General features: G+C 68.5%; 434 protein-coding genes, 3 tRNA genes, 5 pseudogenes and 2 riboswitches (2 of these 444 cut by a window edge). Of the genes and pseudogenes, 250 read left to right on the top strand and 192 right to left on the bottom strand.

The genetic code is table 11. The features are described from left to right. The 10 genes from G6N49_RS18935 to G6N49_RS18890 form a co-directional block, all read right to left on the bottom strand. A protein-coding gene (locus tag G6N49_RS18935; RefSeq protein ID WP_083044892.1) for an AAA family ATPase crosses the window boundary here: on the bottom strand, positions 1–258 show its 5' portion. Its footprint begins 2091 nt before the window's first position; the window shows 258 of its 2349 coding nt (coding positions 1–258); the start codon lies at positions 256–258; the stop codon falls past the left edge of the window. 30 nt (positions 259–288) lie between these two features. Beyond that, a complete protein-coding gene (locus G6N49_RS18930; RefSeq protein ID WP_083044944.1) occupies positions 289–1305 on the bottom strand; it encodes a TIGR03617 family F420-dependent LLM class oxidoreductase in 1017 nt (338 codons plus the stop codon). 117 nt (positions 1306–1422) lie between these two features. Further along, positions 1423–4785 carry an ATP-binding protein gene (locus G6N49_RS18925; protein ID WP_083044893.1) on the bottom strand — a complete coding sequence of 1121 codons (3363 nt, stop codon included), beginning with the start codon at positions 4783–4785 and terminating at the stop codon, positions 1423–1425. After that, positions 4778–5476, bottom strand: a complete 699-nt coding sequence (locus G6N49_RS18920; RefSeq protein WP_011854685.1) for a DUF4194 domain-containing protein — start codon at positions 5474–5476, stop codon at positions 4778–4780. Before G6N49_RS18920 ends, G6N49_RS18925 begins: the two co-directional genes overlap by 8 nt. Further along, complete coding sequence (locus G6N49_RS18915; protein ID WP_083044894.1) at positions 5473–6915, bottom strand: DUF3375 domain-containing protein; 1443 nt, start codon at positions 6913–6915, stop codon at positions 5473–5475. The genes G6N49_RS18920 and G6N49_RS18915 overlap by 4 nt, the downstream gene beginning before the upstream one ends. An 88-nt stretch (positions 6916–7003) precedes the next feature. Next, complete coding sequence (locus tag G6N49_RS18910) at positions 7004–7753, bottom strand: creatininase family protein (RefSeq protein ID WP_064917264.1); 750 nt, start codon at positions 7751–7753, stop codon at positions 7004–7006. Positions 7754–7755: 2 nt separating this feature from the next. Beyond that, positions 7756–8802 (bottom strand): D-2-hydroxyacid dehydrogenase, encoded by a 1047-nt coding sequence (locus G6N49_RS18905; RefSeq protein WP_011854688.1) that lies wholly within the window; start codon positions 8800–8802, stop codon positions 7756–7758. Then, positions 8799–10400, bottom strand: a complete 1602-nt coding sequence (locus G6N49_RS18900; RefSeq protein WP_082967882.1) for an amino acid ABC transporter permease/ATP-binding protein — start codon at positions 10398–10400, stop codon at positions 8799–8801. The genes G6N49_RS18905 and G6N49_RS18900 overlap by 4 nt, the downstream gene beginning before the upstream one ends. Next, on the bottom strand, positions 10394–11203 hold the full coding sequence (locus G6N49_RS18895) for an ABC transporter substrate-binding protein (protein WP_011558289.1): 810 nt from the start codon (positions 11201–11203) through the stop codon (positions 10394–10396). Before G6N49_RS18895 ends, G6N49_RS18900 begins: the two co-directional genes overlap by 7 nt. Positions 11204–11282: 79 nt before the next feature. Next, entirely contained in the window at positions 11283–12644 is a 1362-nt protein-coding gene (locus G6N49_RS18890) for a glutamine synthetase family protein (RefSeq protein ID WP_011558290.1), read from the bottom strand. Between the two features lie 152 nt (positions 12645–12796). On the opposite strand from G6N49_RS18890, the gene G6N49_RS18885 reads away from it, so the two are divergent. Next, positions 12797–13315, top strand: a complete 519-nt coding sequence (locus G6N49_RS18885; RefSeq protein ID WP_011558291.1) for an Lrp/AsnC family transcriptional regulator — start codon at positions 12797–12799, stop codon at positions 13313–13315. A 4-nt stretch (positions 13316–13319) separates the two neighbouring features. On the opposite strand, the gene G6N49_RS18880 is transcribed toward G6N49_RS18885, so the two are convergent. Further along, a complete protein-coding gene (locus G6N49_RS18880) occupies positions 13320–14831 on the bottom strand; it encodes a gamma-glutamyltransferase family protein (protein ID WP_235679540.1) in 1512 nt (503 codons plus the stop codon). A 110-nt stretch (positions 14832–14941) separates the two neighbouring features. Between G6N49_RS18880 and G6N49_RS18875 the strand changes: the two genes are divergently transcribed. The 3 genes from G6N49_RS18875 to G6N49_RS18865 are packed head-to-tail and all read left to right on the top strand — an operon-like array spanning position 14942 to position 17075. Continuing rightward, positions 14942–15814 carry an alpha/beta fold hydrolase gene (locus tag G6N49_RS18875; RefSeq protein WP_011558293.1) on the top strand — a complete coding sequence of 291 codons (873 nt, stop codon included), beginning with the start codon at positions 14942–14944 and terminating at the stop codon, positions 15812–15814. Between the two features lie 29 nt (positions 15815–15843). Beyond that, positions 15844–16485, top strand: a complete 642-nt coding sequence (locus G6N49_RS18870; protein ID WP_011558294.1) for a TetR/AcrR family transcriptional regulator — start codon at positions 15844–15846, stop codon at positions 16483–16485. Then, positions 16482–17075, top strand: coding sequence for a TetR/AcrR family transcriptional regulator (locus G6N49_RS18865; RefSeq protein WP_011558295.1), 594 nt, complete (start codon positions 16482–16484; stop codon positions 17073–17075). The genes G6N49_RS18870 and G6N49_RS18865 overlap by 4 nt, the downstream gene beginning before the upstream one ends. On the opposite strand, the gene G6N49_RS18860 is transcribed toward G6N49_RS18865, so the two are convergent. The 5 genes from G6N49_RS18860 to G6N49_RS18840 all read right to left on the bottom strand — a co-directional run bounded on the left by G6N49_RS18860 (position 17072) and on the right by G6N49_RS18840 (position 21221). Continuing rightward, positions 17072–17941, bottom strand: coding sequence for an LLM class F420-dependent oxidoreductase (locus tag G6N49_RS18860; protein ID WP_083044896.1), 870 nt, complete (start codon positions 17939–17941; stop codon positions 17072–17074). The two genes, G6N49_RS18865 and G6N49_RS18860, sit on opposite strands and share 4 nt — an antisense overlap. A 38-nt stretch (positions 17942–17979) precedes the next feature. Beyond that, positions 17980–18969, bottom strand: a complete 990-nt coding sequence (locus tag G6N49_RS18855) for an NAD-dependent epimerase/dehydratase family protein (RefSeq protein ID WP_011854696.1) — start codon at positions 18967–18969, stop codon at positions 17980–17982. A 78-nt stretch (positions 18970–19047) separates the two neighbouring features. Then, positions 19048–19629, bottom strand: coding sequence for a YdcF family protein (locus G6N49_RS18850; RefSeq protein ID WP_083044897.1), 582 nt, complete (start codon positions 19627–19629; stop codon positions 19048–19050). Between the two features lie 85 nt (positions 19630–19714). Then, positions 19715–20434 carry a DUF3060 domain-containing protein gene (locus G6N49_RS18845; protein ID WP_235679539.1) on the bottom strand — a complete coding sequence of 240 codons (720 nt, stop codon included), beginning with the start codon at positions 20432–20434 and terminating at the stop codon, positions 19715–19717. Positions 20435–20441: 7 nt separating this feature from the next. Beyond that, positions 20442–21221, bottom strand: a complete 780-nt coding sequence (locus tag G6N49_RS18840) for a TspO-related membrane protein (protein ID WP_235679538.1) — start codon at positions 21219–21221, stop codon at positions 20442–20444. Between the two features lie 116 nt (positions 21222–21337). Between G6N49_RS18840 and G6N49_RS18835 the strand changes: the two genes are divergently transcribed. The 8 genes from G6N49_RS18835 (at position 21338) to G6N49_RS18800 (ending at position 27701) form a co-directional block, all read left to right on the top strand. Then, a complete protein-coding gene (locus G6N49_RS18835; RefSeq protein WP_083044900.1) occupies positions 21338–21556 on the top strand; it encodes a hypothetical protein in 219 nt (72 codons plus the stop codon). Positions 21557–21600: 44 nt separating this feature from the next. Further along, entirely contained in the window at positions 21601–22056 is a 456-nt protein-coding gene (locus tag G6N49_RS18830; protein WP_011558302.1) for a carboxymuconolactone decarboxylase family protein, read from the top strand. Positions 22057–22122: 66 nt separating this feature from the next. After that, the gene (locus tag G6N49_RS18825; RefSeq protein ID WP_083044901.1) at positions 22123–23475 is read left to right on the top strand and encodes an ABC transporter substrate-binding protein; all 1353 of its coding nucleotides are present in this window, start codon (positions 22123–22125) and stop codon (positions 23473–23475) included. Next, the gene (locus G6N49_RS18820; protein ID WP_011854700.1) at positions 23472–24341 is read left to right on the top strand and encodes a carbohydrate ABC transporter permease; all 870 of its coding nucleotides are present in this window, start codon (positions 23472–23474) and stop codon (positions 24339–24341) included. The genes G6N49_RS18825 and G6N49_RS18820 overlap by 4 nt, the downstream gene beginning before the upstream one ends. Further along, positions 24338–25129 (top strand): carbohydrate ABC transporter permease, encoded by a 792-nt coding sequence (locus tag G6N49_RS18815; protein WP_083044902.1) that lies wholly within the window; start codon positions 24338–24340, stop codon positions 25127–25129. The genes G6N49_RS18820 and G6N49_RS18815 overlap by 4 nt, the downstream gene beginning before the upstream one ends. Next, positions 25126–26172, top strand: a complete 1047-nt coding sequence (locus G6N49_RS18810) for an ABC transporter ATP-binding protein (protein ID WP_083044903.1) — start codon at positions 25126–25128, stop codon at positions 26170–26172. The genes G6N49_RS18815 and G6N49_RS18810 overlap by 4 nt, the downstream gene beginning before the upstream one ends. Before the next feature lie 9 nt (positions 26173–26181). Beyond that, entirely contained in the window at positions 26182–26442 is a 261-nt protein-coding gene (locus G6N49_RS18805) for an alpha/beta hydrolase (protein WP_064917310.1), read from the top strand. A 68-nt stretch (positions 26443–26510) separates the two neighbouring features. Further along, the gene (locus G6N49_RS18800) at positions 26511–27701 is read left to right on the top strand and encodes an acyl-CoA dehydrogenase family protein (protein WP_083044904.1); all 1191 of its coding nucleotides are present in this window, start codon (positions 26511–26513) and stop codon (positions 27699–27701) included. A 76-nt stretch (positions 27702–27777) separates the two neighbouring features. On the opposite strand, the gene G6N49_RS18795 is transcribed toward G6N49_RS18800, so the two are convergent. From G6N49_RS18795 to recC, 13 genes are all read right to left on the bottom strand, one after another. After that, positions 27778–28974, bottom strand: a complete 1197-nt coding sequence (locus G6N49_RS18795) for an SfnB family sulfur acquisition oxidoreductase (protein WP_083044905.1) — start codon at positions 28972–28974, stop codon at positions 27778–27780. Further along, positions 28971–30140 (bottom strand): LLM class flavin-dependent oxidoreductase, encoded by a 1170-nt coding sequence (locus tag G6N49_RS18790; protein ID WP_083044906.1) that lies wholly within the window; start codon positions 30138–30140, stop codon positions 28971–28973. The genes G6N49_RS18795 and G6N49_RS18790 overlap by 4 nt, the downstream gene beginning before the upstream one ends. 9 nt (positions 30141–30149) lie before the next feature. Further along, entirely contained in the window at positions 30150–31601 is a 1452-nt protein-coding gene (locus G6N49_RS18785; RefSeq protein WP_083044907.1) for an LLM class flavin-dependent oxidoreductase, read from the bottom strand. A 161-nt stretch (positions 31602–31762) separates the two neighbouring features. After that, positions 31763–34126 carry a lysylphosphatidylglycerol synthase transmembrane domain-containing protein gene (locus G6N49_RS18780; RefSeq protein WP_083044908.1) on the bottom strand — a complete coding sequence of 788 codons (2364 nt, stop codon included), beginning with the start codon at positions 34124–34126 and terminating at the stop codon, positions 31763–31765. Between the two features lie 2 nt (positions 34127–34128). Continuing rightward, the gene (locus G6N49_RS18775; RefSeq protein ID WP_083044909.1) at positions 34129–35925 is read right to left on the bottom strand and encodes a sulfatase-like hydrolase/transferase; all 1797 of its coding nucleotides are present in this window, start codon (positions 35923–35925) and stop codon (positions 34129–34131) included. Further along, positions 35918–36367: an SRPBCC family protein gene (locus G6N49_RS18770; RefSeq protein WP_407665047.1), complete on the bottom strand. Its 450-nt coding sequence runs from the start codon at positions 36365–36367 to the stop codon at positions 35918–35920. The genes G6N49_RS18775 and G6N49_RS18770 overlap by 8 nt, the downstream gene beginning before the upstream one ends. A 35-nt stretch (positions 36368–36402) precedes the next feature. Continuing rightward, positions 36403–36780, bottom strand: a complete 378-nt coding sequence (locus G6N49_RS18765) for a MerR family transcriptional regulator (RefSeq protein ID WP_011558315.1) — start codon at positions 36778–36780, stop codon at positions 36403–36405. Continuing rightward, positions 36781–38271 carry a SulP family inorganic anion transporter gene (locus G6N49_RS18760; protein ID WP_011558316.1) on the bottom strand — a complete coding sequence of 497 codons (1491 nt, stop codon included), beginning with the start codon at positions 38269–38271 and terminating at the stop codon, positions 36781–36783. Positions 38272–38475: 204 nt separating this feature from the next. Next, positions 38476–40218: an exodeoxyribonuclease V subunit alpha gene (recD, locus tag G6N49_RS18755; protein WP_083044910.1), complete on the bottom strand. Its 1743-nt coding sequence runs from the start codon at positions 40216–40218 to the stop codon at positions 38476–38478. After that, positions 40215–41150, bottom strand: a complete 936-nt coding sequence (locus G6N49_RS18750; RefSeq protein ID WP_064874820.1) for an NYN domain-containing protein — start codon at positions 41148–41150, stop codon at positions 40215–40217. Before G6N49_RS18750 ends, recD begins: the two co-directional genes overlap by 4 nt. Before the next feature lie 13 nt (positions 41151–41163). Then, on the bottom strand, positions 41164–41484 hold the full coding sequence (locus tag G6N49_RS18745; protein WP_011558319.1) for an STAS domain-containing protein: 321 nt from the start codon (positions 41482–41484) through the stop codon (positions 41164–41166). Positions 41485–41685: 201 nt separating this feature from the next. Next, positions 41686–45000, bottom strand: coding sequence for an exodeoxyribonuclease V subunit beta (recB, locus tag G6N49_RS18740; RefSeq protein WP_083044911.1), 3315 nt, complete (start codon positions 44998–45000; stop codon positions 41686–41688). After that, a complete protein-coding gene (recC, locus tag G6N49_RS18735; protein ID WP_083044912.1) occupies positions 45000–48248 on the bottom strand; it encodes an exodeoxyribonuclease V subunit gamma in 3249 nt (1082 codons plus the stop codon). The genes recB and recC overlap by 1 nt, the downstream gene beginning before the upstream one ends. Before the next feature lie 75 nt (positions 48249–48323). Between recC and G6N49_RS18730 the strand changes: the two genes are divergently transcribed. Next, complete coding sequence (locus G6N49_RS18730) at positions 48324–48914, top strand: HD domain-containing protein (RefSeq protein ID WP_064874826.1); 591 nt, start codon at positions 48324–48326, stop codon at positions 48912–48914. Between the two features lie 62 nt (positions 48915–48976). On the opposite strand, the gene G6N49_RS18725 is transcribed toward G6N49_RS18730, so the two are convergent. Next, positions 48977–50218, bottom strand: a complete 1242-nt coding sequence (locus G6N49_RS18725; protein ID WP_064917282.1) for an MFS transporter — start codon at positions 50216–50218, stop codon at positions 48977–48979. Further along, positions 50215–50691: a MarR family winged helix-turn-helix transcriptional regulator gene (locus G6N49_RS18720; protein ID WP_064917283.1), complete on the bottom strand. Its 477-nt coding sequence runs from the start codon at positions 50689–50691 to the stop codon at positions 50215–50217. The genes G6N49_RS18725 and G6N49_RS18720 overlap by 4 nt, the downstream gene beginning before the upstream one ends. A 72-nt stretch (positions 50692–50763) precedes the next feature. Between G6N49_RS18720 and G6N49_RS18715 the strand changes: the two genes are divergently transcribed. After that, complete coding sequence (locus G6N49_RS18715) at positions 50764–51912, top strand: NAD(P)/FAD-dependent oxidoreductase (protein ID WP_064917284.1); 1149 nt, start codon at positions 50764–50766, stop codon at positions 51910–51912. Here the strand turns inward: G6N49_RS18715 and G6N49_RS18710 are convergent. Further along, positions 51864–52733 carry a hypothetical protein gene (locus G6N49_RS18710; protein WP_083044913.1) on the bottom strand — a complete coding sequence of 290 codons (870 nt, stop codon included), beginning with the start codon at positions 52731–52733 and terminating at the stop codon, positions 51864–51866. The genes G6N49_RS18715 and G6N49_RS18710 overlap by 49 nt on opposite strands. A gap of 167 nt (positions 52734–52900) precedes the next feature. Continuing rightward, positions 52901–53896, bottom strand: coding sequence for a magnesium transporter CorA family protein (locus G6N49_RS18705; protein WP_011854720.1), 996 nt, complete (start codon positions 53894–53896; stop codon positions 52901–52903). Positions 53897–53973: 77 nt separating this feature from the next. Between G6N49_RS18705 and usfY the strand changes: the two genes are divergently transcribed. Further along, positions 53974–54282, top strand: a complete 309-nt coding sequence (gene usfY / locus G6N49_RS18700; protein ID WP_011854721.1) for a protein UsfY — start codon at positions 53974–53976, stop codon at positions 54280–54282. On the opposite strand, the gene G6N49_RS18695 is transcribed toward usfY, so the two are convergent. From G6N49_RS18695 to G6N49_RS18680, 4 genes are all read right to left on the bottom strand, one after another. Next, entirely contained in the window at positions 54279–55859 is a 1581-nt protein-coding gene (locus tag G6N49_RS18695; protein ID WP_083044914.1) for an HD domain-containing phosphohydrolase, read from the bottom strand. The genes usfY and G6N49_RS18695 overlap by 4 nt on opposite strands. A 10-nt stretch (positions 55860–55869) precedes the next feature. Further along, positions 55870–56610, bottom strand: coding sequence for a hypothetical protein (locus tag G6N49_RS18690; RefSeq protein WP_083044915.1), 741 nt, complete (start codon positions 56608–56610; stop codon positions 55870–55872). 112 nt (positions 56611–56722) lie between these two features. Then, positions 56723–57310 carry a TetR/AcrR family transcriptional regulator gene (locus G6N49_RS18685; RefSeq protein ID WP_083044916.1) on the bottom strand — a complete coding sequence of 196 codons (588 nt, stop codon included), beginning with the start codon at positions 57308–57310 and terminating at the stop codon, positions 56723–56725. Positions 57311–57316: 6 nt separating this feature from the next. After that, on the bottom strand, positions 57317–58015 hold the full coding sequence (locus G6N49_RS18680) for a crotonase/enoyl-CoA hydratase family protein (RefSeq protein ID WP_011854725.1): 699 nt from the start codon (positions 58013–58015) through the stop codon (positions 57317–57319). A 113-nt stretch (positions 58016–58128) separates the two neighbouring features. Here G6N49_RS18680 and G6N49_RS18675 point away from each other — a divergent pair, with 113 nt between their 5' ends. The 3 genes from G6N49_RS18675 (at position 58129) to G6N49_RS18665 (ending at position 64314) form a co-directional block, all read left to right on the top strand. After that, positions 58129–58779, top strand: a complete 651-nt coding sequence (locus G6N49_RS18675; RefSeq protein WP_083044917.1) for an HD domain-containing protein — start codon at positions 58129–58131, stop codon at positions 58777–58779. Between the two features lie 215 nt (positions 58780–58994). Continuing rightward, the gene (locus G6N49_RS18670; RefSeq protein ID WP_083044918.1) at positions 58995–61637 is read left to right on the top strand and encodes a helix-turn-helix transcriptional regulator; all 2643 of its coding nucleotides are present in this window, start codon (positions 58995–58997) and stop codon (positions 61635–61637) included. 31 nt (positions 61638–61668) lie between these two features. Next, complete coding sequence (locus G6N49_RS18665; RefSeq protein ID WP_083044919.1) at positions 61669–64314, top strand: AfsR/SARP family transcriptional regulator; 2646 nt, start codon at positions 61669–61671, stop codon at positions 64312–64314. Here G6N49_RS18665 and G6N49_RS18660 read toward each other — a convergent pair. The 12 genes from G6N49_RS18660 to G6N49_RS18610 form a co-directional block, all read right to left on the bottom strand. Beyond that, the gene (locus G6N49_RS18660; protein ID WP_011854729.1) at positions 64287–64817 is read right to left on the bottom strand and encodes a phage tail protein; all 531 of its coding nucleotides are present in this window, start codon (positions 64815–64817) and stop codon (positions 64287–64289) included. The two genes, G6N49_RS18665 and G6N49_RS18660, sit on opposite strands and share 28 nt — an antisense overlap. 2 nt (positions 64818–64819) lie before the next feature. Then, positions 64820–66778, bottom strand: coding sequence for a putative baseplate assembly protein (locus G6N49_RS18655; RefSeq protein WP_011854730.1), 1959 nt, complete (start codon positions 66776–66778; stop codon positions 64820–64822). Position 66779: 1 nt separating this feature from the next. After that, a complete protein-coding gene (locus tag G6N49_RS18650; protein WP_011854731.1) occupies positions 66780–67220 on the bottom strand; it encodes a gp25 family contractile injection system sheath assembly initiator in 441 nt (146 codons plus the stop codon). A 2-nt stretch (positions 67221–67222) separates the two neighbouring features. Next, positions 67223–67513 carry a PAAR domain-containing protein gene (locus tag G6N49_RS18645; RefSeq protein WP_225891898.1) on the bottom strand — a complete coding sequence of 97 codons (291 nt, stop codon included), beginning with the start codon at positions 67511–67513 and terminating at the stop codon, positions 67223–67225. A gap of 9 nt (positions 67514–67522) precedes the next feature. Further along, complete coding sequence (locus G6N49_RS18640) at positions 67523–69286, bottom strand: VgrG-related protein (RefSeq protein ID WP_011854733.1); 1764 nt, start codon at positions 69284–69286, stop codon at positions 67523–67525. Between the two features lie 6 nt (positions 69287–69292). After that, positions 69293–70057: a CIS tube protein gene (locus G6N49_RS18635; RefSeq protein WP_011854734.1), complete on the bottom strand. Its 765-nt coding sequence runs from the start codon at positions 70055–70057 to the stop codon at positions 69293–69295. Continuing rightward, complete coding sequence (locus G6N49_RS18630; RefSeq protein WP_011854735.1) at positions 70057–70509, bottom strand: phage tail protein; 453 nt, start codon at positions 70507–70509, stop codon at positions 70057–70059. Before G6N49_RS18630 ends, G6N49_RS18635 begins: the two co-directional genes overlap by 1 nt. 13 nt (positions 70510–70522) lie before the next feature. Beyond that, the gene (locus G6N49_RS18625) at positions 70523–72427 is read right to left on the bottom strand and encodes a hypothetical protein (protein ID WP_041924978.1); all 1905 of its coding nucleotides are present in this window, start codon (positions 72425–72427) and stop codon (positions 70523–70525) included. A 126-nt stretch (positions 72428–72553) separates the two neighbouring features. Then, positions 72554–72712: a DUF6760 family protein gene (locus G6N49_RS29215; RefSeq protein WP_165760722.1), complete on the bottom strand. Its 159-nt coding sequence runs from the start codon at positions 72710–72712 to the stop codon at positions 72554–72556. Beyond that, positions 72709–73149, bottom strand: coding sequence for a hypothetical protein (locus G6N49_RS18620; protein ID WP_011854737.1), 441 nt, complete (start codon positions 73147–73149; stop codon positions 72709–72711). The genes G6N49_RS29215 and G6N49_RS18620 overlap by 4 nt, the downstream gene beginning before the upstream one ends. Continuing rightward, positions 73142–73594, bottom strand: a complete 453-nt coding sequence (locus tag G6N49_RS18615) for a phage tail protein (RefSeq protein WP_011854738.1) — start codon at positions 73592–73594, stop codon at positions 73142–73144. The genes G6N49_RS18620 and G6N49_RS18615 overlap by 8 nt, the downstream gene beginning before the upstream one ends. 36 nt (positions 73595–73630) lie before the next feature. After that, complete coding sequence (locus tag G6N49_RS18610) at positions 73631–75169, bottom strand: phage tail sheath family protein (protein WP_011854739.1); 1539 nt, start codon at positions 75167–75169, stop codon at positions 73631–73633. Between the two features lie 234 nt (positions 75170–75403). Here G6N49_RS18610 and G6N49_RS18605 point away from each other — a divergent pair, with 234 nt between their 5' ends. From G6N49_RS18605 to G6N49_RS18595, 3 genes are read left to right on the top strand one after another with little or no spacing between them, the layout of a single operon-like run. Next, the gene (locus G6N49_RS18605) at positions 75404–76123 is read left to right on the top strand and encodes an eCIS core domain-containing protein (RefSeq protein WP_011854740.1); all 720 of its coding nucleotides are present in this window, start codon (positions 75404–75406) and stop codon (positions 76121–76123) included. A 3-nt stretch (positions 76124–76126) separates the two neighbouring features. Next, positions 76127–80089 carry a phage tail protein gene (locus tag G6N49_RS18600; protein WP_011854741.1) on the top strand — a complete coding sequence of 1321 codons (3963 nt, stop codon included), beginning with the start codon at positions 76127–76129 and terminating at the stop codon, positions 80087–80089. Positions 80090–80121: 32 nt separating this feature from the next. Then, a complete protein-coding gene (locus G6N49_RS18595; RefSeq protein WP_083044922.1) occupies positions 80122–81966 on the top strand; it encodes a COG1470 family protein in 1845 nt (614 codons plus the stop codon). Between the two features lie 256 nt (positions 81967–82222). Here the strand turns inward: G6N49_RS18595 and G6N49_RS18590 are convergent, their stop codons facing one another. From G6N49_RS18590 to G6N49_RS18560, 7 genes are all read right to left on the bottom strand, one after another. Beyond that, positions 82223–83617 carry a trypsin-like peptidase domain-containing protein gene (locus G6N49_RS18590; RefSeq protein WP_083044923.1) on the bottom strand — a complete coding sequence of 465 codons (1395 nt, stop codon included), beginning with the start codon at positions 83615–83617 and terminating at the stop codon, positions 82223–82225. Between the two features lie 10 nt (positions 83618–83627). Continuing rightward, positions 83628–84929 (bottom strand): DUF6777 domain-containing protein, encoded by a 1302-nt coding sequence (locus G6N49_RS18585; RefSeq protein ID WP_133056646.1) that lies wholly within the window; start codon positions 84927–84929, stop codon positions 83628–83630. A 37-nt stretch (positions 84930–84966) separates the two neighbouring features. Continuing rightward, positions 84967–86982: an ATP-binding protein gene (locus tag G6N49_RS18580; protein WP_083044925.1), complete on the bottom strand. Its 2016-nt coding sequence runs from the start codon at positions 86980–86982 to the stop codon at positions 84967–84969. Then, a complete protein-coding gene (locus tag G6N49_RS18575) occupies positions 86979–87671 on the bottom strand; it encodes a Pvc16 family protein (RefSeq protein ID WP_064916204.1) in 693 nt (230 codons plus the stop codon). The genes G6N49_RS18580 and G6N49_RS18575 overlap by 4 nt, the downstream gene beginning before the upstream one ends. Before the next feature lie 88 nt (positions 87672–87759). Then, positions 87760–88383 carry a response regulator transcription factor gene (locus tag G6N49_RS18570; protein WP_011854747.1) on the bottom strand — a complete coding sequence of 208 codons (624 nt, stop codon included), beginning with the start codon at positions 88381–88383 and terminating at the stop codon, positions 87760–87762. 154 nt (positions 88384–88537) lie between these two features. Next, positions 88538–89542 carry a phospholipase effector Tle1 domain-containing protein gene (locus tag G6N49_RS18565; protein WP_083044926.1) on the bottom strand — a complete coding sequence of 335 codons (1005 nt, stop codon included), beginning with the start codon at positions 89540–89542 and terminating at the stop codon, positions 88538–88540. Positions 89543–89863: 321 nt separating this feature from the next. Next, on the bottom strand, positions 89864–90580 hold the full coding sequence (locus G6N49_RS18560; protein WP_083044927.1) for an MBL fold metallo-hydrolase: 717 nt from the start codon (positions 90578–90580) through the stop codon (positions 89864–89866). Between the two features lie 107 nt (positions 90581–90687). Here G6N49_RS18560 and G6N49_RS18555 point away from each other — a divergent pair, with 107 nt between their 5' ends. The 13 genes from G6N49_RS18555 (at position 90688) to rplA (ending at position 97247) form a co-directional block, all read left to right on the top strand. Further along, complete coding sequence (locus tag G6N49_RS18555; protein WP_083044928.1) at positions 90688–91149, top strand: RrF2 family transcriptional regulator; 462 nt, start codon at positions 90688–90690, stop codon at positions 91147–91149. Then, a complete protein-coding gene (locus G6N49_RS18550) occupies positions 91149–92348 on the top strand; it encodes a globin domain-containing protein (protein WP_083044929.1) in 1200 nt (399 codons plus the stop codon). The genes G6N49_RS18555 and G6N49_RS18550 overlap by 1 nt, the downstream gene beginning before the upstream one ends. Before the next feature lie 120 nt (positions 92349–92468). Continuing rightward, a tRNA-Thr gene (locus tag G6N49_RS18545) sits at positions 92469–92541 on the top strand. 31 nt (positions 92542–92572) lie between these two features. Further along, positions 92573–92646 (top strand) — tRNA-Met (locus tag G6N49_RS18540). Positions 92647–92690: 44 nt separating this feature from the next. Beyond that, positions 92691–92858, top strand: a complete 168-nt coding sequence (gene rpmG / locus G6N49_RS18535) for a 50S ribosomal protein L33 (RefSeq protein WP_011854752.1) — start codon at positions 92691–92693, stop codon at positions 92856–92858. Between the two features lie 51 nt (positions 92859–92909). Continuing rightward, positions 92910–93389 carry a (3R)-hydroxyacyl-ACP dehydratase subunit HadA gene (hadA, locus tag G6N49_RS18530; protein WP_064874878.1) on the top strand — a complete coding sequence of 160 codons (480 nt, stop codon included), beginning with the start codon at positions 92910–92912 and terminating at the stop codon, positions 93387–93389. Next, positions 93376–93804, top strand: a complete 429-nt coding sequence (gene hadB, locus G6N49_RS18525; protein ID WP_011854754.1) for a (3R)-hydroxyacyl-ACP dehydratase subunit HadB — start codon at positions 93376–93378, stop codon at positions 93802–93804. The genes hadA and hadB overlap by 14 nt, the downstream gene beginning before the upstream one ends. 15 nt (positions 93805–93819) lie before the next feature. After that, positions 93820–94329, top strand: coding sequence for a (3R)-hydroxyacyl-ACP dehydratase subunit HadC (hadC, locus tag G6N49_RS18520; protein ID WP_011854755.1), 510 nt, complete (start codon positions 93820–93822; stop codon positions 94327–94329). Positions 94330–94486: 157 nt separating this feature from the next. After that, positions 94487–94562, top strand: a tRNA-Trp gene (locus tag G6N49_RS18515). 82 nt (positions 94563–94644) lie between these two features. Then, positions 94645–95088, top strand: coding sequence for a preprotein translocase subunit SecE (gene secE / locus G6N49_RS18510; RefSeq protein ID WP_011854756.1), 444 nt, complete (start codon positions 94645–94647; stop codon positions 95086–95088). Positions 95089–95124: 36 nt separating this feature from the next. Then, on the top strand, positions 95125–95940 hold the full coding sequence (nusG, locus tag G6N49_RS18505) for a transcription termination/antitermination protein NusG (RefSeq protein ID WP_083044930.1): 816 nt from the start codon (positions 95125–95127) through the stop codon (positions 95938–95940). Between the two features lie 34 nt (positions 95941–95974). Beyond that, on the top strand, positions 95975–96403 hold the full coding sequence (gene rplK / locus G6N49_RS18500; protein ID WP_011854758.1) for a 50S ribosomal protein L11: 429 nt from the start codon (positions 95975–95977) through the stop codon (positions 96401–96403). A 136-nt stretch (positions 96404–96539) separates the two neighbouring features. Next, positions 96540–97247 (top strand): 50S ribosomal protein L1, encoded by a 708-nt coding sequence (gene rplA, locus G6N49_RS18495; protein WP_011558343.1) that lies wholly within the window; start codon positions 96540–96542, stop codon positions 97245–97247. Between the two features lie 92 nt (positions 97248–97339). Here the strand turns inward: rplA and G6N49_RS18490 are convergent, their stop codons facing one another. Next, the gene (locus G6N49_RS18490) at positions 97340–97528 is read right to left on the bottom strand and encodes a hypothetical protein (protein ID WP_083044931.1); all 189 of its coding nucleotides are present in this window, start codon (positions 97526–97528) and stop codon (positions 97340–97342) included. A 208-nt stretch (positions 97529–97736) separates the two neighbouring features. Between G6N49_RS18490 and G6N49_RS18485 the strand changes: the two genes are divergently transcribed. From G6N49_RS18485 to G6N49_RS18440, 10 genes are all read left to right on the top strand, one after another. Continuing rightward, positions 97737–99065 carry a UDP-glucose dehydrogenase family protein gene (locus G6N49_RS18485; RefSeq protein ID WP_083044932.1) on the top strand — a complete coding sequence of 443 codons (1329 nt, stop codon included), beginning with the start codon at positions 97737–97739 and terminating at the stop codon, positions 99063–99065. A gap of 780 nt (positions 99066–99845) precedes the next feature. Continuing rightward, entirely contained in the window at positions 99846–100067 is a 222-nt protein-coding gene (locus tag G6N49_RS29555; RefSeq protein ID WP_235679537.1) for a hypothetical protein, read from the top strand. Between the two features lie 205 nt (positions 100068–100272). After that, positions 100273–102042, top strand: a complete 1770-nt coding sequence (locus tag G6N49_RS18475; protein ID WP_083044934.1) for a DUF4012 domain-containing protein — start codon at positions 100273–100275, stop codon at positions 102040–102042. 184 nt (positions 102043–102226) lie between these two features. Continuing rightward, positions 102227–103612 carry a tyrosine-protein kinase domain-containing protein gene (locus G6N49_RS18470; protein ID WP_083044945.1) on the top strand — a complete coding sequence of 462 codons (1386 nt, stop codon included), beginning with the start codon at positions 102227–102229 and terminating at the stop codon, positions 103610–103612. 74 nt (positions 103613–103686) lie between these two features. Beyond that, complete coding sequence (locus G6N49_RS29885; RefSeq protein WP_083044935.1) at positions 103687–104553, top strand: glycosyltransferase; 867 nt, start codon at positions 103687–103689, stop codon at positions 104551–104553. 9 nt (positions 104554–104562) lie between these two features. Then, complete coding sequence (locus tag G6N49_RS18460) at positions 104563–105393, top strand: glycosyltransferase family 2 protein (protein ID WP_083044936.1); 831 nt, start codon at positions 104563–104565, stop codon at positions 105391–105393. After that, the gene (locus G6N49_RS29880; protein ID WP_407665046.1) at positions 105338–106162 is read left to right on the top strand and encodes a WecB/TagA/CpsF family glycosyltransferase; all 825 of its coding nucleotides are present in this window, start codon (positions 105338–105340) and stop codon (positions 106160–106162) included. Before G6N49_RS18460 ends, G6N49_RS29880 begins: the two co-directional genes overlap by 56 nt. A gap of 337 nt (positions 106163–106499) precedes the next feature. Beyond that, positions 106500–107852, top strand: coding sequence for a hypothetical protein (locus tag G6N49_RS18450; RefSeq protein ID WP_133056647.1), 1353 nt, complete (start codon positions 106500–106502; stop codon positions 107850–107852). 284 nt (positions 107853–108136) lie between these two features. Continuing rightward, on the top strand, positions 108137–108859 hold the full coding sequence (locus G6N49_RS18445) for a glycosyltransferase (protein WP_163647419.1): 723 nt from the start codon (positions 108137–108139) through the stop codon (positions 108857–108859). Between the two features lie 179 nt (positions 108860–109038). Further along, entirely contained in the window at positions 109039–110142 is a 1104-nt protein-coding gene (locus G6N49_RS18440; RefSeq protein ID WP_235679536.1) for a glycosyltransferase, read from the top strand. A gap of 63 nt (positions 110143–110205) precedes the next feature. On the opposite strand, the gene G6N49_RS29875 is transcribed toward G6N49_RS18440, so the two are convergent. Beyond that, a complete protein-coding gene (locus G6N49_RS29875) occupies positions 110206–111294 on the bottom strand; it encodes a glycosyltransferase family 4 protein (protein WP_083044940.1) in 1089 nt (362 codons plus the stop codon). A 246-nt stretch (positions 111295–111540) separates the two neighbouring features. Next, complete coding sequence (locus G6N49_RS18430; RefSeq protein ID WP_133056648.1) at positions 111541–112689, bottom strand: MATE family efflux transporter; 1149 nt, start codon at positions 112687–112689, stop codon at positions 111541–111543. Positions 112690–113290: 601 nt separating this feature from the next. Between G6N49_RS18430 and G6N49_RS18425 the strand changes: the two genes are divergently transcribed. Beyond that, positions 113291–113803, top strand: coding sequence for an arsenate reductase/protein-tyrosine-phosphatase family protein (locus tag G6N49_RS18425; protein ID WP_083044942.1), 513 nt, complete (start codon positions 113291–113293; stop codon positions 113801–113803). A gap of 90 nt (positions 113804–113893) precedes the next feature. Here G6N49_RS18425 and G6N49_RS18420 read toward each other — a convergent pair. The 4 genes from G6N49_RS18420 to rfbA form a co-directional block, all read right to left on the bottom strand. Further along, positions 113894–115032, bottom strand: a protein-coding gene (locus tag G6N49_RS18420; protein ID WP_085975375.1) for an IS3 family transposase whose coding sequence is annotated in 2 segments (ribosomal slippage) — positions 113894–114762 and positions 114762–115032 — 1140 coding nt in all. Because the reading frame shifts where the segments join, the coding sequence is not laid out codon by codon here. A gap of 415 nt (positions 115033–115447) precedes the next feature. Continuing rightward, a complete protein-coding gene (rfbD, locus tag G6N49_RS18415; RefSeq protein ID WP_083045559.1) occupies positions 115448–116863 on the bottom strand; it encodes a dTDP-4-dehydrorhamnose reductase in 1416 nt (471 codons plus the stop codon). A 20-nt stretch (positions 116864–116883) separates the two neighbouring features. Continuing rightward, a complete protein-coding gene (gene rfbB, locus G6N49_RS18410) occupies positions 116884–117882 on the bottom strand; it encodes a dTDP-glucose 4,6-dehydratase (protein ID WP_083045558.1) in 999 nt (332 codons plus the stop codon). Then, positions 117882–118751 (bottom strand): glucose-1-phosphate thymidylyltransferase RfbA, encoded by an 870-nt coding sequence (rfbA, locus tag G6N49_RS18405; RefSeq protein WP_083045557.1) that lies wholly within the window; start codon positions 118749–118751, stop codon positions 117882–117884. Before rfbA ends, rfbB (G6N49_RS18410) begins: the two co-directional genes overlap by 1 nt. A 1219-nt stretch (positions 118752–119970) precedes the next feature. Between rfbA and G6N49_RS18400 the strand changes: the two genes are divergently transcribed. Both G6N49_RS18400 and G6N49_RS18395 read left to right on the top strand, forming a co-directional pair. Beyond that, complete coding sequence (locus G6N49_RS18400) at positions 119971–121551, top strand: PE-PPE domain-containing protein (RefSeq protein ID WP_083045554.1); 1581 nt, start codon at positions 119971–119973, stop codon at positions 121549–121551. A 125-nt stretch (positions 121552–121676) separates the two neighbouring features. Further along, positions 121677–121991 carry a hypothetical protein gene (locus G6N49_RS18395; protein ID WP_064872332.1) on the top strand — a complete coding sequence of 105 codons (315 nt, stop codon included), beginning with the start codon at positions 121677–121679 and terminating at the stop codon, positions 121989–121991. 64 nt (positions 121992–122055) lie between these two features. Here G6N49_RS18395 and G6N49_RS18390 read toward each other — a convergent pair whose 3' ends face one another. From G6N49_RS18390 to G6N49_RS18355, 8 genes are all read right to left on the bottom strand, one after another. Then, entirely contained in the window at positions 122056–122958 is a 903-nt protein-coding gene (locus G6N49_RS18390) for a cyclopropane mycolic acid synthase family methyltransferase (RefSeq protein WP_041924982.1), read from the bottom strand. Between the two features lie 172 nt (positions 122959–123130). Next, a complete protein-coding gene (locus tag G6N49_RS18385) occupies positions 123131–124000 on the bottom strand; it encodes a cyclopropane mycolic acid synthase family methyltransferase (RefSeq protein WP_083045553.1) in 870 nt (289 codons plus the stop codon). A 132-nt stretch (positions 124001–124132) separates the two neighbouring features. Then, positions 124133–125041 (bottom strand): alpha/beta fold hydrolase, encoded by a 909-nt coding sequence (locus G6N49_RS18380; RefSeq protein WP_083045552.1) that lies wholly within the window; start codon positions 125039–125041, stop codon positions 124133–124135. Positions 125042–125043: 2 nt separating this feature from the next. Next, the gene (locus tag G6N49_RS18375) at positions 125044–126411 is read right to left on the bottom strand and encodes an ABC1 kinase family protein (RefSeq protein WP_011854781.1); all 1368 of its coding nucleotides are present in this window, start codon (positions 126409–126411) and stop codon (positions 125044–125046) included. Positions 126412–126463: 52 nt separating this feature from the next. Beyond that, positions 126464–127672, bottom strand: a complete 1209-nt coding sequence (locus G6N49_RS18370) for an acyltransferase family protein (RefSeq protein ID WP_083045551.1) — start codon at positions 127670–127672, stop codon at positions 126464–126466. A 370-nt stretch (positions 127673–128042) separates the two neighbouring features. Continuing rightward, positions 128043–128846 (bottom strand): DUF4097 family beta strand repeat-containing protein, encoded by an 804-nt coding sequence (locus G6N49_RS18365; RefSeq protein ID WP_064873818.1) that lies wholly within the window; start codon positions 128844–128846, stop codon positions 128043–128045. Positions 128847–128868: 22 nt separating this feature from the next. Beyond that, complete coding sequence (locus G6N49_RS18360) at positions 128869–129354, bottom strand: hypothetical protein (RefSeq protein ID WP_064873816.1); 486 nt, start codon at positions 129352–129354, stop codon at positions 128869–128871. 65 nt (positions 129355–129419) lie between these two features. Further along, positions 129420–130412, bottom strand: coding sequence for an oxygenase MpaB family protein (locus tag G6N49_RS18355; RefSeq protein WP_083045550.1), 993 nt, complete (start codon positions 130410–130412; stop codon positions 129420–129422). 98 nt (positions 130413–130510) lie between these two features. Between G6N49_RS18355 and G6N49_RS18350 the strand changes: the two genes are divergently transcribed. Then, complete coding sequence (locus G6N49_RS18350; RefSeq protein WP_064873812.1) at positions 130511–131110, top strand: TetR/AcrR family transcriptional regulator; 600 nt, start codon at positions 130511–130513, stop codon at positions 131108–131110. Positions 131111–131199: 89 nt separating this feature from the next. On the opposite strand, the gene G6N49_RS18345 is transcribed toward G6N49_RS18350, so the two are convergent. Genes G6N49_RS18345 through G6N49_RS18335 form a run of 4 tightly spaced genes read right to left on the bottom strand, consistent with a single transcriptional unit; the run spans position 131200 to position 133125 of the window. Continuing rightward, a complete protein-coding gene (locus tag G6N49_RS18345) occupies positions 131200–131802 on the bottom strand; it encodes a DinB family protein (RefSeq protein ID WP_083045549.1) in 603 nt (200 codons plus the stop codon). Further along, complete coding sequence (locus G6N49_RS18340; RefSeq protein WP_064875523.1) at positions 131802–132329, bottom strand: DinB family protein; 528 nt, start codon at positions 132327–132329, stop codon at positions 131802–131804. Before G6N49_RS18340 ends, G6N49_RS18345 begins: the two co-directional genes overlap by 1 nt. 37 nt (positions 132330–132366) lie before the next feature. Further along, on the bottom strand, positions 132367–132564 hold the full coding sequence (locus G6N49_RS29915) for a Rossmann-fold NAD(P)-binding domain-containing protein (RefSeq protein ID WP_235679535.1): 198 nt from the start codon (positions 132562–132564) through the stop codon (positions 132367–132369). 12 nt (positions 132565–132576) lie between these two features. Continuing rightward, positions 132577–133125 (bottom strand): SDR family NAD(P)-dependent oxidoreductase, encoded by a 549-nt coding sequence (locus G6N49_RS18335; RefSeq protein WP_235679534.1) that lies wholly within the window; start codon positions 133123–133125, stop codon positions 132577–132579. A 158-nt stretch (positions 133126–133283) separates the two neighbouring features. Between G6N49_RS18335 and G6N49_RS18330 the strand changes: the two genes are divergently transcribed. Beyond that, positions 133284–133844, top strand: a complete 561-nt coding sequence (locus G6N49_RS18330) for a DUF308 domain-containing protein (protein ID WP_083045548.1) — start codon at positions 133284–133286, stop codon at positions 133842–133844. Positions 133845–133861: 17 nt separating this feature from the next. On the opposite strand, the gene G6N49_RS18325 is transcribed toward G6N49_RS18330, so the two are convergent. Beyond that, complete coding sequence (locus tag G6N49_RS18325; protein ID WP_083045547.1) at positions 133862–134434, bottom strand: TetR/AcrR family transcriptional regulator; 573 nt, start codon at positions 134432–134434, stop codon at positions 133862–133864. An 88-nt stretch (positions 134435–134522) separates the two neighbouring features. On the opposite strand from G6N49_RS18325, the gene G6N49_RS18320 reads away from it, so the two are divergent. Together G6N49_RS18320 and G6N49_RS18315 are read left to right on the top strand one after the other, a co-directional pair. Continuing rightward, positions 134523–135134, top strand: a complete 612-nt coding sequence (locus G6N49_RS18320) for a TetR/AcrR family transcriptional regulator (RefSeq protein WP_011854792.1) — start codon at positions 134523–134525, stop codon at positions 135132–135134. 46 nt (positions 135135–135180) lie between these two features. Next, on the top strand, positions 135181–136134 hold the full coding sequence (locus G6N49_RS18315) for a helix-turn-helix transcriptional regulator (protein ID WP_083045546.1): 954 nt from the start codon (positions 135181–135183) through the stop codon (positions 136132–136134). Here G6N49_RS18315 and G6N49_RS18310 read toward each other — a convergent pair. Continuing rightward, entirely contained in the window at positions 136124–136675 is a 552-nt protein-coding gene (locus tag G6N49_RS18310) for a nucleotidyltransferase family protein (protein WP_011854794.1), read from the bottom strand. The two genes, G6N49_RS18315 and G6N49_RS18310, sit on opposite strands and share 11 nt — an antisense overlap. A gap of 52 nt (positions 136676–136727) precedes the next feature. Here G6N49_RS18310 and G6N49_RS18305 point away from each other — a divergent pair, with 52 nt between their 5' ends. The 18 genes from G6N49_RS18305 to G6N49_RS18225 all read left to right on the top strand — a co-directional run bounded on the left by G6N49_RS18305 (position 136728) and on the right by G6N49_RS18225 (position 162585). Then, complete coding sequence (locus tag G6N49_RS18305; protein ID WP_011854795.1) at positions 136728–137495, top strand: endonuclease/exonuclease/phosphatase family protein; 768 nt, start codon at positions 136728–136730, stop codon at positions 137493–137495. A 19-nt stretch (positions 137496–137514) separates the two neighbouring features. Continuing rightward, positions 137515–141621 carry a glycoside hydrolase family 38 N-terminal domain-containing protein gene (locus tag G6N49_RS18300; protein WP_083045545.1) on the top strand — a complete coding sequence of 1369 codons (4107 nt, stop codon included), beginning with the start codon at positions 137515–137517 and terminating at the stop codon, positions 141619–141621. Then, positions 141618–142226, top strand: coding sequence for a DUF7158 domain-containing protein (locus G6N49_RS18295; RefSeq protein ID WP_083045544.1), 609 nt, complete (start codon positions 141618–141620; stop codon positions 142224–142226). Before G6N49_RS18300 ends, G6N49_RS18295 begins: the two co-directional genes overlap by 4 nt. A 1-nt stretch (position 142227) precedes the next feature. Beyond that, positions 142228–143136: an ROK family protein gene (locus G6N49_RS18290; protein WP_011854798.1), complete on the top strand. Its 909-nt coding sequence runs from the start codon at positions 142228–142230 to the stop codon at positions 143134–143136. Positions 143137–143158: 22 nt separating this feature from the next. Next, on the top strand, positions 143159–143299 hold the full coding sequence (locus G6N49_RS29210) for a hypothetical protein (protein ID WP_165608087.1): 141 nt from the start codon (positions 143159–143161) through the stop codon (positions 143297–143299). A gap of 343 nt (positions 143300–143642) precedes the next feature. Next, on the top strand, positions 143643–144170 hold the full coding sequence (rplJ, locus tag G6N49_RS18285; protein WP_011854799.1) for a 50S ribosomal protein L10: 528 nt from the start codon (positions 143643–143645) through the stop codon (positions 144168–144170). 57 nt (positions 144171–144227) lie between these two features. Continuing rightward, complete coding sequence (rplL, locus tag G6N49_RS18280) at positions 144228–144617, top strand: 50S ribosomal protein L7/L12 (protein ID WP_011558385.1); 390 nt, start codon at positions 144228–144230, stop codon at positions 144615–144617. Positions 144618–144802: 185 nt separating this feature from the next. Next, positions 144803–145888, top strand: a complete 1086-nt coding sequence (locus G6N49_RS18275; protein ID WP_011854800.1) for an ABC transporter ATP-binding protein — start codon at positions 144803–144805, stop codon at positions 145886–145888. A 510-nt stretch (positions 145889–146398) separates the two neighbouring features. Continuing rightward, positions 146399–149917: a DNA-directed RNA polymerase subunit beta gene (gene rpoB / locus G6N49_RS18270; RefSeq protein ID WP_011854801.1), complete on the top strand. Its 3519-nt coding sequence runs from the start codon at positions 146399–146401 to the stop codon at positions 149915–149917. Between the two features lie 62 nt (positions 149918–149979). Continuing rightward, positions 149980–153927: a DNA-directed RNA polymerase subunit beta' gene (locus tag G6N49_RS18265; RefSeq protein ID WP_011558388.1), complete on the top strand. Its 3948-nt coding sequence runs from the start codon at positions 149980–149982 to the stop codon at positions 153925–153927. A gap of 139 nt (positions 153928–154066) precedes the next feature. Beyond that, positions 154067–154948, top strand: a complete 882-nt coding sequence (locus tag G6N49_RS18260; RefSeq protein WP_197913486.1) for a type IV toxin-antitoxin system AbiEi family antitoxin — start codon at positions 154067–154069, stop codon at positions 154946–154948. Between the two features lie 117 nt (positions 154949–155065). Next, positions 155066–155815: a deoxyribonuclease IV gene (locus G6N49_RS18255; RefSeq protein ID WP_041309485.1), complete on the top strand. Its 750-nt coding sequence runs from the start codon at positions 155066–155068 to the stop codon at positions 155813–155815. A gap of 96 nt (positions 155816–155911) precedes the next feature. Continuing rightward, a complete protein-coding gene (locus G6N49_RS18250; RefSeq protein ID WP_011854802.1) occupies positions 155912–157081 on the top strand; it encodes a phosphatase PAP2 family protein in 1170 nt (389 codons plus the stop codon). A 45-nt stretch (positions 157082–157126) separates the two neighbouring features. Beyond that, on the top strand, positions 157127–158353 hold the full coding sequence (locus G6N49_RS18245; RefSeq protein WP_011854803.1) for a cation:proton antiporter domain-containing protein: 1227 nt from the start codon (positions 157127–157129) through the stop codon (positions 158351–158353). Between the two features lie 57 nt (positions 158354–158410). Continuing rightward, the gene (locus tag G6N49_RS18240) at positions 158411–160066 is read left to right on the top strand and encodes an acyl-CoA dehydrogenase family protein (protein WP_011854804.1); all 1656 of its coding nucleotides are present in this window, start codon (positions 158411–158413) and stop codon (positions 160064–160066) included. A gap of 85 nt (positions 160067–160151) precedes the next feature. Then, entirely contained in the window at positions 160152–161090 is a 939-nt protein-coding gene (locus tag G6N49_RS18235) for a crotonase/enoyl-CoA hydratase family protein (RefSeq protein ID WP_011854805.1), read from the top strand. Positions 161091–161092: 2 nt separating this feature from the next. Continuing rightward, positions 161093–161824: a PaaX family transcriptional regulator C-terminal domain-containing protein gene (locus G6N49_RS18230; protein ID WP_011558394.1), complete on the top strand. Its 732-nt coding sequence runs from the start codon at positions 161093–161095 to the stop codon at positions 161822–161824. After that, positions 161821–162585, top strand: coding sequence for a crotonase/enoyl-CoA hydratase family protein (locus G6N49_RS18225; protein ID WP_011854806.1), 765 nt, complete (start codon positions 161821–161823; stop codon positions 162583–162585). The genes G6N49_RS18230 and G6N49_RS18225 overlap by 4 nt, the downstream gene beginning before the upstream one ends. 45 nt (positions 162586–162630) lie before the next feature. Here G6N49_RS18225 and G6N49_RS18220 read toward each other — a convergent pair whose 3' ends face one another. Next, positions 162631–163041, bottom strand: a complete 411-nt coding sequence (locus G6N49_RS18220; protein ID WP_011558396.1) for a DUF3060 domain-containing protein — start codon at positions 163039–163041, stop codon at positions 162631–162633. 17 nt (positions 163042–163058) lie between these two features. Beyond that, positions 163059–163436, bottom strand: a complete 378-nt coding sequence (locus G6N49_RS18215; protein WP_011558397.1) for a DUF3060 domain-containing protein — start codon at positions 163434–163436, stop codon at positions 163059–163061. 145 nt (positions 163437–163581) lie between these two features. On the opposite strand from G6N49_RS18215, the gene G6N49_RS18210 reads away from it, so the two are divergent. The 9 genes from G6N49_RS18210 (at position 163582) to G6N49_RS18170 (ending at position 171892) form a co-directional block, all read left to right on the top strand. Further along, positions 163582–164127, top strand: a complete 546-nt coding sequence (locus G6N49_RS18210; RefSeq protein WP_011768086.1) for a DUF3558 domain-containing protein — start codon at positions 163582–163584, stop codon at positions 164125–164127. Between the two features lies 1 nt (position 164128). Then, positions 164129–164647, top strand: coding sequence for a DUF3558 domain-containing protein (locus G6N49_RS18205; protein ID WP_011558399.1), 519 nt, complete (start codon positions 164129–164131; stop codon positions 164645–164647). A gap of 66 nt (positions 164648–164713) precedes the next feature. Further along, on the top strand, positions 164714–165352 hold the full coding sequence (locus tag G6N49_RS18200) for a TetR/AcrR family transcriptional regulator (RefSeq protein ID WP_011558400.1): 639 nt from the start codon (positions 164714–164716) through the stop codon (positions 165350–165352). Between the two features lie 319 nt (positions 165353–165671). Continuing rightward, positions 165672–166046: a 30S ribosomal protein S12 gene (gene rpsL / locus G6N49_RS18195; protein WP_011558401.1), complete on the top strand. Its 375-nt coding sequence runs from the start codon at positions 165672–165674 to the stop codon at positions 166044–166046. Continuing rightward, on the top strand, positions 166046–166516 hold the full coding sequence (rpsG, locus tag G6N49_RS18190) for a 30S ribosomal protein S7 (RefSeq protein ID WP_011558402.1): 471 nt from the start codon (positions 166046–166048) through the stop codon (positions 166514–166516). Before rpsL ends, rpsG begins: the two co-directional genes overlap by 1 nt. A gap of 73 nt (positions 166517–166589) precedes the next feature. After that, on the top strand, positions 166590–168695 hold the full coding sequence (gene fusA / locus G6N49_RS18185) for an elongation factor G (RefSeq protein WP_011558403.1): 2106 nt from the start codon (positions 166590–166592) through the stop codon (positions 168693–168695). Between the two features lie 94 nt (positions 168696–168789). Continuing rightward, positions 168790–169980, top strand: coding sequence for an elongation factor Tu (tuf, locus tag G6N49_RS18180; RefSeq protein ID WP_011558404.1), 1191 nt, complete (start codon positions 168790–168792; stop codon positions 169978–169980). Positions 169981–170104: 124 nt separating this feature from the next. Further along, positions 170105–170983 carry a cutinase family protein gene (locus G6N49_RS18175; RefSeq protein ID WP_011558405.1) on the top strand — a complete coding sequence of 293 codons (879 nt, stop codon included), beginning with the start codon at positions 170105–170107 and terminating at the stop codon, positions 170981–170983. 81 nt (positions 170984–171064) lie between these two features. Next, positions 171065–171892: an SHOCT domain-containing protein gene (locus tag G6N49_RS18170; protein WP_011558406.1), complete on the top strand. Its 828-nt coding sequence runs from the start codon at positions 171065–171067 to the stop codon at positions 171890–171892. On the opposite strand, the gene G6N49_RS18165 is transcribed toward G6N49_RS18170, so the two are convergent. Further along, entirely contained in the window at positions 171893–172726 is an 834-nt protein-coding gene (locus G6N49_RS18165) for a universal stress protein (protein WP_011558407.1), read from the bottom strand. 122 nt (positions 172727–172848) lie between these two features. Here G6N49_RS18165 and G6N49_RS18160 point away from each other — a divergent pair, with 122 nt between their 5' ends. After that, complete coding sequence (locus G6N49_RS18160; protein ID WP_011558408.1) at positions 172849–173703, top strand: mycofactocin-coupled SDR family oxidoreductase; 855 nt, start codon at positions 172849–172851, stop codon at positions 173701–173703. A 4-nt stretch (positions 173704–173707) separates the two neighbouring features. On the opposite strand, the gene rocD is transcribed toward G6N49_RS18160, so the two are convergent. Together rocD and ddaH are read right to left on the bottom strand one after the other, a co-directional pair. Continuing rightward, positions 173708–174958: an ornithine--oxo-acid transaminase gene (gene rocD, locus G6N49_RS18155; RefSeq protein ID WP_407665045.1), complete on the bottom strand. Its 1251-nt coding sequence runs from the start codon at positions 174956–174958 to the stop codon at positions 173708–173710. Beyond that, entirely contained in the window at positions 174931–175749 is an 819-nt protein-coding gene (ddaH, locus tag G6N49_RS18150; RefSeq protein ID WP_083045318.1) for a dimethylargininase, read from the bottom strand. Before ddaH ends, rocD begins: the two co-directional genes overlap by 28 nt. Before the next feature lie 112 nt (positions 175750–175861). Between ddaH and G6N49_RS18145 the strand changes: the two genes are divergently transcribed. Together G6N49_RS18145 and G6N49_RS18140 are read left to right on the top strand one after the other, a co-directional pair. Beyond that, complete coding sequence (locus G6N49_RS18145) at positions 175862–176308, top strand: Rv2324 family transcriptional regulator (protein ID WP_011768087.1); 447 nt, start codon at positions 175862–175864, stop codon at positions 176306–176308. A 58-nt stretch (positions 176309–176366) separates the two neighbouring features. After that, on the top strand, positions 176367–177557 hold the full coding sequence (locus G6N49_RS18140) for an NAD(P)/FAD-dependent oxidoreductase (protein WP_234786869.1): 1191 nt from the start codon (positions 176367–176369) through the stop codon (positions 177555–177557). Here G6N49_RS18140 and G6N49_RS18135 read toward each other — a convergent pair. From G6N49_RS18135 to mftR, 3 genes are all read right to left on the bottom strand, one after another. After that, entirely contained in the window at positions 177554–178810 is a 1257-nt protein-coding gene (locus G6N49_RS18135; protein WP_064916109.1) for a VOC family protein, read from the bottom strand. The two genes, G6N49_RS18140 and G6N49_RS18135, sit on opposite strands and share 4 nt — an antisense overlap. Continuing rightward, positions 178807–179325 (bottom strand): RNA polymerase sigma factor, encoded by a 519-nt coding sequence (locus G6N49_RS18130; RefSeq protein ID WP_179967768.1) that lies wholly within the window; start codon positions 179323–179325, stop codon positions 178807–178809. Before G6N49_RS18130 ends, G6N49_RS18135 begins: the two co-directional genes overlap by 4 nt. Before the next feature lie 100 nt (positions 179326–179425). Beyond that, positions 179426–180025 (bottom strand): mycofactocin system transcriptional regulator MftR, encoded by a 600-nt coding sequence (gene mftR / locus G6N49_RS18125; RefSeq protein ID WP_064874123.1) that lies wholly within the window; start codon positions 180023–180025, stop codon positions 179426–179428. Between the two features lie 93 nt (positions 180026–180118). Between mftR and mftA the strand changes: the two genes are divergently transcribed. From mftA to mftG, 7 genes are all read left to right on the top strand, one after another. Beyond that, positions 180119–180214, top strand: a complete 96-nt coding sequence (mftA, locus tag G6N49_RS18120) for a mycofactocin precursor MftA (protein WP_082703128.1) — start codon at positions 180119–180121, stop codon at positions 180212–180214. 2 nt (positions 180215–180216) lie between these two features. After that, a complete protein-coding gene (mftB, locus tag G6N49_RS18115; RefSeq protein WP_011558417.1) occupies positions 180217–180504 on the top strand; it encodes a mycofactocin biosynthesis chaperone MftB in 288 nt (95 codons plus the stop codon). Beyond that, positions 180501–181706, top strand: coding sequence for a mycofactocin radical SAM maturase (gene mftC / locus G6N49_RS18110; protein WP_064916106.1), 1206 nt, complete (start codon positions 180501–180503; stop codon positions 181704–181706). Before mftB ends, mftC begins: the two co-directional genes overlap by 4 nt. Before the next feature lie 3 nt (positions 181707–181709). After that, positions 181710–182903 (top strand): pre-mycofactocin synthase MftD, encoded by a 1194-nt coding sequence (gene mftD / locus G6N49_RS18105; protein WP_083045319.1) that lies wholly within the window; start codon positions 181710–181712, stop codon positions 182901–182903. 93 nt (positions 182904–182996) lie between these two features. Then, on the top strand, positions 182997–183728 hold the full coding sequence (gene mftE / locus G6N49_RS18100; RefSeq protein ID WP_179967767.1) for a mycofactocin biosynthesis peptidyl-dipeptidase MftE: 732 nt from the start codon (positions 182997–182999) through the stop codon (positions 183726–183728). Continuing rightward, positions 183725–185137 (top strand): mycofactocin biosynthesis glycosyltransferase MftF, encoded by a 1413-nt coding sequence (gene mftF, locus G6N49_RS18095; RefSeq protein ID WP_064916105.1) that lies wholly within the window; start codon positions 183725–183727, stop codon positions 185135–185137. Before mftE ends, mftF begins: the two co-directional genes overlap by 4 nt. A 20-nt stretch (positions 185138–185157) precedes the next feature. Beyond that, the gene (mftG, locus tag G6N49_RS18090) at positions 185158–186588 is read left to right on the top strand and encodes a mycofactocin dehydrogenase MftG (protein ID WP_083045320.1); all 1431 of its coding nucleotides are present in this window, start codon (positions 185158–185160) and stop codon (positions 186586–186588) included. On the opposite strand, the gene G6N49_RS18085 is transcribed toward mftG, so the two are convergent. Both G6N49_RS18085 and G6N49_RS18080 read right to left on the bottom strand, forming a co-directional pair. Then, complete coding sequence (locus tag G6N49_RS18085) at positions 186575–187237, bottom strand: aspartate/glutamate racemase family protein (protein WP_011558423.1); 663 nt, start codon at positions 187235–187237, stop codon at positions 186575–186577. The genes mftG and G6N49_RS18085 overlap by 14 nt on opposite strands. An 11-nt stretch (positions 187238–187248) precedes the next feature. Further along, the gene (locus G6N49_RS18080) at positions 187249–188850 is read right to left on the bottom strand and encodes an MFS transporter (RefSeq protein ID WP_083045321.1); all 1602 of its coding nucleotides are present in this window, start codon (positions 188848–188850) and stop codon (positions 187249–187251) included. A 108-nt stretch (positions 188851–188958) separates the two neighbouring features. Here G6N49_RS18080 and G6N49_RS18075 point away from each other — a divergent pair, with 108 nt between their 5' ends. Further along, positions 188959–189603: a TetR/AcrR family transcriptional regulator gene (locus G6N49_RS18075; protein WP_083045322.1), complete on the top strand. Its 645-nt coding sequence runs from the start codon at positions 188959–188961 to the stop codon at positions 189601–189603. Here G6N49_RS18075 and G6N49_RS18070 read toward each other — a convergent pair. Further along, positions 189569–190831, bottom strand: a complete 1263-nt coding sequence (locus G6N49_RS18070) for a cytochrome P450 (RefSeq protein ID WP_083045323.1) — start codon at positions 190829–190831, stop codon at positions 189569–189571. The two genes, G6N49_RS18075 and G6N49_RS18070, sit on opposite strands and share 35 nt — an antisense overlap. A 99-nt stretch (positions 190832–190930) precedes the next feature. Then, a complete protein-coding gene (locus G6N49_RS18065; protein WP_011768090.1) occupies positions 190931–192181 on the bottom strand; it encodes a cytochrome P450 in 1251 nt (416 codons plus the stop codon). Positions 192182–192349: 168 nt separating this feature from the next. Between G6N49_RS18065 and G6N49_RS18060 the strand changes: the two genes are divergently transcribed. The 12 genes from G6N49_RS18060 to rpsQ all read left to right on the top strand — a co-directional run bounded on the left by G6N49_RS18060 (position 192350) and on the right by rpsQ (position 199652). After that, positions 192350–193897 (top strand): carboxylesterase/lipase family protein, encoded by a 1548-nt coding sequence (locus tag G6N49_RS18060; RefSeq protein ID WP_235679619.1) that lies wholly within the window; start codon positions 192350–192352, stop codon positions 193895–193897. 317 nt (positions 193898–194214) lie between these two features. Beyond that, positions 194215–194520 (top strand): 30S ribosomal protein S10, encoded by a 306-nt coding sequence (rpsJ, locus tag G6N49_RS18055; protein WP_003883485.1) that lies wholly within the window; start codon positions 194215–194217, stop codon positions 194518–194520. Positions 194521–194532: 12 nt separating this feature from the next. Continuing rightward, positions 194533–195186: a 50S ribosomal protein L3 gene (gene rplC / locus G6N49_RS18050; RefSeq protein WP_011558429.1), complete on the top strand. Its 654-nt coding sequence runs from the start codon at positions 194533–194535 to the stop codon at positions 195184–195186. Then, positions 195187–195846, top strand: a complete 660-nt coding sequence (gene rplD, locus G6N49_RS18045) for a 50S ribosomal protein L4 (protein WP_011558430.1) — start codon at positions 195187–195189, stop codon at positions 195844–195846. It begins immediately after the preceding gene. Next, a complete protein-coding gene (gene rplW / locus G6N49_RS18040) occupies positions 195846–196148 on the top strand; it encodes a 50S ribosomal protein L23 (protein WP_011558431.1) in 303 nt (100 codons plus the stop codon). Before rplD ends, rplW begins: the two co-directional genes overlap by 1 nt. A 32-nt stretch (positions 196149–196180) precedes the next feature. Further along, positions 196181–197017 (top strand): 50S ribosomal protein L2, encoded by an 837-nt coding sequence (gene rplB / locus G6N49_RS18035; protein WP_011558432.1) that lies wholly within the window; start codon positions 196181–196183, stop codon positions 197015–197017. Between the two features lie 21 nt (positions 197018–197038). After that, entirely contained in the window at positions 197039–197320 is a 282-nt protein-coding gene (rpsS, locus tag G6N49_RS18030) for a 30S ribosomal protein S19 (protein WP_011558433.1), read from the top strand. Beyond that, on the top strand, positions 197317–197838 hold the full coding sequence (gene rplV / locus G6N49_RS18025; protein ID WP_064916101.1) for a 50S ribosomal protein L22: 522 nt from the start codon (positions 197317–197319) through the stop codon (positions 197836–197838). Before rpsS ends, rplV begins: the two co-directional genes overlap by 4 nt. Beyond that, positions 197838–198701, top strand: coding sequence for a 30S ribosomal protein S3 (gene rpsC / locus G6N49_RS18020; RefSeq protein WP_011558435.1), 864 nt, complete (start codon positions 197838–197840; stop codon positions 198699–198701). The genes rplV and rpsC overlap by 1 nt, the downstream gene beginning before the upstream one ends. Positions 198702–198703: 2 nt before the next feature. Beyond that, positions 198704–199120, top strand: a complete 417-nt coding sequence (rplP, locus tag G6N49_RS18015) for a 50S ribosomal protein L16 (protein ID WP_011558436.1) — start codon at positions 198704–198706, stop codon at positions 199118–199120. Further along, complete coding sequence (rpmC, locus tag G6N49_RS18010; RefSeq protein ID WP_011558437.1) at positions 199120–199353, top strand: 50S ribosomal protein L29; 234 nt, start codon at positions 199120–199122, stop codon at positions 199351–199353. The genes rplP and rpmC overlap by 1 nt, the downstream gene beginning before the upstream one ends. Next, positions 199353–199652: a 30S ribosomal protein S17 gene (gene rpsQ, locus G6N49_RS18005; protein ID WP_011854813.1), complete on the top strand. Its 300-nt coding sequence runs from the start codon at positions 199353–199355 to the stop codon at positions 199650–199652. The genes rpmC and rpsQ overlap by 1 nt, the downstream gene beginning before the upstream one ends. A 70-nt stretch (positions 199653–199722) precedes the next feature. Here rpsQ and G6N49_RS18000 read toward each other — a convergent pair whose 3' ends face one another. Continuing rightward, entirely contained in the window at positions 199723–200439 is a 717-nt protein-coding gene (locus tag G6N49_RS18000) for a TetR/AcrR family transcriptional regulator (protein ID WP_011854814.1), read from the bottom strand. 54 nt (positions 200440–200493) lie between these two features. On the opposite strand from G6N49_RS18000, the gene G6N49_RS17995 reads away from it, so the two are divergent. The 16 genes from G6N49_RS17995 to G6N49_RS17920 all read left to right on the top strand — a co-directional run bounded on the left by G6N49_RS17995 (position 200494) and on the right by G6N49_RS17920 (position 212341). Then, entirely contained in the window at positions 200494–201165 is a 672-nt protein-coding gene (locus G6N49_RS17995; protein ID WP_011854815.1) for a DUF2306 domain-containing protein, read from the top strand. A 9-nt stretch (positions 201166–201174) separates the two neighbouring features. Next, positions 201175–203526 (top strand): arylsulfatase, encoded by a 2352-nt coding sequence (locus tag G6N49_RS17990; RefSeq protein WP_083045324.1) that lies wholly within the window; start codon positions 201175–201177, stop codon positions 203524–203526. Between the two features lie 17 nt (positions 203527–203543). Continuing rightward, complete coding sequence (locus tag G6N49_RS17985) at positions 203544–204416, top strand: formylglycine-generating enzyme family protein (protein ID WP_011558440.1); 873 nt, start codon at positions 203544–203546, stop codon at positions 204414–204416. A gap of 215 nt (positions 204417–204631) precedes the next feature. Next, positions 204632–205000 (top strand): 50S ribosomal protein L14, encoded by a 369-nt coding sequence (rplN, locus tag G6N49_RS17980; protein WP_011558441.1) that lies wholly within the window; start codon positions 204632–204634, stop codon positions 204998–205000. Next, positions 205001–205318, top strand: coding sequence for a 50S ribosomal protein L24 (rplX, locus tag G6N49_RS17975; RefSeq protein WP_011558442.1), 318 nt, complete (start codon positions 205001–205003; stop codon positions 205316–205318). 1 nt (position 205319) lies between these two features. Then, positions 205320–205883 (top strand): 50S ribosomal protein L5, encoded by a 564-nt coding sequence (rplE, locus tag G6N49_RS17970; protein ID WP_011558443.1) that lies wholly within the window; start codon positions 205320–205322, stop codon positions 205881–205883. Positions 205884–205887: 4 nt separating this feature from the next. Beyond that, positions 205888–206073, top strand: coding sequence for a type Z 30S ribosomal protein S14 (locus tag G6N49_RS17965; RefSeq protein ID WP_011558444.1), 186 nt, complete (start codon positions 205888–205890; stop codon positions 206071–206073). Between the two features lie 92 nt (positions 206074–206165). After that, positions 206166–206564 carry a 30S ribosomal protein S8 gene (rpsH, locus tag G6N49_RS17960; RefSeq protein ID WP_011558445.1) on the top strand — a complete coding sequence of 133 codons (399 nt, stop codon included), beginning with the start codon at positions 206166–206168 and terminating at the stop codon, positions 206562–206564. A 13-nt stretch (positions 206565–206577) separates the two neighbouring features. After that, positions 206578–207117, top strand: coding sequence for a 50S ribosomal protein L6 (rplF, locus tag G6N49_RS17955; protein ID WP_011558446.1), 540 nt, complete (start codon positions 206578–206580; stop codon positions 207115–207117). A 3-nt stretch (positions 207118–207120) separates the two neighbouring features. Then, entirely contained in the window at positions 207121–207525 is a 405-nt protein-coding gene (gene rplR, locus G6N49_RS17950) for a 50S ribosomal protein L18 (RefSeq protein WP_011558447.1), read from the top strand. 31 nt (positions 207526–207556) lie between these two features. Beyond that, complete coding sequence (gene rpsE / locus G6N49_RS17945) at positions 207557–208228, top strand: 30S ribosomal protein S5 (protein WP_011558448.1); 672 nt, start codon at positions 207557–207559, stop codon at positions 208226–208228. 2 nt (positions 208229–208230) lie between these two features. Continuing rightward, positions 208231–208410 carry a 50S ribosomal protein L30 gene (gene rpmD / locus G6N49_RS17940; RefSeq protein ID WP_011854818.1) on the top strand — a complete coding sequence of 60 codons (180 nt, stop codon included), beginning with the start codon at positions 208231–208233 and terminating at the stop codon, positions 208408–208410. 4 nt (positions 208411–208414) lie between these two features. Continuing rightward, positions 208415–208864, top strand: coding sequence for a 50S ribosomal protein L15 (rplO, locus tag G6N49_RS17935; protein WP_011558450.1), 450 nt, complete (start codon positions 208415–208417; stop codon positions 208862–208864). 140 nt (positions 208865–209004) lie between these two features. Beyond that, positions 209005–209748 carry an SDR family oxidoreductase gene (locus G6N49_RS17930; RefSeq protein ID WP_083045325.1) on the top strand — a complete coding sequence of 248 codons (744 nt, stop codon included), beginning with the start codon at positions 209005–209007 and terminating at the stop codon, positions 209746–209748. Continuing rightward, entirely contained in the window at positions 209720–210682 is a 963-nt protein-coding gene (locus tag G6N49_RS17925; protein ID WP_083045326.1) for an AraC family transcriptional regulator, read from the top strand. The genes G6N49_RS17930 and G6N49_RS17925 overlap by 29 nt, the downstream gene beginning before the upstream one ends. A 93-nt stretch (positions 210683–210775) precedes the next feature. After that, positions 210776–212341, top strand: a complete 1566-nt coding sequence (locus G6N49_RS17920) for an HNH endonuclease signature motif containing protein (RefSeq protein WP_197913485.1) — start codon at positions 210776–210778, stop codon at positions 212339–212341. 12 nt (positions 212342–212353) lie between these two features. Here G6N49_RS17920 and G6N49_RS17915 read toward each other — a convergent pair whose 3' ends face one another. Continuing rightward, complete coding sequence (locus G6N49_RS17915; protein WP_011854822.1) at positions 212354–213280, bottom strand: LLM class flavin-dependent oxidoreductase; 927 nt, start codon at positions 213278–213280, stop codon at positions 212354–212356. Positions 213281–213338: 58 nt separating this feature from the next. Here G6N49_RS17915 and sppA point away from each other — a divergent pair, with 58 nt between their 5' ends. After that, positions 213339–215120, top strand: a complete 1782-nt coding sequence (sppA, locus tag G6N49_RS17910) for a signal peptide peptidase SppA (protein WP_011854823.1) — start codon at positions 213339–213341, stop codon at positions 215118–215120. Here sppA and G6N49_RS17905 read toward each other — a convergent pair. The 3 genes from G6N49_RS17905 to G6N49_RS17895 all read right to left on the bottom strand — a co-directional run bounded on the left by G6N49_RS17905 (position 215108) and on the right by G6N49_RS17895 (position 218019). Continuing rightward, positions 215108–216022, bottom strand: coding sequence for a class I SAM-dependent methyltransferase (locus G6N49_RS17905; protein ID WP_011854824.1), 915 nt, complete (start codon positions 216020–216022; stop codon positions 215108–215110). The two genes, sppA and G6N49_RS17905, sit on opposite strands and share 13 nt — an antisense overlap. A gap of 165 nt (positions 216023–216187) precedes the next feature. Next, positions 216188–217081 (bottom strand): SAM-dependent methyltransferase, encoded by an 894-nt coding sequence (locus tag G6N49_RS17900; protein WP_011854825.1) that lies wholly within the window; start codon positions 217079–217081, stop codon positions 216188–216190. A gap of 11 nt (positions 217082–217092) precedes the next feature. After that, positions 217093–218019: a class I SAM-dependent methyltransferase gene (locus G6N49_RS17895; protein ID WP_011854826.1), complete on the bottom strand. Its 927-nt coding sequence runs from the start codon at positions 218017–218019 to the stop codon at positions 217093–217095. A 276-nt stretch (positions 218020–218295) separates the two neighbouring features. Between G6N49_RS17895 and secY the strand changes: the two genes are divergently transcribed. The 6 genes from secY to G6N49_RS17865 are packed head-to-tail and all read left to right on the top strand — an operon-like array spanning position 218296 to position 222802. After that, on the top strand, positions 218296–219621 hold the full coding sequence (gene secY / locus G6N49_RS17890) for a preprotein translocase subunit SecY (protein ID WP_011558461.1): 1326 nt from the start codon (positions 218296–218298) through the stop codon (positions 219619–219621). A gap of 16 nt (positions 219622–219637) precedes the next feature. Continuing rightward, complete coding sequence (locus G6N49_RS17885; RefSeq protein WP_011558462.1) at positions 219638–220183, top strand: adenylate kinase; 546 nt, start codon at positions 219638–219640, stop codon at positions 220181–220183. Between the two features lie 27 nt (positions 220184–220210). Next, a complete protein-coding gene (gene map, locus G6N49_RS17880; RefSeq protein ID WP_011558463.1) occupies positions 220211–221014 on the top strand; it encodes a type I methionyl aminopeptidase in 804 nt (267 codons plus the stop codon). Positions 221015–221056: 42 nt separating this feature from the next. Next, positions 221057–221557: a sigma-70 family RNA polymerase sigma factor gene (locus G6N49_RS17875; protein ID WP_011854827.1), complete on the top strand. Its 501-nt coding sequence runs from the start codon at positions 221057–221059 to the stop codon at positions 221555–221557. Beyond that, the gene (locus G6N49_RS17870) at positions 221554–222273 is read left to right on the top strand and encodes an anti-sigma factor family protein (protein WP_011854828.1); all 720 of its coding nucleotides are present in this window, start codon (positions 221554–221556) and stop codon (positions 222271–222273) included. Before G6N49_RS17875 ends, G6N49_RS17870 begins: the two co-directional genes overlap by 4 nt. 25 nt (positions 222274–222298) lie before the next feature. Then, positions 222299–222802, top strand: a complete 504-nt coding sequence (locus G6N49_RS17865) for a MarR family winged helix-turn-helix transcriptional regulator (RefSeq protein ID WP_011854829.1) — start codon at positions 222299–222301, stop codon at positions 222800–222802. Positions 222803–222805: 3 nt separating this feature from the next. Here G6N49_RS17865 and G6N49_RS17860 read toward each other — a convergent pair whose 3' ends face one another. Beyond that, positions 222806–223753, bottom strand: a complete 948-nt coding sequence (locus G6N49_RS17860; protein WP_083044982.1) for an NmrA/HSCARG family protein — start codon at positions 223751–223753, stop codon at positions 222806–222808. A gap of 90 nt (positions 223754–223843) precedes the next feature. Here G6N49_RS17860 and G6N49_RS17855 point away from each other — a divergent pair, with 90 nt between their 5' ends. Then, positions 223844–224332: a MarR family winged helix-turn-helix transcriptional regulator gene (locus G6N49_RS17855; protein WP_011854831.1), complete on the top strand. Its 489-nt coding sequence runs from the start codon at positions 223844–223846 to the stop codon at positions 224330–224332. A 2-nt stretch (positions 224333–224334) separates the two neighbouring features. Here G6N49_RS17855 and G6N49_RS17850 read toward each other — a convergent pair whose 3' ends face one another. Further along, entirely contained in the window at positions 224335–225540 is a 1206-nt protein-coding gene (locus G6N49_RS17850; RefSeq protein ID WP_083044964.1) for a GAF domain-containing sensor histidine kinase, read from the bottom strand. Beyond that, complete coding sequence (locus tag G6N49_RS17845; protein WP_011558471.1) at positions 225537–226196, bottom strand: response regulator; 660 nt, start codon at positions 226194–226196, stop codon at positions 225537–225539. Before G6N49_RS17845 ends, G6N49_RS17850 begins: the two co-directional genes overlap by 4 nt. A gap of 140 nt (positions 226197–226336) precedes the next feature. Between G6N49_RS17845 and G6N49_RS17840 the strand changes: the two genes are divergently transcribed. From G6N49_RS17840 to G6N49_RS17820, 5 genes are all read left to right on the top strand, one after another. Further along, complete coding sequence (locus tag G6N49_RS17840) at positions 226337–227137, top strand: HAD family hydrolase (RefSeq protein WP_064874179.1); 801 nt, start codon at positions 226337–226339, stop codon at positions 227135–227137. A 54-nt stretch (positions 227138–227191) separates the two neighbouring features. Continuing rightward, positions 227192–227755, top strand: a complete 564-nt coding sequence (locus G6N49_RS17835) for a TetR/AcrR family transcriptional regulator (RefSeq protein WP_011854834.1) — start codon at positions 227192–227194, stop codon at positions 227753–227755. A 68-nt stretch (positions 227756–227823) separates the two neighbouring features. Then, complete coding sequence (locus G6N49_RS17830; protein WP_011854835.1) at positions 227824–228876, top strand: type III polyketide synthase; 1053 nt, start codon at positions 227824–227826, stop codon at positions 228874–228876. Between the two features lie 6 nt (positions 228877–228882). Beyond that, complete coding sequence (locus G6N49_RS17825) at positions 228883–229392, top strand: isoprenylcysteine carboxyl methyltransferase family protein (RefSeq protein WP_083044965.1); 510 nt, start codon at positions 228883–228885, stop codon at positions 229390–229392. After that, positions 229389–230405 (top strand): NAD(P)/FAD-dependent oxidoreductase, encoded by a 1017-nt coding sequence (locus tag G6N49_RS17820; RefSeq protein ID WP_083044966.1) that lies wholly within the window; start codon positions 229389–229391, stop codon positions 230403–230405. The genes G6N49_RS17825 and G6N49_RS17820 overlap by 4 nt, the downstream gene beginning before the upstream one ends. Here the strand turns inward: G6N49_RS17820 and mmsB are convergent, their stop codons facing one another. The 9 genes from mmsB to G6N49_RS17775 form a co-directional block, all read right to left on the bottom strand. Then, positions 230406–231278, bottom strand: coding sequence for a 3-hydroxyisobutyrate dehydrogenase (gene mmsB / locus G6N49_RS17815; RefSeq protein ID WP_011854838.1), 873 nt, complete (start codon positions 231276–231278; stop codon positions 230406–230408). It abuts the gene before it with no gap. Between the two features lie 84 nt (positions 231279–231362). Next, complete coding sequence (locus tag G6N49_RS17810; protein ID WP_011854839.1) at positions 231363–232529, bottom strand: acyl-CoA dehydrogenase family protein; 1167 nt, start codon at positions 232527–232529, stop codon at positions 231363–231365. Positions 232530–232544: 15 nt separating this feature from the next. Further along, a complete protein-coding gene (locus tag G6N49_RS17805; protein ID WP_011558479.1) occupies positions 232545–234065 on the bottom strand; it encodes a CoA-acylating methylmalonate-semialdehyde dehydrogenase in 1521 nt (506 codons plus the stop codon). Between the two features lie 128 nt (positions 234066–234193). Beyond that, positions 234194–234781, bottom strand: coding sequence for a dTDP-4-dehydrorhamnose 3,5-epimerase (gene rfbC, locus G6N49_RS17800; protein WP_083044967.1), 588 nt, complete (start codon positions 234779–234781; stop codon positions 234194–234196). After that, positions 234778–235785: a dTDP-glucose 4,6-dehydratase gene (gene rfbB / locus G6N49_RS17795; protein ID WP_083044968.1), complete on the bottom strand. Its 1008-nt coding sequence runs from the start codon at positions 235783–235785 to the stop codon at positions 234778–234780. Before rfbB (G6N49_RS17795) ends, rfbC begins: the two co-directional genes overlap by 4 nt. A 27-nt stretch (positions 235786–235812) precedes the next feature. Continuing rightward, the gene (locus G6N49_RS17790) at positions 235813–236664 is read right to left on the bottom strand and encodes an LLM class F420-dependent oxidoreductase (protein ID WP_011558482.1); all 852 of its coding nucleotides are present in this window, start codon (positions 236662–236664) and stop codon (positions 235813–235815) included. Between the two features lie 31 nt (positions 236665–236695). Then, positions 236696–237526, bottom strand: coding sequence for an LLM class F420-dependent oxidoreductase (locus G6N49_RS17785; protein ID WP_083044969.1), 831 nt, complete (start codon positions 237524–237526; stop codon positions 236696–236698). Positions 237527–237564: 38 nt separating this feature from the next. Continuing rightward, positions 237565–239025, bottom strand: a complete 1461-nt coding sequence (locus G6N49_RS17780) for an ATP-binding protein (protein ID WP_083044970.1) — start codon at positions 239023–239025, stop codon at positions 237565–237567. A gap of 11 nt (positions 239026–239036) precedes the next feature. Then, positions 239037–240701: an NAD(P)/FAD-dependent oxidoreductase gene (locus tag G6N49_RS17775; RefSeq protein ID WP_083044983.1), complete on the bottom strand. Its 1665-nt coding sequence runs from the start codon at positions 240699–240701 to the stop codon at positions 239037–239039. 11 nt (positions 240702–240712) lie between these two features. Here G6N49_RS17775 and G6N49_RS17770 point away from each other — a divergent pair, with 11 nt between their 5' ends. After that, a complete protein-coding gene (locus G6N49_RS17770) occupies positions 240713–241201 on the top strand; it encodes an SRPBCC family protein (protein ID WP_407665044.1) in 489 nt (162 codons plus the stop codon). Here G6N49_RS17770 and G6N49_RS17765 read toward each other — a convergent pair. Genes G6N49_RS17765 through G6N49_RS17755 form a run of 3 tightly spaced genes read right to left on the bottom strand, consistent with a single transcriptional unit; the run spans position 241198 to position 244770 of the window. Beyond that, on the bottom strand, positions 241198–242085 hold the full coding sequence (locus tag G6N49_RS17765) for a universal stress protein (RefSeq protein WP_083044972.1): 888 nt from the start codon (positions 242083–242085) through the stop codon (positions 241198–241200). The genes G6N49_RS17770 and G6N49_RS17765 overlap by 4 nt on opposite strands. Before the next feature lie 19 nt (positions 242086–242104). After that, positions 242105–243160: a zinc-dependent alcohol dehydrogenase family protein gene (locus G6N49_RS17760; protein WP_083044973.1), complete on the bottom strand. Its 1056-nt coding sequence runs from the start codon at positions 243158–243160 to the stop codon at positions 242105–242107. A 38-nt stretch (positions 243161–243198) separates the two neighbouring features. Further along, positions 243199–244770, bottom strand: a complete 1572-nt coding sequence (locus G6N49_RS17755; RefSeq protein WP_083044974.1) for a bifunctional aminoglycoside phosphotransferase/ATP-binding protein — start codon at positions 244768–244770, stop codon at positions 243199–243201. Between the two features lie 98 nt (positions 244771–244868). Here G6N49_RS17755 and G6N49_RS17750 point away from each other — a divergent pair, with 98 nt between their 5' ends. Genes G6N49_RS17750 through G6N49_RS17740 form a run of 3 tightly spaced genes read left to right on the top strand, consistent with a single transcriptional unit; the run spans position 244869 to position 248289 of the window. Continuing rightward, the gene (locus G6N49_RS17750; protein ID WP_011558490.1) at positions 244869–245849 is read left to right on the top strand and encodes an Acg family FMN-binding oxidoreductase; all 981 of its coding nucleotides are present in this window, start codon (positions 244869–244871) and stop codon (positions 245847–245849) included. Beyond that, a complete protein-coding gene (locus tag G6N49_RS17745; protein ID WP_011558491.1) occupies positions 245846–246532 on the top strand; it encodes a response regulator transcription factor in 687 nt (228 codons plus the stop codon). The genes G6N49_RS17750 and G6N49_RS17745 overlap by 4 nt, the downstream gene beginning before the upstream one ends. A 56-nt stretch (positions 246533–246588) precedes the next feature. Beyond that, a complete protein-coding gene (locus tag G6N49_RS17740) occupies positions 246589–248289 on the top strand; it encodes a sensor histidine kinase (RefSeq protein WP_011558492.1) in 1701 nt (566 codons plus the stop codon). A 27-nt stretch (positions 248290–248316) separates the two neighbouring features. On the opposite strand, the gene G6N49_RS17735 is transcribed toward G6N49_RS17740, so the two are convergent. From G6N49_RS17735 to G6N49_RS17715, 5 genes are all read right to left on the bottom strand, one after another. Next, positions 248317–249309: an Acg family FMN-binding oxidoreductase gene (locus G6N49_RS17735; protein ID WP_011558493.1), complete on the bottom strand. Its 993-nt coding sequence runs from the start codon at positions 249307–249309 to the stop codon at positions 248317–248319. A gap of 158 nt (positions 249310–249467) precedes the next feature. Next, positions 249468–251792: a heavy metal translocating P-type ATPase gene (locus G6N49_RS17730; RefSeq protein ID WP_064916074.1), complete on the bottom strand. Its 2325-nt coding sequence runs from the start codon at positions 251790–251792 to the stop codon at positions 249468–249470. Then, positions 251792–252445 carry a hypothetical protein gene (locus G6N49_RS17725; RefSeq protein WP_064916073.1) on the bottom strand — a complete coding sequence of 218 codons (654 nt, stop codon included), beginning with the start codon at positions 252443–252445 and terminating at the stop codon, positions 251792–251794. Before G6N49_RS17725 ends, G6N49_RS17730 begins: the two co-directional genes overlap by 1 nt. An 83-nt stretch (positions 252446–252528) precedes the next feature. Next, entirely contained in the window at positions 252529–254568 is a 2040-nt protein-coding gene (locus tag G6N49_RS17720) for an erythromycin esterase family protein (protein ID WP_083044975.1), read from the bottom strand. A 29-nt stretch (positions 254569–254597) separates the two neighbouring features. Next, positions 254598–255029: an Hsp20/alpha crystallin family protein gene (locus G6N49_RS17715; RefSeq protein ID WP_011854847.1), complete on the bottom strand. Its 432-nt coding sequence runs from the start codon at positions 255027–255029 to the stop codon at positions 254598–254600. Between the two features lie 152 nt (positions 255030–255181). Between G6N49_RS17715 and G6N49_RS17710 the strand changes: the two genes are divergently transcribed. Beyond that, positions 255182–255859, top strand: coding sequence for a hypothetical protein (locus G6N49_RS17710; RefSeq protein WP_011558497.1), 678 nt, complete (start codon positions 255182–255184; stop codon positions 255857–255859). Here the strand turns inward: G6N49_RS17710 and G6N49_RS17705 are convergent. After that, positions 255856–256275: a pyridoxamine 5'-phosphate oxidase family protein gene (locus G6N49_RS17705; RefSeq protein WP_011558498.1), complete on the bottom strand. Its 420-nt coding sequence runs from the start codon at positions 256273–256275 to the stop codon at positions 255856–255858. The genes G6N49_RS17710 and G6N49_RS17705 overlap by 4 nt on opposite strands. A 153-nt stretch (positions 256276–256428) precedes the next feature. Here G6N49_RS17705 and G6N49_RS17700 point away from each other — a divergent pair, with 153 nt between their 5' ends. Together G6N49_RS17700 and G6N49_RS17695 are read left to right on the top strand one after the other, a co-directional pair. Then, positions 256429–256695, top strand: a complete 267-nt coding sequence (locus G6N49_RS17700; protein WP_011768099.1) for a DUF1918 domain-containing protein — start codon at positions 256429–256431, stop codon at positions 256693–256695. Positions 256696–256722: 27 nt separating this feature from the next. Then, a complete protein-coding gene (locus G6N49_RS17695; RefSeq protein WP_064874209.1) occupies positions 256723–258804 on the top strand; it encodes an adenosylcobalamin-dependent ribonucleoside-diphosphate reductase in 2082 nt (693 codons plus the stop codon). 2 nt (positions 258805–258806) lie between these two features. On the opposite strand, the gene G6N49_RS17690 is transcribed toward G6N49_RS17695, so the two are convergent. Next, complete coding sequence (locus tag G6N49_RS17690) at positions 258807–259247, bottom strand: DUF5709 domain-containing protein (RefSeq protein WP_064874211.1); 441 nt, start codon at positions 259245–259247, stop codon at positions 258807–258809. Positions 259248–259540: 293 nt separating this feature from the next. Here G6N49_RS17690 and G6N49_RS17685 point away from each other — a divergent pair, with 293 nt between their 5' ends. Beyond that, complete coding sequence (locus G6N49_RS17685) at positions 259541–260380, top strand: universal stress protein (protein WP_083044976.1); 840 nt, start codon at positions 259541–259543, stop codon at positions 260378–260380. On the opposite strand, the gene G6N49_RS17680 is transcribed toward G6N49_RS17685, so the two are convergent. Continuing rightward, entirely contained in the window at positions 260368–260796 is a 429-nt protein-coding gene (locus G6N49_RS17680; RefSeq protein ID WP_011854851.1) for a nitroreductase family deazaflavin-dependent oxidoreductase, read from the bottom strand. The genes G6N49_RS17685 and G6N49_RS17680 overlap by 13 nt on opposite strands. A 163-nt stretch (positions 260797–260959) precedes the next feature. Here G6N49_RS17680 and G6N49_RS17675 point away from each other — a divergent pair, with 163 nt between their 5' ends. From G6N49_RS17675 to G6N49_RS17620, 12 genes and pseudogenes are all read left to right on the top strand, one after another. After that, a complete protein-coding gene (locus G6N49_RS17675; RefSeq protein ID WP_064874217.1) occupies positions 260960–261223 on the top strand; it encodes a hypothetical protein in 264 nt (87 codons plus the stop codon). After that, positions 261220–263019 (top strand): annotated as a pseudogene (gene acsA / locus G6N49_RS17670) (acetate--CoA ligase). The gene G6N49_RS17675 and the pseudogene acsA overlap by 4 nt, the downstream one beginning before the upstream one ends. Continuing rightward, on the top strand, positions 263016–263993 hold the full coding sequence (pdhA, locus tag G6N49_RS17665) for a pyruvate dehydrogenase (acetyl-transferring) E1 component subunit alpha (RefSeq protein ID WP_083044977.1): 978 nt from the start codon (positions 263016–263018) through the stop codon (positions 263991–263993). Before acsA ends, pdhA begins: the two are co-directional and overlap by 4 nt. Then, positions 263990–264967, top strand: coding sequence for an alpha-ketoacid dehydrogenase subunit beta (locus G6N49_RS17660; RefSeq protein ID WP_011558506.1), 978 nt, complete (start codon positions 263990–263992; stop codon positions 264965–264967). Before pdhA ends, G6N49_RS17660 begins: the two co-directional genes overlap by 4 nt. Continuing rightward, positions 264964–266163, top strand: coding sequence for a dihydrolipoamide acetyltransferase family protein (locus G6N49_RS17655; RefSeq protein WP_083044978.1), 1200 nt, complete (start codon positions 264964–264966; stop codon positions 266161–266163). The genes G6N49_RS17660 and G6N49_RS17655 overlap by 4 nt, the downstream gene beginning before the upstream one ends. Positions 266164–266167: 4 nt before the next feature. Further along, positions 266168–266428 carry an acyl carrier protein gene (locus G6N49_RS17650; protein WP_011558508.1) on the top strand — a complete coding sequence of 87 codons (261 nt, stop codon included), beginning with the start codon at positions 266168–266170 and terminating at the stop codon, positions 266426–266428. Positions 266429–266506: 78 nt separating this feature from the next. Next, a complete protein-coding gene (locus G6N49_RS17645; protein ID WP_407665043.1) occupies positions 266507–267310 on the top strand; it encodes a sigma 54 modulation/S30EA ribosomal C-terminal domain-containing protein in 804 nt (267 codons plus the stop codon). 19 nt (positions 267311–267329) lie between these two features. Then, positions 267330–268331 (top strand): zinc-binding alcohol dehydrogenase family protein, encoded by a 1002-nt coding sequence (locus tag G6N49_RS17640; RefSeq protein WP_179967851.1) that lies wholly within the window; start codon positions 267330–267332, stop codon positions 268329–268331. A 180-nt stretch (positions 268332–268511) separates the two neighbouring features. Next, the gene (locus tag G6N49_RS17635; RefSeq protein ID WP_011558511.1) at positions 268512–269396 is read left to right on the top strand and encodes a universal stress protein; all 885 of its coding nucleotides are present in this window, start codon (positions 268512–268514) and stop codon (positions 269394–269396) included. Continuing rightward, positions 269393–270064 carry a hypothetical protein gene (locus tag G6N49_RS17630; RefSeq protein WP_011558512.1) on the top strand — a complete coding sequence of 224 codons (672 nt, stop codon included), beginning with the start codon at positions 269393–269395 and terminating at the stop codon, positions 270062–270064. Before G6N49_RS17635 ends, G6N49_RS17630 begins: the two co-directional genes overlap by 4 nt. Before the next feature lie 9 nt (positions 270065–270073). Then, positions 270074–271351 (top strand): hemolysin family protein, encoded by a 1278-nt coding sequence (locus G6N49_RS17625; RefSeq protein ID WP_011558513.1) that lies wholly within the window; start codon positions 270074–270076, stop codon positions 271349–271351. Positions 271352–271416: 65 nt separating this feature from the next. Further along, positions 271417–273081, top strand: a complete 1665-nt coding sequence (locus tag G6N49_RS17620) for an HAD hydrolase family protein (RefSeq protein ID WP_083044980.1) — start codon at positions 271417–271419, stop codon at positions 273079–273081. On the opposite strand, the gene G6N49_RS17615 is transcribed toward G6N49_RS17620, so the two are convergent. From G6N49_RS17615 to G6N49_RS17600, 4 genes are all read right to left on the bottom strand, one after another. Next, entirely contained in the window at positions 273051–275780 is a 2730-nt protein-coding gene (locus G6N49_RS17615) for a cation-transporting P-type ATPase (RefSeq protein ID WP_011558515.1), read from the bottom strand. The genes G6N49_RS17620 and G6N49_RS17615 overlap by 31 nt on opposite strands. 12 nt (positions 275781–275792) lie before the next feature. Then, positions 275793–276671 carry a universal stress protein gene (locus tag G6N49_RS17610; protein WP_011854857.1) on the bottom strand — a complete coding sequence of 293 codons (879 nt, stop codon included), beginning with the start codon at positions 276669–276671 and terminating at the stop codon, positions 275793–275795. A gap of 93 nt (positions 276672–276764) precedes the next feature. Further along, positions 276765–277772 (bottom strand): magnesium transporter, encoded by a 1008-nt coding sequence (locus tag G6N49_RS17605; protein ID WP_011854858.1) that lies wholly within the window; start codon positions 277770–277772, stop codon positions 276765–276767. Between the two features lie 10 nt (positions 277773–277782). Further along, on the bottom strand, positions 277783–278670 hold the full coding sequence (locus G6N49_RS17600) for a universal stress protein (protein ID WP_011558518.1): 888 nt from the start codon (positions 278668–278670) through the stop codon (positions 277783–277785). A gap of 183 nt (positions 278671–278853) precedes the next feature. Between G6N49_RS17600 and G6N49_RS17595 the strand changes: the two genes are divergently transcribed. After that, the gene (locus G6N49_RS17595) at positions 278854–279669 is read left to right on the top strand and encodes a universal stress protein (RefSeq protein ID WP_197913484.1); all 816 of its coding nucleotides are present in this window, start codon (positions 278854–278856) and stop codon (positions 279667–279669) included. A gap of 38 nt (positions 279670–279707) precedes the next feature. Further along, entirely contained in the window at positions 279708–280208 is a 501-nt protein-coding gene (locus tag G6N49_RS17590; RefSeq protein ID WP_234786958.1) for a GNAT family N-acetyltransferase, read from the top strand. Between the two features lie 6 nt (positions 280209–280214). Here the strand turns inward: G6N49_RS17590 and G6N49_RS17585 are convergent, their stop codons facing one another. Continuing rightward, positions 280215–281207 carry an Acg family FMN-binding oxidoreductase gene (locus G6N49_RS17585; RefSeq protein ID WP_011854861.1) on the bottom strand — a complete coding sequence of 331 codons (993 nt, stop codon included), beginning with the start codon at positions 281205–281207 and terminating at the stop codon, positions 280215–280217. A gap of 400 nt (positions 281208–281607) precedes the next feature. Between G6N49_RS17585 and infA the strand changes: the two genes are divergently transcribed. From infA to truA, 8 genes are all read left to right on the top strand, one after another. Further along, entirely contained in the window at positions 281608–281829 is a 222-nt protein-coding gene (gene infA / locus G6N49_RS17580; protein WP_003418601.1) for a translation initiation factor IF-1, read from the top strand. 35 nt (positions 281830–281864) lie between these two features. After that, entirely contained in the window at positions 281865–281978 is a 114-nt protein-coding gene (gene rpmJ, locus G6N49_RS17575; protein WP_003879483.1) for a 50S ribosomal protein L36, read from the top strand. A 172-nt stretch (positions 281979–282150) separates the two neighbouring features. Then, positions 282151–282525: a 30S ribosomal protein S13 gene (gene rpsM, locus G6N49_RS17570; protein WP_011558522.1), complete on the top strand. Its 375-nt coding sequence runs from the start codon at positions 282151–282153 to the stop codon at positions 282523–282525. A 4-nt stretch (positions 282526–282529) separates the two neighbouring features. Next, positions 282530–282946, top strand: a complete 417-nt coding sequence (rpsK, locus tag G6N49_RS17565; RefSeq protein WP_011558523.1) for a 30S ribosomal protein S11 — start codon at positions 282530–282532, stop codon at positions 282944–282946. Positions 282947–282960: 14 nt separating this feature from the next. Further along, on the top strand, positions 282961–283566 hold the full coding sequence (rpsD, locus tag G6N49_RS17560; protein ID WP_011558524.1) for a 30S ribosomal protein S4: 606 nt from the start codon (positions 282961–282963) through the stop codon (positions 283564–283566). 76 nt (positions 283567–283642) lie between these two features. Then, positions 283643–284695, top strand: coding sequence for a DNA-directed RNA polymerase subunit alpha (locus tag G6N49_RS17555; RefSeq protein WP_011558525.1), 1053 nt, complete (start codon positions 283643–283645; stop codon positions 284693–284695). 74 nt (positions 284696–284769) lie between these two features. Then, positions 284770–285357: a 50S ribosomal protein L17 gene (gene rplQ / locus G6N49_RS17550; protein WP_011558526.1), complete on the top strand. Its 588-nt coding sequence runs from the start codon at positions 284770–284772 to the stop codon at positions 285355–285357. 4 nt (positions 285358–285361) lie between these two features. Further along, the gene (truA, locus tag G6N49_RS17545; RefSeq protein ID WP_011854862.1) at positions 285362–286261 is read left to right on the top strand and encodes a tRNA pseudouridine(38-40) synthase TruA; all 900 of its coding nucleotides are present in this window, start codon (positions 285362–285364) and stop codon (positions 286259–286261) included. A 59-nt stretch (positions 286262–286320) separates the two neighbouring features. Here truA and G6N49_RS17540 read toward each other — a convergent pair whose 3' ends face one another. Genes G6N49_RS17540 through G6N49_RS17530 form a run of 3 tightly spaced genes read right to left on the bottom strand, consistent with a single transcriptional unit; the run spans position 286321 to position 288811 of the window. Further along, a complete protein-coding gene (locus tag G6N49_RS17540) occupies positions 286321–287034 on the bottom strand; it encodes a cutinase family protein (RefSeq protein WP_011558528.1) in 714 nt (237 codons plus the stop codon). Between the two features lie 5 nt (positions 287035–287039). Then, positions 287040–287714: a cutinase family protein gene (locus tag G6N49_RS17535; protein WP_011558529.1), complete on the bottom strand. Its 675-nt coding sequence runs from the start codon at positions 287712–287714 to the stop codon at positions 287040–287042. 17 nt (positions 287715–287731) lie between these two features. Continuing rightward, positions 287732–288811, bottom strand: coding sequence for an EamA family transporter (locus tag G6N49_RS17530; protein ID WP_011854863.1), 1080 nt, complete (start codon positions 288809–288811; stop codon positions 287732–287734). A 68-nt stretch (positions 288812–288879) separates the two neighbouring features. On the opposite strand from G6N49_RS17530, the gene G6N49_RS17525 reads away from it, so the two are divergent. Beyond that, on the top strand, positions 288880–289434 hold the full coding sequence (locus G6N49_RS17525; RefSeq protein ID WP_011854864.1) for a CGNR zinc finger domain-containing protein: 555 nt from the start codon (positions 288880–288882) through the stop codon (positions 289432–289434). Here G6N49_RS17525 and G6N49_RS17520 read toward each other — a convergent pair. Then, the gene (locus tag G6N49_RS17520; RefSeq protein WP_234786957.1) at positions 289431–290573 is read right to left on the bottom strand and encodes a GGDEF domain-containing protein; all 1143 of its coding nucleotides are present in this window, start codon (positions 290571–290573) and stop codon (positions 289431–289433) included. The two genes, G6N49_RS17525 and G6N49_RS17520, sit on opposite strands and share 4 nt — an antisense overlap. A gap of 99 nt (positions 290574–290672) precedes the next feature. Here G6N49_RS17520 and eccB point away from each other — a divergent pair, with 99 nt between their 5' ends. After that, positions 290673–292046 carry a type VII secretion protein EccB gene (gene eccB / locus G6N49_RS17515; protein ID WP_011768102.1) on the top strand — a complete coding sequence of 458 codons (1374 nt, stop codon included), beginning with the start codon at positions 290673–290675 and terminating at the stop codon, positions 292044–292046. Here the strand turns inward: eccB and mycP are convergent. Together mycP and eccD are read right to left on the bottom strand one after the other, a co-directional pair. Next, entirely contained in the window at positions 292002–293339 is a 1338-nt protein-coding gene (gene mycP / locus G6N49_RS17510) for a type VII secretion-associated serine protease mycosin (RefSeq protein ID WP_011854865.1), read from the bottom strand. The two genes, eccB and mycP, sit on opposite strands and share 45 nt — an antisense overlap. Then, on the bottom strand, positions 293336–294637 hold the full coding sequence (gene eccD / locus G6N49_RS17505; RefSeq protein WP_235679533.1) for a type VII secretion integral membrane protein EccD: 1302 nt from the start codon (positions 294635–294637) through the stop codon (positions 293336–293338). Before eccD ends, mycP begins: the two co-directional genes overlap by 4 nt. Positions 294638–294755: 118 nt before the next feature. On the opposite strand from eccD, the gene G6N49_RS17500 reads away from it, so the two are divergent. From G6N49_RS17500 to G6N49_RS17450, 11 genes are all read left to right on the top strand, one after another. Beyond that, positions 294756–298445, top strand: a complete 3690-nt coding sequence (locus tag G6N49_RS17500) for a type VII secretion protein EccC (protein ID WP_011854867.1) — start codon at positions 294756–294758, stop codon at positions 298443–298445. Next, on the top strand, positions 298442–299590 hold the full coding sequence (locus G6N49_RS17495; RefSeq protein WP_234786900.1) for a type VII secretion-associated protein: 1149 nt from the start codon (positions 298442–298444) through the stop codon (positions 299588–299590). Before G6N49_RS17500 ends, G6N49_RS17495 begins: the two co-directional genes overlap by 4 nt. A gap of 53 nt (positions 299591–299643) precedes the next feature. After that, positions 299644–299967: a WXG100 family type VII secretion target gene (locus tag G6N49_RS17490; RefSeq protein WP_011854869.1), complete on the top strand. Its 324-nt coding sequence runs from the start codon at positions 299644–299646 to the stop codon at positions 299965–299967. A gap of 20 nt (positions 299968–299987) precedes the next feature. Further along, positions 299988–300284: a WXG100 family type VII secretion target gene (locus G6N49_RS17485; RefSeq protein ID WP_011558541.1), complete on the top strand. Its 297-nt coding sequence runs from the start codon at positions 299988–299990 to the stop codon at positions 300282–300284. A 263-nt stretch (positions 300285–300547) separates the two neighbouring features. Beyond that, complete coding sequence (rplM, locus tag G6N49_RS17480) at positions 300548–300991, top strand: 50S ribosomal protein L13 (protein ID WP_011558542.1); 444 nt, start codon at positions 300548–300550, stop codon at positions 300989–300991. Further along, positions 300988–301464: a 30S ribosomal protein S9 gene (gene rpsI, locus G6N49_RS17475; RefSeq protein WP_011558543.1), complete on the top strand. Its 477-nt coding sequence runs from the start codon at positions 300988–300990 to the stop codon at positions 301462–301464. The genes rplM and rpsI overlap by 4 nt, the downstream gene beginning before the upstream one ends. A 337-nt stretch (positions 301465–301801) precedes the next feature. Further along, positions 301802–302236, top strand: a complete 435-nt coding sequence (locus G6N49_RS17470; RefSeq protein ID WP_011558544.1) for a hypothetical protein — start codon at positions 301802–301804, stop codon at positions 302234–302236. Positions 302237–302616: 380 nt separating this feature from the next. Continuing rightward, positions 302617–302988, top strand: coding sequence for a hypothetical protein (locus G6N49_RS17465; RefSeq protein WP_011558545.1), 372 nt, complete (start codon positions 302617–302619; stop codon positions 302986–302988). Positions 302989–303084: 96 nt separating this feature from the next. Then, entirely contained in the window at positions 303085–304422 is a 1338-nt protein-coding gene (gene glmM / locus G6N49_RS17460; RefSeq protein ID WP_041309493.1) for a phosphoglucosamine mutase, read from the top strand. 39 nt (positions 304423–304461) lie between these two features. Further along, positions 304462–304767: a DUF7162 family protein gene (locus G6N49_RS17455; RefSeq protein ID WP_011558547.1), complete on the top strand. Its 306-nt coding sequence runs from the start codon at positions 304462–304464 to the stop codon at positions 304765–304767. Positions 304768–304770: 3 nt separating this feature from the next. Next, positions 304771–306060 carry a hypothetical protein gene (locus tag G6N49_RS17450; RefSeq protein ID WP_011558548.1) on the top strand — a complete coding sequence of 430 codons (1290 nt, stop codon included), beginning with the start codon at positions 304771–304773 and terminating at the stop codon, positions 306058–306060. A 10-nt stretch (positions 306061–306070) separates the two neighbouring features. Here G6N49_RS17450 and G6N49_RS17445 read toward each other — a convergent pair whose 3' ends face one another. Together G6N49_RS17445 and G6N49_RS17440 are read right to left on the bottom strand one after the other, a co-directional pair. Beyond that, positions 306071–307120, bottom strand: a complete 1050-nt coding sequence (locus G6N49_RS17445) for an LLM class F420-dependent oxidoreductase (protein WP_011854870.1) — start codon at positions 307118–307120, stop codon at positions 306071–306073. A gap of 50 nt (positions 307121–307170) precedes the next feature. Further along, positions 307171–308016, bottom strand: a complete 846-nt coding sequence (locus G6N49_RS17440) for a dienelactone hydrolase family protein (protein ID WP_041309495.1) — start codon at positions 308014–308016, stop codon at positions 307171–307173. A gap of 55 nt (positions 308017–308071) precedes the next feature. Here G6N49_RS17440 and glmS point away from each other — a divergent pair, with 55 nt between their 5' ends. Beyond that, complete coding sequence (gene glmS, locus G6N49_RS17435) at positions 308072–309937, top strand: glutamine--fructose-6-phosphate transaminase (isomerizing) (protein ID WP_011558551.1); 1866 nt, start codon at positions 308072–308074, stop codon at positions 309935–309937. Here glmS and G6N49_RS17430 read toward each other — a convergent pair. Next, a complete protein-coding gene (locus tag G6N49_RS17430; protein ID WP_011854871.1) occupies positions 309924–310358 on the bottom strand; it encodes an SRPBCC family protein in 435 nt (144 codons plus the stop codon). The two genes, glmS and G6N49_RS17430, sit on opposite strands and share 14 nt — an antisense overlap. After that, a complete protein-coding gene (locus G6N49_RS17425; RefSeq protein ID WP_011558553.1) occupies positions 310355–310687 on the bottom strand; it encodes an ArsR/SmtB family transcription factor in 333 nt (110 codons plus the stop codon). Before G6N49_RS17425 ends, G6N49_RS17430 begins: the two co-directional genes overlap by 4 nt. Positions 310688–310770: 83 nt before the next feature. Here G6N49_RS17425 and G6N49_RS17420 point away from each other — a divergent pair, with 83 nt between their 5' ends. The 13 genes from G6N49_RS17420 (at position 310771) to groL (ending at position 323154) form a co-directional block, all read left to right on the top strand. Further along, positions 310771–311466 carry a DUF899 domain-containing protein gene (locus G6N49_RS17420; RefSeq protein WP_011854872.1) on the top strand — a complete coding sequence of 232 codons (696 nt, stop codon included), beginning with the start codon at positions 310771–310773 and terminating at the stop codon, positions 311464–311466. Further along, a complete protein-coding gene (locus G6N49_RS17415; protein WP_234786825.1) occupies positions 311453–312121 on the top strand; it encodes a maleylpyruvate isomerase N-terminal domain-containing protein in 669 nt (222 codons plus the stop codon). Before G6N49_RS17420 ends, G6N49_RS17415 begins: the two co-directional genes overlap by 14 nt. A gap of 41 nt (positions 312122–312162) precedes the next feature. Then, a complete protein-coding gene (locus tag G6N49_RS17410; protein WP_011558556.1) occupies positions 312163–313620 on the top strand; it encodes a bifunctional ADP-dependent NAD(P)H-hydrate dehydratase/NAD(P)H-hydrate epimerase in 1458 nt (485 codons plus the stop codon). A gap of 17 nt (positions 313621–313637) precedes the next feature. Beyond that, positions 313638–315023: a glutamate decarboxylase gene (locus G6N49_RS17405; protein WP_011558557.1), complete on the top strand. Its 1386-nt coding sequence runs from the start codon at positions 313638–313640 to the stop codon at positions 315021–315023. A 649-nt stretch (positions 315024–315672) separates the two neighbouring features. After that, positions 315673–316824, top strand: coding sequence for an alanine racemase (alr, locus tag G6N49_RS17400; RefSeq protein ID WP_011558558.1), 1152 nt, complete (start codon positions 315673–315675; stop codon positions 316822–316824). Continuing rightward, positions 316821–317930, top strand: a complete 1110-nt coding sequence (locus G6N49_RS17395; RefSeq protein WP_011558559.1) for an alpha/beta fold hydrolase — start codon at positions 316821–316823, stop codon at positions 317928–317930. The genes alr and G6N49_RS17395 overlap by 4 nt, the downstream gene beginning before the upstream one ends. Next, positions 317923–318390 carry a tRNA (adenosine(37)-N6)-threonylcarbamoyltransferase complex ATPase subunit type 1 TsaE gene (gene tsaE, locus G6N49_RS17390; RefSeq protein WP_011558560.1) on the top strand — a complete coding sequence of 156 codons (468 nt, stop codon included), beginning with the start codon at positions 317923–317925 and terminating at the stop codon, positions 318388–318390. Before G6N49_RS17395 ends, tsaE begins: the two co-directional genes overlap by 8 nt. Further along, positions 318387–319022 carry a tRNA (adenosine(37)-N6)-threonylcarbamoyltransferase complex dimerization subunit type 1 TsaB gene (gene tsaB, locus G6N49_RS17385; RefSeq protein ID WP_011854873.1) on the top strand — a complete coding sequence of 212 codons (636 nt, stop codon included), beginning with the start codon at positions 318387–318389 and terminating at the stop codon, positions 319020–319022. The genes tsaE and tsaB overlap by 4 nt, the downstream gene beginning before the upstream one ends. Further along, positions 319019–319495 carry a ribosomal protein S18-alanine N-acetyltransferase gene (rimI, locus tag G6N49_RS17380; protein ID WP_011854874.1) on the top strand — a complete coding sequence of 159 codons (477 nt, stop codon included), beginning with the start codon at positions 319019–319021 and terminating at the stop codon, positions 319493–319495. Before tsaB ends, rimI begins: the two co-directional genes overlap by 4 nt. Continuing rightward, positions 319492–320514: a tRNA (adenosine(37)-N6)-threonylcarbamoyltransferase complex transferase subunit TsaD gene (gene tsaD / locus G6N49_RS17375; RefSeq protein ID WP_011854875.1), complete on the top strand. Its 1023-nt coding sequence runs from the start codon at positions 319492–319494 to the stop codon at positions 320512–320514. The genes rimI and tsaD overlap by 4 nt, the downstream gene beginning before the upstream one ends. Continuing rightward, positions 320511–320978 (top strand): nuclear transport factor 2 family protein, encoded by a 468-nt coding sequence (locus tag G6N49_RS17370; RefSeq protein WP_011854876.1) that lies wholly within the window; start codon positions 320511–320513, stop codon positions 320976–320978. The genes tsaD and G6N49_RS17370 overlap by 4 nt, the downstream gene beginning before the upstream one ends. A 163-nt stretch (positions 320979–321141) precedes the next feature. Further along, a complete protein-coding gene (groES, locus tag G6N49_RS17365; protein ID WP_041310041.1) occupies positions 321142–321444 on the top strand; it encodes a co-chaperone GroES in 303 nt (100 codons plus the stop codon). Positions 321445–321531: 87 nt separating this feature from the next. Beyond that, on the top strand, positions 321532–323154 hold the full coding sequence (gene groL / locus G6N49_RS17360; RefSeq protein WP_011558566.1) for a chaperonin GroEL: 1623 nt from the start codon (positions 321532–321534) through the stop codon (positions 323152–323154). 90 nt (positions 323155–323244) lie between these two features. Here groL and G6N49_RS17355 read toward each other — a convergent pair whose 3' ends face one another. After that, on the bottom strand, positions 323245–323736 hold the full coding sequence (locus tag G6N49_RS17355) for a MarR family winged helix-turn-helix transcriptional regulator (protein WP_011558567.1): 492 nt from the start codon (positions 323734–323736) through the stop codon (positions 323245–323247). A gap of 134 nt (positions 323737–323870) precedes the next feature. On the opposite strand from G6N49_RS17355, the gene G6N49_RS17350 reads away from it, so the two are divergent. The 4 genes from G6N49_RS17350 (at position 323871) to G6N49_RS17335 (ending at position 326498) form a co-directional block, all read left to right on the top strand. Further along, positions 323871–324815: an NADP-dependent oxidoreductase gene (locus G6N49_RS17350; protein WP_011854877.1), complete on the top strand. Its 945-nt coding sequence runs from the start codon at positions 323871–323873 to the stop codon at positions 324813–324815. Positions 324816–325005: 190 nt separating this feature from the next. Then, the gene (locus G6N49_RS17345; protein WP_011558568.1) at positions 325006–325332 is read left to right on the top strand and encodes a hypothetical protein; all 327 of its coding nucleotides are present in this window, start codon (positions 325006–325008) and stop codon (positions 325330–325332) included. A gap of 16 nt (positions 325333–325348) precedes the next feature. Then, positions 325349–325864 (top strand): lipocalin family protein, encoded by a 516-nt coding sequence (locus G6N49_RS17340; RefSeq protein WP_011854878.1) that lies wholly within the window; start codon positions 325349–325351, stop codon positions 325862–325864. A 40-nt stretch (positions 325865–325904) separates the two neighbouring features. Then, positions 325905–326498, top strand: coding sequence for a hypothetical protein (locus tag G6N49_RS17335; protein ID WP_049771500.1), 594 nt, complete (start codon positions 325905–325907; stop codon positions 326496–326498). Positions 326499–326500: 2 nt separating this feature from the next. Here G6N49_RS17335 and G6N49_RS17330 read toward each other — a convergent pair whose 3' ends face one another. Next, a complete protein-coding gene (locus G6N49_RS17330; protein ID WP_225891900.1) occupies positions 326501–327013 on the bottom strand; it encodes a DUF6448 family protein in 513 nt (170 codons plus the stop codon). A 305-nt stretch (positions 327014–327318) separates the two neighbouring features. Here G6N49_RS17330 and G6N49_RS17325 point away from each other — a divergent pair, with 305 nt between their 5' ends. Next, on the top strand, positions 327319–328371 hold the full coding sequence (locus G6N49_RS17325; protein WP_011854880.1) for a 3-deoxy-7-phosphoheptulonate synthase: 1053 nt from the start codon (positions 327319–327321) through the stop codon (positions 328369–328371). 88 nt (positions 328372–328459) lie between these two features. On the opposite strand, the gene G6N49_RS17320 is transcribed toward G6N49_RS17325, so the two are convergent. Then, positions 328460–328750 (bottom strand): WhiB family transcriptional regulator, encoded by a 291-nt coding sequence (locus tag G6N49_RS17320; RefSeq protein ID WP_011558573.1) that lies wholly within the window; start codon positions 328748–328750, stop codon positions 328460–328462. A gap of 409 nt (positions 328751–329159) precedes the next feature. Here G6N49_RS17320 and G6N49_RS17315 point away from each other — a divergent pair, with 409 nt between their 5' ends. The 3 genes from G6N49_RS17315 (at position 329160) to G6N49_RS17305 (ending at position 331743) form a co-directional block, all read left to right on the top strand. After that, on the top strand, positions 329160–329936 hold the full coding sequence (locus tag G6N49_RS17315) for a hypothetical protein (RefSeq protein ID WP_083044981.1): 777 nt from the start codon (positions 329160–329162) through the stop codon (positions 329934–329936). Positions 329937–330023: 87 nt separating this feature from the next. After that, entirely contained in the window at positions 330024–330602 is a 579-nt protein-coding gene (locus tag G6N49_RS17310; protein WP_011854882.1) for a sigma-70 family RNA polymerase sigma factor, read from the top strand. Beyond that, positions 330595–331743 carry an anti-sigma-D factor RsdA gene (locus G6N49_RS17305; RefSeq protein WP_011854883.1) on the top strand — a complete coding sequence of 383 codons (1149 nt, stop codon included), beginning with the start codon at positions 330595–330597 and terminating at the stop codon, positions 331741–331743. The genes G6N49_RS17310 and G6N49_RS17305 overlap by 8 nt, the downstream gene beginning before the upstream one ends. Positions 331744–331751: 8 nt before the next feature. On the opposite strand, the gene G6N49_RS17300 is transcribed toward G6N49_RS17305, so the two are convergent. Then, positions 331752–332156, bottom strand: a complete 405-nt coding sequence (locus tag G6N49_RS17300; protein ID WP_011768106.1) for a DUF5319 domain-containing protein — start codon at positions 332154–332156, stop codon at positions 331752–331754. A gap of 136 nt (positions 332157–332292) precedes the next feature. Here G6N49_RS17300 and guaB point away from each other — a divergent pair, with 136 nt between their 5' ends. Together guaB and G6N49_RS17290 are read left to right on the top strand one after the other, a co-directional pair. Next, entirely contained in the window at positions 332293–333846 is a 1554-nt protein-coding gene (gene guaB, locus G6N49_RS17295) for an IMP dehydrogenase (protein WP_011558578.1), read from the top strand. Between the two features lie 28 nt (positions 333847–333874). After that, positions 333875–335002, top strand: coding sequence for a GuaB3 family IMP dehydrogenase-related protein (locus tag G6N49_RS17290; protein WP_085976238.1), 1128 nt, complete (start codon positions 333875–333877; stop codon positions 335000–335002). A 65-nt stretch (positions 335003–335067) separates the two neighbouring features. Here the strand turns inward: G6N49_RS17290 and G6N49_RS17285 are convergent, their stop codons facing one another. After that, positions 335068–335955 carry a type IV toxin-antitoxin system AbiEi family antitoxin domain-containing protein gene (locus G6N49_RS17285; RefSeq protein WP_197913483.1) on the bottom strand — a complete coding sequence of 296 codons (888 nt, stop codon included), beginning with the start codon at positions 335953–335955 and terminating at the stop codon, positions 335068–335070. 188 nt (positions 335956–336143) lie between these two features. Here G6N49_RS17285 and G6N49_RS17280 point away from each other — a divergent pair, with 188 nt between their 5' ends. Continuing rightward, entirely contained in the window at positions 336144–337919 is a 1776-nt protein-coding gene (locus G6N49_RS17280; RefSeq protein ID WP_011854886.1) for a GMC family oxidoreductase, read from the top strand. 2 nt (positions 337920–337921) lie between these two features. On the opposite strand, the gene G6N49_RS17275 is transcribed toward G6N49_RS17280, so the two are convergent. Both G6N49_RS17275 and G6N49_RS17270 read right to left on the bottom strand, forming a co-directional pair. Continuing rightward, positions 337922–340285: a glycoside hydrolase family 65 protein gene (locus tag G6N49_RS17275; RefSeq protein WP_011558582.1), complete on the bottom strand. Its 2364-nt coding sequence runs from the start codon at positions 340283–340285 to the stop codon at positions 337922–337924. Beyond that, entirely contained in the window at positions 340282–341073 is a 792-nt protein-coding gene (locus tag G6N49_RS17270; protein WP_011854887.1) for a beta-phosphoglucomutase family hydrolase, read from the bottom strand. The genes G6N49_RS17275 and G6N49_RS17270 overlap by 4 nt, the downstream gene beginning before the upstream one ends. A gap of 55 nt (positions 341074–341128) precedes the next feature. Here G6N49_RS17270 and guaA point away from each other — a divergent pair, with 55 nt between their 5' ends. The 5 genes from guaA (at position 341129) to G6N49_RS17245 (ending at position 346024) form a co-directional block, all read left to right on the top strand. Further along, positions 341129–342688, top strand: coding sequence for a glutamine-hydrolyzing GMP synthase (gene guaA, locus G6N49_RS17265; protein WP_011558584.1), 1560 nt, complete (start codon positions 341129–341131; stop codon positions 342686–342688). 141 nt (positions 342689–342829) lie between these two features. After that, positions 342830–343528: a DnaE2-dependent mutagenesis accessory factor ImuA' gene (locus G6N49_RS17260; RefSeq protein ID WP_011854888.1), complete on the top strand. Its 699-nt coding sequence runs from the start codon at positions 342830–342832 to the stop codon at positions 343526–343528. A 52-nt stretch (positions 343529–343580) separates the two neighbouring features. Then, positions 343581–345119 carry a DNA polymerase Y family protein gene (locus tag G6N49_RS17255; RefSeq protein WP_049771601.1) on the top strand — a complete coding sequence of 513 codons (1539 nt, stop codon included), beginning with the start codon at positions 343581–343583 and terminating at the stop codon, positions 345117–345119. A gap of 45 nt (positions 345120–345164) precedes the next feature. Further along, entirely contained in the window at positions 345165–345605 is a 441-nt protein-coding gene (locus G6N49_RS17250; RefSeq protein WP_011854889.1) for a MarR family winged helix-turn-helix transcriptional regulator, read from the top strand. Beyond that, complete coding sequence (locus tag G6N49_RS17245; protein WP_011558588.1) at positions 345602–346024, top strand: organic hydroperoxide resistance protein; 423 nt, start codon at positions 345602–345604, stop codon at positions 346022–346024. The genes G6N49_RS17250 and G6N49_RS17245 overlap by 4 nt, the downstream gene beginning before the upstream one ends. 2 nt (positions 346025–346026) lie before the next feature. Here G6N49_RS17245 and G6N49_RS17240 read toward each other — a convergent pair whose 3' ends face one another. Beyond that, positions 346027–347076, bottom strand: a complete 1050-nt coding sequence (locus G6N49_RS17240; protein ID WP_011854890.1) for a nucleoside hydrolase — start codon at positions 347074–347076, stop codon at positions 346027–346029. A 24-nt stretch (positions 347077–347100) separates the two neighbouring features. Then, on the bottom strand, positions 347101–347526 hold the full coding sequence (locus G6N49_RS17235) for a MarR family winged helix-turn-helix transcriptional regulator (protein WP_011854891.1): 426 nt from the start codon (positions 347524–347526) through the stop codon (positions 347101–347103). 75 nt (positions 347527–347601) lie between these two features. Here G6N49_RS17235 and G6N49_RS17230 point away from each other — a divergent pair, with 75 nt between their 5' ends. Both G6N49_RS17230 and G6N49_RS17225 read left to right on the top strand, forming a co-directional pair. Continuing rightward, positions 347602–348471, top strand: a complete 870-nt coding sequence (locus G6N49_RS17230) for a MaoC/PaaZ C-terminal domain-containing protein (RefSeq protein WP_011854892.1) — start codon at positions 347602–347604, stop codon at positions 348469–348471. 91 nt (positions 348472–348562) lie between these two features. Beyond that, entirely contained in the window at positions 348563–349450 is an 888-nt protein-coding gene (locus tag G6N49_RS17225; protein ID WP_011854893.1) for a universal stress protein, read from the top strand. Here G6N49_RS17225 and G6N49_RS17220 read toward each other — a convergent pair. Beyond that, positions 349447–350427 carry a hypothetical protein gene (locus tag G6N49_RS17220; protein WP_235679532.1) on the bottom strand — a complete coding sequence of 327 codons (981 nt, stop codon included), beginning with the start codon at positions 350425–350427 and terminating at the stop codon, positions 349447–349449. The genes G6N49_RS17225 and G6N49_RS17220 overlap by 4 nt on opposite strands. A gap of 118 nt (positions 350428–350545) precedes the next feature. On the opposite strand from G6N49_RS17220, the gene G6N49_RS17215 reads away from it, so the two are divergent. The 3 genes from G6N49_RS17215 to G6N49_RS17205 all read left to right on the top strand — a co-directional run bounded on the left by G6N49_RS17215 (position 350546) and on the right by G6N49_RS17205 (position 355435). After that, on the top strand, positions 350546–353845 hold the full coding sequence (locus G6N49_RS17215) for an error-prone DNA polymerase (RefSeq protein WP_011854895.1): 3300 nt from the start codon (positions 350546–350548) through the stop codon (positions 353843–353845). 24 nt (positions 353846–353869) lie between these two features. Beyond that, the gene (locus G6N49_RS17210) at positions 353870–354511 is read left to right on the top strand and encodes a nitroreductase family protein (protein WP_011854896.1); all 642 of its coding nucleotides are present in this window, start codon (positions 353870–353872) and stop codon (positions 354509–354511) included. 210 nt (positions 354512–354721) lie between these two features. Further along, the gene (locus G6N49_RS17205) at positions 354722–355435 is read left to right on the top strand and encodes a DUF1989 domain-containing protein (RefSeq protein ID WP_011558596.1); all 714 of its coding nucleotides are present in this window, start codon (positions 354722–354724) and stop codon (positions 355433–355435) included. Positions 355436–355589: 154 nt separating this feature from the next. Here the strand turns inward: G6N49_RS17205 and G6N49_RS17200 are convergent. Further along, positions 355590–356045 (bottom strand): annotated as a pseudogene (locus G6N49_RS17200) (tRNA (cytidine(34)-2'-O)-methyltransferase); the annotation flags it as partial. A 215-nt stretch (positions 356046–356260) separates the two neighbouring features. Here G6N49_RS17200 and G6N49_RS17195 point away from each other — a divergent pair. The 7 genes from G6N49_RS17195 (at position 356261) to G6N49_RS17165 (ending at position 362987) form a co-directional block, all read left to right on the top strand. Next, a complete protein-coding gene (locus G6N49_RS17195; RefSeq protein ID WP_011558598.1) occupies positions 356261–357553 on the top strand; it encodes an HNH endonuclease signature motif containing protein in 1293 nt (430 codons plus the stop codon). Between the two features lie 179 nt (positions 357554–357732). Then, positions 357733–358338 carry a class I SAM-dependent methyltransferase gene (locus G6N49_RS17190; RefSeq protein ID WP_011558599.1) on the top strand — a complete coding sequence of 202 codons (606 nt, stop codon included), beginning with the start codon at positions 357733–357735 and terminating at the stop codon, positions 358336–358338. Positions 358339–358529: 191 nt separating this feature from the next. Further along, positions 358530–361085: a HAMP domain-containing sensor histidine kinase gene (locus tag G6N49_RS17185; protein WP_011558600.1), complete on the top strand. Its 2556-nt coding sequence runs from the start codon at positions 358530–358532 to the stop codon at positions 361083–361085. Continuing rightward, positions 361082–361498, top strand: a complete 417-nt coding sequence (locus G6N49_RS17180; RefSeq protein WP_011558601.1) for a roadblock/LC7 domain-containing protein — start codon at positions 361082–361084, stop codon at positions 361496–361498. Before G6N49_RS17185 ends, G6N49_RS17180 begins: the two co-directional genes overlap by 4 nt. Positions 361499–361526: 28 nt before the next feature. Continuing rightward, positions 361527–361871, top strand: a complete 345-nt coding sequence (locus tag G6N49_RS17175) for a DUF742 domain-containing protein (RefSeq protein ID WP_011558602.1) — start codon at positions 361527–361529, stop codon at positions 361869–361871. Beyond that, complete coding sequence (locus G6N49_RS17170) at positions 361852–362433, top strand: GTP-binding protein (RefSeq protein WP_011558603.1); 582 nt, start codon at positions 361852–361854, stop codon at positions 362431–362433. The genes G6N49_RS17175 and G6N49_RS17170 overlap by 20 nt, the downstream gene beginning before the upstream one ends. Positions 362434–362435: 2 nt before the next feature. Beyond that, positions 362436–362987 carry a pentapeptide repeat-containing protein gene (locus tag G6N49_RS17165; protein ID WP_011558604.1) on the top strand — a complete coding sequence of 184 codons (552 nt, stop codon included), beginning with the start codon at positions 362436–362438 and terminating at the stop codon, positions 362985–362987. Positions 362988–362998: 11 nt separating this feature from the next. On the opposite strand, the gene G6N49_RS17160 is transcribed toward G6N49_RS17165, so the two are convergent. The 3 genes from G6N49_RS17160 to G6N49_RS17150 all read right to left on the bottom strand — a co-directional run bounded on the left by G6N49_RS17160 (position 362999) and on the right by G6N49_RS17150 (position 364169). Next, the gene (locus G6N49_RS17160; RefSeq protein WP_011558605.1) at positions 362999–363349 is read right to left on the bottom strand and encodes a hypothetical protein; all 351 of its coding nucleotides are present in this window, start codon (positions 363347–363349) and stop codon (positions 362999–363001) included. Between the two features lie 41 nt (positions 363350–363390). After that, on the bottom strand, positions 363391–363741 hold the full coding sequence (locus G6N49_RS17155; protein ID WP_011558606.1) for a heme-binding protein: 351 nt from the start codon (positions 363739–363741) through the stop codon (positions 363391–363393). Between the two features lie 62 nt (positions 363742–363803). Next, positions 363804–364169 (bottom strand): hypothetical protein, encoded by a 366-nt coding sequence (locus tag G6N49_RS17150; protein WP_011558607.1) that lies wholly within the window; start codon positions 364167–364169, stop codon positions 363804–363806. Between the two features lie 242 nt (positions 364170–364411). On the opposite strand from G6N49_RS17150, the gene G6N49_RS17145 reads away from it, so the two are divergent. After that, complete coding sequence (locus G6N49_RS17145; RefSeq protein WP_011558608.1) at positions 364412–365230, top strand: transglutaminase-like domain-containing protein; 819 nt, start codon at positions 364412–364414, stop codon at positions 365228–365230. On the opposite strand, the gene G6N49_RS29545 is transcribed toward G6N49_RS17145, so the two are convergent. The 7 genes from G6N49_RS29545 to G6N49_RS17115 form a co-directional block, all read right to left on the bottom strand. Continuing rightward, a complete protein-coding gene (locus G6N49_RS29545; RefSeq protein ID WP_235679531.1) occupies positions 365217–365444 on the bottom strand; it encodes a hypothetical protein in 228 nt (75 codons plus the stop codon). The two genes, G6N49_RS17145 and G6N49_RS29545, sit on opposite strands and share 14 nt — an antisense overlap. A 46-nt stretch (positions 365445–365490) precedes the next feature. After that, on the bottom strand, positions 365491–366459 hold the full coding sequence (locus tag G6N49_RS17140; RefSeq protein WP_235679530.1) for an esterase/lipase family protein: 969 nt from the start codon (positions 366457–366459) through the stop codon (positions 365491–365493). Beyond that, the gene (locus G6N49_RS17135) at positions 366446–367087 is read right to left on the bottom strand and encodes a rhomboid-like protein (RefSeq protein WP_011854898.1); all 642 of its coding nucleotides are present in this window, start codon (positions 367085–367087) and stop codon (positions 366446–366448) included. The genes G6N49_RS17140 and G6N49_RS17135 overlap by 14 nt, the downstream gene beginning before the upstream one ends. 16 nt (positions 367088–367103) lie before the next feature. After that, the gene (locus G6N49_RS17130) at positions 367104–368060 is read right to left on the bottom strand and encodes a helix-turn-helix domain-containing protein (protein ID WP_011854899.1); all 957 of its coding nucleotides are present in this window, start codon (positions 368058–368060) and stop codon (positions 367104–367106) included. Between the two features lie 113 nt (positions 368061–368173). Beyond that, complete coding sequence (locus G6N49_RS17125) at positions 368174–370774, bottom strand: FHA domain-containing protein (protein WP_011854900.1); 2601 nt, start codon at positions 370772–370774, stop codon at positions 368174–368176. Between the two features lie 43 nt (positions 370775–370817). Beyond that, positions 370818–371717 carry a hypothetical protein gene (locus G6N49_RS17120; protein WP_011854901.1) on the bottom strand — a complete coding sequence of 300 codons (900 nt, stop codon included), beginning with the start codon at positions 371715–371717 and terminating at the stop codon, positions 370818–370820. 4 nt (positions 371718–371721) lie between these two features. After that, positions 371722–372939 (bottom strand): NADH:flavin oxidoreductase, encoded by a 1218-nt coding sequence (locus G6N49_RS17115; protein WP_011854902.1) that lies wholly within the window; start codon positions 372937–372939, stop codon positions 371722–371724. A gap of 26 nt (positions 372940–372965) precedes the next feature. Between G6N49_RS17115 and G6N49_RS17110 the strand changes: the two genes are divergently transcribed. Together G6N49_RS17110 and G6N49_RS17105 are read left to right on the top strand one after the other, a co-directional pair. Further along, on the top strand, positions 372966–373823 hold the full coding sequence (locus tag G6N49_RS17110) for a bifunctional methylenetetrahydrofolate dehydrogenase/methenyltetrahydrofolate cyclohydrolase (protein WP_167535177.1): 858 nt from the start codon (positions 372966–372968) through the stop codon (positions 373821–373823). Beyond that, positions 373820–374113 (top strand): DUF3017 domain-containing protein, encoded by a 294-nt coding sequence (locus tag G6N49_RS17105; RefSeq protein ID WP_011558616.1) that lies wholly within the window; start codon positions 373820–373822, stop codon positions 374111–374113. Before G6N49_RS17110 ends, G6N49_RS17105 begins: the two co-directional genes overlap by 4 nt. 73 nt (positions 374114–374186) lie before the next feature. Here G6N49_RS17105 and G6N49_RS17100 read toward each other — a convergent pair whose 3' ends face one another. The 3 genes from G6N49_RS17100 to G6N49_RS17090 are packed head-to-tail and all read right to left on the bottom strand — an operon-like array spanning position 374187 to position 377359. Then, a complete protein-coding gene (locus G6N49_RS17100; protein ID WP_011854903.1) occupies positions 374187–374906 on the bottom strand; it encodes a class I SAM-dependent methyltransferase in 720 nt (239 codons plus the stop codon). Continuing rightward, entirely contained in the window at positions 374903–376033 is a 1131-nt protein-coding gene (gene metX, locus G6N49_RS17095; RefSeq protein WP_011854904.1) for a homoserine O-acetyltransferase MetX, read from the bottom strand. The genes G6N49_RS17100 and metX overlap by 4 nt, the downstream gene beginning before the upstream one ends. 18 nt (positions 376034–376051) lie before the next feature. Further along, positions 376052–377359, bottom strand: coding sequence for a bifunctional o-acetylhomoserine/o-acetylserine sulfhydrylase (locus tag G6N49_RS17090; protein ID WP_011854905.1), 1308 nt, complete (start codon positions 377357–377359; stop codon positions 376052–376054). 42 nt (positions 377360–377401) lie between these two features. Further along, positions 377402–377520, bottom strand: a riboswitch (SAM riboswitch). Positions 377521–377671: 151 nt separating this feature from the next. Between G6N49_RS17090 and G6N49_RS17085 the strand changes: the two genes are divergently transcribed. Continuing rightward, entirely contained in the window at positions 377672–379909 is a 2238-nt protein-coding gene (locus tag G6N49_RS17085; protein ID WP_011854906.1) for an NADP-dependent isocitrate dehydrogenase, read from the top strand. Between the two features lie 9 nt (positions 379910–379918). Here G6N49_RS17085 and G6N49_RS17080 read toward each other — a convergent pair whose 3' ends face one another. Then, a complete protein-coding gene (locus G6N49_RS17080; protein WP_179967766.1) occupies positions 379919–380761 on the bottom strand; it encodes an epoxide hydrolase EphH in 843 nt (280 codons plus the stop codon). Between the two features lie 75 nt (positions 380762–380836). On the opposite strand from G6N49_RS17080, the gene G6N49_RS17075 reads away from it, so the two are divergent. The 3 genes and pseudogenes from G6N49_RS17075 (at position 380837) to yhjD (ending at position 383739) form a co-directional block, all read left to right on the top strand. Continuing rightward, positions 380837–381628 (top strand): exodeoxyribonuclease III, encoded by a 792-nt coding sequence (locus G6N49_RS17075; RefSeq protein WP_011854908.1) that lies wholly within the window; start codon positions 380837–380839, stop codon positions 381626–381628. Positions 381629–381656: 28 nt separating this feature from the next. Further along, on the top strand, positions 381657–382691 hold the full coding sequence (trpS, locus tag G6N49_RS17070) for a tryptophan--tRNA ligase (RefSeq protein ID WP_011854909.1): 1035 nt from the start codon (positions 381657–381659) through the stop codon (positions 382689–382691). Between the two features lie 15 nt (positions 382692–382706). After that, a pseudogene (gene yhjD / locus G6N49_RS17065) lies at positions 382707–383739 on the top strand (inner membrane protein YhjD). Here the strand turns inward: yhjD and G6N49_RS17060 are convergent. Next, on the bottom strand, positions 383736–384059 hold the full coding sequence (locus G6N49_RS17060; RefSeq protein WP_011854911.1) for a DMT family transporter: 324 nt from the start codon (positions 384057–384059) through the stop codon (positions 383736–383738). The pseudogene yhjD and the gene G6N49_RS17060 sit on opposite strands and share 4 nt — an antisense overlap. 12 nt (positions 384060–384071) lie before the next feature. Beyond that, positions 384072–384135: riboswitch (guanidine-III (ykkC-III) riboswitch) on the bottom strand. 29 nt (positions 384136–384164) lie between these two features. Here G6N49_RS17060 and G6N49_RS17055 point away from each other — a divergent pair. Then, complete coding sequence (locus G6N49_RS17055; protein ID WP_011854912.1) at positions 384165–385052, top strand: NAD(P)H-dependent flavin oxidoreductase; 888 nt, start codon at positions 384165–384167, stop codon at positions 385050–385052. Here G6N49_RS17055 and G6N49_RS17050 read toward each other — a convergent pair. The 4 genes from G6N49_RS17050 to G6N49_RS17035 all read right to left on the bottom strand — a co-directional run bounded on the left by G6N49_RS17050 (position 385030) and on the right by G6N49_RS17035 (position 389426). Next, positions 385030–386262 carry a D-alanyl-D-alanine carboxypeptidase family protein gene (locus tag G6N49_RS17050; protein WP_011854913.1) on the bottom strand — a complete coding sequence of 411 codons (1233 nt, stop codon included), beginning with the start codon at positions 386260–386262 and terminating at the stop codon, positions 385030–385032. The two genes, G6N49_RS17055 and G6N49_RS17050, sit on opposite strands and share 23 nt — an antisense overlap. 153 nt (positions 386263–386415) lie before the next feature. Beyond that, positions 386416–387429 carry an SMP-30/gluconolactonase/LRE family protein gene (locus G6N49_RS17045; RefSeq protein ID WP_011854914.1) on the bottom strand — a complete coding sequence of 338 codons (1014 nt, stop codon included), beginning with the start codon at positions 387427–387429 and terminating at the stop codon, positions 386416–386418. 93 nt (positions 387430–387522) lie between these two features. Beyond that, positions 387523–388908, bottom strand: coding sequence for an aspartate aminotransferase family protein (locus tag G6N49_RS17040; protein WP_064917581.1), 1386 nt, complete (start codon positions 388906–388908; stop codon positions 387523–387525). Continuing rightward, positions 388905–389426, bottom strand: coding sequence for an Lrp/AsnC family transcriptional regulator (locus G6N49_RS17035; RefSeq protein WP_041310050.1), 522 nt, complete (start codon positions 389424–389426; stop codon positions 388905–388907). The genes G6N49_RS17040 and G6N49_RS17035 overlap by 4 nt, the downstream gene beginning before the upstream one ends. A gap of 122 nt (positions 389427–389548) precedes the next feature. Here G6N49_RS17035 and G6N49_RS17030 point away from each other — a divergent pair, with 122 nt between their 5' ends. Further along, positions 389549–391072 carry a gamma-aminobutyraldehyde dehydrogenase gene (locus tag G6N49_RS17030; RefSeq protein WP_064917580.1) on the top strand — a complete coding sequence of 508 codons (1524 nt, stop codon included), beginning with the start codon at positions 389549–389551 and terminating at the stop codon, positions 391070–391072. A gap of 53 nt (positions 391073–391125) precedes the next feature. Here the strand turns inward: G6N49_RS17030 and G6N49_RS17025 are convergent, their stop codons facing one another. Together G6N49_RS17025 and G6N49_RS17020 are read right to left on the bottom strand one after the other, a co-directional pair. Beyond that, on the bottom strand, positions 391126–391413 hold the full coding sequence (locus tag G6N49_RS17025; RefSeq protein WP_064917579.1) for a DUF732 domain-containing protein: 288 nt from the start codon (positions 391411–391413) through the stop codon (positions 391126–391128). Between the two features lie 15 nt (positions 391414–391428). Further along, a complete protein-coding gene (locus G6N49_RS17020) occupies positions 391429–392646 on the bottom strand; it encodes an acyltransferase family protein (RefSeq protein WP_407665059.1) in 1218 nt (405 codons plus the stop codon). 103 nt (positions 392647–392749) lie between these two features. Here G6N49_RS17020 and G6N49_RS17015 point away from each other — a divergent pair, with 103 nt between their 5' ends. Then, entirely contained in the window at positions 392750–393658 is a 909-nt protein-coding gene (locus G6N49_RS17015) for a sigma-70 family RNA polymerase sigma factor (RefSeq protein ID WP_083045299.1), read from the top strand. Here G6N49_RS17015 and G6N49_RS17010 read toward each other — a convergent pair. Next, positions 393633–394289 (bottom strand): annotated as a pseudogene (locus G6N49_RS17010) (carboxymuconolactone decarboxylase family protein); the annotation flags it as partial. The gene G6N49_RS17015 and the pseudogene G6N49_RS17010 sit on opposite strands and share 26 nt — an antisense overlap. A 100-nt stretch (positions 394290–394389) precedes the next feature. Here G6N49_RS17010 and G6N49_RS29720 point away from each other — a divergent pair. Next, positions 394390–394518 (top strand): hypothetical protein, encoded by a 129-nt coding sequence (locus tag G6N49_RS29720; RefSeq protein WP_268793814.1) that lies wholly within the window; start codon positions 394390–394392, stop codon positions 394516–394518. Positions 394519–394565: 47 nt separating this feature from the next. Continuing rightward, positions 394566–395696: an AI-2E family transporter gene (locus tag G6N49_RS17005; RefSeq protein ID WP_011854921.1), complete on the top strand. Its 1131-nt coding sequence runs from the start codon at positions 394566–394568 to the stop codon at positions 395694–395696. Positions 395697–395777: 81 nt separating this feature from the next. Here the strand turns inward: G6N49_RS17005 and G6N49_RS17000 are convergent, their stop codons facing one another. From G6N49_RS17000 to sdhC, 4 genes are read right to left on the bottom strand one after another with little or no spacing between them, the layout of a single operon-like run. Beyond that, positions 395778–396554: a succinate dehydrogenase iron-sulfur subunit gene (locus G6N49_RS17000; protein WP_011854922.1), complete on the bottom strand. Its 777-nt coding sequence runs from the start codon at positions 396552–396554 to the stop codon at positions 395778–395780. After that, positions 396554–398308, bottom strand: coding sequence for a succinate dehydrogenase flavoprotein subunit (sdhA, locus tag G6N49_RS16995; protein WP_083045300.1), 1755 nt, complete (start codon positions 398306–398308; stop codon positions 396554–396556). Before sdhA ends, G6N49_RS17000 begins: the two co-directional genes overlap by 1 nt. 13 nt (positions 398309–398321) lie before the next feature. Beyond that, a complete protein-coding gene (locus G6N49_RS16990) occupies positions 398322–398801 on the bottom strand; it encodes a succinate dehydrogenase hydrophobic membrane anchor subunit (RefSeq protein WP_011854923.1) in 480 nt (159 codons plus the stop codon). After that, a complete protein-coding gene (gene sdhC, locus G6N49_RS16985; protein ID WP_011558641.1) occupies positions 398798–399226 on the bottom strand; it encodes a succinate dehydrogenase, cytochrome b556 subunit in 429 nt (142 codons plus the stop codon). The genes G6N49_RS16990 and sdhC overlap by 4 nt, the downstream gene beginning before the upstream one ends. A gap of 230 nt (positions 399227–399456) precedes the next feature. Between sdhC and G6N49_RS16980 the strand changes: the two genes are divergently transcribed. The 3 genes from G6N49_RS16980 to G6N49_RS16970 are packed head-to-tail and all read left to right on the top strand — an operon-like array spanning position 399457 to position 402368. Continuing rightward, the gene (locus G6N49_RS16980) at positions 399457–399873 is read left to right on the top strand and encodes a cytidine deaminase (protein ID WP_011854924.1); all 417 of its coding nucleotides are present in this window, start codon (positions 399457–399459) and stop codon (positions 399871–399873) included. A 56-nt stretch (positions 399874–399929) separates the two neighbouring features. Then, entirely contained in the window at positions 399930–401243 is a 1314-nt protein-coding gene (locus tag G6N49_RS16975) for a thymidine phosphorylase (protein WP_407665058.1), read from the top strand. A 36-nt stretch (positions 401244–401279) separates the two neighbouring features. After that, positions 401280–402368 (top strand): adenosine deaminase, encoded by a 1089-nt coding sequence (locus tag G6N49_RS16970; RefSeq protein WP_011854926.1) that lies wholly within the window; start codon positions 401280–401282, stop codon positions 402366–402368. Between the two features lie 4 nt (positions 402369–402372). Here the strand turns inward: G6N49_RS16970 and satS are convergent, their stop codons facing one another. Then, positions 402373–403641: a protein export chaperone SatS gene (gene satS / locus G6N49_RS16965; RefSeq protein WP_083045302.1), complete on the bottom strand. Its 1269-nt coding sequence runs from the start codon at positions 403639–403641 to the stop codon at positions 402373–402375. 10 nt (positions 403642–403651) lie between these two features. Then, complete coding sequence (locus G6N49_RS16960; protein WP_083045303.1) at positions 403652–403963, bottom strand: YbaB/EbfC family nucleoid-associated protein; 312 nt, start codon at positions 403961–403963, stop codon at positions 403652–403654. Positions 403964–404076: 113 nt separating this feature from the next. Here G6N49_RS16960 and G6N49_RS16955 point away from each other — a divergent pair, with 113 nt between their 5' ends. From G6N49_RS16955 to G6N49_RS16940, 5 genes and pseudogenes are all read left to right on the top strand, one after another. Beyond that, on the top strand, positions 404077–407244 hold the full coding sequence (locus G6N49_RS16955; protein ID WP_083045304.1) for an AAA family ATPase: 3168 nt from the start codon (positions 404077–404079) through the stop codon (positions 407242–407244). 50 nt (positions 407245–407294) lie between these two features. Continuing rightward, a pseudogene (locus G6N49_RS29870) lies at positions 407295–407918 on the top strand (adenylate/guanylate cyclase domain-containing protein); the annotation flags it as partial. A 36-nt stretch (positions 407919–407954) separates the two neighbouring features. Next, positions 407955–410324, top strand: coding sequence for an ATP-binding protein (locus G6N49_RS16950; protein ID WP_407665057.1), 2370 nt, complete (start codon positions 407955–407957; stop codon positions 410322–410324). Between the two features lie 179 nt (positions 410325–410503). Further along, positions 410504–413665: an adenylate/guanylate cyclase domain-containing protein gene (locus tag G6N49_RS16945; RefSeq protein WP_011854931.1), complete on the top strand. Its 3162-nt coding sequence runs from the start codon at positions 410504–410506 to the stop codon at positions 413663–413665. 94 nt (positions 413666–413759) lie between these two features. Further along, positions 413760–416978 carry an ATP-binding protein gene (locus tag G6N49_RS16940; protein WP_082947881.1) on the top strand — a complete coding sequence of 1073 codons (3219 nt, stop codon included), beginning with the start codon at positions 413760–413762 and terminating at the stop codon, positions 416976–416978. A 9-nt stretch (positions 416979–416987) separates the two neighbouring features. On the opposite strand, the gene G6N49_RS16935 is transcribed toward G6N49_RS16940, so the two are convergent. After that, positions 416988–418076, bottom strand: a complete 1089-nt coding sequence (locus tag G6N49_RS16935; protein WP_011854933.1) for a C40 family peptidase — start codon at positions 418074–418076, stop codon at positions 416988–416990. A gap of 2 nt (positions 418077–418078) precedes the next feature. Further along, entirely contained in the window at positions 418079–418387 is a 309-nt protein-coding gene (locus tag G6N49_RS16930; protein WP_041924987.1) for a hypothetical protein, read from the bottom strand. 50 nt (positions 418388–418437) lie between these two features. Here G6N49_RS16930 and upp point away from each other — a divergent pair, with 50 nt between their 5' ends. Beyond that, positions 418438–419061 (top strand): uracil phosphoribosyltransferase, encoded by a 624-nt coding sequence (upp, locus tag G6N49_RS16925; protein ID WP_011768111.1) that lies wholly within the window; start codon positions 418438–418440, stop codon positions 419059–419061. Between the two features lie 3 nt (positions 419062–419064). Here upp and G6N49_RS16920 read toward each other — a convergent pair whose 3' ends face one another. Together G6N49_RS16920 and G6N49_RS16915 are read right to left on the bottom strand one after the other, a co-directional pair. After that, complete coding sequence (locus tag G6N49_RS16920) at positions 419065–420702, bottom strand: phospho-sugar mutase (protein WP_011854934.1); 1638 nt, start codon at positions 420700–420702, stop codon at positions 419065–419067. Next, entirely contained in the window at positions 420699–421151 is a 453-nt protein-coding gene (locus G6N49_RS16915) for a MarR family winged helix-turn-helix transcriptional regulator (RefSeq protein WP_011854935.1), read from the bottom strand. The genes G6N49_RS16920 and G6N49_RS16915 overlap by 4 nt, the downstream gene beginning before the upstream one ends. 106 nt (positions 421152–421257) lie before the next feature. Here G6N49_RS16915 and G6N49_RS16910 point away from each other — a divergent pair, with 106 nt between their 5' ends. After that, entirely contained in the window at positions 421258–422382 is a 1125-nt protein-coding gene (locus G6N49_RS16910) for an AbrB family protein (protein WP_011854936.1), read from the top strand. Here G6N49_RS16910 and G6N49_RS16905 read toward each other — a convergent pair. Then, positions 422328–423122, bottom strand: a complete 795-nt coding sequence (locus G6N49_RS16905) for a purine-nucleoside phosphorylase (protein ID WP_011854937.1) — start codon at positions 423120–423122, stop codon at positions 422328–422330. The genes G6N49_RS16910 and G6N49_RS16905 overlap by 55 nt on opposite strands. A 56-nt stretch (positions 423123–423178) precedes the next feature. Here G6N49_RS16905 and G6N49_RS16900 point away from each other — a divergent pair, with 56 nt between their 5' ends. Both G6N49_RS16900 and G6N49_RS16895 read left to right on the top strand, forming a co-directional pair. Beyond that, positions 423179–424360 carry a M20 family metallopeptidase gene (locus G6N49_RS16900; RefSeq protein WP_011854938.1) on the top strand — a complete coding sequence of 394 codons (1182 nt, stop codon included), beginning with the start codon at positions 423179–423181 and terminating at the stop codon, positions 424358–424360. Further along, a complete protein-coding gene (locus G6N49_RS16895; RefSeq protein WP_011854939.1) occupies positions 424357–425529 on the top strand; it encodes an amidohydrolase in 1173 nt (390 codons plus the stop codon). Before G6N49_RS16900 ends, G6N49_RS16895 begins: the two co-directional genes overlap by 4 nt. A 6-nt stretch (positions 425530–425535) precedes the next feature. On the opposite strand, the gene G6N49_RS16890 is transcribed toward G6N49_RS16895, so the two are convergent. Together G6N49_RS16890 and G6N49_RS16885 are read right to left on the bottom strand one after the other, a co-directional pair. After that, positions 425536–426804, bottom strand: a complete 1269-nt coding sequence (locus tag G6N49_RS16890; protein WP_011854940.1) for a DUF4032 domain-containing protein — start codon at positions 426802–426804, stop codon at positions 425536–425538. A 57-nt stretch (positions 426805–426861) separates the two neighbouring features. After that, positions 426862–427341 (bottom strand): gamma-glutamylcyclotransferase family protein, encoded by a 480-nt coding sequence (locus tag G6N49_RS16885; protein WP_011558659.1) that lies wholly within the window; start codon positions 427339–427341, stop codon positions 426862–426864. Positions 427342–427417: 76 nt separating this feature from the next. Between G6N49_RS16885 and G6N49_RS16880 the strand changes: the two genes are divergently transcribed. The 5 genes from G6N49_RS16880 (at position 427418) to G6N49_RS16860 (ending at position 432696) form a co-directional block, all read left to right on the top strand. Beyond that, positions 427418–428824, top strand: coding sequence for an NAD(P)H-quinone dehydrogenase (locus tag G6N49_RS16880; protein ID WP_064917609.1), 1407 nt, complete (start codon positions 427418–427420; stop codon positions 428822–428824). Positions 428825–428871: 47 nt separating this feature from the next. Continuing rightward, on the top strand, positions 428872–430611 hold the full coding sequence (locus G6N49_RS16875; RefSeq protein ID WP_011854942.1) for a glycerol-3-phosphate dehydrogenase/oxidase: 1740 nt from the start codon (positions 428872–428874) through the stop codon (positions 430609–430611). Beyond that, positions 430608–431471 carry a pseudouridine synthase gene (locus G6N49_RS16870; protein ID WP_064917564.1) on the top strand — a complete coding sequence of 288 codons (864 nt, stop codon included), beginning with the start codon at positions 430608–430610 and terminating at the stop codon, positions 431469–431471. Before G6N49_RS16875 ends, G6N49_RS16870 begins: the two co-directional genes overlap by 4 nt. Positions 431472–431535: 64 nt before the next feature. Continuing rightward, entirely contained in the window at positions 431536–431904 is a 369-nt protein-coding gene (locus tag G6N49_RS16865; RefSeq protein WP_221222086.1) for an RNA-binding protein, read from the top strand. A gap of 21 nt (positions 431905–431925) precedes the next feature. Next, positions 431926–432696 (top strand): SDR family NAD(P)-dependent oxidoreductase, encoded by a 771-nt coding sequence (locus tag G6N49_RS16860; RefSeq protein ID WP_064872312.1) that lies wholly within the window; start codon positions 431926–431928, stop codon positions 432694–432696. On the opposite strand, the gene G6N49_RS16855 is transcribed toward G6N49_RS16860, so the two are convergent. The 3 genes from G6N49_RS16855 to G6N49_RS16845 all read right to left on the bottom strand — a co-directional run bounded on the left by G6N49_RS16855 (position 432665) and on the right by G6N49_RS16845 (position 434606). Beyond that, complete coding sequence (locus G6N49_RS16855) at positions 432665–433444, bottom strand: enoyl-CoA hydratase/isomerase family protein (RefSeq protein WP_064872310.1); 780 nt, start codon at positions 433442–433444, stop codon at positions 432665–432667. The two genes, G6N49_RS16860 and G6N49_RS16855, sit on opposite strands and share 32 nt — an antisense overlap. A gap of 68 nt (positions 433445–433512) precedes the next feature. Next, positions 433513–433902 carry a hypothetical protein gene (locus G6N49_RS16850; protein ID WP_064872316.1) on the bottom strand — a complete coding sequence of 130 codons (390 nt, stop codon included), beginning with the start codon at positions 433900–433902 and terminating at the stop codon, positions 433513–433515. Between the two features lie 29 nt (positions 433903–433931). Then, positions 433932–434606: a TetR family transcriptional regulator gene (locus tag G6N49_RS16845; protein ID WP_064872308.1), complete on the bottom strand. Its 675-nt coding sequence runs from the start codon at positions 434604–434606 to the stop codon at positions 433932–433934. Positions 434607–434676: 70 nt separating this feature from the next. Here G6N49_RS16845 and G6N49_RS16840 point away from each other — a divergent pair, with 70 nt between their 5' ends. Beyond that, positions 434677–435744 carry a ferredoxin reductase gene (locus G6N49_RS16840; protein WP_011854949.1) on the top strand — a complete coding sequence of 356 codons (1068 nt, stop codon included), beginning with the start codon at positions 434677–434679 and terminating at the stop codon, positions 435742–435744. Positions 435745–435758: 14 nt separating this feature from the next. Continuing rightward, positions 435759–436901 carry a fatty acid desaturase family protein gene (locus tag G6N49_RS16835; protein ID WP_011854950.1) on the top strand — a complete coding sequence of 381 codons (1143 nt, stop codon included), beginning with the start codon at positions 435759–435761 and terminating at the stop codon, positions 436899–436901. Positions 436902–436920: 19 nt separating this feature from the next. On the opposite strand, the gene narI is transcribed toward G6N49_RS16835, so the two are convergent. The 6 genes from narI to nei2 form a co-directional block, all read right to left on the bottom strand. Next, a complete protein-coding gene (narI, locus tag G6N49_RS16830; RefSeq protein ID WP_011854951.1) occupies positions 436921–437652 on the bottom strand; it encodes a respiratory nitrate reductase subunit gamma in 732 nt (243 codons plus the stop codon). A 1-nt stretch (position 437653) separates the two neighbouring features. Then, positions 437654–438307: a nitrate reductase molybdenum cofactor assembly chaperone gene (gene narJ, locus G6N49_RS16825; protein WP_083044698.1), complete on the bottom strand. Its 654-nt coding sequence runs from the start codon at positions 438305–438307 to the stop codon at positions 437654–437656. Next, on the bottom strand, positions 438304–439959 hold the full coding sequence (gene narH, locus G6N49_RS16820; protein ID WP_064917561.1) for a nitrate reductase subunit beta: 1656 nt from the start codon (positions 439957–439959) through the stop codon (positions 438304–438306). The genes narJ and narH overlap by 4 nt, the downstream gene beginning before the upstream one ends. Beyond that, positions 439959–443642, bottom strand: a complete 3684-nt coding sequence (locus G6N49_RS16815; RefSeq protein ID WP_083044697.1) for a nitrate reductase subunit alpha — start codon at positions 443640–443642, stop codon at positions 439959–439961. The genes narH and G6N49_RS16815 overlap by 1 nt, the downstream gene beginning before the upstream one ends. Then, a complete protein-coding gene (locus G6N49_RS16810; RefSeq protein WP_011854955.1) occupies positions 443639–444859 on the bottom strand; it encodes a nitrate/nitrite transporter in 1221 nt (406 codons plus the stop codon). Before G6N49_RS16810 ends, G6N49_RS16815 begins: the two co-directional genes overlap by 4 nt. Before the next feature lie 149 nt (positions 444860–445008). Beyond that, complete coding sequence (nei2, locus tag G6N49_RS16805) at positions 445009–445782, bottom strand: endonuclease VIII Nei2 (protein WP_064872304.1); 774 nt, start codon at positions 445780–445782, stop codon at positions 445009–445011. An 87-nt stretch (positions 445783–445869) separates the two neighbouring features. On the opposite strand from nei2, the gene G6N49_RS16800 reads away from it, so the two are divergent. Beyond that, positions 445870–446415: a DUF1269 domain-containing protein gene (locus tag G6N49_RS16800; RefSeq protein ID WP_225891902.1), complete on the top strand. Its 546-nt coding sequence runs from the start codon at positions 445870–445872 to the stop codon at positions 446413–446415. A gap of 20 nt (positions 446416–446435) precedes the next feature. Here the strand turns inward: G6N49_RS16800 and G6N49_RS16795 are convergent, their stop codons facing one another. Together G6N49_RS16795 and G6N49_RS16790 are read right to left on the bottom strand one after the other, a co-directional pair. Further along, on the bottom strand, positions 446436–451007 hold the full coding sequence (locus G6N49_RS16795) for an ATP-dependent helicase (RefSeq protein ID WP_083044696.1): 4572 nt from the start codon (positions 451005–451007) through the stop codon (positions 446436–446438). 103 nt (positions 451008–451110) lie between these two features. Then, the gene (locus G6N49_RS16790) at positions 451111–451902 is read right to left on the bottom strand and encodes an SDR family NAD(P)-dependent oxidoreductase (RefSeq protein WP_011854959.1); all 792 of its coding nucleotides are present in this window, start codon (positions 451900–451902) and stop codon (positions 451111–451113) included. A 78-nt stretch (positions 451903–451980) separates the two neighbouring features. Here G6N49_RS16790 and G6N49_RS16785 point away from each other — a divergent pair, with 78 nt between their 5' ends. Together G6N49_RS16785 and G6N49_RS16780 are read left to right on the top strand one after the other, a co-directional pair. Further along, positions 451981–452349, top strand: a complete 369-nt coding sequence (locus tag G6N49_RS16785) for a hypothetical protein (protein ID WP_011854960.1) — start codon at positions 451981–451983, stop codon at positions 452347–452349. A gap of 44 nt (positions 452350–452393) precedes the next feature. After that, the gene (locus G6N49_RS16780) at positions 452394–453674 is read left to right on the top strand and encodes a nucleotide disphospho-sugar-binding domain-containing protein (protein WP_011854961.1); all 1281 of its coding nucleotides are present in this window, start codon (positions 452394–452396) and stop codon (positions 453672–453674) included. Here G6N49_RS16780 and amaB read toward each other — a convergent pair. Continuing rightward, positions 453625–455217, bottom strand: coding sequence for an L-piperidine-6-carboxylate dehydrogenase (gene amaB, locus G6N49_RS16775; RefSeq protein ID WP_083044695.1), 1593 nt, complete (start codon positions 455215–455217; stop codon positions 453625–453627). The two genes, G6N49_RS16780 and amaB, sit on opposite strands and share 50 nt — an antisense overlap. Positions 455218–455289: 72 nt before the next feature. Between amaB and G6N49_RS16770 the strand changes: the two genes are divergently transcribed. Further along, positions 455290–455772, top strand: coding sequence for an Lrp/AsnC family transcriptional regulator (locus G6N49_RS16770; RefSeq protein WP_011854963.1), 483 nt, complete (start codon positions 455290–455292; stop codon positions 455770–455772). Positions 455773–455788: 16 nt separating this feature from the next. Here G6N49_RS16770 and G6N49_RS16765 read toward each other — a convergent pair whose 3' ends face one another. Both G6N49_RS16765 and G6N49_RS16760 read right to left on the bottom strand, forming a co-directional pair. Further along, complete coding sequence (locus G6N49_RS16765; RefSeq protein ID WP_235679529.1) at positions 455789–456106, bottom strand: hypothetical protein; 318 nt, start codon at positions 456104–456106, stop codon at positions 455789–455791. Between the two features lie 126 nt (positions 456107–456232). Beyond that, positions 456233–458867, bottom strand: partial view of a cation-translocating P-type ATPase gene (locus G6N49_RS16760; RefSeq protein ID WP_083044693.1) — the 3' portion only. It continues 1925 nt past the right edge of the window; 2635 of the gene's 4560 nt are visible here — the last part of the coding sequence; its start codon lies beyond the right edge, outside the window; the stop codon is at positions 456233–456235.

Below are 458867 nucleotides of genomic sequence, written 5' to 3'. Positions count from 1 at the left end.
GTCGCCGCCGGTGACGTCGGCCAGCGTGGTCGTGGTGCGGAACCCGAACAGTCGGTGGATGGTGTAGCCGTCGACGTTCAACGCCGCGATCCCGGTGGGGGCGACCACCACCACACTGCGGTCCGTCTCGGCCATGAAACGCCGGATCAGCGTGGACTTACCGGTGCCCGCCTTACCGGTGAGGAACAGGTGGCGGCCGCCGGCCAGAAGCGCCAACGCCTCCCGGAACTCGTCGGTGAGGACCAGATCCCCGCTCACGGTCGCACAGTACCCGCCGGCAACCCCGCGCTAACGGCTCGACAGACGCTGCGCAACGGTGCCGTACCGCTCGAGCCGCTCCGCATCCGCGAGGGCGTTGTAGAGCACGAGGCGGGTCGCGGTGTGGCCGTACTTCGTCTCGAGCGCCTCGGCGAGGCCGTCCCACGACGATTCGGTCGCGAACGTCGCGAGGTGGTCGTCGGTGATCTGCGCGGCCATCCCCTCGATATCGCCGGCCTTCTGCCGCTCCCGGATGCGGGCCGTGGTTCCCTCGAAGCCGGCCTCGTCCCAGATGAACGCGTAGTTGGGTGTGCTCCCGTAGAAGCTCATACTCGCCCGCACCAGTTCGCGTTCTTTGTGCCGTTCCTCGTCGGAGTCGCCAACGATCGTCATCACCGGCACGATCAGCGCGATGTCCTGCGGCGAGCGCCCCGACTTCTCTGCTCCCTCAGCGACTTTGGGAACGACGTGGCGCGCGATGTAACCCGGCTCGCCGAGCGGGTGCACGTGGACCCCGTCGGCCACCTCGGCGGCCATCCGCAGCATCCACGGATTCACCGCGGCGATGTCGACCCTGGGATCCGGCGCGTCGATCGGCCCTGCGCTCCACTGCGGCGTGATGAAGTCGAGGTCGTAGAACTCGCCGTGATGGTCGAGGGTGCCGGTCCGGAACGCCGCAAAGCACGCCTTCACCGCGAGGACGTAGTCACGCAGCCGCGGACCGGGATGGGCGAACTCGACACCGTAGCGACGCACGACGTGCGTGCGCACCTGGGTGCCCAGGCCCAGCCGGAAGTTCCCGCCGGTGGCCTCCTGCAGTTCCCACGCCGTCGCGGCCGTCACGAAGGGACTGCGGGGGAACGCGACCGCCACACCCGTCGACAACTCCAGACCCGGCGCCGCTTGCGCGGCCACCGCGGCGTTGAGGTAGGCGGTTCTTCCGGTTTCGGTGAACAGCAGACCGTCGAAGCCGGCTTCCTGGCAGCGGCGCGCGAGTCCGCCGGTCTGCTGCAGTGGCTGGGGAGTCGTCATCACATCGACGTGCACGATCGGCACCCTACGCCGGACGTCAGGATCAGGCCGACGTCGACTGTGCGTACCGATACGATCCGCGCGCCGAGTCGCGTATGAAACCGCACAACCGCGTGGTGACGGGCGTCGTCGTCAGACCCCGGCGGGGACTTTGGCGTTCGCCCGCATCTCCCGGCGCAGCTCGCCGAACTCCGAGATCGTCCGCGTCGCCACCGTGGCCACGGGGCGGGCGTTGCGGCCCGTCGCCTCCGTCTTCGACACCATGACCACGCTGTCGATGTAGGGCTGAATCGTCGTCGCGTTCTGCACTGTCGCCACGATCACCAGCTGGAAGCCGAACTTGCGGAACGCCGACAGCGCCTGCTGGGCGAACTGCGGATCGGATTTGGAGAACGCCTCGTCGAGCATCAGCTGCGCGAAAACCGGCCTGTTGTCGGTACTGTCGGGGCTGGCCAGGTTGAAGCTCAGCGCGCCCGCCAGGCAGAACGCCATCAGCTTCTCCTGCTCGCCTCCGGAGTTGTCGCCGGCGTTGGAATGCGTGCGGATCAACTCCTCGGTGGCCACATCCCATTCCGCGCAGTCGAAGGTGAACCTGTTGCGCACATCGAGCGCATCGCGCGTCCAAGCCTTGTCCTCCGGCGCCGTCGACGCCAACCGGTTGCGCAACCGGAGGATGTCGGCGTACTGGTCGAGGATCGCCTGCTTGTCGCCCAGGCCGACCTCGGCGATGCGCCGCGAGATCGACCGCACGATCTCCGTCAGCTCCGACACCGCCGTCAACTGGCGCGGTGTGGCCCGCAGCGTCAATCGGGTGCCGCGGTTGAACTCCACCGCACCCAGGCCGGTGTTGACCCGTTCGATCTGCTCGGCGATGCGCCGCGCCTCCTGCTCGGCGACCCGGTGCAGCGTCAGGATCGCATCCGGCGCCTGCTCGGTCACCAACCGCATCATCCGCTCGTAGGCCTCGGGCAACTCACGTTCGTCGATGTGCCGGCACAGCGCCACGTAGTCGTGCACCCGCTCGTCGAAGTTGGTGCTGTCGTTCGGGATTGCGTCCGGGAACGCGGTGTCGAACGTGTTGAGGATGCGGGCCAGTTCGTCATACGAGCGACGCCGGCTCTCGCGCAGCTGCTCGCGCTCCTTCTTGATCGCGGCGAACAGCGCATCGCGGTGCGGTTCCGGGCCGAGCAGCTCGAGCGTCACCGGCACCTGTCCGGCGTAGCGGTGCAGCAGCTCGGTCAACGGCTCCGACACGAACGCAGGCTGCAGACGTTCCTGCAGCTCCAACAGTTGGGTGCGACGGGAGTCCAGATCGTCGCGACGGGTCTGGATCGCACCCCGCCGCGTCATCAACACCTGGATCTGCGACCAGCATTCGTCGGCGCGCGCGTTGAGCGCCTCGATGTCGGGATGGTCGGCGAGCAGCAGCTCGTACTGTTCTCGCAGCCGGTCGGCGTGGCCGTCGGCGGTCTCGACGTCGATCTGGCTCCACTGCGGGAACTGCTCGCAGATCGCCTTGCACGCCGCCGCCCGGTCGCGCCACTGCTGGCGCTGTGCGGCGATCTCGTCGGCGACCCGGCGGGCCTTCTGGTATGCCTCCTCGGCGGCGGCCAGGTCGACGGTCAAGGCGTTGATCTTCGCCGACACGTCACCCTGGTACAGGTACTCGGACTGCTTCAGCGGGCGGCGGTCGTCCTTGATCGCCAACCGGTCGGAGTCCTTGTACAGGCCGGTGTCGGTGACCGCCCGGCGGAACCGCGCGAACACCTCGGGGGTGTCGACGCAGACGTGGTCACCGGCGCCCGTGACGACATCGACGGCCTCGGCCGCGCACGGATGGCTCGGGTCGACGGCGAACAGCTTGCCCGCCAACGTGTTCGGTTCGGGTTCCACCGGTTCGGCGCCGTAGACTCTGGCCCGCACGTGGTGCAGCGCGAGCCGGCCGCGCATGTTCGTCTCGTTGACGAACTTCAGCACCTTGGTCCAGTGCTGGTCGGGCACCAGCAGCCGCAGCCCCGCCCCGCGCAGCACCTTCTCGACCGCGATCCGCCAGCGCGTCTGATTCGGCCGCAGGTCCATCAGCTCGGCGACGTACGGCAACTCACCCGCGTCGACACCGATCGCCGCGCAGATCTGGTCGCGCATCAGCAGCGCGAACTCCGGCAGCGCCGACCCCACGTGCTCGACGCGCTTGAGTTCCTTGGCCGCATCGTCACGGGCGATGCGCGCCGCCTTCTGCGCGTACTCCGCGTCGGTGGACGCCTCGCGGTTGCGCTCGACCTTGGCGAGCAGTTCGGTGGCCTCGGTGAGCAGCTCCTCGCGCAGGTTCCAGAACTCGTCGGCGGTGTCCGGGACGTCGAGGCCCTGTGCGGTCACCATGTCCTCGTAGGCGCTGCGCCGGCGTGACACCTGCTCGGCCTCGGTCTCGGCGGCGGTCACCTGCGACTGCAGCGGTCCGATGCTGGCGCTGTTCCCGCTGATCTGCGCGTTGAGCGAATCCGCCTCGGCCTTGGCCAGATTCAGCGAACGGGTGACGTCCTCGTACTCGTTGTCGAGCTGGTCGATCGTGGTGTCGAGCTGGGCGATCTGCGTCGGGCACTGCGCCAGCCGGACGTGGTCGGTGTAGGCGCGCACCATCGGCAGGTCGACCAGGTCGATGATGCCCAGATCCGAGGACTCCGAGGCGTAGCGCTGCTGGATCTTCTCGATGTCGCCGAGGATCTTGCGTTTGCGCTGCGCGACCGCCAGCAGTTCGCGGGCCTCCACCAGCGGGTCGATCTGCTTGAGCGCCTCGGGCAGCCGCGCCAGGCTGTCGGGTTCGTCGAGCATGAACTCGCGGACGAACTGTTCCAGCCCGCCGACGCTTTTCAGTGACTTCGCCTTGCCGAGCAGCTGCTGGGCGGCGTCGGAGGCGCGGATACCGATCGTCGCGTACAGCTGCGCCAGGTACTGCGACTCGACCTTCGTGGTGAACCGCCAGCCGTCTACTTTGAACACACCGGTGTCGAAACGTCCCGCGGCCCAACGGTTGCACACGTCCTCGATGTCGAGGTCGCCGTCGCCGAGTACGAACCGGCTCGACGAATCCGACCGGGACTCGCCGGTCAGCCACTTGAGCACCAGACCGGTCACGGTGCGCCCGGAGTCGCCGGCGTAGGTGACCGCGACCGCCGACCAGGCGGTGCCGTCGCCGCGCAGGTACATCACCCGGCTGGTACCGCCGTCGCTGCGCTGGCCCCACGCGCCGCGCACGTACTTGTCCACGGTGCGCCGTCCCGCGCTCGACCCGGCCGCGGTGTTGTCACCGGAGGCGTTGAAGTTGCGGCGGTTGAACGGCAGGAAGCCGAGCGAGATCGCGTCCAGCAGAGACGATTTGCCGCTGCCGGAGGCGCCGGCGATCAGGGCGCCGCCCGCGCTGAACGGGATCGAGTGGTAGCCGTCGAACACGCCCCAGTTGATGACCTGCAGCCGCGACAGGTGGAACTGTTCAGTCAACGTGGACCTCCTCGGCCGGCGTGCCGCCGCCCAGCAGCTGTTCGAACTGCTGCTGCAGTTCGGTGATCACCGAGGCCGTCATGACGGCGTTGATCACCGGGCTGATGGTGTAGCTGTCATCGTCGTCGCGGCTGCGGCGCAGGATCTCCAGCCCGGCCAGCCGCGCGATCGCGCCGTCGATGCGCGCGGTGAACGTGACCGCGTCGCGGTCGGTGTCGTTGAGCACACCGGAGAACAACCCGTGCATCTCCTCGCGGCTGATGAGCACGCTCTGCCCGCCCGCGGCCCGCATCATCTGCGCCAGGTGCAACGCCAGGATCGAGTCGTAGGTGCCCAGCGGTTCGCGGCGCAGAAGCTTGGCGCCCCTTGCCGATTCGTAGCGGGCCTGTTCGACGAACGCCACATCGGTTCCGTCGACGATGCGAAGGATCAGGTCGAGTTCGGAGAGCCGCACGCTGAGTTGTCTGCGGTATTCGAGCACCCAGCTGAACAGGTCGCTGTCGGTCTCGGCGCTGATGTAGCGGCGGGTGAGCAGGTTCTGCAGCGCCCAGCAGGCGCGGTCGGGGAGTTCGGAGACGTCGCCGTCGAAGCGCGGCCTGCGCTGGTGCGGGGGACGGGCGTTCTGGTCGACCTGGGGGAGCTCTGAGAACGCGGCGAGGTCCGCGTCATGTTCGGTGGACGGAGAGGTCACTGCGAAACTCCAGCGAGGGTGGTGATCGGTTCGGTGAACATCAGGTCGGGCACGGCGATTTCGCGGTCACGGCCGTCGAGGGAGCGGAACCGGACGGTGGTCGACGCCGGCCGCCCGTCGTTCGGTTGCTTGAGCGCCCAGGACCACAGCACGATGACGTGGCCCAGGTACGCGTTGTCCAGCATGTCGACGGCGCGGGAGAGGGAGACCGGGAGCGCGGCGTTGAGCATGTCCGACATCGCGGGCGCGTCGACCTGTGTGGTCAGCGCCGCGAAGCTCGCCAGATCCACTTCGCCCCCAGCGGGTTTGGCGGGTTTGGGCGCCGACAGGTCGCCGATCTTGAAACTCAGCGCGCCGACGGAGCTGATCGCGTGGCGGGCCAGCGGCACGTCGATGCCGAGCCTCGAGTCCGTGAGCGAGGTCTTCAGCAGGGCGCGGGCGGCGCCGATGGCCTCGTTGAGCTGACGGGCCACCCCGCGGCTCTGCTCGAGCGTGCCGAACGCGGTGAACCGCTTGACCCGCTGGGCGCAGCGCTGCTGGATGCGTTCGACCTCGTCGATCTGGTGGCCGACGAGTTCGAAGAACCCGGCCATCACCTTGCGAAGCGCCGGGTCGAGCAGGGGCAGCGCCTCGGCGACCGCGGCGACATCGGCCTCGAACTCGGCGCGCTGGTCGGGGTCGTTGATCATCCGGAGGAAGGCGCGGTGGCTGTCGCGGCCCTGCGAGTCCCACGCGGCCTGGTAGTCGGCGTACATCTGGCGTTGCCGGTCGCGGTACTCGGCGTTGCTGTCGATCGGCTCGTCGAGCGCGGCGGTGGCCTGTTCGATCATCGAACCGTATTGCCCGATGTCGGTGATGAGCCGTTCCATCTGCAGAGCGATCGCGCGGGCCTCGTCGTAGGCGTCGGTGACATCCGGCTCCGGGCGGGTGCCGGCCTCGAGGTCGTCGAGTTCGGCCTGCAGCGCCGCGATCTCGGCCTCGATGCTCTTGCGGATGCGGGCCGGGTCGTTGCCGACGCGGATCGCGACCTGTTTGAGGCGCGAGGCGATGCCGTTGATCGAGCCGCCGGTGGCGATGGTGTCCTGGCGGCGCATCCCGCGAAGGAAGTCCAGGGCGCGGCGCGCGTCCTGGGTGAGGTAGCAGATGTTCTGGTCGCTGCGCTCGTCGACGATGCGGTGCAACCAGCCCTGGCTGGCCCACGACTTGATCAGCGCCAGCCCGGACTGGCCGTCGGGGTCGAGTTCGTGCAGGTCGCGCTCCAGCCGCACCACCAGCTCGGTTTCGGCGACGACGCCGTCGGCCAGATGGCGTTCCATGAGCGTGGCGTAGAGCCCGAGGTTGTGGGTGGCCAGCAGCCGGATCGCCCGGGATCCGTGCAGGTCGCGGTTGAGTTCGAGCAGCTCAGCCGCCGACAGCCCCCTGTTGTCGTCCACCTGCATTCCTCGATCTGTCCGCGTCTGTCCCCGTTCCTGCCGGACGACCCAACATAGGCCACGGCGGGGACATCGTCGGTGCCGGGTTGCGGCGCTACGGCAGCGGCGGCTCCTCGGTCCGTCCGCTGCGGACGCGCGCCGCGATGCCCTCCGCGGCGAGTTTCCACAGCTGCTCCCCGAGCTCCGCGGTCGCCAGCGAGGGTTTGCCGGTGACGCCGTTGCGGGACAGTTCGGTGGCGGTGTAGCGGAACACCAGACCGGCGGTGCGGTCCTCGTCGTCGGCGTCGCGCATGCGGTCGAGATGCACGAGGTCCGGCCGCATCGCCAGCAGCACCGAGGTCTCGGCGCAGTTGGCGTGGGCGTCGGCGGCGTCGGCCATCATGGCGGTGAGCACCTGGTCGTCGCACGTCCACCAGTCGACGGCGCCGACCCGCACATCGCGGCGCTCCAACCGGATGCGGTCGGTCGCGGTGTTCAGCGCGGCGGTGTTGCCCATGTGCCCGTTGACGAACAGCAGCCGCCGCAGCCCGGAGAGCGCCGCCCAGTGCACGTACTGCTCGACGATCCCGGCCAACAACGCCGGCGTCAGCGACAGCGTGCCCGGCAACTCGGTGCCGTGCCCGAAGCTGACCCCGAGCGTGATCGCCGGCAGCACCGGAGCCCCCGTCAGCTCCGATGCGCGTTCGCACATGGCGGTCGCGATGATCGTGTCCGCACCGACCGGTAGGTGCGGACCGTGTTGCTCGACCGCCCCGACCGGCACCAAACCCACCTCACGGCCGCCCGAAACCTCCGTGAAAGACAAATCGGGAGAGGCGTTCTCGCTCCAGACGACGGTGCTCATGCTCAGTAACCCGCCTTCGTGTCGACGACATTGATCAACGGCTCACCGCGGATGAGTCGTTCGAGGTTGCGGCAGAAGAGGTCGACCTGCCGGTCACCGAGCAGGTTCGACGCATGCGAATCGTGCGGTGAGATGTCCACCCCCGGCATATCCCACAGGGGGCTGTCGTCGGGAAGTGGTTCGTGCACATGGCAGTCGAGGAATCCACCGCCGAGCCGGCCGGTCTCGAACGCGTCGATCATCGCCGCCTCGTCGACGACCGCGCCGCGTGACACGTTCACCAGATAGGCGCCGGTGGGCAGTTTGGCGAACCGGTCGGCGTCGATGAGTCCGCGGGTGTCGGCGGTCAGTGGGCAGGCGATGACGAGGTAGTCGGCGCGCGAGAGCGCATCGTCGAGGCCGTCGGGACCGACCGTCGTGTCGAAGCCCTCGGCGGGGAGCGGATTGCGGCGTACCCCGATCGTGTGAATCCCGAGCGCCTGGGCCAGGCTGCCGATGGCCGTGCCGATGTGCCCGGTGCCCAGGACACACATCGTGGTGCCTGCCAGTTCGCGCGCGGGCAGCTGGGTCCAGTTCCTCGATCGCTGCTCGATACGCCTCTGGTACAGGAGCTTGGCCTGCGCCAGGATCGCGGCGATGACGCTCTCGGCGATGGCTGGGGCGTGCACCCCGGAGGCGTTGCACAACGTGACACCGTCGGGGATGAGCCCGGCGATCTGTTCGATTCCGGCACTGCAGGATTGGACGAGGCGCAGCTCCGGGCTGAGCAGCTGCCGGAAACCGGATTGGAACAGGATCGCCGGCAGCGACTCCCAACTCGCTTCGGTGCCGCTGCACTCGACGAGCACCGCCTGCGGTTTGCGCTCCACCAGGTAGCCGTCGTTGAGGTCGTAGACGGACGGATGTTCCAACCGGATTCCCGGGGAGCACGCCTCGATCCGGGCGATGTGGCGGTCGGTGAGCCAGCGCCCGTCGCTGAATTCCCCCTGGAAGCCGTAGGGCACCCCGGCGACCACCACGTCGAGCTCGTCGGTGAGGGGGAAGCTCACTGCAGAACCTTTCGGTGGGTGAGGGGTTTGGTGTCGGGCAGCAGGGCGGACAGGAACCGTTGGGTGCGTTCGCTGCTCGGCGCGTCGAGGACGCGTTCCGGCGGGCCCTGTTCGACGATCCGGCCGTCGTCGACGAACACCACGCGCGATGCGCACTGCCGGGCGAACGCGATCTCGTGGGTGACGACCACCATCGTCATACCCTGGTCGGCCAGTTGGCGCATGATGCGCAGGACGTCGCCGACCCGCTCGGGATCGAGCGCCGAGGTCGGCTCGTCGAAGAGCATGACCTCCGGTGCCAGGGCGAGTGCGCGGGCGATCGCGACGCGCTGCTGCTGCCCACCGGAGAGCTGCCCGGGATAGCGGTCGGCGGTCGCCTCGACACCCAGCTCGCGCAGCAGCATGTTGTTGACGTCGGTGGTGTGGCGGCGCGTCAGGCCCAGCACGCGCGCCTGACCCTCCCGGAGGTTGGCCGCGACGGTCATGTGCTGGAACAGGTTGAACTGCTGGAAGACGATCGCCAGGCCCGCGCGCAGCCGGTCCTTGGCGGTGAGCCGGCCCGCACCCGATTCCGCGATGGTCACGCCGTTGACCACCACCGAACCGTCGTCGACCTCGACCAGACCGTCCATGGCGCGCAGCAGTGTGCTCTTGCCCGAACCGCTCGACCCGAGGATGCAGACCACTTCGCCGCGCTGCACGTCGAGGTCGACGTCGTCGAGGACGACGGTGCCGCCGTAGGTCTTGCGGAGTCCCCGGACGCTGATCACGGTCGGCTGTTCGGTCATGTCACGGCCGGCGACGGTGCGGACCCGGTCCCAGTAGGTCTGGAACTCCGGGGCGTGCAGATCCAGCTGTACCGGAGTTTCGTCGGCGCCGCGGGCCGACGGAGCCGAAAGGTGCATGCGGGCAACCAACCACGATGCGAGTGGACCGCGGTGCCGCTGTCTGTCGTTGTCGAGGCGCCGTTCGCTGAGGTACTGCACCACCATGAGGATGGTGTTGAGCGCCAGGTAGATCGCCGCGGCGGCGCCGAAGACGGGCAGGTACTCGAAGTTGATCGACACCAGCTGCTGGCTGCGCAACGTCAATTCGGCCACCGCGATCGCCGAGGCCAGCGACGTGTTCTTGACCGTCATGATGGCCTCGCTGGCCAGTGCCGGCGTGATCACCCGCAGTGCCTGGGGCAGCCGGATGCGCAGCAGCGTCAACGCCGGTGACAGGCCGATCGACCTGGCGGCGTCGATCTGGGAGACGTTGACGGCGTTGAGTCCGCCGCGGAAAATCTCCGCCGCGAACGCCGCTGCGTTGAGCGCGAGCCCGAGGACGGCGGTGGTCTCCGACGACAGCTGCCAACCCCATTGGGGGAGAACGTTGTAGAGGAAGATCAACTGCAACAGTATCGGCGTGCCCCGCAGCACCCAGATGTAGACGCCCACCGCCAACCGTGGCAGGAACCAGCGCGAATCGCTGATCAGCGCGAGCAGCAGCCCCGCCGGCCAGGCGATGATCAGCGACAGCAGCGCGATCCGCAGTGCCAGCAGGCCACCGTCGATCAGTTCCGGCAGCGTGAAGTAATACCAGAACTCCGTCAACACTGGCGGATGGGATTGGCGGCCGTGAACTGCCACTGTTGGGCCGACTGGCAGTACGCCTCGGACGCGACGTAACTCTCCATGGCCTTCTGCAGTTCCGGTTTGAGCGGGCTGTCCTTCGCCACCGCCATGCCCACGACGCTCTTCTCGCCCTCGACGTTGAACGCGACGTCGAGTTTGTCGCCGAATTCGGTGCGCGAGATGTAGAGGGTCACGATGTCACCCTCGAGCTGTGCGTACACGCGACCGGTCGCGACGGCGTTGACACCTTGTGCGACGGAGGGGAAACCGGTCGGCTGCAGCGGAGGTTTACCGCTGTCGGTGCACTGTTGCGACCACGCGTCGAGCTGCGCACGTTCGGGCGGGCTCGCGGTCAGATAGGCCACCGACTGCCCGCACAGCGCCTCCGGCCCGGGGGTCTTCGGGGCGTTGTCGACCGTCGTCAGCACAGACAGCGGGATCTGCATGTAGTCGATGAAATCGACCTGCTCCCGGCGTTTCTCCGTGTTGTACATGCCCGACAGGATCGCGTCGATGCGCCCGGACTGCAGCGCGGGCAGCAGACCGTCGAACGAGATCTGCTCGAATCGGTAGGTCCAGCCCAGGTCGTCGGTCACGCCCTTGGCGAGGTCGTTCTCGAAGCCGACCACCTCGGTGGAGCCGTCTTCGAGGAACGACACCGGCGGGAAGTCGCCGGATGTGCCGATGACGATCTCGCGCGAGGCCGGATCGGCCTCGGCACCGGAGTTCTCGGCGGGGGTGCTGCTCGAACACGCGGAGACCAGCGCGAGCGCGATGGCCCCCACTGCTCCCGCGGCTCCCATTACGATCGGCATCCGATGGCGTCGCATCATGCTGGTCACTTCCTGATCGTGGGTGTCGGTGTCAGACGTCGAGGAGATAGCGGTCGACCTCCCACTGCGTGACCACGCTGTGGTAGCCGTTCCATTCGTCGACCTTCATCGCCAGGTAGTCCCTGACGAATCCGGCGGGGAACGTGGTGGCGACCAGTGGATCGGTGGCGAAGGCGTCGATGGCTTCGAGCAGGGTGCGCGGAAGTCGTTCTCCCGCACCGCCGGCCGACGCCTCCCAGTCGCTGGCGTCGTCGGTGACGGGTTCGCCGGGGTCCAGGCCGAGTTCGATGCCCTCGAGGCCGGCGGCGAGCGTGAACGCCGAGGCCAGGTACATGTTCGCCATCATGTCCACCGAGCGGTTCTCGATGGCGGGGCGGTTGCCGGGCAGCCGCAGCATGCAGGAGCGGTTGTTGGTGCCGTACCGTGCCCACACCGGTGCCCACGACACCGAACCGTCGGCCAGTTTCGGGGTGAGCCGCTTGTAGGAGTTGACCGTCGGGCAGGTCAGCGCCGACAGCGCCGGTGCGTGGCGCAGCACGCCCGCGGCGAACGACATCGCCGTCTTGCTCCAGCTGCCGTCCGGGTCGACGAAGACGTTGTCCCCGGTTGTGGTGGACACCAGGCTCATGTTCATGTGCGCCCCCGAACCCCAGGAGCGGGTCTCCGGCCGCGGCATGAACGACACTGTCGCGTCGACCTTTTGGGCCAGGGCGGGGAGCATCAGCCGCATGTAGGTCAGCCGGTCGCACATGCTCAGCACGTCGGTGTAGGAGAAGTCCAGCTCGTACTGGCCTTCGCCGCCCTCCTGGTCGAAGCTGTACAGCCCGTAGCCGGCCGCCTCCATGTGCGCGGACACCTCGGAGAAGAACTCCAGCGAGTCGATGACTGCGCGGGCGTCGTAGGCCGGGGTGGGCTCGATCACCGACGAGGCGAACCGCGGAGTCAGCTCCGGCAGCGCGCTGGTGCGGAACAGGTAGAACTCCGTCTCCACCCCGAGATTCATCGCGAACCCCATGTCGCGCGCCTTCGCGATCACCCCTTTGAGCGCCGAGCGGGGGCAGTTCTCGAACGGTTCGCCGGCGTCACCGAGTACGAGATCGGCGTGGAACAGCGCGATTCGCGGATCCCAGGACAGGATCCGCATGGTGTCGGGGTCGGGGAGGCCGACACATTCGTCCTCGGCGGGGTTCATCTCACCCAGCCGGCCGATGCCGCGCGGGGTGTAGCGCTCGGAGCCGGCCAGCATGTCCGGCAGATGGCCGATGGGGACGACCTTGCTCTTGGGCCGCCCGGTCACGTCGACCCAGGCGGCCATCGCGAACTGGACGCCGTCGTCGGCGAGTTCCGCAGCCAGACGGGCGTGGTCGTCTTGTTTGTCGTGCAGTGTTTTCATCGGTCCGGGACACCCGCCATCTAGAGTCGAAGTACAACGGAGAAGTGCGTAAAGAGTAGGCTGGCTCACATTTCGTAGCCGTGAACAAGTTGTAAAGCGAAGCAATTCGCGGGTTACGCTTTGAATATCGAAACTTGTGGGAGGGCCGGGGAATGACGGATGCGATCGACTCCAAGACGGTCAGGCGCGCACCGGGGCGGCCGGCGACCGTGCCCGACCGCAGGCCGGTGCTCGACGACCTCGACCGGCAGATCATCCGGATCCTGCAGAACAACGCGCGGATCCCCAACACCGAGATCGCCCGGGCGCTCAAGGTCACCGAGACCACGATCCGCAACCGGGTCAACCGCCTGCTCGAAGAGGAACTCATCGAGATGGTCGCGCTGATCACGCCAAAGGCCAAGGAGGCCAGCGTCTCCGCGTTCATCCTGGTGCGGGTGTCACCCGAAGCGGTCGACCCGGCGATCGAACTGCTCAAGACGCGCTCGGAAGTGCGTTACCTCAGCCGGGTGCTCTCCCGCGCCCAGATCCTCATCGAGACGTTCTTCACCGACAACGACCACCTGCTCGCGTTCCAGGACGAGTGCCTGGCCGCCCTGCCGGGGGTGCAGTCGATCGACACCTCGCTGGTGCTGCGCGTGGACAAGGCGTCGTTCGAGTGGGAGATCTGAGGCGTCAGCACACGCCGACGTAACCGTCCCTGCGGAAGTCCGACCCGCCGTCGAGGCCCGCGGGTGTCCGCAGGATCAACTGCGCACCACCGCATTCGGAGCGCGGCAGGGCGCTGAGCCGGTGACCGCGGCGAGCCAGTTCGGCCGCACCGCTGGCGTCGAAACCCTCCTCGAGGCCCAGTGTGTGACCGCCGAGCACCCGCAGCCGTGGGGCGTCGACGGCCTGCTGTGCGGACATCCCGCGGTCGAGCACGTTCCGCAGAACCTGAACCTGGCCCTGCGGCTGCATGAACCCGCCCACCACGCCGAGGCAGCCGCGGAATCCGTCCGGTCCGCCCAGCATCGCGGGGATGATGGTGTGGTACGGACGTTTTCGCGGTTCGGGCCGGTTCGGGTGGCCGTCGCGCAGGGTGAACCCGGCACCGCGGTTGTGCAGCAGCACGCCGCGTCCCGGCACGAGCACACCGGATCCGAAGCCGTCGTAGATGCTCTGGATCAGCGAACAGGCGGCGCCCCACCTGTCCACCACGCAGACGTACACGGTGTCCGACGGCGTGCCCGGCGTCCGTCCGTCGGAGGCCGTCGCGCCTATCCGGTCCGCGAGCTCACCCACCCGGCCGTCGCCGAGAAGTTCCGCCACCGGCACCGGGTGAAAGCGAGGATCGGCGATGTGATCGGCCGCGTCGGCGACCGCGGCCTTGATGCTCTCGACCAGGTGATGGTCGGAGTACGGAGCGAACCGTTGATAGAGGCGCAATGCCTGCAGCACGGCCAAACCCTGCCCGGGCGGCGGCATCTCGTACACGTCGACACCGCGGAAGCGGGCGCGGATCGGCGTGACCCATTCCGGGCCGGCCCATTCGCCGAGGTCCGATGTGCGCAGGGGGTGGACGGCATCGGCGAAGTCGGCCGCGATGTCCCCGGTGTAGAAGGGTGCGTGGCCCTCGCGGGCGTAGGTCTGCAGGGTCTCGGCCAGGTCGGGGTTGCGGAACACGTCGCCGACGCGGGGAGCCCGGCCGGCGGGCAGGAACAGCGCCGCGGCGTGCGGATCGGCCCGCAGCCGGTTCGCGCCGAGTTTCCACTCCTCGGCCACGGCAGGGGTGACGGCGAAGCCGGTGCGTGCGGCCTCGACGGCCGGCGCCACGACCCGGTCGCGCCCGAGCGTGCCGTACCGCTCGAGCAGCGCCGACCAGCCCCACGTGGCGCCGGGAACGGTGACCGTCCACGGGCCGTCGGCGGGCATGGTGTCGAACCCGCTGTCTCGCAACGCCTGGACCGATAGTGCGGCGGGTGCCACCCCCGCCGCTGCCAGGCCGACCGGCTCAGTGCCTCCGGACTCCCAGTACAGCGCGAACAAATCCCCGCCGACGCCGGTCGACGGAGGATCGACGACCGTGAGCATCGCCGCGGCTGCCACCGCCGCATCCGCCGCGGTGCCGCCCTCCTCGAGGATCGTGACCGCGGTGCGGACGGCCATCGGGTGGCTGGTGGCGACCATGCCTGCGGCTGAGCTCACGGAGCCTGGACGGTAGCAGGTTTCGGGACATCGGGAATGCCGACCGGCGGATCCGCCGTTGCAGGGAGCGGAATGGGTCGTGCGACCCAAAACGAGGAAGGAACTCCACTATGCCCGCTGTCCACCACCGCTACGCCACCATCGACGGCCACCGGATCTTCTACCGCGAGGCGGGCGATCCGTCCGCCCCCGCGTTCGTGCTACTGCACGGCTTCCCGACGAGTTCGCACATGTTCCGCCACCTCATCCCCGCACTGGCCGACCGCTTCCACGTCATCGCGCCCGACCACCTCGGCTTCGGCCTGTCCGACGCGCCCGGGGTCGAGGAGTTCGACTACACCTTCGACGCGCTCACCGCCCTGACCGCGGGTCTGCTCGACCACCTCGGCGTGACCCGGTACGCGATCTACGTCCAGGACTACGGCGCCCCGATCGGATGGCGGCTCGCGCTCGCCGATCCGGATGCGATCACCGGGATCGTCACGCAGAGCGGCAACGGCTACGACGCCGGTTTCGTCGAGAGCTTCTGGAAACCGGTGTGGGACTTCCATGCCCGCCAGGTGCCCGAAACCGAAGCGGCGATGCGCGAGGCGCTCACGCTCGACGCGATCCGCTGGCAGTACGTCCACGGGGTGGCCGACGAATCGCTCGTCGACCCCACCGCCTGGCATCACGACCACGCACTCGTCTCACGCCCAGGCAACGACGAGGTGCAGCTCAAGCTGTTCCTCGACTACGCGACGAATTCTCCGCTGTACCCCCGCCTGCACGAGTACTTCCGGACCTCCCGTGTGCCGCTGCTGGCAGTGTGGGGCCGTGGTGACGAGATCTTCGGGCCTGCGGGTGCGCTCGCCTTCGCCGACGATCTGCCCGAGGCCGAGATCCACCTGCTCGATGGCGGCCACTTCCTGCTGGAGTCGGCGCTCGACGAGACGGCGGCGTTGATCCGCGACTTCCTGGAGCGCCGGCTGCCTGCGCCGTGACGGGTGCGTCTGGCCGGTAACCTGGAGCGATGGAACGCCGGCTGACCCCCAAGGGGCAGGCCACCCGCGAGCGCATCCTCACCGCTGCCGCCGACCTGATTGCCGCCGAAGGGCTTTCGGCGCTCAACATGGTCAGCCTCCGTAAGGCGGCAGCGGTGAGCGGCTCACAGCTGGCGCATTACTTCGCCGACAAGCAGACCCTGCTGCGGGCCCTGGTCGAGCGCCAGATGCAGGCCGTCGACTTCCAGGTGGAGAGCTTCGAGGACGCCGAACGCTGGCTCGACCGGAACATGCGCGACCTGCGCCGCATCGGTTTCACCGGCACCCCCACCTACCACGGTCTGGCCGGTCAGCTCGCCAAGTCCGACGACGCGACCCGCGAGGCCCTGGCCGACGGGTACCGGCGGTGGATCTCGGTGCTGGAAGCGGCATTCGAGACGATGAAACGCAATGGTCTGCTGGTCGACGACGCCCACCCTCGCGAACTCGCGCAGGTGTTCGTCGCCGCCCACCAGGCCGGCGGCACGTTGGCGTTCGCCTATCGCGAGGACTGGCCGCAGGCCGATGCCCTGCGCTTCGCGGTCAACCGGCTGCGCATGTTCGCCGCCGACCCGGCCGAGCGCACACCTCGGCCGGCCCGGCGGCCGCGCCACCGCCGGAGGACCGCGTGACGACGTTCAGCGGTAAGGGCCTGGCGACCCGCGCCCGCATCGTCGACACCACCGCCCGGCTGATGTTCGAACGCGGCATCGAGAACACCACGATGGAGGACGTACGCGAGGGCGCCGAGGTCAGCGGATCGCAACTGTCCCACTACTTCCGGGGCAAGGCCGACCTCACCCGCGAGGTCCTCGCCGAGCGCAGACGGTACGTCGCAGAACTGCACAACCAGGCGTTCGACACCATCGACGCGTTGCAGGCCTGGGCGGACGCCTGCGTCGCCGACACGACCGCGGTCTACCAACGCGGCGGATGCGTCTACGGGTCGCTGGCCGGCGAACTGATCGAAGGCGACGAACCCGTCCGCGACGACGTCGCGGCCGGTTACGACGCGTGGATCGAGCGGTTCCGCGCGGGACTGACGGCGATGAAACGGCGCGGCGCGTTGCGCGCCGACGCCGATCCGCGCCATCTCGCGGTGTCCCTCGTCATCGCTCACCAGGGCGGTGCGATGCTCACCTTCGTCACCGGCGATCCGGAACCGCTGCGCACCAACCTCTATGCGGCCGTCGACTACGTGCGGTCCTTCGCCGCCGACTAGTTCAGCTCGGCGAGCTGCGGCACCACCGGGGCGATGCCGTCGATCCACTTCGCCGGCGATCCGCCCGGCGGCATGACGATCGCGGTGTGCACACCTACCTTGGCGTAATCGGCCATGGTGCGGACGAATTCGTCGGTGGCTCCGGGTTCGGGCCCGTCGTGGGCGAGGATCGTCACGCGGATGTCGTCGAAGTTGCGGCCGACGTCGTCGCAGTGTCGTCGCAACACGTCGAGCTTGTGGGCGACCTCCTCCGGTGAGCCGAACAGGTTGCACGCGTCGCCGTACTGCGCCACCAGCCGCAGGGTCTTGCGTTCACCGCTGCCGCCGATCATCACTTTCGGCTTGTTGATCGGCTGCGGGTTACACAGCGTCTCCGCCAACTGGTAGTGCTTACCCTCGAACGGTCCGTTGTTGTCGGGATCCCACATCTGCGCGCAGATCCGCAGCGTCTCCTCGAGCCGCTCGAACCGCTCGGCGACCGGCGGATAGGGCACCCCGAGCCCGCGGTGTTCGCGCTCGAACCACGCGGCGCCGATGCCGAGCCACGCCCGCCCGCCCGAGAGCACGTCGACCGTCGTCACCGTCTTGGCGAGCAGGCCGGGATGCCGGTAGGTCACGCCCGTCACGAGCAGTCCGAGGTCGATCCGCGAGGTGCGGGCGGCCAGGAAGCCCAGGGTCGTGTACCCCTCGAGCATGTTGGCCTCCGCGGGCAGGCCGGTCGGTTCGATCTGGAAGAAGTGGTCCATGAGCGACAGCCAGGTCGCGCCGGACGCTTCGGCCGCCTCGCCGACGCGGGCGAGTTCACCGGCGATGGCGGTGGTCCCGCCGTCGATGTCGAAGATGGGCACGTGATATCCGAGTTCCATGACTCGGGACAACCGGTGTGACCCCCGCCGCATTCCCGCTACAGGCGACCGACTTCGCGCAATCCCGCGACCGTGTCGGCGATGGTCTCGGCGACCTCGCGCTGCTTGATGCCGAGATCACGCTCGGCAGGAGCGTCGTCGGAATTCGGCATCTGCGTGTAGTACTGCATCGCCGCGGAGTTGATCGGCGTCTCGAACGGCAGTTGGTCACCGATGACGTCGAAGATCCGGCCGACCGTGCGCAGGGCGACGTCGGGGATGGGAATCGGCGCCAGATCGCGTCCGGCGGCGTCACCGATGAGAGTCGCCAGTTCGCCCACGGGCACCCGGCGGCCGCCCAGCATGTACCGGCGCGGACCGCGGCCCGGCTCCAGCAGCGCGACGTGCAGCGCGGCCAGATCGCGGACGTCGACCACGATCCACCCCGCCCCGCGGCCCGGCACGCTGCGCATCTTGATCGAGGCCTCCACACCTTCGGCGGCCTCCCCGAACTGGTCACCGGCCGGCGGGCCCAGCACCATGCCCGGATAGGTGATGTCGACAGGCGCCCCGGCGTCCTGCAGTCCCCGGGCGTACGCCTCGACGACGGCCTTGGACTTGCCGTAGCCGTCCGATCCGCCGGTGACCGGCAGGTCGGCGTGCAGCACGTCGAGCCCGGGGCGGAACAGCGCCGTGAAGCTCGAGACGTGGATGATCGGATCCAGCCCGGCCTTCGCCGCGCCGCCGAGTACGTACCGCGCACCTTCGAGGTTGGTCCGCAGCATCTCGTCGGCCATCGACGGATCGGTGGATACCATTGCCGCGCAATGGATCACGGCGTCGCAACCGTCGAGTGCCGCAGCGGTCGAGTCCGGATCGGAGATGTCGCCGACGACGTGGTCGCCGGTGTCGGCGCCGATCTTCGCCGCACTGGTGGTCAGGCGTTCGGGTTTGCGGACCAGGAAGCGGACCTGGTGGCCGGCATCCTGCACGGCCTTGGCGGTCCAGGCGCCGACGAAACCGGTGCCCCCTGTGACCAGAACTCTCATCGGACCCCCGGTGGCGACGTTGCGGAAGGATGGCACCGGACAGTACCCCTCGTAGTGTCCGGTGAAACCTGGGGCGCGTCAGCCTTGGTTGACCAGTGGGCTGATGACGTCGCGCGCGAACTGCGCGGCGTTCACCTGGGGACTGCCGTCGGGGTAGCTCACCGTCGCCAGCAGGTTCGCCCCGGCATCGACGAAATTGCCGTCGGCGCGGTCCTGATGCGTCGACGAGGTGACCAGGATGATCCCCGACGTGCCCGCCTTCTCGGCCAGCGGCACGGAGAACCGCGCGTTCTGCACGGTGCTGTTCGCCTTGTCCTCCACGATGATTCGGTGATCGGGGAAGCCGAGCACGAGCAGCATGCGCCGCATCGCCGCGGCCTCGCTCACGCCGTTGCGGGGGTTGCCGCCGGTGACGATCATCGGCGACTGCGGGAAGAACTGCGCGACCGTCAGGCCGGTGATGACGCGGCGACGCAGGATCGGGCGCATGGTGCCGTTGGGTTCGAGGCCGTAGCCGAGGATCACGATGGCCGGCTTCGAGAAGTCCTTGACCGCGGCGGGGGCGGGTTGCGCGGACGCGACCGGGAGCGAGACGTCGGCGACGAGGGCGGCCGCCGCGAGGGCGACGGCTGCCACGGCGGTTCTCCAGGTTCTCCGCATACACTCTCCCGACTCCTGCGACCAACGGGATTGATGGTGCTGACGGTGTGATCGTGATCTACGTCGCAGGTGTTACGGGAGGGGTTCAGCCGCGCTCGACGACGTTGTCGCCGAAGCTGTCGATCTGCGGGTCACCGGTCTGGAACGTCACGCGGTTGTCGAAACCCGACGCGCTGATGCGGTCGGCGCTCTCCACGATCACCTCGTTGCCCACCCCCGACACCGTCACGCTCACGCAATGCCCCGTGATCGTCACCGTGTTCGACACACCGCTCACGCTGATCAGGCTGTCGTCACAGGCCACTCGCTTGTCGCCCTCCACCCCCGACACGCTGAACTGCCCACCCGGCGGCGCCTGGGCGACCGCCCCGCCGCCGCCCGACGGGCCGCCCGGCAGGATCACGATCGGCAGATCACCGGTGGCCGGCGCTTCCGGTGTCTCGTCGAGCGCCCCGCCGCCGCCCGCGATCGTCGGCCGGCCCGCGGTGACCGCACCGTCGCGCGGTCCGGCCTTGGCGAAGTAGATCGCCACGCCCACACCGAAAACCAGCAACCCCAGCACGACGACGATCAGCACGACCACGCCGGTCTGCGACGTACCCTTCGAATAAGGTTGCGGCGCAGTCGGATACGGCGCGTCGTACACCGGCGGTGGATACGCCCCCGCGGCCGTGTACGGCTGAGTGCCCAACTCGGACGTCTGCGCCCGGTCGGCCAACGGGCGTTCGAGGTCGCGAATCCGGGCCTCGGGGTCGTCCTGCGGGTTCATGGGCAGATGCTCCCACACCGCATCGGCCCAGCTCAATGGCTGATTATCGAGCCCTGGAGCGCACCTGTTGCACGACGGCGACCACACCGACGGCCACCGCCGCGACCACCGCGGTGACCGACAGCAGGGTGCTCTGCCGCTGCGACGCCCCGATCGCGATCGCGACCAACGCCCACAGCACACCCGCCACGAACCCGGGCGTCCCCCGCAACAACACGGTCGCCACGAGTGCGGCGACCGACGCGGCGGCCAGCACCACGAACTGCCACACCACCGCCGACGACGACCACCCCGCGGCGATCAGCGCCGCCGCCACGTTCGCGAACACCGCGATGCTGCTCCACCCCAGATAGAGCCCGAACGACACCGTCGCCAGCACCGCCAACCACCGCGGACACGTCAGCTCCCGGCGGCGGCGCACCAGCAGCCACACGATGTGCGACAGCGCCGCGGTCATCACGAGGAACACCACCACACCCGCCCACAACCAGTTCTGCGCCGCCACGGCCAACCACACGCTGAACCCGACGAACACGACGCTCGCATCGATCAGCGCGTCGGTCTCCCACGGCGAGCCCAGCCCCACCCGCGCGATGCACACCGCGGTCACGGCGCTCAACACGGTGATCAACCCCCACAGGCTGAACGCGTAGCCCGCCGGCGTGATCAAGGCCTGGTTCGTCGCGCCCGACTTCAGGAATTCGCCGTTCAGGGCGCGTGACACCGGCGAGGCGACCAACTGGCTGACCGCCAAGACCGCGGCCACCCACCGCCACGCGGACACCGACGGAGCGTTCGAACGGGCGGCGGCTGCGGTGCGCATACAAGTCATTCGTTCCCGCTCCGCGCTCGGATGACAACGCGCGTTTCCGCATGCGGTTGTGATTGCGATCACGATCAGTTTAAATTGTGTCCGCCACCACAACGAAAGGGTGACCCATGGATGCGTTCAACGACGGTTCGCTGGTTCCGGTTCAGCGCGCGGGGACGCGTCGCGCCAAGCCGGCCGATCGCCACACCCTCCAGTCCATCGTGCTGACGGCGATCTTCATCTTCGGCATCGTCGGCGTGGTCGGTGCTCTCATGCAGGGGGAGAACACCGTGGCCTTCCTGATCGGGCTGTTCTCCAGCGCGATCATCCTGGGCACCGTCTGCTGACCGGCTTCGGCCGAACACCGCGCGATGCTGCGTAGCATCGGGCGATGGGTACCCGGCACCTCCACATCGACAAGCAGTCACCTTCGGCGTACAAGGCGCTGATCGGCGTCTCGACCGCTGTCACCGCGCTGGCCGAGGAGACCGGGCTGCCGCGCAGCCTGGTCGAACTCGTCAACGTGCGGGTGTCCCAGCTCAACGGCTGCGCCTCGTGCCTCGACGTCCACCACCGCCGCGCCGACGACGCCGGCGTGAGCGCCAAACAACTCGCGACGGTGTCGGTCTGGCGTGACACCGAACTGTTCGACGAGCGCGAACAGGCCGCCCTGCGCCTGGCCGAGATCGCCACCACGCTGCCCGACCACGACACCGCCGAACGCGAATACGCCCGTGCCCGTGACGTGCTCAGCGACGACGAACTGTCCGCCGTCATCTGGGTCGCGACCACGATCAACGCCTTCAACCGCGTCTCGATCCTGAGCGGCCACACCGTCCGCGCGTGACGCCTTCAAGATCGCGCTGAGTTTTACCCTCGCCGCCCGCCGACGGCGTTTGTACCGTCGCCCGTCGTGACTCCTCCTGCCTTCACGCGTCGACGCGCCCTGCAACTGCTCGGCCTCGCCGGTGGCGCAGCGCTTCTCGGACCCGCCCTGGCCGCCTGCGGTACCTCCGGCGGCGGCGGCGCACTGTCGGCCGAGACCCCGGTGGCCGGCCGGTTCGAGGGCGTCACCCTCAAACTGCTCGTCAACCAACCGCACGTGACGTCGTTCCGCGACGTGCTCGCCCCGGCCTGGCAGCAGGCCACCGGCGGCGCCCTCGACGTCACCGCTGCGCCTTACGATCAGCTGACCAGCAAGCAGATCCTCGACGTGCAGAGCGGCACCGGCGAATTCGACGTCTTCGACTACTTCTACTTCGGCCTCGGCGACCTCGTCGACGCCGGTGCGCTCACCGACCTCACCGACTGGATCGACGCCAAACAGTCCGACCTGGACGTCCCCGGCTACCTGAAGTCGATCTACGACCCGTACACCCTGCTCGACGGCCGCCGCTACGGACTGCCCTATGACGGCGACATCCACATCCTGTTCTACAACGCCGAACTGCTCGACCGGTACAAGGTGGCGCCGCCGACGACTTGGGACGAGTACGACGAGGTGGCCGCGAAGATCACCCGGGACGCGCGGGGGGCGGCCTACGGCGCCATCGTCTCCGGTCAGCAGGTGCCGATGATCCTCGGCTGCTCCTACATCAACCGGCTCACCGGCTACGGCGGAAACCTGGTGGACGCCAACGGCAAACCGCAGCTGACCTCCGATGCCTCGGTGGCGGCGTTGAAGCATCTGGTCGCCGTCGCCCCGAACGCCCTGCCGACCCCGCTGCAGGTCGGCTTCGACCAGGCCAACACCGCGTTCCTCACCGGACAGGGTGCGCTGCTGGACACCTGGACCGATATGGCGTTGCGTGCCGAGGATCCGACGGCGTCGAAGATCGCCGGCCGCTGGGGTGCGGTGTCGCTGCCCGTCGGTGGCGCCAACACCACCCCGCGCACCGCGCTGGACGCCGGTTTCGGGCTGGGCATCTCGACGGCGTCGAAGAATGTCGATGCCGCCGCCGCATTCATCGCGTGGGCGACCGCTGCCCCGCAGAACCTGAAGGTGTCCTCGACCGCCGGCGCGGGTATCGACCCGGTGCGCGGTGAGGTGCTCAACTCCGACGGTTACGCGAAGGTCGTCACCGCGGCCGTCGACCCGATCCGCGAAGGCCTCGACGGCGATCCGCTGGTGTGGCCGAAGCAGGCCGGCGCCCCGAAGTTGTTGCAGGACCTCGTCGATCAGCTCGCCCTGGCGATCGCCGGTACCCAGACCGTCGAGCAGTCGCTGGAGAACGCCCAGGCCAGCTGGGACAGCGCCACGCAATGACCCGACGCGTCCCGCTGTGGCTGGCGTTGCCCGCCATCGCCGGGCTGGTGCTGTTCCTGGTCTACCCGACGGTGTATCTGGCGGCGCTGGCGCTCACCGACTCGTCGCTCGCCCGCCCGCTGCGCGCGTTCACCGGCGGGGAGAACTTCGCCAATGCCTTTGCGGCCCCCGCCTTCACACCCTCGCTGGTCAAGTCGACGGTGTTCGCGGTGGTGGCGGCCGTGGTGACCACGGTCCTCGGGTTGGCGATCGCGGTGCTGCTGCGCAGTCGCGGCACCCGGTTCGGGATCCTCGGCGCCCTGTTCCTGCTGCCGCTGGTGACCGCGCCCGTGCTGGTCGGGGTGGCGTGGAAGCTGCTGCTGGCCCCCGTCGGTGGCGGCCTGGCCGGGATCCTCGACGCGGTCGGGTTGGGTGGGGCGAACCCGCTGGGCTCCGGGGTGGGTGCGTTCGCCGTCCTGCTGGCGATCCACATCTGGCAGTGGACGCCGTTCGCCGTGTTGATCGCGTTCGCCGCGCTCGGCGTCGTCCGGCCCGAACTGCTCGAGTCGGCGCGTATCGACGGCGCCAACCAGTGGCGCACGTTCACCACTGTCACCTGGCCGGCCATCGCCCCGACGATCTGGGCGGTCACCGTCCTCGAGCTCGTCATCGGCTACAAGGTGTTCGACCTGATCGTCGTCATCACCTCTGGCGGACCCGGCTTTTCGACCGCGTTGTCGCCGTATGTCATCTACCAGACCGGCCTGCGGGGCAGCTTCGACATGGGCACCGCCGCCGCGCAGACGTTGGTGTTCGCGTTCGTGGTCGGCGCTGTCGCGACCGTGGTGACCGGACTGCGGGCGCGTGCGGTGAAGGCGGACGGATGAAGGCGCGTCTGGTGCTCGTCGCCGCCGTGATCGTGACGTTGGTGCCGCTGGCCTACCTGCTGTCGCTGGCGGTACGCCCGGCCGAGGATGTGCTGAACTCGTCGCTGTTGCCGACGTCGGTGACGGTCGACAACTTCGTCAGGGTCTTCGACACCATCGCGCTCGGCACCATGCTGGCCAACTCGTGGGTCTCGGCGGTCGGCGCGGCGCTGCTGGCTGTGGTGATCGCCGCGCCCGCAGCGTATTTCACCGCCCGTCACACCCGCGGTGACCGGCTGCTGACCGTGCTGCTCGCCAGCTACTGCGCCCCGCCGATCGTCGCGATCATCCCGCTGTTCTTCCTGCTGCGCCACGCCGGGCTGACCAACAGCGTCGGCGGGCTGATCCTCGTCAACGGCATCGCCGGCGTCCCCGTCGCGGTGTGGCTGCTCGACGGGTTCGTCCGCCGCATCCCGATCGAGATCGACGAGGCCGCCGTCATCGACGGCCTGACCGTCGCCGCGGCGTTCCGCAGGGTGGTGCTGCCACTGCTGTTGCCGGGCATCGTCGCGGCGCTGCTGGTGGTGTTCTTCCTGAGCTACAACGACTTCCTGTTCGCCGTCTACCTCGCCGTCACCAAGGAGAGCCAGACGCTGACGGTCGGCCTGTCGCTGTTCCAGGGCGATCGCAACGTGCAGTTCGGCCAGCAGGCCGCCGCCGGACTGCTCGGTGTCCTCCCCGTCTACGTGCTGGCGCTCGTGGCGCAGCGCTACCTCGTCGGCGGCCTCACCACGGGAGCGACCAAGTGAGCACCATCGAACTGGCCGGTCTGACAAAGACATACGGACACAGCACCGTCGTCGACGACGTCACACTGACCCTGCCGGACGGGTCGTTGACCGTCCTGGTCGGACCGTCGGGATGCGGGAAGTCCACGACGCTGCGGATCGTCGCCGGGCTCGAGGCGGCCGACGGGGGAGTGGTGCGCATCGGGGATCGCGACGTCACCCGCGCCACCCCGCGCGACCGCGACGTCGCGATGGTGTTCCAGAACTACGCGCTCTACCCGCACCTGTCCGTGGCGGGCAACATCGCGTTTCCGTTGCGCAACAACGGCGTCGCCCGGGATGAGGTGACGCGGCGCGTCGGCGAGGCCGCCGAGCGGGTCGGCATCACCGCGCTGCTCGACCGCAAACCACGCCAGCTCTCCGGCGGTCAGCAGCAGCGGGTGGCGATCGCCCGAGCGCTGGTCCGCACGCCTGCGGTGTTCCTGTTCGACGAACCGCTGAGCAACCTCGACGCCAAGCTGCGCGTCGAATTGCGTTCGGAAATCCGGCGGCTGCAGCAGGAGACCGGGATCACCGCACTCTACGTCACCCACGACCAGGAGGAGGCGATGACGATCGCCGACCAACTCGTCGTCCTGAACGCCGGGCGCATCGCGCAGAAGGGCACCCCCGAGGAGTTGTACCGGAGGCCGGCCAACACCTTCGTCGCGGGGTTCATCGGATCGCCGTCGATGAACCTCGTGCCCGGCGACGGAGTGCCGATGGTGGTGACCGGCTCCGGCGACGTGACGCTCGGGGTGCGGCCCGAGGACCTGCTGGTGACGCCGTCGCCCTCCGGTACGGGCCGCGTCGAGCTGGTCGAACTGCTAGGCCCGCGGTACGTGCTGATCGTGCGGGCGGGGGCGCACCGGTTGACGGCGGTCATCGAGGCCGCGACTGTCGCGGCGTGGCCCGCCGTCCCCGCGGTCGGGGATGCGGTCGAGGTCGCCGTCCGGCCCGAACGGGTGCACAAGTTCGACCAAGCTTCGGGAGAACGGATCAGCTCGGGTCCGATGGCGTCCTAGGGTGTGGGTGTGGCACTGACCATCGATCCCGAGGTCGCCGCGGCGCGGCCCGACCTCACCGGTCTGCCACCCGCCTATCTGGACGTCGGAGATCTGGACATCTTCCGCGACGAGGACGTCGACTACGCCCGTCGCCTCGCCGCGGCGGGGGTGGCGGCCGAACTCCACGTCCATCCCGGATGCCCACACGGATTCGATGCGTTCGGATTCGACACCTCGGTGTCGCGACGGGCGATGGCCGACCGGATCCGCCGGCTGCGCCAGCTGTAGCTTCTCGAGTTCTGTTCCGGCCGAGCAGAAGTCGTGACCGTCGGCGTGATCTTCCATAGCGTGGCCCGGTGCCACGTACACCCTGGACCGCGCCGCTGACCGCCGCCGAGACCGACCGCTGGGACGCCGTCGCCGACGAGGTCGGCCAACTGCTCGCCCGCGACGCGCTGCAACGCGACCGCGCCAACCAGCAACCCGACGCCGAGCTGAAATTGCTCAAGGACTCGGGCCTGGCCAACCTGCTGATCCCGCGGGAGTTCGGTGGGCACGGTGGCCAGTGGTCGACCGGTCTGCGCGCCGTGCGGATCCTGGCGCGCCACGACGCGTCGATCGCGCAGATCCTGAGCTACCACTACTGCAATCAGGCGAGCATCGTGTTCTTCGGCGAGCCCGCCCGCTGGGAGCACTGGTTCACCGCATCCGCGCAGGGCAGTTGGCTGTGGGGCGACGCCGTGAACCCCGTCGACCCCGATCTGGTCCTCAGCCCCGACGGCGACGGGTATCGGCTCGACGGGCGTAAGCGGTTCGCCACCGGGGCATCGACCGGCGACGTCACGCTGGTGATGGCCGCTCATGACGGACGGGTGCTGGCGCTGGTGGTCGAACACGACCGCGACGGTGTGGAATTCGCCGGTGACTGGGACGCTCTGGGCCAGCGCCTGTCGGCCAGCGGCAGCGTCGACTTCCACGATGTCGCGGTCGCGCCCGGCGACGTGCTCGGCGAGGTGGCCGACGAACCGTACTCGACGCTCGTCACGCCCGGGGTTCAGCTCGGCTTCGGCAACCTCTACCTCGGGATCGCCGAGGGGGCGTTGGCCCGGGCGCGGCAGTTGACGCTCGACCGCCGTGGCGCGTGGCTGCTCAGCAGTGTCGAGCACTATTCGCGGGACCCGTTCGTGCAGCGAGTGTTCGGTGAGCTGCTGTCCCGGACCGCTGCCGTCGAGGCGCTGGCCGACCGGTGGAACACCCGCTTCGACGCAGCCATCGCGCGGGGTGCGGACGTCACCGCCGCGGATCGAACCGAGGTGGAGATCGGGATCGCCCAGCTCAAGGTGGTGGCCACCGAGACGGCGCTGGAGGTGGCCCACCGGGTCTACGAGGTCACCGGGTCCAGTTCGGCGCGAAGCGAAGTGGGGCTCGACCTGTTCTGGCGCAACATCCGCACCCACTCGCTGCACGACCCCGTCGACTACAAGAAGCTCGAAGTCGGTGCCCACTATCTGACCGGTGACGTGCAGCCGATCACCCTGTACACCTAGCGCGTCCGACTTGCGTAACGCCATGGCGGTTCTCGCGGGGACACTCCGCCGTGGCGTTACGTAAGTCGGGGGAACCTCAGATCTGGCCGTGGCGGGGCGGGCGGGTGCCCGACAGCGTGTAGCGGCCGATGTGCTGCAGCTTCCACCGCACCGGATCGTGCAGCGTGTGTGTCCGAGCGTCGCGCCAGAATCGCGACAGGTTGCCCGACACCGAAGCGCTTCGCGTACCGCCCAATTCGAACAGCCCGGTCGCGGCTTCCAACGAGGCCCGCACCGCCGCGACCTTCGCGACGGCGACGGCCACCGACGCCGCGGCCGCCGACTCCTCGGTGAGGTGTTCGTTCGCGGCGTCCACCGCGCGGGCGGCCTCGACCAGCAGGGCCTGTGCGCCGCGGACGGTGACGGTCAACTCGGCGGCGGCCTGGATGAGTGTCGGATCGTCGACGGCCGTGGCCACGTTCGCCTCGAAGTGCGGGCGGGCGCGTTCGGCCTGGCGCACCCCGGCGGCCAGCGCCCCCGTCGCGATACCGACGTCGATCGCGCTGTGCAGCAACTGCGCCCGGGCGCCGTAGGTCGTCGGCTCGGCGAAGATCGGCGAGAACGGCACGACATGCTCGGCCGGCACCGCGACGTCGGCGAGCGTCACCGTGCCCGACGCCGTCGTCCGCTGACCCATCCCCTCCCAGTCGTCGACGACGTCCACCCCGTCGGCGTCACGCGGCACGAACGCGACCGCCTTGGGTGTCGACGCCGTCGGCACCGACCCGTCATCCAGCGACGCCCGCACCACCAGCCAGTCCGCGAACAGCGCACCGGTCGAGTAGAACTTGCGTCCGGTCAGCACGTGGTCACCCGACGATCTGCGCGTCAGCGTCGTGGTGTCGACGTCGATCGGATGCGGTCCGCGCTCGGACTGCGCGTTGGCCAGCAGCGCACCGTCGAGCACCTGCCGGTAGAAGTACGCCTGCTGATCGGCGGTGCCCTGCAGCCGCAGCGCCTCGAGGAATACGAAGTGCGAGTGCGGAATCTGCGACAGCGACGGATCGGCGTGGGCGATCAGCCGGAACACCTCGGCCAGCACGGTGGCCGGTGCGTCGATGCCGCCGTGTTCGGCGGGCACCGAGATCGCCAGCAGCCCGGACTCTTTGAGCGCCTTGACCTGCTCGTGCGGCAACTGTCGCTCAGCGTCGCGGGCCGAGGCCTCGGCGTCGAACTCCGCGGACAGTTTCGCCGCGACGTCGAGAGCGTCGTCGGCGGAGGCGATCACCGTCACCGCGTCGCACCGATGAACGGGATGTGCGCCGGGGACCCCGACGTCGCCTGACCCTTGAACAGTCCGCGCTCGCGCAGGATCGGCACGACACCCTCACCGAACCAGAACAGCTCCTCGAGGTGCGGGTAGCCGGAGAAGATGAACTCGTCGATGCCGATCTCGGCGTATTCGGCGATGCGGTCGGCCACCTCGACGTGGCTGCCGACCAGCGCCGTGCCCGCCCCGCCGCGCACCAATCCCACACCCGCCCACAGGTTCGGGGCGACCTCCAGGGTGCGGGCGTCGTGCCAGCTGCCGTTGCGCCGGTTCTCCTCGTGCAGCGCGAGCATCCGCTTCTGCCCTTCGGACTGGCTGCGGTGCAACCCCTCCTGCGCCTTGCGGACGGTGTCCTCGTCGAGTGCGGCGACCAGCCGGTCGGCCTGCTGCCACGCCTCGTCGGCGGTGTCGCGCGAGATCGTGTGCAGGCGGATGCCGAAGCGCACCTGCCGGCCCTCCTTCTCGGCGAGCCCGCGGATCCACTCGATCTTCTCGCGGACCGCGGCCGGCGGTTCACCCCACGTCAGGTAGACGTCGGCGTGTTTGGCAGCGACCGGGCCCGCAGCCGCGGAGCTGCCCCCGAAGTACAACGGCGGCACCGGATTCGGCAGGGTGGGGATCGCGGCATCCTCGATCTGGATGTGTTCACCGTCCAGCGACACCGTCTCCCCGGCCCACAGCCGGCGGACCACCTCGAGGAATTCGTCGCAGCGCTGGTAGCGGCCGTCCTTGTCGAGGTGGTCGCCGAACGCGCGCTGTTCGTGCGCCTCACCGCCGACGACGACGTTGAGCAGGATGCGGCCCGGGGCGTGCCGGGCGAACGTCGCGGCCATCTGCGCCGACAGCGTCGGGCTGACCAGTCCGGGTCGGAACGCGACGAGGAAAGCGAGCGACGTCGTCTCGCGGGCCAGCAGCGCGGCGGTGATGAACGCGTCCTCGCACCACGCGCCCGTCGGGATCAGCGCGCCGGTGAACCCGAAGGATTCGGCGGCCCGCACGATCGAGCCCAGGTAGTCGATCGAGGCGTCGCGGTCGCCGTGCGCGGCGCCGGCGGGCATGCCGTGGCCCCCGCCGACGATCAACCGGCTGTCGCCGTAAGTGGGCAGGAACCAATGCAATTGGATAGTCACGAATAACTCCTAACGGCCGCGCGTCGGCTGCGAGGCCACCGACGCCGCTGACGACGGCACCGTCGAGGGCCGGTCGATGATCGTGGAGGCCGGTCCCCCCACACGGTAGCGGGCGCCGCGATGCTCCTCGGGCAGCCGGTCGCCGCGGCCGAGCAGTTTGTTGCGCAGCGTGCCCGGGGCATACGACGACTGGTAGGCCCCGCGCGCGGTCAGCACCGGCACGACGTGGTCGACGAAGTCGGCGAACGAACCCGGCGTGACGGCGTATGCGAGGTTGAATCCGTCGACGTCGGTCTCCTCGACCCACTCCTGCAGCGTATCGGCCACGGCCACACCGGAACCCACGATGCGCGGGCCCATCCCGCCGATCTTGCCCCACTCGGCGATGTCCCGGACCGCCCACTCGCGGCCGTCGGGGTCGGCGGACTGGAACGCCGCGACCGCCGACAGGATCGCGTTGGAGTCGACGTTGCCGACCGGTTCGTCGAGCCCGAAGCGCGCCAGGTCGACGCCCATCCAACCGGACATGAACGTCAGCGCACCCTCGGCATCGCCGTAGGACAGGTACTCGGCGTGTTTGGCATGCGCCTCGTCGTCGGTGTCGGCGGTGATCACGGTCGAGAGGTTGAAGATTTTCACCGCGTACGGGTCGCGGCCGGCGATCTCGAGCTCGCGGCGGATGGTCGTCACCGTCTCGCGCAGCAGCGCCTTGGTGGGGGCCGCGGTGAAGATGGCCTCGGCGTTCTCCGCGGCGAAGCGCACCCCGCGTGGGCTGGAGCCGGCCTGGTAGATCACCGGTGTTCGCTGTGGCGACGGTTCGGACAGGTGGATGCCCGGCACCTTGAAATGCGCTCCGTCGTGGCCGATGTGGTGCACCTTGGTGGGGTCGGTGAAGATGCCGCGCTCGCGGTCGCGGATGACCGCATCGTCCTCCCACGAGCCCTCCCACAGCTTGTAGAGGACCTCGAGGTATTCGTCGGCGTGGTCGTAGCGGGCATCGTGGGCGGGTTGGTCGGTCTGGCCCATGTTGCGCGCGGCGGCGGGCAGGTAGCCGGTGACGACGTTCCAGCCGATGCGGCCTCCTGTCAGGTGGTCCAGCGTCGACAGCCGCCGGGCGAACGGATAGGGATGCTCGAAGCCGGTGCCGGTGGTGACGCCGAAACCGAGGTCGTTGGTGACGTAGGCCATCGCCGACACCAGCAGCAGCGGATCGTTGACCGGGACCTGGGCGGCCTGGCGGATCGCGGCCTCGTCGCTCGCGCCGAACACGTCGTAGGTGCCGAGCACGTCGGCGATGAACAGGCCGTCGAAGCGTCCGCGTTCCAGCAGCTTGGCCAGTTCGGTCCAGTACTGCAGATCCTTGTACCGCCAGGACTGGTCCTCAGGGTGCTTCCACAGCCCGGGGGACTGGTGGGCGACGCAGTTCATGTCGAAGGCGTTGAAGCGGATCACACGAGTCACCGCGAAATAGTTGCCGCTCGGAGCCGGGCGGTCACGGGTTCAAATCTGCGCGATTCTTTGGGGGCGTTCCCACCGCGAGCAGACACAAATGTCCCGAAGAAGCCACCAGTTGGGGGACATTTGCGTCTGCTCGCGGGGAAAAGGCGGGGAAAGGGCGGGCGCTAGATCATCTCGCGGCGGGTCAGCCACCGCATGACCTGCCAGCCGAAGAACACCGGCAGCCAGCACGTCAGCACGCGGTAGAGCAACACCGCCGGGACGGCCACCGCGGCGGCCACGCCGAACGCCGCGAGCCCGCCGATCAGGGCGGCCTCCACCGCGCCGACGCCGCCAGGGGTGGGCGCCGCCGACGCCAGCGTGCCGCCCACCATCGTCACCACGGTCACCGTCACGAACGACGTGTCCCCGCCGAACGCCTCGATGCTGGCCCACAGCGCCAGCGCTGCACCCAACGTGGTTGCCGCGCAACCCAATACGATCAGCGCCAACCGCTGCGGCTCGGCGGCCAGGTCGCGGAAGTCGTTGAGCACCTCGACGAGCCTCGGCCGCACGGTGGTCAGCACCCAGCGCCGCAGCCGAGGCACCGCGAGGAACACCCCGACCAGGCCGAGCAGCACCCCGCCGATCAGGTACAGCAGCGTGCTCGACGGCACGAACTTCGACAGGTCCGCCGACGCCCCCGCGACGAAGCTGAACACGATCAGCAGCGTGATGTGGGTGACCACCTGTACCGACTGCTGCAACGCCACCGCGGTGGTGGCCCGCACCGCGCCGAGGCCGCCCTTCTGCAGGAACCGCGTGCTCAGCGCCAGCCCGCCCACCCCGGCCGGGGTGGTGGTCGCGGCGAAGGTGTTGGCGATCTGCATCAGCGCCAGATGCCGGAAGGTCACCAGACCGTCGGCGCACGCCCACAGCGCCGCGGCGGCGCCCAGGTACTTCAGCGCCGACACCGCCAGCCCGAGCAGCGCCCACCACATGTTGACGTTGCGCAGCTCGTTGGAGAACGTCGGCACGGCGGTGAGGAACGGGTAGGCGACGTAGACCAGCGCGCCGATCAGCACCAGCTGGATGATCTGGTTGCGGGTGAACCGCGTGATGTTCTCGGTGCTGATGCTCTCGGTGCCGGTCTGGCGCATCACCTCCTCGCGGGTGGCCGCGGCGACGGCCCGCGCATCCGGTAGCGCCTTCCAGAACCGCTCGCTGACGGCGTGTTTGGTGAGGCGGCGCGACGCGACGAGCACGGCGTCGGCGCCGAGCACCTCGATCGCCGCGGTGACCGCCGGTTCCGCGCCGTGGATGGTCACGGTGGTCAACAGCAGCTGTGCGACATCGGTCTGCAGCTGTGCGTCCGTCGCACCGTATTCGGCGTAGGCGAAGCCGCCGAACAGCACCGTGCCGTCGTCGACGGTGATCTCCGCCGCCCGCAGATCTCCGTGGGCCATCGTGCGGGCGTGCAGATCATGCAACGCCTCGAACACCAGCTTCGGCGGGGTGTCGTCGTCGAGCGGCACGCCTCGCACCGCGTCGTGTGCGTAGAGCGCCCAGTTGCGGGCCAGCGTCGCCGCCGCGACCGACGACGTGTTGGCCAGCCCCGCCTCGCTGATCGCGATCGCCATCAACGCACGGTGTTCGACGGCCCGGCGCAACGAGGTCTGCAGCGGCGCGGTCTCCGAGGACCGCAACCGCAGTTTGCGCCACAGCTGCCGCAGCGCCCCGCCGCTGCGCTGGTTCGGCCCGTACATGTGCACCGTCGCGTGGCCACCGTCCGCCGTGTCGGCGGTCATCACCAGCGGGCCACGGCCTGCGGGCCGCACCACCGTCAGCGCGGTCACCTCGAATCCGCGCCGCGCCAACGCGCGCACGGCGTCGGCCAGCGGCACCTCCAGAGCGGGGGTGCCCACCACCAGCACGACGAGCGCGCCGACGAAGAAGCCCACCGACAGCCCGAGCAGCGAGCGGGCCGGGACGACGGCGCTGACCACCAGGTGGATCGGCACGAACGCCAGCAGCAGTGCCCACCACCAGCGGCGCCAACTCGCGGGCACCCACGGCCCCGACACCGTCAGCACCGCGGCCAGCATCGCGATCCACCGCGGATCGTCGAGGATCTGCGACAGCAGCGTGTCCAGCCGGTCGGACAGGTCGAAATGCCAACTGGGCGCGCTGATCCCGTTGCCGGTGATCGACAGTGCGAGTATCGCGATCACCCCGGCCGCGGCGAACGCGCCCAGTAATCGCCACTGCCGCACGATGATCAGCCCGACCAGGATCACGAACGGCAACGCCAGGATCGAGATGCCGTAGGCCAGGTACACCAGGTTCGACTGCGTCGGCGTGAGCACCCCGACGATCTCGGAGATCGACTCTTCGAGCGCGCTCCACTCGTAGCGGGTGATGAACGAGCTGGTGACCACGATGGCCAACAGCGCCGTCGCCAACACCAGGCGCAGGATGTCGTTGGTGCGACGAGTCAGCGGCAGCAGCAGGCTGCCCGATACGGCGATCTCCCGCCCGTCGACTCGCATGTTCAAACCGCGGCGCCGACCCCCAGGCGTCCGAGCGCCCGTCGGACGAGGCCCACCCGGGCCCCTCCGGTCGGTGGGCGGCGGACGGCGTACGGCCACGGTTGGTTGCGCTCCGGAATCGATTCGGTCCTGACGTGTTTGAGTTGTCGGCGCAGGTGTGCGCGCAGCTCGTCGAGTGAGGGGTCGGGCCACCTGTTGACGGCCTCGGTCGGGTCGGCGGTGAGGTCGTAGAGCTCCCACTGGTCGTCGAGCGGGCTGGAACGGTAGGCCTCCCCGCCGACACCGTTGGCGGCCAGGTGCCGCACGCCCGGTTCGGTCCAGGTGGCCGGATCGTCGAAGCTGCGCACCAGCTTCCAGAGGTGGCCGTCGACCTGCGTCACGAGTCCCTCGAAGTTGGACGCGACGTGTGCGGGCACCCGGATCCGCAGCGGCCCCGGCGGATTGACGGTGCGCTTGAGCTTGCGCGCCAGACCCGATGCGCCGCTGTCACCTTCGAGCATGTTGTCGCGGGTCATCAGGTACACCGCGCGATCCTCGTCGGGGGCCGCCCCGTCGACCACCGGCATGAGGTCACGCCCCGGCAGGGGGTGCACCTCGGTGAAGGACTCGGCGAGCGTGGCCGCGGCGGCGGCGACGTCGACACCCGCGGCGCTCAGCAGGGTCGGAACGAGGTCGACGTGTGAGGTGGGGGCGGTGACCGTGCGGGCTGCGGTCGCGTTGGCGCCGGTGCGGGCGATGACGAACGGGACGCGGGTGGCCTCGTCGTAGAGGTTGAACCACTTCTGGTGCAGACCGCCGTGCGCGCCGAGCAGGTCGCCGTGGTCGGCCGTGCGGACCAGCACCGCATCCTGCGAACCCTCGACGACCGCGCGGCGCACCCGCTCGAGCGGACCGTCGACCTGGGCGTGCAGGCGGTAGTACAGATCCCGGTACTGCTGGGCGTTGCGCCGGTAGGTCCGCTCCATCACCGCCGCGGGGCCGTATCCGGAGTAGTAGGCCTCGCGGAACGCGATCTGTGCGGCCGGTTTCGTCGACAGGTCCTCGTCGGCGGTCGGTGCGGCCGGGACGTGCGGCGGGTCGAGCGGTGAGGGCTTGACCGGGCTGCGCCGCACCCACTGCGGGAACAGCACGATGTCGTGCGGGTTGACGAAGCTGGCCACCAGCAGGAACGGCCGCAGCGCCTCCGGGTCACCGGCGCGGCGGCGCGCGTAGCGGTCCTCCAGCCACGCCACCACCCGGGCGGCGATCAGCGGGTCGCGGCGAAACCCGCTGTTGGACAAGGCCGCTCCGTGCGGTTCGGGGCCGACCCAGCCGGAGAAGCCGTACGGCGCCAACGGGTCGGCGTCGAGGTAGCGCCGCACCGCATCCGCGTCGACCACACCGTCGTCGTCGTTGGTGTCCAGCGGCAGCCCGGTGGCCGGGTCGGTGACGTCGGCGTGGGAGATGTGCCACTTACCGTCGTAATGCGTGTCGTAGCCGGCGGCGCGGAACCAGTTGCCCAGCGTCGGCACCTCACCCGGGCGCAGCCACCGCATGCGCGAGTCGCCGTAGGTCTTGCCGATGCCGTCGGTCTGGGTGACGCCGTGCAGATCCGGGTACTGGCCGGTGAAGATCGTCGGCCGGCTCGGCACGCACGCCAGCGATCCGGTGTAGTGCCTGCCGAAGCTGACGCCGTGGTCGTCGAACCACTTGCGGCAGGGCAGGGTGCGGTCGCGCCACGCCAGCACCTCGGGTGACTCGTACGGCGGGACCGCGCGTTCCTCGTCGGTCATCAGGATGACGATGTCGGGGTTAGACATGTGCGCGCTCCGATCTCGTTGCCAGGGCGGCGAGCATGGTGTCGGACGACATCTTCGACAGCAGGAGACACACCAGCCGGGCGGCCAGTTCCCTCGTCCGGCCGGGTCCGAGGTCCACGGTGGTGGTCAGGGTGACGGCCGTCGCGGAGCCGTCGGCTCGCAGCGTCCACCGGTTGTTGAAGTGGCGCAGCCAGCGGGGCAGCCCGACGATGTCGTAGGCCAGCGTGGTCGGGGCGTCGAATTCGGTGATTGTCTCGACCAGCGTCATACGCCCCATCTGGACGCGGCGGGCGGTGCCGACCGGTCCGTCGGCGTTCGTGGTCAGGATGCAGGAGTGGTCGACGCCGTCCAACCATTGACCGATCGCGCCGAAATCGGCGAGCATCTCCCACACCTGCTGCGGGTCGGCGCGCATGGTCCGACGACGACTGATCTGGGCCACCACAGGGCCACCCTACGGTGCGGGGTCTGCGATGGTCAGCAGTAACGGGCGAGTCGCTCGGTGAGCTCGTGGGCGTAGGCGAGCTGACGCGCGAGGTCGGCGCACGCCTGCTGCGCGCGGGTGTGACACTCGGCGAGGTAGGCGGTCGCCTGTGCCCGCTGCGCGTCGGCGGCCGGACCGGCGAGGGTGTCCAGGGCGGTCAACAGGTCCCGCATCTCCTCGAGTGTGAAGCCCAGCGGTTTCATCCGCCGGATGGTGAGCAGCCGTTCGACGTCGTCGTCGGTGTAGAGGCGGAACCCGCCCGCCGAACGCGCCGACGGGGTGACCAGGCCGACGTCGTCGTAGTGGCGGATCGTCTTGATCGACAACTCGGTGCGGGCGGCGACCTCGCCGATCTGCAGGCGCTCGGACACCTAGTGCGAACCCGCGAGCCGGCCGGTGAGGCGCCGGTGGCGTTCGGCGCTGGTGTCGTCGAGGCCGACGATCGTGGCCGTCTTGCCCTTGGCCGCGTACTTGGTGGTGATCGCGTCGAGGGTTGCGACGGTCGAGGCGTCCCAGATCTGCGCGCCGGACATGTCGATGACGACGTTGTCCGGGTCACCCGTGTAGTCGAACTGGTAGACCATGTCGTTGCTCGACGCGAAGAACAACTGGCCGCTGACGGCGTAGACCTGGGTGTCCGGGTCGGGCTGGTCGACCTTGACGACGTCGGTGAGGTGCGCGACCCGGCGCGCGAACAGCACCATCGCGGTCAGGGTGCCGACGGCCACCCCGTAGGCCAGGTTGTCGGTGGCGACGGTGACGGCGACGGTCGCCAGCATCACCGTCGTCTCACTCCTGGGCATGCGGCGCAACGTCTTCGGCGCCACGCTGTGCCAGTCGAACGTGCCGACCGACACCATCACCATGACGGCGACCAGCGCGGCCATCGGGATCTGCCCGACGATGTCGCCGAGCCCGACCACCAGCGCGAGCAGCAGGGCGCCGGCGAGGAACGTCGAGATCCGCGTGCGCGCCCCACAGGCCTTCACGTTGATCATGGTCTGGCCGATCATCGCGCAGCCGCCCATACCGCCGAAGAATCCGGTGACGATGTTGGCCGCACCCTGGCCGAGCGATTCGCGGGTCTTGTCGGAGTGGGTGTCGGTGATGTCGTCGACGAGTTTGGCGGTCATCAGCGATTCCATCAGCCCGACGATCGCCATGGTCAGCGCGTAGGGGGCGATGACGCCAAGGGTGTCCAGCGTGTACGGGACGTCGGGCAGCAGGAAGGACGGGAGGGTGTTCGGCAGTTCGCCTTCGTCGCCGACGGTCGGGACCGACCAGCCGAAGGTCAGGCAGGCGCCGGTGAGCAGCACGATCGCCACCAGCGGGGCGGGGATCGCGGTCGTGACCTTCGGCAGCAGCACGATCATCGCGATGCCGACGGCCACCAGCGGATAGACCAGCCAGGGCACGTCGAGCAGATGCGGCAGCTGGGCGACGAAGATGAGGATGGCCAGCGCGTTGACGAAGCCCACCATCACGCTGCGCGGGACGAAGCGCATCAGCCGGGCGACGCCGAGCCCGCCGAGTACGAGTTGCAGGATCCCGGCCAGGATGACGGCGGCGATCAGGTAGTCCAGCCCGTGGCTGCGCACCAGCGGGGCGACGACGAGCGCGACCGCCCCGGTGGCGGCGGAGATCATCGCGGGCCGGCCGCCGAGGATCGCGACGGTGACGGCCATGGTGAACGAGGCGAACAGCCCGACCCGCGGATCGACCCCGGCGATGATCGAGAACGAGATCGCCTCGGGGATCAGGGCGAGCGCGACGACGAGCCCGGCGAGGACCTCGGTGCGAAGGCGTCTGGGTGAGCGCAGTGCGGCCAGCACCGACTGTTGTTCCTGCGGTGTGGTGCGCAAAGCCGCCCACTCCTTCCGACGTGGTGGAGGGCGCAACGCTGCGCGAACGCCGGAACTCTACCCCTACTGGAGGGTTGGGCTCCAAATCGTCGAGTGGCGATGTGGGGGAGCGCACACGCGGCGCGGAGGAGGTGTGTGGTGCTGCCGAAAAGCGATATCGCCGGCGCTATCTGATAGCGCGGGCGATATCGAGTTTGCGCACGGTTACGTGCTCGCTGTGCGCCCCGACCCGCCGAGCCGCTGCGCCAGCCCCGACGCCCGCACCACACGCCGCTCGATCGCCGCCCGCACCGCCGCCTCCGAGCCGACCACCCGCACCTTCGCCTTCGCGCGGGTGACCGCGGTGTAGAACAGCTCGCGGGTCAGCAGCCGCGACTCCTCGTCGGGGAGCAGCACGGTCACCTCCCGAGCCTGGCTGCCCTGGCTCTTGTGGATGGTCATCGCGTGCACGGTCTCGACATCGGCGAGCCGGCTGGTCGAGAACTCGACCGGCCCGGCGCCCGAGCCCACCACCGCCGCGAGCCCGTCGCCGCGCACGACCGTCACACCGGTGTCGCCGTTGTACAGCCGCAGCCCGTAATCGTTGGCGGTGACCAGCAGCGGCCGCCCGGCGTACCAGTCCGACCAGATCGGCTCGCCGGTCGCGTCGGTGAGCCAGCGTTCGACCTGCCGGTTCCAGTGCCGCACGCCGTACGGTCCACGCCGGTGCGCGCACAGCAGACGGTGTTCGTCGAGCGTGGCCAACGCCGCCGGCCCATCCCCGAGGATGGCCGCCTCCCGCAGCCGGAGCGCATGCGGCACAAGCACTTTGCGCAACCGGTCGGCCGGGTTGCCGGTGTCGAACCATTCGATGTCGGGACCGCCGTCGCGCAGCAGCCCGATCACGGTGTCGGTCTCGCCGTCGCGGATCGCCTTCGCCAGCGCCCCGATCGGCGCGCCGAAGCGGTGCGCGGTGACCAGCCGGGCGATCCGCACGTCGTCGCGTGCGCCCAGCCCGTCGACGAGGTCGGCCAGCACGGCCCCGGCCTCCACGGACGCCAACTGGTCGGCGTCGCCCACCAGCAGCAACCGGCTGTCGGGCCGCACGGCTTCGAGCAGCCGGGCCATCAGCGTCAGCGACACCATCGACGTCTCGTCGACGACGATCACGTCGTGCGGCAGCCGGTTCTCCCGGTGGTGGCGGAAGCGCGACGCGTTGTCCCGTCGCCGCTGCAGCAGCCGGTGCAGCGTCGAGGCGGTCAGCTCGGGCAGACGGTCACGGTCGACGGCGTCGAGTTCGGCGATCTGCAGGTGTACGGCCTCGAGCAGGCGGGCCGCGGCCTTACCGGTCGGGGCGGCCAGCGCGATGCGCAGCGGTGGCCGGTTCTGCAGCGAGGCCTGTTCGGCGAGCAGCGCCAACAGCCGCGCCACCGTCGTCGTCTTACCGGTGCCGGGGCCGCCGGTCAGCACCGTAAGTGATTGCGACAGCGCGATTTCCGCGGCGACGCGTTGCTCGGGGAAGTCGGCGGTGGGGAACAGGCGGTCGAGTCCGGGCACCGCACCCGGCGGCGACGATTCCAGCAGCGCGAGCACGTCGTCGCACACCTGTTGTTCTTCGCGCCAGTAACGGTCGAGGTAGAGCAGGTCACCCGAGGAGCCGGAGTAGAGCCTCAGCACCGGCGGCGTCCCGGTCAGCGGACTGGCCCGCACCGCGGTCAGCCACGCCTCGGGGTCAGGCCAGGGCAGGTCGGGCAATCCGACCTGGTCCGCGACGGCCCTCAGGTCCACACAGACCGACCCGTTGCGCAGGGCGCGCACCGCGAATGCCACGGCGAGCGCGACGGATTCGTCGGGTTCCTTCGCCATGTCGGTGAGCCGGCGCGCGACGTGCACGTCGGCGGGTTCGAACATCTCCGCGTCGGTGAAGGCGCGCAGCGACCCGGTGACGGCGAGGGCGCCGACGCTCATGAGTCGGAGGGGAGCCGCAGGCGCACCAAGCGGGTGGTCGAGCTCTCGTCGAGTTCGACCAGATCGGCGTGCGAGCGCAGGAAATCGCTGAACGACCGGTAGCCGAGCGATTTCTCGTTGAACGACGGATCCATCCGCTTCATCTGCGCCTTGACCGCGGAGTTGTGCAGCCAGTCGGCGTCGTCCTTCTCCAGGCCGATCCGCAACGCCCGCATCAGCAGCGCCGTCGCGGAATCCCCGGGATCGGGCTCCGGTTCGGCGTCGGGTTCGTGGTCGGGCTCTTCGGACTTGTCCGGCTTGCGGCGGCGGGTGCGCTTGGCGGGCTCGGCCTTGTCGCTGTCGGCCGGCTCCGCGGGCGGCGGGACCGGGACCCCGGGCAGCGCGTCGTAGGTGACGAACTCGTCGCAGGCGGCAGCCAGCGACCGGCTCGACGCACCGGCCACCCCGATGCCGACCACGTAGCGGCCGAGCCGTTTGCAGCGCTGCGCCAGCGCGATGTAGTCCGAATCGCCGCCGACGATCACCACGTGGGTCAGGTCGGGCAGCCGGAACATGTCCTCGACCGCGTCGACGGCCAGCCGGATGTCGGCGCCGTTCTTGCCGTATGCGGCGGCCGGGAACAGTTGCACCAGGTCGACGGCGCGGGCGACGAGCTGTCCGCGGTAGTTCGCGTTGACGTCCGAGGACCAGTCCGCATAGGCGCGGGTGAGCACCAGCGTGCCGAACGAGGACGCGAAGTCGATCACCGCGCCGATGTCGACGGTGGCGCGCTGCAGTTTGTCCGCGAAGTCGTCGGGGTCCTTGGTCTTGTCCTTCTGGTACGAACTGCGCCCGTGGACCTGGTCGTACCGCGAAATCACGATGTTGTCGAAGTCGAGGTAGACCGCGACGCGTGTGGCTCCCGGTTCCGTCACCTGTCCAGTGTGGCCCATGGGCCGCCCGGAATCAGGCAGCCTGCGGCAATGTGAGGTGCGGATCGCAGATGCCGAGGACGCGGCGCACCGTCGGGTTGGCGACCAGCGTCCATTCGACGTCGGCGCGCACGCAGCGCTCGCCGATGGTGCACAGCACCGAGAAACCCGCGGTGGACAGGAAGTCGACACCGGTCAGGTCGAGGGTGAGGCGGCGGGAGTTCGCACCCCGACGCAGAACGTATTCCTCCAGGTCAGCGGCGTTCGTCGCGTCGACGGACCCGGCGACGGTGATGCGGACCTCGAACGGTGCGAGCCATTCGGTGGAGAACTTCAGATGATCGATGGAAGGCATGGAATCTAGCTCCGAAACTGCGCTACGAGCGCTTTTCACTAAAAGAATATGGGCGGCGTCAGCGGGACGGATTCCAATGCCCGATCTCTGCGACATGCCGCGGCTGGTTATTCAACCTTCGCCAACCCTACGTTGCCGACCCCCCGTTTCCGCAACCGGCAGGCCGATTCTCACCAAACCGTCAGTGTTGATCGGGCTTGATCAGGCCGCCGCGGCGCCGGCGTCGAGCAGATCGGACAGCGCCACGATCAGCGAAGCGGGCGGCCGCCAGCTGAACACCCCGGTCGGATCGCCGTCGACCACCGGTGTGGACGCCCCGCACATCCCGCGCACGAACAGGTACAGCACGCCGCCGAGATACTTCGACGGATCGTAACCCGGTTGCCGCCACCGCAGGAACCGGTGCAGGACAACGCAATACAGCAGGGCCTGCAGCGGATAGTCCGAGTGCAGCATCGTTTCGGCCATCCGGGTCCGGCTGTAATCGGCGGCGGTCAGGGGTTTTTCGGGTTCACCGAGCCAGTTCGTCTTCCAGTCGGCCACCACGTAGCGCACCCCGGTGGTGTCTCGGACGCGCAGGACCACGTCGATCGAACCCGTCAGGTACCCCTTGAGCGACTGGCCGCCCAGCGCCCGGTCGGTGAGCCGGTCGACGTACGGCGCCATCGGGTCGTCGGCGGACAGGTGCGCGCCGAGTAGGTGGCCGACGTCGGCCAGCGTGATCGCCGGTGCACCCCCGCGCACGTCGCCGCCGGCCAACGGGAACTCGAAGTCCAACTCCCGCAGTCGATCCCGCAGCCCGATCTGCCGCAGTGTCACGTTGGGGACGAGGGGGCCGAGCGGGGTGTCGTGCATCGGCAGCAGCGCGTCGGCCAGCGCCTCGGCCTCGACGTCGACCGGCCACCACACCATGTGTTCGCGGATCCTGTGCTCGAGTTCGGCCTTCAGGTCGGCGGCGAACGGATCGGCGTGTTCGAGCACCGCGTGCACCAGCGACCCGAACTTCGCACCCGTCGGCAGCTCCGCCATCGGCGACGGCACCGGGTCGACGTCGGTGTGGCTCTCGCTGACCGGCACCTCGGCGGCCTCGTCGTCGAGTTCGCCGACCTCGGGCTCGCTGGTCACCCCGGCGACGGCCGGCGAGCCCTCGGCGGCCCGCAGCAGGCCCGAGTACGACGTGCGCCGCCACGCGGTGTCGATGCCGCGGTGGAAGTGCCGCACGTCGAGGTCCGTCGGGTGTTCGCGGGGCTCGGGTGCGGCGGGTGCGGCGATCTCGGAGTCCTCGAGCACCGGGCCGCCGAGATCCGCCCAGGCGCGCAACGCCGTCCTGGCGTCCGCATCGTCGAGTTTCGGCGGGTCGCAGCGGTCCGGGACGGTCGTCTCCCCGGGGGCGCGCCCGCGCAGCAGCCGGGACAGCCCGCCGTTGGGTTCGTCCCACGACGGCGCCCACCACGCGACCACCTGGGACTGCGCCCGGGTCAGCGCGACGTAGGTGAGGCGTACGTCGTCGCCGGCGGCCTCCTTGCGGCCGAGCCGTTCGACCTGTGCGTGGTCGGGGCTGTCGTCGCCGCCGATGTGCAGACAGCGGGTGCGGTCGTCGTGGAACAGCACGCAGTCGCGGGTCTGGATGTTGCGGTTGAACGCGAACGGCAGGTACACCACCGGATACTGCAGACCCTTGCTGACCCAGACCGTCATGATCTGCACGGCCGCGGCGTCGTTGTCGAGGCGGCGGTTGCGTTCGGTGGCGCCGCTGCGCTCCTCGCGTTGGGTGCGCAGCCAGTCCCGCAGGGCGGGCAGGTTGAAGTGTTCGCGGTGCGCGGTCTCGTGCAGCACCTGCGTCAGGTGGGCGAGGTCGGTCATGTGGCGCTCCCCGTCGCGCCAGGACAGCACCCGCCTGCCCATACCGGTCATGTTGGCCGCCTCGAAGATGGCGGCGACGCCGCGCTCGCGGGCGTGATCGGCCCACTCGCGCAGCCGGTCGGCGATCTCGTCGGTGAGCCGGTCGCCCCGCGCGGCGAGCTCTTCGGCGGTGCGGCCGAAGAACATCGTGGTGGCCGCGGCGCGCACCAGCCCCGAGCGGTGCGGCTGGTCGAACGCTTCGAGCAGGCACAGCCAGTCGTCACCCGCGGGGGAGTTGAACACGTCGGAGTCCCCGGTGTAGACCGCGGGGATGCCGGCCACCGACAGCGCGTCGAAGCAGGCGCGGGCGTCCTTGTGTTTCTCGACGATCACCGCGATGTCCTTGGCTTCGATCTTCTTGTCGCAGAACGTCGCTCCGCTGGCCAGCAGCCGGCCGATGTCGGCGGCGAGGTCGGCGCTGATGTGCGCTCGCAGCCGGTCGATTGCGATGGTGCGGTCGCCGCGGATACCGAAGGTGTCGCGGGAGACGATGCGCAGCCGGAAGGGATCGTTGTGCGGTGCCCCCGCGAGCCGGTGGCCCTTGTGCCGGGCCTCGACGGGGCGCACCACGATCTCGGGGTCGCCGAGTTCGGCGTCGCGCAAGACGACCTGCAGCCGGTCGACCAGATCGCCGTCGCTGCGCCAGTTCGTGCCGAGGGTTTGCCGGTGGCCGGCCGTGCTCGCGGCGTGCAGGTAGGTGGCGATGTCGCCGCCGCGGAACGCGTAGATCGCCTGTTTGGGATCGCCGATCAGGATCAGCGTCGACCGCCCGGTGAACGCCCGGTCGAGCACCTGCCACTGCACCGGATCGGTGTCCTGGAACTCGTCGACCATCACGATCGACCAGCGGCGGTGCATGCGGGTGCGGGCCGGGGAATCCTCGCCGGTGAGCGCATTGGCCAGCCGGGACAGCAGATCGTCGTAGTGCAGGATGCCGAGCCGGCGTTTCCGTCGCTCGAGTTCGGCGCACACCGCCTTGGCGAACTCGACGCGCACCGCGGACTCGGTCCCGGGCGGCGGGTTCTGCGGCCGCAGTTCGGTGCCGGCGTTGCCGACGACCTCGCGGGCGAGCTCCAGCGCCTGACCGCGGGTCATCACCGGATCGTCCCGCTGCTGGCCGAAGTGGGCGAGGTACAGATCGTCGACGATCTCGGCGGTCAGGTCGTCGAGGCTCTCCACGAGCTGCACACCGGTATCCGTATCCCCGGCCACGCCAAGCGATTTCAGGACCAGCTGGCAGAACTGGTGCGTGGTGGCGATCGTGGCGGCGTCGAAACCGGCCAACGCGTCCCTGAGCCGCTGCTTGCGCAGGTGCCGTTCGTCGTCGGGGGCGTCGATCAGGTGCTCGACGAGTTGGTTGTCGCCGACGGTCGACGGGTCATCGAAGGCGACCAGCGCGTCGAGCATCTGACTGCGCACCCGCTCCCGCAGTTCCTGACTGGCCGCCCGGCCGAACGTCACGAGCAGCATCTGGTCGAGCGTCGCGGCCCCCTCGGCGATGTACCGCGTCACCAGACCCGCGAGCGCGAACGTCTTGCCGGTGCCCGCACTGGCCTCCAGCACCGTCGTGGTGAGGGGCGCAGGCAGTGGGCCGAGCAGGTCAAAGCTGTCCATCAGTCGGGGTCCCTCTCGGCTTCCAGCATCGGCAGCCACAGGCGTCCGGCGTAGCCGTCCATGCCCGCCGCGAGCAGGGTGTCCAGCGGGGCGTGCGCCCCCCACACCCGTACGTTGGCCGGTTCGGCGTCCTCACCCGGGTAGCGGTCCGACTTCCAGCGGTACCGCGCCTCCCGCTCCGCGTCTCCACGACTGTGACGCGCCTCGGCCCACGCATAGGACGTCTTCGGCGGCAACGGAATCGGCTCACGCCGCCCCGCGTCGTACATGTTCACCAGATCCTGCAGCACGCCGGCGGCATCCCCGGGCGCGCCGAGCATCCGTTCCCGCGGGGTGGTGCCCCGCTTCGGGCGGCCGATGCACACCGCCGCCCAGTCCGTACCGGGCATTTGAGCGCTCAACGCCGCCAACTGGATCCACGACGCCAGCAGGTGGCGGCCGTCGAGTTTGGAGTACGTGACGGTGACCGTGCGGTCGCCGTACACCTTCGGGACCGTGCCGGTGACGCGGCGGCCGCCACCGAGGTGGATGTCGACGTCATACGCCCGGGGCGGTTGCCGTCGGTGCCGGTGCGCCGCGGTGGCCAGCGCGGCGGCCTGATCGCGCAACTCCTGCGCCTTGCGCCAGCCGAGTCGGCCGGGCGGCAGCGAACCGCGCCGCCACTCCGCCTGTTGGGCCTGTTCGGGATTGAGGCCGCGCAGCATGTCATCGAGCATCCGTTCACCGACCTGCCATTCGGCCAGCGCGTCGATCTCCACCGGCATGGCGTCCTCGACGGCGTCGACGTCCCACGGCAGCGTGAAGTCCAGCGCCCGGAAGAACCCCCTGACCGGATCCTTGAAGAAGCCGATCAGGTCGTCGAGCGCGACGTCGTCCTCCGGAGGCGCGGGCAGCGGGTGGGTGAGCAGACCCGGCCGCTCGGCGCGGTCCCCGGACGCGACGGTCGCGGCGGTCAGCGCCGTCGAGTCGAACGTGAACGGTGTGCCGGGTACGCCGAGTGCGCCCGGGGTGACGTTACGAACGTCGAAGGGCTGCAACGGATGTTCGACGAGGATCTGCTCGCGGACCGGGGCCTCGGTGGTGACGTCGAGTGCGTCGAGCAATTCGACCAGCGGCACCGCCGGGGGTTTGCGCTGCCCGGAGTACTCGTTGGCGCCGGTGTAGGTGACGACAAGCCTCTCCGTCGCCGCGCCGATCGCGTCGAGCAGCAGTTGGCGGTCCTCCGAGCGGATGTCGCGTTCACCGGTCATCGGGTCGCGGGCCAGTGCGTCGTCGCCGTCGACCACGCCCAGGCGCGGGAACGCCCCGTCGTCGAGACCCACCAGGCACACCACCCGGTGCGGGACCGAACGCATCGGCACCATCGTGCACACCGTCAACGTGCCGGTGCGGAAGTTGGCCCGGGTGGGCCGTCCGGCGAGGTGGCGGTCGAGCAGGGCCTTGACGTCGGGCAGGCGCAGCAGGGTGTCTTTGCGGGGGCCGGCCTGGGTGAGGACGTCGGCGAACTCGCGCTCCAGTTGGCTGGTCTGCCAGGTGTCGTCGTCTGGAACGCTGGTCAGCTGGTCGATACCGGTGCGCAGCGCATCGAGCCATTCATGGAGTGGCCTTGTGCCGCTGAGGTTTTCGACGCAATGCTGCAGTCGGTCGACGTATTCGGCGAGGCGGCCGGCGAGTTCGACGCGGTCGCTGCCGACGTCGTCGAGGGGCAGCGTGGTGTCGAGCCAGGCGTGCGAGTCGTCGGACATGGCGACGCCGGCGAGCACCCGGTCGAGTCCGAAACGCCAGGTGTTCTGGACGAAGTCGACGCCGTAGGGGTGGCGGTGCTCGCGGTCGAACCCCCACCGGATGTTGGCCTCGCGTACCCAGTCACCGATCGCGTCGAGGTCGTCGTCGCTGAAGGTGAACCGCGCCCGGATCGACGGGGCCTCGGCGAGGTTGAGCACCTCGGTGGCGGTGGCGCGGCCGCCGGCGAGCGCGAGGAGTTGGGCGGCGACGCCGAGCAACGGGTTGGTCTGGGTGAGCGCGCGGTCGGCGAGTTTGACGCGCAACCGATGCGCCGGGTGCGCGCCGTGGATCACGTCGCCGAGGCCGAAGCCGGCGACGATCAGCGGTGCGTAGTGCTCGATGTCCGGGCACATGACGAGGATGTCGCGGGGTTCGAGCGTCGGGTCGTCGACGAGCAGGCCGAGCAGCACCTCGCGCAGGACGTCGATCTGGCGGGCGGCGCCGTGACAGCTGTGCACCTGGACCGAGCGGTCGTGGTCGTGCAGTCGGCGGCCGTCGGGGCGGACCGCGTTGGCGGCGATGTCGGACTGCAGCCAGCCGAGCAGGGTGTCGGGGTGGTCGGCGGTGCCCAGATACTCGTCGGTCTGCGCGTCGTCGGGCAGGCTGCGCTGCAGTTCGCGCAGGTCGCGGCCGAGGGTGGCGAGCAGCGGGTGGCCGACCTCGCGGTGGGTGTTGTCCTCGCGGCGGCGCACGGCGCCGCGGTGGGGTTCGAGGGTGGTCCACAGGTCGTCGCTGGGGTGCGGCAGCCACAGGTGCAGATCGTGGTGGGTGGCGAGCGCGTCGAGCAGTTCGACCTCGGTGGAGGGCAGCCGGGTGTGGCCGAACAGCGACAGCCGTTCGGGCAGGTCGCTGGGTGACTCATGCAGGCGGGCAACGGTTTTGGCGTGCCGGATGTGCGGTGGGTCGGCGGGTACGCGGTCGACGAGGTGTCGCCAGAGATGCGGCTGCCAGTGCAGATCGTCGTCGAGGTCTGCGGGGTCGCCGGCGAGCCAGTCGACGAGGAGTCCGGGGCGCTGGCGGGCGTAGGAGGCGAACAGGCCGGCGAGACGGCGGGCGACGGCGTAGCGGCGGCTCTGGCGGAGCTCCTGCTCCTCGCCGTGTTCGAAATGGCCGAGGTGGGTGGCGAGCGTGGTGCACCACGGTTGGTCGAGGTTGTCGTCGATGACCTCGAGCAGCGGCCAGACCAGCGAGTCGGGGGCCCAGGGGTCGTCGTCCCGGGTACCGGTAATGTCGGCGATGAGGGACCGCGGATTGCGGAATGTGATGCCCGCGCAGACCCCGTCGTCGCCGGAACCGCGGCCGAGGACGTGCGAGAGCCGCTGGCTCAGCCACCGCTCGACGCCCTTCGCCGGGACGAGCACGAGTTCCTCGGCGAACGGGTCGGCCAGGGGAGTGGACAGCAGGGCACCGAGTCCGTCGGCCAGGAGGTCGGTGCGCTCCGCCCGGTGCAGATGGAATGGCATCGACCCAAACGATAGAGCGAGGGTCCGACTGATCGTGGGCAAGCCGGGCATCCGGTTGTCGAGGAAGGAGAACACATGCGATTGACCGAACGGTTCGACGAAGCGCTCGCCTATGCGTCCGCGCTGCACCGGAGCCAGACCCGCAAGGGCAGCGACATCCCGTACATCGGGCATCTGCTGTCGGTGGCGGGGCTGGTGATCGAGGGCGGCGGCACCGAGACCGAAGCGATCGCCGGGCTGTTGCACGATGCGGCCGAGGATCAGGGCGGGGAGCAGACGCTCGACGAGATCCGGACGAAGTTCGGGCCGGAGGTCGCCGACATCGTCGACGAGTGCAGCGACACGATGGTCACGCCGAAGCCGCCGTGGCGGCAGCGCAAAGAGGACTACATCGCGCACGTGGGCAAGGCGTCCGACGCCACGATTCTGGTGTCGCTGGCCGACAAGCTCGACAATGCGCGGGCGATCCTGCGGGATCTACGCCGGCTCGGGCCGCCGCTGTGGGAGCGGTTCAGCACCGCCGATCCGCAGGACCATCTCTGGTACTACAAGTCGCTGCTCGAGGTGTACCGCGGCCGCAGTTCGAGTTGGCTGGTCGACGAGCTGGCGCGGGTGATCCGGGAGCTGGAGCAGGAGATCGGGCCGCCGGTCGCGGCGACGGTGTAGGGCTCGCAGTGAGTCGAGGCTGAACTCGCGCAGGCCCCCGCTCGCACTTCTGCTGCGTGGTTTCAGTCTCGCGAAGTGGGCAGGCCGCCGGTCAGCGTCGACGGCCGGCACATCACCGCGATGCCCACCACCGACGCCGCCGCGATGCCGAACGCCACGAACACGTTCACCGCGTCGGCCGCGCCGCCGAGTACGGCCGCCGCGATGGGCCGCGACCCCAGGAACCCGACCAGCCACAGCGCCATGATCCGGCCCCGCAGCTCCTCGGGCGCCCGCTCCTGCACCACCGTGCTCAGGCCCGTCATCGCCCAGCCGAAGCCGAGACCGGCGAGCCAGAACCCGGCCACCGCGACCGGCGTCACCGTCCCGAACGCCAGGACAGCGCATCCGGCGCACAACAGCCACAACCCGACCGACGACACCCAGCCGGCCGCGATCCGCCCGCGCAACAGCGCCAGCACCGCCATGCCGAGCGCCGCACCGACCCCGAACACCGCAGACAGCGCACCGACGAGTCGGGTGTCCCCGCCCAGCGCGTCGGCCATCGACGGCGTCAGCGTGATCGACGAGTCCGCGGCGAACCCGACCGTCGTCACCGCCAGCAGCGCCAGGAACAACGGCTTGTCGCGCCACACGTACTTCAGCGCCGCGCGCACCCGGTAGTCCGCCCCTTCGCGCCGCACCGGGGGAGCGGGGAAGCGGACCACCAGCAGGAAGATCGCGAAGATCAGGTGCAGGCCCGCGCTGGCCGCGAACCCTTCGGCGTAGCCGAGGTGTGCGGCCAGGTAGGCGCCGATGACCGGGCCGATCATCCGGCCGACCGTCATCGGAATGCTGTTGAGCGCCATGGCCGTCGACAGCTCGCCGGTGCGGATGAGGTTCGGCACGATCGACTGCATCGCCGGGCCGCCCACCACGAATCCGACCCCGACCAGCAGCGTGCCGAGCAGCACCGCCAGCGCGGCCTGCGCCTCGGTGATCGCCAACCACACCGCGATCGACCCGGACCCCACCATGCACAGCACCCGGCCGAGCAGGATCTGCCGCGCCGGGTTGCCGGTGTCGGCCCACTTGCCGCTGACCGGGCTGAGGATCAACTGCGGTCCGAACTGCACGACGCCGACCAGGCCGACCATCAGCGCCGAACCCGTCGCCTCGTACATGACGATCGCCGCGATGATGCCGTGCGTCCACACGGCGACGACCGAGAACATCTTGCCCCAGAACAACGCCCCGAAGACCGGGTCGAACATCAGCCCGAGGGCACCGCGCGCCTGCGGCGCGGCAGTCGTCTGCGCGGTCATGCGCGCACCCCGCGCTCGAAGTCGAGCACGAGCCGGTCGAGCAGGCCGACGAGTGCGTCGACGTCGGTGTCGGGCCAGTCGGACACCACGTCGGCGACGATCTCGCGGCGGCGGTCGGTCACCGCGGCCAGCGCATCGCGCCCGGCGTCGGTCAGCATCAGCACGCAGCGGCGCTGATCGTCGGGGGCGAGGGTCTTGTTCAACAGCCCGGCGGCGACGACGGTCGCGACGGTCCGGCTGGCCGTCGAATGCTCGACGGCCATGTACTCGGCGACATCGCCGATGGATGCCCCGCGCCCGCCCTTCTCACACTGCTCGACCGCGCGCAGCGCCCGCAGCGTCGACACCGTCGCCACCGGCGCGATGTCCGCGAGTAGTTGCCGCCGCCATTCGGGCCGCTGCCGGAGGATGTGGATCCGGGTGAGCAGCTCGTCGAGATGGTCGTAGCGGGTGGGCGGCACGGTTATATGCATAGCACATGCATATAACCGGATACCAACCCCGAACTGCGCGTAAGCCGGCCCCACCGGTGGTACTCACCGGGCGTGGCAACGTCGTCAGGGCTGATCGCCGTCGGCAGCGGACCGGCGGGGCTCAGCGCAGCCGCGGCATTCCGCCAGCGCCATCCCCACCTGCGCGTGCAGATCCTCACCGCCGACCCGGCGATGCCCTATGCGAAGCCGCCGCTGAGCAAGGAGTTCCTCTGCGGCGGCGAACACCACGTCGACCTGCACACGCCGGACTGGTTCGACAAGCGCCGCCTCGAACTCGTCCGCGGCATCACCGTCGACCACATCGACGTCGACGCCCGCGAGGTGATCACCCGCGGCGGACGGTCCTATCCCTACTGGAACCTGGTCCTGGCACCCGGCGCCGCACCCGTCCCGCTCGACGTGCCGGGCGCGGAGAACGCACTGCACCTGCGGTCGCTCGCCGACGCCGTCGCCATCCGCATGACCGCCCTGCAGGCGCGTTCGGCGGTGGTGATCGGCGGCGGGTTGATCGGCTGCGAGGCGGCGGCGTGTCTGGCGGCCAACGGCATCGCCACGACGATGGTGGCAGGCGAACCGGTCCCGCTGCTGCGCCGGTTCGGCCTCGACGCCGGGGAGCGCATCGCGAAGCTGTTGTCGGACAGCGGGGTTCGGTTCATCGGACCGACGCGGGTGGTGGCGGTGCGGGAGGACGGGGTGACGCTGGACGACGGCGCCGCACTCGACGGCGACCTCGTCGTCGCCGCGACCGGGGTGCGCCCGGACGCCCGGTTGGCCGAACGAGCGGGGATCCACACCCAGGGCGGCCGAATCGTCGTCAACGAGCACATGCACACGTCGGCGCCCAATGTGTTCGCCGCGGGCGACGTCGCGCTGGCGTACAACGTGACCGCGGGCAGGCCGATCCCGACCGAACACTGGCGCGACGCGGCCGACCAGGGGGAGATCGCCGGTGCGTCCGCCGCCGGCTCGCCGACCGCGTGGGCGAAGGTGCCCGGCTTCCACTGCGAGATCGGCGAGGCCCGGCTCAAGTACCGCGGCTGGGGTGTGCCGTACGAGCACGCCCGGCTCGTCGACCACCGCGACGGGTTCACGGTCTGGTACGAGGCCGGCGGCGAGGTGGTCGGTGTGCTCAGCCTCAACGCCGACGACGACTACCGCATGGCCGCCGCTCTGGTCAGCAGCCACTGCCGCCTGCGGTAGCCGCGCGACAGGAGCGCCTCTCTCACCTGGAACCGAACCAGTTGCGGTACGCGCTGTGGGTGCGCGCGAATGTGCAACCATCCCAACCGCTGGACCAGTTCGTCGGTATTGAGGCGCTGCACATCCGAGTAGACGTCGCGGGAGCCGCCCGGGTCGAAGCTGACCCCGACTCTCGCCCACTCCCATCCCATGGCGATGCGCGCCGACCAGTGTTTGTCCTCCAACACGATGTCGGTCGTCGGTCTGGGCAGGCCGTAGTCCACGAGGGACAACCGAAGCAGCGTCTCCTCGCGTGATCCTGACCCGGCGTCCATCAGATTGACGACCTCCCTCGCTGCGGGAATCCCCCGCATGCCCGGGTAGCGGGCGGCCAGCTCCTGCACCTCTGCCACCGTCACCCCTGTTTGGGCGGCGAGCGCGTCGAGAACGGTCAACGCTTCTGCGCGCGGGAGGCGGCGGCCGATGTCCAGAGCGGTGCGGGCGGGCGAGGTCAGTAGTGGTTCGCCGCCGCTTATCTCATCCTGTCCGATGCGTTCGTCGTGGATCTCCACACCGGGTACGGGCCTGCGGTGCTTGGCGATCACGTCGACGTCATGGGTCGTCAGAGCCCAGTAGACGCCGTGTTCGCGGGCGGCGGCCCGTCCCGCGATGATGCCCTTTCGTCCGGTCCACAGGTAAGCGGAGAGAATCCTGGCATTGGGCGTGCGGGGCGCGTCCTTGGGCAGGTAGATGTTCGGGTGGATGGCGGTGTAGTTCCACCGCAGCGCCGCGCGCGTCAGCCTTCCGGCGGCCATCTCCTCGGAGCCCACGATCGGGTGCATGCCGCGATGATCGCCGGGCCCACTGACAGCCCCGACTCTCGGGACGACAGGTCGTTTTGGTTTCCATGCCGGTTTTCGACGCCAGGGCTGTGGATCGCCGTGCCGGTCACCGGATGCACAGCCCTGGTGTCGAAACGGGGCATAGGGCGGATGAACGGCCCCCGGCCTCAGAGCCAGTCGCGGCGTTTGAACATCACGTAGAGGATCGCGACGAGCAGCACGATGACCGCCGAACTCGTGAGGAACCCCCCGACCGTCTCGATGCCCGGGTACATGACGTTCTGCCCGTAGAAACCGGTGATCGCGGTCGGCACCGCGATGATCGCGGCCCAGCCGGTTAGCTTCTTCATCACCATGTTGAGGCGCGCGTCCTGCAGCGACAGGTTCGTCTCGAAGACGGTCGTGATCATGTCGCGCAGCGATTCGGTCCACTCCGACGCGCGCAGCACGTGGTCGTAGAGGTCGGCGTACCGCGGGTCGAGCTCGGGCGACATCCTCGCGTCCAGGCGGCGGTGCTGGATCGAGTTGACGACCTCCCGCATCGGCAGCACCACCCGCCGCAGGTGCACGAGGTCCTTGCGCAATTGGAAAGTGGTGCGCTGCAACCCTCCTCGCGGCATCGAGTCGGAGAACAACGCGTCTTCGATCTCCTCGATGGCGTCGTCGAGGTACTGCACGGCGGTGAAGTGGCTGTCGACCACGGTGTCGAGCAGGGCGTGCACGAGCGCGCCGACGCCGAACTCCTGACCGCCGAGTTCGTCGAAGCGCGCCGAGACCGCGTCGATGTCGAAGTCCGACGACAACCGCACGGTGATCAGACCCTGCGGCAGCACGAAGGCGGAGATCCGGTGGATCGCGAGCGCTGACTCGGTGTCGCTCTCCGGCACCTGGGTGTCGACGCTGTAGACGGTGAAGAACGTGTGCGTCGCGTAGACGGTGGCCTTCGTGCGCTCGGCCTCGGCGACGGCGTCCTCGACGGCCCACTCGTTGAGACCCAGTTCGTGGGCGAGTTCTTTGAGGATGGCGTGGTCGGAGGCGTACACGTCGGCCCACACCAGGGTCCCCGGCTCGACGAGGCAGTCGGAGATGCGGGAGAACTCGAAGTCGTCCTGCGGTTCACCGTTCCGCCACACCCGGCCCCAGACGTCGCTCACCCGGCCCATCTTGTCAGTCTTACGTCATGTGATGCGCATCACTACAGGCGTAACCTGGGGATGTCTCTCGAAGAAAGAAGGATGCGATGAAGGGCGCGCATCACGATCCCGTCGACCACGCACGGACCTATCAGCCGAGGGCGGGCGAGTCCATGATCGACACCCTCTGGTTTCCCGGACTGCTGTTGATCGCGCTCGGCGTCATCGGGCTGGCGGCCATCGTGGCGTCCGCGGCGTACGGCGAAGGCCACCTGGTCCTGCCACTGGCGCTCGTCACCGGTGCCATCGTCACCGCCGGAGGCGGCCTGATCGCACTGGAGCACCGGCGGGTGCTGCGCATCGAACGCCTCTGGCAGAGCGAGCATCCGGACACCAGACACCATCACCCCGTCTAGGCCGGGCGACCGAGGAGTCCGTGCTCGAGGGCGTACAGGCTCGCCGCGACCCGGTTGGACACGCCGATCTTGGCGTACGTGCGCTCCACATGGTTGCGCGCGGTCTTCTCGCTGATCACGAGCCGCGCCGCGATCTCCTTGTTCGTCGCCCCCTGCGCGACCAGACACAGCACCTCGGCCTCGCGGGCGGTCAGCGCCCCCTGACGCGGACCCGGGCCGGCCGGTTGGCCCGCAGCCTGCAGCACCGCCTCGGCTGCGGCCGGGTCCAGACCACCGTCGCGCACCCGTCGCTGCACGCGGCGGGCCGCATCACCCGCCGTCATCTGCGCGCGGTACGGCCGGGGTTCGCACGCCGCCTGGAACGCGACGGCCGCCGCGAGGACGCGATCGGGCATCGTCAGCTCCCGCGCACCGAGCCCGCGCGGGTATCCGGTCCCGTCGAGACGCTCGTGGTGGTTGGAGGCGACGGCGGCCACCTGCGCGAGCCCGGGCACCTGGCGCAGGATCCGCTCGGTCAGGTAGGGATGCAGCCGCACCCGTTCGAACTCCGCCGTGCTCAGCGCCGACCCCTTCGACCACACCTGGTTCGACACCCCGATGCGGCCGATGTCGTGGACGTGGCCGGCCCGGCGGGTCAGCGCCACCGCCTCGCCGTCGAGACCCAGTGCGGTCGCCGCGTCGGCCGCCAGTGCGGCGACCGCCCGTGAATGTCCGGCCGTGAAGGGACATTTGAGGTCGACGAAGTCGCCGAGCGCGACCAACAGGGCGTCGAGCCCGGACGCGTCGAGCCGGGTGTGCCGGTCCGGTGCCTGCTGCAGTGCCGTCGTCCAGACGGCCACCGGCGTCGACAGCAGCGCGTCGGGGTCGGTGAAGAACGCATCCACCACCGCCGGGTCGAACTGACCGCCGCGCCGGCTGCGGGCCATCGCGACCGCACCCTCGACGCCGTAGCCGCGGTGGTGCACCTCCAGCAGATCCGCGAACTGCGCCACCCGCATCTCGATCGGGATCGCGTCGCCGGACGCACCGTCGGGCAGTCCGCCGCCGTCGAACCGCTCGAAGGTGAACCCCACCGCGCGCCGGACGTCGTCGTCCAGACCGATCCGCTCGGCGAGCATCGCCGCCGACGCGCAGTGGGAGTGGATGAGCCGTGTGATGTGGCCGCGCGCATCGGCATACAGTGCCGTCGCGGTCCGCAGCCGCTGCAGCAGCGGTTCACCGTGGGCGATGTTGGCCAGCAGGAAACGCTGATAGGGCAGCCCGGACCAGTCGACGAGGTAGGACGCCCGGCGCACCGCGATGTCGTCGCCGAACCACCGCGCGTACTCGTGGGAGTCGGCGTGGCAGCCGATCCACATGATCAGCGTCGCGTAGTACACGCAGTCGCGCTGGGCCCGTGTCAGTCCCAACCGGTCGGCGAGCCGGGTGGCGATCAACGCCGACCGGAGCATGTGCTCGGCGGGCTGACCGAGCCCGAGGTCGATGGCCACCGACAGGGCCGCGAGGACTTCCGCACGTGTCGGGAGTCCCGCGGCCTGCGGGCGACTGGTCACGACCTGATTGTGCGCCGTCGTCATGGCGTGGTCTTCAGGTCAGGGAAAGCCGGTCCGCGTCGCGGTGCCGGTGGGTGTCGAACGGGTCGAACAAGCCCTGCCCGACGACGCAGATACCGCGCTGGGGGAGCCGGAAGTCGGCCAGGCGGGCCTGCCGGGGCAGCGGTCCGGTGGGTCCGAGGTCCTCGCCGTGCACCGTCGCGGTGGAGTCGGAGACCAGCCAGACCCGTTTGGGTCCGACCCGGAAGTGCTGGCCGTTGGACGCCGTTCCCGTCAGCCGGATGCTGCCGGCGCCGAGCATCGGGCCGACCATTCGGCCGAGGACGCCGAGCGCCGTGGGGCTGGTCCACGTCCTGGCGGGCAGGTGGGTGCCGACGGCGGTGAGTGCCCGCGTCGTGGGGGTCGCGGTGATGTCGACCCGCCACTGCAGGACGCCGGGAATCGAGATGTCGAGCGTCCACGGTGTCGTCCACGTCGCGGTGATGTCGCAGACGACGGGGTCGACGGTGGTGGCGGAGCTGAAGTAGCGCGAACAGCTCTGCGCGCCGGGGGTGGTGGCGTAGAACGTCCACACCCCGTCGGGGGTGCGGTGCCACACCGACAGGTAGGCGGGGGAGAACGACGACGCCGGGAAGTCGCGGTAGGCGAGGTAGTGGCCGCTGGTGAAGGGCAGGCCCATCACGCCGAAGCCGACGACGCGCTCGTCGTCCCCGGCGGGGAGGGGCTGGGTCGCGGTCGCCTGGGCGGCCGCCTGGGGGGTGGGTTGTGTGGTCATGCCACCGATGCTGCGACGGGACACCCGCGGCGGGCATGGGGCATCCGCCTCAACTTCCGCGTGGCGATTTCGGCGTGGCAGGTCGCGCTCAGCGCGACCGCGCACGCCGAAATCACGAGAATCCCGTCAGCAGCGCGCGCACGCCGAGGCGCCACCGTCGCTCGACCGAGCGGGCCGTCGTGCCCAGCCAGCAGCCGGCCTCCTGCACGGCGAGGCCCTTGGCCATTGCGAGCAGCACGTGTGCGATGTCCACCGCATCGCCGGCCAGCGCGCCCTCGTCGAGACAGCGCTGGATGCGGTCGAGGAAGATGTCGCGCACCGCCTCGCCGGCGGCCAATTCCTCAGGGCCCGGATCGAAGTCGGCGAACGGCCGGGAGAACATCACCTGCGCCAGCCGTGGCGAGTCCAGGCAGAAGCGACGGAACACCGGGACGAGCGCCTCGACGTCGGCGACCGGGTCGTCGGTCACCGGCGCGGACGCCAGGTCGCGGCCCAGCCGCCGGAAGCCCTCGAAGAAGATCGCCCGCACGAGCCCGGCCTTGTCGTCGAACAGCTCGTAGACCGCGGGCACCGATGTGCCCGCCCGCTCGGCGACGCGGCGGGTGGTCAGGCGTGCGACGCCCTCGTCGTTGAGCGTCGCGACCGCGACCTCCAGCAGCCGGTCCCGCAGTTCGGGGGTGCGCTGCTTGGCTCTCGGCATGGAGGCCTAGCCGCCGAACTCCGTTGCCAGCCCGTCGATTCCGGCGCGGATGGCCTGCAGTGCCTGGTCGCGGACCTTGAGCTTGGAGGCGAGGTGGGCGCCGAGGTTCAGCGTGGCCGCGGCCTCGGCCGCCACCTCCTGGGCGCGGGTGAGCACCGCGTCCTGCTCCACCACCTCGTCGAGCCACCCGGCGGCGATCGCGGCGTCACCGGCGAACGTCGCGGCCATCGAGGCGCCGCGCTGGAATGCCGCCGGGGTCAACCGCATCCGCATGAGTTCGATCGCGCTGATCGGCAGCACCATGCCGATCGCGACCTCGTTGGCCTGGCAGCGCGAGCGCGGTGAGCCGATCCGGACGTCGCCGGACAGCAGCAGGAACGAGCCCATCGCGATGGCGGGCCCGGTCGCGGCCATGATCACCGGCTTCGGGAAGGTCAGGCAGCGCACGGCGAGTTCGAACCCGCCGGTGAGCATGCCGAGGGCGGCCTGCGCGTCACCGGAGGCGAACACCGCCAGGTCGAAGCCGCCGCTGAACAGCTTCTGATTGCCCGCCAGGACAACGGCTTTTGAATCGTCCTTCTCCGCGCGGTCGAAGGCCTCGTTGAGGTTGGCCTGCATGGTCGGGGAGAGGACGTTGGCTTTGCCGTCGTCCATCGCGATGGTGGCGACGGATTCGGTCAGGTCATAGGTCACGGTGCCGCTCATCGTCACGACGTTACGTAACGCCGTTACGAAAGCCAAGGGTATGGCCAGATTTTGTCGGGTGTTGACGATCTAGCCACTTCCGCGCGCCGGTCAGCCGGAGCACGCTGGGGGACATGACGAACTCGTGGGATCTGCCGGATACCGAAGTCTGCTCCGCCGCATTGGATCTGGTGCTCGACGTGTCGACGGAGTGCATCGCCAACCACACCGTCCGCAGCTATCTCTTCGCGCGGGAACTCGCCGCCGCGAAGGGTCTGCGCGACGGCAGAGACTATGACGACGAGCTCGTCTACCTCACCTGCGTCCTGCACGACCTCGGCGTCACCGACCACGGCGACGGGGATCAGCGGTTCGAGGTCGACGGCGCCGACGCCGCGGTGCGGTTCCTGCGCGAGCACGGGGTCGACGACGGGCGGGCCCGCACGGTGTGGGAGGGCATCGCACTGCACACCAGCGTCGGCCTGGCCGACCGGTTCGGCACCGAGCAGGCCGTGTCGTTCTCCGGAATCTCGCTCGACATCAACGGTTTCGACAGGCAGCTGCTCTCACCCGGTTTCGTCGAACGGGTGCTCGAGGCATGGCCGCGGCACGATCTCGGCTACGCGATCACCGACCTCATCGCGCGTGGCACGGCGGCCAACCCGTTGAAGGCGCCGCCGTTCACGTTCCCCGCCCATCTGCACGAGCTGGTCAACGGCAGCTCGCTCACGTTCCTGGACGTGGTGAAGAACTCCGGCTGGGGAGACCGACCGGTCGAACAATGACGGACCGGCGCGTTTTTCGTCGATGCCAGATTTTCGACAATGAAACCGGCAATGTCGGACCTTTTCGTTCTATGGATATATGCATTCACGAGCCGTGCTGTCGACGGTCCCAGCTATCAACGTGATATTTCCCGGTCTCTTACGTGATCAACGAATTGTGGTGTGGCCTGAAAAGGAACGGCCGTTGGGGACGGTGAAAATCTAGACTCCCATGCATGAGCAACCATTGGTTGTTGCTCGACCGCGCCGTGGAACGAGACATCATCCGTTCCGCGCTCACCGATGCAAACAAGCGGGGCGTCGTGCTGGTCGGTGAGGCAGGTGTCGGCAAGACGACACTGGCAAGGGCGGCGACCGCGACGGTGCCGTCGATCCGGTGGGCCGCCTGCACGGAATCGTCGAAGGTCATTCCGCTCGGCGCCTTCGCGCCGTGGGTCACCGTGACCGCCGCACGCGACCCGATCGCCCTACTCATGTCGGCCCGCGAGTCGCTCCTCGAACGCGACGACACGGTCCTCGGAATCGACGACGCCCACCTACTCGACCAGCTGTCGGCGACGTTGCTCCATCAGGTGGCTGTGGAGGGCAGCGGTCGAATCGTGGCCACGGTGAGGAGCGGCGAAGCGGTTCCCGATGCGGTGACGTCCCTGTGGAAGGACGGAATTCTCGAGCGCTTGGAGTTGCATCCGTTCACCAAGCCTCAATGCATTTCGCTGCTGCAAAGAGTGCTGCGGGGCACCGTTGAGGAGTTGTCCGCCGACGTGATGTGGAATTTCTCGACCGGCAACCCGTTGTTTCTGCGGCACCTGGTCGAAGGTGCGCTGGCGGACGGCGCGCTCACCGAGGTGAACGGCGTCTGGCAGCTGCGCGGCCACGCAACATTGTCGGCCGGAATGGTGGCGCTGCTGGAGGATCGTCTCGACCGTGCGGGCAGCGAGGCGCTGTCGGCGCTGAAGGTGCTTGCGCTGTACGAACCGCTCGACCTGGACTCGCTGTGCGAGTTGGTGGGGCCGGAGGCGGTCGACGCCGGTGAAACACAAGGGCTGATCCGTATCGTTCAAGACGGTGGTCTGCTCAACGCCCGGATAAGTCATCCGCTGTTCGGAGACGTGATACGGCGGCGCATCGGCACCGCGTCCGCACGGCGGCTGCGTGGCCGCATCCTCGACGTGCTCTCGAACCGGGAACCCGATTCGGCGGCGAGTCGCATCCGGCTCGCCGAACTCTACGTCGGAAGCGACCGTGAGGTCGACGACGCGTTTCTCATCGACGCGGGTAAGGACGCCCTGTTCTTGGCGAATCTGGAGGTGGCGGAACGGTTTGCGCGGCTGGCTCTCGATCGCAACGGTGATCTCCGGGCGGCCGGTCTGCTGTCGAGGGCCTTGCTGTGGCAGGGGCGCGCAGCCGAGGCCGACGATGTCCTGGCCCGATTCGATCCCGCGACGCTCGACGAATCGCAACTCGTGCTCTGGGGAGTGCCGCGGCTGTCGATTCTGTTCTGGTCGATGGGTGACGTCGAGCGCGCACACCGACTTCTCGTCCTGTTGGGCGGTCGGGTCGCACACCCCGCGCTGCGTGCGATCGTGACTGCTGTGGGCGCGGCGATGGCCGTGCACGAGAACAGGATCACCGAGGGTCTACGCGCCGCGCAGAGTGTGATCGACAACCCCGACGCGCCGGAGCAGGCTGTTGAATTCGCCGCTCTAGCAGCAGGGCTGGCGCTTCCCGTGATCGGCCGCGGGATCAGTTTCGAACCGATCGCTGCGCTCTGCCGAACAGGTCTGACCCCGACCGACGGGATGATCCGGTTCATGATCCGTTACGGCCTGGTCATCGCGCGGGTGTACTCGGGTGAACTCGACGCAGCCGATGTCGCGGTGGCACAGTACGCCAGGTTCTCGTCGTCCGGACAGTTCGTCGGATGGGCGATCACGAAGATCATGGCGGGCTGCGTCGAGGTGTACCGCGGCCGCTTCCCGGCCGCGGTGTCCTCTCTCGAGCAGGCGCTCGCGGCGCTGAACGCGGAGAACTCGATGCCGTGGCGGCTCGTGGCGCGGCTCCTGCTGGTGCGGGCCTACGCGGCGCTCGGCGATACGAAGAACGCCGAACGGGTGCTGGGTGAGACGACCGAACACCTCGGACCCCACATGGCCCTGCACCATCCGCAGGCACTGATCGCGAAGGCGTGGATGGTGGCGGCTCGTGGCGGTGAGCGCACCGCGATCGACCTGGCGCGCGCCGCGGCGGACCTGGCGCACCGGTCCGGGCAACTCGCCGTCGAGGCCGAGGCGCTGCACCACGCGGCCCGGTTCGGTGACCGGGCGGTGGCCTCCCGTCTGGCGGTGCTGGCACGGGTGGTCGACGGTGGTGTGGTCAATCTGCATTCCCGCCACGCGGCCGCCCTCGCCTCCGCGGACGCCGACCGCCTCGACGCGGTGAGCCGCGATTACGAGGACGCGGGTTACCTCCTGTCGGCGTCGGACACCGCCGCCCAGGCAGCCGTTTTCCACGACCTGGCCGGGCGGCCGCAGACGGGCGCTCACTCAGCGGGGCGGGCGCTGAAATTGGCAGTGCAATGCGGCGGCGCCGTCACGCCCGCCATCAGATCCGCCGCGCGCCCGCTCCCGCTGAGTTCCCGCGAGCACGAGGTTGCGGTGCTGGTCGCCGAGGGCTTGACGAATCGTGAGGTGGCCGACCGGTTGACGGTGTCTGTGCGAACGGTCGAAAACCACATCTACCGGTCCTGCGCGAAGCTGGATCTGCGTGACCGGGCGGAACTGGCGGCCGCCGTGCGCAGACAGCCCGCGGGGAAATCGAGTAGTCGGCTACTCACGCCGCCGGCCGGTGAGTCGCCGTAGATTCGGTCCGCGGATCGTGGGGGTGGCGGTTATGGGTACTGGGGTGCGGTGCGGCGGCGTCGTCTTCCGCGAGAAGCTGCGAGCCCCCGAGCCGACCGGCCTGGTGCGTGCGCGCCTGGAGCAGGCGCTGCTCGACGGACCGTCCGCGGTCGTCGATTCGGTGGTCGCACCCGCCGGGTCCGGCAAGACCACGCTGCTGTCCCGGGTGGCCGCGACGAGCAGCGCTCCGGTCGGGTGGTACCGGGTCACCGACGACGACGGACCCGAAGCGCGATTCGTCGCGCACCTCGCCGCCGCGCTGGGCCCCGTGTGCGGAACCGGTGACGTCCGCTCGATGGACGCGTTACTGACTGCCCTGGACAACTGGTCCGGTCCTCGTGCGGTGGTGATCCTCGACGACCTGCACGAGATCGCCGACACCCCTGCAGAGCATGCACTCGAGCGGTTCGTGTCATTGCGCCCCCGACGGCTGCGCGTGATCCTCGGATCCCGGCGAACCCCCGACATCAACATCCCCCGGCTGCAGGTCTCCGGCACATTCCACGAAATCGGCAGCGACCAATTGCGTTTCCGATCCTGGGAAGTCGAAGAGCTGTTCGCCAACGTCTACCGCCAGCCCCTGCGTCCGGAGGCCGCCGCAGCCCTGACCCGGCGCACCGGGGGATGGGCGGCAGGTCTGCAGTTGTTCCACCTCGCAACCGCCGGGCGCAGCGCAGCCGAGCGCCACCAGGCGGTCTCCGATCTCGGTGGACGGTCGAAGTTGGTCCGGTCCTATCTGGCCCGCAACGTACTGGGCGCGTTACCCGATGAGCGACGGGTGTTCCTACTGCGTACCTGCACGCTCGGCCGACTGTCCGGTCCCGCCTGTGATGCACTGCTCAACACCGACGGCAGTCACCGGGTGCTCGAGATGCTCGACCGGGAGCAGCTTTTCACCTCGACCGACGATGACGGTCTGCACTTCCGGTACCACGAGGTGCTGCAGAACCATCTCGAGTTGGCGCTGGTGGAGGAGTACGGCAGCGACGGGGCGCGGGCCTGGTACGCCCGCAGCGGCGTGGTGCTGGAGTCGCTCGGTGATCTGCGTTCGGCCACCAAGGCGTTCGCCAAGGCCGAGGACTGGCCTGCGGTCTCTCGCCTCATCCGCAGAGCCGGTGCTGACGGGATCGGGGAGGATCTCCTCCCGCCTGTGACTTTCCAGCGTGATCCCTGGCTGGCCTTGGCCAATGCCCGCCGGCTCGCCCGCGACGGCGCGCTGCAAGCCGCCAGGGATGCCTACCTGTTCACCCAGAGTTGCTATGACGAACCAGGTTTCAGCGGTATCTGCATGTCGGAGGCGCAGGCGGTGGCGGGCTGGCTGCCGGCGACGGGTGGCGGCTCGCCGGCGTTCCGGCACTGGAGTCGGGTGCTGCGTGACGGACTGCGTGAACTGCCGGACCTGCGCGCGCCGGCCGCGACGACCGGTGCCGCCGGGGTCCGGCTCGCTCACGGTCTGCTGGCGGTGGTCGCCGGTGAGAACGACTTGGCGCGCGAGGTGATCGCTTCGGTGCGGCGTGACGAAAGTGCCAGTGCGACAGTGGCGATCGCCGCCGATCTGGCATGGGAGATGCTCGACGTGCTATGCGTCGATGCGGCCGGGCCGTGCCACTCAACGGGCCCCGGCGACCTCGCGGCACTCGCCGAGGTCAATGGGCTGCCCTGGCTTGCCCGTCTTGCGCACGGGTTGCAGCAACTTGTGCTCGCCCGGTCCGGTGACGCCCCATGGCGACTGGAGTGCTGCGCCGAGGTGATCGCGGCCTGTGACGCTCGCGGCGATGTGTGGGGTGCTGCCCTGCTGACCCTGGCGGTCGGACTGAGCAAGAAGGCTCTCGGCATGACGCCGGTCGAACTCGCAGACGCCGCAGACCGATTCACCGAGCTGGACGCGCCGACGCTGACGCGGTGGTGCACCGACACCAGGACACGGGAGCCGCGTGCGGTGCCGGTTGAGGTTCGTTGCTTCGGTGAGTTCCGCATCGAGGTCGGCGGGGTGCCGGTCGACCTCGGCCGGTTGAGACCGCAGGCGCGCAACGTGCTGCAACTGCTGGCGCTCGCACCCGGTGTCGATCACCACCGCGAGTTCCTCGAGGACGCGTTGTGGCCGGGTGCGCCGCACGCGGTTGCGTGTCACCGGCTTCAGGTGGCGGTGTCCAGTGTGCGCAATCTGTTCGGTGACGGCTCGGTCACCGTCGAGCGTCGCGGGGAGTGCTACCGACTCGGCCTGCCCGCCGGATCGGTCATCGACGTCGTCGAGTTCGGCGCCGCGATGACATCGGCGGCCGCGGCATCCGCCCGCGGCGACGTCGACGCCCGGATGGCGGCGCGCCGGCGGGCGTTGGCGGTGTACGCGGGAGATCTCCTGCCCGGTGCGGTCGCCGATCCGGTGGACGACGAACGGCAGCGATTACGTCGCGCCGCCGCCTCGGCCGCGGCGAGCCTGGCGGCGGATTACCGTTCGCGGGGCAGGGGAGCCGACGCGCTGGCCGCGGCGCAGCGGTCGGTCGACCTCGATCCGTACCAGGAGGGCCCCTGGTTGTTGATGGCCGAGTTGCACGAGATGGGCGGTGACGCCAGCGCCGCCGAACTCAGTCGTCGGGAATGCGCCCGCATTCAGGCGGAGTTGGCCGTCGGGTGGTGATCGGCGCGGGCGACGACGTCGACCCGGTGCGGCAGGTGGGCGGGTTTCGCCGCGGCGACGATCGCGTCGAGGCGGCTCAGGTCGACCCGATCGGGCGTGTCAGTGATCAGCCTGACCAGCAGTATCGGCGCATCCCCCGCCCCGTGCTCCGTGATCTCGACCTCCTCGTCGAACACCGAATTGATCTCGGCGCGAAGGCTTCTGGTGGTGCCCCGCCATGGCGTCAGCGCCACACCGGACATGACCAGTTCCCGCTTGCGCTGCGCATCGACGTGGCCGTCGAACGACAGGCCTATCCAGGCGGCCAGCCAGTCCAGCATGTCCTCCGGTGTGGTGGCCGGATCGAGGTACGCGGGGAAACCGTCGAGAACCGCGAACACCGGGGCGAGCAGGTCGTCGAAGACCGCGCACAGCGCCTGCGTCATCGGGTCGCTGCGGTACACACCGGGCATGGTCTCGACCAAGGGGAGCGGTGAGATGAGGTCGTTCGCTCCGACATTCATCGTCAGCTCACCTGGACCTTGTGCCGGTGCGACAGCACCAACGCATCGGGGTTGAGCAACAGTTTGTCGACCCTGTCGCCGCGCGCGCCCGTAGTGGTGTCGGCCGGGTAGAGGTCGAGCACGACTTCCCGTGACATGTCCACCCCCGGAGTCCACGCCAGAGCGGCCGCCAGTTCGTGCCGTTGCACAGGCCGCCCGATCGGCCACCCCGTGCCGTCCGGCCCACCTGTGAGCGGATGCAGCAGGCGGTTCAGCGCGCGAAGCACATCATCGCGGAGGTGGTCTCGTCGGTATCCTGGCAGCGCCGCCAGTGTCGCGACGATCGTCAGCCCCTGATAGGCGGGCGCTTTCACCCGCACGTGAGTACCCGCGAGCTTGCGCTCGTCCAGATAGGCCTTGATGCGCGCCTTCGTGTCGTCGGACAGATCGAGGTCCTCTCTGCGGACGGCGCCCAACGCGTCGCTGGACACGTTCGGCACGACCAGCAGCCGGATCAGCCCGGCCTCGGCGGGGCTCGACGGTGTCAGGCAGTGCACCCTCGCGATGCCCGGCGCCGCCTCACGGGCCAGCTCCTCGAAATCCTCCGCGGTAACGGCTCTTCCGCGCGAACGGATCAGCAGAGGTCCCCTGGTCTTGGCGTCCTCGATGGTTTCGGCGGGGGCGCCGCCGGCCGCCGCGCGCCGGTTCTCGACCCGGGACACGTAGGGCACGCTGGTCTTGAGGACGTGGATGGCGCCCTTGCGCACGTTGCCCGCCGGGCCGCCGCCCGTCCGGTAGGCGGTCATCTTCAGTGTGGCGCCCTTGGGAGGGATCCTCCCGTACTGGGTCAGTGAGCCGTCCGCCTCACGGACCGCGGGCCCGAACACCACCTCGCCGTCGACGGCGTCGATGTGGAAGCTCTGGCTGTCCTGTTTCTCGAAGGCGAAGTTCTCGACGGGATGCCACTCGGTGGCAGCGCCGTCGCGGACCACCGACAGTGTGGTTCCGGCCCACGGCAGGACCGGGCGGTTCTTGAGTGGAAGGCGTTGCGCCGGTGTGCCGTCGGAGACTCCGACGACCTCGTCGCGGATCACCCGGGCATGCACGATCGGGATTGTGCCGCCCTTGGTGGCCGCCGTGATCGAGTTGATCAGCGGTGACTCGCTGTAGGTGTCCTGTCCCGGGGACGGTTCGAGCAACCGGCAGCGCAGCCATCCTCGGCGCGTGCCCGCCAGGGTTTCCGGTGAGGCGAGGGTGTGCCCCTTGGGAACGTGGAGGATGACGTCGCCGGGCTGGTTGAAGGCCTTCGTCTCGTCGCGGTCGACCTCGCACGGTTTCCACCCGCCGGGTTCGGTCCACGCCTCCCACACGTACGGCGGATCGGTGGGGTCGACGCCGACACCGGAGACCTGACACACGATCCGCAGCAGCACCGCACAGCGGGGCACCGCCTTGTCCAACCCGATCAACAGTGCGTCGCCGGGGGTCGGCATCGCCGAGAAACAGGGGAAGCCCGCGCCGGTGGTCGGGTTCGACCGGTCCACCGGGATGCCGCCCGCGGATACGGTGGCCACCTGACCCGACTGCAGCGTGCACGGGACGATGTCGAGGGGTTCGGCGGTGGAGAACACCACCGGCTCCTCGAGATCGGTTCTGTCCGTGCTGACTTCGATGCCCTCGCGGACCCGTATGGTCTGCGGTTGCGGTGCGGAAAGCCAGAACGTCACCTCGCCCTGAGCCGCTCCCGGTGGGCGTAGTTCCAAACCCAGCAGTTCGAGGAATTTCACGTAGTGGCGGTCGGGAACGCGGTTGAGCCGATAGATCAGTTGGTCGAGCATCATCGCGAAGGTCTCCACCAGGGTGATACCCGGATCCGAGATGTTGTGTTCCGACCACGTGGGGCAGGTGCGGCGGATGCGACGGCGGGCGTCGTCGACGAGATCCTGGAAGCCTCGGTCGTCGAGTCGCGGAGCGGGCAACATGTCAGCCGCCTCCCAGAACTGGTTGAGTGGATCCGGTGAGCGGCGGAGGCTCGTCGGGGATGACGTAGAACGGGAACACCAGGTTGCGGTCGTCGTTGTCGCCGCGGATCCGGTAGTGCACGTCGACGTAGAAGGTGCCGAACTCGGTCTGGCTGAAACCGACCCGAACGTTCACCACATCGATGCGCGGCTCCCACTGTTCGAGTGCCGCCCGGACGTCGTTGGCGATGGCCGCGGCCGTCGCCTCGTTGGTGAGCGAGAACAGGTGATCGTGGATGCGGCAGCCGAATTCGGGACGCATCGGTCGCTCACCCGGTGAGGTGCACAGGATCAGTTGGATGGCCTGCTCGATGTCGCGGCTGCCGGTGGCCAGCGCCACGGATCCGGTGGCGTCGAGGTCGACCGGAAAGTTCCAGCCGGCGCCGACGAAATCGATCGACATGCTCACCCTCCGATCAGTACGTTGACCGCGCCGGGCGGCAGGATCGGCGCCGAGCAGCCGGCGAGGTCGCCGACCACGGCGGCGACCCGGCCGCCGATCAGCACGGTGGGGCAACCGGGTCCGACGAGCGGGGTCGGCGGGTGGGCTGCCGGCGGAGGCATCATGCAGGTGTGCATGTCGCCGACGACGGCGGCCGGTTTTCCCGCGAGGAGCACGGAGGGCACGCCGGGACCGGTGATGATCCCGGGATGACCGGTCGGATCGCCGACCCTGGCGGCTGGAGGCATCGACATGTTCTCCGTTCAGTTGATCTTCACGGGGGCGCCCTGGATGACCGTGGGTCCGGAGGCGGACACCGTCGCCGTGGTGTCGGCCGTCACCTTGATGGAGGGCGCCTTCACCGAAACACTCTGAGCGGCAGTGATACTGATCTCGCGGCCCTTCAACTCGAGCTTGTCGCCCGCGGCGTCGACGACCACACCCCGGGTCCCGGTGACCGTCACCGTGCCGTCGCTGTGCACGTCGATCCGGCTGCCCGCCGCGTCGAGGGCGACCCGCAACTTGCCGTCGCCGGTGGCGGCGGTGACGCCGTCGGAGCGGCCCTCGTCGTCGAACAGGTCGATGCGGTGGCCGCGGCGCGACACCAGCGAGCGGCGGTTCACCGCACCGGACCCGCCGTCGATCACGCTGGGTCCCGCGGCGTCGGGCAGGTCGGTTCCGTTGTGCAGACCGCCGAGTACGTAGGGCCGTTGGGGGTCACCCTGTTCGAATGCGACGAGCACCTCGTCTCCGACCTCCGGCAGGATCAGGCCGCCGCGGGAGCTGCCGGCGCCGAGCTGCACAGTGCGTGCCCAGTCGCTGACGTACTCGTCGGACAACCATGGGAATGTCAGCCGCACCCGCCCCTGCCCGGCCGGATCGTTGGCGTCGGAGACCAGGGCGATGACGACGCCGAAACCGCCCGGTGCGTGACCGCCGCCCCCGGCCAGTCCGTAGAGGCTGCGCTCCTGGCGGCCGGTGACCGAGAACGCGGTGGTGTACCCGCCGCTGTTGACGTCGTAGCGATGCCGTGCGGTGGTGATCGTGTACTTCCCGTCGAACGGGGCTCCCGCGTTCTCGATCATGACACTGACGTCGGCGCGTAACTTCGGGTTGCCGCGGGCCACTGCGTCGACTTCGGCGAACGAGCTGCCGATCTCCTCGGCGAGCGCGCCGGCGGCGGAATCCGCCTCGGACTGAGTGCGATAGGCGACATCCGAGGCGACGTAGGTCGGGTCACCGAACGCGTTCGCCATGTTCTGCGGTGTCAGAGTCGGCAGTTCGACGCTGGTGGTGCCCGCCGGCACCGTGCTGACGATCTTGCGTTTCTGCGCCACGTCCCAGCCGCGCACCTCGACCTTGGCGACCTGCTCTGCGGCGGTGACGACGCCGCGGAACCGCAGCAGGTCGGTGCCCAACCGCAACACCAGAGGGTTGGCGGTCTGCGTTGCCTGCGAGGGCGCCTTCTCGGCGGGTTGGCGTGCGCTGAAATCGAGTTTGTCCTCCCGCATCTTCAGCTCGAACCCCACGCGACGGGCGACTGTGTCGAGGAACTCCCAGTCCGTCTGCCCGCACTGGCCGAGGTGGTCGAACACGGTGGGGGTGGAGTCCACCCGGCCCGGTGTCAGTCCTGCGCGCTGGGCCACCTGCGTCACCGCGTCGGAGGCGGTGATCTGTGTGTAGGAGGTGGTGTGCCTCCCCCGGAACAACCGATGTGTCGGGTCGAATCCCCTTATCGCGGTGAAGGATCCGGTGTTGTCGAACACCGCCTCCACCGCGGTGACCTCACCGGACAGCAGCGGTTCGGGGGTTGGGGTGGAGTCGGTGGCGACGGAGATCTTGACCTTGGTGCCCATCCGTACCTTCGACTTGTCGACGACGATGCGACCGGGATCGCGGAACCGGAGCATGAACGTATCCGGCAGCCGCAGGCTGAAGTCGACGTACGCCGACGCCAGCAGCGCCGTCACGTCGGCGGGCAGCGGTTGGTCGTCGAAGGTGACGAGGAAGGTGGCGGTGCTGGTCATCGCGGCTCACCTCGCCAGGGTTTCGGCGGGCGGGAGAAGGATCGGTGTGCCTGCGGCGATACGCATCGGGTCGTCGATCCGGTTGTAGTCCGCGAGCGCGCGCCACATGTTGGGGTTGCCGTACTCGCGGTAGGCCACCAGAGCCAGTGTGTCGCCGGAGATCATGGTGTGGGCGCGGTCGACGTTGAACACCCCGGAGGTCGGGTTCTGCTTGCTCTGTTCGGCGGGCATCTCCTCGAGGTTGACCGAACAGACCGCTCGGATGGGAACACCGTTCGGGGCGAAGCGGGTGTACTTCGCGCTCACCTGCGTGACGAAGGCCGGGAAACTCGTGACGTTGCCCCACTTGAAGACCACCAGCGGCGGCATCGGTTTCTTCGCGTTGCGCGATTTCTCCACCGGCACACAACAACTGAACAGTTTCTCCACCGCGTCGACGACACTGTCGGTGTGTTTGAGCGTGGCGTCGAAGAACATCTCGAGCGTGAGCTTGCAGGGGTCGGCGCCGCTGAACTCCGGCGGCCCAGCCTGTTTGGCGCCTTTGACCGGCTTCCGCTCCCACTTCGCGGACTTGCTGATCGTCACTTCTTTGGGGTTGAACTGGAAAGCGATGCTGCCGATCGGGGATCCGCGCTTGCTGCCGCCGGGGGCGTCGGTCGCCTCGTACATGTCGATCGACGCGTGATCGTACGACGGGTTGGCCGAACTGACGACAGTGCTGTCGGAGATGTTGGCCGGCTTACCCGAACTGGTGAGCGCGATGGCGGTCATCAGCCCTTACCGCCCGGGAGGAAACCGTGATGGGCGATCTCGAGGGTCTCGGTGAACACCTTCGGGGAGTCCAGGTTCAGGCTGGGACCGGTCCAGCGGACCGGTACGACGCCGTCGAGGGACCACGTGGCGATCGCTTCGCCGTCGGAGCGCATGGCCTTGATCACCGCAGTGGTCGGCTTGATCCCGCCCAGCGCGGCGGATATCCACTTGATCAGCTTCTCGCTGTCCCGCCCGACGGGGCGGGACAGTTTGATGTTGCTGAACTTCATCCGTGTCGGCAGTTGCCAGACCATGGCGTTGTTGCCGCCTTCCTCGCGCTGTTCCATCACGACCTCGAGCCCGAGACCCTCGCAGGTGGAGAACGTGCCGATGGACTCCTTGTCGAGTTCGACCGCGAAGCACACACCCACCCAGGGTTCGTCGTTGTCGCCGGCGGCGTCTCCACTCATCGGTCCTCCCTTGTCATCGGCGCAGGTCCATCAGGACGCCGGCCCGTTCCCGGTCGAGCCAGAGCTCCGAACGCAGCCGCGCGGCCAGCGGGTCGTAGAGGCGGTTGACCAGTTCGTCGATGTTGCCGCCCGCCGCCGGCACGCCACCGGTGGCGGCCGGGGATGCCGCGGGTGTGGCCGTCAGCGGAGCCTGCGGTAGCGCGGGTTCGTCTGGCGGATCGGGACTCTCGGGCGGGTCGGCGTCGCGTTGCACCGAGTGTTGGTCGAAGCTGACCTCGGTGTATCCGTCGTATTGCGTGACCGATGGGGGCGGCGGGAACGGCGTCGCGGCGGAGGGCCGGTCACGCGGGCCGGGCGGTGCGGCGGTGTGTTCGAACATGCGCTGCAACGGCACCGGCGCCGGGCTCTCCGCGATCTGCTGCACCGTCGGCGTGTCGGGGGAGCGCGTGACCGGATGGACAGGTGCGCGCAGCGGGGGCAGGACAACGAGCCTGCGCGGGACCGGGGCCACCGCGGGTTCCGGGGTGGCCGGCGAGACGGCGCGCTGCACTTCCGGGACGACGGACCGAACCACCGCGGAACCCTGCTGCGCTCGAGGTGTGCCGACGGAAGGGAGGGGGACGGGGGGCGCTGGGCGCGCGGGTGTCGCGACGCGCTGTACAGCGAACTTGGGTTCGGTCGCAGTGGGCGCATCGGTCCGGATGTGCGGTGCCTCGACCGCGGGCGGCGGCGGTGGGGGTGTGGTCGGCTCGGGAACCGGTTTGACCGATATACGTTGTGCGGCAGCGACGGCGGCGGTCTCCGTCGGCTCATGGCGGCGGACTCGCTGTGCCACAACCGCCGTGGCGACCTGTACGGCCGGCGGCGCCGGGGGCGGCGGCTTCAGCGGTGTGGTCGCCGGCGGGCATTCACGCGCGGGGACGGCGGGAGCAGGCTGCGCGGTCGGTGGCCGCGGGGACACGCGCTGTACGGCGACGGCGGGCGCCGCCGCCTGGGGGCGGCCGACGGCGACCGGGTGAGCGGTCGGTGGAAGCCGAACGGGGTCGTCGGGGGAGAACCAGGTGATGCTCTCACTGTGGGCGGACCGCTGGACGTCGAGTGGAGGCGGCGCTGCGGCCGGGGCCTCGGCGGTGTCCGTAAGGTCGGTCACGGCGGGGACGGGCCGGCCCGGGGGCGGGTCGTCGAGGACCGGTGCCGGGATCACGGACGGCCCGGTGGCTTCCGACTCCGTGATGGCTCGGAGTGCCGACGGGAGAGGCGGCGCCGGTGCGCTGCGTGCGACGATGTTGCGGCCGGCGTCGGTGGATCGATGGGAAGCGTTGCCGGAGAGCGTCACTGGGGTCTCCGCGCGCTGGACCGGGGGTGGCTGCACCGAGGTATCCGGTATCGCGGTCGGGGTGGCCGAGCCTTCGAGTCGCTGCACCGGCGGGGCGGACCGCACGGGTTGCCCGTGGCGGGCCGGCTCGGCGGGCGCGTGGTCGGCTGTGACACCTGTGGCGGTCGACTGTGGTACCACGACGGGAACCTCGCGGTACTCACCGAGTTCCGGCGCCCGGGTCAGCGGCGTGTTCCCGGGCGCAGGCTCGGCCACGGTGATCGACGGGGTTGGCGCCATCTCGACGGGATCGGCGGCGCCGACGACGTCCGGGGTCATCGGTGGCGCGGTGTCCGGGCTTCGCTGAACAGGAACCGGCGGGGCGGGCAGCATCCGCTGGGGCAGGCTCACCGACCGCTGCCACGAACGGTTCTGCGGCACAGCCGCATTGATTGGCGCGCGCGCGGTCGGTGGGTCACCGGTGCCGAGGATCGCCAACGACGCGTGCCCGGTCGCCAGCATCGCGGCGGAGGAGGTGAGCGCAGGATTCTGTGCGGTGGTCAGGGAGGCGGAGAACCCGTCGAGTGGGGCCGTCGGAGTCATGCCGTCGACGGTCCGCTGTATCGGCGCCAGCGCATGCCAACGCGGATCAGGTGATGGCGCCGGCGTCTCCGCCGGCGTCGGGCGCGGTCGCCGCCATGGCCACCACCGGACCGGTCCTGCCATCGCTCACCGTCCGTTTCTGTTCTGCGCGCAGAGGTTCTGGACCAGACGCAGGTAGCGCCGCCGGTCCTGGTGCTCGAGATCCAGTAACTGATCGAGCGGCCAATGGAGGTGGTAGGCGATGTACGAGACCTCCTCGTGCAAGTGCTCGGTCCCGTACGTCACGATTCCCCCAGGCGGCTCCCGGCGAAGTCGACGGTGAACTCGTTGCCGCACCCCGGGCAGCGCACCGCCGCCTGGGTGTGGCCGTCCTGGTTCACCCGCCGGTAGAGGTCCTGCAGGAACGCCAGATCGGATGCGAACAGGTTCTCGATCACGCCGGCGTGGACGTCCTCGATCCCGCCGAGGCGCTCCACCACCCGGCCGATCAGCACGACGCTGAGGTAGCGCGGATCCTCGCGCACCCGGTCGTCGCGTTGGGACACCAATTCGTCACGGGCAGTGGCCAATCGCATCACCCCGTGCCGGTGGATCTCTCGGTTCCCGTCGACGTAGCCGCGGGGCAGGGTGAACGGAAACTCGGTGCGCAGCTCGCGGTCCGGTGCCCCCGGCGCCTCGTGGTCAACGGCGTCGGAGACGGCGAGGGCGGGTCCTCTACGCACCCTCGGGCTCGCACTTCTCGTAGGTCAACACGAGTTTCTCGGTGAGCACGCTGGTGTCACCGGCCTTCAGCGAGCTGATCTCGAGGCTCTTCGGCCACGCCGCGGTGATCTTGTACCGCTTGACGGCTTTGCCCTCGTAGTCGTAGACCACGATCGCGCCGCCTTTGCGGGCGTTGCCCATCTTGCCCAGCTGTGAGTCCTTCACCCACTTGTCGAAGCTCTGGTCACCGGTCAACGGGCGGGTGAGCGTGCACTCGCCCGCCTTCCACCGACCGGGCAGCTTCTTGACCAGATACTTGCCGTCGGCCGCGGTGTTGGACTTGTACTCGATGACGTCCTGTTCCATCTTCAGCCCGGTCACCTCGGTGATCGCCTTGATCTGAATGCCGTCGAACTCCAGGCCGAACGAATGGCCTACGGAGCTGTCGTTTTCGGGCAGAGCCATGGTGTGTCCCTACTTTCGGTGTCGATTCGTGCGGTGTCACTCGGCTACCAGGCTGGTCCCGCCGGAGTACTGGGCGAGCCGGAAAATGACGAACTCGGCAGGTTTGACCGGGGCGACACCGATCTGGCAGACCACCTCACCGGCGTCGATACCCTCGGCCGGATTGGTCTCCGCATCGCACTTGACGAAGAACGCCTCGTCGGGTGTCTGGCCGAACAACGCACCCTTGCGCCACTCGTTGACCAGGAACGCGCTGATGGTGCGCCGCAGTTTCGCCCACAGCGCGTCGTCGTTCGGCTCGAACACCACCCAGTCGGTGTTCTCCAGGATGGACTCCTCCAGGTAGTTGAAGAGCCGCCGGATGTTCAGGTAGCGCCAGGCCGGATCACTCGACAGCGTGCGGGCGCCCCACACCCGGATGCCCCGGCCGGGGAACGACCGGATGCAGTTGACACCCGCCGGGTTCAGCAGGTCGTGTTCGTTCCTGGTGATGTTGGACTCGAGTTTGACCGCGCCGCGGACGATCTCGTTGGCGGGCGCCTTGTGGACACCGCGGGTGTCGTCGTTGCGGCTCCAGATGCCGGCGATGAAACCCGACGGCGGTAGGTATCCGTTGCCGGTGCTGACCCATGGCCAGTACAGCGCCGCGTACTTCGAGTCGTAGTTGGCCTTCTCGACGAGCCACTCCTTGACCTGCTGGGCGTTCATCCCGGGCGGCGAGTCCAGGATCGCCATCCGGTCACCCATCAGTTCGCAGTGCGCGATCATCTTCAGCTGCACCGACTGCACGGTCTCCAGGTCGATGGCGCTGCGCTGATAGGCCGTCATCAGGTCGGGCATGCACAGCATCGTGATCTCGTCGACGGCCTCGAGTCCGGCCACACCACTGCGTTCGGTGACGTCACCGACGTAGTCCTCGGCGGAGAGCTGTTCCGGCGGCGCCACGTCCACGGGTGCCGGTGCGGCCAGGGCCACCTCCATCCCGGCTTGCAGGTCGTCGAGGGACTGCCCGCTGACCGGCTCCAGCTTGATCAGCTGTGAGGCGGCGTTCACGACGCTCACGACGAAAGTCTTGCCGCGCGTGGTGGTGATGTTGTCGTGGTGCTCGATCGGCTCGTCATTGCGCAGGACATCCACCTGCAGGCGGGTCTGCTGGCCGTCATCGTCCTTCTGGGATTCGACGACACGAACCTTGAGGCTGTTGGACGGCGCCCCGGTATCGCGGGCCAGCACGCGTAAGCCCTTGCCGAGCATGGCCTGTGGCGCCGACTCGAGGGCGGGGTTACTGGTCGTGTTGCCGTTCCGACCGGCTTCGTCGCCGATGGCGACGATGTAGGCCTTCCCGCCACCGTTCTGGAAGAACGCGAACACCGACTGCGCCAGACAGGCATTCTCGATCGGACCGCCGAAGATGTTGGTGAACTGGGTCCAGTTGGTGACGAGCGTGGGCTCGTTGATCGGCCCCTTCGCGGCGAAGCCCACGAAGGCCGCCACCGCCGTCCCGACGCCTTGGATCGGTCGTGAGCCGGAGTCGATCTCCTCGACGTAGACACCCGGCGACAGGTAGGTCGGCATTGTGCCTCCTCACTGAGTTGGTGGGCTGGCACCACGATCGTGGTCGCGAACCGGTGGCGGTGGCAGAGGCGGCGGGACGGTCAACAGGGCATCGGTGAATGCCCGATCAGACCGGACCGGCGTCTGCCCTTTCGGGCACTCCGAAGTGCCCGAACGGCCACGCCTCCGCGTCTTCCCCCACGCCGCGGGGCGGTGGATCGTTGCAACATCACGTCAGCAGGAAGTGAGGCGGAAATGCACGTCCACGACACCGATCAGAGCCTCGAGTCCAGCCTGCGGCCCAAGGCGTCCCGGCTCGAGGAGTCCGAATCGTCCATCGCGCTCCGCGCCGCCCTCTCGGGCCGGCTGGCCGCGGCCGGGCCACGCGGGGTGGCCGGTCTGCAACGCGCGGTCGGTAACGGGAGCACCGCGGCCCTGATGGAGGAGGAGCGTTCGCCGGTCCACGATGTGGTCAACTCCGGCGGCGGCAGCCCGCTGCAGTCCGACGTCCGCGCCGACATGGAGGGCCGGTTCGGCCACGACTTCGGCGACGTCCGGGTCCACACCGACGGTGCTGCGCACGAATCGGCGAAATCGGTCAACGCACAGGCATACACGGTGGGATCGAACATCGTGTTCCAGCGCGACAGGTACGACCCGGGATCCGACTCCGGAAAGCACATGCTGGCCCACGAGCTGACCCATGTCGTTCAACAGCGCAGCGGTCCCGTCGACGGCACGGAGGCGGGTGGTGGGGTGAAGGTCAGTGACCCGTCCGACCGGTTCGAGCGCGATGCCGTCGCCAATGCCGACCGTCTGATGGCCGCACCGGCGCCGGCCCGCCCGCCCGACGTCCAGCGGTGTGCGGACGGGTGCGACACCCCGTCGGTCCAGCGTGAAGGTGACGAAGAAGAGGAGACCGCACAGACATTCGTGCAGCGCGCCGAGGAAGAAGGCGAGGAGGAGACGGCGTAACCGATGACACAGACCGCGGGTTCGGCGAGGGCAGCCGTCGGCCACGCGCTGACCGCAGGACAGCGCACCACGGCCGCGGCCCGGCCGCGTCCGGCCGGGGTGCTGATCCAATTGCAGCGCAGCGCTGGCAACGCCGCGGTCAACGCGCTGCTCGCGGCGAAGTTCAAAGGTCCTGACAGTGAGGCGCGTTCGTCGTTGGACGCCGCGTTGAGCGAGGCGCGCCGAGAGGAACCCGCGGTCAACATCGTCGAGAAGGGGCTCAAGGCCGCGAAGAAGCTCGGCATACCCGTCGAACTCGAGGGGCCGAAGCCGCCGGCGTCGGCGCTGGCCGCGACGGTGACCGGCTTCGGCCCGGGGTCGGTGCCGGCGAAGAAGCAGGTTCCCCCGCCGAAACGGACGCCCGCCGTCAGCCCCCTGGGAAAGGCCGCGGCCAAACGCGTCGGACCCGCCGCGCCGAAGGGGAGCACGCGCGGCGCACCCGCCGGTGCGGGCGGTGCGGGAAGCCCCGCGGGACCGTCGGCGTTGTCGGCTGACCAACTGCTGCAGCCGCCGGTGCCGCCGAAGTCGGTGAGTCCGCACGCGGATCCGGCGTTCAAACAGGTCACCGGCGGCGTGAAAGGCTTCGCCCGGGAGAAGAAGTCCCATCCGCAGGCAGCGGCGAAGGCCAAGGAGGCGCAGGGGGCGGCGCTGGCGCCCAGCGACGACGTGGCAGGGCAGGCCAAGGCGGCCAAGGTCGACACGATGGATGCCCAACCGGCGGGCACCTTCGACAAGAAGGCGTTCATCGCCGCGGTCAAGGCGGCGATCGAAGCGAAGTCGCCGAAAACACTGGAGGAGGCCGACTCCCAGGCCAAGGCTGGCGGCGGTAAGGCCGGCGAGGTCAAGGGTGAGGTCAAGGGTCTGGTCACCCAGGGCAAGGAGGGCCAGACCAAGGACGTCGAGAGCGCGACCGACGCGCCCCCCGACACGTCGAAGGCGGTACCCAAACCGGTGACGCCGATGTCGCCCGAAACCCAGAGCCCGCCCGTGACGATCCCGGCCACCGGGGCCGCACCGAAACCCGCACCACCCGAACAGCTCAACCTCGCCGCGGGTAAGCGGCAGGCCGACGACGAGATGGCCGGCGCCGACGTCAGCGAGAAGCAGCTCGCCGAGTCCAATGAGCCCGACTTCCAGCAGGCGCTGGCGGACAAGAAGGCCGCCGCCGCGCACGCCGACACCGCTCCCGGCGAGTTCCGCAAGCAGGAACAGGACGTCATCGGCCAGAACAAGGCCGAGGCGGCGGCGGTGACCAAGCAGGGCGTGGCCGGCATGCAGGGCAGCAAGGCGGCGGCGCTGGCGAAGTTGGTGGCCGACAAGGGCAAGACCAAGTCGAAGGACGAAGCCAAGCGAGCCGAGGTCACCGCCAAGGTGCAGTCGGTCTACGCCACCACCGAGACCGCGGTCAAGAAGATCCTCGACGGAATCGACCCGAAGGTGGACAAGGCCTTCGAAGAGGGGGAGGCCGACGCCCGCAAGACCTTCGAGTCCTTCGTCGCGGCGAAGATGTCGGCGTACAAGAAGGACCGGTACAGCGGATGGCTGGGCGGCTGGAGGTGGGCCAAGGACAAGCTGTTCGGCATGCCCGACAAGGTGAACACCTTCTACACCGCGGGCCGCGAACTGTATCTGAAGAAGATGGACGTCGTCATCTCACGCGTCGCCGACATCGTCGGCGCGGACCTCGCGGCCGCGAAGGCACGGATCGCTGCCGGTAAGGCCGAGATCTCCTCCTACGTCAAGAGTCTGCCCGCCAACCTGCAGAAGGTGGGGGACACCGCGGCCAAGGAGATCAACGACAAGTTCGCCCAACTCGAGGACGACGTCAACGCCAAGCAGGAGGCGGTCGTCGACACGTTGGCGACCAAGTACGTCGACGCCCGCAAGGGTCTCGACGAGCGGATCGAAGAGCTGCAGGCCGAGAACAAGGGCCTGGTCGACAAGGCCATCGGCGCGATCAAGGCGATCATCAACACGATCCGTCAACTCGCCGCGATGTTGATGAACGTCCTGGCCCGGGTTGCCGGGGTGGTCGGCGACATCATCAAACACCCGGTCGCGTTCCTGTCCAACCTCATCGAGGGTGTCAAGGGCGGCATCCTGAAGTTCAAGGACAACATCCTCACCCATCTCCGAAAGGGCTTGATGGGCTGGCTGTTCGGGGCACTCGCCGAAGGTGGCGTGGAGTTGCCGGACACCTTCGATCTCAAGGGCATCATCAAACTGCTCGCATCGCTGTTCGGGTTGACGTGGGCCAACATCCGTAACCGTCTGGTGAAGCAGATCGGTGAACCGGCGATGGCGGCGATCGAGAAGGGCGTCGAGATCTTCAAACTGATCGCCACCGGCGGCGTGGCGGCCCTGTGGCAGATGCTGATCGAGAAACTCGGCGACATCAAGGAGATGATCCTCGAGCAGGTCAAGGACTTCGTCATCACCAGGATCATCACCGCGGGCATCACCTGGCTGATCGGGTTGCTCAACCCCGCCGCAGCGTTCATCAAAGCCTGCAAGCTGATCTACGACATCGTGATGTTCTTCGTCAACAACGCCGAACGCATCATGAAGTTCGTCAACACCGTGATCGACTCGGTGGCCGACATCGTGCGCGGCAACGTCAGCGGTGTGGTCAACAAGATCGAAGACGTACTCGGCCAGATGGTCCCGATCCTGATCGGCTTCCTGGCCAGTGCGATCGGACTCGGCGGAATCGGGCAGAAGATCCGCGAAATCATCGCCAAGTTGCAGAAGCCGGTGAACAAGGCCATCGACTTCGTGATCAAGCAGGGACTCAAACTGGCCGGTCCGATCATCCGCGGACTGAAGGGCATCGGCAAGAAGGTCAAGGCCAAGGTCGCCGCCGGAAAGGCCTGGGTGAAGGGCAAAGTCGACGCCGGAAAGAAGTGGGTCAAAGGCAAGGCCGATGCCGCGAAGAAATGGGTGAAGGGCAAGGCGGAGGCGGTCAAGGATTTCTTCACAGTCAAGGAGAAGTTCACGGTCGACGGTGAGACCCACGAGCTTTACACGTCGGGGAAGTCGACCGCGTTGACGGTGGCATCAAACAATCCCACCGCACTGAGCAAGCACAAAGACCCGGGCGTGGTTGCCGCCTATGCCGCGTACGAGAGTGCAATAGCTGCAGAGACCTCACCGAGCGCGAAGAAGCGAGCGGCGAGGGCACCGTTGAGGAACATCATCAGGGTGCTTCGACAGTGGATGCGGAAGTCCAAGAACAAGGACCCTCAGGCCAGCGCACCTGGAATCGGGACGATGGCTCCATACGGGAATCTCGGGTCATCTGTCAGGAGAACCCACTATCGAGGTGCGCCCGAGGTGTGGGCGATGGAAAAGGAGCACATCCTGCCATTTGCGGTGGGTAAGCGTCTCTGGGAGATAGTCGGGCTCGTCGCTCCCGGCCGTGGCGGCCACGAAGATGACAAGCAAACGACGATCCTCATCTACAAGGGGGCGGCAGATGAGAAGACCCAAGGCGACAAACCGCTTTGGGAGAGTTTTGCGGCGAGAGTGAGTGCCGACGGCGTTGCGAGGAACCTGGACCTCGCCCGCACCATGATCGCCGATATGCGACAAGGCCAGGGTGGTTCGAGCGGCGACCGCGACATCATGGGATACGCCGCCTCCGGCGTTCGGAACGTGTTCCACGACATAACTGATCGTGTGGGCGAGGCCAAACGCGATGCGGTGACACGCACAGTGACCGCAGTGCTCAATGAGAACCGGTTGAACGGTGTACGCAGGGGACCTCCCGGCTCGCCGGAGTCGCCGATACCCGTAAAAGGGCAGATCGAGCAGGCTGCCAACGCGCAAGTCGCCGATGTCATGAGGATCCTCACCGGTGTCGTCAGCGACCTGAACGAGGGTCGCACCCCGAACATCACACCGAAGAAGAAGAGAAAGAAGTCCTGACATTCGGCCCCGGAGTCAGAGGAGCGATCATCATGGCTGACCAGAAATGCAAAGAGTGCGGGACGCTCAACGCCGCGGACGTGCGGTTCTGCAAGAGTTGTGACGCCTTCCTCGACCCGCAGCCAGCGCCCGAACCCGGTCCGGTGCAACCGTCCCCGGACGACAACCGTGCGCAGCCGCCACAGGTCGAGCTCGCGACGACCGAGGCATCGGTCTCTCCGGACACGGCCGGCGCCGTCGAGATCCGCATCCGCAACGGTTCCACGATCGTCGACGCCTACCGTGTCGACCCCGTCGATCCTCCGGAGTGGCTCGTGGTGGAGCAGCCCGAGATCCGGCTGATGCCGGGGGAGAACAAATCCGTCAAGGTGACGTTCTCCATGCGCGCAGGCAGTTTCGTCGAGGCGCAGACGGTGAAGGTGCCGCTGCGGATCTGCTCACTGCGTGACCTGGCCAAGTTCGCGGAAACCCAGGTAGCGCTCGTGGTTCCACCGAGCGGGCCGAAGGTGTCGATCACTGCACGACCGACCGTCGTCAGCGTCGAGGACGAGACATCGGGCAAGTTCCAGATCATCCTGGACAATCGGGCGAGTAACCACGCACGCCGCGTCGTGCTCAGCGGCACGGACCCCGAAGCGACGGTGCTATTTCACTTCGTCTCTCCGACAGAGGAAGTGGCCGCCGGCAAATCGTCCACGGTGGAGGTGCGCTTCGACGTCCCCCCGCTCGACGAGGGGGAGAGGCGTACCCGTCAACTGACCGTGACCGCCACCGACGGCGACGAATCGGACAGCGCTGTGGTGACCGTCGAGCAGGAGCAGTCCGCGACACTGCCGCTCAAATTGCGTCTGCAGCCGAGCAAACTCCGGGTGGAGGACTGTCCGGTCGCCGACCTGACCCTGCTGATCGACAACAGCGACGGTAAGCACGACCGCGCGGTGCGGTTGGAGGGCCGCGACCCCGAGAACGCCATCCGGTTCACCTTCCCGACGCCGGAGGTCGAGGTGAAGGCGGGCAAGGTGGCCACCCTACGGTTCAGCGTGTCCGCCAAGCAGCCGCCGGCCGGGGAGCAGACGTTGCGCGACTTCACCGTCGTCGCGGCCGAGGGAACCCGGGAAAGCGAAACCGGCGGGACCTTCACCCAGGTCACCTCTCAGCCGCCGATCCTCACCGCCGAGCTGCGGCTGCACCCGGAGACGCTCCGGCGCCGCGACCGCACCAACGGTACGTATCAGGTGACGCTGGAGAACCACGACCGGTCACAATGGTTGCAGGCCAACCTGTTCGCCTGGGACCAGGAGCGGATGATGCGGTTCTCCTTCGCCCCTGACCGCTTCGACATCCCGCCCGGCGGCTCCACCGCGGCCTGGCTCAGCGTGTCCGCGCCGAAGCCGCCGCGGGGCAAGGAAGTGACGCGCACCTTTCAGGTCGAGGCGTCCGATGGAGTCGAATCCGTCACGCGCAACGGCACGCTCGTGCAGTCGGGGTCGAACTGGATCCCGATCGTACGGGCCGTGCTCACGCTGCTCGGTGGTATCGCCGTCGCCGTGGGGACGTTCACTCCGTGGATGATCAACCTGCCGGACTACTGGATCACCGAACTGCCGAGGATCGGCTCGGCGACCGACGACGTCGAACGAACGCAACCCGCGATCCGCGCGGCCATCCTGTTCATGGCGGTCATGATGACCATCGGACTGGCCGGCCGCGGTGGCAAGGCGACCGTGTCGGCCGCCGTCCTCATCGCGACCACCCTGATCGGCTACTTCGTGTACGTCAGCAGCCAGGTCAGCACGGGCGGGCCGATGTACGGGGCGTATCTGATCGGCGCCGGGGCCCTGATCGGCGCCGCGGGGGGTCTGCTCGGCCGGCTGTGACGTTGCCGATGCGGGAGGTGACCACTTCGGTCCAGCATCGCCGCCCCGGCTGGGTCTGAGGCAGGCATCGCTTCTCCCGCCCTAGGCTCGTTCTCGACACCAGGGTCGTCAATCGCCCTCCGGCACGCCGATTCACAGCCCTGGTGTCGAAAACCAGCACAGCATCCAAAACGACCCCTCCACCGGGGAGCGGCCGGCGACGTCGGTGGCCGCTCTGAGGAAATCACCGCCACGCTCGAGTCGGCGCGAAGTGCAATCAGGACTGCGGTTTGCCGCACCTGGGGCAGAACCGGATCCCGGGCTCCATACCGAAACCACAGTTCTTGCAGGCGGTCTGGCTGGAATCGAGTGACGGAGCGCTGGGCGCGGAGCCCGCCGGCGAGGTCGGCGCGGGCGGGCGACCGGCCGGGCCCCCACCGCCCGAAGCGGACTGCTGATGCGGCGACGGGCCGACACCGGCCAGCGCCGGCTCGCGGTTGCGTCGCATGTAGAGGAACGCCAGCACTCCGCCACCCACCACGACGAGCGCGCCCAACCCGGCAGCGAACAGCACCCACGTGGGTGGCCCGGAACTCGCGTCGCCACGCTCGGCGCGCAGCTTGACCGATTCGCGCTGCTTCTCCCGCGCACCCGGGTAGTCGCCCGAGATCGCCAGGGCGGTACCAAAGTTCTCGATCGCCTCGGAGTACTTCCCGGCCTCGAAGTTGTCGAGCCCCTCCCGGTAGGCCTCATCGGCGGGGGAGAGTTCCGGCGTCACATTGGCCTGTCCGAGAAGCTCTTTGAAACCCGACACCGGGGTGATGAAGTTGAACGGTTGATCTTCGTTCGACGGCATGAAGCTGTTGACCCCGAGTACGCGGCCCTCCTGGTCGACTGTCGGCCCGCCGCTCATCCCCTTCGTCATCGGCGCGCTGACCTGGAACAGAGGTTGGGTCTTCCAGGTCTGCTTCGCGCTGATGGTGCCCGATTTGACCGTCGGTTCGAGGGTGTAGTCGGTGACGCCCTGTGTGCTCTCGGGATAGCCGACCGCGAGCACGCTGTCGCCGACCTGCGGTGTGGTGTCGAGCGCGAGCTCGGCGGTGGGAATCGAGTTCTCGTCGAGTTCCACCTTCAGCAGTGCCACGTCTCCCTGTCCCAGCGGCCGGAAACTCACCACCCTCGCGGGGATGGGGTCGACCTTTTCACGCTGGCCCGCCCCCGAGACCACGATCTCCTGATCGGGTCCGGCACCCGGGACCTTGCCCTCGACGATCCACTGATCGGCGCCGAGCCGTTCCAGGTTCTCCCGGGACACATCGCCGCCGGAGAGCTGTTCGGCGGCGCTGATCACGATGGCCTTCCGGTTCTCCTCGGGATCGACGCAGTGACCGGCGGTGCCGATGTATCCGTCCGGTGTGATCGCGAATCCGGTGCAGCGCAGGGTCCGCTGGAACGGGGCGCCGTCGTTGAGCTGGTGTTGCTGCTGTGGGTCGACGACGGTGCCGGTGACTCTGGCTTCCACGTAGACGATCGCTGGAGTGATGAGATCGGCTGCGCGCGTGTTGGACCCGCCGTCCGGCTGGGCGCCCGCCCATGCCGGAGCGATGAGGCTGGGCGCGCCGGCGAGCGCGGTGACGGCCAGGAGACTGGTGACGCGTCGGGTTCGGGACATCGCGACTCTCCTAGGGTGCGGCGGGCAGTTCACTGGTCGGCAGGATGTCGGTGATCTCGGGGAGGTACTCGGTGATCGGCGGTAGCACGGGGATCACGGGTGGCACGACCTCGGCGCCGGGGGCGTCCTCGGCGGGCAGGGCGGCCGGATCGGTGGCGACGACCGGTTCGGTGGGCTCCTCGACCGGGCTCTCGCCATCCGCGTCGGGCGCCAGGGCCGGGTCGACGACGGGCGTGTCGCTCTCGTCGACGGCAGGGACGTCGCCGGTCTCGCCGGCCGGGGATTCGGTGACCGTTCCGGTGTCCTCTGTCTCCTCGGTACCGGTGTCCTGCGTGGTGTCGGTGTCCGATGAGTCGTCGGTGCCGGTCGAATCGGAGGTCTGGTCGTCGGTCACCGTGTCGCCGTTGGGCACGGAGCTCTCACCTGAGTTGGCCTGCTCCGCCCGCAGCGTCTGTTCGGCCTGTTCGACCACCTCCGGGGTGGCGACGAACGGCACCGGCTCGCCCGGTGCGATCGCCAACGGCGGTGGAGGGGCTGCGTTGGGCGGAAGGCTCTGCGCCGCAACCACATCTGACAATACGAAGGTCTTGATCGGTTCCTCCGCCGGCCGGACGGCCGCCAGCCTCTTGATGTTCCAGTCCTCCCATTCGTCGCCCTGGAACCGCAACTTGCTGACGGGCGCGGCCAGGGCTGCCGGCGGGGCGAGCGGGTTACCGCACGCGCACCGGACCACCGGGACTCCGGTGTCGTCGATGAGGACCGTCGTGCCCTTCTGCAGGACCGACTGAAATGTGGTGACGCCGTTGTCGAAGCCGTGATTGGTCACCCGGGTGTCCGCGGTGAGCACGACCGGCGAGAGTCCACCCAGGAAGTCGCCGATGTCCCGGGCATGGGTGACCTCACGGAACGCCTCGGCCTTGTCGGGGTGCTCGCCGAGGAACAGGTCCATCTTCTCCCGGTCGCACACCGGCGAGTTCGGGGTGCCGCCGTAGAGGCCGATCTCGGCGCCGGACAACGTCTGGGCGGTGTCGGCGTCTCCGGTCAGGACCGTCGCGCTCGAGGGCACCGCGCTCGGCACGTCGGCGGTGGAGATCGATTCCATCCACGGAGACGAACCGGAGGATGCGGCGGCCTCGAGCATGATCTCGGGGACATCGGCGTATTCACTCTTGCTGCAGCCCGCGACGTACACACCGGCGGTGACCACGCTCGTCGTCGCGACGATCACTGCCAGTCGTCGCACCCGGTCCTCACGTTGACTCTCCATCGCACCGCCACCCCCGGTCAGGTAACCCAGTCGAACGCTAAGCACCCCGGGGCGGAGTGTCGTGAGTAGTCGGCTACTCGATTCATCGGCCCGCCACCTGGGCGTCGACAGCGCGGGCCATCGGCAACAGGCGCCCGAGCTTGCGGTACTCCTGCTGAATCGCCGCGGTGAGCTCCTGCGGTCCGATCGGCAACTCGCCGGCCGCAGCGAGGTAGGCCGCGGTGATGGCCGCCGACCGGATGTTGCCGCCGGACAGTTCGAATCCGGTGGCGTAGTAGGAGAGTTCGAGGTCGTCGCGCACCGGCACCGGTGGCCGTAGACAGGTCCGCCACAGGGCGAGGCGGGCGGCCTCGTCGGGCACCGGGAAGTCGACGATCAGATCGAGACGGCGGGTGAATGCGTCGTCGAGGTTGGCGCGGAAGTTGGTGGCCAGGATCGCCAGGCCGTCGAAGGTCTCCATGCGCTGCAACAGGTATGCGCTCTCGATGTTCGCGTACCTGTCATGGGCGTCGCGCACCTCGCTGCGCTTGCCGAAGATGGCGTCGGCCTCGTCGAACAGCAGCACCGCGCTGACCCGTGCGGCCTCGCTGAAGATGCGTTCGAGGTTCTTCTCGGTCTCGCCGATGTACTTGTCCACCACGGTGGCGAGGTTGACGGTGTAGAGATCGAGGCCGAGCTCGCCGGCGATGACCTCGGCCGCCATCGTCTTGCCGGTCCCGGAGTCGCCGGCGAACAGTGCGGTGACGCCCCCGCCCCGGCCGCCGCCCGGCCGCATCCCCCAGTCCGAGAGCACCCGCTCGCGGGTGCGTGCGCGGACGGTGAGTTCCTGCAACTGCGCCAGCACCCGCGTCGGCAGCACGATATCGGCCCACGACACCGCCGGTTCGATACGGCGGGCCAACCGTTCCAGGCCGGCGGCGTTCTGCGATCGCGCGCCGTGACGCAGTTCCGCCGTACCCAGCGGCCGCCGGGTGAGGCGCGCGACAGCTTCGGCGGACGCGATGGCGGCGGCGACCTGCCGCGGCCCGAACGCGAACTGCGCCGCGATGTCACCGACGTCGACCGTTCCGGCGAGCGGGCCGAGTTCGTTGTGCCACATGGTGACTCGCTCGGCGACGGTCAGCCGCGAGACATCGGTGAGCAGTGGTGTGGCGTCGGACCACTCCGGGTCCCAGGTCGCCACCCCGCTCATCACGACCGGGACGGGCAGTTTCGCCAGACGATCGATGACCGCCCCGGTCCGGACGCCGAAGGCCTCGACCGGCGAGACGACCAGCGCTGCCTCGCGCAGTACGGCCTCCCGGCAGAGGACCGTGACGGTGTGCGCGAGCGTGTCGTCGGACGGCAGTTTGGTCGCGTCACAGCACAGTACGTGGTGGCCCGCGCGGCGCAGTCCGTCAGTGGCGATGGCCGTGGCGGTGCAGCCCACGGGTTCGCGGACGTAGCAGAAGCGTTGTCCAGCAACGAAAGCAGCGGCCAGTTCCGCGGACTGCCGGTTGGGGTGGCCGAGCGGCGCGACGAGCATCCCGGTCAGTGCAGGATCGGCGCTGTCGTCGCCCAGCAGATGGGCGGTCACCCGGTCGGGTACTCGCAACGCCCGGGTCAGGAACGGGCGGTCGGCGTCCTCGACGAGGATCAGCGAGTGGTCGACGAGCGGCGCGCCCGGCGCGAGCCGGGCCCGGGCCGTCGCGTCCATCGGTGACATTCCCGCCAGTTCCAGGGACAGGCCGATGCTGGCCCGTCGTCGGGTGACGTCGTCGTTGAGATAGCCGTAGAGCCGCTCGAACCGCGGATCCAGATCCGGCAGCAGGCAGATCACCAGGATCTCGATGTCCTGCTCGGTCAATCCGACGGTGCGGGCCAGACGGTTCAGCCGCACCGAGTCGTCGGCACTCCCGGGTTCTGGAGGCGGCACCGAGGCGGGCGGGCGTGCGTCGAGCAGCGTGTCGACCACCTCGTCGCTGAGGTAGAGCCCGCGGAACGGGTCGTCGGGCGCTGGGTCGTACCGGCGGCGGTGGGCGATCAGCGCGCGGATGCGGCGTTCGACGGCGCTGGCCCGGTCGAGCAGGCACCTGGTGTCGGCGGTCGCCGTCGTCATTTCTTCCGCCCCGACTTGGGGCTGCGGGTGCGACGGATCCGCACCCGGGTCGCGTCGTCGGGCTCATCCGGAACGTCGGATGCGGCTGGGGGACCGGTGGTTTCGCCGGCGGGCCAGCCGTGCATCCCGGCGGCGTCGAGGCGCATCGGACGTCGCACCGCCGGAGCGGCCTCGAACCTGCGCCCGGCGTCAGCCGGTGCGGTGACGACGACATCGAGCGACGGTTTGAGCTCGCCACCGAGTGCCGTCCACACGTCGGCGAAGGAGCGGTCCTCGGGCGGCGGCAGCGCGACGCTCAGGGGTACCGGTACACCGTGCGCGGCCAGCGAACCGGTCAGCACATCCGGCGGAAGCGCTTCGTGGCGTAGGAAACACGACAGAAGTGCGGCCAGCAGCCGGTGTTCGTCCTCCGGCCGCTGGGTCCAGGCCGCGACCAGATACGACAGCTTGAAGTGACGTGGCGGCAGGTGGCGGGCGCGGATCAGGTCGCCGTCGTATTCGTTGAGCCAGCCGCGTTCACGCCGGCGCAGATCCTCGCGAATGTCGTAGAGGTAGACGTCGACGGTGGGGTTGTTGCGCCGTCCCGCCCATTCTTTCGTCGGCGCGTCGAAGGACACCTCGACCTCGTTGGGGTCGAGCGCTTCCCGCTCGATCAGCGTCTTGAGCGCGTGATCCGCCTCGGGTATCACGTCATCAACCGTCCCGGGTTCGGCGCAGGAGCGGAACCGGCCGACGTTCCGCCATCGGGGCAGATCGCGGTGCCCCAACGGGCAGGGGTCAGATCAGTCCCTCGCGCACCGCGTAGGCCACGGCGTGCGAGCGGTTACGCAATTGCAGTCGCGTGGTCACGTCGTGGAGCACGTTCTTGACGGTGCGCTGGCTGTAGCAGAGCTGCTGGGCGATCTCGCTGGTGTCGTGACCCTCGGCGATGAGCCGCAGCACCTTGATCTCGCGGTCGGTGAGACCGGTGAAGGTGAGCCCTCGTGGGGAAAGCACCTGCCGCTGGAGCCGCCCCACCTGTTCGAGTAGGTGGCCGAGGAGGTCGGCGGGGATGACACCGTCGCCGGCGGCGATCTTGCGGATCGTGCGCGCCAGCACTTCCGGGGTGGCTTCGGCGCGGCGGAGCAGCCCGTTGACACCGACCTCGGCCGCGGCGATCACGGTGCTGTCGTCGACGGCGGTGGTCACCAGGACCCTGTGCGGCACCGACGCCCGTCGCAGCGAACGCAGCACCCGGCGGGTCTGATCGTCGAGTGCGTCTGCCACGACGACGGCCACGTCGACGTCCGAGAGGTCGTTGTGCTCAACGACCTCGATCTCGGGTCGGCCCCGAAGCTGGCTGCTGACCCCGACCTGCAGGATGGCGTCGTCGGCGTAGACGTACGTTCTCACCCGTTCCATTCGTGCCCCCTCGATCGGTTCGCGATAGGGCACCCACTATCCGCACCGGTCTCAACATCGGCTCAACGCCGTGGGTTCCGGTTCTCAACAACCGCTCAACGCGCAGGTCAGGTGGGCGCAGGACGGACCGGGAGGGCAGCGGAAGGGGCTGTGCTCAGTGCACGACGGCCAGTTCGCGCGGCGTGGCGGGCGCGATCGGCAACGGCGCACCGGTGGGTACGAGCCGCTCACCGCGGGCCAGCCATTCGGCGTCCGCCCATTCGATCCGCGCCGGGAGCCGCCGCCAGTACTGCGGGTGGGCGCGCACGTACAGCTCGACGCTGGCGTGCACGCGGGCGTCCTCGGGCAGTTTGCGCATCGACAGCGGATGGCTGCTGCCGGCGAGCGCGTCGAACTCCGTCGGGGACGGCAGCCGGCACCCGCCGCGCAGCCGCACCCCCGCACGCACCGCACCGTCGAGCACCCAGTCCAGCGGGATGTCGGCCAGCGGCCAGCAGGCGCCCGGCCGCCCGGCCACGTCGCAGTGGGCGCCGCGGAACCAGACCTCCTCGACGGCCCGGATGCGCTCACCGAAGTGGCCGCCGTCGATCGCCACGGCGTGCCGTCCGGCGGCGACGTTCGGCAGATGGTCGGCCGCCGAGCGCGCGGCGCCGGGGATGGTCACCGAATCGAACAGGCCGAGGTAGCGGACGGGCACCGCGGGGTCGGGCCGTCCGGTCAGGTGGGCGGCCAGTCGCGTGACCCGGGCCCAGTCGGCGGCGGTGCGCTCGGTGCGGGGGAGCACGTAGGTGTCCAGCAGGTAGTCCAGAAGATGGTCGCGCCGGTCGTGCCAGACGCCGATCGTGGCGAGCAAGCGGGCCAGCTCGCGGGCGCATGAGGCGCCGCGGCCGACACCGAAGAGGTAGATCTGGTCGCCGGGAGTCCAGACGTCGACGAGGAAGCGGTAGGCCTCTTCGACGCTCGTCCTGGCGGCCTCGGCGGCGGTCTGTCGCCACTTCAACGCGTTCATCCCGCGCGGTTGCGCACCGGCGCCGGCGTCATACCAGGTGAGCTGTTGCGGCGAACTCTCGACGAGTGCGAAGAGTGCGCCGGCATTGGTCGCGGCCCGTCGGCCGGATTGGTCCTGTGTGCGGTCGAAGCACAACACGATGTTCTTCACAGCAACCCCCGGCTGATGAACGACTCTGTCCGTATCTCAGTTTGCCGGTTCTGAACGGCCGTGTCACTACCTTTGGGTGGACTTTTCCCGTTTTCACCACGAATTCTTGAGTGAGCAGAGGTGTTGACGACGAATTCCGTGGCACCCGGTGCGGAAACGACGTGAATCGTCTCGTCCATAAGGAGGGTCTGACGCAACAGTGCGCGCACAGCGCGACGTTGCCGGATCTGCAGTCCGGCGAGTGGAAACCATCCCGTGCCGCCAGACTGAAGCCACGCAGCGCAACTGCGAGAGCAGGCCTGCGTGAGTTCAGTCTCGAGCTCAGCCGCCCATCAACATGCGCCACTGGTCGAGGTCGCGGGCGCGGTAGACGTAGTTCGACCGCTTGACGTTCGACAGGGCGTCGCTCGGCTCCGCGGAGTACCAGTGGCCGGGGAACACCGTCGGGTCACCGGGCAGCTGGGCCAGGGCCTGCAGGCTGCGGAACATGTCGTCGACGTTCCCGCCCGGGAAGTCGGTGCGGCCGCAACCCTCGAGGAACAGCGTGTCCCCGGCGACCAGCCGGCCGTCGAGCAGGAAGCACTGGCTGCCCGGCGTGTGCCCGGGGGTGTGCAGCAGTTCGATGTTGATGCCGCCGACGCTGACCACATCCCCGTGGTCGTGGGCGGTCAGATCGCTGCGGGCGATGCCGGTGACCCGCGAAACCCAGTCGGCCTCATGGCTGTTCACATGCACCGGCACGCTGACCCGCTCGAGCAGTTCGGCCAGCCCCTTGAGCTCGAAGCCCATCATCGACCCGCCGACGTGGTCGGGGTGGTGGTGCGTCGCCAACACGCCGGACAGGTGCATGCCGTCGGCCTCCAGCGCGTCGACCAGATCACCGGCGGCATACGCCGGATCGACGACGACGCAGTCGCCGGTCTCCCGGTCCCCGATGAGGTAGGCGAAGTTGCGCATCTGCGTGGCGATCATGTCCCCGACGGCGAAGTCGCGGCCGGCGAGCAGCTGGCGGAAGTAGAGGCGGTCTGAATTCGGCACGCCCGACAGCCTAAAGCGGCTGGTGAAAAAACCGCACGTCGCGGGGTGTTTAACGGCACACCCGCAAAATTCGCATCTTCCATACGCAATTACATAGCGTTCGAAGTGTGCAACTCACCCGCTTCACCGACCTGGGCCTGCGGACCATGATGCTGCTGGCCGCCGGCGAGGCCGACGGGCAACGCGTCACGACCCGCACGATCGCCGCCGGCGCGAACGCGTCCGAACACCACATCGCCAAGGCCGTCGCCCGCCTGGCCGACCTCGGCATGGTGCACGCACGCCGCGGCCGCGTCGGCGGTCTGACCCTCACCGACGCCGGCCGGGACGCGTCCGTCGGCTGGCTGGTGCGCCGCCTCGAAGGCGACCGCGAGGTCATTCAGTGCGGCGGCGAGGATCCCTGCCCGCTGGTCGCGGCGTGCCGGCTGCGCAAGGCGCTCAGCGACGCCAAAGAGGCGTTCTACCGCGAACTCGACCGCTACACGATCGCCGACCTGGCGGTCCCCGACCTTCCCCTGGTGTTCCTCGGAGCACCGCTGAAGAACCCCACCGATGAAAGGACCATCTGATGACCGTCACCGCATACGTTGCCGTCGGCGAAGAACTCGACCCGCAGCACGCGGAGATCATCACCGCCACGCTGCCGCTGGTCGGCGCGCACATCGACGAGATCACGAAGGTCTTCTACAGCCGGATGTTCGCCGCCCGCCCCGAACTGCTGCGCAACCTGTTCAACCGGGGCAACCAGGCCCAGGGCGCACAGCAGCGGGCGCTGGCGGCGTCCATCGCCACCTACGCGACGCACCTGGTCGACCCGAAACTGCCGCATCCGGCCGAACTGCTCTCGCGCATCGGGCACAAGCACGCCTCACTCGGCATCACCGCCGACCAGTACGAGATCGTGCACGAGCATCTGTTCGCCGCGATCGTCGAGGTGCTGGGCGCCGACACCGTCACCGCCGAGGTGGCCGGGGCCTGGGACGCGGTCTACTGGATGATGGCCCGCACGCTGATCGAGCTGGAGCGCAACCTCTACGCCGAGGCGGGGGTGGACGACGGTGACGTGTACCGCCGGGCCAGCGTGGTCGCCCGCGAGGACGATCCGTCCGGCGCCGTCCTGCTGACCGTGCGCTCGACCGGCCGGCCGTTCGCCACCTTCCGGCCCGGCCAGTACGTGTCGGTCGGCGTGACGCTGCCCGACGGCGCCCGCCAGCTGCGGCAGTACAGCCTGATCAACACCCCGGCCGACGGCGACCTGACGTTCGCGGTGCGCCCGCTCGGTGAGGTGTCGAACTGGATCCGGGCCAACGTGCAGGCGGGCGACGTCCTCGACGTCACCGTGCCGTTCGGCGACCTGCCCGACCCGGAGGCGCACCACCGGCCGCTGGTGCTGGTGTCCGCGGGCATCGGGATCACCCCGATGGTCGGCATCCTCGAGCACCTCGCCGCCGTCGCACCCGCGACCTCGGTGACGGTGTGGCACGCCGACCGGTCGGCGGTCACCCATCCGCTCAAGGACCGCCAGCGGGAACTGGTCGCCGCGCTGCCCGACGCCACGCTCGAGGTCTGGTACGAGGAGGCCGACGCCGACGCCCGCGAGGGGCTGCTCGACGTGAGCGCGGTGGAGCTGCCCGACCACGCCGAGGTGTACCTGTGCGGCGGTAACGGATTTGTGCAGGCCGTGCGCGCTCAGCTGCAGGAGCGCGGGGTTCCCAACGAGCGGCTGCACTGCGAGTTGTTCTCCCCGAACGACTGGCTGCTGGCCTGATCGACCGAGTACGGACTGGCCCGCGTATGGTCGCACTGACCAGCGGTTTGGCGCCTGCGCGGGCCAGACTGTACTCTCTTTAAGGCCCACGGCACGGCGTTGTCCGAGGTCGAGGGTCAGGCCCCCTTAGCTCAGTCGGCAGAGCGTTTCCATGGTAAGGAAAAGGTCAACGGTTCGATTCCGTTAGGGGGCTCGGCGACCGCCGAGTGGTAGGCGCCTGGAATGGCGGTGTAGCTCAGCTGGTTAGAGCGCACGACTCATAATCGTGAGGTCGGGGGATCGAGCCCCCCCACCGCTACAGAGCACGAGCAACGACACGAGATTTGAAAGAGGGCAGCTGACGTGGCCTCCAGTACCGACGTCCGGCCGAAGATCACCTTGGCCTGCGAGGTGTGCAAGCACCGTAACTACATCACGAAGAAGAACCGCCGCAACGATCCCGACCGGCTGGAGCTCAAGAAGTTCTGCCCGAACTGCGGTGTGCACCGTGCGCACAAGGAGTCGCGCTGATCGGTCAACCCGTTGGCTATGCCAGGGGTTGACTAGTTAGGTTCATCACTCGTGTCTTTCTTGGACAACTACGTCGGGACGCATTACCGCCACCCCGACCACTATGTCGTGGGCCGCGAGAAGATTCGTGAGTACGCCGTCGCCGTCAAGAACGACGATGCCGCGTTCTTCGACGAGAAGGCCGCCGCCGAACTCGGCTCCGATGCGTTGCTCGCGCCGCTGACGTTCATCTCGGTGTTCGGCTACCAGGCGCAGTACGCGATGTTCGAGGCGAACAACATCGCCATCTCGGATGCCCAGATCGTCCAGGTCGACCAGGTGCTCAAATTCGTCCAGCCGATCAAGGCCGGCGACACGCTGTACTGCGACGTCTACATCGACTCGATTCGCAAGGCGCACGGCACCGACATCATCACCACCAGGAACGTCATCACCAATGACAAGGGTGACGTCGTACAGGAGTGCTACACCACCCTCGCGGGGCGTAGCGACGAAGACGGAGAGAGTGGCTTCAGCAATGGCATTGCGTGAGTTCGATTCGGTCAAGGTCGGCGATCAGCTCCCGGAAAAGGTGATCACCCTGACCCGCCAGGACCTGGTGAACTACGCCGGCGTCTCCGGCGACCTCAACCCCATCCACTGGGATGACGAGATCGCCAAGCAGGTCGGACTCGACACCGCCATCGCGCACGGCATGCTGACGATGGGACTCGGCGGCGGCTACATCACCTCCTGGGTGGGCGACCCGGCCGCGGTCAAGGAGTACAACGTGCGGTTCACCGCCGTCGTGCCCGTCCCCAACGACGGCAAGGGCGCCGACATCGTCTTCACCGGCCGCGTGAAATCGGCTGACCCCGAGACGAAGTCGGTGACCATCGCGCTGGCGGCCACCGCCGGCGGCAAGAAGATCTTCGGTCGCGCCGTCGCGGTCGCGACGCTGGCGTAGGCGGGAGAACGTTTCATGGCACTCAAAACCGACATCCGCGGCATGGTCTGGAAGTACCCCGACACGTTCGTGGTGGGCCGCGAACAGATCCGTCAGTACGCCAAGTCCGTGAAGGTCACCGATCCGGCCACCCTCGACGAGGGCGCCGCGGCCGAACTGGGGCACGACGCGCTGATCGCGCCGCCGACGTTCATGTCGATCTTCGCGGTGATGATCCAGAACCACTTCTTCCAGCACGTCGACGTCGGGCTGGAGACCCTGCAGATCGTCCAGGTCGACCAGAAGTTCCTCTTCCACCGGCCGATCGTGGCCGGCGATGCGCTGACCGGGACGATGTACATCGAGACCGTCGACGAGCGGTTCGGCGCCGACATCGTCACCACCCGCAACGTGCTGACCGACCCGACGGGCGCGGTGGTCATGGAGTCGTTCACCACGCTGATGGGCCACGAGGGTGACAACTCGATTTCGGCGAAGTGGGATCCGGAGACGGGTCAGGTGGTCCGCACGGCCGTCGGCGAGTAGTCGCTGGGCAGCGGATTAGGAAGTCCGACTGACAGCGCGCTAAACTCGGTAACCGGGGTTTTCCCATTACAGCGCGCTTCCGACTGAACGTCTGGAAGCGCGCGAATTGTGTGAGCCCCGTACGCGGTGACAACAGTGCCAGCGTTGTCGTCGCTGAAGGGGCGTAGCTCAACTGGCAGAGCAGCGGTCTCCAAAACCGCAGGTTGCAGGTTCAAGTCCTGTCGCCCCTGCCAACTGAATACTGGACAAGCGTGGACACTGGACAGTGATGATGAGTACGAAGAGTCCACACGAACCCGAGACGAAAGGCATGCGGTGAGCGACGAGCGCGATAGTGCCGGCTCCGCAGGCACCGGTGACGACGCAGGGACCGACGGCGTCGACGACACCCGCGGTCAGACAGCTGTGGTGACCCGGCCGCTGCGCCCAACCGGCAAGCGGACGCGACGTGCGGCCGTCGAGACCGACGCCGAATCCGACGCCACCGAGCTGACCGAGAGCTCGGGCACGGAGAACGGTTCCGGCACGAAGAAGAAGACCGCGAAGAAGGAGCCGGGTCGGTACCCGAACCCGTTCCTGTTCGTCGTCAACTACATCAAGCAGGTCGTCGCCGAGCTGCGCAAGGTCATCTGGCCGAACCGCAAGCAGATGGTCAGCTACACCAGCGTGGTGCTCGTCTTCCTCGCCTTCATGGTGGCGCTGATCGCCGGGTTCGACTATGGCATGGCCCGACTGGTCGGCCTGGTGTTCGGCGAATAGCCGAGGATCGACCGGTAACAAGAGAGGACTACAACCGTGACGAGCTTCGAGGGCGATACGCCTTCGGCCGAGGGCGTCGATCTGGTCGATACCGATGAGACCGAGGCCACCGATACCGCCAACACCGATCCCGCGACCGAGGACGCCGACGTCGCGGGCGGCGAGGTGAGTGAAGAGGCCGCCACCGAGGATTCCGCCGAAGCGGCTCCGGTGGAGGTGGAGGACGAGGATCCCGCCGTCGCGCTGAAGAAGGAACTGCGCCTGCGGCCCGGCGACTGGTACGTGATCCACTCCTACGCCGGCTACGAGAACAAGGTGAAGGCCAACCTCGAGACCCGCGTGCAGAACCTGGACGTGGGCGACTACATCTTCCAGGTCGAGGTGCCGACCGAAGAGGTCACCGAGATCAAGAACGGCCAGCGCAAGCAGGTCAACCGCAAGGTGCTGCCGGGCTACATCCTGGTCCGCATGGAGCTCAACGACGAGTCGTGGGGCGCGGTGCGCAACACCCCGGGTGTCACGGGGTTCGTCGGCGCGACGTCGCGGCCGTCGCCGCTGAGCCTCGACGACGTGGTGAAGTTCCTGCTGCCGCCCGCCGCGGCGAAGAAGCCCGGCAAGGCCGCCTCGACGGCTGCCGGTGCGGCTTCGTCGGAGGCGACGCTGGAGCGTCCGGAGATCCTGGTCGACTTCGAGGTCGGCGAGTCGGTCACCGTCATGGACGGTCCGTTCGCGACGCTGCCCGCCTCGATCAGCGAGGTCAACGCCGAACAGCAGAAGCTCAAGGTGCTGGTGTCGATCTTCGGTCGTGAGACACCGGTGGAGCTGACCTTCAACCAGGTCTCCAAGATCTAACTCAAGCCCCGAAAAGAAGAGGAACACACACAGCATGGCCCCGAAGAAGAAGGTCACCGGGCTGATCAAGCTGCAGATCCAGGCCGGGCAGGCCAACCCCGCCCCGCCCGTGGGTCCGGCGCTCGGTCAGCACGGCGTCAACATCATGGAGTTCTGCAAGGCGTACAACGCCGCGACCGAGTCGCAGCGCGGCAACGTCATCCCCGTGGAGATCACCGTCTACGAGGACCGCAGCTTCACCTTCGCACTCAAGACGCCGCCGGCAGCCAAGCTGCTGCTGAAGGCCGCCGGTGTGCCGAAGGGTTCCGGTGAGCCGCACAAGACCAAGGTCGCAAAGGTGACGTGGGATCAGGTGCGCGAGATCGCCGAGACCAAGAAGTCGGACCTGAACGCCAACGACATCGATCAGGCCGCCAAGATCATCGCCGGCACCGCCCGGTCGATGGGCATCACCGTCGAGTAGTTCGACGTGATCCGTCGAGATTGCACTGAGGGTTGCGAATTCCTGTCTTTCACAACCGTGAGCGCAATCTCGACAATGTCATCCGTGGGAGGGCCAGCTCCGGCCCGCCAACCACAACTCTGAGTAGGAGAAATCAATGAGCAAGAACAGCAAGGCATACCGCGAAGCCGCCGAGAAGGTCGACAAGACCAAGCTCTACTCGCCGCTCGAGGCCGCGAAGCTGGCCAAGGAGACGTCGTCGAAGAAGCAGGACGCCACCGTCGAGGTCGCGATCCGGTTGGGCGTCGACCCGCGTAAAGCCGATCAGATGGTCCGCGGCACCGTGAACCTGCCGCACGGCACCGGTAAGACCGCGCGCGTCGCGGTGTTCGCCGTGGGTGACAAGGCCGAGCAGGCCGCGGCCGCGGGTGCGGACATCGTCGGCAGCGACGACCTGATCGAGCAGATCCAGGGCGGCATGCTCGACTTCGACGCGGCGATCGCGACGCCGGATCAGATGGCCAAGGTCGGCCGGATCGCGCGCATCCTGGGCCCGCGTGGCCTGATGCCGAACCCGAAGACCGGCACGGTGACCGCGGATGTGGCCAAGGCCGTGTCCGACATCAAGGGCGGCAAGATCAACTTCCGCGTGGACAAGCAGGCCAACCTGCACATCGTGATCGGCAAGGCCTCGTTCGACGAGAAGAAGCTGGCCGAGAACTACGGCGCCGCGCTGGATGAGATCCTGCGGGCCAAGCCGTCGGCGTCGAAGGGCCGCTACCTGAAGAAGATCGTCGTGTCGACGACCACGGGCCCGGGCATCCCGGTGGACCCGCAGGTGACGCGTAACTTCGCCGAGGCGTAGGCGCCAGCCGGAGCCGACCATAGGCTCTGAGGCGTAAGTCTCTAACGTCTGAACGCCCCTGCCATTGGTGGGGGCGTTCGGCGTCTGTGGGGTCAGAGCGCTTGCATCTGGTTCTTGCCTGCGGGCAGTCCGACCGGCTTGTGCTTGGTGACCTGACAGTGATCGATGACATCGAGGACGGCGTTCCCGCGAAACCAGCGGCGTTTGCCCTCGTAACCGCATTGGCACTGTGCGCGGTTGTTAAGCCAGCTCGAGACGAGGTACGCCTGTGGACCGCTCATGTCGCCAAGCTAATGGCAGCAAAGGATATGTGACTGAAATTCGCGGACTTCGTAAGATTCTCGTTTTACGGCCACGGTTTCGCTCCCTCACATCCCGCTCCGGAACGTAACGCGCGGATGGCCCGGTCGGTTCCCGCTGTGCTCCGCCTCTGAAGCGAAGGGGCGAAGTGCCCGCTATGATCACGCGCGAGAGTTTCTTGGGGGGAACATGAGTCGCCGCATCGCAGTATTCGGCACCGGCTACCTCGGTGCCACCCACGCCGCATGCATGGCCGAGTTGGGTCACCAGGTGCTCGGTGTCGACATCGACGAGGGCAAGCTGGCGAAGCTTGCCGCGGGTGAGCTTCCCTTTTTCGAGCCCGGCCTGCCAGACGTTCTACGTTCGAACATCAAGGCTGGGCGGTTGCGGTTCACAACGTCGTACGAGGAAGCTGCCGAGTTCGCGGACGTTCACTTTATCGCCGTCGGAACTCCGCAGAAGCACGGCGAACTCGCCGCTGATTTGCGTTATGTCGACGGGGTGGTCGAGTCGCTCGCCCCGCTGCTGACCCGTCCGGCGGTGATCTTCGGAAAGTCGACGGTGCCCGCTGGGACGGCGGCGCGGTTGGGTGCCCGATTGCGCAAACTGGCGCCCTCAGGTGAGCAGGCTGAGTTGGCATGGAATCCGGAATTCCTGAGGGAGGGGTTCGCGGTCAATGACACGCTGCATCCCGACCGAATCGTCCTAGGCGTCGATCGCGACCGTCCTGGCAACGCGGAAGCCGTCGCGCGCGAGATCTACGCGCCGGTGATCGAGGAGAGCATCCCGTTTCTGGTCACCGATCTGGCGACTGCCGAGCTGGTCAAGACATCCGCGAATGCCTTTCTAGCCACGAAGATCTCCTTCATCAACGCCATCGCCGAAATCTGTGAAGCCACCGGTGCAGATGTGTCGGTACTGGCGGATGCAATAGGGCACGACGCGCGGATCGGCCGGCGCTTCCTCAATGCTGGAATCGGCTTTGGCGGTGGATGCCTTCCGAAGGATATCCGTGCGTTTATCGCGATGGCCGGTGAGCTCGGGGCCGGTCAGGCATTCGCGCTGCTGCGTGAAGTGGACAGCATCAACATGCGGCGGCGCAACAAGGTGGTGGAGTTGGCGCGTGAGGCGGCGGGCGGCTCGTTTGTCGGCACCCGGGTGGCGGTGCTGGGCGCAGCGTTCAAACCGGATTCCGATGACGTGCGCGATTCACCAGCCTTGAACATCGCGGGGCAGATGCAGCTGCAGGGTGCAGCGGTGAGCGTGTACGACCCAGAGGCCATGCAGAACGCACGGCAGCTGTTCCCGACTCTGGCGTACGCGTCAGGCATTCATGAGGCGTGCGCGGGCGCTGACGTGGTGATGATCCTGACCGAGTGGAAGCAGTTCGTCGCAATAGATCCCGATGAGCTCGGTGAGGCCGTGCGCCGACGCATCATTATCGACGGACGGAACTGTCTCAGCCCGCAGATGTGGCGCGATGCCGGCTGGACGTACCGGGGGATCGGTCGGCCGTAGGCATGACGAGCAGGCCTTGGTAATTCGCAGAGTGGGTCCCGTAATTTGCATTTCTGCCGGCGGCCGCTGGTGCGACCCGCATTCCCGAGCCGAACGCGCACGAGGTGTCGGAATCGACCCCGGGTACTTGACGATCTGAGTTCGACGGCTCGCCGGGCCGTGCGAGAGTTCGGCGACACTGGTGCCGAGCAGTTCACGCAAATTTAACGACACACTGGTTCTGTGTCGGTTCGGAACACCATGCATCCGGCGAGTAGTAGATCGACGGGAGCGGTTTGCCGATTGCACATGCAGGCAAGTCGAGTACTGGCAAACCTTCGCCCCGGGGGGATTGGCCGCCAATGGTGTCGACAAGCACAGAAATGCCGAGGCTGATGGGCAAATCGACATTGTTTCGCAGGTGTTGCGTGACGCTAGGGTGCATGTATCGCAACTGATGACCTGCCCTGATAGCCGGTCCGGCGGCGCGCGGACGAGGATCGTATTGCCGAAGCGATTCGGGCCGTGGTGAATCGACGCCGGCGTGTATATTTCGTCCAGATACCGTCACGACGTACGGCCCGCGAGTTCCGGTTGACACCGCCACTAGGGTCTGAGAAACTTTGCTCACTAAAGGCGTTCTAAATAAAAGGGGGGAACATGTCGACTATGGCGACACATTTTCGTGGGGGAGTTACTCGACTGCAGGTGGGTACCGCGGCGTGCGCAGTCGCTGCCGCTGCTGCCTTCCCGGCGGTAGTTGCCAATGCCGAGCCCGCTGCGCCGGCGCCCATTGCTCCGGTGACGCAGATGCTGATCGATGCGCCGTTGAGCCCGATCATGAACATCGCTGAGCAGCCGGCCTGGCTGGAGAATGGCCGTACCATCATCGAACGGTTCGGCGCACTGGTCTTCGAGGTCGCTCGAGGATTCATTGCACCGGTCGTGGCTTTCGCCCAGGCGGTCATCACTGCCGTGCAGCGCTTCTTCCAGATCGGGCCGTACGACACGGGCCGCGGCTAACCGGCCCTTGGCGACACGTCGGGTGCGGTTTCCTTTCGAGGAACCGCACCTGCGCTGCCTGCTATGCGAATCAGAATTTCAGCTGGACGCGATTCATCATTGAGTCCCCGTATACACGCAACGGTTGTCCATGCGTGAAGCGAATGACGGCAGTGAACCGATTGAGAATTCGACTTATTCCAACGACGGAAAGGGACTGCCGAGGATGTTTCGACATCTTCGGCGCCGTCACATCGCCTTCGCCGCCGGCGCGTTTCTCTTGCTTGTATGCGTCGTGTTCGGGTGTTGGCTCGCTGTCCGAGCTGTCCAGGCGAAGTCGAACCTGGAGGCAGCGCGGAGCAGCGCGCAACAGGCGAAAGATGCGCTGTTAGAGGGCGACACCGAAGGTGCAGCCAAATTTGCAGATGAAGCGCTTTCTCACGCAGAGGATGCGCGTGACGCGACTCATTCGATTCCCTGGAGTATTGCTTCGGCGGTGCCGTGGTTAGGTGATCCGTTCACCACAGGCCAAGAAATCTCCGACGTCGTACTCGGTCTCGCGGCCGATGTACTGCAGCCAGCTGCAGATGTCGGCGCCGTACTCTCACCCGATCAACTGCTGCAAGGGAGCCGTGTAGACGTTCAGGCGCTCCGCGAACGCGAACCCGATCTGACCGCGCTGGCAGCGGCCGCCACCGAGCTTGATGAGAATGCGAAAGCGATTTCTGATCCGGGCTACGTGTCACTCCTGCGCGACGCTCGATCGCAATTGCAGGAACAAACGTCCAATGTCGCTGGCCTACTTGACAACACGGCGCTGGCTGCGCGTCTCGCGCCGTCGATGATGGGCGCGGACGGCGCTCGTACGTACTTCATGGCATTTCAGACGAATGCCGAAGCGCGGGGCACCGGAGGCCTACTCGGTGGGTTCGGCATTCTGCGGTTCGACAACGGCACCGCGACTGTCGACACCTTGGCATCAAATCGAGATCTGGACGGCGCCTCGGCTTCGGTGGACTTGGGTCGTGAGTTCGCGGATATGTATGGATTCACCAATCCGATGACGGATTTCCGTAACAGCAACCTGAGCTCTCACTTCCCATACGCAGCCCAGATTTGGAAGTCGATGTGGGCGGAGCAGACGGGGATGAACGTCGACGGCGTCATCCTTCTCGATCCGGTGACGCTGAGTTACGTGCTCGGAGCAGTAGGCCCGGTGCGGATGCCCGACGGTGAGGTGATTACCAAGGACAACGTCGTCGAACTCACCGAGTCGACCGCGTACAGCCGTTTCCCCACGGATCAGACGGCGCGCAAGACGTATCTCCAAGACATCGCCAACGAAGTGGTCCGAAAGATCACGGGACGAATCGAATCGCCTCAGAAGCTGCTCGACGCACTTGGGAAGGCCGTGGGCGAGCGTCGGATTGCAGTGTGGGGTTCGGTGCCTGCCGAGCAGGAACTACTCGAAGAAACTCCGCTGGCTCATGTGGTTCCCGATGATCCCGCGCCGTACGCCGAGGTCGTCATCAATAACTTGGGCGGGAATAAGCTCGACTACTACCTGAGAAGGCAGATCGAGTACGTCGCTGACGGATGTAATGCAGACACAAGAATGTCCACCGTCACCATTCGGCTGGCGAACGAGGCGCCGAAGACGGGGCTTCCGGATTACGTCGCCACGGCGCCAGGAATTCGCCCAGATGTTCCGCTAGACGTGCCCAAAGGTGCGATGGTCACCTCCGTCCGTCTGCTGGCGACGACAGGCGCGACGTTGGTAAGCGCGTTGGTCGACGGACAACAGGTGCCCGTCTTCAGCGGGACCGAGCGTGGGCACCCGACTTTCGAAGTGCAGCTCGGCATACCGCCCGGTCAATCCGGCGAGCTGAGCTTCCGGCTTTCGGAGCCGACGTCAGCCGGCCCTGCACGCGTCCCGGTGCAGCCGCTGATTGACACTGTCGATCCCAAGATATCGGTGCCTGCGTGCTCAGGCTAGGCCTGCGGTAGCGATTTATGTGCAGCGCCATCTCGATAGACGCCCAGACGGATCCTCCGATACGTCGAGATGCTCGCACGCAGCCCCAGAAACCGACAGCCGGCATGGGGGACGCCTCCGGCAACGTTACGCAAGCGGCACCGTTTGCTGCCTCGATGCGGGCTGAGTTTACGAAAGGGCCATGTTGAATTTCCAAGACTTTGTGAAGTCTCTGAGGGCCAGATGGATTGTCGTCAGCGTTGCAACGGTGATCGGCGTTCTAGCGGCCGTTGCAGTGACGATGTTGACAACTCCCCTTTACCAAGCCTCTACTCGATTGTTCGTCTCAACCACAGCGGGTACCTCAGCGACGGAAATCTATCAAGGCAACCGATTTTCTCAGGAGCGAGTCGTTTCGTATGCCGAGCTTCTCAACGGTGAAACCGTGCTTCAACGGACCATTGATAAGCTCGGACTACAAGTCGATCCGGAATCGCTACAGAAGCGTGTAAAAGCGACCGCAGTACCTGACACAGTGCTGATATCAGTTACCGTCTTAGACGAGTCCCCGGTTCGAGCGCGCGACATCGCGAACACACTGTCTGACGAGTTCGTCTCAATGGTGCGCTCGCTGGAGACTCCCGAGGGAAGGTCGCAACCCGACGCCCGCGTCGTTGTCGAACAGAAGGCGTCAATTCCAGAAGAGCCAGTGGTACCCCGTAAGCTTCGTAACATCGTCGGCGGCCTTGCTCTCGGACTCCTTCTCGGAATCGGCATCGCTATTGTTCTCGACGTTATGGATAACACCATCAAGAGTCGTGAAACCCTTGAGGAGTTGTCAGGAACCGGGATAGTGGGCACGGTACCTCTGGACAAGCAACGACGGAGACAACCTGCGATCGACTTTGAGAAGGACAACAGTGGAATCGCAGAGTCGTTTCGTAAACTCCGTACGAATTTACAATTCCTAGCAGTAGATAATCCCCCTCGCGTTATCGTCGTTACTAGCTCAGTGCCGCACGAAGGGAAGTCAACGACGGCGATAAATCTCGCGTTAGTGCTCGCGGAGGCGCAACACAAGGTGCTTCTCGTCGACGCCGACATGCGGCGCCCGATGCTTCACAAGTACCTCGGATTGGTGGGATCCGTCGGCTTCAGCACAGTGCTCGCCGGCTCCGCGTCGTTGGACGAGGCACTACAAGACTCGAGCACTCCCGGACTCTCGATCTTGGCGTCTGGCCCAGTACCGCCTAACCCAAGCGAACTCCTCGGGTCCAAGGCGGCCAAGAAATTGATTGGCGACCTACGTGCCAGATTCGACTACGTCATAGTTGACTCGACACCACTCCTCGCCGTAACAGATGCAGCCATAGTGGCAGCCGAGGCAGACGGCGCGCTCGTGATCGCCAAGTACGGCCAGACAAAGCGGGATCAACTAAGGCACGCAGTCCAAAGCCTTCGTAATGTTGGCGCACCCATACTTGGAGCGGTCTTTACGATGATGCCGGTACGAGGCAGCTCCGCGTATAGCTACCAATACGGTTATTATGGGGAAGGGACCGAAAAGCAAGATTCGTCAAGAAAGCTATGACAGATACGCATTCTATAAAGGCGACCCTCAGCCCGTGTATGTGATAAATCGGGATCAAAACCTGCCAGCTGGAGATGTGGACGCTGATGGCTGTAGACGTGTTAGTGCTGACTTACAACAGCGGGCACGATATCGACAAATTCTGGAAACGGTTCACGGAGAGTTTTCCGCCCACCTGGAACATATACTTCCGCGACAATGGCGGGACTCGCATGGAATTGCAAGAACTAGCCGCTGCTAACGATAGTGGACGAATTCACATCTGCTTTGGCGAGAATATAGGATTCGGATCGGGAATAAATTCCCTGGCGAGCTCAGCCCGATCCGAATACCTGGCAATAGTAAACCCCGATGTCTCGTTCGCGGTTCAGGATTTGGAATCACTAATTGACTCGCTGGCTCGTAACGAATCAGCTCAGGTGATAGGGCCCAGGCTATTCGACGAGAACGGTGACCGTGTCAGCGATGCGAACCGTCTGCCTAGTCTTTTCGATATTGCACTGAGGCGGCCGCTCAGGATAGATATTCCGCCAGAAACGTCGAGCTTAATACCGGTGGGCTGGATAAGCGGAGCATTCATGGTTTGGCGGCGTTCGGCATTTGAAGCGGTCGGCGGCTTCGATGAAGATTTCTTCCTCTTCTGGGAGGATGTAGACATCTGTCACCGACTACCGCCCGGGGCGGCATGGATCGACGCGGGAGTGTCAGTGCAGCACCGAGTCGGTGGGAGCCACGGTAGGTCACCGGCGATGCACAAATTCAACCTCGAATCCCGGATGCGATATGCGCACCGGCATCACGGTGCCGTCGGCGCAGCGGCGGGGGCGGTCGGCTGCCTTGGCGAGGTCGCTTCGATGATCCGACATAGTCCGCAAGTGCGTGGCGTCGTTCGAAGATCACCCTTCCGACATCTTCGGAGTAGTAACGATGTCCCAAACTAGGCAGCCGATATGAAGCCGATGGTGTCGATTGTAACGGTACTGCACAACAGTGACACTGTGCTGCCGACGTATGAACTCAATTTTTCCGTGGGATACGATCCAGAATCGATTCGGTTCGTGCTGGTAGACAACGCGAGCGACAAACTTCCAGAAGTCGAAAGATGGACAATTCGGCCGACAATAATCCAGTCGGAGAATAACGGTTTCGGCGCCGGCTGCAACCTTGGATGGAAGAGCGTCAATACTGAGTGGGTAGGATTCGTGAATCCAGATGTTGAAATGACGTCTACTCAGGCTATCGAACTTGTTGAGTTGGCTTCGCGTGTCGGCGGAGTAGACGTCATCGCGCCTTTCGTCTCGGAAGACGATTCTTTCTCAAGAGCGATGGGTCCACCGTGGCGTACGAGACGTTACCGTGTCGGTGAATCGATAGACGGCATCCAGTATCTGACTTCCGCGGCTAGCGTCTCCGGGTGTTGCATCTTTGTTCGGCGAAGCTCGTTAATCGCTATAGGAGGGTTCGATGAACGATTCTTTATGTATTGTGAGGAGAACGACCTTCAGAAGCGCCTACTGGACAACGGGGCACGAATAGCAGTGGCAAGAAATATCAAGGTATATCACGCGGCTGGGGTGGGCTCAAGTAACCAATCGCTCGACAGAAACATCGAGCGCGAGAAAAGCAAGCGGCTATATTACCTGAAGCACTTTTCTTTGACTGAGTACTATTTTATGAGATTGATAACCAGGATTAGAGCAGCAACTATTGGGAGGCTGTTGACTGGTGGATGGTCTGCGATGCGTAAAAAAGCCAGTCTTGATATCAAAAGAGCCGACTAACGTGCGAGTAGCATTGGGTTCGGGCTTTGTGGACCTTGCCACCTGGAGCGACGTGGAGCAGTTGGGCGCCGGCTCTATCTGTACCGTAGCGCCATGGCAACTATGGGTTGCCGAGGGTAATGAAGGGTACCGAGAGGCGCTTGAGTCGGCCAAACTGATACTGCCTGACGGTAATGGAATTATTCTGCTTCTGGCCCTGAAGGGAATTCGTCAGCACCGGATTACAGGCCGAGAACTAGTGGAACGCGTAGCACAAGGCACTCTCTGGCCAGAAAAGACAATCGTGGTCGTGGGAGCTTCCGATGAGGCACGGAACAGATTGCTTCAGCGCTATGGCTGGAAAGGGTACGGCGGACGTTTTACGGCCAGTCTTGCCGCAACTAAAGCAGAGGCGATTTGGGCATCGCAGCGGGAGCACTTGGGTCCGAGTGGACTGGTCTACCTCATCGCTCTTGGGAGTCCTGTACAAGAGATCGTCGGGTCCGAACTACTAAAATTGGACCCTGCTTGCGTGGCTGTTGGAATCGGAGGCGCGATTGAGACGCTCGCGGGCACGGTGCCTAGACCCCCGGACTGGGTAGTACGGTTGCGAATCGAGTTCTTATACCGTGCCGTGTTACAACCACACCTCCGCCGGAGAGTGGTACAGGCGCTAACTATCGAGGTGAAGATCTTTGTCCGTTTGGCATGGGCGCGCTGGGTTCTCGAGATGCGGAAGCGCAGCCATCGACCCATATCTGCAGTACAACGCCGTCTACAGCGTGGCTAGTTACTTGGAGGCGCGTTGACTCGTAATGAAATCTCTGGACCTAACAGGTATTGTTTAACACGCCAAATTCAGTCATCGACACAGAGATTAAGATCAAGACCGGCCGATCTGACCTCGCTGTCGAACCACCTTGCCGGCGAGACCACCCCGTTGCGAAGCGTTGTACTTAGGTCCCAAGCGATCGTCGGCACGCGAATTCCCAGACTACTACAATGAAGGATCCGCAATGGCTGTAGTAACAGGGATGTGACAGTTGAGTGCAATTGCCAGCCTAGAACCGAGCCGGGCGGAAATACAGCCACCTTCGAACACATCCGCTGGTCAAACACGAATCGGCGTGGCTGTGGTGGTCTGCGGGGCATATCTTCTCGCCTCGTTCTATCTACTCTTTGCGGCGCAGGTTCCCGTCGTCATCCCAGTTGGATTGGCGGTGGCGGCGGTTCTCGTGATGGTTAATCCCGCCGTTTTGGTGGGTATCCTCGTCCTTACCGCCCTTTGGTATAGAGAGCTTGGTGCGCCGATCAGTGTATTGGGATTCAATGTTAGCCAACGCGATCTTATTCTGATCGGCGCGGCCGGCGCAGCGCTTGCGCTCATAAAGCGACGATCTATCAACTGGAAAGTCGTGCTTCCGCTCGCCCTATTACTCGCATTTGCCTACCTGCAGACCATGCTTGCTGGAAGATCGGTCTATGCCGGCTCGAGCGAGATACTACTAGCAGTGCCGGTGATGGCGGGGACGATCATAGGTTCACGACTGCCACCCCAATATATCTGGCGCGTATTCAATGCAGCTGTTTATAGTCAAGCGCTATTTGCGTTGTTAGGCTTCGCGTATGTGGTTACGCTAGTAGACCAGCCCGTCCATAACGCATTTTTTCTGCTTGACGGGGCTACGCCTTTGAGCCGAGTTGCTCTGGATTGGGTTTTTGGGATACTGATCGCACTTGTCTGTTGCGGCTTGATGCCTTCGCCCTCGACATTTAAGCTTATTCTATTGGTGGGTGGGCTGATGGTTAGCGGTACCTTCACGCTAATCATCGCTACCGCGGGGGCCTGCGCCATTGGCCTGGCGCTCAGGCATCTGGTGCGGAGATCACGCGTTCGTCCGCTCGAAACTCGGGTGCAGCCAACTGGATACTACCGTGCCGGATTTCGGACCTTCGCTGTCATTTTTCTCGGCGCCGCGTTATTGGCTGTGCTGACGCCGAATCTGTTTTCACGCTTTGAATCGTCACGACTTGGATCAGAATCTATCGCCTATCGCGAATCCGAGACCAGCGCTGTGACAGACCGTATCGGGGCGCGAAGCATCTTCGGCGACGGACTCGGCACCGAGATCGTATTTCTTGATAATGGCCGCATCGTGATGAAGAATGACATCCATAGCTCATACTGGATGGTTTACTGGAAAGCGGGCATCGTCGGCTTAACCCTATATGGAATCGCGATACTAGGCTTCATAGCTTCCGCTCAAGACCGGCGGCGGGCACATACGCGGATAGTTGTGTGTACATACGTTCTGACTGCTTCAATTACGGTACCGATCTTGACCACCGGAAGTGGGCTGTTTCTAATTGGACTACTTGCAGCCACTTCGAGTAATCCGCCGCGATCTAAATATCTAAGTCGAGATACTGTAGGTTCCGCGGCCCAAGTAAAGGGCGGCCCAGGGCTTCGTCGCCAATAATATTCCTGCGTGTCCGTTGCCAGACCGGCGGAGGTGTGTTGAAAGTACTGTTCGATGGCCGAGGCATGGACGATCGGTCCGGTGTGGGTGAGGTGACGCGGTTTCTCTATGATGCTCTCTCATCGTGCACGGAACTAGAGGTCTCTGTACTAGCTAAGCGGTCCGTTCAACGTGGGCTGCTTCGCCAACTCGAAACCCTCAAGTGCAGCACCGCAATGCGATTCGACTGGGTATTCGTCCCCCGTCTCGCCCCGTTGCCTGCGAACGCACGCAGACTCGCGGTGGTGGTACATGACCTGGGCAGCCTCGACCGACCGCAGGAATATCCAAAGTTGCTCTTAAGGGAGAGGACAGCCGTTTCCCGGGCACACGCGGTGTTTGCGGTTAGTGATTTCACGGCGAGCTCCATCAAAAGGCATTTTCCCCGGGTGAACCCGGTGCCGCTCCATCTGGGGGCCATAAATCCTGTGCACAGCCGTCCGGCACATGACAAGTTTCTACTTTCAGTTGCAGCTAACCGCCCAAACAAGCGGCTGGCATATCTCTTAGATACGTGGGAGCGTACCGGCCCACAGCACCCCGACTGGAAGCTGGTATTAGTTAGCAACTTCACCCCAGAGAGATTGCCCCCAAGGACTGAGATTCGGTCTGCGGTCAGCGATGAGGTCCTCGCTGCGCTTTTCGAATGCTGTTCGGGGTTTGTGTCTTTCTCGGCATACGAGGGGCTCGGTCTACCCCTGTACACGGCGCTCGCTTCGGGCATTCCCACCATCGCGAGCAACATACCTCCCTACGGGGAGCTGCTCGCAGCCCGGGCGGGGGTTCCCATCGATGCATCTGTTGCTGAGAGTGCGGATTACTTGTCGAATTTCCTGTCCAGAATATCTTCTGGACAGGGTGCTGAGTATAGAGCGCCGCGACCCGACGACGCCATTGCATCTCGCACCCACACCGCTGCGATAATCGAACGGGCGTTGAGCCGCTATGAGACAAGGCGGCGTAGCTGATTGCCCTGTTTAAGGCTCGCAGCACAGTGGATCCGCGCTTAATACTCGCGTAATCGTGCTGCCCCGTTTACTCAACAAGTCGTCGCTTACGCCTGCGTGCATTACGTGGCGGCTGCGACGCCTGCGTCCGGTACACACATAGATTCCCGCCGACTTCTATCGGAGCTATTGTGGGCTGTGTGTCTGTACCAGATGTCGCAATTGCCCATGACTACCTAACTCAGCGCGGAGGAGCCGAGCGGGTTGTTCTTGCCATGGCACGAACGTTCCCCCGAGCATCCATCTACACGACTCTCTATGATCCAAACTCGACGTACCCTGAATTCCAGCAACGAGATATCCGGGCCAGTTGGCTGAACCGATTCGCAATTTTCCGGCGATCGCACAGGGCGGCGCTGCCGCTCCTGGCGGCTGCAGTTAGCTCGACGCGCGTCGACGCCGAGAGCCTGATTGTGAGCACGAGCGGCTGGGCGCACGGCTACAGGGTACCCGGGGCAAAGATCGTGTATTGCCATTCGCCAGCCCGCTGGCTGTACCAGACCGACGCGTACTTCGGCACGCGCGCATACACCCCCCGGCGTATCGCAGTTGAGGGCCTGCGCCCGTTTCTCGAGCGCTGGGACCGTCGAAATGCCGCTACCGCATCGAAGTACTTCGCGAACTCCACCGAGGTCATGCGCCGTATTAAGGCGACCTACGGAATAGAAGCCGAAGTTCTCCCAGCCCCCCACTCGATTAGACCCGGGGTGGTTCCGGACGAGCCTGATCTCCCAAAATCCTTCGACTCGAGTGAAGGTTTCTACCTCTGCGTCTCTCGATTGTTGCCGTATAAGAATGTAGACGTTTTGGTCGAGGCTGTTTCATCGCTCAATTATCCTCTAGTCATCGTCGGGGCAGGTCCCGAGGAGAGACGTTTGCGGCGATCGGTCCGTGCAAACGTAGTCATGCTGAAAGACCTCACTGATCGTCAAATGTACTGGTTGTACGCTCGGTGCACTGCATTGCTGTCCGCAAGTTACGAAGATTATGGGTTGACTCCAGTCGAAGCTGCAGCTTTTGGGAAGCCTTCAGTTGTCCTCCGATGGGGAGGGTTCCTAGACACCGTCGTCGAGGGTGAGACGGGTCTTTTTTTCGATCAGCCAACTCCAGACCACGTGCGCGCGGCACTTATCCGAAGTCGGAAGCATCTATGGGACAGCCGGGCGATCGAGAGCCACGCCGACGAGTTCAGCGAAGTGCGATTCGCTGAGCGCCTCGTGTCCGCGTTGTCAGAATTGACGTAAAGTTAATTCGGTGGGCGCTATTTGTCTGACGGGTGTTGTGCCACAAAGACGTGTGACCGCACGTCACGAATTTAACCTATTCGCGCCTACCGGCTTCAAGACACCCTCGTATATCTCAAGTAGCTGCTTGGACGTAGCCGACCATGAGTACTGGCGTGCGTGTTCCGCCGCCTTCCGCCGTTTCTCTGCCAAAAGGGGCTCAGGCATCTCAATGAAGTGTTCGAGGCTGGCTCGAAGCGAAGATGGTGAATTAGCAGAAAAGGTAATCGCATCACGGCCGGCAACGTCACTCAGTGCTCCGCTAGTACTGACGATTGGGAGCAGTCCATATCCCATTGCCTCAGCGAGGCTGCGACAGAATTGTTCAGACCACCTTGGCATGACTCGACTTGGTACGCAAATCGCGTCGCATCGACGATATAGTTCCGTCAACGCCTGGTATGGGAGTACCCCGTGATCCTGCCACCCGCTCCCGCGGACCAACTCCGATTCGCCACCAGCAAAGTGGAGATCCAGCTCAAGCCCTGACGCAGCCTTGATCAGGTCGTGCAATCCCTTTCGTTCAGTGTACCTGCCGGCAAAAACGATAGATCTCGGCGAGTGAACGTCATAGCCGACAGAATCGGCGGAAGGCAACTCGACACCATTCGGGACGATATGAATTGCTCTATTGTATCCTTTTGATCGCAACACATCGCTTGCCTGATGACTCGGAACATACGCGGCGGAGGAGCGCATATACGCTCGGGCTTCGATCCACTTAAAGGGCGGAGGGTACCGCTTCTCGACATTCTGGCTCGATCTAAATATTATCGGAGTAGTTTTCGGTGCCGCCCACAAAACAGACCCCATAGCCAGGCTATATGGCTCTTCGTGAATGTCGATTATCGTTGGGTTGAAGTGGCCTAGCAGTTTCGCCAGCGCTCGAACGTCGTAGCTCCATAGCGGATTGCGGAGCGGGCCACGAGTGGGGCATGTCGCGACGGTTAGACGCCCCGACTGTCTAGGTTTACCATGGGTCATGGTAGGGAGTTCTCGGTAGCGGTCGGGAACAATTAAAAGTACGTCACAATCCGCAGCTAGCTCTTCGTCACGCCTTTGATAGCGGTCGACTACTCCGCCGTGAAAGATCCGCACTACGCGCTGCCTCATCTGCCTCCCCGCCTTTTCGCGTCCCGCATGAGACCCTGGGCCTAGCCTATGCGATCGATTTGGAGGCGCGCCAACCGTATTGAGGTTTCTGAGCGCAGGTGCGTGCCCACCGCGACGTCAAACGTCTCGGTTACGCCGCCCGAGGTATCGAGAGCGAGGCACTGCAGTGAAGCCGATAGCGGACAACTCGTGCATTGATGGGTGATCCCGGAGCTCATAATAATGGGGTCGAGATGCGAACTTGTTTCAAAGGAGTTTCGAACGAAAGAGCAGCATAGCGATGAATGTTATGCTATACCCGGTCAGGCATCCTAGGGCGGCGCCCATAATTCCAAGTATTGGTATAAGGCTTGCCACCAACGTCGCGGTTAGAACCGCGCCGATCGCCCAAGCGCGGCCCACGTAACGGAACTTATTGAATCCGATCATTTCTTCAGCAAGCAATGTTGATAGACCTAAGGGGATCGCAGCGCATAGAAGTAACACGGACGGGGTGACCGCCGGACGGAAATTCTCTCCTAGTAATAGCGGGATTATGTAGGGCGCAGCTAGCATCAGCGCCATGGTGAAACCGCAGAATATTGACGCGTCTGCCCCGAATCCCAGTAAGCGCCGCTTGCTTTCTGCCGTCACCGCGCTCGCGCGAATGGTCATGCCTATCGACTGCGCCACCATCTGAGGTAGTGCCGATAGTGTAATAGCAGCGGAATAGAACCCGATTTGCGCTGTGGACGGGATAAGGATGGTAACTAACAATAGGTCTAAACGTTGTAGTGCAAGGGCGGGTAATCCTGCAGTCCAGGCCGGAAGGGAAACTTTAAAGACTAGTTGGGAATCCCGCTCCTCCTGTTCGGAATTCGACTTTCCGCCGGTACGGAATAGTAGGCAGACTCCTGCCGTTGCAGCTAGCTGTACTGTCCCCACCAACAGAACGTTGAAGTACGACAAGTAATGAAATACCAAAGCGGCAAACAACACGATCAACTGAGGCAGTACGCGCACAACAAACAACTGCTTGTACCGCGCCACCCCTAGCAGGTAGCCCTGTTTGATCAATGCTGTCTGCATTGCGGGTAGACTAAGCACGGCAATGATGGCAAGCCAGAGCGTTGACGGGTGCCTTATGATCGTCGCCGTAAGAACCATGCAAAAAGTAACTACAGCCAATAGGAGCCCGATCAGTTGACTTTTTCGAATTGTCGACCATCCGGGGAAACTCCGGTTACGTGCCGTAAACCATATAACATAGTCGACAAGTCCGAGCAGGGAGACGGAACTCAGTAGTACCGCTATCGGCACCACGGCTGTTAATTCTCCGCGTCCAGCAGGTCCAAGGCCGCGGGTCAATAGGACCCCAGAAATGGTGCCACAGCCGGCCGCCATTAGATTGGCCACGATTAGGAGGTGCTTATCGGCAACGCGTACAATCCGCGATCGCAAGTTACCCCACCCTCCGCTGGGAAAGCGAAACAGCTCGAATGTCCGCTCCGAACAACTGGCCTGTGCGAACTATTGCCTCGTGAGACCCTACCGCAGTACGAAAACTGTACGATTGGGGAGCCGTGCCCCAACTGCCTGAACTGCCACACCCAGCATGGGTCGCACTGGCGCACGGGTCCGCTGCTACGCAGTGGTGGTGCCAAGATGAGCATGCCGGGGCTCTGTGTGGTGTCTTGACCCGGCCCGCAATCAGGCTCTGGGCCACACGTGCCATACAGTCGGCACGTCAAGTGACCTGAGGGCGCGATACCATATTCGCTTCGACGCGGCACTTCGCCGCAGGGAAAGGCCATAGGCGCCATTGAGGCGAAAAGGCTTCCATCCTGCTTCGGCAGGTGGTTGTCCGCCAGCAAGCAGCGAGTCTGGGCCCGGCGAAGACGCAACGTTTTTGCGGCGACGCGAGTACTACGCGTCCGACATGACCAACCGAAGGTTCTAAGCTTAGGGTGCGGCGTCCACGTCGGTCAGAAGGCAATCCGACTAGCCAAGGAGTGCTTTGCGTATACTCTTCGTCTGTACCGGGAATATCTGCCGTTCACCAATTGCAGAACGACTCACCGCTGAGTACTGCGACAGAAAAGGCATTCGGAATGTACACGCCGCTAGCGCTGGCACTCGAGCGTTGGTAGGTCAGGACATGCATCCGCTCGCTGCGCGTGTGGTTAAAGAACTTGCCGGCGACGCTGCGCGCTTCGCAGCCAGGCAATTGACGGACAAATTAGCGCTTGGATCTGATTTGATACTCACCATGACGAAAGCGCACCGAGACAGCGTGTTGGAACTGGCGCCACGCCAGTTGCACAACACCTTCACGCTCGATGAAGCCTCGCGCCTGGCGTCGCGCTCCGATGCCACTGATTTAGCATCGCTCTCGTCCCTTCGCGCGCGCCTCGCTCGCGACGAGGTCGAAGACATTTTCGATCCGATCGGCAGTAGTGATGGAATATTTCGGTCCGTTGGGCTGCAGATTCACCGCCTGCTACCGCCGATAATTGAACTTACTTGCTGAGCGCTCACACCGCATTCGCGGCCGAGCACAGGCCGCGGCAACATGGTTTCTCAAGTCGGCATGAGGGGGACCCGTTTGGTGGTCCAGTCGTTATGCGACTTGGGGTTGATGGGTCGTGGTCCACTGTAGAGCGAACTCGGCTGGGGTGAGTTCGCCGTGGGCGGAGTGGGGTCGGTTGGCGTTGTAGTCGCGGCGCCAGTCCTCGATGATCACGCGGGCCTCCAGCAGGGAGTCGAAGCGCCACAGGTTGAGCAGTTCATCACGGAGCCTGCCGTTGAATGATTCGATCCAGGCGTTTTGCCATGGCGAGCCCGGATCTATGAAAAGTGAACCGGCACTGTTGAATCGGCACCAATCGGCCACGGCGTTCGCGACGAACTCGGGACCGTTGTCGAAGCGCACATAGTGTGGCGCCCCGTAGGTGAGGGCCAGGCGATCCAGCACGTCGACGACGCCGTCGGCGTTGATGGCGCGGTCGACCTCGATCGCGAGTGCTTCGCGAGTGAACTCGTCGATGACGTTGAGCATCTTCAGCGTGCGGCCATCGGCGGTGGTGTCGAACTGGAAGTCCATCGCCCAGATCACGTTCGGGCGGATCGGGGACATCGCACCCACGGCGACACCGATGCCGGTCAGCCGCTTCTTGCGGCGCCGCTGAGGCACCCGCAGGCCCTCCTCGCGCCACAGTCGGCGGATGCGCTTGTTGTTGGCCTTCCAGCCGGCACGGCGCGCCATCTTGGCGGCCCGGCGCCACCCCCACCGCGGGCGGTCGGTGGAAAACCGGCGCAGCCAGGCACGAAGCTCGGCCTCCTCGGTGGTGACCGGTGCCGGTGTCAGCCGCATCGTGGAACGGTGCAGACCGACGACGGTGCAGGCCCGGCGCTCAGAGACCCCGAACCGCTCACGCAGCGCTATGACCGCGCTGCGCTTGCGGTTCGGGGTTAGAAGTTTCCCGCCGAAATCTCCTTGAGCATGTCGATGTCGAGGGCCTGGTTGGCGACCAGCTTCTTGAGCCGGGCGTTCTCGGCTTCGAGTTCCTTGAGCCGTTTGGCCTCGTTGGCTTTCATGCCGCCGTACTGGGCAATCCAGCGGTGCCACGTCGACTCGGTGATCTCCAGATGCCGGCACACCTCAGCCAGTTCCTGGCCGGCACCGAGGAGCTTGTTGCCCTCGGCGAGCTTGCGGATGATCTGGTCCGGGGTGTGCCGCCGGCGCTTGTTCGTTGCCATGTCGTTGTCGATTCTTCCTTGCCCGCAAGCCGGGCGACAGAGTCGCATAACAACTGGACCACTCCGAAGGGCTCACCTCAGGCATAATTGCGTCATGGCGTGCGAAGTGATCGTGAGACAGGGCCTTAGGGAAGCGCCTTGATCGTCGGCCGACTTGGGGTTATTGCCGTCGGCTACCTTGAGCGCTACGGCGTTATTCGGTAGCCAGTCTTGAGCGACGGCGCACCAAGCGCGGCGTATCGATGTCAAACTGATATACATCGGCCGACTCGATGACGTCGCTGCCGAGCTGCCGTGTGGCTGACTTCGGTCAGATCGACACGGGCATAAACTTAAGTACGCAAGCTGATCGGCGCATCCTGCAGCCGTTGCAACGTTGGCCCAGAGTCTAGCCGCATTTGCGTCGCGGGGACGTTCACCCGACCTCATCTCGCACGTAAGCTGCGAGCGAATCTTCGGCTTCTGGAGGGCGGTAGCCAGTTGACTTCACCCTCTTCAAATCGAGAACGCTGTAGCGAGGGCGTGGAGCCGTCGGGGCCGTAGCAGCGACGAAGTAGTCGTCAGTGCCGACACCCTTCACCTTTTCGGGATCGTGTCCCGCAAGCCTGAAAACTTGTCTGGCGACATCCATCCAGGACATCGCTGGGCCGTCGCCGCTCACATTGTAAATACCGTACGGTGCGCGATTCTCCGTTAGGTGCTTGATCACTCGCGCCAATTCGGAGGCAAAGGTTAATCGCCCATACTGATCGTTCACTACGGATGGGTCGACGCCGCGCGTGGCGAGCGACAGCATTGTGCGCACAAAATTCCGGCCGTCGCCGATTACCCATGATGTACGGATGATGTAGTGACGAGGGACTGTTGCGACGACGTAGTCGGAGGCCGCTTTAGTCTGCCCGTAGACCCCGAGCGGTGACACCGCATCGTCCTCCCGATATGGCCGAGTGGCGGTGCCATCGAATACGTAATCGCTGGAAAGATGTACGAGTGTGATGTCGTGGGATGCTGCGATGCGCGCAAGTGCCGAAACACCGACGACATTCGTTGCCCACGCCTCCGCACGTCCTTTGGCCGACTCCGCCAAATCGACAGCTGTGTAAGCGCCGGCGTTAATAATTGTGTCGTAGTCGTGCCACCGCCGCGCCGACGGAAGGCGCGCGTCAGTCAGATCAACGTCGCTGCGTCCAGCGAACTCAGCATGCGGTGAGTTACCAAGGAGGTCTACAAGAGCTCGTCCCAGTTGTCCGCTCGCGCCGAGAATCAACGTCTTACGGCGCGGTACGGGCAGCACCTGATCTAGGCGCGGGTGGGCGCGGTCTTTCTCCGACAGCTCCGCGTCCGATAGAGGGATGGGCCAGTCGATCGCCACGGTCTCGTCGGCCAGGTTCACGGATGTATAAGTAGCGTCCGGAGAGTAGTGATCGTTGACAAGATAGATATAGGCAGTGTTGGGTTCGAGTGTTTGAAATGCGTTACCGACGCCCCTAGGCACGAACGCGGCACGAGACGGATCGAGTTCGGCGGTAAATACAGCGCCGAAGGATGGGCCCGAGCGAAGGTCAACCCACGCGCAGAATATGCGTCCTGTAGCTACCGAAACCAATTTGTCCCAGGGTTCGGCGTGGATACCACGGGTAGTGCCAGCTGCCGTATTGAAAGATACGTTATGCTGTACAGGACCGAAATCGGGCATCCCTGCCGCCACCATCTTTTCCCGCTGCCAATTTTCTTTGAACCAGCCGCGGTTGTCGCCATGAACAGGCAGTTCCCAAAGGACAAGGCCGGGAATCGGCGTCACGTCTGCCCGCAGGACTTTACCTTGCTCCATCGCTCACTCTCGTCCTGTGATTATTGTCCAAGTTTCGCATAGAATGCTTCAGTTGCGCCCTTGACGGGCGCCCACCAGTCTTCATGTTCGCGATACCATTTTATCGTCGCTATAAGACCCTGTTCGAAATCGCGATACAGCGGCTGCCAGCCGAGCTCTTCGCGCAACTTGGTCGGATCGATTGCGTAACGTAGGTCATGGCCAGCCCGGTCGGTTACCTGGTCATACGCGTTCGATGGCTGACCCATCAGGGAAAGGATCATTTCTACCACAGTCTTGTTGTCTTTTTCGCCGTCGGCGCCGATGAGGTAAGTCTCACCGACTTTGCCGTTTTCGAGGATCCGCAATACTGCTGAAGAGTGGTCATCAACATGAATCCAGTCGCGCACGTTCAGGCCTTGGCCGTAGAGTTTGGGACGAATTCCGCGCAGCACATTTGTGATCTGCCGAGGAATAAACTTCTCGACGTGCTGGTACGGCCCGTAATTGTTCGAGCAGTTTGATATGGTTGCCTCCACCTGAAACGACCGTACCCACGCCCGGACTAATAGATCGCTGCCGGCTTTGGTTGACGAGTATGGCGACGATGGGTTGTATGGAGTGATTTCGGTAAACCTTGTTGGCGCATCCAACGCTAAATCCCCATAGACCTCATCGGTGGAAATATGGTGGATGCGTGTTTCGTGTCTGCGCGCCGCCTCTAATAGGCTGAAAGTGCCGAGTATGTTGGTCTGCAAAAAAGGTTCTGGGTTGTGCAGAGAGTTATCGTTGTGCGTCTCTGCAGCGAAATGCACGATCGCATCGGCGGTGGGTACAAGGTCGTCGACTAGCGACGCGTCAGTGATGTCGCCTTGAATAAAGCGAACTCGCGCTTCCGGCAGCCCAGACAACGACGCCAAGTTTCCCGCGTAGGTGAGTTTATCCAGCACAATGACGTCATAATCGGTGTGTTCGATAACATGATGGACAAAGTTCGAACCGATGAAGCCAGCTCCTCCAGTTACTAGCAAGCGCGACATCAGCGCCCCCTGGCGAGAAGGTCCAGCAAGTAAGTGCCGTAGCCGGACTTTACGAGCATCTCGGCTCGGGTCCTCAACTCATCGTCCGTCAGATAGCCCTTCCGCCAAGCGATCTCCTCCGGCACTCCAATCTTCAGTCCGGTGCGTCGCTCCATTGTGCGCACGTACTCGGCGGCGTCAGTCATTTGATCGAACGTCCCCGTATCCAGCCAAGCGGTCCCGCGGGGTAATACCTCCACCTGTAGCCGTCTCTCTACGAGATAAGCTCGATTGACATCGGTGATCTCGTACTCGCCGCGTTCACTCGGCGTCAGATTACGTGCGATTTCGACCACGTCATTGTCATAAAAGTACAGCCCTGGAATGGCATAGTTGCTTTTCGGATGCTTTGGCTTCTCTTCCAGAGATACGGCCGCGCCATTGTGGTCAAACTCGATTACACCGTAAGCAGAGGGTTCGGCTACCCAGTACGCAAAGATGGCGCCGCCAGAGACGCTAGAAAAGCGTTCGAGTTGGTTGCCAAGACCGGGCCCGTATAGCAGATTGTCTCCGAGTACCAGTGCTACACGTTCTGCACCGATGAAGTCGGCACCGATAACGAACGCCTGCGCCAGGCCATCCGGCGAGGGCTGTTGAGCAAAGGTGATAGATACACCGAACTGTGACCCGTCACCCAGTAAGCGTGCAAAGCCTTCGGCGTCGTGGGGCGTTGTAATCACGAGAATGTCACGGACGCCGGCGAGCATCAACGTGGACAGCGGATAGTACACCATTGGTTTGTCGTACACAGGGACGAGTTGCTTAGAAATCCCCAGAGTTATTGGATGCAGCCGCGTGCCCGAACCACCGGCCAGAATTATCCCCCGCACGGCGTCATCGTGACACACCGTCGGGTCCGACGCTAACTACACTGGTTCACGGACACCTGCGAACAGGCGAGCCGACCGCGCGATACTCTGTTTCGGGAGGTCAGTGCCTTGCGGTTGCCCTCCGCGGCAGGCTCAAGCTGTCGCACCGGCCGGCGTTACGTTGCCCCGATAAGACTCGTGCGAGGACGCCTTAGCAGTTAGGGCATGTGCGCTGGATCGTTGTGGCCTGTAAGTCGGGGGAGATGTCGCATACTTCATACCGCTATTGCGCTGAATCGAGGCGTCGACTCCCACGACCGGGGGTCGACTGTGTTGCAGCTAATCGATGCCTGCTCGTCGGAGCGATGTTAATTGATTAGGCATGCAAGCGCCGGCGAGGGCAGCGCCGCTCGCCGTCGAATTTTCGATCGCGACCGTCGGACTTCGGGTCGCACCTTCGCTGCTGCGCGCGCCTCGGCGTCATCGCGCAGAAATGACTCGGCCGAAAGGGATCAGACTGATCTAGATTGGGAAGCGACCACGCAATCAGCTACCGTGGCCGTGGGGATTTGACGAGGGGAACTCATGAAGATTCGTTTTGCAGCGGGCGCCGTCGCCTTCGCATTGTCGTTGGCGGTTAGCACTCCACCTGCGATGGCCGCGCCATCTAAGTGGTCTATGCCCGCCATCAAAGGGATGAGCTTGGCGAGGGCGGAGAAGGTCTTTGGCGATGCGACGCAGGGCAGCGGATTAGCGCTTCGTCCGATCAACTGGGCGGGCGTCGGGGAGATTATCAATCTCACCAATTGGACAATATGCTCGCAGGATCCGGCTGCTGGGGCCACCCTAACGGCGAAATCGAAACCTGCGGTTGGCGTTAAGCGGCCGAACGAGTGCTGACCGGCTGACACCAAATGAAGGTCGCCCCGCCGCTTCGAAAGTGGTGGGGCGGCTCCGTATGTCGGATCAGGGGGTACTGCACGCGGCTTCAGGTGGGTCGCCCGGATGACGTCGCGCGCCTCGTCAACGAAGTAGTACCGGCACCGGGGGCAGGTATTCATGTACCGGTTGTAGTCCTCCTCCTCGTCGTCGTCGGCGATCGCTCGAGCACTCCGGCGGGGATCCCCAGCGTCACGGCGTAGTGGTTTTGCAGCGACCGTCTTTCGGGCGCCTCGATTGACACGCACAGTTGTGATGTTAATTAGGCCCACTCACCCTCGGGATATGTGATCGTTTCCCCATGCGTAAGTATGCAAACGCAAGCATCCTGGTCATCACCTCGCTCGTCGCGACCGTCGTGCTCTGGATCGCGTCCACGTTCGCGGCGGCGCTTGCCTTCGGCGCGATCGCGCTCATCGTCCCGGGCACCGGCACCCACAACATCGGCACGGTCACCGGATACAAGGAGAACGCCGCCGACCGCTTCATCGACCCGTCAGGTGTCGACTGCACCTCTCTGAACGGCTGCGATCTTCTCGGCGTCGACTATCCCGCCAGTTTCTGGCCCATCCCGCTGCCCGGCTGGTGCCCCGGCCTGACGTGCGACACCTGGAACAAATCGGTGGGAGAGGGCGTCACCAACCTCAACACCCAACTCGCCACCGTCCTGGCCGACGGCACCAACGCCGGTGAGCAGATCGCCGTCTTCGGCTACTCCCAGGGTGGCGCCGTCGTCTCCCGCGCCATGTACGACATCGCCGAACTCGACGAGGAAACCCGCGACCGCATCACCGTCGTCACCATCGGCAACATCAACAACCCGCTCGGTCTCTGGTCGCGGCTGAGCTTCCTGCGCTACATCCCGCTGCTCAACGTGTCCTTCGGCCCGCAGCTGCCGACCGACATCGGCGTCAAGAGCACCAACTACTCCTTCGAGTACGACCCCGTCGGCGACGCCCCGCAATACTGGGGCAACCCCTTGGCAATGCTCAACGCGCTCATGGCATTCGAGTACGTCCACGGCTACTACCTCGACCCCAACAGCAACGGGCCCACCGACGCGATGCCCTACGGCTACGACGACGCCAGCCTGGCCGCCGCCATCGCCGCCGCACCGAAGCGCGTCCACGGTGACGCCACCTTCGTGCTCATCCCGCAGCGCGGCACCCTGCCGATCTTCATGCCGCTCGTCGACATCGGAAACGCCACCGGCACATCCGCATTCGTCGAACCCGTCATCCGGCTGCTGCAGCCGGTGACCAAACTGCTCATCGACCTCGGCTACGACCGCCAGGCCAACCCGGGCATCGCCCGAAACCTGTCGATCCTGCCGTTCAACCCGTTCACCTTCAATCCCATCCAGTTCTCGGTGGACTTCGTCGAAGCCATCGTCCAGGGCATCGAAGACGCCTTCAACGGCGGCAGCATGATCGCGGTCCCGGTTCCCGCGCCGGCAGACAGCGAGGCCGACGAACTATCGGCGGCGGGAGAGGCGCTCGGCCGGCTGGCCGCGGATTCGAACGAGGAACCGCTCACCACCGTCGAGCAGGTCGCCGATATCGACACACCGCTCGTCGAGGAGACCCTGGACGGCGACCCCGCAGGAGGCACCGACGAGCAGGGCCAGTCCGACGACCTCCCTCAAGAGGAGTCGAACGACGAGAGTCTTCAGCAAGAACCCAAAGACGAACTCGTCGAGGACGAGGACCTGCAGAACGAGGACCCCAAAGAGGAAGACGACCTCGAGCAGGAAGAGGACGTCACCGACGACGGCGCCGAGGACCTCGACGCAGACGCCGAGGATGCCGACATCACCGACGGTGGTCAGGACGCCGATCCCGAGACCGACACCGCGGCACCCGAAGAGAAGGCCGCGGCCTGACCGGTTCGGCATTTCCGGCCCGCTCACGTGGTGGAACCGGTCAGCGCGGGTATTCGAAACGCCCCGGTGACGGCCGGTCCGTCGTTTACCGTGGCCGTAGGGGAGATTCTCAAAGGGGAGATCGCATGAAAACTCGCATGGCCGCCGGTGCGGCCGCACTCGTGATGTCGGCGGTTCTGAGCGCACCACCCGCCATGGCGCAACCGACGCGGTGGACCATGCCGGACCTCCGCGGGATGAACCTCGCGGCTGCCCAGGAGGCCTACACCGCAGCGACCGACGGCGAAGGCCCGGAGCTCGAGTACAGCAACGAGTCCGGTCCCACGGAGGTCCTCAACCTGACCAACTGGACCGTCTGCTGGCAGTCACCGAGGGCCGGCTCGACCTTCACCGCGAAATCGTGGACCGGGGTCGGCGTCAACCGCCCCAACAAGTGCTGAGCACCTGAACCGACGAAAACCGCCCCGCCACTTCGTAAGTGGCGGGGCGACTTCGTAAACCAGATCAGGCGGCGACGGCGCCCGGCTTCAGGTAGGTCACCAGGCTGACGTCGATGCTCTCGTCGATGAAGTAGTACTGGCAACCGGTCAGGTACTTCATGTACCGGTTGTAGTTCTCCTCGTCGGTGGCCGCGATCGCGGCCTCCTTGTGCTGCTCGAGCCGGCTCGCCCAGATGCCGAGGGTCTTGATGTAGTGGTTGCGCAGCGACAGCGTCTCGGGCACCACGAACCCGGCCTTCTCACCGTGCTCGACCATCATCTGCGTGGTCGGGACGCGCCCACCCGGGAAGATCTCGGTGATCATGAACTTCACGAACCGCGCCAGCTCGAACGTCAGCTTCTTACCGCGGGCCTGCAGGTCGTACGGGTGGTACCCGACGCTGCTCTGGATCGTCATCCGGCCGTCGTCGGGCAGGATGTCGAAGCACGTCTTGAAGAAGTCGTCGTAGCGCTCGAACCCGAAGTGCTCGAACGCCTCGATCGACACGATCCGGTCGACGGGGGAGTGGAACTGCTCCCAGCCTTCGAGCCGCACGTCGAACGTGCGGTCGCTGTCGGCCTGCGACAGCAGATGGTTGCAGTACGCCTGCTGGTTCTTGCTCAGCGTCAGGCCGATGACGTTGACGTCGTAGCGCTCCATCGCCCGCTTCATCGTCATACCCCAGCCGCAGCCCACCTCGAGCAGCGTCATCCCGGGCTTGAGATCCAGCCGGTCCAGATGCTGATCGATGTTGGCGATCTGCGCCTCCGACAGCGAGACGTTCGGGCCGGTGAAGAACGCGCAGCTGTACTTACGCGTCGGATCCTGGAAGACCCCGAAGAAATCGTCGGACAGGTCGTAGTGCGCCTGGATGTCCTCGAAGTGCGGCCGCAGCTCCTCGGTACTACTGGTTGAGTTGTCAGACATAGTCCGCTGTTGGCCTTCCTCGCGACAGGTCAATTCGTCGTTACCCGTTTGTTCGGTTGCCCGCACCCTACCCGTCCCCGGACGGCCTTCAGGCCACCCCGGCACGTGTCGGTCAACCCGGTCGCCAGCTGTTTGACGCCCGCGATAGTTCGAAGCTTTGCTGTGGGACCGGCTACTTCACCAGCGTGAACTGGTTGACATCGGTGTAGCCCTTGCGGAACGCGTCCGCGCACCCGGTCAGGTAGTGCATATAGCGGTCGTAGACCTCTTCGGACTGCACCGCGATGGCCTCGTCCTTGTGCGCCTCCAGCGCCGCCGCCCAGTGATCCAGGGTCTTGGCGTAGTGCGGCTGCAGCGACTGCTCACGCGTCAACGTGAACCCGGCCTTGCCGGCGTGTTCACCGACGAGGTCGATGGTCGGCAGATAGCCACCGGGGAAGATCTCGGTGAGGATGAACTTGATGAACCGCGCCACCGAGAACGTCAGCGGGATGCCGCGCTCGATCATCTGCGGGATCGTCAGCGCCGTGATGGTGTGCAGCAGCATCACGCCGTCCTCGGGCAGCACCCGGTAGGCGGTGGTGAAGAAGTCGTCCCAGCGGTCGCGGCCGAAGTGCTCGAACGCCCCGATCGACACGATCCGGTCGACGGGCTGATCGAAGTCTTCCCAGCCCTTGAGCAGCACCTGCTTGCTGCGCGGGCTGTCCGATTCGGCGAAGATCCGTTCGACGTGCGCGTGCTGGTTCTTGCTCAGCGTCAGGCCGATGACGTTGACGTCGTACTTCTCGACCGCGCGCATCATGGTGTAGCCCCAGCCGCAGCCCACGTCGAGCAGCGTCATCCCGGGCTCCAGACCCAGCTTGCCCAGCGCGAGGTCGACCTTGGCGCGCTGCGCCTCCTCCAGCGTCATGTCGTCGCGCTCGAAGTACGCGCAGCTGTACATCTGCGAGGGGTCGAGGAACAGCCGGAAGAAGTCGTCGGACAGGTCGTAATGGGCCTGGACGTCTTCGAAATGCGGCTTCAATTTGCCCGATGGGGCCATGGTGGTGCCTTCCTTAGCGGGTGGGGGCCTTGTCTGCGTCATCGTCGACGGCCGCAACGGCCCACCTGCGCTCGACTGGTGATGGTAACGGACGAGATGCCACCAACCCAATCGCCAAAAGTTTGTTGCTGGTCAGGGCCGTTCGGCGAAGGTGGTCTTGAGTTCGCCGACGATGTCGTCCCACAGTGGCTCGGGCAGCTCGTGACCCATGCCGTCGAACAGCACCAGCCGGGCGTTCGGAATGGCCTTCGCGATCGCCTTCCCGCCGGTCGGCCGCATCAGCTTGTCGGCTTTGCCGTGGATGACGACCGTCGGCGCCTTCGTCTGCTTGTTGTACTTGCGCAGGCTGCCGGTGCCGGTGATCGCGTTGAACTGCCGGGCCACACCGACGGGGTTGAACGCCCGGTCGTAGAACGCCATGGCGTCGGCTCGCAGCGCGTCCTCGGACTTCGGATAGGCCGGGCTGCCGATAATCTTGCTGACCTTGATCGAGTTCTCGATGATGACCTCGCGCGGCGAGTTCGGCGACGGTCCGGTGATGACCGCGAGCAGATGCCGCGGCCCGGGCGGCGGCAGGAACGCCTGGTTGTTCGACGAGAAGATCACCCCGAGCGTCTTCGTCCGCTCGGCGTGCCGCGCCGCGACGATCTGCGCGATCATCCCACCCATCGAGCCGCCGACCACGTGCGCGGAGTCGATGTCGAGGTGGTCGAGCAGCGCCGCGGCGTCGTCGGCCATGTCCTCGAGCGTGTAGAGCGCTGGGCTGGGCCTGCCGACCAGCGACCGGGCCATGTTGCCGATCTGCGAACCCTTCGTGCGCTGACCGTCGAAGTAGGTCGACAGCCCGACGTCGCGGTTGTCGTAGCGGATCACCCGCAGCCCCTGGTCGACGAGCTTGCGGCAGAAGTCCTCACGCCAGAACGTCAGCTGCGCGCCGAGGCCCATGATGAGCAGCACGGCCGGGTGGTTGGGGTCACCCATGTCCTCGTAGTGGATCTGCACCTTTTCGCCCGACGGTGCTTTCCCTTCGCGGATCTGCACCGTCAGACCTCCAGCTCTTCGTCGTCGCGTTCCTTGTGTTCGCGGCTGATGTCGACCATGAAGTTGGCGAAGTACCCGGTCAGCTGCGGGTCGCTCATCATCTGCCACTTCGGCGCCAGCAGCTTCATGTACCGCTCGACGTAGAGGAACTGCTTACCGATGAGCACCAGCTCGCGCGGCAGCTTCACGTCGTAGGCGTCGGCGAGCACCGACAGCTGCTTGCCGATCTCGGCGTAGCTCATATCGCCCAGAGTCGACATGGTCAGCGGGGTGGCGAACTTCTCCAGATCCTTGGCGGCCTGGGCCTCGGGCTTGACCGTGCCGACCGCGCCCATCATCACGACGATCTTGCCCGCCGCGGCGTGGTCCTTCTTGACCAGCAGCGCGTACACCAGTTCTCTCAGGAGCCACCGGGTGCGCGGGTCGATGCGGCCCATGATGCCGAAGTCGAAAAAGACGATCTTGCCGTCGTCGTCGATGTAGAGGTTGCCGGCGTGCAGGTCCCCGTGGAACAGGCCGTGCCGCAGCCCGCCCTCGAACAGGCTGAACAGCAGCGCCTTGACCAGTTCGGTGCCGTCGAAACCCTTCTTGCGGATGGCCGCGGCGTCGTCGATGCGGATACCCGACACCCGCTCCATCGTCAGCACCCGCTCGCTGGTCAGATCCCAGTACACCTGCGGCACCCGGATGTTGCGGCCCAACGGCGAGGCGTGCATGTGCGACACCCACGCGTCCATCGACTGCGCCTCGAGGCGGAAGTCGAGTTCCTCGGCGAGGTTGTCGGCGAAGTCGGCGACGACGTCCTGGGCGCTCAGCCGCTGGCCGAGCTTTGCGAACTCGACCAGTCGGGCGCCGCGCTTGAGGATCTGCAGGTCCGCCGCGACGCGTCGGCGGATGCCCGGACGCTGGATCTTGACGACCACCTCTTCGCCGGTGTGCAGCGTCGCGTAGTGCACCTGCGCGATGGACGCCGAGGCGAACGGTGTGTCGTCGAAGCTCTTGTAGAGGTTCTTCGGGTCGTCGCCGAGTTCCTCCCGCAGCAGCTTGGCGACCTGCTCGGGGTTGGCCGGCGGCACCCGGTCGAGCAGGCTGCGGAACTCCTTGGACAGCCCTTCGCCGAACGCGCCGGGACTCGATGCGATGATCTGCCCGAACTTGACGTAGGTGGGGCCGAGATCGGCGAAGGTCTGCGGGACCTGTTTGACGATCTTTTGCGAGAGGCTGCCGCGTCCGCGGAGGTTCGTGACGACGCGGGCGCCGGTGCGGGTGACCTGCCACCCGGTCGCGCCGAAGCGTGCGGCCTCGACCGGCAACGGCACCCGGTCCAGCCTGGCCACCTCTCGGTGCTGGGTCTTTCGCGTGGCACTCATGGCTTCCAGTGTTGCAAAATGCGCGGTGAGGCGAAAAAGCGTGTGCCCCGGGTCACAATCCGCCGGTCAGCTGGGTTGAGCTGTGCGGTTGGTAGGCGTCCGGCCGCGCGGCGAACGCGCACAGCCCGATCGCGATGAGGACCAGCGCGCCGACGGCGGCGTACCGGGTCCGGCGCTCGACCTGGAACAGGCCGCGCTCCATGTCTTTTCGGGCCTGACGGAACGCATCCCTGCTGGCGTGCCGTAGCGGCGTTTCGACGAAATGGTGGCAGGCGATTGCCAGACCGAACGCGAACGCCACCGCGCAGATGTCGAAGTACGGCCCGCGGTCCATCAGCGCCGCGAGGAGCACGATCACCGGCCAGTGCACCAGGTACAGCGCGTAGGAGAGGTCGCCGACGTAGGTGCTCACCCGGTTGCCGAGGACCGGCTGGAACCGCGGTTCGCCGCCGACACCGGCCGCCAGCACCAGCGCGGTGCCCGTGACGGGGAGCAGCGCCCACGGCGCCGGGAAGCCGGCCTCACCGAGGACGACCATGCTGGCGACGATCAGCAGCAGGCCCGCCCAGGACAGCAGCGGTTTCACGGTGTGCGGGATCTGCGCGAGTTGAGTCGCGGCCATGGCGAGCAGCGCGCCGACGCCGAACTCCCACACGCGGGCGAACGTGTCGAGGTAGGCGTCCGCGGGATTGCCCGCCGTTTCGTACAGCGCCCACGCGAAGGAGGCTGCGGTGACGACGGCCGTCGCGGCGACCGCTGCCCTGCGCGCCTTGAGCAGGCCGACCAGCAGGAGCAGCAGCGGCCAGACGAGCCAGAACTGTTCGCCGACCGACAGGGCCCAGAAGTGGGCGGTGGGGGAGTCCTCGGCGGGAGGCTGCCAGTTCGCCACCCCGACGAGCGCGAACAGCACGTCCTTGCCGACGGACTGGGCGCGGGCCGGTGCGAGGACGAGGAGCGACGCGACGTAGGTGGCGGCCAGGACGACGGCCGCGACGGGCAGGATGCGGCGCGCGCGGGTCCAGTAGAAGTGCTTAGCGGTGTCGGCTGACATCAGGCTGGTGGTGACCAGGAAGCCGGAGACGACGAAGAAGACGTCGATGCCGACGAACCCGCCGCCCGGCCAGCCCCACAGGTGGTGGGCGAACACCGCGAGCACCGCGACCATCCGCAGACCCTGGATGTCGAGGCGCCGATTCGCCCGCTCGGCGCGCCGACGCCGCCGTCGCGCCGTCTCCCGGTACCGATCCACAACTGTTGCCACGATTCCCCCTCGACGATTACCGCAACTGCAATCGGACCCCGAACAATAGCTGTGAGCGCTGACAAAACCACTTTGGAAGAACAACAGTTATTCAAAATGCGGGGTCTGAACGGTAACTGATCATGTTGGCGGGCGGCAGGGTTCACCGCAAGCGCGTGCAGCACTTGACCGATTGAGGGGTATACGGGCTGTGATCCGTACCACTTTGGGAGGTGTTGAGATGAACAAGCGCGCGACGGGACTCCCTACGAGCAGATCAACCTGACGGACTGGGTGGTGTGCGCTCAGTCGCGGTCGGCCGGTGGCGAGATCTCCGTCGAGCGGCCACCACGACTGTCCGTCGCGCGGCCCAACGGTTGCGAGTAGCGCCTCAGTTGGCGATGCCGACGGCCCGGCGCACGGTGATGTCGCCGGAACCCGTGCGGGCGTGCACGGTGAGCGTCTCGTCGTCGTCGGCGGGACCGCTCGACACGTCGAGGGTGCTGGAGAGCGCGCCGGAGCGGGTGTGGACATCCAGCCTGGCCGCGGTGCCTTCCGGGATGCCCAGCCCGACGTCGCCGCTACCGGTCGTCACGGTGACGGCGCCGCTGACGGCCGCGGCGACCGAGACGTCTCCGGAGGCCGTCTGCGCCCGCACCGTGCCGCGCAGCCGTTCGACGGTCAATGCACCGCTGGCGGCCTTGAATCCGAGATCGCCGTCGAGCCGACCGATGGTCGCATCCCCCGATGCCGTCGAGACGGTGACGTTGCCCGTCACGCTTCGCGCGGTGATGTCACCCGAGGCGGTGTCGGCTTTGAGTTTTCCCTCGACCACGTCGAACCGTGCGTCACCGCCGGCCGAGGAGAACCGGCAGTCGCCGAGAACGCCGTCGCAGTCGAAGCCGGCGGAGGCCGACGAGGCCTGCAGCCGCGAATGTGCCGGCATCGCAACGTCGATGGAGACGGCGCCGCCTCTGCCGAGCGCCACGAACTTCGGTCCGGCGGAGACGGTCAGCTTCCCGTGCCGGAAGTCGACGCGGGCGTGTTCTGCCGCCCGGACGTCAGAGGCGCGGGAAGGATCCTTCGGGCGGATCTCCACCACGGTGTCGCTGCGTTCGCCTGTTGCCAGGTGCACTGAACCGGCGACGACGTCGATGACGGCGGTGACGGGGTCGGGGGTGTGGAATTCCGGCATCTGTGTCTCCCTTTCGTGAGGTTCAGCGAACCCAGCCGTTGAAGGATTTGTCGGTCTGCGATCTCGGTCGCCGCGTGGGCGTCGCGTCACTGGAGGCGCCGGACACGGCGCGGACCAGCCAGGTGTTGACCGACACTCCGGCACGCCGGGCGGCCGATTCGACGGCGGGTTTCATGTTCTCCGGCAGGCGCAGCGTCACGCGCCACGTGCCCCCGGCGTCGTCGGCGTCAGGCGGCGGCGGCACAGAGGGTTCCGGTTCGGGGTCGGGGGCGGCCGCCACCGCGAACTCCGGATCCCGGCCACGCAGGCGCACCTCGACCGATCCCGGCGCCAACTGTTGCGTGAGGTGTTCGGCGGCCTCGGACAGCACTTCGAGGAGTGCCAACCGAAGGGCGGAATCCAAGGGTGCGGTGAGCCGCTCGGCCAGCGCTTGCGCTTCCGGGCCGCCGGCCGCGGCGGCCACGGCGAGCTCGTGGCGCACGTTGTCGACGTACGGCTGCAAATCCATGACGCCATAGTGACATCAAAGTGATGTCAGAGCAATGGTCAATCTGACGTCACAGCAGTGCGGGCTCAGGCGAAGCTGTGCTCGATCTCGTCGCGGCTGAGCTCCGGATCGGAGCCCAGGACGTAGGTCGGCACGGTGTGCGGGACGGTGGTGCCGCCCTTGACCCGCGCCTGCGCCTGCTGGAACTCCGGTGCCGGACCGGCCGCGGCGTGCAGGCCGTTGATGACGCCCCACACCGCGGTGCGCCGTGCCGTCCGCTCGAGGATGTTGGGGTCCTTGTGCTGGATGAGCTGTTTGGCCCACTTCGGCATGGTGTCGCGGATCGCCCAGTCGACGATGTTCTGCGGCAGGCCGACGTTCGGCCCAGTGGCCATCGCGGTGCCGTGGGTGACCGCCAGGCGGGGCAGGTAGGACTTGAGGCATTCGGCGGTGTCGGCCTTGGTGGCGGGCAGGTCGGTGCCGCCCAGCGCGTGGCCGACGCGGACGAACTCGCCGTAGTAGCGGTCGATATCCTTGCCGCGCAACGGGTTCGGGTGGTAGAGCTCGTGCGCGGTGGCGATACCCCACACGACGGTGGCGTAGTTCCAGCGCAGCCAGTCCGGATCGTCGGCGTCATAGCGCAGCCCGTCGGGGCGCACACCCTTGATGGTGTGGTGCATGGACCGGACGGTGGTCGCCAGCTTCTCGGCCGTCTCCGTCGACCCGTATGCCGTGCCGATGAAGAACGCCACCGAATGACCGAGGCGGACCATCGCGCCTGCGGGGTCGAGGCGTCCGGTGGCGGTGCCGCTCTCGTCGCGTTCGACCAGGCGGGAGTGGTGCATGCCCATCCAGAAGATGCTCGGGTCGAGGCGCTCGATGTAGGCCGCGCACTGCAGGCCGAAGATCAACGCCTCCATGTGTGAATGCACATGCCACACCGCACTTTTCGGGCCGAACCAGCCGGGGTCGCCGAGCGGGGCCGCGAACTCCATCCCACGGAAGTAGTTGCGCCGCATGCCGCCGTAGTCGATGCGGCCGCGTAACCACTGGGTGAGGATCTCGTGCGGCATGTCCACTGTGCGGCCTCCTGATGCAGTCTGGCGACGGGTGTACCCAGCCTACCGCTTTGGCTACATCCGTGACCAGATGTCGTCTCGACACGTACGCTTGACGGATGCCGACACCCACCCGCTGGGCCGGCGTGCCGCTGACCGACCGGCGCGCCGAACGTCGCGCGCTGCTGATCGACGCGGCGTTGCGGCTGTTCGGCACCGGCGGGGAGGCCGCGCTGGCCGTGCGCTCGGTGTGCCGCGAATGCGGGCTCAACACCCGCTACTTCTACGAGAGCTTCGCCGACACCGACGACCTGCTCGGCGCGCTGTACGACGAGGTCAGCGCGCAACTGGCCGCCGACGTCGACGCCGCGATGACCGCGGCCGGATCGTCGCTGCGGGAGCGCACCCGCGCCGGGATGGCCGCGGTGCTGGGGTTCAGTTCGGCCGACCCGCGGCGCGGGCGCGTGCTGTTCACCGACGCGCGGGCCAATCCGGTGCTGGCCGCGCGCCGCGCCGCCACCCAGGACCTGCTCCGCGAGGCGGTGCTGGTCGAGGGGTGGCGGCTGCACCCGGGCACGGATCCCGTTGCGGCGCAGGTCGGCGCCGCGATGTACACCGGTGCGATGGCCGAGTTGGCGCAGCAGTGGCTGGCCGGCCGGTTGGGCGACGACCTCGACGCCGTCGTCGACTACGCGCTGCGGTTGGTGCTCGACCGCTGACTTTTTCGCGCCGAGCAGACGCAAATGTCCCCGAAAACGCCGGTAAATGGGGACATTTGCGTCTGCTCGCGGGGAAAGGTCTCGCGGGATCAGGCCGGTTGCGTCGGCCGCCAGCGCCGGAGGAAATCGGTCTCCGGCCACTCCTCGTAGGCCGCCATCAACTCGTACATCGTCGCCCGGTCGATCGACTCGCGGATGATGTCGGCGTGCCCGGCGTGGCGGGTCAGCTCCTCGATCAAGTGCAGGGCGACCCACCGCACCGACCAGTGATCCACGTCCTTCGGGAACCACGGCACGTCGTGCGGCACCGGCACCGGCGTGTCGAGATCGGCCTCGCGCAGCGCCCGCAGCGTCTCGGCGTTCTGCGCGCGTAAGGCGTCGAGCAGCGCCTCGAGCGTCTCGTGCTCACGCATCACATGCTCGTCCTGATACTCCTGCATCTGCTCCTCGACCGGCCGCGGATCCGGCGGCGGGAACTCCGGCGCACTTACGATCCGCTGCGCCCAGCTGCGCTGCACACCGGTCGCGTGCTTGATCAGACCGCCGATCGACAGCGCGCTCACCGACGGGGTGGAACGGGCCTGCTCGTCGGTCAACCCGTAGGCGACCGCGAAGAACGCGTTCTGGTTGAACGCGAGGAACTCGGTGAGGTTCTGACGTTCGTCGGCAACAGGTGGGGGCAGTCCGGGCATCAGTGCTTCTCCTTCGTGGTGGTGTGAACGTAAAGATCTCGGATACAAGCGATTTCGGCACCGTGGTGAATCACTTCACGGTTGATGTGCAGCACCAGCGCGCTCATCGGGTAGTCGGCGTAGGGGCCTTCGGCCGGACCGCACGGCCGCGCCAGCGCGTCGGCGTCCAGCGTGCGCACGCCGGCGATCCAGCGGGCGTACTCCTCGTCGAGTTGGCGCAGCGCCGTCGGGGCGTCGGTGGCGTAGCGCCACGACTGGTAGTCCGCGGGCGGGCCGCCGAAATGCGAATGACTGCGCATGGCGAAGACGCCGACGATCACATGCGCCATCCGCCACGCGATCGTCGTGAACGGCTCCGGTTGCGGTGGCGGATAGCTGAAGTCGATGCCGCCGTCGGGGTGCACCGTCCAGCAGTCCGGCACCGGCTGCCAGAAGTACTCGTCGTCGGACAGGCCGTCCAGGCGGGGCCGCAACGCCTGGGTCCAGTGGAAGTCCAACTGGTCGACCAATTGCTCGGTGAGATCCATGTCTATAGCGTCGCACCGCTATAGGACAGTTGTTGTCCTATGAGCTGACGAGTTGTGCTCCGTCGGGGAAATCGGTGCTGCGGGAGAGGTCCTCCCAGGTCCGGATGTCGTCGTCGACCGCACTCCTGGCCGCCGCGATGAGCCTGAGGGCGTCGGAGCCCAGCACCAGGCGCGCGTTGCGGATCGGGACGAACAGCTCGTCGTAGTCGGCGATGGAGCGATCCGCCCGCGTCATCGAGCGTCCGGCTCAATCGGTGCGGAAGGATCCCGGCTCGATCGCGGTGACATGAATCCCGAACTGGGCCACCTCTTTTCGCAGGTCGAGCATGCCTTCGACGGCGAACTTGCTCGCGCAGTAGGCGGACATCCCGGGGACCGCCATGAGGCCGGCCATGGACGTGACCGCCATCAGATGGCCCGAGCGGCGCTCCCGCATCGCGGGCAGTGCGGCCTGCAACGTGGCGGCGACGCCGAACACGTTGGTGGCGAACTGCGCCCGCAGCTCGGCCAGCGGCGTCTCCTCGAAGACGCCTTCCACGCCGTAGCCGGCGTTGGCGATGACGACGTCGATCGGGCCGACGGTCGCCTCCACGTCGGCGACCGTGCGCAAGACCGCCTCGTCGTCGGTGACATCGAGCAGTCGGGCGTGTGCGCGTCCCGGCGACAGCGCCTCGAACGCCTCGGCGTCCTCGGCTTTACGCACCGTGCCCACGACCCGGTGACCGGCGTCGAGGGCGCCTGCGGCGAAGGCGCGCCCCAGGCCTGAGCTCACTCCGGTGATGAGGATGGTCCGCATCGTTTACTCCGTTCGAATGGGTTAGTTGACGTAGCGACGACTACAGTCAGCACTGCGTCAACTAAGAATATTCCAGGTGGCATGACTGTAGTCAGATGACTACAGTGCGTTGTAGTCATCCGGCTACACGCCGGGTCCCGAATCGAGCTGGAGGCGACATGCCCCTCATCACCGCCACCGACACCTGGCTGAGGTCCTACTACGCACTGCGCGGAGCCGTCTCGCTGCTGTGGGTCGCCGCGGCAGTGACCATCGGACCGCGATCGGCGGCCGTCGCCGGTGTCCTGCTGCTGATCTACCCGGCGTGGGACGCGCTCGCCAACCTGGCCGACGCGCGGCAGAACGGCGGTCTGCGACGCAACCCGACCCAGGCGTTCAATGCCGCCGTCAGCGTCCTGACCACCGTGGCCGTGGCCGTCGCACTCGTGGCGAGTCTGAACGCGGTCCTGGGCGTGTTCGGCGTCTGGGCCGCGCTGTCGGGTCTGCTGCAGCTGGCGACCGCCGTCCGACGCTGGAAAACCGTTGGCGCCCAGTGGTTGATGGTCGTCAGCGGTGCGCAGTCCGCGGCCGCCGGTGCGATGTTCCTGGTCAAGGCCGGTGCGCCGGAGACGCCCAGCGTTGCCGACATCGCCCCGTACGCCGCCTTCGGGGCCTTCTACTTCCTCATGTCAGCGCTCTGGCTGGCCGTGTCGGCGGCGCGGCGCCATCGGGCAACCTGATTGCCCGGCAGTATTTTTCACTCCCGCTGGAGCCCACGAGGGTCGGCGAGATGATCGCCGAGCACATCCGGCGGCGGCTCGGGCACCGGACCGGCGTGCGGATCGTCCAACCCGGTCGCCGCCCGCAGGAACGGCCCGAACAGCCGCCACCCCAACTGAAGCGCGAGCGCGTCGGCGGTGGCCACCCGCGCCGCATACTCGTCGCCCTGGCGTTCGCGGGCGACCGCGACCAGCTGCTCGACATTGGGAAAGCCGTGCTGAAGCCGTCCGACGTCGTACCCGTCCAGCAGCGCGCGGGCGATGACCTTCCAGCTGCGTTCGGCGCGCGCCTCGACCTCCTCGCGCGACGAGCCGGCATCCCGCGCGGCGATCAGGTCGTCGGCGAGCTGGTCGAGCACCGCCGCCACCACGGCTTCTTTATTTCCGATATGACGAAAGATCAATCCCGCGTTGACCTTTGAGCGTGCGGCGATGTCGCGCAGGGTGGTCGCCGCCGGCCCCCGCTCGGCGAACAGGTCGGCCGCATGGGACAGCACGATCGGTCGGATACGCGCCCCCGCATCGGTCGGGCCACCAGGTGCGGTAGTCACCCGACTACGGTAACGCGGCGGATCGGCGGTGGAGTAGCCTCGCGCGCAGTACGGATTTCGGCGACGGTGAACGTTTTCAGGGGAGGCCGTGGACAAGCCCTGGCCCTCACGTCGATCCGCACCCACCGTGCGCCGGGGTGACGTGCGCGAGCAGCAGATCCTCGACGGCGCCGAGGAACTGCTGTCCACCGCCGGCCACGCCGATATGACCGTCAGCGACATCACCGCGGCCGCCGGGATCACCCGCGGGGCGCTGTACTTCTACTTCGGATCGAAACAGGAAGTGCTCACCGCCCTGGTGGCGCGCACCTCGCAGGTCCTCAACGAGCGCGCCGCATCGGCGCGCACCGACACCGGGCCCGTGCCCGAGGTGATCGCGGCTGCGCTGCAACGCACCGCCGACCTCTGGCTCGAGCACGGCCCGGTGATGCGGATGGCCGTCGATCTCAGCGCGACCGTGCCCGACATCGACCGGCTGTGGTCCGGCGCCGCGGAGATCTCCATCGACGCCATCACCGCCGTCCTCGAGCGTGCCGGCGTGCCGTCCGGAGACGCGCCGAGCGACGCCCCGGCCCTGGCCCGAGCCCTGTGCTGGATGATCGAACGCAGCTTCTACCAGGCCTCCAAGGTCTCGGCGGCGGCCGTCGACGACGCCAGGCTGAGCTGCCAGACGGTGTGGAGCCGCGTCGTCGGCCTCTGACAATCAGCGGACCAATACTGTCCTATGACTCTGGCAGGCTGGGCGCATGTCCGAAACGACCAGCCGGGTCCTGCAGCTGCTCGGGCTGCTGCAGTCGCGACGGGTGTGGTCCGGTGAGGAGCTGGCCGAGCGGCTCGGCGTGACCACCCGCAGCGTGCGCCGCGACATCGACCGGCTGCGCGACCTCGGCTACCCCGTCGCGGCCAGCCGGGGCCATGGCGGCGGCTATCAACTCGGCGCCGGCGCGGCCCTGCCGCCGCTGCTGCTCGATCCCGACGAGGCCGTCGCGATGGCCGTCTGCCTGCGGCTGGCCGCCGGCGGTTCGGTGGCCGGGGTGGGGGAGTCGGCGCTGCGCGCACTGAGCAAGCTCGACCAGGTGATGCCCGCCCGGCTGCGCTCGCAGGTGTCCGCCGTCCACGACGCGACCGTCACCCTCACGTCGAACACCACCGAGGTCGTCGACCCCGAGGTGCTGATGACCCTGGCCCGCGCCTGCCGCGACCATGAACACGTCAGCGCCGGATACGTCGACCGCGCCGGCAACGCCACCCAGCGCCGGCTCGAGCCCTATCAGCTGGTGACCACCGGGCGGCGCTGGTATCTGCTCGGCTACGACCGCGACAAACAGGACTGGCGCAGCCTGCGGCTGGACCGGATGGCCGACGTCACCGCCGCGGGCACCACCTTCGGGCCGCGCGAGGCGCCCGACGCCGCCGACTACGTGCGGCGCTCGATCGCCACCTCGCCCTACCGCTACGTCGCGCGCGTGCGCTACCGGGCGCCCGTCGACGTGATCGCCGCGCACTTCCCGCCCGCCTCGGCGCAGATCGAGGCCGACGGGCCGGACGCATGCATCGTCACCGCGGGCGCCGACGACCCCGAACGCATGGCGCTCTACTTCGCCGTCGCCGGTGCGGAATTCGAGGTGCTCGAACCGCCCGAGGTGATCGCCGCCGTCGGCACCATCGCCGACCGGTTGCGCCGCGCCGTCAGGACGTGATGCCGAGCCGGTCGGTGAGCACCAGAAACGTACTCGCGTAAGGGTTCTCGGCGGTGTTCGCCCGCACCGTGTCCCAGTCAACGCTCTCCCGCACCGCACGCGCGGCGGGCAGCAGCGCCGAAAAGTCGCAGTTGTGCTCGTTGAGCGAGTTGAGCTTCTCGGTCAGCACATGGGTCGGCGGCAGCACCCGCATCCGGATCGCCAGTACGTCGAGTTCATCGGCGGCGGCCACATCTCGCGCCGTCACCGGATTGCCGTTGAGCGCGTGCAGCACGTCGATCACGAAGTCGTCGCCCACACACGCCTTGAACAACCAGTCCTCCGGCGTGCGCTCGATGCGGAACCCGGCTTTCTCCAGCGTCAGCGCCGCCGCTTCGGTGTCCTCCTCGGCGACGACGAAGTCGACGTCGTGCACCGGTTCCGGACCGCCGTACACCCACAGCGCATAGCTGCCCGCCAGCGCGAACTCGGGGCCGTGTGCGCGCAGCGCGGAGGCCGAGCGGCGCAGCGCATCACGCAGCGCGTCGTTACGGGCGGACATCGGCCTACTTTCGGGGTGTCTGTGATTTGCCGAGGCGGGTACCTAGTACCCCATGCGTGTGGCGACATTCAACATTCTGCACGGGCGAAGCGTGCACGACGGTGAGGTCGACGTCGACCGGTTGGCGCAGTCCATCCGCGAACTCGACGCCGACATCGTCGCGCTGCAGGAGGTGGACCTGCACCAACCCCGCTCGGGGACGACCGACCTGACCGCCGTCGCGGCCGAGGCCATGCACGCGGTCAGCCACCGGTTCGTCGCCGCGATCGCCGGCACCCCCGGGGCGACGTGGATGGCCGCCACCGGCCGTGAGCAGCCCGGGACCGCGGCCTACGGCATCGCGCTGCTGTCCCGGTTCCCGGCCGAGACCTGGCAGGTGGTGCGGCTACCGCGGATCCCGGTGCCCTTCCCGATGTACCTGCCCGGCCCCAACCGGGTGCAGATCGTCAACGAGGAACCCCGCGCCGCGATGGTCGGCACCTTCGACACCCCGCTCGGGCCGCTGACCGTCGCCAACACCCACCTGTCGTTCGTGCCCGGCTGGAATCGGGTGCAGATGCGGCACCTCGTGCGGGACCTGCGCGGGTTCAAGGGGCCGAGGATGCTCCTCGGTGACCTCAACATGAGCCCACCCACTCCGGCCCGGTGGGCGCGGATGCGCAGCCTCGGGGAGGGGCTGACCTTCCCGGCCCACGCCCCCGACCGCCAACTCGACCACGTCCTCACCGACGATCCGCGGTTGCGCGTCGAGAAGTGCTCGGCGGTGAGTCTGCCGATTTCCGATCACCGCGCGCTCGTCGTCGACATTTCCCGCGACTGACGCCGTAGGGTTTCCCAGCGTGCACGTCCTCTCCGCGGAGTCGACGGATCTGTTCGTCGGTCCGCCGGACGCACCGCAGCAGGTCGTCCGGGTGACCTACCGCGACGGCGGGGCCGCGGTGCGCGTCTCGGGCCCCGGCCTCGAGGGTGAGGTGTCCGTGCCCGCGGGCGACGGGTCCGTCGAGGTGCCGGTCGCCGTGCGCGATCCGGTGCCCGGGGAGCGCCGGGACGCGGTCGCCGGCGGGCACCGCTTCGAGTTCACCGTCGCCGAACCCGGCTGGACTCTGTTCATGATCAGCCACTTCCACTACGACCCGGTGTGGTGGAACACCCAGGGCGCCTACACCAGCGTGTGGACCGAGGACCCGCCCGGACAGTGCCGCCAGACCCACGGATTCGCTTTGGTGCGGGCACATCTCGAGATGGCGCGCCGCGACCCCGTGTACAAGTTCGTGCTCGCCGAGGTGGACTACCTCAAACCGTACTGGGACACCCACCCCGAGGACCGCGCTGACCTGCGCCGGCTGATCGCCGACGGGCGCGTCGAGATCATGGGCGGCACCTACAACGAGCCGAACACCAACCTCACCAGCCCCGAGACGACCATCCGGAACTTCGTGTACGGCACCGGTTTTCAACGCTCCGTGCTGGGGGCGTCGCCGGCGACGGCATGGCAGCTCGACGCGTTCGGCCACGATCCGCAGTTCCCCGGCATGGCCGCCGACGCCGGCCTGACGTCGAGTTCGTGGGCGCGCGGACCGCACCACCAGTGGGGGCCGATGGCCGGCGGCGGCGACCCGCGCCGCATGCAGTTCAGCAGCGAGTTCGAATGGGTCGCGCCGTCGGGACGCGGGCTGCTGACCCACTACATGCCCGCGCACTACTCGGCGGGCTGGTGGATGGATTCAGCGGCCTCGCTGACCGACGCGCAGGAGGCGACCCACCGGCTGTACACCGAGCTGAAGTCGGTGGCGCTGACCCGCAACGTGCTGCTGCCCGTCGGCACCGACTACACCCCACCCAACAAGTGGGTCACCGAGATCCACCGCGACTGGAACGCCCGCTACACCTGGCCGCGCTTCGTGTGCGGGCTGCCGCGGGAGTTCTTCGCCGCCGTGCGCGCCGAGATGTACGACCGCGGGCTGACGCCGTCACCGCAGAGCCGGGACATGAACCCGATCTACACCGGTAAGGACGTCTCCTACATCGACACCAAACAGGCCAACCGCGCCGCCGAGGACGCCGTGCTCGACGCGGAGAAGTTCGCGGTGTTCGCCGGGCTGCTCGGGGGCTGCGCGTATCCGGACGCGGCGCTGGCCAAGGCGTGGGTGCAGCTGGCCTACGGCGCCCACCACGACGCGATCACCGGATCGGAATCCGATCAGGTGTACCTCGACCTGCTGACCGACTGGCGCGACGCCTGGGACATCGGCACGACGGTGCGCGACAACGCGCTACGGCTGCTGTCCGACGCGGTCGACGGCGCGTTCGTGGTGTGGAATGCGTTGGGCCACAGCCGAACCGACGTGGTGATGATGCGGGTCGACGCGCCGTTCGAGGGCGGCCTGTGTGACGGCGACGGCGTCGAGGTGCCCGTCGTCGTCGACGACGACGGCCATACGGTCAGCTGGCCCGCGCGCGACGTCCCGTCGCTGGGCTGGCGGGCCTACCGGCGGTGTCCCGGCGCTGCCGGGGCGTGGCAGCCCGTCGACGGGGTGGCGATCTCCAACGAGCGGTACGCGCTGTCCGTGGATCCGACCCGCGGCGGCGCGGTGGTGTCGCTGCTCGACGGCGGGCGCGAACTCATCGCACCCGGTGCGGTGGGCAACGAGCTGGCGGTCTACGACGAACACCCGGCGCACCCGCAGGCCGGTGAGGGGCCGTGGCACCTGCTGCCCAAGGGTCCGGTGGTGGCGTCGTCGGCGAATCCGGCCGAGGTGCAGGCGTTCACGAGCCCGCTCGGTCAGCGACTCGTGGTGCGCGGCCGCATCGGCGACGTGTTGCGGTACACGCAGACCGTCACGCTGTGGCACGGGGTGGAGCGGGTCGACTGCCGGACGGTGATCGACGAGTTCACCGGCGCGGACAAGCTGCTGCGGCTGCGCTGGCCGTGTCCGGTGCCGGGCGCGCGGCCGCTCAGCGAGGTCGGCGACGCCGTCGTCGGCCGCGGGTTCGGGCTGCTGCATGCGCGCGACGGTGTGGTCGACGCGGCGAAACATCCCTGGACGCTGGACAATCCGGCCTACGGCTGGTTCGGCCTGTCCTCGACCGTGCGCGTACGGGTGGGCGAGCAGGTGCACGCGGTGTCGGTCGCCGAGGTCGTCGCGGCTCCCGAGGTGGCCCGCGACCTGGTGGTGGCGCTCGCGCGGGCCGGGGTGACCGCCACCTGCAGCGCCGCCGACGGCCCCCGCTACGGCGACCTCAGCGTCGACTCGAACCTGCCGGACACCCGCATCGCGGTGGGCGGGCCGTCGGAAAACGCCTTCGTCGCAGCGGTTCTCGCGGCGGCCGACGAGTCCTACGGGGCGGAGCTGGCGCGTCAGCTCGACGCCCACGGGGCGGCGCGGGTGTGGGTGCCCGCCGCGACGCCGTTGCGCGACGCCTGGGTGCCCGACGCCGATCTGCGCGGGGTGCGCGCGCTCCCGGTGCTGATCCTCGCCGGCGATGTGGACGCGGTGGTCTGTGACCTCGCCGACGCCGAGATCACCGTCGACCAGCGGGCCGATGCGGTGGGCGAACCGTTCGAGCACCGCACCGTCGCACTGCTCAACCGGGGGGTGCCGTCGTTCGCGGTCGAACCGGACGGCACGTTGCACACCTCGCTGATGCGCTCGTGCACAGGATGGCCGTCGGGCACCTGGATCGACCCGCCGCGGCGTACCGCCCCGGACGGTTCGAACTTCCAATTGCAGCACTGGACACACACATTCGACTACGCGCTGGTGTCCGGGGACGGCGACTGGCGCGACAGCGAGGTCGCCGCGCACAGCGCCGAGTTCTCCCGTCCGCTGCTCGCCGTCGCCGGCGGCTCCCACGAGGGTGGGTTGCCGGCCTGGGGTTCGCTGCTCGAGATCTCGCCGCCGGGCAGCGCCGCGCTGGCCGCGCTCAAGGTGACCGGAAACCCGTTGGCCGCCGGGCGCAGCGCCGCGGTGGACCCGGCCGACGGGATCAGCGTCCGAGTGGTCGAATCCCGCGGCGCGTCGGCGGACGTCGCGATCACCTCCGGTCTGCACCGCCTCGCGGCCGACCGCCGCGTCGACCTGCTCGAGCAACCCGTCGACGGGGACGGCGCGCTGCGGTTGCACGGTTTCGAGATCGCCACGGTGAGCGGGCGGCTGCACCTGCCGAAGGTCGTCGACGCCTCGCAGGTCACGCTGGCCACCGAAGCCGAAGCGGCCCAACCCCTTTACGCCCGCTACTGGTTGCACAACCGCGGGCCGGCACCCATGGGCGGGCTGCCCGCCGTCGCGCACCTGCACCCCTCGCGGGTCGCTGCGTCGGCCGGCGACGAGGTGCGGTTGCGCCTGACCGCCGCATCCGACTGCACCGACGCGGCACTGCACGGACACGTGCGGCTCACCTGCCCGCCGGGATGGGCGGTGGAACCGGCCGAACTGCCCTTCGTCCTGCCGCCCGGCGAACACCTCGAGGCCGACCCGGTCGTCACCGTGCCTGCCGACGCCCCCGCGGGCCTGTACCCGATCCGCGCCTCGCTCGTGGTGACCGGCGGCGACGGGCACATCCCCGCCGCGTGGCGACAGACCGTCGAGGACGTCTGCGTTCTCACCGTCGGTACGTCCGCCGGTGGTGAAATCCTTCGTCTGACAGCCGAACCCGAGCCCGTCGACATCCGTCGCGGCACCTCGGCCCGGCTGTCGGTGACCGTCGCCACCGACGCACGCGCCGACCTGTCCGTCGAAGCGCACCTGATCAGCCCCTGGGGCACCTGGGAGTGGATGGGCCCGGCGGCCATCGGCGCCGACCTGCCCGCCTGCGGATCCGTCACCCTGTCCTTCGACGTCCGGCCGCCGCGGTGGCTGCCGCCCGGCCGGTGGTGGGCGTTGATCCGCGTCGCCGCGGCGGGACGGCTGGTCTACTCGCCCGCGGTCGAGGTGGTGGTCCGATGACCGTGGCCGCAACCGTCTTCGGTGCCCCGCTTCTGGTGAGCGAGGTCGATGCGCGCGAGGCACGCCTGCGCTCCGCCGTCCCCGCGGCCGCGTTACCGCGACCCGGCACCAGCGAGGGCCGCCAACTCCGGCGGTGGCTGACCCAACTGCTCGTCGCCGAGCGGGTCGTCGCCGCCGAGGCTGCCGCTGTGAACGTGTGCGAGGACGACGCCCCCGACGAGGACGCGCTGCTGCCCGATGCGGCGGCGCGCCTGGAGATCGGCAGCATCGCCGGTTCGGTGCTGGCCTGCCCGCGGGCGCGTGCGGTGTTCGCCGGCGTGACCGCGCACGTCGACGTCGGCGACGCCGAGGTCCGCGCCTACTACGAGCGAAACCCGTTGCAGTTCCGCAGCTTCGACGTGGTCGACGGGTGGCGGCGACCCGACGGTCCGGTCGCCCCGCTGCACCTGGTCGCCGGCGGTATCCGCGCCGACCTGCGCGCCGCCGCGCGACGCCGGGAGTTCCGCCGCTGGCTCGACGCGCGCTGCGCCGCCGCGGTCCACCTCGCCCCCGGATACGAACACCCCGGCGACCCCACCCAACCCGACAACACGCACAGGCACTGAAATGACCGACCTGACGCTGGCCCTGGACATCGGCGGCACGAAGATCGCCGTCGGGCTCGTCGACGCCGACGGCACCGTCGTGCAGCGGGCCCAGCTGCCCACGCCGCACAGCGACGCCGAGGCGGTGTGGGCGGTGACCTCCCGGCTGATCGCCGAGGCGATGTCCGCCGGTGACGGTGCGGTGCGACGCGCGGGTATCGCCTCGGCCGGGCCGATCGACCTGCCGACCGGCACCGTGAGTCCGATCAATCTGACTGTGTGGCAAGGCTTTCCGATCGTCTCCCGGGTCGCGTCGCTGACCGGTCTGCCGGTGCGCCTCGGCGGTGACGGGCTGTGCATGGCGATGGGTGAGCGGTGGCGCGGCGCCGCGCGCGATGCGCAGTTCCTGCTGGGCATGGTGGTGTCGACCGGGGTCGGCGGCGGGCTGGTGCTCGACGGCGCCCCTTACGACGGGCGCACCGGCAACGCGGGCCACGTCGGGCACGTCGTCGTCGACCCGGGCGGTGCGCGGTGTTCGTGCGGTGGGCACGGCTGCGTGGAGACCGTCGCGGCCGGACCCCGGATGGCGCAGTGGGCGCGCTCGCAGGGATGGGCCGCCCCGCCCGAGGCCGACGCCAAGGAACTGGCCGACGCCGCGCTCGCCGGATCCGAGGTCGCGCTGCGGGCGTACGCGCGCGGTGCGCGGGCCGTGGCGGCGATGATCGCGTCCGTCGGCGCGGTGTGCGACCTCGATCTGGTGGTGATCGGCGGGGGAGTGGCGCGGTCGGGTGCGCTGCTGTTCGACCCGGTGCGGGCGGCGCTGGCCGAGTACGCCGGGCTGAGCTTCCTGCGGGGTCTGCGGGTGCTGCCCGCCGAACTGGGCGGTGAGGCCGGGCTGGTCGGCGCCGCGGCGCTGGCGATTGCCGGATGACCGGATCGGGTACGCGACCGTCATGACCGCTCCGTCCGAACCCCAGCCCGCCCAGACCCCCAACCCCGGTACGCCGAGCGAGACACCCGAACGTCTGACCCCCGCCGAGACCCCCGAGCGGCTCACCCCCGCCGAGGCCCCGGAGCGGCTGTCCCCCGAGTAGCCGGCCCTCGCTCCTACCCCGCGAGCAGACGCAAAAGTGCCCGAAATCGCCCGAGAATGGGGACATTTGCGTCTGCTCGGCGGGAGGGGTGAGTGCGTTTTGGCTGATCGCGGCCTCGTCCGCTATTCTTCTGTGGTTCCACCGAAGACCGTTGGTCACCGATGAGCGCTTGCGCGATAGCAAGAGTGATCGGTTGAAGGTCCGGATTCGATCCGGCGGCCCACGTAGGAGGACGAGGCAGTAGCTGTTCTGCGCCCCGACCTGTCTGCGTCGGGGCGTTCGTCGTTTTCCGGCCTTCCTTCGCTTCGGTGGTGCGTCCGATACCCACCACAAGGAGGCATGCATGGCCAAGGCTGACAAGGCCACGGCGGTTGCCGACATTGCCGAGCAGTTCAAGGAGGCGACGGCCACCGTCGTCACCGAGTACCGCGGGCTGACGGTGGCAAACCTCGCGCAGCTGCGTCGCTCGCTCGGGGAGTCCGCCACCTACACCGTCGCAAAGAACACGCTGGTCAAGCGCGCCGCTGCCGAAGCAGGCATCGACGGCCTCGACGAGCTGTTCACCGGCCCGACCGCGATCGCGTTCGTCCAGGGCGAGCCGGTCGACGCCGCCAAGGCGATCAAGGCTTTCGCCAAGGAGCACAAGGCGCTCGTCATCAAGGGCGGCTACATGGAGGGCCGTGCGCTCTCCATCGACGAGGTCAACCGGATCGCCGACCTCGAATCCCGCGAGGTTCTGCTGGCCAAGCTGGCCGGCGCGATGAAGGGCAACCTCGCCAAGGCCGCCGGGCTGTTCAACGCCCCGGCGTCGCAGGTCGCCCGCCTCGCCGCGGCGCTGCAGGAGAAGAAGGCCGCTGAGGAAGCTGCGTAGCAGAAGCCTCAACAAACCACCCCGATACAGACAGAAAAAATCTAGGAAGGACCAATCATGGCCAAGCTGTCCACTGACGAGTTGCTCGACGCGTTCAAGGAAATGACGCTGCTGGAGCTCTCGGAGTTCGTCAAGCAGTTCGAGGAGACCTTCGAGGTCACCGCCGCCGCTCCGGTCGCGGTCGCCGCTGCCGGCCCCGCCGGTGGCGCCCCCGCCGAGGCTGCCGAAGAGCAGTCGGAGTTCGACGTCATCCTCGAGAGCGCCGGTGAGAAGAAGATCGGCGTCATCAAGGTCGTCCGCGAGATCGTCTCGGGCCTGGGCCTCAAGGAGGCCAAGGATCTGGTCGACAGCGCTCCGAAGCCGATCCTGGAGAAAGCTCCCAAGGACGCTGCCGACGACGCCAAGGCCAAGCTCGAGGCCGCCGGCGCGACGGTCACCGTCAAGTAGTTCTCGACTACACGCGAACCGCCCGGGATCTTCGGATCCCGGGCGGTTTCGTCGTTCTAGTATTTCTGTCAGTCGGCGTCACGATCTTGTGGACACTCGTGTCGCCACAATCGACCGTGCGCTACAGTGACTCAAGCCACAGACCTGGGATTCGTGGCGAAAAGGCACTCTGGGAAGGATCGCGCGTGGGCATTGGCATTCAGGTTGAGGGGCTGACGAAGTCCTTCGGGCCCCAGCGAATCTGGGAAGACGTGACCATGGAGGTCCCGGCCGGTGAGGTCAGCGTGCTGCTGGGCCCGTCCGGTACCGGTAAGTCGGTGTTCCTGAAGTCGCTGATCGGTTTGCTGCGCCCGGAGCGCGGCAAGATCATCGTCGACGGCACAAACATCATCGAGTGCTCGGCCAAAGAGCTCTACGAGATCCGCACCCTGTTCGGCGTCATGTTCCAGGACGGTGCGTTGTTCGGCTCGATGAGCCTCTACGACAACACCGCGTTCCCGCTTCGTGAGCACACGAAGAAGAAGGAAAGCGATATCCGCAAGATCGTCATGGAGAAGCTCGAACTCGTCGGCCTCGGCGGCGACGAGAACAAGTTCCCCGGCGAGATCTCCGGCGGTATGCGCAAGCGCGCCGGCCTGGCCCGGTCGCTGGTGCTCGACCCGCAGATCATCCTCTGCGACGAGCCCGACTCCGGTCTGGACCCGGTCCGTACCGCGTACCTGTCGCAGCTGCTGATCGACATCAACGCGCAGATCGACTGCACGATCCTCATCGTCACGCACAACATCAACATCGCCCGTACGGTGCCCGACAACATGGGCATGCTGTTCCGCAAGCACCTGGTCATGTTCGGGCCGCGCGAGGTGCTGCTGACCTCCGACGAGCCGGTGGTGCGTCAGTTCCTCAACGGCCGTCGCCTCGGGCCGATCGGTATGTCCGAGGAGAAGGACGAGTCGACGATGGCCGAAGAGCAGGCCATGGTCGACGCCGGTCACCACGATGGTGGCGTCGAGGAGATCGAGGGTGTGCCGCCGCAGATCCAGGCGACCCCCGGTATGCCGGAGCGTCGCGCGGTCGGGCGCCGGCAGGCCCGCGTGCGGGAGATCCTGCACACCCTGCCGCCGAAGGCCCAGCAGGCGATCAAGGAAGACCTCGAGAACACCGGTGGCGGGTCGCAGGTCCAGGACTACCCGGACGAGTCGACGACGCGTCATCGGCACCACGAGGACGACGCTCCGACGGCGTCGATCCCCGTGGCGCGCGAGGGCTGACCTTCGCGAGCTTTCACCATCAGCCCCAGCAGAGTCTGCTGGGGTTGATGTGTTTCTGGGGGTTCGGGCTGCGCCGAACGTGAACCCACTGCGAAATTCCGGCCGATTCATCGCGGTGAGTGCACACTCGACGCGGAAGGTGCCGGCGATCCTGAGGTTTCCACAGACAAGATCACGTTATCTCTTGACGACGGGCGTTTGACGGGCCAATCTGTTGGGCAGCATGTATGCACGGATTGAGGACGCCAGCCAGCGCCTGATCGGTCGTGTCATGCGGCCGCTGTACGGAGGTTGAGGAATGCGCCGCGCTGCGCTATTGTTGGACGTTGCGCTGGCTGCATCCTGCCCACCTCACCTGCACCCGACACGCTAGTCCCGGCCTGAGCCTTCAAAACTCAGTGATCTAGACGCGTGCCGTGTTTCGGAGAGTCCGGACGGGCTGTTACGCCAGCCGAACCGACGCAGATACGCGGCGCAAGGTCCGGTTCCCCGGCCCCCTAGTCGCTTGAGGTGCTGGAAGGATGCATCTTGGCAGTCTCTAGCCAGAGCAAGTCAGCAAAAGCTATCACCAATAACTCCGTTCCCGGAGCACCAAATCGCATTTCCTTCGCCAAGCTCCGTGAGCCTCTCGAGGTTCCGGGGCTTCTCGACGTGCAGACGGAATCGTTCGACTGGCTGATCGGCGCCGACAGCTGGCGTCAGCGGGCCACCGCACGCGGTGACGTGAACCCGACCGGTGGCCTCGAAGAGGTGCTGACCGAGCTCTCGCCCATCGAGGACTTCTCCGGCTCGATGTCGCTGTCCTTCTCCGACCCGCGCTTCGACGAGGTCAAGGCACCCGTCGACGAGTGCAAAGACAAGGACATGACGTACGCGGCCCCGCTGTTCGTCACGGCGGAGTTCATCAACAACAACACCGGTGAGATCAAGAGCCAGACGGTCTTCATGGGTGACTTCCCGATGATGACCGAGAAGGGCACCTTCATCATCAACGGCACCGAGCGTGTCGTGGTGAGCCAGCTGGTCCGCTCGCCGGGTGTGTACTTCGACGAGTCGATCGACAAGTCCACCGAGAAGACGCTGCACAGCGTCAAGGTGATCCCCGGCCGCGGTGCGTGGCTGGAGTTCGACGTCGACAAGCGCGACACCGTCGGCGTCCGCATCGACCGCAAGCGTCGTCAGCCCGTGACCGTGCTGCTCAAGGCCCTCGGCTGGACCAACGAGCAGATCACCGAGCGGTTCGGCTTCAGCGAGATCATGATGAGCACGCTGGAGAAGGACAACACCGCAGGCACCGACGAGGCGCTGCTCGACATCTACCGGAAGCTGCGTCCGGGCGAGCCGCCGACCAAGGAGTCCGCGCAGACCCTGCTGGAGAACCTGTTCTTCAAGGAGAAGCGCTACGACCTGGCCCGCGTCGGCCGCTACAAGGTCAACAAGAAGCTCGGCCTCAACACCGACAAGCCGATCACCAGCTCGACGCTGACCGAAGAGGACGTCGTCGCCACGATCGAGTACCTGGTGCGCCTGCACGAAGGTCAGGCGACCATGACTGTTCCTGGAGGAGTCGAGGTCCCTGTCGAGGTCGATGACATCGACCACTTCGGCAACCGTCGTCTGCGCACCGTGGGCGAGCTGATCCAGAACCAGATCCGCGTCGGCCTCTCGCGTATGGAACGTGTCGTGCGTGAGCGCATGACCACCCAGGACGTCGAGGCGATCACGCCGCAGACCCTGATCAACATCCGTCCCGTCGTGGCGGCGATCAAGGAGTTCTTCGGCACCTCGCAGCTGTCGCAGTTCATGGACCAGAACAACCCGCTTTCCGGGCTTACTCATAAGAGGCGTCTCTCGGCGCTGGGCCCCGGTGGTCTGTCCCGTGAGCGCGCCGGCCTCGAGGTCCGCGACGTGCACTCCAGCCACTACGGCCGCATGTGCCCGATCGAGACCCCTGAGGGTCCGAACATCGGCCTGATCGGTTCGCTGTCGGTGTACGCCCGGGTCAACCCGTTCGGCTTCATCGAGACGCCGTACCGCAAGGTCGAAAACGGTGTGGTCACCGACCAGATCGACTACCTCACCGCCGACGAGGAGGACCGCCACGTCGTGGCGCAGGCCAACTCGCCGCTCGACGACGAGGGCCACTTCACCGAGGACCGCGTCCTGGTCCGCCGGAAGGGTGGCGAGGTCGAGTTCGTGTCGGCCACCGAGGTGGACTACATGGACGTCTCGCCGCGCCAGATGGTGTCGGTCGCGACGGCGATGATCCCGTTCCTCGAGCACGACGACGCCAACCGTGCCCTCATGGGTGCCAACATGCAGCGCCAGGCCGTTCCGCTGGTCCGCAGCGAGGCCCCGCTGGTCGGCACCGGTATGGAGCTGCGCGCCGCGATCGACGCCGGCGACGTCGTCGTCAGCGAGAAGGCGGGCGTGGTCGAAGAGGTCAGCGCCGACTACATCACCGTGATGGCCGACGACGGCACCCGGCACACCTACCGGATGCGCAAGTTCGCCCGCTCCAACCACGGCACCTGCGCCAACCAGCGTCCGATCGTGGACGCCGGCCAGCGTGTCGAGGCGGGGCAGGTCGTCGCCGACGGCCCCTGCACCCAGAACGGTGAGATGGCCCTGGGCAAGAACCTGCTCGTGGCGATCATGCCGTGGGAGGGCCACAACTACGAGGACGCGATCATCCTCTCCAACCGTCTGGTTGAGGAGGACGTGCTCACCTCGATTCACATCGAAGAGCACGAGATCGATGCCCGTGACACCAAGCTGGGCGCCGAGGAGATCACCCGGGACATCCCGAACGTCTCCGACGAGGTGCTGGCCGACCTCGACGAGCGCGGCATCGTCCGCATCGGCGCCGAGGTCCGTGACGGCGACATCCTGGTCGGCAAGGTCACCCCGAAGGGTGAGACCGAGCTGACCCCGGAGGAGCGGCTGCTCCGCGCGATCTTCGGTGAGAAGGCGCGCGAGGTCCGCGACACGTCGCTCAAGGTGCCCCACGGTGAGTCCGGCAAGGTCATCGGCATCCGCGTGTTCTCCCGCGAGGATGACGACGAGCTGCCCGCCGGCGTCAACGAGCTGGTCCGCGTGTACGTCGCGCAGAAGCGCAAGATCTCCGACGGTGACAAGCTGGCCGGACGCCACGGCAACAAGGGCGTCATCGGCAAGATCCTGCCCGTCGAGGACATGCCGTTCCTGCCCGACGGCACCCCGGTGGACATCATCCTGAACACCCACGGTGTGCCGCGTCGTATGAACATCGGCCAGATCCTGGAGACCCACCTCGGGTGGGTGGCCAAGGCCGGCTGGAACATCAACGTGGCCGGTGCCGACGGCGTCCCGGACTGGGCCGAGAAGCTCCCCGAGGAGCTCTACTCGGCACCGTCGGACAGCATCGTCGCCACCCCGGTGTTCGACGGTGCCCGCGAGAACGAGCTGTCGGGTCTGCTCGCCTCCACGTTGCCCAACCGTGACGGCGACGTCATGGTCAACGAGGACGGCAAGGCCGAGTTGTTCGACGGACGCAGTGGCGAACCGTTCCCGTACCCGGTGACGGTCGGCTACATGTACATCCTCAAGCTGCACCACCTGGTGGACGACAAGATCCACGCCCGCTCCACCGGTCCGTACTCGATGATCACCCAGCAGCCGCTCGGTGGTAAGGCGCAGTTCGGTGGTCAGCGGTTCGGCGAGATGGAGTGCTGGGCCATGCAGGCCTACGGCGCCGCCTACACGCTGCAGGAGCTGTTGACGATCAAGTCCGACGACACCGTCGGGCGCGTCAAGGTGTACGAGGCCATCGTCAAGGGCGAGAACATCCCCGAGCCGGGCATCCCGGAGTCGTTCAAGGTGCTTCTCAAGGAACTGCAGTCGCTGTGCCTCAACGTCGAGGTGTTGTCTTCTGACGGTGCCGCGATCGAGATGCGTGACGGTGACGACGAGGACTTGGAGCGTGCCGCTGCCAACCTCGGAATCAACCTGTCCCGCAACGAGTCCGCGTCCGTCGAGGACCTCGCCTAGTCCGCGGCTCCGCCGCGGCCGATATTGATGTTTTCTAATCCCGAAAGGGGAAAGGGAGTTACGTGCTAGACGTCAACTTCTTCGATGAGCTCCGGATCGGCCTCGCCACCGCCGACGACATTCGTCAGTGGTCCTACGGTGAGGTCAAGAAGCCGGAGACCATCAACTACCGCACGCTCAAGCCGGAGAAGGATGGCCTGTTCTGCGAGAAGATCTTCGGACCGACTCGCGACTGGGAGTGCTACTGCGGCAAGTACAAGCGCGTCCGCTTCAAGGGCATCATCTGTGAGCGCTGCGGCGTCGAGGTGACCCGCGCCAAGGTGCGTCGTGAGCGGATGGGCCACATCGAGCTGGCCGCACCCGTCACGCACATCTGGTACTTCAAGGGTGTGCCGTCGCGGTTGGGCTACCTGCTCGACCTGGCCCCGAAGGATCTCGAGAAGATCATCTACTTCGCGGCCTACGTCATCACCGACGTCAACGACGAGATGCGCCACAACGAGCTCTCGACCCTCGAGGCCGAGATGGTCGTCGAGAAGAAGGCCGTCGAGGATCAGCGCGACGCCGACCTGGAGGCCCGCGCCCAGAAGCTCGAGGCCGACCTGGCCGAGCTCGAGGCCGAAGGCGCCAAGAGCGACGTGCGCCGCAAGGTGCGCGACGGCGGCGAGCGGGAGATGCGTCAGCTCCGCGACCGGGCCCAGCGTGAGCTGGACCGGCTCGACGAGATCTGGACCACCTTCACCAAGCTGGCTCCCAAGCAGCTCATCGTCGACGAGGTGCTCTACCGCGAGCTCGTCGACCGTTACGGCGAGTACTTCACCGGTGCCATGGGCGCGGAGTCGATCAAGAAGCTCATCGAGAACTTCGACATCGAGGCCGAGGCCGAGAACCTGCGCGAGACCATCCGCAGCGGCAAGGGTCAGAAGAAGCTGCGCGCGCTCAAGCGACTGAAGGTCGTCGCGGCGTTCCAGACGAATCGCAACTCGCCCATGGGCATGGTGCTCGACGCCGTTCCGGTGATCCCGCCGGAGCTGCGCCCGATGGTTCAGCTCGACGGTGGCCGCTTCGCCACCTCCGACCTGAACGACCTGTACCGCCGCGTGATCAACCGCAACAACCGGTTGAAGCGACTGATCGACCTCGGCGCGCCCGAGATCATCGTCAACAACGAGAAGCGCATGCTCCAGGAGTCGGTGGACGCGCTGTTCGACAACGGCCGTCGCGGCCGGCCCGTCACCGGGCCCGGTAACCGTCCGCTCAAGTCGCTGTCCGATCTGCTCAAGGGCAAGCAGGGCCGGTTCCGTCAGAACCTGCTCGGTAAGCGCGTCGACTACTCGGGCCGTTCGGTCATCGTTGTGGGTCCCCAGCTGAAGCTGCACCAGTGCGGTCTGCCGAAGCTGATGGCGCTCGAGCTGTTCAAGCCGTTCGTGATGAAGCGTCTGGTCGACCTGAACCACGCGCAGAACATCAAGAGCGCCAAGCGCATGGTGGAACGTCAGCGTCCGCAGGTGTGGGACGTGCTCGAAGAGGTCATCGCCGAGCACCCGGTTCTGCTGAACCGCGCACCCACGCTGCACCGCCTCGGTATCCAGGCCTTCGAGCCGCAGCTGGTCGAGGGTAAGGCCATCCAGCTGCACCCGCTGGTCTGCGAGGCGTTCAACGCCGACTTCGACGGCGACCAGATGGCCGTGCACCTTCCGCTGAGTGCGGAGGCGCAGGCCGAGGCCCGCATCCTGATGCTGTCCTCGAACAACATCCTGTCGCCCGCGTCGGGTAAGCCGCTGGCCATGCCGCGTCTGGACATGGTCACCGGGCTGTACTTCCTGACCACGATGATCGAGGGCGACAAGGGCGAGTACCGTCCCGCCGCCACGGATCAGCCGGAGGAGGGCGTGTACAGCTCGCCCGCCGAGGCGATCATGGCGATGGACCGCGGTGCGCTGAGCGTGCGCGCGAAGATCAAGGTGCGGCTGACCCAGCTGCGGCCGCCGGCCGCCCTGGAGGCCGAGCTGTTCGAGAACGGGTGGAAGCCGGGCCTGGCCTGGACCGCCGAGACGACGCTCGGTCGCGTGATGTTCAACGAGCTGCTGCCGATCTCGTATCCGTTCATCAACGAGCAGATGCACAAGAAGGTGCAGGCCCGGATCATCAACGATCTGGCCGAGCGCTTCCCGATGATCGTCGTCGCACAGACCGTCGACAAGCTCAAGGACGCCGGTTTCCACTGGGCCACCCGTTCGGGTGTCACGGTCTCGATGGCCGACGTGCTCGTGCCGCCGCAGAAGCAGGAGATCCTCGACCGCTACGAGGCGGAAGCCGACGGGATCGAGCGCAAGTACCAGCGTGGCGCCCTGAACCACAAGGAGCGCAACGACTCGCTGGTCAAGATCTGGCAGGACGCCACCGAAGAGGTCGGTAAGGCCCTGGAGGAGCACTACCCGGCGGACAACCCGATCATCACGATCGTGAAGTCGGGCGCCACGGGTAACTTCACGCAGACCAGAACGCTGGCCGGCATGAAGGGTCTGGTGACCAACCCGAAGGGTGAGTTCATCCCGCGGCCGATCAAGTCCTCGTTCCGCGAGGGCCTGACGGTGCTGGAGTACTTCATCAACACCCACGGCGCCCGTAAGGGTCTGGCGGACACGGCACTTCGTACCGCCGACTCGGGTTACCTGACCCGTCGTCTGGTCGACGTTTCGCAGGACGTGATCGTCCGCGAGCACGACTGCGAGACCGAGCGTGGCATCAACGTCACGCTGGCCGAGCGTCAGCCCGACGGCAGCCTGATCCGCGATCCGCACGTCGAGACCTCGGCGTTCGCCCGCACCCTGGCCACCGACGCGGTCGACGCCGACGGCAACGTCGTCATCGAGCGTGGACACGACCTGGGCGACCCGGCCATCGACAAGCTGCTGGCGGCCGGCATCGACCACGTCAAGGTGCGTTCGGTGCTGACCTGTGCGTCGGCCACCGGCGTGTGCGCCATGTGCTACGGCCGTTCGATGGCGACCGGCAAGCTGGTCGACATCGGCGAGGCCGTCGGCATCGTGGCCGCGCAGTCCATCGGTGAGCCCGGCACGCAGCTGACCATGCGCACCTTCCACCAGGGCGGTGTGGGTGAGGACATCACCGGCGGTCTGCCCCGCGTGCAGGAGCTCTTCGAGGCCCGCGTGCCGCGGAACAAGGCGCCGATCGCCGACGTCTCCGGCCGTGTGCAGCTCGAGGAGGGTGAGCGCTTCTACAAGATCACCATCGTCCCGGACGACGGTGGCGAGGAAGTGGTCTACGACAAGCTCTCCAAGCGTCAGCGCCTGCGTGTGATCAAGCACGAGGACGGCTCCGAGGGCGTGCTCTCCGACGGCGACCACGTCGAGGTCGGCGACCAGCTCATGGAGGGTTCGGCCGATCCGCACGAGGTCCTGCGTGTGCAGGGTCCGCGTGAGGTGCAGATCCACCTGGTCCACGAGGTCCAGGAGGTCTACCGGGCCCAGGGCGTGTCGATCCACGACAAGCACATCGAGGTCATCGTCCGGCAGATGCTGCGTCGCGTCACGATCATCGATTCGGGTGCGACGGAGTTCCTGCCCGGCTCGCTGACCGAGCGTGCGGAGTTCGAGTCGGAGAACCGTCGCGTCGTCGCGGAAGGTGGCGAGCCCGCCGCCGGCCGTCCGGTGCTGATGGGTATCACGAAGGCATCGCTGGCCACCGATTCGTGGCTGTCGGCGGCGTCGTTCCAGGAGACCACTCGCGTGCTGACCGATGCGGCGATCAACTGCCGCAGCGACAAGCTGCAGGGTCTGAAGGAGAACGTGATCATCGGCAAGCTGATCCCGGCCGGTACCGGTATCAACCGCTACCGCAACATCCAGGTGCAGCCGACCGAAGAGGCCCGCGCTGCGGCGTACACGATCCCGTCCTACGAGGATCAGTACTACAGCCCGGACTTCGGCCAGGCGACCGGCGCTGCGGTGCCGCTGGACGATTACGGGTACAGCGACTACCGCTAGTCACCTCTCTGCGCGAGCAGACACAAATGTCCCCGCACGCTCGGCGTGTCGGGGACATTTGCGTCTGCTGGGCGGGTTATCCACAGGCGGTCGGGGCGGTTGCTATGCCGTGGGGCGGGTCCTTGCCAGCATCGGGCGCATGCTCATCGACGACGTGTTCGCGTCACACGGGGGAGTCGCCACCGCCCGGCAACTGAGTGCGGTCATGTCCCGCAAGACGCTGGCGGGGCACCTACGGGCGGGCGTGATCGTCCGGGTCTGGCACGGCGTCTACTCGCTCGGGCCGCCCGACACCGCGAGGAGGTTGGCGGCGCTGGACGTGTTGGTGGGCCGGCCGGTCGTCGCATGCCTTCACACCGCGGCCGACCTGCACGGTTTCCGGACCGAGGGTCCAGGGCCGGTGCACATCCTCGATCCGGGAGTGCGGATGCGTCCGACGGTTGGCCTGATGGTTCATCAACGGGTGGGAGCGCCGTTGCGACGGGTCGCCGGTCGACTGGTGACGGCGCCGGCGTGGACGGCGGTCGAGATCGCTCGGACGCTCAATCGACCGCGCGCGCTCGCGACGTTGGACGCCGCACTCCACGTCGGAGCGTGTGCACCTGCCGACCTCGTGCGCGCGGTCGACGAGCAGAAGGGCCGTCGCGGCATCGTCAAGGTGCGTGAGCTGGTGGCGTATGTGGACGGTCGCTCCGAATCGCCGATGGAAAGCGAGACTCGGCTGGTCTTCATCGACGGGGGGCTGCCGCGGCCGGAAGTGCAGTTCGAAATCGTCGACCGCTGCGGTCAGCTGTGGCGGGCGGACTTCGCGTGGCCGGCGGCGAAGGTTGTCGCCGAGTACGAAAGCATGGAGTGGCATGCGAATGCCGTCGCGCTGCGACACGACCGGATGAAGACCGCACGGCTGCAGGAATGCGGATGGACCGTGATCCCGATCGTGGTGGACGACGTGCGTCACCATCCGCTGGATCTGGTCGCGGGCATCGCCACGCACCTCGAACGCGCGGACATGGCCGGATGAACTCCTTCTCACCGGCGAGCAGACGCAAATGTCCCGGATTTCGCGGCATTTCGGGGACATTTGCGTCTGCTCGCGCTGGTTGGGGGTGTGTCGGCGGGCGCGCCTAGACTCGGCTGCGTGCTCATCGGTTCACATGTCCGCAACGACGATCCCCTGGCCGCTGCCGAGGCCGACGGCGCCGACGTGGTGCAGTTCTTCCTCGGCGACCCGCAGAGCTGGAAGAAACCCAAACCGCGCGAGGACGCCGAGGTGCTGAAGGCGTCGAGCATCCCGCTCTACGTGCATGCGCCGTACCTGATCAACGTCGCGTCGGCGAACAACCGGGTGCGAATCCCGTCGCGCAAGATCCTGCAGGACACCTGCGATGCGGCCGCCGAGGTGGGCGCCACCGCGGTGATCGTGCACGGCGGCCACGCCGACGACAAGGACATGGAGGCCGGGTTCGAGCGGTGGGTCAAGGCGCTCGACCGGCTCGAGACCACGGTGCCCGTCTACCTGGAGAACACCGCCGGCGGCGAGCACGCGATGGCGCGCTACTTCGACACCATCGGCCGGCTGTGGGACCACATCGGCGACTACGGCATCGGGTTCTGCCTCGACACCTGCCACGCGTGGGCGGCCGGCGAGGCGCTGGTCGACGCCGTCTCGCGGATCAAGCGGATCACCGGCCGCATCGACCTCGTCCACTGCAACGACTCGCGTGATGCCGCGGGTTCGGGGGCCGACCGGCACGCCAACTTCGGCAACGGCCAGATCGACCCGCAACTGCTGGTCGCGGTGGTGCAGGCCGCCGACGCTCCGGTCATCTGCGAGACCTCCGACGACGGGCGGAAGGACGACATCGCGTTCCTGCGCGAGAACGTCTGAGGGTCACACTTCGATCGCAAACAGGCGTCGAACGGCGGGTGGCGAAGCGGTTAACTAGGCTGAGTCGGGCCAGAACCGACTCCGAAAGGCCGATGTGTGTCCGCGGTTGACCAGTCGTCGATTGCGCTGACGCCACCTGACATCTCGTCGAGGCGGCGTTGGCTGACCGTCGTGAGATGGACGGCGATCGTCGTGTGGGCCGTCGTCGTGGTGTACCGCACGGCCACCGACGGCTTCGCCTTCAACCGGGAACTGGTGCTGCTCTACATCGCCACCGGGCTGTTGGCCGCCAGCATCGGACGCGGTCGCCGGATGCTCTTCGTGCTCCGCGACTGGCTGCCGTTCGCGCTGGTCCTGCTGGCCTACGACCTCAGCCGCGGGGCGGCCACGCTGGTCGGCCGGCCCACGCTGTGGCACTGGCAGGCCGACGCCGACCGCTGGCTGTTCTTCGGGACGATGCCGACGGTGTGGCTGCAGGAGCGGCTCAAACAGCCGACGCCGCCGTGGTGGGAGATCGGCATCAGCACCGTCTACATGTCGTTCTTCATCCTGCCGTACGTGATCGCCGGCGTGCTGTGGCTGCGCAACCGCGAGGAGTGGAAGGCGTTCGTGCGGTTGTTCGTCGGCCTCAACGTCGCCGCGCTGATGGTCTACGCACTCTTCCCCGCCGCCCCGCCGTGGGCGGCGGCCCGCTGTACGGCGGCCGACGTGGAGGGCGGTCCGTCCGACCCGCGCTGCATGTTCCGCTCCGCGCGCGGTGTGCCCGACGGCGGTGTGCTCGGCTCGATGCAGTTCAGCCAGGACGGCGCGAATCAGTGGGTGGAGCGGATCGTCGGGCGCGGGTGGGGCAAGTTGAACCTGCACTCGGCGACGGCGCTGCTCGACGCCGGGCAGGCGAGCGTGAACCTGGTGGCGGCGATCCCGTCGTTGCACGCCGGGATGACGGCGGCGATCGCGGCGTTCCTGTGGCACCGGGTGCACCGCGGGTGGCGTCCGGTGCTGGTCGCTTACGTGCTGGTGATGGCGTTCACGCTGGTGTACACCGCCGAGCACTACGTCATCGACATCCTGCTGGGGTGGGCGTTCGCCGCAGTCGCGGTCGTCGCGCTGAACCGCTACGACGCCTGGCGGCGGTCTCGGGAATCAGCCCGCCGTGAGGTGGACGCCGGCACGTACCCGACAGCCGAGACCCAGGCGGCTCCCAGTGAGCCCAGCATGAGCGTTGACCGGGACGCGGCGACGAACCGTTCGTCGGCCACAATCTGACGACGCGGACGGATTGACGCGCCCTGGACGGGAAACCTGCTCTCCATGGGATTGGACATTCTGCTCGCCACCGTGGGCCTGCTCGGCGTCGTCGTTGCTGCGCTGTCGGCCAAGATGCGCCGACTGCCGATCTCCGAACCGCTGCTCGGACTCGTCGCAGGGGTGGTGATCGGGCCGCAGGTATCGGGCCTGCTGCACGTGCCGGCACTCACCGACGAGCAGTCGCTGCTCCACGAGACGAGCCGCGTCCTACTAGCGATCTCGGTGATGGCCGTTGCCCTGCGTTACCCGGCCGCCGAGGTGCGACGCACGTGGCGACCGGTGACGGTGCTGCTACTGGTCGCGATGCCTCTGATGGCCGTGGTGACCGCTGCGCTGGGTTGGTTCCTGCTGTCGATCCCGTTTGTCGCGGCAGCGCTGCTGGGTGCCGCGCTCTGCCCCACCGACCCGGTGCTGGCGTCCAGCGTGGTCACGGGCGAGGACGCCGAACGCGATCTGCCGGCGCGTGACCGCAAGGTGCTGTCGTTGGAATCCGGAGCCAACGACGGGCTGGCGTTACCCCTCGTACTGGTCGCGATCGCCATCGCCGGTGGGATGAGCGCCGGCGCGGCTGTCAGAGAATCGCTGTGGCAGATCCTGGGAGCGGTCGTCGTCGGCGCGGCGATGGGTTGGGCGGGCGGGCAGGCGCTCAAGTGGGGCGACAGGTTCGGGGCCACCGCCGCGGCGCCGGCGTTGTTCTTCACCGTGGTGCTGGCGTTGGGCATCCTCGGGCTGGCCGGACTGCTGCATCTGGACGGGATCCTGGCGGTCTTCGTCGGCGGCCTGCTGTTCAACCTGGCCGGTACCGGGGATGAGCGGGCAGCGGAGGTGCCGATCGACGAGGCCATCAACCGCTTCGCCGTCCTCCCGTTGTTCGTGCTGCTCGGAGCCGCTTTGCCGTGGCACTCGTGGGCCGACCTCGGCTGGAGCGCCGTCGCCCTCGCGGTGTGCGTGCTCCTGCTGCGGCGGCTGCCGATCCTCTTGCTGCTGCGCCGTCCGTTGCGGCTGTCGGTTCCCGACGCCCTGTACCTCGGGTGGTTCGGCCCGGTGGGTGTGTCGGCGCTCTTCTACCTGACGATGGAGGCCGACCGCATCGGCGTCGACGAGACCGTGCTGGCCGCCGGATCGCTCGTCCTCGTCGTGAGCACGATGACCTTCGGGCTGAGCGGTGTGGCCGGACGCCTTCTGTACGTCAGGGCCACCGGAGCAGCCCATTCGCCGGCCGATCGGTAGGCGCACCCAGTATTACAGGTCTTGTGCGGTTGTCGGGTGAGGTGTAACACTGCGGGTATGGCTGTCAATGTCTCGCTCCTCGCGTCCGCGGGCACGCACGTCGTCACCAACCAGGTCCCGCTGCTCGAGGACCACAACCCGGCCGCCTCGCCGGTGCTCACCGAGGCGTTGATCCGCGAGGGCGGGGAGTGGGGCCTCGACGAGGTCGCCGAACTGGGAGCGCTCTCGGGAAGCGCGCAGGCCCAGCGGTGGGGTGAGCTCGCCGACCGGAACCGGCCCGTCCTGCACACCCACGACCGCGTCGGCCACCGCATCGACGAGGTCGAGTACGACCCCGCCTACCACTCGCTGATGGCCGTCGCCGTCGGCCACGGACTGCACGCCGCGCCGTGGGCCGACGACCGCGCCGGCGCCCACGTCGTCCGCGCGGCCAAGACGTCGGTGTGGACACCCGAACCCGGGCACATCTGCCCGATCTCGATGACCTACGCCGTCGTCCCCGCCCTGCGCTTCAACCCCGACCTGGCCGCCGTCTACGAACCGCTGCTGACCAGCCGGGTGTACGACCCGGAACTGAAGGTGCCCGCGACCAAGGCCGGCATCACCGCGGGCATGTCGATGACCGAGAAGCAGGGCGGCTCCGACGTGCGCGCCGGCACCACGCAGGCGGTGCCCAACGGTGACGGGACCTACTCGCTGACCGGCCACAAGTGGTTCACCTCCGCGCCGATGTGCGACATCTTCCTGGTGCTCGCCCAAGCGCCGGGCGGGTTGAGCTGCTTCTTCCTGCCGCGCATCCTGCCCGACGGCACCCGCAACCGGATGTTGTTGCAGCGCCTCAAGGACAAGCTCGGTAACCACGCCAACGCCTCGAGTGAGGTCGAATACGACGGGGCGACGGCCTGGCTGGTCGGCGAGGAGGGTCGTGGCGTGCCGACCATCATCGAGATGGTCAACCTCACCCGGCTGGACTGCACACTGGGTTCGGCGACGAGCATGCGCAGCGGGCTCACCCGGGCGATCCACCACGCGCAGCACCGCAAGGCGTTCGGCGAGTACCTGATCGACCAGCCGCTGATGCGCAACGTGCTCGCCGACCTGGCCGTCGAGGCGGAGGCCGCGACGATGGTCGCGATGCGGATGGCCGGCGCCACCGACCGCGCCGTACGCGGCGACTCCCGCGAGGCGCTGCTGCGCCGTATCGGCCTGGCCGCCGCGAAGTACTGGGTGTGCAAACGCGCCACCCCGCACGCGGCCGAGGCGATGGAATGCCTGGGCGGCAACGGCTATGTCGAGGACTCGGGGATGCCGCGGCTGTACCGCGAGGCGCCGCTGATGGGTATCTGGGAGGGGTCCGGCAACGTCAGCGCGCTGGATACGTTGCGCGCCATGGCAACCCGACCGGAGAGCGTCGAGGTGCTGTTCGACGAGCTGGCGCAGTCGGCCGGTCAGGACGCCCGGCTCGACGCGCATGTCGAGGGGCTGCGCCCGGCGCTCGACGACCTCGCCACCGTGCAGTACCGGGCGCGCAAGGTGGCCGAGGACATCTGCCTGGCCCTGCAGGGTGCGCTGCTGGTGCGGCACGGTCATCCGGCGGTGGCCGAGGCGTTCCTGGCGACCCGGTTGGGCGGGCAGTGGGGCGGCGCGTTCGGCACGCTGCCCGTCGGCCTGGACCTCGCGCCGATCCTCGAGCGCGCGTTGGTGAAGGGGTGACTTCTTCGGCCGAGCAGACACAAATGCACCCGACACGCCGCGAATTTCGGGACATATGTGTCTGCTCGCGAGGAAGGGTGACCGCATGACGCACGCGATCCGGCCCGTCGACTTCGACAACCTCAAGACCATGACCTACGAGGTGACCGGCCGCATCGCCCGGATCACCTTCAACCGGCCCGAGAAGGGCAACGCGATCGTCGCCGACACCCCGCTGGAGTTGTCCGCACTCGTCGAACGCGCCGACCTCGACCCGAACGTCCACGTGATCCTGGTGTCCGGCCGGGGCGAGGGCTTCTGCGCGGGCTTCGACCTGTCGGCCTACGCCGAAGGCTCGTCGTCGGCCGGCGGCGGCAGCCCGTACCGCGACACCGTGCTCTCCGGGAAGACCCAGGCCGTCAACCACCTGCCGGATCAGCCGTGGGATCCGATGATCGACTACCAGATGATGAGCCGCTTCGTCCGCGGCTTCTCGAGCCTGCTGCACTGCGACAAGCCGACCGTTGTGAAGATCCACGGCTACTGCGTGGCCGGCGGCACCGACATCGCCCTGCACGCCGACCAGGTGATCGCCGCCGCCGACGCGAAGATCGGCTACCCGCCCACCCGCGTGTGGGGGGTGCCCGCCGCCGGGATGTGGGCCCACCGGCTCGGCGACCAGCGCGCGAAACGCCTTCTGCTGACCGGGGATTGCCTGACCGGAAGGCAGGCCGCCGAATGGGGGCTGGCCGTCGAGGCGCCCGAACCCGAAGATCTCGACGAGCGCACCGAACGCCTCGTCGAACGCATCGCCGCGGTGCCGGTCAACCAGCTCATCATGGTCAAACTCGCGATGAACTCGGCGCTGCTGCAGCAGGGCGTGGCCACCAGTCGGATGGTCAGCACGGTGTTCGACGGCATCGCCCGGCACACGCCGGAGGGGCACGATTTCGTCGCGCAGTCCCGCGAACACGGCTTCCGCGAGGCGGTGCGGCAGCGTGACGAACCGTTCGGCGACCACGGCCGACGAGCCTCCGGGGTGTAGCCATGCGGTTGACGGCGCGGTCGGTGGTGCTGTCGGTCCTGCTCGGTGCGCATCCGGCCTGGGCCACCGCGAGCGAATTGATCCGCCTCACCGCCGATTTCGACATCCGCGAACCGACCGTGCGGGTGGCGCTGACGCGGATGGTCGGCGCGGGCGACCTGGTCCGCTCGGCCGACGGCTACCGGCTGTCGGACCGGCTGCTGGCCCGGCAGCGCCGCCAGGACGACGCGATCAACCCGCGGCCGCGCCGGTGGGACGGCACCTGGACCACCCTGGTGATCACCAGCGTCGGCACCGACGCCCGCACCCGCGCGGCCCTGCGGAACACACTGCAGGACAACCGCTTCGGTGAACTGCGCGAAGGGGTGTGGCTGCGGCCCGACAACCTCGACACGGCGTTGCCCGAGGACGTCGCCGACCGGGTGCGGGTGCTGCACGCCCGCGACGACGAACCGGCAGACCTCGCCGCCCGGCTGTGGGACCTGCCCGCGTGGGCGGCGCAGGGCCGTCGGCTCCTCGACGACATGGACACCGCCCGCGACATCCCCGCCCGGTTCGTCACCGCCGCCGCGATCGTCCGGCACCTGCTCACCGATCCCGTGCTGCCCGCCGACCTGCTGCCCGCGGACTGGCCCGGCGACGAATTACGCACCGCCTACACCGCTTTCGCCGCCGAACTCGTCGAGCGGCGCGATGCCCAACTCAGAGACGCCCAACTCATGGAGGCGACATGACAGGACCCGTCCGCGTCGAACGCAACGGCGCGGTGACCACCGTGATCATCGACCGGCCCGACGCCCGCAACGCCGTCAACCGCCCCACCGCCGAGGCGCTCTACGAGGCCTTCGACGCATTCGACCGCGACGACTCCGCAGCGGTCGCCGTGCTGTGGGGTGACCACGGCACCTTCTGCGCCGGTGCCGATCTCAAGGCGTTCGGCACCCCCGACGCCAATGCGGTGCATCGCAGCGGACCCGGCCCGATGGGGCCCACCCGCATGGTGCTGTCGAAACCGGTGATCGCCGCGGTCAGCGGATACGCCGTGGCGGGCGGACTCGAACTCGCGCTGTGGTGCGATCTGCGCGTCGTCGAGGAGGACGCGGTGCTCGGGGTGTTCTGCCGACGCTGGGGGGTGCCGCTGATCGACGGCGGCACGGTGCGGCTGCCTCGGCTGATCGGGCAGAGCCGGGCGATGGACCTGATCCTGACCGGCCGGCCCGTCGACGCCGCCGAGGCCCACGCGATCGGCCTGGCCAACCGCGTCGTCCCGAAAGGTCAGGCGCGTCGACAGGCCGAGGAGCTGGCCGCCGAGATCGCCCGGTTCCCGCAGCAGTGCATGCGCGCCGACCGCGGTTCGGCGCTGAGCCAGTGGGGGCTGCCGGAGGCCGAGGCGATCGACCGGGAGTTCGCCAGCATCTCGCGGGTCAAGGACGAGGCGCTCGAGGGGGCGGGCCGCTTCGCCGCCGGAGCGGGCCGCCACGGCGCCAAGGCGTGATTTCGGCGTGCGCGGTCGCGCCCAGCGCGACCCAGCACGCCGAAATCACCCCTGCTTGGTGATCTTGTTGTTCGAGCCGAGGTCGTCGATCTTGGGGTCGCCGTCGCGGTAGGTGATCGTGTTGTTCAGCCCGACGACCGTGATCTCCTTGTCGACCCGCTCGAACGAGATCGTGTTGTCGGTGCCGCCGATGTTGACGTTCGCGCACGTCCCGGTCACCGTCAGCTTGTTGTTCGAACCGCCCACGTTGAGGGCCTTACCGTCGGCGCAGTCGACCTCCGCGGTGGTGCCGACCGAGCCGTAGTTGATCGTGTTGCCGATCTCCACCTGCGCGCCCGACGAACCCGCCGTCGCGGTCGGGGTGTTGGTGTCGCTGCTCTCCGACCCGCACCCGGCCAGGCCGAACGCAGCGGCCGCCGCCAGTGCCACGAACGCGCTATGGGTAAGGGAACTCATCACGCCTCGCTCCATGGTCAGGCCGGGACGCGGTTGATCCGGTTCGTCATCCCCAGTTCGCGGCCGCGGTCCCAGATGATCGGGTCGCCGTTCTTGTACATGACGGTCTGGTCCCAGCCGTAGACGGTGATGTCGTTGATCACGTTGTCGGCGACCACGAGGTTCCCGGACCCCTGCATCGTCACCGCGTAGCACGTGCCCAGCGCGTACACCTGGTTGCCGTTGCCGTTGACGTGCAGCACGGAGTCGCGGCAGTCGATGGTCTGCGAAAGGCCGGTGCCGGTGATGTGGGTGTCGCCGTTCTTGGCGTGCGCGCTCGGTGCGCCAACGGTGGCCGCGGCGATCAACACGGCGGCTCCGGCCGCCACGCACCGGGTTGCAGCGATCGATCGCACCGTCGTATCCCTTCGTCGCCCACACCTGATGCAAGCAGCGTACGTGGCCCGGCAGGGGCCGCGGCAGCCTTCTGTGGGTTGGGCCGAGGGTGACGTCGTGCGCACCGGTCGCTGAACCCCTCGGTGCTCGGTACCGTTGGCGGCAATGCGTCGGCGTGTCAGCGTTGTTGCGGGTTGTGCCGCTGCGGCGGTCACCGTGGTGGTGACCGCCGCCGGTTGCGCGCACTCGGTCACCGGCACCGCGATGCCCGCCCAGTCCGACGCCGTCCCGGACCCCGACCGCGACTACGGATACGTCGACAACCGCTGCGGCCTGCTCGAGGACTCCACCGTCTCGGAGACCCTCGACGCCGACGAGGTGGTCCGCCCCTACAGCGGTGCGGTGTGTCAGTACGTCCTCATGCGCGGCGAGGTCATGGTCGACGTCACCTTCTCGTGGTTCGACACCGGCAACCTCGAGCGGGAACGCACGCTGGCCGCCGAGCGGGGAGCGCAGGTGAGCGACACCGTCATCGAGCGGCATCCCGCCTTCCTGGCGCGCCGGTCGACGACCGGGGTGGCGTGCTCGGCGACCGCGGCGGCCGGATCCGGGGTGCTCAGCTGGTGGGTGCAGTACCGCGGGCAGAAGTCCGGTGACCCGTGCGTGGATGCGGAGAAGCTGTTGTCGGCGACCCTCTCGTCGGATCTGTGAGGTGCCCGTGAAAAGGATCCTCCTCGGATGCCTGGCGGCGCTGCTGCTGGCCGGCTGCGGCGGCGCCGACGAACAGCAGGCCGCCCCGGCAGCGGACCCGCCAGCCGGATCGTTCCGCAGCGACGGCTGCAACGGCGTCACCGACGAGGAGATCACCAAGGCCGCCGAGTCGACGGTGTTCAAGAAGGTCGTCGACAGCGACGCCGGCTGCTTCTGGCAGGAGGACACCATGCTCGGCACGTTCGGCGCCGGGATGGGCATCTCCACGTGGTGGTACCGCGGCAGCGACATGGACGTCGAACGCGAGCTCGAACAGCAGGCCGGCCGCAAGATCACCGAGCTGTCGGTCGACGGCAACAAGGGTTTCAAGGCCGCCGACACCAACGCCTGCAGTATCTATGTGGCCAAGGGCGGCGACGTGATCACCTGGTCGATCCAGACCATGAATCCCGACATGCTGCCCGATCTGTGCTCGATCACCGAACGCCTCGCCCAACTCAGCCAGCAACGGGTGAACTGATCCGCCGTAGGGTTAGAGTCTGCGCCGACCGCACTCGGTCGGTGACGGACGAAGGGTGAACAGGACATGGCGGCTCAACCGGACCCGCGGACGGCGGGCGGTCGGGCGCGGTCTGCCGCCAAGACCACCCGGCTGAGCCGCGACTCGATCGTCAACGCCGCGCTGACCTTCCTGGACCGCGAGGGCTGGGATGCGCTGACCATCAACGCCCTGGCCACCCAGCTCGGCACCAAGGGTCCGTCGCTGTACAACCACGTGCACAGCCTCGACGACCTGCGGCGCACCGTGCGGATGCGGGTGGTCGGCGACATCATCGGCATGCTCACCACCGTCGGGCAGGGCCGCACCCGCGACGATGCGGTGATGGCGATGGCCAGCAGCTACCGCAGCTACGCCCACCACCACCCGGGCCGGTACTCCGCGTTCACCCGGATGCCGCTGGGCGGGGACGACCCGGAGTTCACCGACGCCACCAGGGCGGCGGCCACCCCGGTGATCGAGGTGCTGGCCTCCTACGGCCTCGACGGCGAGGACGCGTTCTACGCCGCGCTGGAGTTCTGGTCGGCCATGCACGGGTTCGTGCTCCTGGAGATGACCGGGGTGATGAACGGCATCGACACCGATGCGGTGTTCACCGACATGGTGCTGCGGTTGGCCTCCGGTATGGAACGCCGCTCCGGCGGCGTGGGCGCTGACCTGCGCTAAGCGCCGGTCAGAGCGCTGCGGCTCCAGTGTGGAACGACTTTTGGAGCGACGCGGCCATCCTGGTATTGTGGGGGATCGTGCCTGGCCGTCGAGGCGCATGCGACGGGGTGACAACCAGACAGCATGCCCACATGCCGGGCAAATTCGCATGTCTACCACGCAGCGGAATTGCTTCGAGGTGTGCGCGTGCGACACGCCCGGACGCGGGGGACGCGACCGGGCAGTAACAGCAGTACAGAGACTTGAGCAGCACAGACAAAGCAGTACAGAGCAACACCGCAGACGAAGCATCAACGGAAGAAACACAGAAAGCCGGTACATGCCAACCATCAACCAGCTGGTCCGCAAGGGTCGCCGCGACAAGATCGCCAAGGTGAAGACCGCGGCCCTCAAGGGCAGCCCGCAGCGTCGTGGCGTGTGCACCCGCGTGTACACGACCACCCCGAAGAAGCCGAACTCGGCGCTTCGCAAGGTCGCGCGCGTGAAGCTGACCAGCCAGGTCGAGGTCACCGCATACATCCCCGGTGAGGGCCACAACCTGCAGGAGCACTCGATGGTGCTGGTGCGCGGTGGTCGTGTGAAGGACCTCCCCGGTGTGCGTTACAAGATCATCCGCGGTTCGCTCGACACCCAGGGTGTGAAGAACCGCAAGCAAGCGCGCAGCCGCTACGGCGCCAAGAAGGAGAAGAGCTGATGCCGCGCAAGGGCCCCGCACCCAAGCGTCCGCTGGTCAACGATCCGGTCTACGGGTCGCAGCTGGTCACCCAGCTGGTCAACAAAGTGCTGCTGGACGGGAAGAAATCGCTGGCCGAACGCATTGTCTATGGTGCGCTCGAACAGGCCCGTGACAAGACGGGCACCGATCCGGTGGTCACCCTCAAGCGCGCTCTCGACAACGTCAAGCCCGCCCTCGAGGTGCGCAGCCGCCGCGTCGGTGGCGCCACCTACCAGGTGCCGGTCGAGGTTCGTCCCGATCGTTCCGTGACGCTGGCCCTGCGGTGGCTGGTGAGCTTCTCGAAGGCTCGTCGGGAGAAGACCATGGTCGAGCGCCTGGCCAACGAGATCCTCGATGCCAGCAATGGCCTGGGTGCCGCCGTCAAGCGGCGTGAGGACACCCACAAGATGGCCGAGGCCAACCGCGCCTTCGCGCACTACCGCTGGTGATAGCCGCCGGCGCGCAGTGTTGCCGCCGGCGCAATGACCACACAGCAACTATCAAGCGAGAGAGAAGACTTCTGTGGCACAGAAGGACGTGTTGACCGACCTGAACAAGGTCCGCAACATCGGCATCATGGCGCACATCGACGCCGGTAAGACGACGACGACCGAGCGCATCCTGTACTACACGGGTGTCAACTACAAGATCGGTGAGACGCACGACGGTGCGTCGACCACCGACTGGATGGAACAGGAGCAGGAGCGCGGCATCACCATCACCTCCGCCGCGGTGACCTGCTTCTGGAACGACAACCAGATCAACATCATCGACACCCCCGGCCACGTCGACTTCACCGTCGAGGTGGAGCGCAGCCTGCGTGTGCTCGACGGTGCCGTTGCCGTGTTCGACGGCAAAGAAGGCGTGGAGCCGCAGTCCGAGCAGGTCTGGCGCCAGGCCGACAAGTACGACGTGCCGCGCATCTGCTTCGTCAACAAGATGGACAAGCTGGGCGCGGACTTCTACTTCACCGTGCGCACCATCGAGGAGCGCCTCGGCGCGACCCCGCTGGTCATCCAGCTGCCGATCGGCGCCGAGAACGACTTCATCGGCATCATCGACCTGGTCGAGATGAAGGCCAAGGTCTGGCGTGGCGAGACCGCCCTCGGTGAGAAGTACGAGGTCGAGGACATCCCCGCCGAGCTCGCCGACAAGGCCGACGAGTACCGCACCAAGCTGCTCGAGGCGGTCGCCGAGACCGACGAGGCGCTGCTGGAGAAGTACTTCGGTGGGGAAGAGCTCACGGTCGAGGAGATCAAGGGCGCGATCCGCAAGCTGACGGTCAACTCCGAGCTGTACCCGGTGCTGTGCGGCAGCGCGTTCAAGAACAAGGGCGTGCAGCCCATGCTCGACGCGGTCGTCGACTACCTCCCCTCGCCGCTGGACGTCGAGTCCGTGCAGGGCCACGTGCCCAACAAAGAGGACGAGCTCATCACCCGCAAGCCGTCGGTCGACGAGCCCTTCTCGGCGCTGGCGTTCAAGATCGCGGTGCACCCGTTCTTCGGCAAGCTGACCTACGTGCGCGTGTACTCCGGCACCGTCGAGTCCGGTTCGCAGGTCATCAACTCCACCAAGGGCAAGAAGGAGCGGCTGGGCAAGCTGTTCCAGATGCACGCCAACAAGGAGAACCCTGTCGAGCGGGCGTCGGCCGGCCACATCTACGCGGTCATCGGCCTCAAGGACACCACCACCGGTGACACCCTGTCCGATGCGAACCAGCAGATCGTGCTCGAGTCGATGACCTTCCCCGATCCGGTGATCGAGGTGGCCATCGAGCCCAAGACCAAGAGCGACCAGGAGAAGCTCGGCACGGCGATCCAGAAGCTGGCCGAAGAGGATCCGACGTTCAAGGTGCACCTGGACCAGGAGACCGGCCAGACCGTCATCGGCGGTATGGGCGAGCTGCACCTCGACATCCTCGTCGACCGCATGCGTCGCGAGTTCAAGGTCGAGGCCAACGTCGGCAAGCCGCAGGTGGCCTACCGCGAGACCATCAAGCGCAAGGTCGAGAAGGTCGAGTTCACCCACAAGAAGCAGACGGGTGGCTCCGGCCAGTTCGCGAAGGTGCTCATCGACCTCGAGCCGTTCAGCGGCGAGGACGGTGCCACCTACGAGTTCGAGAACAAGGTCACCGGTGGCCGCATCCCGCGCGAGTACATCCCGTCGGTGGATGCCGGTGCGCAGGACGCCATGCAGTACGGCGTGCTCGCCGGCTACCCGCTGGTGAACGTCAAGGTGACCCTGCTCGACGGTGCCTACCACGAGGTCGACTCGTCGGAAATGGCGTTCAAGGTCGCCGGTTCGCAGGTCCTGAAGAAGGCCGCCCAGGCGGCGCAGCCGGTGATCCTCGAGCCGATCATGGCCGTCGAGGTGACCACACCCGAGGACTACATGGGTGAGGTGATCGGCGATTTGAACTCCCGCCGTGGTCAGATCCAGGCCATGGAGGAGCGGGCCGGTGCGCGCGTCGTCAAGGCGCAAGTGCCGCTGTCGGAGATGTTCGGCTACGTCGGCGACCTTCGGTCGAAGACCCAGGGCCGGGCGAACTACTCCATGGTGTTCGACTCGTACGCCGAGGTTCCGGCGAACGTGTCGAAGGAGATCATCGCGAAGGCGACGGGTCAGTAGACCTGCGTATTCGCTGATCTGGTAAGACCACACAACTGAACAGATCAAACCTGCTTCCAAAGAAAGCACCAACACAGTCCAGGAGGACACCACAGTGGCGAAGGCGAAGTTCGAGCGGACGAAGCCGCACGTCAACATCGGGACCATCGGTCACGTTGACCACGGCAAGACCACGCTGACCGCAGCAATCACCAAGGTTCTGCACGACAAGTACCCCGAGTTGAACGAGTCGCGCGCATTCGACCAGATCGACAATGCGCCTGAGGAGCGTCAGCGCGGCATCACGATCAACATCTCCCACGTGGAGTACCAGACCGAGAAGCGTCACTACGCGCACGTCGACGCCCCCGGTCACGCTGACTACATCAAGAACATGATCACCGGTGCCGCCCAGATGGACGGCGCGATCCTGGTGGTCGCCGCGACCGACGGCCCGATGCCGCAGACCCGCGAGCACGTGCTGCTGGCCCGCCAGGTCGGCGTCCCCTACATCCTGGTGGCGCTGAACAAGGCCGACGCGGTCGACGACGAGGAGCTCATCGAGCTCGTCGAGATGGAGGTCCGCGAACTGCTGGCCGCCCAGGACTTCGACGAGGACGCCCCGGTCGTGCGCGTCTCGGCGCTCAAGGCGCTCGAGGGTGACGAGAAGTGGGTCAAGTCGGTCGAGGAGCTCATGGACGCGGTCGACGAGTCGATCCCGGATCCGGTCCGCGACACCGACCGTCCGTTCCTGATGCCCGTCGAGGACGTCTTCACGATCACCGGCCGCGGCACCGTGGTCACCGGTCGTGTGGAGCGCGGCGTGGTCAACGTGAACGAGGAAGTCGAGATCGTCGGCATCCGCCCCGGCACCACCAAGACCACGGTCACCGGTGTCGAGATGTTCCGCAAGCTGCTCGACCAGGGCCAGGCCGGTGACAACGTCGGTCTGCTGCTGCGCGGTATCAAGCGTGAGGACGTCGAGCGCGGCCAGGTCGTGGTCAAGCCCGGCACCACCACCCCGCACACCGAGTTCGACGGCCAGGTCTACATCCTGTCCAAGGACGAGGGTGGCCGCCACACGCCGTTCTTCAACAACTACCGTCCGCAGTTCTACTTCCGGACCACGGACGTGACCGGCGTGGTGACCCTGCCCGAGGGCACCGAGATGGTGATGCCCGGTGACAACACCGACATCTCCGTCAAGCTGATCCAGCCCGTCGCCATGGACGAGGGCCTGCGGTTCGCCATCCGTGAGGGTGGCCGTACCGTCGGCGCCGGCCGCGTGACGAAGATCCACAAGTAAGACCAGTACGCCGAAGCGGCGCTCACCCTCTCGGGGGTGGGCGCCGCTTTGCGTTGTGCGATTTCGGCGTGCGGGGTTGCGCTGAACGCGACTGCGCACGCCGAAATCGCGAGGCGTAACGCGGATGGGCGCCGTGCCGATGACTCTGACAGTGATCGGAGAAGGGTTGGGGTTCGTGTTTCGTCGTCTTCATGCATTGGCCGGTGCCGTCGCGCTCGGTGGGGCAGCGCTGATCGGTCTGGCGGGCACCGCCGACGCCCAGCCGCAGTGCCCCGACGTCCACTGGATCGGCGCCGCGGGCTCCGGTGAGCGGGGCGCCGAGGTGTCGATGAACGACGGTATGGGCCGCGTCATCTCCCGCTCCCGCGCCGATCTGCAGCAGCTCGTCGCAAGCGACGGCCGCACCATGACCTCCGAAGCCGTGGTGTACCCGGCGACCGAGGTGCCCGAGGACGGCGGCATCCTCGACTGGGCCGGCTTCATCAGCAGCGTCGACGCCGGCACCGCCGCCCTGGCCAACCAGTACGCGACGTTCGTGCAGCAGTGCCCCACCAGCAAGGTGGTGCTGGCCGGATACTCCCAGGGCGCCATGGTCGTCCACCGCAACCTGCACACCCTCGGCGCCAGCCCCAACTTCGCCGGTGCGCTGCTGATCGCCGACGGCGACCGCCTGCCGACCGACCCGACCTACAACCTGGGTTCGGTGACCTCGGTCCCCGGCGCAGGCAAGGGCGTCGCCCAGGACTGGCCGATCCTCGCGCACGCACCGGCACCGCTGCCGCCGCACATCGGCGCCCGCACGGTCAGCGTGTGCGAACTCGGCGACGCGGTCTGCGATTACGACCCCGATGCCGAAGATGTGACGGCGACCGGCGTGGCCGTGCACACCAGCTACGCCCGCTCGACCGGCGGCGGCTACACCTGGACCTCGCCGCTGTACCAACTGCTCGGCCCGGCGGCGGCCGCGGCGCCCGCCGATACGGTCACCGTCGCGGCGGGCTGAGTTTCCGCGCTGTTCGCCACGCCCGCAGGCCCCTTCAGCGGCTAGTCTGTGTTCGCCCGCGCGAACCACAGGAGCATGGCCATGTCGACCTTCTGGCGCTACATCCGCATCCAACTCTTCGTGCTGCTGTGCGGCATCGTCGGCCCGATCTTCCTCGCGATCTACTTCGCCACCGGACCCGACCCGATGCTGGAGTGGATGTTCTGGACCGGTCTGCTGGTCACCGCCGCGGATGTGCTGATCGCGTTGGGCATCACCGCCTTCGGCGCCCACTCGGCGGCGAGAACCGCTGAACTCGAGGCGCGCGGCGTGCTCGCGCTCGCGCAGATCACCGGCATCCACGAGACGAACACCCGGATCAACGAACAACCGCTCGTCAAACTCGACCTGTCCATCACCGGGCCGGGTCTGACGCCGTTCACCGCACAGGACCGCGTGGTGGCGTCGGTGTCGCGGCTGCCGATGATCACCAACCGCAAACTGGTCGCGATCGTCGACCCCACCACCAACGAGTACCAGATCGACTGGGAGAGAAGCGCTCTGGTGGGTGGGCTGATGCCTGCGACGTTCACGGTGTCGGAGGACAACCACACCTACGACCTCACCGGACAGTCCGGTCCGCTGCTGGAGATCTTGCAGATCCTCAAGGCCCACGGTATCGGGATGAACAACATGGTCGATCTGCGCGCGAATCCGGCGGCGCGACAACAGGTTCAGGCCGTCGTCCGGCAGTCCGCGGTGCAGCAGGTGCCTGCGCCCGCGGCCATGGCGCCGAGCGCTCCCGTCACCGCGCCGACGGGTCCGTCGACCGCGCAGCGCCTGCAGGAACTCGAGACGCTGCGCGCGACCGGCGCCATCACCGACGCCGAGTACGCCGCCAAACGTCAGCAGATCATCGAAGCCCTGTAGTCAGGGCCCCGGCACCACCAGCACCGGACGGTGGGCCGAACGCAGCGTCGCGCGTGCCACGCTGCCCAGCAGCACCTCGCGGATCGCCGACTGGCCACGCGACCCCACCACGATCGCCGCCGCCCTGCGGTGGGCGGCCAGACCGGTCAGCGTGTCGGCGACGAAGTGGTCCTTGGCCCCCGCCTGCGTGTCGATGTGTTCGGTGGCCACACCGTCGGGCGGCGTCTCGGTGATGCCCTGCCCGACCGACACCGCGACGATCTCGCGGCCGTGGAACAGGTGTTGGGCGGCCGACAGCGCGGTCCGCGCGCCCCCCGACCCGTCCCACCCGACGACGACGGGACCTCCGGCCAGCGCGTCGTACTCGTCGGCCAGCATGGGCGCCGGCGCCACCAGCGTCGGGCGCGACGCATAGTGCACGGCCATGTCGGAGACGCTGCCCATCAGCGCCTGGGCGCCACCGAGTCCGCGCGAACCGACCAGCAGCAGATCGGCGGACACCTGCTCGGCCAACTGCGCGAGCACCAAACCCTCACCGCCCCAAGTCCTTTTCACCAGAGGTTCGGCGTCCAGTCCGGCGGCGCGGGCGAGCGTGGTGCCGGTGACCGCGATGCGCTGGGCCTCGCGTTCGCCCTCCCGCTCGGTGCGCTCGACCAGTTCGCTTGCGCTGCCGACCGTGGACCGCAGGCGCCGGCGCAGCGGCTCGCTGGCGAACGGTGGTGTCCACAGCTGCGCCACCCAGGCGTGGGCCTGTGGGAGCAGTTGCCCGCCCACCTCGATGGCGGCGGTGGCGGCGGGTGAGCCGTCGAATCCGATGAGCACGCCGAGCGGCATGGGGGACCTCCCTCGATCTGTCCCGATCGTATGCGCAGGACGCACGTGGGTCACGCAGCGTTCTTAGAACACGTTCCAGTTCTGCTGTTAGCCTGTCGGCAGTCTGATCGAAAGGAGCGTCGGTGAGCGCAGTTGAGGGCCCGCTGGCCGGTCGAGTCGCGTTGATCACCGGGGCCGCCCGTGGCCAGGGCCGCGCGCACGCCGTCCGCCTCGCCGCCGACGGCGCCGACATCATCGCGATCGACATCTGCGCGCCGGTGCACGACACCATCACCTATCCCGCGGCCACCGCCGAGGACCTCGCCGAGACGGTGCGCGCCGTCGAGGCGACCGGACGCAAGGTGCTCGCCCGTGAGGTCGACATCCGGGATCTCGCGGCGCTCGAGCAGGTCGTCGCCGACGGTGTCGAACAGTTCGGCCGGCTCGACATCCTGGTGGCCAATGCGGGTGTGCTGAGTTGGGGCCGGCTGTGGGAGATGTCGGAGGATCAGTGGAGTGCCGTCATCGACGTCAACCTCAACGGCACGTGGAAGACCATCCGCGCCGTGGTGCCCGCGATGATCGAGGCGGGTAACGGCGGGTCGATCATCGTCGTGAGTTCCTCGGCGGGTCTGAAGGCGACCCCGGGCAACGGCCACTACGCGGCGTCCAAACACGGTCTGACGGCGCTGACGAACGGTTTGGCGCTCGAGGCGGGGGAGTACGGCATCCGGGTCAACTCCATCCACCCGTACTCCATCGACACCCCGATGATCGAACGCGACGCGATGATGGAGATCTTCGCCAAGCATCCGAGCTACCTGCACAGCTTCGCGCCGATGCCGTTGCATCGCGTGGACTCCGGCGGGAAGAAGGGGCTGCAGGAGTTCATGACGGCAGAGGAGGTCGCCGACGTGGTGGCCTGGCTGGCCGGGGACGGTTCGGCGACGCTGTCGGGCAGCCAGATCGCCGTCGACCGCGGTGTGATGAAGTACTAGTCCCTCATCCGCGGTCGGCCAGCACCGCCGCGAATCGGTCCACCGCCCAGTCGATTTCGTCGGCGGTGATGACCAGCGGGGGAGCGAACCGCAGCGTCGAACCGTGGGTGTCCTTGACCAGCACGCGGCGTTCGGCCAGGGCCAGGCTGATCTGCTTACCGGTGCCCAGCGCGGGGTCCACGTCGACACCGGCCCACAGTCCCTTCCCGCGCACCGCCACCACGCCGTGACCGATGAGCCCGCGCAGCCGCGTGTGCAGATGGTCGCCGAGTTCGACGGCGCGCGTCTGGAATTCGCCGGTCCTCAGCAGGTCGACCACCACCGAGCCGACCGCCGCCGCCAGCGGGTTGCCGCCGAAGGTGGAGCCGTGCTCTCCGGGATGCAGCACGCCCAGCACATCCCGGTCGCCGACCACGGCCGACACCGGGACGACACCGCCGCCGAGCGCCTTGCCGAGCAGGTACAGGTCGGGCACCACGTCCCAGTGGTCGCAGGCGAACGTGCGCCCGGTGCGCGCCAGGCCGGACTGGATCTCGTCGGCGATCAGCAACACGCCACGGTCGGTGCAGATCCGCCGCACCCGCGGCAGGTAGTCGTCGGGTGGGACGATGATCCCGGCCTCGCCCTGGATCGGTTCCAGCAGCACCGCGACGGTGTGGTCGTCGACGGCGGCGGCGAGCGCATCGGTGTCACCGAACGGCACGGCCCGGAAGCCCGGTGTGTACGGGCCGAAGCCCCGCCGCGCGGTGTCGTCGTCGGAGAAGCTGATGATGGTGGTGGTGCGGCCGTGGAAGTTGTTGTGCGCCACCACGATGTTGCCCAGGCCTGCCGGTACGCCCTTGACGTCGGTGCCCCATTTGCGGGCCACCTTGATACCGCTCTCGACGGCCTCGGCGCCGCTGTTCATCGGCAGCACCATGTCCTTACCGCACAGCCCGGCCAGCGCCTGGCAGAACGGGGCGAGCCGGTCGGAGTGGAAGGCGCGGCTGACCAACGTGACCGCATCGAGCTGGGCGTGGGCGGCCGCGACGATCCGCGGGTGGCGGTGGCCGAAGTTGACCGCCGAGTACGCGGCGAGGCAGTCGAGGTGGCGCCGACCCTCCACGTCGGTGATCCAGGCGCCCTCCGCGGCGGCGGCCACCACCGGCAGCGGGGAGTAGTTGTGCGCGACGTAGCGGTGGTCGGCGGCGATCACCGCGTCGGTGACGGTTGTGCGATCGGTGACGGTCACGGGTGCACCTCCAGCGTGCAGCATTTGACGGAGCCGCCGCCCTTGAGCAGCTCGGACAGGTCCACGCCGACGGGGTCGAAACCCGCCGCCCGCAGCTGTTCGGCGAAACCCTCTGCCGCGGTGGGCAATACGACGTTGCGACCGTCGGAGACCGCGTTGAGGCCCAGGACGTGGGCGTCGGCGGCGGTCACCTCGATGGCGTCGGGGAACAACGCGCGCAGGCAGTCGACCGAGGCGGGGTCGAAGGCCGGTGGGTAGAAGGCGATAGTGGTGTCGTCGAGAACGGTGAGAGCGGTGTCGAGGTGGTAGAAGCGCGGGTCGACCAACCGGAGGCTGACCACCGGCATGCCGACCGCGGCCCCGATCTCCCGGTGTGCGCGCGCGTCGGTGCGAAAACCGTATCCGGCCAACAGGATCGGGCCCGCCACGAGGACGTCACCCTGGCCTTCGTTGGCATACCCGGTGCGCACCGGGTCGTACCCGTGGCGGGTCATCCACTCGGCGTAGGCGTCTTCTTCGGCGGTGCGCTGCGGAAACGCGAACCGGGCGACCACGGCCTGTCCGTTGACCAGCACCCCGCCGTTGGCGGCGTAGACCATGTCCGGTAGCCCGGCGACCGGTTCGACCAGTTCGACGGTGTGGCCGAGCTCCTTGTAGGTGCGGCGCAGGGTCTCCCACTGATCGAGGGCGCGGTGGGTGTCGACGGTCGTGCTGGGGTCCATCCAGGGGTTGATCGCGTACTCGACGGCGAAGAAGGTCGGCGGGGTCATCACGTAGTGTCGGATCTGCGGCGTGCGGGTGACCGGTAGCGGCATGAATCGACGATATGTGGACGCCTACGTGCAAACAATCGCCGAACATTGCGTCTATTGGCGCGATCTGTTGTGCTGGGAGCGTCTCAGCGGCGATTTGTTGTGCGGGAGGGTCATGGACCGGTTGGACGACACCGACGAGCGCATTCTCGCCGAACTCAACGAGCACGCCCGCGCCACGTTCGCCGAGATCGGTCAGCGGGTCAACCTGTCGGCGCCCGCGGTCAAGCGCCGGGTGGACCGCATGCTCGACGACGGGGTGATCCGCGGCTTCACCACCGTCGTGGACCGCAACGCGCTGGGCTGGAACACTGAGGCCTACGTCCTGGTGTTCTGCCACGGAACCATTGCGCCGGAACGGCTTCGGGCCGCCTGGGTGGACATCCCTGAGGTGGTCAGCGCGGCGACGGTCACCGGCACCGCCGACGCCGTCCTGCACGTGCTGGCCCGCGACATGCGGCACCTCGAGGAGGCGTTGGAACGCATCCGTTCCAGTGCCGACATCGAGCGCAGCGAGAGCATCGTGGTGCTGTCGAACCTCATCGAGCGCGCGCTGCCCTGAGTAACCCGAATCACAGGGTGGCGTACCCATCCGGCGACCCATCGTGTACAACGACCACGTGAGCACTTCAGGTGGCATCGTCATCGTCGGCGGCGGTCTCGCAGCGGCCCGTACCGCCGAGCAACTGCGGCGTTCGAACTATTCCGGCCCGGTCACGATCGTCAGCGACGAGGACCATCTGCCGTACGACCGGCCGCCGCTGTCGAAGGAAGTGCTGCGCAGCGAGACCGACGACGTCACGCTCAAGCCTGCGGAGTTCTACCAGGAAAACGACATCACCGTGCTGCTCGGCGCCGGTGCGGCCAGCGTGGACACCGTCGGCAAGAAGGTCACGCTGACCGACGGGCGCGAGATCGGCTACGAGGAGCTGGTGATCGCCACGGGGCTGGTGCCCAAGCGCATTCCGTCGTTCCCCGACCTCACCGGCATCCACGTGCTGCGCAACTTCGACGAGAGCCTCAAGCTGCGTGAGGAGGCCGGCTCCGCGCGGCGCGCCGTGGTGATCGGCGCCGGCTTCATCGGCTGCGAGGTCGCCGCGAGCCTGCGCAAACTCGGCGTCGACGTGGTGCTGGTCGAACCGCAGCCCGCGCCGTTGGCGTCGGTGCTCGGCACGCAGATCGGCGAGCTGGTGGCCCGGCTGCACCGCGCCGAGGGCGTCGACGTGCGCTGCGGTGTCGGGGTGGCCGAGGTCAAGGGTCAGGACGTCGACGGACAAGAGAAAGTGCAGTCGGTCGTATTGAGCGACGGCGCCGAGGTCGAGGCCGACCTCGTCGTGGTCGGAATCGGCTCGCGCCCGTCCACCGACTGGCTCGAGGACAGCGGCATCACGCTCGACAACGGCGTGGTGTGCGACGCCGAGGGACGCTCGAGTGCACCGCACGTGTGGGCGATCGGCGACGTCGCCTCGTGGCTCGACACCGTCGGCAACCAAGTGCGCGTGGAACATTGGAGCAACGTCGCCGACCAGGCCCGGGTGCTGGTGCCCGCGATGCTCGGCCAGGACGTTCCGGGTGTGGTCTCGGTGCCGTACTTCTGGAGCGACCAGTACGACGTGAAAATCCAGTGCCTCGGCGAACCGGAGGCCGACGACACCGTGCACATCGTCGAGGACGACGGCCGCAAATTCCTGGCGTATTACGAGCGCGACGGTGTGGTGGCCGGCGTGGTCGGCGGCGGGATGCCCGGCAAGGTCATGAAGACCCGTAACAAGATCGCCAACGGCGCCCCGATCGCCGACGTGCTCGGCTAGAACTGGCCGAGGTAGAAGCGGGCGCCCTGGTCGTCGACGCATTCGGCCATCAGGCCGTAGGGCTGGCGGTTCGGTTCCTGTCGTACCGAACCACCGGCCTCCCGGACGAGGCGCACCGCGTCGTCGATGTCGGAGACCGTCCACATCGGCACCGTCACCGACCGGTCGCTGCCACCGCCGATGCCGGTCATCGGCCGGCACTCGTTGACCGCCCAGCCGTCCTCGATGCGGCCCGGTTCGAAGGTCCAGGACAGCACCCGGCCGTAGAACTCACGGAACCGACCCGAGTCGGTGACCTCGTGGGTGATGTAGGACAGCTCGCGGGGGCCGGTGCCGTTGAGCGCGGGCCGCGGCGTCGGCCGTGACGGTGTGAACACCGCGAACGGGTTGCCCAGCGGATCGGTGGCGTCCAGGGTCGTCCCGAAGTCGTGTGTGGTTGTCGCGCCGGGGGTTCCGCCGGCGGCGATGATCGACTGCCGTGCCGCGTCGAGGTCGTCGACGGCGTAGCAGCAGAACAACGTGGCGGGTCCGTCGCCGGCGAAGATGCCGGTGGGCAGGTCGGTGTTGGTGACCTGGCGGGTGGCCGGATCGTAGGTCCAGCCCAGGACGTGGCCGTAGAACGCGGCGGCGCGCTCGGTGTCGCGGGTCCACAGCGACACGTAACCGACGTCGCCGTGCTCAATCAGGGCCCCGGCACGGGGGACCGGCCCGGACAGCATCCAGCGGTGTCCGAACGGGTCGATGATCGTCGCGGTGCGCGAGCCGTGGGCGTCGTAGGGTTCGCGCTGGACGCGGGCGCCGTGCTCGTGGGCCCGCCGCAACGCCGCGTCGGTGTCGCTCACCTGCAGCATCAGGCTCACCGAGACATGTTCGGCGTCAGGTGCTTTCAAACCCATCTCGGGGAACTCGTCGGCCAGGTAGAGCACGCCGCCGGATACCGTGAGTTCGGCGTGGCCGATGCGGCCGTCGTCCATCACGATCGGCTCACCGGCCAGTGTCGCGCCGAACGCGTCGGCGTACCAGCCGATGGCCGCGCGCGCGTCGCCGACCGCCAGGTACGGCAGCGCGGCGGGGCGCGGGGCCACGGCGGCCAGTGCGGTATCGGTGCCACTCATCTCGACTCCTTCGGTTCGGTTGGGCAATCTGAGCGCCGACTCCAGCCGGCGGCGCAACCGCTCCGCGAACGCCGGGTCGGGCTGGACCGGAAGCTCGTCACCGTGCAGGACCCACAGCGGGTCGGTGTTGTCGTTCACGGCGTGCCTCCTTCCGGGTAGTGCGAGCGGAATGCGCGACGGGCCCGCACCAGCAGGGCCTCGGTGGCGTGCACCGTCCGGCCGATCAACTCGGCGCATTCGGGGACCGAACAGCCGTCGAGATAGCGCAGCGCGAGCACCGTCCGGTGCTGTTCGGCGAGTTTCGCCAGCACGCTCTCGGCGACGATCCGGTCCAGTTCGGCGTCCCAGCCGTCGACCGGCTCACCGGGTTCGGGCACCTCGCCGACCGGGACCGCGTGCCGGTCGTGTCGGCGCCGGTAGTGGTCGGCCAGTTTGTGCCGGGCCACCCCGATCAGCCACGGCACGCTGATCGGCGCGGAGGTGCCCCGCCGGGCGGCGTCCATCGCCGCCAGGAAGGTCTCCGACGTCAGGTCCTCGGCGGTTCCGCGGTCCGGACAGCGTCTGACGAAGTAGCCGTACACCGTCGGCAGGGCATCGTCGTAGAGCGCCAGCAGGGTCCGCGGAGCGTCGTCACCGTCTGGTTCGCCGCTCACACCCTCATCGTCGCCGTTGCGCCCCGAACTCCGACGCCCTTTTCCCGAGTGATTTCGGCGTGCTTGGTCGCGCCCACCGCGACCAGCCACGCCGAAATCGCTAATGCAGGGCGCGCAGACCGTCGCGGACGGTGTCGAAGGCGTCGCCCAGCGCCTGCGCCAGCGACACCGCCTCGTCGGCCAGCCACTGTTCGTAGGCCGACAGCGCGACGCCGAGCATCGTCCACGCCACCGTCTGCGGCACCAGATCGTGGGCCTTGACGCCGATGCGGTCGGCGACGAACTGGGCGATAACCGCCCGCCAGCCGGCGTACATGGTCATCGAATACGCCTGCAGCGCATCGGTTTGCAGGATGACGCGCATCCGCTGGCGGTGCCTGGCGGTCTCGGCGGCGTCGAAGTGGTTGAACGCGAGCAGCGCGGCCCGCAGCGCTTCGTCGACGGGAACGGTCGGGTCGAGATCGTCGAACAGATGCCGCATGTGCTCGAGGTGCGCGTCGAAGTCGCCCCACGGGATCGCGCTCTTGGACGAGTAGTAGCGGAACAGCGTGCGCCGGGCGATGCCGGCGGCGGCGGCCACGTCGTCGACGCTGACCTCGTCGAACCCGCGGGCGGCGAACATGTCGAGCGCGACGTCGGTGATGTGGTCCTGGGTGGTGGAGCGACGGCGGCCGACCCGGGGCGCGGAATCCTGCCGCATGACAACCCACCCCTTCCGTTCTGGCACTCGATGCCATATCCTAGGCGACCTAGGTCACATTTCAGTGACCCTACGCGACGAAAGGCAGTGCTCATGGAGCCCAATCAGCACGTTGAAGCCGATACGGAACTGGTCACCGAGACGCTGGTCGAAGAGGTCTCGATCGACGGGATGTGCGGGGTCTACTGACCGTGTCGGCGCCTGTTGCGTTCGACCCCGATCTGCGGTGGCGGCTGCACCACCAGGTGGCGGTGCGGCCCGAACCGTTCGGGGCGCTGCTGTACCACTTCGGGACCCGCAAGCTGTCGTTCCTGAAGAACCGCACGATCGTCGACGTGGTGAACTCTCTGGCTGATCACCGCGACGCCCGCTCCGCCTGCCGCGCAGCGGGTATCGACGATGCGCAACAGGCGCCGTACCTGCACGCGCTCGGCGTGCTCGTCCAATCCAAGATGCTCGTCTGCGAGGAGACCTCATGACTGCTGTCGTTCCGGCGCCCGCGCCGGGCGGAGCGCCCGTTCCCCGCCTGGTCGACCAGTTCGAGCGCGGTCTCGACGCACCGATCTGCCTGACGTGGGAACTCACCTACGCCTGCAACCTGTCGTGCGTGCACTGCCTGTCGTCATCGGGTAAGCGCGATCCTCGCGAACTGTCCACCCAGCAGTGCAAGGACATCATCGACGAGCTCGAGCGCATGCAGGTGTTCTACGTCAACATCGGTGGCGGCGAACCCACTGTGCGCCCGGACTTCTGGGAGCTGGTCGACTACGCGACCGCCCACCATGTCGGGGTGAAGTTCTCCACCAACGGGGTGCGCATCACCCCCGAGATCGCCGCGAAACTCGCCGCCAGCGACTACGTCGACGTGCAGATCTCCCTCGATGGGGCGACCGCCGAGATCAACGACGCGGTCCGCGGCCCGGGCTCGTTCGCGATGGCCGAGCGCGCGCTGGAGAACCTCGCCGCCGCCGGCTTCAAGGACGCCAAGATCTCCGTCGTCGTCACCCGGCACAACGTCGGCCAACTCGACGACTTCGCCGCGCTGGCAAGCCGGTACGGCGCCACGCTGCGCATCACCCGGCTGCGTCCCTCCGGCCGCGGCGCCGACGTCTGGGACGACCTGCACCCCACTGCCGAACAGCAGGTGCAGCTCTACAACTGGCTCGTCGCCAAGGGTGAGCGGGTGCTCACCGGTGACTCGTTCTTCCACCTCTCGGGACTCGGCGAACCGGGTGCGCTGGCCGGGCTGAACCTGTGCGGCGCCGGCCGGGTGGTCTGCCTGATCGACCCGGTGGGCGACGTCTACGCCTGCCCGTTCGCCATCCACGACAAGTTCCTGGCCGGGAACATCCTGTCCGACACAGGTTTCCAGAACGTCTGGCAGAACTCCGAACTGTTCCGCGAGCTGCGCGAACCGCAGTCCGCGGGGGCGTGCAGCGGCTGCGACCACTACGACGCCTGCCGCGGCGGATGCATGGCCGCCAAGTTCTTCACCGGTCTGCCGCTCGACGGGCCCGATCCCGAATGCGTCCAGGGTTACGGCGCGCCGGCGCTCGAGGTCGACCGGGTCAAACCCAAGCCCAGCGGCGACCACTCCCGAGGGACCAAACTGACGGGCCCGATCCCGTTGAAACTGTTGACCAAGCCGCCCGCCCGGCTGTGTAACGAAAGCCCGGTGTAGATCATGGCGCGCGATACCTGGTTCGAGACCGTCGCCATCGCCCAGCAGCGGGCGAAGAAGCGGTTGCCCAAGTCGGTGTACTCCTCGCTCATCTCTGCCAGCGAGAAGGGGGTGACGGTCTCCGACAACGTCGAGTCGTTCTCTGAACTCGGCTTCGCCCCCCACGTCGTCGGCGCCCCGGAGAAGCGCGACCTGTCGACAACCGTGATGGGACAAGAGATCTCGATGCCGGTCATGATCTCGCCGACCGGTGTGCAGGCCGTCGACCCCGACGGTGAGGTGGCGGTCGCCCGCGCGGCGGCCGCCCGTGGCACCGCGATGGGACTGTCGTCCTTCGCCAGCAAGCCGATCGAAGAGGTCATCGCCGCCAACCCGAAGCTGTTCTTCCAGATCTACTGGCTGGGGGGACGCGAGGCGATCCTGGAGCGCGCACAGCGGGCCAAGGAGGCCGGTGCGGTCGGGTTGATCGCCACGACCGACTGGAGCTTCTCCCACGGCCGGGACTGGGGCAGCCCGAAGATCCCCGAGCAGATGAACCTCAAGACGATGTTGAAGATGTCGCCCGAGGTGCTCACCAAACCGCGCTGGCTGTGGGATTTCGGCAAGACGTTCAGCCCGCCCGATCTGCGGGTGCCCAACCAGGCCCGCCGCGGTGAGCCCGGACCGCCGTTCTTCCAGGCCTATGGCGAGTGGATGGGAACCCCGCCGCCCACCTGGGAGGACATCGCGTGGTTGCGCGAGCGGTGGGACGGTCCGTTCATGCTCAAGGGCATCGTGCGGGTGGACGACGCCAAACGCGCTGTCGATGCCGGTGTTTCAGCCATCTCGGTGTCCAACCACGGCGGCAACAACCTCGACAGCACCCCGGCCGCCATCCGGTGCCTGCCGGCTATCGCCGATGCGGTCGGCCAGCAGGTCGAGGTGTTGCTCGACGGCGGTATACGCCGCGGCAGCGACGTCGTCAAGGCCCTGGCGCTGGGTGCCCGCGCGGTGATGATCGGCCGGGCCTACCTGTGGGGGCTCGCCGCCAACGGGCAGGCCGGCGTCGAGAACGTCCTGGACATCCTGCGCGGCGGGATCGACTCCGCGCTGATGGGGCTCGGACGCGCCTCGATCCATGATCTGGGCCCCGACGACATCCTCATTCCCGACGGGTTCACCCGCGCGCTCGGCGTGCCGGCCGGGGACCAGAACTGATCGGCTGAACCTCTTGCTGTGACGCAGGGGGCAGACGGTGCTGCCGGGATCGAAACAATTGAATCCCGTGCACCAACAACCGGCGCACGCCAGGTGAATTCGGCTTACCATCGCGGGGTGGCTTTTCCCAGCGAGCTTGGGAACTCGACGTCGAGGCAGCTGCGCAGCACGTCTGCGGCGTTGATTGTTCCGGTAGGTTCCACCGAGCAGCATGGACCCCACCTTCCGCTGGACACCGACACCCGCATCGCCACCGCCGTCGCCCGTGAGGTCGCGGGCACGCTGACGCCGTCGTGGTCGCTGGCGCCCGCCGTCGGCTACGGCGCCAGTGGTGAGCACGAGAGTTTCCCCGGCACCATCTCCATCGGCACCGCCGCACTGCGCCTGCTGCTGGTCGAATTCGGCAGGTCGGCCACCAACTGGGCGTCGCGCGTGGTGTTCCTCAACGGCCACGGCGGCAACACCGAGGCGCTCGCGGGTGCGACCGCCCTGCTGCGCTACGAGGACCGCGACGTCGCCTGGTGTCCGTGCATTGCCAAGGATTCCGACGCGCACGCCGGCCACACCGAAACGTCCGTACTGCTGCACATCTCGCCCGACGACGTGCACACCGACCACTGGGAACGCGGTAACACCGCACCGCTGCGCGACCTGATGCCCGCACTGCGGCAGGGCGGCGTCGCCGCGGTCAGCGAGGTGGGCGTGCTCGGCGACCCCACGACGGCCACCGGCGCCGACGGCGCCCGCCTGTTCGGCGAGATGGTGCGGCACTGCGCCGACCGGATCGCGCGCTGGGCCCCGGACCGCAACGGAATGCTGCAGTGACCGGGCCTCGGCTGCCCGACGGCTTTGCTGTGCAGGTCGACCGCCGGGTCAAGGTACTCGACGAGGGCGCTGCGCTGCTCGGCGGTTCGCCCACCCGGCTGCTGCGGCTGGCACCGGCCGCGCAAACCATGCTCAGCGGCGGCCGCCTCGAGGTGCACGACGCCACGAGCGCACAGTTGGCGCGCACTCTGCTCGACGCCACCGTCGCCCACCCACGCCCGGCCAGCGGCCCGTCGCACCGCGACGTGACGGTCGTTATTCCAGTGCGCGACAACATCTCCGGTCTGCAGCGCCTGCTCGCGTCGCTGCGCGGCCTGCGCGTCATCGTCGTCGACGACGGATCGGCGACACCGATCGAGTGCACCCACATGTCCGGCGTGCACTGTGACGTCCGGGTGATCCGCCACGACCGCAGCAGGGGACCCGCGGCCGCCCGCAACACCGGCGCGGCGGCCTGCCCGACCGACTTCGTGGCGTTCCTCGACTCCGACGTGCTACCGCGTCGCGGATGGCTCGAGGCGTTGCTGGGCCACTTCTGCGACCCCGCGGTCGCGCTGGTCGCACCCCGCATCGTGGGGCTGCGCACCGCCGACAACCCGGTGGCCCGGTACGAGGCGGTGCGCTCATCGCTCGATCTCGGGCACCGGGAGGCGCCCGTGGTGCCCTACGGTCCGGTGTCCTACGTGCCGAGCGCCGCGATCATCTGCCGGCGGCGCGCGCTCGACGAGGTCGGCGGGTTCGACGAGACGATGCACTCCGGTGAGGACGTCGACCTGTGCTGGCGACTGGTGGAGGCGGGAGCCCGGCTGCGCTACGAGCCGATCGCCCTGGTCGCCCACGACCACCGGACCGACCTGGGGGAGTGGTTCCTCCGCAAGGCGTTCTACGGAAAGTCCGCGGCGCCGCTGGCGGTTCGGCATCCGGGCAAGACCGCGCCGCTGGTGATCTCGGGCTGGACCCTGGTGGTCTGGGTGCTGATGGCGATGGGCAGCTGTATCGGCTACCTGGCCTCGATGCTCGCGGCGGCCCTGACCGCCCGGCGGGTGGCCAACTCGTTGAGCTCGGTACAGACCGAACCGCGTCAGGTGGCCGCCATCGCCGCGCAGGGACTGTGGTCTGCGGCGCTGCAACTGGCGTCGGCGATCTGCCGGCACTACTGGCCGATCGCCCTGCTGGCGGCGCTGGTGTCACGCCGCTGCCGGCAGGCGGTGTTGATCGCCGCGGTGGTCGACGGCGTGGTCGACTGGGCCGCGCGGCGCGGTAACACCGACGACGACACCAAACAGGTCGGGTTACTGACCTATGTGCTGTTGCGCCGGCTCGACGACATCGCCTACGGGCTCGGCCTGTGGACCGGGGTGGTGCGCGAACGGCACCTCGGGGCGCTCAAACCCCAGATCCGGACGTAAGACGGCCCTTGACCGAGGCTGTGCACAGCGACGTTCTGATCGTCGGCGCCGGAAGCGCCGGATCCGTTTTGGCCGAACGACTTTCCGCCGACCCGCGGTGCCGCGTCACCGTGGTGGAGGCGGGCCCGGCGCCGTCCGATCCACGGGTGGCCCAACAGATCAGCGACGGGCTGCGGCTGCCGATCGGCAGCGCCAGCTCGGTGGTCCGGCACTACCTGACCACGCTCACCGACGCACCGCCGCGGCGCGCGCAGATCACGCGCGGCGCCGTCGTCGGCGGATCCGGGGCGGTCAACGGCGGATACTTCTGCCGCGGGCTGCCCGCCGATTTCGACGGATGGCGGGTTCCCGGCTGGACGTGGCGCGACGTGCTGCCGCACTTCCGGGCGATCGAGACCGACCTCGACTTCACCGGGCCACTGCACGGGGACAGCGGGCCGATCACGGTCAGCCGGGTGCGTGACTTCGACGGATGTACGGCGTCTTTCGTCGAGGCCACCCGCCGTGCCGGTTTCCGGTGGGTCGAGGATCTGAGCGGGCTCGACGCGGACGTGCCCGTCGACGGCGTGGGTGCGGTGCCGTTGAACGTCGACAGCGGAACCCGCCTCGGACCGGGCGGGGCGTTCCTGCAACCGGCGCTCGAACGGGACAACCTCGACCTGCTGCCCGATACGCGGGTCACGCGGGTCCAGATCGACCGGGGACGCGCCGTGGCGGTCGAGTGCGCAGGCCCCACCGGTCGGCAGACCCTCACCGCGGACCGGATCGTGCTGTGCGCGGGCGCGATCGCCACCGCGCAGCTGCTGATGATCTCAGGCGTGGGCCCGGCAGAGGCATTGCGGGCGTTGGGCATTCGGGTGTGGTCCGATGTGCCCGTCGGCGCCTCGACGTCCGACCACCCCGAATGGGTGATCCCGGTGAGGTGGACGCCGACCCACGACCTGCCGCCACTGGAGGCGGTCCTCACCACCGACTCCGGTATCGAGATCCGGCCGTACACATCGGGTTTCGCGGCCATGGTGCACGGGCCGGGGGACGACCCCGCCGACCATCCGCACATCGGCGTCGCGTTGATGCGGCCGCGGTCCAGGGGCAGGCTCACTCTCGCCTCGGCGGATCCGCTGGTCCCCCCGCTGATCGAACACCGCTACGACAGTGAACCCGACGACGTGGCCGACCTGGCCGCCGGCGCGCAGATCGCCCACGAGATCATCAGCGGCACAGTGCCTTCCGGTGAGTTGTCCTGGTCGACGTCCCAGCATCTGGCCGGAACCGCGCCCATGGGCGGCGAGGACGATCCGCGTGCGGTGCTCGACCCTCGGTGCCGGGTTCGCGGCGTCGACGCGCTGTGGGTGGTCGACGGTTCGGTCATGCCCGCCCTCACCAGCCGGGGCCCACATGCGACGATCACGATGATCGGGCACCGGGCCGCGGAGTTCATCGCGGGCTGAGCGGGGTCAACGCCTCGGCCAGGCGGGTGGCGGCCGCGACGCCGTCGATGACCGGGACACCCAGACGCTGCGAGAGCGGCTCGGCGAAGCGGGCCATCGCGGCGCAACCGAGCACGATCGAGCGGCTGCCGTCCGCCCGCAGCGCGTGCGCACACAGGTCGGCGATCGGCTCGATGGTGGCCGGATCGGAGTCGATGCGCAGCACCGGGATGTCGCAGGCGTACACGCCCTGACACGCGTTCGGGGTGTAGGCCTTGGCGAGCTGCCACCCACGGGGCACGGTCGCCGACATCGACGTCACCACCGAGAAGGTCCCCGCGAGCAGGGCGGCGCCGTGCATGGCCGCCTGGGCGATGCCCAGCACCGGCGCGTCGAGCAGTTCTCGCGCCTCGTCGAGACCCGGATCGCCGAAACACGCGATCACGTACGCGTCGGGGCGGTTCTGAGTGCGCGCACACGCGTCGCGGAGGACATCGAGAAGGTGTGGCACGCAACGGTGTTCGTCCGCCTCGTTCTCGATGCTGGACGGGCCGTCGGTGGGGTTGAGCGCCTCGACGACCGTACCGGGGTCCGCCACTGCGGACGCGGACGCGGCGATCGCGGCGGTCATCGACGCCGTCGTGTTCGGGTTCACCAGGAGCAGTCGCACGCCTGGAAAGCCTACGGCGCAACCTCCGCGGGTGCCGACCGGTTCTTCCGCAGGCGGCGCACGGCGGACCACTGCCGTCCGTCGCGTCCGGGCGACCAGATCGCGATGAACACCGACCCCACCACCGACAGCGCCGACAGTACGAACAGCGCCTGGTCTGCGGACTCCATGAACGCCTCCTTGGCGAGGTAGGCCAACTGCTCGCCCTGCGGGCCGAGTTGTTCGGACACCGACAGCGCGTAGGCGAGCGAATCGGTTGCGGTGTCGCGGATCTGCTCGGGCATCGCACCGAGCTTCGGCGCCAGCGTGCTGTGGTAGGCGGCCGCCAGGATCGACCCGGCGACGGCGATCCCGACCGCCGCGCCGATCTCGCGGGTGGCGTCGTTGACCGCCGAAGCCACGCCCTGCTTCTCGTTGGGGACGGCATTCATGATCGCCGATGTGGTCGGCGCCGTGCACAATCCGATGCCGGACGCGACGATGAGCATCGGCCACATGAGGTCGAGGAAGGTCGCGTCGGCGTCGAGGAACTGCATCGAGAACAAGCCGACGGCCATCAGCAGCAGCCCGACGCTCACCGCGAACCGCAGACCCACCTTCGGCAGATAGAGGTGCAACGTCCCGCCCAGGATCAGGACCGGAAACGCCAGCGGGGACAGGGCGAACGCCGTCTGCAGCGCGCTGTACCCCATCACCAGCTGCATGAACTGCATCTCGACGAAGAAGAAGCCGAAGTTGGCGATGAACAGGAAGGTGATCCCGGCCGCGCCGGTGGCGAAGTCGGGTCGCAGGAACAGTCGCACGTCGAGCAGCGGATGGTCGCGGCGCAACTGCACCAGTGCGAACAGCACGGCGAGTGCGACCCCGCCGGCGATACAGCCGATGACGAGGACGTCGGTCCACCCGCGGGAGGGCGCTTCGACCACCCCCAGGACGAAGACGGCGATCGCGGTGCCGATCAGCGCACCGCCGACCCAGTCGATGGGCGCCGCCGTATCGTCACGCGACGAACCGATGGTGCACGTCAGCACGAACATCAGCAGTGCGCCCGCGGCGAACATGTAGAAGATCGACTGCCACGAGAAGTAGTTCAGCAGGAGCCCGGTACCGAGGAAGCCGAAGATCGCGCCCGACCCCGCCACACCGGCCCAGATGCCGACGGCCTTGTTGCGCTCGGACTTCGGGAACGCGGCGGTGAGCAGCGAGAGGGTGGCGGGCATGATGAGCGCCGCGCCGACGCCGGCGACGGCCCGCGCGATGATGATCTGCATCGGGCTGTCGAACAGCACCGGGGCCAGCGAGGCCACCGCGAAGATCGCGAGGCCCACCAGGAGCGCACCCCGCCGACCGTAGCGGTCGCCGATGGCGCCCGCCGGCAGCAGCAGGCAGGCCAGCGCCAGCGTGTAACCGTCGACGATCCAGGTCAACTGGGACTGTGTCGCGGAGGTCTGCAGCGCGATGTCGGGCAGCGCCGCGTTGAGCGCCACCATCGACGAGATGACCATCAGCACGTCGACGCTGGCGATGACCAGCAGCCAGATCCGTTTCCGCTTCGACAGAGCGGCAATCTCGGCGTCGATATCCTGGTCGGTGCGCGGGAGGGTGTCGACCATGTCGTCTCTCTTCGGAGGGGCGAGACCGATGCCTCGACGTGAAACGAGACTAACGGTCTCGTAGCAGGACCGATAGTCTTGTTCCCACCGGGGAGGTGAAGAAAACGTATGACCGCCACGAATGGCGATCCCAGACCGGCCCGCTCGCGCGCCCGGCTACTCGACGCAGCGACGACGCTGCTGCGGTCCGGCGGCCCCAGCGCGGTGACGATCGATGCGGTCACCCGCAGCGCCAACGTCGCCCGGGCCACCCTCTACCGGCATTTCCCCAGCGCCAACGATCTGCTCGCCGCCGCCTTCCAAAGCCTGCTGCAACCCGCCCCGATGCCGCCGGCCGAGGGCAGCCTGCGCGATCAGCTCATCGCCGTCGTGGTCGGCTGGGCCGATCCCATCTCAGAGGCGCCCACCACGCTCGCCGCCATGACGTGGCTCGCGTCCGGACCGGACCTCGGCCCATGGGCCGAGGCACGCGATCCCGACGCGGGAAGTTCGGTCGCCTCCCTGCGCGAGCGCATCCTGCAGTCCTACTCGGCGCCGTTCGAGGCGATCTTCGACGGCGCCCAGGCCGCCGAACTCGGCCTCACCGACGTCGACCGGATCCAGGCCATCGCGCTGCTCATCGGTCCACTGATCCTCGGCCGGCTGAGCACCCTGGCCGATTTCGACTATCACGCCTGCGCGGAGGCCGCCGTGGACGGATTCCTGGCGACCCACACCGTCAGCGCAACGAGTACCGAATCGGCAGGTGCTTGAGCCCGCCGACGAACGTCGTCGCCGAAAGCTCAGGGGTACCGGCCAATTCGATGTGGTCCAGCCGCGGCAGGAGTTCGGTGAACAGGCTGTTCATCTCCATCCGCGCGAGTGCTGCGCCCAGGCAGAAGTGCACGCCGTAGCCAAAGGCGAGGTGCTTGTTCGGGTCGCGGCCCACGTCGAAACGGAACGGCTCGTCGAACACCTCCTCGTCGCGGTTCGCCGAAACATAGGCGAGATAGACCGATTCGCCTTCCTTGATCGGCACACCGCGTACCTCGGTGTCGGCGGCCGCCGTGCGCATGAACTCCTTGACCGGGGTGGCCCAACGGATCATCTCCTCGACCGCGGTGCCCATCAGGCCGGGATCGTCCTTGAGGCGCTGGAGTTCGCCGGGGTTCTCGATGAGCGCGAGCAGTCCACCGGAGATCGCGTCCTTGGTGGTGTCGTGGCCGGCGCTGGCGACGATGACGTAGTACGACAACGTGTCCACGTCCGACATCGGTTCGCCGTCGACGAGTCCGTTCGCGATCGCCGACGCCAGATCCTCGGTCGGGTTCTCCCGCCGTGACGCCGTCAGGGCCCCGAAGTAGTTGAAGAAGTCGGTCAGGACGGCCATCTGCTCCTCGGGGGTGGCCCCTCGCTTGTACTCGTCGTCGTCGCCGCCGAACATCTCCTGGGTCAGCATGTGCATCCGGCCGAAGTCCTCTTCGGGCAGGCCGAGCAGCGACAGGATCACGTAGAGCGGGAAGTTCACCGCGATCTCGGTGACGAAGTCGCATTCCGGTCCGATGTCGCGCATCTTGTCGACGTAGCGCTTGGCGAGTTCGTCGACGCGAACTTTCAAGTCGCGCATGGCTTTCGGTCGGAACCAGTCCGCCCCGATGGCGCGGATCTTGCGGTGGTGCGGATCGTCCATGTGGATCAGCGTCCGCAGGCCCATACCCGCCTCGAGCTGCGCCCTGGCGAGGTCGTCGGCCTCCGCGGTGACCAGCACCGGCCGCGGCTCGGACAGGAACAGGTCGTTGGCCCGTTCGATCGCCATGATGTCGGCGTGTTTGGTGATCGCCCAGAACGGCCGGTACGGCGGACTGTCGACCCACGCCACCGGATTGTGGGCCCGCAGATGGGTCAGCGCCGCGTGCAGTCGCTGATCGTCGGCGTATGCCGAGGGATCGGCCAGGGCCTTCGCGGCCTCGTCCATCTCCAGATCCATTGCCGACGTGCTCATGGGGCTCCTCACGCAGTGCTGCTCTTGACGGGTGTCAAGCGCAGTCTATGTGATCGAGACCACTGTCCACGCGCAGGGGTTGCGTGGATCACGTTCGTGTCAGCGCAGCGAATACCGAATCGGCAGATGCTTGAGGCCGCCGACGAAGATCGTCGCGATGAACTCCGGGTCGCCGGCCAGTTCGATCGATTCCAGGCGCGGGACGAGCTCGCTGAAGAAGCTGTTGATCTCCATCCGGGCGAGTGCGGCGCCCAGGCAGAAGTGCACGCCGTAACCGAACGACAGGTGCTTGTTCGGGTCGCGGCCGACGTCGAAGCGGAACGGCTGGTCGAAGATGTCCTCGTCGCGGTTGGCCGAGACGTAGGACAGCAGCACCGACTCACCCTCCTTGATCGGCACGCCGCGCACCTCGGTGTCGGCGGTGGCGGTGCGCATGAACTCCTTGACCGGGGTGGTCCAGCGGATCATCTCCTCGGTCGCGGTGCCCATCAGTTCCGGGTGGGCCTTGAGCCGGGCCAACTCGTCCGGGTTCTGGATCAGGGCGAGCAGCCCGCCGGAGATCGCCGCGCTGGTGGTGTCGTGCCCGGCGCTGGCCACGATCACGTAGTAGGACAGGCAGTCGATGTCGTTGAGGAATTCGCCGTCGATCTTGGCGTTGGCGATGGCCGAGGCCAGATCCTCGGTGGGGTTGGCCCGGCGCTCGGCGGTCAGCGCGGTGAAGTAGCGGAAGAAGTCGGTGATGACCTCGTGCAGTTCCTCGGGGCTCTTACCGCGGGTCAACTCGTCGTCGTCGCCACCGAACATCTCCTGGGTGAGCTTGAGCATCCGGCCGAAGTCCGATTCCGGCAGGCCGAGCAGCGACAGGATCACATACAGCGGGAAGTTGACCGCGACCTCCTGGACGAAGTCGCACTCGGTACCTTTTTCGACCATCTTGTCGACGTAGATCTTGGCCAGTTCGTCGACGCGGGTCTTGAGCGCGCGCATCGCCTTGGGGCGGAACCAGTCCGCGCCGATCTTGCGGATGTCGCGGTGCAGCGGGTCGTCCATGTGGATCAACGTGCGCAGCCCGCCGCCGGCGGCGAGGTTGGCCTGGGACAGGTCGTCGGTGGCCGCGGTGACGAGCATCGGACGCGGGGCGTTGATCCACAACTCGTTGTCCCGCTCGATGGCCATGATGTCGGCGTGTTTGGTGACCGCCCAGAAGGGGCGGTAGTCCGGTACGTCGACGAGCGACACCGGGGCGTGTGCGCGCAGGTGCGTCAGGGCGGCGTGCAGGCGCGCCTCGTCGGCGTAGGCCTTCGGGTCGGCGAGAACCTTCGCCGCGTCGTCGACGATCAGACTGGTCATGATTCCTCGCTCGATAGAGAACTTGACGGGTGTCAAAAGTGAGCTTATGTGATCGCCGCCACGATCGGTAGTCGGGGTCTGCGCGCGCGTGTCAGTAGTGTCGAACAGGTGCAGCCCGGACCGGTTCGCCACCGCCGGCTCGCGGCGCTGATATTCGCGATCGCGGTGATGGCCGGATGTGCCGCAGGGCCGTCGGACGGGCCCGCTTCCACGCCGGGCCCCGACCCCGCTCTGGTCCGCACCGCCTCCGGTGCAGTGCGCGGCACCGTCGCCGACGACCACCGGCTGTTCGCCGGTATCCCGTATGCCGCCCCGCCCGTCGGCGCGCTGCGCTGGCGCCCGCCCGAACCCGCACCCGCGTGGGATGGCGAGCGACAGGCCACCCGCTCCGGTCCGCGCTGCCTGCAGGATCCCGGCGGTGACATCGAACTCGGCAGGCAGACCGACGAGGACTGTCTGACGCTCAACGTGTGGACGCCGCCGGTGTCGAACGAGAAGCGGCCGGTGATGGTCTGGATTCACGGCGGCGCCTTCGTCAACGGCAGCGGCGGCATCTACGACGCCCGCCGACTGGCCGCCCGCGGTGACATGGTCGTCGTCACCGTCAACTACCGGCTCGGAACGATGGGATTCCTGGCGCATCCGGCGCTGGGGGCGCCCGGCGACGTCGGCAACTACGGGCTGGCCGACCAGCAGGCCGCGCTGCGCTGGGTGCGCGACAACATCGCCGACTTCGGCGGCGACCCGGACAAGGTGACCGTGGCCGGCGAATCGGCCGGCGGCATGTCGGTGTGCGACCACCTCGTCGCACCTGGATCGGCGGGCCTGTTCCAGGCCGCGATCATCCAAAGCGCCCCCTGTCAGGCGCAGGCCCCGCTGCCCGTGGCCGAACAGCGCAGCCTCGACTACGCCGCAGGCGCCGGCTGCCCGGACCCGGCCACCGCCGCCGAATGCCTGCGCGCGCTGCCCGCCGACAAACTGCGCAAACCCGTCTGGTTCGTCGAGATCGGCGCCGACGAACTGACCGGACCGGTCACCGGCACCAAGGCGCTGCCGGTCGACCCCGTCCGGGCCATCGCCGACGGGACCGCGGCGCGGGTCCCGGTGCTGATCGGCACCAACCGCGACGAGTTCACCCTGTTCGTCGCGATGCGCTACCTCCAGCACGACGACCGGTACACCCCCGAGCAGTACCCCGGCCTGCTCGCCGACACGTTCGGGCCGGACGCCGGGCAGGTCGCCGCCCGCTATCCGGTCGACGGCTTCGGCGCCGACCCGCAGGTCAGCGTCCCGCTCGCCTACGCGGCGACGGTCACCGACGGTGAATTCGCGTGCATCGCCGACCGTATGGCCGCACGACTGGCCGGCGGGGCGCCCGTCTACGCCTACGAGTTCAACGACCGGGCGGCCCCGGCCCCGGAACCGTTGCGGACGCTGCCGTTCCCCGTCGGCGCCAGCCACTCACTCGAGTTGCGCTATCTGTTCGACGTCGGCGGGGCGCCGCCGCTGTCCCCGGCGCAGCAGACGCTGTCCGACCAGATGATCGACTACTGGGCCGCGTTCGTGGCCTCGGGTGCGCCGTCGGCCTCCGACGCGCCCCAGTGGCCGCAGTTCGGGGACGGCTCGTTCCTGTCTCTGCAACCCGACGGCAACCGGGTGACGAGGGACTACGCGCGGGAACATCAGTGCGCATTCTGGGCCGACCTGGAAGACTGACGGGGCAGTTGCCCGCTGGTCGTCAGGGATTTGGACGAGGCCAGGATCTGAGGCATACTGTTCGGGTTGCCTTGAGCCGGGACGGTGCCTGTTCGGACCGTCTCGCAGAGGCATCCGACCGGCGCCCACACGGGCGCATCGGTCCCACCTCTCGAGTGTGACGGAATTTCCGCCGCATCCGAGCGCGCGTAGGGCGACACACCCGACCGCGGGGACCGGTGGACCATAGACAGGTAAACAGCGGCGGCAATAGCCAACACCAGGTCGCGCTGGGGTTTCCCAGCGCGGGCAACAAGCAGGAGTGAGGTAGGAAAAGCGTGGCGGGACAAAAGATCCGCATCAGGCTCAAGGCCTACGACCACGAGGCGATCGACGCCTCGGCGCGCAAGATCGTGGAGACGGTCACCCGTACCGGTGCCAGCGTGGTGGGCCCCGTGCCGCTGCCGACCGAGAAGAACGTGTACTGCGTCATCCGCTCACCGCACAAGTACAAGGACTCGCGTGAGCACTTCGAGATGCGTACTCACAAGCGGTTGATCGACATCCTCGACCCGACGCCGAAGACCGTCGACGCGCTCATGCGCATCGACCTTCCGGCCAGCGTCGACGTGAACATCCAGTAGGAGACCCAAGAAATGGCACGTAAAGGCATTCTGGGCACCAAGCTGGGCATGACGCAGGTGTTCGACGAGAACAACAAGGTCGTGCCGGTGACGGTCGTCAAGGCCGGCCCCAACGTCGTGACCCGGATCCGTACCCCCGAGCGGGACGGTTACAGCGCGGTGCAGATCGCCTACGGCGAGATCAGCCCCCGCAAGGTCAACAAGCCGGTGACCGGTCAGTTCGCCGCCGCCGGCGTCAACCCGCGCCGCCATCTCGCCGAGCTCCGGCTCGACGACGAGTCCGCGGCCGCTGACTACGAGGTCGGCCAGGAGCTCACGGCGGAGGTCTTCTCCGACGGCGCCTACGTCGACGTCACCGGCACCAGCAAGGGCAAGGGCTTCGCCGGCACCATGAAGCGGCATGGGTTCAAGGGCCAGGGCGCCGCGCACGGCGCCCAGGCCGTGCACCGCCGGCCCGGTTCGATCGGTGGCTGTGCCACCCCGGGCCGCGTGTTCAAGGGCACCCGCATGTCGGGCCGTATGGGCAGCGACCGGGTGACCACGCAGAACCTGGTCGTGCACAAGGTCGATGCCGCCAACGGCGTTCTGCTCATCAAGGGCGCCATCCCCGGCCGCAACGGTGGACTGGTGATGGTCCGCAGCGCAATCAAGCGAGGCGAGAAGTAAATGGCAACCACAATTGAGGTCAAGACGCCGGCCGGGACCACCGACGGCTCCGTCGAGCTGCCTGCTGAGCTGTTCGACGTCGAGGCCAACATCGCGCTGATGCATCAGGTCGTGACCGCGCAGCTGGCCGCCAAGCGGCAGGGCACGCACTCGACCAAGACCCGCGGTGAGGTCTCCGGCGGCGGCAAGAAGCCGTACCGGCAGAAGGGCACCGGCCGCGCACGTCAGGGTTCGACCCGGGCGCCGCAGTTCACCGGTGGTGGCACCGTCCACGGCCCGCAGCCGCGCGACTACAGCCAGCGCACCCCGAAGAAGATGATCGCCGCCGCCCTGCGCGGGGCGCTGTCGGACCGGGCGCGCAACGGCCGTATCCACGCGGTCACCGAGCTGGTGGAGGGTCAGACCCCGTCGACCAAGAGCGCCAAGGCGTTCCTGTCGACGCTGACCGAGCGTAAGCAGGTCCTGGTCGTGATCGGCCGCGCCGACGAGACCAGCGAGCGCAGCGTGCGCAACCTGCCCGGCGTTCACATCATCTCGCCGGATCAGCTCAACACCTACGACGTGCTCAAGGCCGACGACGTGGTGTTCAGCGTCGAGGCCCTGAACGCCTACATCAACGCGCAGACAGCACGTACTGAAAAGGAAGGTGCTTCGGCCTGATGGCAACCGTGACAGATCCCCGCGACATCATCCTGGCGCCGGTCATCTCCGAGAAGTCCTACGGGCTGATCGAGGACAACGTCTACACGTTCATCGTGCACCCGGACTCGAACAAGACCCAGATCAAGATCGCCATCGAGAAGATCTTCAAGGTCAAGGTCGATTCGGTGAACACGGCCAACCGGCAGGGCAAGCGCAAGCGCACCCGCAGCGGCTTCGGCCAGCGCAAGAGCACCAAGCGCGCGATCGTGACCCTGGCCGCGGGAAGCAAGCCGATCGACCTGTTCGGAGCTCCGGCCTGAGCCGGGCGAGAAGCTAGAGAGACTTAATAGAAATGGCAATTCGCAAGTACAAGCCGACGACCCCGGGTCGCCGCGGTGCCAGCGTCTCCGATTTCGCCGAGATCACTCGCTCGACCCCGGAGAAGTCGCTGGTCCGTCCGCTGCACGGTAAGGGCGGACGCAACGCGCACGGCCGCATCACCACCCGGCACAAGGGCGGTGGCCACAAGCGTGCCTACCGGGTGATCGACTTCCGTCGCCACGACAAGGACGGCGTCGACGCCAAGGTCGCGCACATCGAATACGACCCGAACCGCACCGCGAACATCGCACTGCTGCACTACCTGGATGGCGAGAAGCGCTACATCATCGCGCCGTACGGGCTGAAGCAGGGCGCGATCGTGGAGTCCGGCGCCAACGCCGACATCAAGCCGGGTAACAACCTGCCGCTGCGCAACATCCCCGCGGGCACCGTGATCCACGCCGTGGAGCTGCGGCCCGGCGGCGGTGCGAAGCTCGCCCGCTCGGCCGGTGTCAGCATCCAGCTGCTGGGCAAGGAGGGCAGCTACGCCTCCCTGCGTATGCCGTCCGGTGAGATCCGTCGCGTCGACGTGCGCTGCCGCGCCACCGTCGGCGAGGTGGGCAACGCCGAGCAGGCCAACATCAACTGGGGCAAGGCCGGCCGTATGCGGTGGAAGGGCAAGCGCCCGACCGTCCGCGGTGTCGTGATGAACCCGGTCGACCACCCGCACGGCGGTGGTGAGGGCAAGACCTCCGGTGGTCGCCACCCGGTCAGCCCGTGGGGTAAGCCCGAGGGCCGCACCCGCAAGCCGAACAAGCCGAGCGACAAGCTCATCGTCCGACGCCGGCGCACCGGCAAGAAGCGCTAGGCCGGGGAAGGAACAACAGCGATGCCACGCAGCCTGAAGAAGGGCCCGTTCGTCGACGACCATCTGCTCAAGAAGGTCGACGTCCAGAACGACAAGAACACCAAGCAGGTCATCAAGACCTGGTCGCGTCGGTCGACCATCATCCCTGACTTCATCGGGCACACCTTCGCGGTCCACGACGGCCGCAAGCACGTGCCGGTGTTCGTCACCGAGGCGATGGTCGGGCACAAGCTGGGCGAGTTCGCCCCCACCCGCACCTTCAAGGGTCACATCAAGGATGACCGGAAGAGCAAGAGGCGATGACAACAGCAACGACGAATCCGTCCACGTACCCCAATGCGATGGCGGTCGCCCGCTACGTCGGCATCTCGGCGAGCAAGGCGCGCCGGGTCATCGATCTGGTCCGCGGCAAGAGCGTCGAGGAAGCCCTCGACATCCTGCGGTGGGCGCCTCAGCAGGCCAGTGAGCCGGTCGCCAAGGTGATCGCCAGCGCCGCGGCCAACGCGCAGAACAACGAGGGTCTCGACCCGTCGACGCTGGTGGTCGCGACCATCCACGCCGACGAGGGCCCGACGGCCAAGCGCATCCGCCCGCGCGCCCAGGGGCGTGCGTTCCGGATCCGCAAGCGCACCAGCCACATCACCGTGATCGTCGAGAGCCGGCCGAGCCGTGGCGGCGCCGGCGAGTCCGCCGGTGGCGCACGCGCGCGCCGCGCCCAGGGCAGCAAGGCCGCTGCGGCGAAGAAGGCCCCGGCCAGCTCGTCGAAGAAGGCCGCAACGACCACTGAAGCTTCCGAAGAAGCGAAGGGAGGCTCGCAGTAGTGGGCCAGAAGATCAACCCGCACGGCTTCCGCCTCGGCATCACCACCGACTGGAAGTCGCGGTGGTACGCAGACAAGCAGTACAAGGACTACGTCAAGGAAGACGTGGCGATCCGCCGGCTGCTGGCCACGGGTCTCGAGCGCGCCGGCATCGCCGACGTGGAGATCGAGCGCACCCGTGACCGCGTTCGGGTGGACATCCACACCGCGCGTCCCGGCATCGTGATCGGTCGCCGCGGCACCGAGGCCGACCGCATCCGCGCCGACCTGGAGAAGCTCACCAAGAAGCAGGTGCAGCTCAACATCCTCGAGGTGAAGAACCCCGAGTCGGTGGCGCAGCTGGTCGCCCAGGGTGTCGCCGAGCAGCTCTCCAATCGTGTGGCGTTCCGCCGCGCGATGCGCAAGGCGATCCAGTCGGCGATGCGTCAGCCGAACGTCAAGGGCATCCGGGTGCAGTGCTCCGGCCGCCTCGGCGGCGCCGAGATGAGCCGCTCGGAGTTCTACCGCGAAGGCCGCGTCCCGCTGCACACACTGCGTGCCGACATCGACTACGGCCTCTACGAGGCCAAGACCACCTTCGGCCGCATCGGCGTGAAGGTGTGGATCTACAAGGGCGACATCGTCGGTGGCAAGCGTGAGCTGACCGCCGCGGCGCCCGCGGGTGCCGACCGCCCGCGCCGTGAGCGTCCGTCGGGCAGCCGCCCGCGTCGCAGCGGTGCATCGGGTACCACGGCCACCAGCACCGACGCCGGTCGTGCCGCCAGCGGCACCCAGGAAGCCCCGGCTGCGGCCGAGGCCGCGGCCGGCACCGAGGCAGCTGCCGGCGCGGCCGCCGAAACGACCACCCAGAATCCAGGGAGCTGAGCATGCTGATCCCTCGTAAGGTCAAGCACCGCAAGCAGCATCACCCCCGACAGCGCGGCATCGCCAGCGGTGGCACGACGGTGAGCTTCGGTGACTATGGCATCCAGGCGCTCGAGCACGCCTACATCACCAACCGGCAGATCGAGTCCGCTCGTATCGCCATCAACCGGCACATCAAGCGTGGCGGCAAGGTGTGGATCAACATCTTCCCGGACCGTCCGCTGACCAAGAAGCCCGCCGAGACCCGCATGGGTTCCGGTAAGGGTTCGCCCGAGTGGTGGGTCGCCAACGTCAAGCCCGGCCGTGTGCTCTTCGAGCTGAGCTACCCGGACGAGAAGACCGCGCGTGACGCGCTGACCCGCGCGATCCACAAGCTGCCGATCAAGGCGCGCATCGTGACCAGAGAGGAGAACTTCTGATGGCAGTTGGAGTTTCGCCTGGTGAACTGCGCGAACTGAGCGACGACGAGCTGATCGAGCGGCTGCGTGAGTCGAAGGAAGAGCTGTTCAACCTTCGCTTCCAGATGGCCACGGGGCAGCTGTCCAACAACCGCCGGCTTCGTGTCGTGCGGCAGGAGATTGCGCGCGTGTACACCGTGCTGCGCGAACGTGAACTGGGCCTGGCATCCGGGCCCGCAGGTGAGGAATCGTAATGGCAGAGACCGCCAAGGGACCGGCGTACACCCCGCGCACCGAGAAGCCGCGTAACCGCCGCAAGACGGCCATCGGCTACGTGGTCAGCGACAAGATGGAAAAGACCATCGTGGTCGAGCTGGAATCCCGCAAGAGCCACCCGCTCTACGGGAAGATCATCCGGACCACCAGCAAGGTCAAGGCGCATGACGAGAACGGCGACGCCGGTGTCGGCGACCGCGTCTCGCTGATGGAGACCCGCCCCCTGTCGGCCACCAAGCGGTGGCGGCTGGTGGAGGTCCTCGAGAAGGCCAAGTAAAGGCCGAATCAGCCACGTCCTCCACGACGACGGACGACCCGACACGCATCGCGTGTCGGGTTTTTCCGTTTCAGGCGTGGCTGATTCGGGCGGCGATGCCGTCGAGCAGTTGCGCGAGCCCGGCCCGGAATCCGGAGTCCTCGCCATCGGCGTCGTCGAATACGCCGGCGTCGACGGCCGCCGCCAACGCGGGCAGCCTCTCGGCATCGACCACGCGGCGCAGGACAGCGGGATAGCTGACGGGGTGGTCCGCGGTGTCGGCCCGGTCCCCGCCCAGTGCGGCCGCGCCACGCACGAAATGCAGGACCGCCATGACGGCGGCCAGCTTGTCACGTTCGGTGAGGCCCGTGCCGGCAAGGGCCGCCAACCCGGCGTCCAGCCACGCCAGCTGGCCCGGGTCCAGCGGTGGGCCGAACGACGCGGTGGCCAGAATCCACCGGTGCCGGTGGTAGACGGCCCAGAGGCCGTGTGCCCAGGTTTCGACGGCCGCCCTCCAACCCTCCTCCCGGCGGGCCGGCGGCGGGCCCGGCGCCTGCGAGACCATGAACGTCAGCAGTTCGTCCTTATTGGCGATGTGCCGGTAGAGCGACATCGTGCCGCAGTTCAGGCGCTCGGCCAACCGTGCCATCGACAGCGCGCCCAGCCCCTCGGCATCGGCCAGTTCAATCGCTGCGGCCACGATGAGTTCCCGGCTGAGCCCGCCCTGACGAGCCCCCCTCGCGGGCGGCTCCTGCCAGAGCAGCTCGAGCGCGCGGGGGAGTGGCGCCTCTTCGTCCTGGCCCGACATCGACTCGACAATATCGTGTGCGCCCTCGATGCGTATCGCGTACGCTCCTTGCGTATGGCATACGCATCAACGGGTGGGCGGCGAACGGCGCTGACCCTTTTGGTCCTCGTCGTCGTCGGGTTTCTCGCGTATTCGCTGCCGCCATATCTCACCGGTGATTCGCGCGTCCCGCCGACGTTCTCTCTGCACCACCCCCTCCTCGTCGCCCACGTCCTGCTGGCCACCGTCGCGATGGTGGCTGTCGTTGCGCAGATCTGCGCCAAGCGCTCCCGCCTGCACCCCTGGATCGGGCGGATTTACGTGTGCACGGCCATCCCGGCAGCGGTATCGGCGTTGGTGATCGGCGCGCTGACACCGTTCGGGCCGGTTCTCGCTGCGAGTAACGTGGTCCTCGCGACGCTGTGGCTGTGGTTCACGCTCAACGGGTATCGGCAGGCTCGTCGGCGCCGGTTCGGGGGACATCGGGCCGCGATGATCTACAGCAGCGCACTCGCGCTGTCGGTGATCACCAACCGCATCTGGACGCCGCTGCTCGCCATAACCCTGAATCCATTGCAGCAGAACCTGTTCGAGGGTGACGACGAAGCCTACCTGTACCTGGTCGCCGGACTCGGTGGTTGGCTGGGCTGGCTCGTACCCCTGCTCACCGTGCGGTGCTGGATGCATCGTCGGCGCGTGACCGTACCGTCATCCAAACCCCACAAGCCGGAGACACAGCCGGTGTAATCTCCGTGCGTGCTCACGGAATTCAACGGCAAGATCGAACTGGACATCCGCGATTCCGAGCCCGACTGGGGCCCGTACGCCGCGCCGACCGCACCCGAGGACGCGCCCAACGTGCTGTACCTCGTGTGGGATGACACCGGTATCGCGACGTGGGACTGCTTCGGCGGTCTGGTCGAGATGCCGGCGATGAGCCGTATCGCCGAACGCGGTGTGCGCCTGTCGCAGTTCCACACCACGGCGCTGTGCTCGCCGACCCGTGCCTCCCTGCTCACCGGTCGCAACGCGACGACCGTCGGGATGGCCACCATCGAGGAGTTCACCGACGGCTTCCCGAACTGCAGCGGCCGCATCCCTTTCGACACCGCGCTGATCTCGGAGGTCCTCGCGGAGAACGGCTACAACACCTACTGCGTCGGCAAGTGGCACCTGACCCCGCTCGAGGAGTCGAATCTGGCTGCCACCAAACGACACTGGCCGCTGTCTCGTGGGTTCGAACGGTTCTACGGCTTCATGGGCGGCGAAACCGACCAGTGGTATCCCGAACTCGTCTACGACAACCACCCGGTCGCCCCGCCCGGCACCCCCGAGGACGGCTATCACCTGTCGAAGGACCTCGCGGACAAGACGATCGAGTTCATCCGCGACGCCAAGGTGATCGCCCCCGACAAACCGTGGTTCTCCTACGTCTGCCCGGGTGCCGGCCACGCCCCGCACCACGTGTTCAAGGAATGGGCCGACCGCTACGCGGGCCGCTTCGACATGGGCTACGAGGCCTACCGCGAGATCGTGCTGGAGAACCAGAAACGCCTCGGCATCGTCCCGTCGGACACCGAGCTCTCACCGATGAACCCGTACGCCGACGTCACCGGGCCCAACGGGGAGCAGTGGCCCGTCCAGGACACTGTGCGGCCGTGGGATTCCCTGTCCGACAATGAGAAACGGCTCTTCTGCAGGATGGCGGAGGTCTTCGCCGGATTCCTGTCCTACACCGATGCGCAGATCGGCCGGATCCTCGACTACCTGGAGGATTCGGGTCAGCTCGACAACACGATCATCGTGGTGATCTCCGACAACGGGGCCAGCGGCGAAGGCGGACCCGACGGTTCGGTCAACGAGACGAAGTTCTTCAACGGCTACATCGACACCGCCGAGGAGGGGCTCAAGGTCATCGACGATCTCGGTGGCCCGCACACCTACAACCACTATCCGACCGGCTGGGCGATGGCGTTCAACACGCCCTACAAACTGTTCAAGCGCTACGCCTCCCATGAGGGCGGCATCGCCGACACCGCGATCATCTCGTGGCCCGACGGCATCGCCGCCCACGGTGAGGTGCGGGACAACTACGTCAACGTCTGCGACATCACCCCGACGGTGTACGACCTGCTGGGGCTCACCGCCCCGGCCTCCGTGCGCGGGGTGCCGCAGAAACCGCTTGACGGTGTGAGTTTCAAAGTGACACTGGATAATCCGACCGCGCCCACCGGCAAGGAGACCCAGTTCTACTCGATGCTCGGCACCCGGGGGATCTGGCACCAGGGCTGGTTCGCCAACACCGTGCACGCGGCGTCGCCGGCCGGCTGGTCGCATTTCGACGACGACCGCTGGGAGTTGTTCCACATCGAGGCCGACCGCGCCCAGGTGCGCGATCTGGCCGCCGAACACCCGGAGAAACTCGAGGAACTCAAGGCGCTGTGGTTCAGCGAGGCCGCCAAGTACAACGGGCTGCCGCTCGGCGATCTCAACATCTTCGACACCATCGGGCGGTGGCGGCCCAGCCTGTCGGGTGCGCGGGACGCCTACGTGTACTACCCGGGCACCGCGGATGTCGGAACCGGCGCCGTCGTGGAGGTCCAGGGCCGCTCGTTCGTGGTGCTGGCCGAGGTCACCGTCGACGACGACACCGCACAGGGTGTGGTGTTCAAACACGGTGGCGCACACGGCGGTCACGTGATGTACGTGCAGGACGGCCGGCTGCACTACACGTACAACTTCCTCGGCGAGACCGAACAGAAGATGACGTCGTCGGTGCCGATCACCGAAGGCCGGCACACCTTCGGGATCGCCTACACCCGGACCGGAACCGTCGAGGGCAGCCACACCCCCCTCGGTGACGCCGTGCTCTACGTCGACGACGACGAGGTCGCCTCCTACCCGGGCATGATGAGCCACCCCGGGACGTTCGGACTGGCCGGCGCCACGCTCTCGGTGGGCCGCAACAGCGGATCCCCGGTCTCGCGGGCCTACCGGCCGCCGTTCGACTTCACCGGCGGCACCATCGCCCAGGTCTCGTTCGACGTCTCCGGCAAGCCCTACCTCGACCTGGAACGCGAGTTCGCCCGGGCCTTCGCGAAGGACTGACCCTCTACGCTGAAGAGATGCTGACCGAGCTGGTCGAACTGCCGGGCGGCACCTTCCGGATGGGCTCCACGCAGTTCTATCCGGAGGAAGTGCCGGTGCACACGGTGACCGTCGCCGACTTCGCGATCGAGCGCCATCCCGTCACCAACGCACAGTTCGCCGAGTTCGTCGACGCCACCGGCTACGTCACGATCGCCGAACAGGCCCTCGATCCCGCGCTGTATCCAGGTGTGCCGCCGGCCGATCTGGTGCCGGGCGCGCTGGTGTTCCAGCCGACCGCGGGGCCGGTCGACCTGCGGGACTGGCGGCAGTGGTGGACGTGGTCGCCGGGCGCGTGCTGGCGTCACCCGCTCGGCCCGGAGTCGAGCTGGCACGACCGTCCGGACCACCCCGTCGTCCAGGTCGCCTACCCGGACGCCGCCGCCTACGCGAAATGGGCCGGCCGGCGACTGCCCACGGAGGCGCAGTGGGAATACGCCGCACACGCGGGCGCGGCCACCACCTATCCGTGGGGTGACGACCCGCAACCGGGCGGACGGCTGATGGCCAACACCTGGCAGGGCCGGTTCCCGTACCGCAACGACGGTGCGCTCGGCTGGGTCGGCACGTCGCCGGTGGGCACGTTCCCCGCCAACGGCTTCGGCCTGGTCGACATGATCGGCAACGTGTGGGAGTGGACGACGACGCGGTTCTCGGCGCACCACCGTCCCGACGGCGCCGTCGAATCGTGCTGCGGGCCCGCCGATCCCGATCCGTCGGTCAACCAGGCGCTCAAGGGCGGCTCGCACCTGTGCGCGCCCGAGTACTGCCACCGGTACCGGGCCGCCGCGCGGTCACCGCAGTCACAGGACAGCGCGACGACGCACATCGGGTTCCGCTGCGTCGCCTGAGCTGCGGAGGCTGACCTGCGGCGATTTGGTTCTCTGCAGGTCCTCACCTAGAATCAAACGGTTGCCTTGGGCAGACCTCGGCCGATCCGCAATGCTTGACGCTCTTCGCGCAAGCGCTCATCGCGGATCAGCCCTGCGTGCTCTTCGGTGACAGCAAGGACCGCGTACGTCAGGTCGGTATCTGGCGTGCAGACATAACCAGGTCAGGAGATCGAGTGATTCAGCAGGAATCGCGGTTGAAGGTCGCCGACAACACGGGCGCCAAGGAGATCTTGTGCATCCGCGTGCTCGGTGGTTCATCGCGACGCTACGCAGGCATCGGTGATGTCATCGTGGCCACCGTCAAGGAAGCCATCCCCGGCGCCAACGTCAAGCGCGGCGACGTGGTCAAGGCCGTTGTGGTGCGCACCGTCAAGGAACGCCGCCGCGCCGATGGCAGCTACATCAAGTTCGACGAGAACGCCGCCGTGATCATCAAGAACGACAACGATCCGCGCGGTACCCGCATCTTCGGGCCCGTCGGCCGTGAACTGCGCGAGAAGCGCTTCATGAAGATCGTCTCGCTCGCCCCGGAGGTGTTGTAGATGAAGGTCCACAAGGGCGACACCGTGCTGGTGGTCTCCGGTAAGGACAAGGGCGCCAAGGGCAAGGTCATCCAGGCCTACCCCACGCGCAACAAGGTCCTCGTCGAGGGCGTCAACCGCATCAAGAAGCACACCGCTGTCTCGAGCAACGAGCGCGGCGCATCGTCGGGCGGCATCGTCACGCAGGAGGCGCCGATCCACGTGTCCAACGTGATGGTGGTCGACTCCGACGGCAACCCCACCCGCATCGGTTACCGCGTCGACGAAGAGACCGGCAAGAAGGTGCGTGTCTCCAAGCGCAACGGCAAGGACATCTGAGATGACTACCGCAGAGAAGACCCTCCCGCGCCTCAAGCAGCGCTACCGCGAGGAGATCCGCGAGTCGCTGCAGCAGCAGTTCGGCTACGCCAACGTGATGCAGATCCCGGGCGTCGTGAAGGTCGTCGTCAACATGGGTGTCGGTGACGCCGCCCGCGACGCGAAGCTGATCAACGGCGCGGTCAACGACCTCGCGCTGATCACCGGCCAGAAGCCGGAGATCCGTCGCGCCCGCAAGTCCATCGCCCAGTTCAAGCTGCGCGAAGGTATGCCGATCGGTGCCCGCGTGACCCTGCGCGGCGACCGCATGTGGGAGTTCCTCGACCGCCTGGTCGCGATCGCGCTGCCGCGTATCCGCGACTTCCGCGGCCTGAACCCCAAGCAGTTCGACGGCACCGGCAACTACACCTTCGGCCTGACCGAGCAGTCGATGTTCCACGAGATCGACGTGGACAGCATCGACCGCCCGCGCGGTATGGACATCACCGTCGTCACCTCGGCGACGACCGACGACGAAGGACGAGCGCTGTTGCGGGCGCTGGGCTTCCCCTTCAAGGAGAACTGAGCTAATGGCAAAGAAAGCACTGGTCAACAAGGCCAACAAGAAGCCGAAGTTCAAGGTGCGCGGGTACACCCGCTGCCAGCGCTGCGGTCGCCCGCACGCCGTCTTCCGCAAGTTCGGCCTGTGCCGGATCTGCCTGCGCGAGATGGCCCACGCCGGCGAACTGCCCGGTGTGCAGAAGTCCAGCTGGTAAGCCAGCCCAACCACTAACAGAGCAGTTGCGGAAGGCCCTGGAACCCGAATCTCGGGACTGGGAACCGCCGCGAGAAAGGTGAACCGGCTGTCATGACCATGACGGATCCGATCGCAGACTTCTTGACACGTCTGCGCAACGCCAATTCGGCGTACCACGATGAGGTGACTCTGCCGCACTCGAAGATCAAGGCGAACATCGCCGAGATCCTCAAGTCCGAGGGTTACATCTCCGATTACCGCACCGAGGACGCCCGCGTGGGCAAGTCCCTGGTGGTCCAGCTCAAGTACGGCCCCAGCCGTGAGCGCAGCATCGCCGGCCTGCGACGGGTTTCCAAGCCCGGTCTGCGGGTCTACGCGAAGTCGACCAATCTGCCCCGAGTGCTCGGTGGCCTGGGCGTGGCGATCATCTCCACGTCCTCGGGCCTGCTCACCGACCGTCAGGCAGCACGATCCGGCGTGGGCGGCGAAGTCCTCGCGTACGTGTGGTGAGGGGGTAGGAAACATGTCGCGTATTGGAAAGCAGCCGGTTCCGGTTCCCGCCGGAGTCGATGTGACGATCGAAGGTCAGAACGTATCGGTGAAGGGGCCCAAGGGCACTCTGTCGCTGGCGGTCGCCGAGCCGATCGTCGTGGCGCGTGATGACGAGGGCGCCATCGTGGTGACCCGGCCCAACGACGAGCGGCGCAACCGCTCGCTGCACGGGCTGTCCCGCACCCTGGTGGCCAACCTGGTCGAGGGCGTCACGCAGGGATACACCACCAAGATGGAGATCTACGGCGTCGGTTACCGCGTCGCGCTCAAGGGTTCCAACCTGGAGTTCGCGCTCGGTTACAGCCACCCCGTGGTCATCGAGCCGCCGGAGGGCATCACCTTCGCGGTCGAGACGCCCACGAAGTTCTCGGTCTCGGGTATCGACAAGCAGAAGGTCGGCCAGATCTCGGCGATCATCCGCCGTCTGCGCCGCCCCGACCCGTACAAGGGCAAGGGCGTGCGTTACGAGGGTGAGCAGATCCGCCGCAAGGTCGGAAAGACAGGTAAGTAAGCGATGGCTACAGCTGAAGCAACCAAGCAGCACAAGCCGGTCGGGGCGAGCATCTCCCAGACGCGCCGGCGGGACCGCATCCGTCGCCACGCACGGCTGCGCAAGAAGGTCTCGGGTACCGCGCAGCGGCCGCGTCTGGTCGTCAACCGCTCCTCGCGGCACATCCACGTACAGTTGGTGGACGACCTCACCGGCACGACGCTGGCCGCCGCCTCCTCGATCGAGGCGGACGTGCGGGCGGTCGACGGTGACAAGAAGGCGCACAGCGTGCGGGTCGGTCAGCTGATCGCCGAGCGCGCGAAGGCGGCGGGTATCGACGAGGTGGTGTTCGACCGTGGCGGTTACAGCTACGGCGGACGTATCGCCGCTCTCGCCGACGCCGCTCGCGAAGGCGGGCTGAAGTTCTGATGACCGACGTGTACAAGACTGGAAGGACTGCATGATGGCCGAGCAGGCAACCAATGCCGGGCCGGCGACATCCGACGGCCGCGGCTCGCGGGGTGACCGCGATGGTCGTGGCCGCCGCGACGACCGTGGCGGCCGTGGCCGCGACGGCGGTGACAAGAGCAATTACCTGGAGCGCGTCGTCTCGATCAACCGCGTCTCCAAGGTGGTCAAGGGTGGCCGTCGCTTCAGCTTCACCGCCCTGGTGATCGTCGGTGACGGCAACGGCATGGTCGGTGTCGGCTACGGCAAGGCCAAGGAAGTTCCGGCCGCCATCGCCAAGGGTGTCGAGGAGGCTCGTAAGGGCTTCTTCCGCGTGCCGCTGATCGGCGGGACCATCGTGCACCCGGTGCAGGGTGAGGCCGCCGCGGGCGTCGTCATGCTGCGTCCGGCGAGCCCCGGTACCGGTGTGATCGCCGGTGGTGCGGCGCGTGCGGTGCTGGAATGCGCCGGCGTCCACGACATCCTGGCCAAGTCTCTGGGCAGTGACAACGCGATCAACGTCGTGCATGCCACCGTTGCCGCGCTCAAGCAGATCCAGCGTCCTGAAGAGGTCGCGGCCCGTCGCGGGCTGCCCCTCGAGGACGTCGCGCCGGCCAGCATGCTCAAGGCCCGGCGTGAGGCCGACGCGCTCGCCGCGTCCTCGTCACGTGAAGGGTCGGTGTGATCATGGCCGAACTGAAGATCACCCAGGTGCGCGGCACCATCGGTGCGCGCTGGAACCAGCGGGAGAGCCTGCGCACGCTCGGCTTGCGGAAGATCCGCCAGTCGGTCGTCCGTGAGGACAACGCGCAGACCCGCGGGCTCATCAAGACCGTGCACCACCTCGTCGTCGTAGAGGAGGTCTGAGACGATGACTGAGCCGATCAAGCTCCATGACCTGCGCCCCGCGCCCGGGTCGAAGACCGCCAAGACGCGAGTCGGCCGCGGTGAGGGCTCGAAGGGTAAGACCGCGGGTCGCGGCACCAAGGGCACCAAGGCCCGCAAGAACGTCCCGTCGACGTTCGAGGGTGGCCAGATGCCGATCCACATGCGGCTGCCGAAGCTCAAGGGCTTCCGTAACCGCTTCCGCACCGAGTACGCCGTCATCAACGTCGGCGACCTCGGCCGGCTGTTCCCGAACGGTGGGGACATCGGTGTCGACGAACTGGTGGCCTCCGGCGCCGTCCGCAAGAACACGCTGGTGAAGGTGCTCGGCGACGGCAAGCTGGCCGCGGCGGTCAACGTGACCGCTCACAAGTTCAGCGACAGTGCCCGCGAGAAGATCACGGCGGCAGGCGGTTCGGCGACCGAGCTGTCCTGACACGTCCGCAGGGAACCCCGGCGCACCTCGGTGTGCCGGGGTTTTCGCGTTTTGTCGGCATGTGCCGTCAGACGATCGGTGAAGGATCCCGGACGGCCGGCTATTCCCGGGCGGGCTCGGGCGGCCATAGCGTTTCACGTATGAAAACAGTGCTCATCACCGGTTGCTCCTCTGGCTACGGACTCGCGACCGCACAGCGGTTCCACCGCGAGGGCTGGAACGTCGTCGCCACCATGCGCACCCCCCGCGACGAGGTGTTGGCGCCGGGGGAGCGGCTGACCGTGCTGCCCCTAGACGTGACGGACCCGGCAAGCATCGTCGACGCCGTCGCCTCGGCCGGTCCCATCGATGTGCTCGTCAACAACGCGGGCATCGGAGCCGTCGGCGCGTTCGAGGCCATGCCGATGTCGCTCGTCCGGGAGTTGTTCGAGACCAACACCTTCGGGGTGATGGCGATGACCCAGGCGGTGATTCCCCAGATGCGCGAGCGGCGTTCGGGTGTCGTGGTCAACGTGACGTCGTCGGTGACGCTGACGGCGATGCCGCTGGCGGCCGCCTACACCGCGAGCAAGATGGCCGTCGAAGGGTTCACCGCGTCGCTGGCGTTGGAGCTCGAATTCTTCGGTTTGCGAGCCAAACTCGTGCAGCCTGGCTACGGACCGTCGACGCAGTTCGCCGCCAACGGCAGCGATCGCATGGACGGAGTGATCCCCGAGTCGTATGCAGCGTTCGCGGAGCCGGTCTTCGCCGCATTCGGCCAACCCGGTCCGGTGACCACGGCGGAGGACGTGGCGACGGTGGTGCTGCGCGCCGCCGGTGACACGTCGGGACAGTTGCGATTTCCGGCCGGGGCGGATGCGGTGGCGTTGGCTGCTTCGGCCTAATAGTTTGTCGGGCGTGAACCCTGACGACGCGTTGGGGCCGGTCGAGATGCTGGTGTCTCTGCTGCGACCGAAGACGGTCGAGTCGAAGATCATCAGTGGCGCCGGCGAGTGGAGCGTGCGCGAGCCGCGCTACGCCGACCCTGCGTTCTGCGTGATGCTCGAGGGTTCATGCGTGCTGCGACTCGACGGCTACCACCCGATCGAACTGCATGCGGGCGACTTCATGCTCCTGACGGACATGCCCGAGTTCGTCATGTCGAGCGGGCACGGCGCCATGTCGACGGTTCTGGCGGCGGGACTGGCGAACGGGGTGGCGCGCCACGGTGACCCCGATGGTCCCGCGTCGATGCGGATGCTAGGCGGGTACTTCCGGTTCGAGCGGGAGAACGCGCCGCTGCTGGCACCGCTGTTGCCGCGGATCGTCCTGGTGCGTCACGACGAGCCCCGGGCTTCGCGGTTGAGCCGGATCGTCGCGCTGATCAGCGAGGAGACCAGATCAGCGGTGCCGAGTGAACTGATCCTCGTGCGCCTCGTCGAGGTGCTCCTGGTCGAGGCCATGCGCTTGCGAGCCGCACCGGTGGAGGGTGTGGAGCGGGGTCTGGTCGCTGGGTTGGACGATCCTGTGCTCGCGCCTGCGCTCCGGAAGATGCACACCGACATCGCTTTCGGCTGGACGGTCGAACGGCTAGCCCGGACGGCCGGGGTGTCGCGGGCGGTGTTCGCCGAAAGATTCAGCCGCACAATGGGTATGCCGCCGATGCAGTATCTGGCGCAGTGGCGGATGGCGCTCGCGAAGGAAATGCTCCGCACGGAAGACGTGTCGATGGCGGAGGTGGCGCGCCGGACGGGGTACCTGTCGGCGAGCGCGTTCACCACCGCGTTCACCCGGATGACGGGGACTTCGCCGAGTGCCTTCGCGCGGGCTACGGTCTGAGTTCTGGACGGTGTTGTCCCCAGCGGTGAATTCATCCACAGGCGTGGGGTTTTCGGGGGTTGCGTGTCAGACCCGTCTGCCAGAATCGAAGACATGTTCGATGGTTCGTTGCCCGGGATCGGCGACTTCTCCGCGCTCAGTGACGCGGAGTTGGTGGCCGCCTCGGCAGGCTGGGGACGCGCCGAAAACGCGGCCGCCGCCCGCAAACTGGCCGCCATGGCCGAACTGTTCCGCCGCCGCACCGGCTGCGACACCGCCACCGACCGCCACAACTGGTTCGTCGACCCCGACGCCAACGCCGTCAGCGAACTGGCCGCCGCCCACAACATCACCGAACGCCTGGCCATGTTCCAAACCCACCGCGCCGTCGCCCTCACCGACCGACTCCCCCAGGTCGCCGCCCTGTTCACCGCCGGACTGATCACCGACCTGCTGGTCCGCGCCATCGTGACCCGCACCGCCCTGATCACCGACCCCACCCTGATGGCCGCCGTCGACACCGACCTGGCCGCCCAGATCACCAGCTGGGGACCCCAATCAGAAAAGAAGACCCTCGCCGCCATCGACGCCATCGTCGAAACCCACGACCCCGGCGCGCTACGGCGGGTCAAAGACGCCGAACAAGACCGCGGCCTGCAATTCGGCTTCATCAGCGACGCCGCCGGCTTCATGACCGTCTGGGCCCGCATGTACGCCCCCGACGGCGCCGCCTTCGAACAACGCGTCACCGACATGGCCCACACCGTCTGCGACGAGGACCCCCGCACCGCCGACGAACGCCGCAACGACGCCCTGGCCGCCGTCGCCACCGGCACCCACCTGCGCTGCGAATGCCCCAACCCCGACTGCCCCGGCCACCGCGACACACAACCCACCAAAGACGTCGTCGTCCACATCGTCACCACCGAAGAAACACTCGACGCCGCCCGCACTCAAACCGAAACGCAGCCCGAGCCCGAAGCGGAGCCGCACGCGGAGACTGAGCCAGAGCCGGAGCCCGAGCCGGAAGCGGAAGGAGCGGCCACGCCCACCCCTCAGCAGTCAGCCTGCCGCGCACCGGCATTCGTCATCGGCGCCGGAGTCACCAACCCCACCGTGCTCGCCGCCTTCCTCCACCGCGCCCGCCTCCGCACCATCCAGCACCCCGGCAACGCGGCACCCGAACCCCACTACCGGCCCTCGGCAGCCCTGCAGGACTTCGTGCGCTGCCGCGACCTGACCTGCCGATTCCCCGGCTGCGACGCCCCGGCCACCCGCTGCGACATCGACCACACCGTGCCCTGGCCGGCCGGACCGACCTGCGCCGCCAACCTCAAATGCCTGTGCCGAAAACACCACCTGCTCAAAACCTTCTGGACCGGTGAAAACGGGTGGTACGAACAACAATTCACCGACGGCGCCATCGTGTGGACCTCACCGAGCGGGCAGACCTACACCACCCGCCCCGGCAGCGCGCTGCTGTTCCCGACCCTGTGCACCCCGACCGCCGAGGCGCCGATCCAACCCACCAAGAACACCAAAGACACCACCACCGACCGCGGCCTCAAAATGCCCAAACGCCGCCGCACCCGCGCCCAAAACCGCGCCCGCCGCATCCAAGAAGAACGCCGACTCAACGACGACCTCGTCGCCGAACGCAACAAACCCCCACCGTTCTGAGGCAGGGCCACCTCAAGCGAGTTGCGGAAGCACCTCGGCGGCAAGTCGTTCCATCTGCTCGCGGTCTTCTGCGACCGTGGCGCCGACGGGGTTGCACAGCACCATCTGCGCGCCGGCGGCGATGACCGCCCGCAAACCCTGCGCCACCTCATCGGGTGTACCGGCCACCGGGACCGCGTCGATGCCGGCCATGTTGCCGTAGATGCGCTCCAACCCGGTCATGACACGTTCCCTGGCGCGCGTCGCGTCATCGTCGACCATCAGGTACACACGCTTGCCGATCCGGAATCGCGTTGCATCACGGCCTTGCTCGTCGAGTTCGCGGCGCACCACCCGCACCGCGGCTGCGAAGCTCTCGGTGCTCGACGAGCCCGCGCCCAGGAACCCGTCGCCATGCCGCACCGCACGGGCCAGCGCCGCAGGGGCGTTGGCGCCGAACCAGATCGGTGGATGCGGACGCTGGATCGGCTTGGGCTGGATGGGGAGATCGTCGACGTCGCGGAACCGTCCGTGGAAGGTGACCCGCGGCTCATCGGACCACGCCGCCTTCATCAGCTCCAGCCCCTCGGTGAAGTACCCGACGAACGTCTCCCGGGCCACGCCAAACGCTGCGAACTTCCGGCGCCCACCGCCGGGCGCCACGCCGACGTCGAGCCGTCCGTGGCTGAGCCGATCGACGGCCGTCACCGATGCCGCCAATTGCAGCGGATCGTGCAGCGACGACACCAGCACCCCGACGCCGAGCCGCAGCCGTGTCGTACACGCCGCCGCGTACGCCAGCAGTTCCAACGGTGCGATCAGCGGTGTCGGCCCGATCGGCTGCTCCAACACCCAACCGCCCTCGAAGTCCAACTCCTCCGCCCGGGTCAGATAGCTCTTCACACCATCGGCGTCGAAGCCGTCGGGATCGAACTGGGGGATCGAAATCGAGAACCGCACACCATCACGGTACGGCGGCCCCGCCGGCACACCCCCGCGCGCCGGTACCCTCGGTCCTATGTTCGCCTTCCTACCCGGCATCCCCGGCGCCGACGATGTGCGCGCCCTGGTGCGACGGGTCGACACCGCACGCCACAAGGGCATCCCCAACGGCTGCGTGCTCGAACTCGACCTCATGTCGGTGCCGCCGGAGACCAGCGGATTCGACCCGTTGGCGATGATCTCCGCCGGCGGGCGTCCCATGGTGCTCCGCCAGGTCGTCGCCGCCATCCACCGCGCCGCCGACGACGACCGCGTCGCCGGTCTGATCGCGCGCGTGCAGATCTCCGCCGCGCCCGCCGCGCCGGTTCAGGAACTGAGGGAGGCCATCGCCGCCTTCAGCGCGAAGAAGCCCTCGGTCGCCTGGGCCGAGACCTATCCCGGCACGCTGTCCTACTACCTGGCCTCGGCCTTCCGCGAGGTGTGGATGCAGCCGTCCGGCACCGTCGGCCTCGTCGGCTTCGCCACCAGCGCCCTGTTCCTGCGCGATGCCCTCGACAAGGCCGGCATTCAGGCTCAGTTCACCGCGCGCGGCGAATACAAGTCGGCGGCAAACCTTTTCACGCAGGACAGCTACACCGAGCCCCATCGCGAAGCGGACAGCCGACTCATCGAGAGCCTGAACCAGCAGGTGCTCACCGCCGTCGCCGAATCCCGAAAGCTGAACCCGGACGACATCGACGCCCTGGCCGACAAGGCGCCGCTGCTGCGTGACGCAGCGGTGGACGGAGGTCTGGTCGACCGCATCGGCTTCCGCGACGAGGCCTATGCGCGGGTCGCCGAACTCGCCGGCGCCGAAGGTGTTACGCCCCAGAACACCGACAGCCCCGACGCACCGCCGCGGCTGTTCCTGTCCCGCTACGCCCGCGCCACCGCGCCGGGTGGGGGCCCGTCGATCCCCGGCCGCAAAGCCAAGCCCACCATCGCCGTCGTCACGCTGCACGGGCCGATCGTCAGCGGCCGCGGCGGTCCGGGTCTGTCGCCCTTGGGCAATTCGAGCGCAGGCGGGGACACCATCGCCGCCGCATTGCGCGAAGCCGCCGCCGACAAGGACGTCTCGGCGATCGTGCTCCGGGTCGAGAGCCCCGGCGGATCGGTGACCGGGTCCGAGACCATCTGGCGCGAGGTGCTGCGCACCCGCGAGGGCGGAACCCCCGTCGTCGCCTCCATGGGTGCGGTGGCCGCATCCGGCGGCTACTACGTCTCGATGGGTGCCGACGCCATCGTCGCCAACCCCGGCACCATCACCGGATCGATCGGCGTCGTCACCGGCAAGCTCGTGGCGCGCGAACTCAAGGACCGTCTCGGCGTCGGCTCGGACTCGGTGCGCACCAACGCCAATGCCGATGCCTGGTCGGCCAATTCGCCGTTCACCGACGAACAGCAGGCGCATGTCGAGGCCGAGGCCGACCTGTTCTACACCGACTTCGTCGAACGCGTCGCCGACGGCCGTGGGCTGTCCGTCGACGAGGTCGCCGAGGTGGCGCGGGGCCGGGTGTGGACCGGTGCCGACGCCAAGGACCGTGGACTGGTCGACGAGCTCGGCGGTCTGCGCACCGCGATCGACCGGGCCAAGGTGCTCGCCGGACTGGAGCCCGACACCGACGTCCGCATCGTCGGCTACCCGGCGTCGTCGCTACTCGACCTGCTGCGCCCCAAACAGTCCTCACAACCCGCCGCGGCGTCGCTGCCCGATGCCCTCGGGGTGCTCGTCGGCCGGTCGGTGGTCAGCCTGATCGACCAGGCCGAGCGGACCGTGAGCGGCGTCAACGCGATGTGGCTGGGGGATTACCGGTTCTGATACGTGCCGCTGACATAGACGATCTCGCCGAGCGGGTCGTTGTCGTGCGCCACCATCGGCACCCCGTGCTTGGCGAACAGGTCCGTGCGCGGGAGGCCGGCCATCGTCCATCCCAGTGACGTCAGGTACTCCATGACGTGTTTGCGCTCGCCGTGGTAGACCAGCGACGGCATGTCCAGGTCCAGTCCGCGTTCACGCATCTGCGCGGATGCGGCCCTGGCCTTCTCGGCGTCGAAGTTCAAGATCCCCGGCACGTACTCGGTCGCCACCGTGCTGCCCGTCGCGCTCAGCGCAGTGACGTTGTCGAACAACAGATCCTGGGCCTCCGGCGGTAAATAGATCAGCAGCCCCTCGGCGCACCACGCCGTCGGCGCAGCGCTGTCGAACCCGGCCGCCCGGAGCGCGGCGGGCCAGTCCTCCCGCAGGTCGATCGCGACGGTCCGCCGCTCCGCGGTCGGCTCGGCCCCGATCCCGGCCAGTGTGGACGTCTTGAAGTCGATCACCGCCGGTTGGTCGATCTCGTAGACCACCGTGCCGTCGGGCCACGGCAGCCGGTAGGCGCGCGAGTCCAGACCCGACGCGAGGATCACCACCTGACGGATGCCGCCGGCGGTGGAGGCCAGGAAGTAGTCGTCGAAAAACCGTGTCCGCAAGGCCATCTCATCGATGCGCGCCTGCATCTCCGCGGCCGAGGACGGATCCAGTTCGGTCATGTCGAACTCGCCGTCGGCGACCTTGGTGAAGAACTCGATACCGACCGCGCGTACCAGCGGCGCGGCGTACGGGTCGTCGATGAGACCGCGCGGATCCCGGGTCGCGACCGCCCGGCCTGCCGCCACCATCGCGGCGGTGGCGCCGACGCTCGATGCCACGTCCCAACTGTCACCCTCGGCGCGTGCCATGGCCTACCTCGTTTCGAGAGTCCCCGTGAGATATCCAGAGTCGGAGGCCACGGCGGCCAGGTCCTCCGGATACTCGAATCCGTTGGCAGCGTACGCCTGTGTCGACGTGAGCACCTCGATCCGCCACCCGCTGCAGCCACGCGTCGACGGGCCGTGCGCGTACTCCTACCTTCTGGTTGCGGTCACGGCGAGCGACTGGCGCAGCGCCTCGACTGCCTCGCCGGTGGGGAACGGCCGCCCGTAGTGGGCGAACATGTCCGGTCGGCTGCGCGCCTCGACCTCCCAGCCTCGTTCGCGCAGATAGTCGACCACCGGGTTGCGTTCACCGTCGTAGAACAGGTCGGCCATGTCGAGGTCGAGGCCGTGGCGGCGCCACTCCTCGGCCATCCGCTGCGAGCTCGCGCCGATCCGCGCGCCCGCATCCGGGTGGAACTCGGTGGCCAACCGGCTGCCCGGCGCCGACAACGCCGTGATGTTGTCGAACAGCCGGTCCTGCGCGTCGGGCGGCAGATAGATCAGCAGCCCCTCGGCGATCCAGGCCGTTGGGGCGGTCGGGTCGAACCCCCGGTCGCGCAGCGCGCGTGGCCAGTCGTCGCGCAGGTCGATCGCGACGGTGCGCAGTTCGGCGGCGGGGGAGGCGCCGAGGTCGGCGAGCGTGCGGGTCTTGAACTCGATCACCTCGGGCTGGTCGATCTCGTAGACCACCGACCCGGACGGCCACGGCAACCGGTAGGCGCGGGCGTCGAGACCCGACGCGAGGATCACCGCCTGCGGCAGACCGGAGGACAGGAAGAAGTCGTCGAAGAACCGGGTGCGCACCGCCATGACATCGGTCATCACCGCCAGCATCGCGGCGTTGTCCGCCTCGAGCGTGATCTCCCCGTCGAGGAGTTTGACGAAGTACTCCACCCCGACCGCACGGACGAGCGCATCGGCGTAAGGATCGTCGATCAGGGCCTCGGGCCCTCGGCTCGCCACCGCGCGCGCCGCGGCGACCATCGTCGCGGTGGCCCCGACACTGGAGGCCAGGTCCCAGCTGTCCTCGTCGCTGCGTGCCATCGCCGGGCCCCCTACTTGACCGCGGTCACGTAACGGACGTCGGCGAAGTTGGCGCTGGAGTCCTCGGCCGACTGGAGCCCGCACTTCTCCAGCAGGGCCGTGGCGGTGATGCTGTCGGTCCGCCAGCCGCGTTCGCCGAGGTAGGCCGCCACCTCGGCGCGTTCACCGGTGTAGACCAACTCGGAGAAGTCGAGGTCGAACCCGAACTGACGCCACTGGTCACGGACCGCCTGCATCCGCTCGCGGATCTGCTCATCGTCGGCGTCGGGAGAGCTCACCACGCCCTCGACGGCCAGCCGGCTCCCCGGCGGGCTGAGTTCGGTGATCTGATCGAGCAGCCGGTCCTGCGCCTCGGGCGGCAGGTAGCCGAACAGCCCCTCGGCGATCCACGCCGACGGTTCGGTGCGGTCGAATCCGGCGGCCTCCAGCGCCCCGATCCAGTCGTCGCGCAGGTCCACCGGAACCGTCCGGTGGTCGGCGGTCGGCTTCGCGCCGAGCCGGGCGAGGGTGTCGCTCTTGAAGGTGATGACGCCGGGCTGGTCGATCTCGAAGACGACGGTGCCCGCGGGCCACGGCAGCCGGTAGGCGCGCGAGTCCAACCCGGAGGCGAGGATGACCGCCTGACGCACCCCGGCGTCGGCGGCGTCGGAGAAGAAGTCGTCGAAGAAACGGGTGCGCGCGGCCATCCCGTCGGCGAAGCGGTCCATGTTGCCCGCGCCGCCGGTGGCGTCCGGGTCGAGGTCGGTCGGCGTGAGGTCCCCGGTGGCGAGCCGCGTGAAGAAGTCGACACCCACCGCGCGGACCAGGGGTTCGGCGAACGGATCGTCGATGACCGCGTCGGGCGCTCGGGTGGCCACGGCCCGGGCCGCGGCGACCATGGTGGCGGTGGCGCCGACGCTGGACGCCAGATCCCACGTGTCGTTGTCGGTACGTGCCATCGGTTGACCCCTTGTCGAGATAGCGACCCATCGAGTTACTTAGCTGGATTAACCAGCTTGCGCCGACTGTACGCTTCGATCCTGTAGGCAATCTGCGAGCGCGCAGCGATGCGGGCATGCCCGGTGGCAACTGTTACTCTCGTAGACTGTTTGACGCGTGCCGCTAGCAGGCGAGATTCCTGTCCGAGACGGTGCGTGTGACTTGACCATGACGCTGGTTTGTCCAGCCCCATTTGGCACGCCGCGCTCAAGAGGTCGGCTGCGCAGGAGGAAAGAGTGCTTTCGGCTTTCATCTCGTCGCTGCGGACGGCTGACCTGAGGCGCAAGATCCTGTTCACGCTGGGTGTGGTCCTGCTCTATCGGGTCGGCGCCTCGTTGCCGTCCCCCGGGGTCAACTACCCGAACGTGCAGGAGTGCATCGCGCAGGTCAGTGGCGGTGAATCGGGTCAGATCTATTCGCTGATCAACCTGTTCTCCGGTGGTGCGCTGCTCCAGCTGTCGGTGTTCGCGGTGGGCGTCATGCCCTACATCACCGCGAGCATCATCGTGCAGCTGTTGACCGTGGTGATCCCGCGGTTCGAGCAGCTGCGCAAGGAGGGCCAGGCCGGTCAGTCGAAGATGACGCAGTACACGCGTTATCTGGCGGTCGCGCTGGCGGTCCTGCAGTCCACCAGCATCGTCGCGCTGGCCGCCAACGGCGGTCTGCTGCAGGGCTGCGCGCTCGACATCATCGAGGATCAGGCGATCTTCTCGCTGCTGGTCATCGTGCTGGTCATGACGGCGGGCGCCAGCCTGGTCATGTGGATGGGTGAGCTGGTCACCGAACGCGGTATCGGCAACGGTATGTCGCTGATCATCTTCGCCAGCATCGCGGCGGCCATGCCGGGTGAGGGCAAGTCGATCCTGGACAGCCGCGGCGGCATGGTGTTCGCCGCCGTCTGCGCGGGCGCGCTGATCATCATCATCGGCGTCGTCTTCGTCGAGCAGGGCCAGCGCCGCATCCCGGTGCAGTACGCCAAGCGCATGGTCGGGCGCCGGATGTACGGCGGCACGTCGACCTACCTGCCGTTGAAGGTCAACCAGGCCGGCGTCATCCCCGTCATCTTCGCCTCGTCGCTGATCTACATCCCGCACCTGGTCACCCAGTTGATCCAGAGCGGCAGTTCCAATCCAGGCACCGGGTGGTGGGAACGTTTCGTCGCGGAGTACCTGACCGACCCGAGCAGCCCCTGGTACATCGGGATCTACTTCGCGCTGATCATCTTCTTCACCTACTTCTACGTGTCCATCACGTTCAACCCGGACGAGCGGGCCGACGAGATGAAGAAGTTCGGCGGCTTCATCCCCGGTATCCGCCCCGGCAAGCCGACCGCCGACTACCTCCGTTACGTGCTGAGCCGGATCACGCTGCCCGGCTCGATCTACCTGGGCTTGATCGCCGTGCTGCCCAACCTGTTCGCCAACGTCGGCAGCAGCGGCCCCGTGCAGAACCTCCCCTTCGGCGGCGTCGGGGTGCTGATCATGATCGGCGTGGGTCTGGACACCGTGAAACAGATCGAAAGCCAGCTCATGCAGCGCAACTACGAGGGCTTTTTGAAGTGAGAGAGGGTTCGGTAAGTTGAGAATCGTTCTACTCGGACCGCCGGGTGCGGGCAAGGGCACGCAGGCGGCGAAGCTGGCCGACAAGCTGGGCGTCCCGCACATCTCCACCGGCGATCTGTTCCGCGACAACATCACCAACGAGACCGAACTCGGGGTGGAGGCCAAGCGCTACCTCGACGCCGGTGACCTCGTCCCGAGCTCCCTCACCAACGCGCTGGTCGAGGACCGCATCGACCAGGACGACGCGAAGAACGGCTTCATCCTCGACGGCTACCCCCGCTCGGTCGAACAGGCCGAGGCGCTCGGCGACATGCTCGCGGCCCGCAACCTGTCGCTCGACGCGGTGATCGAATTCCGCGTCTCCGAGGACGAGCTGCTCTCCCGGCTCAAGGGCCGCGGTCGCGCCGACGACACCGAAGAGGTCATCCTCAACCGGATGAAGGTCTACCGCGACGAGACGGCGCCGCTGCTCGACCACTACCGCGCCGAACTCAAGACGGTCGACGCCGTCGGGTCTCTGGACGAGGTGTTCGCCCGGGCGCTGCAGGCGCTGGGTCGGTGAACCGACAATCAGGCAGGCGCAGATAACGTGGCCGGGCTGAGGCTGCGCAAGGAGAAGGTCGTCGCGCAACGCACCACCGCGGAGCTCGACGCGATGGCCGCCGCCGGCGCGCTGGTCGCAGCGGCGCTGACCGCGGTGCGCGAAGCGGCCGTACCCGGCGTGAGCACCAAAGAACTCGACGCGATCGCCGAAGCCGTCATCCGCGACGGCGGCGGCATCCCGTCGTTCCTCGGCTACCACGGTTTTCCCGCCAGCATCTGCTCCTCGGTCAACGACCGGGTCGTCCACGGCATCCCGTCGGCCACCGAGACGCTGGCCTCCGGTGACCTGGTGTCCATCGACTGCGGCGCCATCCTCGACGGCTGGCACGGCGACTCGGCGATCACCTTCGGGGTCGGCCCGCTCATCCCGGTCGACGAGGCGCTCTCCGCGGCCACCCGCGAGTCCATGGAGGCGGGTATCGCCGCGATGGTGCCCGGTAACCGGCTGACCGACGTCTCCCACGCCATCGAGAAGGGCACCCGCGCCGCCGAGGCGCGCTACCAGCGGGGCTTCGGCATCGTCGACGGCTACGGCGGCCACGGCATCGGCAGGCAGATGCACATGGACCCGTTCCTGCCCAACGAGGGCGCCCCCGGCCGCGGTCCGCGCCTGGCCCCCGGTTCCGTGCTGGCGATCGAGCCCATGCTCACGCTCGGCACCACGAAGACCAAGGTGCTCGACGACGAGTGGACGGTCGTCACCTCCGACGGCTCCCGCGCGGCACACTGGGAGCACACCGTGGCGGTCACCGAGGACGGGCCCCGCATCCTCACGCTGCCCGCGGACTGAACCAAACCGCAGCCGGCGTCGTGTACCTGACGGAGGTTGGGGATGGACGATCCGGAAGCCACGATGATGCGCGTGCTCTACGACGAGCACGCCGATGCATTGTGGCGGTACGCGCTCCAACTGACCGGTGACGCCGCCACCGCCGAGGATGTCGTCCAGGAGACGCTGCTGCGGGCATGGCGGCACCGGCCGAACGGGTCGGCGCGGGCCTGGTTGTTCACCGTGGCCCGCAATCTGGTGATCGACGAGCGGCGCAGCGCGCGCTACCGCCGCGAGGCCGGGACCCCGGACGTCGAAACCGTGGCGCAGCCCAGCGAACCGGACAAGGTGGACTCCGCGCTGGACCGGATGCTCATCGGCTCGGCGCTCGCACAGTTGTCCGAGGACCACCGGGCGGTCGTCCGGCGCGCGTACTACCAGGGGTGGACGACGGGGCAGATCGCGGCCGAACTCGAGATCCCGGAGGGGACCGTGAAGTCCCGGCTGCACTACGCCGTGCGGGCGTTGCGACTGAACCTGCAGGAGATGGGGGTGACGCGATGATCGAAGCTCTGGGCGATCCCTATCTGCAATGGGACGCCGCCTACGTGCTTGGCTCGTTGTCCAGCGCCGATCGGCGCGAGTTCGAGGCGCACATGCAGACCTGCGACCGGTGTCGGGCGGCCGTCGCCGAGCTCAGCGGCATACCCGCACTGCTCTCGATGCTCGACGCCGACGAAGTCGACGGTCAACTGGACGGCGACGAGCCCGAACCGCCGCCGCTGCGGCCCGAGGTGCTGGATTCGGTACTCGACAAGGTCAAATGGCGCAGGCGCCGGTCGCGGTGGATGACGTCGGCGGCGGTGGGATTGGCGGCCGCGGTGCTCGCGGTCGGGCTGGTCATCGCGATCCGTCCGGGCGCCGTCGGAATGCAGAACGGCACGCCGGAGGTGACCGCGGCGACCTACGAGATGACCAAGCTCGCGCCGACACCGTTCAACGCGACCGTGAGCCTGTCCGATTTCGGTTGGGGCACCCGTATCGACATGGCCTGCACGTACGGCCAATGGTCCGGCGGCGGGCCCGCCGCGCCGCCGAGCCGGCTGGGCATGGTGGTGGTCGGCCGCGACGGCACCCGCTCGGAGATCGCGACGTGGCTGGGACTGTCCGGCGCGACGGCCCTGCCGAGCGGCAACACCACGCTGCACCGCGACGACATCGCTGCGGTGCAACTGGTCTCGGCCGACACCCGCGAGGTGCTGCTCGAGAAGACGCTGTGAGACCGGGCAATGGTATGAAAGGTCGGTGACCCAAGGGCCTGACGAGCACGACCCGATCGCCCTGGCCCGTACGAACTGGGAATCCGCGGGCTGGGGCGAGGTCGCCGACGGGATGGTCGCCGTCACCTCCGTGATGCGGGCCCACCAGATCCTGCTCGCGCGCGTCGAGAACGCCTTGCGCCCCTACGATCTGAGCTTCTCCCGATTCGAGTTGCTGCGGCTGCTGGCGTTCAGTCGCTCCGGCGCGCTGCCGATCACCAAGGCCTCCGACCGGTTGCAGGTCCACGTCACCAGCGTCACGCACGCCATCCGGCGGCTGGAGGCCGGCGGTCTGGTGGAGCGCATCCCGCACCCGACCGACGGCCGCACCACGCTCGTGCGGATCACCGAACTCGGCCGCTCGACCGTCGAGGACGCCACCGTGACGCTCAACAACGAGGTGTTCGCCGACATCGGGATGTCCGCCGACGAGTCGCGGGCGCTGGCCGCCTCGATCGAGACACTGCGCCGCCACGCCGGCGACTTCTAGGGGTCAGCGGGGCTCGATCTCGTCGCGGTGACCGGCCAGCCAGTCGCGGAAGGTCTGCAGCCGCGGGTTGAGTTCTCCCACCCGGTCCAGATCGCGCGCGCCGGTGAACGCCGCGGAGCTTTCGGCGTAGTACTGGAACATGTTGCCCATCTCCACCGCCGACGGGAACCCCTGCGCGCGGAAGTCGTCGAACGGCACCGGCCGGTAGGTCACCGGCTCACCCAGCGCGTCGGTCAGGGCCGCGGCGTAGCCGTCCCCGGTCAGGATGTCGCCGGCGATGCTGACGGTCTGTCCGATCAGGTCGCTGCGCTTGAACACGCCCAGTGCCGTGCGTCCGATGTCGTCGACCGCCATACCCGCAAGCGGTTGATCGGCCATCGGCAGTGCCAGCGTCAGGGCGCCGTCGTCGCCGCGCCTCGGCGGGAACGCGTTCGCGAAGTTCTCGAAGAACAGCGTGGTGCGCAGGTAGGTGGTCGGGATCGTCGCGAAGAACGCATCCGCGTCGGCCTTGGCGTCGAAGTGCGGGACCTTGTAACCCTCGACGTCCGGTATGGCGGCATCGTCGGCGAACTGGCCGCGGGTGTCCTCCAGCGTGGACCAGACGATGTGGTGTGCGCCTGCGCGTTCGAGGGCCCGCGCCGCGGCCCGGGCCTGCGCGAGTTCACGCTGCGCCCGTGACCGCTGCGCGTCCGGTGGCAGTGGCGCCCAGTAGTTGGTGACGACGAAGGCGCCGTGGATGCCGGCGAACGCCGCGTCGAGGCTGGCCTCGTCGTCGAGGTCGGCCGCCACGACCTCGGCGCCGGCGTCGGACAGCGCCGCCGCCTTCGCCGACTTCGGGTCGCGGGTCAGTGCGCGGACGGCGAACTCGCCGTCGTCGAGCAGCGCGCGGGCCATACCTCCGCCCTGCGCTCCGGTGGCGCCGACGACCGCGATGATCTTCTGCTCCGTCATGTCCATCTCCCTCTGAGTTGATGTATCAACCTAATCGACGGTAGGCGCGCCTGGGTTGATATGTCAACCCAGCGGGCTAACATCGCCGGTATGGCGACCGAAACTGCTGGGCGGCCATGGCTCACCGACGACGAGCAGCGGGCGTGGCGCGCGTACCTCGCCATGCAACAGGCTCTGGGCCGCCACCTGCACCAACATCTGCAACGCGAATTCGAGCTGTCCGACTCGGACTTCGAGATCCTGGTCAACCTGTCGGAGGCCGACGGCGAGCGCATGCGTCCCGTCGACCTCGGGGCAGCCACCCAGTGGGAGAAGAGCCGGTTGTCGCACCACCTGAGCAGGATGGAGGCGCGCGGACTGATCCGCCGGGAGCCGGGCGGCGGGCGCTATCCGGTGGTCGCCTTGACCGAGGGCGGCCGCGCCGCGCTGGCGGCCGGTGCCCCGGCCAACGCGGCCAGGGTGCGTGAGCTGTTCATCGACGTGGTGGGTGCCGACCGCCTCGAGGTGCTGCGTGGCATCGCCGACGACGTCGTCGCGGCCGTCGAGGCGCATCGACGCACCGACTGCACATTGGGGTGAGGTCAGTCGGCGACGGAGGGCAGCGGGATGGTCGCCGTCACCGCCGTCCCCGCACCCGGGCGGGACCGGATGTTGAGGCGGCCGCCGACGATCTCCGCGCGTTCGGCCATCGACAGCAGCCCGTATCCGCCCATCTCGTCACCGCCGAGGGGATGTTCGAATGTGTCGAATCCCACGCCGTCGTCGATGATCTCGAGCCGCGCTGTCTGGCCCGTGGCGTCGTCGGCCACCCCGAACGTCAGCCGGGCCGTGGCGGCGCCGGAGTGTTTGACCACGTTCTGCAGACACTCCTGCGCGATGCGGTAGAGCGCCAGCTCGATGTGGTCGGGCAGCCGGCGTTCGGTCAGATCGGTGTCGATCTGCACCTGTGGGATCGACCGCGCCAGGCTGGCCAGCCCGCCGGCCAGGCCGAGGTCGTCGAGCACCGGCGGACGCAGCCCGCTGATCGCGGCACGCGCCTCGCCCAGCGTCAGCGCCACCAGCTCACGGGCCTTGCCCAGCTGTTCGGACACCACCTGCGGATCGTCGATCGCGCGGACCGCGGCGTCGAGCCGGTAGGACAGCGTCACCAGCCGCTGCGAGATCCCGTCGTGGATGTCGCCGGCGAGCCGTCGGCGTTCGATCTCCTGGGCCTCGATCACCTGCTCGACGAAGTTCTCGTGCGCCCGTTCGCGCGCCACCAACTGCCGGTGCAGCCGCGCCTGGTGCAGCGCGCCGGCGATGAGCCGGCCGATCACCAGGAGCAGTTCCACGTCGCGCTCGGAGAAGTCGCGACGTTCGACGGTGTGCACGTTGAGCACCCCGACCAGCCCGCCGGGGTCGGTCTCCATCGGCACCGACACCATCGACGTGAAGTCCTTGCCGCGCAACGACTGGAAGGGCATGTAGCGCGGATCGGACTCCTTGTCGTGGCCGATCACCACCGGCTCGCGGTGGCTGGCCACCCAGCCGGAGATGCCCTGGCCCAGCGGTAGCCGGATCTTGCCGATCTGGCTGTCGAACGGCGGCGTGGCCCCGGCCAGTGTCAGCGACCGGTCGGAGTCGTCGAGCACATGGACGAAACAGACGTCGGTGCGGGTGGCCGCGGTGATCATGCGGGCGGCCGCGGCCGCGAGCGGCTCCACCCCCGGCCCGCTCGAGGCCGCCTGGATGAGCTCGCGCAGCAGGGCCAGTTCGCGGTCGGCGGTCAGCAACGCTCGCGTTGTCACTGGTAGATCCCCTCGCGCAGCGCCGTCGCCACCGCACCGGCGCGGTCACCGACGCCGAGTTTGCGGTAGATCGACCGCAGGTGGGTCTTCACGGTCTCCTCGCCGATCACCAGTTTGTTGGCGATACCCCGGTTGGACAGCCCGGTCACGACGAACGACAGGATCTCGCTCTCGCGCTGGGTGAGGCCCTGGCGGGCCCCGGGCCAGAACTCGTCCCGCTGCAGCCGGGCGGCGGTGTCGACCGCCCTGGCCGCCATGCCCGGATCGATGGCGGTCTGGCCGCGGTGGGCCAACTCGAGCTGGCGGACCAGCTCGTCACTGCTGATGCTCTTGAGCAGGTAGCCCGACGCACCCACCCGCAGCGCCTGGAACAGGTACTGCTCGTCGTCGTACACCGAGAGCATCACCACCTTCTGGTCCGGGTCGCGCCCGCGCAGCTCCAGGCACAGGTCCAGGCCGCTGGCCCCCTGCATCCGGACGTCGCACAGCACGATGTCCGGTCGCAGGTCGGCGACCACGCCGATCGCGCGTTCGGCGCCCACCGCCTGTCCCACCACCGCGACCCGGTCGGCATACGTCGCGAGCATGGCCTTGAGTCCCTCGATGACCATCTCGTGGTCGTCGACCAGGACGATCCGCACAGGCCCGCCGGTCATGCGCGATGCCGCTTCGCTTCTCGCTGGGCGGTCATGGCATCACCTTAGAGGCGCGGCGGCAGACGGCTGGGCAACTTCGCCACGTCGAATCCCCCAAAGGGGGGAGGACGCCGACCTGTGACCTGCGCCACTGTGATCGTGTGCAGACAACGCGTGAGAGAACATGGTGTGCGGGCCGGTTCTGGTGGGACGGGGCCCGCCCGGTCGCTGCGGAGGTGACCCCGTTGCGGGCCCTGGTGTTCGACCTGGAGGCGTTGACCGACCTCGACTACGACGTGCACCGCGTGGTGTTCAACGCCGCGTTCGCGGCGCATGGCGTGCCCATCGAGTGGTCGGCGGCCCGGTACCGGCGGCTGATGGTGCTGCGCGACGAACGCCAGCGCGTGCTGGCCGAACTGCGCAACCACTGCGTGGGACCGGAGTGCGACGTGCTGATCGAACTGCTCGCCGACGAGATCTGTTCGACCAAGGCGATGATGTTCGACGAGATGGTGCTCGACGTCGGTGCGAGCCCGCGGCCCGGTCTCGACGACCTCGTGGGTGACGCCTTCGCCGCCGGTGTGCCGGTCGCGGTGGTGACCTCGGGCCGCCGCGCATGGGCCGAGCCGCTGGTGCGCCAACTCGTGGGCGAGGGCCAGGTCGAGACCATCGTCACCGGCGACGACGTGGCGACGCCCGCGGAGGCCTACCGCTACGCCCTCGACGAACTCGGCGTCACCACCGACCGGGTCGTCGCGCTGACCGGCACGACGGCCGGGTTGCGCACGGCGACCGCGGCCGGCCTGGCCACGATCCTGGTCGGGCAGGACAGCGCCCCGCGGGATGCGACCGCGGCGCTGGCGGTGCGGGCCGACTACGGCGGTGCCGATCCGCTGCGGCTCACCACCTGTGAACGGCTGTACGCCCGGTCGACGGCCCGCAGGACAGCGCCCGCGGCATAGGGGACCGTCGGCGTTCGAGGGGTTGCCGACAGACTGCCCCCTATTGTTCTTCGAATGGGCACGGAGCGAACCCGCAACGCCCCGCAGACGCGCGCCGACATCCTCGCCGCCGCCCGGCGGCGCTTCGGGGCCGACGGCTACCAGCGCACCACCTTGCGCGGGGTGGCCGCCGATGTCGGGGTGGATGCGGCGCTCATCATCCGGTACTTCGGCAGTAAACAGGAATTGTTCGCTGAGGCAGCCGAATTCAGGATCGACCTGCCCGACCTCAGCACCGTCGACCCCGACCGGATCGCCGATGTGCTGCTGTCCCGTTTCTTCGCGGTGTGGGAACAGGACACCACGTTCCTCGCTCTGCTGCGGGCGGCGATGACCAGTGAATCCGCCGCCGACACGCTGCGGCACGTCTTCGCCACCCAGGTGGCGCCCGCACTCGCCGCCGTCGCGCCCGACCATCCGGCGCAGCGCGCCGGCCTGATGGGGGCGTTCGTGATCGGGTTGGCCACCACCCGCTACGTGCTCGCCAATCCCGCCGTCGCCGACCTCAGCCGCGAGGACCTCCTGCGTTTCGCGCGCCCCGTGATCCACCAACTCCTGCTGGATCCGCTCACCGACTGATCTTTTTCCCCCGCCTTTTGAACGACGTGGCGCCGCGACACGTCTTGAGAAGGTAGAGGGAGAGTGCCATGAGCGTTGTCGCAGCCGTACGCGGCGAGGTGCCGCCACATAATTACACCCAGGCCGAAGTGACCGAGGCGCTGATCGCGCTGCCCGGTTACGCCGAATACGCCGACAGCATCCGGGCGCTGCACCGCAGCGCGAAGGTGTCCACCCGCCACACGGTGCTGCCACTGGAGGAGTACGCCGGGCTGACCGATTTCGGCCGGGCCAACGACCTCTACATCGAACACGCCGTGGAACTCGGCGCCGCGGCGCTGACCGGCGCGCTCGACGACGCCGGCATCGACCCGTCCGAGGTCGACATGATCATGACGACCACCGTCACCGGCATCGCGGTGCCACCGCTGGACGCCCGCATCGCCGCCCGTGTCGGGTTGCGTCCCGACGTCCGACGTGTGCCGATGTTCGGGCTGGGCTGCGTGGCCGGCGCGGCGGGGGTCGCCCGGCTGCACGACCACCTGCGCGGAGACCCCGACGGGGTGGCGGTGCTGCTGGCGGTCGAGCTGTGTTCCCTGGTGTCGAAGACCGATCCGACGATGGCCACCGTGGTCGGCAGCAGCCTGTTCGGCGACGGCGCCGCCGCGGTCGTGGTGGCCGGCGACCGACGTGCCGAGGGGGCGTCCGGTCCGGAGGTCGTCGACTCGCGCAGCCACCTGTATCCCGACTCGCTGCGGACGATGGGCTGGGACGTCGACGCCTCCGGCTTCCGCCTGGTGCTCTCCCCGGATGTGCCGAAGGTCGTCGAACGCTACCTCGGCGACGACGTCACGGATTTCCTGCACAGCCACGGCATGAAGATCGGCGACATCGCCACCTGGGTGAGCCACCCCGGCGGTCCGAAGGTCATCGAGGCCATCACCGCGACCCTCGGATTACCCGACGACGCACTGGAATTGACCTGGCGGTCGCTGGCCGAGGTCGGCAACCTGTCGTCGGCGTCCGTGCTGCACGTGCTGCGGGACACCATCGCCAAACACCCGCCCGCGGACACCCCCGGGCTGATGATGGCGATGGGCCCGGGCTTCTGCTCCGAACTCGTCCTGTTGCGCTGGCGCTGACGGCCCATGGTCTGGTACGGCTTGTTGATCGCCGCGGTCGGTGTCGAGCGGCTGGGCGAACTCGTTGTCGCCGAACGCAACCGACGCTGGAGCCGGCAACGCGGCGGTGTCGAGTACGGTGCCAGGCACTACCCGGTGATGGTGGTGCTGCACACCGGTCTGCTGGCCGGGTGCCTGCTCGAGGTCGCCGCACTGAAACGGCCGTTCACACCCGTGCTGGGCTTCCCCATGCTCGCGCTGGTGATCGCCGCACAGGCGCTGCGGTGGTGGTGCATCACCACCCTCGGCCGGCAGTGGAACACCAGGGTCATCGTCGTCCCCGGCGCGTCGCGGGTCACCGGCGGACCGTACCGGCTCATCCCGCATCCCAACTACGTCGCGGTGGTCGTCGAGGGTTTCGCCCTCCCACTGGTGCACGGCGCCTGGATCACCGCGCTGGTGTTCACCGCGCTCAACGCCGCCCTGCTCCGGACGCGGGTCCGCGTGGAGAACACCGCGCTCGCGGGGTTGCGATGATCGACCTCCTCGTCGCCGGCGGCGGCCCGGCCGGACTGGCCACCGCGGTGTACGGCGCCAGGGCCGGACTGGACGTCGCGGTGATCGAGCGCCGTCCCGGCAGCCTGGACAAGGCCTGCGGGGAAGGTCTGATGCCGCACACCGTCGCCCATCTGGACCGCCTCGGGGTGGCGCCACACGGGATGGCGCTGAGCGGGATCGCCTACCTCGACGGGCACCGTCGGGTCGACGCGACGTTCCGCGGCGGAGCCGGGCTCGGTGTACGACGCACCGTGCTGCACGCCGCGCTGCAGGAGGCGGCCCGGTCGGCGGGCGTGCGCATCGTCAGCGGCGACGCGGTCCCGATCAGCCAGGACGCGCAGTCGGTGCGGGCGGGCGGGTTGCGGGCCCGATACCTCGCGGCCGCCGACGGGCTGCACTCACCGATCCGGCGGGCACTGGGACTGTCCCAACCCAGTCGTGGCCCGCGCCGGTGGGGGATCCGGCGGCACATCCACACCGCGCCGTGGAGCGATCGCGTCGAGGTGCACTGGGGCCCGCACAGCGAGGCGTACGTGACCCCGGTGGCCGACGACTGCGTGGGGATCGCGATCCTCACCTCGTCGCGCGGCGGATTCGACCGGCACCTCGCGGAGTTCCCCGCGCTCGCCGACCGGGTCCGGGAGCATGCCCACGGACCCGACCGCGCCGCGGGCCCGCTGCGGCAGACCGTGCGCGAACGCACGGCCGGGCGGGTGCTGCTCGTCGGGGACGCCGCCGGATACATCGACGCGCTCACCGGCGAGGGCATCGGGCTGGCCTTCGGCGCCGCCGAGCTGCTCGTGAATTGTGTTGTGGCAGAACGCGTCGACGAGTACGACCGCCGATGGCGGACACTGACCCGCCGCTACCGGCTGCTCACCGCGGGCCTGGTGCGGGCCGGGGCGACGCCGTCGATCCGGCCGCGCATCGTGCCCGCAGCGCAGGCACTGCCCGCCGTGTTCGTCGGTGTGGTGAACCGGCTCGCGGCCTGATCAGCCCCGCAGGGTCTCGATGATCGCGCTGAAGTCCTTGTCGGCGTGGTCCTCGGCGAACTTCTGGTACAGCTCGGCGGCGTGGCTGCCCAGCGGCGCCGACGCGCCCGTCGACGACACCGCGGCCATGGCCAGGCCGAGGTCCTTGTTCATCAACGCCGTCGCGAACCCCGGCTTGAAGTCGTTGTTGGCCGGAGAGGTCGGAACCGGTCCCGGTACAGGGCAGTTCGTGTGCACCGCCCAGCAGTTGCCGGTCGCGCCGGTGATGACGTCGAACAGGGACTGAGCCGGCAGCCCGAGCTTCTCGGCCAGCACGAACGCCTCACCGATCGCGATCTGCTGGACGGCGAGCACCATGTTGTTGCACAGTTTGGCGGCCTGGCCGGTGCCCGAGGCGCCGCAGTGAACGACCTTGCCCGCCATGGGTTCCAGCACCGGACGCGCCCGCTCGACGGCCGCGTCGTCACCACCCACCATGAACGCCAGCGTTCCCGCGGTGGCGCCCTTGACCCCGCCGGAGACCGGCGCGTCGAGTTGGGCGAAACCCTTCGCCGCGGCCGCGGCGTTGACCTCGCGCGCGTCGTCCACCGAGATGGTCGAGGTGTCGATGAACAGCGTGCCGTCCGCCGCGGCGGGCAGCACCTCGTCGTACACGCTCTTGACGATCGCGCCGTTGGGCAGCGAGGTGATCACCACCTCGGCGCCGGCCACCGCTTCAGTACCGCTTTCGAACGTGGCGATGCCGTTGTCCTCGGCGGCGGTCCGCAGCGCGGGCACCGGGTCGAAACCCCGCACGGTGTGCCCGGCCTTGGCCAGGTTGGCCGCCATCGGACCGCCCATGTGGCCCAGGCCGAAGAACGCAATCGTCGTCATTGTCTGATTTTCCCGTCGCTTCGCTCGCCCATCAGCTGTCTGATTTTCCCGTCGCTTCGCTCGCCCATCAGCTGTCAGATTTTCCTAGGCCGATGCTCGCGCCCTCGCAGCGGCTGCCCGCCCGATGACCACGCGCATGATCTCGTTGCTGCCCTCGAGGATCCGGTGGACCCGCAGATCACGGACGATCTTCTCGATCCCGTACTCGCGCAGATAGCCGTAGCCGCCGTGCAATTGGAGCGCCTGATCGGCCACCTCGTAACAGGCGTCGGTGACATAGCGCTTCGCCATCGCACACAATTCCACCTTGTCGGGGTGGTTCTCGTCGAGTGCGCCGGCCGCCCGCCACAACAACGTGCGCGACGTCTGCAGGGCGGTGGCCATATCGGCCAGGGTGAACCGGATGGTCGGCTCGTCGAGCAACGACGCGCCGAACGCCTGCCGGTCGGCCAGATAGGCGGCCGCCTTCTCGTAGGCCGTCTGCGCACCGCCCAGCGAGCAGGCGGCGATGTTGAGACGCCCGCCGTTGAGGCCGTTCATCGCGATGCCGAAACCGCTGCCCTCGGCGTCGGTGCCACCGAGCATGTTCTCCGCGGGCACCCGGGCGCCCTCGAACACGACCTGCGCCGTGGGCTGCGCGTTCCACCCCATCTTCTGTTCCTGGGCGCCGAAACTCACACCGGGCGTGTCCTTCTCGACCACGAACGCCGAGATGCCGCGCGGCCCCTCGCTGCCGGTGCGGGCCATCACCACATACACGTCGGAACTGCCCGCACCCGAGATGAACTGCTTCACCCCGTCGAGGACGAAGTGGTCGCCCTCCCGAACGGCCTTGGTGCGCAACGCACTCGCGTCCGACCCCGCACCCGGTTCGGTGAGGCAGTAGCTCGCGATGCTCTCCATCGACGCCAGCCGCGGCACCCACGTCTTGCGCTGCTCCTCGGAGCCGTAGGTGTCGACCATCCAGGCGCACATGTTGTGGATCGACAGGAACGCCGCGATGGCCGGGTCGGCCGCGGACAGCTGTTCGAAGATGCGCACGGCATCGACGCGCCGCAGCCCGCTGCCGCCGACGTCCTCGCGGCAGTAGATCGCCGCCATGCCGAGTTCGGCCGCCTCCCGCAACACGTCGGTGGGGAAGTGGTGGCTCTCATCCCACTCCGACGCGTATGGGGCGAGGCGTTTCTCGGCGAACGCGGCCGCTGTCTCGGCGATCACGCGTTCGTCGTCGTCGAGGCCAAAGAGATCCATGGGGATACTTCAGCCCTACTTCATCGTGGGGATGACGAATTCGGCGCCATCCTTGATGCCCGACGGCCAGCGCTGCGTGACGGTCTTGGTCTTGGTGTAGAACAGGATCGAGTGCGGCCCGTGCTGGTTGAGGTCGCCGAAGCCGGAACGCTTCCAGCCGCCGAAGGTGTGGTACGACACCGGAACCGGGATCGGGACGTTGACCCCGACCATGCCGACCTGGACCTTGGCGACGAAGTCGCGTGCGGTGTCGCCGTCGCGGGTGAAGATCGCCACGCCGTTGCCGTACTCGTGCTCGGTGGGCAGGCGCAGTGCCTCTTCGTAGTTGTCGGCGCGCACGATGCACAGCACCGGGCCGAAGATCTCGTCGGTGTAGATCGACATGTCCGGGGTGACGTGGTCGAACAGCGTGGGGCCGATGAAGTAGCCGCCCTCGAGGCTGTCGTCGCCGAACTGCATCTCGTCGCTGGAACGCTCGCGCCCGTCGACGACGGCCTCGGCGCCCGCCTCGACGCCCTGGTTGATGTAGTCGCGGACCCGGTTGAGCGCGGCCTCGGTGACCAGTGGGCCGTAGTCGGCCTTCGGGTCGAGGCTGTGGCCGACGCGCAGGTTGTTGACCCGCTCGACCAGCCGGTTGCGCAGCCGGTCCGCGGTCTCCTTGCCGACGGGTACCGCCACGCTGATCGCCATGCAGCGCTCGCCGGCGCTGCCGTAGCCGGCGCCGATCAGCGCGTCGACGGCCTGGTCGAGATCGGCGTCGGGCATCACGATCATGTGGTTCTTCGCGCCGCCGAAGCACTGCGCGCGCTTACCGTTGGCTGTCGCGCCGGCGTAGATGTACTGGGCGATGTCGGAGCTGCCGACGAAGCCGACGGCCTGGATCACCGGATGCTCGAGGATCGCGTCGACGGCTTCCTTGTCGCCGTGCACGACCTGGAACACTCCCGCGGGCAGGCCGGCCTCGATGAACAATTCGGCCAGGCGCACCGGCACCGAGGGGTCGCGCTCGGACGGCTTGAGGATGAAGGCGTTACCGCAGGCCAGCGCGGGACCGGCCTTCCACAGCGGGATCATCGCCGGGAAGTTGAAGGGTGTGATGCCGGCGACGACGCCGAGCGGCTGGCGCATCGAGTAGACGTCGATGCCGGTGCCCGCGCCCTCGGTGTACTCACCCTTGATCAGGTGGGGGATGCCGATCGCGAACTCGATGACCTCGATACCGCGCTGGATATCGCCCTTGGCGTCGGGGACGGTCTTGCCGTGTTCGATCGACAGCAGTTCGGCCAACTCGTCCATGTGCTGGTTGACCAGTTCGATGAAGCGCATCATGACGCGGGCGCGGCGCTGCGGGTTCCACGCCGCCCACTCCTTCTGAGCCTCGGCGGCGCCGGCCACCGCGGCGTCGACGTCGGCGCGCGAGCCGAGCAGGACCTGGGCCTGCACCGCCCCCGTGCTCGGGTTCATCACGTCCGCGGTGCGGGTGGACTCGCCTGCGGTGCGCTTGCCGTTGATGAAGTGCTGGATCTGGTTGGTCATGAGAATGCCCCTCGCTCGAGATACTAGGACATCCTAGTAACTGGTCGGGGTGGTTGACAAGGGGGCTTCCCTCGATCGTCGAGATCAGGGTCATGACACGCGAAAGGCGCGAACGCGGGGCAGAACCCTTATCTCGGCAGCGCCAGGTAGGCATCCCACGTCGGGAGCAGGCCGGCGTCGCGGGCCTCGGCGAGCGTGGGTGCCGCGGCGTCACGATCGGACAGCACCAGCTCACCGTCGAAGGGCCACTCGATGCCCAGCGCCGGATCGGTGGGCGACACCGTGTGCTCGCGGGCCGGGTCGTAACCCGTCGAGCACAGGTACATCACGGTCGAATCATCCTGCAGCGCAAGGAAAGCGTGCCCCAAGCCCTCCGACAGGTAGATCGATCGGCGGTCGCGGTCGTCGAGCAGCACCGCATCCCAGCGCCCGAAGGTGGGGGAGCCGACCCGGATGTCGACGGCCACGTCGAACACCGCCCCGCGCACACAGGTGACGTACTTCGCCTGACCCGGCGGCACCGCCGCGAAGTGCAGACCGCGCAGCACGCCGGCCCTCGACACCGAACAGTTGGCCTGCCGGACATCGAGGCGGTGGCCGGCGAACCCGGTGAACTCGCGGTCGGTGAACCACTCCATGAACGACCCGCGCGAATCGGCGTGCACGGTCGGGGTGATCTCCCATGCGCCGGGTACCGCCAGCTCCCGCGCGCTCACTGGCCGCGCTCCTCGTAGGCCGCTTCGGCGGCGTCCTTGAGCGGCCGCCACCACGCCTCGTTGTCGCGGTACCACTGCACCGTCGCGCGCAGCCCTTCCTCGAAGTCGAGATGTGCCGGTTTCCAACCCAATTCGTCGTAGAGCACCGACGGGTCGATGGCGTAGCGCAGATCGTGCCCGGCGCGGTCGGTGACGTGGTCGAAGTCGTCGGGGTCGCGGTCCATGATGCGCAGCAGGGTGCGCAGCACGGAGAGGTTGTCGCGTTCACCCTCGGCGCCGATCAGGTACGTGCGGCCCACGACGCCGTCGCGCAGGATCCGCCACACCGCGCTGTTGTGGTCGTCGACGTGGATCCAGTCGCGCACGTTGGCGCCGGTGCCGTAGAGCTTGGGCCGCCGCCCGGTGAGGATGTTGGTGATCTGGCGGGGGATGAACTTCTCGACGTGCTGGTAGGGCCCGTAGTTGTTGGAGCAGTTCGAGATCGTCGCGCGTACGCCGTAGGACCGCACCCAGGCGCGCACCAGCAGGTCCGCGGCCGCCTTGGTCGACGAATACGGACTCGACGGGTTGTACGGCGTCGACTCGGTGAACCGCTGTGGGTCGTCGAGGGCGAGGTCGCCGTACACCTCGTCGGTCGACACGTGGTGCAGCCGGACGCCGGCCCGGCGGACCGCCTCGAGCACCGTGTAGGTGCCGACGACGTTGGTCTGCACGAACGGGCCGGGATCGGCCAGCGCGTTGTCGACGTGGGTTTCCGCGGCGAAGTGCACGACGGCATCGGTGGCCGGGTCGAGGTCGGCGATCAGCCCGCCGACCAGACCGGCGTCGGCCACGTCGCCTTCGACCAGTCGGATCCGGTCGGCGACCGGCGCCAGCGACTCCCGGCTGCCCGCATAGGTGAACGCGTCGAGCACGGTCACTGCGTAGTCGGGATGCTCCCGCACGGTGGCGTGGACGAAGTTCGCACCGATGAACCCCGCTCCGCCGGTGACCAGCAACCGCATGGAGGAAACCCTAGCGGCCGCCCGCGCCTACTTCGTCAACCCGAGCGGGCCCGCCAACTCCTCGAGCGTCGGGATGAGTTTGTCCCAACCGCCCAGCACCTGGATGGCGACGTGGTCGGCCCCGGCGTTGTGGTGCTCCTGCAGCCGGGCGGCGACGTCCTCGGCGGAACCGTGGGCGACCACCGCGTCGATCAGCTTGTCGCTGCCCGGTTTGGCGACGTCCTCGTCGGTGAAGCCCAACCGCTTCCAGTTGTTCACGTAGTTGCTCAGCCCGAGGTAGAAGTCGACGGTCCCGCGACCGATCTCGCGCGCCTCCTCGACGTCGGTGCTCAGCACCACCTTGTGCTCCGGGGCGAGGAACACCGTGGGGCCGACCAGGTTGCGGGCCTGGCCGGTGTGCTCGGGGGTCGTCAGGTACGGATGCGCGCCGGCACTGCGCCGGGCGGCCAACTGCAGCACCTTCGGGCCGAGCGCGGCGATGACGAGGCGGCTGGTCGGCACCTTGGCCGCGTCGAGTTTGTCGATGTACTCGACCAGCACGTCATACGGTTTGCGGTACTCCTGGGTGGCCTCTGGGTGGCCGATGCCGATCCCGAGCAGGAACCGGCTCGGGAACTTGTCCTCGATGCGGTGGTAGGACTCGGCCACCTCCTCGGCGGGCGACGCCCACACGTTGACGATGCCGGTCGCGACCTGCAACGTCTCGGTCGCGTCGAGGATCGGCTCGACGAACGCCAGGTCGGCGGCCGGCGAGGCGCCCACCCAGACCGCGCCGTAGCCGAGCTCCTCGATCTGCGCGGCCTGTTCCGGCTTAGGTGCGCCACCGGTCCAGACGCCATAGCGGCCTAGGCCGGGTTTGAGGGATACGCCTTCGGTCATGAGTGTTCCTTCATTCCGTTGTCGAGCAAAGTCACTGCAGGCCGAGCGGTCCGGCCAGCTCGGCCAATGCGGCCACCAGCTTGTCAGGTCCGGTCAGCACCTGCACGGGCACATGGTCGGCGCCGGCGTCGAGGTGCTGCTTCAGCCGGGCCGCGATGGCGTCGACGGTGCCGTAGGCCACGACGGCGTCCACCAACCGATCACTACCCGGTTTTGCCACGTCTTCATCACCGAATCCGAGCCGTTTCCAGTTGTTGAGGTAATTGGCCAGGTTCAGGTAGACGTCGAGCGCCTTGCGGCCGACGGCGCGGGCCTTCTCCGGATCGGTCGTGAGCACCACCTTGTGCTCGGGCGCCAGGAACGCCTCGGGGCCGATCACCGCGCGCGCCTGTTCGGTGTGCTCCGGTGTCGTCAGATACGGGTGCGCCCCGGCGGCGCGATCCGCCGAGAGCTTCAGCACCTTGGGGCCGAGTGCGGCCACCACCCGCCGATCGCGCGGCACACCGTATTCGTCGAGCCGGTCGAGGTACTCGGTGAGCGCCGCGACCGGTTTGCGGTAGGCCTGATGCGCTTCGGGATGGCCGACGCCGATGCCGAGCAGGAACCGGCCGGGGTGGGCCGCCTCGATGCGGTGGAAGGATTCGGCGACCGGACCGGCCGCCGCCGTCCAGATGTTGACGATCCCGGTGGCGAGCTGGAGGTTCTCGGTGGCGTCGAGGATCGGTTCCACCCAGTCCAGTTCGGCGGGCGGTGACCCGCCCACCCACACGGCGCCGTAGCCCAGCGCCTCGATGTCGCGAGCCTGCGCGGGAGTGACCCCGCGCCCGAACACGCCGTACCTACCGAGATCGGGTTTCGTCATTCCGGTTCCAACCGACCCCGCCGCGAACTATTCCGTGGCTATTCAGTGGGCGCGGGGGCCACCAGCGGCAGGCACACGATGAAGCGGGTGTCACCCGGTACGGATTCGACGCGCAGGTCGCCGTGGTGCTTCTCGACGATGATGCGGCGGGCCAGGTCGAGGCCGAGTCCGGTGCCCTCCCCGACGGGTTTGGTGGTGAAGAACGGGGTGAAGATCCGGTCGACGATCTGCTCCGGGATGCCGGGCCCGTCGTCGCAGATCTCGACGCGCACCCGTTCGTCGTTCTCCCGCATGGTGCGTACGGTCAGCGTGCCGTGCCCAGCCATCGCCTGGAGGGCGTTGTCGATGAGGTTGGACCACACCTCGTTGAGATCGCCCGGGTAGCAGAGCAATTCGGGCAGCGACGTATCCTTCTCCCACACCAGCCTGACCGGTTTGTCCTTGCCGATCTTGTCGCCGAAGATCGTCTTGATCGTGCTGTGGATCAACTCGTGGACGTTGGCGCTCTGATAGGCGCCGCGGTCCATCTGGGAGTACTGCTTGGCACCGGCGAGCAGTGCCGAGATGCGTTTACTCGCCTCGGCGATCTCGCTCATCCGCAGTTCGGTGTCGATGGTGTACTTCAGCCAGCCCAGCGCGCTCTGCAGCGCGGCCGAACAGTCGCCGTCCATGACGTCGTCGACCGACGCCGAGATCCGCTCCAGCCAGTCGATGTCGAGACCCGCCTCGACGAAGGTGGGTGCGTAGTCCCAGCCGCCGGCGATCCCGTGGTCGTCGAGCCAGTCGCCGATCTGGTCCTCGCGGTCGGAGGTCTCCAGCGCCGTGAGGTCCATGCTCCTGGACTTCGCGACCTGTTCGGCGACCTCGTCCTGGATCTTCACCAGGACCCGCAGCGCCTCGGGGCTGAACTTGCCGCTGGCGAGCATTGCCAGCTTGTGGCGCATCTTGCCGACACCCTCCTGCAGGTCGGCGACGGCGCGGGCGGTGGCCGCGGCGGGGTTGTTGAGCTGGTGGGTGAGCCCGGCGGTGATGGTCCCTAGTGCGAGGAGTTTCTCGCGCTGACCGATGATCTGATGCTGCCTGCGGCCACCGACGCGGTGGCCCTCCAGCAGATGAACGGCCATCGGGAACTGGGACTGCATGAACCGGGCGAACGCATCGGCGTCGAGGACGAAGAACTTCGACGGTCTGTTCAGCCGCACCGAGGCCTCGTACACGTGCTCCTCGCCGGGGACGTACGCCGACCACGCCCCGCAGTACACCCCACGCTGCGAGGTGCGCCCGGTCTGGATGTCGGCCCCGCCGGAGCGTTTCGACATCGTCAGTTCGCCGTCGATCAGGACGTAGAAGCAGGTGGCGGGGTCACCCTCGGTGCACAGCGGCCCAGCCGGGAACGTCTCGATGTGACCGTCGGCGCACAGCATGTCGAGTTGTTCGTCGGAGAGCGCCTCGAACAGGAACAGGGTGCGCAGTTCGTCGCGCAGGCATGTCTCGCCCATCGTGACCCCTTTCAGGCTTCCGCCAGATACCGGTGCACCAGCATCACCGCCATCGATCCTTCGCCGACGGCGGCGGCCACCCGTTTGGCGGATTCCGCGCGCACATCACCTGCAACAAAAACACCCGGCACACTTGTTTCCAGGTGGTGCGGCGGGCGGTCCAGCATCCAGCCCGAGACGTCGCGCAGATCGGGCCCGGCCAGGATGAACCCGTGGTCGTCGCGGACCACGATGCCGTCGAGCCAGTCGGTGCGCGGTTCGGCGCCGATGAAGATGAACATGCGGCCGCAGTGGTGCTCCTCGCGCGCCCCGGTCAGGGTGTTCTCCAGGCAGATGCCCTCGAGGTGGCCGTCGCCCTTGACCGCGTGCACGACGGTGTTCGGCAGCTCCCGGATCTTGTCGTTGGCCCTGATCTGCTGGATCAGGTAGTGCGACATCGAGTCCTCGAGCCGGCGCCTGCTGACGATCGTGACCTGCTTGGCGCTGCGCGACAGGTACATCGCGGCCTGGCCGGCGGAGTTCGCGCCGCCGATCACGTACACCTCGTCGTCCTCGCAGTCGGCCGCCACCGACGACGTCGCGCCGTAGTACACCCCGGCGCCGGTCAACCCGTCGCAACCCTCGGCCGGCAGCTGGCGGTACTCGACGCCCATCGCCAGGATCACCGCCCGCGCACCGATCGACCGGCCGTCGGACAGCCGCACGGTGCGGGCCGACCCGTCGATCTCCAACGCCGTCACCTCCGCCGCGGTGATCAGTTCGGCGTCGAACTTCTCGGCCTGCCTGCGCGCCCGCTCGGCGAGCTGAGAACCCGACAGGCCGTCGGGGAAGCCCAGGTAGTTCTCGATGCGGGAGCTCTGCCCGGCCTGCCCGCCGGTGGCGGTGCGTTCGATGAGCACCGTCTTGAGACCCTCAGACGCGCCGTACACGGCGGCGGCCAGCCCGGCGGGCCCGCCACCGATCACCACCAGGTCGTAGAAGTCCTCGGCCGGGGTCGTGGTGAGCCCGAGCGTGGCGCCCAGTTCGGCGTCGGAGGGGTCGACCAGCGTCTCACCCTGTTCGGTGATCACCACCGGCAGCGTCATCCCGTCCTGGCCGGCCGCCTCCAGCAGCTGTCTGCCCTTGGCTTCGTCGGCGCGAAACCAGGTGTAGTACAACCGGTTCCGGGCCAGGAACTCGCGCACCTCCGACGATCTGGCGTTCCACGGATGGCCGATGATCTTGGTGTGCGGGATGGCCCGGTCCCCGGTGGCGCGCCACGTTTCGATCAGCGCGTCGATGACCGGGTAGAGCTTCTCCTCCGGGGGGTCCCACGGTTTGAGCAGGTAGTGGTCCAGGTCGACGACGTTGATCGCGTCGATGGCCGCGTGGGTGTCGGCGTACGCGGTGAGCAGTACGCGGCGCGCCATGGGGTAGAGGTCCATCGCCTCTTCGAGGAATTCGATACCGCTCATCTGCGGCATCCGGTAGTCGGCGACGAACACCGCGACCGTCTCGCCGCGCAGCTTCAGTTCGTTGAGTGTCTCGAGCGCATCCGGGCCGGATTCGGCCCGCACGATGCGGAAGGTCTCGCCGTAGTGGCGGCGCAGGTCGCGCGCCACCGCACGCGAGACCGCAGGGTCGTCGTCGACGGTGAGGATCACGGGTTTGCGGGGTACCGCGGTAGGGCCTGTCATCGCGATCAAGTATGCGCCGTCTTAGGCTTCGACCCGTGGTCGATCTCCAATACTCCGATTCGGTGTACGTGGCGCGGGAGCCGGAGGCCGTGTACGCGTTGGTCTCCGACGTGACCCGGATGGGCGAGTGGAGCCCGGTGTGCCGGGCCTGCTGGTGGGACGACCCCGACGCCGGACCCGTCGCGGGCGCGTGGTTCACCGGACGCAACGTGACCCCCGAGCGGGTGTGGGAGACGCGCAGCCAGGTGACCGTCGCCGACGGCCGCGAGTTCGTCTGGGAGGTCAACGGCGGCTGGGTGCGGTGGGGCTTCACCGTGGCGCCCGAGGGCGACGGGACCCGGCTGGCCGAACACTGGCGGCTGCTGCCCAGCGGCGTCGCCGGGTTCCACGAGCGCTACGGCGCCGACGCCGACGCGCAGATCGCCCAGCGGACGGCGGCCGCGCATTCCGGAATCCCCGAGACGCTGGCCGCGATCAAACGGACCGCCGAGACCGCCTAGGTGACCGCCGCGTGGCAGACCATGACCGGAACGCGGCTGTGGTGCAGCACATTGAGGCTCGTCGAGCCGAGAACCGCCGCGCTCAGGGCGGTGGCCCGATGGTTGCCGACCACGACGAGCTGCGCGCCGGTGAGCCGATCGAGCAGCGCCTGGCCCGGCTTCGCATCGTCGAGCAGCGTCGCGACCTGCACACCGGGATATCGGTCCGTCCAGGGTGCGAGTGCGCTGGTCAGCAGTTCCCATTCCGCGGATTCCAGCGCTTCCCAGTCGATCAGGTAGGGGATCGCCACCGCATCGGCGTCCAGACCCGCCGCCCAGGAGTGCACGGCGGTGATGGGCGAGCCGAACCGGTCGGCGAACTCGAACGCGGCCGCCAGTGCGGCCGTCCCGGCAGGCGTGCCGTCGACACCCACCACGACCGGCGCCGTACCGGGCTGCCCGATCTGGCGCCACGCCACCACCGGGCACGACGCGTGCTGCGCCACCCGCAGCGTCGTCGACCCCACCAGCACCGCCGCGGCCGGGCTGACGTCGTCGCAGCCCACGACGACCAGCGTGGCGTCCCGGCTCAGTCCGATCAGCGCCTCATGGGCCGGTTCATCGACCACCTCGACGGCGATGTCCAGCCGCGGAAAGTGTTCAGCCACGGTCCCTTTCACCATGTCGAGCGTCTTCTCGGCGGCGGCCTGCTGCTCGGCTGCGGCGGCCGCCCGGATGGCGACCACCGCCGCGTCGGCGAAGAGGTGCCCGGTCGTGACGGTCGAGTGGACGAGCCGCAACGACGTGCGGTATCCGTAGGCCGCCGCCGCGGCCCACTGTGCGGCGTGGATGCTGGTCTGCGAGCCGTCGATCCCGACGACGACCGGGGCGGTGCGTTGCGCCATGCGCGTGCCTTTCCGTGGGTCAGCCGCTGTGCGCGGTACGCGTGAGGAGCACCTTGAGCGCACCGGTCTCGCCGGCGCGGCTGAACACGTCGTAGGCGAGGTCGAACTCGTCCATACCGAAATGGTGGGTGATCATCGCCGCCGTGTCGATCTGATGGTTGGCCACCAGGCTGATCAGGGAGGGGGTGGAGTGCGTGTCCACCAGACCGGTGGTGATCGTGAGGTTCTTGATCCAGATGTCCTCCAGGTGCAGCGTGGCCGGCTTCCCGTGCACCCCGATGTTCGCGACGTGGCCGCCGGCCCGGACCAGCCGGACCGCCTGTTCGAAGGTCTCGGGCACACCCACGGCTTCCATCGCCACGTCGGCGCCGAGACCATCGGTGAGTTCGTCGAGGACCGAGCGGGCATCCTGCGATGTCGAGTTGACGACGACGTCGGCGCCCATGTTCTTCGCCGCTTCCAGCCGGCTCTCGGCGATGTCGATGACGACGATGTGGCTGGGGCTGAAGAGCTTCGCGGTGAGGACTGCCGCGAGGCCGATGGGACCGGCGCCGACGATCGCCACGGTGTCGCCGGGTCGCACCGCTGCGCTGAGCACGCCCACCTCGTAGGAGGTGGGCAGGATGTCGGCGAGCATGACCATCTGCTCGTCGCTCACCCCGGCCGGCACCTTGTGCGTGGAGTTGTCGGCGAACGGCACGCGGACGTACTCGGCCTGCGTCCCGTCGATGAGATGGCCGAGAATCCATCCGCCGCCGCCGAGGCACTGGCCGTACTGCCCGTCGCGGCAGTACCGGCAACTGCCGCAGGCGCTGATGCACGACACCAGCACCCGGTCACCGACTGCGAGTTTCTCGACCGCGGAACCGATTTCGATCACGGTGCCCACCGCTTCGTGGCCGAGGATCCGGCCGGGCTGCACCTCGGGCACATCCCCTTTGAGGATGTGCAGATCGGTGCCGCAGATCGTGACCGCGTCGACGCGCACGATGGCGTCGGTGGCGCGTTGGACTTCCGGGTCGGGCACCTGCTCCCACGATCGACGCCCCGGGCCGTGGTAGACCATTGCGTGCATTGTCGAATTCTCCTCGGTTCATGGATCGGTGTGGTGGATCAGTAGGCCAGACAACAGATCTGCTGCGCTTCGGCCACGGAGTCGGCCAACGGGCGGCCGGTGTCGACACGGTGCGCGCCGTGCCAGACGGGCGTCGTGATGTCGGCCGCGATCTGCGGGGTGGCGTCGGAGGTGGTCGACGTCCGGTGCGCGATCCGGGTCTGGGCCGCCGAGAGTTCGGTATCGCAGGCCAGTTCCACCAGAACGGCTGATGAACGGTCGGCGCAGTCACGCGCCGCCCTGCGGTGACCCGGGTCCCGCCAGGTGCCGTCGAGGACCACCGACTCGCCGTGAGCGAGCAGCACCGCCGCCCGATGCAGCACGGTGTCGTACACCAGTGCCACGTTCTCGGGTGAGTACAGTCCGCTCTCGAGAGCGCCGGCGGCGCCGTGGACGACTCCGGAGTCCTGAAGTTCCCGACGGACATTGTCGGTCGAGATGACATGGGCGCCAACGGATTCACCCAGGGCACCGGACAGTGTGGTCTTACCGGTTCCTGGGCCCCCGCCGACGAGGACGAGCCGGACCGTGGCCGCTTTGAGGTGGTTGGCGGCGATGTCCAGGTGCCACCCGGCGTCGGCCGCCGCGTCCTCGTGTCCCTGGCCGACCTTGATGCAGTCGACCTTGGCGCGCACGACGGCGCGGTAGGCGATGTAGAAGTCGACCAGCGAGCGCGGCGCGGAGTCCCCGGCGAGTTCCTGGTACTGATCGAGGAAGTGGTCGGCCAGGTCACGCCGGCCCAGGAATTCCAGGTCCATCGCCAGAAATGCGGCGTCGTCGACGCCGTCGACGAAGCGCAGCCGGTCGTCGAACTCCAGGCAGTCCAACGGAACCGGGCCGTCGGGTGTGCAGAAGACGTCGTCGGCCAGCAGGTCGCCGTGACCGTCGACGATGCGGCGGTCGGCGATGCGGCCGGCGAACAACGCGTCCCGGCCGTCGAGATACCGCAACGCCAGTCGGCGGACCTCGTCGACCGTCTGCGCCGAAACCACTGCACCCGCGGAATGGTCCAGCTCGTCGAGGTTCTCGCACCACCGCGCCCTGACCGCGGCGGCTGTCGCGCAGGCATCGATGTCCGCGCGCCGGTCCGCCGTCGCATGGAAGCGGGCGAGCATGCTCGCGAGCATCGTGAGGTGATTCTCGGTCGACTCACCGCGTATCACCATGGACCGCAGCCGGTACCGGTCGGGGTAGCGGCGCATCACCACGACCGGTTCGGGCACGTCGTGACCGGGTCCGTGCATGTGGGCGACGCCGAGGTAGCTGCCCGGCGCGAGGCGGCTGTTCAACTCCACTTCGCGGGCGCACACCCGCTCCCGCTGTTCCGGCGCGCTGAAATCGAGGAAGTCCGTGGTCACCGGCTTCTTGATCTTGTAGGCCTTCTCGCCGAGCAGTAGCACCACACCGGTGTGTGTCTCGTACACCTCGGCGGCCAAGTCGTTCACCGGCGAATCGTCGGCAGCGGTCTCCTCCGCGGTGGTCATGGGCCAATGGTCGCTTCGCGGACGGGTTTGCCGCAGCGGTCTTCGGACCTCACGGCCCGTCGAAAGGTCCCGACTGGACGGGGCCATTGGTCCTCAACCGCTCGGCGTGTGACCAAAGACTCTTGTCCCGGACCCGGCGGATTGTGAGCGTGGACTGGAGAACGGGTGGACAGGGAGGCTGATCGATGACCACGACCCGAGCGGACATCGACACGATCAGCGATGCAGTGCAGCTGGCGTGCCGAGCCCCGTCCGTACACAACAGCCAGCCGTGGCACTGGGTCGCCGACCGGTCCGGGCTGCAGCTCCTCCTCGACACCGACCGGCTCGTGGCCACCGACAAGTCCGGCCGGGAGGCATTGCTGAGCTGCGGTGCCGTACTCGATCATCTCCGGGTGGCCATGGCGGCCGGCGGCTGGATCGCGCACATCGACCGCTACCCGAATCCCAACGACCACCTGCACCTGGCCGCCATCGACTTCTCGCCGATGTCGTATGTGACCGACGGCCACCGCGCCCGCGCCGAGGCCATCGCGCGCCGCTACACCGACCGGCTGCCGTTCGGCCCGCCCCCGGACTGGGATTCGCTCGAGCTCCTGTTGCGCGACGCCGTCGATGAATCGGTGGCCATGCTGGACGTCATCGCCGAGGACGCCCGTCCGCAGCTCGCGGAAGCCTCCCAGCTCACCGAGTCGCTGCGCCTCTACGACTCCGACTATCACGCCGAATTGGCTTGGTGGACAGGGTGGTTGGCGGTATCGGACGGGATACCGCACGGTTCCCTGGTGTCAGCGGCCGAAAGCGACCGCGTCGACATCGGCCGTCACTTCCCGGTCACTCACGGTGCGGCGGAGCGGCGTATGAGCGTGCCGGAGGACCACTCCAGGGTGCTGGTCATCTCGGCGCACGACGACACCCGCCGCGACATACTCGGCTGTGGTGAGACGCTGTCGCGGGTGCTGCTGGAGGCGACCTTGGCCGGGATGGCCACCTGCACGCTGACCCACCTCACCGAACTGCGCGCCAGCCGCGACATCATCTCCGCCCTGGTCGACCGCGATCTGCCGCAGGTGCTGATCCGCGTCGGGGCGGCGCCCGCCTACGATCCCGTCCCGCCGCCGACGCCCCGGCGTCGGCTCGAGGATGTGCTCGAGGTGCGGCTGTGACCGGGGATCCCACGCCCCAAACCCGCAAGCCCCCCGTGACTGTGTTCCTCGTCGACGACCACGAGGTGGTGCGTCGCGGGTTGATCGATGTGCTCAGCGCCGAACCGGACCTCGAGGTGATCGGCGAAGCGGGCTCGGTCTCCGAGGCGCTGGCCCGCATCCCGGCGCTGCAGCCCCAGGTCGCCGTGCTCGACGTGCGGCTGCCCGACGGCAACGGCATAGAGCTGTGCCGCGATCTCCTGTCGCGGCTGCCGGATCTGCGGTGTCTGATGTTGACGTCCTTCACCTCCGACGAGGCGATGATCGACGCGATCCTCGCCGGCGCGAGTGGATACGTGATCAAGGACATCAAGGGTATGGAACTGGCCAAGGCGATCAGGGAGATCGGGGCGGGCCGGTCCCTGCTCGACAACCGGGCGGCCGCCGCACTGATGGCCAAGCTGCGCCGGGCCACCGAGCATTCCGATCCGCTGTCCGGCCTCAGTGATCAGGAGCGGGTCCTGCTGGGGTTGCTCGGAGAGGGGTTGACCAACAAGCAGATCGCCGCGCGGATGTTCCTGTCGGAGAAGACGGTGAAGAACTACGTGTCGCGACTGCTCGCGAAGCTGGGGGTGGAACGTCGCACCCAGGCCGCGGTGTTCGTCTCCCGCCTCGACCGGTCGGACGGCGCCGCAGAAGGCTGACCGCTTCGTTTCCTGGATACAGCCCCCTGGCTGGTCATCGGTGTGAGAATGCGCCTATGACCGGGGTCGGGCCGGGCGACCAGTGCAGCGTTCGCCCAATCGGCGAAACGCTGTCGCAGCTGCGGCTGCGTGAGCTGCTCACCGAGGTTCAGGACCGGGTCGAGGAGATCGTCGAGGGCCGGGACCGGCTCGACGGTCTGGTCGACGCGATGCTCACGGTCACCTCCGGACTCGACCTGGACGCCACCCTGCGCACCATCGTGCACACGGCCATCGAGCTGATCGACGCGCGTTACGGGGCACTGGGGGTGCGCGGACACGACCACGAGCTGGTCGAGTTCATCTACGAGGGCATCGACGAACCCACCCGGCTGGCGATCGGACCGCTGCCGCAGGGCCGGGGTGTCCTCGGCGTGCTGATCGACGACCCGCAGCCGATCCGGCTGGAAAACATCCACGACCATCCCGCCTCGGTCGGCTTCCCCGAGCACCACCCCCCGATGCGCACCTTCCTCGGTGTGCCGATCCGGATCCGGGATGAGGTCTTCGGCAACCTGTATCTGTCGGAGAAGACGTCCGGACAACCGTTCAGCGAGGACGACGAGGTGCTGACCCAGGCCCTCGCGGCCGCCGCAGGCATCGCGATCGACAACGCCCGTCTGTTCGAACAGTCCCGCACGCGCCAGGCGTGGATCGAGGCGACCCGAGACATCGCGACCGAGTTGCTCGGCGGCGCTGATCCCGCGCGGGTGTACCGCCTGGTGGCCGAGGAGTCGCTCAAGCTGACCCACGCCGACGTCGCGTTCGTCGCCGTGCCCGCCGACGGTGACGAGCTCGTCATCGCCGACGCCGCCGGGGATACCCGCACGGACCCATCGGTGGCGTCGCTGATCCCGTTGCAGGGCAACGATATCGGTGAGGCGTTCGTGGCGCGGACACCCCGGCTGGTCGAGGTGATCGCCGCGCAGACCGGCCTGCTCGACGACGCCGGCCCCGCGCTGATCCTGCCGATGAGGACGACCGAGGCGGTCGCCGGGGTGGTGGTGCTGCTGCGGCGCGCCGGGCGGCCGGCGTTCACCGCCGAGCAGTTGGAGATGATGGCGGCTTTCGTCGACCAGGCGGCGCTGGCCTGGCAGTCGGCGGTCGCCCAGCGCCGCATCCGCGAACTCGACGTCCTGACCGACCGCGATCGCATCGCCCGCGATCTGCACGATCAGGTGATCCAACGGCTGTTCGGGGTGGGGTTGACGCTGCAGGGCACGATTCCGCGCGCCCGGACGCCGGATGTGCAACGGCGGCTGATCGAATCCGTGGACGATCTGCAGGAGGTGATCCAGCAGATCCGCACGGCCATCTTCGACCTACAGGGCGGGTCGTCGGGCAGCACCCGGTTGCGCCAACGTCTCGACGAGGCCATCGCCCATCTCGCCGGCGCCGAACTGCGGACGACGGTTCAGTACGTCGGGCCGTTGTCCGTGGTCGGTGCCGAACTCGCCGACCATGCCGAAGCGGTGGTGTCCGAAGCGGTCAGCAACGCCGTGCGTCACGCGCAGGCGACCGAGCTCTCGGTGCTGGTGACGGTGGACGACGATCTGCGGATCGAGATCAGGGACAACGGCGTCGGGATCCCGGACAACCTCACCGAGAGCGGTCTGGCCAACCTGCGCCGGCGCGCCGAAGAGGTCGGCGGTGCTCTCACGATCGAACCCGCCGCCGGAGGCGGTACCTGCCTGAGCTGGACCGCCCCACTGACCTGAAAGGCGAACGCGCACCGGGATTCTCGGTCACCCGTAGGGTGCGCCGTCAAGGCACGAGACGACCTCCCGAAGTGGTCGGCGAGGGGTGGGCGGCAGCGGATCGGCATTCACCGGCGCCCAACCCACACGGAAAAGCAGCTGGGGGTAGGCGCTCTCGCCGAAGACGTCGGCCCGGACCGCGTCCCGGGTCTCGGGAATCTCGAGGGGTTCGGTCACCGGGCACGTCGCCAGCCCGAGCGCGGTCGCGGTGAGCAGCACCAGGCTGGTCGCCTCGCCGGCGCGAAGCCGCGAGAGGTCGTCGTCGCCCGCGGTACCGAGGGAGAGCAGCACGGCGTTGTCGTCGGCGGGATCGGCTTCCGCCGGCTGATCGAGTGCCGGACCGGCGAACAGCCGCCCGGGAACACGTGCCTCGGGGACGGACACGGGAGCATTGCGGGCGGGTACGCCGACGGTCGACGCGTGCCGTCCGCTCCACACCGACAGCTCGTCGCGGTAGTCCGGGTCGGACGCGTGGTCCCACACGGCTTTCGCCAAGACGGCCCGGAACGCGCTGGTGGTCTCCACCCGGCGCATCGTGACACCGGCTCTGGCGGCGCGGGCTCCCATCAGTGCGACATCACCGATGGCGACCGGCCAGGCGCTGAAATGCCTGCGGTCGGTGCGTCGCCGCGGAATCGCGGCGGCGAGGGCGATGTCGACCTCGCCCGGCGCCTGGCGGTGCATCTCGAGCGCGGCCAGGTGCAAGGGCTCAGCGGGGTTGGGGAACCGGTGGACCACCGACCGCCAGCCAAGTGCCGACAGCGCGATCACGCAGTGGTTCAACGCGGCGCCGCAGCTGATCAGGAGTTCGCGGCCATCGGGGTCGGTGTGGGACAGGTGCGGGGGTGTGTCCGCGTAGAGGTGGACGCTGTCCTCGCCGACGCGCCAACGCCACGGTTGCGAATTGTGGATCGAGGGCGCGCGAATCGCCAGCGACAGGGCCGCATGGATGGTGTCCCTGTCCGGACCGTACGTGGTCACGGTGGCGTCCCCACTGTGGACGGTGCGGATGCGGTCATGGCGTCCTCCCGAATCGTGAGAGTTCCTGAGCGGGAATACTTTCGACTACATCGCGCCTCCGCGTACGGCGATAGGGACCATCGGCCCGTACTCGGCGGCGAATGGCCCCCCGCCGCGGGTCAGGGTGTGGGCTCGTCCTCGGTGAGGGTGAAGTAGTTCTCCTCTTCCTGCACGAAGTGCAGCCGCAACAGGGCGTAGAGCCCGTACAGACACGCCAGCAGGTCGTCGACCTGGTCGGGTTCGACCGCGCCCGCCGATTCGGCGAGGCGGACATGCGTACCGATGCGGTCGGCGAGCCGTTTGATCTCGGCGTGGGTGCGGCTCATGGTGGCGGTGGCCTCACCGCTGCCCAGCGGGCGGGCCAACGCCGGATACAGCTCGTTCTCCTCGGCGAATTCGTGCGGCAGGATCCGGTCGGTGAGCAACCGGTGCACGGCCCTCAGCGAGTCCAATGCGGCCGCGTCCGGCGCCTCGGCCAGCCGGTCGGCGGCGTCGCGCAGCAGTGGGAGGGTTTCCCGGAGCTCGTCGTGTTCGGCCGCGAAGCGATGCAGCAGCTGCTCGGTCTCCGGCGGGAGATCCATTGCGGAGTCGGGGTTTCCGCGCAGCGCTCGCAGGGCATTGAGGATCACCGCCACGTCGATGCCCTCCTGCAGGAGGGCGCCGGCGGCGGGTGGCAGCCAGCCGAATGCGGCAACCACCATCGCCAGCAGCGACAGGCTCATGCCCACCACGGCGCTCTGAACGGCGATGCGCCGCGACCAGCGGGCCACGTCCATCGCATCGGCGAGGCGGTCGACGCGATCGGTCGTCAACACGACGTCGGCGGCCTCGGAGGACGCGGTCGCCCCGCGCGCACCCATCGCGACACCCACCGTGGCCGCGGCCAGTGCCGGAGCGTCGTTGATCCCGTCGCCCACCATCACCGTCACGGCGCGTTCGCGTTCGCCGCGGACCGCGGCGACCTTGTCGGCCGGTGACTGCTCGGCGTACACCTCGTCGAGTCCCAGCACGGTGGCGACCTCGCGGGCCGGTTCGGCGCGGTCACCGGTCAGCATCACCAACCGGTTCAGGCCCGCTGCCCGCAACCGGCGCATCGTCCGCGGTGCGTCGCGGCGCAACGGATCCCGCAACAGCACCGCGCCCACCGGTTCACCCGCGATGCTCACCCAGGAGATCGCGGCGCCGTCCAGACCTGCCCGGTTGAGCGCGCCGCGCTGCCAGCCGCTGACGGCGTTGCGGTCCGGCAGCTTTCCCACCGAGATGCGTTGGCCCTCGACGGTGGCGGTGACGCCGCGGCCCGGTTCTTCGAGCACGTCGCTGGGTAGTGACAGCGATTGACCGCGCTTGCGCGCCTCGGTGACGATGGCCTCGGCCAGTACGTGCGGGGAGAACTGATCCACCGACGCCGCCTGCCGCAGCAGCTCGGTCGGCTCGCGGCCGGGGGCGACGGCCACGTCGACGACCACCGGGCGGCCCATCGTCACGGTGCCCGTCTTGTCCATCACCAAAGTGGTTGCGTGTCCCAGGTTCTCGAGTGCACCGCCACTGCGGATGATCACCCCGCTTCGGGAGGCGCGCGACAATCCCGACACGATCGCGACCGGCGCCGCGAGGAGCAGCGGACACGGCGTGGCCACCACCAGGACCGCCACCGCCCGCACCGCCGAGCCGCTGACCAGCCACGCCGCGCCGGCGAGCACCAGCGTCAGCGGCAGGAACCAGGCGGCGTAGCGGTCGGCCAACCGCACGAGGGGTGCGCTTTCCGCGCCGGCCTGCCGGGCCAGTCGGACGATACCGGCATAGGTGCTGTCCTCGGCCGTGGCGGTGGCGCGCAGCTCGAACGCACCGCCGGCGTTCACCACACCGCTGCGGACCGGTTCGCCGACAGCGTGTTCGACCTGTAGCGGCTCACCGGTCAACGCCGACTCGTCCAGCACCGCCACCACGTCGAGCACCCGCCCGTCCACGGGCACCACCTCGCCCGGCCCGACCACCAACACGTCATCGGCGGCGACTTCGTCGAGCGGGATCACGCTGACCTGCCCGTCGGTCCGTCGCCGCGCGAACCGTGGGGCGCGTTCCAGCAGGGCGCGCAGGTCATGGCTGGCACGCCGCGTGGCGGCGGCATCCAGCGCACGGCCACCGGCCAGCATCACCGCGACCAGGGCGCCGGCCAGGTACTCGTGCACCAACAGGGTGCCGACGAGTGACAGCACCGCGATCACATCGACGCCGACCCGCCCCCGGCGCAATGCCGCGACCACCCAGACGACCGCCGGCACCACGGCGAGCACCGTCCCGGCGATCCAGCACAGGTCAGCGGCGGAACGCCATCCGGCCAGCCACGCGATACCGCCCGCGGCGAGCGCGACCACGGTGAGCACCACCAACGCGGGTTCGATCAGCGGGCGGAGGCGCGAAACCCACTGCGTCTGGGCGTCCATCACGAACCGACCGCGGCCCGGTGCCGTGTCCGTTGCGCTCGTGCGGCGATACCGCGCATCATCTTCTGCTCCATGATGAAGTGCGGGATGTCGAACCAGAAGTGCCCCACGGGTTTTCCGCTGCCGCGCACCAGAAGGCGGGTGCCCCCGCGCTCCGGCCGCAGGACGAAGGACCAGCACCCGCCTGCCCCGGTGCCGTCACGCACCCGGTCGAAGTCCGCGGGCGACATCAGGACGAGGTGCGATTCCGCGGCGACCGCGGCGACGATCTGGCGGGCCGCCGGACCGTAGCGGCGGGCCAGCCAGATGGTGTCACCCACCTGCAGGTCCTGCCATTCGGGGTGGATGACGTCGGCGTTGTGGATACCGGCGCCGACCGCACGCTCGAGGAGCCAGTAACTGTAGAAACCCCCGCGGTCCTCACCGATCTGCGCCAGCCACGGCCACACGTCCGAAACGGGTGCGTCGACGGTCACGGCGCGGGTGGTGCGGACGGGGTCACCGGCGACGAGCTCATCACCGGGCAGCGGTGCGGTCAGTTCCTCGTCGCGGGCCCCCCACGTGTATATCCAGGGTCGCGTACGAAAGTGGTAGAGCGCGGCGAGGCCGGCGAGCGCCAGCGCGTCGGCCAGGAGTGGTCGTTGCCTTCCCATACCTCGACCCTAGGAACGGCCTGGTCCGCTGCGCCAGGGTCGAAGGTCCCGCATTGCAGGGTTTTCAGGGGTTTTCGGGTGGTTCACAAACCGCTGGGATACGTCTCGGGGGTCTCGCCCGCCACCCATTCGCTGGTGACCTCCAGCGGCTCGAGCGCCCGCGTCCGGTCGATGTGGATGATGGCGTCGTACTGATCGGCGGGCCGCACGTGGTAGTAGTGGCTCTGCCGCTCGGTGGCCGGGAGGTAGATGACGCCGATCGCCCGGCCCAACCGCACCGTCGACAGCGGTTCCTCGGCGGCACGGTCGATCAACGCCGAGATGACGAACTCCGGCCGATCGGTTTCGTGGAACAGCTCTTCCACGCTGCCGTTCAGTGCAGGCCGGACGACCTTCCGCTCGGCGACACCGCCCCACTCACTGGCCGCGGTGACGGTGCCCGTGTAGGTGGTCAGGCCGATCAGGCGGCAGTCGTCGCCGAACCGTTGACGCGCCAGCTGCCCCAGGGTGAGCTGGCCGTCGGAGGACACCTCGGTGGCCCTGGCGTCACCGACGTGGGAGTTGTGCGCCCACAACACGATTCGTGCCGGGCCCGCGCCGGGGTGGCGATCGAGGTGGGTCAGCAGCGACTCCAGTGTTCTGGCCATGTGTTCGTCTCGCAGATTCCACGACGTCACACGGCCGCTGAACATCGCCCGGTAGTAGACCTCGGCGTCGCGGACGGTCTGGGCGTTCTGCTGGGCGTAGAACAACTCGTCCTCGGCGACCAGGCCGTCGTGGTGGAGGTAATCGATTGCGCTGTGGTGCATGTCGATCAGCTGATCGACCGCCTCACGCTCACAGGACAGACCCGCGCCGAAGGCGGCGGCGTAACCGTAGGCCTGACCGTCGTCGGCGGTCGCGTGGTCGAAGCAGGCGTAACGGCGGCGCGCACGATCTGCCGCGCGCGGGTCCACCCCGTCGAGATAGGAGATCACCTCTTCCATGGAGCGATGCAGGCTGTAGAGGTCCAGGCCGTAGAAGCCGGTCTGGCGCTGACCGAGGGATCGGCGCTGCCGATTGTGGGCCTGCAGCCACTCGGCGAAGTCCCGCACCACCACGTTGCGCCACATCCACGCCGGGAAGCGCTGGAATCCGCGCAACGCCGCGTCGGCGGTGGTGTCCTCGCCCTCGCCGCGGACGTACCGGTTGACCCGGTAGGCGTCGGGCCAGTCGGCTTCCGCGGCGACCGCGCAGAAGCCCTTCTGCTCGATGAGCCACCTGGTGATCGCGGCGCGGGCAGCGTAGAACTCGTGGGTCCCGTGTGAGCCCTCGCCGATCAGGACCACCCTGGCGTCACCGACGATCGCTTCCAGCGCGTCGAGTGGCGGCACGCCGCCCGGCGCGTCCACCGCACACCCACCCACGATGGCGGTCGGTGTCAGGGCGGCCGGCGCGGGTGTGGCGGCGCTGCCGGTCGTTGGGGTGGCGAGGTGCTCGCGGACTTCTTCGCCGCTTACCTGTCGGAAATCCCAATACGATTCACCGACAGCGACGAACGGCGTCGGCATGCTCGCGCAGACCAGATCGTCGGCGACGCCGAGTATCTCGTGGCAGGTCGACTCCGGCGCGGCGGGCACCGCGACCACGATCTCGGCCGGGCCGGCGTCACGCAGGGCCTGTATCGCCGCCATCATGCTGGCCCCGGTCGCCAGCCCGTCGTCGACGAGGACGACCGTCTTCCCGGACACGTCGAGCGGGGGACGCCCGGCCCGGTAGGCGGCTTCCCTGCGGAAGAGCTCGTGCCCTTCCCGCTCGGCGATGTCTCGGAGTTGCTGCGGGCTGACGCGCAGCGCGCGCACGATGTCGTCGTTGACCACGACGCGCCCGCCGGTGGCCAGCGCCCCCATCGCGAACTCCTCATGCCCCGGCGCCCCCAGCTTGCGCACGATGAACGCGTCCAGGGGAGCGCCGAGGGCCGCGGCCACCTCCCACGCGACCGGGACACCGCCGCGTGCCAGCCCCAGCACGATGACGTCATCTCGCCCGCGGTATGCGGTGAGCAGGTCCGCCAGCACCCGACCGGCCTCGCGGCGGTCGCGGAACACGCGCCGAGGGCTCTGCGGTGGGCGGGTCCGGGTCATCCTCGTCTGCTCATCCGTGACCGGGACGGTCAGTCCGTCGACTTGATCGTGACGTGCTTCTCCGGGCTGGCGGGCTCCTTGAGCGGCACGGTCACCGTGAGGATCCCCTTGTCGTAGCCGGCCGTGATGCCGTCCTCGTCCGCCGCTGCAGGCAGGGTCACCGAACGGGCGAAGGATCCGTAGGTGAACTCCGAACGGCCACGGGACTCCTTCTTCTCGCTGCGTTCGGTCTTGATGGTGAGAACACCGTCGCGCACGACGACGTCGATGTCCTTCTCGGGATCCACCCCGGGAATCTCGGCCTGCAGTTCGTACTTTCCGTCCTTGATGTCCTCTTCGACCTTGATGGGGTGCCCGCCGAGTACCGGGCGCAGATTCGCCCACGCCGGCAATCCGGCGAACAGATCGGAGATATCCGGCCAGGACGGGCGTTGATGCTGTTGCACAGCGACATTGCTCATGATCGCTCCTATGAGTCGGTGCTGATGACACCTTCATCCGACCAGGGTTGGATCGGCGTCCGATAGGGACGGAAGTCATCCCCGCGGGTGCCGTTCGCCAAGGGGACAATGGGCCCTAGTGGACGGCGGTGCGGTGGGGCAGGCTGGGACACATGACCAACGATGTGGTGAAGCTGGGCGCAGCGGCCGCCCTGCTCTACGCGGCGAGGCGCTACTTCCGCGACTGGGGCACCACGAAGGCGGAGTCCGGCAGCCACCTACCCGGTGATCGACTGGTCCACCCGCCGGTGCTGCAGGCCACCGAGGCGGTGTGGATCGACGCGCCCGCCGAGGCGACATGGCCGTGGCTGGTCCAGATGGGTCAGGACCGGGGCGGTCTCTACAGCTACGAGAGACTCGAGAAGACGCTCGGCCTGCAGTACCGCAACGCCGATCAGCTTCACGACGAGTGGCAGCACCTCGCGGAGGGGGACGGGATACGGCTGGTGCCGAAGGGCTGGTTGGGGCTGGACGACGGTGTCGAGATGCGGGTCGCCGAACTGGTCGAGGGCAAGACCATCGTGCTGTTCGCCGAACCGCCGGGGGTGCCGTGGACCGTGGTCTGGTCGTTCCATCTGATGCCCCGCGGAACGGACCGCTGCCGGTTGCTGATCAGGTCCCGCCTCGGATTGCGTCACCCCGGCGAGGTGATGCTCGCCGAACTGTTCGGGCCGGCAAGGGCGTTGCTCACCCGCGGGATCCTGCTCGGCATCAAGCGCCGCGCGGAGAGCCGCCGCCAGGCGGAGGCGGCCGCGGCGGCGGCGAGTGCAGAGGTTCACCGCGTCGGTTAGTGCACCAACCCGGGTCCGAAGATGAACCGCCTGCCGGTGACGGTCAGCGGCCGGATCCGGACGTAGTGCTGTTTCGTCGTCGAGGTCCAGGGAAGTAGTTGTCCCCGTTCGGCTTCGGCCAACTCGTCGTCGTCGTGGAGTATCTTGGCCACCCCCTTGACCACGACACTCCAGCCTTCGGCGACGTTGTGGTCGTCGGCCTCGAACAGCACATTGTGGTTGATGGCCGCGCTCACCAGTTTGGTGCCTTCGGCGGTGCGGAACAGCACGGTGCGGCGCTGGACGACGAAATTGACCGGGAAGATCTCGGGTTGGCCGTCGACGCTGGTGACGAGCCGGCCGAGGGTCACACTCGACAACAGGTTCCAGCAGTCGCTCTGGGGGAGGACGGAGACGGGCTTGGATTCATCGGACATGCTGCGACGCTATCGCGGTCCGCGCACAACAGGGTCGAAAGACCCCAGCGGCCGCAGCCGGTCGGGACGTTCGACCCGCAGGCTGGTGTCCTCCTGCCCTTACCCCCTGCCGTCGGGAACGACGACATTGGTTCCCGGATGGAAGGGGACGTCATGAAGGCCAAGGTGGGTGACTGGCTCGTCATCAAGGGAACGACGGTCGATCGGCACGACCAACGGGGTCTGATCACCGAGGTGCACTCCGAGGACGGCTCGCCGCCCTACGTGGTGCGCTGGCTGGACAGCGATCACCTGGCGACGGTGTTCCCGGGCCCCGACGCGGTGGTCCTGACCGCCGACGAGCAGCACGCCGCCGACGAACGGGCAAGCCGCCGTTTCGGGGCCGTGCAGTCGGAAATCCTCCACGGCGACGCGAATTAGTCGGCGTCCGGCCGGGGTGCAACGGCGGTGACGGCATCGCGGTGGCCCACCAGGGTCCGGCGGCGCGACGGGACGTTGGTGCCCTTCGATGCCGGCCGGATCGAGGCCGCCGTGCTGCGCGCCGCACGCGAAGTCGCCTGTGACGACCCGGACATGCCGGGTGCGGTGGCACGAACCGTGGCCGACACCCTGGGGCCGGGAACAGCCGATGTCGAGACCATCCAGGATTTCGTCGAGGCGCGGCTGGGGGAGGCCGGCCTCGACGATGTCGCCCGCGCCTACATCGTCTATCGCCGCGACCGCGCGGACCTGCGGGCGGCCAAGGCGCTGCTCGGGGTGCGCGACGAGCTCAAGCTGAGCCTGGCCGCGGTCACGGTGCTGCGGGAGCGCTACCTGCTGCGGGATCAGCGCGGCCGGCCGGTCGAATCGACGGGCGAGATGATGGACCGCGCGGCGCGTTGTGTCGCCGCTGCCGAAGACGCGTACGAACCCGGCTCGTCGGCCGAGTGGACCGATCGGTTCTCCCGCGGCCTGCGCGACCTGGAGTTCCTGCCGAACTCCCCGACACTGATGAACGCGGGCACCGATCTCGGGCTTCTCTCCGGGTGTTTCGTCCTGCCGGTCGAGGATTCGCTTCGCTCGATCTTCGCGACGTTGGCCAAGGCCGCCGAGATCCAGCGCGCCGGCGGGGGAACGGGGTTCTCCTTCAGCCGCATCCGCCCCGACGGTGACCCCATCACCACGACGACCGGGTCGGCCTGTGGCCCCGTGCCGTTTGTCGGCCTCTTCGACGCTGCCGCACAAGTGGTTTCGCTGGGCGGGCGCCGCCGGGGTGCGTGTATGGCGGTGCTCGACGTGTCGCATCCGGACATCTACGACTTCATCGCGAGCAAGAGCGGGTCCACCGCGAAGCTGCCGCATTTCAACCTCTCGATCGGCGTCGGCGACGCCTTCATGCGTGCGGTGGAAAGCGGCGGGATGCATCGGCTGGTCAATCCGCGAACCGGCAAGACGGCCGCACGGGTGCGCGCCGACGAGTTGTTCGCCGCGATCTGCGAGGCCGCGAACCACGGGGGCGACCCCGGCCTGGTCTTCCTGGACACGATCAACCGGGCCAACCCGGTGCCGCAACGGGGCCGGATCGAGGCCACGAATCCCTGTGGTGAGGTCCCGCTGCTGCCGTATGAGTCGTGCAACCTCGGCTCGGTCAACCTCACCCGGATGCTCACCGGCGACGAGGTCGACTGGACACGGCTCACCGCGGTCACCGAGATGGCGGTCCGCTTCCTCGACGACGTCATCGACGTCAGCCGGTATCCGTTCGCCGAGCTGGGCGAGGCGACCCGAGCCACCCGCAAGATCGGTCTGGGTGTCATGGGGTTGGCCGAGATGCTGGCGCGACTGGGAATTCCCTACGACAGTGAGGAGGCGCTGCGGCTGACCGATCGGGTGATGCGCCACATCCAGCGAGCGGCGCACCGTGCCTCGCGCCGGCTGGCCGAAGACCGGGGGCCCTTCCCCGCCTTCCCGGACAGTCGGCTCGTGCGGTCCGGGCCGCGCCGCAACGCACAGGTCACGTCCGTGGCGCCCACGGGCACCATCTCGCTGATCGCAGGCACCACCGCCGGGATCGAGCCGATGTTCGCCATCGCCTACACGCGCGCGATCCTGGGACGCCATTTGCTCGAGGTGAACCCGACGTTCGACCGGTTGGCCCGCGACCGCGGTTTCTACCGCGATGAACTGATCACCGAGATCGCGGAGCGTGGGGGCGTGCGGCGGTGCCCGTCGCTTCCGGCCGAGGTGCGGTCCGCCTTCCCGACCGCCACCGAGATCTCTCCCGACTGGCATCTACGCATGCAGGCGGTCGTCCAGCGACACGTCGACGCGGCAGTGTCGAAGACGGTCAACCTGCCGTCCACGGCCACACCGGCCGACGTCCGCGACATCTACCTCAAGGCGTGGAAAGCGAAGGTCAAGGGCGTCACGGTGTACCGGTACGGCAGCCGGGAAGATCAGGTGCTGACCTTCGCCGCGCCGCCCGGGATGCCGGTCCAGGCGCCGGCCGACTTCAGCGGCGGCTGTGCGCAGCGCTCCTGTGAGTTCTGAACTCAGTCTTCTTCTGTTTCTTCGTCCTCGTCGATGACGTGGACCGCCGCCTCCTCCGCGGAGGCCGCGGCCCCGTCGATGCCGACGTCCTCGGCGACCAGGTCGGCCTCGGTGTCCTCACCGAAACCCTGATCCGGTGCCAGGAGCCGGCCCGCGCGCCGTCCGCCGACCTCATCTCGCCGTGGGAACTCGACGTCGCGCTCCGTCTCGTCGAGCAGGTCCGCGGTCTCGGGCTCCTCCTCCGCCAGCTTCTGGTCCAGGGTCTCCCCGGGTCCGAATGCGCCTGGCGCATAGGGCCGTTCGGGCGGCGAATAACCCTCGTCCAGGGGGTCGACGCCGGCGCGGTCGACGAGCGTGTCCTCGGCCGGCAACTGGTCTTCCTCTTCGCCGCTGTATTCACCCGCCGCGGGTCCGGTCACGTATCGGAAAGGGTCGGTGGTCATGTTTCCTCCTCTGGAAGGTGCCGGCTGGCGAAACCTTGCTCGCCGCGAATCGAGGGGGTGTCGGAACGCGTCACGAACTCGAGTGTGCCGCGAAGCGGTGCGGTCCGATACGGGCCAAAGTCCCTTCTGCGGCCGGCCGAAGGGATCCGGTGTGAGCGCGGACGGCCGGTCAGGGACTTTCGGCCCTGACGAGCGGTGACCTTTTCCGCGGCACAGCGGTCCTCGGACGCTACGGCCGCACCTCGATGAGCGCGAAAGCTGGTGACGACGGCGCGGCGGGAGGAACGGAAATCATGAGCGATGCAGCGCAATTCTCCTCGGTGTTGGTCGGGATCGACGGATCCGACGCGGCCATCGGCGCCGCCACATGGGCGGTGGAAGAAGCCGTCAGCCGATCGGTGCCCCTGGTGCTCATCGGCGTGATGCCATCCATCCATCCGTCCGCCGAGGAGTACCAGCGGGAACTGCACCACGCGGATGTCTCGCTGCGGGCCGCGCGCGCTGCGGTCGAGGCGACCGGTCGTCCGGTGAAGGTGGACACCGACATCGCGACGGGTCAGCCCGCGGCGGTGCTCATCGCCCGGTCCCGGGATGCGGAGCTCGTGTGCGTCGGCTCGGTCGGTATCGGCCGATACGAGAGATCCATACTCGGTTCCACGGCAACAGATCTCGCCGAGCAGGCGCACTGCCCGGTGGCGGTGATCCGCCCTTCCCACAGCGGCGGTCCGAGCGATATCCACTGGATCGTCGCCGCGACGAACGGCACACCCGACGACGAGGCGGTCATCGAGGGTGCGATGCGCGAGGCGCGACTCCGCCGGCTACCGGTGCTCCTCCTCGGCCGGCAGCCCCGGCACGGTGACGGAGGCGACGAACTCGACCGGACCGTCGCGCTCTGGCGGAAGCGCTTCGACGACGTGCACATCTATCCCGTCGCCTTCCACGGGGACGTCGCGCACTTCGTCCGCGAGCACGACGAACCGATCGAAATGGCGGTGGTGGGCGCCGCCGACGCCAGTGAACTCGCGGGGATCCTGGGCCGGCACGGCCGTTCGTCGGTTCTCGTGATCCGGAGCCGACCGGACGGGTCAGCCGGCTCGGGTCAGGGTGCCGGCTCGGGTCAGGGTGCCTGAGTGCGGTGACCGGCCGGTGCGGCCGTCAACCGGACGAAGCGCTCGATGCCGAACCGTTCGAATGTTCGCCTGCGCCGCGCCGACAGGTGCGGCGCCGCGGTCGCCGCGTCGATCACCTGCGGGTCGACGACCTCGACCGTCCGGCCGCCGGACACGATGGTCGCCCGCCCGGCGGTCACGACGTTGCGCAACCAGTCGACGTCGGTGCCGTACGGCAGAGGGATCACGAAGCCGTCCGCCACCTGCTCGGCCACCACCGGGGTGGTGTAGGTCTTCCCCGACCGGCGCCCGGTGTGGCGGATGACGGACGCGTACCAGTGCTTTCGGCCGGCCGGCAGCCGCATCACCGGATTGAGGACGTACTTGTTAAACGTGCGCACCACGTCCCTGGCCCTGGTCTTCACACCGTCGCTCATACACCGATGTTGGCCGCTTGATACTGCGGCGAACAGGGCCCACCGGCCGGCCGGTGAGGGGACTTGAGGCTCCTGTCGACCGTTGTGGTGACTTTCGTCTCTATTTGCAGCCACGTGGCGTCCCAAACGATGAATGACAACTGCATGACCGAGAGGAAACGTCATGGGACGCACCGATCACATCAAGCCGACATCTGGTCAGATCGACGATGTCGCGTGGCAGTTCCTCCGGTCGGAATTCACCGGCTCCATCTACGCGGACTGGCCGATCGACCGCCGCCTCGACGCTTTCCTGCTTCACCACGGCCACCGCTGGTTGCATGACGACGGCTCTGCCTACAGCGCACTTCTCGACCGCGTCATGGACAACATCGCACCGGCTGTGCGCATCGGAGTCCTCGCCTCAGCGGAGGAGCTGACATCATGATCATCAACAAGACCGCCGACGATTGGCGGGTCACCCCGAACTTCACCGATTACGACCAGACTCGCGCCGCGTTCGAGTGGGCGGCGGTGCCCGATCTCTGTGCGGACATGGGGGCCAACGGCTGCAACATCGCCTATGCGGCGGTCGACCGGCATGCCGACGGGCCGGCGGGCTCCCGGACGGCACTGCGGTTCGTATCCGAGACCGACCAGAGCGGTGAACTGTCGACCCGTGACCTCAGCTACAGCGAACTCGGTCGTCACACCCGACGATTCAGCAATGCCCTGCGATCTCTGGGTATCGAGAAGGGCGGTCGTGTCTTCACGCTGATGGGCCGCTGCCCCGAGCTGTACATCACCCTTCTCGGCGCACTCCGCAACGGTAGCGTGGTCTCCCCGTTGTTCTCGGCATTCGGTCCGGAACCCATCGTGACCCGGCTCGGTATCGGTGAAGCCGACGTCCTCGTGACGACCAGAGCGCTGTACCGCAAGAAGGTGGCCCCGGTTCTGGACCGGCTACCCGAGCTCCGGTACGTGTTCGTGATCGACGACCGCGCCGGCGACCAGCACACCCCTGGAACACTCGACTTCTGGCAGTGGATGGACGCCTCCGACGACGACGCGCCGATCGAGCACACCACGGCCGACGACCCGGCTCTGCTGCATTTCACCAGCGGAACCACAGGGACGCCCAAAGGCGCTCTGCACGTGCACGGGGCAGTCGCGATGCATTACATCACCGGCCTGTACGCGCTCGATCTCCATGCCGACGACATCTACTGGTGCACTGCGGATCCCGGCTGGGTGACGGGGATGTCCTACGGGGTCATCGCACCACTGCTGCACGGGATCACATCCGTGGTCGACGAAGGGGAGTTCGATGCCGAGCGCTGGTACCGGATCCTGTAGTCCCAGCAGGTCACCGTCTGGTACACCGCCCCGACGGCCATACGTCTTCTGATCAAGGCCGGTCCTGAACTGGCTGCGCGCTTCGAGTTCCCGCGTCTACGGTTCGTCGCCAGTGTCGGCGAACCGCTCAACGCAGAAGCCGTGTGGTGGGGAAAGCGGGTGCTGGGGCTGCCCATTCACGACAACTGGTGGCAGACCGAGACCGGTGGGATCATGATCGCGAACACACCGGCCTTCGACATCAAACCCGGCTCGATGGGCCGGCCGTTACCCGGGGTCGACGCGTACGTGGTGCACCGTGCCGCGGACGGCACTGTCTCGGTCGTCGACGAGCCGGATGTTCGGGGCGAGCTGGCCCTGAGGCCGGGATGGCCCTCGATGTTCCGTGGATACCTGCGTCAGGACCAGCGCTATCGCGACAGTTTCGCCGGAGGCCTGTACCTCACCGGCGACATCGTCAAACGTGACGCCGACGGCTACTTCTGGTTCATGGGACGTGCCGACGACGACGTGATCAAGTCGGCCGGCCATCTGATCGGCCCCTTCGAGGTGGAGAACGCGCTGACCGATCACCCGGCGGTGGCCGAGGCAGCGGTCATCGGCCTGCCCGACGACACCGTGGGTGAACGGGTGAAGGCGTTCGTCACGCTCAAGGACGGTTTCACCGCGGAGGAGGAGTTGCGGTCGGCGTTGTTGGCGCATGCCCGAAAGCGGTTGGGAGCAGCCGTGGCCCCCAAGGAGATCGAGTTTGCCGACGCGCTACCCCACACCCGCAGCGGCAAGATCATGCGCCGACTGCTCAAAGCCCGTGAACTGGGCCTGCCCGAGGGTGACACATCGACGATCGAGTCGGGCAGCGGGTCGGATACCGAGGCGGTGACGCTGTGATCGATGCAGTTCTCGCCCGAGAGCTCCTGTCCGGCATGGTGCGTGTGCGCCGGATGGAAGAAGAGTGCGCAAAGCTCTACGGTGACGGCAAGATTCGCGGGTTCCTCCACCTCTATGCCGGGGAGGAGGCGGTAGCAGCGGGCTCACTGCGGGCGTTGCGTCCCGAGGACGCCGTGGTGGGCACCTACCGTGAACACGCCCACGCGCTTCTCCGGGGCGTGCCGATGACGTCGATCATGGCCGAGATGTTCGGCAAGCAGGAGGGCTGCTCACGTGGGCGTGGTGGATCGATGCACCTTTTCGACGCCGGGACGCGGTTCTACGGCGGGAACGCGATCGTCGGTGGCGGATTGCCGCTTGCGACGGGGCTCGCCCTCGCCGATGCACAACAACGACGGCGCCGGATCACGGCCTGCTTCTTCGGGGACGGCGCCGTAGCCGAGGGAGTCTTCCACGAATCGCTCAACATGGCCGCGCTGTGGCGGCTACCCGTCCTGTTCTGCTGCGAGAACAACCTCTACGCCATGGGCACCGCGCTGGAACGGGCTCAGTCGCAGACCGACCTCGCCGCGAAGGCGGCGTCCTACAAGGTCCCGACCGCGACGGTCGACGGTATGGATGTGCTCGCGTGTCATACGGCGACAGTGCAGGCCGCCGACCACATCCGTGACACCGGTGGACCCTTCTTCATCGAGTTCCGCACATACCGTTTCCGGGCCCATTCGATGTTCGATCCTGAGCTGTACCGCGACAAGGCCGAGGTGGACGTGTGGCGTACCCGCGACCCGATCACGACGTTCACCGATCGATGCGCCAACGAGGGTGTGCTGGACGCGCAGTGTGTCCGGGAGATCGAGCAAGCCGCGGAAAACGAAGTGCAAGAGGCTGTCTCATTCGCCGAGGCCGGAACGTGGGAGGACATCGGCGATCTCGAACGTGACGTGCTCACCCCGGCACCGAGGAGCATCCGATGAAGACCAGTTACCGCGCCGCCGTGCACGACGCCCTGCGCGACGCTCTGCGCGACGACGACAGGGTGCTACTCATGGGTGAGGACGTCGGTCGCTACGGCGGCACTTATGCCGCGTCGAAAGGCTTGCTGGAGGAATTCGGACCGGAGCGGGTCCGCGACACCCCGTTGTCGGAGCTCGGCTTCGTCGGAGTCGGAATCGGCGCCGCGCTGGGCGGATTGCGTCCCATCATCGAGATCATGACGGTGAATTTCAGCCTGCTCGCGCTCGATCAGATCGTCAACACCGCTGCGGCGCTCAGGCATATGTCCGGTGGACAATTCTCGGTGCCGATCGTGGTGCGGATGGCCACCGGAGCCGGCAGGCAGCTGGCGGCCCAGCACTCACACAGCTTGGAGTGCTGGTATGCACACATCCCGGGGATCAAGGTCGTGGCACCCGCGACGGTGGAGGACGCCTACGGCATGATGACCACCGCGCTGGCAGACCCGGACCCGGTGATCGTGTTCGAGCATGTCGCGCTTTACAACTCGTCGGCGGATGGCACGACGCTGCACGCCACCGACATAAGGCATGCGGCGGTTCGTCGCTCCGGATCCGACGTCACCCTGATCACCTACGGTGGGTCGCTGCCGAAGACGCTCGACGCTGCCGACCAACTCGCACTCGCCGGCATCGACTGCGAGGTGATCGACCTCCGGGTACTGCGGCCGCTGGACACGGCCACCTTCGTGGAGTCCGTGCGCAGGACCCACCGCGCCGTCGTGGTCGACGAGGCGTGGAAAACCGGAAGTCTGGCCGCCGAAATCAGTGCCCAGATCGTCGAGAACGCCTTCTACGATCTCGATGCGCCCGTGGCGAGGGTGTGCGGTGCAGAAGTCCCGGTGCCCTATGCCAAGCACCTCGAGCAGGCCGCCCTACCGCAGGCCGGTCAGATTGCGACCGCGGTCAGGGACCTCTGCGGCGGCCCAGCATGACCGAGTTCCGGATGCCCGCGCTCGGCTCGGACATGGACGAGGGGACCCTCGACCAATGGCTGGTCAAACCGGGCGACACCGTCACCCGGGGCCAGGTCGTGGCGGTGGTCGAGACCACCAAGGCCGCCGTCGAGGTCGAATGCTGGCAGGAGGGGACCGTCGACCGCCTCCTGGTGCCCGAAGGCCAGACCGTCCGGGTCGGAACGCCGCTGGCCACGCTGCTGGCTCCGGGCGAAACACCCGCACCGACTGCACCGGCGGTGCCTCGCACGATGCGGGAATCGCCGGTGGCCGTCGAGAGACCAGAAGGCGCAGGCAGGCCTGCTCCGGCCGCGGGGCCAGCCATCGCGACCCGGCCGCATCGCCGGTGGGTCTCCCCGGCGGCCCGCCGCGTGGCAGCGACGCTGGACATCGACGCCGATACCCTCACCGGCACCGGTCCGCAGGGCGCGGTCACCATTCGCGACGTGGAACAGGCGGCAGCGTCGAGGAAGCAGCCGGCCGGCGGGCGAACCGTACGGGATCGGTCCGTGGCGATGCGCGCGTCGATCGCCGCGGCGATGAGCCGGTCGAAGCGCGAGATTCCGCACTACTACCTGGCCGACGAAGTCCTCATGGACCCGGCGCTGGCATGGCTGGCTGAGCGCAACGCCGCGCGATCCATCACCGAACGGGTGTTGCCGGCGGTGCTGCAGATCAAGGCCGTCGCGGCGGCAGCGGACCGCTTTCCCGAGTTCAACGGCTTCTGGCGCGACGACGCGTTCGTCGGTGCCGACGGCGTCCACGTCGGTGTCGCCATCTCACTTCGCGGTGGGGGCCTGGTCGCACCCGCGATCCACGACGTCCCCGACAGGAGCCTCGACGACCTCATGGGGGCCCTGACCGACCTGGTGGCGCGCGCCCGGGCCGGCTCGCTGCGCAGTTCGGAGATGTCTGATCCCTCCATCACGATCACCAACCTGGGCGACCAGGGGGTGGACACGGTGTTCGGCGTCATCTATCCGCCACAGGTCGCCCTGGTGGGCTTCGGCAAGCCGGTGCAACGGGTATGTGCCGTCGACGGTGGTATTCGTATCGCGACCGCGCTGACCGCCACTCTGGCAGCGGATCACCGGGCCAGCGATGGACACCGCGGTGCGCTCTTCCTCGCCGCGATCAACGAGATCCTGCAGCAGCCGCAGAAGTTGGAGAAGTGACGCAGTGACGAAGAGCGAGCAGCAGATCCGCGATGACGTCGTGGCCGTGTTGACCAGGATCGCACCGGAGGTGGAGGCCGACCAGTTGGAGGAGAATGAGCCGCTCCGCGAGCAAGTCGACCTCGATTCCATGGACTGGCTCAACTTCCTTGTCGGTGTCCACAAACAGTTCGATGTCGAGATCCCCGAGTCCGACTACGCGAAACTGCGAACAGTGGCGAGCATCGTGCGCTACATCGAAGAGCGCCGACCGGGATCGGCGTGAGGCCCGACGACCGGGGACCGCGGTTGAGGTGACCAATGACCCTGTTCCCGGCCTGTGAATCCGGGTATGAATCGTCATGTGAACAGAAAAGGCTCTGCGCCAGTCGATCTCGACGTCGATGTCACCACCGACGGTGACCTCCCGGGCGCCGTCGAATACGCCAGGGCCAAGATCGGCCGACTGGGCCGCGTCGCCGACCGCCCGGTGCTCGCCGCCCGCGTCCGACTGACCAGACGCGCGGACCCGGCCGTGGAGCGGCCTGTCGTCGCGCAGGCCAACCTCGACGTGGAAGGCCGGCTGGTACGCGCACAGGTCGAGGGAGCCACCGCCCATGAGGCGATCGACCGGCTCGAGGGCCGACTGCGGCGGCGGCTCGAGCGGGTGGCCCGGCACTGGGAGGCGCGGCGGGGCGGACTGCCGACCGGCGAGCCGAACGAGTGGCGCCACCAGTCCGAACCCGAACACCGCCCCGGGCACTTCCCCCGGCCGGCCGACGACCGTCAGGTGTTGCGCCGCAAGTCCTTCACCCTGCGCGCGTGCACGGTCGACGAGGCGGTGGAGGAGCTGGAACTGCTCGACTACGACTTCCATCTGTTCACCGAGAAGGCCACCGGGTACGCGGCCGTGCTGTACCGGGGCGGGGAGACCGGATACCGCGTTGCGCTCGTGACACCCTGTGCGCGAGAGGAATTGGCACCGTTCGATTCGCCGGTGACGATCAGCGACCTGCCGGTGGCCTGCCTGGCGACGGCGCAGGCCGTGGACCGTCTGAACCTGTCCGGGCAGCCGTTCCTGTTCTTCGTCGACGCTGCCGAGGGACGTGCCTGCGTGCTCTATCACCGCTACGACGGCCACTACGGCCTGATCACACCGGCGGGATAGGGGCGTGGGTTCCCGCACCATGCATGCCTGGCGGATGCGCGTCCCGGGACCGATAGCCACCCATCCGCTCGAATCGGTCACCACCGAGGTGCCCGAACCCGGGCACGGTGAACTCCTGATCGCCGTGCGGGCATGCGGTGTGTGCCGCACCGATCTGCACATCGCGGAGGGCGATCTGCCCGTCCACCGTCCGCACGTGACGCCCGGACACGAGGTCGTGGGGGAGGTCGTCGGCATCGGTCCGGACACGGACCCGGGTTTCGCGGTCGGGGACCGGGTGGGGGTGGCGTGGCTCAGGCACACCTGCGGACGGTGCCGCTTCTGTGAGCGCGGACAGGAGAACCTGTGCCCGCACTCGCGGTACACGGGGTGGGACGCCGACGGTGGCTACGCCGAATTCACCACAGCCCCAGCGGCTTTCGTCCACCGGCTGCCGGTCGGGTACACCGACGCCGAGCTGGCCCCGCTGTTGTGTGCCGGCATCATCGGATACCGGTCGCTCCTGCGCGCGGACCTGCCGCCGGGCGGCCGGCTGGGCATCTACGGGTTCGGTGGCAGCGCCCACATCACCGCGCAGGTGGCGCTGGCCCAGGGCGCCGAGGTCCACGTCATGACCCGAGGAGAGCACGCACGGGAGCTGGCCCGGGCGCTGGGCGCCGCGTCGGTGCAGGGTGCCGGCGACCCGCCCCCGGTCGAACTGGATGCCGCGATCCTCTTCGCCCCGGTGGGCGATCTGGTGTTACCCGCGCTCGAGGGTCTCGACCGCGGGGGAACGCTCGCCATCGCGGGCATCCACCTCAGCGACATCCCGGCACTGGACTACCAGCGTCACCTGTTCCAGGAGCGTCAGGTGCGGTCGGTGACCGCCAACACCCGCGCCGACGCGCGAGCGTTCCTCGAATTCGCCGGCCGCCATCACATCGAGGTGACGACGCCGGAGTACCCGCTGGGCCGTGCGGATGATGCGCTCGCAGACCTGGCGGCCGGCCGAATCGCCGGCGCGGCGGTCCTGCTCGTCTGACCGCGCACCGGATAGGACCACCGGCAGCACACCCGGGACCAACGGCCCTGGTGTGGGCGGCGCGCAATTCCTAACGTCGAAGGCAGGAGCACCGCCGACAGGGAGAAGCGTCATGGACTGGCCGACCGCAGCCGTGAGTACCCACATCGCCACGCGCTCGTCGAAGTGAGCGGTCCGCACATGTCCGGTTCGACACCTCGATACGGGATCGTGGTCGGCGTCGACGGCTCCCCGGAATCCCAGGTCGCGCTGCGGTGGGCCGCCACGGAGGCACAGACGTCCGGCAGACCGGTGACCCTGATCAACGTCGTCACACCGATCGCCATCAGCTGGCCGACGATCATGTTGCAGGAGCAGATCTCCGCCTATGAGAAGCAGAATGCCGAGGAGGTGCTGGGTCACGCCCGTCAGACGCTGCTCGACGGTCTCGGCCCCGGGCCACAACCAGCGGTGCACAGCGAGGTGCTGATGGCGGGGATCGTCGAAGCACTCGTCGAGGCGTCCAAGGATGCGCACATGGTGGTCGTCGGCGCCCGCGGGCGGGGAGCGGTCCGGCGTGTTCTGCTCGGTTCGGTCAGTGCGGGGCTGATCCACCACGCGCACTGCCCGGTCGCCGTGATCCACAGCCGCGACGGTCGGCTGCCGACCGCCGACGCGCCGGTGGTCGTCGGCATCGACGGCTCACCGGCCTCCGAGGCGGCCACCGCGCTGGCCTTCGACGAAGCATCCCGGCGCGGGGCCGAACTCGTCGCGGTGCACGTGTGGAGCGATATGGCGCCGATCCCGGGCGCGGCCACGGACCGGCACCAGTGCGAGCAGCGGGCCGAGGAAACCCTCGCCGAGCGGCTCGCCGGCTGGCAGGAACGGTATCCGGACGTCCGGACCCGCCGTGTCGTGGAGTCTGACAGGCCCGCGCGGTGGCTGGTCGAGCACTCCGCCGACGCGCAACTGGTGGTGCTCGGCAGCCATGGGCGCGGCGGATTCGCCGGCATGCTGCTGGGATCCGTCAGCGCGGCCGTCGCCCAGTCGGTCGACGTCCCCGTGATCGTGGTGCGGCAGCAATGACAGTGGGCCCTCCGAACGCCGACGATTCGGCCTTCTGTCCCGGCGACCACCGCGGTGCGCCCGGGTTCTGTCCGAACTGTGGCGCTCCGCTGGAGGTGTCACCCGAACCGGAGGGCCGTCGCCGATGGTGGCATTCGACGGCCCGACGGGCCGCGGTGGTGGCCACGATCGTGGCGGTCGCCGTTGGTTTGGCGGTCCTGATCGTCGTCGTCGACGCCAGGCGAAGCGCCGACCACATGGCCCCGTCCGAGCAGGCGGCGGTCCGTCAGTGGTGGTCGACAGCTCAGCCGGCGATCACCGACCTGCAGGAGGCGCTGTACGACTCCGAGAGCTCGCTGCGCCGAATGAACGCGTCGGCACTCGCGTCGGCATGTCAGCGGATGCACGACGGCGCGGCGGTGGACGTTCCCGCCCAATTGCCTTCTCCTGACCGCGATCTGACCGCGGAACTCACCGCCGCCGCCGAAGACGCCCACACGGCGGCACACATGTGCCTTGCGGTGGTCGCCAAGTCACCGCACAACTACGAAGGCGAGTTCACCGCGAACCTGGATCAGGCCGAGAAGCAGATGAGGGCCGCAATGACGCTCGTCAACCGCATCCTGACCGCGCAGACGCCGGGGGAGAGGCTCGGGTCAGCAAGGGACCGCGCCGTAGCCGAGGGCTGAGACGACACGATGAGCGACTACTGGCTGAACGTGGCCCTGGTATTCGCGCTCATACTGGTCAACGGGCTGCTGGCGGGAAGCGAAGCAGCGTTCATCTCCCTGAGAGAGGGTCAGCTGCGCGAGCTGGAACATCGCGGCGGCCGACGGGATCTCACCGTCGTCGGGTTGGCCCGAGAGCCGAACCGCTACCTCGCCACCATCCAACTGGGCATCACCCTGGCCGGATTCTTCGCCTCGGCCACCGCGGCGGTCACCCTGGCGGAGCCGCTGGCCCCGCTGCTGGGCTTCCTGGGCGCCGGTGCACAGACGGCGGTCAGCATCGCGGTGGTGACGGTGCTGGTGGCCGGTGTGACCCTCGTGTTCGGGGAGCTCGCGCCCAAGAGGCTGGCGATGCAGTACGCCCGGCGGTGGGCACTCGTCGTGGCCTCACCGTTGAGTGCCATGTCGGCCGTCGCCGCACCGATCGCGTGGGTTCTCGGCAGGGCCACCGACCTCGTCGTGCGGATTCTCGGGGGAGATCCCGCCGTCGGGCAGGAAGAGCTCACCATCGAGGAGTTCGGGCAACTGATCACCGGTCTCGGCGGCCTGACCGCCGAACAACGCACGATCCTGTCCGGTGCGCTGGAGATCCACGAGCGTTCACTGCGCGAAGTCATCGTCCCCCGGACGGCGGTCTTCCGGCTGAACGGTGAGCTGTCGCTGCAGCGGGCTCGCACGGACCTCGCGGCGTCCGGCCACACCAGGGCGCCGGTCGTGCGATCCGGAGAACTGGACGACGCCATCGGTGTGGTGCACCTGCGCGACCTGCTGGGTGACGACGGCACCGTCGCCGAAGTCACCCGACCGGTGCTCAGACTGCCGGACAGTCTGCGCGTCACCATCGCGCTGCGCCAACTGCTCGCCGCGCACGAGCATCTGGCGCTCGTCGTCGGCGAGCACGGCGGCGTCGACGGCATCGTCACCCTCGAGGATCTGCTCGAGGAGATCGTCGGCGAGATCTACGACGAGGCCGACGAGGACATCCGAACCGCCGAAGCACTCCCGGACGGCAGTCGAATTCTGCCGGGCACCTTCCCGATTCACGATCTGCCCGACATCGGGATCGAGTTCTCCGACGCACCTCCCGGCGACTACACCACGATCGCCGGACTCGTGCTGTCCCTGCTGGGGCGGATTCCGACGGTTCCCGGAGATCGCGTCGACCTTCCGCCTTGCCGTGTCCAGGTCACAGGCGTCGGCCGCCATGCGATCACCGAGGTGCGCATTCTGCCTCGAGATCGGCGATGATGACCCGACAGGGGGGCGAAGGTGGCGCGTTGGGTCTCGAATGCAGCGCCTGATCCGGGAGAGCCGTGGGATTTTTCAAGGTCGTGGCCGTCGACATCGACGGCACCCTCACGTCGAACGGTGCGCTGTCCTCGGCGGCCGTGCGCGCGATCCGCGACGCCCGGCTGAACGGAACGCAGGTGGTGCTGGTGACCGGTCGCATCGGGCGCGAGTTGCAGGCGGAGTTCCCGGATCTCTCCGACCACGTCGACGCAGTGGTGCTCGAGAACGGTGCGGTTGCGGTGGTCGACGGCCGATCGGTGGCGCTCGCACCGCCGGTGGATCCCGCGCTCGACGCGGAACTGAGTGCGCGTGGAATACCGTTCCGCCGAGGGGAGACCCTCATCGCCGCGGACGGTCAGTACGCCGCGGCCACCGTGGAGGCGATCGGAGAACTCGGTCTGGACTGCCAGATCATCCGTAACCGGGGTGCGCTGATGGTGCTGCCTGCGGGCGTCACCAAGGGGACCGGTCTGTGCGGCGTGCTGGCCCGGATGAACCGCTCCCCGCACAACACGATCGCGATCGGAGACGCCGAGAACGACGTGTCGATGATGGCGGCCGCCGAACTCGGTGTGGCCGTCGCCAATGCGCTCCCCTCGGTGAAGGCCCACGCCGACGAGGTGTTGAGCGAGAGCGACGGCGAGGGGGTCGCCGGGATACTCACCGGACCGATCTTGAGCGGAGCGCGTCGCTGGTGCCCGATGCGACGGTGGATCGACATCGGTGCATTCGACGACGGTGCGCCGACTCGCCTCCCGGGCAGTCAGGGGCGGATCGTGGTCACCGGCCCGGCCGGTTCGGGGAAGAGCCACATCATCGGATTGATGGCGGAACGCTGGATTCTCGCCGGGTACGGGGTGCTGGTGGTCGACCCCGAGGGCGATCACACGCAACTGGCGACGCTCGACCACGTGGCCGCCGTCGACAGCCGCTACCACCTGCCGCAACCGTCCGATCTCGTCGCCATGCTGCATCCCAGCAGCAGCGCGGTGGTGGATCTGTCCGCGCTGTCCACCGACGAGAAGAGAGACTACGTGCACCGGTTGCGCCCTGTCGTCGAGGCGCACCGGGAACAGTACGGCTTCCCGCACTGGACCGTCTACGACGAAGCGCATCTGCTCGGCCCGGGGCAGGAGGTCCGGTGGGTTCGCCGGGGCGGATACGTGCTGTCCTCGTTCGTCGCCGCGGCGCTGCCGGCCGACGAGATCGACGCCAGTGACGTGGTGGTCGAGATGGAAGACTCCGATCAGAGTCCGTCCGCATTGCATCCGGCGCCGCGCGCCGCGGTGCGCTACGGCGGAAATCCCAAGCGGGCGTTCGCGGTTGCCGAGCGCCGCACGGCACACGTCAGGCACCGGCACAAGTACGCCGATGTCGCGCTGCCCAGAGAGCGGCGGTTCTACTTCCATTCCGTGGACGGTCAGTCGATTGCGCCCGCGGGCACCATGGAGGAGTTCGGCGCCGCGCTGCGAAGGCTCACCCCCCAGGCGCTGGAATTTCACCTCGAGCGCGGAGATTTCTCCCGGTGGCTGGAGCGCATCATCAACGACAGGAAACTGGCCGCGGAGGTGGCGTCGTGGGAGGACGAGATGGCGGCGCATCGGGCGGCGGAGGTCGAACGGGTCCGCCAACAGCTCATCCGTGCTGTTCGTGACCGTTATCTCGACGACCGCGGTGCGCTGGACTGAGCCCGGAATGTCTTCTCCGCCGCGACCGCGAGGCTGACGGCGGTGGCGATGCCGAAGATCCGCAACCAGGCCCCGGTGTCGAGGGGGGCGGTCTCGAACACGGCGTTCATGGCGGGGAGATAGGTGATCGCGACCTGCGCCACCGCCTGCACGGCCACGCCCGCGATCAGCCACCTGTTGGTGAAAAGCCCTATCCGCCAGGCTGATCGGGTCAGCGACCGGCAGCTGAAGAGGTAGAACGCCTCCACCACGACGAAGAGGTTCAACGCCGCGGTGCGCGCTTCGGTCACCTCGGCGCCGTGAGCGAGCTCCCACTCGAAGAGCCACCAGGAGCCGGCCACGAGAAGCCCGGACACCAGCAGAATCCGACCCATCAGCGCCGTGGTGAGCAGCGGCTGAGCGGGGTCGCGCGGCGGGCGCGTCATGATCCCGGCCTCTTTGGGCTCGAAGGCCAGCATGAGTCCCAACGCGACGGCGGTGGTCATGTTGATCCACAGGATCTGGGTGGGCAGGATCGGCAGCGTCGCGCCCAACGCGATCGCCACCAGGATGACCAGTCCCTCACCGATATTCGTCGGAAGCGTCCAGGTGATGAACTTGGTCAGGTTGTCGAAGACACCGCGGCCCTCCTCGACCGCCGCTTCGATGGTGGCGAAATCGTCGTCGGTGAGGACCATGTCGGCGGCGTCCTTGGCGACCTCGGTGCCGCCGCGGCCCATCGCGACCCCGATGTTGGCCTGCCGCAACGCCGGAGCGTCGTTGACGCCGTCGCCCGTCATCGCGACGACATGTCCCTTCTGCTGGAGCGCCTCGACGAGTCGCAGCTTCTGCTCGGGTGACACCCGGGCGAAGACGCTGGCCCGTTGCACCGCCTCGGGCAGTTCGTCGGCCGGTGTGGCGGCCAGCTCGTACCCGGTCAACACCTTGTCGGAGTGGGTGTCTGCGCGGTCGAGCACACCGACCGCCGTCGCGATCGCGCTGGCGGTGCCGGCATGATCTCCGGTGATCATCTTGACCGCGATACCCGCCGTATGACAGGCGGTCACCGCGGGTGTGGCGGCCGCCCGCGGCGGGTCGAGCATGGCCTGCAGGCCGGTGAAGGTCAGCGCGCCGAACGGGTCGTCGTCGCCGAAACGGTCTGCCTCGTAGGGAGTTCGAACTGCGCATGCCAGTACCCGGAGTCCCCCGGCCGCGAACCGTCCTGCCGCCTCGGTCACCGCCGCGCGGTCGACCGGGCGTGGTGATCCGTCGGCCTGCATCTGCGAGTCGCACATCTCCAGCACGCGCTCCACGGCGCCCTTGACGAGCACGACATGGTCACCGGCACCCCACCCGTGAAGGGTTGCCATGCACTGCCGTTCGGAGGTGAACGGGATCGTCGCGCGTCGGGGCAGTTCGGTACCGACGCTGTCCGGTGGCAAACCCGCCTTCGCGGCGGCGACGACCATGGCCGCCTCGGTCGGGTCGCCGGTCACCTGCCAACGGCCCTCGCGGCAGGTGACCGCCGCATCGTTGCACGCCGCACCGGTCAGCAGCGTCCAGCGCAGTGCAGCGTTGCCATCGGGTGAGGCGACCGCCCCCTCCGGTGTGAGCAGGGAGCCGTCCGGCGCATACCCGGAGCCGGTCACCTCCACCGACTCCTCGGGCGTCCATATCCTGCGCACCGTCATCTCGTTCTCGGTGAGGGTTCCGGTCTTGTCGGTACAGATCACGGTCGTGCTGCCGAGGGTTTCGACGGCCGGGAGCCGCCGGATCACGGCCCGACGCTTGGCCATTCGTGTGACGCCGATAGCGAGGGTGATGGTCACCGCGGCGGGCAGCCCTTCCGGAATCGCGCCGACGGCCAGCGCCACGGCGGCGTTGAACGTCTCCACCGGATCCTGCCTGCGCAGCAAGCCGAGGGCGAAGGTGGCGGCGGCCAGACCCAGGATGGCGACGGTCAGGATCTGGCTGAACCGCGCCAGCTTCGCGGTCAACGGCGTCGCCAGCACCTCGGCCGCTCCGACCAGGCGGTGGATCTGACCGATCTCGGTCTCCGCACCGGTCGCCACCACGATGCCTGCCGCCGTACCCGCGGTCACGAGTGTGCCCGAATGGGCCGTGTTGCACCGGTCCGCCACCGGGGTGGCCTCCGGCAGCCTCGCCTCCGCCTTGGTCACCGGCGCCGATTCGCCGGTCAGTGCGGACTCATCCACCCGTAACTCGGTCTCCCGCAGGATCCGCAGATCCGCCGGCACCTTGTCGCCCGCCTCGAGCAGCACCAGGTCGCCGGGTACCAGCTCTTCCGAGGTGACGGTCCGCTCGACGCCGTCGCGGACGACCCTGGCGTGGGTGTGGACCATCGCGCGCAGGCTCTGCAACGCAGCCTCCGCCCTCGACTCCTGGACGAAGCCGATGACGGCGTTCACCAGCACGACGGCGAGAATGACTGCCGCATCGACGTATTCACGCAGCAGCGCCGTCACGATCCCGGCGACCAGCAGTACGTAGATCAGCGGGTGGTGGAACTGCCGGAGGATGCGGATGAGCGGGCCGGCGCCGACCGTCTCGGGCAGGACATTGGGGCCGAACTGCTCCCGGCGTTCCTGCGCCTGCGACCTCGACAGCCCGCGGTGCGGGTGGGTCTGGAGCAGCAGCACCACTTCATGCGCGGGCAATCCATGATGCGGACTGGCCGTGACCACCGTGGAGGATTCCATCGCTGCGCGCACTCAGCGGGAGCGAACGACGATGACGGGGATCCGGACCGCCTGCACCACCGCGGTGCTCACCGAACCCAGCAGCGCGCTGGCCACCGCGCCGTGACCGCGGCTGCCGACGACCAGCAGTTGGGCGGATTCGGACTGTTCGACCAGCCGCCGCGCCGGCTGGTCGAGTACCGCCACGCGGCGAACGGCCACATCGGGGAAGCGCCGCTGCCAGCCGGCCAGTTGTTCGGACAGTTCCCGATCGACCGCGGGGAGCAGCTCGTCTGCGTTGGCGCCGGGCAGCTCGAACGCGCCCGGGGACCACCAGGCCCGCACGACGACCAGTTCCACTCCACGTCGGCCGGCCTCCTCGAAGGCCAGCGCGGTGGCCGACTCACAGTCCGCGGATCCGTCGTGCCCCAACACGACCGGCGCCTGCGGGTCCGGTGGTACCGGCGCCTCGTCGTGGATCACCGCGACCGGGCAGTGGGCACGGTGCACCAGTGCCGTGCTGACCGACCCCAGCACGGTGCGGGTGAGCGCTCCGCGGCCGCGGCTCCCCACCACGACGAGTTGGGCCCGCCGCGACAGTTCCACGAGTTCCATCGCCGGCGCGGCGAGGACGAACTCCGAGGACACCTCCACCGCGCCACCGGTGACGCCGTCGGCGATCTGGGCGGCGACCTCGAGGACCTGCTGCCCCATCTCGCGTTGCCAGTCGAGCAGACCGACGGGTGCGGGCACCGCTGACCACGCTGCCAGGCTCGCGGGGGCCGCATAGACCAGGGTCAGGCGCGATCCGCGCAACTTCGCCTCACCCGCGGCCCACCGCACGGCGTGGTCCGATGTGGGCGAACCGTCCACGCCGACAACGATATCCAGGGTGGGCGCACTGTCGGTCATATCAGCAACGTTAGGCGGCGGCGACGGGCGGAGATAGGGACCTTGGACCCTGAAGCCCGAGCCGGCCGTTCGCCGATCACCTGACGACCCGGATCAGCTGACCAGGACGGTCACCGCGCCGAAGTAGATGACGATAGTCAGCAGGTCCTGTACGACGGTGGACAACGGCCCCGCGCCGAAGGCCGGGTCCATGCCGAGCCGCTGCAGCAACCACGGCAGGAACAGCGCCACGACCGTCGCGATCGCGCTGGCGCCGAGGACCGCGACGGATACGGCCGAAGCCAGCGCCATGCTCGACGTCATCACCGCGACCACCGGCCACATGAGCGCACCCAGTAGTACACCCACCGACAGTCCGGTCAGCGTCTCGCGACCGGTGATGCGCCGGATGCCGACACCCACGGACAACCCCCGGATCGCCAGGGTCTCGGTCTGCGTGCCGACCGCGTCGGCGAGGTAGACGATGCCGGGGATGAAATAGGCCACGGCGAGGTTCGCGTCGAGTTGAACTTCGAACGCCGACATCAGCACTGCGGACACCATGGCGCCGAGTAGACCGAGGACAAGCCACGGCAGCCGATGCCAAAGCCGCCGCCGCACGGCCTCGACGCTCGACGACCGCGCCGTCGCCGCACCGCGGAGGAAACCACCGAGGCGGGCCAGATCCTCGTCGTGTTCGGCCAGCAGAACAGTCAGCAAGCGGTGCGGCGAGATGAGGCCGCGGAAGCGGCCGTTCTCGTCGACCACGGCCAGACCGGGTTCAGCCCGGTGCACCGCCTCCCATGCGGCGCGCTCCTGATCGGTGTCGGGCGCGACCACCGGCGGATCCGGGTCCATCACGTCGCGCAGCAGCGCGCCCTCGTGGGCGCCGAACATTCGCTCGATCGTCACGATGCCCGCCAGCCGGTCCCCCTCGATCACCGCGACGGAGGCGGCACTGTCGAAGTGCTTGCCGCGCATCGCATTCAACGTGTCGGCGACAGAGGCGTCGGGCGGTGCCACGGGTATCCGGAGCGACGCATGGTGCAGCGCGCGGTCGGGTGGGCCCAGAAGCTCAGGGTCGGCCGGGCGCGCCGCGGCGGGGGCTCTCAAGCGTTCCACCGCACCATTGTCACGACTGGCGTGCCACGATCACCGGTACGCGGGCCGCCTGCGCCACCGCGGAACTGACCGACCCCAGGAGCATTCCCGCGAATCCGCCGCGACCGTGGCTGCCGACCACCACGAGTTGGGCGTGTTCGGACTGCTCCAGCAGCTGGTGCACCGCTTTGTCCCGCACCACGACACGCTGCACGGGTACATCGGGATAGCGGTCCGCCCAGCCGGCCAACCGTTCTGCCAGCACCTCGTCGGCCTGCGGTTTGAAGGTCATCCACTCCTCGTTGGGGAACGCGTAGATCGTCGGGTCGCTCCACGCGTGGACGGCGATCAGTTCGACCTTTCGCCGCGAGGCCTGATCGAATGCGATCGCCGTGGCCAGTTCGGATGCCGGCGAGCCGTCGATACCGACGACCACGGGCGCCCGATCCCGCTCGGGCGCGTCCGGTTCGTCGTCGTGAATCACCGCGACCGGACAGTGCGCGTGGTGTACCAGACCCCGGCTCACCGAACCCAGGATCCGTTGTCCGATCGCACCGAGGCCGCGACTGCCCACCACGACCATCTCGGCGTCCTTGGACAGGTCGACCAGCGTGGGTACGGCGTTGCCCGACACACTGCGCTGGCGCACGGTGAGCGAACCCGTGCCGGCGACCGCGGCCTCGGCGGTCTTGACCGCCTCGGACTGGATCTCACGATTCTGGTGCTCGACCGTGCGCCAGAACTCGTCCGTCGGCGGAACGTCAAGCCACATCCGCACTTCCGTGTCGGGCAGCACGTGGACGAGCGTCAGCGGCACATCCCGGCCGGCGGCCTCGCGCGCCGCCCACGTGACGGCTCGCATGCCCTGCGGTGACCCGTCGACCCCCACTACGATTCCCTGGTTGGCTGATGTGGTCATATCGCCTCCTCGGTGATCCCTCGACCAGTCCTGACATTAGGACCTGGGGGCCCACCGCGCTGGGGGCGTTGGTCTGCATCAGAGGGAGGACCAAAGACCATGGCCGGTGGGTCGAACGACTCCGTCGGCGGCGCCGTCCGTCCCATAGCGTCGTCAATTGCGCCGACCAGAATTGGAGATCCGATGGACACGACAGAGCTCGCTCGACCGGTCGTGGTGGGAGTGGACGGCTCGCAGGCGGCACTCGACGCGGTGAGGTGGGCGGTCGATGAGGCGGTCGGGCGCTCCGTGCCGTTGCGGCTGGTGCACGCGACCGGTGTGACGCCACGGGTCGACCAGTCGGACGACGAGTTCCGGCTCGAACGCGAGTATGCGGAGACGGCGCTTCGGGCGGCCTCCGCCGCGGCGCAGTCGGCCGGCCGGGAGGTCAAGCTCGAAACGGAGATCCTCTGGGGGTCACCGGACAGTGAGTTGGTCACCGAATCGCATGGGGCCTCGATGGTCTGCGTCGGATCGGTGGGCATCGGTGCGATCGCGAACGTGCTCCTGGGCTCCACCGCTGTCACCGTTTCGATGCAGGCGCAGTGTTGCGTCGCGGTGCTTCGTAGAGGCGCCCGCCCTGCGCCGAACGGCTCGGTGGCGGTCGCCACCGATGGCACGCCCGACAGCGACGGCGTGGTCATCGGTGCGCTGGACGAGGCCCGGCTACGCGGTTGCCCGGTCGTGGTCGTGGGAGTTCGCCGCTGGGAATCGCACGCACCGAGTTACGACGAGTTGGACCGGCGCACAGCGCAATTGGCGGACCGCTATCCCGATGTGCGCACGAAGGTGGTGGCGACCGACGGCGGTATCGTGCGGTACCTCACCCATCAGCGCGACGACGACATCGAGATGGTCGTCGTCGGCAGTGCCGACGCGGACGCGGTGGCCGACATGGTCGGCCCGCACGACACGCTGTTCGGCCGCGACAAGGGGCACTCGGTGCTCGTGGTCCGCTGATGCCGGAACCGGTCGAGACCGGTCGGAACGAGTATCAGATGCCCATCACCGCAGAGCTTCTCGACGGCGGCGTGGTCACCCTCCGGCGGGTCGCCGACACCGACCGCGCAGCGCTCACCGCAATGGTGCAGGGCCTCACCGAACGGGAACGCTATCTGCGGTTCTTCACCACGCACCCCACGCACATGGACGAGTGGGTGACCTCCCTGGTCGAGGCATCCGCGGACCGATTCACGCTGGGCGCCTTCGAGGGCGACCTCATGCTGGGTGTGGCGACCTACATCGACTCACCTCGCCCCGACTGCGCGGAGGTCGCGATCGTCGTCGCCCACGGCCAACACCACCGCGGTGTCGGCACGATTCTGCTCGACGCGCTCGGCCGCATCGCCCGTGCGAAGGGTCTGCATTACTTCATCGCCGACGTCCTCGCCGAGAACCGCGAGATGCAGACGGTGCTGACCGATTCCGGCTGGCCGTGTCGTCGACACCTCGACGGGTCGGTGGTATCGGTCGAGGTCGATCTGCAGCAGGACCCCTGACCGCTCTCAGACGAGCAGCGATCCGTCCAGCCACGTCGCCAGCTCACCGAGCGGACGTCGCGGTGTCGCCGGCAGCGGGTCCGCGTTGACGGGCGCCCAGCCGACACGCAGCAGGATCTGCGGATACATCACGTCGTCGAAGACGTCGTCGCGGATGGCGTCACGCGTCGCGCTGATCTCGAGCGGTTCGGTGACCGGACACGTGGCCAGCCCCAGCGTCGTCGCGGTGAGCAGCACGATGCTGGCCGCCTCGCCCGCACGCAACCGGCCCATGACATCGTCGGTTGCGGTGCCCAGCGCCACGACCACACCGCTGTCCTGCGACGGCTCCGCGCCGGCCGGCTGTTCGAGCGTGGTGCCGGCGAACAGCCGCGCGGGCACCGCCGCCGTCGGGTCGGATTCGGGAGTGTTCCGGGCCGGCACCCCGACCGTCGACGCGTGGCGTCCGGTCCAGCCGGTGAGCTCCGCCAGGTATTCCGGATCGGCCGCGTGCTGCCCGACGGCCAGGGCGAGTGTCGTTCGGAACGCGGGTGTCAGCTCGACGCGTCGCATGGTCACACCCGCGCGGGCGGCCCGTGAGCCCATCAACGCGATGTCTCCCATCGATACCGGCCAGTCGCTGAAGTGGCGCCGGTCGGTGCGCCGGCGGGGGATCGCGGCGGCGAGTGCGATATCCGACTCACTCGGCGGATGCGAGTGCAGTTCCAGCGACGCGAGGTGCGAGGGGTCGTCGGGGTTCGGGAGGCGGCGGATCTTGGGTGGCCATCCGAGCGCGGTGAGCGCGACCGCGCAGTGGTTCAGCGCGGCACCGCAGCTGACGATGAGCTCCCGGGCGTCGGGGTCGGTGTGCGCCAGGCGCAGCGACTCATCGACGTAGAGGTGCACGCTGTGGGCGCCCACCTGCCAGTGCCACGGTTGGGAGTTGTGGATGGAGGGCGCACGGTTGGCCAGCGAAAGGGCCGTACGCAGGGTGTCAGTGCCCGGCGACCGAACGGTCATGATCTTGCCTCTCGAGATGATGTCCTCACCACGGTGCCGCGGGCGCCTCCTGGTCGGACAGAGACGAAGGTCCCGAATCGGATGGACCTTTCGATTCCCCCGGGGGTGGCCCACCGGCAGCCCCGGCGCGCCGCGGGCCGGCGGAGTAGGGTCGTCCCCATCGCGGCTGCGTTCCCTGTCGGATGCGCCGATCGGCGCGATTTTGGGCAACCCATCCGAGCGGGTAGTATTGACCAACGGTGCGGTGCCCGCGCCGGCTCCTGCGTGCCTCTGGTTTCCGGAATTTCCGACTACCGGCTCACGTTTCGTGGTCGGGGCGTAACTGTGCCAGTGCAGCCCGTCGCTGATAGCGGCGACGGACGCCGACAACCAGAAGGCAACGGAGGATCTCCGAAAAGTTATGGCAAAGAAAGACGGTGCCATAGAGGTCGAGGGTCGCGTGGTCGAACCCCTGCCCAATGCGATGTTCCGCATTGAGCTGGAGAACGGTCACAAGGTTCTCGCCCACATCAGCGGCAAGATGCGGCAGCACTACATCCGTATCCTGCCCGAGGACCGCGTCGTGGTGGAGCTGTCTCCCTACGACCTGTCCCGGGGCCGCATCGTGTATCGGTACAAGTAAACCCAGACAGAACGACGAAGAAGGATCTGCACGCCGTGAAGGTGAACCCGAGCGTCAAGCCCATTTGCGACAAGTGCAGGGTGATCCGTCGGCATGGGCGGGTCATGGTGATCTGCTCCGACCCCCGCCACAAGCAGCGGCAGGGCTGATCCCGGCCCGGCTCCCACGCCGGCCACACCCTGAGAACAACTCAATGATGACCTCCCAGTACCACCGCGCGGATTGGCTGCGCGGACACGCCCGGACGGAGGCCGGGCCCCGCCACCACGGCGGGAGCGGACTGGGAACAGACCTCCGCCAAGAAGAAGGAATGGCACACCCATGGCCCGACTAGTGGGCGTTGACCTCCCGCGCGACAAGCGCATGGAGATCGCACTTACCTACATCTACGGCGTCGGCCGTACCCGCAGCCAGGAGATCCTGGAGGCGACCGGCATCGACCGGGATCTGCGCACCAAGGACCTGACCGACGATCAGGTCACCCAGCTGCGCGATTACATCGAAGCGAACCTGAAGGTGGAGGGCGACCTGCGCCGCGAGGTGCAGGCGGACATCCGCCGCAAGATCGAGATCGGCTGCTACCAGGGTCTGCGGCACCGTCGCGGCCTGCCGGTGCGCGGCCAGCGGACCAAGACCAACGCGCGCACCCGCAAGGGCCCGAAGCGCACCATCGCCGGCAAGAAGAAGGCCAGGTAAGTAGATGCCACCGAAGAAAGCAGCCGCTTCCTCCGCGAAGAAGGGGCAGAAGACCCGCCGCAGGGAAAAGAAGAACGTCCCGCACGGCGCCGCACACATCAAGAGCACCTTCAACAACACGATCGTGTCGATCACCGATCCCCAGGGCAACGTCATCGCCTGGGCGTCGTCGGGACACGTCGGGTTCAAGGGCTCGCGTAAGTCGACCCCGTTCGCCGCGCAGCTGGCGGCGGAGAACGCCGCCCGCAAGGCGCAGGAGCACGGCGTCAAGAAGGTCGACGTCTTCGTGAAGGGCCCCGGTTCGGGCCGTGAGACCGCCATCCGCTCGCTGCAGGCCGCCGGCCTCGAGGTCGGCGCGATCGCCGATGTCACGCCGCAGCCGCACAACGGGTGCCGTCCGCCCAAGCGGCGCCGGGTCTAAGGAGGACTTGAACAATGGCTCGTTACACCGGACCCGCCACCCGCAAGTCGCGCCGCCTCGGCGTCGACCTCGTCGGTGGTGATCAGTCGTTCGAGAAGCGCCCCTACCCGCCCGGCCAGCACGGTCGCGCGCGGATCAAGGAGAGCGAATACCGCACCCAGCTGCAGGAGAAGCAGAAGGCCCGCTTCACCTACGGCGTGCTGGAGAAGCAGTTCCGTCGCTACTACGACGAGGCCAACCGGCAGCCCGGCAAGACCGGCGACAACCTGCTGCGCATCCTCGAGAGCCGGCTGGACAACGTCGTGTACCGCGCCGGCCTGGCGCGCACCCGCCGGATGGCCCGCCAGCTCGTCAGCCACGGCCACTTCACCGTCAACGGCGTCAAGGTCGACATCCCCAGCTACCGGGTGTCGCAGTACGACATCATCGACGTGCGCGAGAAGTCGCTGAACACCGATCCGTTCGTGATCGCGCGGGAGACCGCGGGTGACCGGCCGATCCCGTCGTGGCTGCAGGTCGTCGGCGAACGTCAGCGCATCCTCGTCCACCAGTTGCCGGAGCGCGCGCAGATCGACGTGCCGCTCACCGAGCAGCTGATCGTCGAGCTCTACTCGAAGTAACACCCCCGGCCGTCCCGATGGCGGCAGGGTTCGCGCGGCATCAAATAGCGGGTGTCGTGAAGAAGGAGAAAACACAATGCTGATCTCTCAGCGCCCCACACTGTCCGAAGAGACGGTTGCCGACAACCGCTCCCGGTTCGTCATCGAACCGTTGGAGCCCGGTTTCGGTTACACGCTGGGCAACTCGCTCCGGCGCACGCTGCTGTCGTCGATCCCCGGCGCAGCGGTCACCAGCATCCGCATCGACGGCGTGCTGCACGAGTTCACCACCGTTCCCGGGGTGAAGGAAGACGTCACCGACATCATCCTGAACCTCAAGAGCCTGGTCGTGTCCTCCGAGGAGGACGAGCCGGTCACCATGTACCTGCGCAAGCAGGGTCCCGGTGAGGTCACCGCGGGCGACATCGTCCCGCCGGCCGGTGTGACGGTGCACAACCCCGAGATGCACATCGCGACGCTGAACGACAAGGGCAAGCTCGAGGTCGAGCTGGTCGTCGAGCGCGGTCGCGGTTACGTGCCCGCCGTGCAGAACAAGGCGTCCGGCGCCGAGATCGGCCGCATCCCGGTCGACTCGATCTACTCGCCGGTGCTCAAGGTGACCTACAAGGTGGAGGCCACCCGTGTCGAGCAGCGCACCGACTTCGACAAGCTGATCCTCGACGTCGAGACCAAGAACTCGATCACCCCGCGTGACGCGCTCGCCTCGGCGGGCAAGACGCTGGTCGAGCTGTTCGGTCTGGCGCGTGAGCTCAACGTCGAGGCCGAGGGCATCGAGATCGGGCCGTCGCCGGCCGAGGCCGACCACATCGCCAGCTTCGCGCTGCCGATCGACGACCTGGACCTGACCGTCCGCTCGTACAACTGCCTCAAGCGCGAGGGTGTGCACACGGTGGGCGAGCTCGTGGCCCGCACGGAGTCCGATCTGCTGGACATCCGCAACTTCGGCCAGAAGTCCATCGACGAGGTGAAGATCAAGCTGCACCAGCTGGGTCTCTCGCTCAAGGACAGCCCCGCCACGTTCGATCCGTCCGAGGTCGCCGGTTACGACGCCGCCACCGGCACCTGGAACAGCGACGCCGGCTACGACCTGGAAGACAACCAGGACTACGCCGAGACCGAACAGCTCTAAGGCGCAACAGCTCTCAGAGTTCCGTCCCGGCCCTACCTGATACGGGGGTCGGCCCCACATAGGAGATAGTCGCAATGCCCAAGCCCACCAAGGGTCCTCGCCTCGGCGGGTCGTCGTCGCACCAGAAGGCCCTGCTGGCCAACCTGGCCACGTCGCTGTTCGAGCACGGCCGGATCAAGACGACCGAGCCGAAGGCGCGGGCGCTGCGTCCGTACGCGGAGAAGCTGATCACCCACGCCAAGAAGGGTGAGCTGCACAATCGCCGCGAGGTGATGAAGAAGATCCGCGACAAGGATGTCGTGCACACCCTGTTCGCCGAGATCGGTCCGTTCTTCGCCGACCGCGAGGGTGGCTACACCCGGATCATCAAGGTCGAGCCGCGTAAGGGCGACAACGCCCCGATGGCGGTCATCGAGCTGGTGCGGGAGAAGACGGTGACGTCGGAGGCCAACCGGGCCCGCCGCGTGGGTGCGTCCAAGCAGACCGCTCCGGTGGCTGCCGCGGCCGCTCCGCAGGCCGCTGTCGAGCCCGAGGCGACCGAGGGTCCGGACGCCGACGACTCGTCGGCTCTGCCGGAAGCCGAGGACACCACGGCTTCGGAGGCGTCGCGGTCCACCGAGACCGACGATCCCACCCAGGATTCGGACGCTGACAAGTCGTAACAGCATGACGAACGAGCCCGCCATCGACACCGATGGCGGGCTTGTTCATTTGTCCTCCTCGCGTGCGCTGACTCGTCTCCGGCTCGACGTCAGTTACGACGGCACCGACTTCGCGGGGTGGGCGCCGCAGACCGGTCAGCGCACCGTCGCGGGGCTGATCGACGAGGCGCTGACGACGGTGTTCCGCACGCCGGTGACCGTGCGGGCGGCCGGGCGCACCGACGCGGGCGTGCACGCCACCGGTCAGGTCGCCCATGTCGACGTACCGGATGACGCGCTGCCCCACGCGTACCCGCGCAGCGCCCGGCCCGACGAACCCGAGTTCCTGCCGCTGGTCCGTCGGCTCGGGCGGTTCCTTCCCGCCGACGTCCGGATCCGCGACATCATCAGGGCGCCCACGGGGTTCGACGCCCGCTTCTCCGCGCTGCGACGCCACTACACCTACCGGCTCGGCACCGCGCCGTACGGGGTGGAGCCGCAGTCGGCGCGATTCGTCACGCCGTGGCCGCGGCCGCTCGACGTCGAGGCGATGAACGACGCCGGCTCGCAGTTGGTCGGGCTGCGTGACTTCGCGGCGTTCTGCCGGCATCGCGAGGGGGCCACCACGATTCGCGATCTGCAGCGGCTGGAGTGGACGCGCGACGGCGACCTGGTCACCGCCTATGTCAGCGCGGACGCGTTCTGCTGGTCGATGGTCCGCTCGCTCGTCGGCGCGCTGATCGCGGTGGGGGAGCACCGCCGCGAACCGGAGTGGTGCGCCGGATTGTTGAGCGCGACACGGCGGTCCAGCGAGTTCGCCGCCGCACCGCCCCAGGGACTCACGCTCGTCGGCGTGGACTATCCGCCGGACGACGAACTGGCGGCACGCACGCTGGTCACCCGCGACCTGCGCGTCATCGACTAGGGGCGATTTCGGCGTGCCCAGTCGCGCGTAGCACTACCCAGCACGCCGAAATCGCAGCGTCAGATCCGGCCGGCGATGAAATCCGCGGCCTGGTTGACCATGCCGGCGTTGATGTAGGCCCTGGCCGCGTGGTCGGGCCAGTTGCCTTCCCAGGTGTTGGGGTCGGCCGGGCTGCAGATCGGATCGGCGCCGTGGCACAGCTCGATCGTGCGTTCGCGGTAGAGCGGGCTGAAGTTGGTGATCGGCCCGACCCACGCGACGCCGTTGCCGAACAGGGCGATCGCGGCGATGTGCTGGTCCATGCCCGGCGGCAGCGGCCTGTCGAAACCGAACGCCGCGATCGGTGCCGCGAGCACGATGTCGGTCACGGCCGCGCCGAGCGAATAGCCGCCCAGCACCAGGCGGGTGTCGGGGCACCGTCCGGCCATGTCCTGGATGCGTGAGCTCATGTCGTTGGCGCCCATGTCGATCTCGGTGTCCGCCGGGTACTGCACGGAGTAGAGGCCGATGTCCTTGTCGGTCTTGCTGCGCAGGGCGCTGATCAGTGCATTGCCGATCACACCGGCGCCGGGCGATTCGGTGCGGCCGCGAGCGAAGATCAGCTCGGCCTGTGGGCACGACTGCGCGGACGCGACGGCGGCGGTGCGTGACAGTGTCGAAGGCGCGATGAGTAGTCCGGCGGCGACGAACACGGACGCGGCGAGCGTCAGACACCGGCGGACCCAGCGGGGCGAGGCGGAATGATCTTGCACCCCGTCGATGGTAACCGACATGATCGTCAAATCAGGCCGGCTGCGAATCCTGCTGCCTGACCGATGAACGGCGACGATTCGTAGTTGGTGTGCGCGAAGGGGTTGCGGCCGTCCGAGCAGATCGGGTCGCCGTCGCTGCAGAGGTCGATTCCGCGTCCGGCGAACAGGCCCCGCGCGTTGACGGGGTTGCCGAACTTGGTGGCGGGGTTGCCGAACACCGTGACCGCCGCGACGTCGCTGACGTAGCTCCCCGGCAGCGGCGGCGCCGATCCGATGTCGCCGATCCGGTTCCCGAGCGGTGGAACGCCGGCGAGCATGTCGATCACCGCCGCGCCTTGCGAGTACCCGCCCAGCACGAATCGCGTGCCGGGGCACTGACTCGAGACCGACGCGATCCGCGCGGTCGCGTCGGCCGCCCCCGCGGCGGTGGTCAGGAAGTCGTAGGTGGCCGGGTAGTTCACGCCGTAGGTGCTCAGCGTGCGCCCCCCGAGGATCGGGCGCATCGCGTCGGCGAGTGCCTGGCCGACCCGGCCGATGCCCGCCGGTTCGCTGGTGCCGCGCGCGAAGATCAGCTCGACATCGGAGCAGCCCTGCGCGGTAGCGCTCGGCGCGGGGCCCGCGGCGACGAGGACACCGGCGGTGACGACGGAGAGTGCGGTGGCGGCCAGGCGCGCACCGGCCCGAAGCGAGATCACCGGCACATAATCACATAGGTGGGCTAGCTACAGCCAACGGATCCCGGTTCTTTGCGATCCTCGAACGGTGTTTCGGGCCACATCGCCTCGGCGACCAGGTCCCCGCCGTCGGCATCGCGAGAATCCTGCCGGTCTCCCTGGCGGGCGAGCGCGAGGCCGCTCAGCACGATGACCCCGCCGAGCGCCTGCACCACGGTCATCGATTCGCCGAGCAGGACCCAGGCCGCCAGCACGGCGAACAGCACTTCCGACAGCCCGACCAGTGAGGCGAACCGCGGCCGCAGCCGCGCAATGCCCATGATGCCCAGCGTGTAAGCGATCGCGGTCGGGATGAGGCCGAGCGCGATCACCGGCACCACCCACGAGGTGGCCCAGCCGGCGATGACGGTGTCGGCGGCGGTGAAGGTCAGCGGCATGACGCCGACGAGGCCGAGCAGCGCGGTGAGCGCCCCGCCGACGGCCAACCCGGCCGCCGCCAGGGTGACCGGATGGACGCTGCCTGCGTTCTCCTCGCCGGTGGCGACCCGCTCCGACATCAGGAAGTAGCACGCGGCGCACACACCGGCGGCCAGGCCCCAGCCGACGCCGACGAGGCTGATGTGCGCGGCGGCGAATCCGCCGCTGTCGATGACCCCGAGGACGAGCATGATGCCCGTGACGGCGAGCGCGACGCCCGCCAGCGTCCTGTTCGACGGCCTGCGGCGGGTGGTCAGCCACAGCCACGCCACCACGAGCAGCGGGGCGGTGTACTCCAGCAGCAGTGCCACGCCGACCGTGAGGTGCGAGACGGCGTTGTAGTAGAAGAGCTGGGCGCCGGCGATCGGAACCGCGCCGTAGGCGAAGACGGTCCGCCAGTGCGATACGGCCTCGCGCAGCCAACCGGGGCGCACGACGGTCGCGAACACCGCCATGAGGAGCGCGCCGCCGGCCAGTCGGGCCGTCACCGCCGCGGTGGGGCTCCACCCGGCGACCATCAGCGACTTGCCCAGTGGTCCGGACATGCCGAAGGCGAACGCCGAACCGACGGCAAGCATCAGGCCGGACCGGAAGTGGTCGACCGGGGCCCGCTGCGAAGTGAGAGCGCCGTGCGCAGCCACGAACACCTCCGGAGATGTAATGAGTAAAATGAGCTTTGGTCCTGACCGTATCGATCGAAGGAGTCATGAGTCAAATGAATTTCACTCATGACACAGAACTCACACTGCGGGCAGCGTGTGTGCTGATCAACAGCGATCGGGTCCAGGGCGAACAACTCGGCGACATGGCCGCGCTGGATGAGTACCTCGACGGTTTCGGCTGGACCGGACGGCGGGACCGCGACGACGCCGAACTCACCGCCGTGCATCGGCTGCGGGAGCGGCTCGGCAAGATCTGGGCGGCCGCCGACGACGAGGAGCGCACCGTCGGTCAGGTCAATGCGCTGTTGTCGGACACGCGGGCCTCCCCGTGGCTGACCCGCCACCCCGAGATGCCGGAATGGCATCTGCACCTGGCGTCGATCCACGATCCGCTGTGGCAGCGCATGGGCGCCGAGATGGCGATGGCGCTGGCCGACCTGATCCGCGCCGGGGAGCTGCGGCGGCTGAAGACCTGCGCGGCACCGGACTGCGAGGCGGTGCTGGTGGATCTGTCGCGCAACCGGTCGCGGATGTTCTGCGATACGGGCAACTGCGGCAACCGTCAGCATGTGGCGGCCTACCGTGAGCGTCGCGCGAAGGACTCCTAGAGGTCGTCGGTGCCCAGCGGCCGGGCGTTGTCGAGGACGGCCGGCCGGTCACACGAGACGTAACGGGCCTGGTTGCCCCCGGCGCGGCGGGCGTCGTACATCGCCATCGTCGCGACCGTGATCAGCTCGTCGAGCAGCTCCGTCGGCGGGCAGGCACCCAAACCGCGCATCGGTGTACTGACCACACCCATGCTCGCCGTCACCCGTGGCGGCGTCGCGGCAATCGCCTTCCGCACCCGTTCGACCAGCGGGAACGAATCCGTCGTGGCGAACGTGTCGGCGATCAGGTACTCGTCGTCACCGGTGTGGGCGACGAACGCGTTGTGGCGGGTCGTCTCACGCAGGGTCTGGCCGATCGCCACGCGGGCCCGCTCACACGCCAGCTCACCGTCGGTCTCACACAGCAGTCGCATGTTGTCGAGGTTGATGACCACCAACACCAGGCGCTGATCGTCGTCACGGCTGCGGGAGACCACGTGGCCGGCGGCGCGGTAGAACGCCTCACGGTTCAACAACCCGGTCAGCGGGTCGATGTCGGCGTTGTCCACGTCGATGTCGACGGCGTAGAGCAGCAGGTGGCAGGCGAACGGCACCGCCACGGTGACCGTCATGACGATGGTGAGCGCCGTCAGCGCCCACACCGCACCCGCCGTCTCGGCCAGCCGGAACGCCAGCACGACGCCGGTGAACTCGGAGAGCGCGAACACACCGACGATGTAGTGGGCGGTGTGGAACAGCGCGATGTAGGCCCCCAACACCGCGAAGCCCGTCGCCAGCAGCAGACCGGCCTCGGGGTCGGACATGATCAGGGAGCCGGCGGCGATGATGACGGCCGTCACCGCCACGAACACGCCGGATTGCCGCCGCGACGGCCACCGGCGCCGCAACCAGAAGCCCGCGATCACCAGGCAGCTGAGCGTGACCGCGGCGCCGACACCGCGCTCGAAGGTGGTGTTCGGGCCGGCGTCGCTCCACTGCATCGCCAGCGGCACCGCCCCGAGCGTCGCGACGAACATCGCGATCAGCCGGCACGTCGCCGACTGCGCCTCCCGCGCGGCCAGGAAGGAGGTCAGCCAATAGAAATGTTCCGGCTGGCGCCAGTACTGCCGCATCGCCTGGAACATCGTGACACCTCCCACTGCTGCGTCAACTGTATGCCCGAGCACCGACATGGCGGCCGGAAAATCGGCGTCAGGGAGGTGCGCGGAGCGCGGTTACGCTCCCCCTCGGGGGTGGATATGGGCCGACCGACCACCGGGCTGCACGTCAGCGGATACCGGTTCCTGATGCGCCGCATGGAACACGCACTGGTCCGCGCGGACGTCCGGATGCTCGACGATCCGCTGCGCGGCCAGTCGATCGCACTCGTCGCCGGTGCGGTGCTTGCGGCCATCGCGGTGGCCGGTTGCGCGATCCTGGCGGTGCTGCGCCCGCAGGGCGGCCTCGGCGATGCCCCGATCGTGATGGAGGCGCAGTCCGGCGCCCTCTACGTGCGGATCGCCGACACTCTGCATCCGGTGCCCAACCTCGCCTCGGCCCGCCTGGTGGTCGGCAACGCCGCGGAGCCCCGGACGGTCAGCGCCCGCGCGCTGGCCGAAGCGCGGCGCGGACCCCAGGTCGGCATCGCCGGCGCGCCGGCCGTGATCGGGCCGGTGCTGCCGCCGCAGGAGGCCGGGTGGACGGTGTGCGACCGCGCCGAATCGACGTCGGTGGCGGTCGGACCGCAACCGCCGGGCGTCCTCGCCGGGGATCGCGCCGTCCTGGTCACCGCACGGTCGGAAGGTCCGGCGGTCACCTACCTGCTGCACGCCGGCCGGCGCTCCGCGGTCGACCTGCGCGACACCGCGGTCGTGCGGGCCCTGCGGCTGGACGGTGTGACCCCGCGACCGGTCTCCCGTGCACTACTCGACGCGCTGCCCGAGAACCCGCCGATCACCGCCCCGGCCGTGCCGCGCGCCGGCGGCCGGGGTGCCGTGGCAGGCCATCCGGTGGGTGAGGTCGTGCGCCTGCCGCGCGCCGACACCGCGGAGTACTACGTCGTGCTGGCCGACGGCGTCCAGCGCATCGGTGAGGTGACCGCCGACCTGATCCGGTTCACCGTCCGCCAACGCAGTCAAGACATTCCCGCCGTCGCCCCCGATGCGGTGGCCGCGGCCGGCGCCGTGGCCCCGCTGCCGACCGCCACCCATCCCGATCGGGTGACCATCACCGAACCGACTGTGCTGTGCGCACATTGGGCGATGAACGGCCCGGACGTGACCACCACGCTCGTCGACACCGCGCCGGCTGCCGCGGTCGTGGAGCTTGCGCAGGCCGACGGTGCCGGACCGAACGTGGACGGCGTGTCCCTTCCGCCGGGGCGCAGTGTCTACACCCGTCCGGTCGGCGTCACCGGCGGCGGGGGCGGCGCACAACCGCGCTATCTGGTGACGGACCTCGGTGTGCTGTTCGGGGTGCCCGACGACGACACCGCCCGCACGCTCGGCGTGGGGTCGTCGCCGGTGCCTGCGCCGTGGCCGGTGCTGGCCCGGCTGCCCCGCGGACCCGAACTGAGCCGTGCCGCAGCGTCAGTGACGCGCGACGCGGTCGGAGTGGCCGCGCCGGTGCGATGAGGCGCTCAGCGCGACGAGCACCGTGATCGCCACGCAGATCCCCGCTCCGGCCATGGCGACCCGGCGGGGCCGCCCGTCGTGCGGGACGTCGGCCGGTGCGTGCAGTGACCGCGCTGGGGTCTCGGTCGTGTCGGCGGGTACGCCGCCGCTCACGGCGGCCGCCACGTCCACGACACCGTGGCCGACGACGGGATCCCAGCCCGCAGGTGGCCGGTGCGCGGTGTCCTCGATGCGCTGCATCACCTGGCGGGCGGTCAGGTGCGGCCAGCGCGAGCGCACCAGCGCCGCGACCCCCGAGACCACCGGCGCGGCGTAACTGGTGCCGGCGATCGACGCGTCGCCGTCGGCGGTCGGCAGGGCATCGACCAGGCCGTCACCATCGGGGTCCAGCGACACCACGTGCTCACCCGGCGCGGCGACGTCGACCCACGGTCCGGCGAGGCTGAACTCCGACGGGGCGCCGTCGGTGCGCACCGATCCGACCGTGAGCACCAGATCGTCGTACCAGGCCGGGCTGGCAACGGATTCGACGCTCTGCCAATCCGGTCGGCCCGGTTGGGTGGCGTTCTGCGTCGGGCACTGGCCCGGACCGCCGACGTTGCCCGCCGCGGTCACCACGACCGCATTGCGCACGTCGACGGCATAGGCGAGGGCGGCGCCCAGCGCGCGGTCGTCGAGCGCATCGGCCGCAGCCAGACAGGCCACCGACGACACGTTGATCACCGTCGCACCGAGGTCCGCCGCGGCGCGCACCGCCGTCGCGAGTGTCTGCACATCGCCGTACCCCGTGACGCCCGGATCGTCGGCCGCCCCGAACTTGTTGCTCGACTGACGGATGCCCAGCAGCGCGGCATCCGGCGCCACGCCGGTGAATTCTCCTGTCGCCGCGACGATCCCGGCCACCAGCGTGCCGTGCCCGTCGCAGTCGTCGGTTCCGTCGCCGGTCGACACGTAGTCACCGCCGGGCATGAGTCGGGGGAGGAGCCGGTGCCTGGCCACGCCGGTGTCGATGACGGCGACCGTCTGGCCCGCGCCCCTGGTCAGCGGCCACACGCTCTGCAGGTTCAGCATGTCCAACTGGCGTGCGTCCGCAGGCGGGTCCCGGTCGCGTTCGGCGCCGGAGCACTCCGCGCGTTGTTCGGTGCGCTGCGGCGGTGCCGGTGGTGCGGCGGCGGGAAGGAACGCGTCGTCGACGGCGGGTGGGGTCACCGCCGACACCTCCGGGGCCGTCGCCAACGGAACCGCCGCCACGAGCAGTCCGGTGAGGGTCGCCGCGGTGATTCGGCCGGTCATATCAGGTCCGAGGTGCGGACCATGGCGAACAGGTCGAGTGCCGCGCAGGCGACCGGCACCACCGCCGCCAGGACGGCGTACTCGAGCACCTCGACGGAGCGCGCGGCGAGCGGCGACGGCTCACCCGGGCTCTCGCGCACGATCACGGTGACGCCGGCGCAGACCGCCACCGCCGCCGCCCAAGGACCGTACCGCATCGCCGCCACCACGAATGCTGCTGTGAGCGAACACGATCCGGACAGCGTCAGCGCCCACCGGCACGCGCCCGCAGCGTAGCAGCGTGACCGCAGCAGCATCGCCGCTCCGGCGACGACGCAGAACGCGGTGCCGGACAGCCAGTGTCGCGCACCACTGAGACCCCCGATCGCCACCACGGCGGTGCCGATGCACGCCGCCGCACAGATGCCGATCACCAGCCCGACGAGAAGCCGGTGCCCGGCGGCCGCCCGGTGGGCCGCGTCGGGAAGGAGTTCGTCCGTCAGCGAGGGTGCAGGAGCCAGCCCGGAGAGCAGGACAGAGAGACGTGGGGCCAGGCTCAACGCACCGAGCGCCAGCAGTGCCAGCGCGACGCCGGCCGAATGCGGCGACACCTGCCACACCACCGCGCCCGACATCACCGCGGCGCACAGCAGGCCCGCACACGCCGCCGCGGTCGACACGACCGGCGACCCGACCCGGAGGCGGAGGAGGACCAGCGAAACAGCCGCTGCGGCAGCGACACCCAGCAGTGCGTGAGGCACATCCAGCGCGCCCGGAACGGCCAGCGCCCCGCACAGCCCGGCCAACAGCACGGTGAGCCACCCGAGGGGACCGCACACCCACATCTCCCGTCCCGCCCGCGACATGGCGACCGCGGTCCCGCCGACCAGGCACGCCAGCATGCCGAGGGTGATCAGCGACGCCGATCTCTGCCCGGCCAGACCGGCGAGCGCCCCCGCCGCCGCCGCGATCACCCCCACGACCACCCGCAGCGCACGCGTGTCACCCTGCGGCGGCGCCGACGCCAGCACCGCGGTGACGACATCGGGTCGGTCGAACCGCGGCACACGGGACAGCGTGGGGCTCAGCAGCAACACGTCACCGTCGCGAACGTCCTGATCCTGCAACGGAACCGCCTCGTCGAGGACGGTGCCGCACAGCGTGGCGAGCTCCCACCGTGCCGGCGTCCCGGTGTCGGCACCGGCCAATCGGACGATGTCCGGGATCAGCGACGCCACCGGCAGCCGCGCGGGCAGCGCGAGATCCACCGCGCCGACGTCGTCGGCATGGACAGAGACGTGACACACGTTGGCCGACACGGCTACTCCCATCGCTTGAGATGTCGCCACCGTAACCGCGCGCCACGACAGTCCCGCGCACCGAATTCGGTTCCTGTGGACAGGGAACCGATCGGCGCCGGGCACCGTCCAACCACTGATGGACATCTCCGAACGCATCCCCCGTAAGGGCGAATTCACACTGGACGCGCCGCCGCCGGTGCCGCGTCCGACCGGCGGGCATCCGCTGGCGCGGCTGATGCCGTTCGCGATGCTGGTCGCCGCGGGCGGGATGATGCTGCTGTACTTCAGCTCGGGCGCCGGTCAGGCCAGGAGCCCGATGTTCGGGTTCTTTCCCGTCATGATGGTGATGTCGTTGGTCGGCACCCTGGCGTTCGGCGCCCGCGGTACCCAACGCGGCGCCGAGGTGGAACGACACCGACGCGAGTATCTGCGCTACCTCGACGGTGTGGACCACGCCGTCGCCGGCACCGCTAGCCGACAGTACGACGACGAGCACCGCCTGCACCCCGACCCGGACACACTGTGGGCGATCGCCGGCAGCGCACGGATGTGGGAGAAGACGGTCGACGGCGACGGGTTCGGCTGTGTGCGAATCGGTCTCGGCCGAGCGCCCATGAGTGTGCGACTCATCGCCCCGGAGGCCGGCCGGACCGACGACGTCGACCCGGTGACCGCCGAAGCGGTGCGCACGCTGGTCCGGGACCGGGCCACGGTCGACGGTCTGCCGCTCACCGTGAAGGTCACCGAACCCGGGCTGATCTGTGTCACCGGAGATCCGGTGGCGGTGCGGGATCTTGCGAGGTCAGCGCTCTGCCAACTCGTCACTCTGCACGGCCCCGGGGACATCTCCGTCCGTGCGGAGTCCGGCGCGGCGGCCGCCCGTGAATGGGAGTGGCTGAAGTGGACACCGCACCACCGGTCATCCGGCGGGCATACCCTGCTGATCGTCGACGGCGTCCCACCACCGGCGCGTGCACCGGATCTGACGGTGCTGTGTCTCGGTGGCCCGGACCGCGGTGACATGACGGTGCACGTCGAAGCCGGGGAACTGACGATCCGGGACCGCACCGGTGACGACCGCGCGGGCCGCCCAGACGGCCTCACGACCGATCAGGCCGACGCCTGTGTCAGGCGGTTGGCCGCGAGTGCCGGTCGGGTCGCGCAGGCGCCGGTCCGCGGCACGCCGAGGAACTGGCAGGACCTGCTCGGCATCACCGATCCGACCACGCTCGACCCCGCCGCGGCGTGGCGATCGCCGCCCCAGGACCGGTTCCTGCGGGTGCCGATCGGATTGTCCGACAACGGAACACCGGTCGAACTGGATCTCAAGGAAGCCGCTCAGCAGGGAATGGGACCACACGGGCTCTGCGTCGGGGCCACGGGCTCGGGCAAGTCGGAGCTGTTGCGTACGTTGACCCTCGGACTGATCGCCTCCCATCCGCCGGATGAACTGAACCTGATCCTCGTCGACTTCAAGGGCGGGGCCACGTTTCTCGGTCTCGAGCGGACCGCCCACGTCTCGGCCGTCATCACCAACCTCGACGAGGAGTCGCACCTCGTGGCGCGCATGCGTGACGCCCTCGCGGGTGAGATGCACCGCCGCCAGCAGCTGTTGCGGTCCGCGGGCAACCTCGCCAACATCGCCGGCTACCGGCAGGCGCAGGCATCCCGACCCGATCTGACGGCCCTGCCCGTGCTGTTGATCGTGGTCGACGAGTTCTCCGAACTGCTCGCCCAGCAGCCCGATTTCGCGGAGCTGTTCGTCGCGATCGGGCGGGTCGGCCGGTCGCTGGGCATGCATCTGCTGCTGGCCAGTCAACGGCTCGACGAGGGCCGGCTTCGTGGGCTCGACACCCACCTGTCGTATCGGATCTGCCTGAAGACGTTCTCGGCCACCGAATCCCGTGCGGTGCTCGGAGTGGGCGACGCCCACGAACTGCCCAACACGCCGGGAGTGGGTTACCTCAAGACGGCGTCCGGTGACATGACCCGGTTCCGCACCGCGTTCGTCTCCGGCCCCGTCACCGCGAACCCGGCGCCTCCTGAGGAACACCCGAGACCCCGGCTGTTCACCGCTGTCCGTCAGGAGCCGGATCACCCTGTCCCGGAGTCGGCGTGCCGGTCGGCGCCGACGGTGCTCGACACCGTGGTGGATCGGCTGGCGGGGTTCGGCGCGCCCGCACACCGCGTATGGCTGCCCCCGCTGTCCCGTGCGTCCGCGCTCGATGCGGTGCTGTCGCGCGCCCCCACCGACCAGGCCGCGCCGCTGACGGTGCCGATCGGCCTCGTCGACCGCCCCTTCGAACAGCGTCGCGACCTCTTCACCGTCGCCCTGGGGGGAGCGGCGGGCAACGTCGCCGTCATCGGAGGTCCGCGCTCGGGTAAGTCGACGGCGCTGCGCACGTTGATGCTGGCGCTGGCGGCCACGAACGATCCACGCGAGGTGCAGTTCTACGGCCTCGACTTGGGCGGTGGCGCCCTGGCCGCGATGTCGGAACTCCCGCACGTGGGGGCGGTGGCCGGCCGGCAGGACACCGAGCTGTTCAGGCGGATCGTCGCGGAGTGCGAAAGTCTGTTGCGCACGAGGGAATCACGCTTCCGGCGCGGCGGGATCGAGTCGATGTCCGAGTACCGGCGCCGCCGCGCCGCGGGCGATCCCGCCACCGGAGCGGACCCGTACGGTGAGGTGTTCCTCGTCGTCGACGGCTGGTCGGTGCTGCGCCGGGACTTCGAGCAGCTGGAGCCGTCGATCACCGCGCTGGCCGTACAGGGGTTGTCCTACGGGATCCACGTCGTTCTGGCCGCCTCGCGGTGGGCCGATCTGCGACCCGCGCTCAAGGACCAACTCGGCACGAGGATCGAACTGCGACTGGGGGATCCGGCGGAGTCGGAGATGGACCGCAAGCGGGCCCGGCAACTCGCCGACGGCACGCCTGGGCGGGGCCTCACCCGCGACGGACACGAGACGGTGATCGCGGTGCCGCGCCTCGACGGTCAACCGACCGCCGACGGGCTCGCGGCGGCCCTCACCGCGGCCGCGGACACTCTGCGAATCCGCTATGGCCACCGCAACGCACCACCGATCACGCAACTGCCCCCGCTCGTCCACCGCCACGACCTGGCAGCCGCGGAGTCACCCACCCGGGTGGTCATCGGAATCGGTGAGAACGGTAATGCGCCGGTGACACTGGATTTCGCGGCGCAGCAACACCTCATCGTGCTCGGCGACGTCGAGTGCGGCAAGACCGCGGCGCTGCGCGCGTTGTGCACCGGGCTGACCGCCCGCAGTTCGCCCGAGGCGGTGCAGCTGCTGGTCGTCGATTTCCGGCGCACCCTGCTCGGGGTCGTCGAATCCGAGCATCTGACCGGCTACGTGATGGCGGAGGCCGCTCTGGCCGCCGCGGTGCCGGCCCTGGTCGAGCGCCTCGCGGCCCGGATGCCGGGCGCCGATGTCACCCAGCAGCAGCTGCGCACCCGATCCTGGTGGTCGGGTCCGGAGATCTACGTCGTCATCGACGATTACGACCTGGTGGCGGGCGGCGCCGGCCTGACACCGCTGCTGACGTACCTGCCGCATGCGCGCGACGTCGGACTGCACGTGATCGTGGCCCGCCGCTCCGGCGGTGCGGCCCGGGCGATGTTCGATCCGCTGCTGGCACGGCTGCGCGATCTGGGCGCGATGGGGCTGATGATGAGCGCCGGCCCCGAGGAAGGCGTGCTTCTGGGATCCGCGCGTCCCAGCGCGCTGGCCCCCGGGCGCGCGACGCTGATCACCCGTGGCGCCGGCGAGCAGCTGATCCAGGTGGCGTGGACCGATCCGCCGTGACCACCGTTGAGGTCGGTCCGGTCGCGATGCGTGGCCCCAACCGGGTCGACGATGAGTTGGCCACTGCGGCAATCGAATCGATCGACGATACCCTCATGCTCGTCGAAGACGGTCCGGTCCGCGTCCGCGCGGTGATGACGGATCTCCTGCGGTCGGCCGTCGGTCCCGGTGCCGACGAGCTCGCGGTGGTGCATCCCGGTTGGTGGAGCAGGCGCCGGGTGCAGGCGGTACTCGACGCGGCGGGCGACATCTGCGGCGCCGCGGTCGCCGTCACCCGCGCAGAGGCGCTCGGCGGCGGATACGACGCGGTCGTGGAGATCGCCGCAGAGCATGTCGCCGTCACCGCGGCCAGGATCTGCACCCTGACCCGCACGTCCGACGACGCGGTGTGCGCGGCGGTCGTTCGTGAAATCGGCCACGCGCAAACGGTCGTCGTCGATGCGCCGCCGGGTGTCGGTGGGAGCGCACTGGCGACGGCGATCGCGGCCGCCCTCCGTCGTACCGGGGTCACCGTCACACCGGCCGCCACCCAGGTGGTTCAGATCCCTACCCGTCCCGTCGCCGCACCACCGCCGAGACGGTCCGGGCGACGCGCAATACCGGTACTGGCCGGGGCGCTGGTGGCCGCGGCGGGTGTCGGTGCGGCGGTGGTCACGCACGAGCCGGCACCGCCACCGGCGGAGCCGAGCACCCTCCTGGTGGAGGGTCGCGCCGCGGTCGTCGTACCCGCGCTGTGGACCGTTCGGCGCATCACCGACGGCGGCGGATCGGCCCGCGTGCAGATCACGTCACCCGCGGATCCCGCTGTCGCGCTGCATGTCACGCAGTCGCCGCTGCCGCGGGCCCAGTCCCTCGGAGAGGTGGGTGACACACTGCTCGGCGCGCTCGAGGCGCAGCCCCCCGGGGTGTTCACCGATTTCCACGCCCGCGACGAACGCGGCGGTCGGGCCGTCGTCACGTACCGGGAGCGTCGGGCGAGGCACCAGACCGACTGGGTGGTGCTCGTCGACGACACGCTGCGGATCGGGATCGGTTGCCAGAGCCCACCGGGCAGAACCGACGCCGTTCGGTCGGCGTGTGACGCCGCGGTGCACTCGGCGCACGCGGTGTTCGGAAAAAACATGTCCGAGAACGGAACCGGATGAGCATCGGCACCGTCGTAAGTCATATCCGACCGCAACAGAAGGGAAGCCCCTCGATGACGACACCCACCGGCGGCGCGCTCAACACCGACTTCGAGCTCATGGGCTCTGTCGCCGGCGCGATCGACGCCCGTAACGAAGAGATCCGGGCGATGCTGCAATCGTTCATCGGCCGGATGACCAGCGTGCCGCCGTCGGTGTGGGGCGGGGTGGCGGCCGTCCGGTTCCGCGAAGTGGTGGACCGCTGGAACGGCGAATCGGTGAAGCTGCACACCGCTCTGCAGCGCATCGCCGAAACCATGCGCAGCAACCAGCAGACGCTGATCGCCGCCTCCGACGGGCACTCCCACCAAATCGGTGTCGTCGGCACCTCCCTGTAGCAGCGAGAATTGGAGACACCATGGACCAGGTTCTGTCCTACGACTTCGACCAGATCGAGTACACCGTCCGCCAGGAGATCCACGCGACGCACGGCCGGCTCAACGCCGCACTCGACGAACTGCGCGCGCAGATCGCCCCGTTGCAGCAGGTGTGGACCCGCCACGCCGCCGAGGCGTACCGCGCCGAGCAGCTGCGCTGGGATCAGGCGGCCGCGGCGCTGAACGAGATCCTGTTCAGCCTGGGCCGGGCCGTGCGCGACGGCGCCGACGACGTCGCGGCGACCGACCGCAGCGCGGCCAACGCGTGGGGGTGGTGATCCCACGCACACAGACCCTGTGCGGTCCCAACGGGAGGGGAGCCCGGCGGGACCGCACAGTTCTGTGCGAGTGGTGTCCAACCGCGTTTTGACCTGCGACGACGCGCGCAGGTAAGCTGCCACGTTGGCGTGCGGTGCCGTCACGGTAACGCGGGTCCCCGGGTCAACGTCGGTCGCCGGGACCACCCTCCGTCACGCCAGACCGTCACCCGGGTCACCGGGGTCCGAGCGGGGTAAAACCCGAGATGAGAAGGGTAAGCACTGTGCCTACGTACACGCCGAAGGCGGGTGACACCACACGTTCGTGGTACGTCATCGACGCCACCGACGTGGTGCTCGGCCGGCTCGCCGTCGAAGCAGCCAAACTGCTGCGCGGCAAGCACAAGCCGACATTCACGCCCAATGTCGACGGTGGCGATTTCGTCATCGTCATCAACGCCGAGAAGATCGCCGTCAGCGGCGACAAGCTCAACAACAAGTACGCCTACCGCCACTCGGGTTACCCCGGCGGCCTGCGCCGGCGCACGATCGGTGAGCTGCTGATCAAGCACCCGACCCGTGTCGTGGAGAACGCGATCGTCGGCATGCTGCCGCACACCAAGCTCAGCCGGCAGGTGCAGAAGAAGCTCAAGGTGTACGCGGGTCCGAACCACCCGCACGCTGCACAGCAGCCGATTCCGTTCGAGATCAAGCAGGTGGCGCAGTGACCGAGGCAGTGGAGACCGAAACCGTCGAGCCGACGACCGACGAGGCGACCGCCGCGGACGTCGAACCCCGCGAGCCGGTGTACATCGACCGTCCGATCCAGACCGTCGGCCGCCGCAAGGAGGCCGTTGTGCGGGTGCGCCTGGTGCCCGGCACCGGCAAGTTCAACCTGGACGGTCGCACGTTGGAGGCCTACTTCCCCAACAAGGTGCACCAGCAGCTCATCAAGGCCCCGCTGGTCCTGGTCGACCGGCTGGAGAGCTTCGACGTCTACGCCCACCTCGACGGCGGCGGGCCGTCCGGCCAGGCAGGCGCCCTGCGTCTGGCCATCGCCCGCGCGTTGATCCTGGTGCAGCCGGAAGACCGTCCCGCGCTGAAGAAGGCCGGGTTCCTCACCCGTGACCCGCGTGCCATCGAGCGCAAGAAGTACGGCCTCAAGAAGGCCCGTAAGGCGCCTCAGTACAGCAAGCGCTGATCGTTCCACCGAATCGCCGGGCACATTTCGATGTGCCCGGCGATTTGTCTTTTGTGAGCCGTCCCACAATGCGAATCGAGTAAAATCGGCGCGTTATCCGAATCGTATTTGCCCTGCGAATTCAACGGATGACAGCGTCCATTCAGTTAATTAGACAACCCGGGGTAAATGCGCATTGCTCCGCGGGCGGCTTGAACCCGGCGCCCGGTTGGGAAACCCTCGAAGTCGAAGCACGGGCGCCGTCGGACGGCGTCGGCAGACCTTCTGCCTCCGGGGGCGAGTCAGTCACTCGTACCGCACCGGGCCGTGGCTTCGTGACTGAAAAGGAGCACTCCCCATGAACAAGATCCTGAAGAACACTGCCGCCGGCACCATCCTGGGTGGCGGACTCCTGTTCACCGCCGGGCTCGGCCTGGCCAACGCGCAGCCGGTCGAGGCGCCCGAGGGCGTCGTGACCGTGTCCGTGGGCACCACCGCGATCCTCGAGGGTGTGGACGTCGATACGGCCGCCACCGCCGCCGGTGCGATCTGCGGGACCCCGGCCTCGGATGTGACCGCCCTGGTCGAGAAGGTCACCAGCGAGGGCACCGACCAGACGGTGTGCGAGAACCTGCCGGGTGGCGCGCTGGCCATCAAGAACGGTGTGCCTGCTGAGGCGCCCGCCGCCGAGGTGCCCGCTGAGGCGCCTGCCGCAACCCCGGACGGCGCGCAGGTTCCGGGCGAGGCCGAGTCGGCGGAGACCGCGCCGGCCGACAGCGCCCCGATCGGGTAATCGATCCACTTGCTCACCGCCCGCATCCACCCGGATGCGGGCGGTGAGTCGTTTCCGGGGTTTTCGCGTCGGTGCTGGGCGCGGTTGCGTCGGAGGTTCCAGTAACAACGAGCGGCGGCGCGGCGAAGGACTCTGTGGTGCGTTCACCAGCGTATCGGCGGCGGCCCGTTTTACGTGGCAGTTAATTAGATTTGGCTGATTATACACTTTGCTGATGAAATTTCGGTGAGATTTCGGTTTGAACACGGTTGGATCAAGGAAGCCTCTTCGTGGAAGCGCGACGTCGAAATGGCGACGGTGGGCCGTTCCCGCCGCCGGTATGGGTCAGTCTCTTTTGGGGGCCGGATCGCGCTTCTACGACTGATAGAGGAGTTATCTACGTGAAGAGCATTGTGAAGCGTGCGTCCGCTGGTGCCGTCATGGGTGGAGCGCTCATGTTCTCGGCCGGAATGGGTCTCGCGCAGGCGCAGCCCGACACGATCATCGGCGATGGCCTGGTGAATGTCGGCATCGGCGATGTGACGATTCTTGAAGACGTGAACGTCGGCGTCGCCGCGAACGTCGTCGCGCAGTTGTGCGACGTGGCGGACGCGAACCTCGGGCTCCTGAGCGAGGAGGTCACGCAGGTCGACACTGCCGGTACCCAGATCACCAAATGCGAGATCGCCGATGCCGGTGGGGTCACCGTGACCCAAAACGGCCCGGGTAGCTCCGAGCAGGCTCCCGGCGCCGCCAACCGGCCCCAGGGATAACCAGGACCAAGCCACCGCCCGCATCCCCCTCGGATGCGGGCGGTGTGCTGTCCGGCAGTTGGCTCCGCGGGCGCCATGTGTGAGAAGTTTGTCGGCATGGCTCGACTGTTCGGCACCGACGGCGTGCGCGGGGTCGCCAACCGCGACCTGACCGCTGAGCTCGCCTTGGCGCTCGGCTCGGCGGCCGCGCGCCGGCTGAGCACCGCCGGACATGCCCGGCGCCGAGTCGCCGTCGTGGGTCGCGATCCCCGCGCCAGCGGCGAGATGCTGGAGGCGGCGGTGATCGCCGGGCTGACCAGCGAAGGCGTCGACGCCCTGCGCGTCGGTGTGCTCCCCACCCCGGCAGTGGCCTATCTGACCAGCGCCTACGACGCCGACTTCGGCGTGATGATCTCGGCGTCGCACAACCCGATGCCCGACAACGGCATCAAGATCTTCGGCCCCGGCGGGCACAAACTCGACGACGCCACCGAGGACCGCATCGCCGAACTCGTGCAGCAGGGGCCGGGGGAGCGCCCGGTCGGCGCGGGAATCGGCCGCGTGGTGGACGCCCCCGACGCCCTCGACCGCTATCTGCGGCATGTCGGCAAGGCCGTGACGACCCGCCTCGACGCGCTGACCGTCGTGGTCGACTGCGCCCACGGCGCCGCGTCGGCGGCCGCACCGCTGGCCTACCGTGCCGCCGGTGCCAACGTGCTGACCATCAACGCCGATCCCAACGGGCTCAACATCAACGACGGCTGCGGGTCGACCCACATGGAGACCCTGCAGGCCGCCGTGGTGTCCTACGGCGCCGATCTGGGTCTGGCCCACGACGGTGACGCCGACCGGTGCCTGGCCGTCGACGCCAACGGACGCGTGATCGACGGTGACGCGATCATGGTGGTGCTCGCGCTGGCCATGCGCGAGTCCGGGGAGTTGGCCTCCGACACCCTGGTCGCGACGGTGATGAGCAATCTCGGTCTGCATCTGGCGATGCGGGACGCGGGCATCGAGGTGCGCACCACCAGCGTCGGCGACCGGTACGTGCTCGAGGAGTTGCGGGCCGGGTCGTACTCACTGGGCGGCGAACAGTCCGGTCACATCGTCATGCCCTCGATGGGCACCACCGGTGACGGCATCCTCACCGGTCTGCGGTTGATGTCGCGGATGGCCCAGACGCGTAAATCCCTGGCGGCGCTGGCCGAACCGATGCACACGTTGCCGCAGGTGCTGATCAACGTCCAGGTCGCCGACAAGACGACCGTCGCACAAGCGCCATCGGTGCAGAGCGCGGTCGCCGAGGCCGAGGCGGCGCTCGGGGACACCGGGCGAATCCTGTTGCGGCCCTCGGGCACCGAGCAGGTGGTCCGGGTGATGGTCGAGGCGGCCGACGAGGACACGGCCCGCCAGCTGGCGGTCCGGGTCGCGGAATCGGTGAGCGAACAGCGCTGACGGTGGAACCGCCGCGCACCGCGCGGCGTCTAATCTGGCATGGGAGCAGTTCGGGCCGCCCGCGTCGACGGTGCGGCACTTGTCAGCATCGCCGGGCAGTACGACGCCGTGGCCAACATCGTCGAATCGGCGGTCGGCACACACCTTTCCGCGTTGTCATTCGACGGCTCCGCTGCGGGCCGGGACCACACCGCCCACGGTGAGGCGCTGCGCGCCGCGCTCGACGATGTCGTCGTCGCGCTGCGCGGGTGGGCGCGCTCGGCGGGTGGGGTCGCTTCGGAGTTGCGCGCGTCGGCCGTTCGGTATGCCCAGGCCGACGCCGACGCGGCATTGCGGGTGCGGTGAGCCGTGGCCGGGACCTTCGATGTGGCGGGCCGGTTGGCCGAAGGACGGCCTGCCGTCGACGATTTCACGCGCTACGTCTCGGCGTGTCAGGTGCTCGGCACCTGCGGTCACGGCCTGAACGACCGGCTGGAGCAGGCCTACGCCAGTGAGGCGGGCCTGGATCTGTACGCGCTCGACGCCGACCACGCCGCACTCCGCGCGGCGGTCGCCGCGGTGCGCGAGGCTCAGGAACTGCAGGACGCGCAGCTGAATGCGTTGAGTGCGGCGTGGACGGGGACGGGTGCGGATGCGGCCGCCGAGTTCCTGCACCGGCACAGTGCCGCATCGGCGCAAGCGGTCACCGCGCTGTCCACCGCGGCCGAGCAGGTGGGCGCCCTGCGCGACGAGCTCTGGCGGATCGTCGACGCCAAGGTCGCAGCCGCGGAAGCCGTCGACGCGCGAACCGCCGGCGTGCGCGGGGAATGGCGGGCGGCCGCGGAGACCGTCACCACGGGGGTGGGTGACCAGGCCACCGCCAGCGAATTGGTCGACGCCCACGTCGCACCGTTCGTCGAACAGGACGTGCGAGCGGAGTGGGTCGCCGCCATGGAGGCTGCGAGCGCGGCAGTCGCGCAGTGCTTCGACACCGCCACCACTGCGGTGAGAAGCGAAGGGCCACCGCGCTTTCCGGAGCCTGCGGAGTCATGGTCGCCTGCGCCCACGCCTACTGTGGCCGCGGCCGCGCCGGGGCCGCCGCCACCTGCGACGGCACCCGCGCCGATGACCGAACCCGCGGCCGCAGCCGCGATGCCCACGGCGCCGATGCCCACGGCGGGCGCGCTACCGGATATGGGCTCGGGCCTCTCGGGTCTTTCGGGTCTATCCGGTGGTGTCGGGGGTCTCGGTCAGCAACTCGGCGAGATGGTCAGTGGCCTGATGCCCTCGCTCGGCGAGGCACTCGGTGACCCGCCCGATCTCGACGAGCCCGACGACGCGCTCGAACTCGACGAAGACGCGCACGAAGACGAAGACGACAAAGAAGAGGACGACGAAGAGGCCGAAGAACAGAAGGCTGAGCCCGACCCGGAATCCGAGCCCGAGGAGCCGGCCGCGGTTGAAAAGCCTGAGGCCGCCACTGTCGATGCCACTGCCGACGAGCCCATGCCTTCGCCGCCCGTGCCCGAGCCGCCCGCCCCGACGCCGCCCCCGGCGCCCGCGGCTCCATTGGCCGAACCGATTGCACCGCCACCCGGGCCGGACTCGGCGACACCGTGTGAGATCGCCGCGAACGAGGTTCCGCAGGTTGGCGAGTGAGTTCCGCGACTCAGGGGAGCAGCTCCTGCAAGTCCTCCACGAAACGCACCGATTCGCGGCGGTCGGCGGTCACCGGCTGCAGCAGCAGGGTGGTGGCACCGCCCTCGACGAAGGCGGCCAACCTCTCCTTGACGAAAGCTTTCGAACCGATCAGCGAGACCGAGCGGACGAGGTCGTCGGGCACCGCAGCGATTGCCTCGGCCTTCTTGCCCGACAGGTACAGATCCTGGATCTGATCGGCCACCTCGCCGAAACCGTAGCGCGTCGCGAGGTTGTGGTAGAAGTTCCTGCCCCGGGCGCCCATACCGCCGATGTACAACGCCAGTTGCGGTTTCACCCACTGCAACCGGTCCTCGACGTCGTCGCCGATCGCCAGCGCGGCGCTCACCATCACGTCCAGCGGTCCGAGCGCCGGGTCGCGTTTGGCGTAGCCCGCGCGTAGCGCGTCACCCCACACCGCATCCGCCTTCTCGGGGTGGAAGAACACCGGCTGCCAACCTTCGGCGATCTCGGCGGTCAGCTCGACGTTCTTGGGTCCGAGGGCGGCGATGGTGATCGGAATGCGTTCGCGCACCGGATGATTGATCAGATGCAGCGGTTTACCCAGGCCGCTGCCACGGTCGGCAGGCAGCGGAATCTGGTAGTAGCGGCCGTCGAATTCGACGTTCTCGCGGCGCCACACCTTCCGGCAGATCTCCACCACCTCGCGCGTGCGGCCCAGTGGCGCGTCGAACGGGACGCCGTGAAAACCCTCCATCACCTGCGGGCCGGACGTGCCGATGCCCAACCGGAACCGGCCGTCGGAGACGTAGTCGAGGCCCGCCGCGGTCATCGCCAGCAGCGACGGCGTCCGCACGTAGATCGGCACCACCCCGGTACCGAGTTCGATGCGCGAGGTCTTGGCGGCCAGGTAACCCAACTGGCTGATCGCGTCGAACGAGTAGGCCTCCGCGACCAGGGCGATGTCGACCCCGGTCTTCTCGAGTTCGACCACGTCCTCGACGGCCTCACGGAAACCGCCCGCATAACTCAAGAAGATGCCAGTGCGCAGAGAAGCCATGGAAGGTTTATACACCCAACCGGTTGGTTGGCCCGAGCCGCGGCCGGAAACTACGGCTTCAGCAGGGCGACGACCTTGTTCTCGAGATCGACCGAATCGTCCGAGTGCGGATCCATCACTTCGGTCTTCGGCAGCACTGCCTCGGGGTCGCTGAAGTCCCGGTACGCCTTGTCTCCGGTCAGCTCGTGCAGCAGATAACCGGTGAGCAGCGCGCGCACGATCTTCTGCGTGCCCTTGTCCTCACCCGGCATCTTCACCGCGCGCGCCAGCCGTCGGCCCTCCACCAGGCCACCCGCGGTCACCTTGTTCACCGCACGCAACGTCGCCGGTTTCCACGCCCGCGCCAACTCGACCGCATTCGAGCGCAGCGACATGGGATCGCCCGGATCGGCCAGGATCAGGCCCGGGACCTCCAGAGATGCCGCCGGCTGTTCAGCGGGTGGGCGCGACACGGTCGGGAAGAGCGCGGCCACCGCCTTCAGCCGCCCCGGCATCCCGGCGGCCGTGAACACCGCCGCCGATCCGCCGAACCCGTGCCCGGCGACCGCGAGCTTCGTCGGGTGCACGCTGATCTTGCCGGGACCGAGCCGGACACCGGCGATGATGTCCAGGGTGGTGCCCAGGTCGAAGGCCAGGTTGAGCACTGAGGGTGCGATCCCGGTCTCGGTGTCGGGAGCGGCGGCGACGATGCCCCACGACGCGAGGTGTTCGAGCGTCCCGTTGTAACGCATCCCACTTGCCAGCCAGTCGTGGCCGAACGCCACACCGGGCAGGTTGATCCCCGACTCGGGGGTGTACACCACGCCGGGTAAGCCGGCAAAGCCCAGGTCACCGCGCAGAACGCGGTGCGGGCCGCGGCGGGTCAAAGCCTTGAACAGCTTCTTTGTGCTGGCCACCTGACGACCGTAGCTCACCTCTCCCCGCTCGGCTCTTGCACTACCCTGGTTCTCTATGTGTGGAATCGTCGGCTATGTCGGGCATCGTCCTGCCTGCGCCATCGTGGTCGACGCGCTGCACCGAATGGAATACCGCGGGTACGACTCGGCGGGCATCGCGCTACTCGACGGGCACGGCGGGATGACCGTCCACCGGCGCGCGGGCCGGCTGACCAACCTCGGTGAGGTCCTGGAGTGCTCGGCACCGGACACACTGGTCGGCTGCAGCGGGCTCGGCCACACCCGATGGGCGACGCACGGCCGACCCACCGACCGCAACGCGCACCCGCACCGGGATGCCGACGGCAAGATCGTCGTCGTCCACAACGGGATCATCGAGAACTACGCCCCGCTGCGCGGTGAACTCGAGGCCGAGGGCGTCGAGTTCGCCAGCGACACCGACACCGAGGTCGCCGTCCACCTGGTCGGGCGCCAGTACCGCTACGGCGACACCGCGGGCGATTTCCCGGCCTCGGTGCTGGCCGTGCTGCGTCGGTTGGAGGGGCACTTCACGCTGGTCTTCGCCAACGCCGACGAACCGGGCACGATCGTCGCGGCGCGCCGCTCGACGCCGCTGGTGCTCGGCATCGGCGACGGGGAGATGTTCGTCAGCTCCGACGTCGCGGCGTTCATCGAGCACACCCGCCACGCCGTCGAACTCGGCCAGGATCAAGCCGTCGTGGTCACCGCCGACGGCTACACCGTCAGCGACTTCCACGGCAACACCGATGTGGACTTCCGGGAATTCCACATCGACTGGGACCTGTCGGCCGCCGAGAAGGGCGGCTACGAGTACTTCATGCTCAAGGAGATCGCCGAGCAACCCGCCGCGGTCTCCGACACGCTGCTCGGCCATTTCATCGACGGCCGCATCGTGCTCGACGAGCAGCGCCTCAGCGATCAGGAACTGCGCGACATCGACAAGGTGTTCGTGGTGGCCTGCGGGACGGCGTACCACTCGGGTCTGCTGGCCAAGTACGCGATCGAGCACTGGACACGGCTGCCCGTCGAGATCGAACTCGCCAGCGAGTTCCGCTACCGCGACCCAGTGCTGGACCGCAGCACGCTGGTGGTGGCGATCTCGCAGTCCGGGGAGACTGCCGACACCCTCGAAGCGGTGCGGCATGCCAAGAAGCAGAAGGCCAAGGTGCTGGCGATCTGCAACACGAACGGCAGCCAGATCCCCCGCGAGGCCGACGCGGTGCTCTACACCCGCGCCGGACCCGAGATCGGCGTCGCGGCCACCAAGACGTTCCTCGCCCAGATCGCCGCCAACTATCTCGTCGGGCTGGCCCTGGCCCAGGCCCGCGGCACCAAGTACCCCGACGAGGTGGCGCGGGAGTACCACGAACTCGAGGCCATGCCGAAGCTCGTCGCGCAGGTGCTCAAACAGCTCAACCCGATCGTGGAACTGGCCCACCGTTTCGCCGACAAGCCGACGATCCTGTTCCTCGGCCGGCACGTCGGCTATCCGGTGGCGCTCGAAGGCGCGCTCAAACTCAAGGAGCTGGCGTACATGCACGCCGAGGGCTTCGCCGCCGGTGAGCTCAAACACGGTCCCATCGCGCTGATCGACGAGGGTCTGCCGGTGATCGTGGTGATGCCGTCGCCCAAGGGGGCGTCGATGCTGCACGCCAAGCTGCTGTCGAACATCCGGGAGATCCAGGCCCGCGGCGCGACCACCATCGTGATCGCCGAGGAGGGTGACGACACGGTGCGGCCGTTTGCGGATCACATCTTCGAGATCCCGGCCACCACAACGCTTTACCAACCGCTGCTGTCGACGATCCCGCTGCAGGTGTTCGCCGCGGAGGTCGCCAGGGCGCGCGGCTACGACGTCGACAAACCGCGCAACCTCGCCAAGTCGGTCACCGTCGAATAGTGGCGGCGAGCTGATCGAAGGTCAGTGTCCAGCCGCTGTGGAAGTTCTGGAATTCCGTTGGCGGGAGCTGTGTGTGCTCGATCGACATGAGTGTCTCATCGTCACCGGCCGGGGCGAAGGTGACCTCGACGACGCTGACGATCGTCGGATCGGCCCAGTTGGAGGTGCTCCACGTGAACCGCAGCAGTTGTGGGCGGTCGATCTCGAGGAACTGCCCGGTGATCAGGACCTGCTCGCCCACATGGTCGACATCGAACCGAACGATCCCTCCGACGCGGGCGTCGAGTTGCACATCGACGACGCGGGTCGGATGCGGGCACATCCACTCCTTCAGAGACTCCGGGTCGAGCCACTCGTCGAACACCTCGTCCGGGGGTGCGGGCATCAGGCGCTGCACGCGCACGGTCGGCGCCTCGGTCATTTGGCGCGCCGCTTCCGCGACAGGCGGGCCGCCAACGCGTCGGCCCGGGTGGACCAGAACTGCGTCTGTTCGTCCATCCACTGTGCGGCGCCGGTCAGACCGTCCGGCCGCAGCGACAGCCAGTGTTCGCGGCCGCGCACCTCGCGGGTGACCAGTCCCGCCGATTCCAACACTCCGATGTGGCGGGAGACGCCGGCGAAGGTCATCGGCAGGGGAGCGGCCAGATCGGTGATGCGTGCGTCACCGGCGCGCAGCGCTTCCAGCAGTCGGCGGCGCGTCGGATCGGCGAGCGCGGCATACGCGCGATCCAGCACCTGATCTTCAACCATGTTGTTGACTATAGCGGCCCGGGTGTGGTGTGCTGGGCGAAGTAACGTTCAACTATATTGTTTAATGTTGGTGAGGGGCCGCGATGAGCACACCATCGATCGTGTCGGCGCAGGAATGGCAGGACGCGCACCGGCAGATGCTGGTCAGGGAGAAGGAGATGACGCGCGCCCGGGACGCACTCGCCGCGATGCGCAGGCGGATGCCGTGGATGGCGGTGGACAAGCCGTACGCGTTCGAGGGGCCGAACGGGCCGGCGACGCTGCTCGATCTCTTCGACGGCCGTCGTCAACTGATCGTGTACCGCGCCTTCGTCGAACCGGGTGTGCACGGCTGGCCCGACCACGGCTGTGTGGGCTGTTCGTTGATGGCCGACCACATCGGCAACCTCGCCCACCTCAACGCGCGCGACACCACGCTGGTCTACGCCTCGCGCTCATCGCAGCCGGACCTGGCGCGGGTGAAGGCGCGAATGGGTTGGGACATCCCGTGGTTCACGATCACCGACGACTTCGACGCCGACTTCGGATGCGACCAGTGGCACGGCACCAACGCCTTCATCCGCGACGGCGACCGGGTCTTCCGCACGTACTTCATCAACGACCGCGGCGACGAGGCGTTCGTCAACACCTGGACGTTCCTCGACATGACCGCGCTCGGCCGGCAGGAGACCTGGGAGGACTCGCCGGCGGGCTACCCGCAGGATCCGCCGTATGAATGGTGGTGCTGGCACGACGAATACGGCCAGTCCGAGGAGCGTGGCTGCTGTGTCGACCATTGAGGCGGTGCTGAGTGCCCGGCTCTACCGGGAGTGCTACCAGCGGATCGCCGAGCTGGTCGCCCCGCTCGACGACGCGGGGTGCAACACCCCGGTGCCGGCATGTCCGGCGTGGACGGTACGCGATGTCGTGGCCCACGTCGTCGCGGTCGCCCAGGAATGGTGCGACGGCCGCCTGTCCGGTGTGCCCACCGACGCGTACACCGCCGCGCAGGTCGCCCGATTCGACGAGACCTCGACTGTCGACCTGCTCGCCGCCGGATCCGAGGCGGTGCGGCGCCTGGACGAGTTGGCGCGCAGTCGTGGCCTGGTCGCCCCGGTCGGCGACATCGTCAGCCACGAGCACGACATCCGCGGGGCGCTCGGCCGCCCGGGAGCGCGCGACTCCGCGGCGGTGGGGTACGTGTTCGACCAGTTGGTCGACATGTTGGAGCCGCCCATGGCGCTGTGCGTGATCGTCGAAGACGGCGAGTACCACACCGGACCCGCCGACGGTGATGAACTGCGCTTGCGGACTTCGCGATTCGAAACGCTGCGCTGGCGCACAGGGCGCCGCAGCCACGCGCAACTGGTGGCGATGGACTGGTCGGGTGACCCCGCGCCGGTACTCGACGCGCTCTACCTGTTCGGGCCGGCCGCCACCGACATCGTCGAGTAAGCGCACCCGCACGCACCACCTGCCCACGTAGGGTGTGCGTGATGCGGCACTACTACAGCGCGGAGGCGATCCGCGACGCGGAAGCACCGTTGCTGCAGCGCCTGCCCGACGGCGCTCTCATGCGGCGCGCCGCGTTGGGCCTGGCGACGGCGATCGCCCGCGAACTCACTGCGCGCACCGGTGGCGTCGCCGGCCGGACGGTCTGCGCCGTCGTCGGGTCCGGGGACAACGGCGGGGACGCACTGTGGGCGGCGACGTTGCTGCGCCGGCGTGGGGCTTCGGCCACCGCGGTGCTGCTCAACCCGGACCGCGCACACCCCAAGGGGCTCGCCGCCTTCCGTGGGGTCGGCGGGCGGGTGGTCGAAAAGGTGCCGACAGCAACCGATCTCGTGATCGACGGAGTCGTGGGCATCTCCGGGTCCGGGGCGCTGCGGCCCGCGGCCGCGGAGGTGTTCGCCGCCGTCGACGACGCCGGGATCCCCGTGGTGGCCGTCGACATCCCCAGCGGTCTCGACGTGCAGACCGGCGCCGCGGACGGACCGCACGTGCACGCAGCGCTGACGGTGACGTTCGGCGGGCTCAAACCCGTCCATGCGCTGGGGGAGTGCGGCCGCGTCGAACTCGTCGACATCGGTTTGGATCTGCCGCCCTCGGATGTGCTGGGCATCGAGGCGGCCGACGTGCGGGCCCGGTGGCCGCGGCCCGGACCCAAAGACGACAAGTACACCCAGGGCGTGACCGGCGTGCTGGCCGGTTCGTCGACCTACCCGGGTGCAGCGATCCTGTGCACCGGGGCCGCCGTCGCCGCCACCAGCGGAATGGTCCGTTACGCGGGAAGTGCTGCAGCCGAGGTGGTCTCGCACTGGCCGGAGGTGGTCGCCGCGCCCAGTGCCGCGGCGGCCGGGCGGGTGCAGTCGTGGGTGGTCGGGCCCGGGCTCGGTACCGATGAGGCCGGCGCGGCGGCGCTGTGTTTCGCGCTCGACACCGACCTGCCCGTGATCGTCGACGCCGACGGGCTGACGCTGCTGGCCGCGCACCCCGAACTCGTCGTCGACCGCGGCGCGCCGACCGTGCTCACCCCGCACGCCGGGGAGTTCGCCCGACTGGCCGGATCGCCACCGGGCGACGACCGCGTCCGCGCGGCCCGCAAGGTCGCCGACCAGTTCGGCGCCACCGTGCTGCTGAAGGGCAACGTGACCGTCGTCGCCGAACCCGGTTCGGCGGGCAGGAGCGTAGCGACCGGGGGTAGACCAGGCCGCGCGTACCTCAACCCGGCGGGTGAGGCGTGGGCGGCCACCGCCGGTTCCGGTGACGTGCTGTCCGGGATGATCGGCGCGCTGCTGGCCGCCGGTCTGCCCGCCGGTGAGGCGGCCGCGATGGCCGCGTTCGTCCACGCCCGCGCCGCGAACGCGTCCGCGGCCGACCCCGGCCCACGCCCGGCGCCCACCTCCGCGTCGCGCATCCTGCACCACATCCGCACGGCACTCGGCAGCATCTGACCCCGAAAGGAAACCCAATGTCGCGCACGCACAGTCGCGTCCAGCACGTCTCGCCCGCCTACACCGGCAGGTTGGCGATGGCGCCGGTGCCGTCACTGCGGCTGCCCGACGAGGCGATGGAACCCCAGGCGGCCTACCGGTTCATCCACGACGAACTCATGCTCGACGGCAGCTCGCGGCTCAACCTCGCCACCTTCGTCACCACGTGGATGGACCCCGAGGCCGAGAAGCTGATGGCCGAGACGTTCGACAAGAACATGATCGACAAGGACGAGTACCCGGCGACCGCGGCGATCGAGCAGCGTTGCGTGTGCATGGTGGCCGACCTGTTCCACGCCGAGGATCTGCGCGACGACGACCCGAACAGCGCGATCGGGGTGTCGACGATCGGGTCGAGCGAGGCGGTCATGCTCGCCGGGCTGGCGATGAAATGGCGTTGGCGCCAGCGCCTCGGCGGCGATGCGTGGAAGGGCCGCACCCCGAATCTGGTGATGGGGTCGAACGTCCAGGTGGTGTGGGAGAAGTTCTGCCGCTACTTCGACGTCGAACCGCGCTATCTGCCGATGGAGGACGGTCGCTACGTCATCACTCCGGAGCAGGTGCTCGAGCACGTCGACGAGGACACCATCGGAGTGGTGGCGATCCTGGGCACCACCTACACCGGTGAACTGGAGCCCATCGGGGAGATCTGCGCCGCGCTCGACAAATTGGCCGCAGACGGGGGTGTCGACGTGCCCGTCCACGTCGACGCCGCCAGCGGCGGGTTCGTGGTGCCGTTCCTGCATCCGGATCTGGTGTGGGACTTCCGGTTGCCGCGGGTGGTGTCGATCAACGTCAGTGGACACAAGTACGGGCTCACCTATCCCGGCATCGGGTTCGTGGTGTGGCGCAACGCCGAGCAGCTACCCGAGGAACTGGTGTTCCGGGTCAACTACCTCGGCGGCGACATGCCGACGTTCACGCTGAACTTCTCTCGTCCCGGTAACCAGGTGGTCGGCCAGTATTACAACTTCCTGCGGTTGGGTCGCGGCGGCTACGCGCAGGTCATGCAGTCGCTGTCGCAGACCGCCCGGTGGCTGGGCGACGAACTGCGCGACAGCGAGCATTTCGAGTTGATCACCGACGGTTCGGCGATCCCGGTCGTGAGCTTCCGGTTGAAGGGCGACCCGGGCTACACCGAGTTCGACATCTCGCAGACGTTGCGCTCCTACGGCTGGCAGGTGCCCGCGTACACCATGCCCGAGGGCGCCGAGGACGTCACGGTGCTCAGGGTCGTGGTACGCGAGGGGTTTTCCGCCGATCTGGCCCGCGCGCTGCGCGACGACATGGTCACGGTGCTCAAGCATCTCGACGAGCTCAAGCCGGGTGGCCACTTCGATGAGGTGCAGCCGTTCGCCCATTAGAAGGGCGGCCACAGGTAACCGGCGACGAGCGGTGCCCGCAGCTCATGGAACCCTGGGAGCGCGGAAGCGACCATCCGCGCACGGCAACGTACAGAGCCGGAGGGGTTGGTACTTGCTGCCGTCCGGTCAGGTCACCGGCGGCGGTGGTGCTTGTCTCGCGACTGGGGCGGGGGCTGGTGGACACGACAGGCCCAGCACTGTGATGACGCCGTTGGCGCATCGAACCTTGGGACCGGTACAGAATGGGCCTTCCTTTGTGCCGCCGGGCGGGCACGGTGGCGAGGGGCCATGGCTCAGGGGCGTCACGTCGCCCGTCACTGCGGGGACGATGTCCTGGGGTCCTGCGGCCTCCTCGCGCGGACTCAGTGGTTCGCCGAAAGCCAGCGTGAGCGTGGCCAGAGCAATCGCTGCTGCGACGAAGAACATGCGTGGAAGCCTCATGATTTCCTCCAAACTCCTACGGTAGCCGCGCAGAGCGTTCAGCGAGCGAGCTTCCGAAGAGGTTATTCAGCAAAAGTCTCGCCGAATCCTCCAACGATCATTGCGACCCCCGCACGCGATCCGCCCCGGCGGCGATCCCCTCCTGGATAACCGGCCGCGCCGCACCTGGCGACCGGGTTCTGGGAGAATCGAGCGCGGTGACATGACCATGCAGACATCCGAGACGACCGTGACCCCCACCGCGCAGGTGGTCGTCGACCTCGACGCGATCTCACACAACGTGGCGCTTCTGCGTGACCGCGCTGGATCTGCCCAGGTGATGCCGGTGCTCAAGGCCGACGGCTACGGACACGGCGCCACCGAAGTCGCGAAGGTCGTCCTCGACGCCGGGGTCACCGAACTCGGCGTGGCCACCGTCGGCGAGGCGCTCGCACTGCGCGCCGACGGCATCACCGCACCGGTGCTGGCGTGGCTGCACGGCCCGGGCACCGACTTCGCCCCGGCGGTGCAGGCCGACATCCAACTCGCCGTGTCCTCGGTGCGTCAGCTCGGCGAGATCCTCGACGCCGTCCACCGCACCGGGATGACGGCCACCCTCACCGTGAAGGCCGACACCGGGCTGAGCCGCAACGGGGTGAGCCCCGCCGAATACCCGGCACTGCTGCAACGCCTGGCCAAGGCGCAAGCCGAGGACGCGGTGCGGGTACGCGGCATCATGTCGCATCTGGCGTGCGGAGACGAACCCGACAACCCCACCAACGACCGGCAGGCGCAGCGGTTGACGGACATGCGGCGCCAGGCCGCTGACGCCGGCGTGACGTTCGAGGTCGCGCATCTGTGCAACTCACCGGCCGCGATGACCCGACCCGACCTCGCCTTCGACATGGTCCGCCCCGGGATCGCCGTGTATGGGCAGACCCCGATCCCCGCGCTCGGCGACATGGGTCTGCGTCCCGCGATGACGTTGAGATGTCCGGTCGCGCAGACCCGTTCGATCAAGGCCGGTGACGGGGTGTCCTACGGCCACACCTGGATCGCCCAGCGTGACACCACGGTCGCGCTGCTCCCGATCGGCTACGCCGACGGGGTGTACCGCTCGCTGAGTGGGCGCCTGCAGGTGCTGATCAACGGCCGGCTGCGGCCCGGGGTGGGACGGATCTGCATGGACCAGTTCGTCGTCGACCTCGGACCCGGGCCCGTCGACGTCAGCGACGGCGACGAGGCCATCCTGTTCGGCCCCGGGACCCGCGGCGAACACACCGCCCAGGACTGGGCCGAGATCATCGGCACCATCAACTACGAGATCGTCACCAGCCCCCGCGGCCGGGTCGTCCGCACCTACCGACGGGAAAGCCGTTGATCGACAACGAGAACAGGCGACGTGGAAACGCCGGCTGGCTGGCCGGCGCCGCGGGACTGGCGGCGGTCGGCTCACTGGCCGGGGTGACCGTGGCCCGCTCGGTGGCGCGCCGCGTCACCGATGACGACCCCTATTCGGCCGAGGATTTCGAGCTGCTCGACGCCGACCGCAGCTCGGTCGTCACCACCACCGACGGTGTGCCGCTGGCCGTACGCGAGGTCGGCCCCGCCGACGCTCCGCTCACGGTCGTCTTCGCCCACGGCTTCTGTCTTCGCATGGGCGCCTTCCACTTCCAGCGCGCCCGCCTGTCGGAGCAGTGGGGTGACCAGGTCCGGATGGTGTTCTACGACCAACGCGGCCACGGCCAGTCCGGCGAGGCGCCCCCCGACACCTACACCGTCACCCAGCTCGGCCAGGACCTCGAAGCGGTGCTGGCGGTGGTCGCCCCGCGCGGTCCGGTGGTGCTGGTCGGCCACTCGATGGGCGGCATGACGGTGCTCTCGCACGCACGGCAGTACCCGCAGCGCTATCCCACCCGCGTCGTCGGTGCCGCGATCATCTCCTCGGCCGCCGAGGGCGTATCCCGTTCACCGCTCGGTGAGATCCTGAAAAACCCTGCGCTGGAAGCGGTCCGATTTGCGGCGCGCTACGCACCTGGCACCGTGCACCGCACCCGCGGGGTGGCCCGGGCGGTGATCGGCCCGATCCTGCGCGCGGCGTCCTACGGTGACGAGAAGATCAGCCCGAGCGTCGTCGCGTTCTCCGAGAAGATGATGCACGACACGCCGATTCCCACACTGGTCGAGTTCCTGCACGCGCTGGAGGTGCACGACGAGACGGGCGGCCTGACCACCCTGGCGAAGGTCCCGACGTTGATCGCCTGCGGTGACCGTGATCTGCTCACCCCGATGGAGTACTCGCAGGAGATGGCCGCCGCGCTGCCCAAGTCCGAGCTCGTGATCGTCGACGGCGCCGGGCATCTGGTGCAGCTCGAGCATCCGGAGCAGATCGACGATGCGCTGGTCCGGCTGGTCGAGCGGGCCACACCGTCCAGACTCGTCGCACTGACGCGGCGGATCCGCGACCGGGCGCGGTCCCGTGACTGACCGGCAGAGCGGCACCGCCGAACTGGCCACCGCGCAGGACACCATGGCGCTGGGCGCCCGGCTCGGCGCACACCTGCACGCCGGTGACGTCGTCGTGCTCTCCGGACCGCTCGGTGCGGGAAAGACAGTGCTGGCCAAGGGAATCGCCGAAGCGATGGACGTCGAGGGTCCGGTCACCTCGCCCACGTTCGTGCTCGCGCGAGTGCACCGCGCGCGGCAACCGGGCCGGCCGGCCATGGTCCACGTCGACATGTATCGGCTGCTCGACCACCCCGGCACCGACCTGCTCGCCGAACTCGACTCACTCGACCTCGACACCGATCTCGACGATGCCGTCGTCGTGGTCGAGTGGGGTGAGGGCGTCGCCGAGCGGCTCTCCGACAGCCACCTCGACATCCGGCTGGAACGCGCCGTGGACACCGAGGCGCGCACCGCCATCTGGCAGTGGAGCCGACAGTGAGCGCGCTCGTGCTGGCCATCGACACCGCCACCCCCGCCGTCACCGCCGGGGTGGTGCGCCGGGGCGACGACGGGCTGAGCGTGCTCGCCGAGCGGGTGACCGTGGACCCGCGGGCGCACGCCGAACGGCTGACCCCCAACGTGCTGGCCGCCGTGCGCGACGCGGGGATCACCGTCGACGACTTCACCGCCGTGGTGGTCGGCTGCGGGCCCGGCCCGTTCACCGGCCTGCGCGTCGGAATGGCCACCGCCGCCGCCTACGGACACGCCCTGGGCATCCCGGTGTACGGGGTGTGCAGCCTCGACGCCATCGGGGTGGCGACGTCCGGCGAGGCGCTCGTCGTGACCGACGCCCGTCGTCGCGAGGTGTACTGGGCGCGTTACCGCGACGGCGTCCGGGTCGACGGCCCCGCGGTCAACGCACCCGCCGACGTACCGCCCGGCGCCACCGTGGCGGCCGGATCACCGGACCACGCAGCGCTTTTCGATGTCACCGTCGTCGGCCCGCAGTACCCGTCGGTCGAGGGCCTGGTCCGTGCCGTCACCGACTGGGCAGCGGAGCCGGATGCGCTGGTGCCGCTGTACCTGCGCCGCCCCGACGCGACGCCGCGCGCCGAGCAGACACGCCGGTGAGCGTCACCTACGGCGCCCTCACCGAAGACGACGCCGCCCGGTGCGCCGATCTGGAGGCCCAACTCTTCCCCGGCGACGATCCATGGCCCGCGCGGGCGTTCCTCGCCGAACTGAGCGCACCGCACAACCACTACGTCGCCGCCCGCGCCGACGACATCCTCGTCGGCTACGGCGGTATCGCCCGGCTGGGCCGAAAAGAGCCGTACGAGTACGAGATCCACACCATCGGAGTGGACCCCGACTATCAGGGTCGCGGAATCGGCCGCCGTATGCTCGAACAGCTGCTCGAGGTCGCCGACGGCGGTGTGATCTTCCTCGAGGTGCGCACCGACAACGAACCGGCCATCGCGCTGTACGAGAGCGTCGGGTTCACCCGGGTGGGGCTGCGCAGGCGCTACTACCGGGTCAGCGGCGCCGACGCCTATACGATGAGGCGAGACCCACCGAGCGTTGCGAAGCGAGAAGTGCCGTGATCATCCTGGCCATCGAGAGCTCCTGCGACGAGACCGGTGTCGGCATCGCCGAACTGAGCGAAGACGGCACGGTGACGCTGTTGGCCGACGAGGTGGCGTCCAGCGTCGACGAGCACGCGCGCTTCGGTGGCGTGGTGCCCGAGATCGCCTCACGAGCCCACCTCGAGGCGCTCGGCCCGACCATGCGGCGCGCGCTCGACACCGCAGGCGTCGGTAGACCCGATGTCGTCGCCGCCACGATCGGGCCCGGGCTGGCCGGCGCTCTGCTGGTGGGAGTGGCTGCGGCCAAGGCGTATTCGGCGGCATGGCAGGTGCCGTTCTACGGGGTCAACCACCTCGGCGGGCACCTTGCCGCCGACGTCTACGACCACGGACCGCTGCCCGAGAGCGTCGGCCTGCTGGTCTCCGGCGGCCACACCCACCTGCTGCACGTGCGGTCGCTGGGGGAGCCGATCATCGAACTCGGCAGCACGGTCGACGACGCGGCGGGGGAGGCCTACGACAAGGTGGCGCGCCTGCTCGGGCTCGGCTACCCCGGCGGCAAGGTGCTCGACGACCTGGCCCGCCAGGGCGACCGCGAGGCGATCGTGTTCCCGCGCGGCATGACGGGGCCTCGCGACGATCCGTTCGCGTTCAGCTTCTCGGGTCTCAAGACCGCGGTCGCCCGCTACGTCGAGAGTCATCCCGAGGCGTCGCAGGCCGACGTCGCGGCGGGTTTCCAGGAGGCGGTGGCCGACGTGCTCACCCGCAAGGCGGTGCGGGCGGCCGAGACACTCGGCGTCTCCACACTGCTCATCGCGGGCGGGGTGGCGGCCAACTCGCGGCTGCGGGAACTGGCCGAACAGCGGTGTGCCGAGGCCGGACTGACGCTGCGGATCCCGCGGCCACGGCTGTGCACCGACAACGGCGCGATGATCGCCTCGTTCGCCGCACACCTCATCGCGGCGGGCGCACCGCCCTCACCGCTGGAGGCGGCCAGCGATCCGGGTCTGCCGGTGGTGCGGAGCCAGGTGGCGTGAACAGAGTCGAGCAGGTCCTGGCGATCCACGAACTGCTCTACCGCTACGCCGAACTGGTCGACGCCGGGGACTTCGACGGGGTGGGCCTGCTGCTCGCGCGGGGTTCGTTCGCCGGTGTCGCGGGCGCCGGGCCGATTGCGGAACTGTTCGCGGCCACGACCAGGCGCTATGCCGAGCACGGCAACACCCCGCGAACGCGGCATCTCGTGCTCAACCCGATCGTCGACGTCGACGGCGACACCGCGTCCGCACGGTCGACCTTCTGCGTCGTGCAGGCGACCGAGACGGTGCCGCTGCAGCCCATCGTCGTCGGCCGCTATCACGACACGTTCGCCCGCGACGGGGACGGCTGGCACTTCACCGCCCGCGAAGTCGACGTGGAGCACATCGGGGACGTCTCGGCCCACCTTCTGATCAACCCGCGCGACTTCGACCGACAGGCACCACCCAGCCTTGAGTGCTAGCACTCGCATGTATAGAGTGCTAGGTGGCAGGCGGCCAACCCCTGTGTCGGCACCCGCGACGACGGCGCTCGGGACCGGACGCATGCCGATCATCTGTAAACGCTGGAAAACATTCAGGTCCGGGACCACCTGGACCTACACCGAACTAGTGGAGGGCTCCATCGTGGCGAGCGTGAACATCAAGCCACTCGAGGACAAGATCCTCGTCCAGGCCAACGAGGCCGAGACCACGACCGCTTCCGGTCTGGTCATCCCGGACACCGCCAAGGAGAAGCCGCAGGAGGGCACCGTTGTCGCCGTCGGCCCCGGCCGCTGGGACGACGAGGGCGAAAAGCGGATCCCGCTGGACGTGTCCGAGGGCGACACCGTGATCTACAGCAAGTACGGCGGCACCGAGATCAAGTACAACGGCGAGGAGTACCTGATCCTCTCGGCCCGCGACGTGCTGGCTGTCGTCAACAAGTAAGCACCCGTGTCCGCCCCGGAGATCCCCGTATTGCACGGGTGATGTCCGGGGCGGCATGCGTTGCATGCCAAAAACAGGAAGACACATATGAGCAAGCAGATCGAATTCAACGAAACTGCGCGCCGCGCAATGGAGATCGGCGTAGACAAGCTCGCCGACGCGGTGAAGGTGACCCTGGGGCCGCGCGGTCGCAACGTGGTGCTCGCCAAGTCGTGGGGCGGCCCGACCGTCACCAACGACGGTGTCACCATCGCCCGTGAGATCGACCTCGAGGATCCGTTCGAGAACCTCGGCGCCCAATTGGTCAAGTCGGTGGCGACCAAGACCAACGACGTCGCCGGCGACGGCACCACCACCGCCACCGTGCTGGCGCAGGCGCTGGTGCGCGCCGGTCTGCGCAACGTCGCGGCCGGCGCCAACCCGATCGCCCTGGGCGCGGGGATCAGCAAGGCCGCCGACGCCGTGTCCGAGGCGCTGCTGGCCGCGGCCACCCCCGTCGACGACAAGAGCGGTATCGCCCAGGTCGCCACGGTCAGCTCACGCGACGAGCAGATCGGCGAGCTGGTCGGCGAGGCGATGACCAAGGTCGGCCACGACGGTGTCGTGACCGTCGAGGAGTCCTCGACCCTGAACACCGAACTCGAGGTCACCGAGGGCGTCGGCTTCGACAAGGGGTTCATCTCGGCGTACTTCGTCACCGACTTCGACTCCCAGGAAGCGGTGCTCGAGGACGCGCTGGTGCTGCTGCACCGCGAGAAGGTCAGCTCGCTGCCGGACCTGCTGCCGCTGCTGGAGAAGGTCGCCGAAGCCGGTAAGCCGCTGCTGATCATCGCCGAGGACGTCGAGGGTGAGGCGCTGTCCACACTGGTGGTCAACGCGATCCGTAAGACGCTCAAGGCCGTCGCCGTCAAGGCGCCGTTCTTCGGTGACCGTCGCAAGGCGTTCCTCGACGACCTCGCCGTCGTCACCGGCGGCCAGGTGATCAACCCCGACGTCGGCCTGGTGCTGCGCGAGGTCGGCCTCGACGTCCTGGGCACCGCGCGCCGCGTGGTGGTCACCAAGGACAGCACCGTGATCGTCGACGGCGGCGGCAGCGCCGACGCCATCGCCGACCGGGCCAAACAGCTGCGGGCCGAGATCGAGGCGACCGACTCCGACTGGGATCGCGAGAAGCTCGAGGAGCGGCTGGCCAAGCTGGCCGGCGGCGTCGCGGTGATCAAGGTCGGTGCGGCCACCGAGACCGATCTGAAGAAGCGCAAGGAAGCCGTCGAGGACGCGGTCTCCGCGGCCAAGGCGGCCGTCGAAGAGGGCATCGTCACCGGCGGCGGTGCCGCCCTGGTGCAGGCCCGCAAGGCGCTGGACAGCCTGCGGGGCTCGGTCTCCGGCGACGAGGCGCTCGGTGTCGAGGTGTTCAACTCCGCGCTGTCGGCTCCGCTGTACTGGATCGCCACCAACGCCGGGCTCGACGGTTCGGTCGTGGTGAACAAGGTCAGCGAACTGCCTGCGGGACAGGGCTTCAACGCCGCGACGCTCGAGTTCGGCGACCTGCTCGCCGACGGCGTCGTCGACCCGGTCAAGGTGACGCGATCGGCGGTGCTCAACGCCGCGTCGGTCGCCCGCATGGTGCTCACCACCGAGACCGCGATCGTCGACAAGCCGGCCGAGGAAGAGGATCACGGCCACGGCCACCATCACGGCCACGCTCACTGAGTAGTCCGCACGACGCACCCCCGGTCCTGTTGGGCCGGGGGTGCGTTCGTTGGGCGTAGAAGTCTTCAGATGCGCCGACCCCGGCAGCGCTCAGGGAGCCGCCGCTCTCTTGCGCGGCTTGGCGGAGCGGGGTGGTCGGGCGCGCATGTGCCCGAGAGTGCGGCTCATGATGTCGCCCAGGGTGCGCACGTCGTCGTCGGACAGGGAGTCGAACAGCAGCTCCCGGACAATCTCGACGTGGCCGGGTAGGACCTTCGCGACACGGGCTCGACCCTCCTCGGTGATGAGGACGAGCGTGGCGCGCTGGTCGTGCGCGCTGGGTTCGCGGGTGATGAGCCGGGCCCTCTCGAGCAATCCCGCCTGATGCGTCAGGCCGCTGCGGCTGTACACCACACCGTCGGCCAGTTCCGTCATGGTCAGTGGGCGATCGGCGTCGACGAGTTTGGCCAGGATCTCGAACTGCACATAGCTGAGGTCGCCCTCGGCCCGCAGTTGTTCCTGCACCGCGTACTGGAGCACGCTGACCGCCTCGGTCAGGGCGAAGTAGGTGCGCAGCTGGGCGGGTCCGAGCGCTTCATCCATGTATGGAGCATATTGCTTCGAATTCAAAGCGATGTGACCGCAATCACATATAAGTGTGGATTGCTTCGAACTCGAAGCGAGTTACATCAGACAGATGCTTCGAAGTAGAAGTAACCAATTCAAGGAGGACACCCATGAAGGCAGCGCGATTCCATCGGTACGGCGGCGCCGAGGTGCTGCAGTACGAGGACGTACAGCGGCCGACGCCGGGTCCCGCCGACGTGGTGGTGGAGGTGGCCGGCACCTCGTTCAACCCCGTGGACGCCGGTATCCGCGGCGGCTATCTGTCCGAGGTCTTCCCGATCACCTTCCCGCACACGCCGGGCATCGATGTCGCGGGCACGATCGTCCAGATCGGTGACGGGGTGACGCGATGGAAGGTCGGGGACGAGGTCGTCGGAATGCTCCCCATGGCGGACCCCGGTGCCGCCGCTGACTACGCGGTGGCACCGGCGGACGTCTTGGCCCCCGCGTCGCGGTCGGTGGCGCTGGCGGACGCGGCCGCCCTGCCGACCGTCGGATTGACCGCGTGGCAGGCCCTTTTCGAGATCGCCGCGCTGAGGGCGGGGCAGACGATCCTCGTCAACGGTGCGGGGGGAGCGGTCGGGGGTTATGCGGTTCAGCTTGCCAAGCAAGCCGGGGCCGTCGTGACCGCGACGGCGAAGCCGGCCGGCGCGGACCGTCTGCGCCGCTTCGGAGCCGACCGACTCATCGACTACATCGACTACACGACCACTCCGCTCGCCGTGGAGGGGCAGCCGTTCGATGTGGTGCTCAACCTGGTCAGCACTACGCCGGACGAGACCGCCGCCCTCGCAGGCGTCGTCGCCGACGGCGGATTCCTGGTGGGGACCATGACCTCTGGGCCGGAGGATCCCCAGCGCGGGTTGCGCACACAGCGGGTCTTCGTGCGCAGCGACGCCACACAACTGGCGAATCTCGTCAGCCGCGTCGACGCAGGGGAACTGGAGGTCCATGTCGCCGAACGCCGCCCGCTGAACGAGATCGCCGCGGTGCACGCGGACGCCGACGCCGGGCGCCTCCCCGGCAAGACCGTCCTCGTTCCCGTCAGCGGGTGAGGTCTCTCTCGCGAATCTCAGCCTCTCGGAGGGCATCCCACCCCCGGTCCACTGGGCCGGGGGTGTTTTCGTCTGTCCTGCCGGCGCCCGAGATGACGACCATCGGCCCTATTGACGTGCGAGGCCGGAGCGCATCCTGAGGGCGAGCCATTCCAGGCTCGTCTCCGCGCTCAACCCTCGAGGAGTGACCATGGCAGAGGACACCGAGAAGACTCCGGACGAACGACCGTCGGACCTGGCGGAACGTGCGGTGGCGATGTCCGAGGAAGTCCTCAAATCAGTCGAAGCCGGCCAACGGAACGCGATCGAGGCCGTACGCAAGTTCGTTGGCGCCGTGGAAGAGTCGTTACCCGGGCATGGCGACGACCATCCGTCGAGGCGCGAGAACATCGTCAACGCCGCCCTGAACATGGCCGACGATCTCGTCAAGACGCAGTACGAGTTCATCCGCAGCGTCGTCGGCAACGCCAGTGAGACGCTGAGGAAGCAGAGCGACGACAAGCCAGATGCTCAGTAGGAAGAAGGAGACCACGTTGGGCCAACGATCTGCTGTCACCTCCGTCGGATCACTCGACCTCGATCGCTATTGCGGCCTGTGGTACGAGATCGGCAGGCTCCCACTCCGATGGGAGGACGACACCGCCGCCGACATCACCGCCGACTACACGCTCGAGGACGACGGAAGCGTGCGCGTCGTCAACCGTTGCATCGACAAGAGCGGTGCGCCGTCGCAGGCGATCGGCCGCGCGACACCGGTGCACGGCAAACCGGGCCGGTTGCAGGTCTCGTTCCTTCCGGAGTTGCTGCGGTGGGTGCCGTTTACGAAGGGCGACTATTGGGTCTTGAAGATCGATGACGCCTACACGGTCGCCCTTGTGGGCACACCCGACCACAAGAACCTGTGGCTCATCGCTCGCGAACCGCGCATCGATCCCGCCATCGAAGCGGCCTACCTGGACGAAGCGACCCGGCAGGGGTTCGATCTCGAACGTTGGATCACCCCCGTGCAGTCGGGTCAGCACGTCACCGACGATCAGCTCAAAGGCTGACCCCGGTTCGCGACGTGCGTTGAGCGAAAATGGAGGAGCGATGGCGCAATTGGTGACCCGTCGTGCCGTACTGGTCGCGCTCGGTGCGGTCGCCGCGGGCAGCGTCCTCGGTGTCGGGTATGTGTTCCGCAACATCTTCGATTCGCCCGCCCCGGAGTCCCGGCTCACGGGTGGCCCCGGCGGCGGGATGATGGGTATGGACCCCGCGGATATGCGTACGTACATGGAGATGTTCAACCGCCACAACGAGATCACGCGCACTGTCGAGGAGATCCCCGGCGGCGTGCGCACCGTGACCGAGTCGGACTCGGCCGATCTCACCGCGCAACTTCAGGCGCACGTGTCGCGGATGTACTCGCGGGTCGGGGAGGGCGCCGAGGTGATGTGCATGAGCAGCAGCCTGCCGACACTGTTCCGCAACGCAGACGGCTACCGACGCCGGCTCACCCTGACACCGACCGGCGTCGCCGCGGAGGAGACCGCCGACGATCCCGCGATCGTCCAAGCTATCCGCGACCATGCCCGGGAGGTCACCGGATTCGTCCGCGACGGGATGCCGGCGATGATGGGACCGATGATGGGGCGCGGCGGGATGATGCACGGCGGGCACGGCGGGATGATGGGGCCGCGCTGAGGTCAGCCTTCGTGCGGGGTCTTCCGCATGAATTTGTAGAGGTGGTGGCTGTACACCTGCAGCCCCAGCACCGCTTCGACGTACTCACGACGCTCGGGTGTGGTCACCCCGGCGCTCAGCGCGCCGATCCGGTCGAGGCGCCGCTGCAGTTGCTCCCGCAGTTCGGCGGACAGGAAGGCGTGGAGGTCGTCGATCGATCGCTGCTCGATCGCCCGCTCCGCCAACGGGATCACCGGTCCGACGTCCAGGCCGGCGGGTTTGAGTCCGGTGAACGGCGCCCCCTCACCCGCTCGATGCAACCGGACCACGGTGCCGAAGAAGTACAGGTCGGCGACCTCGTGCGCGAAGTGCCCACCCTCGGCCTGCGCGGCCCGGGTGCGCTCGAACGCCGCTCGCACCTCTTCCTCGGCGGCTTGCGGGACGAACGGCAGTACCAGGTCGACGTTCTGTTCGGTCAAGGCCGCCTTGGCCGCGGTGACGACGGGACCGTCCAGAGAATCGCAGTGCGGAGGCATACTCCGATACTTCGCGCTCCACGGCTGTGGGCCAGAGGCGAAAGACCCGGACCGCAGGTGACGTCGGCCCCTCGCAACCACGGTTCGTGTCTGCTGCATCCGCTGGTGTACCCTGGGCCGCGTGAACATCGGTGTGCGTGCCAGCTATTGGCGCTTTATCAAGGCTCCGGGCGGAGCCGATAAAGCGCAGCGCTAAGCACGCATCCACCCGGAGCCCAGGCAGTGACCACACGGTCGCTGCCTTTCGTCATTCAAGGGCACCGGACCGTCACGCAGGTGCCCATCCCCAGAAAGGCACCTCGAGAATGAACCTGGCGCAGATCGCCACCCCGCCGGCCACCTCCGACCGGCGCATCCGCAGCTTCAGCGCGATTCCCAGCCCGCACGAGGTGCTCGCGGAGTTCCCGCTGGGTGCCCGGCGCGCCGAGCGGGTGGCCCGCGACCGCACCGAGATCGCCGACATCCTCGCCGGCCGCGACGACCGACTGCTGGTCGTGGTCGGTCCGTGCTCGGTGCACGATCCGGTCGCCGCGCTGGACTACGCAAGCCGGCTCGCGAAGATCGCCGACGAACTCGGCGACCGGCTCAAGATCGTCATGCGCGTGTACTTCGAGAAGCCGCGGACGACGATCGGATGGAAGGGGCTGATCAACGATCCGGGGATGGACGGCACGTTCGATGTGTCGCGCGGTCTGCGCACCGCCCGCCAGCTGCTGCTCGACATCATCGACATCGGCCTACCCGTCGGATGCGAGTTCCTGGAACCGACCAGCCCGCAGTACATCGCCGACGCCGTCGCCTGGGGTGCCATCGGCGCCCGCACGACCGAATCGCAGGTGCACCGCCAACTCGCGTCGGGTCTGTCGATGCCCGTCGGCTTCAAGAACGGCACCGACGGCAACATCCAGGTGGCCGTCGACGGGGTGAAGGCCGCCGCGGCCCAGCACGTCTTCTTCGGGATGGACGACTCCGGCCGTGGCGCGGTCGTGAGCACCGAGGGCAACGAGGACTGCCACGTCATCCTGCGCGGCGGTACCGACGGACCCAACTACGACGCGGATGCCGTGCAGGCCGCCGCCGCCAAGCTGACCGCCGCCGGACTGCCGGGACGGGTCGTCGTCGACTGCAGCCACGCCAACTCCGGCAAGGACCACGTCCGCCAGGCGGCGGTGGCCGCCGAGGTGGCCCAGCTGATCCGCGAGGGGCTTCCGGTCAGTGGGGTGATGCTGGAGAGCTTCCTGGTCGGGGGTGCGCAGTCCGCCGAGTCGCGGCCGCTCACCTACGGGCAATCGGTCACCGACAAATGCATGGACTGGACCGCGACGGATCTGGTGCTGCGAGAACTGGCGGCGCGCTAGGCGGCCGTGGAATCCGTCGTCCGAGAACGGAGACGCCCCATCCCGGCGTTTGCTGAGATGGGGCGTTCTCGTTCGCTGAACGGCTCGGTCAGGCGGTCCGACGAATACCGCGCTTGAGCAACATCTCGCGCTCGGATTCGCTCAGCCCACCCCAGATTCCGTATGGCTCGCCGACTGCGAGTGCATGTGAACGGCATTGGGCGATCACGGGGCAGCGCCGGCACATTTCCTTGGCCCGCATTTCCCGCTGGGCGCGGGCCCGGCCACGCTCGCCATCGGGGTGGAAAAACATCGAAGAATCGACACCCCGGCAAAGTCCATGCATCTGCCAATCCCAGATGTCGGCGTTGGGTCCGGGCAGCTGCTGCGGCTGAGGCATGGGAAAACCCCTCTCTAAACACCCATTTCGGGAACGAAATAGAGCGTGCGTCGTGGAACAGATCCGAGCACTTGTCGCCGATGACCACTCGTGCACACAACGTAGAAGGGCGAAAGAATTTCCGTCAATAGCGCGATCATGTGCTCAATCGCATAACCGCAGCTCAAGAATTTACGTCACGTTCATCCTTCTGACTTGCCGTCGGCGCGAAACGTGCTAACCGCCGAGGTGCGACGGCCCTGACGACGGTTTTCGGGCAGTTCACTCCCATTGGCCAATGGCAGAGTCGGCCTGCCGTTTAACGCGGCCGTAACTCGTCGCGCACAAAGAGTTAACCGCTCGAGCGATCGTCAGTCGTCTCGATTTGCCGCTGACCCGAGCCGAGCGGCGTTGGTAGCGTCGCAGGCCCATGACCAGCCCGCTACTCGACGCCGCCTTCGGCGGTCGGCCGGACCGATGGCCGCTGCCCCCGCCGGCCGATGCGCACGACCTGTGGTTACGGGCGGTGGCCGCCGGCGGGCAGGGCCGCTACGCCGTCGCGCTCGCCGATCTGACCGCGCTGGACCGCTGCCGGGGGCCTGCCCCGCGATCACTGGCAATGAGCACCAGGGCGTCGTTTCTGCGCCAACTGGGCGGGCACCGCCCGGCCGCCGGATGGGACGGCCGGGCGTTACTGGCCGCGGATACGGACGCCGCAGTCGCCGACGCGCTGATCGGCCTCGCGGCCGACGCGCTCGGAGTCGGCCGGTTCGCGGCGTCGCAGCGGCTGCTGGACCGCGCGGGCGCGGTGGTCGAGTCCGCGGACGACGCCCGCCTACCCGTGCGGCTGCAGTGGGTCAGAGCCGAACTGGCGATGGTCCGGGGCGACGGCGCGACGGCCGTCGAGCACGCCGAAGGCGCCGTCGCGGCGGCCGCGGCGTTCACCTCGGTCCGGCACCGCCTCAAATCCGACGTGGTGCTCGCCGCGGCGCTGTGCAGCCATGGCGAACTCGACCGTTGCCGGGCGATCTCCGACGCCGCGCTCGACCGGGCGGGCGAATTGGGACTGGTACCGCTGCGCTGGGCGCTGGCGAGCCTGCTCGCCGACATCGGGAGCGCGGCGTACACGCCGGGCGAGGTCACCGACTTTCGCGACACCAGCGCAGATACTGTGCGACACAGGGGCGGTGTGTGGTCTGATCGCTAGTCCGGGTGGCGCCCGTAGGCATCGTTATTGTTTAGCTGAGCCAGACCGTCGGATACGCCGTTCGTAACGTTGGAGAACACACCCACGATGACACTTTCGGGAGATCGTCTCGATGCTGTCGTCGCTGAGGCAGTGGCGGGCAATCGAGATGCACTCCGGGAAGTGCTGGAGACCATTCGACCGATCGTCGTGCGGTACTGCCGAGCCAGGATCGGCGCGACGGAACGAAGTGGTCTGTCCGCAGACGACGTTGCGCAGGAGGTGTGCTTGGCCGCCATCACGGCGCTGCCGCGCTACAAGGATCAGGGACGACCGTTCCTCGCCTTCGTGTATGGCATCGCAGCGCACAAGATCGCGGACGCCCACCGAGCGGCGAGCCGAAACAAATCCGACCCCACCGACGTGGTGCCGGAACGGTTCTCCGGCGAGGCGGGCCCCGAACAGCTGGCCATCAACGCCGAATCGTCGGCCCGGATGGAGAAGCTGCTCGGTGTGCTGCCGGACAAGCAGCGCGAGATCCTCATCCTGCGCGTCGTCGTCGGCATGAGCGCCGAAGAGACCGCCGAGGCCGTCGGGAGCACCGCCGGAGCGGTCCGCGTGGCCCAGCACCGCGCGCTGGCGCGACTCAAGGCCGAGATCATCGCAACGGGGCACGACCATGCCTGACTTCACACGCCGAGCACTCGACGGGGGCGATCCGTCGCTGCCCGAGATCAACCAGACCGACCGCCTACTCGACGCGCTCGCCGGCGAACAGCCGGTGTACTCGTACGACTCCGGCGAGGCCGAGCTGGCCTACCTGCTGGCCGGCTGGCGCGACGAGATCCGTCAGCCTCCGATGGCCGGCGTCGTCACACCGCGTGACGCGGCGATCGCGCTGGACCGCGCCACCGCGACCAGTCAGCGCCGCCGGTTCTCGTTGGCCGTCGTCGGCTCCGTGGCCGCGGCGGTGCTGTGTCTGGGCGGCTTCGGATCGGTGGTCTACGGCGCCGGGCCGGGCGACCCGCTGTACGGCGTGCGCACCATGCTCTTCGGCGACCAGCAGGCCACCCGCGACGATCAGGTCGCGCTGGCCGCCCAGACCCAGATGGCCCAGGTGCAGCAGCTCATCGAGCAGGGCGACTGGACCGCCGCGCAGGACAAGCTGCAGACGCTCACGACCACCGTCGCCGCGGTCGAGGACACCAGCCGTCAGCAGGAGCTCGTCGACCAGTGGCAGCAGCTGTCGGTGAAGGTGGAAACCCGCGACCCCGCCGCGACGGTGCCGCCGGACGCCCCGCCGGTGGTGCTGCCCGAGGTGCCCTCGGACCTGCCGCTGCCCGCGCTGCTCTCACCGGACGCCACGCCGCCGTCGGACGGCACCTCGCCGGCCACGCCGCCGTCGTCCACGGATCCGTCGGGAGCGCCCACGACCTCTGTGCCGTCGACCACAGTGCCGTCGACCACAGTGCCTCCGACCTCGGTGCCGCCGCCTCCGTCGTCGGCCCCGTCGACGGCGCCCACCTCGGCGCCGTCCTCGTCGGCTGCCGCCGAGCCCGGAACGACCACCCGCGCGCCCGTCGAACTGCCGCCGCCGTCCTCGGCGCCGGTGACGACGACACAGCCGACGACTTCGCCCGCGCCGGCCGTGACCGTCCCCCCGACGACGATCACATCGACGGTCGCGCCGCCGGTGGCGGAGCCCGAGGTGGAGGTCGAGGTGCCGACTCAGTCGGCGCCGACCGTCGAACGTCCGCAGGTCGCGGCGCCCGTGATCACGACGACGGTCGCGTTACCGATGCCGGGCAGCGCGGCAGAAGAAGAGTGACGAACCGCTCAGCGGTAACCGTCTGAGTCCGACGTCGCTTCGTTCAGCGAGGCGTCGGCGTAACCGCGGCAGTAGTCCCACGTGACATAGGCGTCGGGTTCGGGATCGTAGGCCGGCTCATGCGGCCGCACCGTGCCGTCGACGAGCAGCTGCAGCAGGTTGGCCCGCAGCATGTCCCAGTCGTGGTAGTGGTCCTGCTGGCATTCGTCGCAGCACACGACCAGACCGCGAATTCCCTTGTGCGCGAGGAGCGCCTCGTAGACCGCCAGGTCGGCCAGGTCGGCCTCGACGGCAGTGCGCTCCTGCGGGTCCAGCGGCTGACCGGGTTCGAGCGCGTCGAGGGCCGCCGAGGGATCGCAGGGATCGTCGGCGAACGGATCAGGCGGCAAACCAGGTGGCAGGTGGTCTCGCACGAGTCCCACATTACGCAGCCCCACTGTGATCACGCCAGCCGTCGCCGGTGTGGCGACGTGGTGTGCGGGGCCGAGCCGCCACGGCCGCAACCGATAGGATTGTGTATCCGCCCAAGTGCCTATGGAGGGCCCGCCCATGTCGATCGCTGAACGCAGCGTTCCCATCGCCGTACCGGTGCCGACCGGCGGCGACGATCCGACGAAGGTGGCCATGCTCGGGCTGACCTTCGACGACGTCCTGCTGCTCCCCGCCGCCTCCGACGTCATACCCGCGACGGCCGACACCTCGAGCCAACTGACCAAGCGCATCCGGCTGCGCGTGCCGCTGGTCAGCTCGGCGATGGACACGGTCACCGAATCCCGGATGGCCATCGCGATGGCCCGCGCCGGCGGCATGGGTGTGCTGCACCGCAACCTGCCCGTGGCCGAACAGGCCGGTCAGGTCGAAACCGTCAAACGGTCCGAGGCCGGTATGGTCACCGACCCGGTGACCTGCTCACCGGACAACACGCTGGCCGAAGTCGACGCGATGTGCGCGCGGTTCCGCATCTCCGGGCTGCCGGTCGTGGATGAGCGCGGCTCCCTCGTCGGCATCATCACCAACCGCGACATGCGCTTCGAGGTCGACCAGTCCAAACCGGTCTCCGAGGTGATGACCAAGGCGCCCCTGATCACCGCGCAGGAAGGTGTCTCGGCCGAGGCCGCGCTCGGCCTGCTGCGCCGCCACAAGATCGAGAAGCTGCCGATCGTCGACGGGCACGGCAAGCTCACCGGGCTGATCACCGTCAAGGACTTCGTCAAGACCGAACAGTTCCCGCTGGCGACCAAGGACTCCGACGGCAGGCTGCTCGTCGGCGCCGCGGTCGGCGTCGGCGACGACGCGTGGAACCGCGCGATGACGCTGGCCGATGCCGGTGTCGACGTGCTGATCGTCGACACCGCCCACGCCCACAACCGGTCGGTGCTCGAGATGGTGCACCGCATCAAGACCGTGCTCGGTGACCGCGTCGAGGTCGTCGGCGGCAACGTCGCCACCCGCGCCGGGGCCGCCGCACTCGTGGAAGCCGGCGCGGACGCCGTCAAGGTCGGTGTCGGCCCGGGGTCGATCTGCACCACGCGGGTCGTCGCGGGCGTCGGGGCGCCGCAGATCACCGCGATCCTCGAGTCGGTCGCCGCGTGCGCCCCGGCCGGTGTGCCGGTGATCGCCGACGGCGGCCTGCAGTACTCGGGTGACATCGCCAAGGCGCTGGCCGCGGGCGCGTCGACGGCCATGCTGGGCTCGCTGCTCGCGGGCACCGCCGAGGCGCCGGGCGAGCTGATCTTCGTCAACGGCAAGCAGTTCAAGAGCTACCGCGGCATGGGATCGCTCGGTGCGATGCAGGGCCGCGGCGCGACAGGCAACCTCCGGGGCTCCTTCTCGAAGGACCGCTACTTCCAGGACGACGTGCTCTCCGAGGACAAGCTGGTACCCGAGGGCATCGAGGGCCGGGTGCCGTTCCGCGGTCCGCTGGCGCAGGTGATCCACCAGCTCACCGGCGGTCTGCGCGCGGCCATGGGTTACACCGGTTCACCCTCCATCGAGGCGTTGCAGCAGGCGCAATTCGTGCAGATCACCGCGGCGGGGCTGAAGGAAAGCCACCCGCACGACATCACGATGACCGTCGAAGCGCCCAACTACTACGCCCGCTGACGGACTGGGATACAGCACTGTGCGAGACATGGTCGAAATCGGTATGGGCCGCACCGCCCGCCGTACGTACGAACTCCACGACATCAACATCGTGCCGTCGCGCCGCACCCGCTCGTCGAAGGACGTGTCGACGGCGTGGCAGCTCGACGCGTACCGGTTCGAGATCCCGGTGGTGTCGCACCCGACCGACGCGCTCGTGTCACCGGAGTTCGCGATCGAACTCGGTCGCCTCGGCGGGCTCGGCGTGCTCAACGGCGAGGGGCTGATCGGCAGGCACGCCGACGTCGAGGAGAAGATCGGTCAGGTTGTCGAGGCCGCCGAGAAGGAACCCGACCCGTCGGCTGCGATCCGGCTGCTGCAGCAGCTGCACGCCGCCCCGCTGGATCCCGAATTGCTCGGTGCGGCCGTGTCCCGCATCCGTGACGCCGGGGTGACGACCGCGGTGCGGGTGAGCCCGCAGAACGCCCAGGCGCTGACCCCGGCGCTACTGCAGGCGGGTATCGACCTGCTCGTCATCCAGGGCACGATCGTGTCCGCCGAACGCGTCGCGAACGACGGCGAACCGCTCAACCTCAAGACCTTCATCTCCGAACTCGACATCCCCGTCGTCGCCGGTGGGGTGCTGGACCACCGCACCGCACTGCACCTGATGCGCACCGGAGCGGCCGGCGTGATCGTCGGCTACGGGTCGACCTCCGGTGTCACCACCAGCGACGAGGTGCTGGGCATCAGCGTGCCGATGGCCACCGCGATCGCCGACGCCGCCGCCGCGCGCCGCGAATACCTCGACGAGACCGGCGGACGTTACGTGCACGTCCTCGCCGACGGCGACATCCACACCTCGGGTGATCTGGCCAAGGCGATCGCCTGCGGCGCCGACGCCGTGGTGCTCGGCACACCGCTGGCGAGTGCGGCCGAGGCGTTGGGCGGTGGGTGGTTCTGGCCGGCCGCCGCCGCGCATCCGTCGCTGCCGCGCGGTGCGCTGCTGCAGGTGGCGCTGGGGGAGCGGCCGTCGCTCGAACAGGTGCTCACCGGGCCGTCGGACGATCCGTTCGGCTCGCTCAATCTCGTTGGCGGCCTTAGGCGTTCGATGGCCAAGGCCGGCTACTGCGACCCCAAGGAATTCCAGAAGGTCGGCCTGACGGTCGGCGCCTGACGTTTCCCCGCGAGCAGACGCAGAATCGCGTTCCGCGGTGCCGTGGAACGCGATTCTGTGTCTGCTCAGCCGGCCAGTCGGGGCCGTGACAAGTGGTGTGCGATCCGCTGAGCCAAACGCGCGGGATGGCGCCGGATGTCGTCGACGATCATGGGGATCACCGTCCAGCCTGACTCCTGAATCCCCGCCAGACGTCTTCGATCTCTGACCATTTCGCGCCGGCCGACGTGCCAGTCCACGCTTTCGTACTCCGCGACCACGCGCTGGTCAGGCCAGGCGAGGTCGACCCGCCACACCACGCCGCCGGGGCCGCGAATCTCGTATTGCAGCTCCGGTTTCGGGAGGCCATAGTCGATCATCACCAGCCGGGCTTCGCTCTCCATCGCCGATTCGGCGCGCCCGTCGACATGCGGCAACAGCTCACGCACCGCGACGATGCCCCGGCGGCCGGCCTGCGCGTCGACAGCTCCCTGGAGGTCACCGGTGTCGCACCAGGTCGAGTGGACGGCGGCATCCAACGTCGCGAGGGCCCTGGGCCGGGGGAGCCGACGGGCGGTCTCCACCGCAGTCCAGGCAGGTGCGGTAGCAAGTCGGCCCGCCACACGCTGCAGCGGTGCGCCGAGGCGTTGGTGCACAGTCAGTCCGATCGTCGGGCGGACCCGCCTGCCGGGGTCCAGTATGTGGATCGCCGCGGTGTTCTCGACGTCGAATCCGTACAGGGCCGCCGCTGTTCCCAGGCATGCGACCGCCTCTTCGCCGAGGAACAGGTCGAGGGCCGACAACCGGCCCCGCACGTCGGGCTGGTGGTCGGCGTAGACGCCGTACCAGACGCGGACCAAGTCGCCGCGTCGCACATGCCAGTCCAGTTGCTGACGGGTCATGACCGCGAGCAGCTCCCGCGTCGTCGCCAGACCGCCACCCTGTCGAAGCAGGGCCCGCCCCACCGCATCCATGGTTGTCGACTGTCGGGGATCCCGTCCGCGGGCGGTAGTGGTGACTCGCAACCTGTGGATAACCACCCGAGCCACGGCGGCGACCAGACACAGAATCGCGTTCGAGCGCCCCCAGGAACGCGATTCTGTGTCTGCTCGCAGAAGAGGCGGTTCTGGATAGTTACCCGTTGGTAACCCATACTGGTGTGATGCAGCCTGACTACGACGTCCTCATCATCGGTTCGGGGTTCGGTGGCAGCGTCACCGCGCTGAGGCTCACCGAGAAGGGCTATCGGGTCGGCGTACTCGAAGCGGGCCGCCGCTTCGCCGACGAGGACTTCGCCAAGACGTCGTGGGATCTGCGGAACTTCCTGTGGGCACCGCAACTGGGCTGCTTCGGCATCCAGCGCATCCATCTGCTCCGCGATGTCCTCATCCTGGCCGGCGCGGGTGTCGGCGGCGGATCGCTCAACTACGCCAACACCCTCTACGTCCCGCGCGAGCCGTTCTTCAACGACCCGCAGTGGAAGCACATCACCGACTGGAACGAAGAGCTGCTGCCGCACTACGAGCAGGCCCAGCGGATGCTCGGCGTGGTCACGAACCCGACGTTCACCGACGCCGACCGCGTCGTGAAGGAAGTCGCCGAGGACATGGGCGTCGGCGACACCTTCGTCCCGACGCCGGTGGGCGTGTTCTTCGGACCGGACGGGCAGAAGACCCCGGGCAAGACGGTGCCCGACCCCTACTTCGGCGGTGTCGGCCCGGCCCGCAGGGGTTGCATCGAGGTCGGCGAATGCATGACGGGCTGCCGCCACAACGGCAAGAACACGCTGGTGAAGAACTACCTCTACCTCGCCGAGCGGGCGGGCACCGAGGTACATCCGCTGACCACCGTGACCAGCTTCGAACAGCGCGCCGACGGCGTCTGGGAGGTGAGCACCGTGCGCACCGGCCGCAAGGTGCGCCGCCAGAAGCGCACCTTCACCGCCAACCATGTCGTCCTTGCGGCGGGCACGTTCGGCACTCAGAAGCTGCTGTTCAAGATGCGTGACGCCGGGAAGCTCCCCGAGCTGTCCGACCGGCTGGGCATGCTGACCCGGACCAACTCGGAATCCATCGTCGGCGCCGGGAAATTCGAGGTCACCGACGACCTCGACCTCACCCACGGCGTGGCGATCACTTCGTCGATCCACCCGACCTCCGACACCCACATCGAACCGGTGCGCTACGGCAAGGGCTCCAATGCGATGGGGCTGCTGCAGACACTGATGACCGACGGCGCCGGCCCGGAGGGCACCGACGTGCCGCGCTGGAAGCAGCTGTTCCACAACGCCAAAGCGGATCCGCGCGGCACCATGCGACTGCTCAACGTGCGGCGCTGGAGCGAACGGACGCTGATCGCGCTGGTCATGCAGAACCTCGACAACTCCATCACCACCTTCACCAAGCGCACGAAGTTCGGCACCCGCCGGCTGACGAGCAAACAGGGCCACGGTGAGCCGAACCCGACGTGGATCCCGGTGGGCAACGAGGTGACGCGGCGGATCGCCGAGAAGATCGACGGCGTCGCGGGCGGCACCTGGGGCGAATTGTTCAACATCCCCCTGACGGCACACTTCCTCGGCGGCGCCGCCATCGGCGACAGCGCCGAGCACGGAGTCATCGACCCCTACCACCGCGTCTACAACTATCCGACGCTGTACGTCACCGACGGGGCGGCGATCTCGGCCAACCTCGGCGTCAACCCGTCCCTGACCATCAGCGCACAGGCGGAACGGGCGGCCTCGCTGTGGCCGAACAAGGGCGAAGAGGATCTGCGACCCGCACAGGGCGAGGGGTACCGCCGCCTGGACCCGATCCGCCCTGCGCAGCCCGTGGTGCCCGCCGGTGCGCCCGCGGCCCTGGACTGGAACGCCAGCCGCGAGGAGGTCAACCGCCGCGACCCCACCACCGCCGAGGCTTCCGAGGCGCGCGGCGCCTGACCTCAGGTCGGTTTGGTCAGACGACGACGCAGCGGTTCGCGGCCCGGCGGCTGCGCCGGTGTGGGCAGCAGCGGCTTGCGCTTCTGCACCTTGACCGTCGTCGGCTCCTGGGTGGACAGCACGATCTCTTCCCCGGCATGGCGGATCGTCAGCCGACCGTCGGGGCCGTCGCGCAGCGTGTAGCTCACCTCGTCGTGTCGCGCGTGGACCGTCAACCGGAAATCGCGCCAGCGCAACCGGAATCGCAGACACGACAACCCGTCGGGCAGGTGCGGGTTCAACGACAGCACGCCCTCGTCGTCGCGCAGACCGCCGAAACCGCCGACCAGCGCCGTCCACGCACCGGCCAGAGACGCCATGTGCAGCCCGTCACGGGTGTTCTGGTGCAGGTTGCGCAGATCGATCATCGCCGCCTCGAACGCGTAGTCGTGGGCGAGGTTGAGATGTCCGACCTCCGCGCACATCACCGCCTGCGTGCACGCCGACAGCGAGGAGTCGCGGGTGGTGCGCCGCTCGTAGTAGTCGACGTTGCGGGCCTTCTGCTCGTCGGTGAACGCGTGGCTCTGCCACTGCATCGCCAGCACCAGGTCGGCCTGTTTGATCACCTGCGCGGGGTAGAGCCGCACATACGGCTCGTGCAGCAGCAGCGGGTAGGAGGTGTTCTCGGTGAAGTTCCACTCGGCCAGCGTGGTGAAGCCCTCGCACTGGGGGTGCACGCCGAGCTCCTGGTCATACGGGATGTGCGCGGCCGCGGCCGCTTCCCGCCACGCCGCCGTCTCCTCGGTGGTCACGCCCATGTCCCTGGCGATCTCCGAACGCCTCTCACAGGCGTCGGCCGCGACCCGCAGGTTGTGGGCGGCCATCAGGTTGGTGAAGACGTTGTCGCGCACCACCGCGGTGTACTCGTCCGGCCCGGTGACGCCGTCGAGGTGCCATACGCCGTGGCGGTCGTGGTGTCCGAGGGCCATCCACAGCCGCGCGGTGTCGATCAGCACCGCCAGCCCGCACTCGTCCTCGAGTGAGTCGTCGCCGGTGACGGTGCGGTACCGGTGGAAGGCCATCGCGATGTCGGCGTTGACGTGCCAGCCCGCGGTGCCCGCAGGCCAGTACGCCGAGCATTCCTCCCCGCGGATGGTGCGCCACGGGAACGCGGCCCCCCGCAGATCCAGTTGGGCCGCACGCTCTCTCGCCAACTGCAGGGTGGAGGCCCGCCACCGCAGCGCGTCGGCGGCGGCGGAGGGTTTGGTGTAGGTGAGCACCGGGAGCACGAAACCCTCTGTGTCCCAGAAGGCGTGGCCGTCGTATCCCGCACCGGTCAGGCCCTTGCCGGGGATGGCGCGACGTTCGGCGCGGGCGCTGGCCTGCAGCACGTGGAACAGCCCGAACCGCACCGCCTGCTGCAGGTCGGGGTCGCCCTCGACCTCGACGTCGGCGCAATCCCAGAACTCGTCGAGGTATTCGCGTTGCGCGTCGAGCAACCCCTGCCACCCGACGTAACGTGCGCCGGTGAGTGCGGCGGCGGCCTGATCGCGCAGTGCCGGGCGGGACCGCAGGCTCGACCACCCGTAGGCGAGGTACTTGACGATGCGCAGGCGCTGACCGGGTCGCAGCCCGCAGATCACGGTGGTGTGGGCGAGGTCTTCGCGGGCGTCGGTGCTGGTCTCGACGCGTCCCGGGACGTCGACCTCGTGATCCATTGCGGCGGCCATCATCAGAGCGCTGCCGCGGGTGCGGTGCACGAGCAGCGCGCTGTGGTCGGTCTTTTCGTGATGGACGGCCTCGAGTGGTTTGCGCAGTGCCGCCGCGACCCGGGGATCGCCCGAGGTCTCGGGTTGATCCTCGTTGGCGACGAGCTCGGATTGCACTGTCACACGGACGAATTCGTCGAGCGCCTCGACGACGTATTCGATGGCCGCGACCCCGCGCTGCGACAACGACACCAGGCGGGTGGACTGCACCTTGACCTGCTTACCCGCCGGTGAGCGCCAGTGTGCCCGCCGGCTCAGGGTGCCTGCCCGCAGGTCGAGTGTCCGTTCGTGGGAGATGAGGTCGCCGTAGCGGACGTCGAACGGTTCGTCGTCGACGAGCAACCGGATGATCTTCCCGTTGGTGACGTTGACGATCGTCTGGCCCGCCTCGGGATAGCCGTAACCGGCTTCGGCATAGGGAAGTGGGCGGATCTCGAAGAAGGAGTTCAGATACGTACCGGGCATGCCGTGCGGTTCGCCCTCGTCGAGGTTTCCGCGTAATCCGATGTGCCCGTTGGACAATGCGAACAGTGACTCGGACTCGTCGATCAGGTCGAAGTCGAGCCGGGTCTCGCGGACCTGCCACGGTTCGACGGGGAAGACGTCGTAGGGGATCACGCTGGGTCCTCCCGCAGTTCTGCGAGGTCGGTGACGACGACGTCGGCGCCGTTGCGCCGCAGTTCCTCGGCCTGCCCGACGCGGTCGACCCCCACCACGTACCCGAAATCGCCGGCCCGTCCGGCCGCCACCCCGGCGAGTGCGTCCTCGAACACGGCGGCCTGATCCGGTGTGACGCCGAGCAGTTCGGCCGCCCGCAGGAACGAATCCGGCGCCGGTTTGCCCGCGATGTGCTCCTCGCGCATGGTGACCCCGTCGACGCGGTGCTGCACATGGCGGCCCATCCCGGTGATGTCGAGCACCTCCCCGGTGTTCGCGCTCGACGACACGACGGCGATCTTGAGGCCGGCGGCGCTCGCGTCCTCGAGGTAGCGACGCGAACCCTCGAACACCTCGATGCCGTCGCGGCGCAACGTCTCGTGGAACATCTCGTCCTTCCGGTTGCCCAGCCCGTGCACGGTTTCGGCCTCGGGCGGGTCGTCGGGTTCGCCGTCGGGCAACTCGATCCCGCGGCTGGCGAGGAACGACCGGACGCCGTCCTCGCGGCGCTTGCCGTCCACGAAGCGCTGGTAGTCGGCGCCCGCGTCGAACGGTACGTACGGCTCCCCGGTGCGCTGCGCCCTGCTCTGCAGGTACGCGTCGAACATCGCCTTCCAGGCGCGGGTGTGGACGCTTGCGGTGTCGGTGAGCACGCCGTCGAGGTCGAACAGGCAGGCCGTTATCCGCTCGGGCAGACCCAGCACAGCGGACCTCGCTTCCAGGTTCGGGTTCCCCGCTGGGGTAACCATTGCCGCCTCGACACTAACGTGACGGCCGAAATCGGGCCGCCTCTAGAATGAGGCGGTGAATTCCCCATCCCCGCGGCCCGTCCTGGTGGTCGACTTCGGCGCGCAGTATGCGCAGCTGATCGCGCGTCGGGTCCGCGAAGCCCGGGTCTTCTCCGAGGTCGTCCCGCACACCGCCACCGTCGAGGAGATCAAGGCGAAGGACCCGCAGGCGATCGTGCTGTCCGGCGGTCCGGCGAGCGTCTACGCCGACGGCGCCCCGCAGCTCGACCCGGCGCTGTTCGACCTCGACGTCCCGGTGTTCGGCATCTGCTACGGCTTTCAGGCCATGGCGCAGGCGCTCGGTGGCACGGTCACGCACACCGGCACCAGGGAGTACGGCCGCACCGAGCTGAAAGTGGCTGGGGGAGAGCTTCATTCGGACCTGCCCGCCGTCCAGCCGGTGTGGATGAGCCACGGTGACGCGGTCACCGAGGCGCCGTCCGGTTTCGAGGTGGTGGCGACCAGCGCCGGTGCGCCGGTCGCGGCCTTCGAGAACCGGGCCCGCCGCCTCGCCGGGGTGCAGTACCACCCCGAGGTGCTGCACTCCCCGCACGGCCAGCAGGTGCTCAGCCGGTTCCTGCACGAGTTCGCCGGTATCGGCGCCAAATGGACCCCGGCCAACATCGCCGATGCGCTCGTCGAGCAGGTGCGCGAGCAGATCGGTGACGGTCGCGCCATCTGCGGGCTGTCGGGCGGGGTGGACTCCGCGGTGGCGGCCGCGCTGGTGCAGCGCGCCATCGGCGACCGGCTGACCTGTGTGTTCGTCGACCACGGACTGCTGCGCTCGGGGGAGCGGGCACAGGTGCAGCGCGATTTCGTCGCCGCCACGGGCGCCAATCTGGTCACCGTCGACGTCGCCGACCGCTTCCTCCAGGAACTGTCCGGGGTGACCAACCCCGAGGGCAAGCGCAAGATCATCGGCCGCGAATTCATCAGCGCCTTCGACGATGCGGTGGTCGACATCGTGGGCGACAGCGGAGCGCCGGTCGAATTCCTGGTGCAGGGGACCCTCTACCCCGACGTCGTCGAATCCGGCGGCGGCTCGGGTACGGCGAACATCAAGAGCCACCACAACGTGGGCGGCCTGCCCGCCGACCTGAAGTTCAAACTCGTCGAACCGCTGCGGCTGCTGTTCAAGGACGAGGTGCGAGCGGTCGGACGTGAACTCGGGCTGCCCGAGGACATCGTTGCGCGCCAACCCTTCCCGGGTCCGGGGCTGGGGATCCGCATCGTCGGTGAGGTGACGCGCGGGCGGTTGGAGACGCTGCGGCACGCCGATGCGATCGCCCGTGAGGAGCTCACCGCCGCGGGTCTGGACAACCAGATCTGGCAGTGCCCGGTGGTGCTGCTGGCCGATGTCCGGTCGGTGGGGGTGCAGGGCGACGGCCGTACCTACGGCCATCCGATCGTGCTGCGGCCGGTGTCCAGCGAGGACGCCATGACCGCCGACTGGACGCGGGTGCCCTACGAGGTGCTCGAGCGGATCTCCACCCGCATCACCAACGAGGTGCCCGAGGTGAACCGGGTCGTGCTCGACGTCACGAGCAAGCCGCCCGGCACCATCGAGTGGGAATAGTCGGGACCAGCGACGACTTGGCGCACAAGCCCGGCGGGGACACCTGCCGGGCTTGACGCTTGTCGGTGGGTCGGTGTTTACTCGTCGTATCGAACATGAGTTCGAATAACGAGTGTTCCTGGTGATGTTGGAGGTGTGGTTGTGACAGCTGCGACCAACCTCAGCCTGACCCATCGTACCCGCGCTGAGCAGGTCGAACACCTGCGCAAACAGATGGCCGCAGTGGCAGGCAAGGTCGGGTCGGGCCGACGTGGTCCGACCCCCTCCGCCGACCCGTCACCGGCCTCGGAAAGTTTGCTGCCGCTGCCCGAATCGCTGGCTGAGCAGCTGCCGAGGTCGTTGCCGCGCGGGACGGTCGCGGTGCTCGCGGGTGCCCGGTCACTGCCGCTGGGCATGGTCGCGGCGACGACGGCGGCCGGTGGTCACGCCGCCATCGTCGGTCAACCCGATGCCGGTCTGCTGGCCGCGGTGGAGATGGGTGCGGACCTCAGCAGGCTGGCCGTCATCCCGGATCCGGGCGGCGATCCGGTGGAGGTGGCGGCGGTCCTGATGGACGGGATGGATCTGGTGGTGCTCGGGCTGGGCGGTCGGTCGGTACCCGCGGGCCGGGCCCGCGCGGTGACGGCCCGGGCGCGGCAGAAGGGATGCACGCTGCTGGTCACCAACGGTGACTGGCCCGGGGCGACGGCCCGGTTGGAGGCCCGGGTGTGCGGTTTCGAGGTGGCCGGTGCCGGTTCGTCCGGGGCGCCGAGGCCGGGGTGCGGGCGTATCAGCCGGGTGCGGTTGGCGATGCGGGCGAGAAGCCGGGGCCACGGCCCGGCCCTGGCGGTCGGTGAGTAGCGTGGCTCGGTCCCATCGAGAAACGGCCGCCCGGGTGCTCGCGGTCTGGTGCATGGACTGGCCGGCGGTCGCCGCCGCCGCGGCGGCGCACCTGCCCCCTACGGCGCCGGTGGCGGTCACGCTGGCTAACCGGGTCATTGCGTGTTCGGCATCGGCGCGTGCCGCGGGGGTGCGGCGGGGGCTGCGGCGCCGTGAGTCGCAGGCCAGGTGCCCGCACCTGCATGTCGCCGCGGCGGATCCGGCCCGCGATGCCCGCCACTTCGAGAACGTCACGGCGGCGGTCGACGATCTGGTGCCGCGCGCCGAGGTGCTGCGGCCTGGTCTGCTCGTGATGGCGGTGCGCGGGGCGGCGCGGTACTTCGGCTCCGAACAGGCCGCGGCCGAGCGGCTGGTCGACGCGGTCGCCGCCGCGGGGGTGGAATGTCAGGTCGGTATCGCCGATCAGCTGCCCACCGCGGTGTTCGCCGCACGGGAGGGCCGCATCGTGGCGCCCGGTGAGGACGCCGGCTTCCTGTCCGCCCTGTCGATCCGCCAGCTCGCCACCGAGCCGAGCCTGGCCGCGCCCGGCCGGGAAGAGCTGGCGGACCTGTTGTGGCGCATGGGTATTCGCACAATCGGCCAGTTCTCCGCCCTGTCCCGGACGGATGTGGCCTCCCGTTTCGGGGCGGACGCCGTCGCCGCGCACCGGTTCGCCCGGGGTGAGCCGGCCCGCGGTCCGTCGGGCCGGGAGCCACCGGCGGAGCTCGATGCGGTGATGAACTGCGATCCGCCCATCGACCGGGTGGACGCCGCGGCGTTCGCCGGCCGGTCGCTGGCCGGGCAGCTGCACCGCAGCCTCGAATCGGCGGGGGTGGGCTGCACCCGGTTGGCGATCCACGCCGTCACCGAGGACGGCAAGGAGCTGGAACGGGTGTGGCGGTGTGCCGAACCGCTGACCGAGGACGCCACCGCCGACCGGGTGCGCTGGCAACTCGACGGCTGGCTGAACCGGCGCAACCCCCAAGACCGCCCCACCGCGCCGATCACCGTGCTGCGGTTGCGGCCGGTCGAGGTCATCTCGGCCGAAGCGTTGCAGCTGCCGCTGTGGGGTGGCGTCGGAGAGGAGGACCGGTTGCGGGCCCGCCGGGCGCTGGTGCGGGTCCAGGGCCTGCTCGGCCCGGAAGCGGTGCAGGTGCCGGTGCTCAGCGGTGGACGCGGCCCGGCCGAGCGGATCACCTTCACCGCCTTCGGGGATGAGCCGGTGCCGCAGGCCGATCCGCGCCAACCGTGGCCCGGTCAGCTGCCCGAACCGTCGCCCGCGGTGCTGCTCGACGATCCGGTGGAGGTGCTCGACGCCGAGGGCAATCCGGTCCGGGTGACCCACCGCGGACTGTTCTCCGGTCCTCCGGCGCGTCTGGACGGCGGCGGCTACCGCGGTGACCTGGCCTGGTGGGCCGGGCCGTGGCCGGTCGACGAACGGTGGTGGGATCCCGACCGCGCCAAGGGGCGCACCGCCAGGGCGCAGGTGCTGCTCGACGGAAGCAAGGGTCAGGCGGCGCTGCTGCTGTGTTACCGGCAGCGTCGCTGGTACGTGGAGGGAGCCTACGAGTAGACATTCTAGTTGTGCACAACTTAATTGTGAGCTATCGTTGTCGGTATGGCCACGCTCCGCCTCGATCAGCATCTGTGCTTCGCGCTGTACTCGGCGACGCGTGCCATGACGGCGGCCTACCGGCCGGTGTTGACGGAGTTGAACCTCACCTATCCGCAGTACCTGGTGCTGCTGGTGCTGTGGGAGGAGGGTCCGGTGACGGTCGGCCGGCTCGGTGAGCGGCTGCATCTGGATTCCGGCACCCTCTCGCCGCTGCTGAAACGCCTCGAGGCCAACGGGTTCGTGGTGCGGCAACGGTCCCGCTCCGACGAGCGTCAGGTCGAGATCGACCTGACCGACGCCGGTCGGGCGCTCGAGGAACGCGCGCAGTGCATCCCCGAGGAACTGTTCCGGGCCACCGGGCTGTCCGTCGACGACGCCGAGCAGTTACGCGACGCCGTCCGTCAGTTGAACGACGTGCTCATCCATCGGAAGGAACCCACATGAAAGCCCTCTACACCGCAGAAGCGCTGGCCACCGGCGAAGGCCGCGACGGCCACGGCCGCAGCTCCGACGGCCGCCTCGACTTCGACCTCGCGATCCCGAAGGAGATGGGCGGCAGCGGTGACGGCACCAACCCCGAGCAGTTGTTCGCCGTCGGATACGCGGCCTGCTTCCACTCCGCGCTGCGCCTGGTGGCCCGCCAGGAGAAGGTCGACGTCACCGATTCGACTGTGGGCGCGCGGGTTTCGATCGGCCAGCTCGACAACGGCGGGTTCGGACTCGCGGTGGAACTGGAGGTGGCGCTGCCCAACGTCGACGAGAAGACCGCTCAGGAGATCGCCGACAAGGCGCATCAGGTGTGCCCGTACTCCAACGCGACGCGCGGCAACATCGACGTCACGGTCACCGTCACCGACGACTGACGTCAACCCAGCCGGCGGGCGAACGGCCCGACGCGGTCGATGAACCGGTCGAAGAAGACGCCGGCGTCGACGCCGATGCCGACCAGGGCGTTCGGCGGGCGGCCCCACCGGCCGTTCCAGTCCGCGATCGTCATTCCACGGGTCAGCGTGCCGGTCAGCTCGACATCCACCGTGGCGGCCCGGTACTGCACCAGATCAGGGTAGAGGGCGACCGCGGCGGCCAGCGGGTCGTGCAGGTGCGCGAGGTAGCCCTCACCCTGATCGAAGTGGAACTCGAAGTAGAACCGCAACGCATCCTCGAGCACCCGGATCAGCGGGTTGGCGGCCACCGACCGGGTGCCCCGGTCGTCGAGCACGCTCATCGCCCTGGTCGGTGACTGCGCGGCGGCCGCCAACCTGGTCAACAGTGTCGGCGTCAACGCGATGTGTTCGGTCAGGTTGAGCCCCAACACGATCGGCGGGGTGAGACCGGGGGCGCTCCAGGCGTGGAACACCTCGGCGGCGGCCTCGGGGTCGACGCTGACGTTCCACTCGGCCACCGCGGTCGTGTTGCCCCGGTAGTCGAACGCGCCGCCCATGATCACCAACCGGCGCAGCAGGGTCGGCAGCGCCGGTTCGGCCCGCACCGCCAGCGCGAGGTTGGTCAGCGGTCCGACCGCGATGCCGACCAGCTCACCCGGATGCGCGCGGGCGGCCCGCACCCACGCCTCGGCGGCGTCGTAGGTGGTGACCGTCGAACCGTTCGACGGTAGGTGCGCATAACCCAGCCCCTCGGGACCGTGGGTGTCCTCGGCGGTGCGCAACGCCGAAGCGATCGGGCCGTCGGCGCCCCGCGACACCGGAACGCCGTGCGTCCCGCACAGGTCGAGGAGCGCAAGATTGTTGTGGCAGACCTGGTCCACCCCGACGTTTCCCGCCGTGGAGGCGATCCCGACCACGTCGGCGTCTTCGCTGGCGAACAGGTACACCAGCGCCATCGCATCGTCGACGCCGGTGTCCACATCGGCGAAAACCGGTATCGGAGCGGCAGACTCGTTGTCGCGGATGGTCACCGGGCGAGGATACGCCCGCTCCGGTCACCGGGTGCGGGCGTGGGTCTCGACGCAACTGAGCGCAGCGAGCTGGTCGGGGGTCAGGCCGGCCAGGCCGAATCCCGCGGCCGCCAGCGCCGCCGTCGCCGCCTCCGCCAGGGTGCGCCCCTCGTCGGTGATGCTCACCAGCGTCGCCCTGCGATCGGTCGGATGGGCGCGGCGCAGCACCAGATCGCGTCCGGCGAGCCGCTCGGTGGCGATGCTGACCGTGGTCGCGTGCACGAACAGTTCGCGGGCCACCTCGCCCAGCAGCCAGGTGCCGGTGTCGGTGGACTGCAGCTGTTTGAGGATCTGGAAGTCGATCAACCGCAACCGGAAACGATCCTTGAGTTCCTGGTCGACGACTGCGGTCATCGACCGGCAGAGCAACAGCACCGAGCGCATCGCCTGCCAGCCCGCGGGTTCGGCCATGGCCTATTCGGTATCCAGAAATTCGCCGTTCAACCGGAAAGATAGGGTCCGATTCACGCCGAGAAGGGAGTGCCCATGCCGATCGATCCCGATGCCGTTGGCCGCAAGTCCGAGCCGGTGCTCTACGAATGGACCGACCGCGAGACGTTGCTCTACGCCCTCGGCGTGGGAGCGGGCACCGCCGACCTGGCGTTCACCACCGAGAACAGCCACGACGTCGAGCAGCAGGTGCTGCCCACCTACGCGGTCATCGCGTCGCCGGCGTGGGGGGCCGTGGGCGAGGTCGGCTCGTTCAACTTCAGCATGCTGCTGCACGGGTCGCAGCAGATCCGGTTGTTCGCACCCCTCAAACCGGCCGGCCGGCTGAGCGTGGTCTCCGAGGTCGCCGACATCCAGGACAAGGGCGAGGGGAAGAACGCCATCCTGGCGTTCAAGGGCACCGGCACCGACCCCGACACCGGCGAGGTGGTCGCCGAGACGGTCTCGACGGCGGTGATCCGCGGCGAGGGCGGATTCGGCGGGCAGCCTGGGACGCGACCGCAGGCGCCGGAGATCCCCGAGCGCGAGCCGGATGCGCGCATCGCCCTACCGACCCGCGAGGACCAGGCCCTGCTCTACCGGCTCTCCGGGGACCGCAACCCGCTGCACAGCGATCCGTGGTTCGCCCGCGAGCTGGCCGGCTTCCCGCGTCCGATCCTGCACGGGCTGTGCACCTACGGTGTCGCCGGCCGTGCGCTGGTCGCCGCGCTCGGCGACGGTGACGCCACGCGGGTCACCGCGATCGGCGCCCGCTTCACCTCGCCGGTGTTCCCCGGCGAGACGTTGACGACGTCGGTGTGGCGCACCGCCGAGGGCGACGCGGTGTTCCGGACCGAGGCCGCCGCCCCGGACGGCTCGGGCGCCCGACTGGTGCTCGAGGACGGGACCGCGCAGTATCGACCTTGATTTGGTGAAGTGCCGGTGAAAACGGCCTCCGATTGACAGGATTGGAATCCGCGGCGTTCGCCGGACGTGCGAGATGGGCGGTGGTTCGGTCATGAGGTTGGTCGTCGGTTATCTCGCCACCCCCGGTGGCGCGGACGCACTCGCGCTGGGCGTCCGCCTGGCCCGCACGCTCGGCGCCGAACTCGACATCTGCATCATGCTGCCGTCCGACCGGGCACTGCCGGCCATGGTTCCGACCGGTGAGCACGACGATCTGCTTGCCCGTCAGGCCGAGAAGTGGCTGGCCGATGCGATGGCGTCGGTGCCCGCCGACGTGTCGGCGCACAGCCATCTGGTGTTCACCGACTCCGCCGCCGACGGGCTCATCACCGAAGCGGGCCGGCTCGGCGCCGACGCGATCGTGGTGGGGGGATCGGGCGGTGGCCTGGCCGGCAGTTACACGCTCGGCTCGGTGGTCAACCAGCTGCTGCACTCGGCGCCGATGCCCGTCGCGGTGGCGCCGCGCGGACTCCGGGACTCGCCGGTCGAGCGCGTCCGGGAGGTGACGTGCGCCCTCGGCCGCCGCGAGGGCGCGGACCTGCTGCTCGAGCACGCGGTCCGGTTCAGCTCGGCGGCGGGCACACCGCTGCGGCTGGTCTCGCTCGTGGCGCTCGACCCGACGTTCGGGGTGCTGCGCGGTGACGTCGACGCGGTGCGGCACCGGGCGCTCGAACACGCCAACCAGACCTTGGAAGCGGCGAAACGCGGTCTGCCCGAGGGTATTCCGGTGACCTCGCTGACCGTCGACGGGCGCGGCGTCGAGGACGCGGTGGCCAAGCTGGAATGGCACGACGGTGATCTCATCATGGTCGGTTCCAGCCGGTTGAGCGCACCGCGACGGCTGTTCCTCGGCTCGACGGCCGCCAAGATGCTGCGCGTCCTGCACGTGCCGGTGGTGGTCATCCCGCGCGATCAACTCACGCCCGAAGACCTGCCCTAACCGGGCAGGCCGTGGTCGCCGTACTCGTGCAGCAGCGCCAGCGGGTCCAGAGTGTCCCACGCCGTGCTGTAGAACTGCTCCTTGAGCAGGCGCGCCTCGTACTCCATGTTGGCGAGGTCGGCGATCTGGTCGTAGCCGTAGTACAGCAGTGACACCGGGCCGGTGGTCTTGAGCAGTTCGTTGATGATGACCTGCGCGCCCGCCTTGTTGCCCTGGGCGGCCTCGATGAAAGCCGGGACGATCTTGTACGCGGGCACGACGACGTTCACCCACGGCACGATCTGGCTGCCGCGGTACACCGCTTCGACGCCTTCGCGGATGTAGGGGCGGAACTCCGGGCCGGCCGCACCCATGAGCAGGTCGCGCAGCGTGAGGACCGCACCGGGCATGTCCTGGGGGTCCGGATCGTCGGGCCGGAACGGGTCGGGGCTCCACGGCACCGGCGCGGCGGCGGCCGCGGACACCGACTCGTCAGCGGACTCGTCGGCGGGTTCCTGGACCAGGCGGGCCGGTGCGGCCACATCCTCGAGCGCTTCCTCGTCAGCATCGGCGGCTGCATCGTCGGATGCGCTGTCGCGCTTGGCCACCGGCTCGACGTCGGCATCCTTCTCGACGGCGCGGAGCGTGAACACGCTGCGCAGCTTCTCGACCTGCTCGGCCTCGAAATCCTTCGCCGACTGCCGGAGCTTCTGGCTCAGCGACGGCTTGTCGGCTCCAGCCTTGTCGGGCTTGTCCTCAGAAGTGTCCTCGGTGCTGTCGTCGGTCTCGTCGGCCTCGGTATCCGGTTCGGCTTGTGGCTTCGCGGGTCCGGCGTCGACGGAGCCCGACGACTCCGAACCGCTCGCCGACTCCGAGGCGCTCGACGCCGACTCGGTCTCCGCGTGCGCGAGGCCCTGGCCGGAGACTGCGACCGCGGCGCCCACGCCGACTGCGACCGCCAATCCGCCGACGTAGCCGATGTACCTGTGTGACGCCATTCCCCGATGTCCTTCCCTAGGCAAGGACATCGTAGAGGTCACCTCGCCGTTCGGCAGCGCAGTCCGCGTGCGCCCGCCGGACATCGACCATCGAACGCGTGTTCGATACACTCGTGGGGTGGGTTTCTCCAACGGGCCGACATGGCCGGAGATCGAGCGGGTCTTGAACGGCAAGCCCCGCCGCGCCGGGGAGTCTCTGCGCGAACCTCCCGGTGACGGCGGCGACAGCCCGGCGTGGTCGCGTAAACGCGGCGCCTACCAGGCTCCGCAGTTGCCGCGCTCGGGCGGCGCGGTGCCGTACGCCGAACTGCACGCCCACTCGGCGTACAGCTTCCTCGACGGCGCAGGCACCCCGGAGGAACTCGTCGAGGAGGCCGCCCGCCTTGACCTGCGGGCCATCGCGCTGACTGACCACGACGGGCTCTACGGGGTCGTCCGGTTCGCCGAGGCCGCCAGGGAACTCGACATGCGCACGGTGTTCGGCGCCGAACTGTCGCTGGGCATGGGCGCGCGCTCCGCAAGAAATGAGGTGCCCGATCCACCGGGCCCCCACCTGCTGGTGCTGGCCCGCGGACCCGAGGGCTACCGCCGGCTGTCGCGCGAGATCGCCAAGGCGCATCTGGCCGGGGGCGAGAAGGGAAAGCCCCGCTACGACTACGACGCGCTCACCGAGGCCGCCGGCGGGCACTGGCACATCCTCACCGGCTGCCGCAAAGGCCATGTCCGCCAAGCTCTCTCGGAGGGCGGCCCGGCGGCGGCCGAGAAAGCCCTCGCCGACCTGGTGGACCGGTTCGGCCGCGACCGGGTCAGCGTGGAGCTGACCCACCACGGCCACCCCCTCGACGATGAACGCAACGCCGCGCTGGCCGAGCTGGCACCACGCTTCGGCCTGACCGTCGTGGCCACCACCGCAGCGCATTTCGCCGAACCGTCACGCGGCAGGCTGGCGATGGCGATGGGCGCGATCCGGGCCCGTCACTCGATCGACGAGGCCGCGGGCTACCTCGCCCCGCTCGGTGGTTCGCATCTGCGCTCGGGGGAGGAGATGGCCCGGCTGTTCGCGCACTGCCCGCAGGTCGTCACCGCCGCCGCCGACCTGGGGGAGCAGTGCGCGTTCGGGCTGGCGCTGATCGCCCCGAAACTGCCGCCGTTCGACGTGCCCGCCGGGCACACCGAGGACAGCTGGCTGCGGCATCTGGTGATGCTCGGCGCCCGCAACCGCTACGGCCCGCCGGAACGGGCGCCGCAGGCCTACGCGCAGATCGAGCACGAGCTGCGGGTCATCGAAAAGCTGTCCTTCCCCGGCTATTTCCTCGTCGTCCACGACATCACCCGGTTCTGCAAGGAGAACGGCATCCTCGCCCAGGGGCGGGGTTCGGCGGCCAACTCCGCGGTCTGCTACGCGCTGGGGGTGACCAACGTGGACCCGGTCGCCAACGAGCTGTTGTTCGAACGGTTCCTGTCCCCGGCCCGTGACGGGCCGCCCGACATCGACATCGACATCGAATCCGATCTGCGTGAGCAGGCGATCCAGTACGTCTACGACCGCTACGGCCGTGACTACGCCGCCCAGGTCGCCAACGTCATCACCTACCGCGGCCGCAGCGCCATCCGGGACATGGCCCGGGCGCTCGGCTTCTCCCAGGGGCAGCAGGACGCCTGGAGTAAACAGCTCAGCAAGTGGAACGGGCTGGCCGACTCACCGGACATCGAGGGCATTCCCGAGCCGGTGGTCGATCTGGCGTTGCAGATCTCGAATCTGCCGCGGCACATGGGCATCCACTCAGGCGGCATGGTGATCTGCGACCGGCCGATCGCCGACGTGTGCCCGGTCGAGTGGGCCCGCATGGCCAACCGCAGCGTGCTGCAGTGGGACAAGGACGACTGCGCGGCCATCGGCCTGGTGAAGTTCGACATGCTCGGGCTCGGCATGCTCTCGGCGCTGCACTACTGCATCGACCTGGTGCGTGAACACAAGGGCCTCGACGTCGACCTGGCCAAGCTGGACCTGTCCGAACCCGCCGTCTACGAGATGCTGCAGCGCGCCGATTCGGTCGGCGTGTTCCAGGTGGAGTCCCGGGCGCAGATGGCCACGCTGCCGCGTCTGAAACCGCGGGTGTTCTACGACCTGGTGGTCGAGGTCGCGCTGATCCGGCCGGGGCCGATCCAGGGTGGGTCGGTGCACCCGTACATCAAGCGTCGCAACGGCGAAGAGCCCGTCACCTACGACCACCCGTCGATGGCGAACGCGCTGCGAAAGACGCTGGGGGTGCCGCTGTTCCAGGAGCAGTTGATGCAACTGGCCGTCGACTGCGCCGGGTTCACCGCCGCCGAGGCCGACCAACTGCGCCGCGCCATGGGGTCGAAGCGGTCGACGGAGAAGATGCGGCGGCTGCGGGGCCGGTTCTACGACGGTATGCGCCAACGGCACGGCATCACCGGCGAGGTGGCCGACCGGATCTACGACAAGCTGGAGGCGTTCGCGAATTTCGGCTTCCCCGAAAGCCATTCGCTGTCCTTCGCCTCGCTGGTGTTCTACTCGTCATGGTTCAAGCTGCACCACCCGGCGGCGTTCTGCGCTGCGCTGCTGCGGGCGCAGCCGATGGGCTTCTACTCACCGCAGTCGCTGGTGGCCGATGCCCGCAGGCACGGCGTCACCGTGCACGGCCCCGACGTGAACGCCAGCCTCGCGTACGCGACGCTGGAGAGCGCCGGGACCGAGGTGCGGCTCGGGCTCGGCGCCGTCCGCCACATCGGTGACGACCTCGCCGAGCGGATCGTAGAAGAGCGAAAAGCCAACGGCCCCTTCGAAAGCCTGCTGGATCTCACCGGCCGGGTGCAGCTCTCGGTGCCGCAGACCGAGGCGCTGGCAACCGCGGGCGCGCTGGGCTGTTTCGGCGTCACCCGCCGCGAGGGGCTGTGGGCGGCAGGCGCGGCGGCCGCCGAACGGCCGGACCGGCTGCCCGGGGTGGGGTCGGCCGGGCAGGTCCCGTCGCTGCCCGGGATGAGCAAGCTCGAACTGGCCGCCGCCGACGTCTGGGCGACGGGGGTGTCCCCGGACAGCTATCCCACCCAGTTCCTGCGCGAGAACCTCGACGCGATGGGCGTCATCCCCGCGGGCCGGCTCCTCGACGTGCCCGACGGCACCCGGGTGCTGGTCGCCGGGGCGGTGACACACCGGCAGCGCCCGGCCACCGCCCAGGGGGTGACGTTCCTCAACCTCGAGGACGAGACGGGGATGGTCAACGTGGTGTGTTCACCGCAACTCTGGTCACGGCAGCGACGCCTGGCCCAGACCGCGCCGGCGATGGTGATCCGCGGCATCGTGCAGAACGCGACCGGTGCGGTCACCGTCGTCGCCGACAAACTCGGCAAGCTCGACATGCGGGTCGGGTCGAAGTCGCGCGACTTCCGCTAACGGCCGCGTCGGTAACCTCGAGCCATGACCCTGAACCTGTCTGTCGACGAACTCCTGACCACCACCCGTTCGGTGCGCAAGCGACTGGACCTGGAGAAGCCGGTGCCGCGCGAGGTGGTCATGGAATGCCTGGAACTCGCGTTACAGGCCCCGACGGGGTCCAACGCCCAGGGCTGGCAATGGGTCTTCGTCACCGACCCCGAGAAGAAGAAGGCGCTCGCCGAGATCTACCGCGTCAACGCCAACACCTACCTCGACCTGCCCAAGCCCGACTACGACGATGTGCGTGGCGAGCGCATGGAGTTGGTCAGTGACTCCGCCCGCTACCTCAACGACCACTTCCACGAAGTGCCGGTGATGATGATCCCCTGCCTCGAAGGTCGCCCCGACGGCGCGCCCGCCGGTATGTCGGCCTCGTTCTGGGGTTCGCTGCTGCCCGCCGCCTGGAGCTTCATGCTGGCGCTGCGCTCCCGCGGTCTCGGATCGGCCTGGACGACGCTGCACCTGCTGAACGACGGTGAGAAGCAGGCCGCCGAACTGCTCGGCATCCCGTTCGACCGCTACAGCCAGGCCGGGCTGTTCCCGATCGCCTACACCAAGGGCACCGACTTCAAGAAGGCCAAGCGCCTTCCCGCCGAGCAGCTTGCGCACTGGGACGCCTGGTGAGCCGGTCGAACTCCGAGGCCACGGCGAGCACGACGTCGTCGTCCCCCGCCGGCGCTGTCGAGTATCGGTGACAGCGGTCAAAAAGTCGTTGTCCCCGTAGCTATTTGACTTGCGCGGTAACCGACGCAAGCCGCAGACGCCACCGCGAGCGTCGCGCGCCCCGGGTCACGTCGTCGAACTCCACCACGCCCCGAGGCCAGGCGCACCGCCATGGAAGTTACGGCGAACGGCGATGCGCTGTACGAACGAACATGGGCGGACTGCGCCCTGCCGATGTTGACTGTGGTCATGGAGTTGACGCACGCCACGGTGATCCCCGCGGGCCGGGGACTGGCATTCCGCGCGCGACGGGGGGACCGGTTCCGCCTGATCGACCTCGAGGGCGGTCAGGTCGGCGACCTGTTCGCATTCGCGGCCGCCGATCCGGTCGAGTACCTGTCCGCATCGCATACGCGCACGTCCACCGGCAGTCTGTTTCCGCGCCTCGGAGAACAGTTCGTGACCAACCTTCGGCGGCCGATCCTGACGCTTGCGGCCGACACGTCGCCCGGGGCGCACGACATGCTGATAGCCGCCTGCGACCCGGCGCGTTACCAAGCCCTCGGGGTCGCCGAACACGCCTCGTGCGCGGACAACCTACGAACCGCGTTGTCACACCTGGGGTTGACCACATGTGTCGTCCCGCAACCGGTCAACGTCTTCATGGACATCCCGGTCGCCGCCGACGGCGGCCTACGCTGGCTGCCTGCGCGGAGCCGGCCGGGGGACGCGGTGACCTTCGAGGCGGTCATGGACTGCGTGGTGGCCGTGTCGGCCTGCCCGATGGATCTCAACCCCATCAACGGTGAGCGTCCGACCGCGCTCGCCGTCGAACTCGTCGAACCCACCGACCAGGAGACACGCAGTACCCACACCCCGCGTTGAGCCACATTCGAGCGTGGCCGTTTCGGTGTGATCGTCACCGGTTCCGTATGCGCCGGACTACAGCCGGCTCCTACAGGTCACGGCGTCCGCCCGGTTGGCCAAGGCGCCCGGCGCGCGGCACGCTCTTCACGTCGCCCCGGGGTCTGATGTCACCGCCGGCGAACCCGTGCTGGCGCCACGCCTCGTACACGGCCACCGCCGCGGCGTTCGACAGGTTCAGTGACCGCCGCCCGGCCAGCATCGGGATCCGCACCTGCGCGGTGATGTGCGGATCGGCCAGCGTCTCGGCGTCCAGTCCGGTGGGCTCCGGCCCGAACATCAGCACATCGCCCGGCCGGTAGTCGACGTCGGCGAACGAGACGGTCGCGTGCGCGGTGAACGCGTAGACCGACGCGGGCAGCACCGCATCCCAGGCGGCGGGGAGATCGTCGTGCACGGTGACGGAGGCGAGATCGTGGTAGTCCAGCCCGGCCCGGCGCAGCTTCGGCTCCGACAGGTCGAAACCCAACGGGCGCACCAGGTGCAACTCACATCCGGTGCCCGCCACCATGCGGATGGCGTTGCCGGTGTTGGGCGCGATCCGGGGTGAATAGAACATCACCTTGAACACAGCCGGTACCTGTCTGTCGTGGCGGACGACGTCGACTCGTGTCGCCGGCCCGGGGTTGACTTCCTACTGGAGTCAAGCTACTTGGGGTCCCCGGGTGGCCCACCGACGTCCACGGCAGGCCGCTCGAATCTCGGGGTCACCACGGTGTCCCAATCGGCCCCGGCAGTGGACTCACACAACGGCGAAATGTCGGACCCTGGTGCTTGTATGGGGTTATGTCCTCGAATGCCTCGTCCGGCGCGGTGGCGCTGCTGCCGAAGGAGCGTCTGGAGGTGTTGTTCGAGGAGGTGGCGGAGTTGGCGGGTCAGCGCAACGCCATCGATGCACGCCTGGTGGAGATCGCCGCTGAGATCGATCACGACGGGTTGGGTGGGATCACCGGCGCGAAGTCGGTGGCGCATTTGATGGCCTGGAAAACCGGATCCTCGTCGCGGAACGGCAAGACCATCGCCGCCATCGCCCACCGGATCGCGGAGTTCCCGCGTTGTGTGCAGGCGCTGCGCGACGGGCGGCTGTCGTTGGATCAGGTCGGGGTCATCGCCGAAGGCGCGGGCGCAGGGTCTGATGAGCATTATGCGGAGTTGGCCCGCAGCGCCTCGGTCACCCAGCTCCGCACCGCGATCAAACTCGAACCCCGCCCCGCACCCGAGCCCGACAAGGACGCCGACGGCGACCCCACGCCGGTGCCGGTGGCGCAGGCCTCGATCCGCAAGACCAGCGATGAGCAGTACACCTACTGGCGTATCGCCCTGCCCCACGTCGAGGCAGCGGTGTTTGACGCCGCTTTGCGGTCTCATCACGATGCGTTGATCGCGCAGTGGAAACGCGACCACGACACCCCCACCGACACCCCCGCCGGCACTCCCGCCGGTGGCCGCCCACCCATGCCCGCCCTGGCTGATGCGTTCGCCGCGCTGGTCGAGGCCGGCTGGGATACCGAGGTGACCCGCCGCCCGCACGGTCAGCGCACCACCGTGGTGGTGCACCTGGACCTCGACGACCGCATCGCCGCCCTGCATCTGGGTCCGCTGCTCTCGGAGGCCGACCGCCGCTACCTGGGCTGTGACGCCACCTGTGAAGTGTGGTTCGAACGCGCCGGCCAACCCATCGGCGCTGGGCGCACCACCCGCATGATCAGCCGCCGACTGCGGCGCGCGCTGGAACACCGTCACCGCACCTGCGCGGTCCCCGGGTGTGGGGCGACCCGCGGTTTGCACGCCCACCACATCCAGCATTGGGAAGACGGCGGAGCCACCGACCTGGACAACCTCGTGCTGCTGTGTCCCTACCACCACCGGGCCCACCACCGCGGCGTCATCACCATCACCGGACCCGCCGACCAGCTCACCGTCACCGACAGCACCGGGCGACACCTCACGTCCGGCTCGTTGGCCCGCCCACCCAACCACCCCCCACCCACCGTCGCGCCCTACCGCGGACCATCCGGAGAGCGTGCCGACTGGTGGTGGTACACACCCTTCCAACCCCCACCACCCACCACCAACTAGATCGCAGCCCGAGGCCCGGTCGTCGACGCCAAAAGGCCTGGCGCACAGCAAGAGTGGCTGCGCCATCCGCGGATCATGCCAGTGGAGCACGCTGAAGTGAGCGACTCGATGGCGAGCGCCGCCCCGACTTCGATGCGGGGTGGTTAGAACATCACCCGGAACACAGCGATAATGCCTGCATGGCCGAACCGAGTCTCTGGATGCAGAAGGTCGCGGCCGATCCCGGACATTCGCAGTGGTACATCGACCGGTTCCGGGCGATGGCGCGCGCAGGGGACGATTTGGTGGGCGAGGCCCGCCTCATCGACGCGATGGCACCGCGCGGCGCCCACATCCTCGACGCCGGCTGCGGCCCCGGTCGGGTCGGCGGATACCTGGCCGCGGCCGGTCACCGGGTCGTCGGAGTCGACGTCGACCCGGCGCTGATCGAGGCGGCCGAGCAGGACCACCCCGGACCGCGCTGGCTCGTCGGCGACCTCGCCGAACTCGACCTGCCGGCCCGCGGCGTCGCCGAACCCTTCGACCTCATCGTGTCGGCAGGGAACGTGATGACCTTCCTCGCCCCGAGCACCCGTACCCAGGTGCTGCGCCGGCTGCGGGCCCACCTCGCCCCCGCCGGACGGGCGGTGATCGGCTTCGGCGCCGGCCGCGACTACCCGTTCGACGAGTTCCTCGACAACGCCGCCGCGGCCGGGCTCACCCGCGACCTGCTGCTGTCCACGTGGGACGTACGGCCGTTCACCGACGACTCCGACTTCCTCGTGGCGATCCTGCGACCCGCCTAGCTGGTCTTTGCTCGATCACCACACGGCCGCGCATCGGTCTGGTCACGACTCTGTCTGTTCAGTGAGAATTGTGGAAACCCCAGCTGGTGGCTGTCATACTCGTCGAATTGCCAGGCGTACCAGGCGCGATCCCGCGCCCCGCACCGGTGCGAACAGCAGGAAACCTCCATGAATGACGCTTCAGTACTGACATGCGCATCCTGGGCCGGTCGCGCGGTCCGGCGCCGATGACTGCGCCGCCGAAAAGGCCGTCGCGCTGGTCACCGGCGAACTGGCCGGTGCGCTGGAAAGTGCTCGCGATCGTGCTCGTCCCGCTCGTACTGGCGGGCGTGTTCGGTGGTGCGCGCATCGCGGCGAACGTGGATCAGGCCGGCGAACTGCGGCTGGCCGCAGAACGCGCGGAGCTCATCCCGGACATCAACGGCTACATGGCCGCCATGGAGAACGTCGTCGTCGCCGCGACGCAGGGCCAGCAGACAGAGTCCGCGCTGGCCGAGTACGACACCGCCAAGGCGACACTGCGGCAGCAGCTCGCGGCCACCGACGTCGTCCCCGACGTACGGCTGGCGGTCACCAACCTGCTCGACCTCGGACAGGATCTGGTCAACAAGGTCACGGCCAACGCGGTCGACCTGCGTCAGCGGGTGATCACCTACGCGCCGCTGCTGCTGACCGCAGAGACCGCCATCACGGGTTCGGCCCGCGGTGACGACCAGGACGTGCAGATGCGCGCCGAGGCGCTGTCGCGGGCGATCGGCGCACGCGGTCAGATGGCGATGCAGCAGATGCTCGTCACCCGCGGCGGTGAGGTCCCCGAACCCGAACTGCGCACCGCGATGATCACGGTGGCCGGTACCGAGCCGTCGACCGTGTCCGGGATGGCGGAGCTCCTCGGCGGGGCCTCCGGGGAGGCCAACACCCTGCGCAGCGAGATGTTCAAGCGCATGTCGATGATCTCCAACCCGGCGGTGGTGCTGACGGGCAATCCGGAACTGCTGCAGTCACAGGCGGTGACCGCCGACATCGCGGACAGGATGATCGCCGACACCACCGACGCCATCCCGGCCGCGGTGACCAGCGCCGCCGACGCGCAGCGGTCCTCCGCGATCCGCGACGCGGTGCTGATCCTGCTGGTGTTCGTCGCCGCACTCGTACTCGTGCTGCTGGTGGCGCGGTCACTCGTGCGGCCGCTGCGCCGGCTGCGCGACAGCGCCCTCAAGGTCGCCCACGAGGACCTGCCGGAGGAACTCGACCGGGTCCGCGCCGGCGCCGAACCCGGCCCGGTCCCGCCGATCCCGGTGTACACCACCGAGGAGATCGGCCAGGTCGCCCACGCCGTCGACGAACTGCACGAGCAGGCCGTGCTGCTGGCCGGTGAGCAGTCGCGGCTGCAGCTGCAGATCAGCGACATGTTCGAGACGCTGTCGCGGCGCAGCCGCTCGCTGGTGGACCAGCAGCTGTCGCTGATCGACCGGCTGGAGCGCGACGAGGACGACCCCGAACGCCTCGAGAGCCTGTTCCGGCTCGACCACCTCGCCGCCCGGATGCGCCGCAACGGCGCCAACCTGCTGGTGCTCTCCGGTGCGTCGATCCCGCGGGATCAGGCCGAACCGGTCCCGGTCGCAGCGGTCATCAACGCCGCCGCCTCCGAGGTGGAGGACTACACCCGGGTCGTGACGGCCGGTGTGCCCGACAGCCGGATCATCGGCGGGGCGGCGGGCGACCTGGTGCACCTGCTCGCCGAACTGCTCGACAACGCACTGCGGTACTCACCGCCGACCTCCCAGGTTCGGGTGTCGGCGATGCACACGGGCAACGGCGGGCTCGTCATCGAGGTCGGCGACACCGGCCTGGGGATGGCCGAGGCCGACCTGCGGATCGCGAACGCCCGCCTGCAGTCCGGCGGTGAGGTCACCCCCTACACCGCACGGCACATGGGTCTGTTCGTCGTCGGGCGGCTGGCCGCACAGCACGGTTTCGTCGTGCGGTTGCGCAGCACCGTCGTCGACGAACCCAACTCCGGCACGACCGTCGGGGTGTACGTCCCGGCCGAACTGCTCGCCTACACCGACACCGGCCGGCAGCCCCACCTACCGCCGACCGCACCGCCGCAGGCCGCCGCGCCCGCCCGCCACCACCGGCCCGAACCCGCGGGCGACCTCAACGGGCACAGTGACCTCGCGGCCGGCGGGTTGCCGCAGCGCAACCCCGGCGCGAGCGGGATCGCCGGCACGGCGGGGGAGCAGACCGACCCGCGCCGGGCGGTCCCCGCACCCACGAACACGTCCTCCTTCTTCGCCTCGCGGGCCCAGGCCGCCGCCAACGGGGCACACGAGCGGCCCGAACCCGAGCCGGTGGCCAATCCGAACGCCGGCGCCGACGACGCCATCTACCAGTCGATGCTCTCGGAATGGCTGGTCGACCCGACCGACCTCGGCAAGAGCACCGACCTGGACTGGAAGTCGGTGTGGGATCACGGATGGTCGGCGGCCGCGGCGGCCGACGAGGCCCCGGTGCGCGAGCGCACCGACGAGGGCCTGCCTGTGCGCGACCCCGGGGCGCGGCTGGTGCCCGGCGGAGCGCACCGCGGCGACGACTCCGAGGAGCAGGTAGCATCGGCGGCCGGGGACGACACCCCGCCGCGACGCGATCCGGAGGCGATTCGGGCCAGCATGAGCAGCCACTTCGGTGGTGTGCACGCCGGCCGCGCCCACTCCCGAGAAGTCAGAGGAACAGATCTCGAATGACCTACCCGGCACGTTCGACGCAGCGTGAATCGCTCGACTGGTTGGTCTCCCGATTCGCCCGCGAAGTGTCCGGGGTCTCCCATGCGGTGCTGGTGTCCGCCGACGGTCTGCTGATGGCCGCCAGCGAGCACATGCCGGTCGAACGCGCCGATCAGCTCGCCGCGGTCGCGTCCGGCCTGGCGAGCCTGTCGACCGGCGCCGCGCAGCTGTTCGACGGTGGCTACGTGCTGCAGTCCGTCGTGGAGATGGAGAACGGCTACCTGTTGCTGATGCGGGTCGGTGACGGCTCCAACCTGGCGACGCTGGCCACCCGATCCTGCGACATCGGGCAGATCGGCTACGAGATGGCGATCCTCGTCGAACGGGTGGGCACGGTCGTCCAGTCACAGCGACGCACTCCCGCGCGTTCGTGAGTTCGCCGTGGACGAACGGGACCCCGCGGTGGAACCGCAGCTGGTACGGCCGTACACGCTGACCGCAGGCCGCACCGATTCCCGCGTCCACCTGCCGCTGGAAGCGCCCATCGAGACGCTGGACGCGGCCAGGCCGCCGCGCTGGCCTGCCGGTGACGTACGCGGGGACATCCTCGCGCTGTGCGCGGCGCGACCGTCTGTGGCGGAAATCGCGGCACGTTTATCGGTGCCCCTCGGCGTGGCGCGCGTGCTTGTGGGGGACCTGGTGACGCAGGGTTATCTACGGGTGCACGCCACCCTCGACCAATCGGCGACCTCCGACGAGCGCCGCGAACTCATAGGAAGGACACTGCGTGGCCTACGAGCACTCTGACACGCGGCGCTCGAGCGCGACGAAGATCGTCGTCTCCGGCGGATTCGGCGCCGGGAAGACGACGTTCGTGGGCGCGGTGTCGGAGATCATGCCGCTGCGCACCGAGGCGCTGGTCACCAACGCCTCGGCCGGAGTCGACGGCCTCGAGGGCACCCCCGACAAGCGCACCACCACCGTGGCGATGGACTTCGGCCGCATCACGCTGGCCGACGACCTGGTCCTGTACTTGTTCGGCACACCGGGGCAGCGGCGGTTCTGGTTCATGTGGGACGACCTGATCCGCGGTGCGATCGGCGCGATCATCCTCGTCGACGTCCGCCGCCTGCAGGACAGCTTCGCCGCGGTCGACTTCTTCGAGGCGCGAAACCTGCCGTTCCTGGTCGCCATCAACGAATTCGACGGCGCTCCAAGGCATTCCACCGATGCGGTGCGAAAGGCGTTGGCGCTGCCAGCCCACATCCCGGTGATCACCGTCGACGCCAGAAGCCGCGAGTCGGCCAAGGCCGCGCTCATCGCGATCACCGAATACTCCCTCAACAGCCTTTCGGCTCTGCCGGGTTGACGATGGCGGAGTGGAACGACGAGGAGTTCATCGGCCGGGACTTCCGTGACGAGGACCTGAGCCGGCTGCGCACCGAGCGGGTGGTGTTCGACGGCTGCGATTTCAGCGGTGTCGACATGTCGGAGTCCGAGCACGTCGGTTCCGCGTTCCGCAACTGCGTGTTCCGACGGGCGTCGCTGTGGCACAGCACATTCCGTAACTGCAGCATGCTGGGTTCGGTGTTCACCGAGTGCCGGCTGCGGCCACTGACGCTGGTCGAGGTGGACCTGACGCTCGCCGTGCTCGGCGGATGCGATCTGCGCAAGGTCGACCTGTCGGACTGCCGGCTGCGCGAAGCCGGCCTGGTCGGCGCGGATCTGCGCGAGGCGGTGCTGCAGCGTGCCGACCTGCGCGGCGCCCGCGTGCAGAACACCCGTTTCGAGGGTGCGGATCTACGCGGTGCGCGCATCGACGCGACGCTGTGGACCACCGCCGCGGTGCGCGGGGCGCGCATCGACATCGAGCAGGCACTGGCATACGCCGCCGCGCACGGCCTCGACGTGCACGGCGGGTGACGGCGCCTTCGTCACCGGCGTCCTCCACCTCCGCGGCGCCCGCCGCCCGGCAGGCTGTTGTCCGGTCGGGCGCCCGGACCGCCGGGTCTGCCCAAGTCGCCTCCCGGTGGGTCGACGTCGAGGATGAGGTCGGCTCCCCAGTCGTTGCAGTAGTAGTCGTACTCGCACGGGTAGGGGTAGTAGGGACCGGTGTTGCCACTCGCTGCGCCGCCATCGGTGCCTCGGACATCACCCTGCGCGCAGACCGTCACCCCGCCGGCGTTCGTGCAGTCCGCAAGCGCCGGGGCGGCCGACGCCAGTGCACCCAGGGGTAGGAGCGCGACGGCTGCTCCCGCTGCCAGAAAGCGTTGCGCCACAGGCATGGTCATCCTCCTGTCAGAAGGACATCACGGTGACCGGCGCGCTAGCGCTCGGGTACGCCGCACCGATTTCGAAAATCCACCATGGGTTGACGGATTCCCTGGAGGTCGGCCTTCACCTGTGGGTTGGCGTTCGCATATTCGGTGACCCTCGCCCGAACCTCTTCCTTCGGCAGACCTTTGAGGCCGGTGAAGAACGCGTTGACGTCCGGATGGGTGAACAGGTAGGTCGACGTCGAGGCGTTGACACCCGCCGAGACCCCGGTCAGATCCGCGGCGGTGCAGTTCGGTGGCGGAGGCTGTGCCGCCGCGGTGGCGGCGCCGACGACGAGCGTCGCCCCGATCATTGCGCCGGCGGCCACCGCAGCACCGTAGGTGCGAAGTTTGAACGTCATGTCACTCCTCTCGACGGGGCCATTTCGAGGTCTCCTGCCGCACAAGGTGTTTCATTGCAACTTCAACGTCCGCCGCCGATGCCGCCGCCGCCCCCGGGCCGATCGGGCCGGTCGGGGCGATCTCCAGGGCGGCCGGGCAGGCCGATGTCGGGGGCGCCCGGCGGTTGCGGGGGCCGGGAATCCCCGGAGTCGTAGTCGAACACCGACCCGCCGTCGTCGCAGAGGTAGTCGAATTCGCAGGGATACGGATACCACATGTCCGATTCGGCCGGTCCGGTGTCGGCGCGGCGAACTTCGTTCTGGCACATGGTGATTCCGCCGGACTCGGTGCACTCAGCGGTGGCTGTCGGGGCGCCGGAGAACAGGTATGTCGGCGTGAACGCGACCACTCCTGCGCCCAAGATCGCGCATCCGCGCTTCATCCGCATGGCCGTTCCTCCCCGTTGAAGACGCCCTACATGTGCGAAGCATAGGCCGGTCACCCTTCGCTTATCGGATATTGACGGACAAAAGACGAAACCCGTTTGCGGGCCCGAGACCGGCGCGGTGGAGCGGCCGCTCGAACACCGCTTCGATCAAATCCCGCCAACTCGACACGCATGTGATTCACCTCCGGCGCGTCACCGGCCCTCGCGCTGCGGGGACGTCGGATCGAGACGAGACTGTGCCGATGCCCCGCGACACCATGAGCCGCACCGTCGGCGCCGAACTCGAGATCGAGGTCACCGCACCCACCACGCTCGAGTTCCAGATCGCGCTCGCCGCGCATCCGGGCGCCGACATCACCGAGGCGCTGACGTTCCGCCACGACGGCACATCCGTCGAGGCGCAGGAGATGATCGGCGAACACGGCACCCGCATCCACAAATTCGCCGCCGCGCCCGGCACGGTGACCGCGTCCTACCAGGCGACTATTCGGGGTTTCGCGGCGCCGCCCGAGGTCCGCGACATCGACCTGTCGACCTATCTGCGACCCAGTCGCTACGCCGAGGCGGACAAGTTCTTCGGTTTCGCCGCAACGGAATTCGGCGACTTCACCGACTCCGAGGCGCTACTGGAGCGGGTGTCGTCGTGGGTCGGCGCCCGTCTCGACTACGTCCCCGGGTCGAGCGATCCCATCGACGGCGCCGCGGACACGCTGCTGGCCGGCGCGGGCGTCTGCCGTGACTATGCCCACCTGGTCATCGCGATGCTGCGCGCGGTCAACGTCCCGGCCCGCCTGGTCTCCGTCTACGCACCCGGGTGCAGCCCGATGGACTTCCACGCCGTCGCCGAGGCCTACGTCGAGGGGCAGTGGCGGGTGGTCGACGCGACGTGTCTGGCGCCGCGACAGTCCATGGTGCGCATCGCGACCGGGCGGGACGCCGCCGACACCGCGTTCCTCGACAACCACGACGGCTCCATCACGTTGCAGAACATGACCGTCACCGCGGTCGTCGACGGGGAGTTGCCGCGGGATTCGGTGTCCGACCTGGTCACCTTGCACTGAGTCGTTGTGCACGGCCGCCCAGCCAGTGCACCAGCCGGTCATAGATCTCCGGGTGGTTGAGCAGGTCGAAATGGTGCAGACCGCTCATCACCAGCCCGTTGTCCGGTTCGAACGGGATCCGGCGTCTGCGGCCGCGTCCGGACGCGCTCGCCGGCCGCACCAGATGGTCGCCCAGGACGAGGCCCACCGGCCGCGGCGCGGCCGAGGTCGCCACGAAGTGGTAGGAGGCGCCGGGCAGGAACGGCGCTTCGGCGCAGCGGTCACGCAGGAACTCGTCGGGGTCGGCCTCGGCCCAGTCGTCGTCCAGGCAGGCGCCGAAGCGCAGATCCTTGATGCCTTCGCTGCGCAGGTTGAGAAACTCGGCGAGGGCGCGTGTTTCGCGTAACCGGCCCAGCGCCCACGACGCGGCGTTGACGCCCTTTTCGAGGTCGGCGCCCAGATGCGGTGAGCCCAGGCACACCACCTGGCGCACCCGCGAGACCCAGTCGCGACCCTCCTCCGCGCCGTAGTGACAGGCACTGCGCAACCACCAGCCCGCCCATCGAATGCCCGACCAGCGCGATGTCGCACACCGGAACCGGCCACGCCTCGGTCAGCGCCGCCAGCAGTTCGTCGAGCGAATGCCCGTTGCTGGAGATGTGCAGTCCCGTGTTGTACCGCACGTGCACGGGGGTGAAGCCCAGATCGTCGCGGAGCCGGGCGCCGTAGGGGCGCGGATCGGGAGCGTCGACGGCCGGGCGCGGGGCTCGGCGCCACGACGATTCGGTCTGGCACAGCCCGTGGACGAATACGACGAGGCGGTTGGTCGCGTCGGGGAACGCCTCGGCGAGCGGCGCGGACGCCGGGTCGACGGGGCGCCCGTCCACCCGCACGGCCATGGTCGTGGCCAGCGCATTGCCGCGGGAGGCGAGTTCGTCACCGTAGATGCCGTTGAGCGCGGCGATCGCCTCCGCGACGGCCGGGGTCCGGTCGATCGGGGTGTCGTCGTCGAAGCGCGTCGCCGCGAGGACACCGACCGCCTCGGGCACGCGTTGGCCGGCGGTGCCGATCGCGGTGTGGACCGCCTGGGCGATGACGTCGTGGATCACCTCGACCGGGCGGGCGGCGGGGCCGACGGAGGTGAACACCCGGCTCGCGATGCCGGTGTGCATACCCCGGACGATGTCGTGCAGGACGGTGACTCCCTCGGCGGCGACTTCGCCGAGAGCCCGGATCTCAGTGGCGCGCATGGCCCTGTATACCCGGATAGGGGTGCCGGTCACGGCCGATCGCCAGCGGGCTCAGCGCCAGGCCGGTGACGAACGCGCTCAGGTGGCCGACCTCGGTGAACGTCGGCCGGATGATCGCGTTGGTCGCCAGCACCGCGACCCCGGCCGCGCGCGCCGCGCTCCGGTGCCGTCGGGGCAGGTACGCCGAGAGCGTCCCCGCGACGCCGAGCAGGAAGTAGCTGACCCCGACGTCGTGGGCGTCGGCCAGCCGCGGCGGCGCCTGTTCGGCGCGGATGGACCAGCGCAGGTACCCCTGCCCGAGATAGGTGCCGGTGACATGGGCAGCGGCGCCGACGACGAGCCACCGGAAGGTCCCCAGGCGGCGCTCGGCGGGGGCCAGGACGGCGGCGAACGGCGGCACGTAGGGCCACCACCTCTTGCCGTCGAGCCAGAACAGGCTCGCGGCCAGCACCCGCGTCGGCTCCTCGGACAGGTGGCTGAGGTTGGTCGACTGGCTGCGCAGCAGCTGCGAGCGCTCACGGCCGGCGTGGCGCTGCACCCGGGTGGTGACGGCGAGGACTGCCAGCCACATGAAGGTCGCCGGCGCGCCGGCCAGATAGCGTCCGACCACTCCGAAGGCGCGTGCCACCTTGCGAATCTACCGGTCAGCCGGCCTGCAGCGTGTCCTGCGGATTCTGGCCGTAGGAGCCGCAGTAGAGCTCCTCGAACGACGGCAGGTGCGGGAACCCCCAGCGGGCCGCGATGGAGAACACCGTCGTCGACTCGGGGTCGTGGTCCAGCAGGTCCCGGTGGGCGTGATCGAGCCGGATACGACGCAGGTGATCGAGCGGGCCCACCCCGAGGTGACGACGGAACAGGTAGGTCACGCCGTCGGGGGTGAGCTCGACCGCGGCGGCGATGTCGGCGACGCCGATGTCCGCGGTGGCGTTGTCCTCCATGTAGGCGATCGCCCGTCGGAGGAAGTTGGGCACCAGCCGGCCCGGGTGTTCCGTCCCGGGAGTCCTGGTCACGGGGAAGATCTCGAGCACTCGGGCGGCCAGCATGCGGCCGGCCTTGCCGAGCACGATCGGGTTGGCGGTGTCCGGGTCGTCGAGCAACCGCTCCACGGTCTCGAGCGTGGCCACCCACTTCGCGGCGGCGTCGTGGCTGACCGGGTTGCCCGACATGAACCGCAGCGACGACGGCGGGACACCGGCGGATTCGGCCAGCCCCCGCACCGGGATCGTGACGGTGTGCGACCAGGCGTGGTCGGCGTGGCAGCGGTAGTGCGCGCCGGGGAAGTTCGACATGAACACGTCACCGCGCCGGTACGAGACGCCGTGGGCGTCGCTGTTCGCGGTTACCGTGCCGGCCTGCAGGGCGGCGATGACCACACCGCCGTAGTCCTCGACGTCGAACTGCAGTCGGGCGGGCAACCGTACGTCGTGGCATTCGAAGGTGGGGGTCTGACGACGGTCGACGCTGAGCTGGCGGGCCGAAGCCCGCGATTCGCCCAGCCTCAGGCTTGCCCCGTACTCGGCGTGCAGGAGGTCGTGCGCCTCGGCGAGGTCGGGCGTGGCCCACGAGGCGCGGCGGACGAGGCTCGCGGTGTGCGTGTCCACTCGGCCCCCTTCCGCGGTGGCCGTCGGATCGACAGGTCAGCCGCGCTCAGGGAAACCATAACTGTACTCATGGCGAGGACACGAATATTTGCCGAAACTTGTTGAAGTCGAAATCAAGCGGTGCTGAGCCGGATCCTCCAGCGAACGAACCCGACGTAGGCGATGCTCAGCAGAGCAAGCATGCCCATGTCGAACCACCACGCCGACGCGGTGTGCTCCCAGTGCGAATCCTTCGGCGTCAGCGGGCCGGGGACCAGCTTGATCAGGTCCACCGTCGACGCGGAGGCGGCGAAGCCCCAACGCGCCGGCGTGAACCACGACAGCTGGTCGAGCACCAACCGGTCGGTCACCGGGATCATGCCGCCGGAGAACACCAGCTGACTCATCACCGCGACGACCAGGAGCGGCATGATCTGCTCGTTGGACTTCGCCAGCGCCGACAGGGCCAGGCCGACCATCGCGGCGGTCACCGTCGTCGCCGCCATCACCACGAACAACTCGGCCGTCGGGCTGAGGAAGGTCAGCGCCCCCTGTGTGGGTGCGCCCTTACCCGCGATGGTGATCGCCGTGACGATCGTCGACTGCAGGATCGCGAACACCGCGTAGATGCACACCTTGGCCAGCAGGTAGGCGGTGGTGGACAGGCCGACGGCCTGTTCGCGACGGAAGATGGCGCGTTCACCGATCAGGTCGCGGACCGTCAACGCCGTACCCATGAAGATCGCGCCGACGTTCAGCAGGACCAGGATCTGGCCGGGCTCGTTGGGGGCGTCGCCCATCGGATTGGGCACCCCGAAGCCGACGGTGCCGGGCACCGACAGCGACAGCACCCCCATGATGAACGGCAGCAAGGCCAGGAAGATGAAATAGCCGCGGTCGGACACGATCAAGCGCATCTGGCGGCGCGCGATGGTGGAGAACTGCCGCCGCAGGCTCGTCTTCGACGGTTCGCCGAGGTTGCTGGGTTCGTCCTCGGTCGCGAGCTGGTCCGGTGGCGGGCCGTTGAGGGTGAGGAACCGCTGGTTGGCGCCGTCGGGATCGCTGGCCACGGAGCTGAAGATGTCGGCCCAGTTCGTGGTGCCCATCGACCGGCCGATCTCGCTGGGCGGACCGCAGAACGCGGTCTTGCCGCCCGGTGCCAGCAGCAGCACCTGATCGCAGACGTCGAGGTAGGTCAGCGAATGCGTGACCACCAGCACGACGCGGCCGGCGTCGGCCAGTTGCCGCAGCATGGTCATGACCTGACGGTCCAGCGCGGGGTCCAGGCCGGAGGTCGGCTCGTCGAGGATCAGCAGCGACGGGCCGGTCAGCAGTTCCAACGCGACCGAGGCGCGTTTGCGTTGGCCGCCGGAGAGTTTGTCCACGCGGGTCTCGAGGTGTTTGGTCATCTCGAGTTCCTCGAGGACCTGCATGACCACCTGTTCGCGGTCTTCTCTGGTGGTGTCCGGCGGCAGCCGCAGTTCCGCGGCGTACATCAGCGCCTGTTTGACGGTCAGCTGACCGTGGACGACGTCGTCCTGGGGGACCATGCCGATCCGGGAGCGCAGCGAGGCGTACTCGGCGTGGATGTTGTGGCCCTCGAACGTCACCGATCCCGCCGTGGGATGGGTGTAGCCGGCCACCAGGCGCGCGAACGTCGACTTGCCCGCGCCGGACGGCCCGATGACGGCGGTCAGCGTGCCGGGGCGGGCGGTCAGCGAGATGTTGTCCAGCAGCGTCTTGTTGTTCTCGATCGTCCACGTGATGGCGCGCACGTCGAGGCCGCCGGTGGCGGTGGCGGCGGCGGTCTCGGTCCGGCGGGCCAGCGTGCCGCCGCTGAACACCAGGTCGATGTTGCCGATGGTGACCACGTCACCGTCGCGCAGGAACGCCGACTCGACCCGGGCGCCGTTGACGAACGTGCCGTTGATGCTGCGGGCGTCGACGATCTCGGTGCCGCCGGCCGCCGGGACCAGCGAGGCGTGGTGGCGGGACGCCAGCACGTCGGGGATGACGATGTCGTTGTCGCTCGCCCGGCCGATCTTGATCGCTCCGGCGGGTGCCTCCGGCGCCCGGCCCGGCCGCAGGATCTTGAGCATGCTCGTGGCGAGGTTGCCCGCGTCACCGGAGCGGGGGGCCGCCGTCGGGCCCATCCGGGTGACGGGTTCGAGCCCGGCCTGCTCGGACAGCGGCGGAGACAGGGCGGCGCCGGTCGACGGTGGGCGCATCGGGGCGTGGGTCCCAGTCGGATGGTGCGGCTGCGGACCGGACGGGTAATGCGGTTGCGCTCCGGTCGGATACCGCGGTTGCGGCCGTGACATCGGCGGTGCCGGGGGAGGCGGTGGCGGCGACGGTGTCCACCCGCCGGTGGCGGCGCGTGCGACGGGGACCGCGGTGGTCTGCGGGGGCCGGCCGGCCGAACCCTGGTGGCGGCCGACCTCGAAGGTCAGCTGCGGGCCGTCGGGGTTGCCGATGTTGAGGCTCTGTCCGTCACGGAGGTCGACGGCGGGCACGCGCCTGCCGTTGACGAACATGCCGTTGAGGCTGCCGTTGTCGATCGCCACCCAGCGGCCCTGGTCGAACCGCAGCACCAGGTGCGCGCGGGAGATCAGGGGGTGGGCGATACGTACGTCGGCCCGCAGATCCCGCCCGATGACAACGTCGTTGCCAGGGGCGAACGTGCGGGTGGATCCTTCGTACCGAACGGTCAGCGCAGGTGGGGACGGTCGGCTCATCGGGACCAACTGTATAGGTAGGGCAGGCGATCCCGGCTGATCATCACCTCGCGTCGGCGAGGCTCGACACCGCGGCCTCCGGGTAGCGGTCGCCGGCGTCCCACACGCCCCAGGTCTGCACACCCCAGAACACGGCGAACTCGACGATCAGGGCCAACTCGACGACGAACACGCCGAACCTCACGTCCGCCAGCAGGAAGGCGACCGCCAGCGCGACCGTGGCCAGCATCACCGTGGCCAGCGCGGCATAGAAGCGCGCCCGCCGGTGCCGGTCGGCGGCGCGGGCGTAGCAGGCGTGGTAGACGGCCACCAGCACGATGCCGAGGAAGAAGGCCACCGCGGCGATGATGTGCGCGTGGTCGAGGAACCAGTCCCAGAACGACAACAGGGCGCCTGCGACGACGAGCACGAACAACGCCTTGGGCAGCCACGGCTCGATGCGCAGCAGCACCGCGGCGATGCGCTTCCACACCGAGGCGGCCGCCGCGCAGTCGACGGGTTCGGCGGTGGGCACCGGCTGCGGCGCCCGCCATCGCTGCAGCGCCAGGTACAGCGCACACCCCGCGCCCGCCGCGGCGAACAGCGCCGCGACGTTGTTGGCGACCGCGCCGAACGGATCGGTCTCGGTCGGCAGCCACGGTTGGCACAGCCCCTCGGCGTCGGTCGGGATCAACGCGACGACGAACGCCAGGAAGCCGGAGAAGTTCAGCAGCGCATCCTCCCCCAGACGGCTGCCCTGATAGGCGATCAGGCAGATCCCGGCGGCACAGAGCGCCGCGACGAAGACCGCGTGCGTGCGGGTGTAGAAGAACGCGCTGATCGAACTCTGCAGACAGGTGTCCTGCCAGGTGAGGCCGACCGACACCAGCAGGAAGACGACCAGTGCGACCAGGCCCACCCGCACGTAGCGGTAGGTGACCATGGCGTCGCGGGCCGCCTCCACGGTGTCAGCCCAGCACGGGCAGCGAATCCGGCGCGCCGGTCACCACACAGTGGGTGTGGCTGTAGATCGTCGCCATGCACTTGTTGCAGTGCGTGCACTGAGATCGGACGCTGTGCGCACCGCCGTCGGCCTTGATCCGGTTGATGAGGTCGGGTTCGGCGAGCAGGGCGCGGCCCATCGCGACGAACTCGAATCCCTCGGCCATCGCCAGGTCCATGGTCTCGCGGTTGGTGATGCCGCCCAACAGGATCAGCGGCATGGTGAGTTCGGCGCGGAACTTCCTGGCCTTGTCCAGCAGGAAGGCCTCGCGGTAGGGGTACTCGCGGAAGAACTTCTTGCCGGTCATCCGGATGCCCCAGCTCAGCGGCGGCTTGAACGCACCCGCGAACTCCTTGACCGGCGCGTCGCCGTGGAACAGGTACAGCGGGTTCACCAGCGAACTGCCCGCGGTGAGTTCCAGCGCGTCGAGGCCGCCGTCCTCCTCGAGCCACTTGGCGGTCTGCAGCGACTCCTCGAGCGGGATGCCGGCGCGCACACCGTCGGTCATGTTGAGTTTCGCGGTCACCGCGATCTGGTTGGCCCCGTACTTGTCCACGGCGTCGCGGACGGCGCGCACCACCCCGCGGGCGACCTTGGCCCGGTTCTCCAGTGATCCGCCGAATTCGTCCCTGCGCTTGTTGATCAGCGGGCTCAGGAACGAGCTGGCCAGGTAGTTGTGGCCCAGGTGCACCTCGACCGCGTCGAAACCGGAGTCGATCGCCAGCCGTGCGGCGTTGGCGTGCGCTGCGGTGACCTCGGCGATGTCCTCGCGGGTGGCCTTCTTGGCGAACCGCATGGACAGCGGGTTGAAGAACCGTACCGGCGCGAGCGCCTTGGCCTTGTTGGTGCGGGAGTTGGCGACCGGGCCTGCGTGCCCGATCTGCGCGCTGATCGCCGCGCCTTCGGCGTGCACCGCGTCGGTGAGGCGGCGCAGGCCGGGAATCGCCTCGGGCCGCATCCAGATCTGCCAGCCGTCGGTGCGCCCGCCGGGTGCCACCGCGCAGTAGGCGACCGTGGTCATTCCGACGCCGCCGGCCGCAGGCAACCGGTGATAGTGGATGAGGTCGTCGGTGACCAGCGCGTTCGGCGTCGCAGCCTCGAAGGTGGCGGCCTTGATGATGCGGTTGCGCAGGGTCACCGGGCCGAGCTTGGCCGGGGTGAACACATCGGGCTGGGTGTCCATACCGGCAGCCTGCCACAATGTCTGGCGTGGGTGCGATAACGCTCGATGGGAAAGCCACGCGGGACGAGATCTTCGTCGACCTCAAGGAACGGGTGGCGGCGCTCACCGAACAGGGGCGTACACCGGGACTCGGCACCGTGCTGGTCGGTGACGATCCCGGTTCCCAGGCCTATGTGCGCGGTAAGCACTCCGACTGCGCGAAGGTCGGCATCAACTCGATCCGCCGTGACCTGCCCGCCGACATCAGCCAGGCCGAACTCGACGCGACGATCGACGAGCTCAACGCCAATCCCGAGTGCACCGGCTACATCGTGCAGCTGCCACTGCCCAAGCACCTGGACGAGAACGCGGCGCTCGAGCGCATCGACCCGGGCAAGGACGCCGACGGTCTGCATCCGACCAACCTGGGCCGGCTGGTGCTCAACGAGCCCGCACCGCTGCCGTGCACGCCGCGCGGGATCGTGCACCTGCTGCGCCGGTACGAGGTCGAGATCGCCGGTGCGCACGTCGTGGTGATCGGCCGCGGCGTGACGGTCGGGCGGCCACTCGGGCTGCTGCTGACCCGCCGCTCGGAGAACGCCACAGTCACCCTGTGCCACACCGCAACCCGGCATCTGCCGCAGTTCACCCGCGAGGCCGACATCATCGTCGCCGCGGCGGGGGTGCCGCACATGGTGACCGCCGAGATGGTGCGACCGGGTGCGGCGGTGATCGATGTCGGGGTCAGCCGCGACGACAACGGCAAGCTCGTCGGCGACGTCGCGCCCGACGTGTGGGAGGTGGCCGGACACGTGTCGCCCAACCCGGGTGGCGTGGGTCCGCTGACGCGGGCGTTCCTGCTGACCAACGTCGTCGAACGCGCCGAGGCTCTCGCGCGCGGGTGACCGTCAAGGACTTCGCCCGCAAGGTCTTCGCGGGGCAGTGGCCGATCCTGGTGGTCGGCCTGATCTTCGTGGCCGCGTTCGCCCTCGTGATCGCCGGTTACTGGCGCCGCGGCGCGCTGGTGCTCGCCATCGGCGTGGGAGTGGCTGCGGGGCTGCGCATTTCACTGACCGACGAGCGGGCCGGACTCCTCGCGGTGCGCAGCAGGGCCATCGACTTCGCCACGACCTCGACGGTCAGCGCGATCATGTTCTACGTCGCGTGGACCATCGACCCGCTCGGCACGAGCTAGCGTCCGCCGACCGCACGGTTGTTGTACGCATCGCCCGAGTGGGCCCGTCAACAACCGTGCGCTCGAGACGAATTCAGGCCAGCGTCGCCCGGATGCAGACCGTCACGTAGGGCAGTGCCAGACCGGTCGTGTTGACCAGCGCCGGGTGGGTGGCCAGCAGTTCGCGGACCCGGTCGAGCGTGCGGGTGCGCACATCGGCCGGTGAGGTGATGCAGTAGCTGCGCGAGGCCACCAGGTCGATGAGTGCCTGCGGCGTCAGGTAATTCGTCCACTCGACGTGGCGGCGCTCAAGGCCGGTGAACGGGCCGGGCAGCGACACCTCGTCGGTGAACGGGTCGTTCTCGTGGCCGATGATGTTCCCGAGATCCTTGACCCAGCCCAGTCTTTCGTCACGGGTGTTCCACACCAGCCCGAGCCGCCCGCCCGGCCGCAGCACGCGGCTGACCTCCTTGACGGCCCGCTCCGGGTCGAACCAGTGCCAGGCCTGGGCGACGAGCACCGCGTCGACGCTGTCGTCGGCCAGCGGGATCTCCTCGGCCGTGCCGAGCAGCGCCGGGGTCTCGGGCAGCGACTGGGTCAGCACCTCGAGCATCTCGGGGATGGGGTCGACGGCGATCACGTCCAGGCCGCGTTCGACCAGTCGGGTGGTCAGCTTGCCGGTGCCCGCGCCGAGATCGAGCACGGTGTGCGCGCCACGCGGGAGCAGCCAGTCGATCGCCTCCGGCGGATACGACGGCCTGCCCCGCTCGTAGGCCGCGGCCTGCTCGCCGAACGACAGAGACGGATCGGTCACCGCTCCGCCAGCTCCAGTGTGCGCCGGATGAGCTTGCCGACGGCCTCCGTCTCGACCAGGAACCCGTCGTGGCCGTAGACCGAATCGACCACGTCCAGACCGGTACAGCCGGGCAGCAGTTCGGCCAACTCCTGCTGCAGCCGCAGAGGGTAGAGCCGGTCGGAGGTGACGCCGCCGACGATCGTGGGCACCCGGCAACCCTGCAGCGCCGCGCGCACGCCTCCGCGGCCGCGACCCACGTCGTGGCTCGACAACGCGTCGGTCAGCGTGACGTAGGTGCCTGCGTCGAACCGCTCGACCAGCTTGGCGCCCTGGTACTCCAGATAACTCTGCACCGCGTACCGGCCGCCGTCGGTCGGGCTCTCGTCACCCTGGGCGTGGTTGCCGAACCGGTCGTCGAGTTCGACTTCACCGCGGTAGGTCAGGTGGGCGAAGCGGCGGGCGATCGCCAGACCGGTCGACGGCACGCGACCGGTGTCGTGGTAGTCGCCGCCGCACCAGTCGGGATCGGCCTTGATCGCGGCGACCTGGGTGCTCTGCGTGCCGATCTGGTCGGCGGTGGCGCGGGCGCCGACGGCGAGGATCAGCGCCGAACGCACGGTGGCCGGATGGCCGACGATCCACTCCAGCGCACGCGCGCCGCCCATGGATCCGCCCACCACCGCGGCGACCTCGGTGATGCCCAGCGCCTCGAGCGCGGCGAGGTCCGCGGTGACCTGGTCCCGGATCGTCACCGCGGGGAACCGCGAACCGTACGGCCTGCCGTCGGGGGCGATCGACGACGGGCCGGTCGACCCGCGGCAGCCACCGAGGACGTTCGTCGACACCGCGCACCAGCGGTCGGTGTCGATCGGGGCTCCCGGTCCGGCGACGCCGTCCCACCAGCCCGGGGTGGGATGGTCGGGGCCGGCCGGTCCGGTGACGTGCGAGTCACCGGTGAGCGCATGCAGCACCATCACGACGTTGTCGCGGTTGGGGGAGAGCTCACCCCAGCGCTGGACGGCGATCGACACGTCGTCGATGACCGCGCCGCTCTCCAGGGTCAGCGGGCCGATGTCGACCACGCCGGTCTCACCCTCGGCGGGCAGGTCAAGCGCGGGCACGGCCGGGATCTCTGAAATCGTCACTTGCTGTCTCTTCGAACTTCAGGAAATCGCCTTGGCAGCGGCGAACCCCTGCTCGAGGTCGGCGAGGATGTCGTCGATGCCCTCGATGCCGACGGCCAGCCGCACCAGGCCGGGGGTGACGCCGCTGGCCAGTTGCTCCTCGGGGCTCAGCTGGGCGTGCGTGGTCGACGCCGGGTGGATCACCAGCGAGCGCACGTCGCCGATGTTGGCGACGTGGCTGTGCAGCGTGAGCGCGTTGACGAACGCCTTGCCCGCGTCGACGCCGCCGGCCAGCTCGAACGCCAGCACCGCGCCGGTTCCCTTGGGCGCCAACCGCTGTCCGAGCTCGTACCACGGTGAGCTGGGCAGACCGGCGTAGTTCACCGACAGCACGTCGTCGTGGCCGGCCAGGTACTCGGCGACCTTCTGCGCGTTGGCCACATGCCGTTCCACGCGCAGGCTCAACGTCTCCAGACCCTGGGCGATCAGGAACGCGTTGAACGGTGCGGCGGCCGAACCGAGGTCACGCAGCAACTGCACACGCGCCTTGAGCGCATAGGCCGGTGCGCCGAGGTCGGCGAACACCACCCCGTGGTAGCTCGGATCCGGGGTGGTGAAACCCGGGAACTTCCCGTTGGTCCAGTCGAACGTGCCGCCGTCGACGATCACGCCGGCGATGGCGTTGCCGTGCCCGCCGAGGTACTTGGTGGCCGAGTGCACGACGATGTCGGCGCCGTGGCTCAACGGCTGGATCAGGTACGGCGTGGCGATGGTGTTGTCGACGATCAACGGCACACCGGCCTCGTGGGCGACGGCGGCGACGTTGGGGATGTCGAGCACATCGATCTGCGGGTTGGAGATGGTCTCCCCGAAGAACGCCTTGGTGTTGGGGCGCACCGCGGCCCGCCACGAGTCGAGGTCGTCCGGGTTCTCCACGAAGCTGACGTCGATGCCGAGTTTGGGCAGCGTGTAGTGGAACAGGTTGTACGTGCCGCCGTAGAGGCGCGGGGAGGACACGATGTGATCGCCCGCGTTGGCGATGTTGAGGATCGCGAACGTCTCCGCAGCCTGTCCGGACGACAGGAACAGCGCCGCCACACCACCTTCGAGCGCGGCGATGCGCTGTTCGACGACGTCGGTCGTCGGGTTCATGATCCGCGTGTAGATGTTGCCGGTCTCGGCCAGCCCGAACAGCGCCGCGGCGTGGTCGGTGTCGCGGAAGGTGTACGAGGTGGTCTGGTAGATCGGCAGGGCGCGGGCGTTGGTCGCCGCGTCGGGCGTCTGGCCGGCGTGAACCTGCTTGGTCTCGAACGACCAGTTGGCGATCAGGTCTTCTGGCGTGCTCATACGGAACGGCCCTCCATCTGTGTCTGGGGGCCCGTCGATACGGACCCGCGCTTGCCGCGTAGCCGTCACGGCTACTCAACCTGGTCATCACCCGGGGCACCCCACCGCGGTTGGAGGGTTGCCGGCCAGCAAGCCGGGGCTTGACGCTGGCACTCATGACCGCCAGGAAGCTTATCTCACCGCCCGCCACGGCTGCCACCAGTGATCCGCTCAGGCGGCCCGATCTGCAGGGAGCCGTTTCTGCGCGGGGGGCTGCCGGGTAGCGTCGTAGCCGACAATGCGGAGCTTCGATCTGACGCCGGGAGACACCACATGAGCGCCGAGCAGCCGACCATCATCTACACGCTGACCGACGAGGCGCCGCTGCTGGCGACATACGGCTTCCTGCCGATCATCCGGACGTTCGCCGGAGCCGCGGGCATCAACGTCGAGACCAGTGACATCTCCGTGGCCGCGCGCATCCTCGGTGAGTTCAACGACCGTCTCCCCGAGGACCAGCGGGTGCCCGACAACCTGGCCAAGCTCGGCGAGCTGACGCAGGATCCGGCCACCAACATCATCAAGCTGCCCAACATCAGCGCCTCGGTCCCGCAGCTGCTGGCCGCGATCAAGGAGCTCAAGGCCAAGGGTTACGACCTGCCGGACTACCCCGGCGACCCGAAGACCGACGAGGAGAAAGAGAACCGCGCTCGCTACGAGAAGGTGCTCGGCAGCGCGGTCAACCCCGTTCTGCGTCAGGGCAATTCGGATCGGCGCGCCCCCAAGGCGGTCAAGGAGTACGCCAAGAAGCATCCGCACAGCATGGGGGAGTGGTCGATGGCCTCTCGCACCCACGTGGCGACCATGCGGCACGGCGACTTCTACCACGGCGAGAAGTCGATGACGATCGACCGTGACCGCAAGGTCAAGATGGTGCTCGAGACCAAAAGCGGCGAGACCATCGTCCTCAAGCCCGAGGTCAAGCTCGACGAGGGCGACATCATCGACAGCATGTTCATGAGCAAGAAGGCGCTCTGCGAGTTCTACGAAGCGCAGATGCAGGACGCCTACGAGACCGGCGTGATGTTCTCGCTGCACGTCAAGGCGACCATGATGAAGGTCAGCCACCCGATCGTGTTCGGCCACGCGGTCAAGGTGTTCTACAAGGATGCGTTCGCCAAGCACCAGAAGCTGTTCGACGAACTCGGCGTCAACGTCAACAACGGGATGTCCGACCTCTACAGCAAGATCGAGGCGCTGCCCGCCTCGCAGCGCGAGGAGATCATCAACGACATCCACGCCTGCCACGAGACCCGGCCCGAGCTGGCGATGGTCGACTCGGCGCGCGGCATCACCAACTTCCACTCACCCAGCGATGTCATCGTGGACGCGTCGATGCCGGCGATGATCCGGTTGGGCGGCAAGATGTACGGCGCCGACGGCCGCACCAAGGACACCAAGGCGGTCAACCCCGAGTCGACGTTCTCCCGGATGTACCAGGAGATGATCAACTGGTGTAAGACCAACGGCCAGTTCGACCCCACGACCATGGGCACCGTCCCCAACGTCGGCCTGATGGCGCAGAAGGCCGAGGAGTACGGCAGCCACGACAAGACGTTCGAGATCCCCGAGGACGGCGTCGCGAACATCGTCGACATCGACACCGACGAGGTGCTGCTGACCCAGAACGTCGAAGAGGGCGACATCTGGCGGATGCCGATCGTCAAGGACGCCCCGATCCGCGACTGGGTGAAGTTGGCGGTCACCCGGGCCCGCGCCTCGGGGATGACGGCGGTGTTCTGGCTCGACACCGAGCGTCCGCACGAGGCCGAGCTGCGCAAGAAGGTCAAGGAGTACCTGAAGGACCACGACACCGAGGGCCTTCACATCCAGATCATGCCGCAGGTGTGGGCGATGCGGTACACGCTCGAGCGGGTGACGCGCGGCCAGGACACCATCGCGGTGACCGGCAACATCCTGCGCGACTACCTCACCGACCTGTTCCCGATCCTGGAACTGGGCACCAGCGCCAAGATGCTGTCGATCGTCCCGCTGATGGCCGGCGGCGGTATGTACGAGACGGGTGCGGGCGGTTCGGCGCCCAAGCACGTCCACCAGCTGATCGAAGAGAACCACCTGCGGTGGGATTCGCTCGGCGAGTTCCTCGCGCTCGGCGCCTGCTTCGAGGATCTGGGCCGCAAGACCGACAACAAGCGGGCCGCGCTGCTCGGCAAGACGATGGACGCCGCGATCGGCAAGCTGCTCGACAACGACAAGGGCCCGTCGCGCAAGACCGGTGAACTCGACAACCGGGGCAGCCAGTTCTACCTCGCGATGTACTGGGCGCAGGAGCTCGCCGGGCAGACCGAGGACAAGGAGCTGGCCGAGCACTTCGCACCCCTGGCCGAGGCGCTGGTCAAGAACGAGGAGACCATCGTCAAGGAGCTCGCGGCCGAACAGGGCAAGTCGGTCGACATCGGCGGCTACTACTACCCGGACAGCGAGAAGACCACGGCCGTGATGCGGCCGAGCAAGACCCTCAACGAGACGTTGGAGTCCGCCTCGGTGTAGTCGGCGGCTCTAGCCCGCCGGCGGGACGGCTCGGTGATCGGCCGAGCCGGCCACCTGGTCCACGAAGTCGACGATCAGCTTCGCGACGCGGTCGGGCGCCTCGAACATCGGGATGTGCCCGACCCCGTCGAGGTGGCCGAACTCGGTCTCGTCCGGCAGATGTTTGCGGAAGTGGTTGACGAACCGGGGGTGGGGCAGCACCCGGTCCTTCTCGCAGACCACCAGCTTGGTCGGCACGCCGGTCTCCGTGAGCTCCATCAACCCCGGCATGAGCAGCGCCTTGACCAGCAACTGGTAGTAGGCGGCGCAGTGGGTGACGTCGTCGATGATGTCGCGCAGATCGTCGTCGTCGATACCGTGCGGGTAGGCGCTGATCGCGACGAAGGCCAGTTGCCGGGCCCCCGGCAGCCGCGCCGCGCGTTCGCCGAGCAGCTTCGCGACCAGGTAGACGGGCAGACCTGCGACGAACTTGAAGACGATCTCGTACTTGGCCGGCGACCACCGGTGCCATCCGCCGGCCGGGGCGATACCGGTCAGCGAGCGGGCCCGTCCGCGCCGCTCCAGCTCGAAGGCCACCCAGCCGCCCAGCGAGTTCCCGACGATGTGGGCGGTCTCCCAGCCGAGCTCGTCCATGCGGCGTTCCATGTCGTCGGCCAGTTCGGCGGTGTCGAGGAAGAATCGTCCTTTGACGCCGCCGTTGTGGCCCGGCATGGTCGGCGCGTAGACCTCGTAGCGGCCGGTGTCGGCGATCGCCGGCGCCACCTTCTTCCACACGTTCTGCGACATCATGAACGGGTGCAGCAGCAGGATCGGTTCGCCGGATCCGACGTGGATCGGTGCGCGTTCGGTCATGCTGCCCGACATTAAAGGTGATACCGCCGGTACCGCAAGGTGGCCGGTCTGTGCGCGCGGCTAGGGTCTGGCGCCGTGATAGTCAGCACCATCAACGTCAACGGCATCCGCGCCGCGGTCAAACAGCGGTCCACCGAGAACCTCGGGCTGCTGGCGTGGCTGAAGGAGACCAGCGCCGACGTGGTGTGCCTGCAGGAGACCCGAGCCGACGACGACCAACTCGCCGACGCACTGGCTCCCGCGCTGGCCGACGGCTGGCACCTCGCCTCGGCCAGCCCCCATCTGAAGGGCCGCAACGGGGTGGCGGTGCTGTCCCGGCACGCCGTCACCGAACACCGCCGGATGGAGTCCGAGGAGTTCGGCGACCACGGCCGCTACCTCGAGGTCGACACCGGCGGGTTGACCGTGGCGAGCGTCTACGTGCAGACCGGTGAGGCCGAGACCGACCGGCAGCTGGAGAAGGAACGGTTCATGGCCGCGCTCGCGACGCGGATGGCGGAGATCCGCGGTACCGACGCCGTGGTGTGCGGCGACTGGAACATCGCCCACACCGAGAACGACATCAAGAACTGGAAGGGCAACGTCAAGAAGTCCGGGTTCCTGCCGAGCGAACGCCAGTGGCTCACCGATCTCCTCGGCACCGGGTGGGTGGACGTCGTGCGCGCGCTGCACCCCGACGTCGCCGGGCCCTACAGCTGGTGGTCGTGGCGGGGGCGGGCGTTCGACAACGACGCCGGCTGGCGCATCGACTATCAGCTGGCCAGCCCGTCGCTCGCACCGCGGGCCCACATCGCCCGGGTCGAGCGGGCCGACGCCTACGCGCTGCGCTGGTCGGACCACGCACCGGTCACCGTCGAATACTCGTGACCATCCCGCGTGGAAAGATCGAGGCATCATGAACTCCCCAGTCGAGACCCCGCCCGCCGTGCCTCGTGTCGTCTTCTCGGGTGTGCAGCCCACCTCCGATTCGCTGCACCTGGGCAACGCGCTGGGAGCCGTCACGCACTGGACGGCCCTGCAGGACGACTACGACGCCTACTTCTGCGTCGTCGACCTACATGCGATCACCGTGCCGCAGGATCCCGAGACGCTGCGGTACCGCACGCTCGTCACCGCGGCGCAGTATCTGGCACTGGGCATCGACCCGGCGCGCAGCACGGTCTTCGTGCAGAGCCATGTGCCCGCCCACACCGAGTTGGCCTGGGTGCTCGGCTGTTTCACCGGTTTCGGCCAGGCGTCGCGGATGACCCAGTTCAAGGACAAGTCGCAGAAGCAGGGCGCGGACGCAACCACCGTCGGCCTGTTCACCTACCCGGTGCTGATGGCCGCCGACGTGCTGCTCTACGACACCGATCTGGTGCCCGTCGGTGAGGATCAGCGCCAGCACCTCGAACTCGCGCGCGACGTCGCCCAGCGGTTCAACGCGCGGTTCCCGGACACGTTCGTCATCCCCGAGCCGATGATCCCGAAGGCCACCGCGAAGATCTACGACCTGCAGGATCCGACGGCGAAGATGAGCAAGTCGGCGGGAACCGACGCGGGCCTGATCACCCTGCTCGACGATCCGAAGAAGACGGCCAAGAAGATCCGCTCGGCGGTCACCGACAGCGAGCGTGAGATCCGATTCGACCGTGAGCAGAAGGCGGGGGTGTCGAATCTGCTGACGATCCAGGCCGCGGTCACCGGCACCGACGTCGACGTGCTAGTCGAGGCGTACCAGGGCCGTGGGTACGGCGACCTGAAGAAGGACACCGCCGATGCGGTGGTCGAGTTCGTCACGCCGATCAAGAACCGGGTCGACGAACTGCTCGCCGATCCGGCCGAACTCGAGGGCGTGCTGGCGACGGGCGCCGAACGTGCGCGCGACGTGACTGCCAAGACGCTCCAGCGGGTATACGACCGGCTGGGATTCCTGCGCTCGCGGGCATGACGACTGGAGGCTGGTATGGACCAACCGGCCGAACCGGCCGAACCCGGGAAGCTGGACCGGTTGCGGGCCCGATACGGCTGGTTCGACCACGTCATGCGGGCTCAGGAGCGATACAAGGACAGTAAGGGCGACTTCTACGCCGCGGGGATCACGTACTTCACGGTGTTCGCGCTGTTCCCGCTGACCATGGTCGGTTTCTCGATCGGTGGCTTCATCCTGGCGAGCCGGCCCGACCTGCTCGAGAGCGTCGAGAAGCGGATCACCACCGCGGTCTCCGGGGATTTCGGCCAGCAGCTGGTCCAGGTGATGAACGCCGCGATCGACTCCCGTACCTCCGTCGGTCTGATCGGCCTCGCGACCGCGGCGTGGGCGGGTCTGGGCTGGATGGCCAACCTGCGCGAGGCGCTCAGCCAGATGTGGGGTCTGCAGCGGGGTGAGCGCCCGGGCTTTCTGCGCACCAAGCTCTCGGATCTGCTGGCGCTGGTGTCGACGTTCCTGGCACTCGCGGTGACGATCGCGATCACCGCTCTGGGCGACCGCGGGCTCATGCGCAGGATCCTGAAGTGGCTGGCGATCCCCGAACTACCCGGGCTGAGCATCGGGCTGCGGATCGCCTCGCTACTGGTGTCGCTGCTGGTGTCGTGGTTGCTTTTCACGTGGATCATCGCGCGACTTCCCCCGGGAGTCCATCACGCTCCGCAGTTCCGCGCGGGCCGGCCTGCTGGCCGCCGTGGCCTTCGAGGTGTTCAAGCAGCTGGGGTCGGTCTATCTGCGGTCGGTGGTCGACGGGCCTGCCGGTGCGACCTTCGGCCCTGTCCTGGGCCTGATGGTGTTCGCCTACATCACCTCGCGGTTGATCCTGTTCGCGACCGCATGGGCGGCGACCTCGCGGGAGAACATGCTCGAGGAACCGGTGGCACCGCCCAGCCCCGCGCAGATCAACCCGCGGGTGCAGGTGCGCGAAGGTGTCGGCGTGCCGGGCGCGGTGGCCGCCGCGGCGGTGGGCGCGCTTGGCGCCGTTGGGGTTTCGCGGCTGCGTCGGCACTAGTGACCCTGGCTGACCACCTGCAGGCCCACGACGCAGCCGACGATGCCCAGCAAGAGCGCCACCTTGATCACCGACACGCTCTCCTCGCCGCTCGCCAACGAATACGCCACCGTGAGCGCCGCGCCGATGCCCACCCACACGGCGTAACCGGTGCCGACGGGGATGTCGCGCAGCGCATAACCGAGACCGGCCATCGAGATGACCACTGCGACAACGAAGATCACGCTGGGAACCGGGCGGGTGAAACCTTCGGTCTTGCTCAGCGCAACCGCCCACACCGCCTCGAACGCACCCGAGATGATCAGGATCAGCCAGGACACAGCGCACCTCCGAAAGCGCCGTCTTGTCGCTGGCCGGGTACGGTGCCGCTCGTCCGGTGTCAACTGGTGACATGGCCACGGTAGCAAAGCGGTAGCGTCACACCGATGCCGCTGTCGACGCCGTGGTGCCGGGCGATGGGCTGTGAGGTGCCCATCGTCAACGCCCCGATGGGCGGGGCCGCCGGCGGCCGGCTCGCCGCGGCCGTCTCGCGTGCCGGCGGTCTCGGCATGGTCGGGATGGGCAGCGCGGGCACCGCCGAACAACTCGACGCCGAACTGGACGCGCTGGCCGGGCTGGACCGGCCATTCGGCATCGGGCTCGTGCACTGGGTCGTCGAGGCGAGACCGGACCTGCTCGAGCGGGCCCTCTGTGCCCGGCCGGCGCTGCTGTCGGTGAGCTTCGGTGAGGACTGGTCGTGGGTGCGCCGCGCGCAGGAGGTGGGTGCGGCCGCCGTGGCCCAGGTCGGCACCGCCGCCGCCGCGCGTCGGGCGGTCGACGCCGGTATCGACGTGCTGGTGGCCCGCGGCGCGGAGGGCGGTGGCCACGGCGAGCCGCGGGTCGGCACGCTGGCGTTGCTGACCGATCTGCTCGAGCGGTTCGACGTGCCGGTGCTGGCCGCCGGCGGCATCGCATCCGGGCGCGGTCTTGCCGCCGTGCTGGCCGCGGGTGCCTCGGCCGCGTGGATCGGCACCGGGTTCGCCGCGTGCCCCGAGGCGACGACACAACCGGCCGCGCGTGCGGCCCTGGTCGCCGCGGAGGGTGACCAGACGACGCTGACCCGGGCCTTCGACATCGACAGCGGCTACCCGTGGCCGGACCACCTGCCCGAACGCGTGCTGACCGACGGCGCCGGCCGAGCGACGCCGGTCAACGCGGGCCAGGGGGTGGGCATGGTGACGAAGGCGGAGCCGGCGGCCGACCTGATCGCGCGACTGTGCGCGGAGGCCGAGGGGCTGCTGCGTCGCTGGGTCAGTTCTGCGGACGCCGGTTGAGCGAGCGGGCCGCCATCATCAACGCGAACACGACGATGCTGCCGATCACGCCCACCCCGACCCGCACGGGCATGGCGTCGGCGGCGGGCAGCACCGCAGCCGCCTGCGCGGCCGCCTCGGTCTCGGCGGTCTGCGGACTCGGGTCCAGCGACGGATCCGGTTCGATCAGCGATCCCACCTTGGTGCCCTGCGGCAGGCCGAAGCCGTAGTCGAGCAGCCGGGCGGCCTGCTCCCACGGGGCGATCGGCTGCCGGGTGCCGCGCAGCAGCACCGCCACCAGGCGGCGGCCGTCGCGCTCGGCGCCGCCGACGAAGGTCTGTCCGGCGTCGTCGGTGAAGCCGGTCTTACCGCCGAGCGCGCCCGGATAGTTGTAGAGCAGCTTGACGTCGTTCTCGATCGGGTAGGGCGGGTTGCCGTCCCGGCCCGGGAAGTCGTAGGTGCGCGTGGCGACGATCTCGGTGAAAGTCGGGTTGCGCCAGGCGTACCGGTAGAACAGCGCGACGTCGTAGGCCGACGTGCTCATGCCCGGCCCGTCGAGGCCCGACGGGGTGGCCACCCGGGTGTCGCGGCCGCCGAGCTTTCCGGCCAGCTGGTTGAGCTTGAGCAGCGCGGTGTCCATACCGCCGAGTTGCCGCGCCAGGGCGTGGGCGGCGTCGTTGCCGGAGTACATCAGCAGCCCGTGCAGCAGATCGTTGACCGTGTAGAGGCCGCCGACGTCGACGCCGACGCTGGTGCCCTCGGCGGCGCCGTCCTCGGGGGTGCCCGGCACGGCCTTGGCGAGGTTGAGCTCCTTGAGCGACTGGATCGCGATCAGCACCTTGATCACGCTGGCCGGGCGGTGCCGGCCGTGTGGGTCGCGCGCGGCGATCACCTCACCGGTGTCCATGTCGGCGACCAGCCACGCCTCGGCGGACACGTCGGCGGGCGCGGGCGGGGCGCCCGGTGCGGTGATGATGCCGCATCCGGACAGCGCGTCACCGCCGAGCGGGGTGGCGGGCACCGGCAGCGCGACGGGCGGATCCTGTCCGGGCTTGGGCACTTCGGAGGCGTCGACGGCCGGCGGCGTGGTCACGCGGTACGGGCAGGTCGTGGACTGGGGTGCGGGCTGCGCCGCGGCCCCCGGCGCCGCGATCAGTGCGGGCGCGATCAGCACCGACACCGCCGCGGCCAGCGCCGCGACGCGCGTCGAGAGATTCCGTGAGGCGGCCATCACCGCGGAGATTAAGTGATGCGCGGCCCGTTTGCCCGGAGGCTCGCTGTGACGGATGTGGTTCATGTGACTCGCGGGGGCGCCGCGTCGCGCCGAGACTGCTGGAGGATCACGTTCTCGCGCGGATCGGTGATCTCACCGCAGTCTCGGCGTTCAGGGCAGGGCCACGTCGTCGAGTGCGACGTGTGCGAGCGCCGACGCCCCGATGCACCCCATCCACAGCCGTCCGCCCGCCTCGACCAGTCCGGTCACCATGCCGAAGTCCGGATGCGTGGTCCGCAGGCCGCCGACCACGGCGCCGCTGTCCGGGTCGAAGGCCACCGCCCACACCTCGGGTGTGAGTTGCGGGGCGAACCGGTCGGGTAGCAACCACAGCAGCTTGCGCAGCACCGGGGCACGCGGCGCCAACCCCTCCGCGGCGGCGTTGGGCGCCGAGACCATCGCGACCCAGATTCGCCCGTCGGCCCCGGTCGAGAGGTTGTCGGGATAGCCGGGCAGGTGGCCGACCAGCGGCGTGATCGTCCCGGCCTGCGGACCGGTCAGCCAGAACTTCGACAGCCTGCGGCCGAGCGTCTCGGCGAACACCAGCGCCGACCCGTCGGCCGTCACCGTCACACCGTTGGTGAAGTAGAGGCCGTCGGCCAGCGTCGTCACCGTCCCGTCGGGATCCCGGCGGAACAGCCCGCCGCGGCCACGTGCCTCCAGCGCCGCGCCCTTGAAGTACGCATAGGTGAACGCACTCGTCGACTCGGTGAAATAGATTGTGCCGTCGGCGGTTTCGGTGACATTCGAGCAGAACTGCAGGTGTCGGCCCCCGACCGTCTCCACCAGTGGTTCGAACCGGCCGGTTTCGGGGTCGAGCGCGAGCAGCCCACGCGGGCTGTCGCAGATCAGCAGGCGTCCGTCACGGGCCACCGCGAGGCCGAGCGGGCGGCCGCCGGTGTTCGCGATCACCGCCGGCACGCCGCCGTCCGGTGTCAGGCGCAGGATCCGGCCGTCGTCGACGCCCGTGTACAGCCGCCCCGCGGCGTCGACGACCACGTCCTCGGGTGCGTGACCCGGTACGGGCACCACGGTGACCGGCGGGGACGGGAGTGGCGGCAGGTCGTCGACGGGTGGCGGCTGCCAGCGGACCGGGTCGATGGGCGGCTTGCGCGTGAAGGCCACGTCGCCGACGCTACGCGGCGATGCGCCGAGCCTGCTGGCAGATCACGGTATTGCGCAAAACGGCGATCTCCCGGCAGCCTCGGCGCAAGACCGTCAGAGTCGGCGCGCGGCCTCGCTGAGCACGCCGTGCAGGATCTCGTAGATCGCATCGAATTCGGCCTGGCCGCTGATCAGCGGCGGCGCCAGCTGCACCACTGGGTCGCCACGGTCGTCGGCGCGGCAGTACAGCCCGGCCTCCCACAGGGCAGGGGTCAGGAACCCGCGCAGCAGCCGCTCCGACTCGTCGTCGTCGAAGGTCTCCTTGGTGGCCTTGTCCTTGACCAGTTCGATGCCGTAGAAGAAGCCCTCGCCGCGGACGTCGCCGACGATCGGCAGGTCGTAGAGCTTCTCCAGCGTCGCCCGGAACGCCGGGGCGTTCTCCTTGACGTGGTCGTTGAGGCCTTCGCGCTCGAAGATGTCGAGGTTGGCCAGCGCCACCGCCGCGGACACCGGATGCCCGCCGAAGGTGTAACCGTGCCCGAAGGTCGTCTTACCGTCGTTGAACGGTTCGAACAGCCGGTCGCTGGCGATCATCGCGCCGAGCGGGGAGTAGCCCGAGGTCAGACCCTTGGCGCTGGTGATGATGTCCGGCACGTAACCGAAGTCGTCGCAGGCGAACATCGACCCGATTCGGCCGTAGGCGCAGATCACCTCGTCGGACACCAGCAGCACGTCGTACTCGTCGCAGATCTCGCGGACCCGCTCGAAATAGCCTGGGGGAGGCGGGAAACAGCCACCCGCGTTCTGCACTGGCTCGAGGAAGACGGCCGCAACGGTGTCGGGCCCCTCGAACTCGATGGCCTCGGCGATGCGGTCCGCGCAGTACTGCCCGAACGCCTTGACGTCGTGCGCATACGGTTCCGGCGCACGGTAGAAGTTCGTGTTCGGCACCCGGAAACCGCCGGGGGTCGGCGGATCGAACGGCGCCTTGAACGTAGGGATGCCCGTGATGGCCAGCGCTCCCTGCGGCGTGCCGTGGTAGGCGATGGACCGCGAAACCACCTTGTACTTGCCCGGTTTCCCGGTCAGCTTGAAGTACTGCTTCGCCAGCTTCCACGCGCTCTCGACGGCCTCGCCGCCACCGGTGGTGAAGAACACGCGGTTCAGGTCACCGGGTGCGTAATTGGCGATGCGCTCGGCGAGTTCGATCGCGGGCGGGGTGGCGTAGGACCACAGCGGGAAGAACGACAGCGTCTCGGCCTGTTTGGCCGCGGCCTCGGCGAGTTCCTTGCGGCCATGGCCGACCTGGACGACGAACAACCCGGACAGTCCGTCGATGTAGCTGCGGCCCTTGTCATCCCAGATGCGCACACCCTCGCCGCGGGTGATGATCGGCGGGGTGATGCCTTCGCCGTGGCGGGCGAAATGCCCCCACAGGTGCCGGTTGGCTTTCGCCCCGAGTTCGCTCGTGACGGGCTCGGTGATATAGGACTGCGTCATCGTGTTCCCCAATTATATTGCTGCTTAACCAGTTTGAGATATACCAACGTCTCCGTGGATACCACTCCCGGCAGCGCGCGGATCTTCGTGTTCAACAGGTCGAGGAGGTCGTCGTCGTCCTCACAGACCACTTCGGCGATGGCGTCGAACGAGCCCGCGGTGAGCACCACGTAGTCGACCGACGGGATGGCGGCGAGCTTCTCCGCGATCTTCGTCGTATCGCCGGTGCACCGGATGCCGATCATCGCCTGCCGGGCGAACCCGAGTTGCATCGGATCGGTCACCGCGACGATCTGCATGACGCCGGCGTCGACCATGCGCTGGACGCGCTGTCGCACCGCGGCCTCCGAGAGGCCGACCGCCTTGCCGATCCCCGCGTACGAGCGCCGTCCGTCCTGCTGCAACTTCTCGATGATCGCCTTGGACAGCTCGTCGAGCTGGAAGTACGCGCCGGGGCGCGACTGGCTCACGCGCAGCGACACCGGTTGAATGTCGTGCTCACCCTCGGGGTTGGCCATATAGGGCATTGTGCACGGAATCCGTCGTCAGCGGCAACCAGATCGATGAAATCAATCGTTTCGACCGCGACGGTATGCGGTATGCGCAGCAGGGGTGATGTGGGTCCGATAGCGTTGGACCCATGACAGCACTTGCGTCGAACGCCTCGGCGTCCAACTCAGTGGCCAGCAGCTGGATCAATGGTGCGCCGGCGCAGACCGGCGGCGGTTCGTTCCAGATCGTCAACCCCGCGACCGGTGCGGTCGTCACAGAATATGCCCGCGCGGCGAACGTCGACGTGGATGTGGCCGTCGCCGCGGCCCGGGCCGCCCTACCCGGGTGGGCGACCGCGACCCCGGCCGAACGTTCGGCGGTGCTGGCCAAGCTGGCGAAGCTGGCCGACGAGCACACCGACCTACTGGTCGCCGAGGAGGTCAGCCAGACCGGGAAGCCGGTGCGGCTGGCCCGCGAGTTCGACGTGCCCGGCAGCGTCGACAACATCGACTTCTTCGCCGGCGCGGCCCGGCACCTGGAGGGCAAGGCGACCGCCGAGTACTCCGGTGATCACACCTCGAGCATCCGGCGGGAGGCGATCGGCGTCGTCGCGACCATCACCCCCTGGAACTATCCGCTGCAGATGGCGGTGTGGAAGGTGCTGCCCGCGCTGGCCGCCGGCTGCACCGTGGTGATCAAACCCTGCGAGCTGACGCCGCTGACCACGCTGACGTTGGCGCGGCTGGCCGGTGAGGCGGGCCTGCCGCCAGGTGTGCTCAACGTGGTCACCGGTTTCGGCGCCGACGTGGGCACCGCACTGGCGGGGCACCCCGGGGTCGACCTGGTGACGTTCACCGGGTCGACGGTCGTTGGCCGCAAGGTGATGTCGGCGGCCGCGGTGCACGGGCACCGCACGCAACTCGAACTCGGCGGCAAGGCCCCGTTCGTGGTGTTCGACGACGCGGACCTCGACGCCGCGATCCAGGGAGCGGTCGCCGGTTCGCTGATCAACTCCGGCCAGGACTGCACGGCCGCGACGCGCGCGATCGTCGCGCGTGATCTCTACGACGACTTCGTGGCCGGCGTCGCCGAGGTGATGGGCAAGATCGTCGTCGGCGATCCGGAGGATCCCGACACCGACCTGGGTCCGCTGATCTCGACGGCCCACCGCGACAAGGTGGCGGGCATGGTGTCGCGCGCCCCGGCCGAGGGCGGTCGCGTCGTGACCGGCGGGACGATCCCCGATCTGCCCGGTTCGTTCTACCGCCCGACCCTGATCGCCGACGTCGGCGAGCAGTCCGAGGTGTACCGCGAAGAGATCTTCGGTCCGGTGCTCACGGTGCGCTCGTTCACCGACGACGACGATGCGCTGCGTCAGGCCAACGACACCGATTACGGGTTGGCGGCCTCGGCGTGGACGCGTGACGTCTATCGCGCGCAGCGGGCGTCCCGTGAGATCGACGCCGGTTGCGTGTGGATCAACGACCACATCCCGATCATCAGCGAGATGCCGCACGGCGGCGTGGGCGCATCAGGCTTCGGCAAGGACATGAGCGACTACTCGTTCGAGGAGTACCTCACGATCAAGCACGTGATGAGCGATATCACCGGGGTGGCCGAGAAGGAGTGGCACCGGACGGTGTTCAAGAAGCGAAGCGGATTGAACCATTAGCTCCGTCAAGAAGCGGAGCGGATTGAACCATTAGCTCCGTCAAGAAGCGGTAGTCAGCAGTCGAGGTGGACGATCGCGGTCGAGACGATCTTGTTGGCGACCGCGAGCGAGGCGCCCGAGTACTTGAGATGCTGCTGCACCATCGGGACGATGTCCGATGAGCCCATACCGCTGCGGGCGGCCCGGCAGGCCCAGTACCCCTCTCTGAGCAGCTGGTCGGCGGTCAGGAATGCGAACTGCGACTGCAATTCGAGCAGCGGACCTTCGTTGGCGGCCGCCGGGGGTGCGAGTCCCAGGGCTGCCGCCGCGGCGAGGATCGAGCCGAGGAACGGGCGCACCATGGTGACCTCCGACGTTCAGTACCGCTGGGTCTCCACTGGATTCTCACCCGCCGACGTGCCGAAACATCGAAGATCCGGCGAATTGTCGGCCGGCCGCCACGTCAGCCGGTTCAGCGCCCAGGCCGACGGGACCGCGAACAGCAGCGTCAGCGCGAACAGACCGGCCAGCGAACCGCCGAACAGCGGCCAGTCCAGCGCATGGATGAGGACGGCCATGACGAGGACGTGCAGCAGGAACAGCTCGTAGGAGACCTCACCCAGCCATGCGACCGGTCTGCAGGACAGCGCCCGCCGGTACCAGCCGCCAGTCCTAGCCGGTGCGCCGAGGGCCAGGGGCGCGACCGCGAGCGTGGCGATGCACGCGTACAGCAAATTCTTCATCAGCGGCGCCCACAACGGCATCGGCCCCATCGTCATCTCACCCGCCACCGGCGTGCTGACGACGAGGAAGAGCAGTATCGCCAGCGGTATCGCCACCGCGGCGCGGCAGCGGACGCCCATGCGCTGCAGGGTCGCCAACGCCATGCCGCCGGCGAACCAGTCGAGATGGGCCGGTAGCCACATCCCCGCGGAGTTCGGCAGCCACTCCGTCGTGTGGACGACGGTCAACCACACCGGGCTCACCGCGGCCATCGCCACCAGGCCGCCCAGTAGGCGCACGGGGCGCCACGTCCTGCGGCACCACACCACCCAGAGCAGGTACGCCAGCAGCGGCAGGGCGACGTAGAACGACACCTCCACGGCCAGGCTCCATGTCTGCGACAGGCCGTGGTGCAGATACGTGAACAGATAGTCCCCGGTGTAGATCTGCGTGAGCGTGAGATGGCGCGCCAGCCCCGCCCAACTCTGGCCGGGTGTCTCCTCGACGGTCCAGAGCGCGAAGACGAGGTAGGCCAGCAGCACGGTGACCAGATAGGCGGGCAGGATGCGCCGCGCGCGGCGCCGCGCGTACCGGTCGACGGACGGTCCGGGCATGCCGGTGGCGGCCGCGCGTACCCACGGGCGGAACAGCAGGAAGCCGGACAGGACGAAGAAGATCGCGACACCGATGTCGAGACGTGCGTAGACGGTCCCGAGGTAGCCGTGCGGCAGCTTGCCCGTCGCGAACGCCGCGTGGGTGCCCACCACGAGAAGCGCCGCGATGCCCCGCAGACCCGTCAGCGACGCCACCCGATCGGCGGGTGCGGCGACGGGGCCGGCGTCGGCGGCCGGCGCTGACTGTGGGAGCACCAGGTGACGCTACTGGATCCACTGTTTCGTTTCCTGGACAACCGCTGTGCGGGGGCTGAGCAGACGGCCAGAATTCGCCGGCGGCTCCGCTCCTACACTCGGCCCTATGACCGCGAGTGCGCGGATCGACGAGTTCGAGAGCCTGCGACCGTATCTGCTGTCGGTGGCCTACCGCCTGACGGGTTCGGTGACCGATGCCGAGGACGCCGTGCAGGATGCCTGGCTGCGGTGGGATGCGCTGGGGGAGGACCGGTCCGGCATCGCCGATCTGCGCGCGTGGCTGACGACGGTGGTCAGCCGCATCGGCCTCGACCGGCTGCGGTCGGCCGCCCGGCGACGGGAGACCTATGTCGGCGAATGGCTGCCCGAACCCGTCGTCACGGGCTTTGACCGCACCGATCCGTTGTCGGCGGTGGTCGCCGCCGAGGACGCCCGGTTCGCGGCGATGGTGGTGCTCGAACGGTTGACCCCCGACCAGCGGGTGGCGTTCGTCCTGCACGACGGCTTCGCGGTGCCGTTCACCGAGATCGCCGGCGTCCTCGGGGTGAACCCCGCCGCGGCCCGTCAACTCGCGTCGCGGGCCCGCCGGGCCGTCGCCGATGCCGAGGCGCCCGCCCGCGACCCGTCCCACGACGAGGCCGTGGGCCGGCTGATGGCGGCGATGGCGGCGGGTGACATGGCCGCCGTCGTCGAACTGCTGCACCCCGACGTCACCTTCACCGGAGACTCGAACCGCAAGGCGCCCACCGCTCCTCGCGTCATCCACGGCGCCGACAAGGTGGCCAGGTTCGTCTTCGGGCTGGCCCGTCGCTACGGTCCGCGGTTCTTCGAGGCGGGCGACCTCGTACTCGTCAACGGCGACCTCGGGCTCTACACCGCGGGCCTGCCCGCCGACGGTGAGTGGCCCGCGATGGCGCCGCGCATCCAGGCGCTGACCGTGCGCGACGGCAAGGTGTGCGCGATCTGGGACGTCGCCAACCCGGACAAGTTCACGGCGTCGCCTCTTCGTCGGTAGCGCGCTCTTCGCGCAGGCGCTCATCGGTGACCCAGGGCACCCTGCAGGCATCGGCACTGAACCCCTGCTCGGTGATGCCCAGCGCCGCATACATCCGGGCTCGCATGTTCTCCACCCCGATCTGGTAGGTCAGCTCGATCACCCCGGCCTCCCCGAACCGGCGGCGCAGATCGGCCACCTGGTCGTCGGTGACGGTGTGGGGGTCTGTGGTCATCGCGTCGGCGTAGGCGATGGCCGCTCGCTCGTCGTCGGTGTAGCGCGGTGAGGTGGCGTAGTGGTCGATGTCGGTGAGCCGGTCGACGTCGAGGCCGTCGAGGCGCTGCAGCATCGCACCGAAGTCGACACACCACGAACAGCCGACGGTGCGCGCGGTCCAGAACACCGCGAGCTCACGGACGCTGGCCGGCAGGACCTTCGAACCCGACTGCAGCAGACCTTCGTGAACGACGTTGGCGAGCATCAGCCGCGGATGGTGGGCGGCGACGGCGAACGGTTCGGGCACCTCACCGAAGCGGCGTTTGGCGACCCGGTAGAGCGCCCTGGTGAACAGCGACGCACGCTGAGGCGGAACGGGTTCGATGCGTGATGTGGAAGTCATACATTGCAGACGAGACGGCCCGCCGAATTGTGACAGCAATTGTCACGCCTCCGCGACGGGTCGATCCAAGCAGGGGTCGACACTCGAGTCGGGGCGATCCGGGTCAGTTCCACGTAGACAAGGAGTCGCAGACATGACCGTCGAGAGAATCGTTGCGGGAGGCATCGTCGCCGGCATGCTGACCGCGGCCGCAGAGGGCGCGGGCTTCCGCGCGTGGGGCTTCTGGCTGTTCGGCGTGTTCATCCCGGTGATCATCATCTAGCGCGCACAAGGGTTGAGTGCCCGGCCGTCGGCGGGTAATGAAGGGGGGTGCAAGAGCAGACGACGCTGCCCAACCGCGGGGCGGTCTACGGTGCCCATCTCCGATCGAGTGCGGTGGTGGCGGTGCAGTTCATCGCGGTCGCCGCCGCGTTGTGGGTGCTGGCGTGGGTGGTGGGCAAGGCGTGGGTGATCCTGCTGCCGGTGGTGCTGGCGCTGATCGTCTGCACGGTGCTCTGGCCGCCGGTGCGTTGGCTGCGAGGCAAGGGTGTGCCCCCGGCCGCGGCGGTGCTGCTGATACTGCTCGTCGCTCTCGGCCTGTTGAGTGGTCTGGTCGCCGCGGTGGCGCCGGCGATCGTCGAGCAGTCCACCGAACTGGCGCAGCAGGCGACGGCGGGTGTCGTCCAGGTGCGCGACTGGCTGGGCGGCCCACCGCTGGACATCAGTGAGGCGCAGCTGGACTCGGCGGTCACCGCGATCACCGATCGGTTGAACTCGAGTAGCGCACAGATTGCGTCCGGGGTGTTCACCGGCGTGGGCGCCGCGACGTCCGCGCTGGTCACCGCGTTCACCGCGATCGTCGTCACGTTCTTCCTGCTCAAGGATGGACCGCGGTTCATCCCGTGGTTGCGCCGTACGGTCGGCAATCCGGCCGCGCCGCACGTCGCCGAGGTTCTCGAGCGGGTCTGGTCGACCCTGGGCGGTTTCATCCGCACGCAGGCGCTGGTCAGCCTGGTCGACGCGGTGCTCATCGGGGCCGGCCTGGTGATCCTCGGCGTGCCGTTGGCGTATGCCCTCGCGATCATCACCTTCATCGGCGGGTTCGTGCCGATCGTCGGCGCGTTCGTCGCCGGTGGGCTGGCCGTGCTGATCGCGCTGGTGTCGAACGGTCCGGTGGACGCGCTGATCGTGCTGGGGATCATCCTCGCGGTCCAGCAGTTGGAGGGCAACGTCCTGCAGCCGTGGCTGCAGTCGAAGTCGATGAAGCTGCACGCGGTGATCGTCCTGCTGGCCGTCACCCTCGGCGCCTCGACCTTCGGCGTCATCGGCGCGTTCCTGGCCGTCCCGGTGGCGGCTGCGGCGGCGGTGATCATCCGCTACTACGACGAGCAGGTCAGCGCGCGGTCCGGCGAGACGCCGGCGTCCGAGCAGGAATCCGAGGAGGCCGAGGAGTCGGCGTGACCCCCCACAACGCCGAAACTGCGGGGAGATCGCGAATCTGTCGATTTCCGCGATCTCCCCGCAGTCTCGGGGGAGCCGTGGTCAGCGCGCGAACATCAGCGCGCGCTTGACCTCCTGGATCGCCTGGGTGATCTGGATGCCGCGCGGGCAGGCCTCGGTGCAGTTGAACGTCGTGCGGCAGCGCCACACACCGTCGGCGTCGTTGAGGATGTCGAGACGCTCGGCCGCACCCTCGTCGCGGCTGTCGAAGATGAACCGGTGGGCGTTGACGATCGCCGCCGGGCCCACATAGCTGCCCTCGGTCCAGTAGATCGGGCAGCTGGTGGTGCACGCCGCGCACAGGATGCACTTGGTGGTGTCGTCGTACCTGGCCCGGTCGACCTGGCTCTGGATGCGTTCCTTGGTCGGCTGGTTACCGCTGGTCATCAGGTACGGCTTGACCGCGCGGTAGGCGTCGAAGAACGGCTCCATGTCGACCACGAGGTCCTTCTCCACGGGCAGGCCGCGGATCGGCTCGATGGTGATGGTGAGCTGCTTCTTCGGGTTCTTCGGCAGCATGTCGCGCATCAGCACCTTGCACGCCAGCCGGTTGACCCCGTTGATGCGCATCGCATCCGAGCCGCACACGCCGTGCGCGCAGGACCGGCGGAACGTCAGCGTGCCGTCGAGGTACCACTTCACGTAGTGCAGCAGGTTGAGCAGCCGGTCGGTGGGCAGGCACGGGACGCGGAAGCTCTGGAAGCCGGCGTCGTCAGGTGCCTCCGGGTTGAACCGGGCGATCTTGAGCGTCACCATGACCGCGCCCTCGGGCACCGGCGGTGTGGTCGCTTCGTTCTTCTCGATTGCAGGTGCGCTCATCAGTACTTCCGCTCCATCGGCTCGTAGCGGGTCTGCACCACGGGCTTGTAGTCCAGGCGCACGTCGGAGAGCAGGTCGGTGCCCTCCTTGTAGGCCATGGTGTGGCGCATGTAGTTGGTGTCGTCGCGGTTCGGGTAGTCCTCGCGCGCGTGGCCGCCGCGGGACTCCTTGCGGTTGAGTGCACCGACGACGGTGACCTCGGCCAGTTCGAGCAGGAAGCCGAGTTCGATCGCCTCGAGCAGGTCGCTGTTGTAGCGTTTGCCCTTGTCCTGCACCGTGATTCGCGAGTAGCGCTCCTTGAGCGTGTGGATGTCGGTCAGCGCCTGCTTGAGGGTCTCCTCGGTGCGGAACACCGCGGCGTTGTTGTCCATCGACTGCTGCAGCGCACCGCGGATGTCGGCGACGCGCTCGTTGCCGTGCTCGGAGAGGATGTCGCCGACCCAGTTGACCACCATCTCGGCGGGCCGCTCCGGCAGGTCGACGAAGTCGTGGCCCAACGCGTAGTTCGCGGCGGCGATCCCGGCCCGGCGGCCGAACACGTTGATGTCGAGCAGCGAGTTGGTGCCCAGCCGGTTGGCGCCGTGCACCGACACGCAGGCGCACTCGCCGGCGGCGTAGAGACCCGGCACGATCGTGGTGTTGTCGCGCAGCACCTGACCGTGCACCGTGGTCGGGATGCCACCCATGACGTAGTGGCATGTCGGGTAGACCGGTACCAGTTCCTTGACCGGGTCGACACCCAGGTAGGTGCGGGCGAACTCGGTGATGTCGGGCAGCTTCGCCTCGAGGACGTCCTCGCCGAGGTGGCGCACGTCGATGTAGACGTAGTCCTTGTTCGGTCCGGCGCCGCGGCCCTCGAGCACCTCGAGGACCATCGAGCGGGCGACGATGTCACGCGGGGCGAGGTCGACGATGGTCGGCGCGTAGCGCTCCATGAACCGCTCGCCGTCGCCGTTGAGCAGGCGACCGCCCTCACCGCGCACGGCCTCGGAGATGAGGATGCCGAGGCCGGCCAGACCCGTCGGGTGGAACTGGTGGAACTCCATGTCCTCCAGCGGCAGACCCTTGCGGAAGACGATGCCCAGCCCGTCACCGGTCAGCGTGTGCGCGTTGGACGTCGTCTTGTACATCCGGCCCGAACCGCCGGTGGCGAACACGATCGCCTTGGCGTGGAAGACGTGGATGTCGCCGGTCGCCAACTCGTAGGCGATCACGCCGGTGGCCACCGGGCCGCCGGGGGTCTCGGTCAGCGTGATGTCGAGGGCGTAGAACTCGTTGAAGAACTCGACGTCGTGTTTGACGCAGTTTTGGTACAGCGTCTGCAGGATCATGTGGCCGGTGCGGTCGGCGGCGTAACACGCCCGGCGCACCGGGGCCTTTCCGTGGTCACGGGTGTGCCCGCCGAACCGGCGCTGGTCGATGCGGCCCTCAGGGGTGCGGTTGAACGGCATCCCCATCTTCTCGAGGTCGAGCACCGCGTCGATGGCTTCCTTGCACATGATCTCGACGGCGTCCTGGTCGGCGAGGTAGTCGCCGCCCTTGACGGTGTCGAAGGTGTGCCACTCCCAGTTGTCCTCTTCGACGTTGGCCAGCGCGGCGCACATGCCGCCCTGGGCGGCGCCGGTGTGGCTGCGGGTCGGGTACAGCTTGGTCAGCACCGCGGTGCGGGCGCGCGGACCTGCCTCGACCGCGGCGCGCATACCCGCGCCGCCGGCCCCGACGATGACGACGTCGTAGCGATGTTCAATCAACATGTGAGCCGAGTCCTTACGAGATGTTCGCGTCGAACGTCAACAGCACGTAGGTGCCGAGAACGAGGATGAAGATCATCGACAGCGCCAGCAGCGAGTTCAGCCAGAACCGCGTGGAGTCCTTGCGGGCGTAGTCCGAGATGATCACGCGCAGGCCGTTGCCGCCGTGCAGCTGGGCCAGCCACAGCAGCAGCAGGTCCCAGGTCTGCCAGAACGGCGAGGACCACCGCTGCGCGACGTAGTTGAAGTCGATGCGGTACACGCCGTTGTCCCACATCAGCATGATGAACAGGTGGCCCAGCGCCAGGAACACCAGCGCCATCCCGGAGAAGCGCATGAACAGCCATGCGTACTTCTCGAAGTTCGGCATGCCGCCGGCACGCTTGGGTGCGCGCGGGTTGTCCAGGCTCGGCGGCCGGTCGTGGCTGCGCTGCAGCACCGGCGCGGGTCCGCCGCGGTCGGTGACGTGGTCGTAGGGGTTCTCCGCCGGACTCATAGGAATCGCTCCGCCATGTGCATGCCGATCACGCCGAGCGACGCGATCATGACTGTGATGAACACGCCCGCCACGACCCACAGCATCTGCCGCTGGTAGCGCGCGCCCTTGGACCAGAAGTCGATCAGGATGACGCGGATGCCGTTGAGTGCGTGGTAGAGCACCGCGCCGACCAGGCCGATCTCCATCAGCCCGATGATCGGGGTCTTGTAGGTCTCGATGACGGCGTTGTAGGCCTCGGGACTGACCCGCACCAACGCCGTGTCGACGACGTGGACGAACAGGAAGAAGAAGATCGCCGCACCGGAGATGCGGTGCAGCACCCACGACCACATCCCGGGGTCACCGCGGTAGAGGGTGCGGCGGCGGGATGGTTTGTCTCGCGGCGACGGAACGTCGGTATCCGCTGTTGTCGCAGTACTCATTAGTCCTCCAACGCCATCGGTGGACGCTTGGGGCGGGTAGAGAACCTCTGCTGGCCTGAACCACTGCCCCAAACCTCGGGGCGACTCTAATCCCCTTTGTACTGCCGAACGAACTAGCGTGTTGCCGTAAGCCCCGCTCAGAGGGCAGAAGTTAGGGTCGCCTATCTGTCGCGCGGGGTCATCCGGGGCGGTCTTCGGAATCCATTCAGAGGCGGGGTGAAAGAGCGCAAATGTCTCCCGAAATCAAGTGGGAAGTGTTGCGGCGCAAGGCAATTGAGGCATCTTCGCTGGCCTATGCGCCCTACTCGGGGTTTCCGGTGGGCGCGGCGGCGCTCGTCGACGATGACCGAATAGTGACCGGATGCAATGTGGAGAATGTCTCATATGGCCTGGGTCTCTGTGCCGAGTGCAGTGTGGTCTGCGCCCTGCATTCCGGCGGCGGCGGACGCCTGGTCGCACTGTCGTGCGTGGGGCCCGACTCCGAGGTTCTGATGCCCTGCGGCCGGTGCCGTCAGGTGCTGCTCGAACACGGCGGTCCCGATCTGCTGATCGACCATCCGCACGGTCCGCGACCGCTCGGGGAACTCCTGCCCGACGCGTTCGGACCCGACGATCTGGCGCGGCGGGCGGCGGGGGAGAAGCCGTGACGGACTTCACTTTCGATGCGCCCCGGCCCATGTCGCATCTCGATGCTCCCCGGCCCATGTCGCATCTCGATGCTCCGACCGTCATCCGGGTCAAACGCGACGGCGGCGTCCTCCCCGACGAGGCGATCGACTGGGTGATCGACGCGTACACCCGCGGGCAGGTGGCCGACGAGCAGATGTCGGCCCTGCTGATGGCGATCTTCCTGCGCGGGATGACCGGCCCCGAGATCGCGCGCTGGACCGCGGCGATGGTGGCCTCGGGGCAGCGGTTCGACTTCACCGATCTGCGACGCGGCGGCCGTCCGCTGGCGCTGGTCGACAAACACTCCACCGGTGGGGTCGGCGACAAGATCACCATCCCGCTGGTGCCGGTCGTGATGGCCTGCGGCGGTGCGGTGCCCCAGGCCGCCGGACGCGGGCTCGGCCACACCGGCGGCACCCTCGACAAACTCGAAGCCATCCCCGGATTCACCGCCGAACTGACCAAAAGCCAGATCCGCCAACAACTCAGCGAGATCGGCGCGGCGATCTTCGCCGCGGGTGAGCTGGCCCCGGCAGACCGCAAGATCTACGCGCTGCGCGACGTCACCGCCACCACCGAATCGCTGCCGCTGATCGCCAGCTCGGTGATGAGCAAGAAGATCGCCGAGGGCGCCCGCGCACTCGTGCTCGACACGAAGGTCGGTTCGGGCGCCTTCCTGCCCACCGAGGCCGAGGCCCGCGAACTGGCCCGCACGATGGTCGAGTTGGGTCACGCGCACGGTCTGGTGACGCGCGCCCTGCTGACCGACATGTCGGTGCCGCTGGGCCGCGCCGTCGGCAACGCGGTCGAGGTCGTCGAATCCCTGGAGGTGCTCGCCGGCGGCGGGCCCGACGACGTGGTGGAACTGACGCTGGCACTGGCGGCCGAGATGCTCGACGCCGCCGGGATCGACGGGACCGACCCCGCCGAGACGCTGCGCGACGGTACCGCCATGGACTGTTTCCGCGCGCTCGTCGCGGCCCAGGGCGGCGACACCACCCGATTGGCCGCCGACGCGTTGCCCATCGGTGTCCACACCGACACCGTCACGGCACCGCGCGGTGGCACCATGGGTGACATCGACGCGATGGCGGTGGGTCTGGCGGTGTGGCGGCTCGGAGCGGGCCGCTCGGCGCCCGGTGAGCAGGTGCAGTTCGGCGCCGGCCTCCGCATCCACCGTCGTCCCGGTGAGCCGGTGAGTGCGGGCGAGCCGCTGTTCACCCTCTACACCGACACCCCCGACCGGCTCGGGCCGGCCCGCGCCGAACTCGAGGGTGCCTGGACGGTGGGGGACAGCGCCCCGCCGGTACGTCCGCTGATCATCGATCGGATCACCGCGACAGGCTGAGAGGGTCCGAAGAGGGACCGTGAGGAGCATGTGCCGATGACGACACCGCTGACGCTGGAGAACATCAGCCAGGCGCCAAAGGCGCTGCTGCACGATCACCTCGACGGCGGTCTGCGCCCGTCGACGGTCCTCGAACTGGCCGGACAGTACGGCTACGACGATCTGCCCGCCGACGACGTCGACGAGCTGGCGACGTTCTTCCGCACCGCCGCCCACAGCGGGTCGCTGGTGCGCTACCTCGAACCGTTCGCCCACACCGTCGGGGTGATGCAGACCGCCGAAGCGCTGCACCGGGTGGCGTTCGAATGCGTCGAGGATCTCGCCGGCGACAACGTCGTCTACGCCGAGGTGCGGTTCGCCCCTGAACTCCACATCGAGGGCGGGATGGGCCTGGACGCGGTCGTCGACGCCGTGCTGGCCGGTTTCGCCGACGGGGAGAAGGCAGCCGCCAGCGCGGGTCGCACGATCACTGTCCGCTGCCTGGTGACCGCGATGCGCCACGCCGCGCGCTCACGCGAGATCGCCGAACTGGCCATCCGATTCCGCGACCGCGGCGTCGTCGGCTTCGACATCGCGGGCGCGGAGGCCGGCTACCCGCCCACCCGCCACCTCGACGCGTTCGAGTACATGCGGGGCAACAACGCGCGCTTCACGATTCACGCCGGTGAGGCCTTCGGCCTGCCGTCCATCCACGAGGCCATCGCGTTCTGCGGGGCCGACCGGTTGGGTCACGGCGTGCGCATCGTCGACGACATCACCGTGGCGCCGGACGGGCAGGTGAAACTGGGTCGGCTGGCCGCAATCCTGCGGGACAAGCGCATCCCGCTCGAGCTGTGCCCGAGCTCGAACGTGCAGACCGGGGCGGTGGCCAGTATCGCCGAGCATCCGTTCGACCTGCTGGCCCGCACCCGGTTCCGCGTCACGGTCAACACCGACAACCGGCTGATGAGCGACACCACGATGAGCCAGGAGATGCTGCGCCTGGTCGAGGCCTTCGGCTACGGCTGGAGCGATCTGGCGCGGTTCACCATCAACGCGATGAAGTCGTCCTTCATCCCGTTCGACGAGCGGCTCGCGCTCATCGACGACGTGATCAAACCCCGGTACGCCGTGCTTGCCGGGTGACGCGTCACTCCTGGCGCAGGCGGGACTCGACGAACGCCTCCAGCGCCTCCCACTGCTCGACCGCCTGGGCGTAGGGCGGTTCGGGACGGTCCGCGGCATCCGGGTCGAGCGCGTGGGTGACGAACGCGCCGAGTGCGGTGCCGGGGTCCAGCGTCTTCTCGACGGTGTTGTCCTCGGCGTAGTGGCCGACGTCGCGGAGCAGTTCGAGCGCCAGGTCGAGCTGGTCGCGGTCGATCGTGTCGGGGCCGTCGGCGATGTCGTCGGCCAGACCGCTGAGCACGTAGACGTTGTCGTCGATCACCTCGACCTCGAGTGAACCGTCGGTGGCCGCGGTGCGGATGTCGTCGTAGGTCGGCAGATCGGACAGGTCGTGGTCGTGCTCGTCGGCCAGGTAGCGGGCCAGCGCGCGCTCGGAGCCGAAGACGCTGATGCGCCCGTTGCGGCCGAGGAACACCGGGTCGTCCCCGAGGTAGCAGCGCAGCGTGTAGAAGGTGCCCGAGCGGGTCATCAGCCGCACCGGGTCGATGCCGACCTTGAGCCAGAAGTCCTCGTCGCTGCCGAGAACCGCTGAGGCGGCCGGGGATTCGAGCTCGTCGGAGTCGGTGGCCGTCGGTTCGGCGTCCTCGGTCTCCTCGGCGGTGGCCGCCGCCTCGGTGTCCTCGTCCTCCTCGGGTGCCGGCTCTTCGAGTTCGGCGGCGGCCTTCTCCGAGGCGGCCGCGTCTACGTCGGGAGTGGTGACGATCTCGTCGATCGCGTCGAGCACACCGTCCCAGCTGCGGGCGATCACCGCTTCGATCTCAGCCCAGCGCTTGCGGCCGCTGCGGCCCTTGAACGCCTCGACACCGCCGCCCACCGAACCCAGCTGCGGGTTGCCGTTGAAGAACTTCGTCACCGCGGGCAGATCGCACACCGAACCGATCGACGCGGCGATCGCGAGCGTGCGGTGCAGGGTGCCGACGACGGTCTCGCTCGCCTTCTCGGCTGCCGTCTCCGGCACCCCGACGAGGTCGTACTCGTGGTCCTCGGCGGGCTTGAGCCGGTGCGCGGAGGCCTCGGTCAACTTCTCCCAGGCGGGGTGATCGGTCAGGTCGTGGTCGGTGTCGGTCCGCACGAAGGTCACCAGATCGGCCACCGACTCGAAGGCGTAGAGGTCCTCGTCCTTGCCGAGGAAGGCCTCCCATTCGTCACCGGCGTCCCGCCAGCGCGGAGCCCACAGTGTGTAGAGGTCGCCTTTGGTCAGCCCGAGCCGAACCGGCACGATGTCAGCAGCCATGCGGCACAGCCTAACGACCGAGGTCTGCGACCAAGTCGCCGAGCACCGCGAGCCGCTGTGCGGACACCTCGCGGACCGCCGCCTGTACGGTCTCGACGATCAGTGCCGCGAGGCGCTCGACCGGTAATCCGGACGCCCTTTCGTCGAGCGCCAGCGCCACCAGCCGGCCGCCGCCGTCGACCGTGGCGCGGACGTCGCCGTCCGGTGAGCGGGCCTCGCCGCACACCGCCGCCAGTGCCTCACCGGCCTCCGACAGGGCATCGGCCCGCGACCGCGCCCGTGCCAGGACGTCGTCACAGGTGCGGGCCAGTTCGTCGAGCATCAGTGGGTTGGACGGTGCAGGCCGGCGGTGCGTTCCGAAACTCGCCAAACCGCTTCGAGCGCACGTCGGCGTTCCTATCGTGGGAATTGGTCGACAGCGGCGGGAGCCGGGTGATGACGGTGAGAGCGTGCCGGACGTGCGGTACCGAACTCCTCGACGCCGCGCGGTTCTGTCACGGCTGCGGATCAGAGCTCGTGAACTCGGACTCCCATGCCGAGTACAAGTGGGTGACCGTGTTGTTCGCCGATGTGGTCCGGTCCATGGCCATCGCCGCCGCGGTCGGACCGGAACGGCTGCGGGAGATCATGGCGGAGTTGTTCTCGCGCTCGTCCGCGGTGGTGCGCCGCTACGGCGGCACGGTCGACAAGTTCACCGGCGACGGAATCATGGCGGTGTTCGGGGCGCCATTGGCTCTCGAGGACCACGCGTTCCGGGCATGTCTGGCCGCATCGGCCATTCAGCAGGAATCGCAGGTTCTGTCGCGAGAGGTCGAGGATCACGACGGGGTCACTCTGCAACTGCGCGTCGGGCTGAACTCCGGTGCTGTCATCGCCGGTGAGATCGGGTCCCAACCCCGCAGCTACACCACGGTCGGTGAGCAGGTCGGGATAGCCCAACGACTGGAATCGGTCGCGCCCCCTGGCGGCGTGCTGCTCAGCGAATCGACCGCGCGGCTGGCGCAGGACACGGTGACACTCGCCCCGCCCGTGATCCTCACCGTGAAGGACGCGGATGCCCCGGTCGTCGCGCGGCGCCTGCTGACCATCGAGGGACACCGGGTCCGTGACCGAGGCGAGCCCGTGCTGGTGGGGCGCACCCGTGAACTCGCCTTCCTCACCGCAATACTCGACGAGACCATCGGCGGGTCGGGATCCGTGGTGAACGTGGTGGGACCGGCGGGCATCGGCAAGAGCCGACTCGTCCGCGAACTCGCTGCGATCGCGATCCGCCGGAATGTTGCGGTCTTCACCAGCAGTTGCGAATCGCACGCGAGCGACATCCCGTTCTATGGGATCTCACGTCTCCTGCGCCGCGGTATGGGCATCGACGCCGTCGATGGCGATGACGCGGCCAGGCTGCGGGTTCGCCAGCGGTTCACCGAAGGAGACGACGACGATCTGCTGCTGCTCGACGACCTCCTCGGCATCGCCGATCCCTCGGCCCCTCTGCCCGATATCGCGCCCGAGGCCAGGCGCCGGCGCCTGACAGCGATGATCAATGCATCCGCCCTCGCTCAGACCCAGCCCGCGGTCTACATCGTCGAAGACGTGCACTGGATCGACGCTGTCAGCGAGTCGATGCTGTGCGACTTCCTTGCGGTCATGCCGCAGACGCCGTCCTTGGTCCTCATCACGTTCCGACCGGAGTACCGGGGTGCACTCACCCGGGTGTCCGGCGCGCAGACCATCGCGTTGCGACCACTCACCGAGGCGCAGGCCACCACGCTCGCCACCGGACTGCTCGGCGAGGATCCGTCCCTGACGGACCTGGCGTCGAAGGTGTCCATCCGTGCGGCGGGGAATCCCTTCTTCATCGAGGAGATCGTGCGAGATCTGACCGAGCGTGGCGTGTTGGAGGGCGCCGGCGGCGCCTATTCTCTGCGCGGCGGAGTGGCAGATGACATCGATGTGCCCGCCACCCTCTATGCCACGATCGGTGCCCGGATCGACCGGCTGAGCTCAACGGCCAAGAGCACTCTCAACGCCGCGGCCGTGATCGGATCCCGGTTCGACGCCGAGCTGTTGACACGTGTCGTCGACGGCGCAGACGTCGACCCGCTCATCGAAGCCGAACTCGTCGACCAGGTGAGATTCGGTCGGCCCGCGGAAGTCGCGTTCCGTCATCCGTTGATCCGCGCCGTGGCATACGAATCCCAACTGCGATCCGTTCGCGTGCAACTGCATCGACGCATCGCGGAAGTCATCGAATCGCGTGACCCCGCCGCCGCGGACGAGCACGCGGCGCTCATCGCAGAGCATCGCGAGGCCGCCGGAGACTTCCTCGCCGCCTATACCTGGCACATGCAAGCCGGCGACTGGCTGGCCAAGCGCGACATCACCGGTGCCCGCAACAGCTGGCGGCGAGCGCGGCAGGTGGCCGACCGCCTGCCCGACAGCGTCGAGGGCCGGCTGTCGATGCGCATCACGCCCCGAGCGTTCCTGTGCGGCACGGCGTTTCGAGTCGGCGGTGGCGGCGCCGAGACCGGATTCGACGAACTGCGCGAACTGTGTGTGGCAGCACGCGACACCCGTTCGCTGGCGATCGGCATGAACGGACTGGCCACCGTGCATCTGTTCGACGCCCGACGACGCGAGGCCTGCCGCCTGGCCGACGAGTTGGCCGATCTCCTCGACTCGATCGGTGATCGCACGTTGACGATCGCGATGCTGCCGGGGGTCGCGACCGTCAAGCACGAAGTCGGTGAGATGGAACAGGTCCTCCAACTGGCGCAGCGAGTACTCGACCTCGCCGACGACGACCCGCGCCGGGGCGACCGCTTCATGGGATCCCCTGCGACGCTCGCGCTCGCCATGCGCGGCGAGGCGCGGATGTGTCTGGGACTGGGCGGCTGGAAAGAGGACCTGAGCACCGCCATGGATTCGGCACGCGCGTTCGATCCGTTGACGCAGGAGGCGGTGGCCTACTACGCGTACGTTCTCGCCGTTCTGTACGGTGCGTTACTGCCCGACGCCACGATCCTCCGCGACACCGCGGACATCCTGGCCAGAGCCGAGCAGTCCGGCGATGACGTGACACTGTTCGGCGCCGAGGCCGTTCGCAGCGTGGTGCTGATCCAGCTGAGCGGCGTTGAGCGCGAAGCCGGCTTCGAGATGCTGGCGAAGGTTCGCGAGAGGGGTTTGCGAAACCGGTTCTCGTCGCTGTCCCTGCCTATCACCGATATACCGATCGCAAGAGAGCGGGTCGGTGCCTGGGATTTCGACGGTGCAGTCGAACTGTCGCGGGATCTCCTCGAAAGCCTCTATGACTCGGGCGGATCGGTGTGGTGTGCGCTGGCGACGGTCGCTCTGGTGGAGGCCCTGATCGCGCGTGGCGGGGATCAGGATCTCGAAGAGGCCAGGGAGGCGATCTCCCGGCTCGAACTGTTCTCGACCGATCGGCGGCTGGTTCTCGACGAATTGGCCCTGCTTCGGCTGAATGCTCTCCTGGCCCGCGCTTGCGGTGACGCGGCGTCTTATCGGCGGTGGCGCGACTGCTACCTGGTCAGGGCGCGGGTTCTCGGCTTCGAAGGGCAGCTGGCGTTGGCCGAGGCGATGCCGTGACGATCGACGGCGGGTCCGACGACCAGACCCACGGCGCGTCGATCGACGAGATGCTCGACCGCGCGGTCGCGGCCATCAACCGCGGGGACCGGGCCACCGCGACGGTCTTGGCGGCGAAGGTGCTCGCGGCCGACGGCACGAACGCCGAGGCCGAAGACCTGTTGGCCGTGCCGGATCAGCCGGGCGAGATCCGGCGACTGTCACTGCTCTTCGCGGATCTGGTCGATTCGACGGTGTTGTCGACCCGGGTGGAACCCGAGACCTATCGACTGCTGGTCGGCCGCTACCGGGAGAAGGTGCTGGCCGCGGTGAATCGATACGGGGGTCACATCGGCTCGACAGCCGGTGACGGACTCCTTGCGGTGTTCGGCCACCCGATTGCGCACGAGGACGATGCGCGCCGCGCGGTGCAGGCCGGGTTGGAGGTCGTCCGAGACGTCGCCAGGCTGAGCGAGCAGGCGCAGCGCCGCTTCGGGGTCCAGATCCAGGTCCGGGTCGGGGTGCACCGCGGACCCGTCTACCTCGACACCACGCAGGACGACGTCTACGGGCTGGCGGCCAATCTCGCGGCCCGCGTCTCGGGTCTCGCGCCCCCGGGCGCGCTGGTGGTCTCTGACGCCGTGGCGACGTTGATCGCCGCCGACTTCGAGTTGGAGCCCATCCCCGCGGCATGGGTCAAGGGCGTCGCGGAACCGATCGTCCACCACCGGGTGGTGGCCGAATCCCGCTCGGCGTCTGGTGCGGGTCGACCTCCACTGGTGGGCCGTGACGAGGAACTGGCTCGGTTACGCGCCTCGTGGGCGCAGGCACGGGCGGGAACCCTGACCACCCCCGGCGTGATCTTCATGGGCGAGCCCGGCATCGGGAAGTCACGCCTCGCCGCCGCAGCCGCCGACGTGGCGGCGGATTCCGGCTCGGTCGTGCTCGAACTGATCGGATCGCCCTTGCAGACCGACACCGGTCTGTACCCGGTGCGGGCGTTGCTGGAGTGTCGGTGCGGCATCGTCCGCGAGACCGGCGAGCCCGAACGGCTGCGGCGGTTGGACGCGGTGTGCCACGCCTGCGGTCTGGAACCGCGCCTCGCCGTGCCGCTGCTGGCGCCGGTGCTCGGCATCGAACCGCGGGCCGGATATGAGCCGGCGGCCGCCGCGGGCGACGAACTCTACGGGCTGGTCACGCAGGAGGTGACGAGATATCTGCGGGCGTGTCTCGGCGGTGCCGGAGTGGTGGTGGCGGAGGACGTGCACTGGTTCGATCCCTCGACTCGCGCGGTGCTCGGCGCGCTCCTCGATTCGGCGGCAGGCCGGGTGCTGGTGGTGATGACCGGGCGGCCGGGCGGATGGGTGCCGTCCGGGTCGACGGTCGAGGTGGTCGAACTCCCGCCGCTGACCGATGCGCAGGCCGACGTGCTCATCGAGGCGCTCGATCCGGGTCTGTCCGCCGACCAGCGGGCGGAGGTGGCCGCGCGATGCGACGGTGTGCCGTTCTACATCGAACAGGTCGTCAACGGTCGCAGCCAGGCCGGTGTGCCGGAGACTCTCTACGAGCCCCTGCTCGCTCGGCTACACGCCAGCCCGGAGGTGGTGCCGGTGGTCGAGGCGGCCGCCGTGATCGGCCGCCAGTTCGACCGCGACTTGCTGCGTTCGGTCGTCGGCGTTCCTTCCCACGAACTCGACCGTGTCATCGGTGAACTCGAAGATGCGGGGGTCCTCGAATCCTGGTCAGGTGGTTGGAGGTTCCGGCACGAACTGCTGCGCGAGGTCGCCGCCGAACTGGCACCGCCGAGCGTGCGGCGGGGCCTGCACGGCAAGGTCGCCGACGTCCTGGTCCGATCCGGTGAACCCGAGTGGGGTCTGGTCGCGCAACACTACGCACACGCTGCGCGCCTTCTCGACGCCGCGGCGGCCTATCAGCAGGCGTCGACCGATGCGCGGCGGCGCGGCGCCCTGGCCGAGGCCCGTGCCCACTTGACCCGCGCGCTCGCGCAGCTCGAGAACGCTCCTGCGGATGCCGAACGGGATCGTCTCGAGGCGGCGCTGCGCCTGGAGCGCGGCTCTCTCGGCTTCGCCGCGGACGGCTACCAGAGCCCGGAGGCCGCCGCCGACTTCGAGCGGTGCCTGCAACTCGGCCACGCCCACCTGCGCAACGACGAGCTGTTCGAGACGCTGACCGCCGTCGCCAACTACCACCTGATCCGGGCCGACCTGCGCCGGGCGGACAACGTGATCGCGGTGCTGCGCAACCACTTCGGGGAACGGCAGTGCGCCCACCCGGTGATCGAGGTCCTGTCCGGGACCGTGGCGTTGCTCCGCGGTGACTGCGATGCCGCGTACCACCACTTGCACGGCGCGGGTGACGAACTCGCGACTCAAGGTCGGATCGACGAGGAGTACGGACGTGTCGTCGCCGAGTCGAAGGCGCTGGTGCGGCTGTACCTGGCTCTCGTCGCGTTGCTGCGAGGCGACATGGAGCGGGCCGAGGACGAACTGGCGCAGGCGGCACGGCTGGGCTCAGGCCTCGGCTTCCCCGGAACTCCGTACCTGCACGCGTACACGCGCTCCATGACCGCCTGGCTGTGCGTCGAATCCGGCCGGCTCGATCACGCTGCGGACGTGGCCGCGGCGACCATCGATCACGCCGAGCGGTACGGCCTCGACATGTGGTTGCGGGTCGGAGCCACGTGGCTGAGCGCCGTCGCCGCGTTGGCGGCCCTGGCCGACGACCGCTGCGACCGCAGCGTGCTCGTCTCGCAGAGCGCCGCGCTCACCACCCACCTCGACAACCTGCGCTCGCTCGGGGTGTACATGTACACCACGATCTTCGACGCCATCATCGGACGGTTGCTGATCGCGGCGGGCGAACCGGAGTCGGCCCGCGAACGCCTGCAGGCGGGCCTGGAACTGGCACGGGACAACGGGATGCACTTTTATGACGCCGAGTTGTTGCGGCTTCGCGCCCGTACCCAGATCACCCCGGATGCCCGCCGGGCCGATCTCGAAGCCGCGCGCACCCTGGCGCGGCGTCAGGGTGCCTGCTTGTTCGAAACGCGTTGCGGTGTAGATGATCGCGAGGCCCACTAGACGCTTCGATCGGTGGGGGAGCGACGTCGCAAAGCCGAAAGTGTTTGCGAACGTTCGCAACCGCGCAGACTGAGACCCCGGCCCTCGCCGGCGGGGGCTCGATAACCGGCATGCTGCCACGTTCTGCGGCCTATTCTGGGTGCGCCCGGAGAAATCCGGGCCGACGTGCGGAGGGTCGGATGACGGCCTCTACGGCGTGCCGTACCTGCGGCACCGAATACCTGGATGGCGCCCGGTTCTGCCACGGATGCGGTGCACCCGTGGGTCAGCCCGCGGCGCATGCCGAATACAAGCAGGTCACGGTTCTGTTCGCCGATGTCGTCCGCTCGATGGACGTCGCCGCGGCGGTCGGCGCCGAGCGGTTGCGCGAGATCATGGCCGATCTGGTCAACCGGTCCTCGGCGGTGGTGCAGCGGTACGGCGGGACGGTCGACAAGTTCACCGGGGACGGAATCATGGCGGTCTTCGGTGCGCCGATCGCCCTCGAGGATCACGCGATCCGGGCGTGTCTGGCGGCGCTGGGCATCCAGCAGCAGGCGGCGCAGCTCGCGACCACCGTGGAACGCCTCGACGGTGCCGCCCTCCAGTTGCGGATCGGCCTGAACTCAGGGCAGGTGATCGTCGGTGACATCGCATCGCCGGCGCTGGGTTACACCGCGGTCGGGGAGCACGTGGGCTGGGCGCAACGGATGGAGTCGGTGGCGGCGCCCGGGGGCGTGTTGCTCAGCGATTCGACGGCGCGTCTGGTCGAGCATGTCGCGGTGCTCGGCGCGCCGGAGAAGGTTTCGGTGAAGGGCTGTGACCGGGCGGTCGCCGCACGGCGCCTGATGGGCATGGCGGCACCCCATGCCGTGGCCGGACGCGGCGAGCCGCGACTTGTCGGCCGGCGCTGGGAGATGGCCGCCGCCGAAGGGATACTCGAACGGTCGATCGACGGCGCCGGAACAGTGGTCGCACTGGTGGGGCCGCCCGGGATCGGCAAGAGCAGGATGGCGCGCGAGATCGCCTCGGCGGCGGCAACCCGCGGCGTCGACGTGTTCTGGTCGTTCTGCGAATCGCACACCAGCGACGTCCCGTTCCACGTCGTGGGTCAGCTCCTGCGCACGATCGCCGGCCTTCCCGGCCTGCCGGACGAACTGGTCCGAGCGCGACTGCGGGCGCGATTCGACGACGCCGACGAGCAGGATCTGCTGCTGTTCGAAGACCTTCTGGAGATCCGCGACCCGGACGCCGCGCTACCGGACATCGATCCCGACGCGCGACGCCGGCGATTGTCGCGGATGGTCAAGGCCGCCGCCGTGTCCCGCGGCTCGCCCGCCCTCTACATCGTCGAGGATGCGCACTGGATCGACGAGGTCAGCGATGCGATGGCCGCCGACTTCGTGACGGTGATCCCTCAGACGCATGCAATGGTGCTGATCACCCACCGACCGGATTTTCACGGTGCGCTCAGCCGGGTTCCGGGTGCGCAGACTCTGACCCTCGCGCCGCTGAGCGAACCCGAGTCCGCCACGCTGGCCCGTGCACTGCTGGGCGCCGATCCGTCTGTGGTGGACCTGGCGGTGACGGTCGCGCAGCGTGCCGCCGGCAACCCGTTCTTCGCCGAGGAGATCGTGCGCGACCTCGCTGAGCGAGGCCTCCTCCATGGGCGGCGTGGCGAGTACGTCTGCCGCGTGGACGTCGCCGAGATCAGCGTGCCCGCGACGCTGCAGGCGACGATCGCCGCCCGCATCGATCGGTTGGAGTCACCCGCCAAGAACACACTGTGTGCGGCATCGGTCATCGGAATGCGCTTCGACACCGACCTGCTGGCCTCGATGGGCGTGGCACCCGTGGTCGACGGTCTGCTGCTCGCCGAACTGATCGATCAGGTGAAGTTCACGGGGCACGCGGAGTACGCCTTCCGTCATCCGCTGATCCGCACCGTCGCATACGAATCCCAACTCCGGTCCGATCGGGTGGCGCTGCACCGGCGGCTGGCTGACGCGATCTCCCGCCAGGAACCGTCGATCGACGAGAACGCCGCGCTGATCGCCGAACACCTGGAGGCCGCGGGTGATTCGCGGGCCGCGTACGAGTGGCACATGCGTGCCGCCGCGTGGTCTCAGCAGCGGGACATCCGTGCGGCGCTGGTGAGCTGGGAGCGTGCGTCGATGCTGGCCGATGCGCTTCCCGCGGACACCCCGGGTCAGCTCGAACTACGGATAGCGCCTCGAACATTGTTGTGCGCTAACGGATTTCGCAAACACGAACTGGCCGGTGGCCGGCGGTTCGAAGAATTGCAGGAATTGTGTGCGGTGGCCGGCGACAAAGCGTCGGTGGCGATCGCGATGGCCGGCCTGGTCAACGAGCAGCTCATCGACGGAACGTTGGCGGAAGCGTCCCGACTGGTCGACGATCAGATGGTCCTGCTGGAGTCGATCGGCGACCCGACGCTCACCGTCGGGCTGGCGTTGTTCCCCGCCGCCATCAAGATTCTCATCGGCGAGTTCGCCGAGGCGCTCCGGACCTGCGACATGGTGATCGACCTGGCACACGACGACCCGGCGCTGGGGGGTTACGTGCTCGGCGCTCCGCTGGCGCTGGCATACGCGATGCGGTGCACAGCCTGCTGGTGGCTGGGAAGACCGGGGTGGCGGCGGGATTTCGACCGCGCAGTGGAGATGGCCGGGGAAGCCGACCCGATTTCGCGGGCGGCGGTCATGATCTACACCTATGGCAATGCGATCGCCAGCGGCGTGATCGCCGCCGACGACGCCGCGCTCCGCAACAGCGACGAGGCGCTGGACATCGCGCAACGCTCGGCCGACGACATCGCGTACGGCTTCGCGTTGTTCGCCTCGGCGGGTGTGCTGCTCGACCACCCGTCCGGCCGGACGAAGCGGGCGGTGGAGCTGCTGAGACAGGTTCGGGAGATGGCGGTCGACGGTCGGTTCTACTCGATGATGGTGCCGGTCATCGACGCGCGGCTCGCCGAGCAGGCGCTGGTGCGTGGGGACTGGTCCGCGTTGCCCTCGCTGCGGACGTGTGTCGAGGCGATGTACGACAGTGGGCTGTTGTCCTACGTGCCGTGGGCCACGACGATCCTGGCGTCCGCCCTGATCGAGCGGGGCACGGACCGCGATCTCGCCGAGGCTCACGAGGTGTTGGCGCGCCTCTCCGGTTATCCGCAGTTCGACGGCGCGGCATTCTGCGAGCTCGCGCTGCTGCGGATGCGCGGGCTGCTGTCGCTACGTCGCGGCGATGCAGCGGCCTACCGACAGCTTCGCGATCAGTACCGCGAGAGAGCGAGAGCCCTCGGCTACGAGGGCCAGATGACGTGGGCCGAGGCGATGCCGTAGCCGACGCCACGCCGTCGGCCGCCAGAAGCCGGCGATAAGTCGCCCGTCGGTGCGATACCACACCCGATGGGCCGCGCGGTGTCACGATATTGAAGTGCATCGCGAGGGTGTCTCGCACGGGAGCGATGACCGACGTCGAGACCTCGGCGGCGGTTCGATTGACGAGTTGCTGGATCGGGCGGTGGCCGCGATCAACCGCGGGGATCGGGCGACCGCGACGGTACTGACGGCGCAGGTGCTGGAGGCCGACGGCGCGAACGCCGAGGCCGAAGACCTGTTGGCCGTGCCGGACCACCCGGGAGAGATTCGCCGACTGACGATTCTCTTCGCCGATCTGGTGGATTCGACGTCTCTCTCCACGAGGGTGGAACCGGAGACTTATCGCCTGGTGGTGGGGCGGTACCGCGAGCAGGTGGTGCGCATCGTGGAGCGCTTCGGGGGTCATGTCTGTTCGACGAAGGGTGACGGTCTTTTGGCGGTGTTCGGTCACCCCATCGCTCATGAAGACGACGCGCGCCGCGCGGTGGCAGCGGGTCTCGACATCACCGGCGGGGTGGCCCGGATCAGCGAGGCGGCCCGCCGCCGATTCGGGTTCGACATAGCGGTTCGTGTCGGCGTCCATCGGGGACCGGTGTATCTGGATACCGAGCAGGACGACGTCTACGGGCTTGCGGCCAACCTGGCTGCACGGGTGTCGGGCCTGGCACCACCGGATTCGGTGGTGGTGTCGGATGCGGTCGCGCCGTTGATCACCCGGTTCTTCCAGATGGAGTCACGCCCGCCTGCTGCGGTCAAGGGCGTCGAGAAGCCGGTGGCCTACTACCGGGTGACCGCGGAGCGGCCAGAGCCGATCAAGCTCACCCGTGGGCCGTTGGTGGGGCGTGATGAGGAAGTCGCGCTGTTGCGGGAGAACTGGGCGTGCGCGCAGGCCGGCTCACTCTCGATGGGCATGGTGTTTCGCGGAGAGGCTGGTATCGGGAAATCGCGTCTGGCTGCGGCGGCCGTGGAGGTGGCTGAGCGCTCGGGCGCTGTGGTACTGGAGTTGGCAGGATCCGAGTTTCATGCCGATGTCGGCTTATACGCCGTCCGAGGATTGATCGAACGCCGTTGTGGAATCGAGCGACTGAGCGCCCCTACTGAACGAATTCGCCTGCTCGGCAACGAAATCAACGCCCGTGGACTGGACCCGGCAACCGTACTGCCGCTGTTGGCCCCGGTTCTGGGTATCGCCCCCCAGCACGGTTACCAGCCGGTGCCGGCCGAGGGTGCAAAGCTCCAAGAGCTCATCGACGCCGCGGTACATCAATATCTGAAGGCATGCCTCGGCGAGGAAGCAGCCCTTGTGGTCGCCGAGGATCTGCACTGGGTCGACTCAGCCTCTCTTGCTGCCCTCGGTGGGCTGCTCAGGGCGAATCCCGGTTCGTACCTGGTGGTGATGACGGGTAGGCCGGACGGATGGACTGGTGAAGATTGGCCGGTCACAACGTTCGATCTGGCGCCTTTGACCGACGCGCAGACCGACGAATTGGTGGACCGACTCGAACCCGGTGCGAGCGCGGCGCAGAAGGCGGCGATACGTCAGCGCTGTGACGGCATCCCGTTCTACGTCGAGCAGGTGGTGGCCGGGCTGACCGAGACCGGCGTGCCCGAGACGTTGTACGAGCCGTTGTTCGCGCGACTGCGCGCAAGTGCGAACGCAATCCCGGTACTCGAGGCGGCCGCCGTCATCGGCCGCCACATCGATCGCGGTCTGCTGTGCTCGGTCGTCGATTTGAGCGTCGAGGAGCTCGATGACGTCATCGAGGAGCTCGAGGGGGCGCTGGTGCTGGAGCGGTGGGGGAGCGATGGCTGGCGGTTCCGCCACGAATTGCTGCGCGAGGTCGCCGCCGAGTTGGCTCCCGAGAGTGTTCGGCGTGGCTTGCACGCCAAAGTCGCCGATGCCCTCAGTGGGGATGCGGACTGGCGCCTGGTCGCAGGCCACTTCGAGCGAGCCGAGCGGTTCCGCGAGGCCGCATCGGCCTATCAGCGGGCGTCGAACGATGCGCGGCGTCGTGGCGCACTCGCCGAGGCGCGGACCCATCTGACCCAAGCCCTCGGGCAACTCGACCGTGCGACGCCCGGTCCGGAGCGCGACCGACAGGAGATGGCTGCGCGGCTACGGCGGGGAGTACTGATCTCGGTCGCGGAGGGCTATCAGAGTCGCGCCGCCGCCGGCGACTTCGAGCGATGTCTGCAGCTGGGCGGGACCGACCTTGGTGACGACGAACTGTTCGCGACGCTGACCGCGCTGGGAAACTACTGCTTGGCGCGGGCTGACCTGGGACGGGCGGCCGAGGTCGTCAAATCGCTACGCGCCGGCCTCGCGAAACGACAATGGTTCCGCCCGGCAGTCGACATGCTGGTCGGACTCTTGGCCTGTTTACGCGGCGAGTTCGAGCTCGGTTGCAGCAGCCTCGAGGCTGCGACGGTCGGCGTGGCCGCAGGCCACCATGACGTTGTCGCCGTCTGGCGGTTCGTGCCCAACGAGCCGGTCACGTCGGCGCACATCCACTTGGCCCTGGTCGCACTGGTACGAGGTGACCTCCGCGGTGCCGAGAGGGAGCTGTCCGTCTCGGCGGACCGGGCCGAAAGGCTCAGGTTCCCCCAGGGCCCGTACATGCACGCTTGGGAGCTTTTCGTGGCGACGTGGCTGCGCATCGAGGCCGGTCAGCTCGCCCGTGCGGCGACACTGGCTGCTGAGTTGCGCGGGGTGGCTGAGTGGCACGGTTTCGACATATGGCGGCAGCGGGCGGCGTTTCTCGAGGCCGCTGTCGGTGGCCTGGCGGCGCTCGACACCGAAGACGTGGACACAGCAAAAGCGATGGCTCACACCGCCACCGCCACCACGCTTCTCGACGAGTTGCGAACGCTCGAAGCGAACATGTACAGCACCTTCTACGACGCGGTCCTCGGGCGGCTCTTGATCGCCGTCGACCAGTCCGAGCAGGCCCACGCGCGCCTCAGCGCTGGACTGGCGTTGGCAGAGGATACCGAGATGCACTTCTACGATTCCGAGTTGCTACGACTACGCGCTCAGACTCATACCGATCACACTGCGATCCAAGCAGATCTGCACGCTGCGCGTGAACTCGCACGATGCCAGGGTGCGCCGCTCTTCGAATTGCGCGCCGCACTCGACGATTTCGTGTCTCGTGGCGAGTCTGCGCGCGCCGCGCTTGTTGCGGCGGTCGACCGCATACCCGCAGAAAGCGCGATGCCGGACGTGGCGAGGGCGCGGGCCACGTTGACGCTCTCGAATACGTCTGACGGATGACTCGGGCAGTCAGCCCGTCGGACGCCAGAAACCTTGAAAGCCCTGTCCCGCATTCGTGGTCCGGATCGCCGAGAGTTTGACCGGATCACCCGCCTCGACCATGACGCCGTCACCGACGACCATCGCGACGTGTCCGTCCCACACCGCGAGGTCACCGGGCCGCAGCGAACCGGCGTCGACGGCGGCGCCGACATCCTGCTCCTGCGCCAACCGGGGCAGGTCCAAACCGGCCTCGCGGTAGGCCCACTGCGTCAGGCCGCTGCAATCCAGTCCGACACCCGGGGTGGTGCCGCCCCACTGATACGGCACCCCCAACTGGGTCAGCGCGTGGCGCACCGCCTCAGCGGCGACCGCGTTCGGCGCGGTGGCCGTACTGCCGTCGGGCAACCGCACCGCCACACCGTCGCCGAACACCCCAGGATCGGGCTGGGCTGCCACCCCGCGGCGCGAGGCCGCCTCAGCCGGCCGGCCCTTCGAAGTCCGGGAAGCCAGGGACGCCAGGGACGCCGTCGGGGTGGCGCCGCCGAGCGCACCGGGCGCGCCCCCGCCGAAGCCGGCCGGAACGTTGGGCGCAGGCGGGGCTCCCGGCGCCCCACCGGGTGAGGTGAGCGCACCGGCGTGGCTGTCGAGTTCGGCGCGCAACTCCTCGACGATGCCGATGGCTTCGCGCAGGGCGCGCCGGGCCTCGGTGAGCAGTTCCTCGGCGACGCCCGGGGTGTCCAGCTGGGATTCGAGCGCGGCCGCCCGGGTTTCGAAGCGTTCGACGATGTCCTGCAGGCGGGCGGCGGCGCGGGCGACGGCGGCGCCTGCTTCGCGGGTGCCCGCGGTCAGCCGGCCCGTCCGGTCGGCCAACTCGGTGACCGCTGCGGTGGTGGCCGCGGCGAACGCCCCCGCACTGTCGGCGCCGCTGCCCGACCAGCCGTCGGCGGTGCGCTGCCACGCTGCCTGCGTCGCGGTCGACACCCCGCCCAGCGCGTCCCGCACCGCGGCCAGCGCGGCGGCAGGCGCGCCGCCGGAACCGTCCGGCCACCCCGGGCCGACGAGCGAGCGCACCTCGCGCAGCGGTGCCGAGAGCGCTTCCACCAGCGTGCTCGGCACGGTCAGGCCCGTAGAAGTGCGGCGGCGCGGACGTGCGCCTCGTCGTAGGCGGCGGCTGAACCCTGCGCGGTCGCGCCACCCGCGGCCACCCGGTCGGCCAGCGCGGTGGCGGCGGCGGATTCGGCGGCGGCCGCCTCGGTCAGTGCGGCGAGGAAACGCGCACCGACCGGACCCAGCGACTGCGCCGCGGCCGCGACCGGTATGGCGCCCAGCGCGGCCGCCGCGGCGGCGAGGTCGGCGGAGTGCGCGGCGTCGGCGCGGGCCAGTGCGCGGATGGCGTCGGTGTCGGCGAGGACGGTGTCGGCGAGCATGCGAATACGACGTTGAGAACGCCCGCGCGGTTCCCGCTAAGGTCGGCGCCATGGATGTGCGCGTCGTCGATCACCCGCTGGCCGCTGCTCGACTGACCACGCTGCGCGACCAGTCCACCGACAACGCGGCATTCCGTTCGGCGTTGCGCGATCTCACGCTGATGCTGGTCTACGAGGCCACCCGCGACGCCGCCCGCGAGGACGTCGAGGTGCGCACCCCGCTGGCCGTGACGACCGGGTCGCGGCTGGCGCGCCCGCCGCTGCTGGTTCCGGTCCTGCGCGCCGGGCTCGGGATGGTCGACCAGGCGCACGCGCTGATCCCCGAGGCGCGGGTGGGGTTCGTCGGCGTGGCCCGCAACGAGGAAACCCACGAGCCCACACCGTATCTGGAGTCGCTGCCCGCCGACCTGAGCACACAGCCGGTGTTCGTGCTCGATCCGATGCTCGCCACCGGCGGGTCGCTGGCCCACACCGTCGGGCTGTTGCAGGCGCGCGGCGCCGTCGACATCACCGCCATCTGTGTGGTGGTCGCGCCGGAGGGTGTCGCCACCCTCGAACGGGCCGCGCCACACATGCGGCTGTTCACCGCGACGATCGACGAATGCCTCGACGAGGCCGCCTACATCGTGCCCGGACTCGGCGACGCCGGAGACCGGCAGTTCGGTCCGCGCTGAGGCTCACCACTGTTGCGCCAGGGCCACCAGTTCGTCGCGCAACCGCTGCGCCTCGGCGCGCGCCCGCCCCACGTCGCCGGCGCAGGCGCGTCGAACCTCGATGTAGGACTTCACTTTCGGTTCCGTCCCGGATGGTCGCACGACCATGCGCACCGAGGTGTCGGCATCCCCGCCGCTCAGGATCAGCGCATCCGAGCGCATCGGCGCGGGTGAGGTGTTCAGGTCGGTGACGGCGACCTCGTGCCCGGCGAGGCGATCGGGCGGGGTGTCCCGCAGCCGGGCCATCACCCCGGCGGCTTCGTCGGCGTCGGCGACCGGGCGGCTGACGGCCGCGGTGACATGGACGCCGTGGCGGCGGGCCAGGTCGTCGAGGACGTCGAGCACGGTGCGGCCGTGCTGTTTCAGCACGCCGACGAGGTCGCAGAACAACACCGCCGCACTGATGCCGTCCTTGTCGCGCACCGCGGCCGGATCCACACAGTGGCCGATGGCCTCCTCGTAGGCGTACACCATGGTCTTGCCGGGTAGGTCGTCGTCGGCGCGGGAGAGCCATTTGAAGCCGGTGAGCGTTTCGACGTAGTGGGCGCCGTGCGCGGCGGCGATCGCCGCGAGCATTCGCGACGACACCACGGTGCTGGCCACCACGGTCGCGTCCATGACCTCGCCGGGCTCGACCTGGTCAAGAATGTAATCGCCCAGCAGCCAACCGGTTTCGTCCCCCGAGAGCATCCGCCAGCCGTCGGGTGTCGGCACCCCGACCGCGCACCGGTCGGCGTCCGGGTCGAGCGCGATCGCGACGTCGGCGTCGACGTCGGCGGCCAATTCGAGCAGCGCGTCGACCGCACCCGGTTCTTCCGGGTTGGGCAGCGACACGGTGGGGAAGTCGGGGTCGGGTGCGAACTGTTTGTCGACCACGTGGACATCGGTGATGCCTGCCCGCACGAACGTGTCCATCGCGTACTCACCGCCCACCCCGTGCATCGGGGTGAACGCCACCCGCACCGGGGCCGTCGAGTACCGGACGTTGGCCGCCCGTTCGACGTAGTGGGCGATCTCCTCCATGCCGCCGGTTTCCACTTCGGCCCTGGCGATCTCGTCGGCCATCGGCGCCTCGGCGATCGCGGCCTCGATGTCGGTGTCGGTGGGGCCGATGATCTGCAGCCCCTCCTCGAAGTACACCTTGTACCCGTTGTCGGTCGGCGGGTTGTGCGATGCGGTGATCTGGATTCCCGCGGCGGCGTGCATGTGCCGCACCGTGAACGCCACCACGGGCGTCGGTACGGCGGCCAGCAGCAGCAGCACCTCGAACCCTTGTGCGGCGAGCACTTCGGCAGCGGCGCGGGCGAATTCGTCGGAGCGGTGCCGGGCGTCACGGCCCACGACGACCTGCGAACCCGCTCGGCCGCGGTCCTTGAGCACCTTGGCGACCGCCCACGTCGTGCGCAGCACCACCGCCAGGTTCATCCCGTTCGGGCCGGCGCGCAGCGGCCCGCGCAGCCCCGCCGTCCCGAATGTCAGTGAGCGGGAGAACCGCTCGTCGAGTTCGTCGGGACTGCACTCGGACAACTCCGCCGCGGTGTGCGGGTCTGGGTCGTGAGCAATCCACTCCTGCACGGTCGTCGAGGTCGCCGGGGAAGTCATGGAGCAAGTGTGCCCGCTTTGGCATCGTTTAATGCCAGCTTGCGGAGCACCGGTGCGACGAGCATCAGCAGGTCGAATTCCAGGTCGGTCAGCGTGTCGGCCATCGCCCGGTGCAACCATGCGTCGCGCTCGGCGCGGTCGGCCTCGAGCAGTGCGACACCGGCCGGGGTCATCTCGATGAGTTGTCTGCGGCGGTCCCGGTCGTCGGGGCGGCGCGAGATGAGACCGCGGGTGAGCAGTTCGTTGATGCTGTCGGTCAGCGACTGCGCGCGCACCTGCAGGCGGGCGCCGAGTTCGGCCGGGGTGGTGACGCCCGTGCGGCTGACCTCGCCGAGCAGTTCCAGCTGGCTGAGCGTCAGGCCGTGGTCGGGCCGGTGTCGCCGCATCTGTCGGGCGACCGCCATGATCGCCTCGCGGAGTTCGGTGGCGGGAGCGGCACGATCGGTCATGAACAAGTTATACCTTCACAGTTCTCAGGTCCGTAGCGCTTTCGTTGCATGTTGCGTCACGAGAATGCTAAGGACATACTTGGCATTGACCCATTGGGGAGGTTGGATGCGGCGGATTCTGAAGTGGGTGTTGCTGGCGGCGGCGTCGGTCGCCGTGACCGTTCCGCTGACCCTCGCCGGCGTGCCGTCGGCCGGACTGTTCGCGGCACTGGCGGTCGGCGTCGTCCTCGCACTGCTCTCGCTGGCACCCGCCGGGGTTCCCCGGCCCGCGGGGGTCGTGGCGCAGGGAGTCCTCGGGGTCTACATCGGCACGATGGTGCAGCACGACGCCTTCGCCGCGCTCGGTTCGGACTGGCCGTTCGTCGTCGGCATCGCCGTCGCGACCCTGCTGCTGAGCGTGGCCGCGGGGGCGTTGCTCGGACTCCATCGCGAGGTCACCCCGCTGACCGGGTCGCTGGCGCTGACCGCCGGCGGCGCCTCCGGCCTGGTGGCCATCGCCCGCGACCTCGGCGGCGACGACCGGGTGGTGTCGGTGGTGCAGTACCTGCGGGTGGCCCTGGTGACGGCGTCCATGCCGCTGGTCGTCGCGTTCGTCTACCACCCCGACAAATCCCACCCCTCCGCGGACATGGCCCAACAGTCAACGGCGCCTTGGTATCTGAGCCTCGCCGTGCTGGCGGCCCTGGTGCTGGTCGGCGCCGCGGGCGGTCGGCTGCTGCGGTTGCCGGGCGCCGGTCTGCTCGGGCCGATGGCGCTTACCGTGGCGTTGCAGCTGACCGGTCTGTCGTTCGGGTTGTCGGTCCCGGCGCTCCTGGTGCAGGCCGCCTACTTCGTGATCGGCTGGCAGGCCGGGTTGGCCTTCACCACCGAGTCGCTGCGCGCGATCGCCCGGATCCTGCCCGCCGCGCTCGCGCTGATCGCGGTGCTGGGTGTCGGCACGGCCGGTCTCGGGGTGGTGCTCGCCCACTACACCGCGCTGACGCCGCTCGAGGGATACCTCGCGACCAGCCCCGGCGGGGTGTACGCGGTGCTGGCGACGGCGGTGGAGACGGGGTCCAACGTCACGTTCATCATCGCCGCGCAGGTCTTGCGGGTGCTGCTCATGCTGTTCGCCTCACCGCTGCTGGCCCGCTTCGTCGTGTGGGCGAGCCGGCGGCTGAGCCGTCACCCCGCCGATCAGAGCGATGCGACGACGCCGGCCAGCAGAGCACCCATCCGCGTCGCGGACTGACGGCCAGCCTCCAGCACCTCCTCGTGCGAGAGCGGCTGCCCGGTCATGCCTGCGGCCAGATTGGTAATCAGCGAGATCGCCAGCACCTCGGCGCCGGCCGCGCGCGCGGCGATCGTCTCGTGCACTGTCGACATGCCGACCAGATCCGCGCCGAGCGTGCGCAGCATCCGGATCTCGGCCGGGGTCTCGTAGTGCGGCCCCGGCAGTCCGGCGTAGACGCCTTCGGCCAGGGCCGGGTCGATCGTCCTGGCGAGTGTCCGCAGCCGCGGTGCGTACGCGTCGACCAGATCGACGAACTGCGCCCCCACCAGCGGGGAACGGGCGGTGAGGTTGAGGTGGTCGCTGATCAGCACCGGCTGACCCACGGTGTACTCCTCGCGGAGCCCGCCGGCGGCGTTGGTCAGCACGACCGTGCGCACGCCCGCCGCGCACGCCGCCCGCACCGGGTGCACGACATGGCGCAGATCGTGGCCCTCGTAGGCGTGGATGCGGCCGACGAGGACCAGCACGCGGTGCCCGCCGATCGGAACGGACAGCGCGACCCCGCCGTGGCCCGCGGCCGTCGGCGGCGTGAACCCGGGCAACTCGGACATCGGCACGGACGCGGTGGCGGCGCCGAGGGCGTCGGCCGCGGGCGCCCAACCCGATCCGAGCACGACCGCGACGTCGTGTTCGTCGGCTCCGGTGCGGTCGCGGATCACCGCGGCGGCCTGCTGGGCCACGTCCGCTGGGCTGGTCACGGTGTGCGAGCTTAGCTGTCGAAGCCGCGCGATTCGTGCAGTGAGATACTGCGTCAATGCCCTCCGCCACCGCGTCGACGAGCGTCGAAGACGCCGTCCACCGCCGCCGCGGAGACCTCGTCGAGTTGTCACACGCCATCCACGCCGAGCCGGAACTGGCGTTCGGCGAATACCGCAGCTGTGCCAAGACCCAGGCGTTGGTGGCGGAGTACGGCTTCGAGATGACCTCCCCGGTCGGCGGCCTCGACACCGCATTCCGCGCCTCGTACGGCAGCGGGTCGCTGGTGGTCGGTGTGTGCGCGGAGTATGACGCGCTGCCCGACATCGGGCACGCGTGCGGCCACAACATCATCGCCGCCTCGGCCGTCGGCACCGCGCTGGCGCTCGCCGAGGTCGCCGACGACCTCGACCTGACCGTGGTGCTGCTGGGCACACCGGCCGAGGAGGCCGGCGGCGGCAAGATCCTGATGCTCGAGCGGGGGGTGTTCGACGACATCGCCGTCGCGGTGATGCTGCATCCCGGGCCGGTGGACATTGCCGCGGCGAGGTCGCTGGCGCTCTCGGAGGTCGACGTCACCTACACCGGGCGGGAGTCGCACGCGGCGGTCGCCCCCCACCTCGGGCTCAACGCCGGCGACGCCGTCACCGTCGCGCAGGTGGCGATCGGGTTGCTGCGCCAGCAGTTGGCGCCGGGGCAGATGGTGCACGGGATCGTCACCGACGGCGGCCGGGCCACCAACGTCATCCCGGCCCACGCCGCGCTGCGCTATTCGATGCGCGCCGCCGAATCGGTCTCGCTGCGCGAACTCGAGGACCGGATGGCGGGCTGCTTTCAGGCGGGCGCCGTCGCCACCGGCTGCGACTATGAGGTCACCGAGACCGCACCGGCGTACGCCGAGCTGACCCCGGACCACTGGCTGGCCGCGGTGGTGCGTGACGAGATGGAGCGGGTCGGCCGCACTCCGGTGCCCGCCGAGGTCGAGGCCGCGCTGCCCCTCGGCAGCACCGACATGGGCAATGTCACGCAGGTCGTACCCGGTATCCACCCGGTGGTGGGCATCGACGCCGGCGGCGCGTCGATCCACCAGCCGGCGTTCACCGCGGCCGCCGCGGGACCCAGCGCGGACAGGGCCGTCGTCGAGGGTGCGATCATGTTGGCCCGCACCGTGGTTCGTCTCGCCGAGACGCCCGCGGAGCGGGACCGGGTGTTGCAGCGGCAGGAGAGGCGAGCGTCGTGAGCGTGCTCAAACATGCCGCCGCGCGCTGGCTGTCGGCCAACTACGACGAGCTCGTGGCCTGGCGCCGCCACATCCACGCCAACCCGGAACTGGGCCGTCAGGAGTTCGCGACGACGCAGTTCGTCGCCGCCCGGCTCGCCGACGCCGGGCTCAACCCCAAGGTCATGCCCGGTGGGACGGGGTTGACCTGCGACTTCGGCCCCCAGCACGGCCCCCGGATCGCGCTGCGCGCCGATATGGACGCGCTGCCCATGGCCGAGCGGACGGGCCTGCCGTTCTCGTCGACCGTGCCCAATGTCGCGCACGCCTGCGGTCACGACGCCCACACCGCGATCCTGCTGGGCGCGGCGACGGCGATGGCGTCGGTGCCCGAACTGCCCGTCGGCGTGCGGCTGATCTTCCAGGCCGCCGAGGAGCTGATGCCCGGCGGCGCGATCGACGCGATCGCGGCCGGTGCGCTGAGCGGGGTGTCGCGGATCTACGCGCTGCACTGCGATCCGCGGCTGGCGGTGGGCCGGGTGGCGGTGCGGCCCGGCCCGATCACGTCGGCGGCCGATCAGATCGAGGTGACGCTGCACTCGCCGGGCGGGCACACGTCGCGCCCGCACCTGACCGGTGACCTGGTCTACGGGCTCGGCACGCTGATCACCGGGGTCCCGGGTGTGCTCTCGCGCCGCATCGACCCGCGCAACAGCACCGTGATGGTGTGGGGTGCGGTCAACGCCGGCGTCGCCGCCAACGCGATCCCGCAGACCGGCACACTGGCCGGGACCATCCGAACCGCGTCGCGTGAAACGTGGCTGACGCTGGAAGACATTGTGCGCGAGATCGTGTCGGCGTTACTGGCGCCGCTGGGGATGGAGCACAGTGTGCTGTACCGCCGCGGCGTGCCGCCGGTGGTCAACGAGGAGGTCTCCACCCGCATCCTCACCCACGCGATCGAGGCGATCGGCCCGGACGTGCTCGCCGACACCCGCCAGTCCGGCGGCGGCGAGGACTTCTCGTGGTACCTCGAGGAGGTGCCGGGGGCGATGGCGCGGCTCGGGGTGTGGAGCGGCCGGGGGCCGCAGCTCGATCTGCACCAGCCGACGTTCGACCTCGACGAGCGCGCGCTGGGCGTCGGCGTGCGCGCGCTGGTCAACATCGTCGAACAGGCCGCCCTCCTCTAACCGTGCTCAGTCGTCGAGTTCGATCACCGGCATCGGCTGCGTCGGTACCTCCGCGACCGCCATCTTGGCCGCCGAATCCGGTGGGATGACGTCGCGCGCCAACGCGACCAGCGCCCGCTCCGTGCCCACGTCACGGCCCGCCCGTTCGCTGAGCAACCAGCGCACCTCGAGCAGATCGCAGAACGCCTGGATCGGCGTGCCCGCGCGGCCGATCGCCTCATGGGCGCGGTGCATCGTCGGCGTGGCGACCTCCATCACCCACAGCTGCGCCGCCGTCGAGTCGTCGACGTCGTGGCCGCTCTCGCGGCTGAGCTGGGCCTGGAAGGTCTGCAGATCGCCGAGCAGCGTGCGGGCCTGCCCTTCGCCGACGTCGAGGCCGGTCAGTGCGCGCAGCCGTTCGGCGTGGAACCGGCGGTCGCCGACGGCGACGTGCAGCCGCAGCCGGTCGGGTGCGGTGTCGCTGACCGGTTGCAGCGTGACCTCCTCGACGGCGAAGCCGAGTTCGTTGAGCCGGCGGATCGTGCCCTCCACGCGGTACCGGTCGCTGAAGTCGAAGACCGGTTCGGCGTGCAGCACGTCCCACAGCCGCTGGTACCGGTTCGGGATGTCCTGCGCCTCGGCGATCAGCGCGTCCTCGAGTTCCTCCGACGAGCCGAGGTAGGCCGCCAGGTCCATCAGGTCGGCGGCGACGTTCTCGACCAGGATGTCGAGGTCGTGGCCGCGCTGCCCGTCGGAAAGCCGGGGGTGCACCTCGGAGGTCTCGGCGTCGACGAGCCACGCCTGCAGCACCTGGCCGTCGCGGGAGAACAGTGTGTTGGCCAGCGAGCAGTCACCCCAGAACACGCCGTGGCGGTGCAGTTCGACGAGCAGGGTGGCCATCGCGTCGAACAACCGGGCGCGGTGCTTGGGCTCCTCGGGCGGCAGTCTGCGGAACAGCCGCCGGTACTGCCACGACCCCTCGAGGAACCGGGTCAGCAGAATCGACGTGTCGAAATCGGGCTGGTGTACCAGTCCGGCCCGGCGCACGGCGGGCAGGCCGAGGTCTTCGAGCTCACCGAGTACCCCGTACTCCTTGCGTGCGATGCGGGGCGGCAGTTCTTTGACCGCCCACAGCGCACCGTCGCAGTCGACGAACTTCACCAGGTGGCGGCTCGGCCCGACGGCGATGTCGCGCAGCGGCACGTCGGGCACCGCCCACTCGGCGAGCGGTCGGTCCCACGGCAGTGCGAGCAACTCGGCGCCCGGGGTGCGCAGCCGGAGTTCGGGGACGGCCATGAGCACAGCCTGTCACCGTCGCGCGGCGCGGAACGCACCTTCGCGGGATGGGGCAGGTCAGCCCGGGGTGCCGGGGCCGACGCTGCGCGACGGGCGGGTCCGCAGGTCGTGCACGTAATCGGCGGGCGCACCCGCGATCTCGGCGGCGTCGGCCATCACCCCGAGGTAGCGTGCCGACGGCAGCCCGCCCTCCCAGGCGTCGACCACGTAGAGCCACGCCAGCACCGGGTCGGTGTCGGTGTCCGACGACAGCCGGTCCACCCGGCAGCGGATCTTCTTGTGGACGCCGAGCTCGGAACCCTCCCAGCGGTCGAGGGTCTCCTCGTCCTCTTTGGTCATGTCGTAGAGCACGACGAACACCTTCGACAGGGGATCCTCGACGACCGTGGCCAGCGCGCCTTCCCAGCCGATGTCCTCGCCGCCGAACGTCAAGCGCCAGCCGTGCAGCCAGCCGGTCCCGGCCATCGGCGAATGCGGTGCGCGCTCCATCATCTGCTCGGGATGCATGTTCGACCCGTAGGCGGCGTAGAGCGGCACGGTAGGAGAGCTTAACCGGCGACCGGCCGGCCGCGACCGGAAGCGCCCGCCGACAGCAAGCGGCTAGATTGTGCTCGTGGCAACCCGCATCGTGATCATCGGCGGCGGGCCCGCCGGTTATGAGGCGGCACTGGTTGCCGCAGGACCCGAAACCCACGTCACCGTCATCGACTCCGACGGGGTGGGCGGTGCGTGCGTGCTCTACGACTGCGTGCCGTCGAAGACCTTCATCGCCTCGACCGGGGTGCGCACCGAACTGCGCCGCGCGACCGGCCTCGGGTTCGACATCAGCATCGAGGACGCCAAGATCTCGCTGCCGCAGATCCACAACCGGGTCAAGACGCTGGCCCGCTCACAGTCCGCCGACATCGGCAGCCAACTGCTGCGGGAGGGCGTCACGGTCATCGGCGGCCGCGGCGAACTGGTCGACGACGTGCCGGGGCTGGCGCAGCACCGGGTCCGGGTCCGGACGCACGACGGCAAGACCGGTGTCCTCAAGGCCGACGTGGTGCTCATCGCCACCGGCGCCAGCCCCCGCGTGCTGCCCAACGCGGAGCCCGACGGCGAGCGCATCCTCACCTGGCGTCAGCTCTACGACCTGACCGAACTGCCCGAACACCTGGTGATCGTGGGCTCCGGTGTCACGGGCGCCGAGTTCTGCAACGCCTACACCGAACTCGGCGTGACGGTGACCGTGGTCGCCAGCCGCGACCAGATCCTGCCGCACGAGGACAGCGACGCCGCCGCCGTCCTGGAAGAGGTGTTCGCCGAACGCGGCGTGACCCTGGTCAAGAACGCCCGCGCCGAATCGGTGACCCGCACCGAGAACGGGGTCAAGGTGCAGATGGCCGACGGCCGCTGTGTGGAGGGCAGCCACGCGCTGATGACCGTCGGCTCGGTGCCCAACACCGAGGGGCTCGGCCTCGAGCGGGTCGGCATCGAACTCGCCCGCGGCGGTTACATCCCCGTCGACCGGGTGTCGCGCACACCGGCGGCGGGCATCTACGCCGCCGGCGACTGCACCGGCCTGCTGCCGCTGGCGTCGGTGGCGGCCATGCAGGGCCGGATCGCGATGTACCACGCCCTCGGCGAGGGGGTGGCCCCGATCCGGTTGCGCACCGTCGCCTCGGCCACGTTCACCCGTCCGGAGATCGCCGCCGTGGGGATCCCGCAGACCGCGATCGACGACGGCAGTGTGCCCGCCCGCACCCTGATGCTGCCGTTGAACACCAACGCCCGCGCGAAGATGTCGCTGCTGCGGCACGGCTTCGTCAAGATCTTCTGCCGCCCGGCGACGGGCGTGGTCATCGGCGGTGTGGTGGTGGCCCCGATCGCGTCGGAGCTGATCCTGCCGATCGCGCTGGCGGTGCACAACCGGATCTCGGTGACCGACCTCGCGCAGACCCTGTCGGTGTACCCGTCCCTGTCGGGTTCGATCGTGGAGGCCGCGCGTCGGCTCATGGCGCACGACGATCTGGACTGAACCCCGCGGACGCGAGGAGCAAAGGAAAAGCACGTAGCCTGGGAACGGTGAGTGACCCGATCGCAGGTAACGGGCAGACTTTGCTCGGGCCCGACCAGCGGGCCGAGGCCTGGCGGCGGCTCGGCAGCGAGCAGTTCGACGTCGTGGTGATCGGCGGTGGCGTGGTCGGAGCCGGCGCCGCCCTCGACGCCGCCACCCGTGGACTCAAGGTCGCCCTGGTGGAGGCGCGCGACTTCGCCTCCGGGACGTCCAGCCGCAGCAGCAAGATGTTCCACGGCGGTCTGCGCTACCTCGAACAGCTCGAGTTCGGGCTGGTCCGTGAGGCGCTGCACGAACGCGAGCTGTCGCTGACCACGCTGGCGCCGCACCTGGTCAAACCGCTGCCCTTCCTGTTCCCGCTGACCAACCGCTGGTGGGAGCGGCCCTACGTGGCGGCGGGCATCTTCCTCTACGACCAGCTCGGCGGTGCGAAATCCGTTCCCGCGCAGCGGCATCTGACCAAGTCCGGGGCGTTGCGGCTGGCGCCCGGACTCAAACGCAGCTCGTTGATCGGCGGCATCCGCTACTTCGACACCGTCGTCGACGACGCGCGGCACACCATGATGGTCGCCCGGACGGCGGCGCATTACGGCGCGGTGGTGCGCACGTCGACGCAGGTGGTCAACCTGCTGCGGGAAGGTGACCGGGTGATCGGTGTCGCCGTGCGCGACAGCGAGGACGGGTCGGTCACCGACGTCCACGGCCACGTCGTGGTCAACGCCACCGGCGTGTGGACCGACGAGATCCAGGCGCTGTCACGGCAACGCGGCCGGTTCCGGGTGCGCGCATCCAAGGGTGTGCACATCGTGGTGCCCCGCGATCGGATCGTCAGCGAGGTCGCGATCATCCTGCGCACCGAGAAGTCGGTGCTGTTCGTCATCCCGTGGGGGACGCACTGGATCATCGGCACCACCGACACCGACTGGAATCTCGACCTGGCGCATCCGGCCGCGACGAAGGCCGACATCGACTACATCCTCGACCACGTCAACACCGTGCTGGCCACGCCGCTCACCCACGACGACATCGACGGCGTCTACGCCGGGCTGCGTCCGCTGCTGGCGGGGGAGAGCGAGGAGACCTCGAAACTGTCCCGTGAGCACGCCGTCGCCAGCCCGGCGCCGGGACTGGTCGCGATCGCCGGCGGCAAGTACACCACCTACCGCGTGATGGGTGAGGATGCGATCGACGCGGCCGCCGAGTTCGTCCCCGCGCGCGTGGCGCCGTCGATCACCGAGAAGGTGCCGCTGATGGGGGCCGACGGATACTTCGCGCTGATCAACCAGACCCAGAGTGTCGGCGCCCATTACGGTTTGCACCCGTATCGGGTGCGTCACCTGCTCGACCGGTACGGCTCGCTGATCAGCGAGGTGCTGGCATTTGCCGACGGCAGGCCCGACCTGCTCACCCCGATCACCGCGGCGCCCGTCTACCTCAAGGTGGAGGCCGCGTACGCCGCGGCCGCCGAGGGGGCACTGCACCTCGAGGACATCCTGGCCCGCCGCATGCGCATCTCGATCGAGTATCCGCACCGCGGCGTCGACTGTGCCCGTGAGGTCGCCGAAGTCGTTGCGCCCATTCTGGGTTGGAGCGCCGAGGACGTCAGCCGCGAGGTGGACACGTACTGTGCGCGCGTCGACGCGGAGGTGCGCAGCCAGCAGCAACCCGACGACGAGTCCGCCGATGCGCTGCGCGCGGCGGCGCCCGAGGCCAGGGCGGAGATCCTCGAACCCGTCCCGTTGCGATGAGCCGGGTGCGGCCCGCGCCACTTCCGGTGCGCGACGGGCTCGGACCGGCCCGGGTGCGGCTGCGCGGCGGTGCGGTGCTGGTCGAGCTGGCCGACCGCTTCGGAGAGGCGGTGGCGGCCAAGGTGTTCGACGGTGGCGTGCTGACCGCCGACGGCAGCGTGGTCACCCCGGCCACCGTGCTGCCGCCGGGCACGCACGTCTACCTGTATCGCGATCTGCCGGTTGAGGTTCCGGTTCCGTTCGCGATGCCGGTGCTCCACCGCGACGACAACATCGTGGTCGTCGACAAACCGCACTTCCTGGCGACGATGCCGCGCGGCCGCCACGTCGCCGAGACCGCGGTGGTGCGGCTGCGCCGCGCGCTCGACCTGCCGGAGCTTTCGCCGGCGCATCGGTTGGACCGACTGACCGCCGGAGTGCTGTTGTTCACCACCCGCCGAGAGATCCGCGGGGCGTACCAGACGATGTTCTCCGACGGTGCGGTCGCGAAGGTGTACCTCGCGCGCTCCGCCGGTCACGCCACCGTCGACCTGCCGACCGTCGTGCGCAGCCGAATCATCAAGGAACGCGGCCGGTTACAGGCCTTCGAGGAGCCGGGGGAGCCGAACGCCGAAACGCTGGTCGAACACCTCGGGGACGACCTCTACCGGCTGACACCGCGGACGGGGCGCACACACCAACTACGGGTGCACATGTCGTCGCTCGGCCTGCCGCTCCTCGGTGACCCGCTGTATCCGGACGTCATCGACGTCGCACCCGACGACTTCACCGACCCGTTGCAGTTGCTCGCCCACAGCATCGAATTCGACGATCCGCTGACCGGCAGGCCGCACCGCTTCGTCACCGGCCGGACGTTGTGATTTCGGCGTGCTCGGTCGCGCTGGGCGCGACCAAACACGCCGAAATCGCTCACCGAATCCCGCAATGACGCATTATTGGCGGGTGCGAAGAATGCTGTCGATCCCCGGTGCGTGCGCGGTCGCGCTCGTCTTCGCCGCGGGTCTGACCCCGATCATCCCCACGGCGAACGCCACCGTCTGCGGATCTGTCGGGGGCAGGCACGTCGACATCAGTGGATGCTCCGATCCGTTCGCCTACCTGAACGAGGCGCTACCGCCGCCACCCCCACCGCCGCCGCCTCCACCTCCGCCGCCACCGCCCGGTGCGCCGCCTCCGCCGCCACCACCGCCCCCACCTCCACCGCCGCCGGTCTACGTGCCGCCACCGCCGGTGGGCAACATCGATGCCTGCGTGAATGTGGGCCGCCGGATCAGCGTCAGCGGCTGCATCTGAGCGGCGTGGTTCACTGACGCGATGGACCGCGCGAAGTTCGACCGACTCTTCGATCTGACCGGCCGCACCGCCGTCGTCACCGGCGGCACCCGAGGTATCGGTCTCGCGCTCGCCGAGGGTTTCGCGCTGGCCGGCGCCCGGGTGGTGGTCGCCAGTCGCAAGCCCGACGCCTGCGAACGCGCCGCCGAGCATCTGCGTGGCCTCGGCGCACAGGCCGTCGGCGTCCCCACCCACCTCGGGGACATCGACTCGCTCGAGTCGCTGGTCACCCGCACCGTCGAGGAGTTCGGCGGCATCGACATCCTGGTGAACAACGCCGCGAACGCGCTGGCGCAACCGCTGGGGGAGATGACGCCCGAGGCGTGGACGAAGTCCTACGACGTGAACCTGCGCGGCCCGGTGTTCCTCGTACAGCACGCGCTGCCGCACCTGAAGGCCAGCGCGCACGCCGCGGTCCTGAACACGGTGTCGGTGGGCGCGTTCAACTTCGCGCCGAACGTGTCGATGTACGCCGCGGGCAAGGCGGCACTGCTGTCGTTCACCCGGTCGATGGCCGCCGCCTACGCGCCGTACGGCATCCGCGTGAACGCGCTGGCACCCGGCCCCGTCGACACCGACATGATGCGCAACAATTCGCAGGAGGCGATCGACGCGATGGCCGGCGCCACGCTGATGAACCGGTTGGCATCACCGGACGAAATGGTCGGCGCCGCACTGCTGTTGGTTTCCGACGCCGGCAGTTACCTGACCGGTCAGGCGATCATCGTGGACGGTGGCGGAACGCCTCGCTAGCCTCGCGCACCTCACCGGTGGTCGACGCCAGGATCTGGCTGCGGTTCTCCAGGTGCAGCGCCTGTTCGAGGCTGCCCGCCTCGAGGTTCGCCCACAGCACCTGTTTGGTCGACTCGAGGCCGAATTTGCCGTAGCTGCAGAGGGTTTCGGCGATCGCCAGCGCGTCGTCGAGCACGTTCGCCGACACCCGCGACACCAGACCCAGGCGCAGCGCCTCGTCGGCGTCGACCTGGCGGGCGGTGAGGATCAGGTCGAACGCGTGGCCCGCGCCGATGATGCGCGGCAGCGTGTAGCTCACCCCGATATCGCAGCCGCCGAGGCCGAGTTTGATGAATTGTGTGCAGAACCGGGCGGTTTCGGATGCCAGGCGGATGTCGGCGGCCGCCGCGATCGCGAACCCGCCGCCGTACGCCGGACCGTTCACCGCGGCGATCACCGGTTGGCGCAGCCGGTGCAGCCGGACGGTCAGCTCGGCGATACGTTCCTGCCAGCGCATACCCGAGCGCGGGAACTCGATACCGCCGCCGGCCTGGGGCGGATTCGGAGCGGTGAGGTCCAGACCGGAACAGAATCCGCGCCCGGCCCCGGTCAGCACCACCACACGGCACTCGTTGTCCGCGGCGATCTCGTCGAGCGTCGAGTGGAAGGCCTCGACGAGTTCGTAGGACAGGGCGTTGAGCTTCTCGGGACGGTTGAGGGTGATGACGGCGATGTCGGGCCGGGGGTGCGTCAGCTCCAGGACGGTCATGGTCGACACGCTAGGTGTTCGGGTTCCGGTTTCGGGGCGTTCGGCGGAGACGTGCAAGGCCGGCGTCGCTAGCCGCTCGTCGCCTTCCCGGTGAAGAGCCATGCCGTGAGCCACACGGTGGCCGCCGCGACGAACAGCGCACCGGGAATGTGGAGGTAGATGGTGGTGCCTTCGCCGAGGGCCGCCTGGACGAAGGTGTAGACGAACAGCGCGAGGGCGACCGCAACGGTCCACCAGTGTCTGCGCCGCTCGTACGTCATGCCGGCGAGGCCGACGGTCAGTCCGCCGGTGGCGACGTGCAGCGCGATGGCGGCGTAGCCGTGCACGTCCTCCGCGCGACCCTCCTGGATCAGGACGCCGGCGGTGCCGAATGACACGCATACGACGACCAGGGTGAGGATCGCGAAGAGTCGGGAGGCGGTATGCCACACAGGGGAAACCGATGCCGGGCTGCTCACCGATTCAGGGTAGCGGGGATGGGGGACGATCAGCCCGCGCTGCGCCATCCACTGACGCCGACGGTGATCATCCGCAGCTGTTTGACGGCGGTGCGCTTGATGTCGGCGAGGGCGGCCGCGTCCGTCGCATCCTCGATGGCCTCGGCGATCGAGATCATCGCGTTGACGATCAGACTGGCCAGGATGTTGAGGTCTTCGGCGCTCCAGGTGTTCAGCCCGGGGAAGCGGGCCAGGTCGATCGCGAGCTCGGAGGTGATCAGCCGGATCTCGGTGCGGATCGCATAGCGCAGCACGGTCACCCCGCTCGACCGCTCCCGGCCGATGAAGCGCCAGTACTCGCGGCGCTGGTTGACACCCTCGATGAGCATGTCGACCGACGATTCGATGACCCGTGTCGGATCCAGCTTGCCCGCACGGGCGCCGCGCAGCAGATCGCGCAGGACACGGAAGGACTCGTCGATCAAGACCAGTCCGAGTGCCTCCATCGAATCGAAATGCCGGTAGAACGCCGCGGGAGAGATGCCCGCCTCGCGGGTGACCTCACGCAGGCTCAGCGCCGCGAAACTGCGGTCCTCCAGCAGCGACAGCGCGGCGGTGACGATCGCCCTGCGGGTGGCTTCCTTCTTCTCCTCGCGCGACGAGGCGGAACCCCGGGAACGCGAGCCGGACCGGCCTGTGCGTGAACTGGGTGTACGACTGTTCACGATGTGAAACCTACCACAAGCTGGGTCGATATCCTTGACGGCACCCACTGTAACCGCGGATGGTATACACATGTTCACTGAAACGCGTACACGGAGTCTGCGGGAGCGGGTGCTGCGCTCTCCGCTGCTCGACCTGCTGACCGGGCCGCACGGCGTGGACCGGTACACCGAGCTCGTGACCCCGACGTGGACGCTGGGCGAGGCCCGCGCCAGGGTCGTCGCGGTCCGTCGGCAGACCGCCCGCAGCGTCACGCTGACCCTGGAACCGAATCAGGTGTTCACCGGGTTTCGCGCCGGCCAGCACATCAACCTCAGCGTCGAGATCGACGGCCGCCGTCGCACCCGGTGCTACTCACCCGCCAGCGCCGAGGGCGCGGCGCTGATCGAGCTGACGGTCGGTCGCCACGACGGCGGCCTGGTGTCGACGTACCTGTGCGATCACGCCCGCCCCGGAATGGTCGTCGGACTCGACTCGGTCGGCGGTGACTTCACCATGCCGACGACCCGGCCGCGGCGGATCCTGTTCGTCGCCGGTGGCAGCGGCATCACCCCGGTGCTGTCGATGCTGCGCACTCTGCGGGCGGAGGGCTCCGACCGCGAGGTGGCATTCGTCCACTACGCCCGCAGCGCGGCCGAAGCCTGCTACCGCGACGAACTCGCCGCGATGTCGGGTGTGCGGGTGCTGCACGGCTACACCCGCGACACCACCGGCTCCGACCTGACCGGCCGCTTCGACGCCGACCATCTTGCTGCCGCGATGCCCGAGGCCGACGCCGTGTTCGTCTGCGGTCCGCCCGATCTGGTCGACGCCGTGCGCCGGATCCGCCCGGACGCCCTGGCCGAGTCGTTCGTGCCGCCGACGTGGGACGCGCCGACCGAGGCATCGGGCGGGCAGGTCAGCTTCGCCGACAGCGGCGTCGCGGTGACCGACGACGGGCGCCCCCTGCTCGAGCAGGCCGAGGCCGCCGGGCTCACCCCCGAGAGCGGGTGCCGAATGGGCATCTGCCACAGCTGCACCCGCCGCAAGACCAGCGGCGTGGTCAAGAACCTCATCACCGGCGCGGTGTCGGGGGTCGACGAGGAGGACGTGCAGATCTGCGTGTCCGCACCCGTCGGCGACGTCGAGATCGCGCTCTAGGAAAGGAATCAGCCATGACCTCCACCATCACCCCCGCACCCCCGCAACGGGGCGTCGAGAAGACCGTCGCCGGCCAGACCGTGCGCCTGTCCGCCGAACAGGTCGAGGCATTCGGCCGTGAACTCGACGCGCTGCGCGAACAGGTGGTCGCCGATCTCGGCGAACGCGACACCACCTACATCCGCAAGGTCATCAAGGCCCAGCGAACACTCGAAATCGGCGGCCGCGCCATGCTCTTCGGCGGTATCTTCCCACCGTTCTGGCTCGCGGGCACGGCGATGCTGGGCCTGTCGAAGATCATCGACAACATGGAGATCGGCCACAACGTCATGCACGGCCAGTACGACTGGACCGGCGACCCGGCGTTGTCCAGCAAGAAGTTCGAATGGGACAACGCCTGCCCGGGCGACCAGTGGCGGCATTCGCACAACTACATGCACCACACCTACACCAACATCGTCGGCATGGACCGCGACATCGGCTACGGCATCCTGCGGATGAGCGACAACCAGCGGTGGCAGCCGTACTTCCTGGGCAACCCGGTCTACGCGTTCCTGCTGATGGTGCTGTTCCAGTACGGCGTCGCACTGCACGAACTGGAGACCGAGCGCATCCGGGCCGGTGAGATCAGCATCGCCGACAAACGCGAGATCCTGCAGGGTATCTGGCGTAAGACCAAGCGGCAGACGCTCAAGGACTACGTCGCCTTCCCGCTGCTGGCCGGACCGTTCGCGCCGTGGGTGTTCACCGGTAACCTGACCGCGAACCTGATGCGCAACGTGTGGTCGTACATGATCATCTTCTGCGGTCACTTCCCCGAAGACGTGCAGGAGTTCTCGATCGAGGAGACCAAGGCCGAATCACGCGGCCAGTGGTACTTCCGCCAGGTGCTCGGATCGGCGAACCTGACCGGATTGTTCCCCCGTCGCTCCGCTCGCCCCGATTCGGCAAAGCTGTTCCACCTGCTGAGCGGGAACCTGTCGTTCCAGATCGAGCACCACCTGTTCCCCGACATCCCGGCCCACCGCCACGCCGAACTCGCACCCGCGGTGCGTGACATCTGCCGCCGCTACGGGCTGCCGTACAACTCCGGGCCGCTGCCGCGCCAGTTCGCCAGCGTGGTCCGCAAGATCGTGCGACTGGCGCTGCCGAGCTGACCGCGTCTCGCGGTCGGAGTCACCAGCCCCGGCGGTGCGGCTGCGAGCCGACCAGCTCACCCTTGCCGGCGACGTCGCGGCTGCGGTAGACGATGTAGGGCCGGAAGAGGTAGCCGATCGGTGCGCTGAACACGTGCACCAGCCGGGTGAACGGCCACAGGCAGAACAACACGAGCGCGATGATCACGTGGATGTGGAACCACAGCGGCGCCGCAGCCATCAGATCGCCGCGCGGCTGCAGGATCCAGATCGACCGGAACCACGGCGACACCGTCTGACGGTAATCGTGCTCGGCGCCCACCGGGGTCGCGCCGATGAGCGTGCAGGCCAATCCCGCGACGATGGCCATCACCAGCACCAGGTACATCACCTTGTCGTTGACGGTGGTGGCCAGGAACACCGGTCCGGTGGTGCGGCGCCGGAACACCAGCAGCGCGATACCGGTGAGCGTGGTGACACCGGCGATCGCGCCCAGCACCAGCGCCTGCACGTGATAGGCGTGGTCACTCAGACCGACCGCGCTGGTCCAGGATTCGGGGATGACCAGGCCGATGATGTGGCCGACGATGACGACCAGGATGCCGAAGTGGAACATCGGGCTGCCGATGCGCAGCAGCCGCGATTCGTAGAGTTGCGACGACCGGGTGGTCCAGCCGAACTTGTCATAGCGGTAGCGCCACCAGATCCCCACCGCCACGACCGCCAGCGTCACGTACGGGGCCACATCCCAGAAGATCTCCCAACCCGACATCTCAGCTGCCTCCTTGGGTGCGCCGCGGTGGCACGGTCAGTGTGAACGGTTGCAGGCCAACGGCTTCGGCGGGTGGTCCGTCGGCGGCCAGTTTCCGGGCCCGGAGCACGTCGGTGTCGGTGGCGGCGGGCAGCGTCGCGAGGACGGCGACGACGGTGTCGGCGTACGGCGAATCCGCCTCGCGCAGCGCGCGGTGCAGCACCTCGATCGGCACCCGGTGATCGGTGAGCAGCCGGAATCCGGCTTCGGGCGCCACGACGGCGGCGAACTCCAGCACCACCGGCAGGTGGTCGGGTGCCTCGTCGTCGGGCGGCGTCGTCCCGGCGGCGCGGTACACCTGCGCGAAAGCCAGCATCGCGTTACCACGGTTGCGGGTGTCGCCGGCCGTCCAATACGTCAGGTACATCGTGGCGCGGCGGCGCAGGTCGAAGGTGGCGACGTAATCTTGCGCGGCCCGCAGTGAGTCCACCGCTCGCAGCGCCGCCAGCGTGCGCGAAAGGCGCTCCGCCGCAGAGCCGTCGACATGCGCCAGCAGTCGTTCGGCGATGTCGAACCGGCTGTGGTCGGGATAGCTCAGCAGCAGTGACGCGCACTGCCAGACGAGCCGCTCCTCGAGTCCGCACCCAGACCGCTTGAAGAGCTTCGCGGTCTTCATCGCCGGTCCCCGTCGCCCGGGAAGATGCCCGGCGGTGTGCCACGGCCGTCCCAGTTGAGCAGGTTGACCCGTGACGGACGGTCGGCGTTGGCGGCCATCCCGTCGCTGGTCTGGCGGTGCTGCAGCGCGTGGAACGTCTCGACGGCCACCGCCACCGGACCGCCGCTGGCCTCACCGAACGGGCCGGATTCGTACATACCCGGTCCGCCCTCGAACGACAACGAGCAGCCGGGCTCCTCGGCCCCCGGGATCGCGCCGGCCGCGTAGGCCGTCGGGATGACGTACCGCTCATCGTATTTCGCCAGCGCGAGCAGCCGGTACATGTCGTACATCTCTTCTTCGGTCAGACCCACCGACTCGGGGATGTGCGGCTGGGTCTCGCGGCCGAGGTTGATGTCGCGCATGTAGGAGCGCATCGCCGCGAGCCGGCGCAGGACGTCCTCGACGACCGCGGTGTCCCCGGCGGTGAACAGCCCGGCGAGGTATTCGATCGGGATGCGCAGCGCCTCCAGCGCACCGAACAGGTTGCCCAGTTCCTCGCCGTCGTGACCGTCGCGGGCGACCGCGTCGACGATCGGCGACAGTGGCGGGATGTACCAGACCATCGGCATGGTGCGGTATTCCGGGTGTAGCGGCAGCGCCACCCGGTAGGTGTGGATGAGCGCGTAGATCGGCGACCGCTGGGCCGCCTCGATCCATTCGTCGGAGATCCCTTCGGCGCGTGCCCCGGCGACCACCTCCGGGTCGTGCGGATCGAGCAGCACACCCTTCTGCGCCTCGTAGAGGTCGGCGTCGTTCTCCACCGATGCCGCCTCCAGCACGCGGTCGACGTCGTAGAGCACCAGACCCAGATAACGCAACCGGCCGACGCAGGTCTCCGAACACACGGTGGGCAGCCCGACCTCGATGCGTGGGTAGCACAGCGTGCACTTCTCGGCCTTGCCGGTCTTGTGGTTGAAATACATCTTCTTGTAGGGGCATCCGGACACACACATCCGCCAGCCGCGGCAGCGGTCCTGGTCGACGAGCACGATGCCGTCCTCGCTGCGTTTGTAGATCGCACCCGACGGACACGACGCCATACACGAGGGGTTGAGGCAGTGCTCGCAGATGCGGGGCAGGAAGAACATGAAGGTCTGCTCGAACTCCAGCCGGACCTGTTCGCTGACCTTCGCCAGCACCGGATCACCGGGCACGATCTCGGGGGAGCCGCCGAGGTCGTCGTCCCAGTTCGCCGACCACGAGATCTTCATCGGCTCACCGCCGATCAGGCTGCGCGGTGGCGCCACCGGCATCTGGTCGCCCAGCGGAGCCGAGGTGAGGTTCTCGTAGTCGTACGTCCACGGCTCGTAGTAGTCGTCGATACTCGGCATCTTGGGGTTGGCGAAGATCCGCAGCAGCTTGCTCAGCCGCCCGCCGTCGCGCAACCGTAACCGGCCCCTGCGGTCGCGGACCCACCCGCCGCGCCACCGCTCCTGATCCTCGTAGGTGCGCGGATAACCCTGTCCCGGGCGGGTTTCCACGTTGTTGAACCACACGTACTCGGTTCCGGGCCGGTTGGTCCACGCCTGCTTGCAGGTGACCGAGCAGGTATGACACCCGATGCACTTGTCGAGGTTCATCACCATCGCCATCTGGGCCATGACTCGCATCAGAACACCACCTCCTGGCTTCGCCGCCGCACCACAGTCACCTCGTCGCGTTGGTTGCCGGTCGGCCCGAGGTAGTTGAACGCGAAGGCGTTCTGCGCGTAGCCACCCGCGAGGTGGCTCGGTTTGATGAGCAGCCGGGTCAGCGAGTTGTGAATTCCGCCGCGCCTGCCCGTCGTCTCGGTCAGCGGTACGTCGATGGTGCGCTCCTGCGCGTGGTAGACGAACACGACACCCTCGGGCATCCGGTGGGAGACGATCGCCCGGCACACCAGTACGCCGTTGCGGTTGACGGCCTCGACCCAGTCGTTGTCGCGCACCTCGATTTTCGCCGCGTCGAGCGGGCTCATCCACATCGTCGGGCCGCCCCGTGACAGCGACAGCATCAGCAGGTTGTCCTGGTACTCCGAGTGGATCGACCACTTCGAGTGGGGGGTGAGGTAACGCACCGTCAACCCGACGCCGTCGCGGTGGTCGCCGACGGCCGGTTCGCCGAACAGGCGGGCCATGTCCAGCGGCGGACGGTAGACGGGAAGTTGTTCGCCGAGTTCCTCGAGCCAGTCGTGGTCGAGATAGAAATGCATCCGCCCCGTCAGCGTGTGGAACGGTTTGAGTTCTTCGACATTGACGGTGAACGGGGCGTACCTCCTGCCGCCGGTTTCGCTGCCCGACCACTCCGGGCTGGTGATCACCGGCACCGGACGGGCCTGCGCGTCGGCATAGGTGATGCGGCGCTCCTCACTGCCCTCGGCGAGGTGGGCGAGGTGCCGACCGGTCCGTCGCTCCAGTTCGCGGAAACCCTCGACGGCGAGGCGGCCGTTGGTGGTGCCCGACAGCGCCAGGATCGTGTCGGCCATCCGCTCGGCGGTGGTGATGGCCGGCCGGCCCGCGGCGGACCCCGTCTTCAGCACCCCGAATTTCGCGGCCAGTTCCCGGGATTCGGGTTCCGGCCGGGTGGTGATGCCCTTGGTGGTGAGCCCCAGCCGCTCCACCAGCGGGCCGAGGCTGGCCCATTTGTCGGCGATCGCGGCGTAGTCGCGTTCGACCACCGCCAGCGGGCCCATGGTCTTGCCGGGCACCGGTCTCGCCCCGGTCACCCGCCAGTCGTTCTCGACGCCGCCGGGATAGGCCATCGCCCCGGGGGTGTCGTGCTGCAGGGCGCCGAGGACCACGTCGGTGCGGGTGCCCAGGTGCGTCTTGGCCAGCGCGCTGAACGTCCGGGCGATCGCGCCGAACGCATCGTAATCCGACCGGGTCTCCCACGGGGGGTCGATGGCGGCGGTGAACGCGTGGACGTAGGGGTGCATGTCGGTGGTGTTGAGGTCCGCCTTCTCGTACCAGGTCGCCGCGGGCAGCACGACATCCGACAGCAGCGTGGTCGAGGTCATCCGGAAGTCGATCGACATCAGCAGGTCGAGCTTGCCCTCCGGGATGTCGTCGGTCCAGCCGATGTCGTTGGGGCGCAGTTCTTCCCGGGTGGGCGTCGCCTGCAGATTCGACGCGGTGCCCAGCAGATGCCGCAGGAAGTACTCGTTGCCCTTGCTCGACGAGCCCAGCAGGTTGGCCCGCCACACGTCGAGCACCCGCGGCCAGTTCTTCGGATCGTCGGGGTCGGTGACCGCCAGTTTCAAAGCGCCGGAGGCCAACTGGTCGGCAACGTACTCGCCGATCTCGCGGCCGGCGGCCGACGCTTCGCCGGCGACGTCGAGGCTGGACCGGTCGAACTGCGGGTAGAACGGCATCCAGCCCATCGCGGTCGCCGCGGCCAGCACGTCCATCGTGTGCTTGTCGGTGAACCGGCCGCGGCCGGTCGGGCTGGCCAGCGCGTCGGCGCGGTATCCGTCGTAGCGCCATTGGTCGGCGTGCACGTACCAGTACGAGGTGCCGGGCATCTGCCGCGGCGGACGGGACCAGTCGGTGGCCATCGCCATGGTCGCCCATCCGGTCACCGGCCGGCACTTCTCCTGGCCCACGTAATGCGCCCAACCACCGCCGTTGCGTCCCATGGATCCGGTGAGCAACAACAGCGACAGTACCGCACGGTAGGTGGCGTCACCGTGGAACCACTGGCAGATCCCGGCGCCCATGATGATCATCGAGCGACCGCCGGATTCCTCGGCGTTGCGGGCGAATTCACGCGCGATGCGGACGACTTGGCTCGCCGAGACCCCGGTGATCGGCTCCTGCCAGGCCGGGGTGTACGGACGCTCGGCGTCGTCGTAGCCTTCCGGCCAGTCGCCCGGCAACCCCGGGCGCGCCACCCCGTACTGGGCCAGCATCAGGTCGAAGACGGTGCACACCAGGTGCTCGCCCACCCGGCGCACGGGCACGCCGCGCTGCAGCGTGGCGCCGTGCCCGTCGACGGTGTCGAACCGCGGCAGGACGATCGCGGCGGTGTCGGCGCCGTCGGCGGCCACGGTGAGTGCCGGCGAGAGTTCGCCGAGGTCGAGGTTCCACTTGCCGACGCCGTCGTCTCCGTACCGGAAACCGAGCGAACCGTGGGGGACCGCGACGTCGTCGGTGCGCCCGTCGAGCAGCACCGGTTTGAACACGGCGTTCTCCACCTCGTGGCCCAGGTCCGCCGCGGTGAGCATCTTGCCGGGAACCAGTGCGCCGTCACGGTCCTCGAGCTTCACCAGGAACGGCAGGTCGGTGTACTGGCGTACGTAGTCGACGAAGAACGGCACCCGCTGCCGGACGAAGAACTCCGCGAGGATGACGTGGCCCATCGCCATCGCCAACGCGCCGTCGGTGCCCGCGGCGCACGGCATCCATTCGTCGGCGAACTTGGTGTTGTCGGCGTAGTCGGGGCTGACCGTGACGACCTTGGTACCGCGGTAACGCACCTCCGCCATCCAGTGGGCGTCGGGTGTGCGGGTGACCGGGACGTTGGAGCCCCACATCATCAGATACGACGCGTCCCACCAGTCACCGGATTCGGGGACGTCGGTCTGGTCGCCGAACACCTGCGGCGAGGCCACCGGCAGATCGGCGTACCAGTCGTAGAACGAGGTCATCGCGCCGCCGATCAGCTCGACGAACCGCGACCCGGCTGCGTGGCTCACCATCGACATGGCCGGGATCGGCGAGAACCCGGCGACCCGGTCGGGGCCGTAGGTCTTGATGGTGTGCACGTGCGCGGCGGCGATCATCTCCGTCGCCTCGGCCCAGCTCACCCGCACCAATCCGCCCATACCCCGGGCCCGCTGGTAGCGGCGGCGCCGTTCGGGATCGGACTGGATGTCGGCCCAGGCGAGCACCGGATCGCCGAGGCGTTCCTTGGCTTCGCGGTACATCTGGACCAGCAGCCCGCGCGCGTAGGGGTACCGCACCCGCGTCGGCGAGTAGGTGTACCACGAGAAAGCCGCACCCCGGGGGCAGCCCCGCGGCTCGTACTCGGGCCGGTCCGGGCCGACGGTCGGATAGTCGGTCTGCTGGGTCTCCCAGGTGATGATCCCGTCCTTGACGTAGATCTTCCACGAGCACGACCCGGTGCAGTTGACGCCGTGGGTGGAGCGGACGACCTTGTCGTGGCTCCACCGGTCCCGGTAGAACACGTCGCCTTCCCGGCCGCCGCGGCGGGTGACGGTCCGCAGGTCGTCGGAGATCTCACCGGGGGTGAAGAACCGACCGCTGCGCCCCAGCAGTTCCTCGACCACACCGCCGGTGCGAGGTGGGTTGCTCACGTCGGGGTCCCCTTCGGTTGTGGTTCGTGGGCGTGCAGTCGCAGCGCGGTGTAGGCGAACGCGATCAGCGCGGTGGCCACCAGCAGCAACAGCCCGACGGTGTAGTCGTTGTCGACCGCGTCGTAGGTCCCGCCCATCACCAGCGGCGGGAAGTATCCGCCGAGTCCGCCTGCGGCAGCGACGATCCCGGTGATCGAACCCACCGACTGAGCCGGTGAGCGGCGCGCCACCCACGCGAACACCCCGCCGGTGCCGACCCCGAGGAACACCGCCAGGGTGATGAACGTGGCGGCCGACCACAGGTCCGGCGGCGGCTGGAACACCGCGACGAACGCCAACGCCGCGGTGCCGGCGAACGACGTCAGCACGACGTACTTGGGCGGGATCCGATCGGCGAGTGCGCCGCCCAGCGGCCTGGCCAGCACGGCGGCCAGGGCGAACCCGGCGGTACGCGCGCCGGCGTCGACCGCGGAGAAACCGTAGATGGTCTTGATGTAGGTGGGCAGGTAGTTGCTGAACGCGACGAACCCGCCGAAGACGACGGCGTAGAGGAACGACATCTCCCAGGTGACACCGAGTTTGGCGGCCGCCTTGAGCTTCGGCAGCACCGCGTCGGTGTTCGGCGAGAAGTGGGGGGAGTCGCGCATGGCGAGCAGACAGAGCACCGCGGTGAGCGCGAGCGCGATCGCGACGACAAGATGGGTGGTGAACAGCCCGAACCAGTTGACGAACCGCGGGGTGAAGAACGCCGACAGTGCGGTGCCGACCATGCCCATGCCGAACACACCGGTGGCGAAGCCGCGGCGAGACGCCTCGTACCAGTGGTTGGCGAACGGGATCCCGACGGCGAACACGGTGCCCGCGATGCCCAGGAAGAATCCGAACACCAGCAGCAGTGGGTACGACCCGGCCGTCCCGGCGGCCCCGACGGCGAGCACCGGGATGATGGACGCCAGCGAGATCGCGATGAACATCACCCGTCCGCCGAACCGGTCGGTCAGTGAGCCGACCACGATCCGCCCCAGCGACCCGACCAGGATCGGCGTGGCCACCAGCATCGAAGCCTGGGTGCTGCTCAACGACAGATCGCCGGCGTAGGTGGTCGACAATGGGCCGATCATGTTCCAGGCCCAGAAGTTGATTGCGGAAGCCCACGTGGCGAGGGCGAGATTCACCCCTGGTCGTGCGCCCGTGTCCGGCGTGGTGGCCGTATTCACGTGATCCAGGGAACCATCCGACGATGGCGCTCACATGGAATTGCGGAAAACTCTTGCTTTGAAGCAATTACTGCCGCGCCGACGCTGCGGATGTTGCGCCGAACCCCCCGAAATCGATCAGAAACCGTCGTGTCGGCGCCCGTGCGCGGTCAGCGCTGACAGTGCGGGCACCAGTACGACACACGATCGCCGTTGCCATCCCGACGGATCGGTGTGCCGCAGCGGCGGCACGGTTTGCCGGCCCGGCCGTAAACCCACACGTCGCGGCCGGGACGGGTGTCGCCGGTGGTGGTGCGATTCCAACGGGACCTGTTCAGCCACAACATATCCCGCGCGCGTTGCACCATCCGTAACGGATCCTTGAGATCGCGCACCGGTGCGGTCGGCAGGTGTCCGGCGACGAAACACAGTTCGTTGGCGTAGACGTTGCCGACGCCGGCCATCACGCGCTGGTCCAGCAGGGCCTCGGACAGTCGACGATCCGGGTCGGCGCTCAGGTTCCGGGCCGCGACTCGGGGCTCCCAGTCGTCGCCGAGGAGGTCGGGTCCGAGATGGGCGACGGTCTCCATGTCGTGGTCACGCTCGAGGATCTCGAGCACGCCGAGGTCGATGCCCGCGGCCTGCACGGCCTGCTCACCCTCGCCGGCTTCGAGGATGATGCGGATGCGGTACCCGGCGCGGCTGGGCCGCGATGCCGGGACAACCTTCCAGCTGCCCTCCATTTTGAGGTGGGAGTGGATGCTGGCCGGGCCGACGCGGATGAACAGGTGTTTGCCGCGGCTGAGCACTTCGTCGACGACGTGGCCGGTGAGATCGACGGTGGCGTAGTGCGGCACGCGAACGTCGCAGCGGGTCAGTGTCTTGCCGACCAGGCCTTCGCGCAACGCCGTGGCGGTGCGGTAGACGGTGTCGCCCTCAGGCATGGCTCATCAGACCAATCGCCCGCGAACCGGCGAGGAAAGGACTTTCGGACCTACCGGTGGTGGCGTTGCTGCGTCAGGCTCATGACCATGCGCATCGACGAAGTCACCGACGACATGCACGCGGTCGTACTCGTCGCCGGATACTCCGACCCCGACAAGGCCCACGAGGATTTCATCGAACTCAACCGGCGGATCAAGAACAAGAGCGTCGAGATCCGGGCGGCGGCCCTGGTGAATGAGGGGCCCGACGGTGAAGCGGCGGTGACTCACGCGGTCAACCACCACGGACGCGTCGCGGCCGGCTGGGGTGCGGGTGTCGGCGCCCTGCTCGGGTTGTTCGCACCGCCCATCCTGGCATCGGTCGTGGTGGGCGCCGCCGCGGCGGCGATCGTCGCATCGTTCGCCGACCATGAGATCGACACGGGCCTTCGTCGCGAGATCGGGCACGCGCTCACGCACGGAACCGCGGTCATCCTGGTGCTGGCGTCGCCGAACGGGGCGGTCAAAGCCGCGCAGGTGATAAACCACGCCCGGCAGCTCAGCGCCCTCCCGATGGACGAGATGACCCTCAACACGCTCGATCAGGCGGCAGCGGAGGTCAGCGCCGCCGTCGCCGCGGGCCCGCGGGACTGACGCCTCGGGCCGACCCGCTTTCACCGCAGCCTCAGGCCGCGCGGGGTGCGGGTGAACCCGGCGCCGATCAGTGCGTCGTGGACCGCGGCGCGCACGCCACCCTGGGCGGGTTCCAGCACCCCCACCCCGTTGACCTTCTCGACCAGCAGCGACTGCACCCGGCCGCGGCCGACCAGATCGGCCAGCGCGGCTGCGGCGGCCAGCTGGGCGTCGGCGTCGTCGGTGAAACTCAGCAGCGACCGGCCGCCCCGTTCCAGGAACCACGCCAGCTCGCCGTCGACCAGCGCCACCAGCGCACCCGCCTTGCGGCCGGGGCGGTGGGAACCCTCGGCGTCACCGTCGGCGGTGCGGGCCGGCCAGGGCAGCGCGGCGCCGTACGGGTTGGCCGGATCGGCGGCCGCCAGCACCACGGCGCGGTACTCGCGGCGTTCCTGGTCCACCTCGTCGAGATAGGTCCGCAGCCGGTCCACCGTCGAGGCGACCGCGAACTGCGCGCCGCCCAGCGATTCGACGAAGTAGCCGCGCTGGCACCGGCCGGCGTCCTCGAACGCGGTCAGCACCTTGTAGAGCATCGCGAACCCGCCGGGAACCCCTTCCGCGACGGCCGCACCCTTGGTGAGCACGCCGTGGCGGTTGAGTAGTAGCTCTGCCGAGAAGTGCGCGCGCACAGTGGAATCCGGCTCCGCGGCAGGCAGCGCAGACCAGCGGCCGGCCACGGTCGGATCGCTCGCGCGGGTCTGTGCATGCGCGATGCTGTAACTGCTCAACCGCGGCGGCCGGGACCGCTGCCGGTGTGCGGGGGCGCCGCGCCTGCCGGTGGACCGTCGGCTGCCGGAGAGTATCGCCCGCACCGGGGCGAAGGTGTCCCCGGTGACCCACCCTGTCCAGATCAGTTCCCACAGCGCGGTTTTGAACGTCTCGGAGTCGCCGTCTGCGAGCTGACGGAAGAAGTAGGCTCCGCCTGCGGCCAGGGTATCCATGATCGCGCGGTGGGTCTCGGTGAACTCGAGTTCGACCGGTGCGGTCAGGGTCAGCGGTGCGGAGTCGGCGTGGTGGAAGGCGATCCAGCCGTCACCGCCGCCGATCTGACCCGCGCCCGACCACATGATCTCGCCACTGGCCAGCAGTTCGTCGAGCATCGCGGGCTGATAGTCGCGCACCCGCTGCGAGAGCACGAGCGGCTCCACCGCGGACGCCGGGATCGGCACCCCGGCGAGCTGGTCGATCGCCGAGGCGAGCCCGTCGACGCCCGCGCTGTGCGTCGAGCCGACATGCTGCCAGGCCGGCAGGAACCGCGCGTACGCCGCGGTGCTGACGGGTTCCACCTGTGCCCGCAGCGCCGCCAGCGACCGGCGGCGCAGGATCTTGAGCACGTCGCCGTCGCACCACTGCTCACTGCCGGCCGGATCGCCCGGCGGGGCGTCGGTGAACTCACCCCGCACCAACCGGCCGTCCACGGCCAGGCGGCCCAGCACGTCGGCGGTGACCCGCAGCCCCAGACCGAACCGCGCGGCCGCCTCGGCCGTGGTGAACGGGCCGTGGGTGCGCGCGTAGCGGCCGATCAGCTCCCCGAGCGGATCGACGACCGGATCGAGGAACGACAGCGGGACACCGACCGGCACCGCGATCCCGACGCCGTCGCGCAGCAGCCCGACATCCTCGATGGCCACCCACCACGTCTGACCGGCGAACGACACCGTCAGCACTCGCTTCGCCGACAACAGGCCTTCGAGCCACCCGCCGACGTCGTCGGTGGTCGAGCGTTGGGCGATCTCCTCGGCGGTCAACGGCCCCAGCAGCCGCAACAGGTCGGCGACGCCCTCGGCGTCCTTCGCCCGCCGGTCCTCGGCGAGGTGCTGCAGTTGGCGTGCCGTGGCGGCGATGACCTCGGCGTCGAGCAACTCGCGCAGTTCGACGCCGCCCAGCAATTCGGCGAGCAGTGTGCTGTCCAATGACAGTGCGGCCGCGCGGCGTTCGGCCAGCGGACTGTCGCCCTCGTACATGAACGCGCCGACGTAGCCGAACAGCAGCGAGGCGGCGAACGGCGACGGTGTCGTCGTCTCCACCTCGACGATCCGCAGCCGGCGCTGGGCGATCCGGTGCATCAGTTCGATCAGCGCGGGCACGTCGTAGACGTCCTGCAGGCACTCCCGCACGGCCTCCAGCACGATGGGGAAGTCCGGGTACTTGCGCGCGACGTCGAGCAGTTGCGCGGCGCGCTGGCGCTGGTGCCACAGCGGCGACCGCTTGCCGGGATGGCGCCGGGGCAGCAGCAGCGCACGCGCGGCGCATTCGCGGAAGCGGGACGCGAACAGCGCAGACCCGCCGACCTCCGCGGTCACGATGGGTTCGATCTCGTCGGCGTCGAAGACGAAGAGGTCGGCGAACGACACAGTCCCGCCGGACTCGAAATCGGTGTCCGGCAACCGGACGATGATGCCGTCGTCGGAGGCGGTCGGTTTCTCGTCGATGCCGTAGCGCTCGCGCAGCCGGCGCCCGACGGCGAGGGCGAGCGGACCGTGTACGCGCAGCCCGTAGGGGGAGTGCAGGATGATCCGCCAGTCGCCGAGTTCGTCGCGAAACCGCTCGACGATGAAGGTGGTGTCGGTGGGCACCGTGCCGGTGGCCTGGCGCTGATCGTCGAGCAGCCGGTAGAGGTTGTCGGTCGCGTAGTCGTTGAAACCCATTGTGCGGCAACGCTGTGTGAACGCATCGGTGCCCAGCGCGGCGAGTTCCCCGGTGAAGGCGCCGACGGCCGCGCCGAGTTCCGCGGGCCGGCCGACCCCGTCGCCGCGCCAGAACGGCAGTCGCGCAGGCTGCCCCGGTGCCGGGATCACCAGCACCCGGTCGTGGGTGATCTCGGTGATCCGCCAGCTCGTCGCACCCAGCGAGATCACGTCGCTGGGCCGTGACTCGTAGACCATCTCCTCGTCGAGTTCGCCGACGCGCGAGGGCTTTTCGGAGTCGGTGGCCAGGTACACGGTGAACAGCCCGCGGTCGGGGATCGCGCCGCCTGAGGTGACGGCCAGGCGCTGCGCTCCCGGCCGCGCGGTCAGCGTGCCTGCGTCGCGGTCGTACACCAGGCGGGGACGCAGTTCGGCGAACTCCGTGGACGGATACTTCCCCGACAGCAGGTCCAGCGTCGCCTCGAACGCGCTGCGGGGCAGCGTGGCGAACGGGGCACTGCGCCGCACCGCGTCGAACCAGCGGTCGGCGTCGAGCGGTTCGAGCGCCGCGGCCGCCACGGTGTGCTGGGCGAGCACGTCGAGGGGGTTGGCCGGCACCCGCATGGTCTCGATCTGGCCGGCGAGCATGCGCTGCACGGTCACCGCGCAGCCGATCAGATCGGTGCGGTGCTTGGGGAACAGCACGCCCTGGGAGATCTCGCCGACCTGGTGGCCGGCCCGGCCCACCCGCTGCAGGCCGCTGGCCACCGACGGCGGGGACTCCACCTGGATGACCAGGTCCACCGCACCCATGTCGATGCCGAGTTCGAGGCTGGAGGTCGCGACGACGGCCTTGAGCCGCCCGCTCTTGAGGTCGTCCTCGACGATCGCCCGCTGTTCCTTGCTCACCGACCCGTGGTGGGCCTTGGCCAGCAGCGGTTCGGCGCCGAAGGTCTGACCGCTGCCCATCAGCTGGGCCGGTGCGCCGCCGCCGACCCGGTCGTTGCGGCCGTCCAGTTCGGTGCCGGTGCGTTCGGCATGGATCTCGTTGAGCCGCGAGGTGAGCCGTTCGGCGAGCCGGCGCGAATTGGCGAACACGATCGACGAGCGGTGCGCCTCGATGAGGTCGACGATCTGCTCCTCGACGTCGGGCCAGATGGTGTTGTTCTCGAGGTCGGCCATGTCGGGCACCGGCACCTGCACCGACAGGTCGAAGGTCTTGGCGGCCGGCGGGGCGACGATGGTGGTCGGGGCGTGGCCGGACAGGAAGCGGGCCACCTCCTCGGGCGGGCGGACCGTTGCGGACAGGCCGATGCGCTGGGCGGGCCGTTCCAACAACTGGTCGAGCCGTTCGAGCGACAACGCGAGATGCGCACCGCGTTTGGTGGCCGCCAGCGCGTGCACCTCGTCGACGATGACCGTCTGCACCTCGGCGAGCGTGTCGCGGGCGGCCGAGGTCAGCATCAGGAACAGCGACTCCGGCGTGGTGATCAGGATGTCGGGGGGCCGGGTGACGAGTTCACGGCGCTGTGCCGGGGTGGTGTCCCCGGAGCGGACGCCGACGCTGATGGTCGGCGCCTGCTCGCCGTGCCGATCGGCGATGCGGGCGATACCGGTCAACGGGGTGCGCAGGTTGCGTTCGACGTCGACGGCGAGCGCCTTGAGCGGTGACACGTACAGCACCCGGGTGCCGGCACGCGCGGGCCTGGGCTCCGACGACGCGAGCCTGTCGATCGCCCACAGGAACGCGGCGAGCGTCTTGCCCGAACCCGTCGGCGCGATGACCAGCGTGTTGTCGCCATCGGCGATGGCCGACCAGGCCTGCGCTTGGGCGGGGGTCGGTTCGACGAACGTGCCCGCGAACCATTCCCGGGTCAGCGGGCTGAACCGGGACAGGCCGTCGGCGGCCGTCAAAGGTGGCGTCACCCCTCCATGGTGACAACTGCCACCGACAAGCGACGAGTGTCGGGTTGTGTCACGGCTCGGCGCGCACGGCATGACACAACCCGACGCTCGACGGCAGGGGTGGTCACTGCCGCAGCGACCGCTGGTAGCGGCGCATCCCGGCGATCCACCGGTCGTGGTCGGCGACCTTGCCCGCGAGCATGTCGCGCACGGCGGGGTGGGGCAGCACGAGGAACCGGCCGTCGCGCACCGCGGCGACCGTCTGCTCGGCGACCTCGCGCGGACTGATGACGGCGCCGGCCTGCACGACGGACTCCGCACCCAGGCGGACCTCGGCGTCGGCCGCATCGCGGATCGCGTTCAGCAGCGGGGTGTCGACCCCCATGGGGCAGACGCACGTCACGCCGATGCCGTCGTCGCCGTAGGTGACCGCGAGCCATTCGGCGAAGCCCACCGCTGCGTGCTTGCTCACCGCGTAGCCCGCGGCGCCGATCTGGGTGAGCAGTCCGGCGGCCGACGCGACGCTGACGAAGTGTCCGCGACCGCGGGCCTGCCACTGCGGCACCAGCAGCGTGGCCGCACGTACGTGCGCGCGCAGGTTCACGTCGAGGATGCGGTCCCAGTCCGCCTCGGTGCCCAGTCCGGGGGCGCCCATCACGCCGGCGTTGGCGACGAAGACGTCGACCGGTTGCGCAGCGGCCATGGCCGCGATGTCGTCGGCCGAACTGGCATCGGCGTGCACGGTGCTGACGTCGGCCCCGTCGGCCGCCAGACGTTCGGCGGTGACGGCCAGACCGGCATCGTCGACGTCGCCCAGCACCAGGCGGGCGCCGGCGGCGGCGAACGACTCCGCGAGGGCACGCCCGATCCCGGAACCGGCGCCGGTGATCGCCACGACGCTGTTGTCGATGTCCATGGGTCGATCCTGCCGAACCCGCGTGGCGACGCGATCCGCCGGGTACTCCGACGGGCTGTCGAGGAAAGGTGGATCGTGATGAACATCGTTGAGGGCGCGGCCCGCCTGGTCGCCGGGACCGCCAACGCCACCACCGCGGCGGCCGGCGCGGTCGGCGGTGCGGCGGTCAACGGAATCGTCGGCGGAGTACAGGGTGCGGCCGGCGGGATCCGTCACGGACTCAGCAGCGGCAGCCACTCCACGCCGGCGGCGCTGCTGACGCTGGGCGCCGTCGGCGCGGCCGGACTGGTGGACTGGCCGGTTCTGGCCGCCGTCGGTGGGACCGCGCTGCTGGTCCGGCAACTCGACCACAACTCGGACGTGGTCGCCGCACCCGAGGCGGCGCCGACGCCTCCTCCGCGCAAAACCGCTCCTGCACGTAAGAAAACCGTCACCGGAAGCCGCTGAACCGGACCACTGAAGCCCGTCGTGAGCGGGTATAGGTGAAGGCAATGGCGACGATCCTGGCCTACACCTCACCGTCGGCGGGCCACCTCTTTCCGATGCTCGCGCTCCTCGGCGAATTGGCCGGGCGCGGTCACCGGGTGCACGTGCGCACCTACGCCGGCGGAATCCCCGCGGCCCGTGCGGCGGGGCTGACCGCCGACGCCGTGGATCCCCGCATCGAGGACATCGTGAGCGAGGACTGGCGGGCCACCGGTGGACGTGCGGTGCTGCGTATGACGATCGAGACGTTCGGTGGCCGCGGCGCCCACGAACTCGACGACCTCGACGATGCGATCGCGCTCGTCGGGCCGGATCTGCTGCTGCTCGACATCAACTGCTGGGGTGCGATGGCCGCCGCGGACGCCGGCGACATCCCGTGGGCGGTGTTCTCTCCGTACACCCCGTTCCTGAACTCACCGGGGATGCCGCCGGTGGGCGCCGGGATGGCGCCGTGGCCGGGACTCGTCGGCCGGGTGCGGGACGCGGGTGTGCGTGCCGTGGTTCAGCAAGTGTTCGACGTGCCGATGATGGTTCACGTCAACGGTTTTCGTGCGAAGCGGGGGCTACCCGCCCTGCGCGACGTGGACGCCGTCCTACGCCGTGCGCCGCTGATGCTGGTGGCCGGCGGCGAGCCGTTCGAGTACCCGCACCCGGGCTGGGGTGCGGCGGTGCAGATGATCGGACCGTGTGAATACGACCCGAAACCCGCCGCGGCGCCGTCGTGGCTCGACGGCATCGACCGTCCGGTGGTCCTCGTCACGACATCGTCGGTGAAACAGGCCGACTCCGCGCTGGTGACCACGGCGCTGACCGCGTTGGAAGGCAAGGACATTCAGGTCGTCGCGACCTGCCCCTCGGGGATTCCCGACGGAATCACGGTGCCGCGCAACGCCACCGTGACCGGATTCCTCCCGCACGGTCCGGTGCTCGACCGGGCGGTCTGCGCGATCACCCACGGCGGTATGGGCGTCACCCAGAAGGCGCTGTCCCGCGGGGTGCCGGTGTGCGCGGTGCCGCACGGCCGCGATCAGTTCGAGGTGGCCCGCCGGGTGCAGGCCGCCCGATGCGGCACCCGCCTGCCGGCGCGGCGCCTGACGCCGCAGCGGTTGCGCACCGCGGTCGAACGCGCGCTGACGATGACCGCGGGGGCGCGTCGCGTCGCCGCCGGCTTCGCCGCCACCGGTGGGGTGGCGCGCGGCGCGGATCTGCTGGAACAGCGGCTGATCGGTCGGTCGGCTACCCGAAGTGCACGCCTTGAGCCAGAGGTAACTCGGCGGAGTAGTTGACCGTGTTGGTGGCCCTGCGCATGTAGGCCTTCCACGCATCCGAACCGGATTCGCGGCCGCCGCCGGTCTGCTTCTCGCCGCCGAACGCACCGCCGATCTCGGCTCCCGAGGTGCCGATGTTGACGTTGGCGATGCCGCAGTCGGAGCCGTCGGCGGCCATGAACTGTTCGGCCTCCCGCACGTCGAGTGTGAAGATGGCAGACGAAAGACCCTGCGGCACAGCATTGTTGAGCGAGATCGCCTCGCCCAGGTCGTCGTCGTAGGTCAGGACGTAGAGGATGGGCGCGAACGTCTCGGCGTGCACCACGGCGGTCTGCGAGGGCATCCGCACCACCGCCGGGGTGACGTAGAAGGACATGTCACCGCTGTCACCTTCGAAGATCCTGCGCTCGCCACCGGTCACCTCACCGCCGTCGGCGCGGGCCGTCTCGAGTGCGGCGACCATGTCGCGGTATGCGGTCTCGTGGATCAGTGGTCCGATCAGCGTCCCGTCGGCGGCCGGGTCACCCACCGGCAGTTGGCGATACGCCGCCACGATCCGCTCGACGAGGTCGTCGGCAACCGAGCGGTGCACGATCAGCCTGCGCAGTGTGGTGCAGCGTTGGCCTGCGGTGCCCGCGGCCGAGAACACGATCGCCCGCACCGCGAGGTCGAGGTCGGCGGACGGCGTCACGATGGCGGCGTTGTTGCCACCGAGTTCGAGCAGGGCCCGGCCGAACCGCTGCGCCACCCGGGGGCCGACCTGCTGGCCCATCCGCACCGAACCGGTGGCCGAGAGCAGCGCGACCCGCGGATCGTCGACCAGTGTCTCGCCCACGTCGCGCCCGCCGAGGACCAACTGGCCGACGGCCGACGGCGCTCCGACGTCGGCGGCCGCCCGCTGCAACAGGGCCTGACAGGCGATGGCCGTGAGCGGGGTGAGTTCAGACGGTTTCCACACGACCGTGTCCCCGCACACCAGCGCGACGGCGGTGTTCCACGACCACACCGCCACCGGGAAGTTGAACGCGGTGATCACGCCGACCACCCCGAGCGGATGCCAGGTCTCCATCAACCGGTGTCCCGGGCGCTCGGAGGCGATCGTCCTGCCGTACAACTGGCGCGACAGTCCGACGGCGAACTGGCAGATGTCGATCATCTCCTGCACCTCGCCGAGCGCCTCAGAGGTGATCTTGCCGGCCTCCACGGTCACCAGGGACGCCAGCGCCGCCTTGTGCTCGACCAGCAACTCGCCCAGCCGGGCGACCAGCGCGCCGCGCACCGGCGCCGGCGTGGTGCGCCACTGCCCGAACGCGTCGGCCGCGGCTTCGATCGCGGCTTCGGTCTGCGCCGGCGAACTCTCCTCGACGGTGAACAGCACTTCGCCGGTGATCGGTGTGCTGGCCGGCAGGCCCCCTTCGCCGGGTGCGCCGAGGTGTGCGGTCGCACCGATGGCGTCGAAGGCGGTCCGTACCCGGTCCCTCAACTCGTCGGCGGTCGGCAGCACCTGTGCCGCAGGAGAAGCCGCGTCAGACGCCGTGGTCGTGGCGGAGGTGGTGGTCATCGCTGGTCCTTGTCCGTGAGTGAGGAGTGTCGTACGTGTTTCGGGTGTCGCGCGCTCGGCTACAGTGCCGCCATGGGTGAACCTGACGAGCACCCGCATTCACCTGCGCCGCTCGATGAGATCGACCGCATCCTGGCGCGCGAACTCGTCGCGGACGGGCGCGCCACGCTTGCGCATCTGGCGGCCGCCGCCGGCCTGTCGGTGTCGGCGGTGCAGTCGCGGGTGCGCCGGTTGGAGTCCCGCGGAGTGATCAACGGGTATACGGCGCGTGTCGATCCGGCCGCAGTCGGCGACATGCTGTCGGCGTTCGTCGCGATCACTCCTCTCGATCCTTCTCAACCCGATGATGCGCCGGCGCGGCTCGAACACATCCCGGAGATCGAGTCGTGCCAGTCGGTGGCGGGGGAGGACAGCTACGTCCTGCTGGTTCACGTCCCGTCGGCTCGGGCCCTCGAGGGACTGTTGCAGCGCATCAGGACTGCGGCCAATGTCCACACCCGCAGCACGATCATCCTACAGACGTTTTACAGCGGTAGGCGCCATGTGCCGGAATAATTCCTGCTGACACGGCCTAGCGCTGCGCTGATTTCTTGGCTGCAGCCTTCTTGGCGGGTGCCTTCTTCGCAAGTGGCTTTTTTGCAGGTGCCTTCTTCGCGGGCGCCTTCTTCGCGGGCGCTGTCCGGGCCTGCGGCGCGTCGTCCGCCGTTGGTCGCGTGGCGGCCTGCGGTTCGCCGTTGACATGGCGCGCCACAACCGCTTGACCCACCCCGATCGCCACGGCCACCGGCCATTCGATCGCCCCCACCCCGGCGAGCACACCCAGGACGCCGTAAAACGCCAGTTGGTCCGGCGGCGGCACCGTCACCTGACCGATCAGGGGGAGGCGCACGGAGAACCGCTGCGCGCGTCGGACCAACTCTGAGGCGTCCCGATGGGAGCTGAGGAAAGACCGCGCTGTATCAAACATTTCGACTCCCGTTCACATTCGTAGCCCCCAACTACTCACCCGCCCCGGCTAACCTCCGGGGTCGTGGCTGACTTTTCCCGCGCCGCCGGCCCGGACACCCTGATCACCGCGGGTATGCACCTGCTCGCTCCGCCCGTTCGGGCTCTGTATGCGGTCCTCGTCCAAGCCGGTCTCGTCGTCGTCGACGACGGAACCGCCGCCGGCGACGACTGATTGCTCCGCAGGGTCCGCTTCATCGGCCCCGAGGCCGGCGAGGCGATGCCGCACCGCATCGGTGATGCGTGCGAGCAGCTCCGGGGCCACCGTCGCCGCCACACCGGCGATCGCGGTGGCCAGCAGCGCCTGACCCCACCCCAGCGGGCCCACCGGCGTACATCCGAAGACCTGGCTGAGCACCGGGACGCTGATCAGCGCGGCCAACAAGACGAACGAGCCGAGGGCCGTCAGCACCACCAGTGGGCCATGGGAGTCGGCGAGCGTCTGGACCAGTTGCGTGCAGACCAGCCCGATCAGGGCGACGGTCGACGCCCGCCGCGGTGTTCCCGTCAGCCGGCCCATCGACCAGGCCAGCGTCGCGCCGAGTGTGGTGGCCGCGCCGCGGACCCCGATCGCCCGCCACATCGCCGCCTCGTCGAGTTCCACCGCTGCGCTGTTGACCTGCGGGCTGACTGCGAGGGCGGCCGCGGGCAGCGCGTCGGTCAGCATGTTCACCAGCAGCATCTGCCGTGCGTTGAGCACCGACCGACCGGTCAGCACGGTGGTGATCAGAGCGAATGCGATCTCACCGGTGTTTCCGCCGAGCAGCATGGACACCGCCGACTGCACGCGGCGCCACAACTGCTGACCCTCGTCGAGGGCGTCGATCAGCGCCTCGATACGCCCTTCCAGCAGCATCATGTCGGCAGCGGTGCGCGCCGGGTCGCTGCCGTGGGCGGCCACGCCGATACCGACGCTGGCGGCCCGGATCGCCGCGGCATCGTTGGCCCCGTCGCCCACCATGGCGGTGACGATGCCGATCCGCTCGAGCGTCTGCACGACGTCGATCTTGTGTTCGGGTGACATCCGCGCGAATACGCGGCGGTTCTGCACCGCTTCGGCCCGCTCCTCGGCCGACAGCCGTTCCCACTCGCTCCCGGTGATCACCTGTTCGTCGGTGACCTCCAATCCCACCTCACCGGCGACCACGGCCGCGGTCACCGGATGATCGCCGGTGATGAGCCGTACGCCGATGCCTCTTTCGGACAGTTGCTCCAGCACCGACCGCGCCTTCTCCCTCGGGGTGTCGGCGAGCCCGAGCAGGCCGATCGGCGTCAGCTGCGATCGGCACAGGTCCTCGAACGCGGCGGCATCGGCGGCCGCGGCCGCGGCCTGCGCGACGGTGAGTCGGCGTTCGGCGACGGCCAGCACCCGCAGCCCCCGGCCGGCCATCTCACTCATCGCGGAGGTCATCGCGCCGTTGCTCTCGGTCAGCGCAGACGCGAGGACCTCGGGGGCCCCCTTGACCGTCAGCCTGGTGCCGCGCACCGCGGCGGCGAACGGCCGGCCGGCCTGGAAGGGCAGGTAGGCATCCCGCTGCACCGGTGCCGCGGCCGCCGTGTCTTCCTCGTCGCCGTGGACGGCGCGTCGGATGGCGTCGTCGGTGGCGTGGTGGGCGCGGTGCCCGGGGCGGGCGAAGGTGGTGCTCAACGCCGCGTCGAGCACCTGCTCACCGGTCCACCCGTCGACAGCACGGGTGGCCCGCACTCGCAACCGGTTCTCGCTGAGGGTGCCGGTCTTGTCGAAGCACACCACCTGGAGGCGCGCCAGTGCCTCAACCGAGTGGGCGTTGCGGATCAGTACCGACTCCCCGGTGAGCCGTCTGGCGGCGGCCAACTGCGCCAGTGTCGCGACCAGGGGTAGTCCCTCGGGGACCGCGGCCACCGTCAGCGCGACGGCGCTGCCGACCGCTTCCCGCAGCGGCGTACCGCGCACCAGGCTCAGCAGGCCGACCATGGCGCCGCTGGACACGCTGAACGGCAGTGCGCGGCCGGTGATCCGGCTGAGCTGCCGGTGCAGCCCGATCTCGCGGGCCCGTTCGGGGGCCAGCGCCATCGCACGGCGCATCTCGGTGCGGGACCCCACCGCCGTGACGACCGCGAGGGCCGTCCCGGCCACCAGCGTGGTGCCGGCGTAGAGCATGCAGGCGCGTTCGGCGAGTGGCGCACCGGGCGTGGCCTCCGTCCGCTTCGCCACGGGTAGCGATTCGCCGGTGAGCGTCGACTCGTCGGCTTCGACGTTGCTGTCCGAGATCAGCCGGGCGTCGGCGGGGACCACCTCGTCGGGGTGGACTTCGATGATGTCGCCCGGGCGCAGCCGGGCGGCGGGCACCTTCTCTTGACGGCCCTCCGTCAGCGCTCCGATCTTCCTGCGCGCCAATGGGTCCTGCACGGCTATCAGCCGCTCGAGTATGCGCTCGGCGTGGAGCTGCTGCTGGGCCGAGAGGGCGGCATTGGCCAGCAGCACCCCGCCCACCAAGGCCGCGTCGAACGGCGACCCGAGTAGTGCGCTGGCCGCCGCGCCGGTGGCCAGCAGCGGCGTGATCGGATCGGCCAGATTGTTGCGCATCTCGGACAGGAAGTCTCGCGCAAGTCTGCCCGACCACACCGCGGCGCGCTGCGCCGCCCGTATGGGCGGCAGTTCGGCC

This window comes from Mycolicibacterium monacense (assembly GCF_010731575.1).
GTDB lineage: Bacteria > Actinomycetota > Actinomycetes > Mycobacteriales > Mycobacteriaceae > Mycobacterium > Mycobacterium monacense.
Note: the sequence above shows the minus strand (reverse complement) of the source record. Positions and strands in the feature narration are given on the sequence as shown.

What these genes read in the sequence shown, in the direction of transcription:
- G6N49_RS18915 (WP_083044894.1), bottom strand. Translation starts at nt 6,915, where the DNA reads ATGCAGGTGGACGACAACAGGGGGCTGTCGGCGGCTGAGCTGCTCGAA.
- G6N49_RS18910 (WP_064917264.1), bottom strand. Translation starts at nt 7,753, where the DNA reads ATGAGCACCGTCGTCTGGAGCGAGAACGCCTCTCCCGATTTGTCTTTC.
- G6N49_RS18890 (WP_011558290.1), bottom strand. Translation starts at nt 12,644, where the DNA reads ATGAAAACACTGCACGACAAACAAGACGACCACGCCCGTCTGGCTGCG.
- G6N49_RS18885 (WP_011558291.1), top strand. Translation starts at nt 12,797, where the DNA reads ATGACGGATGCGATCGACTCCAAGACGGTCAGGCGCGCACCGGGGCGG.
- G6N49_RS18875 (WP_011558293.1), top strand. Translation starts at nt 14,942, where the DNA reads ATGCCCGCTGTCCACCACCGCTACGCCACCATCGACGGCCACCGGATC.
- G6N49_RS18870 (WP_011558294.1), top strand. Translation starts at nt 15,844, where the DNA reads ATGGAACGCCGGCTGACCCCCAAGGGGCAGGCCACCCGCGAGCGCATC.
- G6N49_RS18860 (WP_083044896.1), bottom strand. Translation starts at nt 17,941, where the DNA reads ATGGAACTCGGATATCACGTGCCCATCTTCGACATCGACGGCGGGACC.
- G6N49_RS18855 (WP_011854696.1), bottom strand. Translation starts at nt 18,969, where the DNA reads ATGAGAGTTCTGGTCACAGGGGGCACCGGTTTCGTCGGCGCCTGGACC.
- G6N49_RS18850 (WP_083044897.1), bottom strand. Translation starts at nt 19,629, where the DNA reads ATGCGGAGAACCTGGAGAACCGCCGTGGCAGCCGTCGCCCTCGCGGCG.
- G6N49_RS18840 (WP_235679538.1), bottom strand. Translation starts at nt 21,221, where the DNA reads ATGCGCACCGCAGCCGCCGCCCGTTCGAACGCTCCGTCGGTGTCCGCG.
- G6N49_RS18835 (WP_083044900.1), top strand. Translation starts at nt 21,338, where the DNA reads ATGGATGCGTTCAACGACGGTTCGCTGGTTCCGGTTCAGCGCGCGGGG.
- G6N49_RS18830 (WP_011558302.1), top strand. Translation starts at nt 21,601, where the DNA reads ATGGGTACCCGGCACCTCCACATCGACAAGCAGTCACCTTCGGCGTAC.
- G6N49_RS18820 (WP_011854700.1), top strand. Translation starts at nt 23,472, where the DNA reads ATGACCCGACGCGTCCCGCTGTGGCTGGCGTTGCCCGCCATCGCCGGG.
- G6N49_RS18815 (WP_083044902.1), top strand. Translation starts at nt 24,338, where the DNA reads ATGAAGGCGCGTCTGGTGCTCGTCGCCGCCGTGATCGTGACGTTGGTG.
- G6N49_RS18780 (WP_083044908.1), bottom strand. Translation starts at nt 34,126, where the DNA reads ATGCGAGTCGACGGGCGGGAGATCGCCGTATCGGGCAGCCTGCTGCTG.
- G6N49_RS18775 (WP_083044909.1), bottom strand. Translation starts at nt 35,925, where the DNA reads ATGTCTAACCCCGACATCGTCATCCTGATGACCGACGAGGAACGCGCG.
- recD (WP_083044910.1), bottom strand. Translation starts at nt 40,218, where the DNA reads ATGAGCGTCGGCGCCCTCGCCGTCACCGGGTCGCTGCGCGCCTTCACC.
- G6N49_RS18750 (WP_064874820.1), bottom strand. Translation starts at nt 41,150, where the DNA reads ATGGGCCACACTGGACAGGTGACGGAACCGGGAGCCACACGCGTCGCG.
- G6N49_RS18745 (WP_011558319.1), bottom strand. Translation starts at nt 41,484, where the DNA reads ATGCCTTCCATCGATCATCTGAAGTTCTCCACCGAATGGCTCGCACCG.
- recB (WP_083044911.1), bottom strand. Translation starts at nt 45,000, where the DNA reads ATGGACAGCTTTGACCTGCTCGGCCCACTGCCTGCGCCCCTCACCACG.
- recC (WP_083044912.1), bottom strand. Translation starts at nt 48,248, where the DNA reads ATGCCATTCCATCTGCACCGGGCGGAGCGCACCGACCTCCTGGCCGAC.
- G6N49_RS18730 (WP_064874826.1), top strand. Translation starts at nt 48,324, where the DNA reads ATGCGATTGACCGAACGGTTCGACGAAGCGCTCGCCTATGCGTCCGCG.
- G6N49_RS18725 (WP_064917282.1), bottom strand. Translation starts at nt 50,218, where the DNA reads ATGACCGCGCAGACGACTGCCGCGCCGCAGGCGCGCGGTGCCCTCGGG.
- G6N49_RS18720 (WP_064917283.1), bottom strand. Translation starts at nt 50,691, where the DNA reads ATGCATATAACCGTGCCGCCCACCCGCTACGACCATCTCGACGAGCTG.
- G6N49_RS18710 (WP_083044913.1), bottom strand. Translation starts at nt 52,733, where the DNA reads ATGCACCCGATCGTGGGCTCCGAGGAGATGGCCGCCGGAAGGCTGACG.
- G6N49_RS18705 (WP_011854720.1), bottom strand. Translation starts at nt 53,896, where the DNA reads ATGGGCCGGGTGAGCGACGTCTGGGGCCGGGTGTGGCGGAACGGTGAA.
- usfY (WP_011854721.1), top strand. Translation starts at nt 53,974, where the DNA reads ATGAAGGGCGCGCATCACGATCCCGTCGACCACGCACGGACCTATCAG.
- G6N49_RS18695 (WP_083044914.1), bottom strand. Translation starts at nt 55,859, where the DNA reads ATGACGACGGCGCACAATCAGGTCGTGACCAGTCGCCCGCAGGCCGCG.
- G6N49_RS18690 (WP_083044915.1), bottom strand. Translation starts at nt 56,610, where the DNA reads ATGACCACACAACCCACCCCCCAGGCGGCCGCCCAGGCGACCGCGACC.
- G6N49_RS18685 (WP_083044916.1), bottom strand. Translation starts at nt 57,310, where the DNA reads ATGCCGAGAGCCAAGCAGCGCACCCCCGAACTGCGGGACCGGCTGCTG.
- G6N49_RS18680 (WP_011854725.1), bottom strand. Translation starts at nt 58,015, where the DNA reads ATGAGCGGCACCGTGACCTATGACCTGACCGAATCCGTCGCCACCATC.
- G6N49_RS18675 (WP_083044917.1), top strand. Translation starts at nt 58,129, where the DNA reads ATGACGAACTCGTGGGATCTGCCGGATACCGAAGTCTGCTCCGCCGCA.
- G6N49_RS18670 (WP_083044918.1), top strand. Translation starts at nt 58,995, where the DNA reads ATGAGCAACCATTGGTTGTTGCTCGACCGCGCCGTGGAACGAGACATC.
- G6N49_RS18665 (WP_083044919.1), top strand. Translation starts at nt 61,669, where the DNA reads ATGGGTACTGGGGTGCGGTGCGGCGGCGTCGTCTTCCGCGAGAAGCTG.
- G6N49_RS18660 (WP_011854729.1), bottom strand. Translation starts at nt 64,817, where the DNA reads ATGAATGTCGGAGCGAACGACCTCATCTCACCGCTCCCCTTGGTCGAG.
- G6N49_RS18655 (WP_011854730.1), bottom strand. Translation starts at nt 66,778, where the DNA reads ATGTTGCCCGCTCCGCGACTCGACGACCGAGGCTTCCAGGATCTCGTC.
- G6N49_RS18650 (WP_011854731.1), bottom strand. Translation starts at nt 67,220, where the DNA reads ATGTCGATCGATTTCGTCGGCGCCGGCTGGAACTTTCCGGTCGACCTC.
- G6N49_RS18645 (WP_225891898.1), bottom strand. Translation starts at nt 67,513, where the DNA reads ATGTCGATGCCTCCAGCCGCCAGGGTCGGCGATCCGACCGGTCATCCC.
- G6N49_RS18640 (WP_011854733.1), bottom strand. Translation starts at nt 69,286, where the DNA reads ATGACCAGCACCGCCACCTTCCTCGTCACCTTCGACGACCAACCGCTG.
- G6N49_RS18635 (WP_011854734.1), bottom strand. Translation starts at nt 70,057, where the DNA reads ATGACCGCCATCGCGCTCACCAGTTCGGGTAAGCCGGCCAACATCTCC.
- G6N49_RS18630 (WP_011854735.1), bottom strand. Translation starts at nt 70,509, where the DNA reads ATGAGTGGAGACGCCGCCGGCGACAACGACGAACCCTGGGTGGGTGTG.
- G6N49_RS18625 (WP_041924978.1), bottom strand. Translation starts at nt 72,427, where the DNA reads ATGACTCCGACGGCCCCACTCGACGGGTTCTCCGCCTCCCTGACCACC.
- G6N49_RS18615 (WP_011854738.1), bottom strand. Translation starts at nt 73,594, where the DNA reads ATGGCTCTGCCCGAAAACGACAGCTCCGTAGGCCATTCGTTCGGCCTG.
- G6N49_RS18610 (WP_011854739.1), bottom strand. Translation starts at nt 75,169, where the DNA reads ATGCCGACCTACCTGTCGCCGGGTGTCTACGTCGAGGAGATCGACTCC.
- G6N49_RS18605 (WP_011854740.1), top strand. Translation starts at nt 75,404, where the DNA reads ATGCACGTCCACGACACCGATCAGAGCCTCGAGTCCAGCCTGCGGCCC.
- G6N49_RS18600 (WP_011854741.1), top strand. Translation starts at nt 76,127, where the DNA reads ATGACACAGACCGCGGGTTCGGCGAGGGCAGCCGTCGGCCACGCGCTG.
- G6N49_RS18595 (WP_083044922.1), top strand. Translation starts at nt 80,122, where the DNA reads ATGGCTGACCAGAAATGCAAAGAGTGCGGGACGCTCAACGCCGCGGAC.
- G6N49_RS18590 (WP_083044923.1), bottom strand. Translation starts at nt 83,617, where the DNA reads ATGTCCCGAACCCGACGCGTCACCAGTCTCCTGGCCGTCACCGCGCTC.
- G6N49_RS18580 (WP_083044925.1), bottom strand. Translation starts at nt 86,982, where the DNA reads ATGACGACGGCGACCGCCGACACCAGGTGCCTGCTCGACCGGGCCAGC.
- G6N49_RS18570 (WP_011854747.1), bottom strand. Translation starts at nt 88,383, where the DNA reads ATGGAACGGGTGAGAACGTACGTCTACGCCGACGACGCCATCCTGCAG.
- G6N49_RS18550 (WP_083044929.1), top strand. Translation starts at nt 91,149, where the DNA reads ATGACCGTCACCGCATACGTTGCCGTCGGCGAAGAACTCGACCCGCAG.
- hadB (WP_011854754.1), top strand. Translation starts at nt 93,376, where the DNA reads ATGGCATTGCGTGAGTTCGATTCGGTCAAGGTCGGCGATCAGCTCCCG.
- hadC (WP_011854755.1), top strand. Translation starts at nt 93,820, where the DNA reads ATGGCACTCAAAACCGACATCCGCGGCATGGTCTGGAAGTACCCCGAC.
- rplK (WP_011854758.1), top strand. Translation starts at nt 95,975, where the DNA reads ATGGCCCCGAAGAAGAAGGTCACCGGGCTGATCAAGCTGCAGATCCAG.
- rplA (WP_011558343.1), top strand. Translation starts at nt 96,540, where the DNA reads ATGAGCAAGAACAGCAAGGCATACCGCGAAGCCGCCGAGAAGGTCGAC.
- G6N49_RS18490 (WP_083044931.1), bottom strand. Translation starts at nt 97,528, where the DNA reads ATGAGCGGTCCACAGGCGTACCTCGTCTCGAGCTGGCTTAACAACCGC.
- G6N49_RS18485 (WP_083044932.1), top strand. Translation starts at nt 97,737, where the DNA reads ATGAGTCGCCGCATCGCAGTATTCGGCACCGGCTACCTCGGTGCCACC.
- G6N49_RS18475 (WP_083044934.1), top strand. Translation starts at nt 100,273, where the DNA reads ATGTTTCGACATCTTCGGCGCCGTCACATCGCCTTCGCCGCCGGCGCG.
- G6N49_RS29885 (WP_083044935.1), top strand. Translation starts at nt 103,687, where the DNA reads ATGTGGACGCTGATGGCTGTAGACGTGTTAGTGCTGACTTACAACAGC.
- G6N49_RS18460 (WP_083044936.1), top strand. Translation starts at nt 104,563, where the DNA reads ATGAAGCCGATGGTGTCGATTGTAACGGTACTGCACAACAGTGACACT.
- G6N49_RS29875 (WP_083044940.1), bottom strand. Translation starts at nt 111,294, where the DNA reads ATGAGGCAGCGCGTAGTGCGGATCTTTCACGGCGGAGTAGTCGACCGC.
- rfbD (WP_083045559.1), bottom strand. Translation starts at nt 116,863, where the DNA reads ATGGAGCAAGGTAAAGTCCTGCGGGCAGACGTGACGCCGATTCCCGGC.
- rfbB (WP_083045558.1), bottom strand. Translation starts at nt 117,882, where the DNA reads ATGTCGCGCTTGCTAGTAACTGGAGGAGCTGGCTTCATCGGTTCGAAC.
- G6N49_RS18400 (WP_083045554.1), top strand. Translation starts at nt 119,971, where the DNA reads ATGCGTAAGTATGCAAACGCAAGCATCCTGGTCATCACCTCGCTCGTC.
- G6N49_RS18395 (WP_064872332.1), top strand. Translation starts at nt 121,677, where the DNA reads ATGAAAACTCGCATGGCCGCCGGTGCGGCCGCACTCGTGATGTCGGCG.
- G6N49_RS18390 (WP_041924982.1), bottom strand. Translation starts at nt 122,958, where the DNA reads ATGTCTGACAACTCAACCAGTAGTACCGAGGAGCTGCGGCCGCACTTC.
- G6N49_RS18385 (WP_083045553.1), bottom strand. Translation starts at nt 124,000, where the DNA reads ATGGCCCCATCGGGCAAATTGAAGCCGCATTTCGAAGACGTCCAGGCC.
- G6N49_RS18375 (WP_011854781.1), bottom strand. Translation starts at nt 126,411, where the DNA reads ATGAGTGCCACGCGAAAGACCCAGCACCGAGAGGTGGCCAGGCTGGAC.
- G6N49_RS18365 (WP_064873818.1), bottom strand. Translation starts at nt 128,846, where the DNA reads ATGCCGGAATTCCACACCCCCGACCCCGTCACCGCCGTCATCGACGTC.
- G6N49_RS18360 (WP_064873816.1), bottom strand. Translation starts at nt 129,354, where the DNA reads ATGGATTTGCAGCCGTACGTCGACAACGTGCGCCACGAGCTCGCCGTG.
- G6N49_RS18350 (WP_064873812.1), top strand. Translation starts at nt 130,511, where the DNA reads ATGCCGACACCCACCCGCTGGGCCGGCGTGCCGCTGACCGACCGGCGC.
- G6N49_RS18345 (WP_083045549.1), bottom strand. Translation starts at nt 131,802, where the DNA reads ATGCCCGGACTGCCCCCACCTGTTGCCGACGAACGTCAGAACCTCACC.
- G6N49_RS18340 (WP_064875523.1), bottom strand. Translation starts at nt 132,329, where the DNA reads ATGGATCTCACCGAGCAATTGGTCGACCAGTTGGACTTCCACTGGACC.
- G6N49_RS29915 (WP_235679535.1), bottom strand. Translation starts at nt 132,564, where the DNA reads ATGACGCGGGCGGATCGCTCCATCGCCGACTACGACGAGCTGTTCGTC.
- G6N49_RS18335 (WP_235679534.1), bottom strand. Translation starts at nt 133,125, where the DNA reads ATGCGGACCATCCTCATCACCGGAGTGAGCTCAGGCCTGGGGCGCGCC.
- G6N49_RS18330 (WP_083045548.1), top strand. Translation starts at nt 133,284, where the DNA reads ATGCCCCTCATCACCGCCACCGACACCTGGCTGAGGTCCTACTACGCA.
- G6N49_RS18315 (WP_083045546.1), top strand. Translation starts at nt 135,181, where the DNA reads ATGTCCGAAACGACCAGCCGGGTCCTGCAGCTGCTCGGGCTGCTGCAG.
- G6N49_RS18310 (WP_011854794.1), bottom strand. Translation starts at nt 136,675, where the DNA reads ATGTCCGCCCGTAACGACGCGCTGCGTGATGCGCTGCGCCGCTCGGCC.
- G6N49_RS18305 (WP_011854795.1), top strand. Translation starts at nt 136,728, where the DNA reads ATGCGTGTGGCGACATTCAACATTCTGCACGGGCGAAGCGTGCACGAC.
- G6N49_RS18295 (WP_083045544.1), top strand. Translation starts at nt 141,618, where the DNA reads ATGACCGTGGCCGCAACCGTCTTCGGTGCCCCGCTTCTGGTGAGCGAG.
- G6N49_RS18290 (WP_011854798.1), top strand. Translation starts at nt 142,228, where the DNA reads ATGACCGACCTGACGCTGGCCCTGGACATCGGCGGCACGAAGATCGCC.
- G6N49_RS29210 (WP_165608087.1), top strand. Translation starts at nt 143,159, where the DNA reads ATGACCGCTCCGTCCGAACCCCAGCCCGCCCAGACCCCCAACCCCGGT.
- rplJ (WP_011854799.1), top strand. Translation starts at nt 143,643, where the DNA reads ATGGCCAAGGCTGACAAGGCCACGGCGGTTGCCGACATTGCCGAGCAG.
- rplL (WP_011558385.1), top strand. Translation starts at nt 144,228, where the DNA reads ATGGCCAAGCTGTCCACTGACGAGTTGCTCGACGCGTTCAAGGAAATG.
- G6N49_RS18260 (WP_197913486.1), top strand. Translation starts at nt 154,067, where the DNA reads ATGCTCATCGACGACGTGTTCGCGTCACACGGGGGAGTCGCCACCGCC.
- G6N49_RS18245 (WP_011854803.1), top strand. Translation starts at nt 157,127, where the DNA reads ATGGGATTGGACATTCTGCTCGCCACCGTGGGCCTGCTCGGCGTCGTC.
- G6N49_RS18240 (WP_011854804.1), top strand. Translation starts at nt 158,411, where the DNA reads ATGGCTGTCAATGTCTCGCTCCTCGCGTCCGCGGGCACGCACGTCGTC.
- G6N49_RS18235 (WP_011854805.1), top strand. Translation starts at nt 160,152, where the DNA reads ATGACGCACGCGATCCGGCCCGTCGACTTCGACAACCTCAAGACCATG.
- G6N49_RS18230 (WP_011558394.1), top strand. Translation starts at nt 161,093, where the DNA reads ATGCGGTTGACGGCGCGGTCGGTGGTGCTGTCGGTCCTGCTCGGTGCG.
- G6N49_RS18225 (WP_011854806.1), top strand. Translation starts at nt 161,821, where the DNA reads ATGACAGGACCCGTCCGCGTCGAACGCAACGGCGCGGTGACCACCGTG.
- G6N49_RS18220 (WP_011558396.1), bottom strand. Translation starts at nt 163,041, where the DNA reads ATGAGTTCCCTTACCCATAGCGCGTTCGTGGCACTGGCGGCGGCCGCT.
- G6N49_RS18210 (WP_011768086.1), top strand. Translation starts at nt 163,582, where the DNA reads ATGCGTCGGCGTGTCAGCGTTGTTGCGGGTTGTGCCGCTGCGGCGGTC.
- G6N49_RS18200 (WP_011558400.1), top strand. Translation starts at nt 164,714, where the DNA reads ATGGCGGCTCAACCGGACCCGCGGACGGCGGGCGGTCGGGCGCGGTCT.
- rpsL (WP_011558401.1), top strand. Translation starts at nt 165,672, where the DNA reads ATGCCAACCATCAACCAGCTGGTCCGCAAGGGTCGCCGCGACAAGATC.
- rpsG (WP_011558402.1), top strand. Translation starts at nt 166,046, where the DNA reads ATGCCGCGCAAGGGCCCCGCACCCAAGCGTCCGCTGGTCAACGATCCG.
- G6N49_RS18175 (WP_011558405.1), top strand. Translation starts at nt 170,105, where the DNA reads ATGGGCGCCGTGCCGATGACTCTGACAGTGATCGGAGAAGGGTTGGGG.
- G6N49_RS18170 (WP_011558406.1), top strand. Translation starts at nt 171,065, where the DNA reads ATGTCGACCTTCTGGCGCTACATCCGCATCCAACTCTTCGTGCTGCTG.
- G6N49_RS18165 (WP_011558407.1), bottom strand. Translation starts at nt 172,726, where the DNA reads ATGCCGCTCGGCGTGCTCATCGGATTCGACGGCTCACCCGCCGCCACC.
- rocD (WP_407665045.1), bottom strand. Translation starts at nt 174,958, where the DNA reads ATGCTGCACGCTGGAGGTGCACCCGTGACCGTCACCGATCGCACAACC.
- ddaH (WP_083045318.1), bottom strand. Translation starts at nt 175,749, where the DNA reads ATGCCGCTACCGGTCACCCGCACGCCGCAGATCCGACACTACGTGATG.
- G6N49_RS18145 (WP_011768087.1), top strand. Translation starts at nt 175,862, where the DNA reads ATGGACCGGTTGGACGACACCGACGAGCGCATTCTCGCCGAACTCAAC.
- mftR (WP_064874123.1), bottom strand. Translation starts at nt 180,025, where the DNA reads ATGCGGCAGGATTCCGCGCCCCGGGTCGGCCGCCGTCGCTCCACCACC.
- mftA (WP_082703128.1), top strand. Translation starts at nt 180,119, where the DNA reads ATGGAGCCCAATCAGCACGTTGAAGCCGATACGGAACTGGTCACCGAG.
- mftC (WP_064916106.1), top strand. Translation starts at nt 180,501, where the DNA reads ATGACTGCTGTCGTTCCGGCGCCCGCGCCGGGCGGAGCGCCCGTTCCC.
- mftD (WP_083045319.1), top strand. Translation starts at nt 181,710, where the DNA reads ATGGCGCGCGATACCTGGTTCGAGACCGTCGCCATCGCCCAGCAGCGG.
- G6N49_RS18080 (WP_083045321.1), bottom strand. Translation starts at nt 188,850, where the DNA reads ATGGTCGACACCCTCCCGCGCACCGACCAGGATATCGACGCCGAGATT.
- G6N49_RS18075 (WP_083045322.1), top strand. Translation starts at nt 188,959, where the DNA reads ATGACCGCCACGAATGGCGATCCCAGACCGGCCCGCTCGCGCGCCCGG.
- G6N49_RS18070 (WP_083045323.1), bottom strand. Translation starts at nt 190,831, where the DNA reads ATGAGCACGTCGGCAATGGATCTGGAGATGGACGAGGCCGCGAAGGCC.
- G6N49_RS18065 (WP_011768090.1), bottom strand. Translation starts at nt 192,181, where the DNA reads ATGACCAGTCTGATCGTCGACGACGCGGCGAAGGTTCTCGCCGACCCG.
- G6N49_RS18060 (WP_235679619.1), top strand. Translation starts at nt 192,350, where the DNA reads ATGGCCGGATGTGCCGCAGGGCCGTCGGACGGGCCCGCTTCCACGCCG.
- rplC (WP_011558429.1), top strand. Translation starts at nt 194,533, where the DNA reads ATGGCACGTAAAGGCATTCTGGGCACCAAGCTGGGCATGACGCAGGTG.
- rplD (WP_011558430.1), top strand. Translation starts at nt 195,187, where the DNA reads ATGGCAACCACAATTGAGGTCAAGACGCCGGCCGGGACCACCGACGGC.
- rplW (WP_011558431.1), top strand. Translation starts at nt 195,846, where the DNA reads ATGGCAACCGTGACAGATCCCCGCGACATCATCCTGGCGCCGGTCATC.
- rplB (WP_011558432.1), top strand. Translation starts at nt 196,181, where the DNA reads ATGGCAATTCGCAAGTACAAGCCGACGACCCCGGGTCGCCGCGGTGCC.
- rpsS (WP_011558433.1), top strand. Translation starts at nt 197,039, where the DNA reads ATGCCACGCAGCCTGAAGAAGGGCCCGTTCGTCGACGACCATCTGCTC.
- rplV (WP_064916101.1), top strand. Translation starts at nt 197,317, where the DNA reads ATGACAACAGCAACGACGAATCCGTCCACGTACCCCAATGCGATGGCG.
- rplP (WP_011558436.1), top strand. Translation starts at nt 198,704, where the DNA reads ATGCTGATCCCTCGTAAGGTCAAGCACCGCAAGCAGCATCACCCCCGA.
- rpmC (WP_011558437.1), top strand. Translation starts at nt 199,120, where the DNA reads ATGGCAGTTGGAGTTTCGCCTGGTGAACTGCGCGAACTGAGCGACGAC.
- rpsQ (WP_011854813.1), top strand. Translation starts at nt 199,353, where the DNA reads ATGGCAGAGACCGCCAAGGGACCGGCGTACACCCCGCGCACCGAGAAG.
- G6N49_RS18000 (WP_011854814.1), bottom strand. Translation starts at nt 200,439, where the DNA reads ATGTCGGGCCAGGACGAAGAGGCGCCACTCCCCCGCGCGCTCGAGCTG.
- G6N49_RS17995 (WP_011854815.1), top strand. Translation starts at nt 200,494, where the DNA reads ATGGCATACGCATCAACGGGTGGGCGGCGAACGGCGCTGACCCTTTTG.
- G6N49_RS17985 (WP_011558440.1), top strand. Translation starts at nt 203,544, where the DNA reads ATGCTGACCGAGCTGGTCGAACTGCCGGGCGGCACCTTCCGGATGGGC.
- rplX (WP_011558442.1), top strand. Translation starts at nt 205,001, where the DNA reads ATGAAGGTCCACAAGGGCGACACCGTGCTGGTGGTCTCCGGTAAGGAC.
- rplE (WP_011558443.1), top strand. Translation starts at nt 205,320, where the DNA reads ATGACTACCGCAGAGAAGACCCTCCCGCGCCTCAAGCAGCGCTACCGC.
- G6N49_RS17965 (WP_011558444.1), top strand. Translation starts at nt 205,888, where the DNA reads ATGGCAAAGAAAGCACTGGTCAACAAGGCCAACAAGAAGCCGAAGTTC.
- rpsH (WP_011558445.1), top strand. Translation starts at nt 206,166, where the DNA reads ATGACCATGACGGATCCGATCGCAGACTTCTTGACACGTCTGCGCAAC.
- rplF (WP_011558446.1), top strand. Translation starts at nt 206,578, where the DNA reads ATGTCGCGTATTGGAAAGCAGCCGGTTCCGGTTCCCGCCGGAGTCGAT.
- rplR (WP_011558447.1), top strand. Translation starts at nt 207,121, where the DNA reads ATGGCTACAGCTGAAGCAACCAAGCAGCACAAGCCGGTCGGGGCGAGC.
- rpsE (WP_011558448.1), top strand. Translation starts at nt 207,557, where the DNA reads ATGATGGCCGAGCAGGCAACCAATGCCGGGCCGGCGACATCCGACGGC.
- rpmD (WP_011854818.1), top strand. Translation starts at nt 208,231, where the DNA reads ATGGCCGAACTGAAGATCACCCAGGTGCGCGGCACCATCGGTGCGCGC.
- rplO (WP_011558450.1), top strand. Translation starts at nt 208,415, where the DNA reads ATGACTGAGCCGATCAAGCTCCATGACCTGCGCCCCGCGCCCGGGTCG.
- G6N49_RS17930 (WP_083045325.1), top strand. Translation starts at nt 209,005, where the DNA reads ATGAAAACAGTGCTCATCACCGGTTGCTCCTCTGGCTACGGACTCGCG.
- G6N49_RS17925 (WP_083045326.1), top strand. Translation starts at nt 209,720, where the DNA reads ATGCGGTGGCGTTGGCTGCTTCGGCCTAATAGTTTGTCGGGCGTGAAC.
- G6N49_RS17920 (WP_197913485.1), top strand. Translation starts at nt 210,776, where the DNA reads ATGTTCGATGGTTCGTTGCCCGGGATCGGCGACTTCTCCGCGCTCAGT.
- sppA (WP_011854823.1), top strand. Translation starts at nt 213,339, where the DNA reads ATGTTCGCCTTCCTACCCGGCATCCCCGGCGCCGACGATGTGCGCGCC.
- G6N49_RS17905 (WP_011854824.1), bottom strand. Translation starts at nt 216,022, where the DNA reads ATGGCACGCGCCGAGGGTGACAGTTGGGACGTGGCATCGAGCGTCGGC.
- G6N49_RS17900 (WP_011854825.1), bottom strand. Translation starts at nt 217,081, where the DNA reads ATGGCACGCAGCGACGAGGACAGCTGGGACCTGGCCTCCAGTGTCGGG.
- G6N49_RS17895 (WP_011854826.1), bottom strand. Translation starts at nt 218,019, where the DNA reads ATGGCACGTACCGACAACGACACGTGGGATCTGGCGTCCAGCGTCGGC.
- G6N49_RS17875 (WP_011854827.1), top strand. Translation starts at nt 221,057, where the DNA reads ATGGACGATCCGGAAGCCACGATGATGCGCGTGCTCTACGACGAGCAC.
- G6N49_RS17870 (WP_011854828.1), top strand. Translation starts at nt 221,554, where the DNA reads ATGATCGAAGCTCTGGGCGATCCCTATCTGCAATGGGACGCCGCCTAC.
- G6N49_RS17860 (WP_083044982.1), bottom strand. Translation starts at nt 223,753, where the DNA reads ATGACGGAGCAGAAGATCATCGCGGTCGTCGGCGCCACCGGAGCGCAG.
- G6N49_RS17855 (WP_011854831.1), top strand. Translation starts at nt 223,844, where the DNA reads ATGGCGACCGAAACTGCTGGGCGGCCATGGCTCACCGACGACGAGCAG.
- G6N49_RS17845 (WP_011558471.1), bottom strand. Translation starts at nt 226,196, where the DNA reads ATGACCGGCGGGCCTGTGCGGATCGTCCTGGTCGACGACCACGAGATG.
- G6N49_RS17835 (WP_011854834.1), top strand. Translation starts at nt 227,192, where the DNA reads ATGGGCACGGAGCGAACCCGCAACGCCCCGCAGACGCGCGCCGACATC.
- G6N49_RS17830 (WP_011854835.1), top strand. Translation starts at nt 227,824, where the DNA reads ATGAGCGTTGTCGCAGCCGTACGCGGCGAGGTGCCGCCACATAATTAC.
- G6N49_RS17825 (WP_083044965.1), top strand. Translation starts at nt 228,883, where the DNA reads ATGGTCTGGTACGGCTTGTTGATCGCCGCGGTCGGTGTCGAGCGGCTG.
- G6N49_RS17820 (WP_083044966.1), top strand. Translation starts at nt 229,389, where the DNA reads ATGATCGACCTCCTCGTCGCCGGCGGCGGCCCGGCCGGACTGGCCACC.
- mmsB (WP_011854838.1), bottom strand. Translation starts at nt 231,278, where the DNA reads ATGACGACGATTGCGTTCTTCGGCCTGGGCCACATGGGCGGTCCGATG.
- G6N49_RS17810 (WP_011854839.1), bottom strand. Translation starts at nt 232,529, where the DNA reads ATGGATCTCTTTGGCCTCGACGACGACGAACGCGTGATCGCCGAGACA.
- G6N49_RS17805 (WP_011558479.1), bottom strand. Translation starts at nt 234,065, where the DNA reads ATGACCAACCAGATCCAGCACTTCATCAACGGCAAGCGCACCGCAGGC.
- rfbB (WP_083044968.1), bottom strand. Translation starts at nt 235,785, where the DNA reads ATGCGGTTGCTGGTCACCGGCGGAGCGGGGTTCATCGGTGCGAACTTC.
- G6N49_RS17790 (WP_011558482.1), bottom strand. Translation starts at nt 236,664, where the DNA reads ATGACCGAAGGCGTATCCCTCAAACCCGGCCTAGGCCGCTATGGCGTC.
- G6N49_RS17785 (WP_083044969.1), bottom strand. Translation starts at nt 237,526, where the DNA reads ATGACGAAACCCGATCTCGGTAGGTACGGCGTGTTCGGGCGCGGGGTC.
- G6N49_RS17780 (WP_083044970.1), bottom strand. Translation starts at nt 239,025, where the DNA reads ATGGGCGAGACATGCCTGCGCGACGAACTGCGCACCCTGTTCCTGTTC.
- G6N49_RS17775 (WP_083044983.1), bottom strand. Translation starts at nt 240,701, where the DNA reads ATGACAGGCCCTACCGCGGTACCCCGCAAACCCGTGATCCTCACCGTC.
- G6N49_RS17770 (WP_407665044.1), top strand. Translation starts at nt 240,713, where the DNA reads ATGCGCCGTCTTAGGCTTCGACCCGTGGTCGATCTCCAATACTCCGAT.
- G6N49_RS17765 (WP_083044972.1), bottom strand. Translation starts at nt 242,085, where the DNA reads ATGGCGCAACGCACCGCCCCGGTCGTCGTCGGGATCGACGGCTCGCAG.
- G6N49_RS17760 (WP_083044973.1), bottom strand. Translation starts at nt 243,160, where the DNA reads ATGCACGCAATGGTCTACCACGGCCCGGGGCGTCGATCGTGGGAGCAG.
- G6N49_RS17755 (WP_083044974.1), bottom strand. Translation starts at nt 244,770, where the DNA reads ATGGCCCCGTCCAGTCGGGACCTTTCGACGGGCCGTGAGGTCCGAAGA.
- G6N49_RS17750 (WP_011558490.1), top strand. Translation starts at nt 244,869, where the DNA reads ATGACCACGACCCGAGCGGACATCGACACGATCAGCGATGCAGTGCAG.
- G6N49_RS17740 (WP_011558492.1), top strand. Translation starts at nt 246,589, where the DNA reads ATGACCGGGGTCGGGCCGGGCGACCAGTGCAGCGTTCGCCCAATCGGC.
- G6N49_RS17730 (WP_064916074.1), bottom strand. Translation starts at nt 251,792, where the DNA reads ATGGACGCCCAGACGCAGTGGGTTTCGCGCCTCCGCCCGCTGATCGAA.
- G6N49_RS17725 (WP_064916073.1), bottom strand. Translation starts at nt 252,445, where the DNA reads ATGGGAAGGCAACGACCACTCCTGGCCGACGCGCTGGCGCTCGCCGGC.
- G6N49_RS17720 (WP_083044975.1), bottom strand. Translation starts at nt 254,568, where the DNA reads ATGACCCGGACCCGCCCACCGCAGAGCCCTCGGCGCGTGTTCCGCGAC.
- G6N49_RS17715 (WP_011854847.1), bottom strand. Translation starts at nt 255,029, where the DNA reads ATGAGCAATGTCGCTGTGCAACAGCATCAACGCCCGTCCTGGCCGGAT.
- G6N49_RS17710 (WP_011558497.1), top strand. Translation starts at nt 255,182, where the DNA reads ATGACCAACGATGTGGTGAAGCTGGGCGCAGCGGCCGCCCTGCTCTAC.
- G6N49_RS17705 (WP_011558498.1), bottom strand. Translation starts at nt 256,275, where the DNA reads ATGTCCGATGAATCCAAGCCCGTCTCCGTCCTCCCCCAGAGCGACTGC.
- G6N49_RS17700 (WP_011768099.1), top strand. Translation starts at nt 256,429, where the DNA reads ATGAAGGCCAAGGTGGGTGACTGGCTCGTCATCAAGGGAACGACGGTC.
- G6N49_RS17690 (WP_064874211.1), bottom strand. Translation starts at nt 259,247, where the DNA reads ATGACCACCGACCCTTTCCGATACGTGACCGGACCCGCGGCGGGTGAA.
- G6N49_RS17685 (WP_083044976.1), top strand. Translation starts at nt 259,541, where the DNA reads ATGAGCGATGCAGCGCAATTCTCCTCGGTGTTGGTCGGGATCGACGGA.
- G6N49_RS17680 (WP_011854851.1), bottom strand. Translation starts at nt 260,796, where the DNA reads ATGAGCGACGGTGTGAAGACCAGGGCCAGGGACGTGGTGCGCACGTTT.
- G6N49_RS17675 (WP_064874217.1), top strand. Translation starts at nt 260,960, where the DNA reads ATGGGACGCACCGATCACATCAAGCCGACATCTGGTCAGATCGACGAT.
- G6N49_RS17660 (WP_011558506.1), top strand. Translation starts at nt 263,990, where the DNA reads ATGAAGACCAGTTACCGCGCCGCCGTGCACGACGCCCTGCGCGACGCT.
- G6N49_RS17655 (WP_083044978.1), top strand. Translation starts at nt 264,964, where the DNA reads ATGACCGAGTTCCGGATGCCCGCGCTCGGCTCGGACATGGACGAGGGG.
- G6N49_RS17640 (WP_179967851.1), top strand. Translation starts at nt 267,330, where the DNA reads ATGCATGCCTGGCGGATGCGCGTCCCGGGACCGATAGCCACCCATCCG.
- G6N49_RS17635 (WP_011558511.1), top strand. Translation starts at nt 268,512, where the DNA reads ATGTCCGGTTCGACACCTCGATACGGGATCGTGGTCGGCGTCGACGGC.
- G6N49_RS17630 (WP_011558512.1), top strand. Translation starts at nt 269,393, where the DNA reads ATGACAGTGGGCCCTCCGAACGCCGACGATTCGGCCTTCTGTCCCGGC.
- G6N49_RS17625 (WP_011558513.1), top strand. Translation starts at nt 270,074, where the DNA reads ATGAGCGACTACTGGCTGAACGTGGCCCTGGTATTCGCGCTCATACTG.
- G6N49_RS17615 (WP_011558515.1), bottom strand. Translation starts at nt 275,780, where the DNA reads ATGGAATCCTCCACGGTGGTCACGGCCAGTCCGCATCATGGATTGCCC.
- G6N49_RS17610 (WP_011854857.1), bottom strand. Translation starts at nt 276,671, where the DNA reads ATGACCGACAGTGCGCCCACCCTGGATATCGTTGTCGGCGTGGACGGT.
- G6N49_RS17600 (WP_011558518.1), bottom strand. Translation starts at nt 278,670, where the DNA reads ATGACCACATCAGCCAACCAGGGAATCGTAGTGGGGGTCGACGGGTCA.
- G6N49_RS17595 (WP_197913484.1), top strand. Translation starts at nt 278,854, where the DNA reads ATGGACACGACAGAGCTCGCTCGACCGGTCGTGGTGGGAGTGGACGGC.
- G6N49_RS17590 (WP_234786958.1), top strand. Translation starts at nt 279,708, where the DNA reads ATGCCCATCACCGCAGAGCTTCTCGACGGCGGCGTGGTCACCCTCCGG.
- G6N49_RS17585 (WP_011854861.1), bottom strand. Translation starts at nt 281,207, where the DNA reads ATGACCGTTCGGTCGCCGGGCACTGACACCCTGCGTACGGCCCTTTCG.
- infA (WP_003418601.1), top strand. Translation starts at nt 281,608, where the DNA reads ATGGCAAAGAAAGACGGTGCCATAGAGGTCGAGGGTCGCGTGGTCGAA.
- rpsM (WP_011558522.1), top strand. Translation starts at nt 282,151, where the DNA reads ATGGCCCGACTAGTGGGCGTTGACCTCCCGCGCGACAAGCGCATGGAG.
- rpsK (WP_011558523.1), top strand. Translation starts at nt 282,530, where the DNA reads ATGCCACCGAAGAAAGCAGCCGCTTCCTCCGCGAAGAAGGGGCAGAAG.
- rpsD (WP_011558524.1), top strand. Translation starts at nt 282,961, where the DNA reads ATGGCTCGTTACACCGGACCCGCCACCCGCAAGTCGCGCCGCCTCGGC.
- G6N49_RS17555 (WP_011558525.1), top strand. Translation starts at nt 283,643, where the DNA reads ATGCTGATCTCTCAGCGCCCCACACTGTCCGAAGAGACGGTTGCCGAC.
- rplQ (WP_011558526.1), top strand. Translation starts at nt 284,770, where the DNA reads ATGCCCAAGCCCACCAAGGGTCCTCGCCTCGGCGGGTCGTCGTCGCAC.
- truA (WP_011854862.1), top strand. Translation starts at nt 285,362, where the DNA reads ATGACGAACGAGCCCGCCATCGACACCGATGGCGGGCTTGTTCATTTG.
- G6N49_RS17540 (WP_011558528.1), bottom strand. Translation starts at nt 287,034, where the DNA reads ATGTCGGTTACCATCGACGGGGTGCAAGATCATTCCGCCTCGCCCCGC.
- G6N49_RS17525 (WP_011854864.1), top strand. Translation starts at nt 288,880, where the DNA reads ATGAATTTCACTCATGACACAGAACTCACACTGCGGGCAGCGTGTGTG.
- eccB (WP_011768102.1), top strand. Translation starts at nt 290,673, where the DNA reads ATGGGCCGACCGACCACCGGGCTGCACGTCAGCGGATACCGGTTCCTG.
- mycP (WP_011854865.1), bottom strand. Translation starts at nt 293,339, where the DNA reads ATGACCGGCCGAATCACCGCGGCGACCCTCACCGGACTGCTCGTGGCG.
- G6N49_RS17500 (WP_011854867.1), top strand. Translation starts at nt 294,756, where the DNA reads ATGGACATCTCCGAACGCATCCCCCGTAAGGGCGAATTCACACTGGAC.
- G6N49_RS17490 (WP_011854869.1), top strand. Translation starts at nt 299,644, where the DNA reads ATGACGACACCCACCGGCGGCGCGCTCAACACCGACTTCGAGCTCATG.
- G6N49_RS17485 (WP_011558541.1), top strand. Translation starts at nt 299,988, where the DNA reads ATGGACCAGGTTCTGTCCTACGACTTCGACCAGATCGAGTACACCGTC.
- G6N49_RS17470 (WP_011558544.1), top strand. Translation starts at nt 301,802, where the DNA reads ATGAACAAGATCCTGAAGAACACTGCCGCCGGCACCATCCTGGGTGGC.
- glmM (WP_041309493.1), top strand. Translation starts at nt 303,085, where the DNA reads ATGGCTCGACTGTTCGGCACCGACGGCGTGCGCGGGGTCGCCAACCGC.
- G6N49_RS17455 (WP_011558547.1), top strand. Translation starts at nt 304,462, where the DNA reads ATGGGAGCAGTTCGGGCCGCCCGCGTCGACGGTGCGGCACTTGTCAGC.
- G6N49_RS17445 (WP_011854870.1), bottom strand. Translation starts at nt 307,120, where the DNA reads ATGGCTTCTCTGCGCACTGGCATCTTCTTGAGTTATGCGGGCGGTTTC.
- glmS (WP_011558551.1), top strand. Translation starts at nt 308,072, where the DNA reads ATGTGTGGAATCGTCGGCTATGTCGGGCATCGTCCTGCCTGCGCCATC.
- G6N49_RS17430 (WP_011854871.1), bottom strand. Translation starts at nt 310,358, where the DNA reads ATGACCGAGGCGCCGACCGTGCGCGTGCAGCGCCTGATGCCCGCACCC.
- G6N49_RS17425 (WP_011558553.1), bottom strand. Translation starts at nt 310,687, where the DNA reads ATGGTTGAAGATCAGGTGCTGGATCGCGCGTATGCCGCGCTCGCCGAT.
- G6N49_RS17420 (WP_011854872.1), top strand. Translation starts at nt 310,771, where the DNA reads ATGAGCACACCATCGATCGTGTCGGCGCAGGAATGGCAGGACGCGCAC.
- G6N49_RS17410 (WP_011558556.1), top strand. Translation starts at nt 312,163, where the DNA reads ATGCGGCACTACTACAGCGCGGAGGCGATCCGCGACGCGGAAGCACCG.
- G6N49_RS17405 (WP_011558557.1), top strand. Translation starts at nt 313,638, where the DNA reads ATGTCGCGCACGCACAGTCGCGTCCAGCACGTCTCGCCCGCCTACACC.
- alr (WP_011558558.1), top strand. Translation starts at nt 315,673, where the DNA reads ATGCAGACATCCGAGACGACCGTGACCCCCACCGCGCAGGTGGTCGTC.
- groL (WP_011558566.1), top strand. Translation starts at nt 321,532, where the DNA reads ATGAGCAAGCAGATCGAATTCAACGAAACTGCGCGCCGCGCAATGGAG.
- G6N49_RS17355 (WP_011558567.1), bottom strand. Translation starts at nt 323,736, where the DNA reads ATGGATGAAGCGCTCGGACCCGCCCAGCTGCGCACCTACTTCGCCCTG.
- G6N49_RS17350 (WP_011854877.1), top strand. Translation starts at nt 323,871, where the DNA reads ATGAAGGCAGCGCGATTCCATCGGTACGGCGGCGCCGAGGTGCTGCAG.
- G6N49_RS17345 (WP_011558568.1), top strand. Translation starts at nt 325,006, where the DNA reads ATGGCAGAGGACACCGAGAAGACTCCGGACGAACGACCGTCGGACCTG.
- G6N49_RS17335 (WP_049771500.1), top strand. Translation starts at nt 325,905, where the DNA reads ATGGCGCAATTGGTGACCCGTCGTGCCGTACTGGTCGCGCTCGGTGCG.
- G6N49_RS17330 (WP_225891900.1), bottom strand. Translation starts at nt 327,013, where the DNA reads ATGCCTCCGCACTGCGATTCTCTGGACGGTCCCGTCGTCACCGCGGCC.
- G6N49_RS17325 (WP_011854880.1), top strand. Translation starts at nt 327,319, where the DNA reads ATGAACCTGGCGCAGATCGCCACCCCGCCGGCCACCTCCGACCGGCGC.
- G6N49_RS17320 (WP_011558573.1), bottom strand. Translation starts at nt 328,750, where the DNA reads ATGCCTCAGCCGCAGCAGCTGCCCGGACCCAACGCCGACATCTGGGAT.
- G6N49_RS17315 (WP_083044981.1), top strand. Translation starts at nt 329,160, where the DNA reads ATGACCAGCCCGCTACTCGACGCCGCCTTCGGCGGTCGGCCGGACCGA.
- G6N49_RS17310 (WP_011854882.1), top strand. Translation starts at nt 330,024, where the DNA reads ATGACACTTTCGGGAGATCGTCTCGATGCTGTCGTCGCTGAGGCAGTG.
- G6N49_RS17305 (WP_011854883.1), top strand. Translation starts at nt 330,595, where the DNA reads ATGCCTGACTTCACACGCCGAGCACTCGACGGGGGCGATCCGTCGCTG.
- guaB (WP_011558578.1), top strand. Translation starts at nt 332,293, where the DNA reads ATGTCGATCGCTGAACGCAGCGTTCCCATCGCCGTACCGGTGCCGACC.
- G6N49_RS17290 (WP_085976238.1), top strand. Translation starts at nt 333,875, where the DNA reads ATGGTCGAAATCGGTATGGGCCGCACCGCCCGCCGTACGTACGAACTC.
- G6N49_RS17285 (WP_197913483.1), bottom strand. Translation starts at nt 335,955, where the DNA reads ATGGATGCGGTGGGGCGGGCCCTGCTTCGACAGGGTGGCGGTCTGGCG.
- G6N49_RS17280 (WP_011854886.1), top strand. Translation starts at nt 336,144, where the DNA reads ATGCAGCCTGACTACGACGTCCTCATCATCGGTTCGGGGTTCGGTGGC.
- G6N49_RS17270 (WP_011854887.1), bottom strand. Translation starts at nt 341,073, where the DNA reads ATGGTTACCCCAGCGGGGAACCCGAACCTGGAAGCGAGGTCCGCTGTG.
- G6N49_RS17255 (WP_049771601.1), top strand. Translation starts at nt 343,581, where the DNA reads ATGGACTGGCCGGCGGTCGCCGCCGCCGCGGCGGCGCACCTGCCCCCT.
- G6N49_RS17250 (WP_011854889.1), top strand. Translation starts at nt 345,165, where the DNA reads ATGGCCACGCTCCGCCTCGATCAGCATCTGTGCTTCGCGCTGTACTCG.
- G6N49_RS17245 (WP_011558588.1), top strand. Translation starts at nt 345,602, where the DNA reads ATGAAAGCCCTCTACACCGCAGAAGCGCTGGCCACCGGCGAAGGCCGC.
- G6N49_RS17235 (WP_011854891.1), bottom strand. Translation starts at nt 347,526, where the DNA reads ATGGCCGAACCCGCGGGCTGGCAGGCGATGCGCTCGGTGCTGTTGCTC.
- G6N49_RS17230 (WP_011854892.1), top strand. Translation starts at nt 347,602, where the DNA reads ATGCCGATCGATCCCGATGCCGTTGGCCGCAAGTCCGAGCCGGTGCTC.
- G6N49_RS17225 (WP_011854893.1), top strand. Translation starts at nt 348,563, where the DNA reads ATGAGGTTGGTCGTCGGTTATCTCGCCACCCCCGGTGGCGCGGACGCA.
- G6N49_RS17220 (WP_235679532.1), bottom strand. Translation starts at nt 350,427, where the DNA reads ATGGCGTCACACAGGTACATCGGCTACGTCGGCGGATTGGCGGTCGCA.
- G6N49_RS17210 (WP_011854896.1), top strand. Translation starts at nt 353,870, where the DNA reads ATGACCCTGAACCTGTCTGTCGACGAACTCCTGACCACCACCCGTTCG.
- G6N49_RS17205 (WP_011558596.1), top strand. Translation starts at nt 354,722, where the DNA reads ATGGAAGTTACGGCGAACGGCGATGCGCTGTACGAACGAACATGGGCG.
- G6N49_RS17195 (WP_011558598.1), top strand. Translation starts at nt 356,261, where the DNA reads ATGTCCTCGAATGCCTCGTCCGGCGCGGTGGCGCTGCTGCCGAAGGAG.
- G6N49_RS17190 (WP_011558599.1), top strand. Translation starts at nt 357,733, where the DNA reads ATGGCCGAACCGAGTCTCTGGATGCAGAAGGTCGCGGCCGATCCCGGA.
- G6N49_RS17185 (WP_011558600.1), top strand. Translation starts at nt 358,530, where the DNA reads ATGCGCATCCTGGGCCGGTCGCGCGGTCCGGCGCCGATGACTGCGCCG.
- G6N49_RS17180 (WP_011558601.1), top strand. Translation starts at nt 361,082, where the DNA reads ATGACCTACCCGGCACGTTCGACGCAGCGTGAATCGCTCGACTGGTTG.
- G6N49_RS17165 (WP_011558604.1), top strand. Translation starts at nt 362,436, where the DNA reads ATGGCGGAGTGGAACGACGAGGAGTTCATCGGCCGGGACTTCCGTGAC.
- G6N49_RS17160 (WP_011558605.1), bottom strand. Translation starts at nt 363,349, where the DNA reads ATGCCTGTGGCGCAACGCTTTCTGGCAGCGGGAGCAGCCGTCGCGCTC.
- G6N49_RS17155 (WP_011558606.1), bottom strand. Translation starts at nt 363,741, where the DNA reads ATGACGTTCAAACTTCGCACCTACGGTGCTGCGGTGGCCGCCGGCGCA.
- G6N49_RS17150 (WP_011558607.1), bottom strand. Translation starts at nt 364,169, where the DNA reads ATGCGGATGAAGCGCGGATGCGCGATCTTGGGCGCAGGAGTGGTCGCG.
- G6N49_RS17145 (WP_011558608.1), top strand. Translation starts at nt 364,412, where the DNA reads ATGCCCCGCGACACCATGAGCCGCACCGTCGGCGCCGAACTCGAGATC.
- G6N49_RS17140 (WP_235679530.1), bottom strand. Translation starts at nt 366,459, where the DNA reads ATGCGCGCCACTGAGATCCGGGCTCTCGGCGAAGTCGCCGCCGAGGGA.
- G6N49_RS17125 (WP_011854900.1), bottom strand. Translation starts at nt 370,774, where the DNA reads ATGAGCCGACCGTCCCCACCTGCGCTGACCGTTCGGTACGAAGGATCC.
- G6N49_RS17115 (WP_011854902.1), bottom strand. Translation starts at nt 372,939, where the DNA reads ATGGACACCCAGCCCGATGTGTTCACCCCGGCCAAGCTCGGCCCGGTG.
- G6N49_RS17090 (WP_011854905.1), bottom strand. Translation starts at nt 377,359, where the DNA reads ATGAGCACGCCAGAAGACCTGATCGCCAACTGGTCGTTCGAGACCAAG.
- G6N49_RS17085 (WP_011854906.1), top strand. Translation starts at nt 377,672, where the DNA reads ATGAGCGCCGAGCAGCCGACCATCATCTACACGCTGACCGACGAGGCG.
- G6N49_RS17080 (WP_179967766.1), bottom strand. Translation starts at nt 380,761, where the DNA reads ATGACCGAACGCGCACCGATCCACGTCGGATCCGGCGAACCGATCCTG.
- trpS (WP_011854909.1), top strand. Translation starts at nt 381,657, where the DNA reads ATGAACTCCCCAGTCGAGACCCCGCCCGCCGTGCCTCGTGTCGTCTTC.
- G6N49_RS17055 (WP_011854912.1), top strand. Translation starts at nt 384,165, where the DNA reads ATGCCGCTGTCGACGCCGTGGTGCCGGGCGATGGGCTGTGAGGTGCCC.
- G6N49_RS17050 (WP_011854913.1), bottom strand. Translation starts at nt 386,262, where the DNA reads ATGGCCGCCTCACGGAATCTCTCGACGCGCGTCGCGGCGCTGGCCGCG.
- G6N49_RS17040 (WP_064917581.1), bottom strand. Translation starts at nt 388,908, where the DNA reads ATGACGCAGTCCTATATCACCGAGCCCGTCACGAGCGAACTCGGGGCG.
- G6N49_RS17035 (WP_041310050.1), bottom strand. Translation starts at nt 389,426, where the DNA reads ATGGCCAACCCCGAGGGTGAGCACGACATTCAACCGGTGTCGCTGCGC.
- G6N49_RS17030 (WP_064917580.1), top strand. Translation starts at nt 389,549, where the DNA reads ATGACAGCACTTGCGTCGAACGCCTCGGCGTCCAACTCAGTGGCCAGC.
- G6N49_RS17025 (WP_064917579.1), bottom strand. Translation starts at nt 391,413, where the DNA reads ATGGTGCGCCCGTTCCTCGGCTCGATCCTCGCCGCGGCGGCAGCCCTG.
- G6N49_RS17015 (WP_083045299.1), top strand. Translation starts at nt 392,750, where the DNA reads ATGACCGCGAGTGCGCGGATCGACGAGTTCGAGAGCCTGCGACCGTAT.
- G6N49_RS29720 (WP_268793814.1), top strand. Translation starts at nt 394,390, where the DNA reads ATGACCGTCGAGAGAATCGTTGCGGGAGGCATCGTCGCCGGCATGCTG.
- G6N49_RS17000 (WP_011854922.1), bottom strand. Translation starts at nt 396,554, where the DNA reads ATGAGCGCACCTGCAATCGAGAAGAACGAAGCGACCACACCGCCGGTG.
- sdhA (WP_083045300.1), bottom strand. Translation starts at nt 398,308, where the DNA reads ATGTTGATTGAACATCGCTACGACGTCGTCATCGTCGGGGCCGGCGGC.
- G6N49_RS16990 (WP_011854923.1), bottom strand. Translation starts at nt 398,801, where the DNA reads ATGAGTCCGGCGGAGAACCCCTACGACCACGTCACCGACCGCGGCGGA.
- sdhC (WP_011558641.1), bottom strand. Translation starts at nt 399,226, where the DNA reads ATGAGTACTGCGACAACAGCGGATACCGACGTTCCGTCGCCGCGAGAC.
- G6N49_RS16980 (WP_011854924.1), top strand. Translation starts at nt 399,457, where the DNA reads ATGTCTCCCGAAATCAAGTGGGAAGTGTTGCGGCGCAAGGCAATTGAG.
- G6N49_RS16975 (WP_407665058.1), top strand. Translation starts at nt 399,930, where the DNA reads ATGTCGCATCTCGATGCTCCGACCGTCATCCGGGTCAAACGCGACGGC.
- G6N49_RS16970 (WP_011854926.1), top strand. Translation starts at nt 401,280, where the DNA reads ATGACGACACCGCTGACGCTGGAGAACATCAGCCAGGCGCCAAAGGCG.
- satS (WP_083045302.1), bottom strand. Translation starts at nt 403,641, where the DNA reads ATGGCTGCTGACATCGTGCCGGTTCGGCTCGGGCTGACCAAAGGCGAC.
- G6N49_RS16960 (WP_083045303.1), bottom strand. Translation starts at nt 403,963, where the DNA reads ATGCTCGACGAACTGGCCCGCACCTGTGACGACGTCCTGGCACGGGCG.
- G6N49_RS16955 (WP_083045304.1), top strand. Translation starts at nt 404,077, where the DNA reads ATGACGGTGAGAGCGTGCCGGACGTGCGGTACCGAACTCCTCGACGCC.
- G6N49_RS16945 (WP_011854931.1), top strand. Translation starts at nt 410,504, where the DNA reads ATGACGGCCTCTACGGCGTGCCGTACCTGCGGCACCGAATACCTGGAT.
- G6N49_RS16930 (WP_041924987.1), bottom strand. Translation starts at nt 418,387, where the DNA reads ATGCTCGCCGACACCGTCCTCGCCGACACCGACGCCATCCGCGCACTG.
- upp (WP_011768111.1), top strand. Translation starts at nt 418,438, where the DNA reads ATGGATGTGCGCGTCGTCGATCACCCGCTGGCCGCTGCTCGACTGACC.
- G6N49_RS16920 (WP_011854934.1), bottom strand. Translation starts at nt 420,702, where the DNA reads ATGACTTCCCCGGCGACCTCGACGACCGTGCAGGAGTGGATTGCTCAC.
- G6N49_RS16915 (WP_011854935.1), bottom strand. Translation starts at nt 421,151, where the DNA reads ATGACCGATCGTGCCGCTCCCGCCACCGAACTCCGCGAGGCGATCATG.
- G6N49_RS16910 (WP_011854936.1), top strand. Translation starts at nt 421,258, where the DNA reads ATGCGGCGGATTCTGAAGTGGGTGTTGCTGGCGGCGGCGTCGGTCGCC.
- G6N49_RS16900 (WP_011854938.1), top strand. Translation starts at nt 423,179, where the DNA reads ATGCCCTCCGCCACCGCGTCGACGAGCGTCGAAGACGCCGTCCACCGC.
- G6N49_RS16890 (WP_011854940.1), bottom strand. Translation starts at nt 426,804, where the DNA reads ATGGCCGTCCCCGAACTCCGGCTGCGCACCCCGGGCGCCGAGTTGCTC.
- G6N49_RS16870 (WP_064917564.1), top strand. Translation starts at nt 430,608, where the DNA reads ATGAGCCGGGTGCGGCCCGCGCCACTTCCGGTGCGCGACGGGCTCGGA.
- G6N49_RS16865 (WP_221222086.1), top strand. Translation starts at nt 431,536, where the DNA reads ATGACGCATTATTGGCGGGTGCGAAGAATGCTGTCGATCCCCGGTGCG.
- G6N49_RS16860 (WP_064872312.1), top strand. Translation starts at nt 431,926, where the DNA reads ATGGACCGCGCGAAGTTCGACCGACTCTTCGATCTGACCGGCCGCACC.
- G6N49_RS16855 (WP_064872310.1), bottom strand. Translation starts at nt 433,444, where the DNA reads ATGACCGTCCTGGAGCTGACGCACCCCCGGCCCGACATCGCCGTCATC.
- G6N49_RS16840 (WP_011854949.1), top strand. Translation starts at nt 434,677, where the DNA reads ATGTTCACTGAAACGCGTACACGGAGTCTGCGGGAGCGGGTGCTGCGC.
- G6N49_RS16835 (WP_011854950.1), top strand. Translation starts at nt 435,759, where the DNA reads ATGACCTCCACCATCACCCCCGCACCCCCGCAACGGGGCGTCGAGAAG.
- narI (WP_011854951.1), bottom strand. Translation starts at nt 437,652, where the DNA reads ATGTCGGGTTGGGAGATCTTCTGGGATGTGGCCCCGTACGTGACGCTG.
- narJ (WP_083044698.1), bottom strand. Translation starts at nt 438,307, where the DNA reads ATGAAGACCGCGAAGCTCTTCAAGCGGTCTGGGTGCGGACTCGAGGAG.
- narH (WP_064917561.1), bottom strand. Translation starts at nt 439,959, where the DNA reads ATGCGAGTCATGGCCCAGATGGCGATGGTGATGAACCTCGACAAGTGC.
- nei2 (WP_064872304.1), bottom strand. Translation starts at nt 445,782, where the DNA reads ATGCCTGAGGGCGACACCGTCTACCGCACCGCCACGGCGTTGCGCGAA.
- G6N49_RS16800 (WP_225891902.1), top strand. Translation starts at nt 445,870, where the DNA reads ATGCGCATCGACGAAGTCACCGACGACATGCACGCGGTCGTACTCGTC.
- G6N49_RS16790 (WP_011854959.1), bottom strand. Translation starts at nt 451,902, where the DNA reads ATGGACATCGACAACAGCGTCGTGGCGATCACCGGCGCCGGTTCCGGG.
- G6N49_RS16785 (WP_011854960.1), top strand. Translation starts at nt 451,981, where the DNA reads ATGAACATCGTTGAGGGCGCGGCCCGCCTGGTCGCCGGGACCGCCAAC.
- G6N49_RS16780 (WP_011854961.1), top strand. Translation starts at nt 452,394, where the DNA reads ATGGCGACGATCCTGGCCTACACCTCACCGTCGGCGGGCCACCTCTTT.
- amaB (WP_083044695.1), bottom strand. Translation starts at nt 455,217, where the DNA reads ATGACCACCACCTCCGCCACGACCACGGCGTCTGACGCGGCTTCTCCT.
- G6N49_RS16770 (WP_011854963.1), top strand. Translation starts at nt 455,290, where the DNA reads ATGGGTGAACCTGACGAGCACCCGCATTCACCTGCGCCGCTCGATGAG.